399 protein-coding genes, 15 tRNA genes, 9 rRNA genes, 2 pseudogenes, 3 riboswitches and 2 other annotated features (1 of these 430 only partly in view) are annotated in these 461,373 nt (G+C 43.9%); of the genes and pseudogenes, 56 read left to right on the forward strand and 369 right to left on the reverse strand.

All coding sequences use genetic code 11. The features are described from left to right. From MHB56_RS10440 to MHB56_RS10450, 3 genes are all read right to left on the reverse strand, one after another. Positions 1 to 2,442, reverse strand: a 23S ribosomal RNA gene (locus MHB56_RS10440); it reaches 485 nt to the left of the window's first position. A 262-nt stretch (positions 2,443 to 2,704) separates the two neighbouring features. Further along, a 16S ribosomal RNA gene (locus tag MHB56_RS10445) occupies positions 2,705 to 4,262 on the reverse strand. The 16S and 23S rRNA genes sit together here, the layout of an rRNA operon. A 425-nt stretch (positions 4,263 to 4,687) precedes the next feature. Further along, positions 4,688 to 5,566 carry a nucleotidyltransferase-like protein gene (locus MHB56_RS10450; RefSeq protein WP_280753539.1) on the reverse strand — a complete coding sequence of 293 codons (879 nt, stop codon included), beginning with the start codon at positions 5,564 to 5,566 and terminating at the stop codon, positions 4,688 to 4,690. A 127-nt stretch (positions 5,567 to 5,693) separates the two neighbouring features. On the opposite strand from MHB56_RS10450, the gene MHB56_RS10455 reads away from it, so the two are divergent. Further along, positions 5,694 to 6,059, forward strand: coding sequence for a DUF2614 family zinc ribbon-containing protein (locus MHB56_RS10455; protein ID WP_036680151.1), 366 nt, complete (start codon positions 5,694 to 5,696; stop codon positions 6,057 to 6,059). Between the two features lie 117 nt (positions 6,060 to 6,176). Here MHB56_RS10455 and MHB56_RS10460 read toward each other — a convergent pair whose 3' ends face one another. The 18 genes from MHB56_RS10460 to MHB56_RS10545 form a co-directional block, all read right to left on the reverse strand. Further along, a complete protein-coding gene (locus tag MHB56_RS10460) occupies positions 6,177 to 7,898 on the reverse strand; it encodes a glycosyl hydrolase family 18 protein (protein ID WP_340394618.1) in 1,722 nt (573 codons plus the stop codon). A gap of 210 nt (positions 7,899 to 8,108) precedes the next feature. Then, complete coding sequence (perR, locus tag MHB56_RS10465; RefSeq protein WP_036680160.1) at positions 8,109 to 8,540, reverse strand: peroxide-responsive transcriptional repressor PerR; 432 nt, start codon at positions 8,538 to 8,540, stop codon at positions 8,109 to 8,111. Positions 8,541 to 8,666: 126 nt separating this feature from the next. Further along, entirely contained in the window at positions 8,667 to 10,568 is a 1,902-nt protein-coding gene (locus MHB56_RS10470; protein ID WP_341143554.1) for a DUF4097 family beta strand repeat-containing protein, read from the reverse strand. 45 nt (positions 10,569 to 10,613) lie between these two features. After that, a complete protein-coding gene (locus MHB56_RS10475) occupies positions 10,614 to 11,084 on the reverse strand; it encodes a GNAT family N-acetyltransferase (RefSeq protein ID WP_076280551.1) in 471 nt (156 codons plus the stop codon). 121 nt (positions 11,085 to 11,205) lie between these two features. Then, positions 11,206 to 12,651, reverse strand: a complete 1,446-nt coding sequence (gene gatB / locus MHB56_RS10480) for an Asp-tRNA(Asn)/Glu-tRNA(Gln) amidotransferase subunit GatB (protein WP_076179766.1) — start codon at positions 12,649 to 12,651, stop codon at positions 11,206 to 11,208. An 11-nt stretch (positions 12,652 to 12,662) separates the two neighbouring features. Continuing rightward, positions 12,663 to 14,120 carry an Asp-tRNA(Asn)/Glu-tRNA(Gln) amidotransferase subunit GatA gene (gatA, locus tag MHB56_RS10485; RefSeq protein WP_076128638.1) on the reverse strand — a complete coding sequence of 486 codons (1,458 nt, stop codon included), beginning with the start codon at positions 14,118 to 14,120 and terminating at the stop codon, positions 12,663 to 12,665. A gap of 27 nt (positions 14,121 to 14,147) precedes the next feature. Then, the gene (gene gatC, locus MHB56_RS10490; RefSeq protein ID WP_036680166.1) at positions 14,148 to 14,435 is read right to left on the reverse strand and encodes an Asp-tRNA(Asn)/Glu-tRNA(Gln) amidotransferase subunit GatC; all 288 of its coding nucleotides are present in this window, start codon (positions 14,433 to 14,435) and stop codon (positions 14,148 to 14,150) included. Between the two features lie 249 nt (positions 14,436 to 14,684). Continuing rightward, complete coding sequence (locus tag MHB56_RS10495) at positions 14,685 to 15,068, reverse strand: hypothetical protein (protein WP_036680170.1); 384 nt, start codon at positions 15,066 to 15,068, stop codon at positions 14,685 to 14,687. Between the two features lie 147 nt (positions 15,069 to 15,215). Beyond that, positions 15,216 to 15,986 carry an ABC transporter permease subunit gene (locus MHB56_RS10500; protein ID WP_076128640.1) on the reverse strand — a complete coding sequence of 257 codons (771 nt, stop codon included), beginning with the start codon at positions 15,984 to 15,986 and terminating at the stop codon, positions 15,216 to 15,218. Then, positions 15,983 to 16,897, reverse strand: coding sequence for an ABC transporter ATP-binding protein (locus tag MHB56_RS10505; RefSeq protein WP_076128642.1), 915 nt, complete (start codon positions 16,895 to 16,897; stop codon positions 15,983 to 15,985). The genes MHB56_RS10500 and MHB56_RS10505 overlap by 4 nt, the downstream gene beginning before the upstream one ends. Then, a complete protein-coding gene (locus MHB56_RS10510) occupies positions 16,897 to 17,088 on the reverse strand; it encodes a PLDc N-terminal domain-containing protein (protein WP_036680175.1) in 192 nt (63 codons plus the stop codon). The genes MHB56_RS10505 and MHB56_RS10510 overlap by 1 nt, the downstream gene beginning before the upstream one ends. A 52-nt stretch (positions 17,089 to 17,140) precedes the next feature. Beyond that, positions 17,141 to 17,356, reverse strand: coding sequence for a hypothetical protein (locus MHB56_RS10515; RefSeq protein ID WP_076128644.1), 216 nt, complete (start codon positions 17,354 to 17,356; stop codon positions 17,141 to 17,143). Beyond that, positions 17,353 to 17,682, reverse strand: coding sequence for a YxlC family protein (locus tag MHB56_RS10520; protein ID WP_076128645.1), 330 nt, complete (start codon positions 17,680 to 17,682; stop codon positions 17,353 to 17,355). The genes MHB56_RS10515 and MHB56_RS10520 overlap by 4 nt, the downstream gene beginning before the upstream one ends. Then, positions 17,669 to 18,214 carry an RNA polymerase sigma factor SigY gene (sigY, locus tag MHB56_RS10525; protein ID WP_076179762.1) on the reverse strand — a complete coding sequence of 182 codons (546 nt, stop codon included), beginning with the start codon at positions 18,212 to 18,214 and terminating at the stop codon, positions 17,669 to 17,671. Before sigY ends, MHB56_RS10520 begins: the two co-directional genes overlap by 14 nt. Before the next feature lie 545 nt (positions 18,215 to 18,759). Continuing rightward, a complete protein-coding gene (locus MHB56_RS10530) occupies positions 18,760 to 19,389 on the reverse strand; it encodes an MBL fold metallo-hydrolase (RefSeq protein ID WP_076128651.1) in 630 nt (209 codons plus the stop codon). A 4-nt stretch (positions 19,390 to 19,393) separates the two neighbouring features. Next, entirely contained in the window at positions 19,394 to 19,960 is a 567-nt protein-coding gene (locus MHB56_RS10535; protein WP_076128653.1) for a thioredoxin family protein, read from the reverse strand. Next, complete coding sequence (locus MHB56_RS10540) at positions 19,957 to 20,571, reverse strand: DedA family protein (protein WP_036680184.1); 615 nt, start codon at positions 20,569 to 20,571, stop codon at positions 19,957 to 19,959. Before MHB56_RS10540 ends, MHB56_RS10535 begins: the two co-directional genes overlap by 4 nt. 350 nt (positions 20,572 to 20,921) lie before the next feature. Next, positions 20,922 to 21,680, reverse strand: a complete 759-nt coding sequence (locus MHB56_RS10545; protein ID WP_076219277.1) for a glucose 1-dehydrogenase — start codon at positions 21,678 to 21,680, stop codon at positions 20,922 to 20,924. A gap of 216 nt (positions 21,681 to 21,896) precedes the next feature. Here MHB56_RS10545 and MHB56_RS10550 point away from each other — a divergent pair, with 216 nt between their 5' ends. Together MHB56_RS10550 and MHB56_RS10555 are read left to right on the forward strand one after the other, a co-directional pair. Then, positions 21,897 to 22,235, forward strand: coding sequence for an autorepressor SdpR family transcription factor (locus MHB56_RS10550; RefSeq protein ID WP_076179758.1), 339 nt, complete (start codon positions 21,897 to 21,899; stop codon positions 22,233 to 22,235). Next, positions 22,235 to 22,891 carry an SdpI family protein gene (locus tag MHB56_RS10555; protein WP_076219276.1) on the forward strand — a complete coding sequence of 219 codons (657 nt, stop codon included), beginning with the start codon at positions 22,235 to 22,237 and terminating at the stop codon, positions 22,889 to 22,891. Before MHB56_RS10550 ends, MHB56_RS10555 begins: the two co-directional genes overlap by 1 nt. Here the strand turns inward: MHB56_RS10555 and MHB56_RS10560 are convergent. The 6 genes from MHB56_RS10560 to yyaC all read right to left on the reverse strand — a co-directional run bounded on the left by MHB56_RS10560 (position 22,880) and on the right by yyaC (position 31,101). Further along, positions 22,880 to 25,399, reverse strand: coding sequence for an O-antigen ligase family protein (locus tag MHB56_RS10560; protein ID WP_341143555.1), 2,520 nt, complete (start codon positions 25,397 to 25,399; stop codon positions 22,880 to 22,882). The genes MHB56_RS10555 and MHB56_RS10560 overlap by 12 nt on opposite strands. Positions 25,400 to 26,700: 1,301 nt before the next feature. After that, complete coding sequence (locus tag MHB56_RS10565; RefSeq protein WP_341144370.1) at positions 26,701 to 27,891, reverse strand: class I SAM-dependent methyltransferase; 1,191 nt, start codon at positions 27,889 to 27,891, stop codon at positions 26,701 to 26,703. A gap of 88 nt (positions 27,892 to 27,979) precedes the next feature. Next, a complete protein-coding gene (locus tag MHB56_RS10570; protein WP_256717064.1) occupies positions 27,980 to 28,798 on the reverse strand; it encodes a PhzF family phenazine biosynthesis protein in 819 nt (272 codons plus the stop codon). Further along, the gene (locus tag MHB56_RS10575; RefSeq protein WP_076282738.1) at positions 28,798 to 29,469 is read right to left on the reverse strand and encodes a DUF6483 family protein; all 672 of its coding nucleotides are present in this window, start codon (positions 29,467 to 29,469) and stop codon (positions 28,798 to 28,800) included. The genes MHB56_RS10570 and MHB56_RS10575 overlap by 1 nt, the downstream gene beginning before the upstream one ends. 194 nt (positions 29,470 to 29,663) lie before the next feature. Beyond that, complete coding sequence (locus MHB56_RS10580) at positions 29,664 to 30,470, reverse strand: alpha/beta fold hydrolase (protein WP_076220034.1); 807 nt, start codon at positions 30,468 to 30,470, stop codon at positions 29,664 to 29,666. A gap of 106 nt (positions 30,471 to 30,576) precedes the next feature. Next, positions 30,577 to 31,101, reverse strand: a complete 525-nt coding sequence (gene yyaC / locus MHB56_RS10585) for a spore protease YyaC (protein ID WP_248549634.1) — start codon at positions 31,099 to 31,101, stop codon at positions 30,577 to 30,579. A 143-nt stretch (positions 31,102 to 31,244) separates the two neighbouring features. On the opposite strand from yyaC, the gene MHB56_RS10590 reads away from it, so the two are divergent. After that, complete coding sequence (locus MHB56_RS10590; RefSeq protein ID WP_036680203.1) at positions 31,245 to 31,469, forward strand: DUF1128 domain-containing protein; 225 nt, start codon at positions 31,245 to 31,247, stop codon at positions 31,467 to 31,469. Positions 31,470 to 31,600: 131 nt separating this feature from the next. Here the strand turns inward: MHB56_RS10590 and MHB56_RS10595 are convergent, their stop codons facing one another. The 4 genes from MHB56_RS10595 to MHB56_RS10610 form a co-directional block, all read right to left on the reverse strand. Continuing rightward, on the reverse strand, positions 31,601 to 32,605 hold the full coding sequence (locus MHB56_RS10595; protein WP_341143556.1) for an asparaginase: 1,005 nt from the start codon (positions 32,603 to 32,605) through the stop codon (positions 31,601 to 31,603). A 306-nt stretch (positions 32,606 to 32,911) separates the two neighbouring features. Further along, entirely contained in the window at positions 32,912 to 33,748 is an 837-nt protein-coding gene (locus MHB56_RS10600; protein ID WP_076128667.1) for a sugar ABC transporter permease, read from the reverse strand. Beyond that, positions 33,745 to 35,052: a carbohydrate ABC transporter permease gene (locus MHB56_RS10605; protein ID WP_076128669.1), complete on the reverse strand. Its 1,308-nt coding sequence runs from the start codon at positions 35,050 to 35,052 to the stop codon at positions 33,745 to 33,747. The genes MHB56_RS10600 and MHB56_RS10605 overlap by 4 nt, the downstream gene beginning before the upstream one ends. An 18-nt stretch (positions 35,053 to 35,070) precedes the next feature. Then, entirely contained in the window at positions 35,071 to 36,420 is a 1,350-nt protein-coding gene (locus MHB56_RS10610; protein WP_341143557.1) for a sugar ABC transporter substrate-binding protein, read from the reverse strand. 446 nt (positions 36,421 to 36,866) lie between these two features. Between MHB56_RS10610 and MHB56_RS10615 the strand changes: the two genes are divergently transcribed. The 3 genes from MHB56_RS10615 to MHB56_RS10625 all read left to right on the forward strand — a co-directional run bounded on the left by MHB56_RS10615 (position 36,867) and on the right by MHB56_RS10625 (position 39,865). After that, positions 36,867 to 38,633, forward strand: a complete 1,767-nt coding sequence (locus MHB56_RS10615; protein WP_341143558.1) for a glycoside hydrolase family 13 protein — start codon at positions 36,867 to 36,869, stop codon at positions 38,631 to 38,633. 253 nt (positions 38,634 to 38,886) lie between these two features. After that, positions 38,887 to 39,384 (forward strand): YtxH domain-containing protein, encoded by a 498-nt coding sequence (locus MHB56_RS10620; protein ID WP_076128671.1) that lies wholly within the window; start codon positions 38,887 to 38,889, stop codon positions 39,382 to 39,384. Between the two features lie 148 nt (positions 39,385 to 39,532). Beyond that, entirely contained in the window at positions 39,533 to 39,865 is a 333-nt protein-coding gene (locus MHB56_RS10625) for a DUF5665 domain-containing protein (protein ID WP_036680215.1), read from the forward strand. Positions 39,866 to 40,054: 189 nt separating this feature from the next. On the opposite strand, the gene MHB56_RS10630 is transcribed toward MHB56_RS10625, so the two are convergent. From MHB56_RS10630 to MHB56_RS10670, 9 genes are all read right to left on the reverse strand, one after another. Then, complete coding sequence (locus MHB56_RS10630) at positions 40,055 to 40,825, reverse strand: sigma-70 family RNA polymerase sigma factor (protein WP_076128673.1); 771 nt, start codon at positions 40,823 to 40,825, stop codon at positions 40,055 to 40,057. After that, on the reverse strand, positions 40,822 to 41,277 hold the full coding sequence (gene rsbW, locus MHB56_RS10635) for an anti-sigma B factor RsbW (RefSeq protein ID WP_036680217.1): 456 nt from the start codon (positions 41,275 to 41,277) through the stop codon (positions 40,822 to 40,824). Before rsbW ends, MHB56_RS10630 begins: the two co-directional genes overlap by 4 nt. Positions 41,278 to 41,295: 18 nt before the next feature. Continuing rightward, positions 41,296 to 41,634, reverse strand: a complete 339-nt coding sequence (locus MHB56_RS10640) for an STAS domain-containing protein (RefSeq protein WP_076128675.1) — start codon at positions 41,632 to 41,634, stop codon at positions 41,296 to 41,298. Positions 41,635 to 41,730: 96 nt separating this feature from the next. Then, complete coding sequence (locus tag MHB56_RS10645; protein WP_076128677.1) at positions 41,731 to 43,401, reverse strand: response regulator; 1,671 nt, start codon at positions 43,399 to 43,401, stop codon at positions 41,731 to 41,733. Positions 43,402 to 43,422: 21 nt separating this feature from the next. Next, positions 43,423 to 44,289 (reverse strand): CheR family methyltransferase, encoded by an 867-nt coding sequence (locus MHB56_RS10650; protein WP_051491113.1) that lies wholly within the window; start codon positions 44,287 to 44,289, stop codon positions 43,423 to 43,425. 79 nt (positions 44,290 to 44,368) lie between these two features. Beyond that, positions 44,369 to 48,037 (reverse strand): response regulator, encoded by a 3,669-nt coding sequence (locus MHB56_RS10655; RefSeq protein WP_076128810.1) that lies wholly within the window; start codon positions 48,035 to 48,037, stop codon positions 44,369 to 44,371. Between the two features lie 2 nt (positions 48,038 to 48,039). Then, a complete protein-coding gene (locus tag MHB56_RS10660) occupies positions 48,040 to 49,206 on the reverse strand; it encodes a SpoIIE family protein phosphatase (protein WP_076128679.1) in 1,167 nt (388 codons plus the stop codon). Between the two features lie 237 nt (positions 49,207 to 49,443). After that, the gene (locus MHB56_RS10665) at positions 49,444 to 49,968 is read right to left on the reverse strand and encodes a hypothetical protein (RefSeq protein ID WP_076128682.1); all 525 of its coding nucleotides are present in this window, start codon (positions 49,966 to 49,968) and stop codon (positions 49,444 to 49,446) included. A 59-nt stretch (positions 49,969 to 50,027) separates the two neighbouring features. Further along, the gene (locus MHB56_RS10670) at positions 50,028 to 50,534 is read right to left on the reverse strand and encodes a DUF948 domain-containing protein (RefSeq protein ID WP_036680224.1); all 507 of its coding nucleotides are present in this window, start codon (positions 50,532 to 50,534) and stop codon (positions 50,028 to 50,030) included. 189 nt (positions 50,535 to 50,723) lie between these two features. Here MHB56_RS10670 and MHB56_RS10675 point away from each other — a divergent pair, with 189 nt between their 5' ends. Together MHB56_RS10675 and MHB56_RS10680 are read left to right on the forward strand one after the other, a co-directional pair. Then, complete coding sequence (locus tag MHB56_RS10675) at positions 50,724 to 50,891, forward strand: DUF1328 domain-containing protein (protein WP_036680225.1); 168 nt, start codon at positions 50,724 to 50,726, stop codon at positions 50,889 to 50,891. A 219-nt stretch (positions 50,892 to 51,110) separates the two neighbouring features. Beyond that, positions 51,111 to 51,488, forward strand: coding sequence for a hypothetical protein (locus MHB56_RS10680; protein ID WP_076128684.1), 378 nt, complete (start codon positions 51,111 to 51,113; stop codon positions 51,486 to 51,488). 220 nt (positions 51,489 to 51,708) lie between these two features. Here the strand turns inward: MHB56_RS10680 and MHB56_RS10685 are convergent, their stop codons facing one another. Beyond that, a complete protein-coding gene (locus tag MHB56_RS10685; RefSeq protein WP_076128686.1) occupies positions 51,709 to 52,782 on the reverse strand; it encodes a C40 family peptidase in 1,074 nt (357 codons plus the stop codon). Between the two features lie 204 nt (positions 52,783 to 52,986). Further along, positions 52,987 to 53,856, reverse strand: coding sequence for a cation diffusion facilitator family transporter (locus MHB56_RS10690; protein WP_076128688.1), 870 nt, complete (start codon positions 53,854 to 53,856; stop codon positions 52,987 to 52,989). Between the two features lie 133 nt (positions 53,857 to 53,989). Between MHB56_RS10690 and MHB56_RS10695 the strand changes: the two genes are divergently transcribed. After that, positions 53,990 to 54,175: a hypothetical protein gene (locus tag MHB56_RS10695; protein ID WP_036680230.1), complete on the forward strand. Its 186-nt coding sequence runs from the start codon at positions 53,990 to 53,992 to the stop codon at positions 54,173 to 54,175. A 324-nt stretch (positions 54,176 to 54,499) separates the two neighbouring features. Here MHB56_RS10695 and MHB56_RS10700 read toward each other — a convergent pair whose 3' ends face one another. Together MHB56_RS10700 and MHB56_RS10705 are read right to left on the reverse strand one after the other, a co-directional pair. Then, positions 54,500 to 56,125, reverse strand: coding sequence for an ABC-F family ATP-binding cassette domain-containing protein (locus MHB56_RS10700; RefSeq protein WP_036680232.1), 1,626 nt, complete (start codon positions 56,123 to 56,125; stop codon positions 54,500 to 54,502). A gap of 155 nt (positions 56,126 to 56,280) precedes the next feature. After that, positions 56,281 to 57,246, reverse strand: coding sequence for an MBL fold metallo-hydrolase (locus tag MHB56_RS10705; RefSeq protein ID WP_076185434.1), 966 nt, complete (start codon positions 57,244 to 57,246; stop codon positions 56,281 to 56,283). Between the two features lie 223 nt (positions 57,247 to 57,469). Here MHB56_RS10705 and MHB56_RS10710 point away from each other — a divergent pair, with 223 nt between their 5' ends. Beyond that, positions 57,470 to 58,606: a virulence factor gene (locus MHB56_RS10710; protein WP_076128692.1), complete on the forward strand. Its 1,137-nt coding sequence runs from the start codon at positions 57,470 to 57,472 to the stop codon at positions 58,604 to 58,606. 101 nt (positions 58,607 to 58,707) lie between these two features. Continuing rightward, positions 58,708 to 58,913, forward strand: a riboswitch (Lysine riboswitch). A gap of 199 nt (positions 58,914 to 59,112) precedes the next feature. Continuing rightward, complete coding sequence (locus MHB56_RS10715) at positions 59,113 to 60,594, forward strand: amino acid permease (RefSeq protein ID WP_280753546.1); 1,482 nt, start codon at positions 59,113 to 59,115, stop codon at positions 60,592 to 60,594. A gap of 108 nt (positions 60,595 to 60,702) precedes the next feature. Here MHB56_RS10715 and MHB56_RS10720 read toward each other — a convergent pair whose 3' ends face one another. The 5 genes from MHB56_RS10720 to MHB56_RS10740 form a co-directional block, all read right to left on the reverse strand. Then, positions 60,703 to 61,842 (reverse strand): transglutaminase domain-containing protein, encoded by a 1,140-nt coding sequence (locus MHB56_RS10720; protein ID WP_076185435.1) that lies wholly within the window; start codon positions 61,840 to 61,842, stop codon positions 60,703 to 60,705. 139 nt (positions 61,843 to 61,981) lie between these two features. Continuing rightward, positions 61,982 to 64,354 (reverse strand): glycoside hydrolase family 95 protein, encoded by a 2,373-nt coding sequence (locus MHB56_RS10725; RefSeq protein ID WP_341143559.1) that lies wholly within the window; start codon positions 64,352 to 64,354, stop codon positions 61,982 to 61,984. Positions 64,355 to 64,469: 115 nt separating this feature from the next. Next, on the reverse strand, positions 64,470 to 66,227 hold the full coding sequence (locus tag MHB56_RS10730; protein WP_080742630.1) for an ABC transporter substrate-binding protein: 1,758 nt from the start codon (positions 66,225 to 66,227) through the stop codon (positions 64,470 to 64,472). Positions 66,228 to 66,368: 141 nt separating this feature from the next. Further along, positions 66,369 to 67,274, reverse strand: coding sequence for a carbohydrate ABC transporter permease (locus MHB56_RS10735; RefSeq protein WP_076128700.1), 906 nt, complete (start codon positions 67,272 to 67,274; stop codon positions 66,369 to 66,371). Between the two features lie 65 nt (positions 67,275 to 67,339). Further along, a complete protein-coding gene (locus tag MHB56_RS10740) occupies positions 67,340 to 68,320 on the reverse strand; it encodes an ABC transporter permease (protein WP_076100584.1) in 981 nt (326 codons plus the stop codon). Between the two features lie 742 nt (positions 68,321 to 69,062). Between MHB56_RS10740 and MHB56_RS10745 the strand changes: the two genes are divergently transcribed. Further along, on the forward strand, positions 69,063 to 69,464 hold the full coding sequence (locus MHB56_RS10745; RefSeq protein ID WP_248549626.1) for a hypothetical protein: 402 nt from the start codon (positions 69,063 to 69,065) through the stop codon (positions 69,462 to 69,464). 79 nt (positions 69,465 to 69,543) lie between these two features. On the opposite strand, the gene MHB56_RS10750 is transcribed toward MHB56_RS10745, so the two are convergent. From MHB56_RS10750 to xylA, 4 genes are all read right to left on the reverse strand, one after another. Beyond that, the gene (locus MHB56_RS10750) at positions 69,544 to 71,094 is read right to left on the reverse strand and encodes a response regulator transcription factor (protein WP_076185438.1); all 1,551 of its coding nucleotides are present in this window, start codon (positions 71,092 to 71,094) and stop codon (positions 69,544 to 69,546) included. After that, the gene (locus tag MHB56_RS10755) at positions 71,091 to 72,878 is read right to left on the reverse strand and encodes a sensor histidine kinase (RefSeq protein ID WP_076128708.1); all 1,788 of its coding nucleotides are present in this window, start codon (positions 72,876 to 72,878) and stop codon (positions 71,091 to 71,093) included. The genes MHB56_RS10750 and MHB56_RS10755 overlap by 4 nt, the downstream gene beginning before the upstream one ends. A 207-nt stretch (positions 72,879 to 73,085) precedes the next feature. After that, complete coding sequence (gene xylB, locus MHB56_RS10760; RefSeq protein ID WP_341143560.1) at positions 73,086 to 74,582, reverse strand: xylulokinase; 1,497 nt, start codon at positions 74,580 to 74,582, stop codon at positions 73,086 to 73,088. 187 nt (positions 74,583 to 74,769) lie between these two features. After that, positions 74,770 to 76,086 carry a xylose isomerase gene (xylA, locus tag MHB56_RS10765; RefSeq protein WP_076128712.1) on the reverse strand — a complete coding sequence of 439 codons (1,317 nt, stop codon included), beginning with the start codon at positions 76,084 to 76,086 and terminating at the stop codon, positions 74,770 to 74,772. A 267-nt stretch (positions 76,087 to 76,353) separates the two neighbouring features. Between xylA and MHB56_RS10770 the strand changes: the two genes are divergently transcribed. Together MHB56_RS10770 and MHB56_RS10775 are read left to right on the forward strand one after the other, a co-directional pair. Beyond that, positions 76,354 to 77,514: an ROK family transcriptional regulator gene (locus MHB56_RS10770; protein ID WP_076128714.1), complete on the forward strand. Its 1,161-nt coding sequence runs from the start codon at positions 76,354 to 76,356 to the stop codon at positions 77,512 to 77,514. A 192-nt stretch (positions 77,515 to 77,706) separates the two neighbouring features. Further along, a complete protein-coding gene (locus tag MHB56_RS10775) occupies positions 77,707 to 77,907 on the forward strand; it encodes a hypothetical protein (protein WP_036680251.1) in 201 nt (66 codons plus the stop codon). 138 nt (positions 77,908 to 78,045) lie between these two features. On the opposite strand, the gene MHB56_RS10780 is transcribed toward MHB56_RS10775, so the two are convergent. The 7 genes from MHB56_RS10780 to deoC form a co-directional block, all read right to left on the reverse strand. After that, positions 78,046 to 78,279, reverse strand: coding sequence for a glutaredoxin family protein (locus MHB56_RS10780; RefSeq protein WP_076128716.1), 234 nt, complete (start codon positions 78,277 to 78,279; stop codon positions 78,046 to 78,048). 32 nt (positions 78,280 to 78,311) lie between these two features. Then, positions 78,312 to 79,253, reverse strand: a complete 942-nt coding sequence (gene trxB, locus MHB56_RS10785; RefSeq protein ID WP_076128718.1) for a thioredoxin-disulfide reductase — start codon at positions 79,251 to 79,253, stop codon at positions 78,312 to 78,314. A 183-nt stretch (positions 79,254 to 79,436) separates the two neighbouring features. After that, positions 79,437 to 81,401 carry a heavy metal translocating P-type ATPase gene (locus tag MHB56_RS10790; RefSeq protein ID WP_339281427.1) on the reverse strand — a complete coding sequence of 655 codons (1,965 nt, stop codon included), beginning with the start codon at positions 81,399 to 81,401 and terminating at the stop codon, positions 79,437 to 79,439. A 324-nt stretch (positions 81,402 to 81,725) separates the two neighbouring features. Further along, a complete protein-coding gene (gene aroB / locus MHB56_RS10795; protein ID WP_341143561.1) occupies positions 81,726 to 82,865 on the reverse strand; it encodes a 3-dehydroquinate synthase in 1,140 nt (379 codons plus the stop codon). A gap of 796 nt (positions 82,866 to 83,661) precedes the next feature. Further along, the gene (locus MHB56_RS10800; protein ID WP_341143562.1) at positions 83,662 to 84,732 is read right to left on the reverse strand and encodes a hypothetical protein; all 1,071 of its coding nucleotides are present in this window, start codon (positions 84,730 to 84,732) and stop codon (positions 83,662 to 83,664) included. Positions 84,733 to 84,943: 211 nt separating this feature from the next. Then, entirely contained in the window at positions 84,944 to 86,236 is a 1,293-nt protein-coding gene (locus MHB56_RS10805; protein WP_341143563.1) for a homocysteine synthase, read from the reverse strand. A 311-nt stretch (positions 86,237 to 86,547) separates the two neighbouring features. Next, complete coding sequence (gene deoC, locus MHB56_RS10810; RefSeq protein ID WP_036680262.1) at positions 86,548 to 87,225, reverse strand: deoxyribose-phosphate aldolase; 678 nt, start codon at positions 87,223 to 87,225, stop codon at positions 86,548 to 86,550. A 297-nt stretch (positions 87,226 to 87,522) separates the two neighbouring features. Between deoC and MHB56_RS10815 the strand changes: the two genes are divergently transcribed. Together MHB56_RS10815 and MHB56_RS10820 are read left to right on the forward strand one after the other, a co-directional pair. Beyond that, a complete protein-coding gene (locus MHB56_RS10815; RefSeq protein WP_076099934.1) occupies positions 87,523 to 87,864 on the forward strand; it encodes a hypothetical protein in 342 nt (113 codons plus the stop codon). A 10-nt stretch (positions 87,865 to 87,874) separates the two neighbouring features. Beyond that, on the forward strand, positions 87,875 to 88,867 hold the full coding sequence (locus MHB56_RS10820; protein WP_076277142.1) for a ketoacyl-ACP synthase III: 993 nt from the start codon (positions 87,875 to 87,877) through the stop codon (positions 88,865 to 88,867). A 75-nt stretch (positions 88,868 to 88,942) separates the two neighbouring features. On the opposite strand, the gene MHB56_RS10825 is transcribed toward MHB56_RS10820, so the two are convergent. The 6 genes from MHB56_RS10825 to MHB56_RS10850 form a co-directional block, all read right to left on the reverse strand. Further along, positions 88,943 to 89,776: a prohibitin family protein gene (locus tag MHB56_RS10825; RefSeq protein ID WP_076128733.1), complete on the reverse strand. Its 834-nt coding sequence runs from the start codon at positions 89,774 to 89,776 to the stop codon at positions 88,943 to 88,945. Between the two features lie 105 nt (positions 89,777 to 89,881). Next, positions 89,882 to 90,655 carry a hypothetical protein gene (locus MHB56_RS10830; RefSeq protein WP_076308758.1) on the reverse strand — a complete coding sequence of 258 codons (774 nt, stop codon included), beginning with the start codon at positions 90,653 to 90,655 and terminating at the stop codon, positions 89,882 to 89,884. A 193-nt stretch (positions 90,656 to 90,848) separates the two neighbouring features. Beyond that, positions 90,849 to 91,847: an LLM class flavin-dependent oxidoreductase gene (locus tag MHB56_RS10835; protein ID WP_076185448.1), complete on the reverse strand. Its 999-nt coding sequence runs from the start codon at positions 91,845 to 91,847 to the stop codon at positions 90,849 to 90,851. A gap of 21 nt (positions 91,848 to 91,868) precedes the next feature. Continuing rightward, positions 91,869 to 92,351, reverse strand: a complete 483-nt coding sequence (locus MHB56_RS10840) for an RrF2 family transcriptional regulator (protein WP_076185449.1) — start codon at positions 92,349 to 92,351, stop codon at positions 91,869 to 91,871. A 188-nt stretch (positions 92,352 to 92,539) separates the two neighbouring features. Continuing rightward, a complete protein-coding gene (locus MHB56_RS10845) occupies positions 92,540 to 93,982 on the reverse strand; it encodes a SulP family inorganic anion transporter (RefSeq protein ID WP_076277140.1) in 1,443 nt (480 codons plus the stop codon). 195 nt (positions 93,983 to 94,177) lie between these two features. Beyond that, on the reverse strand, positions 94,178 to 95,254 hold the full coding sequence (locus tag MHB56_RS10850; RefSeq protein WP_076193656.1) for a bifunctional 3-deoxy-7-phosphoheptulonate synthase/chorismate mutase: 1,077 nt from the start codon (positions 95,252 to 95,254) through the stop codon (positions 94,178 to 94,180). A 623-nt stretch (positions 95,255 to 95,877) separates the two neighbouring features. On the opposite strand from MHB56_RS10850, the gene MHB56_RS10855 reads away from it, so the two are divergent. Further along, complete coding sequence (locus MHB56_RS10855; RefSeq protein ID WP_038573366.1) at positions 95,878 to 96,423, forward strand: glutathione peroxidase; 546 nt, start codon at positions 95,878 to 95,880, stop codon at positions 96,421 to 96,423. 66 nt (positions 96,424 to 96,489) lie between these two features. Here MHB56_RS10855 and MHB56_RS10860 read toward each other — a convergent pair whose 3' ends face one another. The 8 genes from MHB56_RS10860 to MHB56_RS10895 form a co-directional block, all read right to left on the reverse strand. Then, positions 96,490 to 96,831, reverse strand: a complete 342-nt coding sequence (locus MHB56_RS10860; protein WP_076128745.1) for a 4Fe-4S binding protein — start codon at positions 96,829 to 96,831, stop codon at positions 96,490 to 96,492. Then, on the reverse strand, positions 96,828 to 98,438 hold the full coding sequence (locus tag MHB56_RS10865) for an FAD-binding protein (RefSeq protein WP_341143564.1): 1,611 nt from the start codon (positions 98,436 to 98,438) through the stop codon (positions 96,828 to 96,830). The genes MHB56_RS10860 and MHB56_RS10865 overlap by 4 nt, the downstream gene beginning before the upstream one ends. 158 nt (positions 98,439 to 98,596) lie before the next feature. Then, entirely contained in the window at positions 98,597 to 99,661 is a 1,065-nt protein-coding gene (locus tag MHB56_RS10870; RefSeq protein WP_076282670.1) for an ABC transporter substrate-binding protein, read from the reverse strand. A gap of 47 nt (positions 99,662 to 99,708) precedes the next feature. Further along, positions 99,709 to 100,041, reverse strand: a complete 333-nt coding sequence (locus tag MHB56_RS10875; RefSeq protein WP_076307272.1) for a 4Fe-4S dicluster domain-containing protein — start codon at positions 100,039 to 100,041, stop codon at positions 99,709 to 99,711. Next, a complete protein-coding gene (locus MHB56_RS10880) occupies positions 100,038 to 101,645 on the reverse strand; it encodes an FAD-dependent oxidoreductase (RefSeq protein WP_036680291.1) in 1,608 nt (535 codons plus the stop codon). Before MHB56_RS10880 ends, MHB56_RS10875 begins: the two co-directional genes overlap by 4 nt. Positions 101,646 to 101,669: 24 nt before the next feature. Beyond that, the gene (locus tag MHB56_RS10885) at positions 101,670 to 102,557 is read right to left on the reverse strand and encodes an ABC transporter permease (RefSeq protein ID WP_341143565.1); all 888 of its coding nucleotides are present in this window, start codon (positions 102,555 to 102,557) and stop codon (positions 101,670 to 101,672) included. Positions 102,558 to 102,592: 35 nt separating this feature from the next. Continuing rightward, a complete protein-coding gene (locus MHB56_RS10890) occupies positions 102,593 to 103,396 on the reverse strand; it encodes an ABC transporter permease (RefSeq protein ID WP_076128755.1) in 804 nt (267 codons plus the stop codon). Between the two features lie 106 nt (positions 103,397 to 103,502). Beyond that, positions 103,503 to 104,279 (reverse strand): ABC transporter ATP-binding protein, encoded by a 777-nt coding sequence (locus MHB56_RS10895; protein WP_036680296.1) that lies wholly within the window; start codon positions 104,277 to 104,279, stop codon positions 103,503 to 103,505. A gap of 327 nt (positions 104,280 to 104,606) precedes the next feature. Between MHB56_RS10895 and MHB56_RS10900 the strand changes: the two genes are divergently transcribed. Further along, positions 104,607 to 107,810, forward strand: coding sequence for an S-layer homology domain-containing protein (locus MHB56_RS10900; RefSeq protein WP_341143566.1), 3,204 nt, complete (start codon positions 104,607 to 104,609; stop codon positions 107,808 to 107,810). 432 nt (positions 107,811 to 108,242) lie between these two features. Here MHB56_RS10900 and MHB56_RS10905 read toward each other — a convergent pair whose 3' ends face one another. From MHB56_RS10905 to MHB56_RS10915, 3 genes are all read right to left on the reverse strand, one after another. Next, positions 108,243 to 108,422: a hypothetical protein gene (locus tag MHB56_RS10905; protein WP_341143567.1), complete on the reverse strand. Its 180-nt coding sequence runs from the start codon at positions 108,420 to 108,422 to the stop codon at positions 108,243 to 108,245. Between the two features lie 63 nt (positions 108,423 to 108,485). Further along, on the reverse strand, positions 108,486 to 109,769 hold the full coding sequence (locus MHB56_RS10910; protein WP_036680299.1) for an ArsB/NhaD family transporter: 1,284 nt from the start codon (positions 109,767 to 109,769) through the stop codon (positions 108,486 to 108,488). 164 nt (positions 109,770 to 109,933) lie between these two features. After that, on the reverse strand, positions 109,934 to 111,286 hold the full coding sequence (locus MHB56_RS10915; RefSeq protein WP_341143568.1) for an outer membrane protein assembly factor BamB family protein: 1,353 nt from the start codon (positions 111,284 to 111,286) through the stop codon (positions 109,934 to 109,936). A gap of 246 nt (positions 111,287 to 111,532) precedes the next feature. Here MHB56_RS10915 and MHB56_RS10920 point away from each other — a divergent pair, with 246 nt between their 5' ends. Continuing rightward, positions 111,533 to 112,618, forward strand: a complete 1,086-nt coding sequence (locus MHB56_RS10920; RefSeq protein ID WP_076303105.1) for an LLM class flavin-dependent oxidoreductase — start codon at positions 111,533 to 111,535, stop codon at positions 112,616 to 112,618. A 60-nt stretch (positions 112,619 to 112,678) separates the two neighbouring features. Here MHB56_RS10920 and MHB56_RS10925 read toward each other — a convergent pair whose 3' ends face one another. Continuing rightward, entirely contained in the window at positions 112,679 to 112,918 is a 240-nt protein-coding gene (locus tag MHB56_RS10925; protein ID WP_036680302.1) for a hypothetical protein, read from the reverse strand. Continuing rightward, positions 112,915 to 113,922, reverse strand: coding sequence for a TIR domain-containing protein (locus MHB56_RS10930; RefSeq protein ID WP_175617364.1), 1,008 nt, complete (start codon positions 113,920 to 113,922; stop codon positions 112,915 to 112,917). The genes MHB56_RS10925 and MHB56_RS10930 overlap by 4 nt, the downstream gene beginning before the upstream one ends. A gap of 149 nt (positions 113,923 to 114,071) precedes the next feature. Here MHB56_RS10930 and MHB56_RS10935 point away from each other — a divergent pair, with 149 nt between their 5' ends. Continuing rightward, entirely contained in the window at positions 114,072 to 115,220 is a 1,149-nt protein-coding gene (locus MHB56_RS10935; RefSeq protein ID WP_076303106.1) for an N-acetylmuramoyl-L-alanine amidase, read from the forward strand. 94 nt (positions 115,221 to 115,314) lie between these two features. Here the strand turns inward: MHB56_RS10935 and MHB56_RS10940 are convergent, their stop codons facing one another. The 4 genes from MHB56_RS10940 to MHB56_RS10955 all read right to left on the reverse strand — a co-directional run bounded on the left by MHB56_RS10940 (position 115,315) and on the right by MHB56_RS10955 (position 121,346). Next, the gene (locus MHB56_RS10940) at positions 115,315 to 116,607 is read right to left on the reverse strand and encodes an Nramp family divalent metal transporter (RefSeq protein WP_076303107.1); all 1,293 of its coding nucleotides are present in this window, start codon (positions 116,605 to 116,607) and stop codon (positions 115,315 to 115,317) included. 205 nt (positions 116,608 to 116,812) lie between these two features. Further along, on the reverse strand, positions 116,813 to 118,492 hold the full coding sequence (locus tag MHB56_RS10945) for a glutamine--tRNA ligase/YqeY domain fusion protein (protein WP_341143569.1): 1,680 nt from the start codon (positions 118,490 to 118,492) through the stop codon (positions 116,813 to 116,815). Positions 118,493 to 118,573: 81 nt separating this feature from the next. Further along, positions 118,574 to 118,834: a binding site (T-box leader), on the reverse strand. Between the two features lie 45 nt (positions 118,835 to 118,879). After that, positions 118,880 to 120,436 carry an SAM-dependent methyltransferase gene (locus MHB56_RS10950; RefSeq protein ID WP_076280271.1) on the reverse strand — a complete coding sequence of 519 codons (1,557 nt, stop codon included), beginning with the start codon at positions 120,434 to 120,436 and terminating at the stop codon, positions 118,880 to 118,882. Positions 120,437 to 120,491: 55 nt separating this feature from the next. Next, positions 120,492 to 121,346, reverse strand: coding sequence for a copper amine oxidase N-terminal domain-containing protein (locus MHB56_RS10955; RefSeq protein WP_076128771.1), 855 nt, complete (start codon positions 121,344 to 121,346; stop codon positions 120,492 to 120,494). 164 nt (positions 121,347 to 121,510) lie between these two features. Here MHB56_RS10955 and MHB56_RS10960 point away from each other — a divergent pair, with 164 nt between their 5' ends. Continuing rightward, the gene (locus MHB56_RS10960) at positions 121,511 to 122,695 is read left to right on the forward strand and encodes an oxalate decarboxylase family bicupin (RefSeq protein ID WP_076303110.1); all 1,185 of its coding nucleotides are present in this window, start codon (positions 121,511 to 121,513) and stop codon (positions 122,693 to 122,695) included. Positions 122,696 to 122,713: 18 nt separating this feature from the next. On the opposite strand, the gene arsC is transcribed toward MHB56_RS10960, so the two are convergent. From arsC to MHB56_RS11030, 14 genes are all read right to left on the reverse strand, one after another. Next, positions 122,714 to 123,133 (reverse strand): arsenate reductase (thioredoxin), encoded by a 420-nt coding sequence (gene arsC, locus MHB56_RS10965; protein WP_076303111.1) that lies wholly within the window; start codon positions 123,131 to 123,133, stop codon positions 122,714 to 122,716. A 21-nt stretch (positions 123,134 to 123,154) separates the two neighbouring features. Further along, positions 123,155 to 124,444 (reverse strand): arsenic transporter, encoded by a 1,290-nt coding sequence (locus MHB56_RS10970; protein ID WP_076128777.1) that lies wholly within the window; start codon positions 124,442 to 124,444, stop codon positions 123,155 to 123,157. 127 nt (positions 124,445 to 124,571) lie between these two features. Continuing rightward, on the reverse strand, positions 124,572 to 124,898 hold the full coding sequence (locus tag MHB56_RS10975) for an ArsR/SmtB family transcription factor (RefSeq protein WP_076185465.1): 327 nt from the start codon (positions 124,896 to 124,898) through the stop codon (positions 124,572 to 124,574). An 82-nt stretch (positions 124,899 to 124,980) separates the two neighbouring features. Continuing rightward, positions 124,981 to 125,382, reverse strand: a complete 402-nt coding sequence (locus MHB56_RS10980; protein ID WP_341143570.1) for a GNAT family N-acetyltransferase — start codon at positions 125,380 to 125,382, stop codon at positions 124,981 to 124,983. A 42-nt stretch (positions 125,383 to 125,424) separates the two neighbouring features. Next, positions 125,425 to 126,768, reverse strand: a complete 1,344-nt coding sequence (locus MHB56_RS10985) for a sensor histidine kinase (protein ID WP_076277125.1) — start codon at positions 126,766 to 126,768, stop codon at positions 125,425 to 125,427. After that, positions 126,769 to 127,437, reverse strand: a complete 669-nt coding sequence (locus tag MHB56_RS10990; RefSeq protein ID WP_076128780.1) for a response regulator transcription factor — start codon at positions 127,435 to 127,437, stop codon at positions 126,769 to 126,771. A gap of 28 nt (positions 127,438 to 127,465) precedes the next feature. Continuing rightward, entirely contained in the window at positions 127,466 to 129,427 is a 1,962-nt protein-coding gene (locus tag MHB56_RS10995) for an ABC transporter ATP-binding protein/permease (RefSeq protein WP_076280268.1), read from the reverse strand. 369 nt (positions 129,428 to 129,796) lie between these two features. Next, positions 129,797 to 130,315 carry a DinB family protein gene (locus MHB56_RS11000; protein ID WP_076128815.1) on the reverse strand — a complete coding sequence of 173 codons (519 nt, stop codon included), beginning with the start codon at positions 130,313 to 130,315 and terminating at the stop codon, positions 129,797 to 129,799. Positions 130,316 to 130,483: 168 nt separating this feature from the next. Further along, positions 130,484 to 131,140, reverse strand: coding sequence for a response regulator transcription factor (locus MHB56_RS11005; protein ID WP_038573390.1), 657 nt, complete (start codon positions 131,138 to 131,140; stop codon positions 130,484 to 130,486). Beyond that, positions 131,118 to 133,499 (reverse strand): ATP-binding protein, encoded by a 2,382-nt coding sequence (locus MHB56_RS11010; protein WP_341143571.1) that lies wholly within the window; start codon positions 133,497 to 133,499, stop codon positions 131,118 to 131,120. Before MHB56_RS11010 ends, MHB56_RS11005 begins: the two co-directional genes overlap by 23 nt. Positions 133,500 to 133,636: 137 nt before the next feature. After that, positions 133,637 to 134,437 (reverse strand): CPBP family intramembrane glutamic endopeptidase, encoded by an 801-nt coding sequence (locus MHB56_RS11015; protein WP_341143572.1) that lies wholly within the window; start codon positions 134,435 to 134,437, stop codon positions 133,637 to 133,639. Between the two features lie 680 nt (positions 134,438 to 135,117). Then, positions 135,118 to 136,350, reverse strand: coding sequence for a glycosyl hydrolase family 8 (locus MHB56_RS11020; RefSeq protein ID WP_256717231.1), 1,233 nt, complete (start codon positions 136,348 to 136,350; stop codon positions 135,118 to 135,120). A 238-nt stretch (positions 136,351 to 136,588) separates the two neighbouring features. Continuing rightward, positions 136,589 to 137,125: a DUF2812 domain-containing protein gene (locus MHB56_RS11025; RefSeq protein ID WP_076185471.1), complete on the reverse strand. Its 537-nt coding sequence runs from the start codon at positions 137,123 to 137,125 to the stop codon at positions 136,589 to 136,591. Positions 137,126 to 137,141: 16 nt separating this feature from the next. Continuing rightward, positions 137,142 to 137,465 carry a PadR family transcriptional regulator gene (locus MHB56_RS11030; RefSeq protein ID WP_036681391.1) on the reverse strand — a complete coding sequence of 108 codons (324 nt, stop codon included), beginning with the start codon at positions 137,463 to 137,465 and terminating at the stop codon, positions 137,142 to 137,144. A gap of 137 nt (positions 137,466 to 137,602) precedes the next feature. Here MHB56_RS11030 and MHB56_RS11035 point away from each other — a divergent pair, with 137 nt between their 5' ends. Beyond that, positions 137,603 to 137,773 (forward strand): hypothetical protein, encoded by a 171-nt coding sequence (locus MHB56_RS11035; RefSeq protein ID WP_155288200.1) that lies wholly within the window; start codon positions 137,603 to 137,605, stop codon positions 137,771 to 137,773. A 78-nt stretch (positions 137,774 to 137,851) separates the two neighbouring features. On the opposite strand, the gene MHB56_RS11040 is transcribed toward MHB56_RS11035, so the two are convergent. The 10 genes from MHB56_RS11040 to MHB56_RS11085 all read right to left on the reverse strand — a co-directional run bounded on the left by MHB56_RS11040 (position 137,852) and on the right by MHB56_RS11085 (position 152,735). After that, the gene (locus MHB56_RS11040; protein WP_076310324.1) at positions 137,852 to 138,850 is read right to left on the reverse strand and encodes a globin-coupled sensor protein; all 999 of its coding nucleotides are present in this window, start codon (positions 138,848 to 138,850) and stop codon (positions 137,852 to 137,854) included. 221 nt (positions 138,851 to 139,071) lie between these two features. After that, positions 139,072 to 139,401, reverse strand: coding sequence for a four-helix bundle copper-binding protein (locus MHB56_RS11045; protein ID WP_076193614.1), 330 nt, complete (start codon positions 139,399 to 139,401; stop codon positions 139,072 to 139,074). 105 nt (positions 139,402 to 139,506) lie between these two features. Continuing rightward, the gene (locus MHB56_RS11050; RefSeq protein ID WP_076128794.1) at positions 139,507 to 139,827 is read right to left on the reverse strand and encodes a metal-sensitive transcriptional regulator; all 321 of its coding nucleotides are present in this window, start codon (positions 139,825 to 139,827) and stop codon (positions 139,507 to 139,509) included. Between the two features lie 74 nt (positions 139,828 to 139,901). Continuing rightward, positions 139,902 to 140,909 carry a cation diffusion facilitator family transporter gene (locus tag MHB56_RS11055; protein ID WP_076280278.1) on the reverse strand — a complete coding sequence of 336 codons (1,008 nt, stop codon included), beginning with the start codon at positions 140,907 to 140,909 and terminating at the stop codon, positions 139,902 to 139,904. Positions 140,910 to 141,142: 233 nt separating this feature from the next. Beyond that, the gene (locus tag MHB56_RS11060; protein WP_341143573.1) at positions 141,143 to 147,286 is read right to left on the reverse strand and encodes an S-layer homology domain-containing protein; all 6,144 of its coding nucleotides are present in this window, start codon (positions 147,284 to 147,286) and stop codon (positions 141,143 to 141,145) included. A 301-nt stretch (positions 147,287 to 147,587) separates the two neighbouring features. Further along, on the reverse strand, positions 147,588 to 148,304 hold the full coding sequence (gene deoD / locus MHB56_RS11065; protein WP_036681380.1) for a purine-nucleoside phosphorylase: 717 nt from the start codon (positions 148,302 to 148,304) through the stop codon (positions 147,588 to 147,590). A 116-nt stretch (positions 148,305 to 148,420) separates the two neighbouring features. After that, positions 148,421 to 149,242 carry a methyl-accepting chemotaxis protein gene (locus MHB56_RS11070; protein WP_341143574.1) on the reverse strand — a complete coding sequence of 274 codons (822 nt, stop codon included), beginning with the start codon at positions 149,240 to 149,242 and terminating at the stop codon, positions 148,421 to 148,423. Between the two features lie 257 nt (positions 149,243 to 149,499). After that, a complete protein-coding gene (ahpF, locus tag MHB56_RS11075) occupies positions 149,500 to 151,029 on the reverse strand; it encodes an alkyl hydroperoxide reductase subunit F (RefSeq protein ID WP_076277814.1) in 1,530 nt (509 codons plus the stop codon). A gap of 14 nt (positions 151,030 to 151,043) precedes the next feature. Further along, positions 151,044 to 151,607 carry an alkyl hydroperoxide reductase subunit C gene (gene ahpC / locus MHB56_RS11080; protein WP_036681373.1) on the reverse strand — a complete coding sequence of 188 codons (564 nt, stop codon included), beginning with the start codon at positions 151,605 to 151,607 and terminating at the stop codon, positions 151,044 to 151,046. A gap of 249 nt (positions 151,608 to 151,856) precedes the next feature. Further along, positions 151,857 to 152,735, reverse strand: a complete 879-nt coding sequence (locus MHB56_RS11085; protein ID WP_341143575.1) for an aminoglycoside phosphotransferase family protein — start codon at positions 152,733 to 152,735, stop codon at positions 151,857 to 151,859. 154 nt (positions 152,736 to 152,889) lie between these two features. Between MHB56_RS11085 and MHB56_RS11090 the strand changes: the two genes are divergently transcribed. Continuing rightward, on the forward strand, positions 152,890 to 153,813 hold the full coding sequence (locus MHB56_RS11090; protein ID WP_076303176.1) for a phosphotransferase: 924 nt from the start codon (positions 152,890 to 152,892) through the stop codon (positions 153,811 to 153,813). A 94-nt stretch (positions 153,814 to 153,907) separates the two neighbouring features. Here MHB56_RS11090 and MHB56_RS11095 read toward each other — a convergent pair whose 3' ends face one another. From MHB56_RS11095 to MHB56_RS11110, 4 genes are all read right to left on the reverse strand, one after another. Further along, positions 153,908 to 157,453, reverse strand: a complete 3,546-nt coding sequence (locus MHB56_RS11095; protein ID WP_341143576.1) for an alpha-amylase family glycosyl hydrolase — start codon at positions 157,451 to 157,453, stop codon at positions 153,908 to 153,910. Between the two features lie 253 nt (positions 157,454 to 157,706). After that, positions 157,707 to 158,693, reverse strand: coding sequence for a phosphotransferase (locus MHB56_RS11100; protein ID WP_341143577.1), 987 nt, complete (start codon positions 158,691 to 158,693; stop codon positions 157,707 to 157,709). Positions 158,694 to 158,778: 85 nt separating this feature from the next. Next, positions 158,779 to 160,521, reverse strand: a complete 1,743-nt coding sequence (gene thiC / locus MHB56_RS11105) for a phosphomethylpyrimidine synthase ThiC (protein WP_341143578.1) — start codon at positions 160,519 to 160,521, stop codon at positions 158,779 to 158,781. A 102-nt stretch (positions 160,522 to 160,623) separates the two neighbouring features. After that, positions 160,624 to 160,733, reverse strand: a riboswitch (TPP riboswitch). Between the two features lie 71 nt (positions 160,734 to 160,804). Further along, positions 160,805 to 162,856 (reverse strand): beta-galactosidase, encoded by a 2,052-nt coding sequence (locus MHB56_RS11110; protein ID WP_339282164.1) that lies wholly within the window; start codon positions 162,854 to 162,856, stop codon positions 160,805 to 160,807. 170 nt (positions 162,857 to 163,026) lie between these two features. Here MHB56_RS11110 and MHB56_RS11115 point away from each other — a divergent pair, with 170 nt between their 5' ends. Beyond that, on the forward strand, positions 163,027 to 163,860 hold the full coding sequence (locus MHB56_RS11115; RefSeq protein WP_076208631.1) for a helix-turn-helix transcriptional regulator: 834 nt from the start codon (positions 163,027 to 163,029) through the stop codon (positions 163,858 to 163,860). 55 nt (positions 163,861 to 163,915) lie between these two features. On the opposite strand, the gene MHB56_RS11120 is transcribed toward MHB56_RS11115, so the two are convergent. The 6 genes from MHB56_RS11120 to MHB56_RS11145 form a co-directional block, all read right to left on the reverse strand. Further along, positions 163,916 to 164,440, reverse strand: coding sequence for a hypothetical protein (locus MHB56_RS11120; RefSeq protein ID WP_341143579.1), 525 nt, complete (start codon positions 164,438 to 164,440; stop codon positions 163,916 to 163,918). A gap of 30 nt (positions 164,441 to 164,470) precedes the next feature. Further along, the gene (locus MHB56_RS11125; RefSeq protein ID WP_339281447.1) at positions 164,471 to 164,971 is read right to left on the reverse strand and encodes a hypothetical protein; all 501 of its coding nucleotides are present in this window, start codon (positions 164,969 to 164,971) and stop codon (positions 164,471 to 164,473) included. A 41-nt stretch (positions 164,972 to 165,012) separates the two neighbouring features. Continuing rightward, positions 165,013 to 165,876 carry a hypothetical protein gene (locus MHB56_RS11130; RefSeq protein ID WP_339188593.1) on the reverse strand — a complete coding sequence of 288 codons (864 nt, stop codon included), beginning with the start codon at positions 165,874 to 165,876 and terminating at the stop codon, positions 165,013 to 165,015. Between the two features lie 24 nt (positions 165,877 to 165,900). Then, positions 165,901 to 166,422 (reverse strand): AAA family ATPase, encoded by a 522-nt coding sequence (locus tag MHB56_RS11135; protein ID WP_076186542.1) that lies wholly within the window; start codon positions 166,420 to 166,422, stop codon positions 165,901 to 165,903. Between the two features lie 457 nt (positions 166,423 to 166,879). Further along, entirely contained in the window at positions 166,880 to 167,068 is a 189-nt protein-coding gene (locus MHB56_RS11140) for a hypothetical protein (RefSeq protein WP_076219833.1), read from the reverse strand. 13 nt (positions 167,069 to 167,081) lie between these two features. After that, a complete protein-coding gene (locus MHB56_RS11145) occupies positions 167,082 to 167,447 on the reverse strand; it encodes a hypothetical protein (RefSeq protein ID WP_341143580.1) in 366 nt (121 codons plus the stop codon). Between the two features lie 471 nt (positions 167,448 to 167,918). Between MHB56_RS11145 and MHB56_RS11150 the strand changes: the two genes are divergently transcribed. Next, a complete protein-coding gene (locus MHB56_RS11150; protein WP_076220913.1) occupies positions 167,919 to 168,422 on the forward strand; it encodes a hypothetical protein in 504 nt (167 codons plus the stop codon). A gap of 72 nt (positions 168,423 to 168,494) precedes the next feature. Here MHB56_RS11150 and MHB56_RS11155 read toward each other — a convergent pair whose 3' ends face one another. From MHB56_RS11155 to MHB56_RS11190, 8 genes are all read right to left on the reverse strand, one after another. Further along, positions 168,495 to 168,854: a hypothetical protein gene (locus MHB56_RS11155; RefSeq protein ID WP_076282697.1), complete on the reverse strand. Its 360-nt coding sequence runs from the start codon at positions 168,852 to 168,854 to the stop codon at positions 168,495 to 168,497. Positions 168,855 to 169,682: 828 nt separating this feature from the next. Next, the gene (locus tag MHB56_RS11160) at positions 169,683 to 169,862 is read right to left on the reverse strand and encodes a hypothetical protein (protein WP_076303167.1); all 180 of its coding nucleotides are present in this window, start codon (positions 169,860 to 169,862) and stop codon (positions 169,683 to 169,685) included. Between the two features lie 207 nt (positions 169,863 to 170,069). Beyond that, a complete protein-coding gene (locus tag MHB56_RS11165) occupies positions 170,070 to 170,441 on the reverse strand; it encodes an iron chaperone (RefSeq protein WP_076303166.1) in 372 nt (123 codons plus the stop codon). Between the two features lie 58 nt (positions 170,442 to 170,499). Further along, the gene (locus MHB56_RS11170; protein ID WP_076304931.1) at positions 170,500 to 170,934 is read right to left on the reverse strand and encodes a hypothetical protein; all 435 of its coding nucleotides are present in this window, start codon (positions 170,932 to 170,934) and stop codon (positions 170,500 to 170,502) included. Beyond that, on the reverse strand, positions 170,918 to 171,136 hold the full coding sequence (locus MHB56_RS11175; RefSeq protein WP_036681352.1) for a helix-turn-helix transcriptional regulator: 219 nt from the start codon (positions 171,134 to 171,136) through the stop codon (positions 170,918 to 170,920). Before MHB56_RS11175 ends, MHB56_RS11170 begins: the two co-directional genes overlap by 17 nt. A 500-nt stretch (positions 171,137 to 171,636) precedes the next feature. Further along, positions 171,637 to 172,125, reverse strand: coding sequence for a DUF2199 domain-containing protein (locus MHB56_RS11180; protein WP_341143581.1), 489 nt, complete (start codon positions 172,123 to 172,125; stop codon positions 171,637 to 171,639). A gap of 192 nt (positions 172,126 to 172,317) precedes the next feature. Continuing rightward, positions 172,318 to 172,722: a GNAT family N-acetyltransferase gene (locus MHB56_RS11185; protein WP_038573410.1), complete on the reverse strand. Its 405-nt coding sequence runs from the start codon at positions 172,720 to 172,722 to the stop codon at positions 172,318 to 172,320. A 468-nt stretch (positions 172,723 to 173,190) separates the two neighbouring features. Then, the gene (locus MHB56_RS11190; RefSeq protein ID WP_341143582.1) at positions 173,191 to 173,985 is read right to left on the reverse strand and encodes a MerR family transcriptional regulator; all 795 of its coding nucleotides are present in this window, start codon (positions 173,983 to 173,985) and stop codon (positions 173,191 to 173,193) included. A 230-nt stretch (positions 173,986 to 174,215) separates the two neighbouring features. On the opposite strand from MHB56_RS11190, the gene MHB56_RS11195 reads away from it, so the two are divergent. Beyond that, positions 174,216 to 174,890 carry a DUF4097 family beta strand repeat-containing protein gene (locus MHB56_RS11195; protein ID WP_341143583.1) on the forward strand — a complete coding sequence of 225 codons (675 nt, stop codon included), beginning with the start codon at positions 174,216 to 174,218 and terminating at the stop codon, positions 174,888 to 174,890. A gap of 421 nt (positions 174,891 to 175,311) precedes the next feature. Here the strand turns inward: MHB56_RS11195 and MHB56_RS11200 are convergent, their stop codons facing one another. Next, positions 175,312 to 175,761 (reverse strand): hypothetical protein, encoded by a 450-nt coding sequence (locus tag MHB56_RS11200; protein ID WP_076280165.1) that lies wholly within the window; start codon positions 175,759 to 175,761, stop codon positions 175,312 to 175,314. 1,167 nt (positions 175,762 to 176,928) lie between these two features. Further along, a complete protein-coding gene (locus MHB56_RS11205; RefSeq protein ID WP_076129786.1) occupies positions 176,929 to 177,753 on the reverse strand; it encodes an SDR family oxidoreductase in 825 nt (274 codons plus the stop codon). Positions 177,754 to 177,923: 170 nt separating this feature from the next. On the opposite strand from MHB56_RS11205, the gene MHB56_RS11210 reads away from it, so the two are divergent. From MHB56_RS11210 to MHB56_RS11225, 4 genes are all read left to right on the forward strand, one after another. Further along, a complete protein-coding gene (locus tag MHB56_RS11210; RefSeq protein ID WP_076129785.1) occupies positions 177,924 to 178,742 on the forward strand; it encodes a MerR family transcriptional regulator in 819 nt (272 codons plus the stop codon). Between the two features lie 559 nt (positions 178,743 to 179,301). Next, the gene (locus MHB56_RS11215; protein WP_341143584.1) at positions 179,302 to 179,811 is read left to right on the forward strand and encodes a DUF2798 domain-containing protein; all 510 of its coding nucleotides are present in this window, start codon (positions 179,302 to 179,304) and stop codon (positions 179,809 to 179,811) included. 118 nt (positions 179,812 to 179,929) lie between these two features. Continuing rightward, on the forward strand, positions 179,930 to 180,079 hold the full coding sequence (locus MHB56_RS11220) for a hypothetical protein (protein ID WP_179088800.1): 150 nt from the start codon (positions 179,930 to 179,932) through the stop codon (positions 180,077 to 180,079). 549 nt (positions 180,080 to 180,628) lie between these two features. Then, positions 180,629 to 181,003, forward strand: coding sequence for a VOC family protein (locus MHB56_RS11225; RefSeq protein ID WP_076129783.1), 375 nt, complete (start codon positions 180,629 to 180,631; stop codon positions 181,001 to 181,003). Between the two features lie 292 nt (positions 181,004 to 181,295). On the opposite strand, the gene MHB56_RS11230 is transcribed toward MHB56_RS11225, so the two are convergent. From MHB56_RS11230 to MHB56_RS11250, 5 genes and pseudogenes are all read right to left on the reverse strand, one after another. Then, entirely contained in the window at positions 181,296 to 181,676 is a 381-nt protein-coding gene (locus tag MHB56_RS11230; protein ID WP_340932262.1) for a DUF6262 family protein, read from the reverse strand. Next, positions 181,663 to 181,875, reverse strand: coding sequence for a hypothetical protein (locus MHB56_RS11235; protein ID WP_305953565.1), 213 nt, complete (start codon positions 181,873 to 181,875; stop codon positions 181,663 to 181,665). The genes MHB56_RS11230 and MHB56_RS11235 overlap by 14 nt, the downstream gene beginning before the upstream one ends. Before the next feature lie 50 nt (positions 181,876 to 181,925). Then, entirely contained in the window at positions 181,926 to 183,782 is a 1,857-nt protein-coding gene (locus MHB56_RS11240) for a tyrosine-type recombinase/integrase (protein ID WP_341143585.1), read from the reverse strand. Beyond that, positions 183,766 to 184,925: pseudogene (locus tag MHB56_RS11245) on the reverse strand (tyrosine-type recombinase/integrase). The gene MHB56_RS11240 and the pseudogene MHB56_RS11245 overlap by 17 nt, the downstream one beginning before the upstream one ends. A gap of 340 nt (positions 184,926 to 185,265) precedes the next feature. Further along, positions 185,266 to 185,391 carry a helix-turn-helix domain-containing protein gene (locus MHB56_RS11250; RefSeq protein ID WP_081394076.1) on the reverse strand — a complete coding sequence of 42 codons (126 nt, stop codon included), beginning with the start codon at positions 185,389 to 185,391 and terminating at the stop codon, positions 185,266 to 185,268. A gap of 628 nt (positions 185,392 to 186,019) precedes the next feature. Here MHB56_RS11250 and MHB56_RS11255 point away from each other — a divergent pair. Further along, complete coding sequence (locus MHB56_RS11255) at positions 186,020 to 186,646, forward strand: SIR2 family NAD-dependent protein deacylase (protein WP_341143586.1); 627 nt, start codon at positions 186,020 to 186,022, stop codon at positions 186,644 to 186,646. On the opposite strand, the gene MHB56_RS11260 is transcribed toward MHB56_RS11255, so the two are convergent. From MHB56_RS11260 to MHB56_RS11340, 17 genes are all read right to left on the reverse strand, one after another. Continuing rightward, positions 186,643 to 187,320, reverse strand: coding sequence for a hypothetical protein (locus MHB56_RS11260; RefSeq protein ID WP_341143587.1), 678 nt, complete (start codon positions 187,318 to 187,320; stop codon positions 186,643 to 186,645). The two genes, MHB56_RS11255 and MHB56_RS11260, sit on opposite strands and share 4 nt — an antisense overlap. Positions 187,321 to 187,359: 39 nt before the next feature. After that, positions 187,360 to 188,001, reverse strand: a complete 642-nt coding sequence (locus MHB56_RS11265) for a hypothetical protein (RefSeq protein WP_341143588.1) — start codon at positions 187,999 to 188,001, stop codon at positions 187,360 to 187,362. Between the two features lie 13 nt (positions 188,002 to 188,014). Next, positions 188,015 to 190,150, reverse strand: a complete 2,136-nt coding sequence (locus MHB56_RS11270) for a sensor histidine kinase (RefSeq protein ID WP_341143589.1) — start codon at positions 190,148 to 190,150, stop codon at positions 188,015 to 188,017. 16 nt (positions 190,151 to 190,166) lie between these two features. Then, positions 190,167 to 191,423 (reverse strand): DNA cytosine methyltransferase, encoded by a 1,257-nt coding sequence (locus tag MHB56_RS11275; RefSeq protein WP_341143590.1) that lies wholly within the window; start codon positions 191,421 to 191,423, stop codon positions 190,167 to 190,169. 126 nt (positions 191,424 to 191,549) lie between these two features. Continuing rightward, on the reverse strand, positions 191,550 to 193,163 hold the full coding sequence (locus tag MHB56_RS11280; RefSeq protein WP_341143591.1) for a Tn7-like element transposition protein TnsE: 1,614 nt from the start codon (positions 193,161 to 193,163) through the stop codon (positions 191,550 to 191,552). Beyond that, positions 193,151 to 194,923, reverse strand: a complete 1,773-nt coding sequence (locus MHB56_RS11285) for a TnsD family Tn7-like transposition protein (RefSeq protein ID WP_341143592.1) — start codon at positions 194,921 to 194,923, stop codon at positions 193,151 to 193,153. The genes MHB56_RS11280 and MHB56_RS11285 overlap by 13 nt, the downstream gene beginning before the upstream one ends. Continuing rightward, entirely contained in the window at positions 194,923 to 196,611 is a 1,689-nt protein-coding gene (locus tag MHB56_RS11290) for an AAA family ATPase (RefSeq protein WP_341143593.1), read from the reverse strand. The genes MHB56_RS11285 and MHB56_RS11290 overlap by 1 nt, the downstream gene beginning before the upstream one ends. Then, the gene (locus MHB56_RS11295) at positions 196,608 to 198,806 is read right to left on the reverse strand and encodes a Mu transposase C-terminal domain-containing protein (protein WP_341143594.1); all 2,199 of its coding nucleotides are present in this window, start codon (positions 198,804 to 198,806) and stop codon (positions 196,608 to 196,610) included. The genes MHB56_RS11290 and MHB56_RS11295 overlap by 4 nt, the downstream gene beginning before the upstream one ends. A 3-nt stretch (positions 198,807 to 198,809) precedes the next feature. Continuing rightward, positions 198,810 to 199,634 carry a TnsA endonuclease N-terminal domain-containing protein gene (locus tag MHB56_RS11300; protein WP_341143595.1) on the reverse strand — a complete coding sequence of 275 codons (825 nt, stop codon included), beginning with the start codon at positions 199,632 to 199,634 and terminating at the stop codon, positions 198,810 to 198,812. 263 nt (positions 199,635 to 199,897) lie between these two features. Beyond that, positions 199,898 to 201,730 (reverse strand): glutamine--fructose-6-phosphate transaminase (isomerizing), encoded by a 1,833-nt coding sequence (gene glmS / locus MHB56_RS11305; RefSeq protein ID WP_076129781.1) that lies wholly within the window; start codon positions 201,728 to 201,730, stop codon positions 199,898 to 199,900. A gap of 640 nt (positions 201,731 to 202,370) precedes the next feature. Continuing rightward, positions 202,371 to 203,711: a phosphoglucosamine mutase gene (gene glmM / locus MHB56_RS11310; protein WP_076129780.1), complete on the reverse strand. Its 1,341-nt coding sequence runs from the start codon at positions 203,709 to 203,711 to the stop codon at positions 202,371 to 202,373. Positions 203,712 to 203,799: 88 nt separating this feature from the next. Beyond that, entirely contained in the window at positions 203,800 to 205,260 is a 1,461-nt protein-coding gene (locus MHB56_RS11315; RefSeq protein WP_341143596.1) for a CdaR family protein, read from the reverse strand. Beyond that, positions 205,253 to 206,083 (reverse strand): diadenylate cyclase CdaA, encoded by an 831-nt coding sequence (cdaA, locus tag MHB56_RS11320; protein WP_036681290.1) that lies wholly within the window; start codon positions 206,081 to 206,083, stop codon positions 205,253 to 205,255. Before cdaA ends, MHB56_RS11315 begins: the two co-directional genes overlap by 8 nt. A 214-nt stretch (positions 206,084 to 206,297) precedes the next feature. Next, positions 206,298 to 206,912 carry a zf-HC2 domain-containing protein gene (locus tag MHB56_RS11325; protein ID WP_036681404.1) on the reverse strand — a complete coding sequence of 205 codons (615 nt, stop codon included), beginning with the start codon at positions 206,910 to 206,912 and terminating at the stop codon, positions 206,298 to 206,300. Positions 206,913 to 207,033: 121 nt separating this feature from the next. After that, the gene (gene sigW / locus MHB56_RS11330) at positions 207,034 to 207,600 is read right to left on the reverse strand and encodes an RNA polymerase sigma factor SigW (RefSeq protein WP_036681288.1); all 567 of its coding nucleotides are present in this window, start codon (positions 207,598 to 207,600) and stop codon (positions 207,034 to 207,036) included. A 513-nt stretch (positions 207,601 to 208,113) separates the two neighbouring features. Beyond that, the gene (gene ppc, locus MHB56_RS11335; protein WP_038573414.1) at positions 208,114 to 210,906 is read right to left on the reverse strand and encodes a phosphoenolpyruvate carboxylase; all 2,793 of its coding nucleotides are present in this window, start codon (positions 210,904 to 210,906) and stop codon (positions 208,114 to 208,116) included. A gap of 234 nt (positions 210,907 to 211,140) precedes the next feature. Further along, complete coding sequence (locus MHB56_RS11340; protein WP_076129777.1) at positions 211,141 to 212,034, reverse strand: LysR family transcriptional regulator; 894 nt, start codon at positions 212,032 to 212,034, stop codon at positions 211,141 to 211,143. A 165-nt stretch (positions 212,035 to 212,199) separates the two neighbouring features. Between MHB56_RS11340 and MHB56_RS11345 the strand changes: the two genes are divergently transcribed. The 4 genes from MHB56_RS11345 (at position 212,200) to MHB56_RS11360 (ending at position 217,330) form a co-directional block, all read left to right on the forward strand. Beyond that, a complete protein-coding gene (locus MHB56_RS11345) occupies positions 212,200 to 213,168 on the forward strand; it encodes an ABC transporter ATP-binding protein (protein WP_076282707.1) in 969 nt (322 codons plus the stop codon). 90 nt (positions 213,169 to 213,258) lie between these two features. Then, positions 213,259 to 214,338: an ABC transporter substrate-binding protein gene (locus MHB56_RS11350; protein WP_341144371.1), complete on the forward strand. Its 1,080-nt coding sequence runs from the start codon at positions 213,259 to 213,261 to the stop codon at positions 214,336 to 214,338. 5 nt (positions 214,339 to 214,343) lie between these two features. Further along, entirely contained in the window at positions 214,344 to 216,023 is a 1,680-nt protein-coding gene (locus MHB56_RS11355; RefSeq protein WP_076274762.1) for an ABC transporter permease, read from the forward strand. Then, on the forward strand, positions 216,020 to 217,330 hold the full coding sequence (locus tag MHB56_RS11360; RefSeq protein ID WP_076274761.1) for an MBL fold metallo-hydrolase: 1,311 nt from the start codon (positions 216,020 to 216,022) through the stop codon (positions 217,328 to 217,330). The genes MHB56_RS11355 and MHB56_RS11360 overlap by 4 nt, the downstream gene beginning before the upstream one ends. A gap of 103 nt (positions 217,331 to 217,433) precedes the next feature. Here the strand turns inward: MHB56_RS11360 and MHB56_RS11365 are convergent, their stop codons facing one another. From MHB56_RS11365 to MHB56_RS11470, 22 genes are all read right to left on the reverse strand, one after another. Beyond that, complete coding sequence (locus MHB56_RS11365; protein WP_076099882.1) at positions 217,434 to 217,715, reverse strand: holin; 282 nt, start codon at positions 217,713 to 217,715, stop codon at positions 217,434 to 217,436. A 12-nt stretch (positions 217,716 to 217,727) separates the two neighbouring features. Continuing rightward, positions 217,728 to 218,420, reverse strand: coding sequence for a M15 family metallopeptidase (locus tag MHB56_RS11370; protein ID WP_341143597.1), 693 nt, complete (start codon positions 218,418 to 218,420; stop codon positions 217,728 to 217,730). Further along, a complete protein-coding gene (locus MHB56_RS11375) occupies positions 218,421 to 218,825 on the reverse strand; it encodes a hypothetical protein (RefSeq protein ID WP_076303132.1) in 405 nt (134 codons plus the stop codon). A gap of 96 nt (positions 218,826 to 218,921) precedes the next feature. Then, positions 218,922 to 219,056, reverse strand: coding sequence for a hypothetical protein (locus MHB56_RS11380; RefSeq protein ID WP_256721100.1), 135 nt, complete (start codon positions 219,054 to 219,056; stop codon positions 218,922 to 218,924). A gap of 46 nt (positions 219,057 to 219,102) precedes the next feature. Further along, positions 219,103 to 219,435, reverse strand: coding sequence for a hypothetical protein (locus MHB56_RS11385; protein ID WP_076282710.1), 333 nt, complete (start codon positions 219,433 to 219,435; stop codon positions 219,103 to 219,105). A gap of 18 nt (positions 219,436 to 219,453) precedes the next feature. Then, entirely contained in the window at positions 219,454 to 221,247 is a 1,794-nt protein-coding gene (locus tag MHB56_RS11390) for a hypothetical protein (protein ID WP_076303131.1), read from the reverse strand. Positions 221,248 to 221,258: 11 nt separating this feature from the next. Then, the gene (locus MHB56_RS11395; protein ID WP_341143598.1) at positions 221,259 to 221,870 is read right to left on the reverse strand and encodes a putative phage tail protein; all 612 of its coding nucleotides are present in this window, start codon (positions 221,868 to 221,870) and stop codon (positions 221,259 to 221,261) included. Between the two features lie 3 nt (positions 221,871 to 221,873). Next, positions 221,874 to 222,209 carry a hyaluronate lyase N-terminal domain-containing protein gene (locus MHB56_RS11400; RefSeq protein ID WP_076208480.1) on the reverse strand — a complete coding sequence of 112 codons (336 nt, stop codon included), beginning with the start codon at positions 222,207 to 222,209 and terminating at the stop codon, positions 221,874 to 221,876. Positions 222,210 to 222,220: 11 nt separating this feature from the next. Next, on the reverse strand, positions 222,221 to 223,243 hold the full coding sequence (locus MHB56_RS11405) for a DUF2793 domain-containing protein (RefSeq protein ID WP_076303129.1): 1,023 nt from the start codon (positions 223,241 to 223,243) through the stop codon (positions 222,221 to 222,223). 1 nt (position 223,244) lies between these two features. Next, positions 223,245 to 223,658, reverse strand: coding sequence for a hypothetical protein (locus MHB56_RS11410; RefSeq protein ID WP_036681259.1), 414 nt, complete (start codon positions 223,656 to 223,658; stop codon positions 223,245 to 223,247). A gap of 1 nt (position 223,659) precedes the next feature. Further along, positions 223,660 to 224,718, reverse strand: coding sequence for a baseplate J/gp47 family protein (locus MHB56_RS11415; protein WP_076303128.1), 1,059 nt, complete (start codon positions 224,716 to 224,718; stop codon positions 223,660 to 223,662). Continuing rightward, the gene (locus MHB56_RS11420; protein ID WP_076186586.1) at positions 224,711 to 225,142 is read right to left on the reverse strand and encodes a DUF2634 domain-containing protein; all 432 of its coding nucleotides are present in this window, start codon (positions 225,140 to 225,142) and stop codon (positions 224,711 to 224,713) included. The genes MHB56_RS11415 and MHB56_RS11420 overlap by 8 nt, the downstream gene beginning before the upstream one ends. Continuing rightward, positions 225,139 to 225,435, reverse strand: coding sequence for a DUF2577 domain-containing protein (locus tag MHB56_RS11425; RefSeq protein ID WP_076282718.1), 297 nt, complete (start codon positions 225,433 to 225,435; stop codon positions 225,139 to 225,141). The genes MHB56_RS11420 and MHB56_RS11425 overlap by 4 nt, the downstream gene beginning before the upstream one ends. Before the next feature lie 5 nt (positions 225,436 to 225,440). After that, positions 225,441 to 226,403 carry an XkdQ/YqbQ family protein gene (locus tag MHB56_RS11430; protein WP_076099867.1) on the reverse strand — a complete coding sequence of 321 codons (963 nt, stop codon included), beginning with the start codon at positions 226,401 to 226,403 and terminating at the stop codon, positions 225,441 to 225,443. Positions 226,404 to 226,412: 9 nt separating this feature from the next. Further along, entirely contained in the window at positions 226,413 to 227,165 is a 753-nt protein-coding gene (locus MHB56_RS11435) for a LysM peptidoglycan-binding domain-containing protein (protein WP_341143599.1), read from the reverse strand. 1 nt (position 227,166) lies between these two features. Next, complete coding sequence (locus tag MHB56_RS11440; protein ID WP_341143600.1) at positions 227,167 to 229,110, reverse strand: hypothetical protein; 1,944 nt, start codon at positions 229,108 to 229,110, stop codon at positions 227,167 to 227,169. A gap of 194 nt (positions 229,111 to 229,304) precedes the next feature. Then, positions 229,305 to 229,727: a phage tail assembly chaperone gene (locus tag MHB56_RS11445; protein WP_076129761.1), complete on the reverse strand. Its 423-nt coding sequence runs from the start codon at positions 229,725 to 229,727 to the stop codon at positions 229,305 to 229,307. Positions 229,728 to 229,852: 125 nt separating this feature from the next. Then, positions 229,853 to 230,323, reverse strand: coding sequence for a phage tail tube protein (locus MHB56_RS11450; protein ID WP_036681245.1), 471 nt, complete (start codon positions 230,321 to 230,323; stop codon positions 229,853 to 229,855). 1 nt (position 230,324) lies between these two features. Further along, positions 230,325 to 231,647, reverse strand: coding sequence for a phage tail sheath family protein (locus tag MHB56_RS11455; RefSeq protein WP_076193913.1), 1,323 nt, complete (start codon positions 231,645 to 231,647; stop codon positions 230,325 to 230,327). Next, entirely contained in the window at positions 231,647 to 231,826 is a 180-nt protein-coding gene (locus MHB56_RS11460) for a hypothetical protein (RefSeq protein WP_036681241.1), read from the reverse strand. Before MHB56_RS11460 ends, MHB56_RS11455 begins: the two co-directional genes overlap by 1 nt. Then, the gene (locus tag MHB56_RS11465; protein ID WP_038573440.1) at positions 231,823 to 232,236 is read right to left on the reverse strand and encodes a phage tail terminator family protein; all 414 of its coding nucleotides are present in this window, start codon (positions 232,234 to 232,236) and stop codon (positions 231,823 to 231,825) included. Before MHB56_RS11465 ends, MHB56_RS11460 begins: the two co-directional genes overlap by 4 nt. Positions 232,237 to 232,767: 531 nt before the next feature. Then, positions 232,768 to 233,265: an ArpU family phage packaging/lysis transcriptional regulator gene (locus tag MHB56_RS11470; protein WP_038574900.1), complete on the reverse strand. Its 498-nt coding sequence runs from the start codon at positions 233,263 to 233,265 to the stop codon at positions 232,768 to 232,770. 288 nt (positions 233,266 to 233,553) lie between these two features. Here MHB56_RS11470 and MHB56_RS11475 point away from each other — a divergent pair, with 288 nt between their 5' ends. Together MHB56_RS11475 and MHB56_RS11480 are read left to right on the forward strand one after the other, a co-directional pair. After that, positions 233,554 to 233,985 carry a helix-turn-helix domain-containing protein gene (locus MHB56_RS11475; RefSeq protein WP_076309023.1) on the forward strand — a complete coding sequence of 144 codons (432 nt, stop codon included), beginning with the start codon at positions 233,554 to 233,556 and terminating at the stop codon, positions 233,983 to 233,985. A gap of 28 nt (positions 233,986 to 234,013) precedes the next feature. Further along, the gene (locus MHB56_RS11480; protein WP_341143601.1) at positions 234,014 to 234,427 is read left to right on the forward strand and encodes an ImmA/IrrE family metallo-endopeptidase; all 414 of its coding nucleotides are present in this window, start codon (positions 234,014 to 234,016) and stop codon (positions 234,425 to 234,427) included. A gap of 100 nt (positions 234,428 to 234,527) precedes the next feature. On the opposite strand, the gene MHB56_RS11485 is transcribed toward MHB56_RS11480, so the two are convergent. The 20 genes from MHB56_RS11485 to MHB56_RS11580 form a co-directional block, all read right to left on the reverse strand. Further along, positions 234,528 to 234,601 (reverse strand) — tRNA-Pro (locus MHB56_RS11485). A 14-nt stretch (positions 234,602 to 234,615) separates the two neighbouring features. Next, a tRNA-Gly gene (locus tag MHB56_RS11490) sits at positions 234,616 to 234,689 on the reverse strand. 11 nt (positions 234,690 to 234,700) lie between these two features. After that, positions 234,701 to 234,774, reverse strand: a tRNA-Pro gene (locus tag MHB56_RS11495). 31 nt (positions 234,775 to 234,805) lie between these two features. After that, a tRNA-Arg gene (locus tag MHB56_RS11500) sits at positions 234,806 to 234,882 on the reverse strand. Between the two features lie 7 nt (positions 234,883 to 234,889). After that, positions 234,890 to 234,964: transfer RNA gene (locus MHB56_RS11505), tRNA-Gly, on the reverse strand. Positions 234,965 to 234,970: 6 nt separating this feature from the next. Beyond that, a tRNA-Leu gene (locus MHB56_RS11510) sits at positions 234,971 to 235,054 on the reverse strand. Positions 235,055 to 235,070: 16 nt separating this feature from the next. Next, positions 235,071 to 235,143: transfer RNA gene (locus MHB56_RS11515), tRNA-Lys, on the reverse strand. A 5-nt stretch (positions 235,144 to 235,148) separates the two neighbouring features. Beyond that, positions 235,149 to 235,223 (reverse strand) — tRNA-Gln (locus MHB56_RS11520). 43 nt (positions 235,224 to 235,266) lie between these two features. Next, positions 235,267 to 235,342 (reverse strand) — tRNA-Val (locus MHB56_RS11525). A gap of 40 nt (positions 235,343 to 235,382) precedes the next feature. Continuing rightward, positions 235,383 to 235,457 (reverse strand) — tRNA-Glu (locus MHB56_RS11530). A gap of 11 nt (positions 235,458 to 235,468) precedes the next feature. Further along, positions 235,469 to 235,544 (reverse strand) — tRNA-Thr (locus tag MHB56_RS11535). Position 235,545: 1 nt separating this feature from the next. Further along, positions 235,546 to 235,621 (reverse strand) — tRNA-Asn (locus MHB56_RS11540). A 6-nt stretch (positions 235,622 to 235,627) separates the two neighbouring features. Further along, positions 235,628 to 235,744: ribosomal RNA gene (gene rrf, locus MHB56_RS11545) — 5S ribosomal RNA — on the reverse strand. Positions 235,745 to 235,818: 74 nt separating this feature from the next. After that, a 23S ribosomal RNA gene (locus tag MHB56_RS11550) occupies positions 235,819 to 238,745 on the reverse strand. A gap of 139 nt (positions 238,746 to 238,884) precedes the next feature. Then, positions 238,885 to 238,960 (reverse strand) — tRNA-Ala (locus MHB56_RS11555). A 24-nt stretch (positions 238,961 to 238,984) separates the two neighbouring features. After that, a tRNA-Ile gene (locus MHB56_RS11560) sits at positions 238,985 to 239,061 on the reverse strand. 46 nt (positions 239,062 to 239,107) lie between these two features. Next, positions 239,108 to 239,224 (reverse strand): 5S ribosomal RNA (gene rrf / locus MHB56_RS11565). Between the two features lie 124 nt (positions 239,225 to 239,348). After that, positions 239,349 to 240,906 (reverse strand): 16S ribosomal RNA (locus MHB56_RS11570). 358 nt (positions 240,907 to 241,264) lie between these two features. Then, positions 241,265 to 241,495, reverse strand: coding sequence for a hypothetical protein (locus MHB56_RS11575; RefSeq protein ID WP_036680631.1), 231 nt, complete (start codon positions 241,493 to 241,495; stop codon positions 241,265 to 241,267). A 252-nt stretch (positions 241,496 to 241,747) separates the two neighbouring features. After that, entirely contained in the window at positions 241,748 to 242,359 is a 612-nt protein-coding gene (locus MHB56_RS11580; RefSeq protein ID WP_036680630.1) for a stage II sporulation protein M, read from the reverse strand. Between the two features lie 108 nt (positions 242,360 to 242,467). Between MHB56_RS11580 and pdaB the strand changes: the two genes are divergently transcribed. Further along, positions 242,468 to 243,271: a polysaccharide deacetylase family sporulation protein PdaB gene (pdaB, locus tag MHB56_RS11585; RefSeq protein WP_036680629.1), complete on the forward strand. Its 804-nt coding sequence runs from the start codon at positions 242,468 to 242,470 to the stop codon at positions 243,269 to 243,271. Between the two features lie 50 nt (positions 243,272 to 243,321). Here the strand turns inward: pdaB and MHB56_RS11590 are convergent, their stop codons facing one another. Further along, on the reverse strand, positions 243,322 to 244,143 hold the full coding sequence (locus MHB56_RS11590; protein ID WP_052097348.1) for a PPK2 family polyphosphate kinase: 822 nt from the start codon (positions 244,141 to 244,143) through the stop codon (positions 243,322 to 243,324). A gap of 307 nt (positions 244,144 to 244,450) precedes the next feature. Continuing rightward, on the reverse strand, positions 244,451 to 245,041 hold the full coding sequence (locus tag MHB56_RS11595; protein ID WP_038574906.1) for a KinB-signaling pathway activation protein: 591 nt from the start codon (positions 245,039 to 245,041) through the stop codon (positions 244,451 to 244,453). A gap of 131 nt (positions 245,042 to 245,172) precedes the next feature. On the opposite strand from MHB56_RS11595, the gene gerD reads away from it, so the two are divergent. Further along, entirely contained in the window at positions 245,173 to 245,859 is a 687-nt protein-coding gene (gerD, locus tag MHB56_RS11600; protein ID WP_036680627.1) for a spore germination lipoprotein GerD, read from the forward strand. A gap of 59 nt (positions 245,860 to 245,918) precedes the next feature. Here gerD and MHB56_RS11605 read toward each other — a convergent pair whose 3' ends face one another. The 76 genes from MHB56_RS11605 to MHB56_RS11980 all read right to left on the reverse strand — a co-directional run bounded on the left by MHB56_RS11605 (position 245,919) and on the right by MHB56_RS11980 (position 310,798). Next, complete coding sequence (locus MHB56_RS11605; RefSeq protein ID WP_339245158.1) at positions 245,919 to 247,028, reverse strand: Mrp/NBP35 family ATP-binding protein; 1,110 nt, start codon at positions 247,026 to 247,028, stop codon at positions 245,919 to 245,921. Positions 247,029 to 247,118: 90 nt separating this feature from the next. Next, entirely contained in the window at positions 247,119 to 247,859 is a 741-nt protein-coding gene (cwlD, locus tag MHB56_RS11610; protein WP_038573445.1) for an N-acetylmuramoyl-L-alanine amidase CwlD, read from the reverse strand. A 78-nt stretch (positions 247,860 to 247,937) separates the two neighbouring features. Further along, positions 247,938 to 249,107, reverse strand: coding sequence for a sulfate adenylyltransferase (gene sat, locus MHB56_RS11615; RefSeq protein ID WP_341143602.1), 1,170 nt, complete (start codon positions 249,105 to 249,107; stop codon positions 247,938 to 247,940). Between the two features lie 37 nt (positions 249,108 to 249,144). Then, positions 249,145 to 249,837, reverse strand: a complete 693-nt coding sequence (locus tag MHB56_RS11620; protein WP_036680616.1) for a phosphoadenylyl-sulfate reductase — start codon at positions 249,835 to 249,837, stop codon at positions 249,145 to 249,147. Between the two features lie 228 nt (positions 249,838 to 250,065). Beyond that, positions 250,066 to 250,458 (reverse strand): 30S ribosomal protein S9, encoded by a 393-nt coding sequence (gene rpsI, locus MHB56_RS11625; protein WP_025706574.1) that lies wholly within the window; start codon positions 250,456 to 250,458, stop codon positions 250,066 to 250,068. A gap of 20 nt (positions 250,459 to 250,478) precedes the next feature. After that, positions 250,479 to 250,916 (reverse strand): 50S ribosomal protein L13, encoded by a 438-nt coding sequence (gene rplM / locus MHB56_RS11630; protein WP_036680589.1) that lies wholly within the window; start codon positions 250,914 to 250,916, stop codon positions 250,479 to 250,481. Positions 250,917 to 251,145: 229 nt separating this feature from the next. Further along, a complete protein-coding gene (gene truA, locus MHB56_RS11635; protein ID WP_036680587.1) occupies positions 251,146 to 251,928 on the reverse strand; it encodes a tRNA pseudouridine(38-40) synthase TruA in 783 nt (260 codons plus the stop codon). 317 nt (positions 251,929 to 252,245) lie between these two features. Continuing rightward, complete coding sequence (gene rplQ, locus MHB56_RS11640; RefSeq protein ID WP_019908254.1) at positions 252,246 to 252,611, reverse strand: 50S ribosomal protein L17; 366 nt, start codon at positions 252,609 to 252,611, stop codon at positions 252,246 to 252,248. A 34-nt stretch (positions 252,612 to 252,645) separates the two neighbouring features. After that, positions 252,646 to 253,590: a DNA-directed RNA polymerase subunit alpha gene (locus MHB56_RS11645; RefSeq protein WP_036680585.1), complete on the reverse strand. Its 945-nt coding sequence runs from the start codon at positions 253,588 to 253,590 to the stop codon at positions 252,646 to 252,648. Between the two features lie 130 nt (positions 253,591 to 253,720). Beyond that, entirely contained in the window at positions 253,721 to 254,116 is a 396-nt protein-coding gene (gene rpsK, locus MHB56_RS11650) for a 30S ribosomal protein S11 (protein WP_019908251.1), read from the reverse strand. A 19-nt stretch (positions 254,117 to 254,135) separates the two neighbouring features. Next, entirely contained in the window at positions 254,136 to 254,504 is a 369-nt protein-coding gene (gene rpsM, locus MHB56_RS11655; RefSeq protein WP_036680583.1) for a 30S ribosomal protein S13, read from the reverse strand. A gap of 19 nt (positions 254,505 to 254,523) precedes the next feature. Then, positions 254,524 to 254,637: a 50S ribosomal protein L36 gene (gene rpmJ, locus MHB56_RS11660; RefSeq protein WP_003322638.1), complete on the reverse strand. Its 114-nt coding sequence runs from the start codon at positions 254,635 to 254,637 to the stop codon at positions 254,524 to 254,526. A gap of 53 nt (positions 254,638 to 254,690) precedes the next feature. After that, on the reverse strand, positions 254,691 to 254,906 hold the full coding sequence (gene infA / locus MHB56_RS11665; protein ID WP_036652996.1) for a translation initiation factor IF-1: 216 nt from the start codon (positions 254,904 to 254,906) through the stop codon (positions 254,691 to 254,693). 2 nt (positions 254,907 to 254,908) lie between these two features. Further along, the gene (locus MHB56_RS11670; protein WP_036680581.1) at positions 254,909 to 255,217 is read right to left on the reverse strand and encodes a KOW domain-containing RNA-binding protein; all 309 of its coding nucleotides are present in this window, start codon (positions 255,215 to 255,217) and stop codon (positions 254,909 to 254,911) included. Positions 255,218 to 255,228: 11 nt separating this feature from the next. Then, positions 255,229 to 255,981, reverse strand: coding sequence for a type I methionyl aminopeptidase (map, locus tag MHB56_RS11675; protein ID WP_038573450.1), 753 nt, complete (start codon positions 255,979 to 255,981; stop codon positions 255,229 to 255,231). Between the two features lie 4 nt (positions 255,982 to 255,985). Beyond that, complete coding sequence (locus tag MHB56_RS11680) at positions 255,986 to 256,630, reverse strand: adenylate kinase (RefSeq protein WP_038573451.1); 645 nt, start codon at positions 256,628 to 256,630, stop codon at positions 255,986 to 255,988. A 96-nt stretch (positions 256,631 to 256,726) separates the two neighbouring features. Then, on the reverse strand, positions 256,727 to 258,025 hold the full coding sequence (gene secY / locus MHB56_RS11685) for a preprotein translocase subunit SecY (protein WP_076130016.1): 1,299 nt from the start codon (positions 258,023 to 258,025) through the stop codon (positions 256,727 to 256,729). Further along, a complete protein-coding gene (gene rplO / locus MHB56_RS11690) occupies positions 258,025 to 258,465 on the reverse strand; it encodes a 50S ribosomal protein L15 (RefSeq protein WP_036680569.1) in 441 nt (146 codons plus the stop codon). Before rplO ends, secY begins: the two co-directional genes overlap by 1 nt. 40 nt (positions 258,466 to 258,505) lie before the next feature. Beyond that, positions 258,506 to 258,691: a 50S ribosomal protein L30 gene (gene rpmD / locus MHB56_RS11695; protein WP_036680567.1), complete on the reverse strand. Its 186-nt coding sequence runs from the start codon at positions 258,689 to 258,691 to the stop codon at positions 258,506 to 258,508. A gap of 14 nt (positions 258,692 to 258,705) precedes the next feature. Then, the gene (gene rpsE, locus MHB56_RS11700) at positions 258,706 to 259,203 is read right to left on the reverse strand and encodes a 30S ribosomal protein S5 (RefSeq protein ID WP_036652980.1); all 498 of its coding nucleotides are present in this window, start codon (positions 259,201 to 259,203) and stop codon (positions 258,706 to 258,708) included. A 27-nt stretch (positions 259,204 to 259,230) separates the two neighbouring features. Continuing rightward, positions 259,231 to 259,599, reverse strand: a complete 369-nt coding sequence (rplR, locus tag MHB56_RS11705; protein WP_036680564.1) for a 50S ribosomal protein L18 — start codon at positions 259,597 to 259,599, stop codon at positions 259,231 to 259,233. A gap of 84 nt (positions 259,600 to 259,683) precedes the next feature. After that, entirely contained in the window at positions 259,684 to 260,226 is a 543-nt protein-coding gene (rplF, locus tag MHB56_RS11710) for a 50S ribosomal protein L6 (protein WP_036680562.1), read from the reverse strand. Positions 260,227 to 260,256: 30 nt separating this feature from the next. Continuing rightward, on the reverse strand, positions 260,257 to 260,655 hold the full coding sequence (rpsH, locus tag MHB56_RS11715) for a 30S ribosomal protein S8 (RefSeq protein ID WP_036680560.1): 399 nt from the start codon (positions 260,653 to 260,655) through the stop codon (positions 260,257 to 260,259). Between the two features lie 32 nt (positions 260,656 to 260,687). Continuing rightward, positions 260,688 to 260,873 carry a type Z 30S ribosomal protein S14 gene (locus MHB56_RS11720; protein ID WP_013312154.1) on the reverse strand — a complete coding sequence of 62 codons (186 nt, stop codon included), beginning with the start codon at positions 260,871 to 260,873 and terminating at the stop codon, positions 260,688 to 260,690. 49 nt (positions 260,874 to 260,922) lie between these two features. Beyond that, on the reverse strand, positions 260,923 to 261,465 hold the full coding sequence (rplE, locus tag MHB56_RS11725) for a 50S ribosomal protein L5 (protein ID WP_036680558.1): 543 nt from the start codon (positions 261,463 to 261,465) through the stop codon (positions 260,923 to 260,925). A gap of 31 nt (positions 261,466 to 261,496) precedes the next feature. Further along, positions 261,497 to 261,850: a 50S ribosomal protein L24 gene (gene rplX, locus MHB56_RS11730; RefSeq protein WP_076099615.1), complete on the reverse strand. Its 354-nt coding sequence runs from the start codon at positions 261,848 to 261,850 to the stop codon at positions 261,497 to 261,499. Positions 261,851 to 261,898: 48 nt separating this feature from the next. Further along, positions 261,899 to 262,267 (reverse strand): 50S ribosomal protein L14, encoded by a 369-nt coding sequence (gene rplN / locus MHB56_RS11735; RefSeq protein ID WP_036680556.1) that lies wholly within the window; start codon positions 262,265 to 262,267, stop codon positions 261,899 to 261,901. A gap of 38 nt (positions 262,268 to 262,305) precedes the next feature. Beyond that, the gene (gene rpsQ / locus MHB56_RS11740) at positions 262,306 to 262,572 is read right to left on the reverse strand and encodes a 30S ribosomal protein S17 (protein WP_036680554.1); all 267 of its coding nucleotides are present in this window, start codon (positions 262,570 to 262,572) and stop codon (positions 262,306 to 262,308) included. Between the two features lie 43 nt (positions 262,573 to 262,615). Beyond that, positions 262,616 to 262,813 (reverse strand): 50S ribosomal protein L29, encoded by a 198-nt coding sequence (rpmC, locus tag MHB56_RS11745; protein ID WP_019908232.1) that lies wholly within the window; start codon positions 262,811 to 262,813, stop codon positions 262,616 to 262,618. Further along, positions 262,803 to 263,237 carry a 50S ribosomal protein L16 gene (rplP, locus tag MHB56_RS11750; protein ID WP_036680552.1) on the reverse strand — a complete coding sequence of 145 codons (435 nt, stop codon included), beginning with the start codon at positions 263,235 to 263,237 and terminating at the stop codon, positions 262,803 to 262,805. The genes rpmC and rplP overlap by 11 nt, the downstream gene beginning before the upstream one ends. A 2-nt stretch (positions 263,238 to 263,239) precedes the next feature. Beyond that, positions 263,240 to 263,905 (reverse strand): 30S ribosomal protein S3, encoded by a 666-nt coding sequence (gene rpsC / locus MHB56_RS11755; RefSeq protein ID WP_038573452.1) that lies wholly within the window; start codon positions 263,903 to 263,905, stop codon positions 263,240 to 263,242. 13 nt (positions 263,906 to 263,918) lie between these two features. Next, positions 263,919 to 264,251, reverse strand: coding sequence for a 50S ribosomal protein L22 (rplV, locus tag MHB56_RS11760; protein ID WP_036680546.1), 333 nt, complete (start codon positions 264,249 to 264,251; stop codon positions 263,919 to 263,921). A gap of 33 nt (positions 264,252 to 264,284) precedes the next feature. Then, positions 264,285 to 264,563 carry a 30S ribosomal protein S19 gene (gene rpsS, locus MHB56_RS11765; RefSeq protein WP_036652940.1) on the reverse strand — a complete coding sequence of 93 codons (279 nt, stop codon included), beginning with the start codon at positions 264,561 to 264,563 and terminating at the stop codon, positions 264,285 to 264,287. Between the two features lie 76 nt (positions 264,564 to 264,639). After that, on the reverse strand, positions 264,640 to 265,470 hold the full coding sequence (rplB, locus tag MHB56_RS11770) for a 50S ribosomal protein L2 (protein WP_036680541.1): 831 nt from the start codon (positions 265,468 to 265,470) through the stop codon (positions 264,640 to 264,642). 29 nt (positions 265,471 to 265,499) lie between these two features. Then, positions 265,500 to 265,793, reverse strand: a complete 294-nt coding sequence (gene rplW / locus MHB56_RS11775) for a 50S ribosomal protein L23 (RefSeq protein ID WP_036680537.1) — start codon at positions 265,791 to 265,793, stop codon at positions 265,500 to 265,502. Next, a complete protein-coding gene (gene rplD / locus MHB56_RS11780) occupies positions 265,793 to 266,416 on the reverse strand; it encodes a 50S ribosomal protein L4 (RefSeq protein WP_036680536.1) in 624 nt (207 codons plus the stop codon). The genes rplW and rplD overlap by 1 nt, the downstream gene beginning before the upstream one ends. 25 nt (positions 266,417 to 266,441) lie before the next feature. Continuing rightward, positions 266,442 to 267,065, reverse strand: a complete 624-nt coding sequence (gene rplC / locus MHB56_RS11785) for a 50S ribosomal protein L3 (protein WP_036680532.1) — start codon at positions 267,063 to 267,065, stop codon at positions 266,442 to 266,444. A 42-nt stretch (positions 267,066 to 267,107) separates the two neighbouring features. Beyond that, on the reverse strand, positions 267,108 to 267,416 hold the full coding sequence (rpsJ, locus tag MHB56_RS11790) for a 30S ribosomal protein S10 (RefSeq protein WP_017692074.1): 309 nt from the start codon (positions 267,414 to 267,416) through the stop codon (positions 267,108 to 267,110). Between the two features lie 225 nt (positions 267,417 to 267,641). Beyond that, positions 267,642 to 268,991, reverse strand: coding sequence for a globin-coupled sensor protein (locus MHB56_RS11795; protein WP_076194814.1), 1,350 nt, complete (start codon positions 268,989 to 268,991; stop codon positions 267,642 to 267,644). 259 nt (positions 268,992 to 269,250) lie between these two features. Continuing rightward, positions 269,251 to 270,441 (reverse strand): elongation factor Tu, encoded by a 1,191-nt coding sequence (gene tuf, locus MHB56_RS11800; protein WP_036680523.1) that lies wholly within the window; start codon positions 270,439 to 270,441, stop codon positions 269,251 to 269,253. 109 nt (positions 270,442 to 270,550) lie between these two features. Beyond that, positions 270,551 to 272,629, reverse strand: coding sequence for an elongation factor G (gene fusA / locus MHB56_RS11805; RefSeq protein WP_036680521.1), 2,079 nt, complete (start codon positions 272,627 to 272,629; stop codon positions 270,551 to 270,553). A 47-nt stretch (positions 272,630 to 272,676) separates the two neighbouring features. Next, positions 272,677 to 273,147, reverse strand: a complete 471-nt coding sequence (gene rpsG, locus MHB56_RS11810) for a 30S ribosomal protein S7 (RefSeq protein ID WP_036680520.1) — start codon at positions 273,145 to 273,147, stop codon at positions 272,677 to 272,679. Positions 273,148 to 273,192: 45 nt separating this feature from the next. Then, on the reverse strand, positions 273,193 to 273,612 hold the full coding sequence (gene rpsL / locus MHB56_RS11815) for a 30S ribosomal protein S12 (protein ID WP_036680518.1): 420 nt from the start codon (positions 273,610 to 273,612) through the stop codon (positions 273,193 to 273,195). Between the two features lie 133 nt (positions 273,613 to 273,745). Further along, positions 273,746 to 273,997 (reverse strand): ribosomal L7Ae/L30e/S12e/Gadd45 family protein, encoded by a 252-nt coding sequence (locus tag MHB56_RS11820; RefSeq protein WP_038573459.1) that lies wholly within the window; start codon positions 273,995 to 273,997, stop codon positions 273,746 to 273,748. A gap of 180 nt (positions 273,998 to 274,177) precedes the next feature. Continuing rightward, positions 274,178 to 277,789, reverse strand: a complete 3,612-nt coding sequence (gene rpoC / locus MHB56_RS11825) for a DNA-directed RNA polymerase subunit beta' (protein ID WP_076130019.1) — start codon at positions 277,787 to 277,789, stop codon at positions 274,178 to 274,180. Between the two features lie 116 nt (positions 277,790 to 277,905). After that, positions 277,906 to 281,451 (reverse strand): DNA-directed RNA polymerase subunit beta, encoded by a 3,546-nt coding sequence (gene rpoB, locus MHB56_RS11830; protein WP_038573461.1) that lies wholly within the window; start codon positions 281,449 to 281,451, stop codon positions 277,906 to 277,908. Positions 281,452 to 281,873: 422 nt separating this feature from the next. Continuing rightward, positions 281,874 to 282,473: a class I SAM-dependent methyltransferase gene (locus tag MHB56_RS11835; RefSeq protein WP_341143603.1), complete on the reverse strand. Its 600-nt coding sequence runs from the start codon at positions 282,471 to 282,473 to the stop codon at positions 281,874 to 281,876. 111 nt (positions 282,474 to 282,584) lie between these two features. After that, on the reverse strand, positions 282,585 to 282,944 hold the full coding sequence (rplL, locus tag MHB56_RS11840) for a 50S ribosomal protein L7/L12 (RefSeq protein WP_036680508.1): 360 nt from the start codon (positions 282,942 to 282,944) through the stop codon (positions 282,585 to 282,587). Between the two features lie 65 nt (positions 282,945 to 283,009). Continuing rightward, on the reverse strand, positions 283,010 to 283,513 hold the full coding sequence (gene rplJ, locus MHB56_RS11845) for a 50S ribosomal protein L10 (RefSeq protein ID WP_076099619.1): 504 nt from the start codon (positions 283,511 to 283,513) through the stop codon (positions 283,010 to 283,012). A 64-nt stretch (positions 283,514 to 283,577) separates the two neighbouring features. Next, positions 283,578 to 283,730 (reverse strand) — a sequence feature (ribosomal protein L10 leader region). Between the two features lie 67 nt (positions 283,731 to 283,797). Continuing rightward, positions 283,798 to 284,490 (reverse strand): 50S ribosomal protein L1, encoded by a 693-nt coding sequence (rplA, locus tag MHB56_RS11850; RefSeq protein WP_036680504.1) that lies wholly within the window; start codon positions 284,488 to 284,490, stop codon positions 283,798 to 283,800. A gap of 82 nt (positions 284,491 to 284,572) precedes the next feature. Continuing rightward, entirely contained in the window at positions 284,573 to 284,998 is a 426-nt protein-coding gene (rplK, locus tag MHB56_RS11855; RefSeq protein WP_036680502.1) for a 50S ribosomal protein L11, read from the reverse strand. A 74-nt stretch (positions 284,999 to 285,072) separates the two neighbouring features. Further along, positions 285,073 to 285,606: a transcription termination/antitermination protein NusG gene (nusG, locus tag MHB56_RS11860; protein WP_036680499.1), complete on the reverse strand. Its 534-nt coding sequence runs from the start codon at positions 285,604 to 285,606 to the stop codon at positions 285,073 to 285,075. Positions 285,607 to 285,627: 21 nt separating this feature from the next. Further along, positions 285,628 to 285,819, reverse strand: coding sequence for a preprotein translocase subunit SecE (gene secE, locus MHB56_RS11865; protein ID WP_036680497.1), 192 nt, complete (start codon positions 285,817 to 285,819; stop codon positions 285,628 to 285,630). 20 nt (positions 285,820 to 285,839) lie between these two features. Further along, a complete protein-coding gene (gene rpmG, locus MHB56_RS11870) occupies positions 285,840 to 285,989 on the reverse strand; it encodes a 50S ribosomal protein L33 (RefSeq protein ID WP_076099620.1) in 150 nt (49 codons plus the stop codon). 391 nt (positions 285,990 to 286,380) lie between these two features. After that, positions 286,381 to 287,025, reverse strand: a complete 645-nt coding sequence (gene sigH, locus MHB56_RS11875; RefSeq protein ID WP_036680496.1) for an RNA polymerase sporulation sigma factor SigH — start codon at positions 287,023 to 287,025, stop codon at positions 286,381 to 286,383. Positions 287,026 to 287,183: 158 nt separating this feature from the next. Continuing rightward, entirely contained in the window at positions 287,184 to 287,705 is a 522-nt protein-coding gene (locus MHB56_RS11880) for an NYN domain-containing protein (protein WP_036680494.1), read from the reverse strand. A 2-nt stretch (positions 287,706 to 287,707) separates the two neighbouring features. Beyond that, a complete protein-coding gene (rlmB, locus tag MHB56_RS11885; RefSeq protein ID WP_341143604.1) occupies positions 287,708 to 288,472 on the reverse strand; it encodes a 23S rRNA (guanosine(2251)-2'-O)-methyltransferase RlmB in 765 nt (254 codons plus the stop codon). Between the two features lie 36 nt (positions 288,473 to 288,508). Further along, positions 288,509 to 288,943 carry a Mini-ribonuclease 3 gene (locus MHB56_RS11890; RefSeq protein ID WP_076099622.1) on the reverse strand — a complete coding sequence of 145 codons (435 nt, stop codon included), beginning with the start codon at positions 288,941 to 288,943 and terminating at the stop codon, positions 288,509 to 288,511. Next, entirely contained in the window at positions 288,940 to 290,346 is a 1,407-nt protein-coding gene (gene cysS / locus MHB56_RS11895; protein WP_341143605.1) for a cysteine--tRNA ligase, read from the reverse strand. The genes MHB56_RS11890 and cysS overlap by 4 nt, the downstream gene beginning before the upstream one ends. Positions 290,347 to 290,395: 49 nt before the next feature. Next, positions 290,396 to 291,088 (reverse strand): serine O-acetyltransferase, encoded by a 693-nt coding sequence (gene cysE, locus MHB56_RS11900; protein WP_036680489.1) that lies wholly within the window; start codon positions 291,086 to 291,088, stop codon positions 290,396 to 290,398. 553 nt (positions 291,089 to 291,641) lie between these two features. Beyond that, positions 291,642 to 293,105: a glutamate--tRNA ligase gene (gltX, locus tag MHB56_RS11905; protein ID WP_341143606.1), complete on the reverse strand. Its 1,464-nt coding sequence runs from the start codon at positions 293,103 to 293,105 to the stop codon at positions 291,642 to 291,644. A 51-nt stretch (positions 293,106 to 293,156) separates the two neighbouring features. Continuing rightward, entirely contained in the window at positions 293,157 to 293,645 is a 489-nt protein-coding gene (gene ispF / locus MHB56_RS11910) for a 2-C-methyl-D-erythritol 2,4-cyclodiphosphate synthase (protein ID WP_036680486.1), read from the reverse strand. Next, positions 293,642 to 294,340, reverse strand: coding sequence for a 2-C-methyl-D-erythritol 4-phosphate cytidylyltransferase (gene ispD / locus MHB56_RS11915; protein WP_076130021.1), 699 nt, complete (start codon positions 294,338 to 294,340; stop codon positions 293,642 to 293,644). Before ispD ends, ispF begins: the two co-directional genes overlap by 4 nt. Before the next feature lie 95 nt (positions 294,341 to 294,435). Beyond that, positions 294,436 to 295,524 (reverse strand): PIN/TRAM domain-containing protein, encoded by a 1,089-nt coding sequence (locus MHB56_RS11920; protein ID WP_036680481.1) that lies wholly within the window; start codon positions 295,522 to 295,524, stop codon positions 294,436 to 294,438. 177 nt (positions 295,525 to 295,701) lie between these two features. Continuing rightward, on the reverse strand, positions 295,702 to 296,439 hold the full coding sequence (pssA, locus tag MHB56_RS11925) for a CDP-diacylglycerol--serine O-phosphatidyltransferase (protein WP_036680477.1): 738 nt from the start codon (positions 296,437 to 296,439) through the stop codon (positions 295,702 to 295,704). Between the two features lie 64 nt (positions 296,440 to 296,503). Then, a complete protein-coding gene (gene disA / locus MHB56_RS11930) occupies positions 296,504 to 297,580 on the reverse strand; it encodes a DNA integrity scanning diadenylate cyclase DisA (protein ID WP_036680475.1) in 1,077 nt (358 codons plus the stop codon). A 13-nt stretch (positions 297,581 to 297,593) separates the two neighbouring features. Beyond that, entirely contained in the window at positions 297,594 to 298,961 is a 1,368-nt protein-coding gene (radA, locus tag MHB56_RS11935) for a DNA repair protein RadA (RefSeq protein WP_036680472.1), read from the reverse strand. 186 nt (positions 298,962 to 299,147) lie between these two features. After that, the gene (gene clpC, locus MHB56_RS11940; protein ID WP_036680471.1) at positions 299,148 to 301,616 is read right to left on the reverse strand and encodes an ATP-dependent protease ATP-binding subunit ClpC; all 2,469 of its coding nucleotides are present in this window, start codon (positions 301,614 to 301,616) and stop codon (positions 299,148 to 299,150) included. Between the two features lie 35 nt (positions 301,617 to 301,651). Then, positions 301,652 to 302,716 (reverse strand): protein arginine kinase, encoded by a 1,065-nt coding sequence (locus MHB56_RS11945; protein WP_076218760.1) that lies wholly within the window; start codon positions 302,714 to 302,716, stop codon positions 301,652 to 301,654. A gap of 28 nt (positions 302,717 to 302,744) precedes the next feature. Next, positions 302,745 to 303,269, reverse strand: a complete 525-nt coding sequence (locus tag MHB56_RS11950) for a UvrB/UvrC motif-containing protein (protein ID WP_036680467.1) — start codon at positions 303,267 to 303,269, stop codon at positions 302,745 to 302,747. Positions 303,270 to 303,299: 30 nt separating this feature from the next. Next, the gene (locus MHB56_RS11955) at positions 303,300 to 303,761 is read right to left on the reverse strand and encodes a CtsR family transcriptional regulator (protein ID WP_036680465.1); all 462 of its coding nucleotides are present in this window, start codon (positions 303,759 to 303,761) and stop codon (positions 303,300 to 303,302) included. Between the two features lie 294 nt (positions 303,762 to 304,055). Then, positions 304,056 to 305,228, reverse strand: coding sequence for a GNAT family N-acetyltransferase (locus tag MHB56_RS11960; RefSeq protein WP_341143607.1), 1,173 nt, complete (start codon positions 305,226 to 305,228; stop codon positions 304,056 to 304,058). Positions 305,229 to 305,649: 421 nt separating this feature from the next. Beyond that, positions 305,650 to 305,766, reverse strand: a 5S ribosomal RNA gene (rrf, locus tag MHB56_RS11965). 198 nt (positions 305,767 to 305,964) lie between these two features. After that, positions 305,965 to 308,891, reverse strand: a 23S ribosomal RNA gene (locus MHB56_RS11970). 172 nt (positions 308,892 to 309,063) lie between these two features. Beyond that, a tRNA-Ala gene (locus tag MHB56_RS11975) sits at positions 309,064 to 309,139 on the reverse strand. Between the two features lie 101 nt (positions 309,140 to 309,240). After that, positions 309,241 to 310,798, reverse strand: a 16S ribosomal RNA gene (locus MHB56_RS11980). 404 nt (positions 310,799 to 311,202) lie between these two features. On the opposite strand from MHB56_RS11980, the gene MHB56_RS11985 reads away from it, so the two are divergent. Further along, entirely contained in the window at positions 311,203 to 312,459 is a 1,257-nt protein-coding gene (locus MHB56_RS11985) for an MFS transporter (RefSeq protein WP_036678676.1), read from the forward strand. Positions 312,460 to 312,463: 4 nt separating this feature from the next. On the opposite strand, the gene MHB56_RS11990 is transcribed toward MHB56_RS11985, so the two are convergent. The 23 genes from MHB56_RS11990 to MHB56_RS12090 all read right to left on the reverse strand — a co-directional run bounded on the left by MHB56_RS11990 (position 312,464) and on the right by MHB56_RS12090 (position 342,244). Beyond that, positions 312,464 to 314,266, reverse strand: coding sequence for a transglycosylase domain-containing protein (locus MHB56_RS11990; RefSeq protein ID WP_280753153.1), 1,803 nt, complete (start codon positions 314,264 to 314,266; stop codon positions 312,464 to 312,466). 53 nt (positions 314,267 to 314,319) lie between these two features. Next, a complete protein-coding gene (locus tag MHB56_RS11995; RefSeq protein ID WP_341143608.1) occupies positions 314,320 to 314,904 on the reverse strand; it encodes a HAMP domain-containing protein in 585 nt (194 codons plus the stop codon). Between the two features lie 62 nt (positions 314,905 to 314,966). After that, positions 314,967 to 316,079 (reverse strand): sensor histidine kinase, encoded by a 1,113-nt coding sequence (locus tag MHB56_RS12000; protein WP_076182235.1) that lies wholly within the window; start codon positions 316,077 to 316,079, stop codon positions 314,967 to 314,969. A 19-nt stretch (positions 316,080 to 316,098) separates the two neighbouring features. Further along, complete coding sequence (locus MHB56_RS12005) at positions 316,099 to 316,806, reverse strand: response regulator transcription factor (protein WP_036678667.1); 708 nt, start codon at positions 316,804 to 316,806, stop codon at positions 316,099 to 316,101. Between the two features lie 182 nt (positions 316,807 to 316,988). Beyond that, positions 316,989 to 319,001, reverse strand: a complete 2,013-nt coding sequence (ligA, locus tag MHB56_RS12010) for an NAD-dependent DNA ligase LigA (RefSeq protein WP_280753155.1) — start codon at positions 318,999 to 319,001, stop codon at positions 316,989 to 316,991. Between the two features lie 77 nt (positions 319,002 to 319,078). Then, positions 319,079 to 321,418, reverse strand: coding sequence for a DNA helicase PcrA (pcrA, locus tag MHB56_RS12015; RefSeq protein ID WP_341143609.1), 2,340 nt, complete (start codon positions 321,416 to 321,418; stop codon positions 319,079 to 319,081). Positions 321,419 to 321,479: 61 nt separating this feature from the next. After that, positions 321,480 to 322,199 (reverse strand): heptaprenylglyceryl phosphate synthase, encoded by a 720-nt coding sequence (locus MHB56_RS12020; RefSeq protein ID WP_139330100.1) that lies wholly within the window; start codon positions 322,197 to 322,199, stop codon positions 321,480 to 321,482. Positions 322,200 to 322,425: 226 nt separating this feature from the next. Then, on the reverse strand, positions 322,426 to 323,292 hold the full coding sequence (locus MHB56_RS12025) for a phosphatidylinositol-specific phospholipase C/glycerophosphodiester phosphodiesterase family protein (protein WP_280753157.1): 867 nt from the start codon (positions 323,290 to 323,292) through the stop codon (positions 322,426 to 322,428). 108 nt (positions 323,293 to 323,400) lie between these two features. Continuing rightward, positions 323,401 to 324,807, reverse strand: a complete 1,407-nt coding sequence (locus MHB56_RS12030) for an undecaprenyl-phosphate glucose phosphotransferase (protein ID WP_280753158.1) — start codon at positions 324,805 to 324,807, stop codon at positions 323,401 to 323,403. Next, a complete protein-coding gene (locus MHB56_RS12035; protein ID WP_249267659.1) occupies positions 324,804 to 325,703 on the reverse strand; it encodes a glycosyltransferase family 2 protein in 900 nt (299 codons plus the stop codon). Before MHB56_RS12035 ends, MHB56_RS12030 begins: the two co-directional genes overlap by 4 nt. 162 nt (positions 325,704 to 325,865) lie before the next feature. Beyond that, positions 325,866 to 326,885 (reverse strand): glycosyltransferase family 2 protein, encoded by a 1,020-nt coding sequence (locus MHB56_RS12040; RefSeq protein WP_341143610.1) that lies wholly within the window; start codon positions 326,883 to 326,885, stop codon positions 325,866 to 325,868. 118 nt (positions 326,886 to 327,003) lie between these two features. Beyond that, positions 327,004 to 327,867: a dTDP-4-dehydrorhamnose reductase gene (rfbD, locus tag MHB56_RS12045; protein WP_038573485.1), complete on the reverse strand. Its 864-nt coding sequence runs from the start codon at positions 327,865 to 327,867 to the stop codon at positions 327,004 to 327,006. Positions 327,868 to 327,891: 24 nt separating this feature from the next. Continuing rightward, positions 327,892 to 328,914: a dTDP-glucose 4,6-dehydratase gene (gene rfbB / locus MHB56_RS12050; protein ID WP_341143611.1), complete on the reverse strand. Its 1,023-nt coding sequence runs from the start codon at positions 328,912 to 328,914 to the stop codon at positions 327,892 to 327,894. Between the two features lie 272 nt (positions 328,915 to 329,186). Beyond that, on the reverse strand, positions 329,187 to 329,294 hold the full coding sequence (locus MHB56_RS29845) for a transposase (RefSeq protein ID WP_139332127.1): 108 nt from the start codon (positions 329,292 to 329,294) through the stop codon (positions 329,187 to 329,189). A 1,117-nt stretch (positions 329,295 to 330,411) separates the two neighbouring features. After that, positions 330,412 to 330,798 carry a GtrA family protein gene (locus MHB56_RS12055; protein ID WP_217696595.1) on the reverse strand — a complete coding sequence of 129 codons (387 nt, stop codon included), beginning with the start codon at positions 330,796 to 330,798 and terminating at the stop codon, positions 330,412 to 330,414. 4 nt (positions 330,799 to 330,802) lie between these two features. Continuing rightward, positions 330,803 to 331,168, reverse strand: a complete 366-nt coding sequence (locus MHB56_RS29850) for a DUF2304 domain-containing protein (protein ID WP_076282461.1) — start codon at positions 331,166 to 331,168, stop codon at positions 330,803 to 330,805. Continuing rightward, positions 331,165 to 331,890 (reverse strand): glycosyltransferase family 2 protein, encoded by a 726-nt coding sequence (locus MHB56_RS12060; RefSeq protein ID WP_076282460.1) that lies wholly within the window; start codon positions 331,888 to 331,890, stop codon positions 331,165 to 331,167. The genes MHB56_RS29850 and MHB56_RS12060 overlap by 4 nt, the downstream gene beginning before the upstream one ends. 333 nt (positions 331,891 to 332,223) lie before the next feature. After that, entirely contained in the window at positions 332,224 to 335,049 is a 2,826-nt protein-coding gene (locus tag MHB56_RS12065) for a DUF7657 domain-containing protein (protein ID WP_341143612.1), read from the reverse strand. Positions 335,050 to 335,458: 409 nt separating this feature from the next. Continuing rightward, positions 335,459 to 336,556, reverse strand: coding sequence for a hypothetical protein (locus MHB56_RS12070; protein ID WP_312151144.1), 1,098 nt, complete (start codon positions 336,554 to 336,556; stop codon positions 335,459 to 335,461). A gap of 3 nt (positions 336,557 to 336,559) precedes the next feature. Continuing rightward, a complete protein-coding gene (locus MHB56_RS12075) occupies positions 336,560 to 337,402 on the reverse strand; it encodes a glycosyltransferase (RefSeq protein ID WP_280753160.1) in 843 nt (280 codons plus the stop codon). 1 nt (position 337,403) lies between these two features. Further along, positions 337,404 to 339,785, reverse strand: a complete 2,382-nt coding sequence (locus MHB56_RS12080) for a methyltransferase (RefSeq protein ID WP_280753161.1) — start codon at positions 339,783 to 339,785, stop codon at positions 337,404 to 337,406. A gap of 33 nt (positions 339,786 to 339,818) precedes the next feature. Then, positions 339,819 to 341,453, reverse strand: coding sequence for an ABC transporter ATP-binding protein (locus MHB56_RS12085; protein ID WP_081383165.1), 1,635 nt, complete (start codon positions 341,451 to 341,453; stop codon positions 339,819 to 339,821). An 11-nt stretch (positions 341,454 to 341,464) separates the two neighbouring features. Further along, positions 341,465 to 342,244, reverse strand: coding sequence for an ABC transporter permease (locus tag MHB56_RS12090; RefSeq protein WP_076282457.1), 780 nt, complete (start codon positions 342,242 to 342,244; stop codon positions 341,465 to 341,467). 624 nt (positions 342,245 to 342,868) lie between these two features. Between MHB56_RS12090 and MHB56_RS12095 the strand changes: the two genes are divergently transcribed. After that, entirely contained in the window at positions 342,869 to 343,036 is a 168-nt protein-coding gene (locus tag MHB56_RS12095) for a hypothetical protein (RefSeq protein ID WP_175623609.1), read from the forward strand. A 35-nt stretch (positions 343,037 to 343,071) separates the two neighbouring features. Here MHB56_RS12095 and MHB56_RS12100 read toward each other — a convergent pair. After that, positions 343,072 to 344,120: pseudogene (locus MHB56_RS12100) on the reverse strand (peptidase U32 family protein); the annotation flags it as partial. A gap of 263 nt (positions 344,121 to 344,383) precedes the next feature. Here MHB56_RS12100 and rfbA point away from each other — a divergent pair. From rfbA to MHB56_RS12115, 3 genes are all read left to right on the forward strand, one after another. Continuing rightward, positions 344,384 to 345,262 (forward strand): glucose-1-phosphate thymidylyltransferase RfbA, encoded by an 879-nt coding sequence (rfbA, locus tag MHB56_RS12105; protein ID WP_060625872.1) that lies wholly within the window; start codon positions 344,384 to 344,386, stop codon positions 345,260 to 345,262. A 17-nt stretch (positions 345,263 to 345,279) separates the two neighbouring features. Then, a complete protein-coding gene (gene rfbC / locus MHB56_RS12110; protein ID WP_280753162.1) occupies positions 345,280 to 345,834 on the forward strand; it encodes a dTDP-4-dehydrorhamnose 3,5-epimerase in 555 nt (184 codons plus the stop codon). A gap of 190 nt (positions 345,835 to 346,024) precedes the next feature. Next, entirely contained in the window at positions 346,025 to 348,778 is a 2,754-nt protein-coding gene (locus MHB56_RS12115; protein ID WP_076310020.1) for an O-antigen ligase family protein, read from the forward strand. Between the two features lie 72 nt (positions 348,779 to 348,850). Here the strand turns inward: MHB56_RS12115 and galU are convergent, their stop codons facing one another. From galU to uvrB, 7 genes are all read right to left on the reverse strand, one after another. Next, complete coding sequence (gene galU, locus MHB56_RS12120) at positions 348,851 to 349,738, reverse strand: UTP--glucose-1-phosphate uridylyltransferase GalU (RefSeq protein ID WP_076099650.1); 888 nt, start codon at positions 349,736 to 349,738, stop codon at positions 348,851 to 348,853. A gap of 323 nt (positions 349,739 to 350,061) precedes the next feature. Then, a complete protein-coding gene (locus MHB56_RS12125) occupies positions 350,062 to 352,584 on the reverse strand; it encodes a U32 family peptidase (RefSeq protein ID WP_280753163.1) in 2,523 nt (840 codons plus the stop codon). 574 nt (positions 352,585 to 353,158) lie between these two features. After that, positions 353,159 to 355,072: a stalk domain-containing protein gene (locus MHB56_RS12130; RefSeq protein ID WP_280753164.1), complete on the reverse strand. Its 1,914-nt coding sequence runs from the start codon at positions 355,070 to 355,072 to the stop codon at positions 353,159 to 353,161. A gap of 27 nt (positions 355,073 to 355,099) precedes the next feature. Further along, positions 355,100 to 356,197, reverse strand: coding sequence for a S1C family serine protease (locus MHB56_RS12135; protein ID WP_076123778.1), 1,098 nt, complete (start codon positions 356,195 to 356,197; stop codon positions 355,100 to 355,102). Between the two features lie 128 nt (positions 356,198 to 356,325). Continuing rightward, positions 356,326 to 356,535: a DUF2759 family protein gene (locus tag MHB56_RS12140; protein ID WP_036678627.1), complete on the reverse strand. Its 210-nt coding sequence runs from the start codon at positions 356,533 to 356,535 to the stop codon at positions 356,326 to 356,328. Between the two features lie 752 nt (positions 356,536 to 357,287). Then, positions 357,288 to 360,161, reverse strand: a complete 2,874-nt coding sequence (uvrA, locus tag MHB56_RS12145; RefSeq protein ID WP_076099654.1) for an excinuclease ABC subunit UvrA — start codon at positions 360,159 to 360,161, stop codon at positions 357,288 to 357,290. Between the two features lie 461 nt (positions 360,162 to 360,622). Beyond that, positions 360,623 to 362,614 carry an excinuclease ABC subunit UvrB gene (uvrB, locus tag MHB56_RS12150; RefSeq protein ID WP_036678623.1) on the reverse strand — a complete coding sequence of 664 codons (1,992 nt, stop codon included), beginning with the start codon at positions 362,612 to 362,614 and terminating at the stop codon, positions 360,623 to 360,625. Between the two features lie 179 nt (positions 362,615 to 362,793). Between uvrB and MHB56_RS12155 the strand changes: the two genes are divergently transcribed. Further along, positions 362,794 to 363,576 (forward strand): flagellar motor protein, encoded by a 783-nt coding sequence (locus tag MHB56_RS12155; protein ID WP_076123782.1) that lies wholly within the window; start codon positions 362,794 to 362,796, stop codon positions 363,574 to 363,576. Next, on the forward strand, positions 363,573 to 364,403 hold the full coding sequence (locus tag MHB56_RS12160; protein ID WP_341143613.1) for a flagellar motor protein MotB: 831 nt from the start codon (positions 363,573 to 363,575) through the stop codon (positions 364,401 to 364,403). Before MHB56_RS12155 ends, MHB56_RS12160 begins: the two co-directional genes overlap by 4 nt. 427 nt (positions 364,404 to 364,830) lie before the next feature. Here the strand turns inward: MHB56_RS12160 and gcvH are convergent, their stop codons facing one another. After that, the gene (gene gcvH, locus MHB56_RS12165; protein ID WP_036678614.1) at positions 364,831 to 365,223 is read right to left on the reverse strand and encodes a glycine cleavage system protein GcvH; all 393 of its coding nucleotides are present in this window, start codon (positions 365,221 to 365,223) and stop codon (positions 364,831 to 364,833) included. 226 nt (positions 365,224 to 365,449) lie between these two features. Then, positions 365,450 to 365,548, forward strand: a riboswitch (glycine riboswitch). A 186-nt stretch (positions 365,549 to 365,734) separates the two neighbouring features. Here gcvH and gcvT point away from each other — a divergent pair. The 3 genes from gcvT (at position 365,735) to gcvPB (ending at position 369,763) form a co-directional block, all read left to right on the forward strand. Further along, complete coding sequence (gene gcvT / locus MHB56_RS12170) at positions 365,735 to 366,847, forward strand: glycine cleavage system aminomethyltransferase GcvT (RefSeq protein ID WP_280753166.1); 1,113 nt, start codon at positions 365,735 to 365,737, stop codon at positions 366,845 to 366,847. 106 nt (positions 366,848 to 366,953) lie between these two features. Next, on the forward strand, positions 366,954 to 368,306 hold the full coding sequence (gene gcvPA, locus MHB56_RS12175; protein WP_341143614.1) for an aminomethyl-transferring glycine dehydrogenase subunit GcvPA: 1,353 nt from the start codon (positions 366,954 to 366,956) through the stop codon (positions 368,304 to 368,306). Beyond that, positions 368,303 to 369,763: an aminomethyl-transferring glycine dehydrogenase subunit GcvPB gene (gcvPB, locus tag MHB56_RS12180; protein WP_341143615.1), complete on the forward strand. Its 1,461-nt coding sequence runs from the start codon at positions 368,303 to 368,305 to the stop codon at positions 369,761 to 369,763. Before gcvPA ends, gcvPB begins: the two co-directional genes overlap by 4 nt. Positions 369,764 to 370,093: 330 nt before the next feature. Here the strand turns inward: gcvPB and MHB56_RS12185 are convergent, their stop codons facing one another. The 8 genes from MHB56_RS12185 to MHB56_RS12220 form a co-directional block, all read right to left on the reverse strand. After that, complete coding sequence (locus MHB56_RS12185) at positions 370,094 to 371,020, reverse strand: IS3 family transposase (RefSeq protein WP_340394351.1); 927 nt, start codon at positions 371,018 to 371,020, stop codon at positions 370,094 to 370,096. Beyond that, positions 370,969 to 371,286 carry a transposase gene (locus MHB56_RS12190; protein ID WP_076305695.1) on the reverse strand — a complete coding sequence of 106 codons (318 nt, stop codon included), beginning with the start codon at positions 371,284 to 371,286 and terminating at the stop codon, positions 370,969 to 370,971. Before MHB56_RS12190 ends, MHB56_RS12185 begins: the two co-directional genes overlap by 52 nt. A 195-nt stretch (positions 371,287 to 371,481) precedes the next feature. Then, positions 371,482 to 374,496 carry an efflux RND transporter permease subunit gene (locus MHB56_RS12195; RefSeq protein WP_341143616.1) on the reverse strand — a complete coding sequence of 1,005 codons (3,015 nt, stop codon included), beginning with the start codon at positions 374,494 to 374,496 and terminating at the stop codon, positions 371,482 to 371,484. A 276-nt stretch (positions 374,497 to 374,772) separates the two neighbouring features. Next, positions 374,773 to 375,927, reverse strand: a complete 1,155-nt coding sequence (locus MHB56_RS12200) for a cation:proton antiporter (protein ID WP_076123814.1) — start codon at positions 375,925 to 375,927, stop codon at positions 374,773 to 374,775. 223 nt (positions 375,928 to 376,150) lie between these two features. Next, the gene (locus MHB56_RS12205; RefSeq protein WP_038573529.1) at positions 376,151 to 376,474 is read right to left on the reverse strand and encodes an L-rhamnose mutarotase; all 324 of its coding nucleotides are present in this window, start codon (positions 376,472 to 376,474) and stop codon (positions 376,151 to 376,153) included. Between the two features lie 122 nt (positions 376,475 to 376,596). Further along, positions 376,597 to 377,757, reverse strand: a complete 1,161-nt coding sequence (locus tag MHB56_RS12210; protein WP_076192450.1) for an ABC transporter permease — start codon at positions 377,755 to 377,757, stop codon at positions 376,597 to 376,599. After that, complete coding sequence (locus MHB56_RS12215) at positions 377,750 to 378,922, reverse strand: ABC transporter permease (RefSeq protein WP_341143617.1); 1,173 nt, start codon at positions 378,920 to 378,922, stop codon at positions 377,750 to 377,752. Before MHB56_RS12215 ends, MHB56_RS12210 begins: the two co-directional genes overlap by 8 nt. A gap of 17 nt (positions 378,923 to 378,939) precedes the next feature. Continuing rightward, a complete protein-coding gene (locus tag MHB56_RS12220) occupies positions 378,940 to 379,875 on the reverse strand; it encodes an ABC transporter ATP-binding protein (protein ID WP_076182161.1) in 936 nt (311 codons plus the stop codon). 164 nt (positions 379,876 to 380,039) lie between these two features. Here MHB56_RS12220 and MHB56_RS12225 point away from each other — a divergent pair, with 164 nt between their 5' ends. Then, the gene (locus MHB56_RS12225) at positions 380,040 to 381,197 is read left to right on the forward strand and encodes a sensor histidine kinase (RefSeq protein ID WP_341143618.1); all 1,158 of its coding nucleotides are present in this window, start codon (positions 380,040 to 380,042) and stop codon (positions 381,195 to 381,197) included. A gap of 17 nt (positions 381,198 to 381,214) precedes the next feature. Continuing rightward, positions 381,215 to 381,868, forward strand: coding sequence for a response regulator transcription factor (locus MHB56_RS12230; RefSeq protein ID WP_076123821.1), 654 nt, complete (start codon positions 381,215 to 381,217; stop codon positions 381,866 to 381,868). Positions 381,869 to 382,361: 493 nt separating this feature from the next. Here the strand turns inward: MHB56_RS12230 and MHB56_RS12235 are convergent, their stop codons facing one another. The 5 genes from MHB56_RS12235 to ftsE all read right to left on the reverse strand — a co-directional run bounded on the left by MHB56_RS12235 (position 382,362) and on the right by ftsE (position 388,295). Then, a complete protein-coding gene (locus MHB56_RS12235) occupies positions 382,362 to 383,672 on the reverse strand; it encodes a PDZ domain-containing protein (RefSeq protein WP_076192447.1) in 1,311 nt (436 codons plus the stop codon). A 114-nt stretch (positions 383,673 to 383,786) separates the two neighbouring features. Further along, positions 383,787 to 385,253, reverse strand: a complete 1,467-nt coding sequence (locus MHB56_RS12240) for a S41 family peptidase (RefSeq protein WP_076123824.1) — start codon at positions 385,251 to 385,253, stop codon at positions 383,787 to 383,789. A gap of 124 nt (positions 385,254 to 385,377) precedes the next feature. Then, positions 385,378 to 386,676 (reverse strand): murein hydrolase activator EnvC family protein, encoded by a 1,299-nt coding sequence (locus MHB56_RS12245; protein WP_076123826.1) that lies wholly within the window; start codon positions 386,674 to 386,676, stop codon positions 385,378 to 385,380. A 28-nt stretch (positions 386,677 to 386,704) separates the two neighbouring features. Next, positions 386,705 to 387,619, reverse strand: coding sequence for a permease-like cell division protein FtsX (ftsX, locus tag MHB56_RS12250; RefSeq protein ID WP_076123828.1), 915 nt, complete (start codon positions 387,617 to 387,619; stop codon positions 386,705 to 386,707). After that, positions 387,609 to 388,295: a cell division ATP-binding protein FtsE gene (gene ftsE / locus MHB56_RS12255; protein ID WP_036678556.1), complete on the reverse strand. Its 687-nt coding sequence runs from the start codon at positions 388,293 to 388,295 to the stop codon at positions 387,609 to 387,611. The genes ftsX and ftsE overlap by 11 nt, the downstream gene beginning before the upstream one ends. A 342-nt stretch (positions 388,296 to 388,637) precedes the next feature. On the opposite strand from ftsE, the gene MHB56_RS12260 reads away from it, so the two are divergent. Together MHB56_RS12260 and MHB56_RS12265 are read left to right on the forward strand one after the other, a co-directional pair. Continuing rightward, positions 388,638 to 390,065, forward strand: a complete 1,428-nt coding sequence (locus MHB56_RS12260; RefSeq protein ID WP_076279160.1) for a VanW family protein — start codon at positions 388,638 to 388,640, stop codon at positions 390,063 to 390,065. Positions 390,066 to 390,219: 154 nt separating this feature from the next. Next, entirely contained in the window at positions 390,220 to 390,627 is a 408-nt protein-coding gene (locus MHB56_RS12265) for a CBS domain-containing protein (RefSeq protein WP_076123832.1), read from the forward strand. Positions 390,628 to 390,664: 37 nt separating this feature from the next. On the opposite strand, the gene MHB56_RS12270 is transcribed toward MHB56_RS12265, so the two are convergent. The 8 genes from MHB56_RS12270 to MHB56_RS12305 form a co-directional block, all read right to left on the reverse strand. After that, complete coding sequence (locus MHB56_RS12270; RefSeq protein WP_051491029.1) at positions 390,665 to 391,267, reverse strand: DL-endopeptidase inhibitor IseA family protein; 603 nt, start codon at positions 391,265 to 391,267, stop codon at positions 390,665 to 390,667. A gap of 196 nt (positions 391,268 to 391,463) precedes the next feature. After that, positions 391,464 to 392,069 carry a type 4a pilus biogenesis protein PilO gene (pilO, locus tag MHB56_RS12275; RefSeq protein WP_248549029.1) on the reverse strand — a complete coding sequence of 202 codons (606 nt, stop codon included), beginning with the start codon at positions 392,067 to 392,069 and terminating at the stop codon, positions 391,464 to 391,466. Then, a complete protein-coding gene (pilM, locus tag MHB56_RS12280) occupies positions 392,053 to 393,654 on the reverse strand; it encodes a pilus assembly protein PilM (RefSeq protein WP_340952507.1) in 1,602 nt (533 codons plus the stop codon). The genes pilO and pilM overlap by 17 nt, the downstream gene beginning before the upstream one ends. Before the next feature lie 15 nt (positions 393,655 to 393,669). After that, positions 393,670 to 394,419, reverse strand: coding sequence for a prepilin peptidase (locus MHB56_RS12285; RefSeq protein WP_339245231.1), 750 nt, complete (start codon positions 394,417 to 394,419; stop codon positions 393,670 to 393,672). Between the two features lie 98 nt (positions 394,420 to 394,517). Next, positions 394,518 to 394,994, reverse strand: a complete 477-nt coding sequence (locus MHB56_RS12290) for a type II secretion system protein (protein ID WP_341143619.1) — start codon at positions 394,992 to 394,994, stop codon at positions 394,518 to 394,520. Between the two features lie 190 nt (positions 394,995 to 395,184). Beyond that, entirely contained in the window at positions 395,185 to 396,390 is a 1,206-nt protein-coding gene (locus tag MHB56_RS12295; RefSeq protein ID WP_036678542.1) for a type II secretion system F family protein, read from the reverse strand. Beyond that, positions 396,390 to 397,439: a type IV pilus twitching motility protein PilT gene (locus MHB56_RS12300; protein WP_341143620.1), complete on the reverse strand. Its 1,050-nt coding sequence runs from the start codon at positions 397,437 to 397,439 to the stop codon at positions 396,390 to 396,392. The genes MHB56_RS12295 and MHB56_RS12300 overlap by 1 nt, the downstream gene beginning before the upstream one ends. Before the next feature lie 43 nt (positions 397,440 to 397,482). Then, entirely contained in the window at positions 397,483 to 399,147 is a 1,665-nt protein-coding gene (locus tag MHB56_RS12305) for a GspE/PulE family protein (RefSeq protein WP_076123844.1), read from the reverse strand. A 364-nt stretch (positions 399,148 to 399,511) separates the two neighbouring features. Here MHB56_RS12305 and MHB56_RS12310 point away from each other — a divergent pair, with 364 nt between their 5' ends. After that, the gene (locus MHB56_RS12310) at positions 399,512 to 404,116 is read left to right on the forward strand and encodes a DUF5057 domain-containing protein (protein WP_341143621.1); all 4,605 of its coding nucleotides are present in this window, start codon (positions 399,512 to 399,514) and stop codon (positions 404,114 to 404,116) included. An 85-nt stretch (positions 404,117 to 404,201) separates the two neighbouring features. Here the strand turns inward: MHB56_RS12310 and MHB56_RS12315 are convergent, their stop codons facing one another. The 3 genes from MHB56_RS12315 to MHB56_RS12325 are packed head-to-tail and all read right to left on the reverse strand — an operon-like array spanning position 404,202 to position 407,093. Next, the gene (locus tag MHB56_RS12315; protein WP_076140747.1) at positions 404,202 to 406,001 is read right to left on the reverse strand and encodes a hypothetical protein; all 1,800 of its coding nucleotides are present in this window, start codon (positions 405,999 to 406,001) and stop codon (positions 404,202 to 404,204) included. A gap of 14 nt (positions 406,002 to 406,015) precedes the next feature. After that, on the reverse strand, positions 406,016 to 406,558 hold the full coding sequence (locus MHB56_RS12320; protein ID WP_038573563.1) for a type II secretion system protein: 543 nt from the start codon (positions 406,556 to 406,558) through the stop codon (positions 406,016 to 406,018). Then, positions 406,542 to 407,093: a type IV pilus modification PilV family protein gene (locus MHB56_RS12325; protein ID WP_341143622.1), complete on the reverse strand. Its 552-nt coding sequence runs from the start codon at positions 407,091 to 407,093 to the stop codon at positions 406,542 to 406,544. Before MHB56_RS12325 ends, MHB56_RS12320 begins: the two co-directional genes overlap by 17 nt. Before the next feature lie 188 nt (positions 407,094 to 407,281). Between MHB56_RS12325 and MHB56_RS12330 the strand changes: the two genes are divergently transcribed. After that, complete coding sequence (locus MHB56_RS12330; protein WP_076123851.1) at positions 407,282 to 408,070, forward strand: alpha/beta hydrolase; 789 nt, start codon at positions 407,282 to 407,284, stop codon at positions 408,068 to 408,070. Positions 408,071 to 408,183: 113 nt separating this feature from the next. Here the strand turns inward: MHB56_RS12330 and MHB56_RS12335 are convergent, their stop codons facing one another. From MHB56_RS12335 to MHB56_RS12550, 44 genes are all read right to left on the reverse strand, one after another. Continuing rightward, the gene (locus MHB56_RS12335; RefSeq protein ID WP_038573568.1) at positions 408,184 to 409,020 is read right to left on the reverse strand and encodes a phosphoenolpyruvate hydrolase family protein; all 837 of its coding nucleotides are present in this window, start codon (positions 409,018 to 409,020) and stop codon (positions 408,184 to 408,186) included. A gap of 43 nt (positions 409,021 to 409,063) precedes the next feature. Further along, positions 409,064 to 410,272: a Tm-1-like ATP-binding domain-containing protein gene (locus MHB56_RS12340; RefSeq protein ID WP_339188727.1), complete on the reverse strand. Its 1,209-nt coding sequence runs from the start codon at positions 410,270 to 410,272 to the stop codon at positions 409,064 to 409,066. A 100-nt stretch (positions 410,273 to 410,372) separates the two neighbouring features. Then, positions 410,373 to 411,572, reverse strand: a complete 1,200-nt coding sequence (locus MHB56_RS12345; RefSeq protein ID WP_341143623.1) for a phosphoenolpyruvate hydrolase family protein — start codon at positions 411,570 to 411,572, stop codon at positions 410,373 to 410,375. 138 nt (positions 411,573 to 411,710) lie between these two features. Further along, positions 411,711 to 413,126, reverse strand: a complete 1,416-nt coding sequence (argH, locus tag MHB56_RS12350; protein ID WP_076305767.1) for an argininosuccinate lyase — start codon at positions 413,124 to 413,126, stop codon at positions 411,711 to 411,713. Positions 413,127 to 413,219: 93 nt separating this feature from the next. Continuing rightward, the gene (locus MHB56_RS12355) at positions 413,220 to 414,455 is read right to left on the reverse strand and encodes an argininosuccinate synthase (RefSeq protein WP_076305768.1); all 1,236 of its coding nucleotides are present in this window, start codon (positions 414,453 to 414,455) and stop codon (positions 413,220 to 413,222) included. A 292-nt stretch (positions 414,456 to 414,747) separates the two neighbouring features. Then, complete coding sequence (argF, locus tag MHB56_RS12360) at positions 414,748 to 415,716, reverse strand: ornithine carbamoyltransferase (protein WP_076182119.1); 969 nt, start codon at positions 415,714 to 415,716, stop codon at positions 414,748 to 414,750. Further along, positions 415,713 to 416,999, reverse strand: a complete 1,287-nt coding sequence (locus tag MHB56_RS12365) for an aspartate aminotransferase family protein (protein ID WP_076301429.1) — start codon at positions 416,997 to 416,999, stop codon at positions 415,713 to 415,715. The genes argF and MHB56_RS12365 overlap by 4 nt, the downstream gene beginning before the upstream one ends. A gap of 69 nt (positions 417,000 to 417,068) precedes the next feature. Next, on the reverse strand, positions 417,069 to 417,899 hold the full coding sequence (gene argB, locus MHB56_RS12370; protein WP_341143624.1) for an acetylglutamate kinase: 831 nt from the start codon (positions 417,897 to 417,899) through the stop codon (positions 417,069 to 417,071). A 41-nt stretch (positions 417,900 to 417,940) separates the two neighbouring features. Further along, a complete protein-coding gene (gene argJ, locus MHB56_RS12375; RefSeq protein WP_341143625.1) occupies positions 417,941 to 419,173 on the reverse strand; it encodes a bifunctional ornithine acetyltransferase/N-acetylglutamate synthase in 1,233 nt (410 codons plus the stop codon). 20 nt (positions 419,174 to 419,193) lie between these two features. Next, positions 419,194 to 420,249, reverse strand: a complete 1,056-nt coding sequence (gene argC, locus MHB56_RS12380; protein ID WP_038573582.1) for an N-acetyl-gamma-glutamyl-phosphate reductase — start codon at positions 420,247 to 420,249, stop codon at positions 419,194 to 419,196. Between the two features lie 177 nt (positions 420,250 to 420,426). Further along, positions 420,427 to 421,311, reverse strand: a complete 885-nt coding sequence (locus MHB56_RS12385) for a YitT family protein (RefSeq protein ID WP_076282427.1) — start codon at positions 421,309 to 421,311, stop codon at positions 420,427 to 420,429. Between the two features lie 102 nt (positions 421,312 to 421,413). Next, a protein-coding gene (gene prfB, locus MHB56_RS12390) for a peptide chain release factor 2 (protein WP_139329815.1) occupies positions 421,414 to 422,527 on the reverse strand; the annotation gives its coding sequence in 2 pieces (ribosomal slippage) (positions 421,414 to 422,454 and positions 422,456 to 422,527; 1,113 coding nt in all). A 367-nt stretch (positions 422,528 to 422,894) separates the two neighbouring features. Beyond that, on the reverse strand, positions 422,895 to 425,402 hold the full coding sequence (gene secA, locus MHB56_RS12395) for a preprotein translocase subunit SecA (protein ID WP_036678509.1): 2,508 nt from the start codon (positions 425,400 to 425,402) through the stop codon (positions 422,895 to 422,897). Between the two features lie 269 nt (positions 425,403 to 425,671). Then, on the reverse strand, positions 425,672 to 426,220 hold the full coding sequence (gene hpf / locus MHB56_RS12400; RefSeq protein ID WP_036678506.1) for a ribosome hibernation-promoting factor, HPF/YfiA family: 549 nt from the start codon (positions 426,218 to 426,220) through the stop codon (positions 425,672 to 425,674). 229 nt (positions 426,221 to 426,449) lie between these two features. Beyond that, complete coding sequence (locus MHB56_RS12405; protein WP_076301431.1) at positions 426,450 to 427,886, reverse strand: S-layer homology domain-containing protein; 1,437 nt, start codon at positions 427,884 to 427,886, stop codon at positions 426,450 to 426,452. Positions 427,887 to 428,203: 317 nt separating this feature from the next. Next, the gene (locus tag MHB56_RS12410; RefSeq protein WP_019915069.1) at positions 428,204 to 428,401 is read right to left on the reverse strand and encodes a cold shock domain-containing protein; all 198 of its coding nucleotides are present in this window, start codon (positions 428,399 to 428,401) and stop codon (positions 428,204 to 428,206) included. Positions 428,402 to 428,635: 234 nt separating this feature from the next. Beyond that, the gene (locus MHB56_RS12415; protein WP_339281483.1) at positions 428,636 to 428,971 is read right to left on the reverse strand and encodes a hypothetical protein; all 336 of its coding nucleotides are present in this window, start codon (positions 428,969 to 428,971) and stop codon (positions 428,636 to 428,638) included. Beyond that, a complete protein-coding gene (fliS, locus tag MHB56_RS12420) occupies positions 428,964 to 429,362 on the reverse strand; it encodes a flagellar export chaperone FliS (RefSeq protein WP_339281484.1) in 399 nt (132 codons plus the stop codon). Before fliS ends, MHB56_RS12415 begins: the two co-directional genes overlap by 8 nt. 19 nt (positions 429,363 to 429,381) lie before the next feature. Next, positions 429,382 to 430,881 carry a flagellar filament capping protein FliD gene (fliD, locus tag MHB56_RS12425; protein WP_076301434.1) on the reverse strand — a complete coding sequence of 500 codons (1,500 nt, stop codon included), beginning with the start codon at positions 430,879 to 430,881 and terminating at the stop codon, positions 429,382 to 429,384. Positions 430,882 to 430,899: 18 nt separating this feature from the next. Continuing rightward, the gene (locus MHB56_RS12430) at positions 430,900 to 431,286 is read right to left on the reverse strand and encodes a flagellar protein FlaG (protein ID WP_076301435.1); all 387 of its coding nucleotides are present in this window, start codon (positions 431,284 to 431,286) and stop codon (positions 430,900 to 430,902) included. A 214-nt stretch (positions 431,287 to 431,500) separates the two neighbouring features. Continuing rightward, on the reverse strand, positions 431,501 to 432,733 hold the full coding sequence (gene fliB, locus MHB56_RS12435; RefSeq protein WP_076305774.1) for a flagellin lysine-N-methylase: 1,233 nt from the start codon (positions 432,731 to 432,733) through the stop codon (positions 431,501 to 431,503). Positions 432,734 to 432,865: 132 nt separating this feature from the next. After that, a complete protein-coding gene (locus MHB56_RS12440; RefSeq protein ID WP_341143626.1) occupies positions 432,866 to 433,693 on the reverse strand; it encodes a flagellin N-terminal helical domain-containing protein in 828 nt (275 codons plus the stop codon). Between the two features lie 344 nt (positions 433,694 to 434,037). Beyond that, the gene (locus MHB56_RS12445) at positions 434,038 to 434,871 is read right to left on the reverse strand and encodes a flagellin N-terminal helical domain-containing protein (protein WP_341143627.1); all 834 of its coding nucleotides are present in this window, start codon (positions 434,869 to 434,871) and stop codon (positions 434,038 to 434,040) included. Positions 434,872 to 435,032: 161 nt separating this feature from the next. Beyond that, a complete protein-coding gene (locus tag MHB56_RS12450) occupies positions 435,033 to 436,097 on the reverse strand; it encodes a tetratricopeptide repeat-containing glycosyltransferase family 2 protein (RefSeq protein ID WP_341143628.1) in 1,065 nt (354 codons plus the stop codon). Between the two features lie 99 nt (positions 436,098 to 436,196). Further along, entirely contained in the window at positions 436,197 to 437,030 is an 834-nt protein-coding gene (locus tag MHB56_RS12455; protein WP_341143629.1) for a flagellin N-terminal helical domain-containing protein, read from the reverse strand. A 346-nt stretch (positions 437,031 to 437,376) separates the two neighbouring features. Beyond that, positions 437,377 to 437,616: a carbon storage regulator CsrA gene (gene csrA, locus MHB56_RS12460; protein WP_076301559.1), complete on the reverse strand. Its 240-nt coding sequence runs from the start codon at positions 437,614 to 437,616 to the stop codon at positions 437,377 to 437,379. 1 nt (position 437,617) lies between these two features. After that, positions 437,618 to 438,064, reverse strand: coding sequence for a flagellar assembly protein FliW (fliW, locus tag MHB56_RS12465; protein WP_076301441.1), 447 nt, complete (start codon positions 438,062 to 438,064; stop codon positions 437,618 to 437,620). A gap of 100 nt (positions 438,065 to 438,164) precedes the next feature. Beyond that, positions 438,165 to 438,731, reverse strand: a complete 567-nt coding sequence (locus MHB56_RS12470) for a DUF6470 family protein (RefSeq protein ID WP_341143630.1) — start codon at positions 438,729 to 438,731, stop codon at positions 438,165 to 438,167. Positions 438,732 to 438,746: 15 nt separating this feature from the next. Beyond that, positions 438,747 to 439,664 carry a flagellar hook-associated protein FlgL gene (flgL, locus tag MHB56_RS12475; RefSeq protein WP_175618901.1) on the reverse strand — a complete coding sequence of 306 codons (918 nt, stop codon included), beginning with the start codon at positions 439,662 to 439,664 and terminating at the stop codon, positions 438,747 to 438,749. Between the two features lie 15 nt (positions 439,665 to 439,679). Further along, the gene (gene flgK, locus MHB56_RS12480; protein ID WP_076106998.1) at positions 439,680 to 441,263 is read right to left on the reverse strand and encodes a flagellar hook-associated protein FlgK; all 1,584 of its coding nucleotides are present in this window, start codon (positions 441,261 to 441,263) and stop codon (positions 439,680 to 439,682) included. Positions 441,264 to 441,317: 54 nt separating this feature from the next. Next, the gene (locus tag MHB56_RS12485; RefSeq protein ID WP_076279132.1) at positions 441,318 to 441,818 is read right to left on the reverse strand and encodes a flagellar protein FlgN; all 501 of its coding nucleotides are present in this window, start codon (positions 441,816 to 441,818) and stop codon (positions 441,318 to 441,320) included. A gap of 12 nt (positions 441,819 to 441,830) precedes the next feature. Further along, a complete protein-coding gene (gene flgM, locus MHB56_RS12490; protein ID WP_036678454.1) occupies positions 441,831 to 442,118 on the reverse strand; it encodes a flagellar biosynthesis anti-sigma factor FlgM in 288 nt (95 codons plus the stop codon). 103 nt (positions 442,119 to 442,221) lie between these two features. Next, positions 442,222 to 442,632 (reverse strand): TIGR03826 family flagellar region protein, encoded by a 411-nt coding sequence (locus MHB56_RS12495; protein ID WP_076182297.1) that lies wholly within the window; start codon positions 442,630 to 442,632, stop codon positions 442,222 to 442,224. A gap of 166 nt (positions 442,633 to 442,798) precedes the next feature. Continuing rightward, complete coding sequence (locus MHB56_RS12500) at positions 442,799 to 443,653, reverse strand: ComF family protein (protein WP_341143631.1); 855 nt, start codon at positions 443,651 to 443,653, stop codon at positions 442,799 to 442,801. Further along, positions 443,650 to 445,662: a DEAD/DEAH box helicase gene (locus MHB56_RS12505; protein ID WP_341143632.1), complete on the reverse strand. Its 2,013-nt coding sequence runs from the start codon at positions 445,660 to 445,662 to the stop codon at positions 443,650 to 443,652. Before MHB56_RS12505 ends, MHB56_RS12500 begins: the two co-directional genes overlap by 4 nt. Positions 445,663 to 445,800: 138 nt before the next feature. After that, positions 445,801 to 446,244, reverse strand: a complete 444-nt coding sequence (locus tag MHB56_RS12510) for a glycosyltransferase family A protein (protein WP_076123908.1) — start codon at positions 446,242 to 446,244, stop codon at positions 445,801 to 445,803. 135 nt (positions 446,245 to 446,379) lie between these two features. Beyond that, entirely contained in the window at positions 446,380 to 447,102 is a 723-nt protein-coding gene (locus tag MHB56_RS12515) for a response regulator transcription factor (protein WP_036681509.1), read from the reverse strand. Positions 447,103 to 447,106: 4 nt separating this feature from the next. Further along, positions 447,107 to 448,267 carry a sensor histidine kinase gene (locus MHB56_RS12520; RefSeq protein ID WP_036681511.1) on the reverse strand — a complete coding sequence of 387 codons (1,161 nt, stop codon included), beginning with the start codon at positions 448,265 to 448,267 and terminating at the stop codon, positions 447,107 to 447,109. Between the two features lie 57 nt (positions 448,268 to 448,324). After that, positions 448,325 to 451,057 carry a stalk domain-containing protein gene (locus MHB56_RS12525; protein ID WP_081383173.1) on the reverse strand — a complete coding sequence of 911 codons (2,733 nt, stop codon included), beginning with the start codon at positions 451,055 to 451,057 and terminating at the stop codon, positions 448,325 to 448,327. A gap of 215 nt (positions 451,058 to 451,272) precedes the next feature. Continuing rightward, complete coding sequence (locus tag MHB56_RS12530; protein WP_341143633.1) at positions 451,273 to 455,307, reverse strand: Ig-like domain-containing protein; 4,035 nt, start codon at positions 455,305 to 455,307, stop codon at positions 451,273 to 451,275. A gap of 200 nt (positions 455,308 to 455,507) precedes the next feature. Beyond that, entirely contained in the window at positions 455,508 to 456,710 is a 1,203-nt protein-coding gene (gene metK / locus MHB56_RS12535; RefSeq protein ID WP_036681514.1) for a methionine adenosyltransferase, read from the reverse strand. Between the two features lie 340 nt (positions 456,711 to 457,050). Beyond that, positions 457,051 to 457,320: an alpha/beta-type small acid-soluble spore protein gene (locus MHB56_RS12540; protein ID WP_036681516.1), complete on the reverse strand. Its 270-nt coding sequence runs from the start codon at positions 457,318 to 457,320 to the stop codon at positions 457,051 to 457,053. Between the two features lie 153 nt (positions 457,321 to 457,473). Beyond that, positions 457,474 to 458,013 carry a hypothetical protein gene (locus MHB56_RS12545; RefSeq protein ID WP_076279128.1) on the reverse strand — a complete coding sequence of 180 codons (540 nt, stop codon included), beginning with the start codon at positions 458,011 to 458,013 and terminating at the stop codon, positions 457,474 to 457,476. Between the two features lie 94 nt (positions 458,014 to 458,107). Beyond that, positions 458,108 to 460,906, reverse strand: a complete 2,799-nt coding sequence (locus MHB56_RS12550; RefSeq protein WP_076201897.1) for an Ig-like domain-containing protein — start codon at positions 460,904 to 460,906, stop codon at positions 458,108 to 458,110. Between the last annotated feature and the right edge of the window lie 467 nt (positions 460,907 to 461,373).

Here is a 461,373-nt window from a genome sequence, read left to right on the forward strand (position 1 = left end):
GCGGTACCACCGGATCACTAAGTCCGACTTTCGTCCCTGCTCGACTTGTAGGTCTCGCAGTCAAGCTCCCTTATGCCTTTGCACTCTGCGAATGATTTCCAACCATTCTGAGGGAACCTTGGAACGCCTCCGTTACTCTTTAGGAGGCGACCGCCCCAGTCAAACTGCCCGCCTGACACGGTCCCCGTACCCGGTAAGGGCACTAGGTTAGAACCTAGATACGATCAGGGTGGTATCCCAACGGCGCCTCCACCGAAGCTTGCGCTCCGATTTCTACGGCTCCCACCTATCCTGTACAGATCGTACCCAAATTCAATATCAAGCTGCAGTAAAGCTCCATGGGGTCTTTCCGTCTTGTCGCGGGTAACCTGCATCTTCACAGGTATTAAAATTTCACCGGATCTCTCGTTGAGACAGCGCCCAAGTCGTTACGCCATTCGTGCGGGTCAGAATTTACCTGACAAGGAATTTCGCTACCTTAGGACCGTTATAGTTACGGCCGCCGTTTACTGGGGCTTCGGTTCATAGCTTCGGGTTACCCCTAACCACTCCCCTTAACCTTCCAGCACCGGGCAGGCGTCAGCCCGTATACTTCGCCTTGCGGCTTCGCACAGACCTGTGTTTTTGCTAAACAGTCGCTTGGGCCTTTTCACTGCGGCCCCCTCGTGCTATTCACACTACCGGGGCACCCCTTCTCCCGAAGTTACGGGGTCATTTTGCCGAGTTCCTTAACGAGAGTTCTTCCGCGCGCCTTAGAATTCTCTTCTCGCCTACCTGTGTCGGTTTGCGGTACGGGCACCTTCTCCTGGCTAGAGGCTTTTCTTGGCAGTGTGAGATCATGACCTTCGCTACTATAATTTTCGCTCCCCATCACAGCCCAGCCTTAATGATGTGCGGATTTGCCTACACATCAGCCTCACTGCTTAGACGGACATCCATCAGTCCGCGTCACTACCCTCCTGCGTCACCCCATCGCTCATAGCGGATTACGGTGGTACAGTAATTTCAAACTGTTGTCCTTCGACTACGCCTTTCGGCCTCGCCTTAGGTCCCGACTTACCCTGAGCGGACGAGCCTTCCTCAGGAAACCTTGGGCTTTCGGCGGATCAGATTCTCACTGATCTTTTCGTTACTCATACCGGCATTCTCACTTGTGTAGTGTCCAGCGCTCTTTTCAGTACACCTTCAACCCCTACACAACGCTCCCCTACCCCAGATACATACGTATCTAGCCATAGCTTCGGTGGTGTGTTTAGCCCCGTTACATTTTCGGCGCAGAGTCACTCGACCAGTGAGCTATTACGCACTCTTTCAATGGTGGCTGCTTCTAAGCCAACATCCTGGTTGTCTGTGCAACTCCACATCCTTTCCCACTTAACACACACTTGGGGACCTTAGCTGATGGTCTGGGCTGTTTCCCTTTTGACAATGGATCTTAGCACTCACTGTCTGACTCCCGGCAATAAGTATATGGCATTCGGAGTTTGACTGAGCTTGGTAATCCTTGCGGACCCCGCACCCAATCAGTGCTCTACCTCCACTACTCTTATACCGAGGCTAGCCCTAAAGCTATTTCGGGGAGAACCAGCTATCTCCGAGTTCGATTGGAATTTCTCCGCTACCCCCACCTCATCCCCGCACTTTTCAACGTACGTGGGTTCGGGCCTCCAGTGCGTGTTACCGCACCTTCACCCTGGACAGGGGTAGATCACACGGTTTCGGGTCTACGTCCACATACTAATTCGCCCTATTCAGACTCGCTTTCGCTGCGGCTCCACCTTCTCGGCTTAACCTTGCATGTTAAACGTAACTCGCCGGTTCATTCTACAAAAGGCACGCCATCACCCATTAATAGGGCTCTGACTTTTTGTAAGCACACGGTTTCAGGTTCTATTTCACTCCCCTTCCGGGGTGCTTTTCACCTTTCCCTCACGGTACTGTTTCACTATCGGTCGCCAGGTAGTATTTAGCCTTAGCAGATGGTCCTGCTGGATTCATACGGGGTTTCACGTGCCCCGCACTACTCGGGATCCGTCTCGGAGAGAACACAGTTTAGGTTACAGGGCTTTTACCTCTATCGCGGGCCTTTCCAGACCTCTTCACCTACCATATTCCTTTGTAACTCCATGTGAGACGTCCCACAACCCCTAAGAGCAAGCTCTTAGGTTTAGGCTGTTCCGCGTTCGCTCGCCGCTACTGACGGAATCACTATTGTTTTCTCTTCCTCAGGGTACTTAGATGTTTCAGTTCCCCTGGTCTGCCTCTACATTTCCTATGTATTCAGAAATGAGTAACTGCGAATTACCACAGCTGGGTTTCCCCATTCGGACACCCCCGGATCAAAGCTTGCTTACAGCTCCCCGAGGCAGTTTCGTTGTTCGCCACGTCCTTCGTCGGCTCCTGGCGCCTAGGCATCCTCCGTGTGCTCTTATTAGCTTAACCTTGATTTTTCCGCAGGAAAATATCATACGATGACATTCTCTTTGGAATCATCTCACTAATAACATTTACTTGTTTACACAAGTTGCTAAAAGATGTTCTAAAACGCAAATTCGTTTCGGTATCCAGTTTTCAAGGATCAAGTCTTACTTGAGAGCTTAAACTCTCAAAACTGAGCAACGAGTGAGTAACAGGCCTAAACCTGAGTTTTGGAAGCTTAGCTTCCGATTTGAATGTTCTCATTGCAGAGAACGATTCTCCATAGAAAGGAGGTGATCCAGCCGCACCTTCCGATACGGCTACCTTGTTACGACTTCACCCCAATCATCTACCCCACCTTCGGCGGCTGGCTCCCTTGCGGGTTACCCCACCGACTTCGGGTGTTGTAAACTCTCGTGGTGTGACGGGCGGTGTGTACAAGACCCGGGAACGTATTCACCGCGGCATGCTGATCCGCGATTACTAGCAATTCCGACTTCATGCAGGCGAGTTGCAGCCTGCAATCCGAACTGAGACCGGCTTTGATGGGATTGGCTCCACCTCGCGGCTTCGCTTCCCGTTGTACCGGCCATTGTAGTACGTGTGTAGCCCAGGTCATAAGGGGCATGATGATTTGACGTCATCCCCACCTTCCTCCGGTTTGTCACCGGCAGTCACTCTAGAGTGCCCAGCCTTACCTGCTGGCAACTAAAGTTAAGGGTTGCGCTCGTTGCGGGACTTAACCCAACATCTCACGACACGAGCTGACGACAACCATGCACCACCTGTCTCCTCTGTCCCGAAGGCCGCTGCTATCTCTAGCAGATTCAGAGGGATGTCAAGACCTGGTAAGGTTCTTCGCGTTGCTTCGAATTAAACCACATACTCCACTGCTTGTGCGGGTCCCCGTCAATTCCTTTGAGTTTCAGTCTTGCGACCGTACTCCCCAGGCGGAGTGCTTACTGTGTTAACTTCGGCACCAAGGGTATCGAAACCCCTAACACCTAGCACTCATCGTTTACGGCGTGGACTACCAGGGTATCTAATCCTGTTTGCTCCCCACGCTTTCGCGCCTCAGCGTCAGTTACAGCCCAGAAAGTCGCCTTCGCCACTGGTGTTCCTCCACATATCTACGCATTTCACCGCTACACGTGGAATTCCACTTTCCTCTTCTGTACTCAAGCCACCCAGTTTCCAGTGCGACCTCAGGTTGAGCCCAAGGTTTAAACACCAGACTTAAATAGCCGCCTGCGCGCGCTTTACGCCCAATAATTCCGGACAACGCTTGCCCCCTACGTATTACCGCGGCTGCTGGCACGTAGTTAGCCGGGGCTTTCTTCTCAGGTACCGTCACTCCGGTAGCAGTTACTCTACCGGACGTTCTTCCCTGGCAACAGAGCTTTACGATCCGAAAACCTTCATCACTCACGCGGCGTTGCTCCGTCAGGCTTTCGCCCATTGCGGAAGATTCCCTACTGCTGCCTCCCGTAGGAGTCTGGGCCGTGTCTCAGTCCCAGTGTGGCCGTTCACCCTCTCAGGTCGGCTACGCATCGTCGCCTTGGTGGGCCGTTACCCCACCAACTAGCTAATGCGCCGCAGGCCCATCCCTCAGTGACAGATTGCTCCGTCTTTCATTCTTCTCTCAGGAGAAAAAAGAAATTATCCGGTATTAGCTACCGTTTCCGGTAGTTATCCCAGTCTGAAGGGCAGGTTGCCTACGTGTTACTCACCCGTCCGCCGCTAAGTTATTTTGAAAGCAAGCTTTCAAAATAACTCCGCTCGACTTGCATGTATTAGGCACGCCGCCAGCGTTCGTCCTGAGCCAGGATCAAACTCTCCAATTAGTATTGAAAAGAGCGATATGCTCATTTTGAAACATCTGACGAGAAAATTAATTCTCTAATTTTGGATTTCACTTGCGTGATTTCCTACTCACTCGTTGTTCAGTTTTCAAAGATCAAGCTGTTTATTTCGTCGATGTGTTGTTCAGCAGCGACCTTTATAATATATCACAGCGTCCTCGTTTTAGTCAACCTTTTTTTTAATTTCTTTTTTTGGTTGTCTTTCGAATGTTTTCGAAAGCACATCTCTGTGTCAGAGGGACGAGTTATAATTTAACACATGAACAAGGAAAGAGTCAACCATTAATTTTTCTGAATAAATATGAGCGTTTCATATTAGTAAACAAACAAAAAGAGAGTGCTCAGCCTCTCCCTATCCTTGCTCATCTCTCTATAATTAAACATCTTCTGCTGTATCTAATTCATCTCTATAATGTATAGCGGATCGCATGCCCTTCTCCCTCGTGAACATCAGCCCAAGATGTAATCTCTCGGATTAGCGAACGAGAAACCAGCTTTCGTAAAACAAGGGGTAGTTCAGACTCTAATTGACTCAGACCTGAATGCTGCAGTAATTCTTTAATGCTCCATGCTTCCTTACGGCTATTCAAAATATTAAAGAGCAATAGACAACAGTCCGTCATTTTGGACATAATCCCAAATTCACATGCAAGAAGCACAAGCTCCACACGTTGCTCTAAGGTCTCAGTACTGATCGTTAACTCCTCATAAAGTTTATGAACAGAGGTATTCATGCTTTTAACCTGCTCCCAAATAGCTGGCTCGGGGAAAGCACCCACTTCACTCACTTCTATTCTTGCCCAATGGTATAAGGCTATCAATACACAGTTGTAAGCATCCATAATAAAGCCAGCCTCTATATAGCGCTTGGATTTCACATACATATGCAAAAAGCGAGCAAACTCCATAAATGCGACCCGTTCCTTGATCGGTCCTTCAAATTGCAGTATCTCACGTCGCATTTCCTCTAGTATTCCCTTGGGGTCCCAGATCACTTCCCCCCTCATCAAACTGATAAGAAGTTCGTTATTATCCCCTGCCATAACAGCCTGCTCCAAAGCAAAAAGGCCAATATGGACTGACTGGGTCCGTTGGTCACCGGCAATGGTATGGCGAACAATATGCTCTCTATCCTGTTCTTCATGCAAAACTAACACTACCATATCAAAATCTTGAAGAAGTGCGCTTTGAAACGGAATATCCCCATTCTGCCGCAATACGACCGCTCCTAAAACATTCTCATCAAACGTTTCTCCACTCAACAAAGTTACATTGGACAGTTCCATGCTTCCCTCCATTAAATTTGGCGATTTTGCGTCCAGTCAGTTATAATTCAGTTATAATTATTATTCTACATATGAAAGACAGTTCCTTCTGGACAACCCAACTATATTTAGTTAGGAGCAAACACTCATGAAGTTTAAAACGGCTAAGATCAACGCTTTTCGCACATGGGGATTACTGCTCACAATGCTCGGAATGGGACTTATGGTTTTGGGTACAGCGGGCATCGTGTTTTGGGGCTCAACTGGAAAAGTATTCGCTGGAATCGGTCTTGTAATCGGTTTAATCTCAATGATGGCAAGTCTTGCAATCTATTTCTGGGCTGGGATGCTGTCAACTAGCGCAGTCCAACTGGAATGCCCTGAATGTCACAAGCTGACCAAAATGCTGGGCAAAACAGACCGCTGTATGTTCTGCCATACCATCCTTACTATGGATCCAGCTGAGGCCAATATTACTGCGGAACAACTTAAGAGTCAGCAGCTTAATCAATAAAACACATCTTACAGAAGCTTATTACTAGCGATTTATAATGCGATCAAACATTTGCTTAATACAACAAAGGGGCCCCCGTATTGGGAGCCCCTTTGTTCATTATAAATGAAATAATAATTACTTATGAATCCCTTGTAATGCCTCCCACGCAGACGGATTACTAAAGCTGCGATTCCATGAACCAATGCCACCAAGCCCTAAAGACTTAGCAAGCTCAACTCTAGCTTCTAAAGAAACTTTGTCTTCGATCCATATTTTTTTAAGAGCGCCATCCTCCTTATACTCAACGTAATTCTGCCCTGCTGCCTTATCAAAGGTTGGGGTCAGCTTCTTCTCTTTAATAATTTTTTCAACGGCATTCATACTAACCGATTTAGAGCTTACTTTGGTCTTGCCATCCACCTGGGCCTCAGTCCAGATTCTAGTGTACAGTGGAATCCCTAGAATCAGCTTCTCAGGCGGCACATCGTCTTCCTCTATGATCCGGCTTAACGAGCTTTCTACCCACGGCAGAGACGCAACAGAGCCTGCTACAGGACTAGCAGCCCAATGCTCGTCATAAGCCATAACAATAAGATAATCAACTACTGAATTAAGAGCTCTACGATCAAGGAATGCTGACCACATCTCACTGTTAGATTTAGGGGTTACGTCTATGGAGACGATTAAGTTTTTGGCTTGAGCCATAGGTTTTAGCTCTCGCATAAATTGTGTAACATTCTCCCCGTCTTTCGTATATACATTCTCAAAGTCAATATTAATTCCATCCAGCTTGTATAAATCTGAATACTCGAGGATCTGTACGATCGCGTTCATCCGCTTCTCATAGCTCGACAATGCCTCAGTGGTTATGTCTGGTTCAAAGCTATTGCTGAGCAGCCCCCATACTTCCAAACCGCGCTCATGGGCCCACTGCACATACGCACTATCAGCCTGACTGCGCACATTCCCATCACCATCTATGATACTGAACCAAGTCGGGCTAGCCACGTTAACGCCCGGAAGCTCACCGAATGTACTTGGGTCAGGTTTGCGTTGATAAACAGCTTCCCAATACAAATTCACTGACTTCCCTTTCCAGCTTCGTTCTGCCCGTGAGGGAGTGGTGCTTTTGGGTTCCACTGTCTTTTGACCGTCTGAGATAATATCACTGACCTTGGCATAACCCGCATAACCGCTGCTTAACTGCACATACAGCCAGTCCTCATTTTCCTTATTCCAAATACTCACGATGGCACCTGGGGACATATCGGCCACGATGGGTGCGTGAATCGACGCTTCGCTGCGAAGAGCGACTGTCTTATCACCTGCTTCACCTTTCACTTTCCCCAGCGGTACACTCTCCCCTGCTGTCATTAACAGCACAGCCCCGGTAGTCGTATCCTCTTGAATCTCAAACCCATACAGGTCTTCTAAAACATCCGCAGGAAGATAAGTTATCTTTTCCTTAACTTCAGGTGCCAGCCGTAGCTGCAGCGGACGATTGTTCAGACTAGCATTGGTTTTATCCTCTTGCATATATAGAAGTTCACTTTCCGTTGATAAGATGACCGATTTAGTCTTTTCTTCATAACGAATAGATGAGTCCACATGTTCCTGCAGTAATGGTAGAGGTAAAAGCATGCTATCACCGGTCCCTGAGGCGGAATATCCTGTTAGCTCTCCTTTTACGAAGATAGGATGTTCTAGGCCTTTCCAGTCTGGATCGATGTGCTGGCGATTTGGCAATACAAAAAACACAACCCAATAAGCTGCTGCCGCAATGAGCAAAAGTCCAAAAAAGCGTCGGAAAAGACCTCCGCGCTTTTTGACGCGTTTCTGTCTATATCTTCTGTCCAAAATATATCCTCCAAATATTAGATGATTTTAAGTTAAGTCTAACAATACGATTATAACATCCACTTGGTTCCGGATAACCAGTATAAGTTAGTCATTTTCACTATATTTTGTTATTTTGAAAAAAATAAAAACGTGAGTCCTCCGCTTTCGGATTTCACACGTTTATTGTGTAGCTTGGCTATACGCCCTTAAGTACAGTAGTATTCTGTCTTATTGTTGCTTCTCTCTGCAACATTTGCAAACTCCATGCAATTCCATACGCAAACCCGTAATTTTGAAGCCCGTTTCCTGCTCTGCATGTATCTCTACATCATGAAGCGAAGGATAACTAAAATCTTCAATCTTACCGCATAGCTGACAGATGACATGATAATGATCAGATACATTGGCATCAAAACGACTGGAACTATCCCCGTAGGTCAACTCGCGAACCATGCCGGCTTCCATAAACATCTTGAGATTATTATATACAGTTGCTACGCTCATGCTCGGAAATTTCGGCTCTAGCGCCCGGTATATATCGTCAGCTGTAGGATGATTCATTGCTTCCATCAAATACGTAAGAATCGCATGACGCTGGGGCGTTATACGGACACCTGTTGTCTTTAATTGTTCCAGTGCATGTTGTACTCCACTCCCCATTACTGTCACCGCCTTTTGAATTTAAAAATAAAAGAAATACTTTTTAAGATTGTAAGACCGATTTTTCAATATTGTCAACGAAGTCTATACATTATATTTATTATTATATAAGAAAAATTACTTTTTTCAATATTTCCTAACATTTAGATTGCTATTTCCTTCAACATGAAGCTTGAACTCGCCGGTCCCCACTTCACCTGATACTTTTTTCTTATCAATTGTAAGTTCAGGCAAATCTGAAGTAATATCTCCATATCCACTGGATCCATTCACTGTATAGTTGCTTAACATCGGTAAATACAATTGAATGTCACCAACTGCGCTATAAATGTCCCAATCTCCAGCGACATCAGAAGAGCGAACATCAATGGTACCATTTAGAGATTCGGCATGTAGCTTGGATCTGGCTCCATCAACCTCTAAATTACCGTTTTTGGTAGTAATATCGATATCATTGCTATTTCCGATCGCACTAATATTGCCGACAGCCGTCGATAATTTCAAAGCACCGGTAACATCCCAAGCATTCATATTGCCTCCGCTCGTTGTTAAATCAACGCTGCCTTGAACAGATCTGGCACGGACAGCTCCATTCAGTGTTTTTCCCTTAACATTACCAAAGATACGATGAAGGATCAGCTCTCCATTCCCCGTTTCCAGAGAAATGTCTTCAATGGCTTCTACATTCTGCAACGTGATCCCGCCATTCATAGTGCGAACATCGAGGTTAAAGCGGCGATCCTCCGGCAAGTAAATATCTAAATCCATGCGTGGCTGGCGTTTACCGGATTCTCCATAGGCCTTGCTATTCGAGGTGATTTTTATGTTGGGCCCTTCAACAACGTCCACAAAGGACTGTTCTGATATAGCTTCAGCCATCGGCCCATCCAACTGATCTACCCAAACTGTCGTCGTAATTTGAATATCATCCACTGGAGCACGGTGTAATAAAATATCACCATTAATACTATCAATAGATATTTTGGCTGTATTTAATTCCACCGGAACAATTAGCGGGGCTTTCTGATATTTGCTGCCTTTAGCCTCACCATAGTCCACTGCAGCTGCCGTCAGGTTTAGACTGACATTTTTCCATAGATATAAATAATGTTCTTGCTCTGCAACAATAAATACACTCGCAGCTAGCAATATAGCAGATAAAAGTCCACGTAAATCCAATCTGATTCTGGTTCCCTTGGCTGAACGGTTAGAGAAGATAAACATCAGCAGGAACTCAATCCCCCATATCACCGGGATGACTGGCCACCACTTCAAGAGCAGGAGCATATAGTCAGTTCCCTCTCTCCAATCCAAAAACAAAGGAACAGAAATAGCTATCAGTAATATAGAAGCCGTATATCTTCCCACGCGCCGCTTGCGAGGTTCATTGTCTTTACGCTGCACAACTGCTCTGGCAATTTCTCTAGCTCCTATAAATAAGCCACCGCATACTAAAATGACAGACACGGCCATTTCGGCATAATGTTCAATAAAGAACTGGAGCCATGTTGGTTTCTGCCGGAACAGAATAAGCAGGGCGCCCCCTAAGAGCAATAAGAGTCCAAAGGATATCCCAGGCTCGCTGACGATACTACGACGTTTAGGAGCCTCGTTTGCTTTGGTCACAGAAATATCAAGATCATGATCCTCTGGGAAGCGAAGAAGCCTGTCCGCTGATTGCAATACGTCATACACGTTATAGAAATAGATCACTGGAATAATGAGCGCAAGTAAAATAAGCAGTGGAACATTGATCTGCATCCCGATGGATGAGAAATACAATAAAGCTGAGATATCCAAAAGAATTAGAAAGATGAAGGTGATCCCTTTTCGGAGAAGCCCAAAATACAAATGCCCCGTCCCAGGGATGAGAGCTGCCAGCAGTCCAGCAATAAATTTACGTTTGCGGTGGCGCCGCTTCGGACGCGGAGGAATAATCCTCTTCTGTATCTCATTTTCCTTAGTCTCTATATCAACAGAACCTTGCAGTTCTTCCTGCTCTGGGAGCATTGCAGAGTCATGTTTCATTTTGGACTCCTCCTTTCGTAAATAGTTGTCTATGAATATCTTTTTTCAAAGAGAACCACTCCGATGAAATTCAATCAATTCAACTCCTGGAGCGACTTCCTCCACACCGGTAGGCAGAAAACCATGTTTACTGTACAACGAAACGGCAGGTGTATTCTTTTTGCCTGTCGACACAATGAATTGCTCCATCCCTGCAAAATGCTCAAATACATATTCCAAAAGATGGCTAGCGATACCTCTACGAAAAAAGTCCGGCCCCACCATCATTCGTGTAATCGTCAATTTGCCAGGAGATTCTTCCTCTACAGCAACAGCACCCATTAGTTCCTCATCTTTATCGAAGCAGCCATAAAAATCCTCTTTAGAGCTGCTGAGCATTTCTCTCGTCTCCATCAGAGGTGGAATTTCACGAAAGCCTATTAGTTCAGCTTCCAGTCTATAGGCCTTATGCTGAAGACTCCATAATTCATTAACGGTGCTTTCATCCTGCAGATTTAGCTTGTTAATTGTATTCATCCTAACCAGTCCCCTTATATGCCGCTAAGGGCCTGCCGTTGCCGACAAGCCCTTAGCTTATTACATAAGTATATTACCCCAATTATAAACGCCGCTGGCGTCCTTTTACAGACGACAACGTTTAGCTGCTCAATACCTCGATGAGAAGTTTATTAGCAAGACCCGGATTCGCCTTACCTTTACTTTCTTTCATGACTTGTCCGACCAGGAAGCCGATTGCTTTCTGTTTACCCGCTTTATAATCTTCCACTGATTGCGGATTGGCGGCTACGACTGCTTCCACTATCCCTTTAATGGCACCTTCATCGCTGATCTGCACTAGACCTTTTTCCTCAACGATAACAGCTGGCAGTTTACCGCTCTCTAGCATTTCTTTAAATACTGTTTTAGCGATTTTGCTGCTGATGGTTCCGGCTGCAATCAGCCCGATCATCTCGCCTAGCCCTTGTGGTGTAATTTGTACCTGCGACAACTCCAGATTATTACCATTCAAATAGGCAAGCAAGTCACCCATAATCCAGTTAGCTACAGCCTTGGCATCCTGCGTATAGGCAAGACACCCTTCGAAAAAGTCCGCTAACAATTTAGAGGATGTAATGACGCCTGCATCATAAGCTGTCAGGCCCAGTTCCCCGCTATAACGTGCTTTCCGAGCATCCGGAAGTTCTGGAATCGTTGAACGAATGGATTCTTTCCAAGCATCATCAATATGCAGAACGATCAAGTCCGGGTCCGGGAAGTAACGATAATCATGCGCTTCTTCTTTCCCGCGCATCGATAATGTTTTCCCTTGTGCTTCATCCCAGCGGCGAGTCTCCTGCACAACAACTCCACCATCATCCAGGATCTCAGCCTGACGATATTGTTCATACTCCAGTCCACGCAATACACCGCGGAAGGAGTTCATGTTCTTAAGCTCTGCTCTAATGCCGAATTCCTCTTGTCCTTCTGGGCGTAGACTGATGTTCGCGTCACAGCGCATCGATCCTTCTTCCATCTTGACATCGGATACGTCACAATACTGCATAATCGCACGGATTTTCTCCAGATAAGCACGAGCTTCCTCAGGGGAGCGCAGATCAGGTTCGGATACGATTTCGATAAGCGGTGTTCCCACCCGGTTAAAATCGACAAGCGAGGCAAAACCGCCATCTACGTGCGTAAGCTTACCTGCATCCTCTTCCAAATGAAGACGAGTAATGCCGATCCGTTTGGTCTCTCCGTTAACTTCAATGTCGATCCAACCGTTCAGGCCGATAGGCTGATCAAATTGTGAAATCTGATAAGCTTTTGGTGAATCCGGGTAAAAATAGTTCTTGCGGTCGAATTTGCTAACATCACCAATGGTGCAATTCAGCGCCATCGCTGCTTTCATAGCGTATTCTACCGCTTGTTTGTTGAGCACTGGCAATACGCCGGGGTGACCCAAGCAGACAGGACAGGTATGAGTGTTAGGTGGGGCTCCAAATTCAGTGGAGCATCCGCAAAAGATTTTGGAGTTGGTATGAAGCTCTACGTGAACTTCCAAGCCGATGACCGTTTCGTATTTAGACATAAGTAATCCCATTCCCTCCTTTACTACAGCTGTGGACGCTGCTTGTGATGATCTGTATTTTGTTCAAAAGCATGAGCGACACGCAAAATCGTGCTCTCATCAAATTCCTTACCGATAATTTGCAGACCTACAGGCATGCCTTCCGCAAAACCACAAGGAACACTCACAGCCGGAATACCCGCCAAGCTTACAGGAATCGTGAGAATATCGTTCAGATACATGGTCAGCGGATCTTCAGTCTGTGAACCCAATTTGAATGCTGTCGTTGGTGCTGTTGGGCCGATGACCACATCATATTTTTTAAAGATGTCATCAAAGTCCTGTTTAATCAAAGTACGCACCTTTTGTGCTTTTAAATAGTAAGCATCGTAATACCCGGAGCTGAGTGCATAAGTACCCAACATAATACGACGTTTAACCTCAGGGCCAAAGCCGCGGCTGCGGGAATTAAGATATAGATCAAGCAATCCTCCGCCTTCATCTACACGTGCGCCATAACGCACACCGTCAAAACGCGCGAGGTTAGATGAAGCTTCCGAAGAGGACAGCAAATAATAAGCTGCTACTGCATATTCTGTATGTGGTAATGAAACTTCCTCCCAGACAGCACCCATTCCTTCCAGCACTTTAAGTGCAGACAAAACTGTCTCACGCACAGAAGCATCGACACCTGCTCCCAGGTATTCCTTAGGAACAGCAATGCGAAGTCCGGAAACATCACCAGTAAGTGAACTCAAATAATCAGGAATTTCTACTTTAGCCGAAGTAGAGTCTTGGGCATCATAACCAGCAATTGCTTGAAGCACATAGGCAGAATCCTCTACATTACGTGTTAATGGTCCAATCTGATCTAGTGAGGAGGCAAAGGCTACCAGCCCGTAACGTGATACAAGACCGTAAGTAGGTTTGAGACCTACAACACCACAATAGGAAGCGGGCTGGCGGATGGAACCCCCAGTATCCGAACCTAGTGAGAAGAACACTTCGCCCGCAGCTACTGCTGCTGCAGATCCGCCACTGGAACCGCCGGGCACACGCTCTAAATCCCAAGGATTGCGTACAGGACCAAAGCTTGAGTTCTCATTAGATCCGCCCATTGCGAATTCATCCATATTTAATTTACCGATCGTTACGGCATCTGCTTGCTGCAGTTTAGAAGCTACAGTAGCGTTATAAATCGGCTGGAAGTCGCTCAAAAATTGGCTGGCACAAGTTGTGCGCAGGCCTTTAGTTACAATATTATCCTTGATTCCAGCAGGAAGACCAAACAGCAACCCACGTGCTGCTCCGGATGCCAGTTTGTCGTCCAAAGCGCGTGCAGTGCTACGAGCGCCCTCCTCATTCAAGGTCAAAAATGCATTTACGTTCTTATCCCGCTCAGCGATAATCGCCAGCGATTCTTCAGTCAGTTCACTGACCGATACCTCTTTAGCAGTTAACATGCGGTGTACTTCAGGCAATCGATTTTGAAACAGGCTCAAGATTCTTCCCCCTTTCTAATTATGTAGTTATTCCAAAACAGCTGGAACCTTGAAATGTCCGTCTTCATCATCTGGAGCGTTAAGAAGTGCTTCCTCTTGCGTAAGGCTATCCTTCACAACATCCTCCCGCATTACATTGCTGACTTGCAGCACATGCGTGGTCGGCTTTACATTCTCCGTATCTAGCTCATTTAATTTCTCGGCATATTGTAAAATAGCATTCATTTGTTCTGTAAAGGTTGCCTCTTCTTCCGGGCTCAGCTGCAGACGAGCCAGCTTGGCCACATGCTGCACATCTTTAACGGTAATGCTCATAAGAAAAATCCCTCCTGTTTAAAGGGCTAAAGCGCCCGGATAACGTTTTTAATTATATTGTAGAAGCTTGGACAATTCAATGATGGGCTGTAAAACAAACGCTCCTTTATCAAAGTGAAGGGGATTCCTACACATTTTAAAGGAGCGTATCGTTAGTATATTCATAGAGAAGGGTTTTGACAGTCAGTGATTTCACAGCATTTAGCAGCGGTATGACAAAACAAAAAAGCCGGCTTGCGCCGGCCTTCCTTAAATCCAAGCTCGAAGATTCACTTGTTTGATGAAATCCGCTTGGGACATGCTTTCGCTTGACGTTGATTCCGTCTCTTCTATATCCATATCTTCACCGTTCATCAAATGATGGAACAGCTTCTCATTGTACGTGGACAAAGCATAATCAATCAACGCTTCATGCGTTGCTCTCTCAGCCTCAGCTACTAATAAATGTTCTTCCGCCTCAATGTCCTCAGCCGGAACATAAAAGTTCCTATTAGCCTCTGGTACACGAATAACATAGTCAAACGCATTATCGGGATTGCGGTCGTAAGCAATTAGGTAGCCGTATTCCCCGATAGGAAGACTCTGCTCGAAAGCGTCCGCAACAATGACAATCTTCTCTCCTAAACGCAGCATCGCCCTACCTCCTAACCCCAAAATCTTTCAAGATTTTGCTTGTTTCAACAGTCTACTAAAAAAAGATAGAACTGTCTAGTTGAAGGCTGGCCGATCCTACAAATTCTATGAAAATATACTATATTTAATAAAAATATAACTTATGGTTCAAGCGGGTAAGTTATTCTTCCTTGTCAAAAGTGCAGCACCCACTAAACAAATCAAGATCAAAATAGCTGCTGAAAGATAGGGTCCAACCCTGAAGCCTTCTCCAGCCATAAGAATTCCAGCCGATAACCCGGAAAGCCCCGCAGGTGCCCATTCAAACCATGAAGGTAATAAGCTTTGCCCTAATGATAATCCTGCCATTAGCGCTAATGCTAAAAAGGCGGCAACTGGAGATTTTAAAAATCCACTAAACAACAACGTAGCTGAGACAGCACATAACAGCCATAATCCATATACTCCAGAAGCTGCGATGACATCTCCCCAAGATAGTGAACCAATCAACTGCTCCGTGTAGTAAGCTGCGCCCGCTGCACCTAATCCTAGAGCAACGATCAACAGGGTCAGCTGCGCTGCCCATTTAGCGAACACTATTGCGGCTGGAGAAACCGGCCTTACCAGAATTAATTCCATAGTTCCGCTATAGCGCTCACCGGCTAAAACATTCATCGCGCCAAGCGCCAATACTAACATTCCGATCGTTCCGTACTGTCCCAGAGATTGCGCCATCACAGCTGCGGCACTCGGTATTTCATACCCCTCTAGCAGACCTGGGGGAACATCACCTGAAGCTTTTAATATTTCCGGCAAATAATAAGTAGTTAACGGCTGCATAATACCTAATAGGATAAAAACGACAGGTATCCAGATTAACTTATAACTGCGAGCCATTTCGAGCATTTCTTTGCGATAAAGGACCCAGGCGCTTCTCATACTCCCACCACCTTCATAAATAAATCCTCTAACGTGGAAGAACCCGCTTCAAATTGCAGTAATGGAATTTCGAGCTGCGCCGCTTCTTGCAGAATCGTCCATCGGGCCATGTCTACATCGTTCACATTAAAAATCGCCTGATCTCCGAACAACTGAGTCTCTAGTACAAACGGTTTGGCAGCAAGAGACTCCAGCCACTGAATAGCTTTTTCTTGCTTCTCTGTACGTAAACGAATAACAGGAAGGCTGTATTGTGTACGCAGCTGTGATAAAGACCCCTTCTCAGCAATCAAGCCCTGATTCATTAAAATAATATCATCGCAAATTTCTTCTGCATCATGCAGCACATGTGTAGAAAAAACTACAGTTGTCTCTTCACGTATCTCCCGCAGCAGTCCCATTACTTCTCTGCGGCCAATCGGATCAAGTGCAGATACAGGCTCATCAAGCAACAGCAGACGAGGCCGGTGCACAAGCGCCTGAGCCAGACCCAGCCGCTGCTTCATCCCACCGGAGTATCCACCAATCCGGCGACGAGCATCACCTTTAAGCCCTACACGCTCGAGCGATTCCAATGCCCTGCTGGTTGCGTCTTTGGTTCCCATTCCACTAAGCTTTGCAGCGAAAACAACATATTCATGTCCAGTCATCCAACCATAAAAAGCTGGGGACTGTGGCACATATCCTAATCCTCTGCGATATTCGGCTCCAGGACGGCTCCCCTCAAATGAAATCATTCCAGAGGTGGGTTCTAGCAGCCCTGCCAGCATACGAAGTGTGGTCGTTTTCCCAGCACCGTTAGGCCCCAGTAAAGCGACGCACCGTTCTTTCTCAATTTCAAAGCTTATATCATTTACGGAAATATGCGCCCCATAGCTTTTGCGCAAATTCTTAACTTGAAGGAGTGACATCAGACATCTTTCCTTCCTATTGTGAAATAAGCTACGCTGCCTAATATATTTCCGCAAATAATGATAATAATCCACATCCATTTTGGACCACGAACGTTATCCGCTTTGGCCAGAGATATCAGACCAATAATAGCAAGCAAAGCCTGCAGAATAATTAACGGCATGATTAAACCCCATTTTACCTCTTCCATGAAGTACCACTCCTTGTAATAGGATGAAAGGAACGAGCTTTTTACTAAAGCTTCACAACTGCTTATTCCGTCTACGTCGCTCAGGAAGAATAACAACAAGTAAGTAGACTAATGCAGGTGACGGAACTGTAGTAATCGCCCACAATCCCCAGAACCAAGCTTTTTTCCCGCGCCGTCTTGCATCCCGGAACAGTAAGGTCCCCTGCAGCATTAACGCTACTGCTATGCCAAACCACAACCAAAGAGGCACATCCTGCAGCTCATTCATTCTTGTACACCTTCTCTATTTCTTCTGATCCTGGCGATCCCTAAGCCACCCAGTCCTACAATAGGAATGATCGCCTGAATAATCCAATAGATCATGGGTGCAGAAGTGAGAATGGATAAAAATGCGCAGATCAGGATCAATGAGACCCCCCAGAATAACAGTAGTTCTTTGCGTTCCCTTCTCTTTCTCTGCACAGCTGCATCAGCCATTAACCACTCCAGTTCCTGTAACGAAGGTGGGGTGAGGTCATCATATTGCGCATCCAAACGTTCAAGCTCTTCAGTAAGCTTGTGCAAATACAGTTCTGGCTCCTTATCCTTCTCCATCCTCATTCAGCTCCTTTCGCAATTGGTTAAGACCAAGGGACACACGCGATTTGACCGTGCCAGAAGGAATTTGCATGATCACACCGATTTCTTCATAGCTATAGCCATAATAATGCTTCAGCAGCACAGCTACCCTCTGAGCAGAGGGTAGCTTGGAAATGGAATCAAGTACTTCACTCCATTCTTCCCCCCTGCTCTCAAACCGCCAACGAATCGAACGGGTGCCCTGCGCCTGCTGTTCCCGTTTCTTCCATTCTGCCTCACGTTTCCAGCGCCGCTTTCGATCGATAAATATTCTGGTGGCTATCGTAATTAACCAAGAGGAGAACGAAGAAGAACCGTTATAGGTATTGATTTTTTCCATACATCTGACCATCGTGTCCTGTACAAGATCCTCTGCCAGCAACGGATCCATAGTCACTTTGAGTAGATATTTGAACAGAAAAGTATAATGTTCTCGCAGCAGTGAAGACAGTGCTGAAGTATCTCCCTGCTGTGCCCGTCTGATTTTCTCCAGCGCCTGATCGCTCATCTGCCCCTCCATTCAGGATTTCGTTCTTATTTGTAATACGATTATGTATAGTGATTCGTTCAATGCGCTTTAATTTTATTTTTTGAGCTCCCAGAGCTTACGCCGCCATGGCTGAAGCAATCCTGCTTCAGCAGGGAAATGCCAAAAAAGAGGCGTTCTTCTAGGCTCGCCTCCTGAATTCACTGGTATTCTCCCATCCTTATTCTCAGATTGTATGTCCCTGCGTTCGATGGAAGTACAAAAACCGCCCTTTCCAGAACATTCTGAAAAACATCGGCATTTACTGCTGCAAAAACTAGTCCATTTCTCCTTGGAGTCATACCATCCGTAATCCAACGGGTAATATATATTCTTCTCCAATCTATTTCCCCCCATGCTTTTAAACCTATATGTAGACAAAAAAAGAACGCAAACCGGGATTAATTCCGCAGTCTGCGTGCTTCGCGAGGTTAATGTTACATTTAATTAACAATATTGTAGTCCTTTTGTATCCCTTTGTCTATCAAAAATTCCTCGATTCTTGTCAGTTCTACTAGAATGATTGTTTATTGAGGGATATAAGGGTTACGAACTTTTTCAAAACCGATGGTTGTTCGGGAGCCATGACCTGGATAAACCTTCACTTCATCATCCATTTTGTACAGCTTGCCACGAATAGAATCGAACAAATCACGTTCCCTGCCACCAGGCAAATCGGTGCGCCCAACTCCCATCTTAAACAGCACATCTCCAGAGAATAAATCATTCCCGCATAGGAAGCTGACACTGCCCGGAGAGTGCCCAGGTGTATGGTACACGCGGAAGGTATGTCCGATGAATTGCAGAACTTGTCCTTCTGCCAGATCATATTCTGCAGGATCTGTAGTTAAAGGAGATGAAACATCAGGCCACATCAATGAACCATTTAGCTTAGGGCTGCTGAGCCATTCACTCTCTAGTGGATGTAAATAAACAGGGCATTTCTTAGCTTTACGAATTTCGTCTACGCCGCCCATATGGTCAAAGTGCGCATGGGTCAGCAAAATAGCCTCGATCTCCATCCCTTCAATACTCCGCACTAATGCCGCAGGATTCATACCGGGATCAATAATGATACCCTTCGTTGGATCCGCACCTGTCAGCAAGTAGGCATTGGTCTGAAGCGGACCTAAATTAAACGAACGTATATTTAGCATTGGTCTAGAATCCGGAAATCAGACTTCGCAGCTCTTTTGCGATAACTGCCTGTGATTCCGTTCCTTCCCCATAAGCTTGCCCCATAGCCTTACGTACTTCTGCGATTTTGCTGTCGTAATCAGCGGCCTCGCGATCAGGATTCTCACGTTTGAACTCTCTCATTAGGCTCTGCACATGCTCTGGACGAGGACCCCAATGTCCAAGCACATATCCGCCGGTATCTGCAAAGATCACAATCGGAACAGATCTTCCGCCCATGGTCAAGAATTCATCCATAAGCTCCTGGTTCTCCTCCAAAATGAATACCTCTGTCTTCATTCCGGCAGTCTCCAAAATACGGAATACCGCAGGGACATTACGAACTACATCTCCACACCAATCAGCGGCAAGGATAAGTACCCGCAAATCATCACGATGGTTCAGGCTTTCAAAAAATTCCTTGTCACTCTCATCTTCCCAAGAAAACTTCTCATACCAGGATTCAAAAGCCTGCTGGTTCTTCGTCATGCTTTCTACAAATTGGCGCGGTGTAAGACCTTTTCCAAATTTATGAGCTACATTCGGTTTCATTTTGCAGTCCCCCTCTTCTTGGATTTAAACCACTTATACACAAAATAAATGATGATTAGTGCTAACGCTACGAGAATAATTTCGTTGGTATACTTAGCTGCTACCTCGTCAATATCTTCCCACTTATTCCCCAATGTCATACCGAGATATACGAACAAAGCACTCCATGGAATAACAGCAAGTGTAGTCAATAAAGTGAACTTACCTAAAGGCATACGAGAAATCCCCGCTGGAACGGAAATGGCATGGCGAACAACGGGAATAAAGCGTGCCGTAAAGATTACGCCTGTCCCATATTTATTGAACCACTCTTCCGAATGATCAATATGCTTTTTTTGGATAAGAATATATTTCCCGTATTTCTCCAGTACAGGCCTGCCCCCATAACGGCCAATCCAATATACAAAGATCTGGGCAATCACTCCGCCTATCGTACCAAACAATACTGCGCCGAAAAAATTAATATCTCCACTCCATACCAAGAAACCACCGAAAGCCAATACAATTTCACTAGGAATAACTTCAATCATCAGTCCGATCATAATCCCAAAATAACCAAGACTCTGAATCCATTCAAATAATGTCGAGATCAGATCAGAAATAAAATGCAAACGTGCTCCTCCTCCCTTTTCCGCAGAATATGGCTACATGTATCAAGCTAATCGCCTTTGGCATCTTTATAAGACACTAAGCGTTTAAGCGAGTGAAATATAAGAACATAAAAGCATAGATACTAATCTTATACTTTCTTATATTTTTAAAAGCTTTGCCGCTCTGCTATATTTTCCAGTTTCTCTTAGCCTATTCTAGCACAAGCAACCTTATCACTTCTACTTACGCGGCAAGCAGCTTCCATCTTCCAATCCATACTTAAAAAGAGTTTGAGTAATAGGCATAAACAAAAAAGGTGAACAAATTCCACCAATAAAGGGAAAATGAACACCTTTTTATCTGCGCTCAATCAATAAGCCATCCAGCCGGCATCCGCCGTTATCACCGATCCATTCAAAAAGCTTGCAGCATCTGAAGCTAAAAATAAAGCTACCGAAGCAATCTCACTGCTCTCCCCTGTCCGTGGCATCGACGCCATACCTTCGCCCGCTTTTTGACTCCCAAAAGGACTTGGATCAGACAGATCAATATTTGTCTTTACCCCGCCCGGTGCTATGGCATTACAGCGAATTCCAAGCTTAGTGTATTGAAATCCTATATTTTTGGTCATCCCGATTACAGCATGCTTAGAGGAAGTATAAGCCACTCCCGCACGCGAGCCCGCTAAGCCGCCAATAGAGGCTACATTGATGATACATCCGCTTTCCTGCGCCATAAAAATCGGCAAAACCTTACGAATGGCTCTCATCGGACCGGTTACGTTGACCGCAAGCACCTGCTCCCACAAGTCATCAGTGATCTCGTGCGCTGGCGTCATTTTATCCATAATTCCGGCATTATTAACAAGGATATGAAGGCCTCCGAACTGTGTGGTTGCGGCATCAATCATTCGCTGTGTGTCCTCTTCCTTCGAGACATCAGCCTTTACGGGGTAGACGACTCCGTGTCCCTCACCCTTTTCCGCCTTTTTGGCTACCGCTTCTACATTCGCCAGATGGATGTCCGCAGCAATCACTTTAGCACCCTGTCGGGCAAAAAGCAGAGCAATCGCTTCTCCAATCCCCGATCCTGCACCCGTAACAACTGCGACTTTATTGGTTAGTATCATATATCCGCTCCTCTGCGTCGTATGTTCGGTGCATCAAAGAATGCATGCCCATCGTTAGTATTAACACGAGTAGGCTTTGGACGGTCCTTAATTTTAAAGATTCGGTGACACTTTTACACACGCTATTGCTGAGTGAATACTGCATTGACAGCTATCAAAGCAAAGAGCTATTATATATTTAGATAATTATTTAAATATCGAAAGGCAGGGTGGAATATGAATGAATCCTTCAAAGCACTAGCTGACCCTACCCGTCGCCAAATCATTCGGTTACTAAGGGAGAAAGATCGAACCGCAGGTGAAATCGCAGATTTTTTCAACATGTCTAAGCCAAGCATTTCTCACCATCTGAATGCGCTGAAGCATGCCGATCTTGTACAGGATGAGCGAAAAGGACAATTTATTATGTACTCGCTAAACACAACAGTCCTCGAAGAGGTTCTCGGTTGGTTATTGGAGCTCACTGGGACAGGTAAGCAAACGGAGACGGAGAGTAAATCACTGGACGGAAAGCAGCAACATCAGGATATCGATTCCAAAAAGGAGGCGGATTAATGATGAAAGATTTCAAATGGAGATGGCAGGATACCCTCATCGTAATATTAGGTTTAGCTACATTAGCCTACGCTCTGATCAATTACAGCAAGCTTCCGCAGGAGTTACCGGCACAATTTGGAATTACGGGTAAGGTCAACAGATACTGGGACAAAAATATAGCTATTTTTGTGTTCGGAATCTTAGGCATTGTGCTCCCGCTGATCATGCAGTTCACACGCAGCATCGACCCTAAGCGGGACAATTACAAAAAATTCGAAAATGCCTATGCCATGAGCAGACTTGCTATTGGGATGCTTTTTAATCTAATGCTGGTGCTGTCGATTGCTTACGGTCTAGGTAAAGATATAAATGTTGGGAAGATCGCCATAGGCGCTGTTGGAATAATGTTTATTGCTCTTGGCAACTACATGCCACAGGTAAAAGATAATTACTTGTTTGGGGTTCGTACAGCCTGGACGCTCGCCAACCCTGAGGTATGGCGAAAAACACATCGTCTATCCGGGATAATGTGGATGATCGGTGGCCTACTTATTTTTGCAGGAGCCTTTTTGAGCGGAGCCTTGTCTAAGCTTCTTATTATTACGGCACTCGTACTTGCAATTATCGTGCCCATTCTCTACTCCTGGATGATTTCACGTCCGCTAAAATCGTAAAGCCAGCATACTAAGCCGTCGACTCAAGTCGTCGGCTTGTTCTGTCATTTGGAACTCACGGTCATTATGTTGCCCTCCTTTATTAGCCTCTTCTTCTGCCAACCTTCTATATTCCAGAAGAAGTTCATTCCCAGAGGCGACGCAGACTAGGCCTTCCTTTCGATTTCCTTCTGCAAGCTTTTTTTGCCCCATAAGAAGCATCCCTTCAATCGCCTTCACCCACTTGGCATTGTTGTACTTATCCAGCCTAAGGCTCTGGCCTATCCAATATAACGCTGCCCCCGGATGGTCACTGCTCATCCATCGTTCAGCCAGCTCCCAGCTTAAGCTTGCATTCTCGGGAGAATACAACAAACTCTGCCGAAGCAGACTCACGCTCTGTTCACCCGAGAGCAGCCTAGATAATGCTATAGCCGTTCGAGGTGACCGGGGATTCCACCCCAGCGATTGCTGTAGCAACTCTACCTTCACCGAAGGATCCACCGACATAATCGCTTGTCGATAGAACTTCTCTCCTTGAGCGGCGTGAAAAGATAGCACCCCCAGCAGAAGCGAAAAACAACATACCGTAGTTCCGATTAGTTGGCGAAGGCGGATTTGGGGCGATTTCTTGGGTGTGGGGTAAGCGATTAGCGGATTCGTAGGTGTAGTGACATTGGTGAGCGGGTTCGTAGATGTGGATTGAGCAATTAGTGGATTCGCTGGTGTAGAGTGAGTGATCAGCGGATTCGCTGGTGTAGTGACATTGGTGAGCGGGTTCGTAGATGTGGATTGAGCAATTAGCGGATTCGCTGGTGTAGTGACATTGGTGAGTGGGTTCGTAGATGTGGATTGAATTGGCAGCTTGGTCTCAGACTGAGGGTGGGTTGGCGCAGATTGAGGGTGGGTTGGCGCAGATTGATGTTTCTGCTTATCCTCAGCCAGAGCAAGCGCTGGCAGCCAGAATAGCAGCAGCCAAAATAATCCGTAGCTCCAGTCAAAATCGACGACGCTGTGTAAGACGATGACCAGAAACGGCGGCAGCAACCGCGGCGATTTAGTAGCCAGCAGCCAGCCTGCTGCCAACAGCATAAGGAGTATGGCTGCAAGACCAACGAATCCTAAGTTCAACAGGATGTCGAGGTATCCATTATGCACCTGGCTGCCTACATAAGGGCGAGATTGGGCGGCAAGGTATGCATGCCGCCAAGTCTCACCCCCACGTCCCAGCCAAGGTGCCTCTGCCGCTAGCCGCCAGGCGTCGCGGTAGAACAGCCCGCGAGCGGATACCGTCGATGACGGTCCGGTGATCCGCTCGCGCACGTGCAGGAGGACGGCGATCCCCGCCGCCGTCCAACCTGCCGCCGCCAATGCCAGCATGGCGGCTCGGGCAGTGCCCGCCGCGCTGCGCTGGCGGCGGCACAGCCACAGGCCGGCTAGCAGCGCGCCGGCCCAAAGCCCGGCCAGCAACAGCAGGCCGGGCACAGGCTCTATCGCCAACCCGGCACGGGCCAGTTGGCGGTAGAGTAGCGCCGCGACGGCCACGGGCGCGGCGCCAGCAGCAAGAAGCGGCGCGATTAGCTGCCGCTTCCAGAGCAAGACGGCGGCGCAGGCGCAAGCCGCCGTCAGCCATGCGCCGCGCGACTCGCTGAGGAGCAGCGCGGCGGTGTACGGGAACAGCGGCAGCAAGCGCAGCAGCGCGGCGGTCGTGCTTCCCGCTTTTCCCTGCTCCGCTTCCACGCCTCCTGCCCCTTTGCTCCTCCGTTCTGCTTCTGCGCACTCCATCCCCAGCCCAACACTTCTTGCTCCCAACATATTCACGCTCTTTTTTGGCTCCCCGTAATAAACAGCAACAGCAAATAGCCGTTCCAGCAGAAAAACAGCCATAACAGCACCAAAAGCATTCGGATATTCCATCAATCCTGCTAACCTAACCCCTGTGGCACTCACTTCCGATGAATTGCTGTAGGCCACAGCGAAAGGCAACTTTACCACTCCACAAACAGCCAACAAAGCGCTCATGCTCAAAAACATACCCGCCATAGACCAAGTTACATTTACAATCCGCCGCCCCACCCGGTTCACCGCACAAAAACAAACCAATAATGCAAAGCTAGCATACAAGCCCCACCGCAGCGTTTCATTCATAGTTCCCTGGGAGGAAAGCGGCCCGCGCAACCAATGAATCACATAAAGTGATAGAATAATTAAAGGGACGCTTAATAATATTCTTAACGCTTTATTTTCTCCGCTAACTTCACTACCTTCACTACCTTCACTAACTCCATTGACTCCCGTAATACCACTTACTGCACCTCCCCCACTTTTTCTCCATGCGCCAACCCCAATAAGATAATAAAGCGAGCACGTACAACACAACACAAACCATAAAGTTAGAAAGGGATACATCTCCTCAGTAAAAAACAATCCCCGCAACAAACAAGCACCCACCCCAGCCGTTATCACTAAGGCTCCACACATATATGCGATTGATGATTCCAGACTCCGGTCTTTTTTAAAACGCCACATTTAGATACCCCTGTATTCGTTAATTTATCTCTATCCTTTCCACATTTCACTAATACAAGACTAGAACGCAAAAAGACGATACCTCTCCACAAAGGAGCCGCACCGCCCTAATTCCCATAAAAAGCTATATAATTGTAAAAAGTGCAGCTATTCCCGTGCTCTCGCCGCTTACTTCCACTTTAATTGTATTTTGTGCAACTGTTTTTCAAGAATCCCGCCATATGCGGAGTATTGTTCGTTTTTAAGTGTACAAAGTGCAACTAAATTACTAAAACGCAGCTTCTGAGCATATCCAGTTGCACAAAGTACAACTAAACCAACTCGCCATTAGATCACACTAGCCGTACCGTCCTAACCATTAGATCGCACTCACTGCAACATCCTAGCCATTAGGTCACGCTAGCTGCACTATCCGAATTCTCATCAAAAAAGCTATATAATTGTAAAAAGTGCAGCTATTCCCGTGCTCTCGCTGCTTACTTCCACTTTAATTGTACTTTGTGCAACTGTTTTTCGAGAATCCCGCCATATGTGGAGTATTGTTCATTTTTAAGTGTACAAAGTGCAACTAAATCACTAAAATGCAGCTTCAGAGCATATTTAGTTGCACAAAGTACAACTAAACCAACTCGCCATTAGATCACACTAGCCGTACCGTCCTCACCATTGGATCGCACTCACTGCACCATCCTAACCATTAGATCGCACTAGCTGTACTATCTGAATTCCCATCCAAAAAAGCTATATAATTGTAAAAAGTGCAGCTATTCCCGTGCTCTCGCTGCTTACTTCCACTTTAATTGTACTTTCTGCAACTGTTTTTGAAGAATCCCGCCATATGTGGAGTATTGTTCATTTTTAAGTGTACAAAGTGCAACTAAATCACTAAAATGCAGCTTCAGAGCATATTTAGTTGCACAAAGTACAACTAAACCAACTCGCCATTAGATCACACTAGCCGTACCGTCCTCACCATTGGATCGCACTCACTGCACCATCCTAACCATTAGATCGCACTAGCTGTACTATCTGAATTCCCATCCAAAAAAGCTATATAATTGTAAAAAGTGCAGCTATTCCCGTGCTCTCGCTGCTTACTTCCACTTTAATTGTACTTTGTGCAACTGTTTTTCGAGAATCCCGCCATATGCGGAGTATTGTTCGTTTTTAAGTGTACAAAGTGCAACTAAATCACTAAAACGCAGCTTCAGAGCATATTTAATTGCACAAAGTACAACTAAACCAACTCGCCATTAGATCGCACTCACTGCAACGTCCTACGCTTTCTACCTTAATATCCTCTACCCTTCTACCGAACTCTCAGTAGGAAGCAGATCCGCGCATACGCGTTCGAGGTAGGGTTTTGCTCCCAGAAAATCGCGGAATGCGGTGTATTCGCGCCATTTGACGGAGTTGTCCCCGGCTGAGCTCTTAACGGCACGAATCAAAATGTTCTTCGGTGTATTCTCCAGATCGATGAATTCCAGCAGCTGGCTGCTATAACCCATCATGTCGAGCAATTTGGCGCGAATGGCGTCTGTAGCCAAGGCGGAAAAACGCTCTTTCAATATGCCATGCGAAAGCATAGGGCTCATTACTTCATTTTCGATTTGTGCGAATAATTCATGCTGGCAGCAAGGCACGGACAAAATAACAGACGCTCCCCAACGTACTGCTTTTTCAAGGGCAGCATCGGTAGCTGTGTCACAAGCATGAAGTGTGATCACCATGTCCACCTGCTCCAGCTCATTATACTCGGCAATGTCACCCACGAAGAACTTCAAGTGATCATAACCGATTTTGGCAGCAAGTTCGTTACAATGCTCAATCACATCTGCTTTTAAATCTAACCCAATGATATTAAGCTCCCGCTTCTTGCGAACGGTCAGATAGTGATACAGCGCAAAGGTCAAATATGATTTTCCACAGCCAAAATCCACAATCGTCAACGATCGGCCTGTTGGCAGATCGGCAAGCACGTCCTCTACCATCTCCAGAAAACGATTGATCTGCCGAAACTTATCATATCTTTTGGCCAGCACTTTACCTTCTTTATTCATGATTCCAAGCTCCACCAGAAATGGCACAGGCTCTCCATCCTCCAGCACATAACGTTTGCGACGGTTGTGAGCTAGATCCGGCTCTTCCTTTTTACTTGGAGACTTGGTTAGGATTGATACTTTGAATTTCTTACTAATAAGCACCTGATAATCGGCTTCTACTGTACACAACAAACCTTGCCGATACGTTTCTCTAAATAAAAGAGATATTTCTTCCGCCGCTAACTCAGCGGGTACGTTGCGATGTTCTACCTTTGTACCAATATAGGACGCAAACTGATAATGCAGCTTCCCCTTTAGTTCAACAGGTTTAACCTGCACTTTGGTACAATTTTCGCCTTTATAACGTACTTGACTTAGGGTAGCCGTAATCAAAGTACGGTCATTAATTAGTTGTTCAATTAGAGCTGTTAAAGATTCCACAACGCACATCTCACTTTCGGGATTAAAAATGGAGAATCTATGTCTCCTAACCATCATCGTTCATTATATCACGTGTTAACAAGGGGCGTTCCTTGTTCTAGCAGGGCTTAACATGCAGCTCACCACTAACTATAGTTAATGCTCGCCCAGACAACTTAATCTCGTCTTTACTTACCTCTAACTGAAGCAAACCTCCACGTTTCGAAGCTTGATAAGCGGTCAACTGCGTACGATTGAGTCTATCCGCCCAAAAGGGTGCCAGTGCAGTATGCGCTGAGCCTGTTACCGGATCCTCATTCACTCCTACCTTCGGCGCAAAAAAACGTGATATACAATCAATACCTTCGATAGAGCTTTCTGCGGTAACCGCGAAACCTCTCCCTTCAAGCCCGGATAAAGCTCCGAAGTCAGGGCTGAGTTCGCGAACCCGGGCTTCCTGATCCAGTCGTACAAGTACATTGTCAGCATATCGCATAGTTTCCACCACATTGGCTTCTGCAATACCAAGCGCTGCTGCGAGACCTGAAATTACAGGAGAGGGTTGAAGCTGATAAGGCGGGAAGTACAGTGAGATCAAATCTCCTGAACGAGAAGCTCTGAGCAACCCACTGCGTGTATAGAACCTTGCTTCCATGTCAGGCGCTAGCAATCCGCTCTCCCATAGTACATGCGCACTTGCTAGAGTCCCATGCCCACACAGCTTGACCTCAACTTTAGGTGTAAACCATCGCAAGCGATATCCATCTTCCTCTGGCCAGAGAAAAGCTGTCTCTGACAAGTTCATTTCCGCTGCTGTCTTCTGCATATAACCTTCATCGACGGGATGCTCCAGTAAACATACCGCCGCAGGATTGCCTGAATAAGCCTGTTCTGCAAAAGCATCGATAATATATAAAGGGATATTCATCGTATTCATCAGGTTCCTGCTTCCTTTCGTATCCCTGTTACCCTGCCCCACTCTTTTAACCCCTGCTCTACTTCCTCCAGAGGAAGGGCACCTTGTTCCAATTCTGCAGATGATTTGAGCAGCAGCCGATTGTACAGCTTATCCCCTTCTATTACAACATCTTCTCCTTGCTCCCACAGCCGGTAGAGGCTGTCCTCCGCTTTACTATATCGTCCTACCGACTCCATATACTCCAACAGTAGCCGCTCCGTTTTAGACGGGAGACGATAGGCCTGCACATCCTGCAAGAGTTCATCAATTTCCTGAGTCATATGCAGCAGCTCCCTGTCTGCTCCATGAAGATCCGCGTACAAATATAAGTGTAAAGCTCTCATACTTCTAAATAATGCTGCATCCTTATCGCCATTTGCCGCATAAATGCTGCCTTCTTCCTTCAGCAGTTTGGCCAGACCTTGAAGCTTATCGGACTCAACCACACCGCCGAAACGAAACATATCTATGATATCTTCTACAGATAGTGAATTTAAAAGACGTGAATTCAGCGGAAAATGCCGGTTCAACAGCTCATCGATTTCCCATAAAGCTTCTGTCGTCTTCCGTTCCTGCTTTAGAGAAAATACCTTGGCAACCATCGCCGTCATATCTTCGATCATCCGGACAATATAGTCTCTTCGAAACATGCAATTCCTCCTTTTCCGTACTGTGGTAGCAAAAAATTCAGGACTCAGACCACTTAAGTTATTCTATTGATTTATCTTAAACCATTGCCGAATTCTATGCCAGTTAAGGAAAATACCAGATCATTAGATAGCCCTTAAAAAAAGAGGCAGCACACGCCATAATGGCGCCGTGCTGCCTCTTTGTAGATGATTTTTTATACGCGGCTATTGTCTAAAACGGAAGCCTGAACAAAATCCTTTATGATCTCGGCTAATCGTTCAGGAGCTTCAAAAAGACTCATGTGGCCTGCACCCGATATCGTTGCTTGCGTTATATTCGGTTTATCCGCAGTAAAAGTTCGTTCAGCAGGAATCAATCCATCCTGCTCGCCAGCAACAAGCAATACCGGCAACGTAGTGGCCGTAATTACATCCCGTCGATCTGGACGCTCACGCATCGCCAGTGCAGCTCCTGCCGCTCCTTGTGGAGGCGTTTTGTAGCCGATTTCTTTAGCGCGCTCCAGCAACTGTGGGGATACAGAAGCGGTTGCTTCAGCAAACAATCCTGGTACGAAGCTGTCTACGAAAGGAGTAATCCCTTCATTTTGAATCGCGCTGACACTCTTCAGTCGTTTTTCCTTAGCTTCTTCACTATCTGGATAAGCAGTAGAATGAATTAATCCAAAGCCTTTCAATCGAGAAGCATAACGCTGAGCAAACGATAGCGTAATATATCCGCCAAGCGAATGACCAAGCATGATGCATTCAGCAATCTCCAGCGAATCTAACAGACCCAGAACATCATCTGCCATTTGTTCAATACTATAAGGTCCTAATGGAGCTTCCGAAGCTCCGTGACCACGTAAATCGGGAGCAATCACTCGGTAGCCGCTGCTTAAGACAGGAATGACTTGTTCCCAATATTCAGCGCTTCCACAAAAGCCATGCAGCAATACAATAACTTCGCCTTTCCCCTGATCACTGTAGCATATATTGCTTCCGTCACAACGAACTCTTTCCATGGCTGCTTCCCTCTTTCTAGAATACTAAGATAATGTCTAATATCTATTATTAAGCAAAACAGCCCGCCTTGAAACGGACAACTTATTTTTAAGTGCCCAATGGGTACTACTGGAGTCCGAATCCTTTTGCTGCCGCTATAGCGATATGTTCTGCCATAACCATCACTCTATGCAGTGGAGTGGTCTGCAACGTTCTATAGGGTTTCGGGCCATTCATATCTACAACGGCCGCCAAACTATAGTGACCTACGGCTGGAAGATTTGCCCCCACCGATTGTGCAGGCTGCAGTGGCTCACTCGAAACGAAGTAATATCCAAGCGCGATCGGAGGACCCAGACAAGCATCTACCGCAACTACAATATGCCCGGAGGGAATCTCAGCCACTCTGGCCACCAAGTTATCTGCATCGCAAGGAGACGGCAACGTACCGATTACATGTCGGAAGCCATGTTCCACAAGTTTGCTGCCCGTCAGCGGACCGAGTGCATCTCCTGTAGATCGATCTGTTCCAATGCACAGGAACGTGACTTCCTCGGCGGAATGCAGAGCAGCTATTTCCATGAAAAAGGACACTAATCCAGCATCGTCCATTTTAATGCGTTTTCCGCTTCCCTGTTCTCTGATTGCCAATACATTTCCTCCCTTCGATGATATTTTTGATCTCATGCCTTTAATTTAACATGATTTCAGGGAACCCGACAAAAAAATGGTGGTCAAGCTGCCAAACATGGTAAAATACATGAATCAGTATACAGAGAGGATGTTTTAACCTAATGGATTTAACAAAGCCTAGTCAGGAAAATGTTGAGTATATGATCGAGGCTATCAAAAACAAATTAAAAATGGCCAGTGCCGCGGCGATGCAAGCCTCCGCTTTTTCAGTAGATCATTATGAAGATATCTATGATGTTTATGAGGTAGCCATGGGCAGCGACAGACTAAGTATTTCTCAGGTGGAAGCACTCGTCTCCGAACTCGGCCGTCTACGTCATAAATAATAGGTCTCCCTATTACAAGAAGAACCGATGTTGCCGTCCTTTAAAGATGACTACCGCTTCTCGTAGAAAAAAGCCCTTTGCTGCGTATCCAGAAGATGGATTCGTAGTCGAAGGGCTCTTTTTATATGATCCTACTTTATGAAATTAAGCTTGAACTCGGTATCCGCATGGCCTACTCGTGTACCCCCGTCATTGTAAATCACGCCTGAAAATGCATTGCGCAGCTTTTCCAAGGTATTTTTCTGACTATAACCAATTTGATTTAAAATTCCCTGTACAATAAGTCCCCACTCTTCTTCCGATCCGTCCAGAATCTTGAAGGCAATCCCCAGTCGCTCATGGCGTAAGCCAAAGCAATAGACACCCTTAAATCCACCCTTAGCAATAATATTATCATCTTCCAAAAGAATAGAATCAAGGCGACCAGATCCAGAAACCATCTCCGGATAAGCATTCATTGCCGTTGTAATAGTAGTAACCGCTTTGCGAGTAGCTTCATCTGCAATCAAATCCGGATTGGCTAATTTCAAATAGGCCGTCGCCAAGGCGGTCAGAGGCAGAGCAAATACCGGCAGCCCGCATCCGTCCGTACCTAAACCGATACTGTCTGGGGCCACACCGGCCATATAAGCAATGGTGTCGATAATCTCACGCTGCACCGTTTGCTCCGGCTGTGAGTATTCTTCAAGCGGCAAACCTTTGAGCTTACTGTAAGATAAGATACCCATGTGCTTGCCCGCACAGTTATGATAGAACTTTCTTTTGCCCGCACCACGAATGGCGTTCTCCCTACTGGAATAATCCAGCGGGTAACTCGTTGCACAGATCATTTGTTGCTCATCGATGCCAATCTTGGAGGATATGCTCTCTAGCGCAGCTACATGGTAGCTCTCTCCCCGATGAGAGGCGGTCATCAGGGCAACCTCTGCGGGTGTAAAGCCGTAATGCTCCACAATCCCCCCACGTACGCCTGGAATAGCCTGAAGGGGTTTAGCAGCTGAACGGGTGAACGATACAAATTCCGGATCACCTGCATACCCCTTTAAATTTCCGTTCTCTCCTACGATGGCAATATGCCCACTATGGACACATTCCAGCAAATCCGCCCGATACTCTCGTACTAATACGGTTTCCATGATTTCTCTCCTCTTTAACTAGATGCTCTATAACTCACAAGGACTTATTAGTATTCACATTTAATAAATGCTAGAAAATAACCCCGTGCTCCGGGATTTTTGAGTACTCCACAAACTCCCTTAAGTGTTGGTTCCATGAGGAATTCTACTCCTATTTTCATTATTCTTCAATCCTGTCCCCACCAAGAAGATTTTAGAAACCGGATAAAATATAAAAAACCGCTTCCTTCTCAGAACCTTGATCTCTGAGTAGAAAGCGGTTTTTATGGAATTCAGCGTAGCCTCACAAGGGTAGCGCAGTTCGTCTTATCCTTTGCTTGCACCTGCGGTCAGGCCATCCACCAAGAAACGCTGTAGGAAAATGAACAGCAGCGTGACTGGGAGAGCGACCAATACCGCTCCGGCAGCGAACAACGTAAACTCGGTTGAGTTACTTTGGTTCACCATCCGGTAAAGCCCAACGGCGAGCGTTCTTGTATCCTCCGTGCGCAATACAAGGTCGGCGAATATAAAATCCACAAAGCAGCCGTTGAAAATCATAAGGCTGGCATAGGTGAGCATCGGCTTAGATAACGGGATCATGATAGAAAGAAATACTTTCATATGACTCGCCCCATCCATTCGCGCAGCATCTTCCAAGCTTTTAGGAATCGTATCAAAAAAACCTTTAGCCACAAAAACATTCGTGATAATAGCACCGCTGCTGTACACGAGCACAAGTGCCCAATGAGAATTCAGTAGCCCAAGTGTGTTCAGCAGCACGTAAACTGCAATCATAGCCATAAATCCCGGAAACATCTGCAGAACTAGGAGCGTGGTTAGTGTAGTTTTTCTGCCCGTAAATCGATAACGAGAAATGGCGTACGAAGTCAGCAGCAGCAAAAAGGTGCCGAGCAGCGTAGACAACGCCGCAATCTTTAGCGTATTCATGAACCATAGCAAATATTTAGTTTGCTCAAACAGTTCCTTGTAATGAACAAAGGTGAAATTCTTAGGAATCAATGAGTCACTGAACAAACTGTTTCCTGTTTTGAAAGAAGACATAATAATCCAGAAAGCTGGGAAAAGACTAATAAAACTGAGCACAATCAGCAATAAATGGCTTCCAAACGTTTTTAACGCTTCCGTCAGTCTTAGCTTCATGCAATCATATCCTCCTCTTTAAAGGATCGCGTCCGCCGGTAGCTCCAGATGGAGAATGTCGCGACCATCAGGAAGATGACAATCCCGATGACAGAAGCAAAGCTGTACTGTGACTGGTTCAGCGCCAGTTTATAAAGCCAAGTCACCAGCAGGTCAGTGTGGCCCGCGTACTGGTAGTTAGGATTAACCGGTTCTCCGTTAGTCATTAGATAAATGACATTAAAGCTGTTAATGTTGCCGGCAAACTGCATAATCAGGATAGGTGCGGTTGCGAACAATACCATGGGCAGCGTAATCATGCGGAATTTATAAAATGACCCAGCACCGTCTACTTCTGCCGCTTCATACATATCCTTCGGAATTGTTGTCAGCACCCCAAAGGCCAGAATCATGGTCACCGGAATGCCGATCCACATATTAGCCAGGATTACAGTGACCTTAGCCCAGAAAGGATTGGTTAGCCAGGCCACACCCTCCAGTCCCAAGGCTCTTAAATAACTATTGATCGGTCCGAATTGATTATTGAACATATTGCGCATGACGAGCAGAGAAATCATATTGGGAATAGCGAAAGGAACGATCAGAAGTGTGCGCCAAAGCTTTTTGCAGCGGACACGGGGCTGGTGAATAAGTACTGCAATAAGCACACCTCCAATGTAAGTCGTCGCAGTAGCAATAACCGCCCAGATCAAGGTCCAAGTCAGCACTCCACCAAAGGTGGAACTCCAGACATCCAGACTAAGCATTTTATTAAAATTACCGAAACCCACCCAGTCTACTAGATGTGCTGGCGGTAAAATCGGGTCGGCATAGTTCGTAAACGCCAGTAGCACCGAAAAAACAAGTGGTAATATCGTCAGAAAAACCACGGCCACAAAGGGAATCGCGAGGACAAGATAGGCAAAATTCCTCCGCCCCATAGCTCTGAGCGATTCAGCGAATGAATGAATGGGCTCTTTCCGGTCCCGTGCAGCTCCAACTAGGAATGCATCTCTGATGTTCAGTAAATGAAAAGCTGTATAAAAGAGCAGCGCCAGCAATGCCATTAGACCATTGATCATCATAAAAATGGAGTGGTCGCCTTCCACCATCCGGGTTAATTTGCCTACCTTGACCATACGGCTTGGAAATTCACCAAGCGTAATTAAGCCATGCAAATGTCCCATCAGATCATGAGCAATATAGTAGATTCCAGCAGACCCCACCAGCAGGAATACCAATCCTTTCAGCCACTGCCGGTTGTAGAACTGGCCCAGTCCCGGAATAATAGCCGAGAGTAGCGCTGCGCCTGTTTTCTTCCTCATGGTTAAATCACCTGCCCTTTACTTCGACTCCAGATCGGCCTGAATCGTGGTTACAGTCTGATCCAGCGTCTGTTTAACATCAAGATTTGAGTCGTTCCACAGGGACACAAACGCTGCTTTTAGGGGTTCCCAGACCGATTTAATTTCTGAAACGGAAGGCATTGGAACGGAATTTTGGAATTGCTCGAAGAATCCGCCAATAATAGGGTCATCTTTGATTTCCGGCGCTTCTCCAGCCTCTATACTCGCAGGAATCGCTCCCGTCATCTCAAAATTCTTAAGCTGATTCTCCTTGTTGCTTGCAAAATGTGCGAACAAACGGCCTGCGACTGGATATTCCGTATATGAGTTGACATAATACGATTTGACCCCGGAGAAAGAAAGACTGTCTTGACCGTCAGGTCCCTTTGGAAGAGGAGCCACACCCAGGTTAACATTTTCCTTAAACGCCGCTATGGACCACGGCCCGTCGATATTCATCGCCAGCTTACCTTCTTGGAACAACTGTGTTTTCACGTCATAAGTGATATCTCCTGCATTCAAAGGCAGAATTTTTTTGAGGCTCTGCAGAAACGTAAACCCTTTGATAGTGCCTTCATTGTTCAATCCAATATCCTTGAAATTCGTATTGTTGTCTCCGTAAATATATCCGCCGAAGCTGCCAATAAACGGATAGCTGTAATATCCGACGAATTCCCACATGATTGCAAATTTGTTTTCCTTCGGATTGTTATACGTATCTGCAAAAGCAATCACATCATCCCACGTTTTAGGAGCGTCAGGAATCAGGTCCTTGTTGTAGAACAGCGCATAGGTTTCTACCGATTTAGGATAACCGTAAAGAATGCCATCATAAGACGATGCCTGAACGGCTGTTGCCACCATCGTTGATTTGGTTTCTTCCTCAAAAACATCATTTGGCAAAAGCAGCCCTGCTTTTACGGCTTGCCCGATCTGGTCATGGGGCAGAGTCAACACATCTGCAGCAAGTTTAGACGGACCATCCGTCGCCAGTCTTGCGCCTTGATCACCACCTGCCATTTCCTCAACTGTGACGGGAACACCATATTCTTTTTCGAAATCAACAGCAATCTGCTTCATGTACTCAAGCTGCTCCTTGGCTTCCCAGACCATCAGTTTGGCCCCTGCTTCTGGTTTCATTTCCTCATCGGTGGTATTCTCTCCGGAAGTATTTGTCTCATTTGTGGTTCCCCCCGGCTCGTTCACTGCGGAATTCGGACTCGAATTCGGCTTTGATGCGGAGTTCCCATTGCCTGAACCGCATGCGGTGACCGTCAAAGTTAACAGCAGGCATAGGACTAAACTAAATGTTACCGCTTGCATTTTGGAACGTTTACTCTTCTTCATTTGCTCATCTCCCCTTCGTTCATGAGTGATTAAACCTAACCCGCATTGAAAAAAAGCATATAAAAAAGGTACAACCTCATTTGCACAAAGTGCCGAGGTTGTACCTTTTCAGGTAACAGTGCCTTTAATTTGAATGCGTGTTATGAAAAATCAAGTTCGTTCGCCCTCATTCTATAATATCCATAATTTTGATTGCAATCAGAGTATAAGTCCAAAAAAGACGGTTTAACAAAGTTTATCTTTTCTTTTCTTTTATTTTCTCTTTATCCCTACCACATACTAAAAATTCCATATTGTAAATTCTTGTGAAATAACCTCTTGCTTTGCTCTTGAGGGTTATGGTAAGATGCAGACAAATTTAAAGGCAATGAAACCGCCAAGGGTTCAACCTCTGAAAATCATGAGGTTGGCCCTTTTTTGCGTTTACATGCCCGAAGGGATGGAAAATGAGTATGATTCAACCGGAAGCCGTTTATCACCGTATGGGACAAAATTGGTCATATGCCTACGATGAGTCTACACTTCATATTCGCATAAGAACTAAGCGGGACAACGTATCACAGATCGATCTTTTCTGTGGAGATAAATTTGGCTGGGACAAAACGCATGAGGTCATTCCAATGCAGCGCCTCGCTTCTGACGGCTTGTTCGATTACTGGCAAGCCTCCGTCCGTCCCGTTTACCGCAGACTCGCGTATTACTTTGCGCTTTATGACAAAGACGAAGTTCTTTATTTTTTGGAAAAAGGTTTTTATCCAGAGCCACCTGCTGTGGTATATGAGGGCTTGTTCGACTTTCCATTTTTGAATCGTGAAGATGTGCACTCCCCTCCATCGTGGGTGAAAGATGCAGTATTTTATCAAATATTCCCGGAGCGTTTCGCGAATGGGGATCCCACCAACGATCCGACAGATGTATTGGAATGGGGCGGCACGCCGAGTCCTCGGAATTTCTTCGGAGGGGACTTACAGGGTGTACTAGATCATTTGGATTATCTCTGTGAATTGGGCATCAATGCTATATATTTTAATCCTTTATTTGCGGCAACCACCAATCATAAATACGATACAAAAGATTATTATTTGGTCGATCCTCATTTTGGCACCAATACATTGCTGAAAGAGCTTGTGGACTCCTGTCACTCCAAAGGCATCCGTGTCATCCTGGACGGTGTCTTTAATCATTGCGGTCATACCTTCCCGCCATTTGTTGATCTGCTCGCGAACGGGCAATCTTCACGTTATGCGGATTGGTTCCATGTACGCGAGTGGCCGCCACAGGTCATCGACGGAATTCCCACCTATGACACCTTTGCATTTGAGCCTATCATGCCTAAGTTCAACACTGAGAATCCTGAAGTCATAGAATATCTACTGAATGCAGGCCGCTATTGGATCGAGGAAATCGGTATAGACGGCTGGCGGCTTGATGTCGCAAATGAAGTCTCCCATTCGTTCTGGCGGCAATTCTGCAGTGCGATCAAAAGCATTAATCCAGAAGCCTATCTCGTAGGAGAAATCATGCATGATTCCTTGCCGTGGCTGCTTGGCGATCAATTTGACGCCGTTATGAATTACCCGCTAACGAATATTCAAATTAATTTTTTCGCTCACGGACAGATCAATGCTGCACAATTCTCTCAGTCGGTTGCTACTATGCTAGCGAATTATCCGCAGCAAATTACGGAAGCCGCCTTTAATCTGCTAGACAGCCATGATACAGTTCGTTTCCTGACACTTTGCGGCGGTGACATCAGGAAGTTAAAGCTGGCCGTTTTGTTCCAGATGACCTTTCAAGGAGCACCCTGTGTTTATTATGGCGATGAAATCGGCATGGATGGCGGATACGATCCGGACAACCGAAAATGTATGGAGTGGGACTCACAGAAACAGAATCAAGAATTGTTCGAATACTATCGCTGGACGATCAGCCTTCGTAAATCTCATCCCGCATTCCGGAGCAGTCGATTTAAAGCGCTGGAGATTCCGGGTTATCCAAAGCTGCTTGTATATGAGCGGTGGGACAAACAAAGCCGGTTCATAATCGTATTGAACAATGAAGATGTTATGGCCGAAGTCATCATTCCTGTAACCGGAGCAGACACGATATGGGTAAATCTAAAGACGCAGAAGCGGACTGAAACCTCCACATCCCAGCTGCATCTGAATCTGCCTGAATTCGGCTATGCGGTACTCCAAGCCGTTAATGATTAATCCGTAACATTATAAATTCAATCGTGGAAGGATGGAGACATATGCTGCATATCACAGCCTGTCTTCGCCCTTCTTTTTGCGCATAAACAAATCTTGATAAAGCCCTAAAAAGGCGGTTTATATGACCTAAAGCCCTCTAGGTTACCGTATCCTCCCTTAAACTCCCGTAATCTCCCCCTTGCTCTTCAACTGTTTCAGCCCATACGCCAAAGTTTATATACGAAGTAAGATAAATTATAAGGAGTGATTGGTGATGAGTAACGTAGAACATGAAGTAGAGAACGGAAGCAGCTTATTAAAAGGTATCTTTATTGGTAGCTTAATTGGTGCCGCAGCAGCCCTGCTATTTGCACCAAAGCCTGGTCGTGAAATGCGCAGTGATCTGTCAGATAAACTTTCTCAAGCTACAGACAAGACCAAAGAAGTTGCTGGTGCCGTAACTGACAAAACCAAAGCTATTGCGACAACCGTTGGCGAAAAAGCAACCGATTTGGCTAGTACGGTGTCAGATAAAGCTTCTGATATCTATACTACTGTCAGTGACAGCAAACAACAAATTGCCGCCACTCTTCAAGAGGCTGGAAGTAAAATTGGTGACACTGTAAGTGAAGCCTCAAGCAATGTAAGCTCGGATGTTAAAGACGCCTCTAAAGACGTAGCTGATGAAGCTAAAGCATCCTCTAAAGAGGTTGCCAATCAGGCTAAGGATGCGAAAGAGGATGTAAAATCCTCCTATAAATCCAATTACTAATCTGCGGCATCATACAGCTATCACTTTAACAAACAACAGCCAGCTGACCGCAGCTGGCTGTTGTTTAGTTACACCTTTATTCACATCAGCAGATACAACTAGACATTTAATTAATGCCCGTTCGGGCTATAGAAAGCAGGGATGGCGCATGGCAGATTCAAATAACCAAACAAAACCTTATGAAATTGATGAACATCCTTTCGAGTTGCGACATGAAGTAAAACGCTTAAACAGTCGTCTTGATAAGATCGCTCACTCACTGGAAAAATCAGAATTCAAAGACATTCTCGACAACTATTCAGATCCGAAAAAAAGAATCATCACAAACCTGATGGCCGGTATATCTCGGGGACTTGGACTATCTCTCGGAACATTTGTAGTCCTTGGTTTATTAGGCTACATTCTTAGTCTTTTTCTTAATGTTCCAGTAATCGGAGAGTATCTTGGCGAAATTAAAAAATACATTGATGCTAATAGCTAACCGCAAGACTATCAATCTATTCCCCAACTATCGACCGCTTCCCCCGCTTGTCCGTCTAATCCTCTAGGTTGGACGGACAAGCGGGGGAATAAGTCTACAACAGTATACAAATAAAGGACATGCGGGTCTCCAGTCAGCGGAGAGAGGCATGTCCTTATCGTCGAAAATGTATATTACCCATACAGGAACTCAATAGGAAGAGTTGGCCATAATCTGCTTTAACTTCTCAGTGGCCCGCTTCTGTATGCGTGAAACGCTCATCTGTGATACCCCCAGCTTCTGGGCGATCGCCCGCTGGGATTGTCCATCTTGGAACGCTAACAGCAGCACCTGCTGCTCCTGTTCCTTCAATTGACCTAGTGCTTGTTGCAAATCCATACGTTTCTCTACGGTCTCGTAATCATTTGCGTCAGAGCTGATCAGCTCGCCTAGTGTGGCTCCTGTCTCCTCTTGAGAAAGGGGCGAGTCTAGGGAGACGTAATGATAACATTCTCTGCCCGCCAGTACTTCTACAGTTTCTTCAACAGACAAATCAAGATAATGAGCAATCTCATCCACCGCAGGCGAACGTTCCAGCTTCACTGTTAGTTCGTCAATCGCGTGTTGAACAAGTGCTCCCTTTTCTTTAATCCGTCTAGGTACCTGTATGTACCAAGATTTATCACGTAGGAAATTCTTCATATGTCCAATCATGCTTTTCATCGCATAGGGCTCAAAAGGGATTCCAAGGCTAATATCATATTGCTGTAATAACCGGATGAGCGCCATTTGCCCGACCTGATATAAATCCTCATACAAGTCGGGGCGGTTGCGAGAAATTTTTCCAGCAGCCATTTTTACCATAGGCTCATATTTCTTAATCAGCACTGTTGCGCGTTCATTATCCTTAGTCTGCTGATATTCCCAAATTTGGGTGACTGCTTCATTCATGGACTCGGGGGGAGTCACCTTATCACTCATACCTTTTCCTCGCTAAAGTTAAGGTGCTTCTTCAAAGTTACTACCGTCCCTCTTCCGGCCTCACTTACGACGCTCACGTCATCCATCAACGCTTGCATTAAGTAGAACCCTAAACCGCCGACCTGAACGTCACTTAACTCTTTATCATGCAGTGTCATACGCTCACTGGACGAGTCTTCCAAACCGTCAAAGCTCTCCCCCTCGTCTTTGACTGTAATGGATAGGGCACTTTCACCCACCTCAAAGATTACATCAACCATTCCGTCTTGTTGTCCATAGGCGTACAATACTGAGTTGTTACACGCCTCTGATACAGCTACCTTCATATCTTCAATATCTTCGTAGGTGAAGCCCATTTTTGAAGCAATACCATATAAATTCAACCTAACAATATCCACATACTCTGCGCTAGCCGGCAGCTGAAGAATTACTTTTTGCACATCATCACTCATTCTTTGTTCTATCCTTTCCTAGTGGGAATTCTCTTGGGAGGCAAAAAACTTGGTAATACCAGTCATGTCAAACAGCTTCTGAATTTGGGGAGGAACATCCTCAACCATAAACTTAACGTCCATACCTTGTCTTGATTTCAGGATCGAAAGTAGAATACCAATACCCGTGCTATCGATGTATTTTAATTCTTTAAGATTTATTACTAAATCATGCTTCGTATCACCTACAAGCGGCTCCATTACCAAACGGAAATCGGAAGCCACGGATAGATCAAGTTCACCATTCAGGAAAACCGTACATACACTTTCTTTTGTCTCTGTCTTAGCGTGAAACTTATTACTTTTATGCGTGTTCATAGACGATCTCTCCTGATAAATATTTTCTATATTAATAACCTCATAGTCCTACCTTTGAAACAAATAACATTAAAATATAAACTAGTAAATCTTGGGTTACGCCTGAAAAATAGAGGTATCTGTTTCAACCATCCGATTATCGCTGCTAGAATACCGAGAGATAATCTGCTTAATACTACTCATCTTAAGTGGCTTGCTGATATAGTCATCCATTCCTGAGGCTTTACAGCGATTCTGGATGCCATCCATGACATTCGCAGTCATTGCAATAATAATAGTCTTCTCAGCCGCCGGACCGCCTTCTCGACGGATTTGAGCGGTTGCCTCCAGGCCATCCATTACTGGCATTTGGAGATCCATAAAGATAAAATCATAGGGCTGCTTAAGCGCCATTTGCACAGCCTGTTTCCCGTCCTCAGCCATATCAGCTTCATAGCCGAGCTTATCTAGCATGCTAACCATCAGACGCTGATTGATAGGATGGTCATCTACAACAAGGATTCGGCTTCTGCTCTCCTGATTAAGAAGAAGATGAGGCGATTCCTCTTCTTGATAACCTCCTGTCAAATCTTCTCCAGGTACGGATGCTTGTATCGTAAAAATAAAGGTAGCTCCTTTTTGCTCCATGGATTCTACCCGTATTTCTCCGCCCATCATGCCTACAAGGGATTTACATATGGCTAAACCAAGCCCTGTTCCCCCGTATTTCCGTGTCATTGAAGAATCCAGCTGTGAGAACGGTTGGAACAATCGGTCGCATTTCTCTGGAGAAATACCAATCCCTGTATCCATGATCGTGAACTCGACTTCTACCTTGTTCCCAGATGTTTCTTTGATGGAAGCGACTAAATAGACACCGCCTTGATTCGTAAATTTAACTGCGTTAGCAATCAGATTAATTAATACTTGGCGTAAACGGGCCATATCTCCATATAAAAGTCTAGGCAACTTCTGATCGATAAAATAAGCAAGCTCCAGGTTCTTTTTTCCCGCTTCCACCGAAAAGAGGCTGAACACCTCTTGAATACATGTGCGAAGTTCGAACAGCTGCTCTTCGATTTCCATTTTACCGGATTCCATTTTGGTGAAATCAAGAATATCGTTTATCACCGTAATCAACGTGTCTGCACTTTTCCGAATGATCTCGGAATACTCCTTCTGCTCAGGAGCAAGGTCAGTCTCCATTAATAAATCAATCATACCCACTACGCCATTCATTGGTGTACGAATCTCATGACTCATCATAGCCAGAAATTCCGACTTCGCTTTGGAGGCGATCTCCGCCTCTTCCTTAGCCTTTACGAGCTCACTATTTATGATTTCCAGTTCTTTCGTCTTTTGCTGCAGCAGCATGGTCTGAGTCTGATGCTTCTTGCTCGTAATATACATCTCGACAAAACCTTGTATCTTAGACTTCAGAATTTGTGGAATGAAGGGCTTGACCATATAATCAATAGCCCCTGCAGAATAGCCCGCGAATAAATGCTCCGCTTCCTTACTATTCGCAGAGATAAAGATAATCGGAATTTCCTTTGTTTTTTCTCTGGCTTTAATCAACTTTGCGGTCTCGATCCCATCCATACCTGGCATCTGCACGTCCAGTACGATGACAGCAAAATCATACCTTAACAAACACCGCAGCGCTTCTTCGCCGGAGGTGGCTTTGACTAGCTCATAATGCTGGCTTTCAAGTACCGCCTCCAGCGCCAGCAGATTTTCAGGACGGTCATCTACTAGTAGTATATGAATTGGTTCTTGAAACCCCATAGGACCACCCTCCTTCATGCGTTATTTTATGTTACGGTATATTTTTTCTACTCTGTCCAAAGACTCATAACAATCGCTGTACTTCGTAAAGTGAATGGATTCTTTAGAGCCTAGAACAAGTATTCCAAAACGACTTAAACTTTCATGAAACAAGCCGTGAACATGATCCCGCAGCTCATCATTGAAATAGATCATCACATTGCGGCAGAAAATAACATTAAACTCATTAAAAGAAGTATCTGTAGCCAAGTTATGCTCAGCGAATATAATGTTTTTGCGTAAATATGGCTGTAAAATAACCGAGTTATACTTCGCTGTATAGTATTCAGAGAATGCCCGGGTACCTCCCGCCTCCAAATAATTCTTAGTGTATTGCTTCATTCTGCTAATATCATAGACGCCTTCCTTAGCCTGCTGTAAAGAACGCTCATTCATATCTGTGGCATAAATCCGAGCCTTATCGTAAAGCCCTTCTTCATGAAGCAGGATGGCCATAGAGTATACTTCTTCACCAGTGGAGCATCCAGCATGCCAGATACGAATATAGGGATAAGTCCTCAACAACGGAACTACCTTCTGGCGAAACGTTAAAAATAACCCCGGGTCCCTAAACATTTCGGTAACCGGAATGGAGAGACTATAGACAAATCGTTCAAAACAGGCACGATCATGCAGCACCTTTTCTTGCAGCGCGGATATGCTGTGTACATTCTCCGCATGCACATGATGCCAGATACGTCGCTTCAAAGAAGGCAACGCATAATTCCGGAAATCATATCCATATAAACGGTGTACTCCATCAAGGAGCAGCTCGATCTCAATTTGCTCCAACTCGTCACTTCCTACCATAACGGGCTGCTCCTCATATCCGTGTTCTATCGCTTTCATTGTTATCCCGACTCCCTTATTAACACACCCTAATTCTAGTCATGTTAGTTCTTAAAAAGGTATTACCCCAAATATGAGTTTACGAATACAACCAGACACGCATTAACGAAAGAAGTTGACCTGTTGCGATCGGTTTCTTCATATAATCAGAAGCTCCCGCTTCAATACATTTGGCGCGATCCTCTTTCATTGCTTTGGCGGTAAGCGCAATAATAGGCAGTTTCTGATATTGCGGCATTTCACGGATTCGGCGCATAGCTTCATATCCGTCCATTTCCGGCATCATCATATCCATAAGCACGAGATCAAAATCTTCTTGCTCTACCAGCATTTCCAGCGCTTCACGTCCATTCTCCGCAAACTTCACTTCCATGTGGTATTCTTCCAGTACACTAGAGAGTGCAAAAACATTACGAATATCATCATCGACGAGCAGTATTTTCTTCCCTTCGAATAACTCTTCTTTGTTATGCAGCTTCTGCAAAATTTTACGTTTATCTTCCGGAAGATTGGCTTCTACCCGGTGCAAGAACAACGTTGTCTCATCCAGTAGTCGTTCCGGAGAACGAACATCCTTAATAATTATGGATTCAGCATACTTGCGGAGCTGTGTCTCCTCTTTGCTATCTAAATCCTTACCTGTATAAATAATAATAGGAAGATCGTTTAATTCCTCATCATCACGAATCTGATCCAGCAATTCAAAGCCGTTCATATCCCCAAGCATAAGATCCAGAACCATACAATCATATCTCTGCTTGCGCAGCTCCATCAGTGCCTCATTGCCGGTTGATACCGCGGTGATAGCTACATCATCGTGACCGATCAATTCCATAATGGAACGACGTTGAATCTCATCATCTTCAACAATCAGAAGGTACTTCACTGTGCTGGACGTATAGTTCTCAATTTGTGAGAAAGCCCGCTCCAATGCTTCTCTTGAAGATGGTTTTCTAAGATACGCCATAGCTCCCATCATTAATCCTTGCTTCACTTCATCGTTCACTGAGATAACATGAACAGGAATGTGACGGGTCTGAGATGCACTTTTCAGCTCTCTAAGAATGGTCCAGCCGTCCATTACAGGCAGCTGTATATCGAGAATGATCGCATCTGGCAAATAAGTTTTTGCCATCTGCAGTCCTATATCGCCTTGAAGCGCTACTAAACCTTTAAATCTGCGCCCACGAGCCATGTCTAACAAGATTTTCGCAAAGCTTTCATCATCTTCAATAATAAGCAGGACTTTGTCATTCGCCGTCAAATTGTCACGGTCATCCTCAATTGTCAGTTGTGGAAGGGGTACGTTAACTGCTGCTGGCACTAAGGTTGGAAGCATGTCTCCAATATATTCATCATATGTGGAATCCTCTTTGGACACCGCAGCTTCTATTTCTGCACGTTGTTTACTGTAATTTGCCTTCACCGGCAAATATAAAGTGAAGGTACTGCCTTGTCCCTCACGGGATTCGAGCACGATAGCGCCACCCATTATACGAACCAATTCACGGCTGATCGACAATCCCAACCCCGTGCCTCCATATTTACGGCTGGTTGTTCCGTCTACCTGCTGGAAGGCTTCGAATACAATATCTGTTTTGTCAGCCGGAATACCAATGCCACTGTCCTTCACAGCAATAGCAATATATTCATTATCACTCGGCAGATTTAGTGGCAAGAGATTATTATCTGCCGGGCTAACTGAAAACTCAATAAAACCTTCGGTTGTAAATTTAAAGGCATTGGAGAGCAGATTTCTTAAGACCTGCTTCAACCGGTGACTATCGGCAATAACGCTATCTGGCAGCGGCTCGTTAAAGGCTATCCGTAAGGAGAGTCCTTTTTTGATCGCCTGCGGAGCAAAATTCTGCTTCACAAAGCTTTTCAGCTCAGTCAGTTTAATTTCTTCATGATTCAGTTCCATTTTTCCTGCATCAACCTTGGATAGATCGAGAATTTCATCAATCATTTTAAGCAGGTCAGCACCTGACATATAAATCGTATGGGCAAATTCAACCTGCTTCTCCGTTAAATTACCATCCTTGTTCTCAGTAAGCAGCTGAGACAAGATCAGCAGACTGTTGAGCGGCGTCCGCAATTCATGGGACATGTTCGCCATAAATTCCGATTTATACTTACTAGTCACGGATAATTGCATAGCCTGTTTCTCTAGCTGAACCTTAGCATGCTCAATTTCATCTTTTTTCTCCTCGACCTCCTGCACTTGTTCCTCTAGTGCACGAGTCTTGGCGACGAGTTCCGTATTGTAATGCTCCAGTTCCTCCTGCTGGCGTTGCAGCAGTTCTTCTGAACGCTTAAGCGCGTCCGTCTGCTCTTCCAAGTTCTCATTAGAACGGCGCAGTTCTTCTTGCTGAGTCTGCAGCTCCTCTGACTGACATTGCAGTTCTTCCGTAAGTGCTTGTGACTCACGCAGTAATTTCTCTACAATCAGACGACGACTAATATTATTGAAAATAATGCTTAAATTATTCGCAAGTTGTTGCAGCAAATCATTTTTCAGACTGCTAAATGGCTGGAATGAAGCGAATTCTACTACACCGAGCAGCTCGTCTTCAAAAATAAGCGGATGAATGGAAATATATCCTGGCTGTGAATCCACAAAGCCGGATTTCACGGAGATATAATCTTCAGGAGCCCGCTCCAATCTGATTGGGTGCATATCAAGCGCACTTTGTCCTACAAGCCCTTCTCCAATCAAAAAACCTTCCTTTGGTTTCTTATCGTTATCTACTGCATAATAACCACTGCTTCGTAAAAAATCGGGACGGTTAGCATCCTTCAAATATACTGCCCCAAACTGGGCTCCCAGCACAGGGGTGAACTCGTTGATAAAGGTCTGTGAGACCTGATCCAATGAGCTAACCCCCCGGAGAAGTTCTGTCACCTGAGCAACATTTGCATTCAGCCAGGATTGATCATTCTGTGCCTGTGCATAAGCCTGTTCCATTTGCTGTTTCTCTTCAAGATCTAACGCCATTTTCTTAAAGACAAGGGCAACCTCACCAATCTCATCTTTCGAAGTAACCTTTATGCGCCTTATGGCCCGAATTCTGCCGTTGCCAAAGCTGGTAATCATCATCGAAACGACATTAAGCCCCCGCGTAATGCTTGGAATGATCCATAGAACAACTCCAAGTCCAAGTAGCAGGCCCACAATCATCATCAAGATGACCATCTGAGTAGAGCTTTGATAGGCATCTTTAGCTTTTGCGCTCTCTTCATTCATAATAAAGGCATTATAATCAGAGAGACTGTTCAGAGCATTTAACACGGCATTCTGAATCGCTTGTCCCTCTGTGTTAGAATACGTGCTGGCATTCTGGAAATAACCAGCTGATAGCAGCTTCAATATTTTTTCCTGATAATTTAGATAGATCGTATAAGAATCATCAATTTGATTAACGATCTGCATCTCTTCAGCGCTAGTCATTGATTCTTTTATTTTGTCGTAGTGCTCATTCGCCTTAGCTATTTTTTTATCAATCTCTTTTTTTTGTGATTCTACCGTTGATGTATCCGCGCTTAACATGGTCGTCGTTAATATGCGCGCCATATCATTCACTTCTCCACGCATACCTGAAGAAGAGCGCCCCTTCATATATCTATCCTGGTAACCCTCAAGCTGACCATTCATATAATCCAAACGATCGTATCCAATCATAGTAAGTGCCAGCATAATCGCCAGCATCGCACTAAAACCAATTAAGAGTTTAGCCTTTATTTTCATCCTCATTCTGTTCCCTTCTTCAGTGAGATCCACACTATACATTTGTCATCGTCACGCTCTTTAGGAACATCAGCATTGAAAAAAGCAGCCCGTATAGTTTCTTCCTTCCATTCATGCTCAACATTTAAATGCTTAATCATAAACTTCAGCTGCTCTTCCTGTTCACCCTCAACCAGCTCCAGCAGACCATCTGTATAGAGAACCAAATGCCCTTCATCTTCGTAGGTCAAGCTCTGAGGCTGAATATCAATCCGTTCAAACAGGCCTACAGGGTGACAATTACTTTCCAGCAAGACCGGAGTCTTAGCTGCGCCCTCAAAAAATAGCGCAGGTGGATGCCCGGCGTTAACGTAGTCAATACGCTTTATACGAGTGTCGATCACAAGATAAATCGTCGTAAAATAATATTGAATCAGCTTTTTCTCAATATAAAGTTGGTTAAACCTTCGATTGAGTTCCTGAATTACCTTTTCCGGCTCTACATAGGTAGTTACCGTATCCTTTAATACTGACGCAAGGAACATGCAAAAAAGAGAGGACGATATACCGTGTCCCATAATGTCCAGGAGGATTACGCCATATCGGCCATCCCCAAGGGGATACCAGGCATATAAATCACCCGCCAATTCAGAGGAAGGCTGATAGATAGCATGCACCTCGAAATTCTCTTCCTGCAGGGGTAGGCTGAGTACAGCATTCTGCACGAGTGCAGCCAGTCTCAATTCCTCCTGAATCCGCTGATCCCGTTCCTTATGCCAATCTTTCTCACGTTTCAACCGCAGAGCAAGCCGAATCCGGGCCATTAGCTCCACTTTATTAATAGGTTTCGTAACATAATCTACTGCACCTGCATCCAGCGCTTCGGCCAATTTCTTTGAATCACCTACAGCTGTAACCATTATTATTGGAATATCCTTAAGATGTTCGTATTGCTGCACAACACGACATGCTTCGATCCCATCCATTTCTGGCATCATCATATCCAGTAAAATCAGATCAATATCTGACATCCGGGGACGTCCATCTTCACTCCCCGAACCGATTCCAAGCCGTTCCAGCATCTCTTTGGCAGAGGATGCGGTTACGAAATTTCGGTAATCTTCTTTTTTCAGGATTTCACGGATAATGATAACATTAGTCGGATTGTCATCCACGATTAAGATTCTCATCATCTTCACCTCACACGATTAGTATTACGACCGTAAAATTCTGCAAACCTACTAACTATATCATACGCTATTTCACAGTGTTATTTCTATTTTCATAATATGTAAATATAGTCATAGGATCAATTTACGTATTCAGCAAAGTAACCTCCAGCCCCACTATACCTAGTGGGGCTGGAGGTTACTCTATTCTAAAGACAGCCTATGTTTATTAACCAATTTGCTCAAATATGAAACAGATTAGGAAGAAATACTATCAAATAAATCAATTCCTTCAAATTCACCCGCCAAATTTCGATATATTTTGAGTGCGTTATTCCCTCTCAGGTATACATCCCCATCTTCGGCTATAAAATACGGTTTGCCCAGAGTATCTTGCAGATTATCTGTTAAAGGATCGATTTCTACGCCATCTACATGTAAACCGAACTGCTGTGCTTGCGGAGGTGCAACATGTACATAAAGTACAACACCCTCGCCCACACCCACTGTCACATCTGCGTAATGGTACTCCACTGTCTCTAGCAATGGATCATTTGTCACCGCAAGCGGATTGCCTTTGGTCAGAAGCAGTTCTTCCTTTGTGGTGTATAAAGCGACACCTTGCAGAGAATCAAAGCGATTTATATATGGGCTGGATTCTGAAGCATGTTCAAATGCGAGAACCGACTTAGGTTGTTCAATAAAAGTAGAGATAGGCACCAACTGTGGAGACGCATCAAAGTATGGGAAAAGAAGACCAAATAAAAGGATCATCATGTTCATGTTGTGTCCCACCTTTCTTATCTGCAGCCACCGATTACAGAAGCTTTACTATCTTATGCTTAATGACGAAATTTCTTCCAAAGAGTTGCAGCTACGTCTACACCTTTTAGCACTGTAGCTATTTTTCCCGGTGACTTCTCAGCATAAATGGCATCATAGGAGTTAACAGTACGTTCTTCAGCAGGAGTTAGCGGAGCTTCTTTTATAGAGACTTCCTTACTTTTCTCCTTCAGCTCACGCGATTTACGATATTTCTCGATCACTGTGACTGACACTTGTTTGACTGTTAAGGTTAGCTCATTCATAACATCACCCAGATTCTTGACAGAATCGATGACTGGGTCAATCTTCTGAATCTTATGCTGTACATCGGCAGTGATTTCATTTGCGTGTCTGACCGTCGTTTTCACTTCATAAGTAAGCTCATCCATCGTCTTCTGTACTTCCACCAAGGTTTGGCTGACTTTGTCGAGTGAATCCTTTGCCGACTTTAAAGTTTTAATTAAAAAGAAAACAAGTACTGCGAATGCAATTGCGACGAGTGCTACACTAAGTTCAATGATCATATTCATAACCCCTTCCATATCTCATAAATATCGGCTAATCAGCCTTGTATACTGCATAGTTACCCCTGGTCCCATAAGCCGAAACATCTTGTCGAGCGTTGTCAAGAGTCCCTCTTCCCTTTTGTTTCAAAATCAAAGTCCCCGTTTATACAATGACTACATTAATCAAAAAAGGATAGGTGATATGTAATGTTAAAATGGTCCGCAATACTACTTGTAGTCGCAGTAATCGCCGGTATCTTTGGTTTCTTCAACCTAGTAGCTGCCGCTGCTGGTCTTGCTAAGATCCTGTTCTTCGTCTTCCTGGTTCTGTTTGTAATTTCTCTCTTCACGGGACGCAGAGGCAGATCTATGTAGCCCCTCTTATTAATGGTGTGACTGTTGTATCCCTCCCATATCTATCCATATATCTTATTCATCATGCAGAAAGTATAGGTCATTCCTGCACAGATGTCACTTGAGAAAATAAGAAATGTTGAATGGGTGGTTCATCACGCATCAATTACGTTTACTAGCTTATTAACAAACAGCGCTTTTGGAAAAAAATACATCCAACCCCCACAGGAGGAACCAAACATGAAAAAAATCGCCAGCCTTACAGTAGCCTTAGGACTTATGGCTTCCATTGCAGCTACAGCTTCAGCAGCTGAAGTAACAGGAACTACTACGGCTCCTGCAACCGTAACTGGAAGCACTTACAGCAATTCTTTTGAAACCATTATTACTCCAGCGGATATGAGTCCAGCTACACCGCAAATAGTGCTGACTGAGAAAACACCTTTCTACTTTTCAGTCGGAGGTATAATTCCAGCAGGCTGGCTTGGCGTTCAGACTCTTGATACAACAGGTGAAGTCATTTCGGATACTTGGGGTAATGAATGGAGAGAAATTTACACTTGGCTAGGAAAAGCATGGGTTAAGGTTCCTGTATCAGCCAATGTGATTTTGCCATAATTAATCAATAAGCGAAGAAGGGGTGTCCCAAGAGCCAAGAAAATGGCCGATGGTACTGCCCTTTTTTTATGTGGAGAGTACATATTCTGAACAGATAAACAGGAAGAGCTACCCCTTCAGTAGAGAATTCTACTAAAAGGATAGCCCTCTTGCGCGTACGCCCGCCATCGTTCACCCGTCACAAACATGCGATGCTGTCGCTTCCTGCATTTTCATATATTTAGCGAATGACCGAACCTCCGTAGAGAAAACGATTCATCCAAGAAGCGCTTAGTTTATCTACTCTTACCCCGCCTGAAGCTACGGAATAAGTTTGTAGAACTTGTCCATCCCCTAGATACATTGCAACATGCGATATTCTAGCTGTAGATTTGTCGATTCCCTCATAAGCAGAAGCAGAATTCCCCTTATAATCCATAAAGAACATTAAGTCGCCGCGCTTCAAATTGGAAATAGACGTAACCACCGTACTATTCGACTTCACCCAATCTCCCTGTTGACGGGAATCCGCCGGCAGTTTGAGATTGGCTGCATCCATAAAAATTTGCCGGATGAAGTCCGAGCAATCAAAGGTGCTTGTATCATTTCTGCTGGAGCCATACTCATAAGGCGTTCCTAGATATCCCATACCTGCAGCAATCACCCGTTCGATTTGGGCTGAAGCCCCCGGTGTGGTTACAGGTGGATTGGGTGTAGGTGTAGGCGTTGGTGTTGGTGTTACCGTTCCAGATCCCCCACCGTTTCCTGAAAGTGTACTATATTGTTCACTTGAACTTATATATCCGATGCTACCATCCGCCGCTTTAACTTGATACCAGTAACTGTTAGGCTGCGCCAGAACTTCTACTTTTTCTCCCTTATTCAAAAGCTTCATTATTTTCCCGCTTGTTGAAGGTGAAACTCGAAGATTCACACCATACTTAATGGTGCCAGTTTGTGCCGATGGTGTCGTTACTGAAGCAGAGGATACACTGATATATTTATCTCCTGCACTTGTATAACCCACTGAACCATCAGCCGTTTTTACTTGATACCAATAGCTGTTAGGCTGCGAAAGGATCTGCACTTGATCTCCCTTTTGCAAGTACTTCACTATTTCTCCGTCAGTAGAAGGGGTGCTGCGAAGGCGAACACTAGCCTCGATCACACCTGTTTGAACGGCTGAAGCTGCTGTAACTGAATTAGATGAACTTGAGGCTGCCGCTGCTTGTCCAGGAGCAGATACTCCTAAACCTGCAACAATTGCAGCAGATACTAACAAAGATGCTGTAATTTGCTTATGTGATTTGATCATACGTTCCCCCAAATTCCATGATGAGATTTCAATAAAGGATTGTACTACATTATTCCTTTATGCCCTCATTATAGGCTTGCCCGGGATTTGGAACATGCTCCAAATTTCACATATAATCATGCCACTTTATGGTAACACACAGGTCTAAAGTCTCGATTTCTCCTTGAATATGTGTTATTTTTCCTTAATATAGCATTTCGCGATTTATTTTTTAGGCTCCACGTGCACCTGCACATTCATAATATTATGCATTTTGCTCATTCTTTCTTCGATGGAATCACTTATTTCATGACCTTCCGTCACAGAAATATTCGCATCCACCTCCACTACAACATCCACATGCACATGATTACCATGAACCCGTGCCTTCACATCTTTAATCTCTTCTACTCCCGGCGTTCGAGCAATCGTACTGCGTAGATCCATCAATTTATCTTGATCAAAGCCATCGGTAAGCCGATAGGTCGAATCACGAAAAATATCCCAAGCGGTCTTGGAGATAATGAGTCCGACAAGAACAGCTGCTGCGGAATCAATCCATGGCAAACCAAACTGTGCACCCACAATCCCAACTGCGGCTCCAACACTGACCATTGCATCAGAAAAATTATCCTTAGCCGCTGCCATAAGTGCCCCACTGTTAATTTGTTTGGCCAGTCTTTTGTTATATATGTATACCCCCATCATAGCTACTGCACATACAATAGCCACCCCTGCCGACCAGAGCTGCGGCGTTTCTTTTGTACGATCGAAAAAGGAACGCACCGCCTCCACAATCACTTGAAGGCCCACTACCGCCATGATAAAAGAAGCCAACAACGCCGCTACGGTCTCTGCCCGGAAGTGCCCATAAGCGTGGTCAGAGTCAGGTGGCTTCCGCGAAATCCGTAACCCCACCAGTACAGCTATGGATGCTACGATATCTGTTAAATTGTTGACCCCGTCCGCAACGAGTGCGCTAGATGCAAATAAATAACCACAAACCAGCTTGAATGATGATAGGATGAGGTAAGCCGCTATGCTCACCCAAGCTCCTCGTTCACCTTTACGTATATCTTCGTAAATATCAGTCATTCTTGGCTCCCCCTCTTTTCCCCGATTATTTAAAATACGGAAAAGAATTCTTTCAATTATTCTTGCCCTTGTGGCAGCATTTAAAAACAATTAGAATAAAGTGTAAGGACTTGCTTCGAAGGAGGTTATCATAATGAGCGAAAGCAACGATAAAGGAAAAATCAACTTAGCGGAAGCTATCCGTAAAAAACTGGAACAGAAGAAGCAACAATCTTCCTCCAAGCCTGGATCCACATTTCAGGCCGGTTCCGCCAAACCGCTAAAAAGCCAAAATAACAAAAAGCCTAACAACCAACGCCGTCGTACTGGCGGATCTTAGTATTTACTTATACTTAAACATAAACGGCTGCGAATCCCTCGGGGAAACGCAGCCGTTTATACGTTCGTCCTGCCTGATAGGATGGATTAGAACTCTTCAAATTCATAACTGCTTTTCTTTAATGTACGATTAGCCAGCTGAAAACATGCGCTTTGGGAAACCTCAAGGGCTAAAGACTCCTGTCTTGGAAACCCCGCATACACCCCGTAGAATTCTACTTGTGAATAACTTTTCAAAATTGAAATTATAAAGACAGCTACCCTGATCCTAAAAGGATTAGTGTAGCTGCTTCATGGATTCCTTCCGCATAGCGGAAATTAAATATTATACTTCTACAGGATACATGCGCTGGCGCATTTCCTTAATTTCTGGATTCTCCAAATATTCATCGTAGCTCATGGAGCGATCAATTACACCTGTAGGTGTAATCTCGATGATGCGGTTAGCAATGGTTTGGATGAACTGATGGTCATGGGAAGTGAATAGAATCGTGCCATCGAAATCGATCAGCCCGTTATTCAGTGCCGTGATGGATTCCAGATCCAAGTGATTGGTTGGTTCATCGAACACAAGCACGTTCGCGCCGTTGAGCATCATTTTGGCCAGCATACAGCGAACCTTCTCGCCCCCGGACAGCACACTTGCTTTCTTCAGTGCTTCTTCTCCGGCGAACAACATACGGCCCAAGAATCCACGCAAGAAAGTTTCGTCCTGATCTTTAGAATACTGGCGTAGCCATTCTACAAGATTCATTTCCACACCATCGAAATAGCTGGAGTTGTCTTTCGGGAAATACGCTTGAGTTGTAGTTACTCCCCATGTATATTCGCCCGCATCCGCTTCTTGCTCACCCATGATCACATCAAACAGCAGTGATTTAGGCTGGGAGTAAGGGCCTACAAACGCAATCTTATCCCCTTTATTTACTACAAAGCTAATTTCATCAAGAAGCTTTTCACCTTCAACCGCTTTGGACAATCCGCTGACTGTCAGCAATTGTTTACCCGCTTCACGTTCTGGTTTGAAGTTAAGGAACGGATATTTACGGTTGGACGGACGAATGTCGTCCAGTGTAATTTTCTCAAGTTGCTTCTTACGTGATGTCGCTTGTTTAGACTTGGAAGCATTGGCCGAGAAACGCTGGATAAATGCCTGCAATTCCTTGATTTTATCTTCCTTTTTCTTGTTCGAATCACGCTGCAAAGCTTGCGCAAGCTGACTGGACTCATACCAGAAGTCGTAGTTGCCGACGTACATCTGGATTTTGCCAAAATCAATATCCGCAATATGCGTACATACTTTATTCAGGAAGTGACGGTCATGGGATACGACGATAACAGTACCTTCATAGTCCATGAGGAAGTTCTCTAACCAGCCAATAGATTCGAGATCCAAGTGGTTGGTAGGCTCATCTAGCAGCAGGTTATTTGGACGGCCAAACAAGGCTTGCGCCAAGAGTACCCGTACCTTTTCATTGCCGCTCAGTTCGGCCATTTTTTTGTCATGCAGTTCACGCATAATTCCGAGACCAATCAGCATGGCAGCTGCATCTGGCTCAGCATCCCAGCCGTTAAGCTCAGCGAACTCACCTTCAAGCTCCCCTGCACGCAGGCCATCCGCTTCTGTGAAATCGGACTTCGCATAAAGCGCATCCTTTTCTTTCATAATTTCATAAAGACGTGTATGACCCATAATTACGGTCTCAAGTACTGGGAATTCATCATACTCAAAATGGTTCTGTTTGAGTACTGCGAGACGTTCGCCCGGTGTAACATGTACCTCACCGGTATTTGCTTCGATCTCACCAGACAGAATTTTCAGAAAGGTTGATTTACCGGCACCATTGGCACCAATCAAACCGTAGCAGTTACCAGGGGTGAATTTTATGTTTACATCTTCAAAGAGAGCGCGTTTTCCGTAGCGGAGTGTTACGCCGCTTGTGCTAATCATTACGCATTACCATCCTTTTCACTTAGGGTTTCGGCTCATTATAGCATAAATAGAGAGCAAAAAGCCCGTAAAATAGCCTTTTCAGCTGTTCTCTCCAATACTAAAGTTATTCCAGCTGCTGTACAGAGGTCGCCAGTTAGGAGGAATTTTTTCAATTATTGTCCAGTTATGCGATTCTCGGGTTGTATAATAAGCGTTTCGCCATAGCTGAGCGTACGGATTCTTTCTTCAGAAATACCCTGTTTAAGCCGGGCACTTTCCATCCGATCCAGCGCTTCCCGGGCCGTATCATCAGCAAGTCTATAGGTGCCGTAATGCATCGGAATCATGGTCTCCGCTCCAACATCTACAAATGCTTGTATAGCCTCTTCAGGGGTTACATGCTGCGAGGTCATGAACCACTCCGGTTCATAAGCTCCAATCGGCATGAGTGCAACATGAAGCTTATAGCGGCTCCCAATCTCCTTAAAACCCGGAAAATAACCGCTATCTCCTGCGAAATACAGGTTAGGAGGCAGCTTGTCGCTATCCGATTCGATCGGCTGCAGAATGTATCCTCCCCAATGAGAAGTATTCGTGTCCCAAGGCGTTCTCCGCGTCCAGTGCTGAGTCGGCACGAAGGTAAGCTTAATTTTACCTAGCGTATTTTCCTGCCACCATTCCATTTCTATGCAGTTATGAAATCCTTTGCGGAGCATCTTTCGTTTCAAGCCTATAGGAACAACAAGGGTTGTCCCTGCTCTATATAATTTACGGATAGAAGCCATATGCAAGTGGTCATAATGAGAGTGCGAGATCAGAATCAGGTCAATGGGAGGCACTTCGCTGAGCGGAATCCCGGGTTGCCCCAATCTTTTCTCAAAGCCTAGTCTTCTCGCCCAGATTGGATCAGTAATGATATTCATCCCTTCATATTGAAGGAAAAACGTTGAATGCCCAATCCACGTAATGGTGGTCTCCAGGCGATTCTCCGCCAGATAAGCTAACCTCGGCGGCGTACTTGGCACTACATATGAATAATCTTTTTTCTTCCGTCGACGTTCCTCCCGCCACTTACGAAACTCTTTAAGTGTTTTATCGGTACTCACATTGTCGAGGTTATTGTAGCGAAATTTAGCCATAGAGCACCTCATCTTTAGAAGTTTGCAGAGCATGCTTTACTTTAGCGAATATAATACAACTATATTGAACGGCAGAGTATTTTGCAAAATATACAAGTTACTTGGTAATGGTGCGCCCTTTTTCCGCAAAATATCTAAGTACCCTTTTGTGTTTCACGCCAGAAATGAGATAATATGTGTATAAAGTATGGCGGTGCATATACCGTTCAAGGGGGAGCTACGTATGAAGATTACTTTTATTGAACCGACTCCAAGTCCAAATACGATGAAGCTTCATTTGGACGAAAGTCTGGAACCTGGAATTCGCAGAACCTATACACCAGAAAGTGAACGTTCCGCACCGGCCTGGGCACGCGAAATGTTAACGATACCGGGCGTTATTAGCATCTATCACGCTGCTGACTTTGCAGCGCTCGAACGCAAGGGCAATGCGGATTGGGCAGCGATTCTAAGAGAAGTCCAGAACCGCTTCGGCAACAGCGAAGGCTTAAATGACGATTGGAATCTTGCCGATGAGAACGCTGGCGCTCATTTCGGCGAAGCTCAAGTCTTCGTCCAGATGTTCCGCGGAATTCCGCTGCAGATCCGCGTTAAGACCGGCGCGAATGAAGAGCGCATCTCCTTAGCAAACCGCTTCACGAAGGCGGTTATGGATGTGGCTAGCGCCGTGATGATTAAAGAGCGTAAGCTCACTGATTACGGCGTGCGTTATGGCGAGCCCGCGGAGATTGCACGCGAGGTGGAGCAAGAGGTCGAAGCGGCGTATCCGCAGGAACGCCTCGACTCTCTCGTGCAGCAAGCCATTGCGCACGGCGCCGAAGGTGAGTTCGTCGAGCAGAGACGAACCCGCAGTCAGGATGAGCTGCTGCGAGACCTGAAGCATGAGGATTGGCGCGTGCGCTACGCCGCGCTGGAGGATCTTACGCCGACGGCGGAGCTCCTGCCGGAGCTTAAGGCGGCGCTGCACGATCCCAAGCTGCATATTCGCAGGCTTGCGGTCGTGTATCTAGGCGACCTTCGCACGCCTGAAGCGATGGAGCTGCTCTATGAGGCGATGGCAGACAGCGCGCCAGCCGTGAGACGTACGGCAGGCGATACGCTGTCCGACATCGGCGATCCTGCCGCCACGCCAGTGATGACGGCAGCACTGACAGATAAGAGCAAGCTTGTCCGCTGGCGCGCAGCTCGTTTCCTCTATGAGGTGGGCACATCCGATGCCCAAGAAGCGCTGTCAGTTGCGGCGGAAGATCCGGAATTCGAGGTTGGACTTCAGGCCAAAATGGCTTTGGAACGTATCGCTTCCGGTGAAGCAGCGGCGGGTACCGTTTGGCAGCAAATGTCAGAGCGTCGTCGCAGCTAACATTCCCTACCGGATTTTGTCATTGCTTGACTTGCGAACTTGCTTTATACTAATTCCTGTTGTTTATAAATGAATGAAGTAAAGATAGCCTCGTCATACTAAGATGAGGTAGAGGTCGCGGATATAAAGAGTACGCGCGTGGAGACGTTAGAGCCGTCTATGAATCGCGTCGAAAGGAATATCTGCCGAAGTCTGCACTGTCGCTCTTACAGCGGTGCAGGCTGGGGCCGTTGCCGAAAGGCACGGAACTGTCACATTGTATAACCTGCATAAGCAGCAGGTCATAATGTGTTGCGCTATCTTCACAGGGAGTATGATGCGGAGCTGTATAGATGGAAACCGCAGATATAGTCTGCGGTTTCTTTGCGTTTACAGAATTTGTATATTTAGTGTTTGTCCATAACCTTATGGAGACCACCAAATACACTCTCCCGCTCTGCGGGAGGAAGCAGCTCAGCACTCCCCGTTCATGAATTGAAAGATTAGATCATAAGGAGTGTCAAATCATGCAGGGCAAGCAGCAAAATCTAGCACAAGGCAACGTAGGTAACCCGCCTGAGCTAAAAAAATCATTTAAAGCAAGGCATTTGACCATGATTGCGCTTGGAGGATCTATTGGTACTGGACTCTTCCTGGCCAGTGGTGGCGCTATCGCTTCAGCCGGACCCGGTGGAGCACTTCTAGCCTATACGGCTGTTGGTGTTATGGTTTATTTCCTCATGACCAGTCTGGGAGAGCTCGCTACCTATTTGCCGGATTCGGGCTCATTCAGCACTTACGGCACGCGTTTCGTCAGCCCCGCTTTTGGGTTCGCCATCGGCTGGAACTTCTGGTATAACTGGGCGGTTACGATTGCAGCAGAATTGTCTGCCGCCACCGTCATTATTAAATATTGGTTCCCGGACAGTCCCTCCTTTCTCTGGAGTCTCGTGTTCCTGCTGCTGATGTTCGGTCTTAATTTCCTATCTGCTCGTGGATACGGAGAATCAGAATATTGGTTTGCCATTATCAAAATTATTACTGTTATCGCCTTCCTTATTGTCGGAGTTTTGATGATTTTCGGAATCATGGGCGGAAAAGCCGTAGGCTTCAGCAATTTCCAGATCGGGGGCAGCTCGTTCCACGGTGGCTTCTTCGCTTTCGTCGGTGTCTTTATGGCTGCGGGATTCTCCTTCCAAGGCACCGAGCTAATCGGTGTTGCAGCAGGTGAGAGTGAGAACCCTCGCCGTAACGTACCTATTGCTATTCGCCAAGTCTTCTGGCGTATATTAATCTTTTATATCCTCGCTATACTAGTAATCGGAATGCTGATTCCTTACACGAATCCAGATCTGCTGCGCGGTGGTATTGATGATATCGGAGTCAGTCCGTTTACGATCGTATTTAATAAAGCAGGACTTGCTATTGCCGCATCCGTCATGAATGCTGTCATTCTCAGCTCCGTATTGTCAGCCGGGAACTCGGGAATGTACGCCTCCACCCGCGTCCTGTACGCTATGGCTAAGGATGGAATGGCTCCACGTGCTCTAGGCAAGCTTAATCGCCGCGGTGTTCCTGTTGGTGCTTTGCTCGTGACCACAGCCGTGGGTATGTTAGCCTTTTTAGCATCATTCTTTGGTGATGGTGCTGTATACAACTGGTTGCTTAATGCTTCCGGTATGTGTGGATTTATTAACTGGCTCGGCATCGCTGTCTGCCATTATCGTTTCAGACGCGCCTTTATAGCTCAAGGTCATTCCCTTGATGAGCTGCCTTACCGGGCTAGATGGTTCCCGTTTGGGCCTATATTTGCCTTAGTACTTTGTACGGTAGCCATCCTTGGCCAGAATATGGGTGCCTTCTCAGGTGGAAACATCGACTGGTACGGTATTGCCGTTTCCTATATCAGCCTGCCATTATTCGTCTTGATTTGGGCCGGCTATCGCTTCTTCCGCAAGAGTAATATTATTCCTTTGGATAAATGCGATCTTAGTACTCACCCAGAATAAATAGACTCCTCAAAAAGGGATATCCAGAAGCCTGAAAGGCTGCGGGATATCCCTTTTTATATAAATCAATCTAGTATATTCAACTCCTGATTTTACTTAGCCCTTTGCCTATTCCCAAGTCACATACACTTTTAGATCACCCGTATTATCAAAAGAAGTGCTAGAATAAGACACTTCCTCTAGTCCAAGTTTATATAACTCCTGTAGATCATTCTTCAGCTGGGTTCCACTACCGTCATAACGGAATAATAAAGATCCCTCTCCTGAAGCGACAGCCTTATTCGCCAGCTGAATTAAATCTGCTGCTGAACGTACAATCCGTTCCTCGGCATACAGCTCATAATTAAGGTCCTTCTGAAGCTGCTTATACACCCCGGCGCTCTGTCCTCCACGCTCTACAAGTGCTGACAAGGTCTTATAATAGGCAACCGAGGCTGCCGGATAAGACTTCGTCCAGCTATGGTCCTGACGCATTTGGGCATCAGTCTTCAAGTAATACGCGGTGCTTACTACGCCGGCTTTATCAGGTGTCGGGTCATCCCAAGTTGTGTCGAGATGATACCATCTCCCTTCGAGCAGCACTAGATTCCAAGCATGAGACTGGCTGCGTCCTCCCGGCTGTTTTGCAGTGCCCTCAACGATTTTATTACTGAATCCCGCTTCCTTGAGCAGCTTATAGGTCAACAGCGAATACCCTTGGCAAACGGCACTGCCACTCTTCAGGCCTTCATAAGCCGTATATTTACGATAAGAGGTATCATACTTCAGACGCAGCACCACCCAGTCGTGGATAGCCTTAACCTTCTGATGATTATTCATGCCCGGTGTAATGATCTTCTTGAGCGTTGCCTTTACTTCTTTGTTCACAAAAGCGGTCTGCTCCAGCGTTTCCAAGTATTTCACTTCTACCGTAACCTTTACAGAGCTTTTGCTCCCTCGATAAGTGTATCCGTAGCTGTCTATGATGTAATACAAATAGGGATCGCTATTCATCGCTTGATCTAGACCCGTTTGTATCTGTGTTTTTAAATTCGAGGTTTTCCCCTCATAAGTAAAAGTGATAGTCTCTCTACGATTATTCATCGCACCGGTTAGCTTCTGGGCAATCTCACTCACAGAACGAACGGTCGGTGAAGTCGTGGCCGCATAAGCATGCCCCCAGGTCCAATACAATGTCGGGGGAATGGCTGCGCAAATAATCACTCCTCCAAGAATGACTTTTGCCAACGTGAAGCGTTTTTTCCACATAATTATTCTGATCCTCCGGCTCCTACAGACTTATTCAAAACCCTCCATTTAATAGATAATGAAGACTTGGGCAAAAAAAGACTGTTCTCTGTAGAATAATTCTACTCTGAGAACAGCCTCTAAGCCAGATCAATATGAATTATTTCTTTAGGGGTGTAATGAGATAGGTCTCTCCTATTACTGTTTCAAATTCCAGCCCCGCTCCTTCAATCTGTGTACCATCAGGTTTTTGAATGAGCAAAGGCTGGTGTTGAACAATTCTGCAGGATCGGCCATGAGTCGAGGTAACCTCTGCCCTTGTTAAACAGCCCCCGCTCCATTCTATAGTCATGACAAAGCCACCACGTGCCACCAACCCTTTCACGCTGCCTTCAGACCATTCCTCTGGAAGAGCAGGTAATAGTTCCAGACCCTCCTGATGACTCTGCAAAAGCATTTCTGCTATTCCGGCTGTAGTTCCGAAGTTTCCATCAATCTGAAACGGAGGATGATTACCGAACAGGTTCGGCAAACTGGAATCTTGCAAAATGCGACGTAGACAGCTAACCGCACTCTCGCCATCCTTCAGACGCGCATAAAGATTAAGCAACCAAGCTGCGCTCCAGCCTGTATGGCCACCTCCATGTTCTATACGTTTCTTCAGTGTTAAGGCTGCCGCCTCCGCTAGCTCTGGTGTGGAGGAAGGGCTAATTACGTTCCCAGGATACAGGTCATACAAATGAGAAACATGACGATGCCCAGGCTCTTGTTCAGCAAAATCCTCATTCCATTCGCGGACAGTTCCGTCCGGTGCGATCCCTTGGTGGGCAAGCTGTTTCTGTTTCTGCATAAGCTCCTGACGCAGCTCTACATCGGTATTTAAAATATCAGCAGCCTGAATGCAGTGCTTGAACAACTCAGTGATAAGCGATAAATCCATAGCTGAGCCAGCCGAGACACTGCATGGTGTGCCGTCAGCAGTCAGAAATACATTCTCTGGCGAGGTAGACAGACCTGTGGTCCATCTTCCATCAGGCAGCTCTACTAGCCAATCCAGACAAAACAATGCGGCTCCCTTTAATATGGGATAAGCTGTGCGCAAATAGTCCTCATCTGGACGAAAAGCGTAACGCTCCCATAGATGGCGAGAGAGCCATACCCCGCCCATTGGCCAAAAAGCCCACATCGCCTTACCGTCTGATGGAGAAGTCATCCGCCACAAATCGGTATTATGGTGTACTGTCCAGCCACGTGCGGCATAATGAATACTCGCTGTACGGCTGCCAGCCACGCTAAGCTCCGTGATAAAATCTATTAAAGGTTCATGGCATTCGCCCAATCCGCATAACTCGGCTGGCCAATAATTCATTTCGGTGTTTATATTTGTCGTATAATTGCTGTTCCATGGTGGCTGAATATAGGGATTCCAAATGCCCTGCAGATTCAGAGCTTGCGTCCCCGGCCGTGAGCCAGCAATCATCAGGTAGCGGCCATACTGGAACAGCAACGCTTCCAGTTCAGGATCTGCCTGTCCTTCGCGGTATTGTACCAGGCGCTCATCAGTCGGAAGCTCTCCTCGGGAAGCAGCAGATGCAAGCGTCAACTCCACACGGTGGAACAAGGATTGATGATCCTCTAAGTGGCGCTGCTTAAGCTCTGCGTATCCTTTAGAGGCTGAAGCTAACTGCAGTAGGCACAACTCCGCTGGCAGCTTGCCACCGCTTCCCGGCATCCGGTCATACCCGGCATAATCGGTTGCCGCAGCCAGACGAAGGGTAATGGAGTGCGCGCCAGAAATCAACAGCGAGCCGTTCTCCGCTACACAAGTCCCACCTTCCGTCTGGATCTCCATAACCGCAGCAAAACTTATGCCAAGCCCCTCTTCATATAATACGGCACGCGGGTGATCCCCTACGTAGTTATCAGCCACATGCGACGGGGCACGGCCAGTCATAATCAGCATGCCATCCGGAGTAATCTCCGAGTTGAAAGGATGTGGTGATGCCAGATCCGCCCAGAAATCTGGCAGAGTAGCTTGGCCCTCCCCCCCCTCAGCACGGATATGAAGAGCTATAATGTCATCCGGTCTGCTGGCCAATACTTCACGTACGATCCTTACACCACCGGCAGTATAGGATACCGTAGCCAACGCCTGATCCAGATCAAGCTCTCTCCGGTAATCCTCTACAGGACCTGCAAAATTAAACTTCAATCGCAAATCTCCAAGCGGTTGATAGGATTCCGTCCGGCTGCCTAACATTTTGGCGTCCACCAGTGCTTCTGCTTCCTTGTATTTCCCCTCTGCAACTAGCTGTTTAGCTGGAGCCAAATGCCGCAGTGCCTCATAGTTGGCTTTATCCCGCGGGAAACCTGACCATAGAGTGTCTTCATTTAATTGAATCCGTTCTTCTTCGATTCCACCAAAGACCATGCCGCCCAGCCTCCCGTTACCTACGGGCAGCGCCTCTTCCCATACAGCCGCCGGCTGCTTGTACCATAACTCATGCCGTCCGGAGTTCTTGCTCTCTCCCATGTATATTCCTCCTGTCCTGTTATTACCGGTGAAAAGCAATCAGCGGGAGGCCCGGACTTTCGTTCGGACTTCCCGCCATCTTCATGCTTTTATTGGATTAGACGAAATTTAATAATTAATCATTCCAAAGTTTCACGCGTTGTTTAACCAGCTCTTCACGCAAATCTTCAGCTTTCGTTACACCAGCTTTATCAAGCTCAGCCATGTAAGCATCCCAAACTTTATCGAAATCAGCTGGTTTAGACAAGATTGCTTCTGGGATCCGTTTCCAACTGATATCCTTCAGCTTGTTGTCAAGAACGACAATTTCGCTATCCCCAGGAATCGTGATGTTCCATGCTGCGCCCCAAGGTTTAACTTTGAACTCATCTTCACTTGGGAAGAGGTCTTTCCAAGTTGTTGCTTTGTAAGCAGCAAGTGTTTCTTTTTCAACCGCATTGTAACCTACAGTTACTTGCTCAGGGAAACGAGTTGTGTAGTAGTTACCAGATGGATCCAATACACCGTCGCCATAGTGAGCGCTCAGCAATGCATAGTTTGATCCGACATTACCCAAACCAGTTTCTTTTTGGAAGTTGGTAGTGTCATTATATTTACGGTCGTTCACATCTTCAGGAATGACACGTTTGCCATCAACAACATTGTAGTGTTTGCCTTCAATACCCCAGTTAACCAATACTTGACCTTCGTCGGAAGCTAGGTAGTCCAGGAATTTAATCGCACGAACTGGATCTTTAGCATCTACGCTGATCCCAATTCCGTTACCACCCATGAAGCCTGTAGGCCAGAAGGAGGTTTCTTTGTACTCCTCAGACAAGGTTACAGGATAGTGTCCATAGCCTTGATCCAGCTTGCCTTCAGCTTTCAATGCTCTTTCTCCATCGCCATAACCCCAGTCTTGGTCAATCAAACCAATAACGCGGCCGGTAGCAATTTTAGCTTTGTACTGATCATACTTTTGAACGAAACTTTCTGGATCAAGCAATCCGATATCGTTCATGTGGTTGAGCCAGCGGAAATATTCTTTTTCAGCCGGACGACGGAAGTGATAAGTTACTTCTTGGGTGTCGATATCAATCGCATATTCACCATCGTCAGGAGAACCAGTAGTAATAAATGCTGGGTTAGTTACTGTAATGTACATGTACCAATCGTCTGCATTCAGAGTCAGGCCGATGTTTTTGTTACCATTTTCATCGGTAGGATGTTTTTCCAGGTAAGCCTTGATTACGTTCTCATAATCTTGAACAGTTTTGATTGCAGGATATCCAGCTTCTTTAACAGCACGGTGCTGTAGTTCAAATCCGCCACCAGCATCAAAATATTTGTTGTCCACACCTGCATAAGTAGGGATGGCATAAATCGCATGATCATCGTCACTGTAACGTGAACGTTTCATGCCTTCTTCGCCCAATACTTTTTTGATATTCGGAGCATATTTTTCAATCAGGTCTGTTAGATCAAGCATTGCGCCTGCATCCACCAGCTTACTGACATCAGTCTTAGCACTGATCAAATCCGGATATTCGCCGCTCGCTGCGATCAAGGCTACTTTTTGTTGAGGATCACCAACTGCATATTCAGCATTTAGGGTTACTCCCGTTTTTTCCGTAATCACTTTACCAACTTCATCTTGCATACCTGTCCAGTTAGGGTTAGGGTCTGCACTGAAGAAGGTCATCGTGAGCGGGGAAATATCCTCAGCCGCATTGGTCGCATTTCCAGCATTAGTTGCATTGCCGCCTGTATTTCCAGCTGCAGCATTACCATTGTTGCCATTGTTACCGCCGCAGCCTGCAAGCACACCGAGCAGCATAATAGAAGTGAGCGTTAATGCCGTAGCTTTGGCTTTTATCTTTCTATTACTTCCCATTAAATAAACCCTCCTTAAAATTGTTTATCTATCGTATCACAGGTGAAGACCTGTTAATACTTTACCCAGCTTGCCAAAAGAAAACGGATACACAATAGGTTTTAAGCATAGGGGAGACTAAGCTCCCCCGTTAAACTGTGATTAACTCTTCACAGCACCAAGTGTCATACCTTTAACAAAATACTTCTGAATGAACGGATAAACCAACAGGATCGGTACGGTTACGACAATCGTAATCGCCATTTTGAGCGACTCCGGCGAGACCTGATTGGAAGCCAGCGAAGCAATGTTGGAGCGGTAGTCGCCTCCGTTACCACTTGTTGTGGTCTGTAGAACCTTCATCAATTCATATTGCAATGTGGTCAAGTTAGGGCTTGAACCATTGTACAGATAAGTATCAAACCAAGCATTCCATTGACCTACTGCTAGGAACAGCGCGATCGTTGCTAGCGCTGGCTTCATCAATGGCAGAATAACGCGGAAGTAGATTGTAAAGTCATTGGCTCCATCCAGCTTCGCCGATTCCTGCAGCGCATACGGCAGGCCGTCGATGAAGGAGCGGATAACGAAGACGTTAAAGGCACTAACCAGTCCAGGCAATACATAGACTGCAAAGCTGTTCATCATATGCAGATCCTTGATCAGCATATAGATTGGAATCATTCCTCCTGAGATATACATGGTCATTGCCAAGAATGTGGAGACAAACTTGCGACCTGCAAAGTCAGGGCGGCTGATCGTAAACGCCAGCATCGAGGCACTGATCAGTCCGAACAAAGTACCGATAATTGTCCGCAAAGCGGATATTTTAAACCCGGTGATTAATCCGGAGAAAGTGAAGATCTTTAGGTAATTGTCCCAGGTAAAATCCCGGGGATAGATGGTCACTCCACCGCGCACACTGTCCACTGAATCATTCAGTGAGATGGCAAGCACGTTCAAAAACGGATAAATCGTGATTACAACCACGAACAGTACTACAAAATATACAAAGAAATCAAAGATCCGGTCTGACCATGACTTTCCGGTGATAGCTGAATTTCCCACTGTAACGCTCTCCTTTCATGAAAAGGGCAATTTACTGCCACGATTGGGTAGAAGGGCCTTCTGTGCTACAGAAGGCTCTCTTTTGTTGTACGTTTGAAGATTCCATTAATCGTAAACAGTAGAATTACACTGATCACTGAGTTGAATATATTGATCGCAGTACCGTAGGAATATCTCGCCATGCCCAGTCCGTATTTCAGTGAATACAAGTCTAGCACTTGAGAATAGTCGGTAACGAGGTTGTTTCCGAGCAAGAATTGCTTCTCAAAGCCGATATTGAGCAAATTACCCACCGACATAATGAGTAGTACAGTAATTGTTGGGCGAATACCCGGAAGTGTAATATGCCATACCTGACGAAGCCTGCTGGCACCGTCTACCCGGGCCGCTTCGTACAATTCAGGCCCAATACCTGCGATAGCTGCAAGGTAGATGATGGCGTTCCATCCGGTCTCTTTCCAGACATCCGATAAGGTAACGATTCCCCAGAAGAGATGGCCCTGGGCCATAAACTGGATAGGTGCGTCTATGAATCCTATTCCTAACAAGATATCGTTTACAAGACCATTTTCACCAGATAACATTTTAGTTACAATCCCCGCTGCAACCACCCATGATACAAAGTGGGGCAAATACGAGACTGTTTGAGCAAATCTTTTAAAGAAGCCAAGACGCACTTCATTGAGCAATATTGCAAACGTTATTGGAAAGATAAATCCTGCGACTAAGCCCATTCCACTCATCGCCAGCGTATTACGCAGCGCCAGAAGGAATTGCGAGTCACTGAACAGTGTCTTAAAGTGTTCAAAACCTACCCATTCTTGTTCAAAAAAGCCACGTGCAGGCTTGTACTTTTGAAAAGCCATCGTCCAGCCCCATAACGGGAGATAACTGAAGACGAATGCCCAGATCACAAAAGGTATCGACATCATCCATAAGTACTTTTGATTCTTAAAGCTTCTCCAAAACCGTCCTCCTGAAGCAGGCTTTTTGTTGCGTGTTCGGGTATCCGGCGGGATTTGAGAAGTTACTGTGTCCGCTTTCATAAAGCCCCTCCTCTCTATGTCTATATTCTAAATCTCTGTAAGCGATTGCAGTACCCTATAAATTCGACCTAAAATCAGGTGAAAATTAGAGATTTAGAGCCCAAATAAAGCGGATACATCGTTGAAAACACTGAAAACAAACATGAATTTACTGAAAATATAATCAAGTGAAATTATTTGATTTCATAAATCGATACGATACTTAATCCCCTGTCTATTTCACACAATTAATACTTCATCCCATAATTAAAAAACGCCCCGAGCTAACGTTCTATAAGTGAACGTGGCCGGAAGCGAAGGCGCGGACTGAAATGACCTTATTTAAGCAAATTGCACATCTTATTGGGTTAGGCGGACTATAAAGACCTTATTCACTTAAAAAACCACCTTTTGGAGAACATTTGCAGCTAATAACGTACATGGAGTCCGATAAATCGAAATTGGACTCGAAATAGCCCAAATAACGACTCTGGAGTCCGTCATACCCGCGAATGAAAACTATAATATGCTCTCAGATGAGGCGTAACAAGTATACCCGTAACCCCTGCCCTGCTCCTCAACGAAAACCTCCGTATGGTTCAATTAAAATTAATTACTTTAATATCATCTTATCTAGAAAATATCACCTGATACATCAGTACTTCAACTATTTCAGATACATATTCCTTATACGCACATGCCGAGTCGACATTATCTGTTGTACCTGCAATTTCTTTTCCTAAAGGAGGGTAATAGGAGAGCAATGAAAAACAAAAACATCAAGACATTATTATTGATTATCGCCGCAGTATTATTGACACTAAATTTATTTCAATTCAATAACAACGTAAGCCATAACAGATTAATGAATAGGCTGGACCTGAATCTGACATCAGAACTCGACGGTCTAAGAGTGGAATTAGAACGATCCTCAACACCAAGCATTCTTGCTGTAGAGCAAGCGAGTAAAGTTGCCGCCCTTTCGACGTATTCAACATTAGGGTTCGATTATGGATATACCTTGGAAACCAGAATACATGACAAATATGTACAAAATGAACCTTTTAAAGAGATGGATCAAATTCAAGCGTTACTTCTGGCCCTTCTAAAGGACCCTGCAAATCTAGAATTGCAGCAACGATTAGATTTATTATTAGTGAAGTAGCTTTAATGTAAGAAAAAAAATCCACAGCTAAAGCTCAGGTTATACCTGAACTGCAACTGTGGCTTTTTGGGCTTCTATTTTAGATGTTTTTGCGAAAAGAACTCGGGGAGAGCCCTACATATTTACGGAACTTGGCGTTGAAGTAATCGGGGTTCATGTACCCTACTTTCTCGGCCACCTCATATACTTTCATGCCTTGCGCTAGGAATTGCTTCGCCTTCTCAATCCGCACTTTGTCCACATACGTATTGAAGTATTCCCCGGTAGTGTTCTTGAACATTTTACCTAGATATGCGCTGTTGTAATTAAATAACTCGGATAAGGTCTCAAGCTTAAGGTTCTCATTGTAACGGCGGTTGATTAGCTCCGTAATTTTTTTGATCTCATTCCCTTTGCTGCCACTGGACATTTGATCGGCGATCTCCGCCATGAAATTAACGGCCTGCTCTTGCAGGTCTGCCAGATAATGACTATGGTAGAGCTCACCGATCGGCGGGGAATGCTTAGCGGCATTGCTGCGAATCTCTGGATAGACCGGTTCGAGACGGGCCAACACCGTACTGAGAATCCGCACAAATGTATCTTTGATCTGCTGCTCCTCACTGCCCGCAGCCAGTAGCTCCGCACAGATCGTATCCACCAGCGGTTCAATGGCCGCGCGGCTTCCGGTTTCAACAGCAAGCATTAGGCGGCTCTCCGCATCCTGCCCTTCTTCGGTGTACGCCTCCGCCACTCCAGGAAACAACATACCGGAGAGATCGGCGCTGATCAGAATCCCTTTGCGGTAAAAGAATGCCCGGCGCAGCAGTTCACGCGCCACTTGAAAAGACTGTGCCGCCTCTTCTGGTCCAGCTACAGGGCCTCCCGTTGCTGCGCTGAAGTTGTATCCCTCGCGGCAAATTAAGGAAGCAAGCTCTTCCATCAGCCGCTCCTGTTCCTGCTTTCCTGGCAGCGGCTCTTGCAGCAGGAATCCAATATATGGCGGCATCGTGAAAAACATCCGCTCTTCACTGCTGCCAAAATACTGTTCTACCGCGGCCTTAACGGCCCGCTCCCCTTCCTCACTGCCGCCCGCAGGCGCGAGTAATTCGAGTAGGATCACTTCGACACGGTCTGATTTAAGACCCAGTGCTGCCGCCTGCTTAGCAGGATCATTCTCCCCCTCCTCCGCAGTTGAAGGCTGCAGCAATGTACGCAGCAGGCTTTCGCGATTACGGGCAGGCTCCTCTTCATTCCAGCGGCTAAAGCGATCTTCCTGAGCGATCGTGACTCTGAGTTCCTCCAAATAGTTGATTAGCTCTTCCTCATCCACCGGCTTCAGTAAATAGCCGTCAATGCGGTAAGAAATGGCTCGTTTGGCATACTCAAAATCCGCATGACCACTTAAAATTAGCACATGGCTGGTCGAGCCTTCCTCGCGCAGCTCACCGATTAACTCCAGCCCGTCCATACCAGGCATGCGGATATCCACCACAATCAGTTCCGGATAAAAAATATGATATTTCTCCTGAGCTTGCAAGCCGTTGGCGGCCGTAGCCACCACCGTATACCCTAGCTCTTCCCAAGGGATTAGAGCCCGAAGGCCTTCCCGCAGCTTTGGCTCATCATCAACAATCAATACTTTGATCATAGATTTATGTCCTCCATTGGAATACGAAACGTAATAGATGTTCCTTCATTCATCCGGCTTTCGATATTCAGTCCATATTCAACACCGTAGGATAACTTCAAACGGTCGTGTACATTGCGCAGCCCGATCCGTGCCTCTTCCTGCTCATCACGAACCTCAAGGGTATAACGGATCTGCTCCAGCTTGTCCGGAGTGATCCCGGCTCCATTATCGGTAATGGTAAAGACCGCATGATTCTGCTCACGCTTGATATTCACCGTAACCATTGCTCCATCCATCGTGTTGTCTAACCCATGAATCACCGCATTTTCCACAAGCGGCTGCACAATCAGCGGCGGGATGTAGAGTGATTCGACGGCAGGGTCTACAATAAATTGATATTTCAAACGATCCTCATAACGGAATTGCTGAATATCCAAATAACAACGAACCACTTCAAGCTCCTGGCTAAGCAAAATTTTACTTCGGCCTACCTCCAGATTACTGCGCATCATTTTGCCAAGAAGACGCACTACCCGTGCAATCTCCACTTGCCCTTTCATATGGGCCTCCATACGAATAGATTCCAGCGCATTGAACAAGAAATGAGGATTGATCTGGCTTGCCAGCATTTTAAAACGGATATCATTCTGTTTCTGTTCCAGCAGACTGTTCTGGTCATTAGATTCCTGTACCTCGTACATCAAATCGTTAATACTCCGTACCATAGAATTGAACTGACGAGCTAACAGGGCAATTTCATCTTTGCCATCAATTTTTAATGAAGTGTCAAAATCACCCGTACTAACGCGGTTAATATGTCTGCTTAACTGCAATAATCGACGTGAAAATAACGAAGAGAAACTATATATGATTAAAAAGGCCAATAAAACGCTTACGGCAATCACGGTAATCGAAAGCTTAATCACCCGATTAGGTTCTTTGACTATACTATCAATAGAAAAAACAGAAATAATTCGCAGGGCGTTACGGCTGGCTTGTGGTTTAAGTTCTTCTATCACTATTTTGGAGGCTTCACCATCTACTTCTGCCTCATAGCTCCCGCTTCCTTGCCCCAAAAGCTTTGTATCAAAAGAAACATCTGCCAGTTTCTTTCCTGTCCGATCGCTCCGGTTCGCAGCAATGATATTATCCTGATCATCCACGATCATGGTATCAAATGATTCCTGGCTCAGAATTGAGGTTAGCTGGTGACTGTTTACATTAATAACGAGCACGCCAATCTTACTGGAGCCCTCCAGCTCGATTTTGCGGACAAGACTTAAATAATTCCGCTGATCACGCTCATCCTCTATATATTCCCAACCGACGAGGCTATCGTACCGCTGTGCTCTCTGATACCACTGGCTCTCCTTAATGGCAGACGAAGGATTGATCAGCTCCCAGTTGTTAAGCAGCGTAGCATTATCAGTGTATAAACGTATGTTGGATATGTCTTTATATAATCTTAGGTATTCACGCATATCAGTGTAATCCCGATAAGCCTCAACCACATCATAAGTGCTTACATACTGGCGTATGGCGAGTTTTTTCAGCCGGGCATCATTGGACAATCGATACGCTATATCTTGCGATACACCGATGACTTCTTCTGTTCTTTTTTTTACCCGATCTACGTTAATTGAAGCTTGCTCCAGTGCGTTCTCAAACGCCATGGTCCTCATCTCAATCGTAAGATAACCACCTACCAGTAATACCGGTAAAAGTGTAGTCAGTAAAAAAGCAAGCAGCAGCTTATTGCGGATTTTGATGTCATTCAGCACCTTAACAAACCATTGAAACATGGCCTTTCGCCCCCCGAAACCTTCACTATCTCATGTACAGGCTGCCACTACCATGGAGATATTCCATACTTTACAGAAGAAAAATGAAAACGGCAACATTTTTGAATATTGCCGTTCATCACCTCTATAAAGAAGATGGTCTTTAAAAAGGCCTTCCGCCAGATGCGAAAGACCTTTTTTATATCAGACAGATTGATAAATGGCATTTTATTGGCGATATGCAGCCAGCTTGTTATTCAATTCGCGGGTCTGGCCGTAAACTTCCTGATAGAGGTTGAATAGACCATCATAGATTGCCGTTTGTTTCGGATCTGGTTTATATACATCAGCAGGACGGATAAACGCTTCTGCACATTCCGCAAGGGATGTGAACCATCCGCTTCCATAAGCCGCCAGCATAGCTGCTCCCATTGCCGGACCCTGTTCACTTTCCAGCTTCACGATGGATGCATTGAAAATATCAGCCTGCATTTGCAGCCAAGCCTCATTTTTAGCTCCACCACCAATTGCAATGATCTCTGTAATCTCTTTGTCTGACTCACGTACAATCTCAATGGATTCACGCAGTGAGAAGGTAATGCCTTCTAATACTGCACGTGTAAAATGCGTCAACGTATGCCCTGAATCCATACCAATAAAGCTTCCGCGAATATTCGCATCTGGATGTGGTGTACGTTCTCCTACAATATAAGGTGTGAATAACAGGCCGCCGCTGCCAGCTGGAATAGAGGAAACTCCGCTTAACAGCTCATCAAAGCTTTTGTCCGCCGCAAAGGTTTCTTTGAACCACGTAAGGCTATGACCAGCAGCTAGTGTAACCCCCATAATATAGTAGGCATCTTTTTCACCATGGTTAAAGAAATGGACTTTGCCTTCGAGATTCAAATCTTTATTGCTTTCATAAGAAAGAACTACACCAGATGTACCAATACTGCACATGGTCCGGCCTTCTCCCAATACACCCGCTCCGAGCGCGCCACAAGCATTATCTGCACCACCAGCAAATACCTTTGTTGAAGATAAAAGACCTGACGCTTCAGCAATGTCCGGCAATAAAGTTCCAGTCTGTTCAAAGGATTCTACCAATCTAGGACAAAGAGAAAGCGGAAGTTCAAAAGCCTCTGCGATTTCTGCACTCCATTCTTTAGAACCTACATCCAATAGCAACGTTCCGGCAGCATCGGAGTAATCCATTGCATAATCACCCGTCAACCGATAACGAACATAATCTTTTGGCAGCAGGAACTGATGCGCCTGTGATAATACTTCTGGTTCATTCTCTTGAACCCACAGAATCTTAGGCAGTGTAAAACCTTCCAATGCTTTGTTTCTGGCGATATCGATCAACTTCGTTCCAAGCGTCTTCTCAATCTTACGGCATTGTGCAGTAGTACGGGTATCATTCCAAAGAATAGCTGGACGCAGCACTTGCCCTTCTTTATCTACTAGTACCAATCCGTGCATTTGTCCGGAGAAACTTAGACCGTCTACTTGAGACGGGTCTATGCCTGATACTTCAATCAGACGGCGCAGGCTGACCAGCGTGCCCTTTACCCAATCTTCAGGATTTTGCTCACTCCAGTTCGGTTGGGGTCTGCTTAGCGGGTAGGACTCGGAATGCTCAAAAGCCACCTTCCCCTGCGGGTCCACTAGAACAGTCTTCACTGCACTAGTCCCCAAATCAACACCTATAACGTATTTCATTTTTGACCTCCTAAAAGTTTTGTTAGCATAGACTTCATTGAATTACTTCGAGCAAAACTTACTTCGTAAGCATCTTGCTTAGTTTTTACTACAAAAAGGGGGCTGCCGAAGAATGCTCTCTTCAGCAACCCCCGTTGCATTTGTTCAAACTCGACTCAAAGCCTAAGCTTCAAGCTCCCTATAAGGACTACTCAGCCAAGATGTATTGGTTAAGGGTAGCTCTCAGGTATTCTTGACGTCCGGATTGGTTAGGACGTGGGTTCTCATTGTTCAAAGCATATTCAGCCAAAGAAGCCAATGTTGCTTTACCGGAAACGATGTCTGCACCAACGCCTTCTGTGAAGCTGCTGTAGCGTTTGTCAATGAAATCTTCGAATACGCGATCTTCGATCAATTTAGCAGCAACTTTCAAGCCTTTTGCGTAAGTATCCATACCAGCGATGTGTGCCAAGAACAGATCTTGTGGCTCGAAGGAAGGACGACGTACTTTAGCGTCGAAGTTAATTCCGCCTTTGCCAAGACCGTCATTCTTCAATACTTCATAAAGAGTAAGTGTTGCATCGTAGATGTTTACTGGGAATTCATCAGTATCCCAACCAAGCAGTGTATCCCCTTGGTTAGCGTCAAGTGATCCAAGCATGCCATTAATACGAGCTACACGAAGTTCATGTTCAAAAGTATGACCTGCAAGCGTAGCGTGGTTAGCTTCAAGGTTCAGCTTGAAGTGCTTGTCGAGGTTGTATTTTTGCAAGAACGAAATTGTTGTTGCTGCATCGAAATCATATTGATGTTTAGTAGGCTCTTTTGGTTTAGGTTCGATCAGGAATTGACCATCAAAACCAATTTCCTTAGCGTAATCTACAGCCATGCTGAACAGACGTGCAATGTTATCTTGTTCAAGACCCATATCTGTATTCAGCAATTCTTCGTAACCTTCACGGCCGCCCCAGAATACATAGTTGCTTGCGCCCAGACGTTTACCAACTTCCAGACCTTTCTTCACTTGTGCTGCTGCATGTGCGAAAACATCAGCGTTAGGTGTAGAACCTGCACCGTGCATATAACGCGGGTTAGTGAACATATTAGCTGTATTCCACAGCAATTTCTTGCCGGAAGTCTTCATGCCTTGTTCAAGGATATCAACAATAGTGTCGATGTTGCTGTAGAACTCACGCAAAGATGCGCCTTCTGGTGCGATATCTACATCATGGAAGCAGAAGTAAGGCAGATCCATCTTGTCCATAAATTCGAATGCTGCTTCAGCGCGAGCTTTAGCTTTATCAAGACCACTCAATTTGTCCCAGCTGCGAATTGCAGTTTCAGCGCCAAACGGATCAGAACCGCCAGCAGTTAATGTATGCCAATAAGCCATTGCAAATTTCAGATGTTCCTCCATAGTTTTGCCGGCTACGACTTCTTTAGGATTGTAGAATTTAAATGCATAAGGGTTGGTGGAACGGCTTCCCTCGTAAGAGATTTTGTTCACTGTCTCAAAATAAGCCATTGTGTAATCCTCCTCATATTGTGCTACGCTAGCAAGCGTTTACAGCATCATCTTAACACATCTTTTTGACTTTGTATATTGGTTAAACAAAGTTTTTTATAAAATTTCCGCCTCTTTAAGTCTCCCTTGCCTATCCGTTTAATATTCAAAAAATCCAACAAACATAGATTTCCTCTTTTCTGCCGATGTATTGCAATTTCCAGCACATCACTCTAGACTAAGTGGCATACAACAAAAGGGAACTATGCTAAAAAGGATGTGTGATTCGTGAAGGTTACCGGAGATCAGGCGCTGGTCAAAAAAATCAATAAATCGATCGTACTACATACTATTCGAAGGAACTCTCCGCTCTCGCGCGCCAAGGTTTCAGAGATGACCGGACTGAATAAAGCTACCGTATCCAATCTGGTGGCTGAGCTATGCGCTCAAGAATTAGTGACTGAAGTTGGACCAGGTCAATCCAGTGGCGGACGTAAGCCGCTAATGCTGCATTTTAACAGCATGGCCGGCAGTGTAATCGGTATAGAGCTACGGGTGAAGCAACTGACAGCCGTCTTATGTGATTTAAGTGGTGGCATTCTTTTCGAAAGCGATTTCTCCCTGGACAATCATGCTCTGCCTTATGTACTGGAACGGATGAAAAAAACAATTTCAGACTTGATTGATAAAGCACCTGAATCCCCATACGGTATCGTCGGCATCGGAGTAGGTGTCCCCGGGATGGTGGATGAGAACGGGGTTGTTCTTTTTGCTCCCAACCTTGGCTGGGAAATGGTCGACCTGCGGGGTATTTTGGAGGCGGAATTCGCGGTTCCAGTCACTATTGATAACGAAGCTAACGCAGGTGCACAAGGTGAACTGAACTTTGGGGCGGCAAAAGATGTTAGACATCTGCTCTATATCAGTGCGGGTTCAGGGATCGGATCCGGTATTATTATTGGCGGAGAGCTGTACAAAGGTGCAAGAGGATATGCCGGCGAGACCGGACATATGACGATTGAAGCACAAGGCAAGCCGTGCAGTTGTGGGAGCCGTGGCTGTTGGGAGCTATATGCCTCGGAGAAAACCTATGACCATTCCGAGTTCTCCCTCCCTGCTCATACCACACAAGAACTGGTCCGTTATGCAGCCGCTGGACAAGAAGACGCCTTGCACCACTTCTCATCTATAGGTGAATATCTCGGCATCGGAGTAACGAATCTAATCAATAGCTTTAATCCAGAGCTGATTGTCATCGGTGGAGCCTTATCCGAAGCAGAAGCCTGGTTAGGGGAGCCCCTTCGCCGGGTTGTAGCCGAGCGTACACTTCCTTATCATAAGCAGCAGCTCGAGATTACCTTCTCCAAGCTGGGCAGCCGAGGCACGATGATAGGCGCGGGGTTCTCTGCAGTTATGCATTTTCTAGGCGATATTCGGGTGACCGTTTAATGTAGTCTAATGGACAACGTTTTGCGGGACAGTTTCACGGGTGAAATTCAAGAGCGGATAGAATTGACGTAAAATTGCCGCATTTAGGTGGATCAAAAGTGCAGTAAAAGCAACTTAAATCCTATATAATAAAGGATAAGTTAGTGTGACATTTATCACTACAACCCCTTTTTTGAAATGGAGAGCGAGTCCATGACCTATGTTGATACGTCTGATATCTCGGCACAGATGTTCATCACTGTGTTGCTTTTTCTGCTCATTATTGCCCCTTTGATCAGTCTCGGTGTGCTCCGTTTTTTTCAAGCCAAAAAGAAATCAGGGTTCATTCTGATCGGCAGCGGTGTTGCTGTATACGTCCTATTTCAGATCATTACCTCTTTCACTCAAGCTTAAATTGAACTTTGCGATTTACATCATAAAAAATAGCCTCCGCATATTAGCGTCAGGCTATTTTTGTATACTTAGACCACAAAAAGATCACCTCCAAAATGGAAGCGACCTTTTGCAATTTCCTCACAGAAATATATTTAATTAAACAGTCGCCAATGCTTTGTCGAACTGAGTTTTATTCATCCCCACGATTTTGTGCTCACCAATTACAGTTACAGGAACAGCTCTCATTCCCATATCCCAAACCTGCTGCGCGTAATCATCATTCTGCTCAATATTACGCTCTTCATAGGCTACGCCTTTTTCACTCAAAAAGCTCTTCACCTGACGGCAATGTGGACAATTTGTTGATGTATATACAATTACATTTTCCATCATTAGACCTCCTATGGAAGATTACAGTTATGTTACAGAATAACCGCGCTATGTTCCAGACTTTCAATGTATTTCTCAGCATCCATAGCTGCCATACATCCACTGCCTGCTGCCGTAATTGCTTGTCTATAACGGGTATCCTGCACATCACCACAAGCGAATACGCCTGGGATATTAGTTTCAGAAGTACCTGGGTTAGTCATGATATAACCTTCAGTATTAGTTGTGATTTGTCCACCCAAAAATGCAGTGTTAGGATGGTGGCCAATCGCCACAAACACTCCGCTTGCTTCAATGATTTCTTCTTGTCCGGTCTCATTGTTCAGCACTTTTAGTCCACTCACGCCTTTGTCTCCAGAAGTTACTTCCAGAGGAGTACGATTCAGGCTCCAAGCTACTTTAACATTATCGCGAACGCGATCCTGCATGATCTTGGAAGCACGTAGCTCTTCACGACGGTGTACCAGCGTTACTTTGGAGGCAAAACGAGTCAAGAAACCCGCTTCCTCAAGCGCAGAATCTCCACCGCCAACAACCACGATCTCTTTATTACGGAAGAAGAATCCATCACAGGTAGCACAGGTGCTTACACCGCGTCCCACATTATCCTGCTCGCCTGGGATACCGAGGTATTTTGCCGTAGCGCCAGTGGAAATGATCAGGGTATCCGTCGTAAGAACACCCAATCCTTCAACATTAAGCTTAAAAGGACGCTCTCCAAGTTCTACACTGTTCACCCAACCCGTACGGAATTCCGCACCAAAACGTTCAGCTTGTTTACGCATATTATCCATTAAGTCTGGACCCATAATTCCATCAGGAAATCCCGGGAAATTCTCCACTTCTGTAGTGGTGGTCAATTGTCCGCCAGGTTGAGGTCCTTCGATTACTAGTGGGTTCAAATTGGCACGAGCCAAGTAGATAGCAGCAGTCAACCCCGCCGGTCCGGTTCCAACAATTATTGATTTATACATATCTATATCCTCCTTGAGTTAGACGGCAGTGACGTCGCTTCTTATTTAAAATAATTATAATGTAGTCTTAATTATGCTAACTGAAAGCAAAAATGTCAATAAGCCAGACTCCCTCAGGGAAAAATCATTTGTGAACAATTTAATTTTTGGCAATAAATAATACACAGTAACTTCACTGACCACTTACCGCAGCAATCGCAGCCCATTAAGAATAACCAATATCGTACTGCCTTCATGACCGATCACGCCAAAAGGAAGGGCGATGCCCTGCACAAAGTTACTGATCATCAGAACCGCGATTACTGTTACAGCAAAAATCATATTTTGCTTCACAATACGCTGTGAGCGCCGTGCCAATGAAATGGTCGAGGCGATCTCTTCAATATTATCATTCATAAGCACTACATCGGCGATCTCAAGCGCTGCACCACTGCCTTTCATGCCCATACCCATGCCAACAGTCGCTGTAGCCAGAGCAGGCGCATCATTCACACCGTCACCCACCATCACAACATTACCGTGCTCTTCACGAAGCGCCTTAATATGCTTTACTTTATCCTCTGGTAAAAGGTCGGCAAATACTAAATCTACTCCGGTTGAAGCCGCAATAACTTTTGCTGTAGCTTCCCGGTCACCCGTAAGCATAGCCACTTTAATCCCCAGCTCCTGCAGCTTCCGCACTGCGGCTTCTGCTTGTGGGCGAACTGTATCCTGCAATGCAATCATACCTGCGATATGCTCACCGTCCAAAATAATGGAGACAGTCTTCCCCTCTTCCGCCAACTGCTGCCGTTTAGTTCTCCAGAATGCAAGCTCAGAACTTATCGCAGACGAAGTCAGCTCATCCAGTAAATTGGACTTTCCAATTTTCCAGAGATGCCCGTCAACTTGACCTTCAATTCCCCAGCCAGTGATGGTTTTACTTTCCTGCACACCCCGCAGCTCCAGATATTCTTCCTCAGCTTTACGCACAATGGCTTCCGCCAATGGATGGCGGGACATATGCTCAATGGATGCGCTAATCGCCAGTAATTCTTCCCGGTTGTAGCCTTCAGCTGCAATAAAGTCTGTCACCTGCGGAGTTCCCTCTGTAAGGGTCCCTGTCTTATCAAAAGCTACAACAGAGGTCCGGGCCATATTTTCGAGGTGGACCCCACCTTTAAATAAAATCCCTTTTCGTGCACTTTTGGAAATGGCCGACAGCATCGCAGGCATAATCGATGAGACCAACGCACAAGGCGAGGCTACTACAAGAAAAACCATCGCTTTATAAAAGGTTGCGCTCCAGCTCCAGTCCAGCAAAAAGGGTGGAAGGAAAATAAGAGCCACAGTCGAGGCAACGACAACCCGTGCATAGATGGCTTCCAGTCTTTTAATGAATCGCTGTGAGTTTGGAACATCCGTCTCTGCTTCTTCTACCATCTTAATGATCTTGGAAAAAAGTGTGTTCTCTGCTGATTTCGTTACTTCAATATAAAGCGGACCTTCTCCATTGACCGTACCTGCGAATACTTCGCTGCCGGCACATTTTTCAACAGGCACTGACTCTCCTGTAATGGAAGCCTGATCTACTGCCGATTCTCCTCTGTACACCTTGCCATCTGCAGGAATAAGATCCCCTGGACGTACAAGCAACAGATCTCCAATTACTAACTGATCAATAGCTACCTCGTTCATGCTTCCTTTTTCAATCCGCATGGCTGTGGCAGGTTTCAAGGCCATAAGTGAGGAAATATCCTTCTTACTCCGTTCCATCGTATAGCTCTCTAAAGCTCCACTAAGCGCAAAAATAAAGATGAGCATAGCACCTTCATTCCAGTACCCAATGGTAGCTGCGCCTAGTGCGGCCGCAATCATCAGCAGGTTCACATCGAGATCACGTTCTTTGACGAGCGTCTCAACGCCTTCTTTGGCTTTGTTCCAGCCACCAATGGTATACGAAATAACATAAAGTACTATAGAGAAAACTTCTGACCAGCTGCCCATAGCCCAAGCAAAAAGCATAAGTACTCCGCTGCCAAGCGCAGCCTGCATCTCGGAGTTGCTGAGCATGGCTCTCAGATCGAACCGGCGTTTTGGAGCACCTGGTTTCTTCATGCTGCCGGAGATTGAGGTTTGCTGGGGTAAATGTTTTGATGTTGCTTGCATAATAATCACCATCCTGAAAGTTTTGTGTAGGATTACTTCATTGACTTCTCTTCGCAACAAAACTTGCTTCGGGAGCATACGTTTTGTTTTGTCTAAATGATAATGAGAGCCATTCTTAAGACCCCTAAAATGACACATGCTGCCCCGGCTTAGCCGGGACAGCATGAATGATAACTATGAGTAATGAGAATGATAATCATTGTTGCAATAGTACAACTATATTTCCTTAGTGCAACTTATATTTTAATAATACCACCTTGAACGAAAAAGTAAACCCTACCTTCCGGGTTATTTGTCATAAATTTAAAATAGCGTTTTCCTCTCTTAGCTGCGTATTTTATTTAAAAGCTCGGATAGGACTTGCTCTTCGACTGGCGTCGAATAAGCTCCACCTTCAAAAGACTTCATCGCTCCAATTCCAGCTTGGAACACAAACCGTATACGCCCTTTGCGAACCTTTTTATCCGTATACATCTTATCAATCAGCATTCTATTTGTAATGGTTGCTGGTATTTCAGTCGGAAGTCCCGCCTTCTTCAACAAAGCAATCACACGCTGAGTTTCGTCAGGTGTTACATACTCCAACTGCTCTGCCAGCTGCACCTGAACCGCGAGTCCAATCGCAATAGCTTCACCATGTAATAATTCATAACCACTTAAAGCCTCTAACGCCCGGCCAGCAGTATGCCCCAGATTTAGAATTTGGCGCAGGTTGCTCTCCAGTTCATCCTTTTCCACCACGCTGTACTTGATCTCACAATTATGAAAAGCAATCCGTTCACAAACCTCTCGATCTAATACAAGTTCGCCTTCTGAGGAGACCACTCGCTCCATATTCTGTTCAAGAAACTCAAAAAAGTCAGCATCCGCGATGCAGGCATGTTTGATTGTTTCAGCCAAACCACTGCGAAGCTCACGTACCGGAAGCGTTCTCCAAGTGGCTAGGTCAATGTAGACCTTTTTAGGCTGATGAAAAACACCAATTAGATTGGTTGCAACTGGTGTATTCACGCCCGTTTTACCACCAATAGAAGCATCCGCTGCTGCTAAAAGGGTAGTTGCATAGTTCAAACTTGGCACTCCCCGACCAAATGTTCCAGCCAAAAAGCCTGCCAAATCCGTTACCGCTCCACCTCCTATGGCAAGGATACAGCAATCTCGTCCGTAAGAACGGCTTAATAGCCGGTCCTCCAGCTGTGCCTTCGTTTCTCGGGTTTTAGACTTCTCTCCAGCAGGGAAAGAAAATAACTCCGCTTGAAAATCATTCTGATGCAGTTGTTCTAACAAGGCTTGTCCATACAGGGCTTCAACTTTTGAATCTGTAACAATCGCGAATTTGCTTACATTTTCGACAATTCCATGTTTCAAATCCTCGATCAGAGCGCCAAAAAGACCTTCCCCAATCTCAATATCGTAAGAATGATCTACGACCTTTTGCAGGCCAACTCTAAAATTTGTAGACATCTACAGCACCCCTATTCAGCAAGATGCTAATAAAATTCGAGCCTTCACTGTCATTATCCTGTTTATGTAAAATGTAAGGAGAAGCTGGAAACGTATGTGGATGTTCAAAAACTAATGTTGCATGTATCTATTGGTGATAGTAGAAAGGATCGGTGCAGATTAGTTTGAGTGCGGGGTTGAGTACGGAGATTGAGCGCAAAGTATGAATACGACACGAGTGATGAACGTATGATGCAAGTTGCTCGCGAATGTAGCTACTATCGGACTCAGCTGACCCTAATCGCTGATTTTAAACACATTTGGTATTCTAACGGACTCCATTGCAGCTATTGACCTGAAAAGCACCAAATATGTACCTCTTCCTAACGAATAGTGTCTCTGGTGTCCGAAACCATGCTTAAAAAGCTAAAATCAGGCAAATAGCATCATCTGGGTCCTTAAGCATCGGGGGGGCGGAGGTTAAGTGCAGACTTTGAGTGTTGATTAGTTTAAGTGCAGAGGTGCACGATTAGTTTAAAGTGCGGAGGTTGAGTGCGGTGGCTGGGCACAGGGTGGGAGTACGGAGGTTGCATCCAAAGCATGAGTGCAGATTAGTTTAAGTACGGAGGTTGAGTACAGTATTGAGCACGGAGGTTGAGTATAGTGATTGAGTAAAGGGATATATGTACGCTGTTGAAGCAGGCAGCTAACGACAAAAAAACAAAAGCAACGATTCTCCGATAACCGGATAATCGCTGCTCTGAGGTCTTTTTTCGATTCTTATATGAACTGCACCGTATCGTTCATCAGAAAAAGCTTACTGCCTTCCCCCGGCGGCAGTATCCAGCGTTTCACGCTGCCTGGCGATCCAGATCAGGCAGGCCGCTCTCAGCAGCGCTTCGGTCCGCTGACCGGCGCTGCAAAAGATCCCGCTGAGCCCGATCTGATACAGATCGGCCAAAGCCGACGCCGCCGGTGTCCCCGCGGCGAGCACCACCGCCGCCGGCTTCACGCTCGTCACGGCGGCAAAAATCTTCCCCGCCGCCAGGGCGAATTCCTCCGCGGCGGTCTCTTCCGGCGCGTGTTCGCCCGCCGCGCCGTCCAGCACTAGGAAATCGGCGATACGCGCGATTTCCGCAGCGGCGGCAGGCTCCACATCGGGCGCGATCAGCGCCCCGATGCGGCATGCCGCCGCATAAGCGTGGCCGAGTGTCTGATCGGCCACGTCTTCGATGAATTCGCGCTTTGCAGCGAATTCGGCTGCGCTTGCGGTGTAGGCGACCAGCAGGTCAAGGCGGCAATCGCCGCCTTGCCGCTGGCTCTCCGCCACCGCAGCGAACAGCGCTTCGAGCTGCGCGTCCTGAAGCGCGGCAAGCTTGGCGGGCTGCGCCACCGCAAGTGACTCTGGATGCAGCAGGGTGACTGCCGCCCATTCGCCATCCGTCGATTCGAGCAGTTCGACAACAGCTGCGCGCAGACGATAAGAGATTCGCTGTAGAAAGCGCGATGTTTGCAGTTCATCCTCACTAGATAACCAGTTCTCATAAAGACAGAACAGCTCTGGTTCCAGCAGCCATTCCTCACTCCGTATCAAACACGGGCCCGCTTGAACAGTCCTTGTTCCTTCCCGTCCAGCAAGACGTTCTTCTCTTCCTTCACGCAGCACTAGGAATGTCGATGGTTCCCCCGGCCGCTTAAAATAAGACCGCTTCAAAGGCTCAATGACATCCCTCTGCTCTACTCCAGCGATAAATTCTGCGGCAGCGGAGGCTACGGATCCAGCTTGGCTCATTTCCATTCCCACAGTCCGATCACCAGCCTTATACATGAACTTGAACGGGCGCTCTTCACTACTCCGCAAACCATCCTGCTGACGTTCACCCTTCATCCTCGCACCCACCCTTTATCTTTGGATTGCTGCCGGTATGCCAAGCTATATAACATAAGCGACCGACATTTCATTTACCTACCTCACTTATAAATACGGGAGCCACACCTGAAATATGCAAGCGTTGCCAAATCTGATGAATATTCCAACTTTTTTAGGCAACAAAAAAAGCATTACCGCAGAGCGGTAATGCTTTTCAAAATATAAACTTCTATTGTTGACTGACAGCAATTGCTTGCTCCAGATCATAGATAATATCATCAATGGACTCCGTCCCGATCGACAAACGCAGCAATTCCGGCGTTACTCCGGCTGTGATTTGCTCTTCATCCGACAGCTGTGCATGAGTTGTGCTCGCTGGGTGGATGATCAATGACTTGGAATCCCCAACATTCGCTAAATGAGAGAACAACTTCACATTCTCAATCAGCTTACGTCCCGCAGCACTTCCACCTTTAATACCGAAAGTAAGGATCGCACCTTGGCCTTTAGGCAAATACTTTTGCGCTAATTCATGAGATGGATGCGTAGGAAGTCCCGAATAACTTACCCATTCCACATCTGAATGTGCCTCCAAATATTGCGCTACCTTCAGCGCATTCTGGCTATGACGTTCCATCCGCAAATGAAGAGTCTCCAGACCTTGCAGCAGCATCCAAGAGTTGAACGGTGAAATCGCCGCCCCTAAATCGCGAAGCAATTGAACGCGGGCTTTAATAATATAAGCAATCGGGCCCACCGCTTCCGTATAAACCACTCCATGATAGCTTGGATCTGGCTCCGTAAGACCTGGGAATTTACCGCTTGCCTTCCAATCAAATTTACCGCCGTCAACAATAATCCCGCCAATGGATGTACCATGTCCGCCGATAAATTTGGTTGCCGAATGGACAACAATGTCTGCACCATGCTCAATCGGACGCAATAAATATGGACTTGGGAACGTATTGTCTACGATGAGAGGAATCCCATGTTCATGGGCGATCGCTGCAACTGCCGCAATATCCAGAACATTTCCCTGTGGGTTGCCGATTGTTTCTGCATACAAGGCTTTGGTCTTATCTGTAATCGCAGCACGGAAGTTCTCAGGATTATCCGAATCTACGAAATGTACCTTAATACCAAGCTTAGGCAGTGTTGTCGAAAATAAATTATAAGTCCCGCCATATAGGCTTGCTGCAGATACAATTTCATCCCCAGCGCCCGCAATATTTAGAATGGAAAAGGAAATAGCCGCTGCCCCGGAAGCTGTAGCAAGCGCACCTGCCCCGCCCTCAAGTGCTGCCACACGCTGTTCAAATACATCCGTAGTTGGGTTCATCAGCCGAGTATAAATATTACCGAATTCTTTAAGCGCGAACAGATCCGCTGCATGATCAGCATCACGGAATCCGTAGGAAGTGGTCTGATAAAGCGGTACAGCACGTGAGAAAGTAGTTGGATCAATTTCCTGGCCTGCATGGACAGCCAAAGTTTCAAACGACAGCTTGCGATCTTCTGACATAGGTATTTCCTCCCCTATAATTAAGTATAGAAATGATTAACAATTTTGAATTGTACCCATTCTCTCACAAACCACGTCATTTGAAAAGAAAAAAATCTCATTATTCCGGTGTGAATTATTGTACTTTGGTCAAATGCTTCTGCTAGTGTCCTCTACCTACTGGATAACGCTTTCAATATAAATTAATAAAAACCTCAACCTTATGTATAAAACACAATCGCTAATCAAGCTGATCGGTTAATAGTTTGAATCAGGACAGCGGCGAATGAGCTTGTCCTCCTCACTCGCCGCTTCCGATTCAGCCCTTCGGCTTAGTAATTGCTTTGGCTTGTTTCGCCTTTAGCAATCGCTACACCACCACTAGTTCCAATACGGCTTGCACCTGCTTGTACCATTACATGTGCATCTTCTGCACTACGTACACCACCGGAAGCTTTTACACCGATATTAGGTCCAACAGTAGCACGCATAAGCGCGATATCTTCTTTCGTTGCCCCGCCTGTAGAGAATCCAGTGGATGTTTTTACGTAATCTGCTCCGGCCTCAACAGATAGCTTGCAGGCACGAACTTTTTCTTCTTCCGTTAACAGACAAGCCTCAATGATGACTTTTGTCAGGGCTTTGCCGCGCGCTGCATCTACAACAGCTGCAATATCACGTTTAACCAACTCATCGTTGCCATCTTTTAATGCTCCGATATTGATGACCATATCCACCTCGCCTGCACCTTTAGCGATAGCATCGGTAGTCTCGAATGCTTTGCTCTCTGTTGTCGATGATCCCAACGGAAAGCCGATTACTGTACATACTTTAACCTCAGGCGTATCTTTCAGCACTTCATGGGCAGTAGCTACCCAAGCAGGGTTTACGCAAACAGAAGCAAACTTATAAGTTTTAGCTTCCTCCGCCAATTTAATAATGTCTTCTTTCCGTGCATCTGCTTTAAGCAGTGTATGATCAATGATCCCCGATAGTGTAATTTCGCTCATTTTTATTATTCCTCCATGATTTGGATAGTAGTTTTTTTCATCTCTGTAATCATACCAATAGAACTGTGCTTTGCAAAGCAAACAGGGTGGGCATGCCTATCTCAAACCTTAATTTGTGCAGATTTTATGGATTTTAAGTAGTTTCTCATTCCCTAAATTATCTTTTTAAAAAAATAAAGGTTTAATCCCCTAAACTTTCCCAATTAAAAATACGATAATAGTCTTAGATAAATAGGTTTTTTTATCCTATTCATCAAAATTTTTCTTAGATAAAACTTAGGAGGAGATTAATCAAAAATGGGAAATTTCAATTTCGCCACAAATGCTGCCGATCAAAAACTGAATGTACAAGTGGAAGGAACTATGTCGCCAGAAGATGCAGGACGTTTCATTAATGAGTACAACCAAATCATAAGTGCATTCGACCCGAAACAATATGAAATCATCCTAGATTGCAAGACATTGAATGTATCCTCAAAGGACACACTTCCCATGCTTGAGCAATGCTACATACTGTACAAACAATCCGGATTTAAAAAAGTAACCTTTATTATTGCCAAAAGCCCTGTCCTAAAAATGCAGTTAAGCCGAGTGGCACGGGCAACGAAATTAGAAAATTACGAAATTATTGAAGCATAGGAGGCGCCACTTGGGACATATAGCGATTCGCCAAGCTGCTTATTACCACCCAGAGCATATCGTAGATAACGAATATTATCTGAAGCATTTTCAGAGTATGGGCAAGGACATCAAACGATTCCTAGAAGTCATGGGTCGCGACCGGAGATACATCGTAAAAGAACAGGGTGAAAATGCTCTGACGATGGGATTAAAGGCTGCCCAAAAAGTGCTTAGCGAAGCGAATTTGCAAGGTGAGGATATGGACATGATCATGTTCGCTTCACAGACGCCAGAGTACACCTATCCTACCAATGCACTTCTCCTACACCGTATGCTTCAAGGTAAACACCGGACCATTACGCAGGATTCCAATGCTAACTGCGCAGGAATGGTCTCCGCCGTGGAGCAGACAAGTCGTTATATGCAAGCCAATCCCAGCATCAGGTACGCACTCGTTGTAGGAAGCGACTACAGCTCAGTGAACTGCAATACAGATGATGAAATTACTTACCCTAACTTTGGGGACGCCGCAGCAGCAGTGATTCTAGAGCGCAGCAGTGAGCATGCAGGCTTCATAGATTCCCTTTATTACACCGATTCTGAAGGCTCCGAAAATATTATGTTCCCGGCCTGCGGCCTGTCGAATATTTATCAAGAGGGTATGACCCCAGAGCAGATTCGGATACGGTGGACCCCTTTTGACGGTACAGTGTGTGTGGATGCGGCTATAGCGGATATGAAGGAGCTTCTCTCACGCAACGGTCTGACTACGGATGATATCTCTGCATTCTGCCTTTCACAATTCTCACTGAAAAATATCGAGCTCATCCAAATCGGACTTGGGCTAACCGCAGAAAAGTTCATTTATGTAGGCGACGAGTTCGGCTACACAGCCACAAGCAGTCCTTTTATCGCCTTTCAACGCGGAGTCGAGGACGGACGAATCAAACGTGGCGATTATGTCTTCTTTTGGTCAGTTGGCGCTGGCTGGCAAATTCCTACGATGCTTTATCAATATTAATAGCATAAAAAGCCCTACTTCTATAGAAGTAGGGCTTTTTCATCAGAGGAAATAAATCAGAAACCCAATAATGAATTATTTAGTCAGGGATTGAACATCCACAAAAGGTGTGGCTCCCCCTGTTACAGATGGCAACACGCCGTTCCATTTTTCCAGCGCTTTCTCCTGAACCTCAATTTGCTTCAGCTGCACCAGCTCAGGTGTAACCTCTTGCTTCTTAAGTCTTAAAGATTCAGCCTCTGCTTGCGCCTGGGCGATTTTTTGCTTCGCTTCAATTTCAATCCGCCGGAGATCATTTTCGGCCTTCAATGCCTGCTGCTGGGCGACCTGCTTTGCTTCAATCGACTGGTTAAACGCCTCCGAGAATTTAAAGTTAACGATGTTAATATCGTTGACGATCAGGTCATATTTTGCCAGCCTAGCAGTTAAATGCTCACTAATCTCACTCGACACTACATCACGACGCGTAATCAAATCCTCTGCTGGATATTTGGCTGTCACTTCTTTAACGATTTCTTGAATGGCCGGATTGATAATTACACTATCAAAATTACCTCCGATATTGTTCATCAGATTAAAGGCGGAAGCCTTATTTACGGAATAGTTCACCGCCACATGTGTGGACACGGGCTGAAGATCTTTTGAAGAGGCTGAAGTATCGGTCTCCGCCTTCGTTACCTGTGTATTGACCTGAATCACCGTCTGAATAAATGGAATTTTAAAATGAATGCCGGGTGACAATGTATTGTCATTTAATTTACCAAAGGTTTTGTATAAACCTACATGCCCATATTCCACTGATACAAAAGAGTTCGCGCCGATCAACAATACAATAAGCACCGCTGCAATACCGGTGACTATTTTTCCCGGACGCAGCTGTTTCAATTTCGGATTCATTTGCATATTCATCCAATACCCCTCCTAGATTATGGATAATCATTCAAGCTTAACCGTCTATACGGAGGTTTAGGGTAAATGGTCGCAGGAAATATTTCAACAGCAGTGGTCATGGCGTTACCGCTCTGGGATCAGTCCTTCTACGGTCAACCGGAATTTCTTGCTCTGCTTGTCCCCGATATTAGAAGCTTCATATATTCCTTCATCCGTTAGCACCACGGAGTCCGCCTTTAAAGCATCATTAACGAAAGTTATCTCAGCGTGATCAACATTCCAGCGGTAAATATAGGCACTCATCGGATTTCCATGTGCGGCTACACCCTCAAAAGATCCATCCTGATCAACATCCAGCTCTTTGGAATGTCCGGTATCAATTTGCAGCAAACCCGAGGGGTTACCGCTCTCGTCGATTAAATAATAGTTACTGAGCGAGTTATTTGCTCCTAGTCCCCCGGTGATTTTCAACACCTTTTCGCTAAATAGCCGCACTACTTCTACCTTGATATCCTCCGGTTGACGATAATTATAAGTTCCTATCGCCCCTAGACTGTATTGTCCTTTGGAAGTAGAAGTTCTGGCATACACATAGTCTTCGTCACTAGCCATCGTATACACACTCACTTTGACTCCTCCAAAATCCTCCAGCTTCTTCTCTGTAATCAAAGTAGCGCCTGTGGGTGGAGCACTTAGTTGAGAGACTATGGGTATTGTATCCACCAGCTTCCACTCCAGCTTAATGAGGTTAGCAGCGGTGTTTGTTGGCTTCGGTCTTGAGGTGTGGTAGTCGTTATCCGATTGAGCGGGGGATGGGTCCACCTGATGTTGGCAACCTGCCAGCAGATTCATTAGAAGCAAGGCTGTCAGCGTAACGGATTTATGTAAAGGAAACATCCTTGATCACTTCCTAACCTCTTTTAAAATTAAATCTTTCATTAATCATAGATGAAGTTAGACATTCAAATGTTACTTTTAGGAGGCGGGAGGGTTAATTTATTGTCTTTTGAGGACCTACTTCGATCAAAAAAAATTAAATTGGCATACAAAAAACCCGCATCAAATGCGGGTTAAGGTTAGCTATCCAGAATCAAGAGCCTAGCAGTTCACGCGCCAGTAGCCGGTAAACCTCTAGCCGTTTCTCCTGCGAATGTGGGATGCTGCATATCATTGCTTCTTGGAATCCATATTGTGCTTGTTCTTCTTGCAAACGTACGGCGATGTCTTTAACCGCACCAACTAAATGAATCTTGCGCCCTTCCTTGATTGACATCCGGTCAATTTCCGATAGCGAAATGTTCTGAGCTTCTTTTGGTGTCAGCACCTGAGTAATCCGGCCCTTACTCATCATCAACCGAAAAATATCCTGCGGTAATGCTTCATACTCAGCTTCTTCCTTCGTTTCTGCTGTGGTCACCATATAGGATACACTGATCTCTGGTTTGTCCATAAAGATAGAAGGCTGGTAGTTATTCCGGTAATGGTCCAAGATCTCATTACTCATCGCACCATTAAAAAATTGTGCGAAGGAGTATCCGACTCCCATTTGTGCAGCTTTTCGCGCACTATTGCCGCTCGAGCCTAACAACCATACTTCAGGGAGCGCCACCTTCGTTGGAGCAGCGAGATTTTTGGCATATAGCTCATCTTCCGGAATCTGATCACTAAGCAGCTGCATGGTAATGCCAAGCTTGTCATACATATTATGCAGCATTAACTCACGGCCTTCAGATAAAGCGTACATGGCGCTTGTATCGCCACCAGGAGCTCGTCCCACACCAAAATCAATTCTCCCCGGGGAAAAAGCACTTAACGTTTTAAATACTTCAGCCAGCTTAAGCGGAGAATAATGCATCATCATTACACCGCCGGTGCCGATTCGAATACGGTTGGTCTTGGCGGCTAAACGGGCAGCCGTTACTTCCGGAGCTGAGCTAGCAAATGTATTTCCGCCATGGTGCTCTGCCATCCACATTCTGCTATATCCCAGCTCATCTGCTAAAATAGCGAGTTCTTCTGCTTTATTCAGGGCACCTTCCGCAGTGTTGCCGCTTGTCACGGGTGCCTGATCCAATACGCTTAATCTCATGCGAATACATCCCTTCTTTGGTTAGATGACCATTTTATTACTGACCCATTCCTCTAAGACTGCAATCTTATCTTTAAAGCGTTCACCATGCATTTCCTCTGACAACGAAGCAATAGTCTCCCGCTTTAATACGGCTTTCCAAGAGGATTCAGCTTCTTCCATCAGATTCGATAACAGGCAGCAGCTGTCTTCTTTTTCTAAATCCAACATATCTACCAGAATACCATTCGATGAATACAGCGACTGCTGGCCTTCCACCGCGAGGTAAACGTCATATACACGAATATCTTCAGGGCTTTTCTTTAATTTAAAACCGCCTTTAATGCCGGGAACAGACGTGATGATGTCTGCGGTTACCAGCTTTCTTAACAGTTTCTGAAAATAGGTCGCCGATGCTCCGAGCTGCTGGCTAATCGCTTCCCCAGACAACACCGCCTTATCCGGCAGCATGTTGAGTAGAACCAGTGCATATACCGACTGTTCTACCCCTGTTTTCATATGCATGTACAGCACCTCGATTTACGTAAATAGCTTGATTCAAACTGTAGATAATACCATCCGCGTATAAAGCGGATAAACATTATCCACTTTATACTTTATATCAGTTTGCACCAAAAGTAAAACCTTGCTGGCCTTTCTTTCAGTTAATATCTGCTATAAAAAAAAGATCGCGCATATAGCGCAATCTTTTTTCATATGGATAATCCCACCCGCTGAACCAGCTGTGAGCTCTGGTCATTAAGTCCGGTAATGGTGACTTTTTTACCATGCTCGGCGTATTTGCTCATCGTCTTCGCTATGGCATGGACAGCGGATTGGTCCCACACATGGGAGTGTGAAAAATCGATAATAATATGATCCGGATCGCTATCGTAGGCGAATTCATGAATGAAGTGGCTTGTCGTGCCGAAGAACAACTGGCCGGATACCGCATATGTTTTGGAAGAGGTTGCTTCCTGAACAGTTAGGCGGATCGAAGCTATTTTCCAAGCAAACGTTAAAGCACTTAGCAGAACTCCAAACAAAACCCCAATAGAAAGGTTGTCCGTAACCACCACAGTGACCACCGTCACAATCATAACCAGCGCATCGCTTAGCGGAACACGGGTTAAAGTTTTGAGTGAGCCCCATTCAAAGGTGCTGATACAGACCATTATCATTACGCCGACGAGCGCGCCCATCGGGATCTGCTTCACCACATCGCCAAGTACGATAATTAAGAATAATAAAAAGATCCCTGATACAAACGTGGACAGACGCGTGCGTCCTCCTGACTTCATGTTAACCATCGATTGGCCAATCATCGCACAGCCTGCCATCCCTCCGAAAAAACCAGTGACTACATTCGCAAGCCCCTGTCCCTTCGCCTCTCTGTTCTTATCACTACCTGTGCCCGTAATATCATCTATTAAGGTGGCAGTCATCAGGGATTCCAATAGCCCAACTACGGCCAGCGAAAGTGAATATGGCAAAATAATAAGCAGCGTATCCAGCGTGAACGGGATTTGCGGGAGATGGAATAGTGGCAAAGTTGCTGTAATATTCCCCATATCGCCTACGGTTCTTACGTCCAGATGAAGAGCGATACTAAGAACAGAAACAATAACAATCGCTACAAGTGCTGAAGGTACGGCTTTGGTAAACCGAGGAACCGTGTAGATAATAAGCAAGGTCAGAGCTACCAGTCCGTACATCACCCAGCCTTGTCCTTTAAAATGGGTAAGCTGTGCCATAAAAATCAGTATCGCCAGCGCGTTGACAAAACCCGTCATGACCGGCTGTGGCAAAAACGTGATAAACCGCCCCAGCTTTAGCATCCCCATCAATATCTGAAACACGCCAGCCAATACAGTTGCCGCGAACAGATACTCTATTCCGTGTTCTAGTACGAGACTTCCGACTAACAGAGCCATAGCTCCCGTAGCCGCCGAGATCATTCCGGGTCTGCCTCCGGCAAGTGCCGTTACAATCGCAATGCAAAAAGAGGCATATAAACCAACCATCGGACTTACTCCCGCCAGGATCGAAAAAGCGATCGCTTCAGGAATCAGCGCAACGGCTACGGTCATCCCCGATAAAATATCGGTTCGAGTGTTAGAAAACCACCCATTATTTAAGGTAAGCTGCTTCAAAATCTATTTTCCTCCTGTGACTATTAAAATGTGTGGATCTTTTGTCAGAAAAGACCCGGGGCCGGTGCAACGCTAATGTTGCTTATTGTACTCGACCCACCTTCACCTTCACAAAAAGATTAGTTAGACTTGTAAGCGCTTATACACCTCATTTTCTAGCGAATCCTTAAAATATCATGCAAATTCTATATTTCTAGATTACCGGTACAATCCGGAAGCTTTCACTTCATTAAAGAAGGTGTTGAATTCATCAATGTTCAGCTGCTGAGCGGCATCAGACAATGCGGTTGCAGGATCAGGATGCACTTCCACCATAATGCCGTCAGCTCCAGCTGCGAGTGCGGCTTTCGCACATGGAATAAGGATGTCTTTGCGGCCTGTCGAGTGAGTTACATCAACCAATACTGGCAAATGACATTCCTGTTTGAGAATTGGCACTGCTGAGATATCAAGCGTGTTGCGGGTCGCTTTTTCATAGGTACGAATTCCACGTTCAATCAGCATGATCTGTGTGTTTCCACGAGACATGATGTATTCCGCTGCATGGATGAATTCATCGAGTGTGGCAGCCAATCCACGTTTCAGCAGTACCGGCTTGTCGACTTCTCCGACCGCTTTTAGCAGCTCGAAATTATGCATATTACGTGCACCGATCTGGATGATATCCACATAATCAAGTGACTCTTCAATATGTCTTGGATCTACAATTTCGCTGATGGTCAGCAGTCCATATTCATTAGCTGCTTCTCGTAATATTCTCAAACCGTCCATTCCCAGTCCTTGGAAATCATAAGGTGAAGTCCGAGGCTTGAAGGCACCGCCACGCATTACACGTACTCCGGCTTTTTGCAGGGCGGCAGCTACGGTACGAGTCTGCAGTTCACTTTCCACGGAGCAAGGACCGGCTACCATCAGTGAAGAAGGACCGCCAACCGTTACATCTCCCGGCAGAACAATCACTGTATCCTCTTTGTGGCTCTTGCGGGCTACCAGTAAAGTTTTTTTATGATCATCTGTTTGTAAGTCCAGAGAAGCTGAGAAAATTTGTTTGAAGAGGCTACGGATCGTCCCGTTAGTGAAAGGGCCTTTGTTGCTCGCTACGAGCTTATCCAGCATCTGTTTTTCCCGTTCTGGATCAAATTTAGGGACACCTTGTTTTTCTTTAACTCCTCCAATCTCCTGAACAATCTTAGCCCGCTCGGAGATCAGCTCCAGCAATTGCCCATTAATTTCATCCAGACGACCTCTAAGAACATCCAATTCCACGTTACTCATTACCCTTCCACTCCCTCTTTTTGTTATAATTTGGAACACAAAAAGGCCCCCCGTCGCAAGGGACGAGGAGCCGTGGTACCACCCTTATTTAGAATTAACCCGAATACTAGCACAAAGGAATAGAATCTCATGTTCCCCTGACTAAGAATTAATTCTGTCTTTCACCCGGTAACGCGGGGCGCGGGCCTCCCTACTCATACCTGCCACAACCTGTGACAAACTACTTCAGGGGCCGACTCGGAAGTGAACTTCGGCATTAATCGTCTCATGAGGGTGCTCTCAGTCTCCGGCACGCCTTCCCTGTTAAGATCCGCTATAATGCTTACTCTCTTCGTCATAGTCCTTATCTATGTCAGCGCGGCTTTTGCGCTGGTTTCTGCTATCTTAATCAAAAAACGTCCCCGATGCAAGATAATAATGGAACGCAGAGTAGCTTTAACGCAATAAATTTTTTTGACTGATCCATACCCATTATCTATCCTATTCCAACCTGGCAATTACGGTTCCAATTCCTTCAAGCTGTATTGTTTGACAGCGATAATTGAATTGTTTACAATTTAATTATTATAAATATTTCCTGTTCTTTTTCAAAAAGCATAGATAACTGAAGGGATGTAGCAGCCATGAGCATTTATCAATATTCAGCACGCAGTATTCGGGGAAAAGATATCGAGCTAGAGCAATACAAAGGTAAAGTGCTACTGATAGTGAATACAGCAAGTAAGTGCGGATTTACCCACCAATATTCAGATCTGCAAAAGCTTTATGAGCGGTACGAGGAACGCGGCCTCCAAATTCTCGGCTTTCCTTCCAATCAATTTGGAGAGCAAGAACCCGGCAGCAATGAAGAGGTTAATGTATTTTGCCAAATCAATTACGGGGTAACCTTCCCACTCTTTGAAAAGGTTGACGTAAAAGGCGAAGCTAAACACCCTCTTTTCACCTACCTAACAGAACAGGCTGGATTTGAAGGGTTCGACATCAACCATTCTTCAGGAAAGCTGCTGCAAAGCATGCTTGAAGACAAAGATCCAGAGGCTCTGAACAATGACGAAATCAAGTGGAACTTCACTAAATTCCTGATTGATCGCGAAGGCAATGTGGTCACTAGATTCGAATCTACGGTGGACCCGCTGGATATTGAACCAGCTATCGAAGCCCTGCTATAAGTTTCTAATATATGAAATATCCGCCCAGCTTTCGGGCGGATTTTTTGGGTTTAAGCATCTGCTTAATCATGTTCGGTACTGCTCGGTAAACACTTCAAAATAAGGAGTCGTGTCCCTCTCCGCCATCGAACCATTCGCACCAGGTCCCCAGCCGATTTCAGCACGCCAGCTTCCCAACACACCTGACTGAATCAGCACCTCCTCATTTACACCGATCAGCTGATCCGCCTGTGGTGCCACGTATAAAGCATCTACAGGACAATAAGCTTCACACATGAAACAGGTCTGGCAATCTTCCTGACGGGCAATGACCGGAATCTTCCCCTGCATTTCGAATACGTTCGTCGGACATACTTTCGTACACAGCTTACAACCAACACAACGCTCCAAGCTGATTAATTCGATCATATCGCTTGCCCCTCCTTCGGCGCATTCAGTTCATGAGCATGGGGCACAGCCTCTGTACTGACGCTTATATGTTGAATACCGGATAAGATCAGCCGGTGAGTCTGGCGCGGATCAAGCTCCGGATATTCCGCTAGCTTTTGCAGTCCGCGGGTCTCTTTCCGGGCGAGTGCCGCGGTGTACATCCACCTGCCGACCGCGAGCATAGCCGCGGCTTCACGTGATTGCACGATGCCCTGAACGCTGGCAGGAGCCTGCCCGTTCAAATAGGGCATCAAGGCATTCAGCCGCTTCAAGGCTGAAGAAATGCCCGGCTCGCTGCGGAAATAATTGATCTGCAGCGGCAAGATTTCACGCTGGATTGCCGCGATTAGCGGCTTCACCTCCAGCGTTTCCGAGGCATCGGCGCCAGCCGCCAGCCCGTAGCGTCCCGCTGCGGTCAGCTTGCGGCTGTTCGCCTGTCCTCGGCAGGACAGCGCATGCTGCGCGGCTCCCTGTCCAGCCCAGCTTCCGCTGCACATGGCCCAGGAAGCGTTATAAGCCCCGCCGCCGGAGATGGCGCCGGTCACTTTCTCGCGAGATGCGGCATCTCCGGCCGCATAGAGTCCGGGCACGGTCGTCTGGCAATCCGTACCGCTCAAGCGCAGACCCCCAGTGCCGCGCATCGTGCCCTCATAGCGCAGGGTAAGCGGGAATTTCTGCTTAAACGCATCAATTCCCGCCCGCTCCAGCGGCATGAAGAAAATTGGATGCGCTTTGCGCAGAAAATCCTGTTTCTCCGCGGTGTCCGCCAGATCCAGCGAAGCGTAAACCGGACCCTTCAGCATCAGCTCAGGAATGCTGCCAAAGGTCCGATCCCCTCTATGCAACGGATGACCGTCCGCATCATAAAGGGTGGCCCAAGCCAGCATGCGGCCACGTGTTACGGTTCCGTCCGCAAAGCTTGGGGCGTATTGGCGGCTGAATTCCATACCCGAAAGATCAGCACCCACCTCTGCGGACATCAACAATCCTTCCCCTGTCAGCACGTTGCAACCAAGGCCTTTGCTGAGAAAAGCACAGCCGCCGGTAGCCATCACAACGGCATTAGCCTTCACTTCCCAGGACTCTCCTGTCAGGCGGTTGATCCCACGCGCTCCACCGACACCGTGTTCATCGTGAAGAAGTTCCAGCGCTGGTGACTGATCGAGGATTGTGACCCCTGCTTTGCGCACAACTTTTCGCATAATCCGCATATATTCTGGTCCATGGAGGTGAGTGCGCAGTGAGTTTCCTTCTCCATCCTTCGGAAAGGGATACCCCCACTGCTCCACTTGAGCCAGGTTCTGTTCGACCTGATCCAACACCCGGTGAATCCAAGCATTCTCCGACAAATATCCGCCGGCCTTAAGTCTGGCCTGCACTGCCTGCTCCCGCAGCTCGGCAATGGGAGGGATAACGAGCAACGTTGTTCCTCCAGGTGCAGTTGCGCCACTAGTGCCCAAGTAGCCCTTATCCGCCAGGACTACCTTTGCACCTTGCGAGGCTGCACTCCATGCCGACCACGCCCCAGCAGGACCTCCGCCAAGCACGAGGACATCCACTGTCATTTCCTTCTTAAGCTGCGACATATTTTTTCCTCCTACACCATTAGCTGAGTTAGTTGAACTTAAAAATCACTAAAGGGAGGAGTGGCGGAGAGGCGGCCGAAAGTCCAAACATTCACCGCAGTCACTCAATTACCTTTACAGAAGAATCTTAAGTTCAATTAAAGCAACCTTTAAGCAACTTATTTCAGCTGCCAATCGCTAATATTGAAGTCTTTTTTCGCTAACTTCTCTTCGACGAGGAAGTTTTTGGTACCGTCCAGCAGCTTTGTTCCTTCATCAGTGAACGCAGTATCCTTGATATCACTAATCGGATTCACTTGCTTCGCCAGCTCAGGCGTTGTATCTCCGATTTCAGCCAGAAATTGATAATACTCATCTTCATGCTGCTTCAAGTCTGCCAAGGCTTTCTCTCTAGCTTCGTTCCATACCTTCGGAAAATCAGGGAATTTCGCCAGATAATCCTCAGACACAACTGTTGCGCTAGAACCAAGCAGGTTCGGGTGCTTCGAGGCATCATCCAAGTGAGTGTAACCTTGGTCAATCAGCTTCAGCGCAGGAACACCTAGATTTGTTGTAGCATCTACATCTCCACGGGCTAAAGCTGCAGTAGCATCAGGAATGAGCATATGCACGAGTTTGTAGTCGGTCACGCCTTCTTCCTGTAGTAATCCAACTACATAACGGTGCATGAAGGAGCCTTTTTGAATCGCGATAGTTTTACCTTGCAGATCTTTCACCGTCTTGGGCCCATCCTTCTTGCCGATCAAATAACCAATCGTGTTCGCGGAAGATTGTGAAATCAGACGGGTCTTGGCTCCAGAAGCGTAGGCAATAATAGCAGGTGTATCTCCAAGGCTGCCGATATCCAGCCGACCACTAATCAAGGATTCTGTCTGATCCGGACCGTTTGGAAAGCCAGTAAGCTTCACTTCAGTAATGCCGTATTTCTTCAACTCTTCTTGAATAATCCCTTTATAAAAGCCCCAACCCTCTGCACCGCCGGGCACATTCAATTTGTTGGAACCGATAAACCCAAAGTTCAATACCGCTGGAACATTGCTCGTGCTCGTGGCCCCTTCTCCCGCCTTCTCCGTATTTGATCCCCCGGAGGCAGATGCTCCATTGCCGCCCGTATTATTTCCGCAAGCCTGAAGCACCAGCATGGCCATCATAATTGTAGTTAAAAGTGCAAACCGAATCTTCCTAGAACGTTTCCCTTGAATCTCTCTGTACGCTTGTTTCATTGTTTCTCCCCCTAGGTTTATGCTATTTATTTAAATCTTGATCCAGCTCAGAACCCTGCCCTCGACGCCAATTTATACATAAAGTCATGGCTTGCCACCGGCTGCCTGCCCTTACCCCAGCCTACTTTTTCACGATAACCGCCAAGTAGTTTCTGCTCCTGAAGTTCCGCTTCTGTCACACCAATAATATTCTCAGAGTCTGGTGCAACGTAGAGAGCATCGACAGGACAATACAGCTCACACATAAAGCAAGTCTGGCAATCACTCTGCCGGGCAATAACAGGAATGCCATCCTCTACCCGTTCGAAAACATTAGTCGGGCAGACAGATACACATTGGTTGCACTCTACACATCTGGCAGCGCTGATCACCTCAATCACGATAGAACACCCTCCTTAGCCACGGCTTCCGTCTTCACCCATACCTGATCTAATCCGCCACTGATCAAGCGGTGATGCTGGCCATGATCTGTAGCCTTGAAATCCTCACGCTTATGCATGCCTCTCGTCTCTGTACGAGCAAGTGCAGAATTGTACATCCAGCGGGCTGTTGCGGTCATGGCTTCGGCTTCCCGTGCCTTGACCCCTTCTGGCGTACGCTGAATTTCGCGGCTTCGTTGCTCTTTCCACAATCCATCCAGACGATCTAGTGCAGACGTCAGCCCTTGTTCTGTCCGGAACAAATTGATATCATACGGCTTCACCTCAGCCTGTACAGCAGACACATACTCTGCTGTTTGGGCTGCCACTCCCGGCTTCACTTCCTGATGCACCAGTGGTGATGATGATAAGCCGACTGGACTACGCTGCGCAGCGTGCGACCCCAGACTCTGTGCATAGACAGCAGCTCCTTCACCAGCAAAAGAACCTGAAGACATCGCCCACGCCGCATTATGGCTGCCACCGCCAGTAAAACCTCCGCAAATCAGCTCGCGGGTAGCAGCATCTCCTGCCGCGTAAAGTCCGGGAACACCTGTGCCGCAGCTTTCATCTGTAATATGGATGCCACCCGTCCCCCGAACCGTGCCTTCGAGCCGCAAAGTAACCGGAAACGCATCCTTGAACGGATCAATTCCCTGGCGGTCAAAAGGAAGGAAAAAGTTCGTCTGCGCCACCCGCAGCAGCGGTCTTAAATCCTCTGGTGCCCCATCCAGCTTGGCGTACACCTGATTACCTGCCAACAGATTCCGGGCAATTACAGAACGGCCTTTCTTGGAACCGGCTCCCTCCACAATGCTTCCATCCTCATAATAAAAGCTGGCATAGCTGTAATACGCCGTCTTGGTCACCGAAGAGAACGTAGGGCAGATCGCATAGGCATTGGAGAATTCCATGCCGGACAGATTCGCCCCAGCCTCAGCAGCGAAGAGATAACCATCTCCGGTCAACACGTTGCAGCCAAGTGCCTTGCTTAGGAAGGCGCAGCCTCCGGTAGCAATAACGACTGCTCCTGCCTGAACAGTCCAGGTTTCTCCACTCTGGGTATGAACTCCAGCCGCTCCAGCTACGCCATGCTCATCTGCCAGGAGTTCCAAGGCTGGGCTGTGATCTAGAATTTTAACGCCTGCCTTTTTCACCAGCCTACGCATTAATTTCATATATTCCGGTCCTTGCAGACTTCTTCGGAATTGATTGCCCTGCTCATCTACAGGGAATGGATAACCGGAAACACCCAGCTTGTTCATATTGGCATAGGTTTGATCCAGCACCCGGTCCATCCAGCGAGATTCAGCCAGCTGCCCGCCAAGCGCATAACGACTTGCTTTTGCCTCTTTCCGGAGCTTCTCATCCGGCTTCACATACCAGACTCCCGTTCCCGACGGTGCCGTTGCCCCACTTGAACCGCAGTACCCTTTATCTGCAAGGATTACTTTGGCCCCCTTCGCTGATGCAGTAAGGGCTGCCCACGTTCCTGCCGGACCTCCTCCGATAACGAGCACGTCTGCCACCAAATTCACCGATCCTTTTTTCACCGATCCACTCATATGTTTAAGACCTCCTCAGTTTGTTTAGCCTTCGTAACTATCGCGCCAGAACAGGAACTTTCGTTCAATAATCCGGAACAAGGAATCGATCAGCTTACCGACAATTGCGAAAATAATAATGCCTACGAATACAACCTCTGTATTAGAGTTCTGCTTCGCTTCATTGATAAGAAACCCAATACCTGACTGTGATCCAATAAGCTCTGCTACAACCAAACCAATCCAAGCTACAGCCAGCGACAACCTTAGCCCTAACAAAATTCCAGGCAGCGCCGCCGGGAGTATAAGCCTGCGCAGCTTCTGATATGGACTGAATCCCAATACACGAGCTACTTCGAACAATTTATTGTCCACATTGCGGATGCCCATAAACGTATTAATATAGAGCGGAAAAAATGAGCCTGTCATAATGATCACAACTTTTGACATCTCTCCAAACCCGAACCAGAGAATAATGAGCGGCGCTATAGCTAAATGGGGAACAAGCCTAAGCACTTGTACGCTAGGATCGAGCACATATTCTACACTGCGAAACAAGCCAGTCAGTACGCCGAATAGAAGACCCAACACACCTCCAATAAGAAATCCGATGCCCGCCCTACCCATGCTGACACCCAGATGATGAGTTAACTCTCCAGTAACCAACAAGTCGGTAAAAGCTCTTGCAATCGAAAGCGGAGTCGGCAAAAAGGTTGCTGAGACCAGCCCCGTACTCCCTGCCAGCTGCCAAAGGACTAACGTCACCACCGGGATAATTGCACCCATTCCCCAATCAGAGAGCAGGGGTTTCCATGCAACTTGTATTGCAGGTTTCTTCGGTGTCTTCTTGGATAAAGGAGCTGTGCCGCTGCTATCCAGCGTTTCTCTGGCTCTTTTAGTATTTTTGATAATAGCTTCTACTACATCGCTCATGGTGCATCCCCCTTTTGTTTAATGAGCGTTCAAGGTTATCCGCGATAACTGTCTTGCCATCTCAACAACCGTCGTTCAATGTAACGAACAATGGAATCACTCAACAATCCAGCTACGGCAAAAATAATAATTCCCACGAACACCACTGGTGTGTCCGCGAATTGACGCGCGTCGGACATCATGTATCCAATGCCTGAGGTAGATGCAATAAGCTCTGCCACTACTAACCCCAGCCAAGAAAGCCCTAGAGAGAGACGCACTCCAAGAATAATGTTCGGCAGCGCTGCTGGAAGTACTAACCTGCCAATCTGCTTCAATCGGCTGAAGCCAAGTACCCGGGAAACTTCGAACAGCTTGTTATCCACGCCGCGAATTCCCATGAACGTATTGATATAAAGCGGGAAAAAAGCTCCCTTAGCTATCAATAGCACCTTCGACTCCTCACCGATCCCGAACCATAAAATGAACAGCGGTACTACCGCCAGACTGGGAATCATGCGGATCATTTGCAGGGAAGGATCTAACAGCTTCTCCGATCTGCGGAACAGGCCTACGAGAAGTCCTAACAGCAGACCCAGTCCACCACCTAGCAGGAATCCAGAAAAGGCTCTGACCAAGCTGATTCTAAAGTTCGGCCACAGATCGCCTGAAGCCGCTAAAGTTACAAAAGATTCCGCAATCGTATACGGCGTAGGGAACAGCATCTCCGAGATCATTCCATAATGCCCGAGCGTCTGCCACAGAATTAGCACACTGCCCGGCAGCAAAAGACCAAGTCCTAGTGTTGCCACCTTTCCGGGTCTTCCGGAAGTTCTTATGACTACAGCCCGATTTGTCATACTTTGAACCCACCTTTTTTCAGCTTTACAATCACTTTAATTAAACAGAAAGAGACCCTCGAATGTTAATGCCTTCGAAAGTCTCCATGGGTATGGTCGACCTATTTTATATTCCGGCTCCGTCTGTAAGCTCTAGCTCATCTACCTTTTCAAAATAATTCAACACCTTCAAACGCAGCTCTTGAAAGGATGTCGTTGTTTTTTTTCGTGGATACGGTAAATCTATCGGTACAATTTTACGTATTTTCCCGGGACGCGGCTCTAGAATCACTACCCGATTCCCCAAGAACACAGCCTCATCAATATCATGTGTCACAAAAATCATGGTTGTTTGGTTAGCCCGCCAAATGTCCAGCAATACCGTCTGCATATGAGCCCGAGTGAATGCATCCAGTGCACCAAACGGTTCGTCCAGCAGCAGTATTTTCGGATTGCGCAGAAGTGCACGAGCTATTGCCACCCGCTGGGCCATCCCTCCCGACAACTCGCGGGGATAAGATTTCTCAAATCCATTTAACTTCACCAGATCAATCAATTCATCGACCTTCCGCCTAACCTCCTTGTTCCCTAGCGGTAAATCAGAGGCAATATTCTTCTCAACGGTAAGCCAGGGAAAGAGGCGATGCTCCTGAAAAATAAAACCCTTATCGATCCCAGGACCCCCAATCTCCGCCCCTTCCAGGGTGACACTGCCAGTGTACCCGCTATCCAGACCGGCTACGATGCGTAATAGTGTACTTTTTCCACAGCCGCTGGGGCCGATGACTGTAATAAATTCGCCCTCCTGTACATGGAGATCTACATTATGGAGTGCTTGAACATGACCACCGGCAGACTCAAAACGTTTATTTAGGTTCGAAATAGAAAGCAACGCTTCTCCCACCTTGACCCCTCCTTTAATCTGTATGGACAAAAAAACAGAGGCATTGCGTTTTTAACATTCGCAATACCTCTGTAGGAACAGTCGGCAATCATTATTCAAAGTAAATCAATTGGAATTATAATATTTAAAATATCATCGATTTTATAAGCTGTCAACAAAAAACAAGCCCTTTTATGGAATAGAAGTGGAGTTATTTCTAGTTCATAAGTTAGAAAAGCAATGAATTTAATCACTTTCAGTAGGATGAAAGTATTAAAAAACTTTGCTTTTGCGTCGATATAATGAAGTAAGCTTATGACAAATTGGTTCTAAGGAAGGGGCTTTTGCTTGAAAAGCATATCATTAAAATGGGGAGCAACACTTGTTGCCCTTAACACCTTGTTCGGTGGTACTCTCTATGCATCTGCAGCTGAAATCACTCCACCGTTCTCCGATTTAACCGAAATACAACAGACGAAAAGTGCCGCAATCCTCGAGGCTGCTCGTCTAGGATTGCTTAAAGGCGATCCCAATGGACAATTCAGACCCACTGCGACTATGACTCGCCAAGAGCTGGCAGCCATTTTAGCGAAGACCTTAAAGCTAGATTCCTCAGTGAATTCCGCTTCTTCCTTTAGAGACGTATCTGATTCCAGTTGGAGTGTCTCCGCTATTGAGGCTGTTAAAAAGGCAGGATTTATGGAGGGTGATCTTACAGGTAATTTTAATCCATCCAGACCTGTAACTAGGGAAGAGCTTGCAGTTATATTTGTACGTGCCATCCGCGGAACTGGAGCACAAGGCGGACAAGCCAACAAGGTTAATGACGAATCCACAATCAGCAATTGGGCAAAAGAGTATACTGATGTCGCACTACGTCTTAAACTTATAGACTCTCCCGAAGATATGTTCAGCCCCAAAGGTACTGTTCAGCGGCAGGATATGGCTTCTTTTCTGCTGAATATTTTTAAAGAAGAACAACAAACTGCAACGATCGACAATATAGATGGAGATTTCGTAACGATCAATGGCACGCCTTACCTCATTGAAGGTACACTCAAAGAATTAATGGGTGATAGCAACCATGATGCTTTAAGAGGAGCTGTCCTTAAGTTCAATTCCTTGAATCGTCATGTAGATGGTTTGCAAGAGCTTGAAATTGTACAAAAAGGGGTTCAACTAAATACCTCCGGCTTTCCCTCCGGTTCTTTGCTCAATATTTCTGGAAATGATGTTGTTATTAAAGGTAATGTTACCGGTGATCTAAAGATTAAAAATGGCGTTTCGAGTATAACTTTTCAGGGCCAAATTGGGCAGATCATTGTGGACTCTATAACTCCAGTTACTATTCATGGCAGCGGTCCCCTGCAAACCTTAAAAATAGTCGAAGGCGGCGCTAGGATCACCATCGATCCCTCCTTGTCTATTCAAAATCTGCAGTTGCCTGGCAACAGTCTGCCTTCACATTTCATAACAAATTACACAGCCATTCAAGATAATATCCAAAAGGTTCAAAATGCATCAGGAGCCGTTGCTCCTGCATATACTTCGTCCACGTCTGCTAACTCCGTGAGCGATCCGACTCCTGAGCCTACTCCCGTTGCGACTCCTAGTCCTTCTCCGGCGCCGACTCCGAGCCCTACTCCCGTAGCGACTCCTAGTCCTTCTCCGGTCGCGACTCCTAGCCCTACTCCGGTGACGACTCCGAGCCCTACTCCCGTAGTGACTCCTAGTCCTACTCCCGTAGTGACTCCTAGTCCTACTCCGGTGGCGACTCCTAGTCCTACTCCGGTGACGACTCCTGAGCCTACTCCGGTGATGACTCCTGAGCCTACTCCGGTGACGACTCCTGAGCCTACTCCGGCGCCTACTCCTGAGCCTACTCCGGTCGCGACTCCTAGTCCTTCTCCGGTCGCGACTCCGAGCCCTACTCCGGTGACGACTCCGAGCCCTACTCCCGTAGCGACTCCTGAGCCTACTCCGGCGCCTACTCCTGAGCCTACTCCCGTAGCGACTCCTAGTCCTACTCCGGTGACGACTCCTAGTCCTACTCCGGTCGCGACTCCTAGCCCTACTCCGGTGACGACTCCTGAGCCTACTCCGGCGCCGACTCCTGAGCCTACTCCCGTGGCGACTCCTAGTCCTACTCCGGTCGCGACTCCTAGTCCTACTCCGGTGACGACTCCTGAGCCTACTCCGGTGGCGACTCCTAGCCCTACTCCGGCGCCTACTCCGGTGAACCATGCACCAGTCGTGCAAAATAATATTGATCCAATATCTGCTCTGATCACAAGTGGTGTCCAAAACGTCGACATCAGTAATGTGTTCATTGATCCGGACGGCGACCCGCTTACATTCGCAGCTGCATCCTCTGACGCTAGCGTTGCCACTGTATCTGTAAATGGGAATCATCTCAACCTTGTGCCGGTCGATTCAGGCACAGCCATGATTACAATAACAGCAATGGACGGCCAAGGTGGCGTTAACACTGCTACTTTTGCATTCACTGTAACGTCTAATCAGCCACCAATTGCGATATCTGGAATCACTACTCAACTCTTAACACCAGGTATCACTGCACCACGTACATTTGATCTGGCCCAGCTTTTTCAAGATCCCGACAATGACATGCTTACTTATTCAGCTTCTATAGATAACGTAAATGCTGGTACACTTAGCCTTAATGGCAACACTCTGACGATAACTCCGGCAGCTAATAGTTCAGTTAGTGGTTTAGTGACCCTCACAGCAACGGATGATAAAGGAGGTTCAGCTACCTCAACTTTCACCTTGATTACAGCCCAGCTTGTAAACAACGGCTTTGTGCCAATAACCACCAAGCAAGGTGTATCCAATATTTCCTTCGATATTTCCAAGCTGATTCCTAATCAGAGTCAATTTAAAGTGTATACAGAAAGCAGCACAGGTTCATTGAGCGGACCTGCAACTCTGAATGGAGCTATATGGAATGGTCCTACAAGTCCAGGAACGGTATGGATAGTAGGTTCTGATGGCAAAGCGGTTGTATTATCTATAAGCGTGGCTTCACAGGGTACCTCTGAGCTATTCTTCTCAGAGTATCTGGACGGCGGTGACGGCAGAATCGCAGTTGAGCTGTACTATAAAGGAAATGGTAATCCCGCAGGAAAAGCAGAAGGTTACACCCTTGAAGTTCACCAATTTATGAAAGCCACCCAAACCAAACAGGTTTATTCCCGGCCATTATTCCCTGTACCTGTAGCAATGCCGTATATGTTTATAGATTCTACTTTTGGGGACGCATTTGATTTAATGAATATCTCCTATTACAATGATGAACTGAGTCTATATAATCCAAAAACATATAATATTACAGCATTAGTACTAAAGAAAAACGGCCAAATCGTGGATGTTCTCGGTGACCCTACCTCTACTCAGCAATTCCTCTCCACAGGTGGAACTATTGTCCGTAAATCTGGTATATACACTGGATCACAGCAGTATTCACTTGAGGGCGAGTGGAATCAATATTCCAAAGGAACTTACCAGTATTTTGGAAGCCATATTCCTTAAACAGCCCTTTCTAATGTAAAAAACAAGCAGGCAGTGAGCCTCCAGATATTGGAGAAACACTGCCTGCTTGTTTATCTGCATTGCGTAGGGTTAAGTCGACTTTGGGTAAACCTCGGAATAACTCCTCCGCATCCCCTCCCGTATATTTTAATTACCGAATCTAAACCCAATCTTTGATTTAGTTGCATTCTGTACACTTATTTCGTATAAAAAAGGGATTGTCCTGAATATAACTGTATTCTATACAATTAAAATCCAGAAAAACCACCTTTAGCTGAGGAAATCATGAAAATAAGTGTACTGAATACAGCTATTTTTTGGGGACAATTTATTCGATGAGTTATAACTGTACAAAATACACTTATATGCTCCCACCGTTACTCCAACCTATGTCTACCACTTCAAAATCTGCATTTTGCCTCCACTTGTTACTTATACTTCTGCATCTACTTCCACTACTTCCTCAACTTCCGCTACTTCCTCTACTCCCACTACTTCCTCTACTCCCTCTACTCCCACTACTTCCTCTACTTCCTCTACTTCCACCACTTCCACTACTTCCACTACTTCCACTACTTCCACTACTTCCACTACTTCTTCTACTTCCTCCACAACTTCTACCGTTTCAAAATATCACTTCAAGCATATCGCTCCCCCGGCTCTTAGCAACGCTGCTTACATCAGATATCTTAAATATAAATACACGCTGGAGATCACAATGGATAACAGCATTAAAGGAAATCCGACCTTCAAATACTTCATGAATGTAATCGGGTACCCCTCTTTTCCTGCCAAACCTGCTACGATCAAATTAGCACTCGCACCAATCAATGTGCCATTGCCACCCAGACAAGCGCCTAAGGCCAAACTCCACCATAACGGCTCCAAATTGCTGATCCCCATATTGCCCATCTCCTGAATCAGCGGGATCATAGTTGCTACAAAAGGGATATTATCCAGAAATGCCGAGGTAATGGCGCTGACCCATAAAATCATCATTGAGCTCATCAGCACATCACCATTCGTTATTTCAATCGCTTTTGCTGCCAGCTCTGCAATCACACCTGTCTCTACAAGCCCTGACACCAACACGAACAGTCCGATAAAAAAGAAGATCGTAATCCATTCTACGCTGTGAAAAGCTTTTTCCAGCATATGTTCCCCTCCGGTCAGCAGCAGCAGTAAAAATGCACCAGCCAGTGCAACCGTAGCGGACTCCAAATGTAACGCCTGATGTAAAAAGAACCCGGCAATCGTAATTGCCAGTACGATCAAACATTTTCGCAGCAGCTTATGATCCGTAATCATAACCTTCTCATCCATGTCCATGATGCTCTGCTGCAGTTCAGGTGTAGTTTTAATTTGTTTACCGAACATCAATAACAGCAGCGGGATATACGCCAAAACAATGATGATAATCACGGGTGTCAGATTGCTAATAAAAGCCATGAAGGTCAGCTCCTTAACCGCACTGCCAATCATGATATTAGGCGGGTCTCCGATCAAGGTTGCCGTTCCGCCTACATTAGATGCGATAATTTGTGACATCAAAAAAGGCAGCGGATGTATGCGCAGTTGTCTTGTAATACTGAAGGTGACTGGCACCATAAGCAGCACTGTCGTCACATTATCCAAAAAGGCTGAAGCCACTGCGGTAATCACAAACAAAGCAATCAGTATTCTCTTCGGCTTCCCCTTCGCCAACTTAGCTGATTTCACAGCTGCGTATTTAAAGAGCCCCGTCTCTGCGGTAATCCCTACAATCATCATCATCCCTACAAGCAATCCTATAGTATTAAAATCGATGTGCTGCAGTGCCGTCTCCTGATCCACAATGCCCATCGCTATCATGACGATAGCTCCTAACATCGCCAGAATGGTACGGTGAATCTTTTCGGAAATAATAAGTCCATAAATCAGCAGAAAAATGCCTATCGCCCAAACCGCTTGCTGTTCCATAATATCCCTCGGTCCTTCTATGTAATTTCGTTAACTTATAGTCTACTCATCCTATAACCTTATTATCATAAAATAGATTTGTATTTTTCGCACTGGGTTTGTGGAATCATTCCACTAAAAAACGACTCTGCCGGATGTTTATCGGAGAGCCGTTGTGGATTCGATTATTTCATTTTCAGAGCCTGAGGCTCCTTGAAAACAGTTAACTTCCCTTTACTCTGCACAATAATCATCCCATCCTCCAGCAAGGTTGGGCCGAATACTCTACCTGATGTTTTGAGCTGCACGATCGGTTTGGCGGTAATTAGATCAATAGCAACCAATTTCCCATCGGTCTGGGCAACATACATGCCATGTCCGAGCAGATCGAAGCGGGCAATCGGATTGCTGATTCCTCCGTACTGGAACACAGATTTATTAGACATTTTAACACCATAGATGCTCTGTTCGTTACTAAAAAGAATTCTTCCATCATAAGGACCCGCCGCGTAGGATAACTTAGCTCCGATGGATTCATACGAATAATTATCTCGTGTTACGGCAGCTGGATCAACATTTACTGGGTAGCCATAGACTCCTTTTTGTCCCCCAATATATATCCTGTCCCCAATGATCCAGGCTCTGCCTCCGCTAGTCATATATTCTTCTTCTGGTTTCGGATGATTAGGATCTATATGAGCGGGGTTATACTCTACAGCCTTTACAAGCTTACCTGTCTTCACATCCAAATGATCGAGTGTCGTCAAAGGAAGAGGGTCTACCAATGTAGCTTCCCGTTGTGAGATAAGCGTAGTCCCATCTGCTGCAATCGGAAGACTATGATTACCACTATTCCAAAGCTCTTTACCTGTTGTTCGATCAAACGCATGTAAAATGTCATACGTATATGCTCCGGATTCTGAGTTTTGAGCTAGCACCAGATTCCCCTCAACCATAAATGGTTCAAACAGCATTTCGCTGAAATTATCGCGCCACTGCAACTTGCCATCTTTCAGATTGTAGGCTTGAATATCGCCATTAGCAGCAAATAGCTGCTCTTTATCAATTACCAATTTACTAACACCTTTACTGGTCGCCGATGAGCTCCATTTATTTTTGCCCGTAGCCGCGTTAACTGCATAGATCGTACCTGCCTCCGAAGTGACGTAAGCCACGCCATCCTGATAGAGCAGCGGCGTTTTTAATTTGGAGCCGTATTTCCACATTACTTTTCCAGTCTGGACGTTAATCGCTAAAAGCTGACCCTTTTGAAGGATAAAAGCTTTGCCCGCGCCAACTGCAACAACACCCTTACCCATGATATAATCCGACGGTACATCTTTCAAAGCTGGCAAATCCATTGTTGTTGACCATTCAACCTTCGCAGCAGGCAGGTTTGCATAGTAATCATCACCATTCGAGCCTATAAAAGAGGTGTGTGGATCAACCGCAGCTGCTTGTACCGGATTTACCATAAGCAATACCCCTAAACCAATAACTGCAGTACGAAGATAAGATTTCAATATTGTTCCTCTCACCACCAGACTCCTCCTCATATAAGTAACTGCCTCATTTGGATAGCTTCTTAAAATCAAATATAATAGTATTGGACGAGCAGGACATAACCATTATGGATTATTATTCCATTTTGTCAAAAACAACAGAAGAAATCAAAACATTTACTCACAAACTTACATTTTGTAAGTCATTGTGTTATAATAATCACATTCCTCCATACACGGACAGGCTTTAGCAAATATATGAATAACAAGGGGTTTGTGAGCATGAGTAACGAAGCAACCGCAGCACCAGCATCCGATTTTGAATTTGGTATCTATACCTTAGGAGACATCGTAGCGGATTGTCATACAGGGAAGAAGATCAGTCCAAAACAACGTCTCGACGAAGTTGTAGCTGCAGCTAAGCTGGCAGATGAGGCGGGACTTGATGTATTTGGTGTAGGTGAGCATCATCGTCTTGATTTTGTAATTTCTTCGGTGCCAGTGGTGCTGGCTGCCATTTCTCAGGTTACTAACAGAATTAAACTAACGAGCGCAACAACCGTATTAAGCACCATTGATCCTGTACGGGTGTTCGAGGATTTCGCCACACTTGATTTGCTGTCGAATGGACGTGCAGAGATTATTGCGGGGCGTGGTGCTTTTGTGGAGTCTTTTCCGCTCTTCGGGTATGAGCTTGAAGATTATCACCGTCTATTCTCCGAGAACATCAATTTACTCTTGGAGCTTAACAAACATGAAGTTATGAACTGGGAGGGCTCCTTCCGTTCATCGCTGAAGGATTCGGAGATTGCTCCACGTCCATTGCAAGAGAATCTTCCGCTCTGGATTGGTGTAGGCGGTTCTCCAGAAAGTGCGGAGAAGGCCGGGATGCTCGGGACCGGAATGGCTATCGCCATCCTAAGCGGCAGTCCAGAGCCTTTTCAAGAGCTTGCCGCAACCTATCGGCGTGCCGGAATTCAAGCAGGACATCCACCTGGGGATCTAAAGATTGCGATCACTAGCCACGGCTACATTGCTGAAACCTCACAGCAGGCGTTGGATGAATATTACCCTTACTACTATAGTTACCGTAACTCTATCAGTCCAAAACCGGGTCAAGAGTACAAGGTGTCTCGTGATGACTTTGGGCAATATGTATCTGCTGATAACACGATGGCTGTAGGCAGCCCGCAGCAAATTATCGAAAAAATTCTCTATCAGCATGAGCTGTTCGGTCATAGCCGCTTTATGACTCAGCTCGATATCGGCGGCCTTCCTTACGCTAAGGTAGCTAAAGCCATTGAACTTTTGGCAACAGAGGTTGCACCTGTCGTACGGCGCGAGATCGCCAAGAAGAACAGCCGTTAGAATGGAATACCAAAAAGGGGCCCTCAAGCCAACGGCTGAGGCCCCCTTTTTATAAAAAAATCACGCAAAGGATGGTTTATTATTATCTACTTTCCCGCTGATAAGCTTCTTATATTCGTCGTCTCCGCCGTCCAAAGAAGGTGCAGTATAAATCTGAGCTGAAGCTGGCTGCTGAGCAGAATGACTCGAGCCTGCTTTTCTTTTGGTGCTTTTGTCATCGCCGCCTGCACTCCTGCTCCCACCACTCGCAGATCGGAGAACAGCATCGGATAAGCTGTTAATACCTTTTATTCTCTTCATGCTGAATCCTCTCCTACTAAATGATTGATGGTACGGAATAAATCCTGATTATTCCCAACTACCGCCTTAAGATCATCTGCAGATAATCCATCACTTCCTGAGAAATGAACGGAAAGAACATACTTCTTACCTAGAGGATAGCATAGGATATATACCTCTGCAACTTCCGTGCGTTGAAAAAAAGTCCATTTACTCGATAAAAATGCATCTACCACACTAGGCTGCTTCTCATTCCCTTTCGTTACAGACAAGGGATAGGAGTGACCACGTCCGACATTCCCCCCCACCTGAACAAGTTGTTCCTTCTCTTGTGCCTGCCAGATGGCTGCACCGATTACACGACAATGCTTCGGAGGTAAAAAGGAATTGCGTATCGCCTCACTAAGTGCGTGATATTTATCTCCATTCTCGGAGATGGTCACATTACTATTATATTGCCAAAAAAAATGAAGGATACTTTCCTTGCGCCTTAAATCCATCTTTAGCTGCTCTAAATCTTTAAGCGGGTCACGGAATCTTCCACGTTCTTGAATACTATCAATAATCTTACCACAGCTCACATCCACAGCAGCCGTAGGATTATCGTGATGCACTTCATACTCTAAAGATGTAATTCCCGCTAAATCAGATAGCAGATGATATTCTTCTACATTTTCTCCAGGGATGAGATCATCACGCGCAGTTACCTGATCAGGCACTAGACAAAAAACACGGCTGCGCCGTAATCTAGCCCAAAACAAACCCATTTCAAACCCCGTATTATCGCGGGTCACATAATAATATTTACCACGGATTTTGGCGACATCATCTGGCGAGAACACAAATACGGCAAAATCGCTCTCATCCAAATTTCGCTCCAACGCCTCCATAGTGTATTCATTCGCCCGAAAAGCGTTGGCATACCAAGGATGCACTTCAGCATCCCTCTTCAGCTGCTCATGAATCGCTCTTGCATAACGTATAGACTCCCTGGAAGATCCAATGAATAGCTTTGGTTTAGTCACGGCAATGCTCCTTCATCCTCTTTCCCGATATGTAATAATTATACAAGTCTTTAGACCACCAGAAAAGAGGCCATATTCTCAAAAAATATTATTCTAAACCTCGTAAATTGGGTAATGAATTACGACTACTCTCAAAAAGCGAGGATACTATGAACAAAATGATAGGTGTCACCCTGCTCACAGCTTGCCTTTTGGGTATAGCAGCGCCACAGTCTGCTGAAGCAAAGACAGCAGCGGGAAGTTATACCGCACAGGTATATGCGAGTTCTTTAAATGTACGCGATGAACCGGCTAAGAATGCAACTGTTGTAGGATCAATTAAGAATGGGGCTCGGGTTACTGTGACTGATGAGCAGCATGGATGGTTAGAGGTTAAAGCGGGGAGCACCTCTGGCTGGGTAGCGGGTTATTACCTAAAAAAGGTGAACAGCAACTCCCTGCAATCCAGCGCTTCTGGAACGTCTATTGCTACTAAAACCAATACTGCCTCGTCAACATCAGCCAATACTTCTAGTAGAACTTCAAAGGCTACAGTCACGGCTGATTCTCTGCGCATCCGAAGTGGCCCAGGAACTCACTATAAGGTGCTCGGTTCTTTAAAAGCCAAGGATACAGTCACTCTCCTTCTTCATCAGAACGGCTGGGCTCGAATTCGCACAGTCAGCGGTGAAACCGGTTGGGTGGCAGAGCAGTATATCCGAAGTGGAAGCACATCAAGCAGTACAAGCAGCATAAGCACCGTCCAGCATAAAGGCGGACTACGAGGAAAGCTGATCGTCATCGATCCTGGTCATGGCGGCAGTGATCCGGGCATGCTTGGCACTACATATAACACCATGGAAAAAGATTTGAATCTGCATACTGCACTTTATGTCCGCGATGCTCTTGTTGCTAAAGGAGCACGGGTAGAGATGACGCGCACCCGAGACGATCAGAAGCCGACGTTAGCTCGTCGTGTTCAGATGAGCCAAGCCCTGCGTGCTGATGCTTTTGTAAGCGTTCATTATAATTCTTCACCTAAAAATGTGTCCGGAACGTTGACCTTCTTTTATTCAGAAGCGGATGATTTGAAGCTGGCGCGGGCGATTGAAACCCGACTGGGGCAAGGCATCGGTCTGAAAAGCAACGGGTTGTCCTTTGGCGATTATCACATCCTAAGGGAGAATCGGATTCCAGCTACCTTGGTTGAGCTTGGATTCCTTACCAATCCTACAGACGAGTCCATTGTCCGCAAGGCCTCCTATCAGAAAAAAGCGGCTAAAGCCATCGCTGAAGGCGTTGCGGATTATTTTAAATAACTGGCTGGAACAACACTCCAAAAAAAGCCCGACCCATGTATCTCTCAGGTATGATCTGAGGAGATCTGTGGGTTGGGCTCTTTTGACTGCTTCCTTATACGAGCATTTGATAGACCAAGAACAAGTTCAACGATACAACCAGACCGGAGATAATCCAGCCCAGAGTGGCTGTCACTTTGCGATTCACTAACCCGCCCATAATCTGGCGATTGCTTGTAAACACAACCAGCGGAATCAACGCGAACGCAATCCCAAAGGACAGGATCACCTGACTGATCACGAGTGCTTTGGTTGGATTCACACCAAAACCAATGATCGCTAGTGGCGGAATGATGGTAATCGCACGGCGCAAGTACAGGTTAATTCTTTTGTTGATGAAGCCTTGCATAACCACATCGCCAGCCATAGTCCCTACGGAGGAACTCGACAGTCCCGCAATGAGTAGTCCCAACCCAAACGAGATCGCCGTTACTGGCCCAGCTAAGTGACCAAATTGTTGAAACGCGACATCCAGATCCTCAACCACGAGACCATTTTTGAAAAACAATGCCGCGGAGACAATTACCATAGCCAGATTTACTGCACCTGCGATAATCATCGCAATAATAATATCTATAAATTCCAATTTGAAAATCTGTTTTTTCTCCGATTCATTCACCCCGACGATACGGTTCTGTGTAAGTGATGAATGCAGGTAAATCGCATGTGGCATCACGGTTGCACCTAGAATTCCTGCGGCCAATAGGATGCTGTCCACCCCTTCAAACTTAGGTGTAAACATGCCTACGGCAACTGCTCCCATATCCGGTTTAGCTACAATAACTTGAAAAGCGAAGGCTAATACGACTATAAGGATCATCGCGGCAATCCCTGCCTCTAGGGAGCGGTATCCCCGGCGTTGCAGCTCTAAGATAGCAAATGAGCCCACCGCAGTAATCAGTGCTGCTGGCAGCATGGGAATATCAAATAAGAGATATAGTCCTAATGCCGCCCCGATAAACTCTGCCAGATCCGTAGCTATAATCACTAGCTCACTTTGAATCCATAAGAAGATAGATACACTCTTCGGAAAACGATCATGAGCGATCTCAGGCAAGTTCTTGCCTGTCGCAATCCCCAGCTTGGCGGATAACGCTTGGATTAGCACAGCCATTAGATTAGAGGCCACGATCACCCACAATAAGAGATATCCATATTTGGAGCCCGCCGTAATATTGGTGGCAAAATTACCTGGATCCAGATAAGCAACAGCAGCGATAAAAGCTGGGCCTAGAAAAGGAAGTAATCGTTTAATCCCTTTGATCTCCCCGTTAAGTACGGCTTGTGCTGAAACCGAGTTCTTATGTTGTTTTATATGTGGTTGTTCTACTAAAGTTTGTTCGAGCATTTCAATTCCTCCTCTTGCCCTGAAAAAGTTGTCTATATACACGAAAGTTTCCCCTGTGCAACTTATATTTAAAGTATATGCTTATTTCTGAAAAATGTAAACATGTTTCATATGGAATTTTCATTTGCTTGTTCACCAACGACTAGGCACAAAAAAAGCTGGACGATGATCAGGAATTACCCGATCTTCGCCCAGCTTAAGCTGCTTATGAATTTTTCTTCCATGTGTCCTTGAGCGGTACTATCCGGTTCAGCACCAGCTTATCTGCTGTGGTATACTTCTTATCCACACAGAAAAATCCGTGCCGGATCAATTGAAATTTATCTTCTGGCCTTGCGTTGCCCATTGATGGCTCCAGCAAACAATCCTTCAGGATCGTTAAGGAATCTGGATTAAGATACTCGTCCCAGCGCTCACCGTCTTCTTTAGGACCGTCGTTATCTTTCAGCAGACGCTCATATAGATGAACATCAGCCTTGATAGCATGGTCTGCCGATACCCAGTGAATGGTCGCCTTAACCTTCCGTTCATTAAACCCGCTTCCGCTCTTCGTTCTCGGATCATAGGTGCAGCGAAGCTCTAGGATTTCTCCGGTAACTTCATCCTTGATTACTTCATTGCATTTTATGAAATAAGCACCCTTTAGCCTTACTTCATTCCCCATAGTAAGCCTGTGATAACCTTTTAGCGGCTCCTCCATGAAATCTTCTTGTTCAATATAAAGGGTTCGTGAAAAAGGAACCTCTCTTTCTCCAAGTGACTTATCTTCACTGTTATTCTCAATCGTCAGCCCTTCATTATGATCCTCAGGATAATTAGTAATGACCACTTTTAAAGGCTTAAGAACAGCCATCACACTTGGAACCTTTGCCTTCAAATCTTGTCTAAGCGCATGCTCTAACATGGCAATATCCACAATGGTGCTATTTCTGACAAAGCCAATTTCCTTCACAAAATTCCGGATACTCTCCGGCGTAAAACCTCTTCTGCGTAAACCGCGAAGCGTAGGAAGTCTCGGGTCATCCCAGCCATCCACATAATGGCCTGTAACCAGCTGTCTGATATACCGTTTACTCGTCACAACTCCGGTGATGTTCACCCGTCCAAACTCTCTTTGCTTAGGAGCCTTAGGGATATCCAGCTCCTTCAATACCCACTCATAGAGCGGCCGATGATCCTTAAATTCAATCGAGCATAAGGAATACGTAATCCCTTCGATAGCATCTTGTATAGGATGGGCAAAATCATACATCGGATAGATACACCATTCGTTACCCGTTCTATAATGCTCCGCATGAATGATTCTGTAAAGCACCGGATCACGTAAGTTGATATTAGGTGAGCTCATATCTATTTTAGCCCGCAACACTCTGGCTCCCGTTGGATAATCTCCAGCTTTCATCTCCGTAAACAACCGTAAATTCTCTTCCACAGAACGCTCCCGGAACGGGCTGTTTTTTCCCGGCTCCGTAAGCGTCCCTCTATAGGCTGTCACCTCTTCAGGTGATAAATCACAGACATACGCCTTTCCTTTTCGGATTAACGTAACTGCGCTATTGTATATTTTCTCAGAATAGTCTGATCCATAAAAAATATAGTCCGGTGGATAGCCCATCCATTGAATATCTTCGATGATGGCATTTACATACTCCAGATCCTCTTTTAAAGGATTGGTGTCATCAAAGCGCAAATGGAACTTCCCGCCATACTTTTTCGCAGTCGTATAGTTCGTATGAATAGCATACGCACTGCCAATGTGCAGATACCCGTTAGGCTCCGGTGGAAATCTCGTGCAAATATCTCTACTGTAAGTCCCTGCTTCCAGCTCTTCTTGAATCAATCTGTCGATGTAACTCTCTGCTAATACTTCCGGTTCCTCGTTCATTGGTGTTACCTCCTGTTTATAAGTGATATCCGCCTGCTTAATCTGCAAAATAAAAAGAACCTCACCTCCAAGACTTATGGTCTTGGGGACGAAATTCTCGCGGTACCACCCCAGGTTCATTAATATGTCGCCATATTAATCTCATCAAGTACGGCAAAACATCTTGCGCAGTGCTTATACTCTAGCTCTATAACAGGAGCTCCCGTCATACCATCCCCTTAGTCCGGTTCCGATATGCCGCTCAGAGGCTTGTTTCGATAAAATCTCCCTTACCCTGTTCTCATCATCCAGGGCTCTCTGTGAAGGAATGATTTCATGTACTCTTCTCGTCATCGCGTTTGATTATTTTGTATAGGATACCAAAAAGATAACCCTATGTAAATGTGCTTATTCCCCGCTAAGCGCCGTTAGGAGCTCCAATACTACTTCATTGTCAGGCTCTGCAGCCAAAGCTCTACGCGCGTATTCCAATGCAGCAGCTTCAGCTCCTAGCTCATAGTTACAGATTGCCATGCTATACAGCACTGATGCCAATGGTTCTTCCGTACTCGCATGCATGGAGCGTTCTAAGTAACCCAATGCTTCCGCGAATTTATCCATTTCATACAGCAGCAACCCCGCATCTAGCGACAGATCATAACTCTGTTCCATCGGATAATAGCCCGTCCACATCAACTGTATACCTCGCTGTAGATCCAGCATTTCTTCATCACTGGCACCCGGCAGCAGCTCCGAAATCTGTTCAGCGCTATGGATAAACCATTCAGCATCATACCCACCCAAACGCCAAAAGGCCAAAATTTGCTGCAGCCCCATCGTATCTAATTGCTGATCCATCCATTCCTTCATACTAAAGAAATCATCCGGGCCAAAACGTTCTATAAACCGCTTGTAACCCAGCCGAGTGTTTGTATAGCTCAGCGGTGTTGGTAGCATAAGAATACAGCCGATGTTCAGGTTTTTATAGTGATGACTGGTGAATATTGAATGCGCCCCTTTTTGTTTCAGCACATGCTCTATCGCATGATAATTCGCGGTCAAAGAGAAGCTTCCGTGATGAATCAGCAATGGAGGTTCTGCAAATTCCCAGTTCTCTAAGCGATGGTCTCCCTTATCCGCTGTAAGCAGCACGAATCCCTCTGTAGAGAGCCGCGCAAGCCGCTCCAGACAAGTAAGCCCCACCACCGGAAAGAGTATATGTGAATCCTCCAGCTTCTGCTGATAAAGCGTTATAACGTCATGATAGGGATAAGTCTCCTCTTCATAACTAGCCGCACGCCGATAATGGTACTGCGGGATGATTTTGCCGAGCGCATCGGAGGGGTTATCCGGATCAACTTCCGCCGAATACTGGATCGAAACCTCACATTCATATATTTTTCCTTCATCCACATAAATTAATTCTTGCGGAATGCTGTCAAAAAAATAATTTGCCACAATCACCAATGGCTGCTGTAAATCACCCGGCCGAATGCTGAGCTTAGCGTGTACTAAATGTAGTTCTACATCCTGCACAGCATCAAAACGAGCGAAGTCCAAAATACCCTGCTCTACGTAAGGAAGTAGGCTCGGGTGCTGCTGCCAGCTGGATATATTTTTGGAAGGCAAATCACTCATCACATAACGAAAAGGAGGAAGAGGAATATCTGCGTAGTCTACGATTTCACATAACTTTTTAAGCACATGGAAGGCTAACCGGCCTGCTCCCGCTCCAAGTTCTAGAATCGTAACGGTCTCTGAGAGATGCCCTTGTCCAGCCCGGTCTTGCAGAAATCCAAAGATCATCTCTGCGTATGCTGTCGCAATCATAGGGTTACTCGTGATGTACTGCGGGACCTGATCATTATTCCAAGCCTTTAATCCCTGCTCTTCATAATATGTTCGTTGCAATTCCCAAATCGGTGCTTCGCTGAAGCGATATTGCTGTTCTTTGTTACCTGTCATCTGTTTCTTTACCCGCTCTCTGTCTAGCTTGTTGGAATAATCTATAGCAATTGCCTTATTGCGCTCTCAATGTGCGTGACCTGAAAATGACGTATTCAGCCTCTGTTGGAATGGTAACGGAAAATGATAATAATGCCGCCTTGGAGGTTGAGGAATCAGGTCCTTTCAACGTTTGATAAAAAGAATTCCCTTTACTGTCCACACTCACCAGCTCTAATTCCGCGTTTCCTTTGGGGATGATGAATCCGGAGGTATTTTGCACGCCTAAGGTTAATCTATATTCTTTCCCGGATTGAGCCTGCGTTAGCATAGTAGGATATAACGGATACGGATGTGCTGTCGTTTCGAGTGGATAAGGAGCAAGCGCACGATCTGCCTCAGGCTTCACCCATTCCTCCCCTTTTCTGGCTCCAATGCCAAGGGTTAATTTATTCACATTATTAAATTGCACTTCCCAGCGAAAAGACTTAAGCCCTTCTAAAATGGGAGACGCCGGAACAAACAGAGTGCCATCCTTTATCTCTGGAGCAACGCCTAATGAATCTACGGTCTCCCCATTAAAATCTGCCTCTAGCTGCCCTGCTTTAATATTTCCTACCGATCGGTCCAGCAGTGAAACAGTAATACTCTTGCTCAGAGCGTCATAGAGCAAATCTGCGCCAATCGCATTGGAGAAGGCTCGAATCGGCACCATTAATTTACCTGCTTTGAAATAAGGGGCGAGTTTACCTGGAAAAAGCACGTAATATCCCCCGTATGACAGTGGCATTACCTGTGTCCCTAACTGGACAGCTGCCGACACCGATGTAGGTGTAACCGCAGATCCCGCGGCGAACATAATCACTAATAGACCTATTACGTAAGCTTTTATTTTCCCTAATCGTTGTAAGGACTCCTTGATGTGAATCATCACAAACCCCTCTCCAGTTCATCTAGAACCTTAGCCTCTATTAGTAATAATCAATGATGACCCTACACATGTCAACTTGTACCACTTCTGCTATCCATCATAAAAGACAGCATTCCGCATATATTTTCATTGAACGCTTTAGGAACAAGAAAGGAGAACATCTTATGACTTCTGCTGGACAGGATTCGGCAAACAAAACAAACATCCCCCAGCCCATCCGAAGCGATGGCACAGGGGGATTAGATAAAGGACCCCGCGATGTTATGCGGGATCTTGAGAATCCGGATATGTTCGTTCCTCCGGTGACTGATGCGGGCCTGGTTCCCAATTTGAAATTTTCTTTCTCCGATGCGCATATGCAGCTTAATCATGGTGGCTGGTCCAGAGAAGTAACCGTCAGAGAACTCCCTATCGCAACTACACTGGCAGGTGTGAATATGAGCCTGACCCCCGGTGGAGTACGAGAGCTTCACTGGCATCAGCAAGCGGAATGGTCTTATATGCTGTTAGGCCGCGCCCGGATTACTGCTGTGGATCAGAATGGACGGAACTTTATAGCAGATGTAGGACCTGGTGATCTATGGTATTTTCCGCCGGGTATTCCTCACTCTATACAAGGACTTGAAGAAGGCTGCGAATTCCTCCTAGTCTTTGACGACGGGAGCTTCTCCGATCTGAATACCTTGTCTATTTCCGATTGGTTCGCCCATACGCCTAAAGAGGTACTTTCAGCTAACTTTGGAATACCTGCTGAGGCCTTTGACTCCATCCCCACTGAACAAGTCTATATTTATCAGGATCAAGTTCCCGGCTCATTACAAAGCCAAAAGGTGCAATCGCCATATGGAGAAATTCCACAGAGCTTCAAACATTCGCTGTTAGCACAGCCTCCATTAAAGACTCCTGGAGGGAGCGTCAGAATCGTTGACTCCAGCAACTTTCCGATCTCTAAGACCGTAGCTGCTGCACTGGTAGAGATTGAACCAGGAGGAATGAGAGAACTCCACTGGCACCCCAACAACGATGAGTGGCAATATTATCTTACCGGAAAAGGACGAATGACTGTGTTTGCCGGAAACGGCGCAGCACGTACCTTTAATTACAGGGCAGGCGATGTTGGGTATGTTCCTTTTGCATTTGGACATTATATTCAGAATACAGGAGAAGAATCGTTGTGGTTCCTCGAAATGTTCAAAAGTGACCGTTTTGCCGACGTCTCTCTGAACCAATGGATGGCTCTCACTCCCCATGAATTGGTTCAAAGTAATTTGAACGTTGGGCCCGAAGTGATCAATGCCTTACGGAAAGTGAAATGGCCCGTGGTGAAATACCCTAAGTTAAAAGAATAGGTTACTTCCTCCCTTTGCTTATTCACCCGTCTCCGCAAATTGTTTGATTCTTTCTCCAATCTGGTCACGCACATGCTGGAACACTGCCCACTTCTCTTCATCACTCCCTTGCGCTTTTGCCGGATCATCGAAGCCCCAGTGTTCCCGTTTGACCTGCGGAGGGGTCATTGGACATTTATCCGCAGCATCTCCACATAAGGTAATGACCAGATCAGCATTATTCAACAGATTAGCATCAATAATATCCGAAGTCTGGCCGGAAATATCTATGCCTGCTTCGCTCATCGCTTGTACAGCTTTTGGATTTAGACCGTGAGCTTCAATACCTGCACTGTACACACTCCATTCTTCTCCTAGATATTGCTTAGCCCAGCCTTCAGCCATCTGACTTCTGCAGGAATTCCCTGTACATAAAAAATAAATCGTTCTCTTGTTCATCTTGATCTTCCCCTGTCCAAATTAGTTAATCAACAACCACATATAAAGACCTAAAAGCGTAATAAATAACGTTGGAATGGTTAAAATAATACCTGTCTTAAAATACGTTCCCCAAGAAATCTTCACGCCTTTAGCCGAAAGTACATGTAGCCACAGCAGTGTGGCGAGTGAGCCAATTGGAGTGATCTTCGGTCCTAAGTCCGAACCTATAACATTCGCATATATTAAAGCCTCTCTAATGATTCCAGTGGTATGCGTCGCATCAATGGCAAGCGCGTCAATCAGAACGGTAGGCAGATTATTCATCAGCGATGAGATCAATGCAGCTATGAAGCCCATACCCATCGTTGCGGCAAATAAGCCCTGATCAGCAATAGACCCAATCATCTTAGCAAGTAAATCCGTCAGCCCAACATTTCGAAGTCCATATACTACGACATACATTCCGATAGAAAAGAACACAATCGCCCAAGGCGCTCCGGTAATCACTTCTTTCACCTTGACGTAAGGGCTTCTTCTCGCGAGAAGCAGGAACAAAATAGCTATGATCCCCGCAACCACAGATACCGGAATACCCAAAAATTCGCTGACAAAATACCCTACCAAAAGAACAGCCAATACAATCCATGACAGCTGGAACATTTTTTTGTCTTTAATCGCCTCATGCGGATCTTTTAGCTGTGAATCGTTAAAGTGCTTGGGAATACTTTTGCGAAAAAAGAAATAGAGCACTACGATGCTCGCCACAAGTGAGAACAGCGTAGGTATAATCATCTTGCCTGCATACTCCATAAACGTAATCCCGAAAAAATCCGCTGATACGATATTGACCAGATTGCTGACCACGAGCGGCAATGAGGTAGTATCGGCAATAAAACCGCTGGCGATAATAAACGGAAATACTTTTTTCTCATCAAAATGCAGCGCCCTTACCATCGCAAGCACAATAGGCGTAAGAATCAGAGCCGCTCCATCATTCGCAAAAAATGCAGACACTAACGCACCAAGAACGATGACATACACAAACATTCGTCTGCCATTCCCGCGGGCAGCCCGCGCCATATGTAAAGCAGCCCATTCAAAAAATCCGATTCGATCCAGAATTAAAGAAATCAGAATAATAGCCACAAACGCTAAAGTAGCATTCCACACGATCTGCGTTACATCCAGAACATCATTAAAGCTGACTACCCCAGCTAGCAAAGCTATGATCGCGCCACCGCAGGCTGACCATCCAATCGATAAATTACGGGGCTGCCAGATTACAAGGATTAAAGTTACTAAAAATATAAGGATAGCTACAATAGCCAAAGTGCCATCCCCCTTTTACTGCAAATCCACATCTTTTTCAACACTCCTATATAAGCATGTGACTTCAATCCAACATCATTATATAACTATATGATTATATATAGATCAAAAAAAACCTTACCTAAATTTAGTCGCAGCATGGCTCTTTAGCCTCTTTATTCAGTTCAGCCAATATTGATTTGGAACTAGGCATCTGTTGAAGAACAGCTTTAAGATGTGGTTTATCCTCGACATTTAACGAATAATGTACCCACTGTCCCCGCTTGCTTTCCCTAACGATTCCTCTACTTTTCAATTTCCGTAAATGCTGGCTAATCGCCGGCTGGGAAATGTCAAAGATATCAACGAATTCACACACGCACCATTCCCGCTCTTTCAGAAGAGAAAGCATTGCCAATCGGGTCTTATCTCCGAACAGCTTCAAGTCTTCAGCAATTTCCATTAGTGTCTGCATTTCCTTCTCTTCTCCTCTCGAAAGTATATAAGCTAATACTTATATTCTAGTGAATCTACCAGTCGGAAGCAAGAGTTAATTTTTAGCGGGCTACCGTCCACTCATGCTCCAACATACTGAACATCAAAGAATCCCGCCATCCATCTTTAATAAGCAAAGCATCCCTTAATCTTCCCTCATAAGTCATACCTATCTTGGTGAGCACCTTGGATGATCCGCTATTTCTAGGGTCACAGGTCGCATATATTCGATGTAGTTGCAGTTCTTCAAAACCAACTTTCAACATTCGTCTGGCCGCTGCTGTAGCGACTCCCTGTCCCCAGGCATCAGGATGGACAATATAGCCGATTTCGCCGCTTCTGTCCGTATGGCTTCTAATATTTAATTCAATCATGCCGATCAAATGTTCAGTTCCTACTGCAACTATGGCTTGCGCGAACCGAGTTCTGGGAACTTTTTGAGAGTCTTCTATTGCTTGGTTCACAAATGAAAGGGTCTGCGTTTGCCTTAAGCTTCAGCCCGTTAACTATTCATAGGGTTGAGAGACAGGGATCCAGACGATAAACTGGGTTCCTTCCCCAACCTTGCTCTCCACTTCTATTTTACAATCATGCATTTTTAGAATTTTTAATACAATAGATAATCCAAGTCCATTCCCTTTATGAACGCTGCTCCGCGCTTTATCCACCATATAAAAACGATCAAAAATGCGGGGCAATGCTGCCTCTGGTATGCCTTGACCAGAATCTTTAATAGAAACCTTCACAAACGCTATAGAACGCTCGATTTCGACATGAATGATACCCTCTTGGCTTGTATATTTTATAGCATTATTGATTAGGTTTTGCCAGACTTGATCAAACAAATCTTTATCCACCGTAATTTGGCAGGGTAATAAATCCAATTCTATCTGAATGTTTTTCTGTGCCCATTGTGGCTCCGCCAGAACGATCGCTCTTCTTAACTGTTCATCCAGCTGAAAAGTGGTGAGATTAACCGGATGATGTTCTGAATCAAGCGAGGCTAATCTAAGCAGATTGTCACTTAGGCGGGATAAGCGCAGCGTTTCCTGATAAATAATATCCAGATGTTCTTTTTGCTCTTCTACTGGAACGACACCATCTTGCAGCGCTCTAGTAAACCCTCTAATGGACGTAAGTGGAGACTGCATTTCATGGGAGACATTGCTGACAAAATCATCACGAACAGAGTCTATCTTTTGCAGCTCACTAGCCATATGATTAAAGCTTTCCATCAGTTCCCCAAACTCATCTTGATTTTTATGCGTCAAGCGCACAGATAAATCGCCTGATGCCATTTTTTTAGCTGCTTCCGTCAGACGTTTGATAGGCTTAACAATGAATCCGGACATCAAGAGAATCAGTAAACTTCCAATGACTAAAACCGTTAGAAGTGTAAAAAACACGTTGCGTCTGAATGTGATCAAGCTCGACGAAAAATCAATTTTAATGATGAGCGCAGCTTTCTCCTTATCTACGATGGGAATGCCAACAATAGCAACACCAGACTTATCATTAAGCATCACTGCGTCTGTGGAATCTGGCTTAAATAGAGCGGCAACCTTCTCCTTATCCACTGAAAAAACAGCATCACTCCACTCATTCACTCTCACTTTCGCAATATCGACCCCATATTTATTGAGCAGTTTAGTAAATGCCTGTGCTTTTTCCGGATCATCGATTAGGGTAAGCACTTTGGCTACGTCTCCAGCTACTCTAATGAAGATATGGTTTGGGGTCACATTATTTTCGGAAAACCGTACATTTAGCAAAAAAGAGATCATTAAGCTGACGATCACAATCCCAATGAACGTAATGACAATACGCAGACGCAGGCTTTTTTTCAACATTTAGGCCAACTCCAGACGGTATCCAAGTCCTCTTACCGTAGAAATAATTAGCTCGGGAATCGATTCAAGTCTTTCTCTCAGACGTTTGATATGCACATCTACCGTACGCTCGTCGCCTTCATAATCGACACCCCAAATATTTTCTATGAGCTGAGAACGCGTGAATATTTGCCCTGGCGAACCCGCCAGAGCAAATAACAACTCACATTCCTTTTTCTTCAACTCCACCGTTCTCTGAGCCGTAACAACGTTCAAATTCCCCAGATCAATCATCACTGCGCCTAGTTGAATCACACTCGAGGAGGTTAAATGATATCTTTTTAATAGTGATTTTACCCTCAGGACCAATTCAATGGGATCAAACGGTTTGACTAAATAATCATCTGATCCGGCATTAAATCCTCTGACTTTGTCCTTAGATTCTCCTCTAGCTGTAACCATCAGAATTGGAATATCGATATAAGACCGGATATCTTCGGTCAATTCAATACCATCTACATTTGGCATCATCACATCTACAATCACCAAATCGATCTTTGTATGCGCTAGAATGTCTAATGCCTCTTGACCGTCTGCTGCTTCCACTACGGAAAATTGGTTTTTTTCAAGATATAATCGTATTAATCTACGGATATGAGAATCATCATCCGCCACTAGAATCGTGTTCATCTCTCAATTTTCCTCTCCGCTAACCTATTTATTCATATCGTAGAGATTCCATTGGATCCAGTTTGGCAGCCTTAGAGGATGGCATCAAACCGGCGATAATACTAATCAGGGTACTCACAACGATCCCAAATAACACATAATAACCGGATAGATTAATAAGTTTCACTCCAAAAGCATTGTCCAAGAGAATATTTAACACATAACTAATGACAATGGCAAAGAGTACCGCAAAGATACCGCTGAATACACCTAATAAAGCTGATTCAGAAAAGAATATACGTTTGATATCTTTTTTCCTTGCGCCAATTGCCCGAAGAATCCCAATTTCCTTAGTCCGTTCCACTACACTGATATATAGCACAACCAATATCATGATCCCTGATACGAGAAGTGAAATCCCGGCAATACCAGAGAGAACTATAGTAGCCATATTCACATAAGTTGTGATTCGCTCCATGATTTTTGCCGATTGAGAACCTGAGAATCCAGCATCAACAGCGGCTGCATTAATATCATTCACATATTTCATATCGGTTGCAAAAGCATTAACTTGAATTGGACCTATTGTAATCCCCTTGTCAACATACATTTGCTCCAAAGTCTGCGCTGGAAGATAACCCGTGGGTTGCATTTGCGCTCTTGGATCAGTGCTTTCATAAATACCAGAGATAGTGACTTCTTGTTCCAATGTGATCGGTTTATGCTTAGCATCCATTTCATTAATATATAGATAAATCGATTTCCCTACTAAAGACTCTGGACTGTCATTTCCACTTAATTTACTTGCCGTTTTCACGGGTAATAATATCTCTTTGCCCTCTGGAAAAGCCCCTGCGGTAATCGTCTCTTTAGCAAAAGCATCCGTTAAGGTTGTTAATTGTGTAAGACTAACCGTCTGATCTGCATAAACCATAGTAGATTTGCCCGAAATGGAAGTGATGGTTTCTACATAATCAACATTTGGAATATTTCGGATGGTTTCAATATCGGCAGCCGTAAACGTTTCGCCGGGCAACATCATTGCCTCTGGACCTTGCATGCCTTTAGCTTCTTCACTGGGTTTAGTTATATCCACGAGTAAAGGATCCATACTTGAATTAATTTCGTCATTCATATAGTTCGTAATTCCATTCCCTAAGGAAAGCATCAACAGTACGCTTAAAATACCAATAGACCCACCCAAAGCTACCAATACATTACGTTTGGCGTTGAGTTTCATGTTCTGCAGAGCCATTTTAAAAGATGCAAATAAACTGAGATTCCGGGATGACCCCTCTCCTCCATCGTAACTAATCAAAGAGCGGTCCTTTAACTGAATATCATCTTTAATCCGTCCTTCTTCCACCTTTACGATACGGGTACCAGAGTCGGCTACTTTCTGTGAGTGGGTCACGGTAATGACCAATATCCCTCTTTTGGCTATACTGTCCAATAAGGCTAAAATTTGATCGCCGGTATCCTTGTCCAAGGCCCCTGTAGGTTCATCTGCCAAAATAATATCAGGATTATTCGCTAGCGCGCGGGCGATGGACACTCTTTGCTTCTGTCCACCGGACAGCTGATTGGGACGTTTTTTCAGGTGCTCTTTCAAGCCTACCTCAGTCAAAATATCTATAGCACGTTTATTACGGTCCTTCTCACTGGTATCCGTCATCTGCATCGCCACTGTAACATTCTCCAAAACTGACAGATGCGGGATCAGATTGAAATTTTGAAAAACGAAACCAATATTGTTCTTACGATAATCATCCATTTCCTTTTCGCTCATCGTGCTTAAATTCTTTCCGCGGACAAGGACCTCGCCCTCATAATCGGAGTCCATTCCCCCAATGATGTTCATCAGTGTGGACTTTCCGCAGCCAGACTCACCTAGAATAGAGACGAATTCACCTGTCTCAAAGCTTAGATTCACATCATGGAGTACTGGCACCTTTTCTTTACCGTACAAAGTATATGATTTCTTTACATGTTTAACTTCTAATATTTTCATTTGTTTCTCTTCCTCTCCTGGTCATGCTCTATATCTCTTTTGATGTTTCATATCCTAACAAATTTGTGTGAACTGATAATGAACTGGATAGCCACATGGAAGAGTCAGAGCTACAGCAGATATTTAGGTTAAGCAATATAAAAAGGCGAATTCACACTCAAAATGAGTGGAACTCGCCTTTTCTATTCGGCTTATTTTCAAAAGAAATTAGTGCATGAGGTAATAAGCTAATCCTCCAACTTGTTTTCCGGCGTAATAAACGATGTCTATAATCACCACTGTTAATATAAATTTCGAGAGCAGCGGATATTTCTTAAATAAAGGCTTTATATTTTTCTCTATGTACTCCATTCGCGCGCGCCTCCTTTCTTAAGCTAGTGCTCTTTTTCGGATCAGCCTAATCTGGCCTCTATGATTGATTTCATCCTCAAAAACGTGAAACCACATAAAATAGTAGTTCGCAGGTTTGTTATGCCAGAATTCCTCTTCAGTATATAACCAATTATCATCGACGGTTGCGAATAATTCATAAGTCTTTTGTCTAACTTCATTTAGGCGATCTAAATAATAGCTCAGGTCATTCCCCTTAATATTGGCTCGTCCTTCGTCTCCTAAATTTAATGCTGGCCCCCATCTCGTTAGCTCTTCTTCAGACAAATCTCTTTGCTCAAACGTTGCCACTTGATATGCATATTCTACAGCAGCGTAGTGCAATAATAACGCTCCAATAGAGTTACTCTGAGCATCCAATAAATAATCCAGTTGTTCCACAGTTAGACCCTTAACGGCTTCTAATGTTGTATATCTTGCATAGTTCATCATGGATAAAAGTCGGCTGATTTGCGGGGAGTAACCTGGGATATCTGTAATCAAAAATATTTGGTTCATGTCAATCATATGGATGTTCCTCCTTGATTTCTTCAGAATAATACTCTAAATACCTGAATGGTTCAGAATTATGAATTACAGGTAATGACGATCAAGATGCAAAAGTGAGGTGCTTAACACCATGAATAAAACTAACAAAACTATGTATTGGGTTGTATGGGCTTCAACTTAGAAAGTCTCCATCCTAACAAGACCTAGTCGTTTACCCTCAACAATAGCCTCGGATCTGGAATGTACACTAAGCTTCTCAAAGATTCTCGTCAGGTTATACTCTACAGTCCTTTGTGACATTAAAAGCTTGCTGGCTATGTCTTTATTGCTTTTTCCACTAGCTACTTCTTGGAGTATTTCCTGTTCTCTTTGATTAATGGACACTTCTTCAAGCAGCCGATTATCCCGGTGATTAGAAATCTTGATATCATTTCTTCGTAGCTGTTTAAGTAAAGACACCGGAATGACCGCCTCATTCCTTAGTGCACAACGAATGGTATTTAACAACTGTTCCCGGGAAGCTGTTTTAGAGATAAATCCTGTGACCCCTGACTCCATCAAAAGATTATAATGAGCACTGATCTCATATCCGGTATAAATCACCACTTTAGATTCAGGATCACGTTGAACGGCTCTTTTGGCGAATTCAAGTCCGCTGATCGTAGGCATGTTGAGGTCGCATAAGATCACATCAAATTCTTGTTGCTCCAGCCTATCCAAAGCTTCCATCGCTGACAAAACAAAAGTAACCTCCATATCCGCGTCCTGCTCAATCATAGTTTTAGTTCCTTCTCCGACAGAAGGATGATCATCAACCAACAAGATACGTATCATCGTCATCGCCTCCTCTGTGCTTTTCTTCTACAAAAGCCATTGTCGGTAAATAAATAATAACCTCCAGTCCCTTCCCTTTCTCCGAGTTAAAAGTGCATTGCCCCTCTAAGCTCGCAACACGTTCTTTGATGCCGGACAGGCCCATATGCTGAAAAGATTCCCTGATATCAACTATATTCATGCCAATCCCATCATCCTTATATCGGAAATAGAGACGCTCTTGCTGGTCCAGCTCAATTTCAATCTGATTCGCCTTGGCATGTTTCCCGGCATTCCGCAGGAGCTCCTGTACTATTCGATACAACGCAATCACCAGGTCATCACTTAGCTCACCAATCGGACTGGATGTAAAAGTGATAATGTAGTTGGACTGCAGCTGGGCATACTCAAACAATAGTTCCAGTGCCTTCACAATTCCGGTCTCTCTTAGCAGCGGCGGACGCAGTTCATTGCAGGTCTCCCTAATCTGATATATCACATCCAGAAGTCCCTCTTTAATCTGAAGCAGCTCTGTCAAAATATCTGCCTCAATATCATGATCGGAGATCAGTGTTTCCAGCCTGCGAAGCCAAATAAGCTGATCCTGAAGAGCAGAATCATGTAAATCCGCCGCCAGCTTTCTGCGTTCTTTCTCTGATAAGTTAAAGATCAGGCGTAGAACCCATGGTGCTGCATGTAGCTCTTTTTTCATCTCTGCTTCAAGGTCTTCAATCAAGCCTTCAATAAGATATAAATTCTCATAGACAATACTCGCATAATTTGCGAGGGTATTTAACCAGTTAAGCTCATCCGAATTAAGCTTTGTATGGTTCTTCTTATGATCAATCCAGAGGAGATGAAATTTTTTTTGGTGACGTCCGATTACGAGTAAGATCCCCTGTTTGAGTTGAACTACTTCTCCTACCTTAAAAACTGGAGATTTCGATACAAATTCTATGTTGATCTCTTGGCCCGAATTGTCGACTATTTGTTCGAGGTTACTCATATCCTCATCTCTCTCAAAAAAAGCAGACCGACTAACCGGTAAAATCTCATTGATTTCCTTGTGAATTGCAGCCTCCAAATCAGCCCGCTTCATAACCTTGGAGATTTGCTTCGAGAATCGCTCCAGACTACCTTGATAATGATAAAGCTCACGGAACAGTTTAGGCCGGAAATAATAATCTATTTTCTCCTTAAAGAATAAAAAGATTGTAATAGATAAATATACAACCAAAAACATCTGAATCCATTTGATCCAATCATACTCTTGCCTGCTCTGAATGATCGCAAGTACGGCTACAATCATTAGCGCGGGAAAAAAAGCAATTAATAAATAATATTTAAACCGATTAAAAGCGAAATCAATATCAAATAGTTGCCTAGCCGTCAGCAGATAAAAATAAGTAACTGGCATCAAAAACAAAAAGATCGTAGTAATTTCGTAAGGAATCAGGTTGACCCCAACAGCAATGGGTGCAGCTGAGAAGAGAACAAACGGTGTAAATGCAAGGATTTGTCCGGTAAGCATAATTTTAAACATCGATTTAAGCGCTGTGCTTCGATAAGCAAGGTATAAATATAGCAGCTTAAATATGCTGTAAAAAATCCCAAAAATAAAGAACCCAATAATAATTAACCTTATAAAGGAATACAAAGATCTATCCCAGGAGTAAGCCATTAGACTGGAGGTGGAAAATAGGCTTAGTAAAATGACCAGGCCATAGTATATTTTGATTACAGTAGTAGATAGAACTAATACATCAAATCGTTTCAGATATACTCGGAGAAAGTGAATAAAAACCAGTGGAATTAAAGGCAACACGCAACCCATCGCGATTCTACCAATAAGATCAGATCTACTTGAGGCATATCCCGCAAAGTAAGTTATTCCGACTAATAAAAAGAATAAAATCAGCAGCTCTACTGAGCGATCTCCGCTTCTCCTGCGGTATAATAGAAGGCTTAACACTGCCAGAAAAACAAATGTCGCTCCAGGGACTACAAGCTGGGTAAACGTATGATAGATGGAGGATTTATTCTCAATATCATAATGCAAAGCAAGTGAAGTCCCCCCTTTGGAGTTACGAAGAAGGTCAACGGATTGAACCTGAGTTAAGCTTCCATATCTCACAGCTTCATCCACTTTATCAATCGGTTTCCCATTAACCCGTAATAAGATATCCCCTTCCCTTAAATTCTGTTTATACCCTTCGCTAAAAACGTCTGCCTCAGCAATATAATATTGCCCTTCTTCATTCTGCTCCAGACCAACGCCAAGCAAGATGTTAGAGTGAATGACCCACACAAAATGAATAATAAGAAAAACAAAAATGCAAAGTAACCCTGATATGAATAACTGGCGGAGTTTTACTGTCATTTCAAATCCCCCGAACGAACAAAATTATACATATCTCTATTCTTATTTGGTATTCCCCTACCATTTTATATGAATCACACAGGAAATTATATACTTTTATGCATGATATTCCTTATCCTCTAAATATCCGCATTGAATTATAGCTCTATCTTGGCTTTTTGCTGCTTCACTCTGTGGTTTCGATTCAGAATCCATATAGCTGCGCAACCATATAAAATCACCGGAACCCAACCACTCTCCCCGGCTACATACTCCAACATAGGTGAAGAACTGACAGTAATATTGTGCAAAACACTATCTACAGCATTATTAGTTCCGTGTAAAAGCACTGCCGGCCAAATACTACCGGAGGTCAGACGCAGTTCATTTATAATGATGCCCGCAAACATAACAGATAAGGTAAAGAGCACCACCACGAGCCAGCGGCTTCCAGAGGAATGATAAGCACGCGGCCCAAGAATCGCCGGATAATGCCATATAGCCCAGATTAAGCCCATTGTTACACTAGAACTTACTCTTCCCATCCATTGAAAACGCGGGAGCAGCCAACCCCTCCAACCGATCTCTTCCCCCAAAGCAGATAATGAACCAAGAACAATGTAAACGAGCAAATATATAGCAGTCTTGATCCATGAATCTGGAGAAATTAAGCTTGAGTTCCATCCCATCCAATAGACAGCATATCCCGCTCCCAGTGAACCTAAGGGAATAACTAAAGCCAATATGTATTCTTTGCCTCCCCTAAATTTGAAGCCCAACCTTCTCCATCCCTCAGCACTGTATCCATCTCTCACAATCAGAAACATCATGATACATACTGTGAAAAAAGGAGTAAATCCATACAGACCTTGCGCCGATTCCGGAAGCAGCAACATCCCTAACGCCATTGCCCATACGATAATAATAAATATAAGAGATTGTTTCTTGTCTGAGAGCAATATTATCACCTACCCTTTTTAGATATAAGGAACTATATCTTCCTATTTAATCCAATTGTATATAACCAGGCAGGACGTTTCACCGAAAACAACGTTCGTTAAAACCACAATTCTTTTGCGGTACTGCTTATCTGTATGCCGCAAAGTCTTCAGTAAGGTTGTCCTAAAAATAGTGAAATGGTGAGCGATATGCGAGGTGCAGTGTAAACTAATTAGGGAAATACTCCCTGAAAATAGCCGATTTTCGCTCTAAAAGGACGAAATCAGGGAATTCCTCCCTAATAATCAGGGGGATTTCTTTATTAGTTACTGAATCGGCCAAAATTCAGGGAGGTTTTCCCTAATTATAAGTCTGATGAACAAAATTCTCTGAATTTTAGGGAGAAATTCCCTAATTACTGTATAAGTGCTTCACTTATTGCATCATTTGGAGCATCATTAGGTACGCCCCATGATTCAATTGGTTATCAAATAAAGGATGCTCCGCCGTAACATTAGAGATCAGTTAGCTTTACTTTTGCCCCTAATCTACTGAAGCAAACAGTAGTTGACCAAAAATGCAGAACAGCGATTCCCCGATATTAGGAGAATCGCTGTTCTGTTTGACTTTTATGGTTTTGGGCATGAACGTTTTGGGCATGAACGTTTTGGGGACAGCCTTTTTCTAACTATACGTTCTCTTAATAGGTCCACCAGTTACCAGACATAACGATCATCGAAAACAGCTTGATGCTGTCTTCATAGTAATCTTCTGCAGCACTGCTTGCTGTGTGGCTCCAGAGAGAATTCAACCAGCTTTGGTAAGTTGATGAGGTCATCGCACTGACCCCAAATGGAGCATAGAAAGCACCGCTATTGTAACTTCCAAATACGGTTCCGTTTAGCTTGTACCCATCTTTTATACTACCAGGTGTACTGCTTACTTTAGTCTTAATCCAGCTATTCATCTTATTAAGCTGCGTAAGCGCCCTGCTGTCCCCAGTAATTAAATAATCTGTTGCGATCCGCCATGGGGTACGACAAGAATTGTAATTGTAATTCCCGTCATTGGCATCCTCAAGGAAATTCGCCGCAGCAGGTTTATACACACCCCCAGAGTAAACTACGAAATCAGGCAAGAGTCCAGTGCTAGAGCTATAACCCGTATAAAGGCTATTTATAATCGTGTACGTTTTATCGATAACATTCGTCCAGCGGGTATCTCCTGTAGCCTGTTGGAATGCTTTTAAATGATTTAGCATGAAATCCGAAGGTCTAGTTGCCGTATTATACGAGCCGCTATTCGCCCAGTCACCTAGACGGATCGTCCACTGTGTCTGGTTAATCTCATTGTCCATAATCGCATTAATGATATCTTTTGCAGCTTGTAAATAATTGATCGTACCGCTACTTCCCCACTGCTTGTCCGCAAGCAGCAATGAGAAAGCTATATCCATATCTCCATCTGTAGCAGAATCCTCGCCTTCAATATTTTGAAAGCTGCTGTTTTGCTTCCAGGACATCAAATAAGGGTTAATTGCACTTGGGTGAGCCTTGTAATAATTATATAAGCCGTCAAAATAAGTCTGAGCATTGCTGTCATAACCAGCCATCAAAACTGTGAACAACATCCCGTAACCATGTGCTTCAGATACCGTTTCTCCATCTGAATTATACTTAACGTAATATTTGCCAGTGCCAGCTGGTTTGAGATAGGCCGTTTTCCACGCATCCCATTTGGTCTTCACTGAATTATCCATACTGGTCTGGGTTACATTGTTTGGCTTGATAGATCCACTCGTGTAGGTGGAATGTTGCGGAAAAGGTTTGTTCACTGCTGCAAACGCGGAACCGGCAGGAAGAATACTAATTACCAAGCATACGACAATAAGGCTTTTCCAACTCAACCTAAGCTTTGCATCCTTCTTCATCATTCATTGCCTCCTCTTCAATTGTGGTAATAAATTTGAAAGAAAACAGCAAGCTAATTCGTATTCGCTATCATTGTAATACAGAATATGGAATTAATATATAAGCAATTCCATTAATAGATCATTAGTACTATATACCTGAGACTTAGATTTGTTCTCACTCCTCAACTAAAAAAAGGATGGTTCCACAACCAACTTCATTCATGGCTGTGCAAACATCCTTTAGATAAAAATCCATTCGCTATTCTCGTAATTTATTCAATTTGAATCGATACGCAATGTATGGAAGACCCGGAAAGACCAACATACAAAGTGTGACCACTACTAACACCAGGCTGATATTCCTCACGATCTCAGGTAACCATCCATTAACGCCCAAGATCGCTAGGAAGATAAAAGCAATCAAAGCTATAAGCAATGGCAAGGCTACTTTGCCCATCGTTTTCTTTTCACGTTCATATTTGTCAATGAGGGTCCCTGTGTCCGAGTAGATAGGCGCCGTACCTGCAGCTGCCCGAAAGATATGAAACCCATTTCCGGCAGAACAGACATAAGTCCATCCGGCATCTTCAAAAATCAAATAATACTCCTCATCGACATTTGTGTGATAATCTACACTGTACTCAAGATTCTGGGGATCTCCCTTTCTTAACTTATAACCCAAAGGTGCAAAGCTCTCCAGGAGCCAGCCCCCTTTGGCATACTTACTCAATTTCTGCATATCTCCTTTTTCAGTAAAAGCTAAGCCCCCGCTGGTCACATATTTTGTATTCTTCATGCCTATTCCCCACCTTTTATTTGAGAATTTGTTCTGCATGTCTAATCATTTCTTTTCGGCGCTCTACTTCTTTTCTTAGCAATCCAATCCCTTTTTCCGTTGCAATATACGTTTTTCGTTTGTCGTCCTCTTCTTCTTTATACAGCTCAATAAATTCAGCCGCTAGCAGCTTCTTAATGGTTGTATACATGGAAGCAGGCCCAATTGAAAATTGATTGTTCGTCATCGTTTCGATTGATTTCATAATCAGATATCCGTGTTTGGCTTCGACTAAAGACAAGAGAATATAAAATGCAGTGTCTGTGAGCTCTCCCATTTCCAATGAGTCCGTTCTTGACACTTAATCACCTCCTCATATGTATCATTAAAAGATATATCATTAAATGAACTATATCTTTTAATGATACACTTGTCAACTGCTGGCATAAAATTCAAACTACCTTCTCATACTAGGTGAAGAATATGGAGGTGAATGTCATGCCCAAAAATAGTGCCAATCCCAAAGAAGCTCCAGGAAAACATCAACCAAGTAAGAAAAACAATGCGGAGAATAACAACAATTTCAATGAAGCCGCTCAGATGGTGAACATCGATAAGGCTGCTGATTATGTGCCCAGCTTAAACGGTGTCTCCAAAACTGATGTTTAAGCTATACCGCTAATAACTTCTTCAAACAAAAAACACTCCTCAGAATTTTCTGAAGGAGTGTTTCAATCCGTGGCAGCTTCATTTCAAGCTCTCTAACTCAGCAGTCACTTTTTCAATTAAGTTCACGAAGGAAGCCAGCTCTTGAGAGCTTTTGACCTGATCCTTGGAATACATGGAGTTGTGTTCCGATTCTTTTTTCACCTTGGAAAGGGTGGCATTGATATTGTCGAGTTTCTGGTCAATGGTTACCAGTGAATCCTTTGAGCGACGGGCTAGCTTACGAACTTCATTAGCCACAACTTCAAAACCTCTTCCAAACTCCCCAGCTCTGGCTGCTTCAATAGCCGCATTTAGGCCTAAAAGATGCGTATGATCAGCCACTTCTCTAATCATCGTACCCACTTGATGAATAGACTCCACCTCTTTGTCCAAATATAATACCGTTTGATGCGTTTTCTCTTGATAATCAGCATTTTTACTAGCTAAACTTTCTATCGATTCACTGCTATCCTTTAATTGAACCATCAAAGATACCAGCTCCTGAACGGCTGAACTCACTCCTGTAAGCAGGTGATTTTGCTTCTCCAGCAAGTTTTCTATTTTTGCTTTTTCATCCACTTCATAGGCTTCAAGAACGAGCTGTGAATCGAGATTAAACATCTTGGTTAAGGCATGAATAACAGGCTTCCATTCGTTTGGTAATATCCGTTCAAAATAAGCAGTAGCCAAATCCAGATATAATATGTACGTCCCCAAATACCAATTCGTTGTTAATCCAATACGAGAATGGATTTTCCCGATAAGCAAACGTCTTTCAATAAATGCTTCATCGATCACACCAGCGGCCATGGATAAAAAATACCACTGCTGTGTCTCTTTCAATCGATCCAGTGTACTGTGTTGCTCAATGATGAGGAGCAGCTCTGGCTCCATCGTCATCTGTTTATACAACTCCTCAACCAATGAGCTAACGATTAAGTTGAATTCTTTCTCCTTGCTTTTTAATAATTCTAAATCAGCCTCAGTAATCCCTATATAGCTAACTTGCTGGAGTCGTTCTGGACTAAGATTGATCATACCGTCGTTAACATCCCTCTCATAACTGTTTATTTTTCTCAGCCATCCCCTATGGCATCTATATCTCTTGATTATAAAGGTATTATTTCAATAAATTTTAACACTATATTTACCTATATTGCTTAATAATTTTACAAAACCTCACTAGTTGCCCTTAGATTTGGCTTCCTCTTCATGAATAAAGGGCTGCCACAGCAGCCCTTTCAGTTTCAAGCTTTAAATTACGCCGCCATTTCACGGCAAACTTTTGCACAAGCTAAGCAAGCTTCTGCACATTGCTGGCAATGTTCATGATCATGCTTTTGGCATTCGTTGCCGCAGGCTTCACAAGCTTCTGCACAAGCTAAACAAATCTCTTTTGCATATTTACTGTTCATCGACATGGCATGAGCTGCAAACTCGCATATATCTGCACATTCACGATCCAGGCGAATGCACTCCTTCATCATCCCCACATGATCCTCATCCAAACAAGCTGAGTAACAGTGATTGCAAGCTATCATACATTTTAAACACTCATCGATACACTCTTTGTAGTTTTGATGTGCCATAACACATTCTCCTCTCAATTCATTAATTAGGATAGTCCCCTACTCTATATATACCCAATTTGAGCAAATAAAAAAGGATTCCGGGGAATCCTTCCGATTGATCAATTATCTAATTAATTTATTGATGGTAACTAATAGTTCATCCAGTACCTCGTTCTCACCTTCCTGGATACGTTCCACTACACAACTTTTCATATGATGCTCCAGCAAAAGCTTGCCCACGCCGTTCAATGCAGATTGGACCGAGGAGATTTGATGCAGCACATCATCACAATAGGTGTCTTTTTCAATTAACCCTTTTAGCCCTCTAACTTGACCTTCAATTCTATTGAGCCGGCTAATCAAATTCTTTTTAGTTTTATCTGAGTGATGACTTTTCCGCTCATCCGTACTGCATGATTCATGCTCGTGAGTCAGATTATCCATGCACCGATCACCCCTTTCCTCGTATTTTTATTATACTATAGCCCCCCTATTCTATTCAAAAAATAAATCATTGATTAGATTTTCAATTCTTCATGAACTATAGCTGAAGTTTCAACCTGAATGGTTGTATGTTGAATTTTGAAATGATCGGCAATTAACCGAATCGCTTGCTGCAAAATGCGTTGGTCATCTGCTTCCTCTTCAATTAAGATATGACAGCTGAGTGAATCTAATCCCGAAGTTATGGTCCATATATGCAGGTCATGGACATTTTTAACCCCCTCAATGCTTTCGAGGATTTCCTTTACTTCAGCTGGATTAATTGTAATCGGGGTGCCTTCCATAAGGACGTGAACGGTATGTTTGATAATTCCCCATGCCCCTCTAAGAATCAATAGAGCAACCAGTACGCTTATGATTGGATCAGCAACATACCAGCCAAAAATCATCATGATTAAACCGGCAATAATTGCCCCTACTGAACCTAAAGCATCACCAAGCACATGGAGATAAGCACTACGGAGATTAATGTTATTTTTCACATCCCCTTTTCTCATAAGCGACCATGCACTAGCCACATTGGCTAAAAGACCAATACTTGCGATCAGCATCATAGATCCGCTGGCAACTGTCGGCGGCTCAAAAAACCGCCCATAAGCTTCTACAATGATAAATCCAGCAACTACAAATAAAGTAACTCCGTTTAAGAGTGCCGCCAAAATTTCAAATCGATGAAAACCATACGTTTTGTTCGGAGAAGCAGGTTTAGTTGCAAACCAGACCGCTACTAGGCTTAATGCTAGAGAGCTTGCATCGTTTAGCATATGCCCACTGTCCGATAACAGGGCTAAGCTGTTAGTAATCAACCCACCAAAAAACTCCAAAAACATAATTCCAACCGTAATGATCAACGCAATCAAAAGCCCTTTTTTATTTCCACTAGGATCAAAATGTTGATGCCCGTGAGAGCCATGGGAGTGACTGTGTCCTTCATGAGCGTGGTCGTGGTTACTGTGATCGTGATTGGACTGTTGCCCGTGTACATTCTCGACCTGATGATTGCGTTTGTTCTTCTTGTTCATCATGCTTAACCTCCTATTACCTTCAGCTAGATAGTATTCGTAGCCCTGCGCAGTTACATTCAAAAGCTCCAGTTAATAATAACATATGAACATGTGTTCATATGTTATTATTAACTGGATTTTTCTTCTTGTCAATAAAAAAGCAACAAATGATTGTCTCTGACCTAATAAAATAAAGAGGACCCTCCGCAGCTCTTCCTGCATGAAGGATCCTCTCGAATCAGAACCGTGTATTAAATCAAATCTGATTGTTGCAGCAATCTTTGGATGATAGCCGCAACTTCTGCTCTCGTAATGAAGGCTTGTGGGGCAAGTACATTTCCGCTTCTGCCCGTGATGATTCCTGCTTGCAGGCTGTCTGCGATGCCACTCTTCGCCCAGTCTGATGCTTCATTCGCATCCGTGTAAATGCTCAGCAGCTCGCTTGCTTCTTTGGCCGGAAGTTTTGTCTTCAGATCGGTAATCACCATAGCTTTAGCAATAATACTCATCGCCTGTTCCCGAGTAATCTTGTCTGTTGGATGGAACGCTCCATCTTCAAAACCGTTGATTAGCTTATAGGAGTAAGCTGTCTGCACCGCATCATTATACCAATCTGAGACCTTTACATCCGCAAAGGATGTTGTCCCGCTTTCCAACTTCAATCCCAATCCACGTACGATAATCGCCGCAAATTCTGCACGTGTAATCTCCAGATTAGGGTTAAACAAATCGTCGCCGACTCCATTAATAACCTTACGGGAAGCCATCTCATTGACAATGTCCTTAGCCCAGTGGGTGGCGACATCCTTGAAGTTCTGTGGATCTTGAACTACAAAATACGTACTGTTCGTTAAACTGTGTATTTTCGCAAAGTGTTTGCCATCAATGGCAACAATCTGTGTGGGTACATGGCGGAACGTCCCCCCCGCTTCAAGCACTAGCCCAGTCGTGATCTTCTTAAGGTCTACACCATCCGCTAGAGGAATAGTTCTTTCCACATAGGTATTAAACTTAGTGAGTTCAACAGTTTTCCCAGCGTAAGTAACCTTCACCGTGAAATCTAATGGCTGAGCTACCAACGTTAGCTTTTCATTGGCTGCCAACATTTCTATTCTTTTCAGTGCATCCGCAGTCGGAACAGAAATTGAAATTTGCACCTTCACATCTTGTAGAGCAATGTCTGTGCCAAACTGTTTTGAAATTGCACTGATATCAATCTGTGCTGCTGATATTGTATAAGTACCTTTTGGAGTACGAATGATTAGCAGCGCCTGCTTCTGCTCCATATCTTTGATGATTTGGCCATTAAGCTCGCCAATAATCACATCTGAAGTCGCAGTCACAGGGATAGTTATAATTGCATTCTGGTCTTCCTTTTCGATACGTTGCTCTATTTTTGCCTGATCTACAACAATCGTGGTAACCGTCTGCCCGTTATGCTCAGATATCGTTGCTGTTCCGGCATTTTCAACCTTACCGTTCACCAATACCTCAACCATGCTGCTAGATGGTGTAGCTGTAGCTGTAGCAGTGGATCCTGCTGTTGCAGTTGGTGCAGTTGTTGAAGGTGGTGATGTCGGTGTTGATGTCGGTGATTCTGTTGGCGTTGGTGTTGGTGTTGGCGGTGTAGGTGTAGGTGTAACCTCAACCTCCGTTGATGACTTCGGTGTCACGGAGTTCGAAACTTCAGAAGCTACACTACTACCAGCGCTATTAATCGCTTTAACTGTAAACGAATAAGTGGTTCCATTCGCTAGACCAGTTACCTTTATTGGACTTGTTGCCCCAACCGTTACGATATTACCCGGAGAAGCAGTTACCTCATAATTCGTAATTGGAGTTCCCCCGTTCGAATCAGGAACTGCAAATGTCACAGTCACCTCGCCATCTCCCGCTACCGCTATTAAGTCCGTAGGTGCAGATGGTGATGTTCTTGGTTTCGTGCTGACTTCGTTAGAAGCTGCACTCTCCCCGCCCGGATTAGATGCCTTAACTACGAAATAATAAGATTGGCCATTAGTTAACCCTGTCACATCATAGTTGTAGACAGATTCGCTTACTGTAGCCACTTGGGTCTCATAGATTCCAGAAGTGATACCTTGATATATAGTGTATCCAATCGCACCCTTCACCGGATCCCATGTTAAGCCGATGAGGCCATTACTTGCCACAGGTGAATGAAGTATTGGCGCGCCCGGCGCTGGAACCTGAGGCGTTCTAGTTACTTCATTGGAAGCCGCACTGATACCATCAGGATTAACAGCTTTAACAATAAAATAATAAGCAGTTCCATTAATTAATCCTACAGCATCGTAACTGTTCTCAGAGCCACTTATAGTAGCTACCTCAGCTCCATAAACACCCGAAGCTGTAGACTGATATACAGCGTAACTATCGGTACCATATACGGGACTCCAAGTAATACGAATATATCCGTTTCCTGCTGTTACAGACTCAATACTTGGCGCAGCAAGTTCAGGCCAGGTAAGGTCAATAACTGCACTAGTGATCTCTGTAAGTCCTGTCGCATCAAATGCCAGTTGCGCTCCGGTAACTCCAGCTGCATTCGTAGCTCCCAGATCCGTAAAGGAAATGAGGCCCGCTACTGCTGTCAACGTCGTATTCCCCGTCAACGTCCAGCTTCCTGTGTCCTTCTTCGACACAGTAACAACCGTACTGTTGTCGCCAATATTCACATTCCCAAACTGATCCAGCAGCGTTATCACTGGCTGCTGCGCGAAGCTACCGCCATTGGCTTGCGGGGCACTTACGCCCGTGGTCAGCTTCATTATCGCTGTGCTACCTGCGACAGGTGTAACGTTCAGCGCTGTTGCTGCTGGCGTGGCTACGCCTGCTTGGCTGAACACAACCGCTTGCGCGCCAGCTTTGTTCAGCTTCAGGTTCACCTGTGCTACACCCTCAACGAAATCAACGTTGATCTTGCTCGGTGAAGCTGCCAAAGCGGTGATTCCTAAGCTTCCGTACGTTCCGTCCGGCGCAACATCATAACCCGTTACCGTCACTTCTTTCGTTCCGGTGAACGTTGTATCCGTATCGCCCAGCGAGTTCTTCACAGTCAGCGTAATGCCATTATCTACACCTACGATAGGCGTTAACGTCGCCGCTGAGGCAGTGATGCTTTGCGCTCCCTGTGGCTCTGGAAGATTCAACGCTACACTAGTGATCTGTGGAAGTCCTGTCGCATCAAATGCCAGTTGGGCTCCGGTGATTCCAGTGGCATTCGTAGCTCCTAGATCCGTAAAGGAAATGACACCTGCTACTGCCGTCAACGTCGTATTCCCCGTCAACGTCCAGCTTCCTGTGTCCTTCTTCGACACAGTAACAACCGTACTGTTGTCGCCAAGGTTTACATTCCCAAACTGATCCAGCAAAGTAATTACTGGCTGCTGAGCGAAGCTGCCGCCATTGGCTTGCGGCGCACTTACGCCCGTGGTCAGCTTCATTGTCGCCGTGCTACCTGCGACAGGTGTAACGTTCAGCGCTGTTGCTGCTGGCGCGGCTACGCCTGCTTGGCTGAACACAACCGCTTGCGCGCCAGCTTTGTTCAGCTTCAGGTTCACCTGTGCTACACCCTCAACGAAATCAACGTTGATCTTGCTCGGTGAAGCTGCCAAAGCGGTGCTTCCTAAGCTTCCGTACGTTCCATCCGGCGCAACATCATAACCCGCTACCGTCACTTCTTTCGTTCCGGTGAACGTTGCATCCGTATCGCCCAGCGAATTTTTCACGGTCAGCGTAATGCCATTATCTACACCTACGACAGGTGTTAACGTCGCCGCTGAGGCAGTGATGCTTTGAGCTCCCTGTGGCTCTGGAAGATTCAACGCTACACTAGTGATCTGTGGAAGTCCTGTCGCATCAAATGCCAGTTGCGCTCCGGTGATTCCAGCTGCATTCGTAGCTCCCAGATCCGTAAAGGAAATGACACCCGCTACTGCCGTCAACATCGTATTCCCCGTCAACGTCCAGCTTCCAGTGTCCTTCTTCGACACAGTAACAACCGTACTGTTGTCGCCAATGTTTACATTCCCAAACTGATCCAGCAAAGTAATTACTGGCTGCTGCGCGAAGCTGCCGCCATTGACCTGCGGGGCACTTACACCCGTGGTCAGCTTCATTGTCGCTGTGCTACCTGCGACAGGTGTAATGTTCAGCCCTGTTGCTGCTGGCGAGGTTACGCCTGCTTGGCTAAACACCACAGCCTGTGCTCCCGCTTTATTCAGCTTAAGGTTCACCTGTGCTACACCCTCAACGAAATTAACGTTGATCTTGCTCGGTGAAGCCGCTAAAGCGGTGCTTCCTAAGCTTCCGTACGTTCCGTCCGGCGCAACACCATAACCCGTTACCGTCACTTCTTTCGTTCCGGTGAACGTTGTATCCGTATCGCCCAGCGAATTTTTCACGGTCAGCGTAATCCCATTATCCACACCTACGACAGGTGTCAACGTCGCCGCTGAGGCGGTGATGCTATATGCAAGAGTAGGTCCTAGGTTCAGGGTCATTTTAGTGAAATAATCCCCCACGACCTTAAAGTTAGTACCATCGTAAATAATGCCATTAAGATTAGAGGTAAGATCAGATGTTTCCTGAGTCCACGTGGATCCGTCTGCCGAAGAGAATAACTCCCCCTTCAATCCAACAGCCAGAAAACTTCCATTACCAAAGCTGATATTATTTAGTGCGCTAGCTGACATTGTAACCTTCGTAAAAGTTACCAAATCTTCTGTGGTTAGAATTACTGCCTGCTGGCTAAGTGTATCTTCTCCAACCAGAATATAAGCTCTACCATCATAGGCAATTCCCTTTAAAGAAGTATTGGGGAACCCAATCTCTAAGGGCACATTCCACTGTATTCCATCTGATGATTTTGCGATAACAACGCTCTCTTGCTCATAAGTAGTACTATTGTATTTCATCCCAAGAGCTACAAATTGATTATTCAAGTAAGCTACTGTATTAAATGCAAAATCCCCATTTTTAAATCTCTCTGTCCATGAGGTTCCGTTAACCGAAGAATAAATTCCGCCATAATCGGAAACAGCAACGTACTGATTTGTGCCAAAAGCAACGCCAGTCAGATTGTCCTGCACTCCGGTATCTGTCATAGTCCAAGTATCACCGTTGGTCGAGGTCACCACTTTGGCGTTAAGATTGTAGTTTTCTTTATCTGTAACCGCAATAAACTTCCCTGCTCCATAAGTGACCGCATTCATTCCCGGCAGCTTGGAGGGTGTGACATCGTTCCATACTGCGGAGCTATTAGATTTGTAAATAGAGCCATATTCCCCGGATGAGACGGCAACATAATTGCCATTACCATCCTTAGCAATACTTTTCAGATTACCGCTGACATTACTCCACGCCGATAGGTCAGAAGAAACCAGTAAGCCGTTGCCCCCTGAAGCAACATATTTTCCATTTCCGTAAACCATATTGTTCATCATCATTGTTGTATGGGTATCCGAAGATGTCCACTGGGTGCTGTCCAGCGGAGCCGCAGAAGATTTATAAATTACACCCTGCCCAAACAACAAATAGCTCCCATTTAAAGAACCTCCCCCATAAAATTGCTTGTTATCCCATGAGGCATCAACGGTCCAATTAGCACCGTCTGTAGAGGTGAATACTTTTTTAGCATACGGAGTCACGATATAACTAAAGAAACGATTATTTAAATAGATTACATTCGTAACATAAGGCCAACTAGAGTTATAGTGGTTGATCACAAGATCGGTTAAGGTGACCGTTGTCCAATTGATCAGATTCGTTGAGGTATAATAGACAGCATTGTTAGCAGAGACCACATATTTGTTGTTGCCATAAGCAATATCCGTTAAGCTTTGCATTCCGAATATTGCATTGGTAGAAGTGATTCCTGTGTCTGTCCAGTTAATGCCATCCGAGGATTGTAGTAGAGTTACATCATAAGAAGGTGGATTGGTGCCAGCTTTATATACTGACTGCCATACAAAGAACTTTTCATTGACCGCTTTCAACCTTTCCGGTGTGATAGCTAACGTTTTTTTTGTCCAATTTTCACCATCGAGTGAATTGTATACTGCCTTTTCGCTACCATCAATAGCTAAGAACAGCCCATTAGCGAACACAATAGAAGTTAGTTTGGGGTTCCCCGCCTTTTTTGAGATAGACCAATCTACGCCATTTGATGATGTAGATATCCCTCCTTGGCCCACCGCTACAAAAACATTGTTACCAAATGCAACACTGCTCAAATTTCCAGCTGATGTGGAGCTTTGATCTATGATATTGCTATTGCTGGGTACTGCATAAATTACTGCAGGCATAAACAGAGAACTGACGATAGAGAATACTAAACTTATTGCTAATAAAAGATTGCCACTCCGCTTAATCACAATTTTCCCCCTTTGGCATTACACCAAAATATAAATACTTCCACCATATGGAGATTAGATGTCTTTTCTAAGATTTGTAGCCATTTGGTTTGATTTTTATATCGGTATAATCCGAGAGAATTATTACGAATTTAACATTAAATTTTGATTAAAAACAACAATAATTTACACGCTTCACCTATCCATTTCCACAACCTTACAAATGAGAAAAAAACCTATTAAATATCAGGACTTAATCCTGAATTTAATAGGCTTTCAAGCTTTTTCTCGTAGAACTTTTTAAGCTGCTTAATCTTTTTTATTAAATAGAAATCGCTGCTTCTAAAGCTACTTCCATCATGCCGTTGAAAGAATTTTGTCTTTCTTCTGCCGTGGTTACAGCATGAGTAACTAACGAATCGGAAATGGTAAGAATACATGCAGCTTGTTTACCTAACACTTTCGCATTATGGAACAACGCATAACTCTCCATTTCTACACAAACACAGCCATGTTCATTGTAAAATTCATTAACTCCAGGCACATTGTCTTCATGATAGAATACATCGCTGGAATGAATTCTCGCCGTCAGAACTGGCTTGTTAATACGTGTAGCCGCTGCTTCAATGACTTCGTTCAATTCTTTACTTGGCAGCTGGATATCTCCTTCTACACCGCTTTGCACATAGGCATATGTAGATTCACTCCACGCGCTATCCGCCAACACCACGTCAAATAAATTCAATTTATCAGTATATGCTCCAGCACTACCGATACGAATGATGTTTTCCACACCATAGTTTTTGTATAGTTCATAAGAATAAATACCGATACTTGGCATTCCCATTCCCGAACCCATTACCGAAACCTCTTTGCCTTTATAAGTTCCTGTATATCCAAACATATTACGTACCGTATTAAATTGGGTTGGGTTCTCCAAATAGGTTTCTGCAATATACTTCGCTCTCAAAGGATCTCCTGGCATTAATACTGTTTTGGCGATTTCACCATTTTGTGCTGCATTGTGCGGCGTTGACATAATTTATTCCTCCTATGTTGATTACTCATTACTATCTTACTATACCATTCATGATTTTAAATATACGTTTAAAATTTTCTTTTATTGCGACAAAAATACTGCTACTGAATCTCTTTTTATAATTTATTAGCAAACTCATTAAGTTTTTGGGACATTATCTTTATTTCCTCAATAAATGTAGAAGTATGCTGAACAGATGCCGCCTGTTCTTGGCCGATAGCTGCTATCTTCTCTATCGAATTAGCCATTTGATTCGTAATTCCCTTAATCTGTAACATGGTTTTATTTATGTTTTGCGTCGAGGCGACGGTTTCCCTTGAAAATTTCCGGATTTCCTTGGCTACGACTTCAAAACTTCTACCTTTCTCACCTGCATGCGCTGCTTCTATTGCAGCATTCAGCCCAAGTAAATTCGTTTGATCAGCAACCCTGTTTATAATGGATAGGACTTCTGTTGTATTCTCCACATCTTTTCCAGCCTGCTGAGATTGAATGAGTAGTTCCTGAGAGTGATCCGAAAGCGAACTTACGCCATAGGAAATATTATTAATTTGCTCATTGGCTTGGGATAATGATTCCGAGATTTGTTCTACAATGGCTTTTAATTCACTTTGTCTTCGAATCTGAACTGCAATCCCGCCAATGACTTGTCCCGTTTGATCGTGAAGAGGTGTCGCTGTACCTGTAAACTCAAATCCATAAAAGTGGGCTGGAACATCGGACTTCAAGGTACGATTCTCTTGTATCGCTAAGTAAAGCGGTTCTTCTTTTTGTAAAGGTTGTCCTTCGTTAATGTTTAAATTTATGGTGTCGCCAGGAAAATAAGCAACGAACCGTTCCAAATCACATATCGCTATTGATAAATCAGCGGGGATAGATAATTTTATAATTGGTATAAGTGAGATAAATTTGTCTAAAGATTCAATGTTGTTAATCACAGAAATATAGTCTCCATTCCAGCAAAACGTTATTTATAGCGCACCAAGTCTAACCAGATTATGCCTTGCAGACATGCATTTAATCTAAATCCTTAATTTTGCTTAATTCATATTTTAGATATGTATTCGCGAAAATCTTCATAAAATCCTCCAAAAAAGTTTACAAACACCCATTTCTCTCTCACAAAAGATAAAAAAAGCCCCCACTTTGTGAAAAGTGAGGGCTTTCGTTCTCTTGCTGTTACTAATAATATCGATTAGTTACGGATCAGATAATCAAATGCTCCTAGCGCTGCAGTTGCACCGGATCCCATCGAGATAATGATTTGTTTATAAGCACTATTAGTGCAGTCACCAGCAGCAAATACTCCTGGTAAGCTAGTAGCACCATGGCTATCTACAACAATCTCACCTACGCGAGTACGTTCAACTGTGTCACCTAGCCATTCTGTATTTGGAACCAGACCGATCTGTACAAATACACCCTGCAATTCAACATGGTGAGTCTCTTCTGTCGCACGATCAACATAAGAAATACCATTTACCTTATCAGTTCCAGTAATTTCTTTAGTTTGCACGTTTTTAAGAACAGTAACGTTAGGAAGGCTATAGAGACGATCTTGCAGTACAGCATCAGCTTTGAGCTCTGGAGCAAATTCCAGAACCGTTACATGCTTCACTATACCTGCAAGGTCAATAGCTGCCTCAATACCTGAGTTACCACCGCCAACAACTGCAACATCTTTGCCTGCAAACAAAGGACCATCACAGTGTGGGCAGTAGGCTACACCTTTGTTCTTGAATTCAGCTTCACCAGGCACGCCCATATTCCGCCAGCGAGCACCTGTAGACAAAATGACCGTCTTACTCTTTAGAACAGCACCGTTCTCGAGTTCAACTTCAATTAAGTCATTTTTGTCTAGACGTCTGACACGCTGCAATTTCATCACATCAATGCCATACTCTTTTACTTGCTCTTCAAGTTTAGCTACGAGTTGAGGACCTTCAGTGTACTTCACACTAATAAAGTTCTCGATACCAAGCGTGTCGTTAACCTGTCCGCCAAAGCGTTCAGCAACAATACCTGTACGAATACCTTTACGTGCCGCGTAAATGGCTGCACTTGCACCAGCTGGGCCGCTGCCGACAACAAGCACATCATATGGAGCTTTATTGTCAAACTCTGATGCGTCCACACTGCTGCCCATTTTAGCTAAAATTTCTTCAACCGTCATACGACCACTTTCGAAAAATTCACCATTAAGGTAGACGCTTGGAACAGACATAATTTCTTTGCTTTCTACCTCTTCTTTGAATACTCCACCGTCAATCATCGTATGGGTAATGCCCGGATTAAAGATACTCATAAGATTCAGTGCTTGTACAACATCAGGGCAATTATGACAGCTCAGGCTAACATAAGTTTCAAACTTATATTCACCACTAATGCCTTTGATCTGATCAATTACACTTTGCTCAACCTTAGGAGCTCTTCCGCTAACCTGCAACAGAGCCAATACTAATGAAGTAAATTCGTGTCCAAGCGGAGTTCCGGCAAAGGTTACGCCCGTATCTTCACCCACACGATTTACACTAAAGCTTGGGGTTCTAGACAGTTCGGTTCTTTCCACCGTAATCCTAGGTGACATTTTGGCAATTTCATCAACTAGTTCGGTCATCTCTTGTGATGCCTCGTCAGCGCCTGCACTGAGTTTCAGTACTACATCGCCTTCCAAGAGTTCAAGGTATTGCGCTAGTTGAGCTTTTATTTCTTGATCTAGTTTCATTTAGCTTTCGCTCCTTAAATCTTACCTACAAGATCGAGACTTGGTTTAAGAGTTTCTGCACCTTCCGACCATTTCGCTGGGCAAACTTCACCTGGATGATTGCGTACATATTGCGCTGCTTTAATTTTGTTAACAAGAGCGCTAGCATCGCGACCGATACCACCAGCATTAATCTCAACAGTTTGAATAACACCGTCTGGATCAATGATGAATGTACCACGATCTGCAAGACCGTCAGCTTCGATCAATACATCAAAGTTGCGGGAAACCACATGGGAAGGATCGCCGATCATAATGTACTTCACCTTGCCAATTGCTGCGGAGCTTTCATGCCATGCTTTATGTGTAAAGTGCGTGTCAGTAGAAACGGAATATACTTCAACACCTAGTTGTTTGAGGGTTTCATATTGGTTCTGCAAATCTTCTAGTTCAGTTGGGCATACGAATGTGAAGTCAGCTGGGTAAAAGCAAACTACACTCCATTTACCTTTGAAGTTTTCTTCTGTAACATCGATAAATTTCCCATCTTGAAATGCGCTTGCTTTGAATGGTAGTACTTCTGTTCCGATTAATGACATATTGTTTAATCTCCTTTGGGTTTAATTTATGAATAGAGTGGATACTATTTATAATTATTATAATTAACCAAATTAAGGCCTGTCAAGTTATTTATAATAATTCTAATATGATAATCGTTGTCAGTCGCTAAATGTTCATACAAATTCCTTTCTTTCGGATTTAAGTACAACACTTTATCATCTGACTGATGCTCATTCGTGCTTATTGACTATTATGGTTTAGTTTACATGTTTTATGTAGTTCAATTTCTACAATTCGATGTCTTCTACTATTAGATTGATAATATTCAAGGATTCTTCCGCTACTGTGGGATTAGAATATCGATTTCTATTATAGGTGATCAGTGCTTTCCATAAAGCCCACCCTCTTGCTCTATTCCACGTTTGTGCATCCATGTTTAATACCTTTTTAAAGATTCTTCTACTAGCCTCATCAAAAAAAGTCCACGCCATTGCAGCATCACAAGCAGGATCACCCACCCCTAATATGCCAAAATCAATGACTGCACAAAGCTGTCCGTCTTTGACTAATATATTTCCAGGTGCGACATCACCATGAACCCAAACTGGTTCTGACTCCCATTCAGAGTCTAATGCCAGTTCCCAGATCTTTTTCAATAGACCTTCATTAAAAATATCTTTATTATGCTCAATCGCATTTCTAGATTCCTCATCATATACAGCTAAGGACCCACCTCTATAAAAATTATGCTCTCCGGCTAAAGGTCCCCCACTAGCATCAATAGACTGTAATTCAATTAAAAAGCTTCCCAAGTCTCTCGCAAATTGATTGAGATCATTAATGTTCTCATGGGATAAAGTCTCTCCCTCTAGCCAATTATTAATAGACCAAGGCCAGGGATATTCTTTGGTAGGTGTCCCTTTCGCTAATGGTGTTGAAATAGGTAACGTAAGTCCTTTCTTTAAAAAAGGTAACCATTGTTGTTCTTTCTCCACTTGAGGAACATAAGCGGCTGCACTTGGTAATCGCACACTCATCTGTTCACCTAAATGAAAAGTCCGATTATCATGCCCACTGAATTTCACAGGTCTGATCTCTAAATCGGACCATTCAGGAAATTGTTCATTTATTAATCTTGCTACTAAATCGACGTCTATAGTATGCATAAATATCTCCAATCATGATTTACAAGCATTAATTGGTTGTCTTAAATATTTTCTTGTGACATATGGTATGTGTAAGCTTTATATATTAGTTATAAAGTACAAAGAGAATATACTTTTTTATAGCTCGATATATATCAGAAGGAGATCTTTGTATATGGAATATGATAGCCTTATCAATGAAATTAAACACTCCTATCAAATAAATATAGAGAATATCAACCTTCATCGTGAGATGATCGGTAGGGTGTATTTTTTGCAGAACCAAGAGAAAAAGTATATGTTCAAAATATTTCGTAGCTTTAAAACGGATGATGCTCTGCAGACGGTTCGCATCCTCGATTATTTAAAAGCTAACTCATATCCAGCAGTTTCTGTGATTAGAACTGTACAGAATGATAGCCACATTATACTCAGTAGTCAGGCTGGCAGCTGCGTTGGAATACTATACGATTATGTCGAGGGAGCAACACCCGATGGTAGAATCGAGGCGAAGAGCATCGGGACACAGATCGGGAAACTCCATAACTTAATGGAGCGATACCCCGAGAAGCTTATCCGTAGAACAAAATTCGATTACATCGATGGTTATATCTCCAATATGCAAGATCTCCAATTTGACCCAGGAAAAATCCTTGAACTAAATCATTACGGCAATGAATTATGGGAACGTATCACAAGGCTTCCCAAAAGCTTTTGTCACGGTGACCTTCACACAGGAAATATGCTCAGAAATGAGTGCGGTGAATATATTCTTTTGGACTTCGATGATGCTTCGGGTGATTATCCGAGTATGGATGTTGCATACATGTGTGATGCTACCGATTTTAATCACTCAAATGAATCGATGTATGATCAAACCATGCGTTTGTACGAACGTTTTTATTCGGGTTATAGTACAACACGTACAATAAGCAGTAATGAGTTTAAGGCTCTTTTCGATTTTATTGCGATCAGACATTTTCAAATCATCTCAAGAATAGTGCAGTGTCAAGGATTGCAAAGTATATCCAAAGAATTCTGCGATGAACAATATAGTTGGCTTATGAAATGGCAAGAACTTTGCATTAAACACGGGTAAAAATACTGACGTTTCAATCTGTACTATATAAAATCAACCTCAGTACGGGTTCATCCCGAACTGAGGCTATTTTTGATAACTAATATACAAGGTCCTACTTCAAATAGGTTCCTGACTCTCCGATTCCACCACTACCGTTCAATACATACACCCGTGCATTTCCTTTACCGGAGCAGTTGATTGTGATCACACCGTTGGTAACGGTTTTGGTATCACCAGTGACCGCATCCACATATGTTCCGTTAGGAATTCCGGTGAATGTTGCATTTCCTGAGATCGTAACCAAAGCAAAGCTATCGATTCCTTTGCTACTATCAGTGTATCTTCTTTTAAATGCCAAATCACCTGATACATTTTCTGTAGAATATTGGCCTTTTTGCAAAGCAGGAACAGCTCTTCTAATTAAATTAAGTTGTCTGATATGTTTCGCCAGAGGATAATTTAACGAGTCTGCAAGTGTGCCAGTAGCATTGGTATATTTACCGTAATCTTGAACAGTAACACTACCCTCAATATGATCGCCAAAGTAAGCACGGCCTGTTGTACTTAACGGCGCATTTGGACCTACATCAATGACTGATCCTTTTTTGAACTCAATTTCAGAACCATAATAGATCGCAGGTATTCCTCGGAAGGTGAACATCAGCGCGAGATTCTCAGCCCAAGTGTCCTGTGTGCCGGCAAATCTTTGATTTTCTGGTGCTTGGTCAGGTGCATAGTCATGAGAGTCAATATAAGTTACATTCCAGGTAGCATCATTATAGAATTGATCACCGCTTCTCATACTGAATGCTTCCTGAGCAGTTTTGAAAGCCCAGTGCATTGGAAAATCAATAACATCCATACCCGATTTCTTCGAATAATCAGGCGTATGATAAGTATTTCCTGTTAAAAAAGCATTGTTCGAGGTAGGTTGTCCTGCTGTAGTAGAGTTATCTGCCCACTCTTGTTCCACCGATAGCTTGTTGGAAGCGTAGTCATTTTGACCGTCACCTGGATAGGGTTTTGAGCTTTTCCAAGTATAAAATGGTGTTGATATCGCCGGAATTCCACTGTTCCACACATCTCTGTACCGAGTAGCCACTTCCCCAAAGACAAAGAAGTCTGAGCCCCCTCTTGTTTTCCATGCCGGCACAAAATATTTGTTAAAAATATACCGGCTTACATGCTTTACAGTATCGACCCGGAAAGCATCCACACCCATATCAATATATTGATTATAGCTGTCGATTAGATACTGATTCACTAGAGGATTCTCTGTGTTTAAGTCCACACAGTCTCCCGCAATCTGTCCTGTCTGGACGGTGTAAGACTCCCAAGAAAGACTTTTTTCCGTATGGTAAATATTATTGTTAGTCTCCGCAGTCTTCATTAAGGCAAGTCTTGCCTGATATTGCTGATCCGGGGTCATGGAATCATAGTTAGCTGGCAGCTTATCCGTAATTTTGAGCATGTTACTCACGGTGTCCGCCGCCGTTGGATCTTTTTTGAACATCGGGAACAGATTTTCTTCTCCAAAATTACCGGTATGATTGACGACAATATCTTGAATAACCTTTATCCCTCTAGCGTGTGCTGCATTGATCAAATCCTGATAAGATGCCCCTGCGGATTCATATCTTGGATCTACTTTTGCAAAATTTATTGCATGGTACCCATGATAATCATAACCGCTGGCATTCTGCACCACAGGTGTAATCCAGATGGCACTGAATCCTAAGGCTTTAATGTAATCGAGCTTTTGAATCAGTCCTTTGAAATCCCCTCGCCAAGCTGGATCAGAGTCCGGATTTCCTGCCTTGGCATCCTCCCATGCATGCTCATTGTTACTCGAATCACCATCATAAAACCGGGAAGTGATTACAAAATAAATCGTATCTTCACGAAAATCGCCCTTATTACCAATGTTATAAACAAAACTCTGTTTAGTTTCATTTCCGGCACCATCGATCACAAGGAATTTTAAGGTTGTCGTCTTATTAATCAAGATAGACGGTCCGGTAAGAGATGTCAGTGCATTGCCTGAAATATAGACTTTTGAACTCGTTGTTGGTTCCGTACCATTATCTGTGTAATATGCTGTGGTTGTTGCCGCCTTGTTGTCTTTTATATTAAAAGATACGGAAACCGCTGAGCTCGAATTCCCAACAGGCAGATTCGCAGTGATAATCGGAGCTTGCAAATCGGCATTCAGATCAATCACATAAGCAAAAGAGCCTACATTACCCGCTTGCCCTATAGAGTTAACGCCGAATGCTTTGATAGTCAAAGAAGAAGGTACTTGGATTGGAGTCGTATACAACGTTGAGGTTGTCGTAGGTGTTGATCCGTCGGTCGTATAATAAATTTTATCGCCGCTATTTGTACTGGATAGGGTCACCGTTTGGGCAGAATCATAGGTTTTGGGCACAGGAGAGACGGTTATCACCGGAACCTTAGGAACGTCTGGATTGGCGTCATACCATACGTTATCTGAGTTATACCAGCCCTCTTTTACGCTGCGAGATAAGTCAGCCGTCTGTTTGCCATTGCCGTCATTAAAGATCAGGCTTGCCCCTGTAGCATTTGGAACAGTATAGCTATACCAATCGTTCCCGTCCGATTTCATCAGTATTCCCGGCCACGCTCCACTAGTCGGAACGGTTGCCGGATTCAGATTCCAGTAATGGATGCGGATCGCTGCATTCCAGCTTGCTGGTTTCTTAAAGTGAACGGTTAGCCCCGCTGAAGTAGGTGTAGGTGTTGGCGTCACTGTTGGCGTTGGTGTAGGAGTTACGGTAGGTGTTGGCGTTGGTGTAGGAGTTACGGTAGGTGTTGGCGTTGGTGTGGGTGTTATGGTAGGTGTTGGCGTTGGTGTGGGTGTTATGGTAGGTGTTGGCGTCACTGTTGGGGTAGGAGTTATCGTTGGTGTTGGTGTAGCTCCGGCCGAAAGGGTCACATAGTCGATATTAATATTCCCGCTATCATCCGAGTCATATTTATAAGCAAGCGTGTTATTTCCTGCCTGTAAGGAGAGTGTTTCTGTTTGGTCTGCCCATGTATCCCAGTTGGTCAGGTTGGCTAATGTTGTCTGTGTAACCTTTATTCCATTGACATAAATGGACACTTTTTTAGCACTGCCGGATGCATTAGCATAGTGAAGCGTGGCGTTATAGGACCCTGCTGCGGAAGCCTGGACGTTAAAAGTGGTGGCTGCTCCTGTAGTTGTATATCCATCAACAAAACCAGTGCCCGAATATCCGGTGTGATTCGTATTTACTTTTGCACCACCAGATAGGGATGCACTCTCTGATTCGTATTTTCCGGCGACCGGAATAACAACCGTCCAGTTCTTCCCGCCGTTATTGTCCCAACTATCCGTTGGAGCCGTGATGTGATAACAATAAATTAGGGTGGCGCCTTCCTGAACATTGAGGTTGGCGATGAACGTGGTTCCATTTTTGGTCATCACCGTGTCCGTAGAATTAGCCCAGTTATTCGTAGTCCAATGTAAGGTCACAGCTGCCGCTGTAGGATTGGTATAGGTGACTGTATGATCCGTATTGCTGGCCGATGCTCCACCCGATAAACCAAATAAACTAAAAATGAGTGAAAAAATAATTAACCACGAAATATAACGCCTGGATTGTTTGGATACCAAGTAAATAACCTCCTCATAATTTTAAGTGCAGCTTACGATTTTAAGCCCATCGTGATGTGCAAACGTTTGCAAAAATGAGAAAAAAAGAAATACTTAATAGTTTTAATCTCCTCCTTCAATGATTAATAAGGAAAAAACTCATTGTATGCGTTTACAAACGGTTCAATATCTGATGAATTTTCCTTGTTAAGATTATAGGCGCCAAACTTTTGCTGGTCAATGCATCTTTTAGGCTATAATTCAATCGTTTTCACTATAAGTTCCCTAAGATAGCAGGTAAATTGTTCAGGTTCTTAGCCAGCCAATTCATTTCTTTTGCAAAACGTTTTGGAGGTACACTATGTTTGTCCATCGCGGCATTAATCCACCACGGGCTTTCCATATACCACAACAACTGCAATGATTTTGTTAAATACCCCTGCTCCACCGTTCGTTCCTCACGATATCCGTCAATAAATGCTGAAGCTAGTGCTCCATCTAAATCTTCATCTAAAGCACATGACATCACTGCACGTGCAACATCAAGCTGCGGATAATCATATTTGAACCGATCAAAATCTAGAATTGCAGACAATTGACTATCTTGAAATAAAAGATTATCAACCCATAAATCACGATGTGCCCATCCAGCTTCAAGTCCTTCGAATATTTCCGGATCTATTTCTTCAGTCGCTCTCAGTTGTATCTCTAGGTCAGTGATGAGTGAAGTTTTGCCCATTTCCTTTGATTGTTGTAGGAGTACATTCCAATGTTCTAAACGTTCCTCAGGGCTTTGGGGAATAAATTGTGGGGTTCTTTTCAAACTAAGGGTCCCATCATTTAATAAACGATGCATTTTACCTGTGGCACGACCCAAATCAAACATTTGAAGGATGTTAATTTTACCCGGCTCTATGACACGCCCTTCACAATATTCCATAACCATAAACGTCTCTCCCATATCTGATTCCAGTAAAACTTTATGGTTATAAGCCAACAATTCGGGACATGGGAGTCCCTGTAGATACAATCTTTTCTGTTGAGAAAAGGCGAAGCTCAGTTCTTCTGGGTTATACAATTTATATCTTTTTTTGTTGTATTGTTTAAGTAGAAATGGTCCTGATTCCGTTGTGATTTTCCACTTAAGATTTAACCAGCCACGTTTTATTGGGGTAGCATGAAGGACTTTCAATCCAAAAAAATGATAGAAACTATTACTTAAATCCTCTAAAATGGCTTCCTCTGAACGCATCGCTTCCATTTCATCAACTCCTATCTATTCAAAGTATAAAAGAAGAAGCCGCCAATGACGACTTCTTTTAGATATTTCTTTTTAGCAGAAAAAGTTATCTATAAATGAGGCTCCCGCCTTGGAGAAACTCTTGCGCCTTCTCTTGCATTCCTGATTCAATTCTCGTCGTATTACGGATATTATGAGAGATCTTCATACTGCAAAATTTCGGCCCGCACATGGAACAAAAATGAGCTGTTTTAGCGCCTTCCGCAGGCAATGTCTCATCATGATATTCTAGCGCTCGCTCAGGATCTAACGATAAATGAAATTGATCACGCCAACGAAATTCAAAACGGGCTTTCGAAAGAGCATTATCCCGGTCTTGTGCTCCTTTATGCCCTTTCGCCAAATCTGCGGCATGAGCCGCTATTTTATAAGTAATGACCCCTACACGTACATCTTCCTTATTAGGCAGGCCAAGATGCTCCTTCGGAGTTACGTAACACAACATTGCTGTACCGAACCAACCAATCATCGCTGCACCTATAGCAGAGGTAATATGATCATAACCAGGCGCAATATCTGTAGTCAGTGGACCTAATGTATAAAAAGGGGCTTCGTTACAGGTTTCAATTTGCTTATCCATATTCTCTTTAATCAAGTGCATCGGCACATGTCCTGGACCCTCTACCATCACCTGTACATCATGACTCCAAGCTATAGCTGTTAATTCACCTAACGTCTCTAACTCGGCAAATTGTGCTTCATCATTCGCATCAGCAATCGAACCCGGACGTAATCCATCGCCTAGGGAAAAAGAAACATCGTACAGCTTCATGATTTCACATATCTCTTCAAAATGTGTATATAAAAAGTTCTCTTGATGATGCGCAAGACACCATGCCGCCATAATGGAACCACCTCTTGAAACAATGCCAGTCATACGTTGTGCCGTCAACGGGATATAACGAAGCAGAACCCCCGCATGAATGGTAAAATAATCAACCCCTTGCTCCGCTTGCTCAATGAGCGTATCACGGTACACTTCCCACGTTAAATCTTCCGCTTTCCCATTCACTTTTTCCAACGCTTGATAGATAGGCACCGTGCCAATAGGAACAGGAGAATTACGGATGATCCACTCGCGTGTCGTATGGATGTTTTTACCTGTGGAGAGATCCATTATATTATCTGCACCCCAGCGGGTGGCCCATCTCATCTTCTCTACCTCTTCCTCTATGGATGAGGATACTGCGGAATTTCCTATATTGGCATTGATCTTCACTAAAAAATTGCGTCCAATAATCATCGGTTCACTCTCTGGATGATTGATATTCGATGGGATGATGGCGCGGCCGCGGGCTACTTCATCTCTTACAAATTCCGGTGCCACATTCTCACGAATCGCAACGTATTCCATTTCCGAACTAATAATCCCTTTGCGTGCATAATGCATTTGAGAGACATTACGCCCCTTTTTCGCTCGCAAAGGTTTTCTATGGAGCGCTGGAAACACTTCCGCCACAGCTTTTCCCGTTGCATTCCCGTTATCTTCAGGCTTCACGGTTCTTCCTTCGTACGCTTCCGCATCCCCTCGTTCCTCAATCCAGCTTAGACGATTGGGCTCTAACCCCTGACGAATATCAGTATGAATATTAGCATCCGTGTAAGCCCCGCTTGTGTCATAGACATGAATTGGGGCATTCTCCTCTTCGCCGTCTATACCCGCAGTTGGACTAAGTGAGATCTCCCGCATAGGCACCTGTATATCAGGCCGTGAACCCTTTACATACACTTTTTGACTTGCTGGAAAAGCTGATAGATTGATTGGATCGTTGTTCAATTCGCTTGTCATCTCAATTCCTCCTATAAGGTGATTTGATCAAGCGGAGACGGTCTACTCCCCACACATAGAAAAGGCCACATCTGTATAAGATGCGGCCTTAGAGTAGACAAATAGAAATAGAGCTCCATTTCCTCCGCTGGCATTATCCAGATCAGGTTTGACGGTCGATAGTTATAACTATCCTCTCAGCCTGGTCCCACCAAGCTCCCGTGACTATATAATTGCTACTTCAAAGTATAACCGAAAAGAGAGAATTATCCAAATCTACTCAAATGTGAGATCAATGTATACGTTAGTTTAACACCAGTACCCCAAATCCTTCCAGAAGCACCTCACCCGACAATGTTGTGCCGCTCAGTAAATCTGTTTTGGTCTCATGAAGATGGATCGTGACAGGAGTCTCACTATAATTAAGCAAAAAAGCATAACTGGAAGAAGCTCCGGTACGGACTTGCAGTTCTACCTCTTCTGGGAGCTCCAGCCAATCTGCTGGCGATTGTAGATCAATTAAATTTATGATCTCAGCCGCTGCCTGTTCATTAAATACGGCTCCGTAATACCAAACCTCACCCTTGCCGCGACGATTTCTAGATACCGCCGGTTTTCCTGCATAATAATCAGAGGCGTAAACCGCCATCACTTCAACCGAAGCTTCCTCTATTTTGAGAATATCATTAAAGTCATCTGCTCCCGTAACGACTTCGGCCGCGCCTGACCAGCTAATTGTTGTTGGCTGACGACTGCCCTTAACCATTGTGAATTCTTCAACTGTGATCCCGCATAGATCCTTAGCAGCACCTGGGAAAGGACGCATATTACATTGACCGCGCTCATCCTTATAGCCGGTTCTACAGCCGAAGATCAGTTTGCCGCCTTGCTGAACATATTCATCCAGCAGTGCTGCTGTCTCATCTGTCATAATCGCTGGGTGAGGATAGATAAGCACGTCGTACCTTGCAAGCTCCTCCAGCGTTGTTTTTTTGCGTAAATAGAGTACGTCATTCGGGATATGCTTCTGCTGAAGCGCCTTGTACCACTCCTTATTGCTCTTCCACATAAACGGGCCATGCCAAACATCGTATTCTCCATCCCACTCATTGTCATAATCACGAACAATAGCAATGTTAGCCTGATTACGAGTACCGACAAACGCATGACCTGCTGCTGCCAGCTCCTGACCGATCTGCCCCGCTTCCCGCACTCTCCGGTTAGGCTGATTATGATAGTCATTGATTCCATGCCAATAAATTTCATTGCCCATCGTAGCTGTCCGCCAGCGGAAATATAACACCATATCTGCTCCATGAGCGATCGACTGATAAGTCCATAACCGCATCTGCCCGGGCTTTGGAGAAGGCATATCCATCCGGTTCACCCAGCCACCCGGGCCCGACTGCTGCTCCATAATGCAGAAATTCGGGGATATCGAACGAACAACAGATAACGACAGTCCCCAGCCTCTATCATTCAGCGGATTCCGCTCATTCGGGTCATAAAAAATAGTAGAGAACTGAGGATAGGAATCATAGCTGAAGAAATCCAACAGTTCATCCGTCATTTCATGGCTATCGAGATGCCCGAACAGACCGTTCGTGGTTACCCACTGCTTAGGGGCAAGTTTACGGATGATATCCGCTTGGTTTTTGGCAAAAGAAATTGTATTGTCCGAAATAAACCGTTTTTCATCCAATGCCTGATGAGGATTGGGTTGCTTCGGTACTGGAGTCGGACGTGGAAGATAGACCTGAGACCAGTCACTATAGCTTTGATTCCAAAAAACAGCTCCCCAAGCCTCGTTCAAATGCTCAAGTGTAACATATTTCTGCTGTAGCCATTCCCGGAAAGCCTTATGGTCACTCTCCGAATAAAATTCACTGATCTCACAGTTGAGCTCATTATCAATTTGCCAGCCAACTACACCCGGATGATTGCCGTAATGTTCAGCCATTTGTTCTGCAATACGTGCACACAGTTCCCGGTATTTAGGACTGCTGTAATTATAATGACGGCGCATGCCATGCTGAAGTGTAACACCTTCGTAGGTTACATTTAAAACTTCGGGATACTTATCAGTCAACCAAGCTGGAGGCGTGGCCGTCGGAGTACCAAGTACAACCTGAAGACCATATTTATGTGCTAGATCAATCGCCCGATCAAAGAGCCCGAACTGAAACTGCCCTTCTGCCGGTTCAAAAATAGACCAAGCAAACTCCCCCATCCGAATGATCGTAAAGCCGAGTTCACGCATCCGGCGATAATCGTCCTCCCACATGTTTTCTGGCCAGTGCTCCGGATAATAACAGACGCCAAGCTCGAATTTTTCAGTTGCGACAGGTTTCTTCATCATTACCTCCAAAGTATTAAAAATATGCTTTCAATATTATATAATTCTATTGTAGTATCAATGTTAAGAGGTCTTATATAACAAAATATTGCTATCATATAACAATCTTGCGTTCATTGCCTTAATCCAACTTGCGCTCTGTTGCGCTACAGAAATGGGTGCTGCCAAACATGAAGAAACAATGGTATTTGCCGACACCGGCTTTTTCAAAATATGTCTGTTATCCTGAATTTTTGGGACATTACACTCACTTTCCACAACATACAGAGAGAAGAAGCGAAGGGTTTCTGGGGAGTTATAACCTGCATTTGATCTTTGGTGGGGAGGGTTATGTATTCCATGAGGGCGAACGTATTCCGATGAGTAGAGGACGAGGTTTTCTGTACCCCAAAGGGGCTTATCAGCAATACGGCTCTGACCCAGGCGAGCCTTGGGATGTCCGCTGGGTTCATTTTAACACTGAAATTGTCCTTCCCTTATTAGAAGAAGTGGACCAGTCTCGTGCATACCTGTTCACTTTTGATTTGGATGCTAAGCTGGACGAGCTATTCGAGGAAATGTACCTACTGAGTGCTTCCTACGTGACCCGTAGCGAGCCAAGACTATCTGCTCTGCTGTATGAGCTTCTAGTAAACTTGCTGCAGAACTCCGAGCCGCTTCACGGCTCAGTACCGCACGAGGTTAGGCAGTCCATCCGCAGTGCTGCAGATATCATTCATGTCGAATGTGCCAGCCCTTGGTCTCTTGAATCGATGGCAAGATTGACCGGTTACAGCAGCTATCATTTTCTAAGGCTGTTCCGGGTGGTTATGGGTAAAACTCCAAACCGTTATTTAACCGATTGTCGGCTGGCTAAAGCCAAGCTTTTACTGGTTTCCACAGGACTCTCCATTGCTCAGGTTGCGACTCAGTCCGGTTTTGCCCAGTCCAGCTATTTCATTAAAGTGTTCAGAAGGTTTGAAGGCATGTCTCCTGTGAAGTACCGGCAGGCTTTTGGGGCGTAGAGGATCTTCCTTCAGTCCGTAGAGATTCAATCTTAGTCTCTTGGATTTATCACCCTTAAAGATCATCCTTAAGAGAAATTTCACTCTCAATATCTAAACTTATTGTTTCGGAATGAAGCTCCCCTTCATTATCATTCCATGTAATAGATAAAGTGGTGTTTTTATAATTTTGTCTATTTTTATTTAATTCGTCATATAAATATGGACCAGTTATAGACCCGATATCAGTGTTACTTAATATTGAAATGGGTCCATCCGTTGACCTAGCTTCATTTACAAGAACTGTTTCATCCTTATTATTATTGTTTTTTTCATTGACTTCATACTTATAATAGCTACTATTCACTAAAGCGCTTGGGTCTCCCTTGAACACTAACTTCCCATGTCCCCGTAAAATTTTGCTAGATGAAATTATTATTTTGTAATCTAAAACATCCCATGTATCCCCTGTACCCTTAAGCGTATATACTTGAACACCAGTGTTTAAATTTGTTTCGACCTCTTTATTGAAATATAAATAACTCCATATCGCATTCGAAATAATAACCACCGCTACAAGCACTAGGATTAGTTTTTTCATATCTGCTCCTTTATAAATACTCCCCAACCATTATTTATATCTTAAATTCCACTCCTTAGACCATTTCGGGAAAGCTTCTCTGGTCAATTCTTCGAGTGTTTTTCCATCAATGGTGTAAACCCAGCCCATATGTAATTCATCGAAATCAGGAAAACTATAGCCTCCTATCACTTCATCGTCTGCTTCTAGCAGAAAAATCAGGGTTTGTTTTTTTGTATTATCCTTCTTATTATCTAAGGGGTGATTTTTAACGATGAACTTACTTGTAGTTATTTCCTTGCCTATATAATCGACTGGATCAACACTTTGAACACTCCAGTATTGCATGTATGGCATTTCCGTCAGCAGTTTTTTATCTAATAAATATTCAGAAACAATTCCTTCATTACTAATGATCAGATAGCCCATATCGGTAATAAATTGTTCAGCTTGGCTATATTCTTTTTTTGAATTATCGCTAATTTGCTCCTTACTACATCCCAATAAAAAGATTAAGAATAACGGAACTATGATTGCCCTTAATTTGTTCATAGGTTCCTCTCCTTGGAGTGTTTATTACCTCCTTAATAGTCTCATAGATTAATCTTATTGTATGAATTTAGTATCATCAAACTCTTTAGCGTCTTATAGGCTCTCCATTCCAACCTCGCTGTTTCACCGGGAGGCTCCCATGTTATCTGCCATCCTCCATCATCCTCCTGTTGGTGTTCTAATACTTTTAAGTGATCAAGAATGGTTTCATCAGAAAATATGCTGCTACAGTAAGAAGTGGGTGATGGCGAAAATTCTAGAGGAGAGAGTCCATAACTGTGGGATGCGGCATCCATACAAAAGAAGTTGGCAGTAATAAGCTCCTTAGATAATTTTTGAAATAATCCTTTGATATAATCCGATTGAGGTAGGCTTTCCAATAAATAAAATGCAGTCAAAATTGTATGCGCATCGTCATATGCTTGTGCGTGAATATCTTCCAAACAAATTTCTGTCGCTTTATCAAGCCAGGAATGTTCTATCCCTTGCCACTTAAGAAGCCCGACAAGACCAGTAAGTCTGCTAAATGATGGCTCTGTAGAAAGAGGGTTACTCCAATGTTCTGCTCTTGGATAGTTTGCTGATGAAGGAAATATTGTTGGAATACCTTTTTTTAAATCAGCATGCTTTGAAATATAATCACATGCTTTTTGAGAAAGTTCTTCGTCTTTTATGTTACAGTCATATAAAAAACGTAGTGCAAATTCCATGAAAAGTGGCTGACTACCGGGTACCCGTAAATCCGGCTCTATTGCATTTCCAAACCCACCATCTTCGTTTTGGTAGGCTGTTAGTGAAGTCATAACATTGCTCATTGATCCACCGTGGAAAATATATTCAAAAACCCTTCTTTCTAATAATCTGCCATGTGTCCAAATGAAATGGGCTGCTTTCTCAAAATCCATCTGTTCCCCTCCTCAAAATTTAGGCTAAGTATTTAAGTATTCAATGACACTTTTAATATAGGATTCAATCGGTTCCTTTGTATTAACAATATGTATTCTGACATTAGATGGCTTTTTAGCATTTTCAATAGTTTTTAGCAATGTCTCTTCAGAAGGCACTCTTTCAATCTGGCTAATCATTCTTTTTCTATTTCGCAGTCTATTATTGAGCTCATCATAGTCATTTAATAGACATTCTACATATTTATATTCCACATTATATTTCCGGGTCAGATTCAATCCTCTCTCTATCATTTCAGAGTATAAACAAGGGCTATCGAGTATAACATTATGACCTTGAGATAAGTGGAAATCTATCAAAGCCCATTCAATGTCATACGAAATTTTTCCAACTTCCTTGAACCCAATGTTTGCTCCAAGTGATTCCATAAGAGAAGACTTTACAATGTCGTGATCAAGAATAACAGCAGAAGTATGCTGCGCTATTACTCTGGCTAATGAAGACTTCCCTGATCCGGGGTATCCAGACATCTGAAGAAAAAACAACGAGGGCCACTTCCTTCAGCATTAATGAATCTGCTAAGTATTTGATATATGTTGTCGGGATTCATTTTCTAAAATATTAGCTATTTGCTCCCTTAACATACGAACGTATGTTTGTTATAATGAACAAACTGGTTATGATTACATATAATAAACTAGAAAGGGGTTTAGTATCTTATGCTAATTTATGAGAACTTACGTCAACAGTTCCCGTTTACTTTCCTTGAACCACTAATTCCTGCGCATGTTCACGAGCATATCATAAGAATTATGAATGCAAGCTCAACATCTGAATTTTCTTGTAAGATTGAAGATACGACTCCAAATATCTACATTTATTTAATTGAGAGTAGTCTAAAAGAATCCTATAAAATAGGACACTTTTTTTTCTGTGATAGAATCGGAATTGATTACACCTATCAAAGTATGCCTTTAGAACAGATAGTGACTTTTGGCCAGTTTATTTCCCAACTATCGAATTTGTAGACGATGAATTTTTTTCTTTCTTAATACGTTCATACTCTTCTTCTATTGATCTTGATAGTAGTTCTGTTGCTGTCATTCCCATCTGTTTAGCCGCTTCTGCCAACTGTTGTTTAATGTAAGCTGGTACATCATAATGAAATTTCACCTTATTACCATAGGCCATTTTTGTATCTCTCCTATCCAATAATTTCTTGATATTTTTTTTCAATAATACGAATCAATAGTTGAGTAGCAGACATTTCTTGCAAGGAAGCAGCCTCGATTAGTTTTTCCTTGATTTCGGGATGAAACTCATAAGGTAGCTTTAATTTAGGCTCGGCCATACGGCCCTCTAGCGTTTTTTCCGCATCTAAGGCAAGCTCCAGCAGTGTTTGTAATGAAGAAGCGCTAGAAACCTCTCTCCCATACTTAGGCAACACTCGAATTAGATATTGCTTCAAAGCCCGCTGATCATCTTCAAGAATGTTAATATGCAATCCTTCATTTCCCACGGTTAATTGACAATCAACGTTATAACCAAATAGATTTATGGTATATTTCATGGTTAACCTCCTTATTTATTTTGATCATTATATAGCGATTTGTTACGTCCTACCATATTCTTCACTTTTTCATTTGTTATATCCTTTAAAATTTAATTAATACTCATCAAATCATTACAATGATTTTTGGAATTTTGATAATAAGTGAGATAAGCCTTCCTAATCAGGAATATTTATAGAGATAGGATTTAATAATATTTATAGTAACACAAAAAAATATTATAAAAAGATATAACGTATCGTGACAATACACTTTATTTTTATGTTCTTAAACCTTAGTAAAGAAAAGTTTCCTCATGAATGAAAAGTCTGTTTTTTCATAATTGGATATTTTTATTAATTATATATTGCGTTACGTTACGCTATATGATATATTAATCCTTGAAAAGAATGTTTGTTCCTAGAAGAAGGGGATTCTTCTTGTGAACTTACATCCCCCATTCTTTCAATAAACTTTTTGGAGGAGTTAAAATGAACGAAAACAATCAATTTATCAAAGAATCATCGCTGGAAGAATTACTAAATATAGAACGGGCAGAAGCAAGAAATCAGCAAGTAATGGCAGGTGTTGGAAGTCCGGAAGTTCGTGCTACGGAAACCAATTATATTTCTAAGACCCAGCTTGTAGATATGATTAACTCTCACGTTGGGAGTAGTTATACCGGTCTCGGTCTCGCTGTTACTTCAGTAGGAATCGGGCTAGCTACTAACGCTATAAAAGCTAAGCTTCCACCCTTTATTGCAGGTGCTCTTGTTGCCGCAGCAACACTAATTACAGTTGGTCAACTTATTCAACAGGTTGATAGCTATACACCCGCTAATCAGTTGAAAGAAATTCTTAATACCCTCTTAAATGACTATAAAAATTTCACTAGAATTAAAGTTACAGTTACTACTTGGCAAAAACTTATTGTAAATCCAACCATGTCCTACTGGACGTATTACACAACTACAGAATATACAGCAGTAGCGTAAGTACATTGATATATAAAAATGAGAGGCGACCCAAATTGGGGATCGCCTCTCATTTTTATTTGTAGATTACTATTATTTAGTCAGTCTATTTTTTGATGTTCTTGCTTCAATTAACATTTTAATTTCCGCATAAGCAAACGCTCCTTGAGCAATTAATAGAAATATCTTATACCAAATAGGTACTTCAATAAAAAAGGCGATGATAAAACTTACAATACCAATTAACACTACTAGTCCACCTATAACGATTACACGTCTCTGATTCTTTTTAATTTGAATATTAGAAGAAGAAATGAGAATTACTTGGATAAGTAAAAGTAAAACGAATAACGATATATAGGTAATAAATCCAAAAATATATGACACACTAATCCACACTAGAATTAGGCCAATAATACTTATCCACTTTGAAGAATCTCTAAAGAATTTCATATTACACCTCCTATTGATCAAGAGTCCGCGATTGTCGAAAGATTCCTAGACCTCTAAATTATAGTTTAGTACCCATAATAATTCAAACAAACACATTTAGAATACTTCCTAATCTTAAATTCCTTATAAATAAATGAATCACTTTATCATCGATAGAAAACACCAGCATTAATTTAATATGAGATTACGATTGAGCGTGATGAAGTTATCAGCTGAATCAACCTGGGAATACACGCCAGTTAACGAATGGCGACAAAAGTAGAAATGTAGAGTTCATTTAAGCCACTGTTCATGACATTCTAACAACAGCTGCAGAATGTACAAACGAGAATTTTAGCGAATTTTTTGAAGTACGTACTTTTTGTTGTATATAATACTTCTTATCTCAATACCTAATACAGTTATATCCCAATTATTCCACTTCAGCTTATACAATGTAACTAAATAATGGCTTGTTGACTTACAACTTGTTAGTGGTCTTTCAATCAAACCTAACTAAATCCTTATAAACATTTATCGACTTCCATATAAGCTCCTCATCCTTAATTCCATCATGGACAAATAACTTTATTGGAAAAAAGATTCCTTCCATAATCGATAATCTAACGTCCTCCACAAATTGTGTGTACGTGTATGCGCTCCTGATTTTATTGTTAATTGAATGAAAATACAGATCAAAAATACGTGTAGCCTCCTCACTGCCGTGAAACAAATCGTGGATAAATAACATAACGATATCCTCAGTACAAAGCCCAACCTTCACTGCTTCAAGATCAATGATGCACGGCCTTGAACTGCTGAACATCGGATATAATAAATTGACAACATTTAGATTACCATGGATGCATGTTGTATTTTGATATCTGGATATAATTTATCAGAATCAATAGGCACTTCCCAGTCCGCTAAATTGTTATGTGTCGGGGTCAGATCTTCCATCAACAATATTCCCTCTTGTCCGACTGTGTCATATTTATTAAAAAAGACTCTCGGAATGGAAGCAGCCATTTGTCTCACTTCCATTTTTCATCATTCAGCAGGTTAAACTAACGTGTATAAATTCGCTTCCAACATTCCGTCCACCTTCCAAAATATTGAATATTTCGTGCTGAGAATTCGTATAAAAAAGACAAATCACATATTAAAAGTGACTTGTCCTCCGGTGCTTCCACATATAAATTTGCTTAAAATGAATTAAACGCTAAATAATACATTTTATTTCCGCCAAAAAGTTGAACAGTCTGCCTTATCCAAAATATTAAACTCGATCATTTTTTCAAGTAATGAGAAATCAACGGGACTTTCCCACCGGATGCGTAACAACTGCTTGGTGTGATCATAACCTGCCTGCAATATTTCATCAGAAAAACGATTAATTCCTGCAATTTCAGGGGCAACCGCCAAATGATGTTTGGATACACTAAAACCAATAATAAAAGTATCGTGATCGGTAAACATAGGCTGATTCCACGCAACTTTTGGCTTTAAATCAGTAAATTTTCCAGCTACCCAAGCCAGAACTTCTTCCATTCTTTCCCGATGTTGCGGGTTATCAATTTGCGCTAAATATTCTGCAAATACTTCCATGTCATTCTCTCCTAATAAAATATTTTCGAATGCTCTAATTGATGTTACGTCATTCCAATTACATTCTCTTAGCATAATAATTAAACAGGAAGATTCCTAAGGAGATTTGAAAAACAAAAACACCACATAACACAGTGACTACAGTTTGATCTACTCCCATTAAACTAAATACAACAGTTAGAGCCATTAGGATGTAAAAGTTAACAATATTAGTTTTCCAACCCGCTTTTTCTCTTATTCTTATTTTCCGTTCATCATTAGCCTCAATTTTACTCATTCTAACTTTCTCATCATTCTTTATTTTGTTCTGGGGCTTATTAAGCCATAACGAATACACCATATTTCCTACTCCAAGCACTGCAAGGACTGAACCCACACCAATGAGCAAACCGGAAATTCCTTTTAGCTTCTCGTCGATTAAAATAAATCCACCCATATAAACCATAATAGCACCTGCAATTGTTAAGAGCACCCATTTACTTGCCGTTTTCATTACCCAGCTCCTCCTCGTAAATGAAAATATCTTCAATACTCATTTCAAAAAACCGCGCAATTTTAAATGCTAAAATAATGGATGGATTATAACGGCCATTTTCAAGTGAACCAATCGTTTGCCTGGATACTTCCAATTTATCCGCTAGTTCTTCTTGTTTAATACCTTTTTCTTTTCTAATCTCTTCAAGCCTGTTTTTCAATATCTTACCTCCTGAAGCAATTATGGAAAGTTAACTTTCCGTAAGAATAACATATTGGAGCATGCATGTAAAGCTAACTTTCCATAAACTGAAATTGACTGCAATTCAACCCGTGATCTATATAGGTGTTATGATTTAGGGCACGTCTTGTTGATACTACATATGTAGAATTGGGCATGAAAAAACGCCACCCGTGAACTCCCTAATAGGAGTACGGGTGACGTTGAGTGTTTCACGGGCGACAACTCATAAAAAAACACTTCAGTTAGCTTAGTCTGCCTCAAGAATATACCCTCCGAAAGTTTGCCTTTTGGATAAAAAAGTGTCATTGTCAGCAGAAAACAAAATATTAAGACTGTCTCTGTTTCATTGAACAAAAGTCTCCTGTTAGCTTAAACGACATTACGCACCGAGTTTAGCCTTGCAGGGGTGTCTGTTGGCGTAGATATGATTTAATAAGCTGTCGGCAGCTTCTTCGACTATAGATTCAAATTTTTCTCTTACTGACTATGATTTATTAAATGAGCAATTTCTTTAACTCTCTCCATTGTAATTCCTTCTCTTTGTTCAACTGCAAGTGGATGATTCGTTTGTTCTAATTCTATTAACGGAACAGCACCAACCTCTTGTGTATGCACCATTGTCTTTAACGATAATGTAGTTATTGGATATATTGAAAGTTCAGTCGATAACCAACCAAAATAAGGTTCTTCCGTCTCCCTTCCTTCTACGTGCAATAATTCATTAGACTTCAGAAAGTTTTCTTCACTAGGAGAAACCCACACACTCCATATAAATTTCTCTTTGCTATCGATTATTGGTATTTCAATATGGCCTCTAATAAAGAAATGCTGTTCATCAATTACACAAAAATCTCTAATTAATTCTGTTCTTTTCTCTTCTGGTACAGTGTAAAAATAATATGGTGCTTCACTTCCGTAACATAAAGGAAGTTCACTTAATTCGATGTTACAGTGAGGGCATTTCATGTTTTCTGCTCCTTATAGTTTCTCGCCGATTTCTTATAACGTCTTATTCGGGAGCTTTGTGATAATTCCATCTTTTGAGTATTCGCGAAATTACTGAGTTATCCTGCCCCTTTACTTCAATAAAAACGGCAGCTGATCCTCTGATCGGCTGCCTTCTTGTTGCGATTAAACTATCGTGATCCGTTATTTTAATCATATCAACTCTGAGATAAACATTGGTGTAGCTCCATCCTCTGTATTAAAGCCAAACTTATTATAAAAATCCACTGCATGCGGATAAGAAATTAATACCTTTGTTTTACACCCTTTATATCTATCAAGCATTATATTCATCATTTCCTTACCTATACCTATACTCTGATAACTCGGATTAATAAGCATATAATGAAAATATACCGTTAAAACACCATCTGACAAAGCATTTATTAAACCGACAAGCTTTCCTCCTTCCCAAGCGGTAACAATTGAATGAGACCCTCCGATTGCTTGTAAAAGCTCGTTTGGATACTTGCCAGACTCCCATTCTACCGAAAGAAATAACTCTTGGAGTGCATCCTTAGTGATATCCTCTTTGCTTGAAGCGTAATAAATACTCACCCCTATACCTTCCTTTCATAAAACTAACTACGGCACACATCTGTTTTAAACTCCCATATTTCGATGGTTTTGCAATCCTTACGAAGCCATAAAATAATACCGACAAAGCAATTTCGGATTTATCAAAGTGAATAATCACTTTATTTACCTCAATGTACTATTAAAAATATGTATAGAAAATGGATTAACTGCAGTGGAATTTGTATTTATTCACATTAGAGAATTCATGAAAATACTTTTTTCACTTAAGCATACTATTCCTAAGACTTATAGCGTTAATCTGTCAGTTAGCTAAATAGATAACATTGAACTATAGTTAAATATTTAGCTAATCGGCGAAGTATAACGTTCTTGTCCTCAGCCTGGGGGGGCAAGAAACGTGATTGCTTAATCAAAAAAAAAGCCGCTAAATTAGCGACTTTTAATCAAACGATTTTCTCTTCCTAAACCTTTTCCTTTGTATTTAATCTAACATGTGCGTTTCTTAATGAACAGTTGTATCTGATAATCCCACTGCAATATTCCAGTCACAGTAATGTTATGAAGAACAAAATCTGGACACACATCGTATTCCGTCTTTGCCCTTTCAAGTAAATTTTGTAATACAGCATTCTTATTCTCTTCGGTACAATTTGCACACAGATAGTCCCCTTCTGGTAGCACAGTCAACCCCTCTAAAGACGGATATTTCAAGCAAACAGCAAATAACCGTGTTATTCCTTCAGTCGTGAACATTCCCGCCATATCTTCAAATAGAAATTGTGAATGCAGAGAAGTCTCAATTTGTTGATAGAAATGTCTGTGATAGTCCCATAAATTCTTTAGTGTGGGGCTTTCCATTTTATTCGAAAGCATAATCACCCTTGCCTCTATGTTTCTGATAAAGTAATTTTCACTTTGACTATAACCGTTGTGGAACTTATTTTCATAATGTAGATAGGCACGTTTAATTTTCGATTTTGCATACTGCAGACGAGCAATTTTATCGTCTGCTCTTTTTTCTGCCTGTTTTAGAAATTCAATTACTTTAGAGAGATCATTCTGCTGCAATATATCTTTAATATCCATTAAAGTAAGATCCATTGCTTTGAGCAGTTCAATGGTTTGCAGCTTTACGAGCTCCTGCTCGGAATAGTATCGATATCCCGACAATTCATCTTTATGGCATGGCTTGACTAATCCAATACGATCATAGTGCCGCAAGGTCTCACTGGTCATCTCTACGATTTCTGCTGCTTGCTTAATTGTAAAATAGTTGTTCATATCTACCCTCTTGACCTTTTTGTAACACAAAAGTTTATGATGATTAAAACATATGCGACTGATAAACGCAACGAAATACAAAAATGGATTTATTACTTTTTCAAGATCATTATGTTCAACTCTAATACTTTGTTGCATATCGCAATTTTTTTGCAGAGCAGCTTAGGATTGGTATTCGTAGGACTGGCTATATTAAAAAGAAAAATGATTTAACAAAGGAGCATTTTATAATGAAAAGTACTGCAAAAAAATTACTAACTACTATAGGCATATTGGTGACACTATTGATATCATTGGCAGGATGCTCCTCCCACTCCACTTCCATGGAGGAAAAAAATTACATCATCCCTGCCCAAAAGATTGATACCTTAACAATTGATGTAAAGGACAAAAAAATAACTATCCTCCAATCTAAAGATGAACAAATTCATATTGTTTACTATGAAAGTGAGAAAGATTTTTACAAGATTGATCTATCTGACGATAAAGAACTGTCAATGGTAAGTGACAGTAATAAGGAATGGAACGACTATATCGGAGGAAAAGACTCGCAAGTAACCAGAACTATTCAGGTATGGATACCTGATGCAACTTTAAAAAATTTGACATTAAAAACATCAAATGAAAATATTGTATTACCAACAATCGCGTTTTTAGGGACAGTGGAAGTAAACATAAATAACGGAAATATCCAACTGGACAAATTGAATGTAGGGACGGCTATAACCCTTGAAACAAAAAACGGAAATATTAGCGGTTCTATTCTAGGGTCATATGATGATTTCGCGATCTTAAGCAAGGTAAAGAAAGGAGATAGCAATTTGCCTGCCAATAAAGAGAATGGTTCAAAAAAATTATCTGCTTATACAAATAACGGCGATATTACCTTACAATTTTCTGAGTAGCCAGTAGTTAAATATTAGCTCGTATGAAGTCCGATACAATATTGAAAGGGATAACCTCTGTTTCACTTTTGAAACTTCTGGTCCTACCTCTTCGACTTTCCACCGGCCTATGACCGATAAAATATCCCTCCCTCTTGTAATGGAAAATCACCTTGATAAAGTTGTTAATCCGACCCGTAAATCGATTATCTTATGATGTACCCGAAGGCCAAATTTAAGCTTCATCGTGAATTCCATCAAAATAAGGTATAAGCCGTATTATAGCGGCTTATACCTTCATGATTTTGTTTGACTGTTTTGAACCATCCTTTGGAACTGAATGTATCCGATGCATATAAAAAGTACTACTATCGATATAATTAAAATAATACCGTATATTGAATATTCAAACCATCCTGCCAGTTAGCTTAATGAAGCATCGTCAGTCTAATCGGGTTTCATCTGTTTCATTTAAGGTTTCATTTAAGATCAACGAATTGGGATACGATTTAAGAAATGTTGATTCATCTACTTTTAAAAAAAACTCACCTTCAAAAATTAGTTGATTCGTATTAGGCCCGATTTGATCTAAATTTCTTGCTATCTCCGATTCCTTAAAGATACTTTGTTTATCTGCTCGCAAGAACATGCCATGAGGTGTATATAGTTGACTATAATACCCTTTTGCGATTTTTGATTCTACGGATTCTACGTTTTTTACTGATTCTACGGATTTTACGTTATTTGTTGAAAAATTAGTGTTAACAGGATTTTCAACTGTCTTATTTACGGTTTCCATTTCTGGATAGGTGTCTGCTTTTGAATTTGATATTAATGCCACTCCTGAAATAATAGTCACTGCAAAGGCTATTAAATATATTTTTTTAAACATATTATCCCGCCCTTTCTATACCAATAAATTATTTCCTACTTCAAAACATTATATTCACTTAAATGTTGAACGAATGGATAAGGTCCGTAAAGGAAAAGATCAAACTAAAAAATGTATTATTTTCCTTATTTTATTATACTACCTTTTAAAGTGCATGTGAACATCAGTTTACTATAATATTAATTTCCTTACGCAATAATCTCCAATTCTCCTCTATGTAATATTATGTTCTAATAAGTCTTTTAATGTGTAGTCTACATGGACACAGATCAATCCACTTAGAAAGAGTAGCCGAAGTATGGTGAAATTATTGAAGAGCAGGTGCTTCGGTATCCTGTCCTTTGTTAAACTATTCTCCCTCTATGAGGAATCACTTTTCTCTTGAATGCTCGTAATATCTTAGGTTTCTGATTTTATTCGTTCAGTGCAGACGACTTCATGGTGGAATCAAGTTGAAATCGAAGAAAATGTTGGGACGAGGAAAAGCGCAAAAGAACATCTCCTTAACCACAGTCTGAAGAAAGTGGTTACCTAGGAAAAGTATGGTTGCACTTATGGATCTCCACATTCCTCATGGAGGTCAACCCTCCCAAGTCTCACAGTCCACGCTCCCACATTCCTTCATTCAACCTGTCCATGAGGTGGAGGTCAGATATGCTGCCCGACAGGATCTTCGTCCGTATGATAGTTTCGTTCCGACTCATCCGTGCTTCAGTTGTCTGTATCTCACTGTTTTGGTTCGAACGCTAATGAACTACTGTTTCGTTATGCTGCCGTACTTAAAACATTGAATTGAGGGATATCCTGCCCGTTAGTTTAATAAAAAGAATGCTCCCGCGCCTTCGCTTGGGCTGCGTCCTCCTCATTATATTCCATTTCCAATTACCTATTAAAGAACGTACGCGGGTAGCATGTAGTGCTTAAACAGGGGACTTATCTTATCCAAAGCACTAAGAAAATACTTTATTTTCCTAGTTTATCAAGACCTAAATTTAAGAAAGATAGATATATTAAAGGGTTTCACATATTAGTCATGACTAATATGTGAAACCCTTTATGTTCAACTATCGTTCCCCGTTAGCTTAATGGGCAATCATATTTTAGCTGAGGATATCTTAGTCTTAAATACTGAGCTGGCCATCCATTCAAGTCTTCAGCAAAAGAATTTTACTCAAAGTAGTGTTTGTTTTCAGTAACCCATTGGGCAAATGTCCTTGCTGGTTTTCCTGTTACTTGTTCTACTGTCGGTAAAACAGTATATGTGCTTTCAGGTGGATTCTTTACCATTCCTATGAGGAAGTATTCTATGAATTCATCATCATAGCCTTGATTTTTGGAGTTTTGTCTTACTTGTTCCTCAGTCAGTTCAATTAGCTCAATCGGTTTGCCAATAATTTCAGAAATCTGAGTAATCATACTCCTGGTAGATAACGATTGTGGACCAGTTAAAGTGTATATCTTTCCATGATGACCATCTTCGGTAAGCGCTTTAACTGCAACAGTGGCAATATCTGCTTCGTGAATTCTAACGCTCAAAGCATCAGGGAATCCCGTTCTTACAATCTCTTCTTTTTGAATGGATTCTGCCCAAAAATAAAGTGCATTCTTCATAAATTCTGCCGGCCTTAAGATTGTCCAGTCCATTCCGCTATCTTGAATGATGCTCTCTATTGGGTTTCCTTCATAATCCATCAACGTTACAATCCTTTTAACGTTTGCCTCTTTTGCCATTCGAATAATTCTTTGGTTTGCCAAAAATCTAGCCTCTGTTTGTTCACTCTGTGTAATTAAAAATAGACTATCGACAGTTTGAAGATGCCCTTGCAAGGTGTCGGGATTATTAAGGTCTCCTACAACAGTATGAACTTCAGGTGGAAGACTTGTGTTTTTGAGGTTGCGAGACAAGCCCCTTACCTCTACGCCTTGTGAAAGAAGTTGTTCTACAATGTGTCCGCCTACTGTTCCTGTTGCTCCTGTAACTAGAACTTTCATTGCTTATATCCTCCCGAGATGAAATTATTTAGGTGTTGCTAAATTGCCAAGTAACCTTCTTCGTAATATCCACTGAAATTCGATTAGATACTACTCATGTTCTACTGCTATTTGAAGGTTACTTGGTTATAATAAAGTGTGGTGTAACACCATAGTCAAGGAGGGGTTTTATGAAGAATAATTTTCAAACTCAATTAACTTCAGGACAATTTGCAAAAGTGATGGGTATTAGCAAGGATACTTTATTTCACTATGATCGACTTGGAATTCTTTCTCCTGAAGTTAAAGCTGAAAATGGGTATAGATATTATTCAATTAATCAAATTGATGTTTTTAAAGTGATTTCAATACTTAAAGAATTAGAAATGCCATTAAAAGAGATAAAAGAATATTTAAATAAAAGATCACCTCATGAGCTCATTGTCCTACTTGATAAAGAAGAGGCAATGCTGAATGCAAAAATTAAACATCTTAAAAAAATGAAAAGTATAATATCAGAGAAGAGACAAATTACGAAGGCAGCAACTGAGATTATTCCAACTGAAATTATTATTGAGGAAAATATCGAGGAGTTTTTGGTAATAACAGAAGCTGATCCTTATACAAATGATAAAAGCATTTACGATTCTATGATAAAACACGAAAAGTACTTGAACATTTATAGCATTGATACCTCTCACACGGTAGGCTGGATGAGAGATACAAATAGAGTTTTAGCAAATGAAACGTTCAATTATGATTATCTCTATACAAGAGTTAGTGAACAATCAAATTATTCAAATTTCAAGCGAGAAAAAGGAACATATTTAACTGCGTTTCATACAGAGGGGTACTCGAGCGTAAGTGACACTTATGATCGAATAATAAAATATGCTAATGATAAGAGAATAGAAATAAAGGGATTTTTTTATGAGGATGTTTTGTTAGATGATCTTTCAGTTAGAGGTTATGAGGAGTATTTAATTAAGATCTCTGTTCGAATTTCATAGATGTAATCAGAAAACTAATCTCATATTATACTGACGGTAAATTAAACTATCCTGCTCGTTCGTTAGCCATACATGTAGCGCAAGCGCCGCACCACACATGATGAAAATGGTTGTATCTGTTAACAATGCTACTATGGCTGGGAGAGGAAGGTCGATGAACTATGGTGCCTTAGAGTCCATCCGCTAGTCTGACTCCAACGAACCCCACTGCATCAAAGATTGTCGCTCCCTTTTGGGAAGCACTCATGAGAGTGTTTTCTGGGTCTTACTTCTTATGTTCTTATACTAGTATTGAGCTATTTTAATGTTCAAGGGAGTTTAAGTAAATATGTTCACAAGCTTTGACTGTTTCAATGAAATTCGGTTCACTCATTACAGGAATGCTACCCCATTTGTGCATAATAAAAAAGAGCATGCTATTTGTTTTAAATATATGTTTATGATATACTTGGTATTAACAGTGAGTATGCTTTAAAGCGCAGGGACCATCTGAAACCCAGATGGTCCCTGCGCTTTTTTCTATTTGCTTAATTTGAATAGATGAAAGAGAGGAAGAATAATGACAAAAGATAACCGACTACCACATAACAGCAAGGAGGGTGCGATTTATGGGATAATTATTTGTACATTGACAGTCATCTTTATGACAACTTTTAATATCGTGTTGAACAGTGGCACAATCAATTTAGCTATAGTTACCAAAATCTTAATTGCAATGCCCTTCATTTGGATCATCGCAATGTTTCTTCAACCAATAGTAGTTGGACCAATTGTTGATAAAATAGTTCGAAAATTAACCACTCCAACAGATAGTTTTTATCCCAAAATCCTATTGAATACATTATTTACGGTAATAGGAATGTGTGCATTAATGACATTGATAGGCACTATTATCGGCAATGGTTTCAGTAAGAATATTTTGCTTACTTTTCTGAATACATTTCCTCGTAATTTCCTAATAGTCTTGTTTCTAGAGTGCATAATCATTCAGCCAATTGCTCGTTGGGTAATGGTGAAAATCCATATTGCACAAGAGAGAAAATCCAGTATAACTACTAATTTGCTTTGATCTTGCTGACATCGTTTCCTTTAATTTATATCCCGGTTGGTACGGACCAGAAGATCCTGATGAGCTGTGTGATAAGGCCAGAGGCTGGGAAGACTCCACAGGCGGGCTTGGAAAACCGATGATCATGAGTGTATTCGGTGCAGATGGTTTTTATGGATATCGTTCACCTAGTATGGTGAAAGGAACAGAAGAAAGACAGGCGAAGACTATAGACAGCAACCTAACGGCTTACCGTAATCGTGATTTTGTCTCTGGCACGTACATTTAGCAATTCTGCGATTGTCGAGTAACAGAGGAAAAGATGGGGCCCTTATGGCGAGTGCAGACGCTTAATAACAAAGGGATCGTGGATTGGTATAGACGACCTAAGCTTGTACATCATGTAGTGAAAACACATTTTACAGATAAAAAATATAGAAGTCTTCATCCTCGTGTATTAGACACATGAATTAGGTAGATTTATCGAAAAAACGAGAACCCAGCAAATAGGCTCTCGTTTTTTGTCAACATTTTTTTAGTACAAGCCAGCTAAACGTATATAGAAGCATTTTGTTACGTTAAACTGCCCGTTAGCTAAATAGGCAGCCAATGATTTCGGCTGCCAATTGTCATAGTGCTATCGTGTCCCGTTAGTTGAACAAGTACGCTTTCTTTTATTACACAATATCTTCGTACTGTGCATCATCTAACGGGTAGTAGAGTTCATTCAAACTTCTTAAACTGTGCTAAAAAATGTGATCCTAATTGTGAATACGCATGGTAGAATATGGTCATGTAACTGTTTTCCAACAAATAATTAATTCGAGGGAGAGGGCAAATGTTAGTACCACAACTATATTTAAATGGTGCTTGTTCTGAAGCTATCGAACTTTATAAAAAGGTATTTAAGTCTGAGACAGATTCAATTATTCACGACTCTGGGAAAGAACCTGAAAAATTTGTTATTCATGCTGAAATACACATTCTTGGAACTAGGTTAATGCTTAGTGATTTTGGTGGAACTAATGAGTCATCTGTAGATTCCACTATGGAAATTGTCGCTGTATTTGAAAATGAAGAAGTTTTAAGAGAGGCATACCAAGTAATAAATGATGGCAGCAAAACAATTACCCCAATTGGTCCAATATTCTTCAGTGATTGTTTGGTCTCCTTTGTTGATAAGTTTGGTGTTCGATGGTGTTTCATGGTATAAGCGTGTCCACCTACAAATTCCTAAAAACTTGTCGTTAAAAACAAAACTGAGTTCCAATGATTATAACTAGATCATTACGCTAACGGAGAACGATAGTTCAATAAACCAACAGTAGTCTAGAACTTTATTTTTCAGTTTAAGACAATTGTTGGTTACTTGTATTGGAGCCCGCAAAACGAGATCTTTTAGAATTCACTAATGAGCAGTATGCGTCAAATGCGACATAAAACCTCCACTTATCTTGTTCAACTAAACTGCCCGTTAGTTGAATAGGACGGCAACATACATTCTTTCAAATCCTCTGATAAACCTCCGCATATGAAAACTTAAGTTGTTCTCGTAATTTTTTATTTTCATCTTCGAGCTTCTTCATCTTACGTTTTAGCGAAGCAATGATGGCGTCCTTATTGTTTTCATCCATTTCTCGCTTGATTTGTTTTGGTGTCGGCACTTGAGCTTGCTGCTGACGAAGCGATTCAATGCGTCCACGTATCTCAGGATTGTTATAGAGCGTTGCTTTGCTTACGCCAGCATCCGTTGCCACACTATTAAAATTGATGCTCTCTTTGGCTTTTACAAGCCGCCTAATCGACTCATCCACTCTTTGTATGGTCTTTGCTTTGCGAGACTCATGAACCTGCTTTAAATGCGCTCTGCGATCATAATCGGACATTTTTTACACCCTGCTTTCCTTTGATACGCTCCATTCGCCCAAAGACGATGTTGCCTTTCCTGATCGTCTCATAGATGCTGGTCAGCCGATCAAGGTTCATTTGGTTTTTCTCCGCAATTTCGTCGCGGCCGTATTGTTTGGCAACTTCTATCATTTTCGAGGTCGATTGAATATGAATTTCGTACTTAGGTACGTCCATGTCAGAGAGACCTACAGCTAAGTTTTTACAAGGGCTTCCGCCGTTACAAGTTAAGCAGGGGGGGCCTCCGCGTATGGGCAATTTCCGTTTACACGGGCCCGACAGGAGCCGTAGGGATTATCAATCGCATTTAGTTTTTGATCACGCCAGAGCGTTTCCAGGATATCGTATGGGAATTCTTCATCCTTATGGATCTCATGGATTTTCCCATTCATATCAAAGCTAAATACGCCTTGTTTGATAACTGTTTCAAACGCCTTGCGCTTAGTATTGTCCAGAAGCTTGGCATAGCGCATTGTCATCTCAGGAGATGCATGCGCCAATAACTCTTGAACGATTAATATATCTGCTCCGCCGTTAAGCATCTTAATAGCATAGGTATGACGAAATTGATGAGTTTTAAAGTAGAATAAATTTCCGCATTCATCAGTAATGTTCACATTTCTTGCCAGGCAGTTCAATTTCTCTCCAACCCAGAATTGGGAATAAGGTCTGCCTTTTCTTGAACCACGAAATCGAATAAAGACGTATTTTTCTGGATTGTTGTCATCATTGCTGTTCTCAATTGATTTCTTTATTAGAGCCGCTACCATATTAGCTAATTCGTCATCGATTGGGATGCGATGACCTTTCACATATGTCTTTTCAATATCAGTTTCAATGTAGTATTTTCCATTGATTCTTAAAAGGCAATCTTGCGTTAATCCCAATACATCTGAGATACGTAAACCAGTCTTGAACGCTATCCATACCAAAGGTTGGACTTCTGAATGCAAATGATTTAAATTAGCAAAAAGCTGTTCTAATACATATTCCGGTATGTAATCAATTTGATCGTAAGGTTTCTTTTTACGTTTTGGTCTGTCTTCTGGAAAAAGCAGTTGTCTTGTATTTGTTTTTGGCGCAACTGTATATTCATAACGTTGAATGTCATCTAAAAACTTACTTACAGCAGATAGATTGTATTTAATGTATGATTCAGGATTTGAATTTCGGTTTGTAAGCTTTTTTGCACTTTGGTGCAGCGATTCAATATATTTTAGAATATGGCTTCTTTGAAGATCCTTTAGGTCATTCCATAAAGGCTCTAAGTTGCAAATGAAGTTTAAGAATCCAGGAATAACATTCATATAAACTACTGCAGTAGACCAAGAAAAATTGTTTTTATTTAAAAGACGTTGCTTTATATATTCTTTAACATTACTCCGAATTGAGGGGTTCCTTATTTTCGAGAAGTCAACAAAATGTTGAGATTGTGATTTATTATAATTAATCCCATACGTAGCATACAAAGCTCGGATATCCCAACGATCTTTATCCCATTCTTGGCGAGTATCTATAAGTTGAAATAAAGTAAAATGCATATGTCTTAAGAAGTGTGTAATTGAACATTTAATTATTTGTTCTCCGTACACATCATGTTTCCTTATAGTTTGTGTACGGATATTTTGATTCTCCAACCAAAACAGCCACTCATGGTCCGCCTTATTGATGTTCAAATCTAACAATGATTCTAGTCGAGGGTGTTTTTCATTAAGAAATCTTGTGAGCCGGTTTACGTTTGTGAAATTAGTTCCGAATAAGCTTGAAAAAGACCATTCATCATTAAATAACTTATGGAACACAACATACTTCATTTCAAGATTAACCCATGGGTTATTAAATTCGAATCGAATATTTCTATTTGATCGAATATATTTGTCTCGCTGATCCCGAAAGTTAGCTATTGAACCAATTACATCTACACTCCAAGTATTTTCAGTCATGAAATAGGGGTTCTCTATTTTGTGAAACGATACGGACCCATCATCATGAACTAATCGCTCTTGATAGCTGGAGATCTCTTGTTCAAGCCGATTATAATTCAACCTATCCGCTTTCATATGTTTTTTATTCTGTAACACCACTGTCAGTTATCTCCTTTGATTGTATATTGCCAAGCTGAAATGCATGTTGAGCTTTCTCCCAATTCTCACGTATATCTTCTTCCGATGGATGGACATACATGTTCATAGTTGTTTGAATATTTACGTGCCCTAATCGTTCTTGCACTTGCTTGATGTCTTTCGTTTGACGGTAGTATATTGTTGCATGCGTGTGCCGCAGCAAGTGAGGGTGAATGTGCATCCCTGTTTTCTTACACAGTACTTTAAATAAGGCGCGAACATCACGGTCATTCATCGGTTGTCCAACACGGTTTCCCCGCAGTTTAACAAATACGAAATTCGTATCGATTTCAAGTTCATCAATCACTTTGTATAGGTAGTCGTCGTATAAATCCATAATTCCCTGCGAAACATACAATTCCCGTTCACCTGTCTTGAGTTTAGCTCCATTCTCCAATTCACCGCGGTCCGTTAAACGTATTCGATGGCCATTCTTGTGATCGAATACGAAGTCCTCCATGAAGAGTGATAATGCTTCCCCTATACGTAGTCCCGTTTCAAACAACAGCTGGATCAACAATCGATCACGATTGTTCGTTGTAAACTCGTATATCTGTTCGACCTCATCCTTATGCAAAGCCCTAGGTTTTCTTCTGGGTTCTTTCAGCTTTAAAATGTTCTTATTCGTCGGTTTTCCTTCATTGACATGATGTAGGAATCCCTTATATTTACTATGACCACCTCTAAATACTTGTCTTACCAGTTTACCTACCATATCGTTTTGGATCTCTTGAATACGGAAAAAGTAAAGTAATCATATAGGCTTGTTACCACTGTGATTATAAGATTCACTGATCTTTCTGTTCTTTTCGCTTCAATCTGTTGTAATGGAGTAACTTTTCCACTTTCAAACGGATTACGCAACCACCCTACAAAGTCAGCAAGATCCTTAACTCCTACTTCTTTGTAATCTATCTTCCGCTCTTCAAGATAAGTGAAATACTGTTTTAATGCATAGCAATAAGTCTTCAGTGTATTGTTGCTTTTACTTGTCTGATCCAGGTATTTTAAATACTTCATCACAGGAACAACTGGAACACCTACCGCATCCAACAGCAAATATCTCTTTTTATTATCATTAAGAATTACTTCTTGTACTCTCACAACAGCACCCCCAACGAAAGCTTTTATCCTCAATATATTAAATAATTTATACTAAGATTTAAAGCCTAAGTTAATATTTCTATTAAACAAAAAATAGAGGAGATTAGCCCATATAATGAACTAATCATCCTCTATTTACGTTACTACAATTAACTCAGTCTAGAACTTTATTTTCTTTTGACAATAATCAACAGTTACATTCTTTTTTTCTAGCTACAAACAATATTTGACGCCTTCATCAAGCACCAACTCTATTATAAAAACTCAAACTTTGTTTTAAAGACACCACCTAAACACTGAGTTAAATGTCACCAGACACTCCATCAACATATTAACAAAATTAAATATCCTCGTCGAATAACCAGTTTAAATCAACATTAAATTCTTTCCTTAATTCTTTTAGAGTTTCGGCAGAGGGTTTAGTCTTTCCCTGCTCAATTTCACTAAGTCGGCCTTGTGAGATCATCTTCCCCCATATAAAAAAAAGATAAAGCCGCCCTGTATTTTCAGGACGGCTTTAGATGTCAGTGTTGCTGTTCCACGCTCATTTTTGTCTTAAGCTTTTCAAAACACAACTCTATTGCAATTTTGTTACTCAAAACAATACTTTAATGTTCAGAACAACACATTAATGTAATTAGTCAAACAACTTGTTCGAAGAAAATAAAGTTTTAGACTGGAGTTGTTGATATGGCGCGATTTTTGAGACTGAAAATCGTCAGCTTTTGAGAAATAAGTATTAGACTGATCAACAGCATCATCACCGAGGGTATAGGATTTTACAAAAAAAAGTATTAGACTATGCACAACTTCTTTTTTATACCATTTTCTTAATCAATGCTTTAGAATGACTTATCTATACATCCCCTTAAGATTCAATCTAAAGTCTTCTTATAAATTTTAAATACTAACAATTCTTTAAACCATTCTATATTCCAAATAAGCTTAGATTTTGTGACAATAATCAAGAACAAATGTTCTTAATTATTGTCACAAAACTAAATAATCAATTCCTGAACATAAATTCACTTGTTCTGAATATAATTTGAAAACTTTGTAAAAAATAATAGCCAATCAATTCTTGGAGGACAACCATGGAATTATTAGAACTATTAAAAGAAAAAATCTCCTCTTCTACTTATCCCATTGCTTTAACCGGCTCAGAAATTACACTTGCATCAGGAATACCATCATTTGAAAGTAATTATTTGGGATACTCATTGAATGAAATACTTAGCTTAGAATTTTCACAAAAAAACTACGCGATATTCCTACAAACTTGCTTTTTAATAAGTAGATGGAATAAAAAAAAACCCAATATTTTTCATAACACATTAAAAAAATTAGACATTCCAATAATTACCGAGAATATAGATATGCTCCATTTAAAAGCTGGAAGTACTAATGTTATTCAGTTATTGGGTAATATAAATGACTTTATTTGCACTAAATGTTCTTTCACTGTCCCTTTTTATAATACCAACAAATATTTTAAAAATGATAATATCCCATATTGTCCGGTTTGTAATTCTCCAATTAAATTAAATATCATCTTAAGAGGTGAATCCTGTTTGAATTTTAATCATGCTTTAAATGAAGTATATAGAGCAGATACTTTACTTGTACTAGGTAGTAATTTAGAACGGTGGCCGATTAATAAGCTAGTTAAAATAGCACAAAAGCAGGGCTCTCGAATCATTCTATATGAATCTGATATCTAAATGATCTTTTCCCTCGCGTCCCCATAAATCACTATATTATTTGATAAATTTGTTACAGCAAATATCGCTTGATCTAGACCTATATTTACATAATGTTGTGGTCTTTCATTTCTCAAACTCAGTGCTCTTGATATCACAGTATTCCTGAGCTCAATACCGAGGACCGTTTTTATTTTATCAAAACTCCAATTATTAAGAATGGATTGTTCTATTACAAAACCAAAAACATCCTTATAGCAACTTCCAATAAAATTTCGGTAACTCTTCGTTACTTCGGACTTGTTTTTTTTGTCAAAATGAATCTTACTATGAAAACCCAAAAAAACCTTGCATTTGCCAGTTTCCCATGCTTCTTTTCCAAAGATTCTCCCAGTAGCGCAAGATATAGAAATTATTTTTTTGCCTTCTAATAAACTTATGTTTTCTTTATTAAGCAACACTTGATGTTGCTTATTTTTAAAATCATATTTATGATATATTTCTTCAGGTCCCCCATGAGTTATTATAATAACAGTCTCATGCATGCTCATTTCATCTAAGCATTTTTGCTTGTACGGGTTATATATTATATTTATCGGTTGAATCTCCATTAAGTTTTGCGTTATCGCTTTACTGAATTTTCCAAATCTTTTCATTTCACGATTAAGTCTATTTCGATAGAATGCAATACTCATTTTTTCACCTTTTCTATATTAATGACAATTTTATTGTAATTAATATTTATATTTAAATAAAACATTTAAAACAGTTTCAATAATTTCTTTTCTAAACTGTTTCCCGTGTTCATTGTCATTTAGGAGATCATTGAATAGGGTAGATACTTCGATTTCTTCTCCATTATTATTCGTATAACTAACTTGAATATCTTTTTCCTTATACTCTGCCAAGGTTCTTGACAATATAAGCGGGAGAATATCCATTTGTTCACATGTATCTTTTATTACTTCAATATTCATATCAAAATTATGCTTGGCTGTAACTTTATCAACACCTAAGACATTAATTAAATCAAACACATCTTTATCTGCAAATGGAAATTTATATTTTCTCTTTTCAGTATTATATTCAAATTCACTGGAATAAAATATTACCTTACTAACATTATTTTTTTTTCTGAAAGTTTCTATAAATTCATTACCTAATTGTTTATCACTATTATAAAATCCATGCTTCAAATTATAATCAACCATTAAAATATCATAAGGCTCGTCTGCATTATAATCTGCTTCATTATTTACTATAGTGAATTCAATATCCAAGTTATGTATCTTTTTTAGTACTTTTTTATATGTTTCAAAAATCCCAGCGATTTGGACTTGATCATCAATTACTAAAGCTCTAAATACATATGACAAGCTAAAACCTCCCTCAATGAATAGGAATTCTAATTAAAAAAGTTGTGCTCAGTTTTTCATCGTCATTTTCAACATAAAAAATTTGACCATCATGGTCTTCAATTATATCTTTTGATGTAGCCAGTCCTATTCCCGTCCCATTTGTGTTTGAACTCCATAAAGAAAAAATGAAACGCACCTTGTCTTGAGGAATACCACAACCATTATCAGAAAAATATATTTCTATAAATCCTTCACTTATCTTTGTTTCTAGAATAATCTTTTTGTTGCTTCTATTTTTTAATCCTTTAATAGAATTACTAAAGAGATTTTCAAATACAACTTTAATTGAATCTTCATTACAATTTATAGCACAATGATAGCTATCGTCTAAGTAGGAAATAAAACTAATGTCCTCTTCCTTTAGGAGTGAGTTATGACTATATATTATATTCTCTAGTATTCTATTAATCGGTTTAACTGATTTTTTAAGTTTGCTTGCATTTACTTTATCTAATGACCCTTCTACAAGTTTATAAATATCTTCAAATGCCGATTGTAGCTCTTTAGTGCTTAATTGTATTCCCATTTCTTCTATATCTAATTCAAATCCTCTGATCTGTGAATCAATCACTGTCAGCTTATTCTTAATCGTATGTAGCATTTCATACAGAATTCCTTCTTTACTAGTCATTTGCGAGAAAACTTTGATCTTTTTATCAATTACACTTGTTGCATATTCTAAAACATCAATCTTTCTGACAAATTCCTTAGTCTGCTGTTCTAAATTTTCATACTTCTCTTGAAATTTTTTGGGTAAATCATCTGAACTTATGATTTCTTTATACGAATCAAATATACTACTTACTTCACTTCGTAAACCCTTTGTTTCATTGACTAATACCTGTGTCGTTTCTTTAGCTTCACTTTTAATCCTATCAAAAACATAATCTCGTAAAAGTTTAATTAAAACCCAAATAAAGTCTTTGAGATTTTTAAATTCTAATACATCTTCGATTAATCCGACTCTATCCGTTGCCTCTTTTAATACATAATTTTTTTTCACAGGATCATGAGATAACATAATATGACCAATTAAATCTCTGGTTCCGAATGATCGAAATATTCCTTGAGCATGTACTTTATCAATTTCTAGCCAATCATTATCCGAATCACCATAAGGCATAATACGAAAATTATCTCTAAATATTTTAATATTTCCATAATCACTCGGTCGCATTCCCATTTTAGTGGTGAAAATCCTTTTATAAGTTGGATCTAAATAATAGATTACAGCTTGGACTGCTCCAAATGAATTTCCTTTGGGATCTAAAAAAAAGTGATCACTTTTAACCAGAGAATCATTATCATATATATTGTAATTGATGTACCCCTCAGTATCTATTTCAGCAGTTATTCTGGTATTCAAATAATCGAATGAATCATTGATAATCTCTTCTGTATCTTCTACATACTCTCCATCCAATTCGTGTACAAGAGTTAGATAAACTTTAAATTCATCCTGTTCAAATGGTAGTGGGGACAAAAATTTTTTTAAACTTCTCACTAATTTTTTAACATCTTTCCCCAACCAGTTATCTCGTAAATTATGTATCCTTAGTTTCAAGCCTGCCATATCACTTGCTTCAACCTTTAATGTTTTATACTCACATGGAATTTCTTCAATTAGTTTAGATCTATCATCAAACCTTTCCCAATCAAAGTATACTATCGTCTTTTCCGTTAACCCTTCATCTATTGATTCCATTTCTAAATATGAACCTATCTTATCTACGCCGAATCTACCTATTCCCTTTTCGCCATTAACCATTCTTTTCGCAATTTTATCCATTTCCTTCTGCCGAACTCTTACTTCTTTGAATCTATTTTTCTCTTTATAAGAGGTGCCTAACTCCATCCAATTTTGTTTAATTTCCTCAAACGTCATCCCTTTTCCATTATCAATAACTTCAATATAAGAATTTTCACTAGTCAATATTCGTTGATCGTCATATGGATGAAAATTCACTAATCTAATCTCGACTTTAGTTGCCCCAGCATCATATGAGTTTTTCACAAGTTCGAAAAGTGCAATAATATTATTGGTAATTAATTCTCTACCAACTAGACTTTCCACTTTCGCATTTGTTCTAAAGTTGATAACCGGCATGATATTCCCCCTCTAATCATTTTGAATCAACCATATTTACTTCACTCAATAAATTCGTCTGAAGTGCTAACATAATCTCAGTAGCGATTGCTTTTGCGAACAATGGTGGTACTGCATTACCGACCTGAGTATACTGAGGAGTTTCAAACTTCCTTCTATCCCCACCAGTTGTCCTTTTACCCAGAAATTCAAAAGAATCATCAAATGATTGTAATCTTGCTAATTCTCTGACAGATAGTATTCTTGGATTTTTTGGATCATAATGAATAATATCGTCGGGCAAAGTAAGAACAGTCGGAGAGACTTTGTCTTTATGAAGTTTTGTACATCTATATTTCTTTGTATTGTATTCTTCAAGTTCTTGCTCGTCTAATCGACTTAATAATTGTGAAATACTCTCGTCAGGTTTTAACTTTTTAAACCTCTTCACTACTTTTTCTGTATGGTTAGAAGCAGAATGATTAGTTAAGCTATTAGACCTTATCCCAACACCATTTATGTTCGGAGTCAAACCATTTCTCAATGCTATCTGATATGAAGAAGTTTTATATCTAGTATTGTATGATTCTGCTGTCTCGCCACTTTTTACAAACCTTAAATCTGAAATAGCCTGAGAAACAGTTGTTATATTATCATGAAATGCAGGGAAATTCGGTGGTGGTACGATATCGATTATCTTTCCTTTTTCACGTTTGATCTGATGTCCTAAAAAAATAACTCTAGGGCGATTTTGAGGAACACCATAGTTTTTAGCATTTAACAATTTATATTTTACGCTATAGCCAATTTTCTCAGCTTCTTTAATAATTATTTCAGGTACTGTTACATTATCGTAAATCGTACGACTTATTGCCTTTAATCCGCTTACTTTAAACGAGAGTATCCCCTCTACATTCTCTATTACAAAATATTTGGGTTTCACTATTTTCACTATTTTCAAATAATCAATAAAAAGATAATTTCTCGGATCTTCTTTATCTCTCTTTCCAGTTAAACTAAATCCTTGGCACGGCGGTCCACCAACAACTACCGATATTTCGTTGTCTTTAATAAATTCTTTAATTTTTTTAGGTTTTGCTATTTTCCTAATATCGCCTTGATAGAAACCCAAATCTGTATAACCTAATTGTTGATGCCTATTTTTATAAGTTAATGCTGCTTCAGCGCTAAAATCACATGCATTAGGTATTTTAAACCCTGCTTGAAGGAAACCCTCAGCCATTCCACCAGCCCCAGAAAACAAATCTAGAACATTAAATACTTGACCGCTCATTAGATCCACCTATTCTTTGTTTTGAACCAGGATATCACAAGTATGACTATTTGACCAGGAGGAAAATACTGTATAACACTTATTCTACACGAGATGTTCATGACCTACTAGAGTAATTCTATTAAATCATTGATGAATCTTATCATGTATACGAAATGTCCAATCACTGACGGTATCATTCTGATAATGTTTAACCTTCTCAATGCTCAACTTCTTAGACCGTTTCAATAAGTACTTATCCCAGTGACCACTTTTCTGCAATAACCCATCCAAAAGCAGCTTAATTTCACTTTCTATTACTTTGAGTGACATATCTTGCGGTGGTTGTAAGATAAGAGTCGATACCGACCAATCATCCGGCCTTGCAACCTCTAGAATGTATTTTGTGACCACCGGGTTGGTCACCTGAACAATTGCACAAGTCCGTCTCGCTCCATTAGGACAAATCGAGAACCGTTTACCTGGCGGAATACGAACCACAGACATACGAATAGTATACGAAGTCATTTCCTTCAACACGCTAATCATCTTAAAGAACTCTTCCAGTCCGATGGCTTCAGTAATCGGAACCATTTCTAGTGTTTTAAAATCAATTGGTGGCGTGTCACCACCTACAATTGAATCCTGAACACTGACTTCTTTAGGCTCCTCTGAATTCTTACCGCCTCTGCCGGTACTGACTAAGACATCGTTCCCAGCATTCGTCCGCCTTACATCCTTCTTAAGAGTTATTACAATTGGGTAGTTAATGAATTTCATAAAGGTAGGCGGTGCCTCAAGGACATCCTGATTAGTATCCTCTTTGGCATTTTCACTGTCATCATTTATGATCATATCGTCATTCTTGGATTGAGTGGTTAACCTTAAGCGTCTATCACCAAATGAAGATTCCTGCCGCTTTTTAGAATGATGAAAGAATTCAATTTTACTCGCCGGGTGCGTGAAGCCCGAGAATCCCATAATCTCTTTCACTAAAATCATATTGATAAATTTATCACCGCGTACGATCATTTCGATTGGGCCTGTAGGTGGCAGCGTTACATCAAGAGGAGCTCCTTTTCTTAATACCTTTGTGGGATTAGTAGGAGACTCAGCTATTGCCCGACTGAACAGCAAATGATAAACAGAATCCCACATCGCTTTTATTCTATCATCCAAGTAAATCCATGATATATGACGTGCATTACTCTCCGTGGCCATCGTATTAGGAACACGAGACCCTAAATGAAAATGGAGAATATTCTTATTAAGGTGACTGTTATCAATAAGCTGTTCCAATCCATGCGGCTGCAACAACGAATATGCCAGTAGCCTCGAATTAATAAACATAGCTCTGATTAGCTCTAACGCCGGAATACATAATGTTATATCTCCAATGGCATACTGAACGATCTTTTGTGTACCAAGCTCTGGATTCTTTCCAAAATCAATAAGACGCTTTGGTACTTGAAATCCATTTACCACTTTACCGTTATTAAGTGCGGGAATAGTGACTGTATACGACGAGCCACTCATTGGACGGACTTGATTAAGCACACCGTTCGTATAAATTTGGCCAATTCGCAATAAGGGAAGCCGTCCCCAAGAGTGACTCAAGACCCTAATTTCACCCGAAATCCTTCTAAAGCCAACCCGAACTCTCCAATCACCTTTGTAATCGGTGTAAGGCGAGCCAAACCAAAGCAATTCTACATCCTCATTCACTTCGAACGGCCACGGACGGAATTCTATTGCAGCCACTGTGTTGTCCCCCCATCTGCGAAGTTCAAAGTATGCAATCCAGAACCACTATAATAATCTAGCGCCTCAGAAACAATATTAGAGTAGCCCGGCCGTATACCTGCTTTTCTGATTAATTTCCATCGTTTAATCGGGAACTCTTCATGCATTTGTTCTACCGTCCATTGAATTCTACGTAATTGAAAGTGGTCCACTGTTTCGAGATAGTTCGATAAAATTGCCATAGTGACTGGAAGCTTGTCCTTATGCTTTTCAAGTAACGAAAGCTTTCCAATGCGCTTTCCAATTGAGCCAATTGTAATTCGAATAGGCTTACTATGTTGATTATCAAGCAACTTTTTGCAAGCCTCTTGAACCTCCCAGCTGAATTCAAGGTCGCGTTTCTCCCAATCCACTCGAACAGATGGTGCATTAATATTTCTTGGAACTTTTTCTTTTACTGTTAGGGAAGAGGGTAAATTGACCTCATGACAAACAATATCAAGAGCCGGTTCATTTCTTGTGTACTTGATAACGGTGTTCGTATCCACTCCGAGTTTCTTTGCAGCAGATCGGTAAGATAAGCCGTTCTTCATGTAAAAAGCCAGTTGATTCTTCCAGACAAGACCGAATGCTTTAATGCGACCAATCCGATAACGATCTTCTAGCTTTTGGTCTGGGCCTCTCCTTGAATAAATGAATCCACAACTACAAGCGAAAGTACCAACCGGTCTACCGGTGTCTGAGCAACGTGTAATCCGTACATCTTTGATCAGTTGTTCCTTATAATGATCTGCCGCCTTATTCAGACAAGGCCACGGACCATTTCCAAAAGGAGAATAACCTATTGTTCTTTGCTCCATAAATCTTTTAAAAGACCCAAAAAGAAACCGTATGAGAAGCAACTGCCTTAAGGGATGAATCGCCCTACGAGCCTTCCTTGTTGCGACTGCCAACCAATAGTGATGATCTCCATAAGTCATACACCCAAGTAGCTCCAACAATTCTTTGCTATAGTATGTAATGAACTGTTCTTCAAGCTCACGTTGTCGAATCCGATTGTTTGGTGTTAACCAGCCTCGTTCGGATAATTTATGTAGTAAAGCTTCTCTTAAGTTGTATAGTTCAATTGAACTTCCATTGCTAAGCAACAATTGAACATCTTGAGCGATTTCCTGTAAGCGCAATAGAAATCTCTCCTGAAAATTCAATAGCACGGGCTCGGACTGAAACAAGTTTCTCGAAATAGGTAGCTCTGTTAAACCATGCCTATCTGAAACAGGGTGAGTGATTCTATGCAGTAGAATATTATGTTTTGGACAAACCATTACTCCTGCAGCCTGATGTGTTCGATGCCAGTATGGTTCTCCATACTTCATGATGTCTTCGTCAAAGCATAAACAACATAATCGTAAGTCACAGTTACGATCCACCGAACTAGCCGTAATTCCGACCATCAAATGAATACCCGAGCCATTATCACTCTTCATCATCTGCCTTAAGCGTATGCGACGTTCCGCCGGAAGGAAGGGGGCATAGTACGAATAAAAAGTATGTTCATCGATCCACTCGTCGGAAGACAGTTTCGTGATCTGGCTTCGCTGAGACAAACTATCGAGATGACTTGGAAGGTCCAGCGTAGGGATCACATTTTCTGTCCCTAATACTTCTCTTAACGTCCATTTCGGACTAGGGTTATTCATTCTCAAGTGATATCGCGAAATAACGCCATATAGTAACTCGTCCGGGTAAGGGAGAGGTAGCCCTCCAAATCCGCTCATTAATTCACCACCTTATAACTGATAAACTCCATTGGATCTTTAATGTATCCTGCAACTTTCAAGGAATCATACGCTGCTAATTTTTTCTTTTTACCCTGAGTCACAATAACACGTAAATCATTAGGTTCAGTTGGTAATGACTTTGCTTTTGATTTAATTCGTTGAGTAGGTTTGTGAGTGGAGACTACATAATTTTGCTCCTGTAGCGTAAGCTTGAGCGCTTCTTTGTGAAGATCAATTACATCTATTTCATGAAGATGCTCTTGGACTACAGCTTTTGCCGCTTTAAATGCAATAGATTCTTCTATGCCAGCCTCAATCAACCATCCGTTAACTTCAGTAATCGTCTGCTCCTTCAGGTCATAACCAAGCTCAGTCTTTATAATCTCAAGTCGCTCAGATTTCCGTTTCTCCGCTTCAATTCTGTCCAAGTAGTCATCTATAGAAACGCTGTCATAGATGTCGGCGAACTTCTGAATTCGACTCTTTTTCCCTGAACGAAGTGCTTCAAGTGCAGGCTTAATCAGCGTGAACCGATCTCTCGCAACCGAACGAATCATCTCCGTGGTTATATGCTCGATTTCTTTATCCAGTGCGCGCCATTGCGTTAACATAAACAACTTGATAGCAATATCCGATATGCCTTGCGATTCCTCATACATGACATCGATAAATCCCGGTGTCAAATCAACCTTTTTGTCAGTCCACTGATATTTCCACAGGCCTTTTAGAAGCCATTCCCATTCTTCATCCTTTTGAAATTGATGCCATGTAGCATCACCTTGCCCACTATTGCGCCGCGCATTTCTGAATTCTCCATTCAAAGCCGGCAACGCTTTATAAGTGCCGACAAGAATAACTGGAAGACCGATCGTATTAACTAGTTGGACGAAAAAGTTCAGCATTTGTGCAGCCCGATCATCCTTAGCTTCTTGTAAGTTTTGAATTTCATCAATCACAAGCACACCTAGACAATGGACAGCAGCTGCCTGTGCCATAATTGGCAATAATTCATCCGTCGTCTTCGTCGTATTCTTCTTGTAATATTTCGTGCCGACCAAGCTATCAACTGCTAGTAGAAAATTCAAACATAACCCTCGGATGGAACCGTCATGCGGGCAGTCCATTTTCAACCACACGATCTGATATGGAGCAGGCATATCCTTGCCTTTATATTTTCGATGTAATATTACTTGTGGATACATCTGAATAATGCGCATCAGACTGCTCGATTTTCCGATTCCGGATATACCAACCAATGCAAAACCCGCCGATGTTGGTGTGTTCACGGGATATCCGTTTGTGTTTCCCTTCATAATGAGTTCATATGCGTCTTTACGAGCTCTGAAGGCATAATTCGGGGTAAGCGGGTTACGTCCGACATAGCCGTCCCTGATTAACCTAGAAATGCTTTGTTGCAGTTCCAGATGTCTTGATAGCGGTTGAAAGAACTCTCTTGAAATACGCTGAACGCAATGCATTCTCAAATGGACAGGCAACTCACGTTCAGAGACATTAAAACTCGGATGGGATGATAGTTTCTTGGCTACAGTTCTATCATCCCAAATAGGTGGCAACGCCTCCAGAAGTGGATTGTTTCGATAATCCTCAAGGAGAGGGTCTTGATAATCAGCTTCTATAAATAATCCTCGACTGAAATGAAATAAAGGAACGTCTATTTCGCTCACTCTTCATCAACTTCTTCCTGCAAATAGGCTTTAATCTTGGACAGCTTGTCAGCTGGAGGAATATAAGTTTCTTGCGATTTTGTTACTCCGTCTCGTTTCATTGGTACGACATTATCGACTACTGGACCTTCTTCGCCTGCACGAGGTTCAGATAAATGAAAGACCTCTTGTTGTCGTTGCAGTTGCTTCTCTTCACTTCGATTCCTTCTAATCCCTTTAACACGCTGATTGCTACTTGTGTCACTATGACGAAGCGCTTCATTGGTTTTCTTTGTTGCCTCCTCTACAATGGCCTTGGTCTGCGCGTCCAAGTCGATCTTAGCCAGCATGTTATTTACCTCATGATTCCTTCCGTCATAACGCTCGATTTCTAATAAATCATCAACTTCTTCGAATCTCTTGTTGAGATATCGTTCTTCTCGATTAAGTAACGTACATATTTCAAACTGTCTCCCATCATCTAACCACAAGTAGATTTCGTTGGTTGAACGTGGGTCGTAGCATACTTTTACTCGCCAAGTCTTACCGACCCTTGCTTGAATGAACCATTGTTCACGCATTGCTAGATCACAGCCGTAGTGGATACCTTTGAATTGAATGCCTGCGGATGTCACGGTAGCTTCTCCTTGTGGGAGCAGATTAAGCTTAACAATAGCTTCAGGAAGTTTCTTTAAACGACCCGTTCGATTGATAACTCCCCATTGCCATAATTCACGCGGTATCGGTGATACATTGTCGGCTACCATAAATTCATTGCGATCGTACCAGAGCATGTGATGGTTATTGTTATGATAGAGAACGTAATTGATCATAATTTGAGTAAACTCTCGCAGCGTTAATTTAGCATCAAGCCGATAATCTCGTTCACCGCGCTCTCTGTAGCGCTGCTTAATTGCTCCAGGTACAAATGAAATGCTTCGCAGATTCACTAGTCGAAATTGCTGCTCTACAATCCCTTTCCAATCCGCTCTGTAAGGCGGGGCGTTCTCTACATCTACACCTAGAACGTCTATGAGTCGAGAAGGCTTATCGCCTTCAAGCTCGCCACGATCTGCTGTGAGCTTCTGCGGCAAATGGCTACTCATCCACTCAGACTCAGTAATTTCTATGTCGTATTCGGCACAGTACCTGACTTTATCTGCCGTTGTATTGGCTAAAGCCATCATGGCGCCAACCCAACTCGGGCCTTCTAGTCCAATATAAATACCTGTTATATAGCGGCTAAATACATCAATGACAATATAAACAATCGGGCGGCCAATAATCCACTCCCGTTGATATTCGCTAACCAGATAAACATCTGCAACCGTAGCATCAATTTGAAACCTGGAACCCGGACCAAAGCTTTCTTGTGTGGAACTTCCGAGTATCGGGCGATAATTCAATTCGTATCTCTTTTTTCCGAATCGACTTTTCAGCGTATCTTCAAGATTCATTTCTTTCTGAAACCAATACTTATATTGACCAAAAGTGGGTAACTTCTCCGGAGGAGGAAGAATGGGGATTATAGCTTGTCCTTCATGGCGATACCCGTTTGCAAAAAACTTTTCCAACGTTTTTTGATATGCGTGTTTCAAAGGAGACTTTTTCTTTGTATTATAAAATAATCGAATTCCAGATCTAAGCAACTGCTTGATATCCTCATCAATGTTGATGCCTACCGGCTCATCTTCGAACTTTCGAGGCCGTCCTCGTTTCGCTTCGGAAGGAGTACGCTCTTTGCCGTAACTACCACAATTATCATAGTGTGGTAGCAACGTGTTTTTCATTTTTCCACCTTGCCAATATCTACGTAAATAGCGATAGATAGTGCTTTTATGAATAGAAGTCAACTCCTGAATTTCTCGAATTCGAGCTCCTCTGAAGCGCTTGTCATAGCAGTTAGGTTCATCCAGTACAATATCTTTGATCGTATCCCACGATTTTTCTCGAAGCCCCAAATGTTCTGAAGCAATTTCAGCATCAATTACTGGCACGTTATCATTAATCCATTCCACTTGCTTGCACAAATTCGATACAAGGCCTGCAGTATACTCGGAATAAGTTTTCATAACAGGAAAAGCCTTATCGTCATCCATTGCAATACAATAGAGATATTCTTTGTTGGGGGCAATCCATAGTATTCTCTCGATCTGACGCAGATCGGATTCGGGTAATTGCCATTCGACAACCATATTTTCATAGAGTAGATGCATAACTTAGCCGCCTTTCGACAATAAATCGTTTGCTTCAATAACATGAAAACCTTTAGCACTACTCGATGGATTGATTTTCTCATCCATATTAACCACCCAAATCTTCCGAGCTAGAAAATGTCTAAACATAGCTAATGAAGTACCGGCTTCCAACCCCATTTGCTCATCACAGTGCAGACATGCTTTTGCTATCGTTGTGCCTGACAACAGCGAAGCTACCAGCAACCGCTCCAAACTTTGAACAGCAAATATCCCTAATGACCGTACATCATCATTGTGATACTCCTTATGAATCCATTCGACATTGCGAATCAATGTATATGGTAAATCTCGTTCAGTCACAACTCCCCAATCAACTTGATGAGATTCCCAGTATATTCGTTTAATTTCAAATTTCTCTAGTATGCGGTCATTCTCCAACTCTTTAGCTGGCTTAATCGTTCTTGCAAATTCTTTATCTTTATATGTAATAACAAAATCCGTCGTCATAACGATATCCACGCCAGTCTTGGGATCTTTGGGATGTTCAATACCTAGTTTTTCTGCAATTAATTTCGTTTCCTCGAGTGGAAGTAGTGGATACTGCTCTCGTATATCCGTTACATCATCAGCAAAATCTAGCACATAGAAATAATCACGCTCCAAATCAGACAGAAAGGTGTGCAGCCTACTTGTAGTCCAACCGACACCACGTGTCGATCTGCCTATCGACGGCACATCTTGTACTCGCAGCCATGGAAGATAGTTCGCTCCCGTTCCTTGACCTCTGCCTTCTTTGATAAACCTTTCAATCTTTGCATCTGTTATTTCGCGCTTGCGCTTCACCATAATCTATCCCCCCTTAAAAGAAATCAGGGCTACCCGAAGGCAGCCCTGATTGAAGTCATGATGTTAATCTAGTTGTGTAATCTGTAGACAGTAATAGAGCTCTTAGTAGCATTATTGCCAATCAACCTAGTCTAATACTTTATTTTCTTAGTCTACAACTTTATTTTCTTAGTCTAATACTTTATTTTCCGAGTCTAACACTTTATTCATCAGTCTAATACTTTATTTTGTTTTGACACAACTGTACTTTCACATCACCAATTCTACTCCACAGTAACACTCTTCGCCAAGTTACGTGGTTTATCCACATCATGACCCAGCGCAAGAGAAGCATAATAGGACAATAATTGCAGAGGCACTACGGACAAAGCTGCTGTCAGCATTGGCAGTGTTTTAGGAATCACGAACACTTGATCAACTGATCTAAGCAGGTCAGTTAAATGCTCTTGGTGCGTGATTGCCAGCACATCTGCGCCGCGAGCTTTCACTTCTTTGATGTTGCTGACGGTCTTCTCAAGTACAGCTTCCTGAGTTGCCAGGGCAATAACTGGAACCCCTTCTTCGATCAGAGCCAATGTACCGTGTTTCAATTCACCTGCAGCATAAGCTTCGGAGTGAATATAAGAAATTTCTTTCAGCTTCAAGGATCCTTCTTGAGCAACAGCGTAGTCTACGCCGCGGCCGATGAAGAACAAGTTTTTGTGCTCAGAAATTTGTTCAGCATAACCTTTGATCGCTTCTTTTTGAGCTAGGATCTCTTCTACTTGCTCTGGTAGAGATTGCATAGCTGCAAGAATCTTAGTAACTTGTGCTTCGGTTTGTGTACCACGAACTTCAGCCAAGTAAAGAGCAAACAATCCAAATGCGATCAATTGTGAAGTGTAAGCTTTGGTCGAAGCTACTGCAATTTCCGGACCCGCCAAGGTTACCAACACATCGTTTGCTTCCCGAGCAATAGAACTGCCCACTACGTTAGTGATCGCCAATACGTGTGCCCCGTTAGCTTGCGCTTCACGCAGAGCTGCCAAAGTATCTGCAGTCTCACCGGATTGGCTGACTACGATAACCAAAGTTTCTGGAGTCACGATTGGTGAACGGTAACGATATTCCGAAGCGATATCATTCTCAACCGGAATACGAACCAAAGATTCGATCATAGTACGTCCTACCACACCAGCGTTGTATGCCGTTCCGCAAGCAACGACTTGAATGTTACGAATGTTCTTGATTTGTTCTTCAGTCATGTTCAGTTCAGGCAATACAACCTTGTTACCTTCGGCATTGATACGACCACGCATGGTGTCGCGGTAAGCCTTAGGTTGCTCGTGTATTTCTTTCAGCATGAAATGCTCGTAGCCGCCTTTTTCTGCGGTAACTGCATCCCAATCGACAGTAATCATTTCCCGAGAAATAAAATTGCCTTCAATCGTCATCAATTCGACAGCATCTCTTGTCAGCACAGCCATTTCGCCGTCGTTCAAAATATATACGTTACGGGTATATTCAAGCAGTGCCGGAATATCTGACCCGATAAAGTTTTCTCCTTCGCCAAGACCGATAATGAGCGGGCTAGCTTGACGCACAGCCACCAGTTTATCTGGTTCATATTCAGTCAGGACGCCTAATGCAAACGCACCGCGCATGAACGTAATCGCTTTTTGTACAGCCTTCACGATATCTCCGTCATATTCGCGAGCAATCAGATGTGAAATAACTTCTGTATCGGTTTCAGAGACAAAGTGGCATCCGCCAGCGATCAGCTCTTCTTTCAGATCCAGATAGTTTTCGACAATACCGTTGTGAACTACCGAGAACTTCATGCTGTTATCCGTATGTGGATGTGAATTCTCATCGGATGGTTTACCGTGAGTCGCCCAGCGTGTGTGTCCGATACCTGCGCTACCTGCCAGCGGGCTGTCTTCGAGCTTCGACTGCAGATTCGCCAAACGGCCTTGAGCTTTCACTACTTGCAGTCCTTCTTGGGTGAATACAGCAATACCAGCGGAATCATATCCACGATATTCCAATTTCTTCAAACCCTCAACCAAGATCCCCTGCGAATTCTGATTACCAATATATCCTACAATACCACACATTATAATTTCCCCCGTCCGAGTTATCGTAATGTGGCGGCATAAGGAAAGAAACGTGCCGTGCGGCATGTTTTTGAGAAAAAGCAAATATTCTGTTGTATTTTAGGATCAACAAAATAAACTGTCACTTACATTCTAATGTTCATGAAATGCACAGCCTTCTCCTCTGCCGTGGCAGAAATAACGTGTTTCCTTCTGATGCGCGCACACATGAATAATATAATTTGTTGCACCCATGAAAACGTTGTGTGAAAGGTCGCCCTTTCATTTTCCGTATCCATTTACGGCTCTGGTGCATCACCGGGAGGTCCCCGCCGAACATTTCGAACACCTCCACCTCGTCAGCTTACGTCTGCCGTGATCCGTTCAAGCCATAGCCTACATAACAAGTAAGCAGCTTTCCCTTCTCCCCCGCGCTAGACCAAGCTCTGGCGCTTGCTATTGCTAACCTCACAATCCCCGCTTTCCTTCTAGAATGACACTTAATCTATTATATGCACCTTGTTGTACTTTGGCAATGGCGCATCAACCTAAATTTTACAAAAGCAGTTCAAACGATCCAATCCTAAAATAAAATAACACTGGTGCAACGAGTCCGAATCGCTCTCGCTCACTGCACCAGCCTTATAGTTAAGGTAATGGATTATACCAATTCGCGTTGAACTACTTCCACAATTTGATTCACATAAAGATCTAGATCTGACTTATCTGGTCCCTCTGCCATAACGCGGATTAGAGATTCCGTACCTGACGGACGTACAAGCACACGGCCATTGTCACCTAGCTTACCTTCAACTTCAGCGATAGCCGCTTCTATAGCCGGGTTATTAGGGTAATTAGTCTTATCCTGTACACGAACATTAACCAGCACCTGCGGGTATTTAGTCATCATACTCTTAACTTCGCTAAGCTGTTTGCCTGTAGCCTTAAGCGTATCTACCAGCTGAATAGCTGTAAGAATACCATCACCAGTTGTATTGTAATCCAGGAAAATAACATGTCCAGACTGTTCTCCGCCTAGATTAAAGCCCCCACGACGCATTTCTTCCATAACATAACGATCCCCTACAGCTGTCTTAGCAGTATTCAGGGATAATTTCTCGGTAGCTTTATAGAATCCGATGTTACTCATAACAGTTGATACAATCGTGCTATCCTTCAGCTTACCTGCACGGTTCATGGCATCACCACAAATACAAAGGATAAAGTCGCCATCGACTTCATCACCGTTATTATCAATAGCGATCAGGCGGTCAGCATCTCCGTCAAAAGCAAGTCCCAGATCGGCTCCATGACGCAAGACTTCTTCACGCAAAGTCTCTGGATGTGTCGAACCAAATCCATCATTAATATTCAATCCATCTGGCTCAGCCCCGATAGAAATAACCTCAGCGCCAAGCTCTCTGAACAGTCTTGGAGCAAGCTCATACGCTGCGCCATGCGCACAGTCCAGTACAACCTTGATTCCCTTAAAGTCCTGAGAAATGGTAGTTTTCAAATACTCCAGATAAAGATACTTAGCATCATTATCTACGGTAACCATACCTAAACCCGAACCGATAGGACGTGGCAATTCATCTACCTCAGCATCCATAAGCTCTTCAATGCGCAGTTCAGTTTCATCTGTAAGCTTGAAGCCATCCCCACCAAAGAACTTAATGCCGTTATCCTCTACAGGATTGTGAGAAGCTGAAATCATGACGCCTGCGTCTGCTTTTAACAATCTCGTAATATAAGCAACAGCAGGGGTACTCACTACGCCTATACGGATTACATCGGCTCCAATAGACAATAAGCCCGCTATCAGCGCGGATTCCAATAAAGGACCGGAAATACGTGTATCCATTCCGATAACAACCTTCGGTTTATCCAAGTTACCCGCTAGTACATATCCTCCACAACGGCCAATACTATAAGCCATTTCTGCAGTCAATTCACGGTTTGCTACTCCCCGCACACCGTCAGTTCCAAAATACTTCCCCATTATTTTTCTCCTTTGAATACGCTACGTTAGCTTAATGTACTATCATATGAATTGCATACTATTTTGGTGTACCTCTGGGCTCAAAAGATTACGTCCCGCCTGTACCTACAGGATTCTCGGAATTCGTACTTGTGTTAGCTGTGCCGTTATTCTCCGGATTGCTATCCGTCGGGACAGGCGTTGGTGTTGCTCCACCAGCCTCTCCACTATGCGTGGGCTTCTCCGTAGGTTCCACATCGCCTATAACAGGTTCAGAACTCGGTTCAGGAGTAGCTACACCCCCCGTATCCGGATGAGGCGTAGGGACTGGTGCTGCAGGCGATAGCAGCTGCACGGTCACAGTAAGTGGCACCCCTGCATTGGCTAGTGCGATGAACTTGGGTAATGATACCCGCAAAGAAACCTCGTGAGTTCCAGCTGAAAGTCCGCTAACATCAGCCACAACCCCTATATTTTTCTTATCTAGTTGATCAAGTAAAGCAGGTGCACCCTTTAAGGTAAGCGCAATTTCCTTGCTTGAAGGATTAACAATACTTCCCTCCAAATCATCCCCCACGCCTTGGAGCTTGATAGGTACCGCCTCAATCGTCCGCTCAGCAATTTCTGAGATGGTTAATGAAACATTCACAGCTTCTGGCATAACTTTCTCCGTTCCAGCCGGTGCCTTCAGATCCACCTTTACTTGTTTCGTCCCCGCAGAATCTATTGCACTAAGGTCGACTGTAGCTTCATAAGCAGATAAAGCTTTTAAAGCCTCTGCTTGTCCATACACTACGACCGTTTCCTGCTCAGGGGTCACTTTGGATAATACGAGTGAATCTGGAAGTTGCCCAGTAAAGCCAATCTCCAGCGGCACACTCTTAAAAGGTAAGGTAATCGGCAATTCCACAGATACAGTAGAAGGCTCAATTACAGCATTTTTAATTTCATTTCCGTTATTATCATAAGCGTGTAGCTTCAGCTTTTTTTCTACAAAGGTTTCGTTCTCACCGTTAAGCTCAATAGTCCCTTGTATCTTGGCTACCTTGCTTAGTTCATTATCCGCAAGTGTCACTTTTACAGTATCTGTAGGCTGCAAGACAGGCGTGCCTATTTGATAGCCCGCTGCAGGTTTTCCCTTTGTAACCAATGTTATGGGAAAAGACTTCGTGTTTCGCGGTTCTACATGTACAGTAACCTCTTTAGGATTCATTCTTACCAGAGATACACCTTTGGGTAATTTATAGTAAAGTGGCAACGTGGTGTCCCCAGGTTCAACCTTACTCAGATCAAGCATCACTTTATAGTCATCCGAGAACTGAAAGGAGATATCGGAATTTTTACCCGCTACCTCCAGACTGACACTATCGACAGCCAAGGGTTCAAGGACATATTTGTCCTCGTCAAGGCCGGTCACTTCAATCTTCACATTCTCAATAGTTTTTGTTTTAATATCCACTGTTGTCTGTCCAGAAGGCGCAGTATCGACATGAACCATCGTAAACAAAATGATCCCAAACACAAGGGCCAGAATCTTATTGAAATTGTTATTATTCATCCACTTATCCATGATTCTTGTCCCCCTTCCGTTTCCAGAAAGTTGAACCCTTCTCCTTCAGCGATGAACTTACACTAAGCTCTTGATGGAGCTTCGATATCATGGATTCTTCCTTAATGTCTCTAACGATCTGGCCATTGATGGCAAGGGAAATCTGCCCTGTCTCCTCTGAGACAATGACAGACACCGAGTCCGCAACCTCACTTATTCCTATAGCAGCCCGATGCCGGGTTCCCAGTTCTTTGCTGATAAAAGGATTCTCGGACAAAGGCAAGTAACAAGCAGCCGCAGCAATCTGATTTCCCTGCATAATAAGGGCTCCGTCATGCAGAGGTGTATTGGGAATAAAGATGTTAATAAGCAATTCGGAGCTTACCAGGGAACGCATGGGTATACCTGACTCTGTATATTCGTTTAGCCCCGTCTCCCGCTCAAAAACGATTAACGCCCCTATTTTTCTGCGAGATAAATAATTCACGGCTTTAATCACTTCGCCGATTAACTTACTGATCTCTTCGTCACTTTCTCCAGCCCGTCCGAAAAATCTGCCCCGTCCAAGCTGCTCCAGTCCCCTTCGTAGTTCCGGCTGAAAAATGATAAAGACAGCTAGGACCCCGAAAGTAAACATTTGATTCATTAGCCATTTAAGTGTATACAAGTCCAAGATTGTGCTTACCGCCCAAATCAAGACCAGAACCAGTATCCCTTTTAAAAGCTGAATCGCCCGCGTCCCGCGTACCATATTAAGCACTTTATAAATAATGTAACTGACGATTAGGATATCAATTATATCTTTAATGGAATCTTTCCATGTTAGCTCAGTAAAATAACTCATTGCCTAAAACCCCCGTCATTTCAAATTAGCTGGGTTTATGTAAAATGTCTGTTAGCTCTGTATCATATCTAGGTTATAACGTTCGGGCTTCAGTTGCAAGTTTAGTCCCTCAATCCTTTCCGAAACCACCCAATTTAAGGAAACAAAAAAGCGCCATCTTTCCGGAAAAAGAGGCGCTAATTAATATTCCTGCTCAAGGTAACCACTGCCCGCATTAACGGTAGGCAACTTCAGAGAACATGTTCGTCACTTTATACCAGAACCAGCTTACTGCCTGGTCTATGCTTTTGACTTGCCCAGAAATATGAGCTGTTGAAGCCTGATATAGAGATCCGTCAATGACTGTCACGTTGCCGTTCACTTCTCCATATACCTGTGCTTTACCGTTCTCTATGGTAAGGTCTCCGGTAATTATTTTGCCGGAAGGTACAATTACAGTATCCCCTTTGATGACCACTTGATCCAAATCAACACCTCTAACTACAAGTTGTCTGTCTGGACTCCAAAAAGTTACGGTGCTCATCAGCATAACGACAAGGAATAGAGATGCCGCTGTAAGTGCAGGGTGCCTCTTGATCCAGGTAATAAAGGCTTTTTCTTTCTTAGTCTTTGGCAATGAACTCATTATCCGGCTCACAAGATCATCTGAAGCTACAGGATTCTGATGCATTAGGGAGAACATCAACATATCTGTCTGTTCCAATTCTTTAAACTTTGCACGGCAATCTGGACAGGATAGAAGATGCTCCTTCAATTCCCTCTGCTGCTGTTCGGGCAAGTCGTCATCCAAGTAGTCATGCATCATAGAGACGGCCAGTTTGCATTCCATAGGAGCCAATCCTTTCATGAGTGCTATTTAATTATCCTAAGACAAAGGGTCAGGACACATAAGACTTGCTTAACTTACATACGTCGCTCTCGAAAAGATGTTTCATAAATAAAATCTATTTTTACATTTTTGGGCCTAATTTTTTACGCAAAAATTCACGGCCTCGGTGTACACGCGTCTTAATCGTGGTCACGGGCATATCCAGGACATCACTAATCTCCTGAAGGGACAGATCCTGCAGGTATCTCAGAATCATCACCGACCTGTATTTCACAGGCAAACTGTCAATCGCTTCATAGATTAGCCCCTGCGTCTCAGAGAGCAATAGTTCGGTCTCAGGTGTCACATTGTCGCTCGGAATCAACGAATAGCCATCAAGGCCCTCCTGATCGTTCATTTCAGCATCCAGCGAATAGGTTGGTTTTCGTTTACGCAATCTATCAATACAGAGGTTCGTTCCAATCCGGTAAATCCATGTGGAGAACTTCTGTTTATCATCATAACGATCCAAATTCCTATACACACGCAAAAAGGTCTCCTGAACAATATCCTCCGCCTCATGGCGATTGTTCAACATCCTGTAAGCTAAATGATATATTTTGTCTTTATATAGTTCCACAAGCTCGGCAAATGCCCTTTGGTCGCCCTTCAAGGCGAGCTTTGTCAATCTGCCTTCCAAATTCTCCACCTGTTAACTCCCCCAGACTTGCCGCCCTTGGTATTTCTTCGCAAATATCCACGGTACAAGCAATTAAATCGTAATTCAAGTTTGTGTAAAAATCAAGGATTGTATTGTAACCTTCTATGTAAACTGAGTTAAAAACTGGACAAGTTGGTATAGGCGATTAAGTGCAGCTCCGAGAAATATTTGGACTTCCGGTCGCTGTTATCCTCACATTTCCTGATTATAAACCGCATATAGCGGTCGAAATCTGAGGATAAAGGCGAACGCTGGCGCTCCTACAGTTCCAAATATCCTCTACGCTGCTCCATCACCGAAGTAATAAGTGCCACGTTAATTACCTCCGATTACATCTCGGTTACTTGGGTAGGGTAATAAAGAAATATCGGGTATGACTCTCCAATATTTAGGAACAAATAAAGTTCACAGCAGCAATATACAGTTTATGATCACAACAACTTGTATTAGGCAAAAAAAGTCCGCCCCAAATAGGGCGGACTTTTTGTTGTTAAGACTATATCAGCCGGTATTCCGAAGACCGGCGGCAATGCCGTTGATGGTAAGCAATACTTCGCGAAGCAGCTCGCTATCATCTCCATCAATTTCACGGAGCGCTCTAAGCTCAGATAGCAATTGAACCTGCAGGTAGCTAAGCGGATCAACGTATGGATTGCGGAGTCTGATCGACTCTTGAATCACAGGAACGTTATCCAGAATATCCTGCTGGCCTGTAATCTTCAGGATTAGCTCAGAGGTCAAATTAAACTCATCTTCAATCTGGCCAAAGATCCGTTGACGTGCTTCCTCGTTCTTGCCCATGCTGGCGTATTCCTTAGCAATGATCAAGTCCGCTTTTGAAATAGCCATTTGCAGCGTATCTATCAGTGTAGTAAAGAATGAGAAGTTCTCATACATATGTTGCATTATCTTCAGATTCTCTTCCTTACCCTCATAGAAACTCTGCAGTCCGGTTCCAGCAGCGTACCAGGCTGGGAGCAAATAACGGCTTTGTGTCCATGCAAATACCCAAGGAATTGCGCGCAGATCTTCAAAACGATCGCTGTTCTTCCGTTTGGAAGGACGGGAACCGATATTAAGCTCTCCTACCTCAGGCAGAGGTGTTGATTCTTTGAAATAAGTCAGGAAATCCGGATCACGGAAGATCAAATCCTGATATTTGTTCAGCGAGACTTCAGAAATCCGGGCAACAATCTCTTCCCATTTCTCTTCATAAAGATCCGCTTGTGGCACTCTCGCACTAATTGCTGCAGTTACAAGTGCAGATGTCGCTTGCTCCAGACTGCGGTAAGCAATCCCTTGCATCGAGTAACGGGAGGAGATCACTTCTCCCTGCTCGGTAATCTTAATCCCGCCGCCAATTGTCGAAGCTGGCTGAGCAAGAATACTGCGGTTAAGTGGCATACCCCCGCGGCCGAGCGCTCCACCACGGCCATGGAAGAACTTCAGCTTGATTCCGAACTTATCCGCTGTCGCTGTAATTTCTTTTAGGGCAACACGCAGTTCCCAGTTAGCAGTAACCACGCCGCCATCTTTATTACTATCTGAATATCCAAGCATGATTTCCTGCAAATCATTCATTGCTCTTACCGCATCACGGTAGATCGGCATATTGAGCAGTGTGTTCATAATTTGCGGTGCTTCATGCAAGTCATCAATCGTTTCAAAAAGTGGCACAGCTTGCAGGGTACATACAACTGTACCGTCGTTATCCTTGCGGAATAGTCCTACCTCTTTGGCGAAGACCATAACCTCCAGAATATCACTCGCAGCTTCAGCCATACTGATCAGATAACTGGTGATACATTGTTTGCCGTACTCTTCCTGCGATGCGAAGATCGTCCGGTAAACCGCCAGACACTCCTCTGTACTTTCAGTATACGTCTGGTAAGAAGAGGTCAACGGACGTGGATCATTCAGCAATTTCTCCAGCAGATCAATCTTCTCGATCTCCGTCAACTTAGAGTAGTCCGGCGAAATGTTCATCTTCGCCAAAATTTCTGTCATGGCATTCTCATGTTCTTGACTGTGTTGACGCACGTCAAGAGTTGCCGTATGGAATCCGAACAGCTCCACTTGGCGGATTAGCTTTTTAATATAAGTATCGGCCACATAGTCGGCGTAGTGATGCCGTAGACTGCGGTCAATGACATTCAAATCATCTATGAACTCCTCAGGTGTAGCATAACGCTCAGGAGTATCTTTTTTCTCATCATCCAAAACATTTTGTGTCTTAGAGATCATGTAGCTAAGTTTAATACGGTAAGGTTCATTGTCATTGCGCCATTCTTCCATCTTGCCTAGGTTAATGATCTGACGATCAGCTTCGATGGATTCTACGAGCTCAGGCGTCACTTTAACAATACTTGTGCTAAAGCTTAGATATTTCATGAGTTCACGCATAATACGCTGATATTCACGAATGGCCAGCTTACGCTGCATGCGTAAAGTCTGCGCAGTGACTGTTGAGGTTACCGATGGGTTACCATCACGGTCTCCGCCAATCCATGATCCAAAACGTAAGTAGGTTGGCACATGCCAATTCTGTCCTGGATAATATTTGCTCAGACAGCGTTCAAGCTCTTGATACACGTCAGGCAATACATGGAAAATCGTCTCATGAAAATAGTACATTCCATTACGCACTTCATCGAGTACTGTAGGCTTGCGGTCACGCAGCTCATCCGTTTGCCAAAGCGTAATCACTTCATTCAATAACTTCTCGCGAAGCTGTTCACGTTCACGGAAAGTTAAAGTAGGGTTATCAAGACCCATAACATCATCGGATATCCGTTTATGAATATCGAGAATCGCACGGCGCATAGCTTCCGTTGGATGTGCCGTCATTACAAGTTCCAGAGACAATCCTTCAATAATCTCGTTGACTTCCTCATGAGAGAAATCACGTTCACGAAGCTCTTGAATAGCGCTTTCTATAGAACCGGGTTGTACTGTCTCCCCAGCTGAACGTTCATAGTCACGTTTACGGCGAATCCGGTGGTTCTGTTCGGCAATATTCACCAATTGAAAATAAATGGCGAACGCTCTTATTACCTGATGACGGTTCTCCGGATCCAAAGAATTGATTAACTCCTTAAATTCACTATGCAGTTCAGGTAAAAATAGTGAGCGTAGCGATTTACTGGTCTCGCGGATCTTCTCCACGATCTCTAGCAGTTCGTTACCGCCTTGGTGAACCAAGACCTCTCCTAAAATGTTCCCCAAGAACCGTACGTCCCGTCGCAGCAGATTGTTAGAGTTGCTTTTGCTGACGGTAGTCGTAAGTTCGGTCATGCTGCTCCCCCCATTCTCTTCCGGATCAATGTGTTAAGTTTGTCTGTCTAAATATCGTCTATTAAAGCTTCCTCATATCATACAATAAAACCGTTTGAAAATCTGCAACTTTTTTGTGCTGTAAAGCGACACAGCACCTAAGATTATACACCAATTTCTGAATTTATACAGTCCTTATATTTTATGTATTCTTTCATATATATAATGGCTCTATCGTATATTCTCTATGTATGCTTATATTCGAATTGTGCGGAGCTGGTCAATGAACAGCCCAATTAAAGGAGAATAATGGCGATCACGGTTATACGAATAATAAATATGTCTTTCAAAATTATAATCCGGAATGGCTCGCATTAGCAATCTTCCTCTGGCTACCTCGTCCTCCACAGCAAGGCGTGAAATAAATGAAACATGTTGTCCACTCATGAGCGATTGCTTAATTGCCTCCAGTGAATCGAGTAAAATATGCGGTTTTGATTCTTTTCCCTCTCGTTCAAACCATTTATCCGTCAACTGGCGTGTGCTTGATTCCTTGTCATGTAAAATAAAGCTCGCTGAAGCAATCATCGCCGAGTTTAAATTAGAAAATCCGGCAAAATCATGTGTAGGTGCAAAAACAAGGACAAGCTCATCCTCACATAAGGCTTGAGTATGCAGATCAGGCAGATAAAAAGATTCCGTAGACAAAATACCAAGATCAATCTCATGGCTGGCAAGCATTTCTTTGATCACCGGTGAAGGCTTAACCGATAAAGAAATGGTAATCCCCGGATGCTGTTCGCCAAACTGCCCCAATATTTGTGGAAGAATATAAGTAGCTGGAACATAACTGGCGCCAATTTTCAGTGTCCCCCGACCTGCCTGACTGAACTCTTTTACCACCCGCTCCGCTTCCGCAGCAAGCGCATTGATTTTGATCGCATAATGAAGAAAAGCTTTGCCACTCTCCGTAAGAATCATTTTATCCATTCTGGATTCAAATAACTTCTCCCCCAATTGCTGCTCTAAATTCTTCAAATGATACGTAACGGTGGGCTGCTTTAGTCCGAGTTTATCTGCTACCGTGGTAATTTTTTTATGTTTATTCAGCAGTTCTACAATTTCCAGCTTCATTAGATTAAGGTTCATTCTCTTCCACTCCCTCGCCTTTTCCTAAACGGTAACATAGAAGAATTCTATGAATGTTAAAATAAATCGGCAAAAAAGTTAATATCACAGTTACATTCAGCAAATATAGCGGGAATTCTTTACCTTTACACTAAGAACAAGCTTAAGAACAGGCAGGTAGATAGAATGAAGGAAATTACAATCCACAGATTGGAAAAGAAATTCGGAGATGTGCATGCCTTGAAGGCTGCAGATCTGAAGATTCCCGCTGGAAGCTTTACGACATTACTCGGTCCTTCAGGTTGTGGAAAGACGACACTACTCCGTCTGATTGCTGGGCTGGAAACACCGGATGCAGGAGAAATTCTGATCGATGATGAGTTTATTTTTTCAGGCAACAAAAGAATTAGCCACCCCATTCATCGCCGTAACTTTGGCATGGTTTTTCAAGATTTCGCCCTCTGGCCGCATCTGACTGTGTTCGAGAATGTAGCCTTCGGCCTTCGAGCTTCCAAACAAAAAAAGAATTTACGGGTTCGGGTGCAGGAGGCGCTTCGATCGGTCAAGCTGGAGGGGCTGGAGCTGCGTTTTCCACATCAGTTGTCTGGTGGACAACAGCAGCGGGTTGCTTTTGCCAGAGCCGTAGTCATGCGCCCTCAGCTTGTATTATTCGATGAGCCCTTAAGTGCGCTGGATGCGGTCTTGCGAGACGAAATGAGGCTGGAGTTAATCTCCTTGGTAAAAAACATGGGCATTACAGCCCTGTATGTGACGCATGATCAAACCGAAGCGATGTCTATGTCAGATGAAGTAGTTGTAATGCAAGGTGGTACTATTTTACAAAGTGGATCTCCTGAGGACATTTATCGTAAACCGAGTCATCCTTTTGTAGCCCACTTTATTGGTAAATCCAACTGGATCGTTCCGGATAAACAGATGCTGCGTCCAGAACATTTACGCTGGTCTCAGGAGAATGCTTCCTCTCTTCTTTTTACAGGGACTATTCAGCATGTGAGTTATATGGGGGATCGCTATGAGATCATTCTGGACATGGAGCACAATGGGACTTGGACCGCTTATCATGAGCGGCGCCTACCTGTAGGGGAAAAGATTCAGCTGTACGCTTCAGAGCACCAAATCCATCATCTGAATTAAGCGTCCACTGCATGGAATGGCTCTATATGATGCTGTTCCATGCAGCAAGATGCACACAACAATATTAGGGAGGCAATTACATTGAATCAAATGAAAAAGACAAAAGGGTTAAGTTCACTTCTTCTAACAACTGCACTTGGTATTACTTTAATGGGCTGCGGCTCCTCGAACACCCCTGCGGCTAACGCAAGCAACAACCAAACCGATACTGCGGCGGCGACGCAAACTGAAGCCCCACAACCAACAGAAAAGACACTAAGCGGCAATCTTGTCGTTTACAGTGCAGGCCCTGAAGGCTTAGCTAATAAAATCAAAGACGGCTTTGAAGCCAAAACTGGCGTTAAGGTTGAAATGTTCCAAGGCACTACAGGAAAAATACTTGCCCGCATGGAAGCAGAAAAATCCAACCCGGTCGTTGATGTTGTTGTCCTCGCCTCTCTTCCGTCCATGCAAGGAATGAAAAACGACGGATTATTACTTCCATATAAAGAAGCGATTAATGCAGACAAGCTGGTTAGCGATTGGTCAGATATAGATGAAGGTAACTATTTCAGTTACAGTGCATCCGCACTCGGTATTGTCTACAATACCAAAAAAGTAAGCTCACCGCCGACCTCCTGGGATGACCTCAGCAAAGCGGAATGGAAGGGTGCAGTCAATATCCCTGATCCTTCACTTTCCGGCTCGGCTCTTGATTTCATGACTGGGTATTTAAGTGCTAAAGGGGACAGTGGCTGGGAACTTTTTAAACAATATAAAAGCAATGAAGTAGCTATGGCAGGCGCCAATCAAGAGGCACTTGATCCGGTGATTACCGGTGCTAAATCCGTCGTTGCTGCTGGCGTAGATTACATGGCTTATAAAGCAAAAGCTGACGGAGAACCTGTGGATATCGTCTATCCTGCTGAAGGAACTGTAATCAGCCCTCGTCCGGCTGCGATCATTAAGACAAGCCCGAATGTAGATAACGCCAAGGCTTTTATCGACTACCTTCTCTCCGATGAAGCGCAAGCCCTTGTTGCCAAAGCCTATTTGCTGCCAGGCAGAACTGACGTGAAGGCAGAAAATCGTGCCAATCTTGAAGAAATCAAAACATTTGATGTGAATTGGGAATGGATGAATGAGCACAGCGATGAAGTTTCCTCGACCTTCACACAAATTTTTAAATAAGCGTAATGAATACTAACTCTTTGCGCTCATTTAAATGGGTGAGCGGTGGACTGGCTTTATTTATACTAACCGTGCTCGTGCTGCTGCCACTCCTGCTCATTTTCTGGACCAGTATTTATCCAGAGGGGCATCTCGACATAGCCGCACCACTACGAACCATTATGGCGAGTAATGACCTAGTAGAGGTGCTGCTGAATTCTATCGGGCTTGGGGTAAGCGTTATTTTGCTAACTACGTTGTTTGCGCTGCCTCTAGCCTGGATTATGGCAAAAACCGACTTAGGGCGCCACAACTGGCTGGATGTCGTGCTGTTAATTCCATTTATGACGCCGCCTTACATTGGTTCTATGGGCTGGATGTTGTTTATGCAGACGGGTGGGTATATGGAGCAGTTTCTGCCCTCCTCCTCCGTGTTGACACCGTATTTCTTTAGTTATGGGGGTATGGTGCTGATCATGAGCCTTCATCTGTTCCCTTTCTTGTATTTGCTGCTGCGCAATGCGCTTTTGCAGATCGGGGGCAATCTGGAGGAAGCAGCCTCGGTTCACGGCGCCCCCTTCTTTTACAGATTTAAAAGAGTGATTATTCCTTTACTGCTCTCTAGCTATGGGCTTGGAGCACTGCTCATCTTCGTTAAAACAATTGCTGAATTCGGTACCCCTGCGACCTTTGGCCGCAGGATCGGCTTTTACGTGCTGACCTCTGAGATCCATAAATATATCTCCAGTTGGCCGATTGATTTTGGTAAGGCTACTTCACTAGCCTCCTTGCTGCTCGGAGTTTGTCTTGTCATGTGGTACATCCAAACTATAATTAGCAGCCGCTACTCTTACCGTCTGATCGGTGGAAAAGGAACTCGTACTAAACGTTATAAGAGTACAGGAATCGTAGGGTTTCTTAGCTGGGGTTATGTTCTTCTATTGCTTCTGGCATCCATCGGCATTCCTTATTTCTCTATCATAACAGCCTCATTATTGAAGCTTCGGGGAGAAGGTGTATCCTGGAGCAATCTAACCTTAAAACATTATGCAGAGCTGTTATCCCCGGGCTCACAAGGACTTGAGGCCTTATTAAATAGCTTCACATTAGCTATCGTTGCTTCCAGTATCGCTGTTATTCTCGGGACTTGGTTTGCCTTAACGGTAGGAAAAGGGGCTACATTCAAGCAGAAAATTACAGATTTATTCAGCTTGCTTCCAAATACAGTCCCTGGAATTGTAATTGTAGTAGGGCTAATTCTGCTGTGGAATGCCCGCTGGATGCCTATCCCGCTCTATAATACCTACTGGATGGTTGTACTGACTTATGTCGTACTTTTCCTTCCTTATACTGTTCAGTATGTAAAAGCAAGCTATGGGCAAATCGATTCCTCTCTGATGCAAGCGGGACAAGTATTCGGAGGTAGTAAGCTGTATGTGTTCCGCCGTATCCTGCTTCCCCTCATCCTTCCGGGGATGGTGGCTGGCTGGATGATGACCTTCACCATTTCCAATCGGGAACTGGTAGCCTCATTACTCATTCTTCCGCCTTCAATGCAGACCTCGGCAACATATATTTTCGCCCAGTTTGAACAAGGTGCGGTAGCGATGGGGATGGCCATGGCTGTAATTTCAGTAGGTATCACCACCATACTACTATTAGTCTTAGAATATTTAAGCCCAGATAGAAAGCGGAGACAACAATGAGCAGACTAACGATTTGGGGAGGGGCCGGAGAACATGGCCGTTCCTCCTATCTTTTGCAGGGCAAGGATTCACGAAATGGCATCCTGCTCGATTGTGGCGTAAAAAAAGAAGGCCCAGGGGAATACCCCCTACTTGATAAGGATATCATTCCACATTTGCAGGCAGTATTTCTGTCTCATGCTCATGAGGATCATTCCATAGCGCTGCCCTTACTTTATAAACACGGATACAGAGGGAAGGTATGGACTACTAGATCCACCTCATTACAGCTTCCTGATTATTTCGAGGCCTGGGATAAATATGTGGCGGCTCAATCCGCCCCGCTCCCCTATGAGGAAACGGATAAAGAAGCTATTCAATTCAAGTATTTAGAGGAGCATGTCTCCCCTCAAACTTGGCTGACGCTTGCGCCTAACCTTCGAGTTCAATGGGGACGTAGCGGGCATTTAGCAGGTTCGGTTTGGCTGGTTATCCAATGGGACGGAAAATTCATATATTTCTCGGGGGATTATACAGAGGAGTCGCAGCTGCTCACGGCAGACACCCCAGCAATTATGGAAGCCGAAGCTAAAAATGTGGCTGATCTGTCCATTATCGATGCCGCTTATGGGGCTGATCCTGATGAGCAGCTTGTAAAATTACAGCAATTAGAGATAGCCATCCATAACACCTTGCAAAAAGGGGGCTCAGTCCTCCTTCCTGTGCCTATCCATGGCAGAAGCCAGGAATTGGTCGTATGGGCAAATGAATGTTTTCCAGATCATCAATTGATCGTTGAAGAAGTACTCGTCGCTCCTTTACGAGCATTAAGCGACAAGGTGGAATGGCTGAAAGAGGACGCTATTCAGCGTGTAAATGCGCTTTTTAACAGAAAAAACTTGTGTGTTGTATCTAATTCGGACGAACGCGCGAAGGCAATGCTGAATCTTAAGGGAGCTATCGTATTCACCAATGACGGGATGATGCAGTCGGCAAAAGCACAAGAATACTTTCAGCAACTCTCTGTTTCTCCAGACAACCATGTGATTTTTACGGGACATTTAGCGGCCGGAAGCTTTGGACATCGTCTTGTTGAGCAAGCTATGATCGGAGAATCTAGCAGCGTACGCTGTACAGTCTCACTTATCCGCTATAAAGTCCATCAAGGTTTGCCGGACATTCGCAAAATGCTCCAAACGATTCCCAGCCACCGGACAGTGCTCGTCCATGCTCCCAAACCACATATCGACCAAGTAGCTTCTATATTAAAAGGAGAAGGTTTCACAGGACTATATTCTTTACAACCCGGCAGCACGCTTTCGTTCTGAAACTTATTTATGTAATATCATGAGAAAAACAATGGGGCTCTTCCTTAGGTCTTTTTCAGACTTTTTGGAACAGCCCTTTTTATAATTCGTACCTATTATCCACTTACCCTTTCGTCGTGCCCGGGCGATCCTTAAAAGCTAGCTCAAACAACCCGGTTGCAGATAAGCCTGCAAGACCCCCAGCCCAAAGGCGAAGCACTAAATCAAGTTCAGTAAAAGGATACGCTACTACGCCGATGAACAAACCTATCAATAGTCCGATAATCGGTACTGCATTACGCGGGATGTTGATACTATTTTTGACCAACTGAACCAGTGCCAGTACGAATACTGCTAATATAGAGGCGAACGCCATAACATCATCTAAAATTGTTCCAGTTTCCATCCTTTTCCCTCCTTAGTGGCTACTTATAATCTCAACCGTTCGAGTCGCAGAATCATAACCTACCTGAGCACCCAGCGCTTCTGCAATAACACGTACAGGGACGTAGGTGATGCCTTTTTCAAGCACTCCATCTGCAACCTTAACCCCATTAACCTTTACGACAGCAATAACATCACTCTTCAATTCTTCCTCCTCCTTCCGATTGATGACCTTATACGCTGACTCCACCGCAGATGTTGAGGGTTTTGTCCCTGCTCGTAACTGTGTGAGTGTTAACCCAAACGCCATTTGAAAATGGGGGTAATCCTTGAAGCTTGTCCAGTCGCCTCCCCACTCGAAGCCCAGCCCTTTTGCCTCCTTCACAACCTCCTGCCAATCTGCGATCTGGTTGTTATTGCCGTCCCGGCACATATCCCATGACACACTCGATCCATTCGGCAGCAAAAGAGCAAAATCTACGGCCAATCCAAAATTGTGATAGCTATATCCGCCACGTGCATTGGTTACAATCGCTCCGGGCTTAGTGCGCCCTTGTGCATATAGAGCATCCTGCTCGGCAATTGTGCGAAGTCCCTGCGTAATGAGAATGGGGATGTTGAGTTTGTAGCAACGTTCGATTAGAGCAGTAGCAGCGGAACGAACTACGGGGTGTAGGTTGGTTAGGCGTTTACTTGATTTTTCTTTGATTTGGGACAAAGTGAGCATCTATACCCCTCCTTTAAATAAAAAGGCAATAATAGCAAAGATAGTTCCCGCCAGAACGTATTTAAGTAAATCGATAAACACTTTTCGTTCGCTCTTGCTGTCCGTCTGGGATTGTTGCAATAGCTGGAACACACGTGAGTCCAATGTATCCCAACGTCTCATAATCTCGTTAAATTGTATTTTCATTTCTATCGTTGATTGTTTAATTTGCTTCACATCTTCCTCATGGCGTGATTGTTTTTCTTTTAATAATAGAAGCTCATTACTAAAACTTAGATGTTCTGTTCCAAATCTAAAGATCTCTTCTTGGATGACTACTAGTCTACTTTCAACATCTTCTAAACGGTGCTCAATGGGCGCTGCTTCAGCATCGCCTCCTCCTGAATTTACTCCCACAATGGTCATATAACAGCCCCCTTCTAAAGTGATAAATAAAACAGCCCTCGTAGCAGCTACGAGGGCAAAATAAAAACGCCTACTATGCGGCGCTATCTGTAACCTCTATTCATCTTCAGCCAGAAACTCAAGACCGCTGTTCGTCAGAACCTCCAGAACTCCAGCTTTGAGTGTAGACGGCACCTCAGAATACTTGGTCTTCCCCAAGATTACACGCTGTGCAAAAAATATGACTATCATGATATCACCTCCCTTACAAGCCAGCAGCCAACAGAGCAACCGCAGGTCATTTATATAACTGAGCAGCCAGTTCGGATATGACATCCTCAATAAAGTCAAAGCGCTCAGATTGAGCCCTAACTTGTGCCTTAAGCAGTGTGTTTTCACTACTCAGCTGCTCCAGGTTATTCGTTGGTTGAATTGCGATATAGTCATAGTAAAGTTCTTGCAATGGTAGCTTAACCATAAGTACCGAATATGTTCCTGCCACTGCAGTGGCTTCAGGTATTTCATCCACATGGAATCCGTCCACAAAGGAAAGATCAAAATCTTCTGGATTTGAATATATCGCGTCCACTTTACCGACACTATCATCTTGCTTACGATAGGTAACAAACACTCGCATCATCTCCCTTTTCTAGTAATAGATCATATAGCCATTTGCCATTGCTCCCGCGTATCCCGCACCATACGCGCCCGTAATTGTCCCAATAATATTAAGTTCACCCGCAGCGTTGAACTCTGCAGGAAACACTCCATAAGCTCCCATTTGAAGCATACCATCCTCAGCATAAGAGAATGACCATCCGCCTTTCTCACCGTTTCCGTAAGCGTTGCCTCCCCCAGAATTAGTCTGAATAGTGATTAACTTTCTTTGGTTTCTATCAAAGTAAAATCCAGCATACTCATATGTGTTACTCCCACCATAGACTCCACCCAAACTTATTCTTTGTCCCCATTGATTCTGAAGGTAAACAATTACACGATTTGCATTGTTTGATTGCGAGTACGTGTAAAATCTAAAGCTACCACACATAGAGGCAAATGTTGCTCCGGCTGGAATGGTTGCCATTACAGCGGTTCCATCTCCTTGTTGACCTTTTAGAACTAAGCTCACAGCTGATGCTGTACTAGGTTGTAAAGTACCGATCACATTAAACATATTAACACCAGCTTTTATATACTCCGGGTATAAAGGAACTGCCGTCCTTAACATACTTAGGGGTACTTTAATCTCGCCCGCACCAGATCCGCCTTTTCGATAGCCCTCTCTTGGATATACAGCCAATCCGCCATCACCCCAGATTCCAATACCTGTCGCTGGATCCTCCCCGGAGGTGATAACAGGAACAGATCCAGGAACACCAAAGATGGATCTACCAGATAGGATGCTTGATGGTACATAATTGGAATCTGTAGCCAATACTGTTCCGAATCCATCAGCATTTTTACCGGATTCATAGTATCCTGCTGGCGGTTCCATAACCAAGCTCCCGGACCAATCCCCCTTGGCCGAAACTGCGGTAGTATACCCGCCAGCTGCCCCCCTAGTTCTGTCAGGCATAGTGCCATTAGTCCCTGCGATTGTAGTTCCAGCGAGAACCTTATTAGCAGGAACTGGAACGGCTGTGACAGTAATAGCTGTATCATAAATCCCGGCTGGCTTAACAACAGCCGTTGCCCCTGGAGTAACCGTACCACCAGTTTGAACCTGGAGTGTACCTGTAATATCCCCTGCATCTGTTGCCGCCGTTTTTCCTGCGCGAATGTCTCCTGCTACTGCATTACCAGAGCCACCCGCGCTATCTGCCAAAAAATCCGTACCCACACGACGGAACGCATAAGGCTTGCCAGCGATGAGCTTGCCAGCTGCATAAGCTACACCTTTTTGATCTTTAAGAGGCGCTGCTGCAAGGCCGTTAACACTTAATGTAGGGTTTGCCCCATTGGTTACATGAGGGACGATAGTAATACCAAATCCATCCGGTGTGGTCGTAGGTGCTGGAGTAAGAACTGCGATATAGGCTGCAGCCGTACCGCTAGTGGCTGCATATCCCGGTTGACGAATGTAGTCTGCTTTTGCTGCTGCGACAGCTGCATCCGCCTTTGCCTGAGCGCCAGCCGGAGTCTCTTTCGCATTCCATGCTGTCTTTTCTGTGTCAGTAACAAACCGATTACTAGCGTCTTGTGCAATAATGGCTGGTGGGTGGGTAGCCGGGTGCGTATAGTTAGTTGCTCCCGTAGCAATCCCCCCCAGCTTCGTTTTCTCAGCTGCGGTGTAGTCGTTCGTAGATAGCTGTTTGCCTGTTACTTTATCGACCTTGCCATTAACGGCATTGTCCAAAATGTCCATATTCCCGTTCAAATCGGCAATATCAACGATATCTGTTCCCTCTGGCTTTTTTAAGCCCAAATTTCCTGTGGTTTGCATATGTCACTCTCCTATCTATAAGTTCTTAATTCGTTCCAGGTTTTACTGTGAGCACTCTCCCAAGTCAAAGCCTTAACAGAGTCCCACCAGGTATAGCTGAACACAAATTCATAAGCTAAATGCGCAGGTTTAATCTCTTCGATGATTTGAATCAACCCTGCCATATTTGGAGGAATCCCCAGTGTACTCACAAAATGAATCTCAAAACGGTACTCCTCAGGCACTTCCTTTACTTCAACCACTCCACCTGAAAAAGCTGACGCCGTCCGCTGAATCATCTCCGGTGTGGTCGTCCCATTTCCACGCAGCTTTGCCTTAATCATCTCTCGGCGTGTGGCATATGACTTGGATGAATCGATATTTAGTCCAAGCTCAGCTTCCCATCGTCCAAGGCTCACCGTTGCCGTTTCAACAAAAGCCTGATCCAGTACGTCTATAGTGCCCAGCTTCAGTCCACCAATTTCTAGCCCGATGGTCTCCTGAAGCTTCTCCATTTCGCGGACATCCTTGTAATAATCCGGTAAATACTGCATTAGATCAGGCGCCTCGACTTCACCCGGATGGCTCAAATCTTTATCTGCGGAATATAGCAATTCGCTGTATAAAGAGCTGCCGTAAGTCATCCTCTACACCCCCTTTAGTTGATTCCAGGTTAGGGGGCCTTTGGGCAAATAATCATGTGTATGCGCCGCTGGAGGGAATACCGTTGGTTTACCCGCTACCCCCGCCCAAGCTACACTATCCGCTTGTTGTGCAAAATCCACCTTGCCATTGTTATTCGTATCGTAAATGCTTTTCAGCATATCCCCGGTACTCTGCGCGGCTACCAGCAAGACATTACCAGCGGCAGAACCAATGTACAGCTTGCCACTGTCTGTACAATACCCAAGCTCACCAATAGCCAGCGCTCCAATGGCGCTTTCCAAGCCGCGGCGTATTTGAATCAATGTTTTTAGAGCCATTGTCCCGCCCCCTAGAATGTTCCGCCATCAATACTGGCTACGGTAAGTCTATTGCCATTCGCTGCATCATAAATGATGCTGCTTCCATCCACACTTACAACTACACCGGATCCATCTACGGTGATCCCTTTTCCTGCCGTAACCGCAATCGCGTCTGCAGTAACCGTGATTCCATTGCCTGCACCAATATTGAGTGTCACAACATCGGCCTGACCCCCACCAATTAGCCCGTTCCCAGCTGTAATGGTCTGTAGTGCACCACCGGTACGTACCCATGCACTGCCGTTCCAGCTATAAATCTTCTGCTCATCATCGACGTAAGCGGTCCAACCGACGGCAGGAACATAAAATACCCAAGCAGCAGATTGGTACTCCACGATTTGATTCGTTTTCCCCGCCCATGCCCCGGTTGCTCCCGCTGGAATAATGTATCGATCACCCTCAACCGGACTGGCAGGTGGAGCCAGTAGGTTCTGGTCTTTTACCGATGCTTGCGGTTCGATGTTATGCTTGGCCAACTCAATTTCATTTTTAATCTTCTGCGCTGACCACAAGTCTGTAATCGTAGTCCCTGTATCATTGATTGTCCGGTGCTTGGCCACATCATCAATGTGAGTCTTGATCTCAGCGGCAGTCTTTACGTTTGTGCCATCCGATACTTTATTGATATGTCCCGCACTAATATCCGCTTTAAGCACCTTCGCATAGGTTGCTCCATCAGCGATATCATCAATTGTACCTGTCAGATCGGTAAGCTTCTGCGCATTCACCCGCCGCCAAGCTGCCCCATCATCAAAATATAAATATCCGCTATTCGAACCCGTAGTCACGTAATACAAACGACCAACGGATCCTGCAACCGGACGCGAAGCTTCTGGCCCTGACAGCGCCCTGCCGACCATGGAATTGGACGTGCCGTCACCAATATAAACTTCCTTAGTATCACTGCAAAAACCAAGCTCGCCTGCCTTCAACACGCCATAACTCGTTAGCTCAGCCTTTGTACCCCGCTTTATTTGTATGGTCTGTGCCATTTTACACCTCTCTTCTAAATGATCCTCCGTCAATCTGGCCCTTGTTCTTATAACGCTCTATTTCAGTCTGGACAGCAGTAAGACTCACCTGCAAACCGTTAATATCCTCTGCTTCAACCGTATCGCCGGGAGTTTCGTAAGTCACATATACCTCAGGCACATCGGCAAAAATCTTAATCAACCGCCGCCAGGGCGCCTCATCCGGAAAAGACACAGTGAAATTGCGTAGCTCGATCCCGGAATACTGTGACCCTGTGTACACCGCAATGGTCTGATTATTAATATTGTCATGCGCTAGAAGACCACTATAAACGCCATTTACAAGCGGTAATCTCTCTTCGATAACATAACTGCTACCGTTTGCTTTTTTATTAAGTTTTTCTTGAAAAATATCAATTTGCTCTGGATAACCCATGCTACACCTCCAGTAGAACGTTGCCGAACAACGGTACTTCTTCTTCGTTCAACATCACATTGCCCGCTCCACTGTTCAACTTCAGCTCTGTGTAATCCGCAACTCCTTCAGTAGCAAGCAATAATGCCCCGATGACAGACTGACTGATATAGGTTGCTGAAAAAGCCTTCTCCTTGCGATATTTCTCAAGCATCACCTGAAAGCCTTGGTTTACAGCTTGCAGAGCATAGCCAGAAGCAAGGGTTACCTTGGCGCTTATACTGATGTTTTTGCCCGCAGCCGGCGCCACGGTCACAACAGCCCCTACCGGTGCTTGTCCCTCACCCGCTCCTGAGACCGGATCAATGTATTGCTGCACCTGAGCCGCCAACAGCTCGGATGCTGGTTTTTTTTCGGCGTCCACAATAATCACCTTCACAGTTTTAGGACCTTTCCATAATGGAAAAACACGTGCGCCTCCCACACCCGGAACTTGTAGTGCCCACTCCATATAGTGATATTTATTTCCGCTAGTAGCTGGGCGTCTGGCTGAATCCAAATAACGCTGGCGTAGTGCATCATCCGTTTCAATGTCCTCCCCAGGGATCAGAAGAGAAGCTATTTCTCCGCGCGCTAGGTCTGAGATATAATCCACTGGCAGTAAAGAGCCAAAATATCGATTTCCTTCTTCTCCAGCGGTTTCACTTTCCAAGCGATACACTCCAGGATATAACTTCTCGACAGCCGTATAATTCAGCATTTCGAGTGAGAAGCGGCTGCCGAGTGGAACATCTAACAATCCTCCATCCGCCTTATAAAAAATCCCTTTCAGCTGCGCCTTGCTAGCTTCACGTCTTACAATGCCTGACCAGGAGATACTTCGCTCTAAGTACTCTCCGGTAGCCGTATCTGCAAAATACAGATTATTATTCACATCCAGCTCAATATACATCTGTGCCAACTCAGCGGCTGCTGGAGCCAACGCGTCATAAATGATGCTGCCCTCGCGTTTATCCAATCCTGATGGAATCCGGTCCAGCATCCGCTCCAAAAGAGCCTCATACGTCTGATCCTCATACATCCTCATTCCACTCCTTTCTCAGCTGAAAATTTCCGTAACGTGTGACGACCTTGCAGTCAAAAGTTAGATTATCTCCGGTAAACGAAACAACAATATTCTCTAAGCTAAGGATTCGTTCATCCTGAAGTAGTGCCTCACTAACGATACGTCTGATTTCAGCTCTAACCAGCAGCCGGTCCCTACCAAGCACCAACCGCCACTCTGTTCCGTAATCAGAACTGTAAATCAGATGTTCAAACCGATCGGTTCGCAATATTTTAGCCGCCGCCTGTTGAACAGCTTCTAGTCCATCCGTTTGGCCTGTAATCCTTTTTCTCTCCCAATCCATCCGGTACGTAAGACTAGGACTTTCCCCACGCTCAAGGTTGACCTCCCCCTCAAGCAGGGCCGTTATCGGTCCAGCTTTTCCAATCGCAGGGATCATATCGGGCTCACCAGCCGATCCAGAACAATGTAGCTTTGTCCGCCCTGCATTCGAACCATTAATACGCGGTCCCCACTCGCTAGTCCTCGCCGAAGTATTACTTCTTTGCCCTCGATGTCGATCTTGCTTTCTATTACCGATTCAGGCAGCACTAACGCATTCCCCGATAAAATAAACCGCTGATCCACCTGGATCTGCAAAGGAGCTGCCTCCGTTACCGTTCCATAAGAAAAAGCCACGGGATTTGTACTTCCCACGGCTCCTAGACTTGCTTTTTTAATAATATCTAACATCATTTCTACACCACCTTAATATCGAGGGACATGGTATGCTCCCCTCCAGAAATCTTATGGCTGCATTGGTCCACCAGAAACAATTGAGTCTCGAATTCATCCAATAGGACATAAATGAAATTACCTGCTCTTACACGCATATCACCAATCGCCTGTACGGAGAGACTGAGCTTTTCACGGTTGTGCATTTTCAGTAAATTGTTTGCCTTCTCCTGAATTTGGGCAGCATTCGCTTTGTCATCAGCCTTCTGATACAAGTGCAGGATACCCCAGCGTTTCACATTGTCCTTGTCACTAACCGGATAGAAATCGCGTTTGCCCGATGCCTCGTTATCCTTGTACAGAAAAATCGTGTTGTACGTATCGTCATCAATACTTTTTTTGAGCGAATAATCGTACAGATAATGACCCGCTCCGAGCACCAGGTTAAGCAGCATAGAATCCGGTTTACGCAGCGTCAGCTTCCCAAAATCATCGTAAAAAGCCATCAACCGCCCCTTATACTGAAGCTCACTGCCGATGGCTCCCATAATGATGTCCAACAGCTTTTTGTCATCTTCAATTAAAGAAGGAATCCGGTACTCTGTCTCCTCCAGCACACCTGTCTTTAATCCGTAGTCCGTTGTTATTTTCTTGATCACATCACTAGCCGTAACATCCTGCAAAACATAACTACCATTGCCCAGCAAATAACGAATCTGATCATAGGCAGTCAGCTTAATCTCCTGATCCGAGCCCGTATCAATGCTGAACACAAATCCGTAAAATACATCTACATTATCTTTACTGAACTGAATAATATCACCGTTGCTGATCCCAAACTTGGGAAGCTGATAGATTCCGCTATCCACAAGCGTTAACTCTAGCGTTGACGGTTTACCTGACCGTGCGGTTTTCCAAGAAATATCTGAGACGATGCCAGAAATATCCCATAGATTCCCTTCCTTATTCTTCACTAGCAGTTCCATAACATCCTCCTACGGCAGCTTGATGACTTTACCGATGGGCAGCTTCTTCAGCTCACTATCCGGAATGCCATTAAGCTTCTGAATGACTTTGTACTTCGAGCCATCTCCTAGGTTTTTTTGAGCGATGCTCCATAGACTGTCTCCAGCTTTTAAGGTATAGGTAGTAGGCTTTGCTTTTTCATTGGCCCGCTTCTGTTCCGCCTTCACTTCACCTTTGACAACCTTCACAGCTACCGCCTGATAGAATACGTATTTTTTGAGAGATAACGAATATTCAATATCCCCTGACGTACCCGCACTAAGCTTCCAAGTGAAACCTTCAATGCTCATAGCCATATTCACAGCAAAATCAATTTCTAAAGATCTATCCTCACCAATTGAAGATTCCTCTAGCCATTTCTGCGGTTTGTTTAACTTCTTTTCATCCTTTTTCGTATCATCGGGATACCTCACACCGGAGAACACAAACCGAATGGGCCGACGACTCGTCATCCATTTCTTAATAAGCTCCACATATTCAAAAGGCCTTTTCAGTCCATCCTCTTGCACCAATACGAACGGATACCTTTGTGCCGGAAAAATACTTTCAATTGTGATCTCCGTAAGCTTCGGATAAGCAATCGTATTAATCTCACCCAGATCGATAATGGTATAGCTTTTTCCATCTCCACTCTCCTTGATTTCCAAGGTCTCTGGATTGACTGGCAGCCGAATTGCATCCTCCTGATTATTAAAACCCAAAAAAATCCCGTACTCTTCCACGTTACGTATACACCCCCTGCGCCGTAGAGACAAACTCCTCGTTCAGCTTTTGCCCGATCTTGTTGATAATCGTATCAATGTCTCCGGCATTGTTAATATTCCCGGTCGTCACCTGCACCGTCGGCGTAAGCTCCACAAAATTCTGGATCGCCTGAATCTCGGCCAGCTCGCGCAGCATTTTCAGATCATCACTGGAGATGTCTACGGTGTCGTTGATGGAGCCGAGCTCGTTCACACGGTTGACGGTGTTCAGATTATTACCCTGAGTAGCTAGTAGACCTGTTGAATCCATTGATTTTGTACTGCTGATCGGATTCAACATATCCTTCACTTTTTCAGTAGCATCGCGCCCTTTGTCCATCAACTTGTTCGTGGCATTCTTTCCTTTTTGACTGGCGCTATTAAAACTATCTTCAAGATTAACGTACTCGATCTTAGCAGTCTTTTGCTCTGGAAAATTATCAGCGGTAGGAGCAAACGCCTTAAAATTTTGCCGGTATTTATCGATCATATCGCTTGCCGCATGAGGAATTTCCGGCTCCTTCCTCTCAACTTTTAGTTTACTTATCCCCAATTCGTCGAAGAATGGAATATGACTTAAAGCCTCAATCATGGAATTAAATTTGTCTAGTACCCAATTGATTGCTTTTGCCATTACCTTCATGAATCCCCCGGCAAAGCCCTCTGCTCCAACTGTCATATTGTAAAGAACATTAAGGGCACCCATACCCAGATCATATAGCAGTTGCTTCATAAAATTGACCGCTTCATGAAATTTATTCACTATATAATCCCATGCAGAGATAGCTGCATTCTGTATAAAAATCCAAATGTTATCCATCACTGCGCTTAACCATCCAAATGCTCCCACTATAGCTCCAACGACATCCCCCGCAGAAATACCTAACATTTGAAAAATATAAATAAGAACAGCTATAACAGCGATAACCACTAAAATAGGCCAGTTTACTACCAACCATGCTGCTGCAAGCTGATAAGCGGCTGCTACAAGTAGAGCCACTTGTACGATCATAGCTACGAGATAGACAATGGCTATCGCTTCAAGGATCGGTTCAATCCAAGACCAGTTCTCCTGCACCACTCCAACCAACCATAATAAGCCATCCACTACCATGCCAATCACATTAGCAATGATCAGAAATCCATTAGCCATAGCATCTATAATCGGCATAAATTGGCCTGAAGTCAGCGCATTGTTCAAGGTATCCATCACTGGCCTTAGGGCACCCATTGCTTTCTCACCGATTTTCCCAAGCGCTGCATCGGTATTCTTATTCAGTTTATTCCAGTCTTCAATATCTCCTGGTTTTGCCGCAGCTTTTACAGCTTTCTCCCCAAAAGACTTCACGGCATTAAATGGCTTTACCACATCAACTGTCTTGAGAAACTTCATAATTCTCGAGTCAGGAGTTGGTGGGGATGGTGGAACCGGAGGTTCCTTTTTCAGATTAATTTTGGGCTTGGGGATCGGATCAGCCTTAACCTCAGGCTTTTTCTCCTCTTCTATCTTTTTCTCCTTCGCTTTTAGCCCTTTCCACCACTCTACCTTTTTCGCCTCTTCTTCTTCAGCCTTACCTTTTTGCACACTTGGGGAGTTATTCAATGTTCGAAGCGCTAACTGTTGTGATTGCCCTGCTTGTTGGCTTTGCTCGATAACTATATCTCTGGTAACTATGACCTTAGGAGGAAGTCTCTTAAAGCCTTCAAGCAGCGTATCATTGATATCCTGCAAAGATTGGTTCACTAGATTCAGAGAACGGCTCATCTCATCGCTTGACCGCTTAACAACTACCTGCACTCCCTTGACCAAGCGATTAACGATATCCAGATTGCTGTTCACACGAACACATTGTTTATTAACACTCTTCCAAATTCCCAGAGATTTCATCGGTAGCATTACGGCTTTAGATGCGTCTATCTTCATTCTCTCACCCCCTAACTATCTCTTCCTCGCCTTACTCCGTGCCTGATCCCGCTTCTCCTTCTCCACACGAACAGCAATCATCGCATATATTGCGGCGCGTTCGCGGGAAGACAGCTTCATCAGCTCATGGGGTAAAATGTGCAGCTCATGGAGGGCGTAATAAGCAAAATTAGCTTCACTATCGCCCTCGTTGATTAGTTTTTTACTTCATCCACCAGCTCGTTCATGTCCGTGCCAAAACCATTTAAGGCCTGCACCCGCTCACCCAACGCCGCGAATTCACCCGGTAGCAGCATTTTACGCAGCAGTGTTTCAGCACCAAGAACACCATAAGAACGCTGCAATTCAGCATTTTTTAGATCCGGATGCACTACACTTGAGGTCATCAGCTTCGCCATATAATCGTTAGGCTCAATTTCGGAGGTATACACTCCGTTTTTACCTTTGACTTTGCGGGTTGCGGCCTTGCGGCATTCCTGATTCTCATCCTCAGTCATACTGCGCAGTTTCCAAGCTACCGCATTTCCTTCCTTATCCTTAAAACGCTGGGATACTACAAACTCCTCGGTCGTGTCACATGCTACATTTTGGGCAAAAAACAAACTTAATTCGCTCATTGTCTTCCTCCTAGAATTATTTATTTAGATACTTCTCCTGCTACTAGTGCCAATAGACAGAGAAGAGACCCGCCGCTCATTCTACGTTCGGGTCTTGCTTGCTCCAATCTATCTAGTTGTCTTAATTAAAGCCCGGAACCTGCCGGAGCACCAAAAGCTTGCACAATCTGCACATCTTCAAAGGTAAAGCTAACTTCTTCTTCCAGAGCGTCTGACTCTGTATCGAGTGAGGCCATGATGACACTATCAAGGTTCACGCCTTTTAAAATAATACGCTGTGCTCCCACGCTGGACGATGGATCTTCGTTCGTAACCTCAATATCGAAGTACTGATCAACACCCGTATTCATATAATCGAGCATCATCTGGCGGAAACGACTAGTCATATAAAAAATCGTCATCGAACCGCTGCCCGACCATCCAGTCGCTTTATGCTGAACACCCCGGCGGCCCAGTGTTTTCACCTCTGCCTTTGTTTTTTCTACTGTAGCTTCAAGAGTTTTCACATAGAACATCTCTTCGGTTTGCGTACCAATCACAGCATAAGCACGGCCCTCCTGGCCGGAAATCGTATCACTAGCTTTTAAAAATGCCATCTTAAACCACCTTCACTTTCATATATACTTTTTCTACGGAATCTACCGGTTTCACAGCCACATCCAGCACGATACTATCACTATCTGCACCAGCCACAACTACAACATCTGTCTGCGCGTTAAAGCCCTCAATCGCACCCATATCCTGCAAATCATTCATATAAGTCGCACACTGTGACCAGAAAAGAGCACGGCCATCTTCATTATTCGCGACCTTACCGATATAGTAGTTCTCAAAAATACGCTTCATATCATTTGCAATTCCATCCAGCACGCGCAGTACACGATTTTTGGAGAATGCTTTGCCTTTGTCCGGTGAAAACGCGGTAAATGTATTGATATCCTGTTCCACCACAGCCCGTCCGCCACTGTAAGTAAAGATAAGCTCTCCTTTTAGCAACGCAGCTGTAGTCTCAGAATGGCTAAGTCTTACATCAGCATCCACCGAATCATCATAACCCTGATAAGTCAGCGATTCATTAACAGCAGCTGCTGCTGTAGCACCAGCTACCCAAGCAACGGCATTGACGTTATCAATCGTAGTTCCGTCGCTCAGTACTACCCCATTATTCACGCTAATCACACCTTCATGACCTGCAGCCGCATAATCGGATAGTACAGCCTGTACCTTTTTCCCTTCTGTATCCCGAAGCCGTCTCACAAAAGAACTGTAGAGTGCCTTCAGAGCACTATCCTGCGATACTAGACCCACTGTTTGGAATTCCTGCACCTCAAGAGCAGACAGGAAGTCACTATGTGCTCCATTCGTCACGGTTCCGTTAGCCCCCCCTGTAAGCGGCATGCCTGCAATTAGCTTCAAGCCTTCTGCACCATTTTTCTGGAATTGAACATAATCGTTCGCGACCAACTCTTCAGCCGTTCCGACCGTTTGCTTGTTCAGTTCGGTTCCATTAAGCAACGTCTTTACATCAAAAAGAGCAGCATTCTCTATATTTTTCTCAATCACAATCAAAAGATCATTTCCGCGTACACCGCCATATTTAGCTGTTACCTGAAGGCCGTTATTCGTGACTGCCGCTTTAACGCCTTCATTCAATCGATAGAGCAGCAAGGTTCCCGCCCGTTTCAGCGCTTCACGCACTGGCAGTAGAGTTGGATGTTCCAAATCCACTCCTAGCAGCTTATTCACATCATCCTGCGGGGTAATCTTCATGATTACTCCCGGCTCTCCCCAAGATAGGGCAAGCGCCAATGCCGTAATCCCGCGTTCTCCCATTTTGCCGATGGCACCTTGATTTGATGCTACATTTACGTACACCCCAGGGCGCACCTTATTTTGCGTTGTCCATGTTCCGCCTGCCATTAGTTCATTACCTCCTTATTTTTGAACAATCCCATAGATTGCTTTGCTTCTTCGAGCGTATAGTTCTTGCCATCCTGCAAAATAACGTTCAATATATCCTTTTCCCTCGGCGTAAAAAGTGAGGAATTCACAATCTGTTCCTTACTGAACCCATTCCCGTTACTCCCTTTAGTACTCATTTCAATCGTTCTCCTCCAATCATTTGTCCCATCTTAATGCTGTCAGGCTTGTCGTTTTGCAAATACAACATATAGTCAACTGTAAACAGCGGCCCATGCCCTTCAGTTCCAGCTTCCCAAGCTTGCCTAACTACACGAAAAGCTCCACCATCCTGCTCCATTCCTGCCATCGCCTCACTCAGCTTATCTGCCATTCTCTCAGCTTCCAGCAAATTGCCTTGCTCATAACGGATGCCAAAACGGTAGACCGCTAAATATCTGCCCTCCCGCTGCCGATCCAGTGTTGCTGAGATCAATCCGGGATGAAAATAAGCGGTTTGAGGTTTTTCTCCTTCTACATATACAGGCACATCAGGAAAATACCGTTCAAGTGTACTTGTAATGTGTTCTCGCAATTGTTGTACCGACATCACTCCATTCCTTTCTGATCTGCGACCGTTCGTCGATCCTTGATGGTGTTAACCTTCAACTGCATGAACATTAAGCAGACACCCCCTCAACTAGATTTAAGAAAAAAGGATACTATCCGAGGTTGGATAATATCCCTTCTTCATTAGGCAAATGCGAGAAGAATCTTTCACCGCTAGGTTGTTCTCATCACCCTTAGGGCGGAACTATTAGCAGAGCATTCATGCTCTTGCGGTGTTCTTTTGCTTCATTTGCCATGTTATAATCATACCCCCATATTATCCTTGCGGAGAGGGTAAACGGACGAGGTTTTGGCTAGCTTTGGGATGGTATAGAGCGGTTTTTTGGAGGTACACAATTGAAGACAAGCTAAAGAGCCTTCGACCCTCCTTTTATGGACGGCAAGCATTTGTGCGAGGATTATAAGGATAAAGTACACCCTGAAACTTATACTTTCTTATAATTCAAAAAAAGACCGCATCATCCGCTCGGACGATACAGTCTTCTTTACTAATCAAACTATTCTACTTCTATTAAGTAATACTCATTTTCTCTTTCTTTACCCTAGGCGCTGTTGTTACTAAAGTTTGCAGAGACAGTAAGCCGAGATCCGTTAACGCTAATGCCATCTTGTAAAAAGCCTTCGAGCGTATCTTCACGTAAGTGTCCTTACTTACCGGTGGATCAAACACATGATTGTAAATCGTATAATCGTACATCTCGTCTCTTCTCATATACCTTTCCCGTACCAGCTGCTGTTCTCTCGTATCGAGTCTCTCTACCACAGAGTCTATTGCGGAACAATAAGCTCTCCTTGCGGCGGGGATGTCCACATTATAAGAAGCTATCGCAGCAGTCTGATCAGTTACAGTGTTAGTAGGACCATGAAATCTTTCTGTGTATGAATAAGTTGTGCTTGCTTCCTTAGCTTCAAATGTAACGGTCTTAAAAATACGGTATTTCTCCAACATGCTCTCTATAGCGACCTGGGTTCGGCGACGGTCCAACTCTGGTAAAGTTGATATGTTCATCATTTATGCACTCCTTTTGGGTTTAACTGAATGAGATTTAATTTGCGGAATTTTCCAGCCCAATGTGATAAAATAAATCTTGTTCGTATTATGTTCGTATTTTTCTATAATATACCACTTCTTTACCAATCTCGTAAAACCCCGTTTTAGGCTGTTTTTATCGAAAAAGAGCGTATATCCCTCCATTATCTTGCCTTTTGGCAATAATATACGCTTTGTTGTTTACCTATTGGCAAAAATGGCTTATATTATTATCATAAGGTTACAGCCAATAAGGAGTGAGTTGAGATGAAACAGGAATTCGGGGATTATATGAAGCATCTTCGGGAAACAAAAGGACTCACCATTAATCAATTAGCAGCATCAGCCGGAATTAGCGGTTCGCAAATTTCCCGGATTGAGAATGGATTAAGAGGGGTTCCTAAACCAACCACGTTACGCAAAATTGCTGAGGCCACTGGCGTCCCCTACGAGGAGCTAATGGATCAGGCAGGGTATTTGCAGGACCAGACTCTTTCAAGCGATGAGGCTGTCCCAGATTGGGCTACAAGCAAAGATAAAAGAGACTTTCGAAAAATGCTAGAGGATGATGGAGAGCTGATGTTTGACGGAATTCCATTAGACAAAGAAGATAAACAGAGGATAAAAGATGTACTAACCGGATTGTTCTGGGAAGCCAAACAGATGAATAAGAGAAAAAAATCCAAAGACACTAAATAACTATACTAACATGCTGCAGGTGAAGAACATGGATGAACTGATCAATAGTCTGATTAAAAAATATAAAACCAACTGCCCGTTCGAGCTTGCCGCAGCACTAGGCATTCAAATTCGTTTCATGAATCTGGGGACTGGCACAAAGGGATTATATTATCGAAAACTAAGAAGAAGGTTTATCGTCATTCATAATGAGTTGCCTGTAGAATGGCAGCGCTTCGTTTGTGCGCATGAATTAGGACATGATCGGCTTCACAAGGGGATCAATCGCTTTTTTCTGGAGGAAAGCTCCTATTTCTCTCCTGGGAAGCTTGAACGTCAAGCTAATGTATTTGCTGTAAAATTATTATCTTCAAGCAGAAGCCCCGAACAAGAGGAATCATGGAGAAACTATTATCTACGGATTGGAATTCCACCGGAAGTCCGATTTTTTTTGGAGGAATAATAGAACATACGTTCTTATGATGTATTTATATGTATATTCAATACATAACAAAAAAGCCCTTACCGAAGTAAGAGCTTTTGAGCAGCGATTAAGCTGAGTATCGGGATGACACGATTTGAACATGCGACCCCCTGGTCCCAAACCAGGTGCTCTACCAAGCTGAGCTACATCCCGTTACTATAAAATTATGGAGCGGGTGATGGGAATCGAACCCACGCTATCAGCTTGGAAGGCTGAAGTTCTACCATTGAACTACACCCGCAAAGGTGAAAATCGGGATGACACGATTTGAACATGCGACCCCCTGGTCCCAAACCAGGTGCTCTACCAAGCTGAGCTACATCCCGTTATAAATACTATAATTGCTTAATAATAAAATGGCGCGCCCTGAGAGATTCGAACTCCCGGCCTTTTGATTCGTAGTCAAACGCTCTATCCAGCTGAGCTAAGGGCGCAAAATTATGGAGCGGACGACGGGAATCGAACCCGCGACCCTCGCCTTGGCAAGGCGATGCTCTACCGCTGAGCCACGTCCGCAATAAGTGGTGCGCGTGAAGGGACTTGAACCCCCACGTCGTGAAACGCCAGATCCTAAGTCTGGTGCGTCTGCCATTCCGCCACACGCGCATAATAATAATAAAAGTGAGCCATGAAGGACTCGAACCTTCGACACCCTGATTAAAAGTCAGGTGCTCTACCAACTGAGCTAATGGCTCGCACTTGGCTGGGGATATAGGATTCGAACCTATGAGTGACGGAGTCAAAGTCCGTTGCCTTACCGCTTGGCTAATCCCCATTGATGGTACCTCTATGTTGCCCATAATCTCTTAGGAAGATTATGGTGGAGGCTGAGGGGATCGAACCCCCGACCCTCTGCTTGTAAGGCAGATGCTCTCCCAGCTGAGCTAAGCCTCCATATCTATGGGACCCTCTAAGGGTAAGTACAAGTAAAAGTTGGTGACCCGTATGGGATTCGAACCCATGTTACCTCCGTGAAAGGGAGGTGTCTTAACCCCTTGACCAACGGGCCTTGCAAATCTGTGGAGCTCTCAACCGGATTCGAACCGGTGACCTCTTCCTTACCATGGAAGCACTCTACCTGCTGAGCTATGAGAGCATGGCTCCCCGAACAGGACTCGAACCTGTGACAACTCGATTAACAGTCGAGTGCTCTACCAACTGAGCTATCAGGGAATATCCGCTTGGCAACGTCCTACTCTCCCAGGACCCTTCGGTCCAAGTACCATCGGCGCTGGAGGGCTTAACGGTCGTGTTCGGGATGGGTACGTGTGGAACCCCTCCGCTATCGCCACCAAACGGGCATTTACAGCGTAAATGCTCAGGCTTAATCGCCTGAAAACTGAATCCGAAACGAATCTGCATTCTACGTATAGGATAAGCCCTCGACCGATTAGTATTGGTCAGCTCCATGCATTGCTGCACTTCCACCTCCAACCTATCTACCTCGTCGTCTTCAAGGGGTCTTACTAATTGGGAAATCTCATCTTGAGGGGGGCTTCACGCTTAGATGCTTTCAGCGCTTATCCCGTCCGTACGTAGCTACCCAGCCATGCTCCTGGCGGAACAACTGGTGCACCAGCGGTACGTCCATCCCGGTCCTCTCGTACTAAGGACAGCTCCTCTCAAATTTCCTGCGCCCACGACAGATAGGGACCGAACTGTCTCACGACGTTCTGAACCCAGCTCGCGTACCGCTTTAATGGGCGAACAGCCCAACCCTTGGGACCTACTTCAGCCCCAGGATGCGATGAGCCGACATCGAGGTGCCAAACCTCCCCGTCGATGTGGACTCTTGGGGGAGATAAGCCTGTTATCCCCAGGGTAGCTTTTATCCGTTGAGCGATGGCCCTTCCATGCGGTACCACCGGATCACTAAGTCCGACTTTCGTCCCTGCTCGACTTGTAGGTCTCGCAGTCAAGCTCCCTTATGCCTTTGCACTCTGCGAATGATTTCCAACCATTCTGAGGGAACCTTGGAACGCCTCCGTTACTCTTTAGGAGGCGACCGCCCCAGTCAAACTGCCCGCCTGACACGGTCCCCGTACCCGGTAAGGGCACTAGGTTAGAACCTAGATACGATCAGGGTGGTATCCCAACGGCGCCTCCACCGAAGCTTGCGCTCCGATTTCTACGGCTCCCACCTATCCTGTACAGATCGTACCCAAATTCAATATCAAGCTGCAGTAAAGCTCCATGGGGTCTTTCCGTCTTGTCGCGGGTAACCTGCATCTTCACAGGTATTAAAATTTCACCGGATCTCTCGTTGAGACAGCGCCCAAGTCGTTACGCCATTCGTGCGGGTCAGAATTTACCTGACAAGGAATTTCGCTACCTTAGGACCGTTATAGTTACGGCCGCCGTTTACTGGGGCTTCGGTTCATAGCTTCGGGTTACCCCTAACCACTCCCCTTAACCTTCCAGCACCGGGCAGGCGTCAGCCCGTATACTTCGCCTTGCGGCTTCGCACAGACCTGTGTTTTTGCTAAACAGTCGCTTGGGCCTTTTCACTGCGGCCCCCTCGTGCTATTCACACTACCGGGGCACCCCTTCTCCCGAAGTTACGGGGTCATTTTGCCGAGTTCCTTAACGAGAGTTCTTCCGCGCGCCTTAGAATTCTCTTCTCGCCTACCTGTGTCGGTTTGCGGTACGGGCACCTTCTCCTGGCTAGAGGCTTTTCTTGGCAGTGTGAGATCATGACCTTCGCTACTACAATTTTCGCTCCCCATCACAGCCCAGCCTTATCGATGTGCGGATTTGCCTACACATCAGCCTCACTGCTTAGACGGACATCCATCAGTCCGCGTCACTACCCTCCTGCGTCACCCCATCGCTCATAGCGGATTACGGTGGTACAGTAATTTCAAACTGTTGTCCTTCGACTACGCCTTTCGGCCTCGCCTTAGGTCCCGACTTACCCTGAGCGGACGAGCCTTCCTCAGGAAACCTTGGGCTTTCGGCGGATCAGATTCTCACTGATCTTTTCGTTACTCATACCGGCATTCTCACTTGTGTAGTGTCCAGCGCTCTTTTCAGTACACCTTCAACCCCTACACAACGCTCCCCTACCCCAGATACATACGTATCTAGCCATAGCTTCGGTGGTGTGTTTAGCCCCGTTACATTTTCGGCGCAGAGTCACTCGACCAGTGAGCTATTACGCACTCTTTCAATGGTGGCTGCTTCTAAGCCAACATCCTGGTTGTCTGTGCAACTCCACATCCTTTCCCACTTAACACACACTTGGGGACCTTAGCTGATGGTCTGGGCTGTTTCCCTTTTGACAATGGATCTTAGCACTCACTGTCTGACTCCCGGCAATAAGTATATGGCATTCGGAGTTTGACTGAGCTTGGTAATCCTTGCGGACCCCGCACCCAATCAGTGCTCTACCTCCACTACTCTTATACCGAGGCTAGCCCTAAAGCTATTTCGGGGAGAACCAGCTATCTCCGAGTTCGATTGGAATTTCTCCGCTACCCCCACCTCATCCCCGCACTTTTCAACGTACGTGGGTTCGGGCCTCCAGTGCGTGTTACCGCACCTTCACCCTGGACAGGGGTAGATCACACGGTTTCGGGTCTACGTCCACATACTAATTCGCCCTATTCAGACTCGCTTTCGCTGCGGCTCCACCTTCTCGGCTTAACCTTGCATGTTAAACGTAACTCGCCGGTTCATTCTACAAAAGGCACGCCATCACCCATTAATAGGGCTCTGACTTTTTGTAAGCACACGGTTTCAGGTTCTATTTCACTCCCCTTCCGGGGTGCTTTTCACCTTTCCCTCACGGTACTGTTTCACTATCGGTCGCCAGGTAGTATTTAGCCTTAGCAGATGGTCCTGCTGGATTCATACGGGGTTTCACGTGCCCCGCACTACTCGGGATCCGTCTCGGAGAGAACACAGTTTAGGCTACAGGGCTTTTACCTCTATCGCGGGCCTTTCCAGACCTCTTCGCCTACCATATTCCTTTGTAACTCCATGTGAGACGTCCCACAACCCCTAAGAGCAAGCTCTTAGGTTTAGGCTGTTCCGCGTTCGCTCGCCGCTACTGACGGAATCACTATTGTTTTCTCTTCCTCAGGGTACTTAGATGTTTCAGTTCCCCTGGTCTGCCTCTACATTTCCTATGTATTCAGAAATGAGTAACTGCGAATTACCACAGCTGGGTTTCCCCATTCGGACACCCCCGGATCAAAGCTTGCTTACAGCTCCCCGAGGCAGTTTCGTTGTTCGCCACGTCCTTCGTCGGCTCCTGGCGCCTAGGCATCCTCCGTGTGCTCTTATTAGCTTAACCTTGATTTTTCCGAAGAAAAATCTCACTAATAACATTTACTTGTTTACACAAGTTGCTAAAAGATGTTCTAAAACGCAAATTCGTTTCGGTATCCAGTTTTCAAGGATCAAGTTAAAAAAGTTATTCATTTAAAAATTTATGGTGGAGCCAAGCGGGATCGAACCGCTGACCTCCTGCTTGCAAGGCAGGCGCTCTCCCAGCTGAGCTATGGCCCCATAAAATTACTCTATAATGTTATATGGTGGGCCTTGGTGGACTCGAACCACCGACCTCACCCTTATCAGAGGTGCGCTCTAACCAACTGAGCTAAAAGCCCATATAACATATATAACATTGTGAATCAACCAATGAATTGGTTGTCCGCTTGGCAACGTCCTACTCTCCCAGGACCCTTCGGTCCAAGTACCATCGGCGCTGGAGGGCTTAACGGTCGTGTTCGGGATGGGTACGTGTGGAACCCCTCCGCTATCGCCACCAAACGCATACGAAAGAGACTTGCTCTTTCAAAACTGAACACGAGTGAGTGTTCGAACCCGAGGGTTCTATTGTGGAAGCTGAGCTTCCGATTTGAATGTTCTCATTGCAGAGAACGATTCTCCATAGAAAGGAGGTGATCCAGCCGCACCTTCCGATACGGCTACCTTGTTACGACTTCACCCCAATCATCTACCCCACCTTCGGCGGCTGGCTCCCTTGCGGGTTACCCCACCGACTTCGGGTGTTGTAAACTCTCGTGGTGTGACGGGCGGTGTGTACAAGACCCGGGAACGTATTCACCGCGGCATGCTGATCCGCGATTACTAGCAATTCCGACTTCATGCAGGCGAGTTGCAGCCTGCAATCCGAACTGAGACCGGCTTTGATGGGATTGGCTCCACCTCGCGGCTTCGCTTCCCGTTGTACCGGCCATTGTAGTACGTGTGTAGCCCAGGTCATAAGGGGCATGATGATTTGACGTCATCCCCACCTTCCTCCGGTTTGTCACCGGCAGTCACTCTAGAGTGCCCAGCCTTACCTGCTGGCAACTAAAGTTAAGGGTTGCGCTCGTTGCGGGACTTAACCCAACATCTCACGACACGAGCTGACGACAACCATGCACCACCTGTCTCCTCTGTCCCGAAGGCCGCTGCTATCTCTAGCAGATTCAGAGGGATGTCAAGACCTGGTAAGGTTCTTCGCGTTGCTTCGAATTAAACCACATACTCCACTGCTTGTGCGGGTCCCCGTCAATTCCTTTGAGTTTCAGTCTTGCGACCGTACTCCCCAGGCGGAGTGCTTACTGTGTTAACTTCGGCACCAAGGGTATCGAAACCCCTAACACCTAGCACTCATCGTTTACGGCGTGGACTACCAGGGTATCTAATCCTGTTTGCTCCCCACGCTTTCGCGCCTCAGCGTCAGTTACAGCCCAGAAAGTCGCCTTCGCCACTGGTGTTCCTCCACATATCTACGCATTTCACCGCTACACGTGGAATTCCACTTTCCTCTTCTGTACTCAAGCCACCCAGTTTCCAGTGCGACCTCAGGTTGAGCCCAAGGTTTAAACACCAGACTTAAATAGCCGCCTGCGCGCGCTTTACGCCCAATAATTCCGGACAACGCTTGCCCCCTACGTATTACCGCGGCTGCTGGCACGTAGTTAGCCGGGGCTTTCTTCTCAGGTACCGTCACTCCGGTAGCAGTTACTCTACCGGACGTTCTTCCCTGGCAACAGAGCTTTACGATCCGAAAACCTTCATCACTCACGCGGCGTTGCTCCGTCAGGCTTTCGCCCATTGCGGAAGATTCCCTACTGCTGCCTCCCGTAGGAGTCTGGGCCGTGTCTCAGTCCCAGTGTGGCCGTTCACCCTCTCAGGTCGGCTACGCATCGTCGCCTTGGTGGGCCGTTACCCCACCAACTAGCTAATGCGCCGCAGGCCCATCCCTCAGTGACAGATTGCTCCGTCTTTCATTCTTCTTTCAGGAAAAAAAAGAAATTATCCGGTATTAGCTACCGTTTCCGGTAGTTATCCCAGTCTGAAGGGCAGGTTGCCTACGTGTTACTCACCCGTCCGCCGCTAAGTTACTTTGAAAGCAAGCTTTCAAAGTAACTCCGCTCGACTTGCATGTATTAGGCACGCCGCCAGCGTTCGTCCTGAGCCAGGATCAAACTCTCCAATTAGTATTGAAAAGAGCGATATGCTCATTTTGGAACATCTGACGAGAAAATTAATTCTCTAATTTGGATTTCACTTACGTGATTTCCCACTCACTCGTTGTTCAGTTTTCAAAGATCAATGTCTCTCATTTCGTCGTCGTTGTTTATCAGCGGCGACCTTTATAATATATCACAGTGTTAAGCTGTTTGGCAAGTCTTTTTTTTGAAAAATCTTTTTTTCAATTTTTCTTGCCTTCCGCTTCCCTTTTACACAAGCAAAAGGAGCGCGAGATATAATTTATCATGAGCACTCCTTTTTAGTCAAGCTATTTTATTAAATAATCTGAAAACTTTATAAAACTGTAGCAATTCTCGTATATCTTCAGTGTTTATACTGAGAAGAACGCCCACCCCATGCATACTTGGAAAGCTCTTTCTGAGGAGCGAAGCGAGCATACATCCGGAATACAGTCTTATATCTATTAGCGATGGCGTGCCTGATATTTTGGTCCAAGCGCTGATCACTCAAATCTAACAGCATCTCATCTAGTTCTTTTCTCAAAACATAATCCAGTTCCTTGCATTCCTTTTCGTTAAACAACATTCCCAACATATGCTTGGCCTCCTTCATGAAGTTGCAATTAACACCTTCTCTAAACCCCCAAAACCTTTTTGCATAATCAGTAAGTACATCTCATGGAGAAAGCTGCCTTAAGATCCTCTTACACTAGATTAACCGGAGTCCTCTTTTTATAACCATAATTATTAAAAATTCCCTTTATGGTTTCGTCTCGATTATATACTCCTTACCTTTAGGCAATCCTTGGATGAACGCCCTTAATGTTATGCTCTATTCCCGGAAGTTTTATGATAAAAGTGAAAAAGTAATTGTACTTTCAATAATGGCTGCAACAAATAACAGGATTACAGTCCATATGGAAGCCGTAAGTGTTTGACGCATGAATGCAGACCAGTCTGCGCTTCTTTCCTCTTTTCTATCTGTAGATCGAAATAAACTTGAAATCACTTTCCCGCCAAAATGCAGTCCAAAGGCACAAGCGATAATGATTGCCGGAATCTCTATAATCCCGTGTGGCAGCAATCCTTTTACGATTAAATCGAACAAATCCTGCCCTTGCAGTGCGGATAAATGTATCAAGTAGCCAATTACCGCTCCGTTTATAAATAAGAATATAGCTGGCAATATGCCGAACAACGCTCCCAGGAAAATAATAACCACTCCCTTGATGGCGTTATTCAGAAATATAAATACAAAGAAGTTCCATTGCGGATTAGAGGTATCTCTTAAGTTCCCACTGATCTCACTTAGCCCTTCCAATTGCTGAACCAATAGTTTTTCCAGACTACTTGTCGCTACCCAGCCAACAACCGCTCCTATTACGAAGAGCAGACAGGATAGCAGCAAAGCCTTGCGGATCGATTTAATATCTTTAACAAACGTGAAGAACGACAACATAAATACCTCCTGAAATTGTGATCTCTGTTTCTTAGGTCATAACCGTGCGGTACGAGCATACATTTAGAACAAACAAGCATTTCGCATGGGAGAGGAGCGCTGTCATTAATGAATTCTTTTTATGTATTCAGCGGCAAAAAGATCAAAAGGTTCATCTATATCTTCGCCGCTGTGCTTCTTGCTGCTGGAGTTGTCTATGTCGAGAGGGGTAATATCACCGTTTTTTCTGAGGCTGGACCTTCTGCCATTTACAGTGTGCCAACAGAGAAGAAGCTGATTGCCCTAACCTTCGATATTAGCTGGGGGGAAAAGAGACCCGAACCAATTTTGAAGGTACTTGAAGACAAGAAAGTGGACAAAGCCACCTTCTTCCTATCGTCACCATGGAGTAAGACTCACCCGGATATTGTAACAAGCATTAAAAACGCAGGATTCGAAATTGGCAGTCATGGCCATAAACACGTCAATTACAGCACTCTAAGTAACGAAGAGATTCGCACTCAGATCACAACGGCTCACACTGTGCTTACAGAATTAACCGGTAAAGAACCAAATTTAATTCGTATGCCTAATGGTGATTTTGACAAAAGAGTTCTGCAAGTGGCCAATGATCTTGGTTACAAAGTCATCCAGTGGGACACAGACTCTCTAGACTGGAAGAACATAGGTGTAGACAATATCGTGAAGCGTGTAACGACTAAAGCACATCCTGGTGATATCGTTCTACTACATGCCAGTGATTCCTGCAAACAAACTCACGAAGCTCTTCCGCAAATTATCGATGAGCTCCGCAGACAAGGTTATGAATTCGTTACTGTCTCTGAGCTGATCAGCCAAAGCAACGCAGAGGGTAAAGAGGTTCGTGACTCGGCCTCACTAAATAGTGCCTTAGAGGATGCTGCCGGGCTGTAACGCTCCTCCCAATCTTAGGTACCGCAATAGATGTTGGTTTTATCCAAATATTAATGACGCGGGGAAATGAGCTCCGATATGTCGGGTGTGGGGGTATTCAGCTTCGGATAGCTCAGATCCAGACTCTCCAGTGTCTTTACAACGATGGATAAGGCCAAATAGTTGCGGTACCATTGATGATTGGCTGGTATCCAGTACCAGGGTGCTTTATCAATACTAGACTCCTTAAAAACATCTACATATGCCTCTTGGTAATCATCCCAAAACTCCCGCTCCTGTAGATCACTTGCGTCAAATTTCCAGTGTTTTTTGGGATCTTCAAGCCGTTCTTTGATTTTCTTAAGCTGCTTCTCTTTTGAAATATGCAGAAAAAGCTTGATAATTGTCGTTCCCTCTTCCACCAGCATCTCCTCAAACTGCCGTATGTAACGAAAGCGGCGCTTCAAGTCATCCTTTTTCAGTCCCCCATGTACCCGCGGTACCAATACATCTTCATAGTGTGAGCGGTTAAATGCAGAGATGTAGCCTTTAGGGGGTGTCTTTTGATGCACTCTCCATAAGAAATCGTGAGCTTCTTCCTCCAGAGAAGGTTTCTTGAAACTGGTCACTATAAAGCCTTGTGGATTAATCCCTGAAAAAATATGTTTAACTGTTCCATCCTTACCGCTGGAATCCATCCCTTGCAGAATTACGAGCAGTGAATGCTTTTTCTGTGCAAAAAGAATATCTTGAAGCTCTGCCAACCGTTCCTTTAACTGCTCTGTTTTGGCTTCTGCTTCTTTTTTTGATTTAAAGTTACCTGTATCGTCCGGGTCCAGCTTGTTAAGCTGGATTTCATTTGTGTCTTTTATCATATAACGCTTGATGTCCATATATTCCCCTCCTAAAAGTTTTGTGAGCGTTGCTACGCTTGTATTACTTGGTACAAAACTCGCTTCGGAAGCATACGCTTAGTTTTGTAAAGCATGTGCATCATTGAAAAACTTCGTACAAAACTCACTTCGGAAGCATCTACTTAGTTTTGTGAGCGGTGCTACACACAAAGAATCCGCTCTATTGTTCTTTAAGATTAACCTCCTCCAGCAGATTTTAATCGTTAGGATACATTCTAGAGCAAAAAACCCCGTCTTCTGAAGGCCAGAGCACGGGGTTCATGATTTTCTGAATTCGCCCCAGCCTTTATCCGGCTGCCGGCTTGAGAATACGGTGAAGCATCAAAATTTGGAATGCATTACAGGCGATGAGCGGAACAACAATAAACACTGTCGCACTATCAACACCTATACGGAGCACGCCGATAATTTCCACAATTGAAATAGCTGTCATAAAAAAGAGGGTTGGAATCCAAGCTGAGATGTTTGTACTTTTCACTTTGAAATAAGACACAATAATGGCAGCTAACAAAATAAAGATTCCTAATATTAGATCAGACAAGACACTTCTTTCCCCGCCAACGACGGTACGCAAAAAAATCAGTTCAAGCAATGCGAGCACAGAAAGCACCAGTTGTATGTATTTCCAAATTTTTGGCGGGAAAACACCATTGCCCATGTAATTTAAAATTAGATAAGCAAAAAAACCAAGTTGCGCATAAACACTGACAAGCATACCGTAGCCGAATAGTATCAGCGGGTATAAAAAGAAATCAGCGACACTTTTGAAATCAATTCGACCGTTCACGAATTGCAGTGCCAGACCTGCGATTACTGCTCCGCCCGCTCCTATTAGAAGGGTTGTCCAAAATAAATAAAACCATTTTTTTATACTCAGCCACTTCACCTCCCCTATGTCAGATTTATTTTACCAAGGATACCGACAAAACACCATTACATCAGCAACATAAATGTGTGTTAATGCGGCATAATACAACTGGAGAATCCTAATAAAGGAGGGCAGCGCCAATGAAATGGAGATTTATCGGATCTGTGGGTTTGGCTTTAAGCTTTGTTATGGCCTTAACGGCTTGCGGAAGTGAGCAGAGCAGTTCTTCTTCTGGTCAGGGCAGTTATAAAGAAATGAAGACCATGGTTATTGATATATTAAAAAGTGAAGATGGAAAAAAAGCAGTTGAGGAATCATTATCAAATTCCAGTTCTGGAGGCACCAGCGGAATGAGTATGAAAATGATGCCACTTCAAACAACAGAGGATATAAAAACCGCTGTTAAAGATACCCTCACTGCACCGGAATATCAAAAGGAAATCGAGAAAATTATGACTGATCCCAAGTTCGCAGGCGATTTTGCTAAAGCCATTCAATCACAAAGCAAAGAATTGCACCTGCAACTAATTAAAGATCCCACCTATCAAAAATCCGTCGAGGAAATCATGAAGTCTCCAGAAATGATGACCATGTTTCTTAATCTCACCAAAACACCTGACTACCGAAAGCAATCCATGAAGACCATCCAGGAATCTATGCAGACTCCATTATTCCGGATGGAGGTATTGAATTTACTTAAAAAGGTCGTTCAGGACGAGCTCGAACCGAAGGAACAGAAAAAGGGCGGCGAAAGCGGCGATAAACAGGAAGGCAGCGGCAGCGGTGGTGAAAGTGGCAGCGGTAGCGGCGATGATTCAAGCACATAACCAAAAAGAGGCCTTATCCCACCTAACAAAGTGGGACGGCCTCTTTTTATGCACAATAATTAGTGCTCATATTTCGCAATCAGCTTATCGGCGATATCAGCAAACAACAACGCAGTTGCTGTGTCTTCCTTGTATACGGAAGGTGAGAAATCCGGTTCAGAAATATGGTTGTCCGGTGCGCCCAATGGAACTTGTGCAAGCAGCTCCGTATGGAGTGTCTCCGCAAGCCGAGCGCCTCCGCCTCTGCCAAAAATATAATCTTTTTTACCGCAGTCTTTACACTCATAATAAGCCATGTTCTCAATGACCCCAATAATCTCATGTTCTGTCTGCAGAGCCATAGAGCCCGCTCTAGCCGCCACAAACGCTGCGGTAGCATGAGGGGTAGTAACAATAATCTCTTTGCTGTGAGGAAGCATCTGATGTACGTCAAGCGCCACATCACCTGTACCTGGAGGAAGATCAAGCAGCATATAATCAAGTTCTCCCCAGCCCACATCACCGAAGAATTGGCGCAGCATTTTGCCAAGCATAGGTCCCCGCCAAATTACCGGACTATTCTCACGGATAAAGAAGCCCATAGACATGACCTTCACTCCGAAACGTTCCACAGGAATAATGATTCCCTCTTCTACAACGGGTCCCTCTTCGATTCCCATCATATCAGGGATGCTAAACCCATAAATGTCCGCATCAATCAATCCAACCTTTTTACCTTTTCTAGCCAAAGCTACTGCCAAATTCACAGTAACCGTAGACTTTCCAACACCGCCTTTACCACTGGCAATGGCGATAAAGTTAACACCAGAGTTCTCATTGATTAATTCATGATCGTCAAGGCCTGCTGCATGTCCCTTAAGTTTCCCAGGTTCATCAGTCAACGGCTCTTCCCCGGCACTCTCTCCGCGAAGCAGAGCACGTTCATAATCGGTTGCATCACGCAGCCGGATATGCACATTAGTGACTCCACCCGCTTCAAGCAACTCACGAACCCGTTGTTCTAGATCCATGCGACTTTGCTCTTCAGGATCCAGACATACGATTGATAAAGATATACGATCTTCTTTAATCATAATGTCACGGATCAGCTGTAGTTCCACAAGGCTTTTTCCGGTTTCCGGGTCTGTTATTGACTGCAGTATTTCCTGGATATGTTCCCTAGTCAGCATGGAAAGCACCTCTGTTTCCTTTCCGGAGGAGAATTCTTCCGGAGTTTTTGTCTATTATAGCATTACCCATCTCCTGATGAGTAGTCCCGGCTACTCGGAAGCATAACGAAGAATGCCACGATATATGCTAGTCGCTACCTTGCGTTGATAAACATCATCTCCGAGTAGAACTGATTCCTGAGGGTGCGACAAAAAACCGACCTCTACAAGGATCGCAGGTATTTTTAATGCCTTTAGTAGATAAACAGTATTTACAGTCTTAGCTACACGATCAGTATTCTCCAGTGTAGTCTTCAGCTCACTCTGTACAAACTCTGCGATAGCTTTATTATCCTTGTGATTGGGATAGTAAAAGGTCTGCGCCCCGCTCCATCGGTTTGAAGGCACACTGTTCATGTGAACGCTTATAAAAAGATCTGCGCCCTTCTCTTCAATGCTTCTTACTCTTTGCTTAAGATCTTCAGTCTTGCGCTTAGAATAGCCCTTAGTGCCCTCCTGAGCCAAATCATAATCCCCTTCACGGGTCATTACAACAATAGCCCCTGCCTGTTGCAGGTAATCACGTAAATAAAGAGAGACCGCAAGATTAATGTCTTTCTCAATTAGCCCTTCCCGGCTAACTGCCCCTCCATCTGCTCCCCCATGTCCAGCGTCGATAGCGATCACTTTACCAGACAAAGGCAGACTCCAATAATTTAACGTTTTGGCAGTAGGCATGTCATACGCTATAATGCCGATCATTATAGCCAGCAGTGTCGCGCCCAGCATACATTTTTTGATACTGCTCCATGAGATCCAGACCGAGACTTTACTGTGTTTTCGGCCAGACATAACAAAGACCCCCTCGTCCCGATAGATAATACTCATCTATATGGGACAAGAAGGCCAAATAGTACTAGCTAACGATGATTAAGCTGTTACTTCTTGAGTCATGCCTTCAATTAGAATCTGCGCAACCTCAGGTCGCGTAAATTCAGGAGGCGGACATTGACCCTCCCGAAGCAAAGCCCGTACCTTTGTACCCGACAATGTCATATGATCGTCGCCAGGATGTGGGCAGGTTTTACTGGAAGCCATATTTCCGCATTTTTTACAGAAGAAGCTGTGTTCAAAAAATAATGGAGTAATATCAAGTTCCTCAGCGGTGAAATTCGCAAAAATTTCTTGCGCTTCATAAGTTCCGTAGTAATCACCTACGCCCGCATGGTCACGTCCGACAATAAAATGTGTGCAGCCGTAATTTTTGCGAACCATAGCATGAAAAATCGCTTCTCTCGGACCAGCATAACGCATGGCCGCCGGGAAAACACCTAGAAAGGTACGATCCTCAGGATAATAATTCTCCAAAAGCGCCAGGTAGCTCTTCATTCGTACATTTGCCGGTACATCATCAGACTTCGTCTCACCCACTAGCGGGTTTAAGAACAGAGCGTCTACAACCTCCATAGCGCACTTCTGAATATATTCATGTGCACGATGAACAGGGTTACGCGTCTGGAAGCCTACAACTGTTCTCCAGCCCTTGTCTGCAAATATCTTACGTGTAGCTGAAGGATCAAAATAAAATTCTCCGAACTTTTCTGGCTGTGGTCTATTCAGCACTGTAATTGGTCCTCCTACATAGATAACCGGGCGGGCCAACAGCTTACTTACTCCTGGATGTTCAGGGTCTGTTGTTTTGAATACATTTTGCGCTTCAAGGTTTTGATCAACCGTATAAATACTCTCAATATCCAATAAACCGTAGATCTCGCCATCCTCTTCACCGATTAGAGATACCTTGTCTCCAATAGCTAAACCAGAGGCCACATCCTCTTCTACAGCAAGTGTTATTGGAATGCTCCACACTGTGCCATCTGCTAAACGCATGTTTTTGACTACGGAGTGATAATCTTGTTCATTCAAAAATCCAGTTAGTGGAGAAAATGCACCTACCGCTATTAGATCCAAATCAGATAAAGTCCAAGTGTTCACGGAAAGCGTCTTATATTCACGTGCAAGCTGCAGCAATTCTTCTCTTTCTGTACCCTCTACTACACGGTTAACTAATGTTCCGCCATGCGGACGTATTGAAGTCATTATCGTCTCTCCTTCTGTGTTCTCACGGGGATAGGTCTTACTTGTGTAATCCACACTCAGTCTTCTCTGATCCAGCCCAACGTCCAGCACGCGGATCTTCACCAGGCATAACCTGACGTGTACATTGCTCACAGCCGATACTTGGATAGTTACGGTCATGTAGAGGGTTATAAATTACATCATTTTCACGAATATAGTTCCATACATCCTCGGTTGTCCAATCCGCAATTGGATTAAACTTAACCAAACCAAATTTATAATCATACTCAACCTTTTTGGCATTAGCACGGGTAGGCGCTTGGTCACGACGAATGCCTGTAATCCAAGCTTCATATTGAGATAGGATACGAGTCAGCGGCTCTACTTTACGAATCCCACAGCATTGGTTAGGGTCTACTGTCCATAACGCATCACCGTGTTGAAGTGCTTGCTCCTGCGGAGTGATTTGTGGAGACACTCGTACGAACTCCAGCCCGTATTTATCTGCCATCAAATCTCGGGTCTCATAGGTTTCCTTAAAATGATAATCTGTATCGAGATAAAAGACGTCTGTAGACGGACTAACTTTGTGAAGCATATCAACTAGCACTACATCTTCGGCACCAAAGCTGCAGGCAAAAGTAATGTTAGGAAATGTTTCTACAGCCCAGCGGATAATTTCCTCGGGTGAAGCAGTTTCTAATTCTTCGGCCTTAACTTTGATTAAATCTTCTTTCTCGAGCAGGTTCATTAAGGTATTCCTCCATCCAAAATATTAATCGTATGAATAAATGAGGTAAAAGAAGTAATAAAACCAACTAATTCTATATGAAATAGTATATAACTTTTACTGAGGAAGTCAATGCGTTTCAACCGTTAGAATTAGTAAATAGATGCAAAAAAAGCCCATTTCTTGTGGAAAGGGGCAACAAAAAATAAAACCCTTGGCCATATGGCCAAGGGTTGAATTCTGTAAATATTAACGTTTCGAGAACTGAGGCGCACGACGTGCAGCCTTCAAGCCGTATTTCTTACGTTCCTTCATACGTGGGTCACGAGTCAGGAAGCCGGCTTTCTTCAATGCACCGCGATATTCAGGGTCAACTTTAAGCAATGCACGGGAGATACCGTGACGAATTGCTCCAGCTTGACCGGAAATGCCGCCACCATGTGCAAGAACGATTACATCGTAGTTGCCCAGTGTTTCAGTCAGGTTCAAAGGTTGTTTTACGATCATTTTCAGTGTTTCCACACCGAAATATTCGTCCATCTCACGTTTGTTAATGACAATGCGTCCTTCACCCGGTACAAGGCGAACACGTGCTACCGAATGTTTACGACGACCTGTCCCATAGTATTGTACTTGTGCCATGAAACTGTCCTCCTCTATTCTTATCCGCGAAGTTCGTAAACTTCAGGTTTTTGTGCTGCATGTGGATGCTCGGCGCCTGCATATACTTTCAATCTCAGCTTCATGTGGTCCCCTTGACGAGTCTTAGGAATCATACCATGAACCGCGAATTCAATTACGCGTTCTGGTTTAGTATTCAGCAGAGTTTCAGCATTAGTAACTTTCAAACCACCTGGGTGCATCGAGTGACGGTAGTATTTTTTGTTTTGCAATTTCTTACCGGTCAAGTGAATTTTCTCAGCGTTGATTACGATAACGAAATCTCCTGTATCAACGTGTGGAGTGAATTGCGGTTTGTGTTTGCCACGGATCAAAGCAGCGGCTTCGCTGGCCAAACGACCGAGTGTTTTGCCTTCGGCATCAATAATGTGCCAATTGCGTTCAACTTCGTTCGGCTTCGCCATATAGGTGGTACGCATGAATGTTTCCTCCTTGTTCTCGTACGAAAATCTTCTGTTTCGTATATCTTGTTTCTCATTGAATTACGATTATGTGAGTTAAGCAAAGCATTTTTTTGGCATTTTCTCGATCGGGGCTGTGGGATAGCCATCAAGAAAACACAACTTTTATATTACAGTATAAACATAACAAGTGCAAGTGATTTTTAAACATTTAGCCTATTAATCAGGAAGAAATTTATAGAAAAAACTATTCACTTTCAATCTCGTCATATTCAACACTCCACAAAGCTAACCCCATGGCCACAGCTGTTGGACCAGCATGTGATCGATCACATGCTGCCAATATTTCAGCAACCTTATCAGCAGGTATTTTACCTTCCCCCACATGGATCAAAGTCCCCATAATAATGCGAACCATGTGCTGAAGAAATCCACTACCTGTTATATAAGTATGGATAACTCCTTGATCTGATGAAGAGGGTCGGCACATACTGCGGTCTACTTCCATATGAGCTTCAAAGATCGTTCGTACATGAGAAGTCTTCGTAGACCGTCGTGATGCAAACGAAGTGAAGTCATGTGTCCCTATAATTTGCGTTAAGCCTTGCTGCATCGCAGGAATATCCAACTTCACTGGATGGTGAAGCTGCCAGCGCCGTTGAAACGGATCTGGAAACCTGTTGCCATTAATCGTGTATCGGTAAGTTTTACGCTTAGCCCCTCTACGAGAGTGAAACGTTAGCGGAACTTCCCTAGCCTCTGTAACCACGATGTCTTGTGGCAGCCGGGCATTAAGCGCTAGACACCAACGTTCAGTTGGGATTCGAGAGGAGGTTGTAAAGTTAAAAGGCTGGCCATAGGCATGTACTCCGGCATCTGTGCGGCCTGAAGCAGTAATCTTAAGCTTCTCACCTGTCAGATGGAGTATGGCTTGCTCCAGCCGATCCTGAATCGTATTGCCCTGAGGCTGGGTCTGAAAGCCATCATAATTCGTTCCGTCATAATTGACCTTCATCAATAGATTACGCATTCCGTTCTCCTTTTTAAACCGGTCAGCAGAACGTCGATCGAAGCACTGTCTGATCTTCTATTTGAAGAAATGGCTTCGCCGTCCCTAGTAGGACGGCATCCATTTTTCATATATAGAACTACAAGTCCTATAGGATCCTTAATTTCAAAAAAAAGAGCCCCTGCGGGAGCTCCTTCAATTGAACCAAGGTGATTCCCACGGTTATTAGTACAGCAGAGTCTTGCGCCTCTGCAGCACAATAACGCTGATATTTCCCCCATCTTTACTCCAAAGAGGGCTGGATGAAAGGGAAGCATCGGAAATCAATACTTGTGATACTACGCGCGGTCTACCAATTCAAGATAAACCATAGGCGCAGCGTCGCCACGACGAGGTCCTAGTTTAAGGATACGAGTGTATCCACCTGGACGCTCAGTGTAACGAGGAGCAATGTCAGAGAACAATTTTTGAATTGCATCTTGTTCACCATCAACAGTCTCGCGGCGAACAAATGCAGCTACTTGACGACGAGCATGAAGATCACCTTTTTTAGCTTTAGTGATCAGCTTTTCAGCGATAGAACGAACTTCTTTCGCTTTAGCTTCCGTTGTTTGGATGCGCTCGTATAAAAACAGATCCGTTACCATGTCGCGAAATAACGCTTTACGCGCACTGGAATCACGGCCCAATTTTTGGTATGCCATTGTGTTTTCCCTCCTTTACTAAAGCAATCTGCAGCTATTCTTCTGTGCGGAGACCCAAACCAAGTTCCTCAAGCTTTTCCTGAACTTCTTCCAAAGATTTGCGACCAAGGTTACGCACCTTCATCATATCTTCTTCAGTCTTCGTGGTAAGCTCTTGTACGGTATTAATACCAGCACGTTTGAGGCAGTTGTAGGAACGAACAGAAAGATCAAGCTCTTCGATTGTCATCTCAAGTACTTTTTCTTTTTTGTCTTCTTCTTTTTCAACCATAATTTCGGCGTCTTTCGCTTCGTCCGTAAGACCTACGAACAGAACGAGGTGCTCGTTCAAAATTTTGGCTCCGAGGCTTACAGCCTCTTCCGGTCTGATACTTCCATCCGTCCAAATTTCAAGCGTCAATTTGTCGTAGTTAGTCACTTGACCAACACGTGTATTGTCTATGCCGTAGTTAACGCGTGAAATTGGAGTGTAGATGGAGTCAACTGGAATAACACCAATTGGCTGATCGTCACGTTTGTTCCGGTCCGCTTGGACATAGCCGCGACCACGGCCTGCAAAAATACGCATATGAAGTCTCGCACCAGGTCCCAGCGTTGCAATGTGAAGATCCGGATTGAGGATCTCAACATCGCTGTCCGCACGGATATCACCTGCGGTAACGATGCCTTCCCCTTCAGCATCAATCTCGAACACTTTTTCCTCGTCTGAATGAATCTTCAGAGACAAGGCTTTAAGGTTCAGAATGATTTCCGTCACATCTTCCATTACGCCTGGAACGGTCGAGAACTCATGCAGAACGCCGTCAATTTGGACCGAAGTCACTGCGGCTCCTGGAAGCGAAGAAAGCAATATCCGGCGAAGCGAGTTCCCCAGAGTCGTGCCATACCCACGTTCCAGCGGTTCAACTACGAATTTCCCATAGGTACCTTCATCATTAGCTTCTACGGTCTCAATCTTCGGCTTTTCGATTTCTATCACGAGTTTACCCCTCCTTCAACGTCGCTCCTATATGAAACTGTCACCCCATCAGGTGCATCATGTAGTATGCCTAAACACCTATTATTAGCAGATGCGTCAGAATTATACCACATTCACAATACTGATTTCACTATACGCGACGACGCTTAGGCGGACGGCATCCATTGTGAGGAACCGGAGTTACGTCTTTAATAAGGTTAACTTCAAGCCCTGCAGCTTGAAGGGAACGGATGGCTGCTTCGCGGCCCGCGCCCGGTCCTTTAACCATAACCTCAACCGACTTCATGCCGTGCTCCATAGCTGCTTTAGCTGCTGATTCAGCTGCCATTTGCGCTGCGAATGGAGTGGACTTACGGGAACCTTTAAATCCTTGGCCGCCGGAGCTTGCCCAGGAAATTGCATTTCCGTGAGGATCCGTGATGGTAACGATGGTGTTGTTGAACGTGGAACGAATATGTGCCACGCCGGATTCGATATTTTTACGGTCGCGACGTTTGGTACGTACGACTTTTTTCGGTTTAGCCATTGTCTCTTATCCCCCCTTATTATTTCTTTTTGTTTGCTACCGTACGACGCGGGCCTTTCCGGGTACGGGCATTCGTTTTAGTACGTTGACCGCGAACAGGCAATCCACGACGGTGGCGAACACCGCGGTAACAGCCGATCTCAGTAAGACGTTTAATATTTAAGGAAATTTCACGACGCAGGTCACCTTCAACCTTAACCGTTTTGTCGATCGTTTCACGCAGTTTGCTGACTTCATCTTCCGTCAAATCACGGACACGTGTATTAGCGCTAATGCCTGTTTCATTAAGAATTTTCTGAGAAGTCGTTTTACCGATTCCGAAAATATAAGTCAAGGCGATCTCAACGCGTTTGTCACGTGGCAAATCCACTCCAGCTATACGAGCCATTTTACGCTACACCCCCTTCTTAACCTTGTTTTTGTTTGTGTTTCGGATTTTCGCAAATCACCATAACAGTCCCTTTGCGGCGGATTACTTTACATTTCTCGCAAATGGGCTTTACAGAAGGTCTTACCTTCATGTTAATTACCTCCTCAAAGTTTTGCGAAGCAAAACTTTTTTCGTAGTTCCCATCTATTTACGGTAAGTTATACGACCTTTTGATAAATCATAAGGCGATAACTGCACGACCACTTTGTCTCCGGTCAAAATACGGATAAAGTGCATCCGCAATTTACCGGATACATGGGCAAGTATTTGATGACCGTTCTCAAGCTCAACCTTAAACGTTGCGTTTGGCAACGGTTCAAGGACAGTACCTTCTACTTCAATGACATCTTCCTTAGCCACAGTTAGTCTCCTTTCTCATCAGCACTTATTCCGGTGGGTCCAGCATACTTCATGACTGCGAATCGCAGCTTTCCGTTTGTTACCCGCCCAGTTTCCTTCAAACTGTCCACAACCTCACTGCTGATGAAGGGTATGAGCTCAAGATGAAGAATATTCTTCTTCTTTGGCCCATCAAACTTACGTTTGTCTCCATCTGCAATGTATACAAATCTGCTATCAACAACTGCGATAACAACGGCTGCCTCTCCGGCATCTTTGCCTTTGAGAATTCTCACTAATTGACCAACCTGCGGGCTGCTCACAGTATTCAAGAGGAGATCACCTACGCATTCAGTTTTGTGAAAATTTCCATGCCGTCCGGAGTAACTGCTACTGTATGCTCGAAGTGAGCACATAGTGAGCCATCAACCGTAACGACAGTCCAGTTATCTTCCAGTGTTCTGACATGTCTCTTTCCTGCGTTTACCATCGGCTCAATCGCGAGCACCATACCCGGTTTCAGACGTGGTCCGCGGTCCGCTATGCCATAATTCGGAATTTGCGGTTCTTCATGCAGTTTTGCCCCAATACCATGACCAACATACTCACGTACGACTGAGAAACCAGCCTCTTCGATGTATTGCTGAATAGCATGGGAGATTGTAAACAAGCGCACATCCGGCTTAACTAACGCCAGTCCCGCGTACAAGGAGCCTTCCGTAACGTCCAGCAAACGCTGAGCCTCTTCGGAAATGCTGCCCACACCGTAGGTCCAGGCGGAATCACCGTGATAACCGCGGTACTCTGCACCGATATCCAGCGTAACAATATCGCCTTCGATCAGTTTACGTTTACCAGGAAATCCATGCACTAATTGTTCGTTGACTGAAGCGCAAATGCTGGCAGGAAAACCGTTGTAGCCTTTGAAAGACGGCACAGCATCTTGACTGCGAATGTATTGATCGGCGATTCTGTCGAGCTCACCCGTTGTAATGCCAGGCTCAATGGCCTGAGCAATAAGACGGTGACTCTCGGCAACAATTCGACCAGCTTCCCTCATAAAGGCAAGTTCCTGTTCGGATTTACAAATGATCATTACATTAACCCCGCATTAAAGACACGATTTCAGAAGTAACGACATTAATTTCGTTTTCCCCGTTTACCTGACGCAAAAGACCTTTATTATCATAAAACGCAAGCAGCGGCGCTGTTTTATTATCATACTCATCCAGGCGCTTGCCTACACTTTCTTCGTTGTCATCCGGACGTTGATATAATTCACCGCCATCAATGTCGCAAATGCCATCTTGCTTCGGCGGGTTGAAGATTAAATGGTAGGATGCTCCGCAAACGCTGCAGATACGACGTCCAGTAAGACGCGCCATTAGCAATCCACGGTCAACATTCAAGTTGATGACATGATCCAAAGAAGTGTTCAAACGGCTAAGAATATCATCCAGCGCTTCCGCTTGCGAAAGAGTTCTTGGAAATCCATCCAATAGAAATCCTTTTTCGCAATCGGACTGCTGCAACCGTTCTTCGACTATCCCAATGGTCACATCATCTGGTACAAGCAAACCTTGATCTATAAATGATTTGGCCTTCAATCCTACCGGAGTTTCCTGTTTGATTGCCAAACGGAAAGCATCTCCTGTCGAAATATGAGGAATACCAAATTCTTTAACGATTTCTGCCGCTTGTGTTCCCTTGCCTGCCCCAGGAGGGCCCATGAATAAAATGTTCACGATTTCTCTCTCCCCCCAAAAGTTCGCCACCAAGCAAGAAACAGCATAATAGGTGCCGGGAAGAATAAAAACTTAAGCTTCACCGGAACCTATCACCTATTTATTGATGAAGCCTTTGTAATGGCGTTTGATCAATTGGCTCTCGATCTGCTTCATAGTATCCAATGCCACACCGATTACGATCAGCAGTGATGTACCGCCAATACGAACTTCTTTAGGCAATCCAGATAAAGCACCGAAGAACATCGGCAGAACAGAGATCAAAGCTAGGAACAAAGCGCCGGACATAGTCAGACGAGACATTACTCTAGTCAGATATTTCTCTGTAGCTTTACCAGGACGGATACCTGGAATATAACCACCATTCTTCTTCATGTTATCGGCCATCTGCTGAGGATTCATCTGCACGAACGTATAGAAGAACGTGAACCCGATGATCATCACTACATACAGAAGCATACCAAGTGGAGCATCGGTTGCTAAATACTTAGCAATCCATTGAGCCCAGGCATGTGTTGACCAGAAACTGGAGAGAACAACTGGGAACTGAAGCAATGATACGGCGAAGATTACCGGAATTACACCTGCCGCATTAATTTTCAATGGGATATGTGTATTCTGTCCACCGTACATTTTATTGCCGACTACGCGTTTAGCGTATTGAACAGGAATCTTCCGAATACCTTGCTGTACGAAGATAACTGCTGTAATAATCGCTACAATCACAATCAGCACGATAACGACTTTAAGAATATTCAGGAACACCTGATCCGGCTGAATAAAACTTGAGTTAGCCGTACTTGTGATATATCCCGGAATGGCGGCGACGATTCCCGCAAAAATCAGGATCGAAATCCCGTTCCCGATTCCCTTTTCGGTAATCTGTTCACCAAGCCACATCAAGAAAGAAGTACCCGCCGTCAAGATAATGGCAACCAGCAAGTAATCAGCAAATGTCGCATTCGGCATCATTTGAGTATTATATATCCGGTTAAACCCTATCGACGTAGCAAAACCTTGGATCAGGGCTAATATCACTGTACCGTAACGAGTGATTTGCGCCAATTGTTTTTTCCCGTGCTCCCCTTGTTTAGCCCATTCAGCAAACTTAGGAACAACATCCATCGACAGCAATTGCACGATGATGGATGCTGTAATGTACGGGTAAATACTGATCGCAAATATCGAGAAGTTTTTGAGCGCTCCGCCCGAAAAGGTGTTCAAGAGTCCCATCAAAGCGTCACCGCTCTGATTTGCTGTTTGCAGTACATCTTTGTTCACACCAGGAACCGGAACAAACGAACCGATACGGTAGATAATCAGAATGAACAAGGTAAACAGGATCTTTTTGCGCAAATCTTCAACATGCCAGATATTCTTAAGCGTCTTGAACATTAGATCACCTCGGTTTTACCGCCGGCAGCCTCGATTTTCTCTACCGCAGATTGAGAGAACTTATTTGCTTGTACAGTCAATTTTACGGTCAACTCACCGTTGCCGAGAATCTTGATGCCGCTTTTGGAATTCTTGACAACACCAGTTTCAAGCAACAACTGCGGAGTCACTTCAGTTCCTTCTGCAAAGCTATTCAGATCTTCCAGGTTCACAATCGCATACTCTTTACGGGTAGGATTGACGAAACCACGTTTAGGCAGACGACGATAGAGCGGATTTTGTCCACCCTCGAAGCCCGGACGAACACCACCGCCAGAACGTGAGTTTTGACCTTTGTGACCGCGACCGGAAGTTTTACCATTTCCGCTACTAGGACCACGACCAACGCGATTGCGTTCTTTGCGGGAACCAGGAGCTGGAGCAAGTTCATGTAACTTCATCGTTTGCACCTCCTTATGTTTGTTAATTTATGCGAGGCGTTTAGCCTTCAATTTCAGTTACAGATAGCAAGTGACTCACTTTATTGATCATTCCGCGAATTGCAGGACTGTCATTGTGAACCACTGTCGTGTTGAGTTTACGCAGGCCGAGCGTCTTAACAGTAACACGTTGTGTTTCTGGACGTCCGATTACACTACGCACGAGGGTAATTTGCAATTTTGCCATTGACGTTCCCCTCCTTAACCGCGCAATTCTTCGACAGATTTGCCGCGAAGTTTCGCGACCTCTTCAATGCGTTTCAGACGGGAAAGTCCCTCCAAAGTTGCATTGACCATGTTCATGGAATTCGAAGAACCCAGTGATTTTGTCAAAATGTCGCCAACGCCTGCCAATTCCAATACCGCACGAACTGGACCGCCAGCGATAACGCCAGTACCCTCTGATGCTGGTTTCAACAACACGCGTCCTGCGCCGAAGTGTCCAGTAACGAGATGGGGAATCGAAGTTCCTACGATTGGGATGTGAATCAGGTTTTTCTTGGCGTCTTCAATGCCTTTACGGATGGCATCCGGAACTTCGCCGGCTTTACCGATACCAGCACCGACGTAGCCGTTGCCGTCGCCCACAACAACAAGTGCACTAAAGCTGAAACGGCGTCCGCCTTTTACAACTTTTGCAACACGGTTAATGTGTACAACTCTTTCTGTCAGTTCTAAACTGTTCGGATCTACACGCAAGTCGTTAACCTCCTTTTAAGAATTATTCTAGAATTCAAGACCAGCTTCACGAGCTGCATCAGCCAATGCTTGAATCCGTCCATGGTACAAGTAACCTCCGCGGTCGAATACGACCACTGCATATCCTTTTTCTTTGGCACGCTCAGCGACCAATTGGCCAACTTTCGCTGCAGCTTCAACGCTACCGCCATTACCGATATTAGCGCTCAGATCTTTATCAAGTGTAGAAGCGGATACGATAGTAACCCCTTTAACATCATCGATCAGTTGAGCGTAGATGTGTTTCGAAGAACGGAATACGTTCAAACGTGGACGCTCAGTAGTTCCCTGGATCTTCTTACGAACACGCAGGTGTCTTTTGAGACGAGCCTTGTTTTTATCTTCTTTTGTAATCATGACTTCCCTTTCACTCCCTTCAGTTTGCCGTAAACAGCTTCACTTTAAGATGCACGGGGTATCTTACAATTAAGTTTAAACTGGTTATTTCTTCTTACCAGCTTTACCTTCTTTGCGGATGATACGCTCGCCTTCATATTTGATACCTTTACCTTTATACGGTTCTGGTTCACGAACGGAACGGATTTTAGCAGCGTATGCGCCAACGCGTTCTTTATCGATACCTTTAACGATGATCTTCGTGTTCGCAGGAACTTCGAACTCGATACCAGCTTCCGGTGTAATTTCAACCGGGTGGGAATAACCAACGTTCAGAACGATTTTATCTCCGGATTTGCTTGCACGATATCCGACCCCAACCAGTTCCAGAGATTTCGAGAAACCTTCAGTCACACCTGCTACCATGTTGTTGACAACGGAGCGGGTTGTGCCGTGAAGTGAACGATGCAATTTGTTATCCGACGGGCGAACAACGGTAATTTCGTTATTTTCAACTGTAACCTTCATGTCTTTATGAAGCTCACGAGTCAAAGAACCTTTTGGACCTTTTACTGTAATAACGGCGTTGTCCAAAGTGACATCTACACCGCTAGGTACTGCGATTGGTTTGCGACCAATACGAGACATGTGTTGCACCTCCTTATCTTGTGACGTTTATTACCAAATGTAGCAGACAACTTCTCCGCCAGATTTTGATTGACGAGCTTCTTTGTCGGTCATAACTCCCTTAGATGTGGAGATAATCGCGATTCCTAGACCACCGAGTACACGAGGCACTTCATTGCTCTTCGTGTATACGCGAAGGCCTGGTTTACTGATTCTTTTCAAACCAGAAATAACACGCTCTTGGTTAGGGCCGTATTTCAAGAAGATACGGATAATCCCTTGTTTGCTATCTTCAACGAATTCCGCATCGCGGATGAAACCTTCACGCTTCAAAATGTCAGCGATTTGTTTCTTCATAGTAGAAGCAGGCATTTCTACCGTCTCGTGACGCACAATGTTAGCGTTACGAATACGAGTAAGCATATCTGCAATAGGATCAGACATAGTCATGTGTGTAAACCTCCTTCCCGTTTATAAACTTCTTACCAACTTGCTTTTTTCACGCCAGGGATCTGGCCTTTATAAGCTAATTCACGGAAACAAATTCTGCAAATTTTGAACTTTTGCAGTACCGAATGTGGACGACCACAACGTTCGCAACGTGTATATGCACGTACTTTAAACTTAGGCGTACGTTGTTGTTTAACTTTCATCGAAGTTTTTGCCACTTAGCCTGACACCTCCTAAACATTTTCGGAGAAAATGGATTAACCGACTTTATTTTGCGAAAGGCATTCCCAGCTGACCCAGCAGCTCGCGGGATTCCTCGTCCGTCTTAGCAGTCGTTACAATAACGATGTCCATACCGCGGACTTTATCCACTTTGTCATATTCGATCTCGGGGAAGATCAATTGTTCTTTAAGACCAAGTGTGTAGTTACCACGGCCGTCAAAGGCTTTAGTGGAAACACCACGGAAGTCACGTACACGTGGAAGTGTTACGTTGAACAATTTGTCCAAGAAGTAATACATACGCTCTCCGCGCAGTGTTACTTTAACCCCAATCGGCATATTTTCGCGTAGTTTGAAACCAGCGATGGATTTTTTAGCTTTAGTGATTACTGGTTTTTGACCAGCGATCAACTGCATGTCATTAACTGCAGCATCAAGTACTTTGGAGTTTTGAACAGCGTCACCCACACCCATGTTGATGACAACCTTCTCGATCTTAGGCACTTGCATAACAGTTGTATAGTTAAACTTCTGCATCAAAGCAGGTGTAATTTCGTTAAGAAAACGTTCTTTCATTCTTGCTGCCATGAAGATTTAACCTCCTTTCTTAAGGGCTAGATTAGTCGATAATCTCTCCGGATCTTTTAGCAATCCGAACTTTTTTACCATTGTCCAAAACTTTGTAACCGATACGGGTTACTTTGCCGGTCTTCGGATCGATGTGCATTACGTTGGACACATGAATCGAAGCTTCCTGCTCAATAATTCCACCCTGTGGATTCAGCTGGTTCGGCTTTTGGTGTTTTTTCACCATATTGACGCCTTCTACCAGAACGCGGTTTTCACGAGGATAAGCAGCGATGACACGGCCTTTTTTGCCTTTGTCTTTACCACTGATCACAAGCACCACGTCATCTTTCTTCACGTGCAGTTTATTGTTATGGGATTCCAGAACTTTTTTCACTCTAGGCATTTATTACACCTCCTATAACTAACCTTCAACTTATTGGTGCCGTGTTTATTAGATAACTTCCGGTGCCAAGGAAACGATCTTCATGTAGTCTTTATCGCGAAGTTCGCGAGCAACTGGTCCAAAGATACGTGTTCCACGAGGGCTTCTGTCGTCTTTAACAACAACAGCTGCATTTTCGTCGAATGCGATGTAAGATCCATCTTTACGACGAACGGAACGTTTCGTACGAACAACTACCGCTCTAACAACATCACCTTTTTTGACAACGCCGCCTGGTGTTGCTTGTTTAACGGAACAAACGATCAAATCACCGATTGCTGCTGTACGGCGTCCAGTACCACCCAGTACGCGGATACACATCAGTTCCTTCGCACCAGAGTTGTCAGCCACATGCAAACGTGTAAATGGTTGAATCATTATAATTTCCTCCTTCCGGAAAAACTCTCTTGATTATCTTAGATGATAACCGCTGCTTCTACCACTTCAACTAGTCTCCAACGTTTGTCCTTAGACAACGGACGAGTTTCCATGAGTTTTACGGTATCGCCAATCTTTGCAACATTTCCCTCATCATGTGCTTTGAATTTCTTCGTAGACTTGATGCGTTTGTGGTACAAATTGTGTTTCTTATAGGTTTCAACAGCAACTACGATGGTTTTATCCATTTTATCACTGACCACTTTACCGATTAGCACTTTACGTGCATTACGTTCTTCACTCATTAGTTAGCCTCCTTCCTGAATACGGATCTGCGATCCGTCTCACTTAACTAATCCCAAGCACTCTTTGATGGATCACGGTTTTAGCACGAGCTATTTCCTTACGCACGTCACGAATCCGAGTTGGGTTGTCCAATTGGCCAGTTGCCAATTGAAAACGGAGATTAAAAAGTTCCTCTTTGAATCCAGCGATCTTTTGTTCAATCTCAGCAGTGGTTAAGTTGCGAAGTTCATTAGCTTTCATTTGCTTCACCACCCAATTCTTCACGTTTCACAAACTTAGTCTTTACAGGCAGCTTGTGAGCGGCAAGACGCATCGCTTCACGAGCGATTTCTTCCGACACGCCTCCGAGTTCGAACATAATCTTGCCCGGTTTAACTACGGCTACCCATTTCTCAACGTTACCTTTACCACTACCCATACGAACCTCGAGAGGCTTTTGAGTAATAGGTTTATCTGGGAAAATCTTGATCCAAACTTGACCGCCACGTTTGATATAACGTGTCATCGCGATACGAGCAGCTTCGATCTGACGGTTAGTGATCCAAGACGGTTCAAGTGCAACCAGGCCGAATTCGCCGAAGTTCAATTCAGTACCGCCTTTTGCCATACCCTTCATGTGTCCGCGTTGTTGCTTGCGGTGTTTTACGCGTTTTGGTACCAACATGATTAGTTGCCTCCTTCCTGAGCAGCTTGTTTCTTAGCTGGGGGAAGAACTTCTCCACGGTAGATCCATACTTTTACGCCGATAAGACCGTAAGTTGTATGTGCTTCAGCCGTTCCGTAATCGATATCGGCACGAAGCGTATGAAGTGGAACTGTTCCTTCGCTATAACCTTCTGAACGAGCAATCTCAGCTCCGCCAAGACGTCCGCCCACTTGAGTTTTAATCCCTTTTGCGCCAGAACGCATAGTTCTTTGAATCGCTTGTTTGAGGGCACGACGGAACGATACACGACGTTCCAATTGTTGAGCAATGCTCTCAGCTACAAGAATTGCATCCAATTCAGGGTGCTTGATTTCATTGATGTTGATGTGTACTTTTTTGCCACCAGCGATTGCTGTAACTGCGCTGCGAAGTACTTCTACTTCTGCTCCGCCTTTACCAATAACCATACCTGGTTTAGCTGTATGAATTGTAACGTTCACGCGGCTAGCCGCTCTTTCGATCTCGATATGGGAAACAGCGGAATCCTTCAATTTGCCTTTAAGGTATTCCCGGATTTTGACGTCTTCCATCAGAAGAGTACCGAAATCTTTTCCTGCATACCATTTAGATTCCCAATCGCGAATAATACCGATTCGGAGTCCGATTGGATTTACCTTTTGACCCACGTGTTATCCCTCCTTATTTCTCAGATACCACCAGTGTAATGTGGCTCGTGCGTTTATTGATCCGACTTGCGCGGCCCATGGCGCGCGGACGGAAACGTTTCATAGTAGGTCCTTGGTTAACGAAAACCTCGCTAACGAACAAACTGTTCACGTCCAAAGAATAGTTATGCTCAGCATTCGCAATTGCCGAATTAAGCAACTTTTCAACGACCGGAGAAGCGGATTTCGGAGTGTGGCGAAGAATAGCAATTGCTTCCCCCACTTGCTTACCGCGAATCAAGTCAACAACCAGTTTCGCTTTACGAGCGGAAATTCGCACCGATCTTGCATGTGCTTTTGCTTCCATTGTTTAACCTCCTTTCAAACAGAGACCTTATTATTATCTTCTTGTTTTCTTATCGTCACCCGCGTGGCCTTTGTAAGTACGTGTTGGCGCGAACTCGCCCAACTTGTGACCTACCATATCTTCTGTTACGTATACAGGCACGTGTTTACGGCCGTCATATACACCAAACGTATGTCCGATAAACTGAGGGAAAATGGTTGAGCGACGGGACCAAGTTTTAACAACAACCTTTTTCTCAGCCTCGTTCAGTTCCTCAACTTTTTTAAGCAGGTAGCCATCGATAAACGGCCCCTTCTTTAAACTGCGACCCATGTGTGAATCCTCCCTTCATCCGGTTCTTCAAACCGCGAATCGACGCTTCGCGCTTTATTAACTTGCCAGAAGCGTCTTATTTAGTGCGGCGGCGAACGATATATTTATCAGATGCCTTGTTTTTCTTACGCGTTTTGTAACCAAGGGTTGGTTTGCCCCATGGAGACATTGGCGATTTACGTCCGATTGGAGCGCGACCTTCACCACCACCGTGTGGGTGATCGTTAGGGTTCATTACTACCCCGCGAACTTCAGGACGACGGCCCAGCCAGCGACTACGTCCAGCTTTACCGATTTTGATCAATTCGTGATCTTCGTTACCTACGGAACCGATAGTTGCACGGCATACGCTAAGGATCTTACGAACCTCACCGGATGACAAACGAACGGAACAGTATTTTTCTTCTTTACCAAGCAATTGAGCTTCTGTACCAGCTGCACGAACCAATTGTCCGCCTTTACCTGGTTTCAACTCAATGTTGTGGATAACTGTACCTACTGGAATGTTCTCCAGTGGAAGACTGTTACCAATTTTGATGTCAGCCGCAGGACCGGACTCTACTTTATCCCCAACTCTTAGACCTTTAGGAGCGATGATATAACGTTTCTCTCCATCAGCATAGTGGATCAAAGCAATATTAGATGTGCGGTTCGGGTCATACTCGATTGTAGCAACGCTACCTGGTATGCCGTCTTTAGTCCGCTTGAAGTCGATAATACGGTATTTACGTTTATGTCCGCCGCCATGGTGACGAACCGTAATTTTACCTTGGTTGTTGCGTCCCGCATGTTTGAACAGCGGAGAAAGCAACGATTTCTCTGGCTGGTTTGTTGTAATTTCTTCAAACGTAGACACGGACATAGCGCGTCTTGCCGGAGAGGTCGGTTTGTACTTTTTGATTGGCACTGTAGTTCCCTCCTTACTTCAACAGAGTATTATTCTACCGCTTCAAAAAATTCAAGCGGTTTGCTGTCCGGGCTAAGCTTAACGATGGCTTTTTTCCACTCTGGAGTGTAACCAGAATATTTACCATAACGTTTCAGTTTGCCAGGTACACGCATTGTGTTCACATTAGTTACTTTTACTTTGAAAATAGCCTCGACAGCTTTTTTGATTTCGGTTTTGTTAGCACGGATATCCACTTCAAAAGCGTATTTCATTTCGCTCATGTAGTCGGAAGTACGTTCCGTAATCACCGGACGTTTGATAATATCACGAGGATCTTTCATTACGCGAACACCTCCTCTACCTTCAGAACTGCTTCTTTAGTGATGATCAGTTTGTCGTACGTCAGTACGTCAAGAACATTAATGCCGTCAGCCGCTACGAATTTCACCCCAGGGATGTTACGAGCGGAAAGTGCTACGTTATCATCATAGCTAGTAGCTACGATCAACGCTTTACGATCTACTTTCAGGTTGTTCAAGATTGCTGCGAATTCTTTCGTCTTCGGAGCATTCATTGTCAAGCTATCCAATACGATAATGTCATTCTCGAGTACTTTCGAGGACAAAGCGGATTTGATCGCCAAACGACGAACCTTCTTAGGCAGTTTCCAGGAATAGCTACGTGGTGTTGGTCCGAAGACAACGCCGCCGCCTTTCCATTGTGGAGAACGAATGGAGCCTTGACGAGCGCGACCTGTACCTTTTTGTTTCCAAGGTTTACGTCCACCGCCACGAACTTCAGAACGTCCTTTTACTTTGTGTGTACCACGACGTAGGGAAGCTCTTTGCATAAGCGCAGCTTCATGTAGAACGTGCTCATTCGGTTCAATACCGAATACTGTATCGCTCAGTTCCACTTCACCAACTTCGTTGCCACTAATATTAAAAAGTGTTACTTTTGGCATTTCATGTTCCTCCTTTCTTCAATAATTATTTCTTAACGGTTTGTTTAACTTTCACGAAGCTGTTTTTAGGACCTGGGATAGCGCCTTTAACCAGCAATACGTTACGTTCAACATCAACCTTGATAATTTCAAGCTTTTGAACCGTAATAGTCGTGTGACCCATATGTCCTGGAAGGCGTTTGCCCTTAGGAACACGGTTAGCTTGGATAGAACCCATGGAACCCGGTCTTCTGTGGTAACGCGATCCGTGTGCCATTGGTCCGCGGCTTTGTCCCCAACGTTTGATGTTACCTTGGAAACCTTTACCTTTAGATGTACCAGTTACGTCAACAAATTCGCCCTCAGCAAAGATATCAGCCTTCAGCTCTTGTCCAACCTCGAGAGACCCGAGATCAACACCGCGAATTTCACGAACGTAGCGCTTAGGTGTTGCATTTGCCTTTTTGGCGTGACCCTGTTCAGGCTTATTGGAACGTTTTTCTTTTTTATCAGAAAAGCCCAATTGCACTGCTTCATATCCGTCGATATTCAGGTCTTTCTTTTGCAGTACTACACAAGGTCCTGCTTCGATAACAGTAACAGGAATTACGTTACCTTCTGGAGTAAACACTTGAGTCATACCGAGTTTTTTTCCTAAGATACCTTTCAATGTTGACACCTCTTTTCTTTTCCTAAATTACTTAAAATAGAATTACAATTTGATTTCGATATCTACACCGGACGGTAGATCCAAGCGCATCAAGGCATCCACAGTTTGTGGTGTTGGGTTCACAATATCGATCAAACGTTTGTGAGTCCGTTGTTCAAACTGTTCACGGGAATCCTTGTACTTGTGTACCGCACGGAGAATAGTAATGATTTGCTTCTCAGTTGGTAACGGAATCGGCCCGGACACACCTGCACCCGAACGTTTTGCTGTTTCAACAATCTTCTCAGCGGATTGATCAAGAATTCTGTGGTCGTATGCTTTCAAGCGAATACGAATTTTTTGCTTTGCCATTTTAGTCCCTCCTTCTATCGCCCAATTTGGTATCGGACATACTCCGTGAAAATTTTCTGACCTCGTCCCCATGGCAAAGGGGCCGGGTGTGTCAGTAACCTCTCACATCATCGCAACGTCTCAGAACAACATTTATTATTATATATAATAGGCAGCAGTATTGCAAGCGAAAATAGAAAAACAACGCATATTTTTTTCATGCGCTGTTCTTCTACTATATATATGTTAAAGATTCTCTGTGGCAGACTTAAAAAACTCTGCGGAGGAAGCAGTCTGAGCCGTTGCTGTTCCGATCCCCTCGATGGTTTGGATTAAGGTTCTTATTTCTTCTTCCACTATTACAATCTCCTGTGTACTGCTACGCATAGCGTCTACAATATCAGAGAACAAAAGACTAGTCTCAACCGATTGGTGCTTCCCATTCTTAGTTAACTCCTGCACCTTACGAATCTCTTCTACAACCTGCTGAGTGAGTAGACCTGATTTATTTGTTAGCTCTACGATCTGAATTACAGTACTCTTAGTATCCTCTGCAAGCCGGCTAACTTCTTGAGCAACCACACTAAAACCTCTACCATGCTCACCGGCTCTAGCGGCTTCAATCGTTGCATTAAGTGAGAGGATTTTAGTCTGATCGGCAATTTCCCTTACTGAGTTCACAATTTTTTGAATTTGCTTAGAGGAATCGCTTAACTCAATGATCGAGTCTTCCATCTCACTGGTGGTCTGATATATAAGATTAATTTGCTCAGTCAAATCACCCAAGTGTTCATGCCCATCTGTAGCTAATCCCTGTGACTCCAGAGCGGATGCAGCCGTACGTTGGAATGTTCTACTTACTTCATTGCTGCTTGCCACTAGCTGCTTCACAGCAGCATTAGTATCGATGCTATAATCTATCAATTCAACGCTAAACTCTGAAATTTTTTGTTTTAATTCATTTTTCACCAATAGATATTGCTCTTCCTTCTCTTTTATGTTCTCCTTCTCATATTCTTCTAGAACCAGCTGCTGCTCAAGGTTAAGGAGCTTGGTCACGGTCTGAACCACTCGAAGGCGTGTATTATCATCGTTTGTTTCATTATATATAACGCGTATAAATACGTTCTGAAGATTCTGAAAAGCAGATAAATACCATTTAGGCTCAAGCCCTACTTTTTTATGAATATTAGCGATCATTAGACGCTTTGCTATGTACTCATCATCAACCTTTCCATTAAAAATCTCTAGAATATGACCACGAAGAGTAGTTTTCAACCTCTCTATACTGCTATGCTCTAAAATAATAGCTTCAAGTTTATTTACGCCTAATACCGAATTGTAAAATTGATCAATGATATAGTCTATATTCTGCTCAACAACAGGTTTCACCCTGCGTAGTAAGTTCAAATCTGCTTCAGTTAGATCAATCATTCTCATCTGCTCGTTAAGCTCACCATGTCCCTCCAGCTTATGAAAAGACTCTGCCACAGAATGATTCTGATCCTTGAAGTCTAAGGAATGAGAGGCAGGAGAATCTACATTATTATTACGTGCATTTAACGCATGCATGAAGGAAAAAGGACATTTCCCCATATTACCACTCTCCCACAATTCCTATTATTTTACATTATTATTCCTCCTTCATTTTACTCTATCATTAGTATAATTGTAAACAATTGATTGTTGTAATTTGACGAATTATGTAGAAAAAGATCATATTGTTATGCTTTATTATCAATTGGTGTCGAATAATACATTATTCTCAGAAAAAACAAAAAAGCCCCTGATTCTCCGCAAGAAGAATCAGGGGTGTTTGTAATTCGGAATCTACCCGCAGATAGAAGTCGAATTATTATTTTTGGATAGAAGCTACGCTACCAGCACCAACTGTACGGCCACCTTCGCGAATGGAGAATTTAGTACCTTCTTCAATAGCGATTGGGGAGATCAGTTGTACGGTTACGGAGATGTTATCACCAGGCATAACCATTTCAGTACCTTCTGGCAAGTTGATGATACCAGTTACGTCAGTTGTACGGAAGTAGAACTGTGGACGGTATCCAGTGAAGAAAGGCTTGTGACGGCCACCTTCTTCTTTTGTCAGAACGTAAATTTGAGCAGTGAACTCAGTGTGTGGTTTAACGGAGTTCGGCTTAGCCAATACTTGGCCACGCTCGATCATGTTACGGTCAACACCACGAAGCAATGCTCCGATGTTGTCCCCAGCTTGAGCGGAATCCAGCAATTTACGGAACATTTCTACGCCCGTAACTACGGATTTCTTAGTATCTTCGTGAATACCAACGATTTCGATTTCTTCTCCGACTTTAACTGTTCCGCGTTCTACGCGACCAGTTGCCACAGTACCGCGGCCAGTGATGGAGAATACGTCTTCGACAGGCATCAAGAAAGGCTTGTCAGTTTGACGCTCAGGAAGTGGAATGTACTCATCGATTGTTTCAAACATTTCGATGATTTTTTTAGCGTAATCGCCATCTGGGTTTTGCAGAGCTTCACGAGCAGAACCACGGATGATTGGAGTATCGTCGCCTGGGAAGTCATACTCGCTAAGCAAGTCGCGAACTTCCATTTCAACCAATTCCAACAACTCTTCGTCTTCAACCATGTCGCATTTGTTCAAGAAGACAACGATGTAAGGAACGCCTACTTGACGGGACAACAGGATGTGCTCGCGAGTTTGTGGCATTGGGCCATCAGCTGCGGATACAACCAGGATAGCTCCGTCCATTTGCGCTGCGCCAGTGATCATGTTTTTAACATAGTCGGCGTGACCAGGGCAGTCTACGTGAGCGTAGTGACGGTTAGGAGTTTCATATTCAACGTGGGAAGTGGAGATTGTGATACCACGTTCGCGCTCTTCAGGAGCTTTGTCGATTTGATCGAATGCGATAGCTGCGCCACCGTAAGTTTTGGACAATACAGTAGTGATTGCAGCAGTCAGAGTCGTTTTACCATGGTCGACGTGACCAATAGTACCGATGTTAACGTGCGGTTTGTTACGTTCAAACTTTGCCTTTGCCATTTGAACAGTTCCTCCTTAATGTGGGGTTCCTTATATTTGAGCCGCCCGCATACCTGTAATCTTAGATGACTGAGTGTTTATACCCGGGACGGCAAGTTAAAACTGGTAATTATTCAGCGCCTTTGTTCTTTGCAGCGATCTCTTCCGCAATGGATTTAGGAACTTCTTCATAGTGAGAAAGCTCCATTGAGAATACGCCACGTCCTTGTGTACCAGAACGAAGTGTTGTAGAGTATCCGAACATTTCGGAAAGAGGCACCTTAGCACGGATAATTTGCGCTCCACCACGGGAATCCATACCTTCGATACGGCCACGGCGGGAGTTCAGCATACCCATTACATCACCCATATATTCCTCAGGAACAGTTACTTCTACTTTCATGATTGGCTCAAGCAGGACAGGCTTACACTTGTCTTTAGCTGCTTTGAGTGCCATCGAACCGGCAATTTTAAATGCCATTTCGTTGGAATCGACATCATGATAAGAACCATCTACGATGGTAGCTTTAACGTCTACTAGCGGGAAGCCAGCAAGTACGCCGTTTTTCATTTGTTCTTCAATACCCGCAAGTGCAGGAGCGATGTACTCTCTAGGAACCGAGCCACCAACAACTTTACTTTCGAATTTGCTACCAGTACCTGGTTCGAGGGGTTCAAACTCAACCCATACGTGACCGTATTGACCACGACCACCAGATTGGCGTACAAATTTACCTTCGACGCGAGCAGGTGCCTTGAACGTTTCGCGGTAAGCAACCTGTGGTTTACCCACATTGGTTTCTACTTTGAACTCACGACGCATACGGTCGATGATGATGTCCAAGTGAAGTTCACCCATACCAGCCAGGATTGTTTGGCCTGTTTCTTCATCAGTGTGAGCACGAAGAGTTGGATCCTCTTCAGTCAACTTTCCGAGAGCAACGCCCATTTTATCTTGGTCAGCTTTAGTTTTTGGTTCAACAGCGATCTCGATAACTGGATCAGGGAAGTTCATTGATTCCAGAATTACTGGATTCTTCTCATCACACAGTGTATCACCTGTACTGGTATCTTTCAAACCAACAGCAGCTGCGATGTCGCCAGAATACACGATGGAAATTTCTTGACGGCTGTTCGCATGCATTTGAAGGATACGACCAATACGTTCACGCTTGTTCTTAGTTGCATTAACTACGTATGATCCGGACTCAAGTACGCCTGAGTAAACACGGAAGAACGTAAGTTTACCAACATAAGGGTCTGTCATGATTTTAAATGCCAAAGCTGCAAACGGCTCTTCATCCGAAGAGTGACGAACAGCTTCTGTACCGTCATCAAGATGTCCAGTAATAGCTGGAACGTCAAGAGGAGATGGCAAGTAATCAACAACAGCATCCAGCATAAGCTGAATCCCTTTGTTTCGGTAGGAAGATCCAGCAATTACAGGGAACAATTTAACTTCAACTACGCCTTTGCGAATTGCAGCTTTAATTTCCGGAATTGTAATTTCTTCGCCTTCCAAATACTTCATAGTCAGATCCTCATCAAGTTCAGCAACTTTCTCGATCAACTCGAGACGCAGCTCCTCAACTTTGGCCAAATATTCTTCCGGAATATCCGTTACTTCGATGTTTTGGCCCAGATCATCTCTGAACATGTGTGCTTTTTGCTCAACTAGGTCGATAATACCAGTGAAATCACTTTCTGCACCAATTGGCAATTGAATAGCAACTGCATTGGCTTGAAGGCGATCACGCATAGTTTCGATTACGTTAAGGAAATCCGCACCGATAATGTCCATTTTGTTTACATATGCAATCCGGGGAACGTTATAACGGTCAGCCTGTCTCCATACGGTTTCAGACTGAGGCTCAACGCCCTCTTTTGCACTAAATACACCAACTGCCCCATCCAATACACGCAGGGAACGTTCAACTTCAACAGTGAAGTCAACGTGTCCTGGGGTATCAATGATATTGATGCGGTGACCTTTCCACGCAGCAGTCGTAGCAGCGGACGTAATCGTGATTCCGCGCTCTTGTTCTTGCTCCATCCAGTCCATTGTAGCAGCACCCTCGTGAACTTCACCGATTTTGTGCGTACGGCCTGTATAGAAAAGAATCCGCTCTGTGGTAGTTGTTTTACCAGCATCAATATGCGCCATGATCCCGATGTTACGTGTATTTTTTAAGGAGAACTCTCTAGCCATGAAATGGATCTCCCTTCAAAATATAAGTTATTTGAATGACCTTTATCCTACCAACGGTAGTGAGCGAACGCTTTGTTTGCTTCAGCCATTTTGTGTGTATCTTCACGTTTCTTAACAGAAGCGCCTGTGTTGTTGGAAGCGTCGATGATCTCAGCCGCCAAACGCTCTTCCATAGTCTTCTCACCGCGGTTGCGAGAGTAGTTTACGAGCCAACGTAATCCCAGAGCAGTACGTCTCTCTGGTTTAACCTCGATAGGTACTTGATAGTTAGCACCACCGACACGACGAGCTTTGACTTCCAAAACCGGCATGATATTCTTGATGGCAGCTTCGAAAACTTCCATCGGATCTTTACCCGTACGTTCTTCAATCAATTTGAATGAATTGTACAGAATGCTTTGAGCGACACCTCTTTTACCACCCAGCATAATGCGGTTAATCAAACGAGTAACCAACTTGCTATTATACAACGGATCTGGCAATACGTCTCTCTTTGTAACTGGACCTTTGCGTGGCATGGATATCCCCCTTTCTTAAATGTTTATTATTCAGATATTGTTATCTTACTTCTTAGCTTTAGGACGTTTTGCACCGTATTTAGAACGAGCTTGCATCCGGTTAGCTACACCTGCTGTATCCAAAGCACCACGAACGATATGGTAACGAACCCCTGCAAGGTCCTTTACTTTACCTCCGCGAAGTAATACAACACTGTGCTCTTGTAAGTTATGTCCGATACCCGGGATATAAGCTGTTACCTCGAGACGGTTCGTCAAACGAACACGGGCATATTTACGAAGCGCTGAGTTTGGTTTACGTGGAGTCATTGTGCCTACACGAGTGCACACACCGCGTTTTTGCGGAGCGCTCAAATTTGTAGCCTCACGCTTGAGGGCGTTATACCCTTTTTGAAGAGCGGGAGATTTAGATTTTTCGATTTTGGCTTGACGGCCTTTACGAACCAATTGGTTAATTGTTGGCATGTTGTTGCCACCCCCTTCCTGAAATGATAGTCGATTTAAGAACTCTAAGCCCACAGACCCAGGCGGTTCATAAAAAGACAAATGAAAAGTTCTTGCCGCTGGTGTTCACCCCAGTACAAAAACATTTCTGTAGCTATTGTTTTAAGACGGCTGCCATCGCAGCGCCAACTTCTATTCCGCAGGCCTTGCCCAAATTCAGCATCGTATCCACATATGTGATCTTAACACCTTGTTTGTTACAAAGCAAAACTATCCTGGAAGTAAGCCTTTGATCTCCGTCCTCTGCCACATAGACTTCTGCGGCTAGGCCCAACTCTACCGCCTTGACGGTTTGTTTGGTACCGATCTTGACCTGAGCATCCTGTAGTCCTCTATCATCAGTCATTCTCTTTACCTCCAATGAACAAGGATAACATGGCTACTCACGCACCTTAGACATTTTAGCATTATCAATAGATGGTGTCAAGAAATTCAGCAACAATTTTTATAGAAATTATACACAGCAGAACACTCATGCCACACCTATGAGTAGGTATGACATGAGCACACTACCATGATTGCTAATTTATTCAGCAGGAACCGTCTCTAAAGATTCAAGTTCGCTTTCTGCATTTGGATCACTTAGCTTAACGTTACGGTAACGGTTCATCCCAGTACCTGCAGGAATCAACTTACCGATAATAACATTTTCTTTAAGTCCAAGCAACTTATCTACTTTACCTTTGATAGCAGCGTCTGTTAGGACACGAGTAGTTTCTTGGAATGATGCAGCTGACAAGAAGGAATCAGTTTCAAGAGACGCCTTGGTAATACCGAGCAAGACTGGTTTAGCAACAGCAGGCTCTTTACCAGACAAGATAGCTTCCTTGTTAGCACCTTCGTACTCATGAATATCCGCAAATGCACCTGGCAACAGACTTGTGTCACCTGCGTCAATGATACGGATCTTCCGAAGCATTTGCTTGATCATAACTTCAATGTGCTTATCATTGATCTCAACGCCTTGGTTACGGTATACACGCTGTACTTCTTGCAGAATGTAGTTTTGTACCCCACGGATCCCTTTGATACGCAGCATTTCTTTAGGGTCAATCGAACCGTCTGTCAGCTCATCGCCGGCTTCGATTTCTTGGCCTTCGCTAACACGTAGACGTGAACCATAAGTAATGGAATAAGTCTTGGATTCTGCTTCACCTTGAACCTCGATTTCGCGACGGTCTTTGGTTTCACGGATTTCCTTGATTACGCCATCGATCTCACTGATTGTAGCTTGACCTTTAGGGTTACGAGCTTCAAACAACTCCTGAATACGCGGCAAACCTTGAGTGATGTCATCACCGGCAACACCGCCGGTATGGAACGTACGCATTGTAAGCTGGGTTCCTGGTTCACCGATAGATTGTGCGGCAATAATACCAACTGCTTCACCAATCTCAACGTGTTTACCAGTTGCCAAGTTACGTCCGTAACATTTCTTACAAACACCATGACGGGCACGGCAGCTCAGTACAGAACGAATTTGCAGCTTAGTTACACCTGCGTTTACAATTGCCTCCGCTTTATCGGAGTCAATCAAATCATTGCGGTGAACAATGATTTCGCCTGTTTCTGGGTGACGAACAGTTTCGAAGCAGTAACGACCTTCAATACGGTCATACAGATCTTCGATAACTTCTTTACCATCCTGAATACGACTAACTGTGAAGCCTTTATCGGTTCCACAATCTTCTTCACGGACAATAACGTCCTGGGCAACGTCAACAAGACGACGAGTCAGATACCCTGAGTCAGCGGTACGAAGTGCGGTATCGGCAAGACCTTTACGCGCTCCGTGAGTGGAGATAAAGTACTCCAAGACGGTAAGACCTTCACGGAAGTTCGCCTTGATTGGCAATTCGAAAATCCGACCTGAAGGTGTTGCCATCAGACCACGCATACCACCCAGCTGAGTGATCTGCGATTTGTTACCACGCGCTTTAGAGTCAACCATGAGCATGATAGAGTTGAAACGGTCCATCGACTTAAGCAGGATGTTCGTAAGATCATCCTTAGTCTTCGACCAGATCTCAATAACACGGTCATACCGTTCGTCATTGGTGATCAAACCACGGCGATATTGGTTAGCAACCACATCAACCTTAGCTTCAGACTCTTTCAGGATGGTAACTTTCTCCTCAGGGACAATAACGTCCGACACGGCAACTGTAACACCAGAACGTGTGGAGTAAGTGAATCCGAGTTGTTTAATTTTATCCAAAATCATAGAAGTTTTGGTTGTGTGATAAGTTTCAAAACAACGAGCAATAATCAGACCCAGATATTCTTTACCTACAGCACTGGCTTCTGGAGCGGATTCAATCAGCTCGCGAATGTTCGCGCCTTTTTCGTAGATAAAGTATTTCTCTGGTGTGCCGTGCAGCAAGTTAGTTTTGGTTGCTTCGTTGATATAAGGGAAACTACTTGGGTAGATTTCATTAAAAATGATCTTACCGACCGTAGTAATCAACATTGCATTTTGTTGTTCTTCCGTAAAGCATGTTTTGCCAAGTGCTTTAGCCGGAATAGCAACACGAGCATGAAGTCCTGCAGTTCCGCGTTGGTAAGCTGATACAGCTTCGTTAACGGTACGCAGAATCATACCACTACCCTTTTCTTCCTTGTTATCCATGGTCAAGTAGAAAGTACCAAGGACCATATCCTGGGAAGGTGTTACAACTGGCTTACCGTCTTTAGGGTTCAAGATATTACCAGATGCAAGCATAAGAATGCGTGCTTCCGCTTGAGCTTCTGCAGACAGAGGAACGTGCACCGCCATTTGGTCACCGTCAAAGTCGGCATTGTACGCCGTACATACGAGTGGGTGAAGACGAATAGCGTGACCTTCCACCAAGATCGGTTCAAATGCTTGAATACCGAGACGGTGAAGTGTTGGTGCGCGGTTTAGAAGTACTGGGTGTTCTCTAATTACTTCTTCGAGTACATCCCAAACTTCAGGACTTACGCGTTCAACTTTACGTTTCGCGCTCTTTATGTTGTGGGCAAGACCCTTATTGACCAATTCTTTCATAACAAAAGGCTTGAACAATTCTAACGCCATTTTCTTAGGAAGTCCGCACTGATACATCTTAAGGTACGGTCCTACTACGATAACGGAACGTCCAGAGTAGTCAACCCGTTTACCGAGCAAGTTCTGGCGGAAACGTCCTTGTTTACCTTTCAGCATATGGCTGAGCGATTTAAGCGGACGGTTACCAGGACCGGTTACCGGACGTCCCCGACGGCCGTTATCGATGAGAGCATCGACAGCTTCCTGGAGCATCCGTTTTTCGTTCTGCACGATAATGTCAGGAGCACCGAGATCAAGCAGTCTTTTCAGACGGTTGTTCCGGTTAATAACACGGCGATAGAGATCATTCAAATCAGACGTAGCAAAACGGCCACCATCCAACTGAACCATCGGACGAAGCTCCGGAGGAATAACCGGAAGAACATCCATGATCATCCAATCAGGCTTGTTGCCGGAGTTACGGAACGCTTCAATGACTTCCAGACGTTTGATCGCCCGGTTACGGCGTTGGCCTTGGGCCGTACGCAGTTCTTCTTTGAGGAATTCCAGCTCTTTATCAATGTCGATATCTTGAAGAAGCTTTTTAACAGCTTCAGCACCCATGCCGGCTTGGAAACCATAACCGTATTTTTCACGGTAGCTACGATATTCTTTCTCGGACAGAAGTTGTTTCTTTTCCAGTGGAGTTTCACCTGGATCCGTTACAACATAAGATGCGAAATAGATAATTTCTTCAAGTGATCTTGGAGACATATCTAGTGCAAGCCCCATGCGGCTTGGGATACCTTTGAAATACCAGATATGAGATACCGGAGCGGCCAATTCAATGTGACCCATACGTTCACGACGAACTTTAGCACGGGTAACCTCAACGCCACAACGGTCGCAGACTACGCCCTTATAACGGACACGTTTGTATTTACCGCAATGACATTCCCAGTCTTTTTGTGGTCCAAAGATACGCTCACAGAAAAGACCCTCTTTTTCCGGTTTCAACGTACGATAGTTAATGGTTTCCGGTTTCTTAACTTCTCCGCGGGACCATGAACGAATCTTCTCCGGAGAAGCGAGTCCGATTTTCATAAATTCAAAATTGTTAACGTCCAACAAGGAGCAACCCTCCTTAACCTAATCCTGATTTAGTACCGCTTTGCCCTCTTCTGACTGTTACATCAAAAGAGGGCGTGCGGTCCTTTATAAAATGGAACTTTTAAGCTCCAGCTTGATTATTCTACTCCGACTTCTGAACCTTCTAAATTGAGGCTTAGTTTGTCGCCTGACGTCTCGTCCTCATCGTCCAATTCTCTCATTTCAATTTCCTGCTCGTCACCGCTAAGAATCTTAACATCCATACCCAGGGACTGCAGTTCTTTGATCAATACCTTGAACGACTCAGGAACACCTGGTTCCGGTACATTTTCACCTTTGACAATAGATTCGTACGTCTTCACGCGACCAACTACGTCATCGGATTTCACGGTCAAAATTTCTTGCAATGTATATGCAGCACCGTAAGCTTCAAGCGCCCACACTTCCATCTCCCCGAAACGCTGTCCACCAAATTGAGCTTTACCACCCAATGGTTGCTGCGTAACTAGTGAGTAAGGTCCTGTTGAACGGGCGTGAATCTTATCATCAACCATGTGCGCCAGTTTGATCATGTGCATGACACCAACAGTAACTTCACGTTCGAAGCGTTCACCTGTACGGCCATCATACAGCACGGTTTTACCATTACGCTGCATACCTGCTTCTTCCATCGTATCAAACACGTCGTACTCACGCGCTCCGTCGAATACCGGCGTTGCAATGTGAATTCCCAGACGCAATGCGGCCATACCAATATGGACCTCAAGCACCTGTCCGATGTTCATACGAGAAGGAACGCCCAGAGGGTTAAGAACAACCTGTACTGGCGTACCGTCCGGAAGGAACGGCATATCTTCTTCTGGCAGGATACGGGCAACGACACCCTTGTTACCGTGACGTCCGGCCATCTTGTCTCCCTCAGAGATCTTACGTTTCTGAGCGATGTAGACACGAACCAATTGATTTACACCAGGAGGCAGCTCATCGCCGTTCTCACGTGTAAAGACTTTAACGTCCACGATAATACCATCACTACCATGAGGAACGCGTAAAGAGGTATCCCGTACTTCACGAGCTTTCTCACCAAAGATAGCGTGCAGGAGACGTTCTTCTGCTGTCAGTTCAGTTACACCCTTAGGAGTAACCTTACCCACCAGAATGTCACCAGCGCTGATTTCCGCACCGATGCGGATGATTCCGCGCTCATCAAGATTGCGCAGAGCTTCTTCGCCGACGTTCGGAATATCGCGCGTAATTTCTTCAGGTCCCAATTTAGTGTCGCGAGCTTCAGATTCGTATTCTTCGATATGAATCGAAGTATATACATCTTCCTTAACCAGCTTTTCACTTAACAGGATCGCATCCTCGTAGTTGTAACCTTCCCAAGTCATGAACGCAACGACTACGTTACGGCCAAGAGCAAGTTCGCCCATTTCTGTGGAAGGACCGTCTGCCAGGATATCACCCTTCTTAACAATGTCCCCTCTTTTAGCTAGAGGACGTTGGTTAATACAGGTACCTTGGTTAGAACGCATAAATTTGTGTAATTTATATTTAACGATATCGCCTTTAACTTCCTTGCCTTCGACAGTCTCAACGCGACGCAGCCAAATTTCATTAGCTGAAGAACGTTCGATAATACCGTCATACTTGGAAACGATACATACGCCAGAATCCTTAGCGGATTTATGTTCCATCCCTGTTCCGACCAGCGGAGCTTTTGGAATTAGAAGCGGAACAGCTTGACGTTGCATGTTAGATCCCATCAGTGCACGGTTGGAGTCATCGTTCTCAAGGAACGGAATGAGCGCCGTAGCGACAGATACAACCTGTTTAGGCGAAACGTCCATGTAATCGACACGATTACTTGGCATCGTTGTAATGTTGTCTGAGTCTTTGTTGTAACGAACGATTACCATGTCTTCTTTAAAGGTGCCATCTTCTTCGATCAACACGTTAGCCTGAGCAACTACATAATTATCTTCCTCATCAGCAGTCAGATAGTCAATTTGCTCAGTCACCTTACCAGTCTTCGGATCCACCCAACGATACGGAGCTTCAATAAAGCCGTATTCATTGATGCGGGCAAAGGTAGACAAGGAGTTGATCAACCCGATGTTTGGACCTTCCGGCGTTTCAATTGGACACATCCGACCGTAGTGACTGTGATGGACGTCACGAACTTCAAAGCCCGCGCGTTCACGTGTCAAACCACCAGGTCCGAGGGCGGACAGACGACGTTTATGCGTAAGTTCCGCAAGCGGGTTCGTCTGATCCATAAATTGAGACAGCTGGGAGCTACCGAAGAACTCTTTAATAGACGCGATGACCGGACGAATATTGATCAGAGCCTGAGGCGTAATCGCATTAGCATCCTGAATCGACATTCTTTCACGTACAACACGTTCCATCCGGGACAAACCGATACGGAACTGATTCTGCAAGAGTTCACCTACAGAACGCAGACGACGGTTACCCAAGTGGTCAATATCATCGGTATTGCCAATTCCGTGAAGCAAATTAATAAAGTAGCTGATTGAGGATATAATATCAGCTTGAGTAATATGCTTAACAGATTTGTCGATATTGCCGTTAGCGATCAGCTTAATAACCCGGCCTTCTTCAATTGGCGAGAATACGTCAATTGTTTGAAGAGGAATATCTTCGCTGTCCATAACTCCACCAGTAACACGGTAGTTTTTAAAGGCAACATTCTTTTCGAAATATGGAATCAATTCATCAAGCAGTCTACGATCGACCATTTGGCCGGATTCTGCCAGGATTTCTCCAGTAGAGTCGTCAACCAAAGGCTGAGCAAGACGTTGATTGAAAAGACGGTTCTTAATGTGTAGCTTTTTATTGATTTTGTAACGGCCTACATTAGCTAGGTCGTAGCGTTTTGGATCAAAGAAACGCGCAACCAGCAAACTTTTGGCATTGTCTAGTGTCGGCGGTTCGCCCGGACGCAAACGCTCATAAATTTCAATAAGCGCCTTCTCCGTGGAGTCCGTGTTGTCTTTATCCAGCGTATTGCGAATATATTCATCATTGCCAAGCAATTCCAGAATTTCGGCATCACTACCGAAACCGAGAGCACGCAAAAGTACGGTAACAGGAATTTTACGAGTCCGATCGATACGAACATACATAATGTCCTTAGCATCGGTTTCAAGTTCCAACCAGGCTCCGCGGTTCGGGATTACTGTGGCGGTGTAGGTTTTTTTGCCGTTCTTATCCACTTTTGTGCTGAAATAGACGCTTGGAGAGCGAACCAACTGGCTGACAATAACCCGTTCCGCACCATTAATAATAAAAGTGCCGGTCTCCGTCATCAGCGGGAAATCTCCCATGAACACTTCCTGCTCTTTAACCTCACCGGTCTCTTTATTAATGAGCCGCACCTTTACACGCAGAGGAGCCGCATACGTTACGTCCCGCTCTTTAGCGTCGTCAACCGTATATTTCGGTTCACCCAGGCTGTAATCAATGAACTCTAGTACCAAATTACCTGTGAAATCCTGGATCGGCGAGATGTCCTGAAACATTTCCCGCAATCCTTCCTCCAAAAACCAATCATAAGATTTTTGTTGGATCTCGATCAGGTTCGGGACCTCGAGTACCTCGTTAATTCTCGCATAGCTCCGCCGAGTGCGTCGACCATACTGAACAAGATGTCCTGCCAACTTTACTCACCCCTCATGTCTACTCACTTAAAAATTGATTGCGAACCCTTGTTTGGAACCGTATAATGGAACCATACTACAAGGATTCAGTCATAAATAAAAGAAAAGCCCTTATCGAAATCTTCGAAAAAAGAGCGCATTTATCCATGACCAAAATACTCCTTATCAAGTAGATTTGCCCAAAACGTACATATTATACGTCACCAAGCAATAGTTTATGCGCTATTATCTATTACCACGCAGCATTTGCTACGTTAGAGCATAGACAACCAACTCGCAAAAACTTGCCGTGCGGCATGCGCTAGCCGGGCGACAATATATTGCTTGACATTTCAGCAAACTAAAGACATGGAGCCTATCTTAATACTGACATTTTATAATAATACCATTATCACTATCACATGTCAATAACCTATTGTATTTTATTTTTGCGCTTTAATAATACGATAGCCTTTGTCTTTCCCCACTTCTTCCACCATTGAGAACAAGCTTTCTAGTTTTGCCACTGCGGATGGAGCGCCCTGCTTCTTCTGAATCACAATCCACAGATAGCCACCCTCATTTAAATGTTCATACGCATCTTCAAAAATCTTATGCACTACAGCTTTTCCTGCACGAATCGGAGGATTAGTTAGAATCACATCGAACTTCTGCTGCTCATTCAATGCGCCGAGCACATCGCTTTCCATTATCGTAACATTCCGGATTCCATTGTGCTGAGCATTCTCACGCGCCAGTTCTACCGCACGACTGTTAATATCAATCATGGTTACATGTCCTTTGGGAGCTAGGTATGCTGCACTTAATCCAATCGGCCCATAACCACAACCTACATCAAGCACCACTGAACCGTCCGGAATTATCATAGCTTCAATAAGAACTCGGCTACCGTAATCGATGTCCCCTTTAGAGAATACACCGGCATCGCTCGTAAAACGAAAGCTTTTGCCTCTTAGTACGGTATCAATGCTACGTCTGTCATGACGCACTTCCGGCTGCTGCGAATAATAATGTTGCGACATCTCTTTCCTCCCTTTCCTATTATGTTAGCAGTTGGTATATACGCCCTACTAACTCTATTTATAAAACAAACCCCTTGAACAAGTTCAAGGGGTTTTCAGTAATAGAAGGAATTACTTCACTTCTACAGCTGCGCCTGCTTCTTCCAATTTTGCTTTAGTAGCTTCGGCTTCGTCTTTGCTTACTTTTTCTTTGATTGCTTTTGGTGCGTTGTCTACAAGATCTTTAGCTTCTTTCAAGCCAAGACCAGTGATTTCGCGAACGATTTTGATAACGTTGATTTTGGAAGCGCCAGCGCCTGTCAAAATTACGTCAAATTCGGATTGCTCTTCAGCTACTGCTGCTACTGCACCGCCAGCTGCTACTGGAGCTGCTGCAGTTACGCCGAATTCTTCTTCAATTGCTTTAACCAGGTCGTTCAGTTCCAATACGCTCATGCCTTTAATTGCTTCCAAGATTGCTTCTTTACTCATGATTGAACCTCCATTTTATATTTAAATTTATTTGTGGTATTGATTATGCTGCAAGAGTCAAAGGCTTACGCGCTTTGTTCTTCTTTTTCAGCAACAGCTTTAACTGCAAGCGCGAAGTTGCGCATTGGAGCTTGAAGTACGCTAAGCAGCATGGACAGCAAACCATCGCGGGATGGAAGCTCAGCCAGTGCTTTCAGTTGTTCCGCGTCAATGACACGACCTTCAACTACGCCGCCTTTCAATTTCAAAGCGTCGTTTTTCTTGGCGAAATCGTTCAAAATTTTAGCTGGTGCTACTGCATCAGTTGTGCTGAATGCGATAGCTGTTGGACCAGTCAAAACTTCATCCAATTCACTCAACTCAGCCGCAGCAGTTGCGCGACGCAGCAATGTGTTCTTCAGGACTTGAAACTCAACGCCAGCTTCACGAAGTTGCTTACGCAGTTCAGTCACTTGGGAAACGTTCAATCCACGGTAGTCAGCTACAACAGTCGAAAGACTGTTTTGCAGTTTTGCAGTAACGACGTCAACCGCGTCTTGTTTTGCTTGAATTACTTTTGCATTTGCCAATGTATACACCTCCTGAAAATTTATGTGTCGGCGTTCTTTCCAAGGAAAGCTTCACCGCTCCTACGCAGGCAGTAGAAAAGCCTCCGCAGAATCACGAAGGCTTGATAAAACGAAAGTTATACGAGCGAGCTCGTTACTTCTTGTTTCTATCACAACACCTCGGTAGGAAATTAAGCACTAAGGCACCTACTGTCTACGGTAAGCATATTCAAGGTTAAGATTGATACCTTAAGTTTCACAACTGTTATAGATTATCAAAATTGACTCAAAGAGTCAACCCTTAATTATCTGAAGACGGTTGTGTTCACACGAGCGCTAGGTCCCATTGTGGAAGAAATCGAGATGCCTTTAAGGTATACACCTTTAGCAGCAGCTGGTTTCGCACGGTTCAAAGCGTCGATAAGAGCTTTAAGGTTATCGTTCAATTGTGCAGCATCAAAGGACACTTTGCCGATTGGCGCGTGAATTTGACCTGCTTTGTCGAGACGGTATTCGATTTTACCGGCTTTGATTTCTTGCACAGCCTTGGAAACATCGAATGTAACTGTGCCAGCTTTAGGGTTAGGCATAAGACCTTTACCACCAAGCAGACGACCCAGTTTACCGACTTCACTCATCATATCAGGTGTAGCTACGCAGACATCAAATTCAAACCAGCCTTGTTGAATTTTGTTGATCATGTCTTGATCACCAACAAAATCAGCGCCAGCAGCTTCAGCCTCTTTCGCTTTTTCACCTTTTGCAAATACAAGCACGCGTTGTGTTTTACCAGTGCCGTGAGGCAGGACAACAACACCACGAACTGCTTGGTCTTGTTTACGTGGGTCTACACCCAGACGAACTGCTGCTTCAACGGTTTCGTCGAACTTAGCAGTCGCTGCCTTTTTCACAAGCTCTACAGCTTCTGAAGGCTCGTAAGTTGCTTCGCTGTTGATCAGCTTAGCAGCTTCTTGGTATTTCTTACCATGTTTAGCCATGAAAATGTTCCTCCTTTGTGGTGTTAGCGGAAATTCCTCCCACATACTTGCGGGTCACGAATGACCGATTCTTCGAAAACTACTAGTCTTCGATTGTGATACCCATACTGCGGGCAGTACCTTCAACCATACGCATTGCAGCTTCAACAGTTGCAGCGTTAAGGTCAGGCATTTTTGTTTCAGCAATTTCACGTACCGCAGCGCGGCCGATTTTTGCTACTTTTTTCTTGTTTGGTTCGCCGGATCCTTTTTCTACTTTAGCAGCGATGCGAAGCAGAACAGCAGCCGGAGGAGTTTTAGTGATGAAAGTAAAGGAACGGTCTTCAAATACTGTAATTTCAACCGGAATGATCAAGCCAGCCTGGTCGGCAGTACGAGCATTAAATTCCTTACAGAATGCCATGATGTTGACACCTGCTTGACCTAACGCCGGACCTACTGGAGGCGCTGGATTCGCTTTCCCTGCAGGAATCTGCAGTTTCACCATTTTAATAACTTTTTTAGCCATGAGTGACACCTCCTTGCAAAAATAGTGGTCTTCGAACGCCAATAGCGCTCTCCCACAAGAAACCCTAGCTTATGTTATATTTTCTCCACTTGAGTGAAATCCAACTCTAGCGGGGTTTCCCGTCCAAACATGTTAACATGCACTTTGATCTTGCTCTTGTCAGCCAAAATTTCTTCCACGGAGCCCACAAAATTCGCAAACGGACCAACCATAATACGTACGGATTCCTTGATTTCGAAATCAATCTTCGCTTTAGGTTCAACCATGCCCATATGCTTCAGAATTTGTTCTACCTCTTCCGGAAGCAAAGCTGTTGGTTTAGACCCTGAGCCTGTCGAACCAACAAATCCAGTAACGCCCGGAGTATTGCGGACAACATACCAGGAATCATCAGTCTGAACCATTTCCACCAAAACATATCCGGGGTAAACTTTACGCATAACGGTTTTTTTCTTACCGTCTTTGTTTACGATTTCTTCTTCCATAGGAACAAGAACGCGGAATATTTTGTCTTCCATGCCCATGGACTCAACGCGCTTTTCCAAATTGGCTTTGACCTTATTCTCATACCCAGAATAGGTATGAACGACATACCATCTTTTTTCCATATCAAGCCACCTGGGACCTCTCTAAATAATCGCTTCAATCACAGCGGAAATACCGATGTCCAGAACCCAGAAGTAAATAGCGACAACTACAATCGTACCGAGAACGATCAATGTATAGTTGGTCAATTCTTTACGACTTGGCCAGCGAACCTTTTTGAGTTCACTCCAGCTCTCAGTGAAAAAGGAAAACATAGACTTGAAACTACGTTTCATGCCGACTACACCTCCACAGACTATCTGGTTTCGCGATGAGGAGTTTGCGAGTTACAATACTTGCAAAATTTCTTCATCTCCATGCGGTCGGGGTGATTTCGCTTGTTTTTGGTAGTCGCATAGTTTCTTTGTTTGCAACTTGTACAAGCCAAAGTGATAATTACCCGCATGATGTGCACCTCCCGAGACGTCCTTCTAATTCACATTAGAAGACGCAAATATTGATCCTAAAAAAAAGCCGCGAATTTAGGCCTACCTAAAACACTTTAGCATAATGTCAAGGTCTGTGTCAACGAAAGAATTCCGTTCTGCACTGGGTAATTCCGGGTTTAGTAGTCATATGGCCGTACCCTGTCTTTGGGTCTATCTCTTCCTCACACTTCGCTGTCTTCCTTACCATTATGGGGTATTCCGTCTGTGTATAAACCTACCTTCAACGGCAACGACTAAAATCGGCTCAAATAGTAATTTATGGTGCAAGCACCTAATTCTATCCGAGTGATTTCAAAAAGACTAAAAAAAAGAACTCGATGTCCGAGCCCTCTCTTGTTCATTATATCATCAATTGTCACGTACTTCTAGATATCTTTCTAATTTCCTTTTTACTCGTTGTAGAGCGTTATCAATAGACTTTACATGCCGTTTAAGATCTTCAGCAATCTCTTGATAGGATCTTCCGTCTAAATACAACATCAGAACCTTGCGCTCCAAATCACTTAGAATCTCCGCCATCTTATCTTCAAGACCAATGAATTCTTCTTGATTAATAATTAGCTCTTCTGGATCTAGAACCTGTGTTCCACAAATGACATCCATAAGTGTTCTATCAGAATCTTCGTCATAAATGGGCTTGTCCAAGGAAACATAAGAGTTCAGCGGAATATGTTTCTGACGAGTGGCCGTCTTAATAGCCGTTATAATCTGTCGTGTAATGCAGAGCTCAGCAAAAGCCTTGAATGAAGAGAGCTTGTCACCTTTAAAGTCACGAATAGCCTTGTATAGACCAATCATTCCTTCTTGTACAATATCTTCACGGTCTGCCCCGATCAAGAAATAAGAGCGGGCTTTAGCACGTACAAAGTTACGGTATTTATTAATCAAGTGTTCTAATGCGCCACTGTCGCCACCACGGAAAGCCTCGACAATATCTTCATCACTTATGAAATCATACTCAGACAGCATTATTTCCTTGAGGTCGACACTCACCAAGAATCCCCCCGGCTGCAACGCAAGACACATCGTTACTTCGCGAAATATAGGATCAGTATATATTATGTTACCTTCCACCGTCAACCGGAGTTTGTCCAAAATCAATCTAGAATAGCATAAATTGGAATAAAATATTTCCTGATTCTTCCTCGATCTCACTGTCTGCGCCATTTTTCCAACTTACTGCGCACATCGGGAGGCAGTTTGTCTTCCAAAGAATGACGAGTAGAACTGACACCGCCAGGTTCAATAGCTTTTTTTACTTGTTTCTGATTCTCTTCAATTTCCAGATGCAATTCCCTTGCCGAAATTCGCAATGCACCTTGTGCAAAAATAATATGCTGCTCTATAAAATCACTCGTAGCCACATAGATCTGCCGGCGCCGATTGCTATATTCCCCAACCAGTCGCTCAATGCATTCATCTGCGGTTTCTTTTTCCTTGGTGAAGTACACCTGGACCTTACCCTGGACAAAAGACCTTCCCAACCCCGGAACACGGTATGCATCAAAAACAGCAATAACTCTTCGTCCAGAGAAAGCCTGGTAATCTGCCAGCAAATCCATCAAGCGGTCGCGTGCTTCCTGCATACCAATCTGGGACAGTGCCACAAGTTCCGGCCAGCCACCGATCATGTTATATCCATCCACAAGCAGCACATCGCGCCAGTCGGCCATAGCTATCCCTGCTGTTGCCGGCGGCGTATCACTTCATACATAATGACTCCTGCGGCGACAGAGGCATTTAATGAATTGATCTTTCCGGCCATCGGCAGCTTAAGAAGTACATCACATTTTTCACGAATCAGGCGTCCCATTCCTTTATTCTCATTGCCAATTACAACAGCTACCGGACCCGTGAAAATATCGGATTGGTATAGATTCTGATCGGTATCCACGTCTGTTCCTACTACCCAGACTCCCTGCTCTTTTAGACGGTCAATGGTCTGACCCAGGTTTGTAACCCGGGCAACCGGAACATACTCCACAGCACCCGCGGATGTTTTGGACACGGTCGCAGTTATCTGAGCCGAACGGCGTTTAGGTACGATTACCCCATGTACTCCAGTACAATCCGCCGTCCGTAGAATCGAGCCCAGGTTATGAGGATCTTCAATTTCATCAAGCAATATAAGGAATGCCGGTTCTCCTTTGGCTTCTGCTATAGCTAACAGATCATCCACTTCAACATAGGCAAATGGTGCTGCTTGTGCAACCACCCCTTGATGCTGCACGCCTGGTGCCAGTTGATCCAGCTTACGCTTGTCCACATGCTGAATGACAATTCCCGATTTCCGGGCTTCGGCAACGATGGGTGCTGTCAGATGCTTCTGGGCTGTCTCTGCAATCCAAATTTTATTTAATGTACGACCAGCACGAAGCGCTTCAAGCACAGAATGCTTCCCTGCCAATATTTCCTCTTCAGTCTTCAATTCTTCTTCCATGTTCACTTCTCCTATTTTCTATTTCGCCAAAGCCTATCACGGCTGTTTCAACATAAACTGTATACCCTTGTGCACAATTTCTTCTATTCTCTCCTGTTGTCCTGTGTAGTACAAGTGACCAATCAAGCACTCAAAAGCTGTAGCATGACGGTATTCAAGCACATCCGCATTCTTAGGAACACTTCCCGATTTCGCATTTCTTCCCTGACGGGCGACATCCTTCTCTTCTTCCGTGAGACTAGGCTCCAAAAAGTTCAGAATTGCACACTGTGCTTTAGCGGATACCAGCCCTGTAGCAGAACGATGCAAATGGTTCGGACGCAAATTAGGAAGAGATACTAAATACTGGCGAACAGCCACCTCATAGATAGCATCTCCTACATAAGCTAGAACAATAGGCGAAAGTAGTCGCGCAGGTTTGGAAGGCTCATAAGGAAACCATCCGTTATCAAACTTGCGTTCCTCACTCATTTACGACGCCACCGCATTCCTTGTGGAGTATCCTCAAGCAATATGCCCAAGCGGCCTAATTCATCACGGATCTCGTCAGACCGGCTCCAATTCTTATTCTTACGAGCTTCAACCCGCTCGGCGATCAACCGTTCAACTTCTTCACTTGCAATTTCCTCTTCTAGTTCAGGCGTCAAACGCAGCACAGCATTCATTTCGCCAAAAGCTTGCAGTAATGCAGCAAAATCAGCAGGAGCAGCCTCGTTATTCGCAAGCGTATGGTTTGCCAGGCTCACCCAATCGAACATAGCCGTGATCGCATCAGGCGTATTAAAGTCATCCTGCATTCTAGCATGGAAATTGGCCACTATAGCTGACAGCTTATCATTAATCTCTGAGTTGACCTCACCTTGAGCACCATCAGCAGCGAGTTCAAGCCGATGTTTAACGTTACTCTCTGCAACCGTGATCCGTTCAACGCTCTTTTCGGCGGAAGTCATAGATTCCTCTGAGAAATTCAGCGGGTTACGGTAATGGGTCGATAGCATGAAATAGCGGATAGCTCCTGCTTTAAAACGCTCACGGATGTCTTTTACAAGCCAGCCATTACCGAGCGATTTCGACATTTTCTCGTCTCCGATGTTGATGAATCCATTATGCATCCAGTAATTAGAGAGTGGTTTACCAGTCAGAGCTTCGGTCTGAGCGCATTCACATTCATGATGCGGGAACTGCAAATCTTGTCCACCACCATGGATATCAATCGTATCTCCCAAGAACTCTCGCGCCATAGCCGAGCATTCAATATGCCAGCCGGGACGTCCGTCTCCCCAAGGGCTACTCCAGTGCACTTCACCAGGTTTGGCTGCTTTCCAAAGCACAAAATCCTCCGGTTTTTCCTTACGTGAGTCCACCTCAACACGGATACCAAACTGCAGCTCATCCAGATTCTGACGAGATAATTTACCGTAGTCTTCAAATTTTGAAGTGCGGTAATATACATCGCCGCCGCTTTCGTATGCGTATCCTTTTTCCTCAAGCTCTTTAATAAATCCAATGATCAGCTCCATGCTTTCCGTTACACGGGGATTCAAGGTTGCCGGTTTAACACCAAGCCCTTCCAGGTCGTCACGGTAAGCAGCAATAAAAGTTTCCGCTACCTCTGCTACAGTAGTGTTCATTTCTTCGGCTTTGCGAATCAGTTTATCATCGACATCCGTGAAATTCGTAACATACCGCACCTCATTACCTAACTGCTCCAAGTAATTCCGGACCATATCAAAAACAATTATAGGTCTAGCATTTCCGATATGCATATATCCATAAACGGTTGGACCACACACATACATCTTAACTTTGCCCGGCTCCTGGGGCACAAACTGCTCCTTGCTGCGTGTCATTGTGTTATATATTTGTAAAGCCATCCTTATTCCAGCCCTTTCTGTTCTTCCGGATTCCTTAATACCGGGATGCTTAAATTTCGTAGTCACCAATATACTGCTGAGCTTCTGCTATCCGCTGTGCGGTTTTTTGTTTATCTTCTGCGCCAAGCTTTTCCCTAATTTCTTCGATTTCTTTCTGCAAAAACCGCAATGAATCGACAAGCGGGTCAGGCATCTTCGTATGATCGAGCCGATCGGATACCCGTTCTCCATTACGTTTTACCACACGACCTGGATTCCCTACTACTGTACTGTTGTTAGGCACTTCACGCAACACAACTGCATTCGAACCTATATTTGAATTGTCACCAATACGAAAAGATCCTAAAACCTTCGCACCGGAACCAATAACTACATTGTTGCCGACCGTGGGATGTCGCTTACCTTTTTCTTTTCCTGTTCCTCCAAGCGTAACCCCTTGATAGATTATAACATCATCACCGATTTCGCAGGTTTCTCCAATAACAATCCCCATACCATGGTCGATAAACAGCCTATTTCCGATGACAGCTCCAGGATGGATCTCAACACCAGTCATAAATCTGCTAAACTGCGAAACCATACGAGCCATTGTATACCAGCGGCGTTTGAAAAAAGAGTGGGCGATCCGGTGACCCCAAATGGCGTGCAAGCCGGCATATGTGAAGACAACCTCGAACCAGCTGCGGGCAGCAGGATCGTTATCAAATACCGCCCGAATGTCCGACTTAATATGCTTAAACATCACGGTTCCTCTCTTCTTAACTTCCTTATCTCCTGTTTACAGGTACATAAGAAAGGTATTGTCTCCAGGCCCATCATCCTTATCATACATATGCGGTGAGTGTTCGCTTGGTTTGTTATCTCGTAGAAATATAAGACAAAGAGTATTGTATGAAAATTATTTTTGCTTATATTTAGACAAAAAACGCCCCTGCAGCATAATGCTGCAGAGACGTTTAACCGCGGTTCCACTCTGCTTGAACGAATCAAATGAGCCGCTATTGTAACAAACGGCAGAATTTCTTCGTTCCACTTGGCATCATTAACGGCGACGTTCCCGGCGCGATCTAATGAGCCTTAAAAAGGTCATTCAACCGTGCAGCTCACAGGCGCATGTTCTGCCCCGGACAAATGAATAACTCCCAGCCCGAAAGGGTGTCCCTTTCTCGGTTATTCTCTCTGGCAATTGTCTTCAATGGACGTACTTTTCCTGATCACAGCTATTATCATATAATTCTATCTTAGCGCAAAAGACAAGATACTGACAAGGGGGTTTAGTCGTATGAAATACGACCTTAAGCGCCCTTAATTTGTGATTTCAAACGTTCGATGACCCGGTTTTTGCCGAGCAAAGCAATGGTTATATTAAGATCACGTCCGTGCGTTTGTCCGGTCAGAGCCACACGAATTGGCATAAAGAGTGCTTTGCCCTTATGACCTGTTTCTTTCTGTACTTCCTTAATCAGAACAGCCATGTTGCTTGCACTGAAATCCTGACAGGCTTCAACCTTAGCCAGAAAAGCAGACAATACCTCAGGAACTTGGCTTTCAGCCAGAACCTGTGCTGCTTCCGTTTCTAATTCTAGGTGACTGCGGAAGAACAGTTCCGATAGCGCCACGATGTCAGAAGCTGCAGTCATCTGTTCTTGATACAACGCGACAACGCTTTCCGCCCATGCTTGTTGCTCTTCGTTCAGCTCAGCAGGTATTTTACCCGCTTTTTGCAGATGTGGAATAGCTAGCGCAGAGATCCGTTTAGGATCAGCATGCTTAATATAATGATTATTCAGATGCGCCAGCTTGTTTTTATCGAATACAGCCGGGCTTTTGGACAAACGGTCCGCATCAAAAATAGAAATAAGTTCTTCTTTACTGAAGATCTCTTCTTCTCCCTCTGGAGACCAGCCAAGCAGAGAAATGAAGTTAACCAGAGCCTCAGGCAAGTAACCCAATTCATCATATTGCTCGATAAACTGAATAACGGATTCATCCCGTTTGCTGAGCTTCTTGTGGTTGTCGCCAACAATAAGCGTCATGTGACCAAATAAAGGTGGCTCCCAGCCAAGCGCTTCATAGATCATAAGCTGGCGGGGTGTGTTGGAAATATGGTCTTCTCCACGCAATACGTGAGTAATAGCCATCAGATGATCGTCAACAGCTACCGCGAAGTTATAGGTCGGAATTCCGTCCTTCTTCACAATAACAAAGTCACCCATTTCTTTTGTGTCAAAAGAAATACTGCCTTTTACGAGATCATCAAACGCATACGTACGATCTTCTGGCACACGGAAGCGAATGCTAGCCACTCGTCCCTCAGCTTCAAAAGCTAAACGTTGCTCTTCAGTCAGATCACGGTGTTTGCCAGAATAACGAGGCGTTTCTCCGCGGGCAGTCTGTTCTTCACGTTCCGCTTCCAGCTCTTCCTCTGTGCAATAGCAGCGGTAAGCCAAACCTCTGTCCAGCAAATCCTGCCAATGTACACGATATAAGTCAAGACGTTCTGTCTGACGGTAAGGTCCGTACTCTCCGCCAACATCAACGCTCTCATCCCAATCCATACCCAGCCATTTCAAATACTTAAGCTGGCTCTCTTCACCACCAGCGACATTGCGCTTTACGTCTGTATCTTCAATTCTGATAATGAATTTACCGCCTTTATTACGGGCGAACAGATAGTTAAACAGCGCCGTTCTGGCGTTACCTATATGTAAATGTCCCGTAGGGCTCGGTGCGTAACGCACCCGGACTTCATCCGTCATTGTATTCCCTCCGCTTCATATGGTTGAACTTAATTTACTACTTAGACCATCTCAAGATGATATCACATCTTGGAGTAGACAGACAATAGATTGTGCGGCAATTCCTTCGCCGCGTCCGGCAAAACCAAGCTGCTCAGTTGTAGTAGCTTTAACATTCACCTTGGACGGGTCGGCATTAAGCGCACGTGCGATAATCTCGGTCATTTGTGGAATGTACGGAGCCATCTTAGGCTTTTGGGCGATAATCGTTGAATCGATATTTCCCAGCTTATATCCTCGCTCACGAGCAAGTGCCCATACCTCTTCTAATAACTTCAAGCTATCTGCGTCCTTAAAGGCTGGATCTGTATCCGGAAAATGTCTGCCAATATCACCAAGTCCAAGTGCGCCTAGAATCGCGTCACTAACTGCATGCAGCAGCACATCTGCATCGGAATGCCCAAGCAATCCTTTTTCGTAAGGAATCGTAACTCCCCCAATAATACAAGGCCTGCCCTCTACCAGCTGATGCACATCAAATCCTTGTCCTACAGCGATCATGATTGTCCCTCTCCCCTGTTTCTTTCTGTGAATTCTGCATAATCCAAATCATCAGGTGTCGTAATCTTAATATTTCTGTAGCTTCCCTCTACCACAGAAACCGGAATCCCCGCACGCTCCGCCAAGCTGGAGTCATCGGTGCCCAGAAAGCCATCCCGCTCCGCCGCTGCATAAGCCTCCAGCAAATCAGAAAGACGAAAAGTCTGCGGGGTTTGAATCGCCCACAGACTTCGCCGATCCGGCGTAGACAGTACCTGTCCTTCATTATCCACCTGTTTGATCGTATCCTTGACGGGTACAGCAAGAACCGAAGCACCCATCTGCTTCGCTCGTTCGTAGCAAGCCTCAATTTCATTCGGCTGTACAAACGGACGAACACCATCATGTACCATTACCCACTGTGTCGTAAGTTTCAACAACCCTTTATGTACGGAATGCTGACGCTCAGATCCACCAGTTACTATAGCCTTAACCTTGTCCAGCTTATAGAGCTGTATCCATTCCCGGCAGCGTTCAATATCCTCTTCACCGGTTACGAGCACGATTTCAGAGATCAATTCGTGCTGCTGGAATACCTCCAGCGTATGAACGATAATCGGCTTCCCCTGCAGTAACAAATATTGCTTGCTCTCCGCAGTTCCCATTCGCGTTCCTCTGCCTGCCGCCACAATGACGACGCCCACACTGTTTGACATTAATCTGGCTCCTGTCTTTCACGTATAATCCCATCATAACGTGTTTGGCGGGCATTTCCAACCCATAGGACAGTCCCCATACACTTTATCTTCACTTATTGCGCTTTTTCCAAAAGTTTTGGCTTAGCAAATATCATTCGGCCAGCCGAAGTTTGCAGCACGCTAGTGACCAGAACCTCCATCGTAGTCCCGATATATTCACGTCCGCCTTCTACAACAATCATCGTTCCATCGTCTAAGTAGGCTACCCCTTGCCCATGTTCTTTGCCATCCTTAATGACCTGAACTACGATTTCCTCACCAGGCAGCACTACAGGCTTCACAGCATTCGCCAGATCGTTAATATTCAGAACGGAAACACCCTGCAATTCGCAAACCTTATTTAAGTTGAAATCATTAGTGACTACTTTACCTTGCAATACCTTCGCTAACTTCACTAACTTACTGTCAACCTCAGAGATTTCTTCAAAATCTCCCTCATAGATCAATACCTTCACATCAAGCTCTTTTTGAATTTTATTGAGAATATCAAGCCCACGCCGTCCCCGGTTCCGCTTCAACAGATCCGAAGAATCAGCAATATGCTGGAGCTCTTCAAGCACGAATTCAGGTATGACAATGGTTCCCTCAATAAATCCCGTCTTACAAATGTCAGCGATTCTTCCATCGATAATAACACTTGTGTCGAGGATTTTATGTTCCTCAAGCCCGCGGCCTTCCGGCTCAGCCGCTTGACCCCAGCGTCCAGATGTCCACAGTGCAGCTAGCTCCTCTTTTTTCTCCAAACCGATCCGCAGCCCCAGATATCCAAAAGCTAACGTAGCTGGCACTTGCAGCAGCTGCCCAGCTTTCCCAAGCCAGATCATTGCAGGGTATAACAGGAGAGATAACAGAAGCCCCCCTGTAAGCCCAGCTGCACTTGCAGCTAATTCATTCATTGGAATACGCGAACAGTAGTGAACCGCCTCCCGCAGTTTTGAACCTCCCCATTCCGCGCATAAAGACCCCGCAAACAAAAAAATAATGGCACCCAGCACCGTAAATAAAATGCTTCCTTCTACAGGTAAGCTTTCACCCAGCTTTTCCATCCCCTTGGGGAATCCTCTTTCGAGCGCATGGTATAGCGAAAAACCTGACCAAGCACCACATATTAAGGCAAAAGACAAAATCACTTTTTTCCACATAACCTAACGCACCTCCTTTTTATTCATCCTAAATGGATCTATTCCTCACCAGTATGTTCCAATTTTCAAGACGATAAACTTGGGGTAGCGCTGGAAATGCAAAAAGGCTTTGCCATCCCCTAGGGAAGACAAAACCTTTGGTCATAATTTATTCAGTTACCTTACCTTATGGACCGATTAACCGTTCTTGGAGTGATACACTTTATCCTCTGAACGGCTACGACGACGATGACGGCGTCTGGCTGTCAACCGATCAATATTTTGCTTAAAGCCGTATAATGCATAAATTCCAAGTAAGACAAAGATCAGCTTAGCGATTTGCTCTGGGAACACAACAGCTACAGCCACTGCAACAACAATAACCACTGGCGCTCCAACCACCGCTTTTTTCGGCAATCCAATCTTTTTAAAATTAGGATATTTAACAGTGCTGACCATCAAATAGGATAAGAGCAGTGTAGCAACGATCATAAACGGAGCCGAAACATCTTTATTAAAAAGAGCTAATGTGGCCAGTACACCACCTGCAGCAGGAATTGGCAAACCGATAAAATAACCCGGAACCCCCGGACGAACATTAAAACGGGCTAAGCGCAAAGCACCAAACACCGGAAAAATCGCAGTTACTGTCCAGCCTAATGCAGAGTTTAAATCCTGCAAGCTTGAGACGTACAAAATAACGGCCGGTGCGACTCCGAAAGAAACGACATCAGATAAGGAGTCCAACTCCTTGCCAAATTCGCTTTCGCATTTTAGAGCGCGAGCTACTCGACCATCTAAGCCGTCTAACAGCATAGCAATAATAACCATGATAGCGGCCATGCTAATCTTACCGTCAAACGCCATCATGATACCAAACATTCCGAGCATCAAATTACCTATCGTAAAAAGACTCGGAATTGATTTTTGTATCATTTCTTCACCTCAATTTTCTAACTTTGGCCTTTAACGTCCCCAATATTACGTGATTGTATGTTATTTACATTTGCCTGTCAATAAGAACTTGCTTCTGTAAACGTTTGAGCCCATCCTGAATATTACGGGCCCGCACCTCCCCAATTCCGTCCACTTCATCCAATTCAGCTATGCTTGCGGACATCAAATTAGGCAGCATTTCAAACCGCTCCACCAGATTGTGAATGATCACATTCGGAAGCCGCGGAATTTTGTTAAGCAGGCGATAACCACGTGGAGTCACCACTTCTTCAGAGGTAATTGCCGTAGAAGAATAACCCAATATACGGGCAATATGGTTGTCATCCATCAGATCATCATCGCTTATCCGTTTGAGACCGGCGATAATTTCACGGATTTTATCTTCCTGCTCTTCCTTAGCATAGTCTCTGTATAGAAGCCATGCTTCTTCCTCTGTATTTCCAACCAGTTCTTCCATCTGCATGCTGATCAGGCGTCCTTCGTTGCCCAATTCGTTGATATAGCGTTTGATCTCCATTTTTATGCGCAAAACCATCTCTACACGCTGGATAACACCCACTACTTCAGCAACGGTAACAATGCCCTCATATTCTGAAGCTGACAAATTCGTCAGTCCTTGCGTGAGCACTGCTTTATACTTCTCGAGTGTCTGAATCGCTTGGTTAGCCTTTGCCAAAATAGCCCCGATCTCTTTGAGTGCATAACGTATCGAGCCTTGATAAAGCGTGATGATATTGCGGCGTTGTGAAATGGAAACCACCAGCTTACCCGTTTGCTTCGCTACCCGCTCCGCGGTCCGGTGACGGATCCCCGTCTCGATGGATGAGATAGAGGAATCCGGTATAAGTTGTGTATTAGCATACAATATACGCTTTAAATCCTCACTTAGAATAATAGCTCCGTCCATTTTAGCTAGCTCATATAAATAATTGGGCGAAAAATCGCAGTTAATGGAGAATCCACCATCCACTACGTCCATCACCTCAGGACTGTACCCTACGACAATAAGTGCCCCTGTCTTAGCGCGCAGCACATTCTCCAAACCTTCCCGAAAAGGCGTACCCGGTGCCGCCAGTCTGAGCAGATCATTCATATTCTCTAATTGGTTATATTCTTTCATATCCCTGTGCCCCCTAATCTAACGCGACCGATAGTGCATCTGCTACGGTACTGACGCCAATAATCTGGATATCTTGCGGGTGCTTCCATCCCTTCATGCTCTTTTCAGGCATAATCACCCGCCGGAAGCCAAGCTTTGCGGCCTCCTTAACGCGCATTTCCGCGCGCGAAACGCCTCTTACCTCACCGGTAAGTCCTACTTCTCCGAAGAAAACGTCGTAAGGTTTTGTTGAAATATCACGAAAACTGGAGGCGATACTAATAGCTACAGCTAGATCAATCGCCGGTTCATCCAGCTTTACTCCCCCGGCAACATTAAGGTATGCATCCTGATTCTGCAGGAACATGCCCATCCGTTTCTCGAGTACAGCGATAATAAGTGCCATCCGCTGGTGATCCATGCCTGTGCACATTCGCCGTGGGGAAGGGAAGTGGGTGGCAGCAACAAGTGCCTGAAGTTCTACAAGCACAGGTCTAGTTCCCTCCATACTTGCCACCACAGTAGAACCAGCCACGCCAAGCGGACGTTCCGATAAAAAGAGCTCCGATGGATTCTCTACTTCGGTAAGCCCCGCTTCACCCATTTCGAAAATGCCGATTTCATTCGTAGAGCCAAAGCGGTTTTTTACAGCCCGCAAAAGTCTATACGTATGATGCCGCTCACCCTCAAAATACAGCACGCAGTCCACCATATGTTCAAGCATCCGTGGTCCAGCAATAGCCCCTTCCTTGGTAACATGACCAACGAGAACTGTTGCAATTCCACGAATCTTAGCGATACGCATAAATCTTGTCGTACACTCCCGAACCTGGGTCACGCTGCCTGGCGCACTCGTTACTTCTGGCATAAATACGGTCTGAATAGAATCGATGACAAGAAATTGTGGCTGGATTTGTTCGATCGCTTCTTCTATGCTTTCCATATTTGTCTCACATAGTACATAAAGCTCCGTTGACAACGCATCGAGGCGATCCGCGCGCAGCTTAGTTTGCCTTACCGATTCTTCGCCCGAGATATACAATACTCGCAATCCCTGTGTTGTAAGGGCGTGCGAGGTCTGTAATAAGAGCGTAGATTTACCGATTCCTGGGTCTCCCCCTACTAGTACCAGCGATCCTGGTACGATCCCCCCACCGAGAACACGGTTAAGCTCACCTATACCTGTCAGTATGCGCGGTTCCTTGTCACTTTCTATACTTATGATCGACTGTGCCTTTTCTTTACTATGAAAAATAGGGGCATTCATTCCCTGTGTTTTGACTACGCTTTCCGTTTCCTCCACCATGGAGTTCCAAGCCTGGCACCCTGGGCATTTCCCGAACCATTTTGGCGATTCGTATCCACAGTCGGTGCAAAAAAATTTTGTTTTTGCTTTAGCCATTTGTTCTCCTTACGGTCCGAACTGTTTACAATTCGGATCATTTTCTTCTAATGAAAGTTTACCATTTCTACCCCTTTAACGAAAGGTCATTCGGTATTTGCATTAAATGTATATTTTAAATTGATCTATTTCCAATAAAAAAAGCTTCCGCTCCTCTATAAATAAGGAGCGAAAGCCTTGTTTATTTTATTCGGATTCTACTTCTTTTTCAAGCGCTGGCGCTACTGGAGCGTCCACTTTAGTCACCACAAGTTCTCCGCCGACCTCATCAATATTGAGGGAATCACCCTTTTGGATATTTCCTCTCAACAATTCCTCAGAAAGACGGTCTTCAATATGCTTCTGAATTGCCCGGCGCAATGGACGTGCACCAAAGGCTGGGTCATAACCTTCTTTAGCCAAGAATGCCTTCGCTGCATCCGTGAGTACAAAATCAACATCATATTCACGCAGGCGCTTGCGCAGCTCATCAGACATCAACGTAACGATCTCAGCGATATGTTTCTCATCGAGTGAGTGGAAGACGATGATTTCGTCGATCCGGTTCAAGAACTCTGGACGGAAGCTCTTCTTGAGCTCTTCCATAACCTTGCCCTTCATATTGCCGTATTCTGCTCCTGCATCCTGCACAGCCGTGAATCCAAGCGTTGAGTTCTTCTTGATTGCCTGTGCGCCTACGTTAGAGGTCAGAATGATAAGTGTATTGCGGAAGTCAACTACCCGGCCTTTGGAGTCGGTGAGGCGACCATCTTCAAGCACTTGCAGCAAAATGTTGAATACTTCCGGATGTGCTTTTTCAATTTCATCAAGCAGTACTACCGAGTATGGTTTACGACGTACCTTCTCTGTTAATTGGCCGCCTTCTTCATAGCCGACATATCCAGGAGGGGCACCAACTAAACGGGATGTGGAGTGCTTCTCCATGTATTCCGACATATCAATACGGATGACCGCATTTTCATCGCCGAACATAGCTTCAGCAAGCGCACGTGCCAACTCAGTTTTACCTACACCCGTAGGACCGAGGAAGATAAAGGAGCCCATTGGACGTTTCGGATCTTTAAGACCCGCACGCGCCCGGCGCAATGCCCGGCTGACAGCCTTAACAGCTTCGTCCTGACCAATCACTCGTTCATGCAGCAGAGCTTCCATGTTAAGCAGACGGTCGGTCTCTTCTTCCTTCAGCTTGCTTACAGGGATTCCCGTCCAGCTTGCAACAACCTGTGCGATATCTTCAGGTGTAACTTCAGAATCGGTACGTCCTTGTTTTTCTTTCCACTGGTTCTTAGTCGTATCAAGCTCTTCACGGATTTTTTGCTCCGTATCACGCAGGGCAGCCGCTTTCTCAAACTCTTGGCTCTGAACAGCAGAATCCTTCTCCTTGCGGATATCATCCAAGCGCATTTCTAGTTCCTTCAGATTTGGCGGGATAGTGTAAGAGTGAAGCCTTACTTTAGACCCTGCTTCATCGATAAGGTCAATGGCTTTATCCGGCAGGAAACGATCCGGAATGTAACGATCAGACAGCTTTACAGCTTCCACGATAGCTTCATCCGTAATTTTCACACGGTGATGTGCTTCATAACGATCGCGAAGTCCAAATAAAATTTGTACCGCTTCTTCTGGAGATGGCTGATCCACCGTAATCGGTTGGAAACGGCGCTCCAAAGCTGCATCTTTTTCAATATATTTACGATATTCATCCAGCGTAGTCGCACCGATGCACTGAAGTTCTCCGCGGGCTAAAGCCGGCTTAAGAATGTTGGAAGCATCAATAGCACCTTCTGCGCCACCAGCACCGATCAGCGTATGAAGCTCATCGATAAAGAGTACGATATTCCCCGCTTGGCGAATCTCATCCATGATTTTCTTGAGGCGGTCTTCAAACTCACCGCGATATTTAGTACCAGCCACTACAGAGCCCATATCGAGCGTCATTACGCGTTTGTCGCGCAGTGTTTCTGGAATTTCATTATTAATGATTTTTTGGGCCAAGCCTTCAGCAATAGCTGTTTTACCAACCCCAGGTTCACCTATCAACACCGGGTTGTTCTTCGTCCGGCGGCTCAGTACCTGAATAACACGTTCAATTTCCTTGCTACGACCGATAACTGGATCCAGGTTGCCATCCTTGGCATAAGCCGTCAAATCGCGTGCTAGGCCGTCTAGAGTAGGTGTGCTGACATTAGCAGGTGTTCCGCTATGACTGGATGCAGCCTCGCTGCTTCCCAGAAGCTGAAGCACTTGCTGACGAGCTTTGTTCAAGCTGATGCCTAGGTTATTAAGCACACGAGCCGCGACACCTTCTCCTTCACGAATAAGTCCTAGCAGAATATGCTCAGTGCCGACATACGTATGTCCCAGCTTGCGGGCTTCGTCCATCGACAACTCGATTACTTTTTTGGCGCGAGGAGTATAAGCAATGTTCGTAGGTTGTTCTTGGCCTCTGCCAATCAGTGTCTCCACTTCGTCCTGGATTTTCTCAAGACCCAGACCCAAAGCGATTAATGCTTTAGCAGCAATGCCGTCTCCTTCACGAATAAGTCCTAGCAAAATATGTTCTGTGCCAATATTGTTGTGTCCTAAACGAACAGCTTCTTCCTGCGCTAGCGCTAGCACTTTTTGCGCGCGTTCCGTAAATCTTCCAAACATCATATCTCCTGCACCTCCATGAATAATAAATATCTATATTAATGTTGTGTTCCCAGTGTTTCTCGGAGCAGTTTCGCCCGATACATATCCCGTTCAGTGGCGTTCATCTCGTCACCGAACATTTTTTGCAGAAATCCTGGCTGTGTCTTAACGTTAAGCTCATTAAGCACGGAAATCGAAGGGCCTTCCAGTATGCCAAGGTCAACCCCAAGTCTCACATCAGACAGCCGTTGTGCGGATTCTTTAAGCTCCATTAGAGCTGCATAACACAAAATCCCATAAGATCTTTTCACTCGGTCTGTAATTCTTAAAGCGGAATCTACAAGCAGCCTTTCACGGGCATTTCGTTCATGCTCTATAATCTGGGTGACTACACTGTGAAGGTTCTCGATGATTTCACTTTCTGTTTGACCGAGAGTAATCTGATTGGAAATTTGAAAGATGTTCCCTACTGCTTCGCTGCCCTCACCATAAATTCCTCTTACAGTCAATCCCACTTGGTTCACTGCTGACAATATGCGATTGATCTGTTGGGTCATTACTAGTGCTGGCAAATGCAGCATTACTGAGGCACGCAGCCCTGTACCCACATTGGTGGGACAACTGGTCAAGTATCCTCTTTTATCATCAAAAGCGTAATTCACAGCCGATTCGAAGATATCATCGATGGCTGTCGCACGTTCCCATGCTTCTCTTACCTGAAGACCTGGGAACAGACATTGGATCCGCAGATGGTCCTCTTCGTTAATCATGATGCTGACCGACTCATCTTCATTTAATATCACAGCTGCGCCACGTGAATCATTAGCCAGATTAGGACTGATAAGATGTTTCTCGACCAATACCTTTTTATCCAGTTCATTCACTTCAGCAAGCTTTATCAGTTGAAAAGATCCGAATACGGCAGCAGTTTCCCCATGAAACACAGGGGCCAGCAGCTCTAATACTTCTTCCGATTGCTCTAAGGAAGCAAGCATAGGGAATGGAAGATGCTCTAAATTACGTGCAATACGCATACGGCTGCTAATTACAATCTCGGAGTGACTGCCTCCCGAGCGCATCCAATCACTAAGCGCTTGTTCAGTAAATCGGAGACTTGACATGTCATATCCCCCCTATATATCAAAGACTTTACTCTTGTGCCATTTCTTTTTCAAGTTGTCGAATTTGATCCCGCAGCTCTGCCGCAGTTTCGAATTCCTCCTGTGCGATACTTTGCTGTAATTCCAGCTTCAATTCATCAATTTGCCGTTTGAACACAATCTGTGCTCCAGCACGTTTGGGAATCTTGCCTACATGCGAAGTGCTGCCATGCACCCGTTTAAAGAGCGGGTCCAGTGCACTGTTAAAATATTTATAACAGGAGCTGCAGCCAAAACGACCCAATTTGCTAAACTGCGAGTACGTCATTCCACAATTCTCACATTGCAGACTCTGCGTAGTCTTCGTAGCAGCCGTCTTTTCCTTACCGGCCCCTTCAAGATCAAGCAGACCGGACAGCAAGCTGTGAATGGAGAATCCTCCAGCAGTTCCCGGGATCAGTTCACCCTTCTCCCGCGCACAGCTCTCGCAGATATGAAATTCTGTCTTCTCTCCATTCACGATCTTGGTGAAATGGAGTGTTGCTGGCTTGACGCCACATTCCTGACATTGCATAAGCGAAAGCCCCTCCCTTATGATTGACAATTATTTGCCTAACAAAGAGATTAACATCGCCTTCATAATCTTGGCCCGAATCTCATCCCGATATGGAATCTTAACCGTTAGGCAATCCCGAGAAACAGCAGCGCGCATAAGACACGCCTCACGCTTGCTTAGAAAACCAGCTTCCTCCAGTTGATAAATCAACCCTTCGGCAGCGTTCTGATCTATCCCGCCACCTATAGTATGGTTTAAATGGGCATGCAGTGCCACGTTTGGCGGCAATTCAAAACGTTGAATACGAATATATCCCCCGCCACCACGCTTACTTTCCACCACATAGCCTTTTTCCAGTGTAAAGCGTGTACTAATAACATAATTGATCTGTGACGGTACGCATGAGAACTGGTCCGCCAGGTCATTTCGCTGGATTTCCACCGTACCTTCGGGACTTTCATGCAAAATATTCTTCAGATATTGTTCAATAATATCAGAGATATTGCGCATCACTCATCCTCCAGTGCTCTTTAAAGCTTCATAATATCGCTTACGGCCCGCATCCTTAATGACATTCATTAGTGAACTTCATTCATATAAGTCTGAAGAAAACTTCACGAATTCAGAGGATCGCACTGTATGTCATCAGGTGCGTTGACTTTGACTTTCTTTGACTTTTTAATATTATAACATATTCTGTGCTAATTCCAAGAGGATTCTCTTATTTTTCACTTTTTTCAGCGAATGTATTCGGAAATAAAGAACTCTCCCAGCATCTTTCGAAGGGGAGAGCCTAATTATTTTCTAAAAATGATCAAAAAGTGCCGTTTCAGCTTGCGGTATGATTTCTTCGAGCCATTCCAGAGCCGTCGGATTACCAGTCACACGTCCATAACGAGCCAGCTCTGCCGGGCGTTTATATCCAAACATTAGAATCGTCAGCGAACCAATATCACAGCTTAAGTCAGCTGCATCCCGTTCACCCTCTATACGCAAGAAAGCTGCTGCTCCCTTTTCGGAGACAGTCCATTCCCACAACCCGTCATTCCATGGGGCGTATTTATCTTCAATATAGATAACCTGTTTCTTCGGACTGTTATGACGCTTAAAAGAATAACTCTCCACGAATGCTTTAGCATTAACAATACGCGCCATAAAATAAGGATAATTCTCCTGCTCTATACGCGGATCAGGCAGCAAAAAGGGTAACATATCATCGGATGGCACCAGTTTTAGCGATGCACCGGTCACCATCGAATCGTGATTCGCAAGAAATGTCCACAGCCCCTGCCGGGCCTGTTCGTTCAAAAACACAAATTCATCAATGACCAGCTCTCTATTTTCTATCTTATATAGTACGTATCCTTCAGGTTCCCCAAGCTGTGAATAAAATACCGCAGTCTGACCTTCATCATCCAGAACAGAGTTTTCCCACCAGTCCAAATCACGCTTAAGTGTTCCGTTATATCTAACTGCAAAACGATTGTATAAGTTGTCCAATACTTCGATATCGTTAACACCACGTCTTACCTTGCCCTCAACTTCAACCTTCTTGGGAAACTTGGCAACAGGAATGGAGTATTTCTTATATTCACAATAAACTTCCCAACCAAATTTGCGATAAAAGGGGATCAAGAACGGATGCAGAAAAGATAATGTCTGCCCCGCCTCATTCATCGTTTGCAGCGTATGCGCCAGGAGCTTTGCCACATGCCCCTGTCTGCGATTCTCTGGCCATGTCGCTACCCCTGCGAGCCCTCCCATAGGTACTAATCTACCTTGTATGTACACTTCGAACGGAAGAAGAGTAAGTTTAGCTTCCAAAGTACCTTCTTCAAAAGCACCCCATACGCGTTCTGCTTTAAATCTTTCCTTAGCATTCGCCCTTTTCTCACTAGGCAGCTTGTATTGAAAAGCATATTCAGATAAATCCATGCTTAGATCAAACTCTTCTGAGTGCAACTGTCTGATATCCACAAAACTCACCTCATCATTTATGAATTTACTTTTATGGTTAGTATAACAAGAGAGTGTATTGTGTGCGAATTATAAGGATATTTTTCGAACTTTTTTCAGTTATCCACAGCCTTAGGCAGTTTTAAAAATAGTCTTGTAATCTTGTTCTATTCAAGTTAAAATAATTATCCACTTATCAATCCCTCTATCCACATAAATATGACTATATCCACAGCAACCCGTGTATTACTTAGGTTTTCTGTTGACAGATCTACATAAATATGTACTTAATCCACACCATTTGGTGATTTTTTGCCTTTTAATCATCTATCCACATGTGCGTAAGTTTTCTGCAAATTCCAATGAATTATCCACAAGTTTTCCACAATCTATAATAGACGCAAAAAAGCCACTGTCGAGTTATCAACAGTGGTCTATTTGTGCTTGGCAACGTCCTACTCTCCCAGGACCCTTCGGTCCAAGTACCATCGGCGCTGGAGGGCTTAACGGTCGTGTTCGGGATGGGTACGCGTGGAACCCCTCCGCTATCGCCACCAAACATGCGTCTGTGAAACAGACGCTGCCGCGTGAAATTCGGTTCATCACAGAAGTGAGAATGAATTTCTAAGCGTGTTACAGGCTTGATGCCTGAAAACTGAATCCGAATTGAATTTGCGTCGCCCGTCATCTCTTCGGGGCCCCCGGAAAGTATTCGGAATTAGCTTCGCAGCTTCTTCTTCACTTTTTGGGGTATTTTTAGGATAAGCCCTCGACCGATTAGTATTGGTCAGCTCCATGCATTGCTGCACTTCCACCTCCAACCTATCTACCTCGTCGTCTTCAAGGGGTCTTACTAATTGGGAAATCTCATCTTGAGGGGGGCTTCACGCTTAGATGCTTTCAGCGCTTATCCCGTCCGTACGTAGCTACCCAGCCATGCTCCTGGCGGAACAACTGGTGCACCAGCGGTACGTCCATCCCGGTCCTCTCGTACTAAGGACAGCTCCTCTCAAATTTCCTGCGCCCACGACAGATAGGGACCGAACTGTCTCACGACGTTCTGAACCCAGCTCGCGTACCGCTTTAATGGGCGAACAGCCCAACCCTTGGGACCTACTTCAGCCCCAGGATGCGATGAGCCGACATCGAGGTGCCAAACCTCCCCGTCGATGTGGACTCTTGGGGGAGATAAGCCTGTTATCCCCAGGGTAGCTTTTATCCGTTGAGCGATGGCCCTTCCATGCGGTACCACCGGATCACTAAGTCCGACTTTCGTCCCTGCTCGACTTGTAGGTCTCGCAGTCAAGCTCCCTTATGCCTTTGCACTCTGCGAATGATTTCCAACCATTCTGAGGGAACCTTGGAACGCCTCCGTTACTCTTTAGGAGGCGACCGCCCCAGTCAAACTGCCCGCCTGACACGGTCCCCGTACCCGGTAAGGGCACTAGGTTAGAACCTAGATACGATCAGGGTGGTATCCCAACGGCGCCTCCACCGAAGCTTGCGCTCCGATTTCTACGGCTCCCACCTATCCTGTACAGATCGTACCCAAATTCAATATCAAGCTGCAGTAAAGCTCCATGGGGTCTTTCCGTCTTGTCGCGGGTAACCTGCATCTTCACAGGTATTAAAATTTCACCGGATCTCTCGTTGAGACAGCGCCCAAGTCGTTACGCCATTCGTGCGGGTCAGAATTTACCTGACAAGGAATTTCGCTACCTTAGGACCGTTATAGTTACGGCCGCCGTTTACTGGGGCTTCGGTTCATAGCTTCGGGTTACCCCTAACCACTCCCCTTAACCTTCCAGCACCGGGCAGGCGTCAGCCCGTATACTTCGCCTTGCGGCTTCGCACAGACCTGTGTTTTTGCTAAACAGTCGCTTGGGCCTTTTCACTGCGGCCCCCTCGTGCTATTCACACTACCGGGGCACCCCTTCTCCCGAAGTTACGGGGTCATTTTGCCGAGTTCCTTAACGAGAGTTCTTCCGCGCGCCTTAGAATTCTCTTCTCGCCTACCTGTGTCGGTTTGCGGTACGGGCACCTTCTCCTGGCTAGAGGCTTTTCTTGGCAGTGTGAGATCATGACCTTCGCTACTATAATTTTCGCTCCCCATCACAGCCCAGCCTTAATGATGTGCGGATTTGCCTACACATCAGCCTCACTGCTTAGACGGACATCCATCAGTCCGCGTCACTACCCTCCTGCGTCACCCCATCGCTCATAGCGGATTACGGTGGTACAGTAATTTCAAACTGTTGTCCTTCGACTACGCCTTTCGGCCTCGCCTTAGGTCCCGACTTACCCTGAGCGGACGAGCCTTCCTCAGGAAACCTTGGGCTTTCGGCGGATCAGATTCTCACTGATCTTTTCGTTACTCATACCGGCATTCTCACTTGTGTAGTGTCCAGCGCTCTTTTCAGTACACCTTCAACCCCTACACAACGCTCCCCTACCCCAGATACATACGTATCTAGCCATAGCTTCGGTGGTGTGTTTAGCCCCGTTACATTTTCGGCGCAGAGTCACTCGACCAGTGAGCTATTACGCACTCTTTCAATGGTGGCTGCTTCTAAGCCAACATCCTGGTTGTCTGTGCAACTCCACATCCTTTCCCACTTAACACACACTTGGGGACCTTAGCTGATGGTCTGGGCTGTTTCCCTTTTGACAATGGATCTTAGCACTCACTGTCTGACTCCCGGCAATAAGTATATGGCATTCGGAGTTTGACTGAGCTTGGTAATCCTTGCGGACCCCGCACCCAATCAGTGCTCTACCTCCACTACTCTTATACCGAGGCTAGCCCTAAAGCTATTTCGGGGAGAACCAGCTATCTCCGAGTTCGATTGGAATTTCTCCGCTACCCCCACCTCATCCCCGCACTTTTCAACGTACGTGGGTTCGGGCCTCCAGTGCGTGTTACCGCACCTTCACCCTGGACAGGGGTAGATCACACGGTTTCGGGTCTACGTCCACATACTAATTCGCCCTATTCAGACTCGCTTTCGCTGCGGCTCCACCTTCTCGGCTTAACCTTGCATGTTAAACGTAACTCGCCGGTTCATTCTACAAAAGGCACGCCATCACCCATTAATAGGGCTCTGACTTTTTGTAAGCACACGGTTTCAGGTTCTATTTCACTCCCCTTCCGGGGTGCTTTTCACCTTTCCCTCACGGTACTGTTTCACTATCGGTCGCCAGGTAGTATTTAGCCTTAGCAGATGGTCCTGCTGGATTCATACGGGGTTTCACGTGCCCCGCACTACTCGGGATCCGTCTCGGAGAGAATACAGTTTAGGTTACAGGGCTTTTACCTCTATCGCGGGCCTTTCCAGACCTCTTCACCTACCATATTCCTTTGTAACTCCATGTGAGACGTCCCACAACCCCTAAGAGCAAGCTCTTAGGTTTAGGCTGTTCCGCGTTCGCTCGCCGCTACTGACGGAATCACTATTGTTTTCTCTTCCTCAGGGTACTTAGATGTTTCAGTTCCCCTGGTCTGCCTCTACATTTCCTATGTATTCAGAAATGAGTAACTGCGAATTACCACAGCTGGGTTTCCCCATTCGGACACCCCCGGATCAAAGCTTGCTTACAGCTCCCCGAGGCAGTTTCGTTGTTCGCCACGTCCTTCGTCGGCTCCTGGCGCCTAGGCATCCTCCGTGTGCTCTTATTAGCTTAACCTTGATTCTTCCGCAGGAAAATATCATACGATGACATTCTCTTTGGAATCATCTCACTAATAACATTTACTTGTTTGCACAAGTTGCTAAAAGATGTTCTAAAACGCAAATTCGTTTCGGTATCCAGTTTTCAAGGATCAAGTGTATAGACATAACAAACAGATGAAGTTTGTTGGTGGAGCCAAGCGGGATCGAACCGCTGACCTCCTGCTTGCAAGGCAGGCGCTCTCCCAGCTGAGCTATGGCCCCGCAAATTCCATCAAAACCGAACAAATGGATACACGTTAATTGGTTGTGGAAGTTAAACTTCCGATTTGAATGTTCTCATTGCAGAGAACGATTCTCCATAGAAAGGAGGTGATCCAGCCGCACCTTCCGATACGGCTACCTTGTTACGACTTCACCCCAATCATCTACCCCACCTTCGGCGGCTGGCTCCCTTGCGGGTTACCCCACCGACTTCGGGTGTTGTAAACTCTCGTGGTGTGACGGGCGGTGTGTACAAGACCCGGGAACGTATTCACCGCGGCATGCTGATCCGCGATTACTAGCAATTCCGACTTCATGCAGGCGAGTTGCAGCCTGCAATCCGAACTGAGACCGGCTTTGATGGGATTGGCTCCACCTCGCGGCTTCGCTTCCCGTTGTACCGGCCATTGTAGTACGTGTGTAGCCCAGGTCATAAGGGGCATGATGATTTGACGTCATCCCCACCTTCCTCCGGTTTGTCACCGGCAGTCACTCTAGAGTGCCCAACATTACTTGCTGGCAACTAAAGTTAAGGGTTGCGCTCGTTGCGGGACTTAACCCAACATCTCACGACACGAGCTGACGACAACCATGCACCACCTGTCTCCTCTGTCCCGAAGGCCGCTGCTATCTCTAGCAGATTCAGAGGGATGTCAAGACCTGGTAAGGTTCTTCGCGTTGCTTCGAATTAAACCACATACTCCACTGCTTGTGCGGGTCCCCGTCAATTCCTTTGAGTTTCAGTCTTGCGACCGTACTCCCCAGGCGGAGTGCTTACTGTGTTAACTTCGGCACCAAGGGTATCGAAACCCCTAACACCTAGCACTCATCGTTTACGGCGTGGACTACCAGGGTATCTAATCCTGTTTGCTCCCCACGCTTTCGCGCCTCAGCGTCAGTTACAGCCCAGAAAGTCGCCTTCGCCACTGGTGTTCCTCCACATATCTACGCATTTCACCGCTACACGTGGAATTCCACTTTCCTCTTCTGTACTCAAGCCACCCAGTTTCCAGTGCGACCTCAGGTTGAGCCCAAGGTTTAAACACCAGACTTAAATAGCCGCCTGCGCGCGCTTTACGCCCAATAATTCCGGACAACGCTTGCCCCCTACGTATTACCGCGGCTGCTGGCACGTAGTTAGCCGGGGCTTTCTTCTCAGGTACCGTCACTCCGGTAGCAGTTACTCTACCGGACGTTCTTCCCTGGCAACAGAGCTTTACGATCCGAAAACCTTCATCACTCACGCGGCGTTGCTCCGTCAGGCTTTCGCCCATTGCGGAAGATTCCCTACTGCTGCCTCCCGTAGGAGTCTGGGCCGTGTCTCAGTCCCAGTGTGGCCGTTCACCCTCTCAGGTCGGCTACGCATCGTCGCCTTGGTGGGCCGTTACCCCACCAACTAGCTAATGCGCCGCAGGCCCATCCCTCAGTGACAGATTGCTCCGTCTTTCATTCTTCTCTCAGGAGAAAAAAGAAATTATCCGGTATTAGCTACCGTTTCCGGTAGTTATCCCAGTCTGAAGGGCAGGTTGCCTACGTGTTACTCACCCGTCCGCCGCTAAGTCACTTTGAAAGCAAGCTTTCAAAGTGACTCCGCTCGACTTGCATGTATTAGGCACGCCGCCAGCGTTCGTCCTGAGCCAGGATCAAACTCTCCAATTAGTATTGAAAAGAGCGATATGCTCATTTTGAAACTGACGATTCATTAATTGAATCTTTTTAAAAATTAACGTGTTCCATTTGTTCAGTTTTCAAAGAACTTGCTCCTAGCATTTCGACATTCAATGTCTCTTGCACAGGAATTAGAGTATATCATGTTTGTTTCTATCTTGTCAACTTATTTCTTCATCGCTTGTGTTTCGTATGTGCGATGCGTCGTAAGCACAAGAGATAATATACCATGCTGTCATTGAGTTTGCAAGCTTTTTTTGAAATAAAAAAATCATTCGTATAAATAACTTCGATACAACACAAATTGATACCATTCATCCATTATTTGTGGCTAAATAGAATTTATCGTATTCGCCAATCTTACCTTTTAACTATCAGTACAGAGAGGAGTCAAAATGAAGACCAAACCTACAGACGCTGCGTCCACGGTAGACAGCAAGGACAAGGAGCAGCGTAATCTGCAGCAGGCAACGATTTATAAAATTTTGTTAGCTGTCAGTTTTGTTCATTTATTTAATGATTCTATACAGGCAGTCATTCCAGCAATCTTCCCTATTCTCAAAGATAATCTACTGCTCTCTTTCGCCCAGATTGGATGGATCTCATTCGCTTTAAATATGACGTCATCAGTAATCCAACCCGTCATTGGATATGCTGCAGACCGTAAACCCCGTCCTATATTATTACCACTGGGTATGTGCAGCACATTTCTAGGTGTACTTCTATTGGCTTATGCCAATAGCTATTTTCTGGTCTTATTCTCGGTTATCCTGATCGGATTCGGTTCAGCCACCTTCCACCCAGAGGGTATGCGTGTTGCTCATATGGCGGCAGGTCAGCGAAAGGGATTGTCGCAATCTATTTTTCAAGTGGGCGGCAATGCTGGCCAGTCCCTTGGTCCAATGCTTACGAAATGGGTATTCATCCCCTTTGGCCAGATTGGTGCCCTAGGCTTCACGATCGTCGCGGCTGCCGGAATCGCTGTTCAGACTTATGTAGCTCGCTGGTATAGAGAAATGCTAGATGCCGGTTATACCTTTCATAAAAAATCAACAGCACGAGCAATCGACCCCGCCCGCCGAAAAAGTATACGAACAGCAACGATTATTCTTGTATTCCTAGTCTTTGTTAGGTCTTGGTATGGCGCTTCTATCGGCAGTTACTACGCCTTCTATCTAATGGACAAATATCAAATGACGCTGGATAAAGCCCAAATCTATATTTTTATGTATTTGGCTGCTGGCGCAGTGGGTACATTTTTTGGAGGTCCGCTGGCTGACCGTTTTGGACGGCGTAATCTCATCTTACTATCAATGGTAGGAACCGTTCCCTTTGCACTTGCTCTACCCTTTGTAGGTCCATTATGGGCGGCTGTATTGCTGCTGATTGGCGGTTTCATCCTTCTGTCCAGCTTCTCTGTTACCGTCATTTATGCTCAAATGCTATATCCGGGCAACATTGGCACAGTTTCAGGTCTGATCACGGGACTTGCTTTTGGACTCGGCGGGATCGGCTCATTAGTCCTCGGCAACCTCATTGATAGTATCGGGATTGCTAAAGTGTTCATCGCTTGCGGCTTCCTCCCGCTGCTTGGGTTTCTTGCCTTGCTGCTTCCTAGAGATGAGAAATTAGAAGAATGGGCGGCGCAATAACTTCTCAATGATCACTTAAGGCTTTACTCATTACTGTAGAAAATAGAGCGGCAGCCTTCCCGCTGCCTTCAGTCATGTAATTATCCTGATTCGTACGATCAAAACCCATCCATACCGCAGCTGTCCACTCCGAAGTATAGCCTACAAACCAAAGATCCCGATTAGCTTTCTTGCTCACGCCAGCCAAGTCCAATTGGGTCGTACCGGTCTTTCCCGCTACTGGTCTGTTCATCTGCGCTTTTTTCCCTGTTCCTTCATTAACAACATTGCGTAACATAGCCGTCATCGCTTCTGCGGTACGCGGCGAGATTACCTGACGTGATTCAGAGGGATGAGTATACAAGACCTTCCCTTTTGAATCCGTTATGGAGCGCACCATATGAGCCGCATTAAATTTGCCTCCACTAGCAAAGACACTGTAGGCCTGGGCCATTTTTAGTGGAGAAACCCCATTATGAAGCCCCCCCAAAGCTATTGATAAATGATTGTCCTCCTCCGTCAGTACAATTCCTAATTTGGCGGCAAATTGCCGCGCAGAAGAGATTCCAACCTGCTTCAATACCCATACGGCTGGTGCATTGATGGATTTTTGCAAAGCTGTGTTCATTGTGACCTGACCTTGGTATATACCGTTCAAGTTCTCAGGCTTATAGCTGCCATAAGCAACTTTACGGTCGGACAGCATACTATTCGGGTTGAATTTCCCGCTCTCGAGTGCAGGTCCATAATCAATGATCGGCTTAAAGCTGGAACCCGGCTGACGTGCATCAATAATAGCTCTGTTCAAATTGCCCTCGTTTTGATCTCGCCCACCAATCAATGCCACTACTTCTCCTGTACGATGATCCATTATGGTCATAGCTGCTTCTACCTGCTGATCTTTTCCGTCAGGTGGAAATGAAGCCTCTTTGAGAACGGCCTGCTCAAGTGCCTGCTGTGCTTTGATGTTCAAACCTGTAACTATAGTGTAGCCGCCTGTACGAAGCTCCTCTACGGATTCCCCTGTGATCTGAGCCGCTTCCTTAAGGGCTGCATCCACATAATACACTCCGGCAACCCCATTTTCGACCGCAGCTGGAGGCTGACATTGTTTATTCATAGCTTCCTGCATTTGCTCATACGTGATTAGTCGCTGATTGAACATCATCTTTAGCACTAGATTTCTTCTCGTTTTGGATAATGCACTATTGTCTACTGGGTTATAAATAGAGGGGCCTTTAGGGATTCCCGCCAGAGTGGCTATTTGCCAGATCTCCAATTTTTTCAGATCAGACACGCCGAAGTAACGCTTGGCTGCTGCTTTTACTCCATATTGTCCCCGCCCCATATAAATCTGATTGAGGTACAGCTGCAAAATCTCACGTTTCGTCAGTCGCTGCTCCAAGGCAAAAGCAATAGAGGTTTCATTTAACTTACGCAGCATATTCTTATCTCTGTTCAAATAAAGATTGCGAGCAAGCTGTTGAGTAATACTACTGCCACCTTCTGATAAACTCATGTCCAAGATATTTTTTAAGAACGCGCGTGATATCCCTTTATAATCGACCCCTTGATGGCTATAAAAACGGCGGTCTTCTACTGTTAAAAAGGTATCTATTAATAAAGCCGGCATCTCCTCAAGCTCTGCTGTAAGCCTATAACCCGAGCTCGGTAGCGGAGTCATTCGTATAACTGTTCCATCTGAAGCTGTGATGAGGCTTGATTCTGGCAATTGCAGCCTATCCTCATGCCGGTTAAGTACAATACCCCCATACTGGTATACATAAAACAAAATCAAAAGCGCCAATACCGTACTAATAACACTCACATCAAATAATAGGTACCCTACTCGCAATATCCGGGTGCGTGCATTCCATCTGCTCATGATTCGATAATCAGGTTCTCCAGGAACCGCTCCATACTCCGTACTTCATCATTCGCTGCTGCAAGAAGTGTATGTACTTCCGCCTCATTCTCTTCAACCTCACGGAGGGTGCGAAGTATCGCCCTAGTCCTTATTAATAAAGCTACTGCTGGTGTGTCCTCTATCCGCTTTGAGCTTGCATCTCTATCTGGAACTTCTATTCTTTGCATTCGATTGAGGTTAGCAGCAATTTCACCTATTTCTCCTCCAGAGAGAACCTTGATGTTCTGGGCGACTCCTTTATCTGCCAGCTCCGAGGTTCCCACCACTAGCGAGCGCAAATCATCAGCCATTTTCTGTGAACGAAGAACATACAGCCCACCGAAGACTAGAATAAATAGAAGGATGGCACTAGGGGTTTGACCCATATGATTAATAACCCAATGAATAAGCCAGACAAAAAAGGCTCCTGGTTGACCCGAATAATGAGAATACAGCAAAGCGACAGCCCGCTGGACAACAAAAAGAAAGGCAGCACTCAAAAGAGCACAACCCATAAAAATATATAAATAGCTGATACGAACCGTCCGAAGTTTTGGCATGGTAGTTCCCTCCTTGTGCCACAAGGATAACTTCCAAATCTTAAGAACCCGCCAGAGTTTTCTTAAGATTCTATGAAGAATGGGAAACGGGTAATAAAATCCGTGCGAAGAGATGTACTTTCCACATAAATAACGCCATTGTGGCGTTCGATGATACTTTTGGCAATCGCAAGTCCAAGCCCTGAGCCGCCTGTATGCTGTGAACGCGACTTTTCTGCCCGATAGAATCGTTCAAAAATAAAAGGGATATCACTTTCCGCAATCCTCTCTCCGAAGTTGCTAATACGGACCACAGCACCATTTTCCTTTTTACTGAAACCTATCTCCAATTTCCCGCCGCTTCTGCCGTAACGGATCGCGTTAGTAATCAAATTTTCATAAGCACGTACTAATTCTTTAGGCGAAGCCTCTATCCATAACTCATCAGCAACGTCCTCGATTTCATAGATCATATCCGCCTTTGTTAGTTCAGGAACTGACTCCTCCGCCAGCTGCCGTATGAAGGCCTTCAAATCCAATCTCTGCATAACCAAAGGGTACTCTCCACTATTTACACGTGTGTATTCAAAAAGATCATCGATCAGTTTACGCAGCACCAGGGATTTGTTGTAGGCTATATCCACGTAATACCGGATTTCCGCTTCTTCCTGACATCGATCTTGTTCGATGTATTCCAGAAAGCCCAAGACAGAGGTAAGCGGGGTGCGTAAATCATGGGAAACACCTGTGATCAAGTCATTTTTCGCATTTACAGCTTTACGTTCCTCCTCTATGGAGTGCTGCAAACGCTCAGCCATTTCATTAATATTCTCAGCCAGCACACCCAGCTCATCCGTGGTTCTGACTTCAATTCTATGGGACATCCCGGAGCTTGTAATTTCTCGAATCCCTTTTGTGATCTCTTCCAGATACAGCACAACTTTACGAGTGTAGATAAAAAAGAATAATAAAAAGCTGATAATACCCGCTGCTGTCATTAGTGGCATAGAGCCAATATGATTAATAATCCAGCGCAGTATGCGTGAATAGGGAGCCGACTCTGAAGCCGGATTTAGATAGATCATAAAGTTGACGAGTTGGTACCCTGCCATGAGCAGCAAAGCGCCCGAAAGCACACTCAGCAAAAAAGCAAACATAAACTTCCAGCGAATCGTCGTTATATATTTAGAATTCAAGAAGCCTCACCTAATCCTTTCAGGAAGGTCCGTCTAATTTATAGCCAACTCCCCAGACGGTTTGTATATAACGTGGGCGTTTCGAATCGATTTCGATTTTGTCTCGGAGATTACGAATATGTACCATCACTGTGTTACCGCCATCTAAAAAGGGTTCATTCCATACCTTATTGTAAATTTGCTCCAAGCTAAGCACTTGACCTTGGTGTCTCGCTAAAAGCTCTAGAATAGAGAATTCCCGCGGAGTCAGTTTAATCTTCTGCTGGTCTACATACACCTCATGCTTAGACGTATCTATAGTCAGATCCTCAAAGCTTAGTTTGCTGTCGTTTCCCAACGTATTACTATCCTTATTAAATCCGTGATAACGGCGCAACTGTGATTTTACTCGTGCCACAATCTCCAAAGGATTAAACGGCTTGCCCACGTAGTCATCTGCCCCGAGGCTCAGGCCGGAGATCTTGTCCATATCTGTATTTTTGGCTGATAGTATGATAATTGGCATTTTCCGCTCTTCACGGATCTTCATACATGCAGCTAGCCCGTCCATTTTAGGCATCATGACATCAAGAATAATTAGATCAACTTCCTCTTTCTGCAGACATTCCAGCGCTTCCATTCCATCGTAAGCCTTAAGCAGTCTATAGCCTTCATTACAGAGATAAATCGTTAACAGTTCTACAATTTCCTTCTCATCATCTACTAACAATATCGTTTCTCTCTTCACAGGAAGGGTTTCCTTTCAAATATAGTAATAAATATCTATAGCCTATATATTAGCAGATCAACCGAATTTTTTTTCTAAAAAAGAATCGTTTAGTTGTAATCCACGCAAAAAAGGCCCCTGCTCCTCTCGTACTTAAACGAAATGGAACCGGGAACCTTTTGAAATCGAATATAGTTTGTTACTTACATATCCAACAAGCGAATTAGCTCATCTTCATCCTCAATGACCTGAATGCCTAACTGCTGCGCTTTAGCCAGCTTACTACCAGCTTTTTCACCAGCGATAACTAAATCCGTCTTCTTGGACACACTTCCCGACACCTTTGCTCCGAGTGCTTCCAGACGTTCAGCTGCTTCATCTCGGGTAAGCTTTTGCAAGGAACCGGTCAATACGACCGTTTTGCCACTAAAGAAGGAATCGGTACTAACAGGACGTGGTGCCTCAGGAGCCTTCGCTTCCACACCCAACGCCCGCAAGCGGGAAACATTAGCTACTACAACTGGATCTGCGAAGAAGCTGACAATGCTCTCGGCGACAATCCCACCAATGTCTGGTAACTCAGCGAGCTTCTCGGCTTTGGCCTGCATCACAGCATCCAGATCACGGAAATGATCAGCCAACATCTTCGTCGTTGCTTTACCAGTGTTAGGGATCCCTAACGCAAAGAGAAATGAAGCAAGATCTCTACCTTTGCTATCTTCTAAAGCTTGCAGCAAATTCTGTGCTTTTTTCTCACCAAAACGGTTCAGCTGTACAAGCTGCTCAAAGTTCAGTTCATACAGATCCGCAGAGTCATGTACATTAAGCTCATCATAGAGCTGACCCGCCGTCTTCTCACTGAACGTCTCGATATCCATCGCATCACGCGAAGCAAAGTGGGTGATCCGACTGATAATCTGCGGCCTACAATTCAGTTTATTGTTACAGAAAAGATGTGCTCCGCGCATTTCTAACGGATATCCACAAGCTGGACAGTCCTCAGGGAAAATAATCTCTCCACCGTCATTCTCCTCTGTTACCTTGCCGAGAATTTCTGGGATAACATCATTGGAACGGCGAATAAAGACCCGCGAACCTAAGGCAAATTTCAAGTTTTTGCGCTCAATATCACCCACATTATTCAGGGTGCAGTTCTGAACGGTAACTCCGGCAAGCTCTACAGCCTCAACCCGAGCCAGCGGAGTCACTTTACCTGTACGACCTACATTCCAGCTAACAGACTCCAGCACGGTCGTCGTTTCTTCGGCTTCAAATTTATAAGCTACTGCCCAACGCGGGAACTTGTCAGTGTAGCCAAGCACCTCACGGATCCGGAAATCCGTGACCTTAATTACAGCCCCATCAATGAGGTAATCAAGACTCGAACGACTCTCCTCGATTCCAGCGAGCTGCTCAGTTACATCATCAAAATCATTGCAGTAGGTCAGGTATGGGTTCACTTTAAATTTGTTATTCCGCAGAAAATCCATCATTTCCTGATGGTCAGCGAACTCCGCGCCTTCTGCAAAGCCTACATTATAGAAAAAAGCGTTCAAACGGCGGTCCGCAGTAGTCTTCGGATTAAGATTACGCAGTGCACCTGCTGCTGCATTACGCGCATTCTTCAGCGGCTCTGCAGCCCTTGTATTATAATCAGCCAGCACAGACAGATTCATAATCCCTTCACCCTGAACCTCAATGACCCCATCCTTGAAGGGAATCGTCAATGGAACGGATTTGATGGTCTTCACCTGTGCAAGTATTCCTTCGCCAACTACACCATTGCCACGCGTTGATGCCTGTTCGAGAACACCATTACGATAGGTTAAATTCAGTGTTAAGCCATCGAACTTCAGTTCTACTGCATAACAAGGATCAGGAAGAGGGGTGTCTGGATTCTTGAGATTGTATTCATTCACTAACCGGAGCACCCGGGTATTCCAGCTGCGCAGCTGTTCAATATTCTGTGCTTTATCCAGACTCCAAAGCGGTGCCAGATGCCGATGCGGCGTGAAGCCCTTAAGCAGCTCTCCACCTACACGTTGTGTAGGCGAATCCGGTAGTACGAAGCCACTCTCAGCCTCCAGTGCTACAAGCTTGTCGTATAAAACATCGTATTCCTTATCGCTGACTAGCGGTGCATCCAGCGTGTAGTAGTGGTAATTATAGTTATTTAATTCCGCAACAAGCTCTTCCATCACATGCATAGCATCCATGCAGGTACATCCCTCCGTCAATAAGTTTCCTAAAGTTAGCGTGGTCTAAATATCCGTTCGTTAATCGTTGTCTGTTATTATTCCACTTTGGTAATCGGCGCAAACCCCGCAAGCAGACGTTTCACACCCACGGGTGCCGGAAAAGCAATCTGTAGCTCCGTGTCATTCCCGCTGCCTTTAACAGATACAACGGTGCCCGTGCCCCATTTGCCGTGGGAGACCTTGTCACCCGCTTTGTAATCGCCAGCTGCTGCAGCCCCTGCTCCGGTAGCACGCTGTGCGCCTCCGGAGGTCACGGTCACGCTGCTCTTGCTTGCCGCCGCTGACGCCGTGCTTCCGCCGCCTGCCGGCGTAGCTCCGGCGGCTCCGCCCCGGCCGCCAAAGTTCCCACGGCCACCACTGCCGAAGCCGCGTCCGCCGTAAGCACCGCCTACCTCCGCGCCTCCGCGCTGGAAGCGGTCTTGAGTCTTAACGGTATCTTCCTTCAGTTCCTCCGGAATCTCCTCTAAGAAGCGGGACGGTTGGTTCGCCGTCGTCCGGCCAAAGAGCGTACGCATCCGCGCACAAGAGAGAAACAGTTGTTTCTCCGCGCGGGTGATCCCCACATACGCAAGCCGGCGTTCCTCTTCCAGCTCGTCGTTGTCCTGGAAGGCACGGCTGTGTGGGAACACGCCTTCTTCCATTCCGACGATAAATACCGTCGGAAACTCCAGACCTTTGGCGCTGTGCATCGTCATTAACACAACCGCATCACTACGATCCTCTTCATCATCGTTCACACTATCGATATCTGCGATAAGTGCAAGATCCGTGAGGAAGGAGACCAGCGACTTGTCTTCGTTGTTCTTTTCAAACTCCATCGTCACCGATAAGAACTCATCGATATTCTCTAGCCGCGAGCGTGATTCGAGTGTGTTTTCATTTTGCAGCTCCAAACGGTACTGCGACATTTCCAGTATTTTTTCCGTCAATTCGGTTACAGACAAGAACTCCACCATACGGTGTAGAGCTTCAATCATATCGTAGAACTCTACTAGCATATTCCGCGTCCGTCCAGCAAAGCCCAAATCATCGACCGTTTGCAGCACTCGGAAAATAGAAACACCACGTTCACCAGCAGCAGCTGCCAGCTTGCCAACCGTTGTATCCCCTAATCCACGCTTAGGAACATTAATAATACGCGTCAGGCTGATATCATCATCAGGGTTAGACAGTAAACGTAGATACGCCAGCAGATCCTTGATTTCTTTACGATCATAGAACTTGATCCCGCCAACGATTTGATATGGAATATCTGATTTGATCAAAATTTCCTCTATTACCCGTGACTGAGCATTCGTCCGGTACAGAATCGCGTGATTCTGGTAAGCTTGACCTTGCTTCACATTTTTGCTGATTTCTCCGGTTACAAAATACCCTTCGTCATGCTCGGAATCCGCCCGGTACACCTTAATCTTGGCGCCTTCCTCGGAATCGGTCCACAGCTTTTTCGGTTTACGGCCACTATTAAGCGCGATTACCCCATTGGCTGCATTCAGGATATTAGCGGTTGAACGGTAATTCTGTTCTAGCAGAATCGTCTTCGCTTCCGGATAATCCTCTTCAAAATTAAGAATATTCGTAATATCCGCACCACGCCAGCGATAGATCGACTGGTCACTATCCCCTACCACGCAAATGCGGTGGTGGCTGTCTGCCAGCATGCGGCACAACATGTATTGTGCTCTGTTCGTATCCTGATACTCATCCACATGGATGTATTTGAACTTCTTTTGGTAAAAATCCAGAACCTCGGGAACTTCCTTAAATAATTCGATAGTCTTCATAATCAAATCATCAAAATCAAGCGAGTTATTGCTTCTCAAACGCCGTTGGTACATTTTATAAACCTTGGCAACTAAACCTTCGAAATAATCACCGACTTTTTGCTCATACTGCGCCGGAGTAATCAGTTCATTCTTAGATGCGCTAATTACGGCTTGTACAGCTTTCGGTTCGAATTTTTTCGTATCAATATTCAGTTCCTTCATGCAATTACGAATGACTGATAACTGGTCTGTAGAGTCCAGAATCGAGAAGTTGGAAGTAAATCCAATGCGCTCAATATCCTTCCGCAAGATCCGAACACACATGGAGTGAAAGGTGGATACCCAAATATCTCTTCCCTCAGGTCCAACGAGCTTAGATACACGTTCCTGCATTTCCCTCGCAGCTTTATTCGTAAATGTAATCGCCAAAATCGCCCAAGGCGGCGCCTTTCGATTAGCAATCAGCCAGGCAATTCTGTGTGTCAGCACTCTCGTCTTCCCACTGCCCGCACCAGCCATAATCAAAAGGGGGCCTTCAGTAGTTTCGACAGCCTGCCTTTGTGGAGGATTCAATCGGCTGACCGCGTCTTGTATGTTAATAAGTTGCATGTGTAACATGCTCCTTTCTAAAAATGAAATTACAAATCATAAGTAGTCCATAAGCTAACCGCTAGTCGAACTGCTCTTGCACCGTCTTTTTAACAGCAAATACCGTACGAATTGCCTGCTCTACATCCCGATAAATAATATTGCCGACAACTACTGTATCACATAGAGCTGCTGCCTGCTCGGCCTCTGCCTCACAAGTAATGCCGCCTCCATAAAATAGTTGGGCTTGCTCCACCATCTCACGCACTATACGTACTGTCTCCATATCCCCAAATCTACCGCTATATTCAAGATAGACTATTGGCAGGGACATCAGCTTGTCCGCAACCTGGGCATACGCAGCCGCCTCTTCAGCATTAATGGTTGTCTCGGCCCCTGTAATCCGCGCAACTGAAGAATCACTGTTCAAAACGACGTAACCCTCCGTTAGCAGCTGATCCCATGGGATCATAAATCCATAACGCTCTATAGCTCGACGATGATGGCCTACAATCCAAGCTGGATCAGGTGTATTTAGCACCATAGGAATCATATAAAGATCAAATCCGGGTACAGCAGCTTCAAGTTCGGATACCTCGAGTGCACAGGGCAGCTCAAAACGTCTTACTCTTGATAAGAGATCTACTGTATTCTCATAAGTAACTCCTGTAGAGCCTCCTATCAATATGGCATCCGTGCCGGACAAGCAAACGGCCTCCAAATCCTCATCTGAAATCATACGATCTGGGTCCAACTTAAACACATGCCGCCAAGGTTTGATCATTTGCTGTACTGATTTCATGGGAATCATCCTTATTTGTCATTTGGGCAAGACAAAATACTCCTGCCGCCGCAAAAGATATAGATCTAGTCTATGCCAGCACAGGAGGTGTGTCAATTTAAAGCGAACAAAAATACGAACATTTTTTCGCATATAAATTTGGGGTCCCCGCAAAGTACCTGAATACGCATCTGAGGAAAGCAGCACTTTGCAGGGATATATTAGTTGTAATGAGTGGAGAAAGATTTCAGCGCATACCTCTGAGGTTATTCAAATCATTTTCAGGCATAAAATCACTATAAAATCCGTCTACACCCATACGAGATAACGCTCTAATCTCATCCTCTTCATCCACTGTATGAACGTATACACGAGCTCCGATATTTTTTAACTGTTTGACAAAACTCTTGGTGGCCCGGCTAACTGGCATCGTAATATCCACACCTGTTTTTTTAACAAACTCAATAACTTGTTCATCCGTATCCTTAGATTGGTACAGGGTGTAAAGCACTTCTGGAAAAGAATACACCTTATTGATCTCATCAAGCATCGGCTGATTGTAGATCTGTGGAACTATCCGCTCCAACAACGCTGGATCCCGACGCTGCGCCGCTTCGGTCAGCAATGTAAATTGCTTCTCTATAAGTTCCGGTTGGATTTCTTTGGTATCCGTAACGATATAAGCATCTGGATAATTCTGCATTAGATCAAGCACCTTCTCAATATCAAGCGGAGAGTATATATTCAGGATGGGGCTGTCCATAAATTCCTCGTAATCTAGTGCCACACCCTGTTTATTAGCAGGGAGAACCTCCAACTGACCTAAAAGCTTGCTCATATTGCCTGTCCATTCATGTCGAGCAACCAGCTGATCATCCTTCGATAACAAAAAATCAACTTCAAATACGCGAGTTCCCCGTTCATAGTTAGCGACAAAGGCCTCCCAAGCATTGGTATACGTATAGCCGTTAATTCCCCCCATGGCATGTGCAACGATTCTGTGCGCTTCAAAACCGCTCGCGGGTTGCTCTTCCTCTTTGTTCAACGTTATTACAAGAATCATTATTAGTGCGACAATCATTACTACGGTTGCAATAATCTTTTTCTTATTCATAGTTGTGAGTTTCCTTTACAAAGTTTAGATTAGAAAATTAATACCCCGCTCTGCCAGTGGCAAAACGGGGTATTATTAAAATTTCACAAATCTAAATAAGTGCAGGTCTCAATATGCGTTTTTGTTAACGAAGCCGTTGCGAATCGTTTTGAAAATAATTCGAATATCGAACAGTAAGGACCAGTTCTCGATATAGAAAATATCGTGCTTAATCCGTTCCTCAATTGAAGTATCCCCGCGCAGCCCATTGCTCTGTGCCCAGCCCGTAATTCCTGGACGCACATGGTGCTTCACCATATACTTCGGAATTTCATCACGGAATTGTTCTACATAAAATGGTCGTTCAGGCCGTGGGCCAACTACACTCATATGACCGAGTAATACATTAAAAAATTGCGGAAGCTCATCCAGACTTGTCTTACGGATAAAGGTTCCAAATCGAGTTCTACGAGGATCTTCCCGCGTACTCCAACCTGTATCCTCTTCCCCGTCCTGCTGCATCTTCATTGAACGAAACTTATACATCATAAAATTACGCCGATTAAGTCCCACCCGTTCCTGCCGGAATATGATCGGTCCCGGTGAGGTAAGACGTACGCCGAGAGCTACGATCAGCATCACAGGAGATATCATAATAATAGCGAATAGAGAGAACACGATATCAAACAAACGTTTTGCCATCTTATTCCCCGTCATATCCAGTGGAATATCACGAACATTAATCATTGGCATACCTGCAAAGTTATCAAAGTAAGGACGAGCTGGTAAATAATCAAAGAAATCCGGAATAATCAATGTGCGTACCCCTGCTTTTTCACAGGCTGCAATAATCGAAGGATATTTAGAATGCGCATCGAGCGGCAAAGCAAGAATAACCTCGTCCACAGGCAGCATCTCCAGCATTCCGGATAACTGATCAACCGTACCTAGAATCGGTTTATAGCGCTGTTCTTCAATTCCATCCCAAGTATGATAGTCGTCTAAGAAACCAATGGCTTCATATCCAAGCTCAGGATATTGTTCCAAATTGTTGTAGAATCTCTTACCAAGAGTACCTGCGCCGATGATAAGTACGAACTGGCGATTCAATCCTTTTTCGCGCAAAGATTTAAGCATCTTCTTCAACACATAACGGTAAAGCATAATGGAAAGAACATTAAATCCCATATAAATAGCCAGATATGTACGGGAGATATCAATTTCTTTCACGAAAAACATTAGACCGAGCAGGATGAAGATGCTCATGATATGCACTTGGAAAATCTTAATAAATTCATCGACAAAACGTTTCTTACGCTTAGGCAAATAAAGCGATAAAAGGATACCGATTAAGACAGCTACTCCGCCATAGATCATACTCCAATAAGCGTAAGACTCTACAGGCAGCGTGTTATAGGATTCCATCCATCCGCTCTTGAACTTGATCCACCAAGCCGCCAAAAAAGACAGCTGAATGACAATGAAATCAGCAACCATATAGAGCTGTGTCAAAAATTTCTGATTCCGCCGAATCATAATCTCACCTCAGTATTCTTATCGTTACGAGTGCCTGTTTCAGGGGCAGAGCTAAGACTCTGTGCAGGTGATGGAACTGCTTTAGGAAAGATTAGGGCATTCCGCAAAAGGGACAGAGCAAACTTCATACCAACACCAGCATATACTGTTCCATTTATAATACTGTTGTACTTCCTACTATAATGCTTACGATGAAATAAAATCATTGCCCTGTGAAATTCATAGACGATCTTGAACGGTCTACGTCTGGCACTGCCGCCTTTGAGATGTACGATGGAGGTCTTCGGATAATAATAAATCTCCCAACCAGCCTCTTTAATACGATAGCACCAGTCTAAATCCTCACCGTACATAAAAAACTCTTCATCTAATCCGCCGACCTGATCAATCGTCTCCCGCCGCAGCAGCATAAACGCACCCACCAGACAATCTATCGGGTAATCAAGATCAGGGTCCAGATAACCTAACTGGTAACCGTTAAACTTCGGTCGATCCGGAAACAACTTACTGAAACCAAAAGCATAATAGAAGGAAGCTGACGGTGTAGGAAATCCTCGCTTACACGCTTTATCCAGCGACCCATCTGGCAATATAATCTTACATCCTGACGCCCCAACATCGGGACGACCATCCATAAAGGAGATCATCGTCTCCAGCGTATCCCTGCGCACCACCGTATCTGAATTGAGTAATAGTACATACCGTCCGGATGAAGCTTCCATCCCCTGATTATTTGCACGCGCAAACCCGACATTGTCGTTATTTGCGATCAACATGACACTTGGAAACTCTCTACCAATCATCTCTACCGAATCATCATGGGAATTGTTGTCTATCAAAATAATCTCATAGGAATAGTTCGTTTCTGAGTCATATACCGACCTGATACAATCCATCGTCAGGCGACACGTGTTGTAATTGACAATAAGTATGCTTACATCTACATTCACTGCGTAACGCTCCTGACAAATATAGTAATCTACCGACAATTATTATAACATAAAACCTCCCTGAGAGGAGGTGACCTTTCAGGGAGGTTTTTCCAGATACTGTTTGATTTACGTGTTCTTTCGCTCTTTTACGATGGTCTGTATATATTTTCGTTTCTTTTTTAACGCTGGGAGCTGAGTGAAAAAGGATTTCCACGCTACGATTAACTTCGGCTCTCTCAGAAGCATATAACCATGAGCGGCAATTTCATAGGGAAGGGAAATCAAGATTGTCTTCAGCATAGTTCGAGCCGATTCATTCTTGTAGATCATTTTGTAGCGATTAATGTAAGATATTCGCCGGATGAACATTGGTTTGGTACTACGGCCAGACGTTTTCCACCCACGTTCATGATACCCAATTGCCTCAGCATCATAATACCCCTGCCAGCCAAATAGCTGGGCTCTCCAAGCCACATCCACATCTTCCTTATATGCAAAAAAATCTGCATCAAAAAACTCCCCATCAACACTAACGTCTTCAATCATCCGTCGAGAATACATCGCCGCCGCCCCAGATACACCAAATACTGTACCCGACTGTTTCCATAGTTCTGCTGGCTCCCCCGCACCACGGTCAAACGCACGACGTGCCTTGTTCATCCGAAGACCAGTGCTATCCACTAATCCGTGATCAGCCCTTAGCAAAAGCTTACCTGTGGCGCTGCCGATCTGCGGGTTGGCTTCCATTTGTGCGATTAGTCTAGAGATATAGTCTGGAGCCAGCGTCAAATCCGGATTGAGGACAAGCACATAATCTGTTTCTGTAGCAGCTATAGCTTGGTTATGAGCTGGGGCGAAGCCTGTGTTTTTTTGATTTTGGATAAGTAGAAGGCTCGTGGGCGCTTCCTTGTTAGCTTGTGAATTGAACAGATCTAATTCCTCTAGTGAATTACTAAAAAAAGCCCCTTTATCGATCGCGTTAAAGAATATATTCACTTTCTCTGCACAATCGTCCGAAGAAGCATTGTCCACAACAACAATTTTCTCAATAGGATAATCCTGTGCCATTACTGCCTCTAAGCAATCTATAATGTCATCCGCACTGTTGTAGGTGACGATATGTACACTAACTGTTTTGTTATTCATGAGTATCCTCGACTTTGTAATTTCTAATTAACTACCTGCTTCCTTCTTATTATAACGAAAGAACACAAAAAACTCCCGCATCGTTATAAACGATTTAGGAGTTTCAATTGGTGCTTTTCTATTCTTTTAGCTCTAAGAGGAAATCTCTCAAGCCTTCACGCCAAGGTCGAATGTCCTCAAAACCATTCGTACGTATCGACAGATGCTCCATCACCGAATTCCGAGGACGTGGTGCAGGTCTCGGAAACTGTTCCGTAGCACACGGTTCAAGCGTAGCAGTGAATTTGAAACCCAAAATATCCTCGGCCTCTACAAAGATCGCCTGTGTAAATTCAAACCAGGTACAAGAGTCGCTATTTGACGCATGGTATACACCATACTTCTCAGTTTGAACAAGCTCAAGCAAGAATCGAGCTAAATCGACTGTGTAAGTAGGCGAACCTTTTTGGTCATCGACAACTTGAAGCATTGGCTTTTCTTGACCAAGCTTTAGCATTGTTTTGACAAAGTTATTTCCGTATTTGCCGTACACCCATGACGTTCGTACGATGAAATACTTAGAGGAGAGGGATTGAACGAGTACCTCACCCGCACGTTTCGATTTGCCGTATATACTCTTAGGGTCTGTATTATCATATTCATGGTAAGGCTGTGCACCCATACCATCAAATACATAATCCGTGCTAATATACACCAGCTTGGCTCCAGCTTTTTCAGAAGCAAGCGCTACATTTCGGCTGCCAGTAGCATTAATTAAATAAGCTGCATCAATATCACTTTCTGCCGCATCTACTGCCGTATGAGCAGCACAATGAATAACCGCATCCGGTCCAAACCCGCCAATAACTTGGATGCACTGATCCAGATCAGTAATATCCATCTCCTGACGATCGCAAGCCAACACTTCGTGACCTTGATGCTGGAGCAGTAAAACTACGTCCTGACCTAGTTGTCCGGCCGCACCTGTAACAAGTACCTTCATAGCTATTTTACCCCCGTATCAAAATTACAATGAGTCACCTAAACGATCACCATATTGCTGTTCAGCATATTTTTGGTATTCCCCAGATTGAATACGGGTCCACCACTCGCGGTTATTGAGATACCATTGGATAGTTTCTTTAATACCTGTTTCAAACGTATGTTTCGGCTTCCATCCCAGTTCATTCATAATCTTAGTTGGATCAATCCCATAACGGCGATCATGACCAGGACGGTCTTGAACATAAGTAATCAAAGAATCAGGCTTGCCTAGTTCCTGCAATACCGTGTTTACAATATGCACATTCGTACGTTCATTATTGCCACCAATGTTGTAGACTTCGCCGTTCACACCCTCATGAATAACCAAATCAATCGCGCTGCAATGATCCTCAACATACAACCAATCGCGGATATTCATTCCATCGCCATAAACAGGCAACGCTTGATCAGCAAGTGCACGGGAAATCATCAGCGGAATAAGCTTTTCCGGGAATTGGTACGGGCCATAATTGTTTGAGCAGCGGGTAATATTCACTGGCAGTCCAAACGTTTCGTGATACGCACGTACTAGCAAGTCTCCGCCTGCTTTACTTGCTGAATATGGACTGTTAGGAGCCAGAGGAGTTTCTTCGGTGAATAATCCTGTCGCTCCCAGTGATCCATATACCTCATCCGTAGATACTTGAACAAACTTAGTGATACTGTATTTTTTCGCCGCATCCAAAAGCACTTGTGTTCCAAGTACATTCGTCTTCACAAACACTTCCGGCTCTAAAATACTCCGATCCACATGCGACTCCGCCGCGAAATTGACAACGACATCCACACCCTGGCTAATCAGTTCATCCATCGCAGTAACATCTGTAATGTCGGCCTTCACAAAAGTGTAATTAGGATTATTCTCAATTGCTTTCAGATTCTCTAGATTGCCTGCATACGTCAATGCATCTACATTAACAATTTCGTAATCAGGGTGTTGTTGTAACATGTACAGCACAAAGTTGCTGCCGATAAATCCGGCTCCGCCGGTGATGAGGAGTTTCATGTGGTTACCACCTTTTTAGATTTGTTTAATAATTTGTATGATTATTCTAACACGCAGAAAGGATTAATTATTAATTCATTGTAAAAGTATTTAAAAAATAAACTCTACACCCCAACACACGTGTCACCCATTCATGATATGTCGATTACTATTTCAAGAGAATATTTATTATATATAGACCGAAATTTTGAATTACATGCGTACACCAAAGACGATCAATGACCTCCATAGGATTGATGTTGACACGTTTTTACGCGGGTGTGAAGAATTTTTTAGTAAAACACATTGTGGACAATATCACTTTTTAGCCATATCCATAGCCCTTCAACTAAGTTGAGCTCCATAGAATACTTCGGCAGGAGCACAAACTGTAGTCGAATATCTTTTGCAAATAGGCTTGCTCTTTTGTGGCATGTTGAATTCGGCTATTATCTAGGAGCATCACAATTCCCCCTCAGGATAGGCCCGTTGGACTGCATCAAGAAATAGGAGGAGTACCGGGGCGTCATATCGTTCGCCATTACGGTAAAGGACTTGCAAAGTCTCGTAGTTTAGGATCCAAACAGTTTGGCTCCGTTATGGCAGTCATAGTCGGTACTTTCGCTGCCGACCTACCGAAACTAGATGTACTTCAGGGATTGGTACGCCTGAATCAATATTTGAGCTTTTAGCATTAATGATATATATAAGATAATTTCAGAAATGATTGTAGTTCTGTATTTATTTCTTCATATTATTTATTTATGATGTTCGATATCGATTTGCAACATATAGTTATATATATTGAACTCAAAAATTAAAATATAAAAATCATCTTCATGAGGTGAAAAATAGTAAAGAAGCAAATACGGGGATTGAAATGAATTACGAAAACGAGATTGAACAACTGACAATGGTAACGAAAGACACAGAAAACGCCAACATGTACGAAAGAGATTTAGCAGTCTGTTTACATTTAAAAGGTCAGAAGTTAATCTAAATTGCAGATATTTTTGAAAGTTCTTCTCATACATTTAGTGGGTACTCAAATGATCATTGCAAGCACGTACTTTCAGTCCTAAAATTTGGACAATATCCCGAAGACATTCAAAACGTTCCGACGACCAAAAAGAACGACTCAAGGTAACGATTGCAAAGAAAGGACCTGTGGGAATCTTAGATTCGAACTCAGACACACCTAGACCTTGAAAATCTTATTTACATCATCTACTCTCATTTCACTGCCTTCACATAACTGATCAATCATTATCCTCTTGAAACGATTAACTACTGCTGTTTCGAGTATGAAGTTCTCAAGTTCAATCTATGTTCCATTCGATACCGATGGACAAACGCAGCAGTAAACGATCGACACAATTACACTAACCCTTTCCATAGCCAGCATCAATCCACCCGTTAAAAAGGCATTCCCATTGAATGTAACAGCCATCCAATGTCGGGTAGATAATCACCTATTGAATCGCCTCTTAGCCACAATCCTAACCCTCAGAATGATTTTCAAGCAAAAGCCCAGTAACGATTTAAAGTGAAATTAGAGATAGGTACAACAATAATAACGATAACCTGAGCCCAAATATACCAAACTCCCAACAAGTTAACTAACAGGAACATAATTAAAAGGTTAATGCCAAGACCAGATAATGATACAATTACGTATTTGTAAAAAAAAGATTTCTTTTTCTCCAACTGAAATGTCCATTTTAAATTAATATAATACGAAACAATTAGTGATAAAATAAAACCTGCTGATGAACCTATTAGAGGTTGAAACCCTTCCTTTTCAACCAAAAATATCAATACAGAGGTATGCAGTATTGTTCCAATAGCACCAACCATTGCATATTTAATAAATTGTCTCATGATTTCTATCTTTGCAATCCTCACAGAATCACTCCATTTTTCTTTCATTTTCAAATTGTTTTAATTCATTTTTCAAGAGCCCTACTTCTTGGGAAAGTTGGCGTATTTTTATGGAGTTTTTAGATATTTCAGATGTCAAATTATAAAGTATCATTAAGCAAGTCATTATTCCGAATAGAAACAGTGTATTCACAGGAGTTTCAATTGAAAGCAATTTCGAAACGAAAAGAACAATATTAGGAAATATGGCGATGAGTATATTAATAATTGTCATAACAATCCAGAGAATTGTGTACTTTAACTCTATTTTATAAGCTTTGATTCTTACTATAAAAGAAACAAATATTAAACTACTAAGTATAATTAGGATGAGTTGCAAATTAAATGGAATCATATGTCATCTCCTAGTAATTCTAAGCTCTCTACTAATTCCTTTTTTCTAAATCGATCAATAAGAATTGCTAATGAAACTTTTATAACGTAATAGATTGACCTCATTAAGTTTATAGAAGATGAGCCAAATTGTCTTTCTGACATAATCACCGGCACTTCAAGTATTCTATAATTTTGTCTCAATAGAGCAACTATAGATTCTGGTTCAGGATAATCTGTTGGATAATAATTAGCAAAGTAATTCATAACCTTCAAGTTACACGCCCTAAACCCTGAGGTTGGATCAGTTATTTTCATTCCTGTAAGTAATCTAATCAGCGAGCTAAAGTATTTAATTCCGATTCTCCTCACGACACTTGATTGAAACCCTTCTTTCTCAATATATCTTGATCCAATTATCATATCGGCTTCTCCATTTAAAACAGGAGTTATTATCTGTAGTAGATAATTTGGATCGTGTTGACCATCCCCATCTACCTGTACAGCAACATCATATCCATTTCTAACACCATACGTGTATCCAGTTTGCACAGCTCCACCAATTCCTAGATTACATGGTAGATCGATATAATTAACTTTTAGTTCACTGAGAATTTTCAGAGTATTATCAGTAGACTTATCATTGATAACAATGACATCAACATTAAGTTTATTTAACTCAAACACTAACTTCCTTATATTACCTTCTTCATTGAAAGCGGGAATTATCACTAACACTTTCATTTCTATCTTTCACCTCACGATATTTTCTTAAGTACCGACAAACATTTCAGATATTAGTAAAATGAAGTGCGCCAACTAAAAAAGATAAGGTCCATGCAAATATTCTCTGGGCATGTCTGCCAGCACATCGGTTTGGGACCTGGTCGTCATCCTTTACGACACACGATAATTGAGTTTTGGCCGTCCCCTATTAAAGGGTACACGACGGCCTACACACTCGAAGAAACGCATCAGGAGCACTGAGTACGAAGCTTCTCCGCTGGAAGTCACCTCACGAATCGTTTCTGGATGATCTATCGCACTTAGTTTGACATCACTTCATTTAATAATATCTCAGTAATTGATGCGATAAATTGACCACGGATCTACACTGTCTTTATATAATAAAGTTACTTCACCTTTATCAATAATACTTTGAGGGATAGGAATCATTGTGAATATATATTTAATTTTTAAGTCCCTAGCAGTTTCAATTGGAGTATAAATGATACGATTAGTACCATTTACCTTTAGACTCCTTTCATGATCTAAAAGTGAAAATTCTAAATCGCCATCAGTTAAGCGCATATCAATATGAGCAAATTGATTCCAAAGATTGATATGTTCATGTTTTTTATCAATGATGCTCATCATTTCCCAATCCGGATAGTAATATGTTCCAGTTGTCCTTGCAACTCCTTGTGCCGTTACAAGATTCGATATAGTGGGACTACCACTAACCATCCATCGGCCAGCATCCACTGAATTGATTTTTCGTATTTGCTCCATGGTAGTCTTCTCGAACATAGAATCGGTTCCTTTGGTAATAGGATTTACCATAATTGTAGAACAAACTGAAAGAAGTAAATACAAAACAATAAAAGATTGTACAGAGTTATAATTACCCTTCATTAGCAAAAATCCCATATATGAGAGTAAGACAACTACTAAAATCATCAATATAGTACCGATAGAAAATGACTTGAAATAACTAAAAATATTTATGCTATTTGTCATTATGCAAAGTGTTAGAAAGCATATAACGCTAGATAAAATAAGTGGCATTCTCCCTGTGAATAAATTTTCCCGTTTGTCCTCCAAATGAGCAAGAAGACATACAATTAATAAAGTGAAACTGTAGCCATAAGCATATGTGATCCTAACAGGATACGTAAAACTTAATAAAGTTATCTTGTTGAAGAATGGCACTTCAGGAATCCACGAGACGAGCATTAAAAATAAAGAAACACTCAATAACAGGGACATTAATAGAGACTTCTTTTTATTTTTGAATATTAGGGTTGTAGCAACTATAATAACGAATGGAGTAAAAGTGAAAAATTGGCTAATCTCACTCGCATTTAAAAAATCCGGTTGTTTAATACTTGCAGTAAAAATATTTACAAACTGATATAATTCAAAGTCCCAAGGAAGCTTAATCCATGGTCTATCAGAACCAGGGTATACCGTATTCATAATAACATGCAAAGCAGGTTTTGAATTTGAATAAAAATGATATAAAACCAGTGCGATTGGTATAAGCATCACTGCATATTGTAGTAATCGAGAAAAGGCGAACGGTTTATTCTTTTTATTCTCAATTAATACATATATGAAAAGCATCAAAAACACATAACCCAAAGGAACCTGAGTTGCAGGATACATAGTCAATATATAAACTAAAGCGAATAAAGCTAGTCCGGATAAACTGATAAATTTACCAAATAACTTTTTAGAATTTAAGTACTTATTAAATAAAACTATTGCAAATTGCCCACTCATAAGCATAAGCATTAGTGCTTGTGATAGCCACCATTGGACCGGCGGAGCAAATGTAATAACAATTGCAGTAATGATTCCAAACCGTTGTTTTTTTGTGAGAAGAACTCCCATTTCATATGATGCCATGAATAATAGAATTAACCGCAATGTCCAATAGAAAGAAAATGCATAATCATTAGGCATTACCATAAATCCCCAAAGATCAGGTCGAGCGATTACAGTTATGTCTTTAACTGGTGCAAATGCAGAAATAACCATGTCAGTACCAGTAAAACTCAAGTTTTTATTGAAGTACTGTAGTGTGGGATTTGCATTTGTCTGGGCAAAGTAATAGGGTTTCTCTGTGGCCCATTCATCACCTCTGATTCCTTGGGGATTGCCTAGTAATGTGCTTTGTTGATAGCTTGGAGTATTGCCTTGTAGCATTCCATCATAAAACCCTAATGATGATCCGGTGAATTTTCCTAACACCATAAGAATTAGCAAGATAAATGCCAAAATATATCGATACTTATGTGCTTTAGATTTTCCTAAACTAACTATTAATCCTATAATGAAAATAAATGATGAAAAGAAGTATATTCGATCAAATGAGAAAACGTAAGAATTTAGAAAATAACGATGAGCAGTGTCGAAGTTAAAGAACCCTGATACTTTTGCGATACTTCGTAATATAACAACATCCAATATAACCGCTGATATGATCGAAATACATATAATTATAATTAAATTAAATGCATTTTTTAAAAAAGTATTTTTGATTACAAACTTCTCTTTAATTGTTTTATAGTAAATCGGCAATTTTGGTAAACTACGAAATATCAAGAGCAATTTATTAATAAACAATATGAATAAGGCTATACAAGCTATAAAAAGCTCTTTGATTAAGAATGAATTTTTGAACTTTATTGGTAAATTTGAATATGTGTCTGTAGAGTAAATATGACCATCAGGACCAGAACTAGCGATGTTAACGGTTCCGTCTTCAAAAGAATATTGAGAAATATCGTTTTTAAATTTAAATTTATCCAAAAAAACTTTTTCACTAATAACATATTCATATAGAGGAGATTTTTGAATAGACAAAGAATATATCTTAAAATTTCCTGATGTATCACCAAAATCAATTCGCAGCTTATTAGAATTAACTATATCTAATGGAAATTTCACATTTTGCACCTTGCTACTTTTCACAAAATACTCTTGAGACATATGAGAATCATCAAAGGGATAATCGGGGTGACCATTATCATAAAAAAAACTAATTTTAGAATCATTTTCACTGTAAATGGATAAATTCACTGATTGTCTAAAGGATGTGAATATAGCAACATTCATTAGCACTATTAATATAATAAACAAAATAACTTTTTTGTGCGTTTTAGTTATATATTTCATAAATTCTCCTGTGTTATATATTGTTTGCGTTCTTGATAACGCGCTTTAGTATAGCAAGAGTAATTTCAAAAAACTATCGAGCTCCCTGGTTCACATCTCAGAATGACAATGTTGTTTGTTGCCCTGTCTCCGGCTGATCATAAGCACAACCCATTGTCGCCATCCTCGGATGAGCACATGTAAAAAAACCTTTAGTATCTTTGAGCTACAATGTGTAGATTGTTCTACCCATACTCTCGTTCGTCTGAACCCTTCCATTTACGTAAAAAAGCAGACTAAACCAACCCAACCCACGTGAATATATCCGGCATAATACATGGAATAAGGAGTTACCTCGGGTTTTATAATTGTTACGTTACGCCGAAGAAACTCCTTATAATATGCATTCAGCTACTTTGAAGATCTAATATCATTTAGCAATTTTCCGAATCAACTTTTTCAAGAAAGCACCAAAGCCTTCTGAACGTATAATACTTATTGCTTTCGATGATAATGATTTGTATTTTTTAAAATTAACATTTAAATTCAATTTACTATTAAAAAAATCATTACTCATTTCAAACGGATTTTCCATACTAAACATCAAATCATAGTCTTTGCGATAATCCATTCTTACCAAATCATTTATTTTTTCGCCTGATTTATAATATGCATAAGTCCATTTTGTTTTAGAGATATTATCAGAATTATTTAAATTGTGATAATATGCATATTTATCATACAAATCTTTGAAGGGGTGAGGCCCTTTAGGAAGCCAATCATTCATGCATTTTTCAGCAGAACTACCAAATCCTGAGTAGTGTATAAATCTTAGGGGGTCCCCTTTTACATAATATTGTCCACTTTGTTCAGTCATATCACAATTCAATAGTGACCACGGCGCAAAATCATATCCATGATGTTTAAATATTTCCACATCAAAAAAACACGGTGCCAAATCAATCCACTTTTGATCAGTAAAAATTCCTCTCGCAATGTCATCATAGCAAAATAAGTATAATCTCTCTGCCCACCAGTTTATGAAGCTTTGGGCCTCCTCACTTCTGTTTACAGCAAGAAATCCTAAGTTATAAACACCATGAGATGTGCTAGAGAGTTCCATATCAATATTACCTGGCTGAAGCAAATGCGGACAAAGTACTATTGGTCGAGTTATCAATAGCTGCTTAAGTTCTATAAAATCTGAATACACATATATATCTGGATCTAAATAAATAAATTGATTCTCATCCTCGTAGTTAGCATAAAGATACTTGAAAAATTGGCCTTTTACAGCTGTAGAAGCTTCAACAATAGTATGTTTAAATATAAATCGATTGAAATTTCCTTCCCAAGCATCCTTCGATAGTACGATATCATCGAAATACTCGTAATTGAATTCAGGAAGCATCTCTTGTTCAGTTAGACATATGATAAACTTACAATTTGGTATATTATCCTTTACTGACTTCGCCAATGTACGGGCTTTATGCAAATAATTTGCACAAATAGAAGTGAATATGATCATCGTTTACCTCTTCATGATATATTTTTTTATTATTAACTTTAATAATGGTATGCTTTTTAATTTATCTAATATAGCTATGCCCTCTTGAAGAGCTCGATTAAGAAATATTTGCTCTATCAAAGCATCCCTTAGTATAACTGCGTACTCATTAGTATACTGTTCATAAAGTTTAGGATGTTGGTTATAAATTGAACGATAGGTCTGCTTAACAATTTCCGCGTTAGACATAAACTCTGTGGTCCGCGATTTAGGTTTAATTCGGTAGTTAAACAGTACCTCTGGGATTTGATAGATTTCTTTGTCTAGTTCTATAATGGAAAGCCAAAAATCATAATCTTCCATACCATGATACATGGTGGTTTTAAAACCCCCAACTTTTTCCCAATCTTCTTTGTAAAAGAGCGATGTTACAAACACAACATTATCAAGCAGCATTGCATCTAGTGAGTAGTTCGGAAGACTCCATCTCCCAGTTCTATCACCAAATAAATCAGCATAGCAGTAAACCACACCAATTTTCTTATTTGATTCTATAATTTTGACAGCTTTCTCGATGTAGGTTGGTTCGATGATATCATCAGCATCAACTGGCATTATATATTTACCAGTAGCATGAGCTATACCTGCATTTCTTGCAGCTGCAGGTCTGGTATTATCAGTTTTCAACAAAATAATATCAGTATTATTGAACTTATTCAGTGTAATAATTGTATTAGGGTCCGTCGAACCATCATCAATTATTATAAGTTCAATATTGTTATAAGTTTGAGAACGTACTGAATTTATTGCCTGTTCAATATATTCACCGTCGTTATAACAAGGCATAATTACACTGACTTTACTCAAATTATTCCCCCCTAGTAATCTCACCGAAAAACAATATTTTAACTATGGATTTTATTCTATGATGTTTCAAGTGTGAGTGTATTTTATTTAACTGATTATTTTTTATGTTCAACTCCTCTTGAGTATTAGCTAACTTATTTTGGTTAATTTCTAACGTTTTTTGTACACTTTCTAAACTCTTTTGCGTCTCAATCAAATCATTTTGAGAATTGGTTAATGAATCAACTGTCACATTAAGTTGTGTTGAAACTTCCTCCAACTTTTCTTCTAGTATTTTTTTATTTATCTTAGAGATTTCCTTGTGATTCACTAGTTCATTTATTTTTTGATTATTTACATACATTTTTTTCTCTTGAAGTTGATAGCCAATAGTCCAATCCAGTATTTCGCATGTGAAATTGATCTTAATATATGTTGCATTAGTAAAATCACCTTGCAAAAGAAACTGAGGATCATATGTTGTGAATTCATACTCAGAATTATTAAGAACTCGCTCAGCATTGATAGCAGTAATCTCTTTTATAGATCCATCTGTTTCTATACTGTGTATATATATTAATGCGGGATTTCCTTCTAGTGGGTCCCAGCGTAGTGCTTCCGCATTATTTATAGATTTATCTTTGAACGTAACTGAAAATCCAGTATCAGTAGACGTAGTTACACAGCGTTCGAAATCATGATCAGTAAACCCGGCACCATGATCATAAAATAGCGTACTTTCAATAGAATGATCTTTTAAGTAACGAGTTGAAACAGCATTTAGATCGACGGGTATCTCATCATTCGCAAAAATATAAAGATCTTGAATTTTCACGAAGTTTTTAATAAAATTTTCTTCCCATGAAAAAAAACATTGCTCGGTGGCACGAGTAATATTTAGAGTATCGTATATGAAATTATCAACAATTGATCTATCAATGATATCTTTATGGTTATCTTTAAACTGCTTTAAAGTCCTCCAAAGAGTAAACTCAAGAGGAATCTGAAATGGCATATGCCATTCATAATCAATAACCTTATATAAATCTCCCTCTAAAAAGATATTTCCTGATATTAAGTCGAGATTAGAGTTTGAAGACCAGTGTAACTTTTGTTCAGGTTTTTCCCTACTAAATATTTCCACAAAATCATTATTGCATGTAAAATCACTAGGATGAATGCCTTCATACAGCGCATTTCGCAACTTTACTATCTCATGAATAAAATCTCCAGTGTTAGTATCGGTACATTTAGAAACCAATCTATCCTCTAAAGTTTCAATAGTATAAAATAACATACTAATTCCATCCACTTCTTTATAGCAGGTTGCATTCTTAATTTGATTAGAATCGTACGAATAGTCACTATAATGCAACATTCGCTTCAGGTGATCCTGACTTTTTGCATTAAGGCCTTTTTTATAGACTTTATTGTTGTTTAAATCAAAGTAGGTGAATATTCTGAACTCTTCAGATCTATTAGCACTAATCTTTACATAGTCTATTTGAGTAGGTATTTGTTGTGTAGCGGATATTTCCACTAAAAAAGAATTCGCGAAGATATCCATAGAATTAGAATCCATTAAAGTTTTGTGAAGATTATTTTCATCAAAAAGTTTCACCCTTGGCATATCAAGCGGAAAATGAGAACTAGAAGGCACAATTCCATTTATAGTCGTATCCGTAAATATTTCCGTTGGGAACTTATAATCAGGGTACGGATAAAAGAATTTAATTGCACTAAGATTCGTCTCATTTAGTAAATTTGTCAATTCGCCTTTTGTAAAAGTTCGAACACGTTCATTATTATTGTAGTTATTTATTCCAGAAAAAAACTCTCCAGTATGGTCTTCTCTAAAGCCTGAAATATATTTTAGACCAATGCGATTTTCTATAGAAAGCAGCATCTTTCCGGATGAACTTAAGTGTTGCTTAGCCTTTGTAAGGAATTGATTATATGGTTGATTGCCTGTAAACATATATGCTGCATATTCAAGAACACCGTTTATTATAATGTAATCAAACTTCCAGTCAGGTGGTAGACTCTGAAAATCGCAAACCACTATTTCTAGATTTTCAATATTTTGATGACGGTAGTAATTTATTTCTGCTCTTGTTTTCGTTAACTCAACAGCTACAACCCTACTTGCTTTTTCACAAAGGAGTCCAGTTATAGCACCACATCCAGCACCAATTTCTAAGATAGTACATCCTTTTTCAAAAGAGTACCAATTTAAAATATTTTGTCGGAGGTGAGATAGATGGTAAATTATAGGCCATTCTTTCGAATTATACCAATCAAAATCTTTATTTTTCACCTTCCTAAGTAATTCTAATTCAATCGACCCATCTGAATATACCTCGTCCATACTAGGATTATAATAATCAAAGTTAAGTTTAGTCATGTTACTCCTTTCTGTAGCACAGCTACATCACTATCATGAATATCCTCTTCTATGGATCGACGCATCATCAGCGGCACCTATATTATAGTGAACCTGAATGTCATATATTTCATCCTCAACTAATTTGAAAGATCTTATTGAAGAGTATGAATCTATTTCAGTGACATAGACTCTATCTTCAATTTGAGAAAAATTATAAGGGACCCCTTTCATTTGTAATTTATCATAAAGGTCCTCATAATTAACGCCTAGTAGATTTAAATCTTTTGTTCTAACTAATTTTGGGGCGATGTTCCCAGATCCGTCTTGATACACACTTATATAGTAATATGAATCAATTTTAATCAAGTCATTCATTCCCTGAAGTTCGAAAGGGACTGGGTATTTATTTATTAGATTAAATGACATATCTTCTGTATTAGCAACAAGAATCTCCCCTGGACCGGAAACAAAATAAAGTTTGCTTTCGATGAGAGATATTGATCTGACATAAGAATTTTTCAAGTAATCCAATCGTACTACATTATCTATTTCTACCTCACCATTATTGTTTTTTAATACAAACAATTGTTGTGATGATGCAGATATACCGTAAAAAAGTTTTTTATCTTTATCATAAATAATCTTATTAGGCTGGTATCCAATATTTCTTATTGTTTGTGAAAACTCATATGTTTGCAATTTTTTCTTGTACACTTGTACAGCATTATTACCTGTATCATCTAAAATCAGCAGTTCACCGTCACTAGCAATGGAGTGAGGGGTGTGTACGTTATCACAAAGCATAGTCCATCCAGCAATAGTATCTGATATATTGGGGTTATAGATAACCCTGTGATGCCAACAATCCACAATGAAATATTGATTATCTATCTTTGTTATCTGTGTAGGCGAATATAAGTTTTCGGTATAACTATTATTAGACATACTTGATGGGGGAGTATCTGTTTGCTCACTTAAGTACGCTTTACAAACTTCAATCGAATTACCAATCATTCTTATACTGCCTTTATCTAACCAAATAACACGTGAACACATTTGGCGGATTTGTTCTATACTATGAGAGACCATGATGACCGTAGTACCACCACTCATTAGTTCGAACATTCTTTTCGCGCTCTTTTTTTGAAACTTTGCATCTCCAACAGATAATATCTCATCAACGATTAGAATATCTGGATCTACAAGAGTAGCAATTGAAAAAGCAAGTCTCATTATCATACCTGATGAAAAATTCCTAATTGGCACATCTAAAAAATCATGAAGCTCTGAAAAATCGACAATTTCACTGAACTTCTCAGTCAAATATTGCTTTGAGTACCCAAGTATTGCGCCATTCAGAAAAATATTTTCTCTTGCAGTTAAGTCCATATCAAACCCAGCTCCAAGTTCTAGCATAGGAGCTATATTACCACTAACTTTCACATTACCTTTAGTTGGCGTTAGAATGCCTGAAATAATTTTCAAAAGTGTACTTTTACCCGCCCCATTATTACCTATAATACCTATAACTTCGCCTTTTTGAATTGAAAAAGACACATCACTTAGTGCATGGAAATGCTTATATGTTAATTTGTTTGATACTCTCTTAATGACATATTCTTTCAAGCTAAGAATACGATCGTTAGCTAATCGAAAGTTCATAGAAACATTTTTTATATCGATCACTTTATTTCTCCTTATAAATATAGAATAAATTTTTCTTGAGTTTTATTGAATACAAGTACTCCTAAAACGAATGATACCAAAGCAAATAATAAACAGAATGCCCAGGCCTTAAGATCAGGAATCCCCCCATATAGAATAATAAATCTTATAAATCTTATAAAATGATACATAGGGTTAAATTTAAGAATATATAGCATGTAATTTGGAAGTATGCTCTCAGGATAAAAAATTGGAGTTAGATATGACCAAATAGTAATTATAATACTATAAAGGAACTGCGTATCTCGAAAGAAAACCATAATTGAAGACAACATAAAAGATATTCCACAGATAAAGAGAAATAGACATGCGATAGCAAAGAGCATTGCAATATGCGAATATGTTATACTCATTCCAGTTGAAATTATTACTAGGTACAGTGCTAATAACGAAAAAAGAAAATTAACACCTGATGATAATACCCGAGAAAATGGATAAATGAATTTCGGTACGTATACTTTGTTAATCAATGATGCATTTTGAATTATGCATGTCATAGATTGAGAGGTTGCCTCTGTCATGTAATTAAATATTACAATACCACTAAGCAAATACACAGAGTAGTTAGGTATATCGAACCGGAATAACGTCGAAAACACCAGGTACTGTACCACCATAATTAAAAGCGGATTTAATAAACTCCACAAAATGCCTAAAATAGATCTCCTGTATCTAGTCTTGAAATCTCTTTGAACTAACTGCGCAAGAAGAAAATTATATTTACTCAATGAATGTATTGCTTTTATTTTCATGTTTCATTCCATCCCTAAATAATAGAATCAGCCAAAAAAGCCGTTTTTACCATCAGCAACATAATAATACTGACAATTTAAAAGTACATTATTACTAAAAAGCATACCGTGTTATGTGTCGACATTTTTTCGATTTAATATTTATGAAGTGACTATTAGCAAATACAATCGAAAAATTACTATTGAACACCTGAATTTGCATCCTTTCTGAAATTTTATATTATATTAACAACCCAATAATCTGAGGTTAACTAACCTAAATATAGAGTCAATCATTTCAAAGTGTTAATATATTGTCGTTAATTATAAGAAGAGGAGATATCAACGTGTCGAAACCAGTATACGGTAAAAACGTTGCCCAGTCGAGGAAGTTTGAAAAAATCCCCAGTTCCGTCTGGGTTTGAGTTTGGATTTTAATCTGGTACCCCTTCCAGGTAGGGTTATTTAATGGACGCAGGTGGACTATGAGAAACCTATCTATCTCACCACCTTGTTCAGTGGCGTCATGCTGCTGGTGTGTATGGGATTGTACTAAAATAAAATAAAATAAAGCAGGAGGAAAAACGCGACCTACTACCCTTCTTTTTCTTGCTGCTAACTTTTACCTACGCGGCGTCACACTAGATGGCGATCAATCTGCTGTTTGTGCAATGTGCGTATACCACAGTATTCATTATAGCGTTATACCTCATGAAGCAAAAGCAACTAAATTTTGTAACTCAGAAAGATGTACTTACGATCGTATATGTCATTGTCGGCTTTGGACTATTGAATTGGATTGGTAGCTGGTAATTTGCCTTTGGTCTGGTTGGCTGGTTTTCTAATACTCCAGCATCAAACAAAATGCCATCCCCACGTTTCAAAGGGGCATGAATGTGGCAAACTACGCCATCACGTAAATTCGCTCTACTGTGCCCAGGTATACACCCCGGCTTTTTGGGAAACTGCCGTCCACGAGCTCTTTGTTATTAGTCCCTTACAGGAAACTATGTGTAAATCCGCGCGAGAAACTCTGCTGCAGCTCACGCATCACTTCCTTCGAAGGCGTCGCCCATTGACCCTCCAGATAGCGATCGATGACTTTACTTACGATATTTGCTAACCCCATTGGCTACATATTCCGGACTCTTGAATCGGCCTTCGATCTTAAAAGAGGTCACACCTGCTTCAATTAACTCCGACATCAGATCAATCGCTGCCAGAGCCTTCGGACAGAGCAGACAAGTAATATCGCCCATCGGCTTCACTTCACCGTCCACCATCAGGTCATACGGCAAACGGTAGGCCTGCGCACATTCCAGCGATTCACAGAACGGCCGCCCCACGATTCCGAAGTCAGACACTGTCCAGAATAAGAGTCACAAAGTGCACCGTGTACAAACACTTTCATCGGCATACGTGCCTGCTCGCCAATCGTGCGAATCTGCTTCAGATTGTCCTCACGCCCAAGCACCATGCGCTCTATGTCGAACGGTTTGGTAAACTCAAATGCTTCCGGCGAAGGAATTGTCATCTGAGTAGATCCATGAATTGTCAAGTCAATCGAAATCTTATGAATCATGCGCATCGAACCCAAATCCTACACGATAACCGCATCCACACCAGCGTCGATCAGTTCTTTGGCATCGGGAAGCTCTTTTTCAAACACCGCTATATTAAAGGTCAGAAAACCTTTCACACATAGCTATGCAGGAACGCCATAATCTCCGGCAACTCGTCCATGCGGAAATTGTTTGCTCTCGTCTGGGCATTAAATTTTTCTACGCAAAAAAAAGATCTCATTCGCCCCATTGGCCACCGCCGTACGCTTACAATCCCAGTCGCCTTCCGGTGCCAGCAGTTCTACATCCACCCTGCGTATTCCTTGTTTGGTTATTTATATCCTCCTAAACCGCTTGATGGCGGATCGTTGTCATTTGCTCAACCGATTAACTTTATCAAATATCACAGTATCCACCTGTCAATTAGCATATTCCACTTAATCACTTTCTTCCTTTTGAAGCTTGATATTATGTATAACTTCTTGTTTAATAGACAAATCAAGAATTTCCGGCGTACAATAAGAATGGATGTCCAAGATACTAAAAAGATCTCATATTTTACAATTTTTATATATACTAAGGAGAGTCGATACGAATCATGAAAGGTATTATTCTCGCTGGAGGAAGCGGTACGCGCCTCTATCCGCTTACAATGGTAACCAGTAAACAACTGTTGCCGATTTATGATAAGCCAATGATCTATTATCCTCTATCCACATTAATGCTAGCAGGCATTAAAGACATACTAATCATCTCAACCCCTGAGGATACGCCACGTTTTCAAAATCTGCTCGGCGATGGATCACAATTTGGTATTTCTCTACAATACATTGTACAACCTAGCCCTGATGGATTGGCTCAAGCCTTTATTTTGGGCGAAGAATTCATTGGTGACGACTCCGTTGCCATGGTCTTGGGCGATAACATTTATTATGGAAATGGAATGACCAAGCTTTTGAAGCAAGCCGCTACTAAGGAACATGGTGCAACAGTATTCGGATATCATGTGCAAGATCCAGAGCGTTTTGGCGTTGTTGAGTTTGATGGAAACGGCAAAGTGCTGAGTGTGGAAGAAAAGCCGGAACATCCTAAATCGAACTATGCCATTACTGGCTTGTATTTTTACGATAACCGGGTAGTTTCGCTAGCTAAGGAAGTAACGCCTTCCAGTCGAGGAGAGCTTGAAATTACCTCAATTAATGAAGCTTACTTGAAAATAGGCGAGCTTGATGTCGCATTACTGGGACGTGGCTTCACCTGGCTTGATACCGGAACTCATCAGAGTCTGGTCGACGCGACTAATTTTGTCCGTACGATTGAGGATCATCAAGGAATTAAGATTTCCGCTCCGGAAGAAATTGCATATATTAACGGATGGATTACGAAGGAGCATCTGCTAGAGTGCGGGCAAAAACTGAGTAAAACTGGTTACGGTCAATACCTGATCAAAGTAGCCATCGGTAAAATTCAATATTAAAGAACGGAGAGTGAACCATGAAATTCACACCAACAGAACTAGAAGGAGTGCTTATTATAGAACCCGCTGTCTTTGGGGACCATCGAGGTTGGTTTATGGAAACCTTCAGTGAAGCCATGTTTCAGGAACAAGGACTACAACTGCAATTTGTGCAGGACAATCATTCCTTTTCTGCCACCAACGGCACACTACGTGGACTTCATTACCAAGTTAATCCCAAAGCGCAAACTAAACTTGTCCGTTGTACTAAGGGGGCGATTTTTGATGTAGCGGTGGATATTCGACGCGGAAGCCCGTCATATGGAAAATGGTTCGGCATTGAGCTTACCGCTGATAACAAGAAACAATTGCTGATTCCCAAGGGCTTTGCTCATGGATTTATGACTCTCACAGATGACGTGGAAGTTCAGTACAAATGCGATGAGCTGTATGCACCGGAATGCGATGGAGGCATCCTATGGAATGATCCTGAGATTGGCATCAAATGGCCAATTCATATTCAACCAGTGCTTTCTGCAAAGGATGAAGGTGCCCCACTGTTCAAAAATTCTTCGCATAATTTTGTATACTAATTTTTGGAGTGCGTTCTGGCTACATAGCTGTAGTCTGGGGCGCTTTTTTTTAATAGAGCCCCATATAGTATCTAGATAAAGTTATTCTTTTACATATAGTAATTAACATCATAGAATCTGATTAAAGTAGCTCAATGATTATCTAATATGCTAAAATATTGTCGTACCTACAGGAAAAGGAGATTATAACGTGTCGAAACCAGTATACGGTAAAAACGCCGCTCAGTCGAGAAATGTTGAAAAGATAGCTAGTCCGATATGGGCATTGGTTGTTGCTTTCATTTTATTTTTGTGTTGGGCCCCATTTCAAGTGGGATTATTTAACGGACAGCAATTAGACTTCGAGAAGCCAATTTATGTATCTTCATTACTAAGCGGTCTTTTGCTGCTAGTATGCCTTGGCTTATACTACAAAAAATTCAAAATTGATGAACAGAGGGACTTAGTAGCTTCTGCTTCTATATTACTGCCCCTGACCTACGCTTTATCATTGTTTGTCGCAGTTTCGCATTATACGTCGATGAATATGCTGTTTATTCAGAGCATGTATGTTGCAGTCTTCATTATAGCCTTTTATCTCTTGAAGCAAAAGCAAGTAAATGTTGTCATTCAAAATGCTATAATGGCGATTGCGTATTTTATAGTAGGTTTTGGACTCTTAAATTGGCTAGGCAGCAGTAAATTAGCTGGTGCTCTGGTAGGCTGGTTCTCAAACACCGTAAGAAATGATATCTATTTAGATGCAGTTATGACTGACTCTAATGGCCTTCGTCTGACTTCGATCTTTCAGTATGCGAATACATACGCTGCATTCTTAATGGCTTTTCTCTTTGTAGCAATATTCGCGCTTATTCGCTCTAAAAAATGGTATGGAACCTTGACCCATGGCTTTATGTTAGTGCCCATCATTGTGTCGATCTTGTTAACTTTATCTCGCGGTGGCTTAGTCTTGCTACCTGTAGTATTCATACTTCTGCTTCTATTCCTAAAACCTGCACAGCAAATCCTTTGGATTCTGCATCTAGGAGTTGCTGGAATTGTATCTTTGCTCATTACGACACCCGTAACTAATCTAGGAATAGAGTTAAACGCAAATTTCACTTCTTCTTCCGCTTTAAAAGGTTGGGCATATCTATTAGGAGCTTCACTAGTTGTAGCTGGCCTATCTTGGGTCATTCAGCGTTTTGTCGCTCCATGGTTGTATGCAAAACTAGAGAATTGGTCGTCACGTAAACGGACAGGCCTTTGGATCCCACTCGGATCTGTTGCTCTAGTAGCTATTGTAGCTTTCTTACTTATCGGTACAAGTGCAAAAAGCATCTTGCCAGATAATATGGAGACTCGTCTTGAAAATATCAATTTCCAACAACATAGTGTACTTGAACGGATTACTTTTTATAAAGATGCCATGAAGGTAGTGAAGGATTATCCAATCCTTGGTGCTGGTGGTGGAGGCTGGTCCTCACTATATGAACATTATCAGAATAACCCTTATACTAGCCGCCAGGTGCACAACTTCTTTCTTCAATTTTTAATCGAGGTTGGGATTCTTGGTTTTATCGTATTTATGGGTTTCATTCTGTATATTTTCTATAAGTATATTCGCGGGTATGTAAAACGGGATAAAAATGATTTTGAGAATGGCTTCTTCTATCTAATCATTGCTTTATCGATTCTTGTGCACAGTTTACTTGATTTCAACATGAGTTATGCCTTTATGGGGATACTCGTCTTCCTTGGACTAGCTGGGATGGCAGTTGTGATGGACAGCAAAAAGTTACGAAAAAATTGGAATAAAGCCGGTATTCGGCTTGGGTATTTCGCAGCTCTCACAATCGGTACTGTATTCTTGTTATTCCTTTCGATCAGCTATATTGGATCCAGTAATGCTGCTCTAAAGGGTAAGAATCTAATTAGAGTGAGCACTTCATATGAAGAAATTAAAGCGCCGTTGGTTAAAGCTTTAAAAACCCGCCCTAATCATCCTGAATCAGCTATCTCTTTATCTGCCATGGATATGACGGTATTCAAACAAACGCAAGATGAGCAATTTCTTGTTGAAGCAAATAACGTATTAACTCGAGCGCTAAAAGATGAACCTTACAACAAATATCTTTTAGCTCAAATGGCGGGCTACTATGATTTAAAGGGTCAAAGTGACCTTGCATACAATGTTTACCTCGAGAATGCTGATAAGTTCAATTGGGATATTAATTGGTATGATACTCTCATCAGCCGTTCCTTTACCTTAGGTCAGCAAGCACTTAATCAAAAGGATGAAGTTAAGAAAGAGAAGTACTTCGCAGAAGAGCTTGAAGCATATAACCACGTTCTAGCTGGGATTGAACATCTGAAGACACTTCCACCTGAACAATTACAAGGGCGTCCGTTCTCCGTAACACCAACGATTGCGATAAATGTTGGCAAGATGCAGCTCTTGGCTGGACAAAAGGATGAGGCTACAGCCACTCTCAAGCTTAATTCAGATGCTAATTACACGGATATTATGAACAGTGAAACTCCATGGGATATAAATTGGTACAGTTCACTCATCAGCCGTTCATTTGATTTGGGGCAAGCAGCTTACGCACAACAAGATGATGAAGATAGAATAGAAAACATGAAAGCTGGCTTTGTTATTGGGCTTTTGGCCTACGATCATGTACTTGCGGATAATGATCCTTCGAAGATATTTACTCCGGATGTGACACTGAAGGTAGGGAAAATGCAATATATGTCTGGAAAGATACAAATTGCAGCCTCCATCTTAAAAACAGCCTTAAGCCAAGATTTCGCTGATGCAACCAATCGTGAGATTGCTCGTTGGTACCTTGCTGCACTGGCGAAAACTGGTGGCGAGGATCAGGCACTATACGATTCGCTGATCGCAGCTGATCCTGCGGAAGCAGCACAAGTTGAGGCCATTACAAATTCACAATTTTAAAAAAGAATGAAACCATAAAAGCGCGCCACTGTAATTACAGTGGCGCGCCTTTTTTCGATATATGAGATTTACTTATAGCCCGACCTTAGCTGCTTCGCTCTCGACAAGCTCTTTCATATAACGAAGCAGGTCATCTTTAAGTTCCTCGTGTTGAAGTGCATAATGAATGGTAGTCTGGATAAAGCCCATTTTCTCACCCACATCATGACGTTTACCTTCAAAGTCATAGGCAATAATTCGTTCAACCTCGCTTAGACGTGCTATCGCATCAGTAAGTTGGATCTCTCCACCTACACCCACCTGCTGTTCTCCAAGCATATCGAAGATACGTGGGGTTAAGATGTATCGTCCTAAAATCGCTAAATTAGAAGGAGCCTCTTCTCTCTTCGGCTTCTCTACTAGACGATTTGCCTTGTAGACACGTTCCGCCAAAGGAGAACCATCTACAACACCATACCGTGATACTTCCTCCCACGGGACAGGTTGGACACCGACAATAGAAGATTTGTACTCGTCATATATGTCAATCATCTGTTTGAGGCACGGTTTGTCCGCTTCAACAATATCATCGCCGAGTAGGACAGCAAACGGTTCGTTTCCTATGAATTTACGTGCACACCAAATCGCATGTCCGAGACCTCTTGGCTCTTTTTGGCGGATATAATGGATATCAGCCATTTCAGAAGATTTGCGAACGGATTCAAGCAACTCCCACTTCTGCTTCTCAGCCAAGTTAAATTCCAGTTCAAATGAGTTATCAAAGTGGTCCTCAATCGCACGTTTTCCTTTCCCCGTTACAATAATAATATCCTCGATCCCGGAAGCGACTGCTTCTTCAACAATATATTGGATCGTTGGTTTATCTACAATCGGTAGCATTTCTTTAGGCATTGCTTTAGTTGCAGGTAAAAAACGAGTGCCGAGACCTGCGGCGGGAATAATCGCTTTACGGATCTTCATCACATTAACTCCTTCTATCGTATACTCTTTTCAATTACATATCTGTAAGTACCCTAAAATGGCATATTTCTTTCAATTATAGCAGTTACAGCACATTTATGTCAGAGTGTTTGTTATATTTGTATATCTATTCCAATGAAATAAGAGGGCAGAAATTATAATCAATTATTGCTATTTTAAATACTTTGCTGACCCTATAACATGCTACTATTTAGTATATGCAAATTAGGATGAGGACGAGATCAATTCTAAAAAAAGGGCTAAGCGATACCAGCATCTACCTGGTAGTTACTTAGCCCTTTTTCTTCAACTCTTAACTCTTATTACTTCGCGTTCACCAATTGCCCACGCGTTACACCAAGTTGGTTAGTAGCCTTTAGGCTCTTCCATACCTGTGTACCAGAGATTTCACCACGCAGAGCGCGGCTGTAGAGGCTAATTACCTCAGCCACTTGCTCTGGTGTCTCTTCCAAGAACTCCACACGGTATGAAGATACTCCTAGGTCACGGAAATTATTCAGATACTCCGCACCAGACTGCTCAACAGCGTTATAGACGGTATTACGGCAGCCTTCATCCACACGAACTGGATGTGACATTCCAATACGGTCTTGCAAAGAAGCACGGTGCTCTTCACAAGGACGACCACAGTTCGTATAGTCTGTGCCTTCACTCATAAAGGTACAGTACACGCAGTGTTCAGTATGGAACATCGGCAAATGCTGATGAATAACAACCTCCATCCGGGACGTATCACTGTGTTCAAGCAGATCAACCATCTGTTGAATGTTCAAGTCATAGGATGGCGTTACTATGTCACAGCCAGCCTCAAGGAACAAATCCACTGCTTTATGATTGGCGATATTCAGTGAGAAATCACCGATCAGGCGTGGATGCATAGCATCCGGCTGCTCCTGGCGGCGGCGCAGATAATAATATAACGCGCCTGTATTACGCACGAGCACAGCATCCGGCTGCAAGCGAAGAATATTCGCGTGGTAGCCGTTCTCGCCCGGCATATGAATGCGCGGCGTGGCCAGCGCTATGCTGGCCCCTGCAGCCCGTACCGCATCTACCGCTGCCGGGAACTGCTTGATAAACTCGAAGTCGGCGTAGATGTTTCTCACGCCGGCCTCGAGCGCAGCCTGCACCTGCGGCAGGCTGCGGCACAGCGCGGTGAGCTCCGCTTCACCAGCGCGCTGCGGAGCGACGCCCCTACGGGTGGCGTCGCCGTAAACCTCGATCGCCCGTTTCACGTAGACGGGCGGTTTCGGGCGCTCGCCCGCAAGCAGCTCCACCGCTTGGCGGCGGATGCTGTTCAGCTCGCGCATAGGGACGATGACGTCGCCTTGCAGATGCGACTCCAACGCGTCAAGCTGGAACACGGTCCCGCCCAGGCGGCCGAATTGTTCTTCCAGCAGCGCGGTATCCATCGGACGCTTTTGCGCGGCTTCCAGCGCGAGCTCCGAGTCCACACGGACGGTAACGTTCTTCTGAACGTCCGTCCACCAAGTCGTCAGCTTCTCGCCGACGCAGCCTTGCACTCTAACATGTACCGGAAATACCCGGTACGGCTTTTCAGTTTCATAAGTCTGGCGCAGCGCCTTATCTAACGCAGGGTCATTTGTCTTCCAAATGCGGTCACCGACATTTAGACGACGAAGATCCACATCATTACGACCGGCTACGATGTCGATGATCCAGCCTTCTCCGGCTTCGCCTTCCAGCTTCACACCTTTACGACGAAGGTCGTAGACACGACCGCCTTCTTCTTTTTTCGTTGGATCCCCAGCGTCAAAAACAATTCCGTCCCCACGCTTAAGCGGTGCATGAATACGGCAGACCACTCCATCACGCAGAATTTGCTCAACCGTCCCTAAATATACACCACGGCTTTTTGGGAAAGTCCCGTCTACCAGTTTCTTATTGTTCGTTCCATCCAGGAAACCATGTGTAAACCCGCGGGAGAAGCTTTGTTGCAGCTCGCGCACCTCCTCCTTCGAAGGTTTAGACAGATCGCCTTCAAAATACCGATCAATCGCTTTACGATACTTACTAACTACATTCGCTACATATTCCGGGCTTTTGAGGCGGCCTTCGATTTTAAAAGAAGTCACACCCGCCTCGATCAGTTCAGGCATTAGATCAATTGCTGCCAGGTCCTTAGGAGAAAGCAAATAAGTTACGTCTCCCATAGGTTTTACCTCACCATCCACCATCAGATCATACGGCAGGCGGCAAGCCTGAGCACATTCACCGCGGTTGGCAGAACGTCCGCCCCACATTTCAGAGGTCAGACATTGACCTGAGTAGGAAACACACAAAGCACCGTGTACGAATACTTCCATCGGTAAGCGGGCTTGCTCCCCGATCGTACGAATTTGTTTCAGATTGTTCTCACGACCTAATACCACACGTTCCAAACTGAAAGGTTTAGTAAACTCTACCGCTTCCGGCGAAGTAATGGTCATCTGTGTCGATCCGTGAATCGGGAAATCCGGTGAGATTTCGCGGATCATTTTGACCAAACCTAAATCTTGTACAATTACTGCGTCTACGCCAGCATCCACGCATGCATCAATCAGTTCTTTTGCATCAGACAATTCATTTTCAAAAACCAGTATATTAAAGGTCAAAAATCCCTTCACACCATAGCTATGCAAAAACGCCATAATTTCCGACAGCTCGTCCATGCGAAAGTTGTTCGCTCTGGCCCGTGCATTAAACTTCTCTACGCCAAAAAAGATAGCATCCGCTCCGTTTGCTACCGCTGCACGCATGCAGTCCCAATCACCTGCCGGTGCCAATAGCTCCACGTCTTCTCTGCGTATTTGTTGCTCTTTCATTTATATCCTCCCAAACCGCCATTTGACGGGTCATTTCTAGTTGATTAACTTGATAATTGTATCAAATATCACACTTGAGCGCTATGCGTTTACCAACATTTATATAGAATAAAAGTCATAATGCTGTCAGGAAGCTGACTTCTTGCTTATTGCACTTTACTCCATGAATGTTGTAGAACATGCAACTTTATTGCCTAATCCAGCGCTTCGACAACTAAATGTTGTACATAAAGCATCATTTTAGCTATTCACATTATGCCCAACTTGGATTACATTGGATCAAAACCTCCTAAAACAACCCTTCCGACAACCCTTCTATCGGTACATAGTAACAAATATATGTATTTTTTATAATAGGCCGCAGCTAACCCTTATCCACTAAACTCTGCAACCATTTACGAGCAAAACGAAAGTTAACGCCATAATCGTTCATAACATCCTTAGGTCGAATCCCTTTTCCCCCTTTATACAAAAAAAGAACGCCCCAAGCCAAATCGGCAACTGGGACGTTCTTCGTCTGATTGAATTATACGCCTCTATTCGTGTGTCAGCTACGGTTTTCGTACTTTTTTAACTACTTACTGTTTGTAAACCGAAACGATTGTAGTGTCTTGTCTAACAGAGCCTGCTGTTCTGCAGTGGCATTGGCATCATTCAGCGTAACGGTAATTGTGTAGACCACATCATTTTTACCAAACACAACCTGCTTACTGCGAAAAGGGATACCATTTTTGATTTGATGTGCAGTTATGATCGTAGCAGGGACATCCGCAATGGTAGACTCCACTACACCTTCTATACGAGGGCCTTTGGGATCATTATTTTTATTTTGATAAGCATCTTTGAGCACATTAACTGTATACTCCACTGAACCCTCGGGTTTTGAGTTGATCTGTAGACGTCCTCCGCTGAACCGATATTCAATCGACTGCGTCTCAAAAATATCCTGATAAGGTGTCCATAAACTTGGAATATCGATGGCATAGCCGTAGGTTTTGGATACTTTGGTTAATGTCTTATTTTTGAGCGTCTTATAATCATCACTAGCGAGCCGCCCGAAGTTCTCCTTCAGCAGAGCAAAATCAATATCAATAGAGGATATGATGGCTTTGAATTTTGCCTTATCGTCATCTTGCCCAGCTGCTGTTACATATTCAAAATAATAACGATACCCATTTTTGAGTATGAGAGCTTGATATTCTGTAGTAACACCGTTGCCGTAATTTAGCTGTAGCTCATTAATTTGTGCGGATACGCCCGAGATCTCCGACTTGTTGCTGTCTTTCAGAATATAAGCATCCGCTACAAAGTTTTCTTTAGTTTTCATTTTCAGATCTTCAGCCCAGCTCTCTAGTGTAGAACCAGCAGGTGCCGAGGTAACTGCCACACTCAGATGACTTCCCTGCTTACTCTCGTAATAGAGATGCTGGTCGTCCTTACTCCAATCTGCGGGAACCTGTAGTGAAATCCCATAGTCCTCATTGTACGCGTCACGCAATCCACTTTTCACCGTAGAAAGATCACGGATTTTTTTGCTTTTAGTATCAAAAGAAGGCTGGAAAGAGTTAAGTAATCCTGTATATTTAGCAAAATCCTTATAATTAACTGCTTTGTTATCCGTCAAATAAATCTCGTAGAGTCGACCTTCAGCATATAACAGTCTGCTCTCCCAGAGCGCTCCACTGGAATCTTTACTGATCAATCTAGCATAAGGTACCGCGGCCTTGGGGAACGACTCCCGATCCAATATCAACTCCCCACCTGCCTCGACCTCCCGAACCAGCTGTTCCAGCAGCCCATCCGCATCCACCGCAACCGCCTGGTCACTTACATGAATCTCCACATAATATAGATTGTCCGCACTTGAAAAGGTAGCCACACTTTCATCTCCACCGCTATTTCCAGCAATCAGCCCAGAGGGATAATTCAGTGTCCATTGAAAATAGCTGTTCCCAATTTGAGTCTTACCAACATCGCTGTCAATCCCAGTCTCCTCTGGCGTTTCTTCTTCGTTGTCTACAGGCACTAGGGTAACCATTAGCTCACCCCCACTCCCTTGAGAGAGAGTCGCACCTAACACATCAGCTACAAAACGTAGCGGTACCATCAGCACGTCTGAAACCATCCGGGGCGCTGAGCCCAGTTTAACTTTGATCCCATCCTTCCAAGCGATATCACTCCCAATCGTCATCACCCCTGAATGAGCACCATAGGTTACTTTTACAACATTGTTCTGCTCTAAGGAAACAGTGCTGCCAAACGTCTTTTTAAAAACCCCAAGCGGGACCATAACCGTTCCATTCTCCGTATAAGGCCGCTCGATAGCCACCTTCTTACCATTCACCGTAGCTGAAGTACTGCCAACTTTTAGACTCAGCTGTAGCTTATCTCCTTGTGAAGCTAATACTGTTTGTATGGGTAATATAGAAAATAGCAGTAATAAGGCCAGCATCGCACAAAATCCTTGTTTTAAAATTTTAAAGCCCATTTACCGTCCCCCTCTCCAGTTTGCTAATCACTCTTCCGCGTGCTCGTCCCCATCCGTTTCATAATCATCTCCGCTTAACAATGGATCACCTTGAGTGAGCACGAGTTTACGGACGACGATATCCCCATCGCTTTGCATAACCAGCCGCACAGTTGCTCCCGGCAGGTAGCTTTTGAACAATTCATTAATATCAACTAGTGAGACCACACGATGCCCATCGATGCTATACAAGACGTCCCCTTCAGCAACCCCTGACTTGAGCGCTTCTGAAGACACCACCTTAGTGACGGACAGCGGGTCCAGCGTTGGCAATCCCACAATCGTAGACCAGCTCGCCTCCAGCTCTAGCCCTAGACTCGGATGCTGTACCTCACCATATTTTAAAAGCTGGTTCATAATATACTGCACAGTATTCGCTGGAATCGAAAACCCCATATTTTCCACACCCACCGCTGAGTATTTCAGGCTGTTGATTCCCAGCACCTCACCTTTCATATTTACAAGCGGCCCTCCGCTGTTTCCGGGATTAATCGCAGTGTCACTCTGGATAAGACGATAAGCCGCATCTACCTCACGGTTAAGACCACTTATAACGCCTACAGTCGCTGAGTTTCGTAGAGAAAAGCTAATCGGTGTTCCGATAGCAATAACCTTCTCCCCAACCACTGTTTTGCTATTCGCTGGAATAAACTTGGCGGGCTTTAAATGGGTGGCATTAATTTTGATCAGCGCCAGATCACTAACTTCATCCAGATAGGTTTCTTTAACGCTGTAGGTTTTGGAGTCCGAAGTGACCACTATGGCATTTTGCAGATCCTTGATTACATGAGCATTGGTTACAATCCATCCGTTCGATTTCACAATGATGCCGGAGCCATGCGTCAGATTGTACCGATCATCCGGGCCACTATTCCCGCCACTCTCGTCTTTGCCGATAATGCCCACAACAGAAGGAGTGATACTTTTAATAATTCCAGGTATCGGATCTTCTGCCGCTGCTTTACTAACCACCTTACTAGTACTATCAAAAGCAAACACCGACTGACTCCATACTCCCGACAGCACTACGCCGCACAGTAATAGACCTAATCCTTTCTTCACCAGCTTCTCCCCAACACTCCTCATTCCTCACCAGACCCTCTCTTTGCTCATGGATAAATTTTACATTATATTATTTGAAAAAAGACGCCTTCAATGCGCCCATGGCGTTAAAGGAGTCTTTTGGTGCAAAGCTGTTCAATTTAGTTCTTTCATTAACTTAACCAATGCATCACCATGGCATAGTCAGAGATCACAAAAACCAGCAAACTAACGGCTCCAAAACCAATGGCAAATTTGTTCTTCTGGGGAGCTTTCAATAGTCGAACAACCCCGACCAAAATCAAGATGGTAAATAAAATCATAAACACATCAAAGGTATGAAATTTAGACGGTCCTTGCGCGGCAACTTCTGCAAGCAGCATAACCTTACCTCCTCAAAAATGTTGTCAAGCAAGATCCAGTAATCCCCATATCACCTTCTATGTTATCGCTACCATTTGGGCGATGCAATAGGTTTTGTAGAAAAATTATGTATTTGTCGTAAAAAATATATTTTATACCTGCAAAATCCGTAATAACGATGAGATTAATCACTGACAATTGGGTGTGCTTAGGGAAACGTTGTGAGCCCAATCAACTCTTTCGTCGTGAAGGTTACAATAGAAATTCCGTTAACTGCTTTAGAGATGAGATAAATTGAGCAGTGAATTAGAATTGAAATTCAGAACTTAGAACTTAGAACTTAGAACTCTGGGCTCGAAATTTAGGCTTTAATGAATTAGGGAAATTGTCCCTAATATTGACCGATTATCAGCTCATTTTGTGATTATCAGGGAGGTTTTCCCTAATCTAATAAACAGTTATTTGATAGAGTGATATGAATGATTAATTATTCGGTTTTCAAGGAACTTTTGACCCTAATGTTAATCACTTACCCGTTAACCCTATCAACAGAATACTCCTCATTGAATCTTACTACGAACATGTCCTACATATGCCTACCTTACCTATTATTAAATCCATTTTTTCTATAGAATCCGTATAACTTTTGCTAGAAAGATCACATCATATATCTATGAGCCGTCTTTCGTATAATTACCGGATAATCCTACAACAAAAGCCCCGGCAAGATACCGAGGCCTTATATACATAGGTTATATTACTTACTGTTTATTTAGAGGGTTTCCGCCGTCTCAAGCATAAGCGCTTCGGTCCGCTCTGTATCACGAATCAGAACCGGCTTCAGATACTTACCTGTGTAAGACTCTGTGACTGTAATGATCTTCTCCGGTGTCCCTGTTGCCAGGACGGTACCACCGCCGCTACCACCTTCCGGTCCCATATCGATGATATAATCCGCTGTCTTGATTACATCCAGATTATGTTCAATAACAAGAACCGATTCTCCGGAATCCACCAAACGATGCAATACCTCAAGCAGACGACCAATGTCATCTACATGCAGGCCTGTTGTAGGCTCATCCAAAATATAAAGTGTTTTACCCGTGCTGCGACGGTAGAGCTCAGAAGCCAATTTTACCCGCTGTGCTTCACCACCGGATAAAGTGGTTCCCGGTTGACCAATCTTAATATACCCAAGTCCTACATCCATCAATGTTTGCATTTTACGATGGATACGCGGGATATTTACAAAAAACTCTGTTGCGTCCTCTACCGTCATCTCTAACACATCTGAAATGTTTTTGCCTTTATATTTCACTTCTAGTGTTTCCCGGTTATACCGTTTGCCCTTACATACTTCGCAAGGGACATACACATCCGGCAAGAAGTGCATCTCAATCTTAATGATCCCGTCTCCACGGCAAGCTTCACAACGTCCGCCTTTTACGTTAAAGCTGAAGCGTCCCTTTTGGAAACCACGTACCTTAGCCTCATTTGTCTTGGAGAACAGGTCACGGATGTCATCGAATACACCTGTATAGGTTGCTGGGTTGGAACGCGGTGTCCGCCCGATTGGCGACTGATCGATTTCAATAACCTTATCGAGATTTTCTAGTCCACGAATTTCTTTATGCTGACCAGGACGCACCTTCACAGCCTTATTCAGCTGCCGTGCCAGACTCTTGTAAAGAATCTCGTTGATAAGCGAGGATTTACCGGAACCCGATACACCTGTCACCGCTGTAAATACACCTAATGGAATCTTCACATTCACATTTTTCAGGTTATTCTCTTTAGCACCACGTATTTCTACCCAGCGATCATCGGTAGGACGGCGTTTAGCAGTAACCGGAATAAATTTACGTCCGCTTAAATATTCACCCGTTAATGAATTCGGATCTTTCATAATCTCTTCTGGCGTCCCTTGAGCCATAACTTGTCCACCATGAATACCTGCGCCCGGACCAATATCAATAATGTAATCCGCTGCCATCATCGTGTCTTCGTCATGCTCTACAACAATCAGCGTGTTGCCTAAATCACGCATATGCGCAAGCGTAGAGATCAGGCGATCATTATCTCGTTGATGCAAACCAATACTTGGCTCATCCAGAATGTACAATACACCCATGAGACTTGAACCGATCTGAGTAGCCAACCGAATACGCTGCGCCTCACCACCGGAAAGCGAACCCGCTGCACGGCTAAGCGTCAAATAATCCAAGCCTACATTCACAAGGAATCCAAGCCGATTGCAGATCTCTTTTAAAATGAGATTGGCGATGGCTGTTTCTTTTTCGCTCAATTTTATCTCTTCAAACCAATGCTGACAGTCTCCTATTGAAAGGTCCGTAACATCAGAAATATTATGATCATTGATAGTCACAGCTAATATTTCTTTTTTCAGACGTTTACCTTTACATACATGACATGGCTTAGCACTCATAAATCCTTCGATAAATTCACGAATACCATCCGAAGCAGTTTCACGGTAACGCCGCTCGAGGTTAGGTATAATCCCTTCAAAAGCAACCATCGCATCTTTCTTTTGACCGAAATCATTTTCATAACGGAAGCGAACCTTCTCACTGCCTGTACCATTCAGTAATTTATTCATATGATCAGGTGTCAGACTGCTTACCGGAACGTTCTGAGGAATTTTAAAGTGTTCACAAACCGACTTCAGAAATTGCGGATAGTAATTAGAAGTACTTCCAGTCCAAGCTAAAAAAGCACCTTCTTCAATGGATTTCTCAGCATCAGGAATAAGCAGGTCTGGATCGACCACCATCTTCATGCCAAGTCCATCGCACTCTGTACAAGCTCCAAACGGACTGTTGAATGAGAACATCCGTGGTGCCAACTCTTCAATACTAAAACCACAAATTGGACAAGCAAAGTTAGAGCTGAAAAGCAGCTCTTCCTGGCCGATGATATCAACAAGGATTTTACCGCCCGAAAGCTTAAGCGCCGTCTCCAGTGAATCCGTCAGCCGGGTCTCCACATCGTCTTTAACAACGATCCGGTCTACCACAACTTCTATTGTATGTTTTTTATTCTTTTCTAGTTCAATATCCTCAGACAGATCTCTTAGGTCGCCGTCCACACGCACACGTACGAAGCCTTGCTTAGAGATATCTGTGAAAAGTCCTTTATGCTCACCTTTACGTCCTGAAATGATTGGCGCCAGGATCTGTAACCGAGTTTTCTCTGGATACTGCATAATCCGGTCTACCATCTGTTCAACGGTCTGGGAGGTAATCTCAATGCCATGCTCTGGGCAATGGGGATGACCAATACGTGCAAAGAGCAGCCGCAAATAGTCATAAATCTCCGTAACTGTACCTACCGTGGAGCGTGGGTTCCGGCTTGTTGTCTTCTGATCTATAGATATCGCCGGGGACAAACCATCAATCGAATCCACATCTGGTTTCTCCATTTGTCCCAAAAACTGACGTGCATAAGCCGACAAAGATTCAACATAACGCCGTTGTCCTTCAGCATAAATCGTATCAAATGCAAGCGATGATTTACCTGAGCCGCTAAGTCCCGTCAGCACGACGAAACGGTCACGTGGAATCGTCACATCGATGTTTTTGAGATTGTGCGCCCTCGCGCCTTTAATTACAATATTTTCGTTCGCCAACGGAACCTCTCCTTTTAAAAAAACTATTTCAACTTTATTTCAAAATATTCTCAAAGCCCTTTCAAAGCCCTTTCAAAGCCTTTCGATCCCTCCCAAACCCTCCCTTCCAAGGGAGGGCCCCAAGGGTTGCACCCTCTGGACACCCGCATTTTCTGGAGAAGGAGTATGGTGGGAGGTAACTTAGTGACTACGACGCTCGGAGCGCTTATCCCTGCGGGACCGCTTGGACATTCTCGCACTACCTAAAAGCAGGTACAAGCAACTGTCATAGACGTTGCATGGTGCTGTCCCTGCGGGATACGCATAAGTGCCAAGTGCATTGCATGGTGCTGTCCCTGTGGGATACGCATAAGTGCCATAAACATCGCGGGATACGCGACCCTCTATTGATTCAAAAAGAACGGTCTAGGACAGCACCGTTCAATACCTATTTTAAATATCGGTGATACATTAATAGTTTATTACTCAGCCCGAAGCTCCAGCAATGCGTCGCGTAGCTCTGCCGCGCGTTCGAATTGCAGGTTCTTGGCAGCGTCCTTCATTTCAGCTTCCAGACGCTGGATCAGACTTTGTTTTTCTTTCTTATTCATCTTGCCACCAACACCTGTGAGATAATCAGCTTTAGACTCAGCAACCTTCGTTGCCTCGATGATGTCACGCACTTTTTTATTAATAGTGGTTGGGGTGATGCCATGTTTCTCATTATGGGCAATCTGAATGGCGCGACGGCGCGATGTTTCGCTCATCGCCTTCTCCATCGAATCAGTGATCCGATCACCATACATGATTACACGACCCTCAGAGTTACGAGCCGCACGGCCAATCGTCTGAATTAGTGAACGTTCGGAACGAAGGAACCCTTCTTTATCGGCATCGAGAATTGCAACTAAAGATACCTCCGGTAAGTCGAGACCTTCTCTCAGGAGGTTAATCCCTACCAGTACATGGAACGTACCGAGACGAAGATCCCGCAAGATCGCCATCCGTTCCAGTGTCTTGATGTCAGAGTGCATGTAACGAACCTTAATACCGATTTCCTTAAAGTAGTCTGTCAGATCCTCCGACATCTTCTTCGTCAAAGTGGTAACGAGTACACGTTCATCGCGTTCAACCCGGTCACGGATTTCGCTAATCAGATCATCAATCTGACCTTCTGTAGGACGGACCTCGATGATTGGATCCAATAGACCAGTCGGACGGATAATCTGCTGCACCATAGTTTCGCAGTGTTCCATTTCATAAGGTCCAGGTGTCGCGGAAACGTAAATGATCTGGTTTACTTTATCTTCGAACTCTTCGAACTGAAGCGGACGGTTATCCAGTGCAGAAGGCAGACGGAAACCATGCTCTACCAACACTGTTTTACGCGCCCGGTCACCGTTATACATCGCCCGAATTTGCGGAAGGGTAACATGGGATTCATCTACGACGATTAACATATCATCAGGAAAATAATCCATTAACGTATATGGAGTTGCTCCCGGTTCCCTGAAGGTTAGTGGCCCGGAATAGTTCTCGATCCCCGAACAGAAACCCACTTCCTTCATCATTTCAATGTCGTAACGTGTCCGTTGTTCCAAACGTTGCGCTTCCAGAAGCTTGCCTGCGTCACGAAGCACGGTCAGCCGCTCTTCCAGCTCCCGTTCAATATTGACTATTGCTACACGCATCGTTTCTTCCTTGGTAACAAAGTGAGAAGCCGGAAAAATGGCGACATGATCGCGTTCACCGATCAATTCGCCCGTTAAAACATCTATTTCAGTGATCCGCTCAATCTCATCCCCAAACAATTCAACACGAATCGCATGTTCACCCTGAGAGGCTGGGAAGATCTCAACCACATCACCACGTACACGGAATGTTCCGCGTACAAAATTGATATCATTGCGCTGGTATTGAATATCCACCAGTCTGCTCAGAATCTCATTGCGCGGTTTCTCCATCCCAACCCGCAAGGACAACAGCAAGCTTCCGTATTCCATTGGTGAACCGAGACCGTAAATACAAGACACACTCGCTACAATAATAACGTCACGCCGTTCGAACAAGGAGCTTGTCGCGGAGTGGCGAAGTTTATCAATCTCTTCGTTAATACTGGAATCTTTCTCAATATAAGTATCGGAGGAGGGAATATACGCCTCTGGTTGGTAATAGTCGTAGTAGCTGACGAAATAGTCTACCGAATTATTCGGGAAAAACTCCTTAAACTCACTTGCCAGCTGGGCAGCCAGTGTCTTGTTATGCGCAATAACCAGCGTGGGGCGATTTAATTTGGAAATAACTTGCGCGACAGTAAAGGTCTTCCCTGTACCTGTCGCTCCCAGCAGCGTCTGGTGCTTCTTACCCTGCCGGATGCCTTGTAGTAATTCATCTATGGCATGAGGCTGATCGCCCTGGGGTGTATACTCGGACTCCAATTCAAAAGTCTTCGTACTGACGACAATATCACTCATTTGCCCGTCTCCCCTCTATCGTCTAAACTAGATTAATATATTATAATTGTTGTCTGAATCTTCTCTCTCCATACGACAGTAAAAAATATGGAAGATAAGAATATGTGTTCCCGTTCATTATACAGTGTTGCTTAGATCGATGCAAACCATAATACACAGAAATGTTAGGAGCTTGAAGCATGGATATTACCGCAATAATCGGCCTAGTGGCCGGACTGGCTGCGCTAATCGGCGGCTACCTCTGGGAAGGCGGAAGCCTTTCCGGACTGCTGCAGCTTAATGCAGCTTTGATTGTATTTGGAGGTACGATTGCTGCCGTAATGATCAGCTTCCCGGCAGCTAAGCTACGCTCCATTCCCGCCGCTCTGCGCATGGCTTTTGGCCGCAATCCTGAACGTGATGAAGAGAAAGCAGAAGAGCTTATCGCAATGGCCACAGTGGCCCGCCGCGGCGGCGTTTTAATGCTCGAAAAACAAGCGGAACTGCATCCTGATCCTTTTACACGCGAAGGACTGTTGCTTATCGTCGATGGCACTGACCCTGAGCAGGTAAGACAGATTTTGGAATTGGAAATGGATGCGAAAGAATTGAAGCATGAAAGCTACGCCAAGATTTTTGAAGCCGCTGGCGGATATGCTCCAACGATGGGGATCATCGGTACAGTTATGGGACTCATTAGGGTACTGGGCAACCTTACGGACCCATCAAATCTAGGTACCTCTATCGCAGTAGCGTTCACTGCAACACTGTACGGAGTAGCCATCGCTAATCTAATATTTTTACCCATTGCTTCCAAAATCAAATCCCGCAGCCAAAGTGAGCTGCATAGCATGGAGATGCTTCTAGTAGGCATTCTTTCTCTACAGAACGGGGATCATCCGCTGCTGGTGCGTAAAAAACTGAACTCCTTCATTTCAGACACCACCACAGATGACCGTGCAGAAGCAAGAGGTTTTATATGAGACAAAGAGACCGGCGCAAACGGCGGGAAGAGAATCGAGAAAGCCGTGATCGTTGGATGATTACTTACGCTGATCTAATTACACTTTTACTTATATTTTTCGTTATATTGTATGCGATGAGCAGCCTGGACACTGACAAATATAATATCGTGACCGGCTCTTTATCCCAGACTTTCAAGTCGAACAGCACTGTTCTTGAAGGCGGGGATGGTATTTTAGATGCTGGAAAGACCCCTGACAACAAACCAGAGAGTACAGATGGGAATGCGAACGCAACTGCAAAACCAAATGACGGTTCTGATGAACAAACGGAGAATGAAACACCTTCAGCACGGGAGTTGGCTTTTCGAGAACAAGAGGCGAAGCTTGCTGAGTTAATGGGTGTGATCACCCACTATGTGGAGGAGAATAATCTCGGTGAACAAATATTTGTAGCCGACAAACCGCAGGGCATAGAAATCACGCTCAGCGACCGTTTTCTTTTTGATGTGGGTAAAGCAGATGTGAAGTCACCAGCCCTTCCTGCTCTTCAGCAGTTGTCTGGCTTATTCAAAGATATCGGAGCAACGATCAGCATTGAAGGACATACGGATAATACACCAGTGTCATCAGCTTCACGTTATAACGACAATTGGGAGCTATCGGGTGCTCGTGCGCTTTCTGTGCTGCGCTTTTTCTTAGATAATGAAGGACTGAACCCGGACACTTTTCAATATGCAGGTTATGCCGATACCCGACCAACAGCAGATAATACTACGCTAGCAGGCAAACAGAAAAATCGACGCGTAGAGATCATTGTACTTCGACAGCTTCAAGAGGTGGAATAAAATATAGTTGCTTGCGCTCAGAGCTAAGTTCGGCGGCAGGGGCCTTTGCAATTACCACATTGAGCTTACAAGGGGCTTCATCCAATTTAATTAGGGAAAACCTCCCTGATTATTCACCTATTATCGTATCCAATCGCGGAATGAGGGAATTTCTCCCTGATTATTACTCTTTTTAGTCTGAAATAGTGGTTTTACCGAGATGATAGGGAGGAATTCCCTAAAACCCTAACTCTCACGCTATAATCGTCTAAAATGAGGGAGGTTTTCCCTAATTCCATACTCCACTAGACCCTCAAACCACTCGATTGGGTTTACGAATACTCGCACAATCCACATAAGAAACACAAACAGCAAGTCCCCGAATCACAGAAACTTGCTGCTAAGAATATCACACTTGATCAGACTATTTTCCGTCCCCGATTTCCAATTATTCAGCAACTAACGCGCTATAACCGGCTGCATCTAACAGACCTTTTACAGCATCAGCATATTCTCCATCAACTTCAATCTCAAAAATCCAACCCCCGCCATACGGCTGATCATTGATAAGCTCCGGACTAGCTTCTAATCCATCATTCACCTTGGTAACCGTCCCAGAGACGGGCGAATACAACTCCGATACCGTCTTAACGGATTCGATACTGCCTACGCTGTCACCGGCCGAAATGGTCGATCCTACCTCAGGAAACTCAACAAATACGATGTCGCCTAATAAATGCTGAGCATGGTCCGTAATCCCAACACGTACTACTCGCCCTTCTACTTGCTGTGCCCATTCATGCTCTTCGCTGTAAAGAAGGTTGTCTAATACTTCACTCATTTCAAGCCGCCTCATTTCCAATTTGGAGTTCTAAATTTAGTTATAGCCTAAGTTATCCCGGCTCACAATGTCAATATTACTAACAGGAAATTTAAATTTGTCATTTTTTCGACGTTTTCTTGTTGACAGCGCCCGACTATACCCGTTTAATGGAGACATACAAGAAGAAATGACGTTGTCGTCTTTTTATAGACAATAACCGTTTCTCGAAGAAATATAATTGCGGATGATGGCATAGGGAGAGACTGTCTCACTTGAAGACGGCGCCGAAGGAGTAAGCCCTAACAGGGGTGAATCTCTCAGGCAAAAGGACCTTTGTCGGACGTATCTCTGGAGAGCATCAGACGCAAGGCTAGATGCGTCAGATCACCAACGGGGAAACCTGCAAGCTAGTTACGGCAGGGTAACTCTCAGGTACAAAGGACAGAGCAGAAAGCGATTTGTGCATTTATGCATGATTGCTTCTGCCTGTCCTTTTTTCGTATGTAATCAGATCAAGGGGAGTGACGACATGGATGCTTTGAGAAGAACACCTTTTTATGATCTCTATTCCGCTTATGCGGAGTCCAGGTGCATTGACTTCGGTGGCTGGGAGCTGCCAGTACAGTTTACAGGTATCGTGAAAGAGCACGAAGCCGTTCGCCAGCAGGCTGGGCTGTTCGATGTCTCGCATATGGGTGAATTCATGGTGATTGGGAGCGGTGCAGAAGACTTTTTGCAAAAAATGACAACCAATGATGTCAGCCGCCTTACAGATGGTGCGGCGCAATATACGCTGCTCTGTTATCCAAATGGCGGAGTTGTCGACGACCTACTCGTGTATCGCCTAAGCGAAGGGCATTATATGCTCGTCGTTAATGCCTCCAACATCGACAAAGACTTCCAATGGCTGCAAGAGCATTTGACCTCTGAATTCGGCGAAGTCACGCTCACTAATGTCTCTGACGAGACGCTTTTGCTCGCCTTGCAGGGTCCTCTGGCAGAGACCATTCTCGCGGAAGTTACTGATGCTCCTATTTCAGTACTCAAGCCTTTCCATTTCATTGAACGCGCCACCGTTTGCGGTGTAGAGGTACTTATCTCCCGTACGGGTTATACCGGTGAAGATGGCTTCGAGATCTACGCTCCGCTGGAAGGTGCAGAAACGTTATGGAACGGACTGCTTGCAGCAGGCGTGCCCCACGGATTAACACCTGCTGGACTGGGTGCACGGGATACCCTACGTTTTGAGGCAAAATTACCACTGTACGGTCAGGAGCTATCCGCTGACATCACCCCGCTTGAAGCAGGAGTACAGTTCTTCGTGAAGCTGGACAAAATAGACTTTATCGGACGCGATGCACTAATACAGCAAAAAGAAACTGGGATTCCCCGTCGCCTTGTCGGCCTAGAAATGATTGATCGAGGCATTCCACGCTCCCATTATCCTGTTTGGGCAGATGGGGTTAAGATTGGTGAGGTCACAACCGGAACACAGTCCCCTACGCTGAAACGTAACCTGGGGTTGGCTTTGATTGATGCTGCTTACAGTGAAATAGGCACAGAGGTTTACGTAGAGATACGCGGTAAGCAGCTTAAGGCTGTAGTGATTAAGGCCCCTTTTTACAAGTATAAACGCCTTTAGCGTCCATATAAGGACGGTGAGCTTTTAAGCGAGAAATAGAAGAATAAAGTATAGCGTGAAAATTGTACTTTCTTATATTTTAAAAAAGCCAAGGAGTGAAACCTTAATGAAGCACCGTTATCTGCCCATGACAGAACAGGACCGCGTAGAGATGATGGAGGCCGTCGGGATTCAGTCTATAGATGAGCTGTTCTCCGATATTCCTGAAGCGGTACGTTACCAAGGCACTATGCCGATATCTGAACCACTCGATGAATACGCCCTGCTGCGCCACATGAAAGGGTTGGCTGACCAAAATGCCGACTTTGATTCTCACGCCAGCTTCCTCGGCGCCGGATTATACGATCATCACATCCCTGTGGTCATCAACCATGTCATTTCCCGTTCTGAATTCTACACTGCCTACACTCCTTACCAACCGGAGATCAGCCAAGGTGAGCTGCAAGCGATCTTCGAATTCCAATCCTACATTTGCGAACTAACCGGTATGAAAGTTGCCAATGCCAGTATGTATGATGGCGCTACAGCTTTATCCGAAGCAGCGGTTCTCGCGGCTGGTGCTACCAAACGCAAAAAATTAATCGTCTCCCGTACCGTTCATCCTGAGGCTCGCCAAGTGCTACGTACTTCGGCTAATGCTTGGGGTCTGGAGGTGGTGGAGATTGACTATAAAGACGGTGTTACCGATCAAGCTAAGCTTGCTGAAGCTATCGATGGTGATACTGCCGCAGTACTGATGCAATCGCCTAACTTCTTCGGCAGCATTGAGGATCTTCGCTCGGTTGAGCCGCTGATTCACGCGGTTAAAGGTCTTCTTGTAGTCAGCGCCAACCCAATAGCTCTTGGTGTACTTGAAACTCCGGGCAAACTTGGAGCCGACATCGTAGTCGGTGATGCTCAGCCACTCGGGATTCCAGCTTCTCTCGGGGGTCCAACTTGCGGATTCTTTGCCGTAGCTGATCACCTGATGCGCCGTATGCCAGGCCGGATCGTTGGCCAAACGGTAGACCGTAACGGTAAACGTGGCTTCGTTCTTACACTTCAAGCGCGTGAACAGCATATTCGTCGTGAAAAAGCGACGTCGAATATCTGCTCCAATCAGGCACTGCTGGCTCTCTGCGCATCCGTCTACTTGTCCGTTATGGGCAAAGAAGGCATGCGTGAAGTAGGCGAACTAAATATTCGCAAAAGCCATTACGCTGCTAATAAACTTAGCGGACTAACAGGTGCTGAACTTGCCTTCTCCTCCCCATTCTTTAACGAATTTGTTGTGAAGCTTCCTGAAGGCAGCAGCGTGACCGCTATTAATTCTAAGCTGCTGAAGGACGCTTATCTCGGCGGTTATGATCTGGGTCGTGATTATCCTGAACTTGCTGGACATATGCTGGTTGCCGTAACGGAAAAAAGAAGCAAAACCGAAATCGACAAATTCGCTAGCGCACTGGAGGGCTGTTTATGAAACCGGAGCAAAGTCTAATTTTTGAATTATGCCGTCCCGGCCGTTCGGCCTATTCTTTGCCACTATGCGATGTGCCACAGGAAGAAACCTTGGAGTCCCTGATTCCATCAGGTTTACTCCGTAGCGAACCCGTCGTACTTCCAGAAGTATCGGAAGTGGATGTCATTCGCCACTACACTTCTCTTTCACGTCGCAACTTTGGTGTAGACAATGGCTTCTATCCACTCGGTTCATGCACGATGAAATACAATCCGAAGATTAACGAAGATGTTGCCCGCTTCTCCGGCTTCGCCAAAATTCATCCCTACCAACCGGAAGAAAGTATTCAAGGCGCACTGGAATTAATGTATACCCTGCAAAATGATCTGTCCGCACTGACGGGCATGGATGCTGTATCCTTACAGCCTGCCGCAGGTGCTCATGGTGAATGGACCGGCCTCATGATGATCCGCGCCTACCATGAAAGTCGCGGCGAGACGCGTACTAAGGTTATCGTGCCGGATTCCTCGCACGGAACCAATCCTGCTAGTGCCTCAGCAGCAGGACTTGAAACGATCACGATCCCTTCCACAGATAAAGGAATGGTCGATCTTGAAGCACTGAAGGCAGCCGTCGGTAGCGACACAGCCGCACTGATGCTGACTAACCCAAGCACACTCGGCTTGTTCGAGACCCAAATTGTCGAGATTGCTGAGATCGTGCATGAAGCAGGGGGCTTACTCTATTACGATGGAGCCAACTCCAATGCCATTATGGGCATTACCCGACCTGGTGACATGGGCTTTGACGTTGTGCATCTGAACTTGCATAAGACAATGAGCACCCCACATGGCGGTGGCGGCCCTGGGGCCGGACCAGTCGGCGTAAAATCCATCTTGATTCCATTCCTACCACAACCTACTGTGGTGAAGAGTGAAGATAGCAGCTTCTCACTCGACTTCGGCGGACCCGAATCCATTGGACGCGTGAAAGCTTTTTACGGAAACTTTGGTATTCTGGTTCGTGCCTATGCCTACATCCGCACCTATGGTCCAGACGGACTACGTGAGGTATCCGAAAATGCCGTGCTGAATGCGAACTATATGATGCACCGTCTGGCGCCTTATTTTGAAATCCCATATCCGGGTGTATGTAAGCATGAATTCGTTATGTCCGGCAAAAACCTCAAGCAATATGGCGTGCGCACCTTAGACGTTGCTAAACGATTGCTCGACTTCGGCTACCACCCGCCAACCGTGTACTTCCCTCTGACCGTTGAGGAATGCATGATGATCGAGCCGACGGAAACCGAAAGTAAAGAAACGCTAGACGGCTTCATCGATACGATGATTCAGATCGTTAAAGAAGCGCAGGAGACACCGGAAATCGTAATCAACGCACCGCATACCACAGAGATTAGCCGTTTGGATGAGACACAGGCTGCGCGTAAGCCGGTTTTGAATTGTTCTTGCGGTTAAACAACATAAATTAAACAAGGCTAGCTCCTAGTGTATAACATTGGGGTTAGCCTTGTTTTTATATGTTTGTTTATCTAATTGGAGTAATTTGGAGGAGAAACGATAAGAATACAATTTCTTTGTAGCAGTCAATCGGACTCAGGAGACACTATTAGTGAATTTATTGGTGTATTAAGATCCTATCGGACTCCAAGGACTCTATTTTCCAAGAAACGGAGTAGGTACGTGGTATTTTTCACCAATAGTGACCCTGGTGTCCGATAGCTTTCAAAATAGGGCTAATTCTAGAAAATAAGGTTTCCTGTGGACCTCTGTCAAGAAAGTGGACAGTCACGCAACAGACATTCTAGTCAATTGCTCAGCAAAACGAACTGGAGAAAGATACCCCAGCGCGCCATGCATTCGCTTGCGGTTATAGTAAAACTCAATATATTGAAAAAGTGTCTGGTAGGCTTGCTCCTTAGTTTTGAATCGCGGATTACAATAAATGAGCTCCTTTTTCAAAATGCTGTGCCACGACTCGATACAGGCGTTATCATAACAGTTACCTCTGCGGCTCATGCTGGACTCCATGCCATACGCTTTCAACTGCTTCGTGTATTCATGAGAAGTATATTGAGAACCTCTATCGGAGTGATGTAATAGACCCTTTTCCGGTTGTTTAGCTTCGTAAGCATCTTGTAAAGCGCCCAAAATCAAGCTAGTTTCCATATGGTTCTCCAAACGCCACCCCACGATTTCGCGCGTGCAAAGGTCCATCACACTTGCCAGGTACAAGCGCCCTCCCCGGCAAGGAATGTAAGTAATGTCGGTAACCCATACTGAATTGGGTTTGAGTATTTTAAATTGCTGGTTCAGCGTATTCGGGGCAATCGGATGGTCATGATTGGAGTCGGTGGTCTGTACGCGATACGTTTTGGAGACAATGGAGCGAAGCTTCATATGTCGCATGTACACACTCACCGTGCGTTCGGTAACGGTATAACCTTCTTGATGTAACAGGCGGGTGATCTTCGGACTCCCATACCGCTTTTGATGGTCTGCAAAATGATACTGAATTCGCTTCATTATCGCAGCCTTACGAAGCATATGCGTACTGGTTTTTTCTGTCCGCCACTTGTAGTACCCGCTCCGTGACACATGTAGGGTCATGCACATCTTCTCCAAGAGAAACTCGGAGCGATGTTTTTCAATAAACTGGAATCTCAGTTCCTTGGTTTGCTGAAGATGTGCACTGCTTTTTTTACGATCGCTAATTCCTCTTCCACATCGGCAATCTTGTTATCTTTTTCTTGAAGTTGCCGACGCATCTCCTTCAACTGTGCCTCGAGTTCCCGTACTCGATCCACGCTAGCTGCCGGTTCATTCTTTAGTTCTCGATACTGGCTCATCCATTGATGCAGGGTACTTTTTGGGATGTTGAGCTCTTCCGCCAAGTCGCCCACTGTCTTTGTTTGCTCTTGAATGAACTGCACTGTCTGTTTTTTAAATTCTTCGTTATACCGTTGTCGATGTTCTCCCATGTGAACACACCTCCGTGGACTCATTATCGCCAGTCTGTTAACTAGTGTCCACTTTTTATTCTAGCTTCACTGAGTCCGATACAACATTGGAACTGTAAAAGAAAACTTGGATTCATCTTTCGAATCGAGTTTCCCTTATAACAAAGAGTGCCCCCACAGCTATACCAATGTTGTGGGGGCATCATTTATTCTCGATTACGCACCATGAGTTGGAGTTTCTATTTTTGCCGTACCTTTACGCTCTTTTGCCGATTTACGGAAGTAGAACAACTCGTAAATCGCCGGCACTACAATCAGCGTAAGCAGTGTTGCTGCGGTTAAACCGCCAATGACTACAATCGCCAAGCTTTGCGAGACGATGCTGCCCATCTCGGCATGGCCGAACAGCAGCGGTGTCATGGCGCAGATGGTGGCAATCGCCGTCATGAGAATCGGACGCATCCGTGTTCCGGCAGCTTCTAGAATAGCCTCGTGGATACTCATATTGGCTTCATTTTGCTTAATCCGGTCAATGAGCACAATGGCATTCGTAACAACAATACCTATTAACATCAACGCCCCGAACAGAGCAGTGAAGTCAGGCGTTACACCGGAAACGATAAGTCCAACAATCGCACCAATCGCCGCGAGCGGCAAGGAGAACATAATCGCCAGTGGAGCCCGAAGGGTTTTAAAGGTGAGTACCATAATCAGATACACCAACCCGATGGAGATCAATGCCGTCATACCCAGGTCGTTGAAATCCTCTGACTGATCAACTGACGCTCCGCCTGCAAATAAGGTCACGCCTTTCGGAAGTGTAAGACTATCGGTTTCTTTTTTAATATTCGCACCGATCTCAGATACCTTCTTCGGATCAACCTCTGCTGTAATTCGTACATACGGCTTCCCATCTTTATGGAACAACATTGCCGGTTCATTCCGAACCTCGTAAGTTGCGAGCTGAGACAGTGGCTTCAGCCCCTCAGCCGTCATGAGCGTCAGCGCTTTTAAATCCTGCTCCGTTTGCGGCTGAACCATAGGATCTAACACTACACCTGCTGCGTCACCATCGAGCTCAATTTGCCCCATTGGAATCGGATTAAGCATCGCTGACAGCTGCATTGAAATCTCTTGCGCATTACTTTGCGCCGGATCTACCTTAAAGGAAAATACAGGTTTCGTGTCCTCCATATTGCTGCTGACTTTTTGAATTCCCTCTACGGTCTTCAGCTTAGCGGTGACTTCTGTTGCTACAGTAGTAATATCTGTAAGATTATCTCCGACAATATCAATATATTCACTGGTAGAGCTGGATCCCATCATACTCATTTGGTTAGCAACAAGTGTTGCTCCAGTGTATGAATCTTTTACCTCACGAACATGATCAATAAAAGCCTGAGCATCTGCACCTTTTTTCATAACAACGGTATAGTCCACTAAGGTTTCAGAGGTAACACTCCCCCACTTAGCGGCGTCCGCACTATTCCCTGATTGCATGATTACCGTTTCTGCTTGTGGCTGCTTCATCAAATCTTGTTCTAACTGCTTTCCCTTTTCCAAAATATCTTTGACAGGAACATCCTTCGGATAATTCATCTGAACAGAAACATAGCTGGCATCCGAAGCATCGAGCGCCCCTTTGGGCATAGTCACATAAGCAGCAATGGAGCCAATCAGAAGCAGGAGACCCAACGATAAGCTAACCCATTTACGGCGAAGATTCCAGTCCAGAAAGCGGATAAACCATTTAGAAGGTTCGTGTTCTTTCATTGATGTTCTTCTCAGCAGCCATGAGCTTAAAAGAGGAACAACCGTCAAAGCTACTACGAGTGAAGTAAGCAATGAATAGGTCACTGTTAAAGCAAACGGCAGTAGGAAAGCTTGCAAACTACCACGCAAAAGACCCATCGGCAAAAATACTGCTACGGTAGCAATGGTTGATGAGGTAATCGCTCTAGCCACTTCCCCAGTTGCACTAATAATCATTTCTCGGGAAAAGGGTTCTTTTTGCAGCCTACGGTAAATGTTCTCAATCACCACGATACTATCATCGACCAAACGGCCTACCGCAACCGCGACTCCCCCGAGTGTAATGATATTCAAGCTTATGCCGGAAATATTCAGCAGATATAAGGTGACTGCTAACGAAAGTGGGATGGATACTGCCGTAATCAGAGTAGCCCGCAGGTTACGCAGGAACAACAGAATCACAATCGTCGCAAATAATGCACCTAGCAATACCTCACGCATCATACTGTTCACCGAGCTAACTACCATATCCGATGTACTGAATACCACTGCTGCTTCTGCATTAGGAATGGTTGTATTAATATGATTTACGGCAGCCTGAATGTTATCTCCGACACTGACTGCATTCGCATTAGCCTCTTTGGTCACTATGGCGAATAGAACGTCTTTCCCGTTCGAACGGCTGACACTTTCCTGATCCTGCTTCAATTCGACAGCAGCGATATCCTGTAGCTTAACGCCCGCAGATACAGGAAGCTTTTTCAAAGTATCCATACTATCTATCGTAGAAACTACGTTAACATTGCCGGTCTGCCCACCAATCGTTTGCTCCCCAAGGGATGCCGATACATTACGTCCTTGAAGTAAACCTAATACTTGTGGAGTCGTGACTCCCTTCTCAGCCATTAATTTCGGGTCCAGCTTAACGCTGACCTGCGGAGTTACCTTACCATATAAAGCAACGTTCGCTACCCCTTCAGCTTTTTGCATCTCTGGAATGATAGTTTCTTCCGCAAGCTTAAGATTCTCTTTAGTCAGGCCTTCGTCAAAAGCAAGAGTAACCTGTGATACAGGAATCATGGAGGTATTCAACTGAAGTACAAAAGGAGCCATTACCCCTTCCGGGAACTTCAATGAATCGACGACCTTCTGGACCTCCTGTGCAGCATCCTTCATATTCGTTTTCGAATCATAAAAAATATTTACCTGCGCATATCCGTCTCCGGAAGTGGACAGTATTTCCTTCTTCCCTTTCACAAAAGCTGCTCCAGCTTCTATCGGCTTCGTTACATTAGTCTCCATAGCATGTGTATCCTGGCCAGGACCCAGCACAGTTACAGTCACTTGAGGATTATCCGCCTCTGGCATAAATTCCATCGGTAGCGAAGTGTAGCTCATCCCTCCCACCACAAGAGCCATGACTACTAAAAGCCCCACCGCAGCCTTGTTACCGAACGACCATTTTGTTAACCATTTCATTTCTTTTTCCCCTTCCACTCCACATGATTTCTGGCACTCCCCTTATGTCTGTTTGATTATGTATTAATTTCCATCCCGAGATTTAGTTTAGTCATTTTTGGCTGAACTCAAAACAGCCCTACGGCTGGTTTCGTACTCAGTCTTAAGACGGGGAACTTTCCCCTTCTGTAGACAGATCCCCGTCCTTATTCTTGATGATGGCAACTGGAACGTGAGCATAAAAAAAGAGCCCCGTTAGCCATATAAATGACCAACAGGACTCCCTTTTGTTATGGTTTATTTCCCTTCCGCACGTACTGGATCACGGAACATAAATTTCAATAGTGGCGGCGTTACAAGTGTAGTTACAATGACAACAATAATGACCGAAGTAAAATACTGTTGCTGTAACAAGCCGCTTTGCAGCCCTGTGGCGGCAATGATCAACGCAACTTCCCCCCGTGAAATCATCCCAGACCCAATAATGGCAGACGAGTGGTTATCAAAGCCTGTAAGACGCGCACCCAGACCGCCACCAAACAGCTTGGTCAGAATGGCAACAACCGTAAGCAAGATCACGAAGCCTATTTGACTGCCTACTCCTTCAAAGGAAACACTAAGTCCGATACTTACAAAAAAGACCGGCACAAAAATCGAATAAGCAATCGGCTCGAGCTTGGATTCTACCGTGTGCTTAAAGGAAGTTTGCGAGATAGCAATCCCAGCCGCAAAGGCACCAATGATTCCTGCCATCCCCATGATTTCAGCAAAATAGGCGAATGCGAAACAAATCATTAACGCTGCTGAAATAATCGCCTCTGTCACCTTCAACGGAGCCATCCATTTCATGACCCGAGGAACAATGAACCAGCCGGCAATAATCGCTACGGCAAAGAACAACACCTTTTTCCCAATTAAAAGACCAATAGAAACGTCTGTACCTGTACCAAAAAAGCTCATCAGAACAGCGAGCAAAATAACAACTAGAATATCATCTACTACGGCAGCCCCCAGAATTGTAGAGCCTTCACGTGTGTTCAGCTTATTCATATCTTTTAACACCTGCACCGATATGCTGACCGATGTTGCACTAAGAATAACGCCCATAAACAAAGCATTATGATAAGCAAAACCAAACATTTCTCCTAAGGCGAACCCACCCAAAAAGGGTAATATAATTCCACCGACGGCTACTGCAAAAGCTGATTTCCAGTTCTTGCGCAATTGATCCAGATCCGTCTCAAGCCCCGCTATGAACATTAACAGTAGAACACCGATCTCAGAGATATAATGAATAAACTCTCCATCCTGAACCCAGCCCAGTACCGCAGGCCCCAGTATGATTCCCACAATAAGCTTACCTAGCACAGCTGGTTGCCCAAGCCGCACAGATAGATCACCAGCTACTTTGGTGAACAATATGATCAGCATAAGATATAAAACAAACTCCATCTTTCAATCCACTCCCTTGTTGTATATAAGAACTGCCAACCAGGAGCTTCTCCAAGCCAAAAAAAGACAAAGAGGAGCCCTTGTTGACAGGCTCCTCCAAAAAACAAATAATTATTCAATTTAACTTTATAAATTATATTATACCTATATTTAAAATAACTGTAAACCAGATGCGCCGATAATATAAATTATGCACATTTGATTTGTTCTAGAATTGAATTGCTTATTTCAGATAGAACACTTCACGTAAGGGCTGCATAGGCACCTCATCATTGAAATCAAATGAACCTTCAACCATCTTAGAGGTAATCGCATTCCAGCGGTTGCAAGCATCACTTTTGGCAATGTAATCAAAAGCCGCCTTACTATCCTCACACTCATAACAGTAAAAAAATTGATTGCCATTCTGAAAGATGGAATAGTTAGAAATACCAGCCTTACTGTGCTCCTCCAAAATTTCTGGCCAAGGATTTAAATGCATAGCTACATACTCCTCTAAACATTCTTCCTTCACCCGCCATGTCCAAGCCAATTTATTGCTGCTCATCTGCTCATCCTCCTAGAAATCCCCTCTTTTACACATATTAAGAACTAGGGACATTTGATACCTATTATTGTACCTGAATAGAGTAGTCCAAGCTATGCATATCTATATGATCTGTAAATTTTTTAAGCGTTAATTCCGGCTTCACTCGGACGTAGAATAGCAGAACCAATCGCCAGCAGCACCGCGGCCATAAGACCCAAGATGGCAAAAGGCAGCCATAATTCATTCCAGCCTCCACCTGTAGCAGCGATATCGATCGCTTGGATCGCCCATTTTTGCGGTACAAAATTAGCTGCCTTCTGCATATAATCCGGCATAATGGATAACGGCCAGAAACAGCCTCCAAGCATACAGGTCGGGGTCAGGATCAGCGAATTAAGCATGCCAGTATTATTGGGATTGCGAATCAGACCTGCTACCGTACTGGCTAAGCCCATGGAAACGAGCATAAATGCTGCAAGAACCAAAAAATACAAGTAGAGCGGTAATCCAAAGTCAAACTGCAGTACATAACGGCCCAAAGCAAGTACTACAACAATTTGAATTAACCCAACAATGAAGCTTCCCAGAAAATTACCGAGGGCAATCTCATACGAACGAACCGGGGCACTGAACATACGTTTCATCGTTCGTTCTCTTCGATCATCCATAATAAGCGACACTGAACTTGTAACCAGCCCCATTAAGAACATCAAAGTAAATCCTGTGACGATGCTTAAGCCCTCTTTTGGATATAAATCATAATCTGTTCTTATACTGCCTACACTATGTTGCTCAGCTCTTTGCATTACGGCAGCAAACTGTGAGTCCGAGTCCGTAGCCTCAGTCCGAGCTGCTCCAATTAGTCCAGCAGTGTTTCGCATTTCATCAGCAATTACACTGATTTTCATTTTTACCATAATGGATGTTTCAGTAGCCTTAAGCTCATACACACTAATTTGTGGCTCTTCTCCAGCAAGCAGTGCGGAGGTGAAGTTTTGCGGTATCAAAATACCGGCTTCTCCGTTCTGATCGATAATACTCTCCCTCAAATCAGCCTCATCTGTCTTCTCTACCAGCTTATAATCACCAGTATTCTCCAGCTCGGTAAGCAAATGTTTGCCCGCTGCACCATCGTCCATATTCGAATATAAAATAGTAGCCGGTCTCTCACCCATACTTCCACTAATTGCTACTACCCCGGCCACGACAAGACATGGCAGAAGAATATACGAAAGCAGCCCATTCCGAGAACCAATCGTTCTTTTCACCATATTCCAAGCAATCGTTAAGATCTTATCCATGGTAACCTACCTTCCGGTACGAGATAACCGCTGCACTGAATAGAACCAGACAGATGATCGACAAGACCAGCAGACTCGGCAAAATCTCTGAGACCTCTGCATGCAGCATCATTTTTAGAACAGCTTGTAGTACCCAGTGATTCAGGGTAAATGCCCCGACCGAGTTCACCCATGATTCCGGAAGTGGAGCCATCCCTCCACTAATGAAGGTCATGACCACAGTGATAACATTAACAATACTTCCTGCACTTGCTTTAGTTTTGCTAAACATTGAAATAACAATCGATAATGTCATGGAAGCTATGATCATTAAAAGACAGAAGAGCAGCAGCAAGCCCGGACGATTGCCCCAATTTACGCCAAACAACAAATGAGTCAGGATAATAATCGCTGCGCACTGCACTACACTTACAACCCCTACGCCTAGCATTTTACCAATAAACAGCTCAGAACCTTTTACCGGCATTGAAGTTATTCGGAAGAGGGTATGATTTTCTTTTTCATTAAAAAGAGAGCTGCTGACGGTCAAACCGCTATATAGCAGAAACATCAGCATCATGGATACCGCATAGAATTGGGAGGCTGTATAGGATCGGCCACCTTCACTGAGCGCCCCAACCTTAACAGAAGGCTGCTCTCCCAAACTTGGTGCAGTAGCGGTCAAAGCTTCTGGACCCAACGTCATAGCTACGGATTGCTTATAGTTAATATTGTTCAAAAAGTTATCGAATACCGTCCCCGCAACCATATTATCTGTCCGATCTTTGCCCAGAACAAACTCTAGCTTTGCAGTTTCGCCGCTTTGTACTTTCTTATCGAAGCCTAGGGGAATAATAACCGCATAACCATATTTCCCGGCGCGCAGGCCACTTTCCGCTGTCTCTCGGCTCCCTACTTTGACCGGAATAATGATATCCTTAAGCTCCGGCGTCTTCAAAAAGCTGTCTATCATCGCCGAGCTTTCATACCCTTCTCCAGAAAGATTAACTACACCAACACGTACAGGGTCAATCTTAGACGCTGCCTTATCACCGATTACACTGGAGAGGGAAGCACCCAGCAGAAAGATCAAAAGCAGCGGTAGCAGAAACATATTAATGATGATTGAGCGTGAAATAAACAGCCTGCGAAGCTCATAAAGCATAATTGTCCAAATATTTCTCAAAGCGTTCTCTCCCTCCTTTAATCGCGCAATGTCCGTCCTGTCAAACTAAGGAATAATGTCTCCAGATCCGGCTCCTCAATATTTAAAGAACCAATAATGCCTTCATGTTTAGCAAAAATAAATAAGATATCCTGCAGCTCATCCTGTGAGGAGGGGAGATACATTTCTACCGTTCCCTCTTTACTTTCCACTCTCGTGATCCGCGGGTGTAGACTAAGCTCATTGATTAGCTCCGGGGTGATGTTCGTTGCTTTGACCACTATTTTTTCTTCCTGAGAAACCCGTTCCCGCAGCTCCTTTTCCGTGCCACAAGCAATGATATGTCCCTTATCCATAATCGCTACCCGATCACAAATGGCTGCAACCTCTTCCATATAATGACTAGTGTAGATGACGGTTGAGCCAAGCCGATTCAGCTCTTTGACCGACTCAAGGATATGATTACGAGACTGCGGATCAATCCCTACGGTCGGCTCATCCATAATAATCAGCTTTGGATGATGCATGATGGCACAAGCGATATTCAAACGTCTTTTCATCCCTCCGGAGAAGGTGGCTGGTTTTTCTTTGGCCCGGTCACTAAGTCCTGTGAAAGCAAGAGCTTCCGCCACCCGCTCTTTCAGCAATTTCCCCCGCAAGCCATACAATCTTCCGAAAAAAGTTACATTTTCAGCTGCTGTCATTGTATTGTACAAAGCCAAATCCTGCGGAACCAAACCGATCTTTTTCTTAACCTCCAGTGCATACGAAGAGACTGATAACCCATCAATAACAATGTCTCCACTATCAATCTTTAGCAGGCCGCAAATCATACTTATAGTTGTACTTTTACCTGCCCCGTTCGGGCCTAGCAGGCCAAAGATCTCTCCTGCTTGAATCGTAACATTCACATGATCTACCGTTAATTTGTTCTCATACCGTTTCACCACATCGGTCAACACCGCGATTGCCATCTTTTATCTCCCCTGTCGTGTGTGCTTCTATATTTTCAATTTTATTCTAGGTTGAATTTTTACGGATGTACGAAAGGTCATTTTTTGAAGGTGACTAAAGTCATCTCCTGAAGTAGTGGGATAATATGCTAAGATTATTAAAAAACATAAAGGATGACTAAGGCGTGCCCAGAGAGCTAAACTTATTGCGTTACGGACTCATCTTAATCCCTGCGTTTATTACCATTTATGTCTATCAATATAACGATTATGGAATCTTCACGCTGCATATCCTGATGCTTCTATTCCTTGTGGTCATGGTGCCAAAGCTCCCTCGATCCATTCATGCTTTGATTAGTATCATTGAAATCTTGTTCACGGCCTGGTTATGTTATCAATATGGTAGCATGATGATTTTCCCCGCTATATCAGCACTGCTTTATTATTCCAGACTCCAGCCTAAAGCAGTGCCTTACGTGTTCACAGGTGTACATCTGATAGCTTTGAACGTTGCACTCAAGAATTCTCCATCACTCGTAGTGACTTACATTAACTTTTCATTTCTGCTCACTGCCTACCTAAATAAGCTATTATTGAAAGCTGGCCAGCGGCGCGAAGACACTCTTCTTCTATATGATGAGTTGCGCAAAAAGCATTTCGAGCTTGATGAAGCTCGCATCCGCCTGCTGGAGTTCAGCGCGCAAGTAGAAGAGTCTGCCCAGTCCAAAGAGCGCGTCCGAATCTCACGCCAGCTCCATGACGATATCGGCCACCGGCTAATCCGGATTAAAATGATGATGGAGGCCGCCCTCCAGACCTTACCTACCTCTCCCGAGAGCGGAATGCAAATGATGGAACTGATTCGTGACCAGCTGTCGGCCAGCATGGACGATATGCGGTCCGCAGTTAAACGTATCAACTACACTCCGAAGCTTGAGGGAGCTTATGCGTTAGACCGGCTGCTCGAAGAGATTGGGCGTGAGACGGGGACCGAGACCTCATACCAAGTTCAGGGCATACCTTATCCGCTCTATCCTAGTATCCAAGTGATCCTGTACAAAAACGCCCGTGAGGCTATAACCAACGCCTTGCGGCATGGAAAAGCAACGTCCATCCGGATCAAAATTGACTACGCGCAAGCAGGAATCACTATGGAGGTTAGCAACAATGGATCACTTCCAGAAGAAGAGAAGCTCCGCAAATTATTGGGCCGTGGTGGGGACGGGATGAAAGGCATGTACGAGCGCACTCATCTGATCGGCGGAACACTCGAACTAAGGCAGGAGCCACATTTTACAGTCATTACGCGGCTGCCCATTTATAAGCAAGATGAGATTGTATAACGAAAGGAGCCATGCTAATGATTAAAGTGTTAATTGTTGATGACGACCCCTTTATTCGCCAAAGTCTGCAAGTATTGCTAGGGATGGACCCAGATATTGAAGTTGTTGGAGCAGCTTGTGAAGGTAACGAAGCCTTGGAATTACTACAAGAAGGATTAATGGCCGATGTGGCTCTGATGGATATCCGCATGCCCGGCTGCGGTGGCGTTGAAGGAACGGAGAAGATTAAGCAGGCTTTTCCGCAAATTGCGATATTGATGCTGACCACCTTCGACGACGATGAATATATCATTGAGGCACTACGTAACGGAGCTAGTGGATATTTGCTCAAAAACATACCGCCAGACCGGATCATCCAGGGCATTAAAACGGTTTTTGAAGGGAACATGCTTATCCACCCTGATATCGCCCGCAAGCTGGCAACCTTTCTGCAGCCTACGGCACGGCAAGAATTGCCACAGGTACAGCCACTGGAATCCTTCGGATTGACCAAAACAGAGCTGGCTGTAGTGGCTTCTATCGCTGAGGGGCATAGCAACAAAGAAATCGCCGGACAGCTTTTTTTAAGCGAGGGTACCGTCAAAAATTACATAACGGATATATTAAGCAAATTAGAGCTCCGCGATCGTACGCAAATTGCAATTTTTTATTTGAAGAATAGGCAAGGCTGAACTAGTAACATATAGCATATGAATAGTCCACTGCCAAAGTTAGTTTTTCTTACGGACTCCAGTGACGCGCTGCTCCTTGGCGCGGGTTCGGACTCCAGCGACGCTATTCCTTGGGTGTGGGCTCGGACTCCAGTGACGTTACTCCTTGGGCGCGGGCTCGGACTCCAGTGACATTACTCCTTAGGCGCCGGTTCGGACTCCAGTGACATTACTCCTTGGACGCGGGTTCGGACTCCAGCGACGCTATTTACAATTTTATCGGCTTTTGAGCAGAGTTTCGGACCCCAGCGACGTTATTCCTCAGAAAGAGGCTCATTTGGGGTATTTTTGATGCCAATAGCGGCTTTGGGGTCCGTTACCATTCTAAAAAAGCCAAAATGCTGCGATTAGGGGCAACTGGGTCCGATAGCAACTTCTCGCACGCGAAATTACCATCTAATCAAAAACAAAGATACCCCATTCACCATTTCATGGCTTATGGGGCATCTTCTAGTTATCCTTCCGCTGATTCCTGCTTGGCTTCAGTGGTTTTTTTTCGTTTAAGTTGGCCGTCCGGAAGGTTCCGACTGCGTATGCCTGTCTTCATCCCGATGATGCTGTAGATGCTGGAAGGCTTCGCCTCAGCGGTAATCATCCCATCTGTCTCCGGCACCAAAATAATACCGAGCTGATGGTGATCCCCATCATAGATCGGGCTTTGAAGGTATTTGCTCTCCCCTTCACGGTTCAGCACCTCCAGCTTGCAGAACGCTGGATTCATGCGCAGCGCCTCATGTAGCTGCGCCGCATCGGTCAACAGGACCCCGTTGACCTTCAGTAAGATCTCGCCGGGCAGGATGCCCAGCTCTTGACCGGGACTGCCCGGCAGCACGGCCAGCACTTTGCGGCCGCGCGGTGGATGCACGAAGATGGGGCTGATGCTGCGCTCTTCCAGAGCGCTGTACCAGCTTAACCCTTCGTGCAGCACAATAGCTGCGAGCGCCGCGACCAGAGTCAGCGGGCTCCACCAAGCGGCAAGCAGGCTTAAGCCGAGCAGGACGATGCTGTAGATCAGCAGCCGTCCTGCAGTGCGGGCCGCCTTGCGCCCGGGCAGCATGCCCTGTGTCATCTCGCTGAAGCCGATGATGACGGGCAAAGAGACGATGCCAAGGCTGCCGCCGAGCAGCGAGTGCCATGGCAAATCCGTTCCTGCTCCCGATGGGAGCAGCAGGAACAGCGGCAGCGGCCAGAAGGCCTGCAGCTGATAGCCGCCAACGACCATGCCGCGCTTCCCCTTCAGGAAGAGCGGCGTTGCAAGCTTGGCCCCTTGTCTGCGGGCCAGCAGTGCCTCCGCCATGTGCAGCAGCGCAGCTAACACTAGCAAAGCAGGAATATCCATCTCCCGTATGGCGATGGTAATATTCCCTACCGTTCCACTATCTAAAGCATCTGGAAAGAAAGAAATTACAAATTGAATGATACCTAACAAGCCTATAGAATACGCGAAGCACAAATACCGTACACGCAATAGTGACAACACGAGACTAACTACCCAAATGCAGGCTACAGCCGTACCTGATAATGATATTCCTAGCAGAACGGCTGCTATAGAGACGACCAAACCCATGACTAGACCACTCCATACCGTCCGCCACGTTTCCTGACCCCAGCTATGTAATTTCACATGTATCAGCTTTCGTTCTAATGCCACCTGCCTACGGTAATATAACGCAATAAATATAATAGCAATGTAGTAATACGGCTGGATCAATAAGTGTAAGAACGCAGTGCCCAAGCTTCCTAACAGTTCCTGAATCACATTCAAACTGTTCGTCACACTCCTTTTCGTCCGATGACTGATTTGTATATATTCTAATTCCTCTACGTCGGTTGGCATTTTCATATCTATAAGAAAAAAAGAAGGCTGAATTCAGCCTTCTTACTTTTTCGACGCTGCCGCCTTAATTTCCTTCTGAATCTCAGCAATCCCTTTATTCCGTTGGTTGTCGTGAACAGGGTCTTGAATGACCTTGATCAGCGCTGCTTCCAGCGCCTCGGCTGTCTTGGCGTCAATTATGCCTGTGACTTGGAGCTTTGCTGTACTTTGGAACTTCTTCACTGCGTCCTTAGTGCCAGCATCGAAATAGCCATCTTTACGTCCAGGCTTGTAACCCAAACCGTCCAGCATCGTCTGTGCACTCTTCACATCAGCGTTGTTCATATTATATTGCAGCGCCACGCTCTTGTTAATCGGAGCCACCGAGAAGTAATCCGGCTGCGCTACCGCGATATCAGGTTTAATGCCCTTACCGTGGATCCATGTGCCGTCTGGCGTAAGCCATTTGGCAATGGTAACTTTCAGCAAGCTGCCGTCTCCAAGCTGTTTGTCAAAGCTCGTCTGCACGGTACCTTTACCGAAAGAATTGTCACCGATTAGCTTAGCTCCTGCCGACTGCTGCAAAGCACCCGCCAATATTTCCGAAGCACTTGCGCTACCTTTATTCATCAGCACGACCACTGGATAAGCTTTACTCGATCCTTTTGAGGTACTAACTTCGCGTTTTTTGTCTTTATATTCTATTTGCACTATAGATTTTCCAGCTGGAACGAATTGCTCTGCCATTTCAATAACAATCGGAAGAACACCACCTGGATCATTACGGACGTCAATAACAAGTCCCTTCATGCCTTGCTTCTCCAGCTTCTCCAGCTCTTCCTTGAATCGTTCTGCGGTATTCAGGGAGAACTGCGTAACCTCGATTACACCCACATTGTCTTTTTCCATGGTAGCGTAGACTGTTTCGAGCTTCACATCATCCCGGGTAAGAACAAATTCGAGTGGCTCTACAGAGCCGGAACGTTGTATTTTCAAAGTGGCCTCACTGCCCTTAGGACCGCGAATCTTGGCAACAGCTGCATTCAGCTCCATGCCTTCCAGCGATTCACCGTTAACGGACAGAATAACATCTTTGGCCTGAATCCCAGCTTTCTCAGCAGGTGAGCCCTTGATCGGAGAGACCACGACTACCTTGCCATTATCCGAAGAGACCTCCGCACCGATACCTGAAAAGGAACCCTCAATGCTTTCTTCGAATTTCTCAGCTGTTTCTTTGCCCATATAGTTGGAATAAGGATCGCCCAGCGCTTCCATCATACCGTTGACAGCACCGTCTATCAGCTTCTCCCGATCTACTGTCTCGTAGTAATTGCTCTCAATCAGACTGAGAGCCGTTCCAAGCTTCTGGGATTCCTTCTGCTGAAGGCCAGTAACCTGCAATGCTGAGGCCAGTCCTTCTCCTGCAGCTTGTCCAATAACATGACTATAACCCGTCACGCCCAAGGTCACCAGACTACCGCATAGTAGGGCGGCGATAATCATAAACGCCGCTGTGCTTTTTTTTAACATGATGTTCCCACCGTCCCTTCTTGTCCATCTCGCAAACAACTCCATAAGTCCGTCCTGAAAGGTACGGTATCTCTTCCAGTATATGCCGTACGCTCAAATAATATGAGTTATAAGTTCTTAAAAATTAGAGATAAGGCATCGGATTTACTGTCTTGCCGTCGATCCGAACTTCAAAATGGAGATGGGGGCCCGTCGAATTACCTGTAGAACCGGATTCAGCAATCACATCCCCACGATTGACTCTATCCCCAGGACTAACCTTGATACCACCTTTACGGATATGTCCGTAGAGGGTCCAAACTCCGCCGCCATGATCAATAATTACACAATATCCATAACCGCTATACCATTCAGCTACGATTACCGTTCCCGAATCAGCCGCATGAATATTGGTTCCTTGTGGAACTGCAAAGTCTACCCCGGTGTGTACTTTCCCCTTCTCCCCCGTAATAGGGTGTGTCCGTGGTCCGTAGGAGGAGGAGATTCTTGCCGAGCCTACAGGGAGCAGGAAGGGTCCATCTCCACCAGCATACGCGGTTGAGGAGCTGGAGCTTGAACTGCTGCTTGCCTTGCTGGCTGCGGCTTTCTTGGCAGCTGCTGCTGCCCGGCGTGCCGCTTCTGCTTTGGCGGCTGCTGCTTTGCGCGCTGCTTCCTCAGCTTTAATCTTATCCTTCTGGGTTTCCAAAGCAGAACGTTCGCTTGCCAGCTTAACCAGCTTCTCGTTCTGCTCTTCACTTAGATCATCGCTTTCTTGAATCTGCTTATCATAAAATGCGATAAGCTCCTGCTTCTCCGCTTCCTTCTCTTTCAGCAGGCTTCTCTGATTTTCCAAGGAGGTGTATAACTGCTTGGCTTGAGCATATTGCCCCTCAAGCTCCTGCTTCTTCTCTACAACTGTCTGCTTGTCCAGCTTGTGTTGGACTAACAGCTCCTGATCCTGATCCACAATCATCTTAAGCGAATCGGTGCGGCCCAGAAAATCAGAGAAGCTTGTCGATGAGAGCAAAACATCTAGGTAAGACACCGCTCCATCCGTGTACATCAACCGGACACGGGATCCTAAGAGTTCTTCTCTTGAGGCCACTCGTGCCTCTGCTTCATCCAATTCCGTTGCTGTAACATTAAGAGATTCTTCTGTGTCGGAAATTTTGTTAGAGATTTCGGTCATTTTGCCTTTAACTTGATCCACTTGCTGCAATACATATTGTAAATTGATATTTGTCTTATTCTTATAGTGCTGCGCTTCCTGCGTTTGGGACTCCGCTTTCTCTTGCTGCGCCTTAGCTTCCTGCACCTCTTGTTGCAGCTGCTTTAATTGCTTATCGATTTCGGCAACACTTGTTTTTTTGGCATATCCATCAGAGGGTTGGAATATAGTGACAGCTAGTAACATTACGGCTAGTCCGGCGGCAATCTTCTTCAACTCGCACTCCCCATCCTTCACTCTTAAATTAAACTTTCAAAAACTTACGAATAGAAACCGTACTTCCCCAGACGCCGATCAACACACCTAGTCCAACTAACAGACCTACGAGCAGCAGCCAAATATCACTGAAAGGGATCAGCTGCAATCCGAGCATTGGATCTCCCTGTATCGAAGATTCCAAACCCTTGTAGCCGGCATATAAAACACCCGAAGTAATCAATGATCCAATGAGTCCAATTAATGCCCCTTCTATAAAGAAAGGCCAACGAATAAAATAATTTGTCGCGCCTACCAGCTTCATAATCCCAATCTCTTTACGCCGGGCAAGAATCGTTACCCGAATAGTATTGGAGATGAGGAACATAGACATAAGTGCCAGCCCCGCTACAAAAATAAAGCCAATGTTGCGTACGGCACGCGTAATTTTAAACAATGTTTCTATCGAGCCTTTGCCATATTTCACTTTGTAGATAGGCTGCTCGGTATGTGTCTTGTTAAGGGCTTGAATCTTCTCAGCCACAAAAGCAACGGTAGTAGGTTCAATAACCTCTACCTGAAGGGTATCTGGAAGCGGGTTATTGTCTTCATCGAACCCTTCCAGAAGCTCTGCTGCCTCCTCGCCCATATCTGCGCGGAGATCTTTAAGTCCCTGTTCCTTGGAGATGAACGTAATCTTGCTGATCTCCGGCATATTGCCAATTTCAGTCTGCAGGGTCTCACGCATCTTCTGATCTGTATTCAAAGCTAGATGCACTTTGATCTGTACCTGACTGTCTGCCTCATCAGCTACAGAATTTACGTTAAGAACAAGAAGAATAAATACACCTAGAACAAAAAGAGAAACAACAATCGAAGTGATTGAGGCGATCGACATCCAGCCATTACGGAATACGCTTTTGAAGCCTTCCCGCACATGTCGCAAGAAGGTTTTAAAACTCATAACCATATTCCCCTCTCGCTTGGTCTCTGACAATGTTTCCATTCTCAATCGCAAGCACCCGTTTGCGCATTTTGTTCACAATATCTCTGTTATGGGTAGCCATTACAATCGTTGTTCCACGAAAATTAATCTCGTCAAGCAGCTGCATAATGCCCCATGAAGTCTCGGGGTCTAAGTTACCTGTAGGCTCGTCCGCAATAATAACAGAAGGATTGTTGACGATAGCCCGTGCAATAGCGATCCGTTGCTGCTCACCACCAGAAAGCTGTGAGGGCTCACGATTCGCTTTACTTCTCAGCCCAACCAAATCAAGAACCTCATTCACACGTTTCTTGATGACTTTTTTCGGCGCTTCAATAACTTCCATAGCAAAAGCTACATTCTCGTATGCCGTCATTCTGGGCAAAAGCCGAAAATCTTGAAATACAACGCCGATATTACGGCGGACATAAGGGATTTTGCGTGGTTTTAGCTTTCCTATATTGAAACCTCCCACCGAAATCTGTCCTTTGGTAGGCACTTCTTCTCTATAAATCAATTTCATAAAAGTAGATTTACCCGCGCCGGAAGGGCCGACAACGTACACGAATTCATTGCGGTCGATTTTCACTGAAACTCCTTGCAGTGCGTGAGTTCCGTTAGGGTACGTTTTCCATACATCTTGCATCTCAATCATTTTCTCACTTCCCAATTATGACATTTTCCACTTGTGCGAATCGACATTGTCCACCTCAAGTTTCCATAAACTTCAATATTTCCGCAATGTATCTATTGTAACAAATCTGTAACTGATTGAGTACCCCGTAACTGCACGACTATTCGAAAGTTTTGTAGTGACTGGACATATACATATAAAAAAGCACCTAGCGGTGCCTGTTATCAGATGTCGTAACTCCCTTTATTAGAGACTACTTATTTCTTACTAATTTATTATCGGTATCCCACGAAGTGTTCTTTAAGTTCTGTTACAGGGCCGCGTCTGCTTAGCGCAATCCAAATCCCCAAAAGGAGATTAATCATGAAAAAAATCCATGCTGCCCTCATAGTGGTCATCGCACTCGTCCTTATCGGCTCCTGTATTTACGGAGGGCTTCATCTATATGGCAGCAAAACCACGCTTCCAAAGGGTACAACCCTTGCCGGCTGGCAGGTCGGAGGCATGACCCTCACCGAGGTCCGCTCCCAGCTGGATAAACGGCTGCATGCCCTCGAAACCGTCCCTCTAGTGCTAAAAGTGGAAGGCAATGCAGATCTCTCCCTAACCCTTAATAAGACTGGGTTGAGCTATGAAGCCTTTGCTTTTCAGCAGGGCTTAAAAGAGCTTGCCGAAGGAACGCTTTGGGAGCGGGTAAAGGCACGCTATAACTTCCCTAAGTTGTGGAAGCTTGAAACCCATCTGGAAATCGCACAATTTCAAAAGATTCTAAGTCCCAGTTGGGAGAAGGAGTCCTTTGGTGAACCAGTGGACGCTACACGACGAATTACAGGTGATGACCGAATCGTATATACTTCTGAGAAAACTTCCCTGGAGGTTGATTGGACAGCTCTGGAGACTTCCTTAGGAGCAGCTGCCCCCACCAGCTTTAATCATCTGAATGCCCTGCTGGAGAAGGGAATCACGATGGAGGTCCCTTTGTTAATCCTGCAGCCTGACATAACTTTAAAGAAATTAAAGGAACAAGGTATCGAGCGAAAAGTAATGCAGTTCAGCACCTCTCTAGGTGCAAGTGGACCTGGACGAAGCTACAACGTGGAAGCTGCTGCCAAAGCTGTGGATGGAACCATTCTCCCGCCTGGAGCCGTCTTTGATTATGGAAAAGCTATAGAAAAAGCAAAGGTGAATTACGGCTTCCGTGAAGCGCCGGTGATTGTGAACGGCAAGCTGCAAGCAGGTGTTGGTGGAGGGATCTGCCAAGTGTCGAGCACTCTTTACAATGCCGCACTGCGTATAGGGCTAGAAATTGTGGAACGCCGTAATCATTCCTTGCCCGTCAACTACTTGCCCAAAGGTCAGGACGCAACATTCGCTGAAGGTTATATCAACTTTCGTTTTCGCAATACGACTGGCAAATATCTCATAATTAAAGCAGCTGTGCAGGGTAAATCACTGACCATAAAGCTGTTCGGCACGTTTCCGCAAAATGTCACTTACAAAGTTCATTCAAAAACAGTAGAGGTACTCCCACCAGTCGATAAATACGTAAACGATTCTTCACTGCCTCGTGGCAGCTCACGCGTTATTCAAAATGGGAAAACCGGATATATTGTTGAAACCTACATTACAAAGTATGTTGACGGTAAATCCACTGAGGTGAATAAACTGTCCCGCGACGTATATTACGCACAAAAACGATTAATCGCCATTAATCGTGGAGGCGTGAGCAAATCCATAATCCCGGATGTCCCCCGAAAGCAGCTGGTGGAGGACGGCGTCCGCAGTGAATAGCTAACAACAAATAACCGGTCAGAGCCCCTAAGGTCTGATCGGTTATTTGTTGTTAGCAATCTATTTTACCTGTAGCTTACGTTACCCGGCTTTGAAATTTACGATTCAGGGGTACATTAGAAGTAGACCCATAATCAGAAAGGATGAACATCCTATGACAACAGCTCTTGTAAATGATCTTACTGGTATTGTCCGCAGTGCTCCTGCTATTTTTGCCTCACGCACTTGCAGAGAAGCCCTTCGCGTCATGTTTCAGCATCCAGAATCCAAATGTATCGTCGTCTGCAATGCTATGAATGAACCCCTCGGATTGTTGATGAGCGAACGTTTCTTTTTGAAAGCTACAGGAAGATCGGGAGTAGACCTGTTCTACAGAGAACCTGCCATGAAGCTTATGAACAAAACCCCGCTCATTCTTGACATTTCCACTCCACTCGATATGGTATTGAGCCTCGCTATGAACCGCCCGGATCCTATGAAAAATGATTGTGTCATTATCACTCGCAAAGGTAAATTCGCTGGTGTTGCATATACCTCTGACCTTATCCGCGCCCAAGCATAGAACCTCTTTACCTTTCCTCTTCTACCCTAAACCTTCCTCAAAAAAGAATATCCGGTGACGTATCAATTCTCCAGTATCCATTCACCTTTTTCAGCTTCACATACACCGACTCACTGCCTTCCTGCCCGCTCGAATAAGGAACTGTTAAGTCAAATTCAGCGGTTGTTGCAGTTTTGGAGAGCATTCGGGCGGTGGCTTTCTCAAACATTAATGAGTTTCCAAGATCCGCATTCACCTGTGACATTCTACCTTCATGCTCCAAAAATTGAGTCTGCACATAATAAGCTGCTGCATTATGCGTGTAGGCTTTTTTTATGTAATTCATCAGCTTCGCCTTTGTCCCAATATCATTGGAAAGGTAACGGTACTCTTGCGCTTTATACATGAAGGTTTCCATCGGGAAAAAGTTGCCCCCGCGGCTAGTATAGAAATAGATTGCTCTGGCATGTACAACAAGCGGTACAACACTTTTTACCGTCAAATTGTTTATGGTAGCTGGACCTTCTTTTCCTGTGCCAATCACAGCCACATTTTTTATTGCCGAGCTTCCCACTGATGATGAAGCTGCCATAACTCCGCTACCTGCTGATAAAAGGCCTAAGGATAGGGCCAACGAACCAAGCATCCATTTTTTGTTCATCTGAAGTTCCTCCTCTTTCATCTAAAAAATACAGGCGATCGCCACTGTTTCAGCTTATGCACCCCGCAAGCTAAAATACCCAATAAACAGAGGAATGAAAACGTATTACAACTCTTTTGAAAATATAAAAAAACTCCACCCTCCTGATTCACAGGAAAAGCGGAGTAATATAGTTAAATAAAGTAGTACTAGAACCCTAATTGGATGCTGCTGCGGTGGCCTCATAATACGCTGTAAAAGCTACGTTAGCAGTCAAAATACTCTCCGTATTGTTCTTAGTACGATCCTCGTAGGATTGCTGAAAATTGAAAGAGTCTACATTCACAATACGAGGTAAGGCTTGTAGTTCATCCATCCATTGCCGTATCCCCGAATATGTCCCCTCCACCACTGCAGTCATTTTGATCTGTTTGACCGTCGGGAATGACACCTCAGCTGAACCTGTCATTTGCTGAATCGGATTAGCCTCATCCAAAACAAAACTAAGATCCTTTAGCCGCGCTTTTGAGGACGTGCTAACCTCCCGTAAATCAACAATCAGACCTTCGCTGTCATCGCCCTTTGGGAGTTCCCCCAGTAATTCCTTCTGTTCTAGATCTCCCTCATTGCCGCTGCCCTTCAGCTCATTGATTTTGTTTTGGAGGACTTCTGCTTCCTTTTCCAACTGACTGATCTCGCTGCTCTGTGCGGAAATTTCCTTATTAGTCGGCTGAACACCCAGCATATAGAATGCAAACAATATCAGGAATAGAATTAACACCCCTAGTACGATGGGAGAGCGATATTTATTGATCTGTTCCATCGCTGCTCACCTCCCCTTGGCTGGCATCCGTATCACTGTTTTGCTGCTTAGCCGCTGCTAAGTTCACTTTATAAATAGCCGTATACGTATTGTATGAAATGGCATCTGCGGCTCCTTCAGTAAGCTTTTGAATAGAGGCATCGGCCGTAAAAGACATTTGGCGAAGTTGTCTTAAATAGTTGGAAGCATCCTCCATAGTGGATACATTTACAGTCAGATCTATAGATGTCCGGTAGGTATAGTTAATATCACGGATTAGTGCCTCCTTAGGCAATCCTCCCACTAATTCGTCCAAGATAGGGACTGCAATCACCTTATTGTCCTGAAGCACTGTGATGGCTGCTTTCCGATCTAGCTGTCCAGGTCCGCTGTTCTTAAGCTTCGCGAGCTCTACTTGGAGCATTAAACTGCGATCCTGCAGGCCTTGCAGCTGTTCTTTACCGTTAGAGATTTGACCCTTATTGGCCGAAAAATAAATCCCCGTTCCGATCATCCCCAGCAGCCAAATCGCTACAAGCCCCATCGTGACATAAGGAAATAGCAATGTCTCCCGATCTTCTCTCGGCAATAGATCAATCGTATCCGTGTTGATGCTATTTTTTAGAGCGGTCCCGGCAGCTACACGGTAATCATTTAGATCAGGGTCAGAAACAGCAGCACTAGCCATCTGTTCCAGACTTATTGGAGTTATTTCAAGTTCAGCTAGGGACTGCTGGAGCTCCAGGTCCAGTTGTTTACGAATCGAGGGAGTGCCCGTAATCACTAAATTGTTGATACGAGTGGAACCGTCATGCAAGCTGTATTGATAAAAGCTGAGCATACGGGAGATTTCCGCAGTGATTTCAACCATTTGCTCGGGTGATAAATGTTCTTCCACAGCGACAGCTGTTTCTGCCAAGGTTTCACTGTCTGTCAAAAGATCCATTCCCGCTAAATTTCTTCCTTTATGTAGATCAAGTAAGTTTATCGTACGAATGAAGACCGGATTCCCGTTTCTGAACATATAAATGTCCATTACCGATGGCTCCATATTAATCAGCATCGTCTCCGCAAAACTCTCCCCGTGCCCAGTGGTTATAGCACGCGCCAAAGCGGTTGCCGAAATTTCGACACTGCTTATCCGAAGACCCGCCCGCTCCAGAATTTCTACGTAATCCTGAATCGATTTTCGCGGAGCAGCAAATACGAGCAGGTGGCTTTGCTCCTCATCCACTTCGAGCGTTACATAGTCGTAGACAGGATTTTCAAAAGGTAGATGCAGTCCCGTCTCCACTTCCAGCTTCACCAGTTGTTCTACCTGTTTGTCGTTGGTACTAGGAATACTCATTTTGCGGATAATGATCTGCGAAGGTGGAATGGACAAAGAAACCTTACTTCCCCTTAACCCTTCCTTCTTCACCCACTGCCTTACCCGATCATAAAGCGCCTCGCTATCCGCCACCTGATTCTCAATGATCATGCCTGGAAGGAGCGGGAGAAACCGTTTTTTACGGACTTCCCATGACTGTTTATTCTTAAAACTAATATAACGGATTCCGGCAGCTTCAATTGAAAGTCCGGCCACTTTGGGGCCTAATCCAAGCATGTGATCGATGTCCTCCTATCCGATGAGCGAGAGATACGCGCCGATGATGTGTGAACCATATCCAAAACTAATTAAAGCTCCTATAGCTAACCATGGGCCGAAGGGTACCGGCTGTTTACGTTTGATTACACCGAGCAGCATCAGCAGTCCGCCCACCACGCTCCCAAGCAGACAAGCCACAAAAAAGGCCAAAATCACATTCGGAAAGCCAATCACCAAGCCCAGCAGCGCAAATAACTTCACATCTCCAGCCCCCATGCCACCTAATAGAACAAAAGGGATAAGGCCCCCTCCCCCAAGCACAGCTCCTAGCAGATGATGCCATATCGGTCCTTCTGGAAATAGCAGTACAAAAATCAACAGCAGCGGTAAAAAAAACAACAATACCTTGTTGGGAATCAGCATGTACTTCAAATCCGCAACCGTCACGATAACCACTAAACTCACAAGAATGAACCCGATGATTCCCTTACCCGTCAGGCCAAATTGCAAATACACCCATAAAAAAAGCAAACCCGTTGCCGCTTCTCCAAGCGGATATAATGGCGAAACCCTCGTTCCGCAGTATCGGCACTTGCCTCCTGACAGCAGGTAGCTTACCACCGGAAACAAATCCCGCGCTTTTAGCCGCATATTGCAGTTCGGGCAATGTGACGGCGGATTAAGCAAGGATTCCTTGGCCGGCACCCGCAGCGCCACTACGTTATAGAAGGAGCCTAGAATCAGACCCAGTAATGTGATGTAACTTGCGATAAATATCGTCATGGCTGTCCTCTGTTAGCTTCTGGATTTTAAAAAAGGAATCGGGAAGTCCGATTCCTTAGGGGGTTTCATATAGACTTGATTTTCGAATAAAAACCAATTTATTCTTTCTGAGCGTTCAATACTTCTTTTGATGTAAAAGACTTAGGAGTAGTAGAAGTAAATGTGGTAGCAGTCTGTATTTGAACAGCATCGGCAGCAGCTAGAACACCTGCAACAAAGTTTACAGATCCTCCATTTATAGTCTCTTTATTACTAGGTAGCACAATACCAGACTCAAGATATTTTTTTGAGATCAGATCAGTAATAGCGATCTTTTCTGGAGCAGCCGCAGTAGAAGTCGAACTATAGATTCCATTTTTCTCACTAACTACATAAAGTCGAGCCGCATCATAAATTTGACGAGCAGTAGCTGCATCCGAGTCCTCTCTAGTATTATTAATTATTCCACCAATCATCGGAATTGCAATTACCGCAATAATCCCCAAAATAACGATAACCGCCAGCAACTCAATCAGCGTAAACCCCTTTTGATTTTCCTCTTTGCTCAATCTTTTCTTAATCGCTTGTGCTAACATTTAATTTCCCCCTCTAAGTGGTGTGTGAGTGATAAAGCCTATATCCTTCATTTCAGTGAATCCAGCATCATCTTTCTTGTGCTTACGGAAACAGCTCGTCCATCGTCGTCTCATCGCCAGCGTAAGTTCGTGGATCTTGCCCCGCCTCCCCGGCGTCACCCCTCTCAATATATACAAGGAACCAAGAGGTTCACATATTACCGTACAGACTGAACATCGGCAGCATAATGGCGGCCACAATGACACCTACAACAGCGGCTAAAAAAGCAATCAGCAGTGGTTCAAGCAGCGATTTCAGACGGTCGACGGTATTCTCCACGTCCATCTCATAAAAATCAGCTACCTTAGACAACATCGTGTCGAGCGCCCCTGTCTCTTCGCCAATCGCTATCATCTGCGTAACTAGTGGCGGAAAGACCCAAGCTTTTTTTAGCGGCTCAGATAGTGGATTTCCTTGTCTTAGCGAATCGCCTGCACTACGGATGAATTTCCCGATGACCTTATTTCCTGCTACCTCCTCAACAATCACCAAGGACTGTAGGATCGGTACAGAGCTGGCATAAAGAGAAGAAAATGTGCGCGTAAACTGAGCAATCGAGCCTTTTTGATTCAGCTTACCAAACACAGGTATCTTAAGCTTGGCATAATCCAGAGCGTAAGCACCCTTTTCCGTACGTTTTGTAATCTGAAAAGCTATCACTAGGAGAAGTACTCCGAGTATCCAGAAATACCATTGACCTTGAATGCTTTTGCTAAGTGCCAAGACCATCTGTGTAATTGCCGGAAGCTCGGCATCCATCGATTCAAACATCGTTACAAACTGCGGCACAATCGCCCAAAGTAGATAGATAACCGCGGCAATCGCCATAACCCCTACGGTAATCGGGTACGTAAGCGCTGATTTTATCTTCTCTGTCGTGGTGTGCTGTTTCTCAAAAAACATAGCCAACCTGTCCAACGTCCCCTCAATATCACCAGATTCCTCTCCGGCACGGATCATGCTGACAAATAGCTGCGGGAAGATTTTTTTATGATCCTGAACGGCTTGTGAGAACGATATCCCGCGCATCAGGCTGGAATTAACATCTACTAACGCTTTGCGCAGTGGCTTACTCTCGGTCTGCTCTGCCAAAATACGCGTTGCATCCACAATCGATACCCCCGCCCGCATAAGCGTGGCAAACTGCCTGCAATAAATGATGAAATGAAGCGGCTTAACGGGATTACCAATATAAATGTCCATCGATAAAATTGTGGTTTTGCGTTCAATCAGTGAAAATACCGTAAGTCCCCGCTTGCGTAGCTCCTCCATCGCCGTAGGTTTATCGGTTGCCGTTAGTTTCCCTTTGATAGATTTGCCTGCGGATGTCTTCACCTGATATTCAAAAAGAGGCATCAGCTGCTCACCTCCGCCATAAACGCCTTAGCTGCTGTTGGATCAATAAGCCCCTGCGATAAATAGTCACGAATGCTCATGTCCAAGGTGTGCATGCCTTGTGAGCGTCCGGTTTGCATCACATTTTTGATCTGATGTGTTTTTTCGGTACGAATAAGATTGGCTACGGCTGGTGTATTGATCAAAATTTCCGTAGCGCATAAACGCCCCCGACCTCCAGCCCTTGGGAACAACCGCTGACTGACTACTGCCAGCAGCACTGATGCTAGTTGTGAACGAATCTGTCCCTGCTGATGGCCCGGAAAAGCGTCGATAATTCGGTCAATCGTCTGTGGTGCGTCTGTTGTGTGTAAAGTTGCCATCACAAGATGACCTGTCTCTGCGGCCGTAACCGCTGCTGAAATGGTCTCCAAATCCCGCATCTCACCAACGAGAATGACATCCGGATCCTGACGTAAGGCAGCACGCAATCCATTAGCAAAACTAGCCGTATCACTTCCCACTTCACGTTGATCTACTAGACAGGTTCCATGGTTATGTAGAAATTCTATCGGATCTTCCAACGTCACTATATGCTTGCTCTCCGTCTGGTTAATATAATTCAGCATAGCTGCAAGCGTAGAAGATTTGCCGCTGCCTGTGGGTCCTGTAACCAAAATTAGACCTTGTGGCTTAAGCGACAAAGTAGTTAAAATCGAAGGCATCGACAGCTGTTCCAGACTCGGAATCTCTGCAGGAATGGCCCGGGCGGCGATACTAACCTCGCCCCGCTGACGATAAACGTTCACCCGGAATCTTCCCCCACCATCAAGCGGATATGAAAAATCCAACTCGCCCGCATTCCGAAATGCTTCAATTCGTTCATTACCAAGTAGCGTTTTGGCCATATCTGCCGCTTCTTCAGCAACCACGGATTCACCCTCAAGCGAGTGCAGCTTTCCATCCATCCGAATAACCGGCGGTGATCCTACAGAAATATGTAAGTCAGAAGCTTTGGAGGAGTAAGCCGTTTGTAATAGTTGTCTAATATCCCGCGTATACGTTGGCATTAGCCGCTCCCCCTAAGTTAATATGCTAAATCCCTGTTAACCTCTAATGTGAGACCGTCTCGCGCATGACTTCTTGAAGCGTTGTAATTCCTTGACTGACCTTGAGCAGTCCGTCATCCATCAGTTGAACAAGCCCACGCGCTTTACCTGCTGCACGCAGTTCTTCTACTGAGGCAGTGTTTGTAATGAGCTGCCGTAAGTGATCATCAATACTGAGTACTTCATGAATCGCTATTCGTCCACGATAGCCAGAATTGTTACAGCTACCACAGCCGCGTCCACGCTGTAATGCTTCCACAGGTAGTCCTAAGCTACGTAGCATAATTGCTTCCTGTTCAGATGGTTTGTAGGTTTCTTTGCAGTCAGTGCAGATTTTGCGCACCAGCCGCTGTGCTACCACACCAATCAGCGAAGAAGCGATCAAATAAGGTTCTACCCCCATATCCCGCAATCGGGAAACGGAGCTAATCGCATCGTTTGTATGTAAAGTAGACAACACTAGATGACCCGTTAATGAGGCGCGAACAGCAATTTCAGCAGTTTCCGCATCCCGTATTTCACCGACCATTACGATATTCGGATCTTGTCGAAGAATCGAACGCAGCCCAGCTGCAAAGGTTAGTCCAATAGCCGAGTTTACGTGTACTTGATTTACTCCTTCAAGCTGGTATTCCACTGGATCTTCGACTGTGATAATATTTGCGCTTTCTACATTAAGTTGATTTAACGCTGAATATAAAGTTGTTGTTTTTCCGCTGCCTGTAGGTCCCGTGATCAGCAAAATCCCATAAGGACGAGCTATCATCTCCTTAAAAGCTTCTGCATTCCCCTCACTGAATCCCAAAGCATCTACGGATTTGACCCCTGTGCTTAAATCTAGCAGCCGCAGCACAATCTTCTCTCCGTGCATCGTTGGTAATGAAGACACACGAATATCTACCATTTTGTAATCGAACTGCATTTTGATCCGCCCGTCCTGCGGCAAACGCCGTTCTGCGATATTCAGGCGGGCCATTATTTTCAGACGGGCGGTGATAAAGCCCTGCATCTGCTTAGGAATAATCCGCTCTGTCCGTAAGGTTCCGTCAATGCGGTAGCGGATGGTTAAATTATTTTCACCTGGATCCATATGTATATCAGACGCCCGCAGGGCAACTGCCTGCTGAATCATCTGGTTGACCAAACGTACGATCGGAGAGTCCTCATCTGTAATCTCGGTCTCTTCTATTTCTTCCTGTGTCGGGAGTTCTACCAGCATCTGATTCATAGAATCGCGCATGCCATAGTGACGCGCAATCGCCCGCTGCAGCTCATCTCTCGTAGAAATAGCGGGTTCGATCCGGAAGCCAGTACTCATACGTAAATCTTCTATCGCAAAATAATCCAGCGGGTCCGCCATCGCAACCATCAGCTTGCCGCCCTCTTTTAAGAATGGAAGCACCTGATATCGCTTAGCCATACTTTCAGGGATAATCTGCGTGATTGCGGGATCTATCTGGTATTTAAATAAACTGACATGCGGGATGCCGAGTTGAAATTCAAGCACTTCAATCAGCTGCTGCTCCGTGATATAGCCTTGAGAGATTAGCAGATCGCCGAGCTTACGTTTACTCTTACGCTGTTCCGCGAGAGCCTCAAGCAACTGGTCCTGCGAAATAATATTATTTTCTACCAGCAAGTCTCCCAGTCTCTTTTTCGCGATAGCCAAATCTATTCATCTCCGTATGCCGTTATTTATGCCGGCTGAAATAATGGATATTTTTTATAGAAATAGAAATCAAACTCCCAGCAAAATTCACTCAAAAACGAAAGATATAATTACCATAAATATAACTTCCATAAATTTGTCAATTTTGAGTATTTTTCAATCTAACTAGGACTTTAGTTATAATTTAATAGGTATATTTCAATAGATTTATGTTGTCTATCAATGCTGAATGTCCTAGAATGTATATAACATAGATTGGATAATTTTACAACGACACGGAATGAAAAAGGCTGTCGGAATCTAGCATATACGAGACGGAATACGACCATATCTGCCAATAGTTAACAATCAAGGAGAGATGACAATGAAACTTGCCAGTAACAAAAAAGTTTTTATTTTTACAGTAACTACCCTGCTTCTCCTTCTGCTTGTTCTGCCAATCAAAAATCACTTTATGAATGTCGATGCCAGTTCTAATGAATACCAAATTCGTATGCTGGAGGTTACAGAGAGTGGGGTTAGTGAGCTTGCGTCTCTAAAAACGGGAATATCTAACCTTACCATCGACACGATGAGTATGAAGCGCTTTGTGGCGCTGCGGGATGATCTGGACGGGAGATATGATGCGGTATATATCGGGATGGGGACTTACAATCCTGCACAGGTAAGTAATCAACAACCCGCCTCGGAGGAAAATAGAGCTAAGGCCCTTAATACCAAAAGTATGAAGAATGACATTACTCATCTGAAGGCTGATCAAATTACGAAGGAATTTATCAACAAGGGATTATATGTTTTTTTTCATAGCCAGCCCTTTAAAGACAAAGATGCAAAACCTCAAACTGAGCAAGGTATACTGTACAGCTCTTTTAACAGTTATCGTCTTTCCACCTCCAACCCAAATGTTAAGTTTGTAGATGACAGTGAACTGGCGGATATTTTTGCCGATTTAAAAAAACAAGACTCCAAATACATAAGCGACTTGAAGAAACGCCCTCGTCTACAAATTACGAATAGAATTCCCAACTATGACCCTAATGCAACTAACAGCAAAATCTATGTTCCTGGGGAGAAGCTTTCTTTTAATTTCAATGTCACCACACCCTCTACACAAAATAGTGCTCCACTCTCAGTCAAACTGTACGTTGGTCTTGATAAATCCATCAAAATGGGAGAAGAACAGGTCGTTGCTGAAACTGAGATTAGTACGTCCAGCGGAACTATTGAATACACTCTGCCAAAAACATACTCTGGGTTGCTCTACTGGAAGCTAGAAGTTAATGATTATCACAGTAGACAATTAAAAGACTTCGACAGCGGTGTAATTCGTTACCGTGGCGAGAAAACCATAGTAAATATTCTTCAGATTATGCCTGACACTCTAACGGAAAGCAGCCTCCTAGACACTAGTAATATGAATCCAAATTTTCTCGATACATCTGACTATAAGCTCGATATAAAAATCAAAACGATGACTGAATTTAAAAAATATGTTGATGACAGCTATGCTGCAACACATAGTTACGGATTAAATGGCACCTATGACATGCTCATCTTTGGATTTGTAGACGAATACTACAAAAAATCTAATTTAAACACTAATGCGATTAACGCTATTACACAATTTACTGGTACTTTCAAGCAAAGCGCCTTGTTCACTCACGATACCATCATTAATTTAGATGCAAATAAAAAGAACTGGATCAATAATTTCATGGGGATTACTGGTCAGGTGAATCCTGAGACCAACTTAGGCCATAATGCCATCAATCTTTCCACCAAGGTTAAGCCGGTGAATGACGGGCTTTTGATGCAATATCCTTTTTATCTAAGCAAGAGGGACGACAGCAACCAGCAAATCGATATTTCCACACCACAAATTGCACCAACACATAACCAGTACTTCACACTTAATCTAGAAGATCCTGAAGTAGTATCTTGGTATAACATTCAAAGTGAAGCATCAGGTACGAGGATAAAACCAAATGGAGAATATAATCAATACCAACGTGATACCGAGGATAGCTGGAATCAATATTACACATATTCCAAAGGAAATATTACCTATTCAGGTACAGGTCACTTTTTTGGAGTAAGTGATATTCCAGCCAATCTAAAGAAATTCCCTGTCTGGGAACAACAATTGTTCGTTAATACTATGTATCGTGCTTTTATTGGTGCCAATCATGCTCCAGAGATTACCGTGCATACGCCGGCTAATGATTCATCGATTCCGTCTTATCAAAAAACACTCCTTGTCGACTATACAGTAACTGATCTGGACTTTAACGATCGTGATCTAACAACTGAAGTCCGTTTCAAATCAGGGAACACATACTTTCCTATGAATGAAATAAACAAGATGGACATCAAGTCCGGTCAAAATATATATAGAACAGTTGACAATCCGCTTCCTAACGGAGGTCTACTCGACATCGAAATTAAAGCTTGGGATCAAAATGGGGCGCTCTCAATTAAAACGCTCAGAGTAAATGTCCTGCCGTCGAACACCAATTTGAGTGTAACACGATCTCTCTCTCAGAATGTTGTGAATGGCAAAATAGAAAAGGGAGAACCGGTCACTCTTAGTTATTCCATCACCCCAAAATCTGTACCGTTTGATAAAGTCGGCACGGTCAACCAGACCTCTAACACACAATTAATATCGGATATTGTATTTACCGAGAATCTCCCACCTAACCTGGAGATTTCAGGAGAATTACCAGCCGGTACGATAGTCACTGGAAATGCAACCAGTGGGTTTAGATTGACACGCAATCTAAATAACATAACCTATTCACTGAAAACGGTGAACGGCGCCCAAATCTATAAACCAGACTCTGAACAGCCTATAACGTTCCAAATCACAGTTAAACCGACCGAGACCCAAACCTATATTTTAAATGATTCCAAACTTAGTTATGTCGATATTCATGCCACATTGCCACCTCTAGGAATCTTAGGTAAATACAACGCATTTATCCTTCATACCACTTCACTTCGTGGAGGCACTATCAAGGGACCACTGGCTTCCGGGGGAACAGTCAACTTCAACAACGCGGGTATTACAGTAAATGAACAATTTAAAGACCAAGTGCCATATGGTATTGTCACGGGCGGAGATGTTTCCCTTCCTGAAGGAACAGTTTACGGAAACCTAATGGTTAAAGGCACCGTTAAAGACCAACGTCCTGGTTCTATCCAAAATGGTACCATCAATTACGGAGAACTTCTCGATTTCAACAAGCAAGAGAGTTATCTCCTTGGACTCTCTGATGCTATTGCCAAGTTGCCTTCCAATGCCACGGCGACTCATGAATACGGAAAACTTACGGTCACAGGTAACTCAGATATCAATATTGTTAATATTTCTAGTTCAGCGTTAAATACGCTTAACAGTTCCGAGCTTAAGGTTCCGCAAGGATCAACGGTAATTGTTAATGTACAACAAGACAGTAACAGTGAACCATTTTTACATTTCCCACTGGGGAGCGACGGTAGCCGTGTGCTATACAACTTCCCTAACGCCAAGCCTTTGCTAATTTCCCAAGCCAACGTATACGGAACCATTCTGGCACCACGATCTACTATAAACTTTGATGGAGGACAGGTGTATGGAACAATCATTGGAGCTTCAATGAATATGAGTAGTGCCACTTTATACCATTTCCCTTTTACCGGTAGCCTACCAGCGGAAATCTATCCGCTACCTGTTCCAATCCCAACAGATCCTTCATCGACTAATTTAGCGCGGACTACGGTTTCGTTTGAGACTTTAACTTTTACAGCCGAATATAAAATTAAAACCCTGCAATTGGATGACAAAGCTATTTATGTAGGAGATAAGATTCGACTAATTCCAATAGTTACGCCTTCTGATTTAAGTAATTCTGCATTCCTCTGGACAACTAGTAATGCTTCAGTTGTACAAATAGACTCCAGCAGTGGCGATATTATCGGGTTGGCCAAAGGAACAGCACAAGTCACTGTTAAGGCTCTTGATGGTAGCGAAGTTACTGGTACTGCATTCATAACTGTAGAAGAACGTAATTCTCGTTCTCTATCAATTAAAGGATATGAAACAGCGAGAATCTATGAATCCATTACGTTAAGTGCCTCGTACGTCCAAGACAGTAAAGAACCTGAGACCAACATAACCTATATCTGGTCCGTTAAAAACATTACCTCTGGGGCAAGCACTGCTGTAATTAATACCAATCCAGAGTATCCCGGTGATGATACCGAAAAGATTTTCAGTGCGACGCAGTCAGGAACTTACCTAGTAAGTCTTACTGTAAATTCAAGTAACCCGGTTCCAATTACCCAAGAGAAAACCATAACAGTTACTAACCCACTAACCTCATTGTCGATTACAGGTCCAACAACGGTATTGATAGGAGGACAAATCGACCTAAGCGCAAGTAGAAATCCTACGGATGCTGATCCAGCAACGCTAAGATGGAGATTCGTGAAATCAACGGATAAAAATATTACGGATGACACTATTACGAATGATCATATTGCTACTCTTACGCCTTCTAGTGATGGCTCAACCGCTAAATTGACGGCTGGTGATACCGCTAAAGAAGGACTGCTGATTGAGGTTTCATTCAAAGATATGACTTCAACACACGAGGTTAACATCGTTGATGCTTTGAAAGGGTTAAGATTTAAAGAACAGTCCATTACTATTGAAGTGGGCCATACTTTCCCGTTAACCAATATTTTATGGGCATTCCCTACCTCCATCTCGATCGAGCAAATCAAAGGTAACTTGAGTTGGGTAAGCGACAATTCTGGAATCGCCAGTGTCGATAATGGAACCAATATTGATAGCAGAGGAATTGTTACAGGTGTCAAAAAGGGATCAACCACCATTACAGTTACTTATACCGGAAGCACAGGCACAACAGCAGAAGCAGATATTACAGTTAAGGTTGTAGCACCCCAGAATGACGATCGTTACTAATCTTTACATTTAAAAATAAGAAACTTCCAACGAAAAAAAGGGTATCCCTAAGCACTCGCTTAAGGATACCCTTTTTCAATTGGTCTCAATGACTCACAAGCTCCAGAGGGCCTACAGTTACATTCACCTGCTGCACACGCGGGAGGCTAGACTGCTGATGAGTAAAAACATCCTGATTATATTGAATCTGAAAACGGTGACCCAAATTATATCGATCCGCATCCTGATTTTCAAAATTAAAGCCGAGAGCCGGATCTAAGGGCTCAGTTACTCCTCCTAGTACTGCGTTTACTGTAAGATTCCCTTTGGCAAAGAAGCCACCATTTAACCAAAAGATTGACCCCACTCCGTACAAATCAGCGTCACTATCCGTGTAAAAAAAAGCTTTCATATAAAATGAATCCTGCTCAACTTTTTTCTTAGGTGGATTAGTAAAAGTATCAATTCGGTTAATGAGCACATCTCCTTGAGATATGAGGACTAACTCCTTACTACTTAAACCTTGGATCACGGCGTCCTCGACTTTCGTTTCTCCTAAAACAAACATAGTAGAGTTGAATTTCACCTGTCCTTTAATAGTAACATTACCTGTAACTAGAATATTAGCTTGAATCTCCAAAAATTTAGTTATATCTGGACTATAGTTATTTACCTCCAGATCACCATTAACAATAAACCATTTGGGCTTATTAGAAGGATTACCTGTTTTGGCTTCATCACTAAACTTTAACTGTTTGTAATCAATTCCATCGATAAGCAGATTACTGTTATAAACAGTAGAATTATTCAAATCCTTATCCAACAAGGAATTCTGATATATGCTCAATTGTTCTAAGTATTGGCTGTACTCTAGTTCGTACTTATCCTTTTCTTCTTTTGTGGGATTATCTTCAAGTACTGGCTCAGTGTAGGGTGGATTCTCATCGGGTAATCTATCCAATGCTGTTGCACTTAAGTAATTACCCAATCTTCCTTCCACAATAGCTTGCTCAAGTTCAGACCTTTTCCCGGTCAACCCTGTCGCTTCCTCCACTTTATCAAGAAACGATTCCAGCACATTAATCTGCACGAACTTTTTTTGCGGTTTGATAAACACCTGCTCTTTATTAACTCCCAGTATGTTAGGAAGAATAATTGAGGCATTGTTTTTATTTACTGCTGCGTTAATAATTCCATTTCCGGAATATTTAATACTTTCAAGTGATTGCACATGCACCTCAGGAAGAGGTTCCGTAGATGCTGGACTGGCAGAGTCTTTTAGTAATTCTACTTTAGGATATTGAGTCTTTTCTTTAAGATCTTTCACTTTCTTATACGTATAAACAGCCGTATCGCTGATGTTTAGTTCTTCACCCGCATATATATTGCCATGGAGACCAGGTGCTCCGTTTAATGTTAATACTTTTTCCGATCCAAAAGCATATTTAAGAAAATCAGGATAGGTATCAATGACAATCTTTTGTCTCAGCTGTCTGATGACGCCATTAACTGTGGCTTGTGCTTCAATATCTACATAATATTTTTGCTTATCCTGCTTCTCATAAGTGATACTTTTGATCGTACCGCCAGCTCCAGATAATCCCGTACTTACGCCATTGTTAACGCCGACAACTTTGGTGGTCACCTCACTAACAATACTTTTAATCTCATCTTCCATATGATCAGGGTCAATATCCGTACGCCCGTCCAACTTCGTCTGTATGTATGCCGCTGCTTCATCGAGCCCCTTTTGAGCCAGATGCAGGCTCTGCACGTCGTTTTCCCTTGTCTCCGTTCGTTGTGCGCCACCCATCGTTGCCCCGAGTACAGCTACTCCGAGTATAGTAAGTAGAAGAGCAACAAACATAACTAATACTAGAGCTGAGCCTCTTTCATTATTCTTCATCCCTCCTGCTCCTCCTAGAATCCGAATTTACTTTTCAACTCCAATGGGTAATCCCTTCCGTCGTAGCTCTGAACTAGCGATAAATCTATAGATATCAAGCCGCTATCACAAGGGATGCTATTCTGACACTCTAAAGTTATAGCAGAACCCTGTTCTAATTTAGATATCGTCTCAGTTCTTGCATCTACTGGTGGATCGACTACATCAGGATTTGCTATTGTAAGAGCACCATTAACAATACGAATCTGAGACTTAGTTCCATCCTGACGTTCTAACGTAATGTAGCTATCAATAATAGTCCCTGCATCATTTTTGAGAATAGTTGGAGTGACCTTCTCAGGAGCAAATGTATACAACTCCGTTATAATCGCCGACATTAACAAATCACCTTCGTCTCGTAATGAGTTTTCAATCGATATTTTATGATAGCTTCGTAAGCCCAGCATTGTTATCCCCGAAATAATTCCCGCTGCAACTGTAAACAACGATAGTGCCACAATTAGCTCCACTAAGGTAAAGCCGCCTTCTCTGCGAAGAAGATTAACGAATTTTCTCATCGGTAATATATCCCTCCACAACAGGTTCACTTTCAGGTCCGCCAGAAGAATCCACTCTGCTGACTTTAACCAACACAGGTAACAAATATACTGCCATATTTTGTTTCTCCAGATCACTAGATTCCAAGCTTTGGTTATGTAGATCACGCTGATATTTAATATCTATCTGATAGTTCACACCATTTATTGCAGGATTCAAAACCTGGTTTAAGATTTCTGTATCCTGAACAAGCCCCTTGTAATCCTCACATTTCAGAGAATCATCCGTATCCTTTTGGCATTTCGCCGCCTCTATCGAATCATGATTCTGCTTTATAAAAAATTCCTTCATCGCCTTAAAATCCTGCTTCTCCACATAAAACAGCGCGTTTCGCGCCAGATTGACCATAATCGTTTTGTTCTGGTTCGATTTAGAGTAACTCATGGCGTTAGTAAAGTAAGACGTAAGCACCAGAGAAACTATCGATAAAATTACAATAGCAGCCAGCACTTCGATTAACGTAAATCCTTTTTCCTGCTTTAGGCCCGGTTTCATCCTACTTTCCGCCTCTCGCCTATGAAAATACTTTTCGTATTTGCACGTTTTTCCTAAATTTTCTACTTCCATTATATTCTCTCATATCCAGCTACAGCAATCCTCAAAACCCTTATAATTCAGATATTTCTACAATATCTCTCACTTTAGGTCTATGCTATGATTTGGAAAGAGAGGAGATGAATGAAATGGCTTTAATAGAGTGCAAATTTTATTCTGAAGTACTAGGTTTGAATACCTCAATGACTGTAATTTTGCCGCAAAAAACAACTACACAAATCGGGATGAGTAATGTAACAAGAGGTGATCTTCACCCTACTTTGTATTTACTGCATGGCTTGTCTGACGATGATTCGATCTGGCTGCGCCGGACTTCCATAGAACGGTATGTAGCGGAGATGGGGATAGCTGTGGTAATGCCGAATGTGCACCGCAGTTTCTACACAGATATGGCGATGGGAGGCCGTTATTGGACCTTCATTAGTGAGGAGTTGCCGATGCTGGCGCGCTCATTTTTCCCGCTTTCCGATAAACGCGAGGAGAACTTTGTAGCCGGGTTGTCGATGGGTGGTTATGGAGCAATTAAGCTGGGACTGCGTAAACCCGAGTCTTTTGCAGCGGCAGCGAGTTTGTCTGGAGCACTTGATATGGCGCATAATTTCTTGAACGGGGAAGGTGCTACCACTAAAAGTAAAGAATACGAAATGATCTTCGGAAAAGAAGATACCGCCGGAACGCCGGAAGACCTTCTTTGGCTGCTTGAGGAAGTGAACCGCTCCACGGGACCAAAACCAGCGTTGTATCAATGCTGTGGCACAGAGGATTTCCTATATACCGATAACTTGAGATTCCGCGATGCCTGCCAGGCAACCTCACTTTCTTTAACCTATGAAGAAGGTCCGGGGACACATGAATGGGGATACTGGGATGCCAAAATCCGCGATGTGCTGGCATGGCTACCTTTAAAAAGTAACTAGCTGTACCTAATAGACAACAAAAAGATGCAGCCATAAGCTGCATCTTAATATCTGTTCTACTCAGATTGCCCTCTTCGGAGGGTTCTTTTTAATTATAAGGACGCCGAAGGCAATTATGCTTGTTTGGTGATATTTTTAAATAATCCAGTCTGTTCTGTGATTCCTTTTTCAGCAGCAAATCTTTCAATACTCGATGCACCAAAGAATCCGTCTATGCCTTCTGTCCGTTCAATTACGTACGCCGCATCTTCTGGCTCTGCAATCGGTCCGCCGTGACAAATTACCATAATATCTGGATTTACTGCTTTCCCTGCTTTAATAATCGCTTCAATTCTTTCTACACAATCATCTAAAGTAAGAGCGGTCTTAGCTCCAATTGTACCTTTGGTAGTCAAGCCCATATGTGCCACCAAAATATCTGCGCCGGCTTCTGCCATGGCTTTTGCTTGCTCAGGATCAAATACATAAGGAGTGGTGAGCATATCCAATTCATGCGCAGCTCTAATCATATCTACTTCTAAACCATATCCCATGCCGGTCTCTTCTAGATTCTGTCTGAACACGCCATCGATCAAACCTACGGTTGGGAAGTTTTGCACGCCGCTAAAACCTTGTTCCTTAAGTTGTTTTAAATAAACTTCCATTACTCTAAAAGGGTCCGTTCCGCATACGCCTGCCAATACAGGGGTGTTTTTAACAACAGGCAATACTTCCGAGCCCATTTCGACTACAATTTGGTTGGCATCCCCATAAGATAATAACCCTGCCAGTGATCCACGGCCTGCCATTCTGTATCTTCCTGAATTATAAACAATCAGCATATCCGCTCCGCCAGCTTCGCTGCTTTTTGCAGTAATTCCAGTGCCGGCTCCCACGCCTAAAAGAATCTTTCCATTTGCCACTTCTTCTCTAAACTTCGCCATGATTTCAGTTCTTGTATTTTTGTTCATGCGTAGCGCCTCCATTTAAATATTTATTTATCTTATAAAAGCCTTATTTGCTCATGAGATCTATTAGCTTCTGCGCTGCTGCTTCTGCAAACTCCATATCATTAATGGCACAATCCATTTCGATAACCTCGACAACATTTCTGTTTACACCATTTCTTAAGGTATCAAATAACATTTGATCTTCCTCTACCCCATAAAAAGCTTCCCCTGCAACATCAATGCCGGATATCCCTTTAAGCGGCAGCATTAACACCGTTTTCTCTTTGGCCATATTTAATTTCTCGACAAGCTTTTTGCCGATAGCTTCATTTTCTTCTACTGTTGTTCTCATCAGAGTAACTGTTGGATTGTGTTTATAAAACTTATGCCCAGCAAATTTCGCTGGTACCGTATCATAAGGACCAAAGTTGCACATATCAAGCGCGCCTACCGAGACAACCTGTGGAATATGATGTTTACCAGCAGCTTCTAACCGATGAGGTCCAGCATTCAGCACGCCGCCAATAATTTCGTCCGCCCATTCTGTTGTGGTCAGATCCAATACACCTTCAATAAAACCAGCCTCGATTAGCGCTTCCATGGACTGGCCGCCTACCCCTGTTGCATGGAATACAAGCACTTCATATCCTCTAGCCTCAAGATAGTTACGGGCCGCCGTTACACATGGGGTTGTTACCCCAAACATTGTTGTAGCTACTAATGGCTTTTTCTCTATCACTTGTTTATTCTCAAATTTAAGCATACCGGCGATGGCGAAAGCTGCATTGGTAAAAATCTTTGTTGAAATAGAGTTTAGTCCGGCAACATCCACTACGGATGGCATCATGACAATATCACTAGTGCCTACATATGGAGCAGTATTCCCTGAAGCTACGGTCGAAACCATCACTTTAGGTACACCAATAGGTAATGCCCGCATACCCGGGGTTACAAGTGAAGTGCCTCCAGTGCCCCCAAAGGAGATAATTCCATCAAATTTGCCTTGCTTATATAATTCAGGTACTAATTTTTCCATACCTTTGGCTAATAATTCTGTTGCTAGTGCTCTATCTTTTTTGGCAACGAGCTCATCTATACTTACACCCGCGGCTGCTGCTACTTCTCTATTAGAGATATCCGGTGTAAAAGTGGGCTCAAACACACCTGTATGAATTGTAAATGTACCCAGCTCCAAGCTTTCCAGTAAATTTTTAATGTAGAGATATTCTTCACCCTTGGTGTCAAAAGTTCCGGCAATAGCAATCGTCTTCATTTCTTCAACCTCCTCTTCAAATATCTACAACAAAAAAAGCATGATCAACTTATGAGTTAATCATACTTCTTTGATTTATCGATGAAAACGCTTTTATGTCTTATGTTTTTGTGTTTATGTTAGATTTATATTGTTTTGGAGAGAACCCTTTATACTTCTTGAACATTTTGCTAAACTGCGCATAATCCTGGTATCCAACTAATGGCGCTAGCTCAGATAACTGGATATGGTCTCTATGTAATATTTCCGCCGCCTTATCCATCCGAAATTGCACGAGATACGTTTGGAAGCTGCAGCCTACTTTTTTGGTGAACAAACTACTCAAGTAACTTCGGGATACATGTGCCACCTTAGCTAAATCTGCAAACAAGATCTCATTCCTATAATTTTGAGCTACGTATTCTTTTACAAATTCAACATAATCATAGTGCTTTGTGATGCCGTCTAACATTTTGACCATAAAATCATCTTCATCCAGCGTCCCCGACACTTTAAAAGCTTTGGTTATATTCGTAATGGACTTCTCCGAGGGAATTCTTTCAAAAGCAGAGCCCCCGATATACCCCATCAAGTTTTGATTATTGCTGTACATATATTGCACATCAATTGGCGTTTTCACCGGACCACCGTAAACCAGCTTAATTAAATCTGGCTTTAGCTCATTGCATGTATTAAATATCTTGTCCGCTTTAGCCTTGGCAGCTTCCAGAGAGAATACTTTTTTAGCGCCTAATAACCCGCCTTCTGTTAGACCTAGATGTGCACAAATAATATCCGCTCCAGCCTCAATCATCTGTGCTGCCTGGATTTCGTCAAATACAAAAGCAATGGTAAACAAATCCTTCTCATGGGCTATTCTTATGGCTTCTACTTCAAGTAGATAACCATTCCCCTCTTCTTCGAGCGCTTCTCCAAATTGACCATCTATTAAACCCACCGTGGGGTAATTATTAACGCCGGCAAAGCCTCTATTCTTTATTTCACTTATATAGGATTCCATATCTTTGGTCGGATCAGTTGCATTGAGGCCAAAAATAATAGGGATATCTCTGACCAACGGTATGATCTCTCTAGATGCAAAGTCCATCACCATATCATTGCTATTACAAAATGGTAAAATACCAGCGAGAGAGCTCCTCCCCATCTGACGAAATTTACCCGAGTTTAACATCAGAATGAAATCAGCTCCACCCTGCTTCGCATACTTTGCCGTTATACCAGCACCGGTGGCTACTCCAATAATATGATTGCCTACTTTTAATTCCGATCTAAGCTCGTCTAGGATTTGCTCTCTGTTCATACCTACGAACCCTCCTATCCCTAACCTAAGGATAACCGTAAAGAACACTGCTAATCCAGTCATAGTTCATTTAGATAATAAAAAAAATCCCGCCTGCCACCTATAAAGGTCTGAGGCGAGATTTGATATTGATACGGTTTACAATATAGCGTCCCCGTGTTGTACAATCCATTCATTAGCTTCGTGCAATGTCAGCTCTGCCCGTTCAATTGCAGCCTTCACCTGAACGGTGGCTGTGCCGCCATAAACGTTACGAGCGTTAACTACAGCTTCCGGTTGAAGAACAGCATAGATATTCTCGTCGAACAGCGGTGAGAATTGCTTGAACTCTTCCAGCGTCAAATCCAACAAGAATTTGCCTTCGTTGATGCAGTAGAGTACCGTTTTCCCAATTACCTCATGCGCTTGGCGGAAAGGAAGCCCCTTACCTACCAAGAAGTCGGCTATATCCGTTGCATTCGAGAAATCCGTGTTCACAGCTTCACGCATACGACCTTTGTTCACCTTCATAGTGGAGATCATCGGCGCGAACAATTGCAGTGCACCAGTCAGCGTAGTAACCGTATCGAACATGCCTTCTTTGTCTTCCTGCATATCCTTGTTGTAAGCCAGTGGCAATGATTTCAGCACCGTCAGCAAGCCAATCAGGTTGCCGTAAACGCGGCCTGTTTTGCCCCGTACCAGTTCTGGTACGTCAGGGTTCTTCTTCTGCGGCATAATGCTGCTGCCTGTGCAGAAAGCATCATCCAGTTCTACAAAGCTGAACTCTGTGCTGCTCCACAGGACCAGTTCCTCACTGAGTCTGGATAGATGTGTCATGATAAGGGAAGCATTCGCCAAGAACTCCACGATGAAATCGCGGTCGCTGACAGCATCCAGACTGTTCTCATACACACTGTCAAAACCCAGTTGTTCCGCTACAAAATGACGGTCAATCGGGAAGGTCGTTCCCGCAAGCGCTCCTGCTCCGAGTGGCAGCACGTTGATCCGTTTGTAGCTGTCCGTCAGACGTTCTGCATCGCGGCGGAACATCGATACGTAAGCCAGCAAGTGATGAGCAAACAGAATCGGTTGTGCCCGTTGCAAATGCGTATAACCAGGGATGATGGTCTCCACATTGTCTTTTGCTTGTTCGATCAAAGCTTCCTGCAGCTCATGCAGCAAACTAACTAGCTCAACTACACGGCCACGTAAATAAAGGTGCATGTCCGTCGCCACTTGATCGTTACGGCTACGTCCTGTGTGCAGCTTACCACCAACTGGACCGATTTCCTCGATCAGATGTTTTTCAATATTCATATGGATGTCTTCATCCGATACTGAGAAAACGACCTCTCCAGCATTAACCTTGTCCAGCACTTTGTTCAGACCTTGTTTGATTGTTTCCACGTCTTCTTGTGGAAGGATTCCGCATTTGCCCAGCATCGTGACATGTGCCAGACTGCCTTGCACATCCTCTTTGGCCAAAGCCTTATCAAAGCCAATGGAAGCCGTATATTCCTCAACCAGCTTGTTCGTTCCTTTAGTAAACCGTCCGCCCCAAAGCTTGCTCACCTATTGTTCCTCCTCTTGGACGCCAGAGGGCCGCTCCTATCCTGACGGGAGGAACGGCCTTCGGGGTTGCCCGTTTAAGTATATGTTATCGTACTATTTAGAAGCTCCATTTACACCTGTAGAAACTTTAAGGCGCAATGCGTTCAAGTGAATAAAACCAGTGGCATCCCCTTGATCATAAGCTTGTGTAGGATCAGCTTCCATCGTTGCAATCTCAGGATTGTACAGGCTGACTGGGCTCTTCACTCCAGCGCCGATGATGTTGCCTTTGTACAGTTTAAGACGAACAGTACCCGTTACATTTTGTTGGCTCTGTGTTACAAGAGCTTGCAGTGCGATACGCTCTGGAGCGAACCAGAAACCGTTATACACCAAAGTGCTGTAACGAGTGATCAGGCTGTCACGCAGGTTCATCACTTCACGGTCCATCGTGATGGATTCCATTTTGCGATGAGCGACGAACAGGATTGTTCCACCTGGAGTCTCATACACGCCGCGGCTCTTCATGCCGACAAAGCGGTTCTCAACCATATCCACACGCCCGATACCGTGTTTACCACCTAGCTCATTGAGTTTCTCCATCACTTGAAGTGGGTTTAAGGATTCACCATTCAGGGCTACGCAGTCTCCCTTAACGAATTCGAGCTCCAAATATTCCGCTTCATCCGGAGCATCCTCAGGAGCGTTGCTCAGCAGGAACATTCCTTTGTTCTCTGGTGCACTTGGATCGAACCAAGGATCTTCCAGTACGCCGCTCTCATAGCTGATGTGCAGCAGGTTACGGTCCATCGAATACGGCTTCGCCGCAGAGGCTTGTACCGGAATATCATTAGCTTCCGCATAAGCGATCATTTCCGCACGACCTGGGAATTGATTGCGGAACTCTTCTAGACGCCAAGGTGCAATCACCTTAATGTTCGGAGCCAATGCAGCTACACCAAGCTCGAAACGGACTTGGTCGTTCCCTTTGCCTGTCGCGCCGTGCGCGATAGCCGTTGCGCCTTCAGCGATGGCGATATCTACCATGCGCTTGGCGATCAATGGACGAGCAATACTAGTTCCGAGCAAGTATTGGCCTTCATAAAGTGCGCCAGATTGGAACATTGGATAGATGAAATCGCTAGCGAACTCATCGCGCAGGTCGTCAATGTATACTTTCGATGCGCCAGTAGCGAGTGCTTTTTCCTCCAAACCGTCGAGCTCTTCCTTTTGGCCGATATCAGCAGTGAAGGCAATGATCTCCGCGTCATAAGTTTCTTTAAGCCATTTTAAAATAACAGATGTATCCAATCCGCCGGAATAGGCGAGTACAATTTTTTCTTTAGCCATGGTGTGGCAACTTCCTTTCGTGTGGGCTATATAAATTAAAATAAACGTGCCTTTGCCAGCACTCTGACGATAAATCGCAATTACACTGAATATTTGGACTTACGGTCGCTGTTATCATCAGATTTCTTTTATTTCAAACCGCATTGTGCGGATAAAATCTGATGATAAAGGCGAACGCTACGCTCCTACAGTTCCAAAAATTCCGCTCCATTACTCCATCGTCCAAAGTCTAACTTCGCCCAACATTAATTCAATTTATATAGTGATTTATATTTTATATTTTTTAAATTCCTTAACTCATCAACGCAGCCATTAAAGCTTTTTGTGCATGCAGCCGGTTCTCAGCCTGATCAAAGATCACCGAGTTAGGGCCGTCAATCACGCCTGTGCTGACTTCTTCCTCACGGTGGGCTGGCAGGCAGTGCAGGAAGAGATAATCGCTCTTAGCGCCTTTTACAAGCTCCTCATTAACCTGATAGTCCTTGAATGCCGCTTCACGTGCCTTTTGCTCCTCCTCGAAGCCCATACTCGCCCATACGTCTGTATAGATGACGTCAGCGTCTTGTACAGCTTCTTGCGGGCTGCGAGTGACCACAATCTTCGCTCCGGTTTCTTTAGCGATCTCACGAGCTTCTGCGACAACCGCTGCATCTGGCTCATAACCTTCCGGTCCGGCGATAGATACGTCCACGCCCAGCTTAGCTCCGCCAATCATTAAGGAATGCGCCATATTGTTGCCATCGCCGATGTAAGCCAGCTTCAGGCCCTTGAGCTTTCCTTTGTGCTCATAAATCGTTTGATAATCGGCCAGCACTTGGCAAGGATGTGCCAGGTCACTAAGACCGTTGATTACGGGAATAGAGGCATAACGAGCGAGATCCTCAACCTTGTCATGACCGAAGGTACGGATCATAATCCCGTCGAGATAACGCGACATTACTTGCGCTGTATCACCAACAGTTTCTCCGCGTCCCAGCTGGATATCATTTTTGCTCAAGAAAAGGGCATGCCCTCCCAGCTGATACATTCCAACTTCAAACGACACACGTGTACGTGTAGAGGATTTTTCAAAAATAAGTCCAATCGTCTTTCCCTTCAGCGGCTGAAATTCTTCGCCATTTTTCTGCTTCTTCTTCAGCTCAATCGCCGAATCAATCAGATACGTAATTTCCTCCGGGCTGTAGTCGTTCAGCTCCAGTAAATCACGGCCTTTCAGTTGCTGCGCAATGTTGTGCTTGTTACTCTGTACGCCCTGACTCATGAGCTTACCTCCCCGTTTGCTTGTTTAGCATAAGTATGAATGAGTTCGCATAGGATGTCCACCGCTTGGTCGATCTCCTCTTTGCTTACATATAGATTAGGCAGCAGACGAAGGACATTAGGACCGGCTGTCACGAACAACAGGCCTTTCTTTTGTCCAGCCAGTACAATATCGCCCACTGGGGATTGACATTCAATCCCGATCAACAGCCCTTTACCACGGATATCCTTCACAAAAGAACAGTCCGCCAGCTTCTCTTTCAAAAGACCTGTCAGGTACTTACCCATATCTTCGGCGCGCTGTGGAAGCTCATCTTCCAGCATCGTCTCAATCGTCGCTGCCATAACAGCTGTTGCTAGCGGTGTTCCCCCGAAGGTGGACGCATGGCTGCCCGCTGAGAAGGCTTCACGCAAATACCCTTTGCCAAGCATTAAACCTGCCGGGAACCCGCTAGCTATCCCCTTAGCCAAGGTGAAAATATCCGGTTCAATTCCATAATGCTGATGAGCGAACAGCTTGCCTGTACGTCCCATACCTGTCTGTACTTCATCTACAATCAGAAGCAATCCGTGGTTCTTACACAAGGCCACTACAGCGTTCAAGAACTCAGGTTCTACCTCAAGCACGCCACCCTCTGCAAGTACCATCTCCAGCATGATAGCAGCTGTATGATCTCCGATAGCAGCTTCTAACGCTGGGAGATCATGCAAGGGTACGGTCTTGAAACCTGCTGGAAGTGGCAGGAACCCTTCTTTCACCTTTTGCTGGCCTGTAGCTGTTAGTGTGGCCAGTGTACGTCCATGGAAGGATTGTTCGAATGTGATAACCTCATAACGGTCGACACCCTTAATCTTCTGATGGTAACGGCGGGCCAGCTTAATAGCAGCCTCATTCGCTTCTGCCCCGCTATTGCAGAAAAAGACTTGATCAGCGCAGCTATTCTCTGTCAGAAGGTTGGCAACTTTATCTTGTCCCGGAATATGGAACAGATTCGAGACATGCCAGAGCGTATCAATCTGATCCTTCAGCTTAGCGCCGACTTTTTCAGGAGCATGACCTAGACTGGTCACAGCCAATCCACTGGTGAAATCCAGATACTTATTGCCTTTATCATCCCATACCCAGGTACCCTTGCCTTTAACTAAGCTGAGATCATATCTGGCGTAAGAAGGGAACACTGCACTCAGCTTGCCTGCTGCAACATCCGGTGTACCTGATCCTACTGTATCGGTCTGCTGTGCCCCTGCTTGCGAACCCAACTCCGCTTGTGTAAGCTTGCTCATTCTAAGTCACTCTCCCATCGGCTGCTCCTGTGAACAGGCTGCGCCTCTAATTTGTATTCATCTATAATTCTACGAACGAATAATACGTGTACCTATCGCTTCACCTTGCAGTACTCGACTAAGCACCCGCGGTTCTTTTCCATCCACAATGATAACCTCTGATACGCTGCCCTGAATGCAATCGATAGCTGCCCGCACTTTGGGGATCATGCCACCGTAGATTTCCCCACTTTCGATCAAGGCTTCGATTTCCTGTACAGTAACGGAGGGAAGCACAATCTTTTCACCTTCCACTGTACTCATGATGCCTGGCACATCTGTGACGACGATCATTTTGGGAGACTCCACATAGGAAGCAACTGCCCCTGCTGCCGTATCTGCGTTAATATTGTAGCGCTGACCTGCTGTATCTACTCCGATAGGTGCAATGACAGGAATATAACCCATCCCAACAATACCAGTTACGATCTCAGCCTTAACTTCTGTTACTTCTCCTACCAAACCTACTTCGGCGCTGTTCGCCACTGGTTTAGCAATAATCATATTGCCATCGATGCCCGAAAGCCCCAGAGCTAGACCACCGCTCCCTTGAATTCGCCGGACAATCGCCTTGTTTATACTTCCTGCCAGCGTCATCTCTACAACATCTAGTACTTCCTCGGTGGTTACTCGCAGGCCATTCACAAAGCTGCTTTCAATGCCCAGTTTCGCTAGATTCTCGGAAATGGCTGGCCCTCCACCATGAACAATTACTGGCTGAATGCCCTCCTCCTGCAAATCTCGCAAATCCTCAAAAAAAGATTCAGGTAGAGCCGCAAGCGTACTGCCGCCGCATTTCATTACAAACAATCCACTACCATCTAAAGCATCTATAAGTTCAAGCTCGCTATTTAGCGTCATATGATCGGTATCCTTCCCTTATGGGCTTAACACGCCATAAATTAAGTGCGATATGCGGCGTTAATACGCACATAATCGTAAGTTAGGTCACAGCCCCAAGCCGTTGCTTTCCCGCTTCCATCATGCAGATCTACAGTGATCAGCACAGTTTCACTTTTTTGCAAATAGGCCAAAGCCTTTTCCTCGTCAAAAGCAACTGGCTTCGAGTGCAAAAGCACCTCAATATCCCCTAACGAGATGTTCACATGCTCCGGCGATACCGGAACACCCGCGCGTCCAACCGCAGCAATAATCCGCCCCCAGTTCGCATCCGCTCCAAAAATAGCAGATTTCACTAGACTAGAACCAACCACTGTCTTGGCAATCGCTGCCGCCGCCTCATCATGAACAGCACCATTCACTTGAACCTCAATCAGGTGAGTTGCACCTTCGCCATCTCGAGCAATCGCTTTGGCAAGCGTCTGGCACACATACGTGAATCCAGCAGCAAAAGCGTCCCAATCCGATTGCAGTCGTGTCAGCTTCTCATTACCGGCAAGCCCACTCGCCATCGACACTAACATATCATTAGTACTAGTATCTCCATCGACTGTAATCATATTAAAAGTAACATTCGTAGCTGAACGCAGAAGACTAAGTAAATCCTCCGCTGCAATATCAGCATCCGTGGTCATAAAGCCAAGCATGGTAGCCATGTTAGGATGGATCATCCCTGAGCCCTTTGCAGCTCCGGCAATTGTAACTTCTACACCGCCAACGAGCACCTTCACGGCGATCTCTTTTTTAACTAAATCAGTGGTAAGTATAGCTTGGCAGAATTCCTCCGCGCCAATAGCTCCTCCATCCAGCTTCTCTGGTATTGCAGTAATTCCGCTACGTACGCAGTCCATCTTCAACAGTTCACCGATAACTCCAGTCGAAGCAACAGCCACATCATTAACGGCCACACCTAAATGCTGAGCCGCAGCAGCGCGCATCTCATAAGCATCTGCTTCACCTTGTTCGCCTGTGCAGGCATTGGCATTCCCGCTGTTCACGATAACCGCCTGCAATACTCCGTTCGAAAGGCTTTCCCGAGTCACTTTCAGCGGGGCCGCCTGAAAAACATTCGTCGTATACACGGCCGCAGCCGTTGCCGGAACTTCACACAGAATCACTCCGAGATCGTTGCGATCTGTTTTTTTTAATCCACAGTGCAATCCTCCGGACTTAAAACCCTTAGGTGAAGTGATGCTTCCACCCTCCAAGGTGGTAAATAACTCAATCTCGCTCATATTATTTGTACCGCTGATCCTTATGGATACACAGGTGTGTAGCCGAGGCCAAGGGTTTCCTCCCATCCCATCATCAAATTAAGGTTCTGTATTGCCTGCCCTGCCGCACCTTTTACAACATTATCAATGACGGAGACTATGGTCACCCGCCCTGTACGAGCATCTGTTGCAAATCCGATATCACAATAATTAGAGCCGCTAACTTCTTTTGTCGCCGGAATCACACCTACATCACGCACCCGCACATATGGCCGGCCCGCATAATATTCACGGTATAAATTCACAAAATCCTGCTCCGTATAATTGTCCGTCATCCCTGCATACATCGTACTCATAATTCCCCGGCTCATCGGCACGAGATGTGTGGTGAACGTTACCGTTACCTTTTCTCCGGCAATCTCTGTGAGCGTCTGCTCAATTTCTGGTATATGTTGATGCTTATTGATTTTATAAGCTTTAAAGTTCTCATTAATCTCTGCATAATGTACCATCAGGCTTGTTCCGCGTCCTGCTCCAGTAACTCCTGATTTCGCATCAATAATAATACTGTCGTGCTTAATCCAACCTGCCTGAATTGCAGGAATTAGTCCAAGAAGTGTAGCTGTAGGATAACAGCCTGGATTAGATATAAAATCAACCCCTGCCGCACGCTCTCCAAACACCTCGCAAAGTCCGTATACAGCCTGCTCTAGATATTCATCAGCCGGAGCGGGATGTTTATACCAGTGCTCATACTCTGCACCATCCTTCAATCGAAAATCACCGGACAGATCCACGACCTTAAGTCCAGCTTCCAGCAGCTGCGGCACCAGCTTTGCGCTCACACCCGACGGCGTCGCCGTAAATACCACATCCGCCCGCTCAGCCATTTGAGCCGGGTCAACGCCATCCAGCCTTCGATCAATGATGCCCGTCAAATGCGGAAAACCTTCCTCTATAGCATCCCCTGCGCTTGATGAGGAAATTACCGAAGTAATCTCTACCTTAGGATGACTTTGTAGCAGCCGAATCAGCTCTACGCCCCCATAACCCGTTGATCCAACAATCGCCGCTCTCAGCTTGCCTTCCACTGTCATCCCCACTTCCTGCTTATCATGAATTATAATAAATAATATAATGCATACCGTCTTAGAAATATGTATTATTATACGACTCAATTAATATAAATACAACACATAGTGTTAACTTTCTTTATTCTTAAATATAATTCTATTTACAAAAAAAGAGAAGCGTAGCTTCTCCTTTCGGAGAAATTACACTTCTCTTTTAAAGCCTTCACCCAGCACCTCATGCGCCTCAGTGATAATCACAAAAGCACTAGTATCTACCGATTGAACAATCGCTTTTAATCTGGAAACCTCATTCTGACCTACTACAACCATTAGCACCGTACGCTCATCACCAGTATAACCGCCATGTGCATCCAGCTTCGTCAGACCCCGATCCAGATCATTCAAAATCGCCTCAGATATTTCTTCCGTCTTGTCCGAGATTATGTAAGCCACCTTTGTATAACGGAAGCCTACCTCTATCGCATTAATGGCCTTACCTGTAACAAACAGACCGATCAGTGCATACAGTGCTTGTTCCATACCGAGTATAAAAGCAGCCAGCACAATGACCGTCCCGTCCAGCAGCACTACAGAAATCGAGAAGCTGAGACCGGATATCTTTTGAATAATCTGCGCCAAAATAGTAAGTCCACCTGTCGAGCCCCGTCCGCGGAACACAAGACCTAACCCCACCCCCACACAGATACCGCCATAAATGGAGGCTAAGAGTGGATTGGTGGTAGGTGCAGGCAAATCTTTTGTCAACAAGATAAAGAGCGGCAACACAAAGCTCCCAAGCAGCGAGCGAACTCCGTATTGTTTACCCAAGAAGATTACCCCGAGTACAAACAACGGAATATTAAGCGCCCATTGCGTAAATGCCGGTTCAGCCCCAAACCAAGCTTCAGCCAATACCGACAGACCGGATACACCACCAGAAGCAATATGATTAGGCAGAAAAAAAAGATTAAACCCCAGCGCTGTAACTAGCGATCCGAGCAAAATTAACATCGTATCCACCACATGTCGGAGTGTCCCATTCAGAGGAATCAGTGGGGGTTTATTACGTGAATTGACTTTTTGCATTTCAAAGGCTCTCCTTAAAGTGTCATCTTGCTCTACGAAAGAAGAAACGGCCATCCCATCCTAATCCATGAATGGTATCCGTTTCCCCCGAAACTTTCTCTTTTATTCTGCCTCAATCTTGATCTGGCTACGCAGGTAACCATCAATGAATACATCAATATCTCCGTCCATAACAGAACCCACATTCCCCGTTTCCACGGAAGTACGGTGATCCTTAACCATGTTATACGGATGGAATACATAGGAACGGATCTGACTGCCCCAAGCAATATCGGATTGCTCACCGCGAATCTCATCCAAATGCTGTTGCTGCTCTTGCAGTTTGCGCTCATATAGCTTGGAACGCAGCATTTTCATCGCTTGTTCGCGGTTTTTGATCTGTGAACGTTCGTTCTGACAGGTTACCACCACACCCGTAGGTAAGTGAGTAATCCGCACCGCAGAGTCTGTGGTATTGATATGCTGTCCACCGGCGCCGCTCGCCCGATACGTATCGATCTTCAAATCCTCAGTACGAATTTCAACTTCTACATCATCGGCAATTTCCGGAACGACATCACAGGATACAAAAGAAGTATGCCTTCTGCCCGAAGAGTCAAACGGAGAAATCCGTACTAGCCGATGGACACCTTTTTCAGCTTTCAGATATCCGTAGGCGTTGAAGCCTTTAATAAGTAGTGTAACACTCTTAATTCCCGCTTCATCACCCGGTAAGTAGTCCAGCACCTCAACCTTGAATCCACGTTTTTCAGCCCATCGGGTATACATCCGCAGCAGCATCTGGCCCCAGTCTTGGGATTCCGTACCGCCCGCACCCGGATGGAGCTCAAGAATAGCATTCAGCTTGTCATACGGCTGGTTAAGTAGCAATTGCAGCTCGAATTCATCCACTTTGCTGCCTAAACTGCTGATCGTCTCCCCAATCTCTGCCGCAAGATCTTCATCGCCCTCTTCATCCGCAAGCTCTGCCATCATCGCAGCATCGTCGTATTCTTGTTGCAGCTTCTCGTATTGATCCACAGACGATTTCACGGCATTCATCTCGCCGATCACGCTCTGTGCCTGCTCTGGATTATCCCAGAAGCCTGGAGCAGCCATTTTTTCTTCAAAGTTCGAGATCATCTCTTGCTTAAGATCTAAGTCAAAGAGACCCCCTAAGGTCAGTTAGTTTCTTGCCTATTTCACGCAGATCCTGCTTTACATTAGCTTCAATCATATGGTCACTTCACCTTTCAAAATAGGTTGTTACGGTCGTCGTTATTGGAAAGTTAGTAATGAGTGAATGTTCAGCCATTCCGAGAAGGATTGGACTTCCGATCGCTGTTGTTTCCAGATTCCTTGAATTGATAACCGCATAGCGGCTGGAATCCCGAAACACAGGCGAACACTCCGTTTCTCCAGTTCCAAACCTTCTCTCCATTCCACATTCACTCAAAGTGCTAAATATCCAAAAAAAGCGACTGGGCCGTAAACGGGGGATACCCCCGGGCCCAGCCGCTCTTTATGGTTAGTATACCCATAGAGATCAGGGCTAAAGACTTACATCTTCAACACCTGAATATGAGCGCTACTAAACGTTTGTCTTATGCGTTTTGACCGTGGCAGTTCTTGTACTTCTTGCCGCTTCCGCAAGGGCAAAGATCATTACGACCAGCTGCCGCCTCAACATGTACCGGACGTTTTTCAGCAGGTTCGCTGTTAGTGGAAATTTTATTTTCCTCTACAACGGATTGACGCTCCTGATTTGTCTCGATGTGAGCCTTCATAATATAAGTAGCTACTTCTTCTTGAATCGTAGCCGTCATAGTATTAAACATTTCGAATCCTTCGAATTGATACTCGCGAAGTGGATCTGTACCACCGTAAGCACGCAGATGAATCCCTTGACGCAATTGATCCATCGCATCGATATGATCCATCCACTTGCTGTCCACGGAGCGCAGCACAATTACCTTCTCGAATTCACGTACCAATTCTGAACCCAGGCGTTCTTCACGAGCAGCATATTTCTCAAGTACACGTTCGAAGATGTACTCAATGATCTCTTCTGCTTCTTTGCCCCACAGAATATCGCGAGTCAAAGCACCTTCTTCAAGCAGCTTGCTGTTTACGTAATCAGCAACTTCTTGCAGCTCCCAGTTCTCAGGAATATCGTCACTGCAGTGTGCGTGAACAATACGTTCAATAACCGGCTTGATCATTTCAAGTACGATATCTTTAATATTTTCAGACTCCAGAATCTCACGGCGTTGTTTATAAATAATTTCACGCTGTTGATTCATAACGTCATCATATTGCAATACGACTTTACGAATATCAAAGTTATTACCTTCAACACGTTTCTGAGCAGATTCCACAGCACGCGTAATCATGCGGCTCTCAATCGGCTGATCTTCCTCAAAGCCAAGGCGATCCATCATACTCAAAACGTTGTCAGCGCCGAAACGCTTCATCAACTCATCCCCAAGGGACAAGTAGAATTGTGTAGAACCTGGGTCCCCTTGACGACCCGCACGACCACGCAGCTGGTTATCAATCCGGCGCGATTCATGACGCTCTGTACCAATGATATGCAGACCACCAAGATCTGTCACACCTTCGCCCAGAACGATGTCCGTACCACGACCTGCCATGTTGGTAGCAATCGTAACTGTACCAGGCTGACCTGCATGTGTAATGATTTCAGCTTCCGCAGCGTGATGCTTCGCGTTAAGCACTTGGTGTCTAACGCCTTTGCGCTTCAGCATTTCAGATACGAGCTCTGAATTCTCAATCGACACTGTACCCACAAGTACAGGTTGGTTCTTTTTGTGACGTTCTACAATTTCTGCCACTACAGCGTTGAATTTACCGTTCTCACTCTTGTAGACGACATCCGGCATATCTATGCGCTGATTTGGTTTATTCGTAGGGACTTGAAGAACTTCAAGACCATAAATCTTCTTGAACTCTTCTTCCTCAGTTTTAGCTGTACCTGTCATACCGCCCAATTTGCGATACATACGGAAATAGTTCTGGAAAGTAATCGTAGCAAGCGTCATGCTCTCATTCTGTACTTCGATTTCTTCCTTCGCTTCAATCGCTTGGTGCAAACCGTCACTATAACGACGGCCTGACATTAAACGTCCCGTAAATTCATCAACAATAACGACCTCACCCTCGTTAACAACGTAATCTACGTCACGACGCATAATTACGTTTGCTTTCAGGGCTTGGACGATATGGTGATTCAAGGTTACATGACTGTGATCATACAAGTTCTCAATACCAAAAGCACGTTCAGCAGTAGCTACACCTTTTTCAGTCAAGGCTACAGACTTCACTTTGATATCAACTGTGTAGTCTTCTTCAGCTTTAAGCTTTTTCACAAAGCGGTCTGCTGCAAAGTACAATTCAGTAGACTTCTCAGCTTGTCCGGAAATGATAAGAGGTGTACGTGCTTCATCAATAAGAATGGAGTCCACTTCATCAATAATACAGAAATAAAGAGGGCGCTGAACCATTTGTTCTTTATAAAGCACCATGTTGTCACGCAAATAATCGAAACCAAATTCGTTGTTCGTGCCATACGTAATATCGCAGGCGTAAGCATCTTGTTTATCAGCATGGTCCATACCGCTTAGGTTAACCCCAACCGTCATGCCCAGGAAGTTATAGATTTGTGCCATTTGTGCGCTGTCGCGCTGAGCCAAATAGTCATTGACCGTTACTACGTGTACGCCTTTACCAAGCAAAGCATTTAAGTACACTGGCAATGTTCCTACTAGAGTCTTACCTTCACCAGTCTTCATCTCGGAGATTCGGCCTTCATGCAGGGCCATACCACCAATTAACTGTACATCAAAATGCCGCATGCCAAGCGTCCGTTTGGAAGCTTCACGTACGGTTGCAAACGCCTCAGGAAGAATTTCTTCCAAGGTTTCGCCTTTCTCAATACGGGCGCGGAACTCTTCCGTCTTAGCTTTTAAAGCTTCATCGGATAGTGCTACAAATTCCGGCTCCAATCCATTAATTACATCGACTGTCTTCATGAGACGTTTAACGTCACGATCGTTTGTGTCTCCGAATATTTTCTTTACAAGTCCTAGCATGGTTAACCCCTTTCATGCAACACAGATGGTGGAACCGAGCCCATCCTCACAAAATTGAAAGGGCCATTTATAAATTCGATTCCGCTGCTTCATAAATTGTAACAGTTTGTAAGAGATGCCGCAATACAAGGTGTAACAGCCACATTTTTCATATATACGCACAAGAGCCCTATTCGCTATAAGCGAATAGGGGCTCGGTTTAAATTTCCTAGGTTCTGACTAACTCTCGAGGCCCTTTATACTTAGAGCATAACTGGCATCATTGTATCTTAGCCCTGTTCAATCAGTCCATATTTACCATCATCACGTTTGTAAACTACGCTAACTTCCGAGGTGTCGATATTGGAAAACACAAAGAAATTATGTCCAACCATGTTCATTTGCAGAATCGCTTCTTCCACATCCATCGGCTTCATCGTAAAGCGTTTGTTCCTAACCACTTCTAAATCATCATAATCTTGTTCTTCTACAGCAACAGCGGCACTAGCTCCATCCACAAACAGCGTTTTGAGTCCCTCTTGACGGAACTTACGGTTCAGCTTCGTTTTGTGTTTGCGAATTTGGCGTTCCAGCTTGTCCACAACGGCGTCTATGGAAGCATACATGTCATCGCTGCGATCTTCCGCACGAAGCGTCACGCCAGCAAGCGGAATGGTTACTTCCACCGTATGAAGGCCGCGAACTACGCCAAGCGTCACAGACCCTTCAGAGGTAGGGGGTGCTTCGAAATACTTCTCAAGTTTGCTGAGCTTCTTATCAACATACTCTCTCAAAGCGTCGGTCACGTCAATTTGTTGACCTCGAATGGTGAATTGCATGGCCACTCCTCCTTTAGTTACACCTTCATTATACCAAATTGTAAGCGCTAAGTAAAAAGCAATTCCTTACAGCCCTTACATTTAGATAACAAATGTTGTCATAGCGTTCACAAATAAAACAAGTCCGGTAAGAGCAACCAATCGCCCTACCGGACCAAAAGTAAACCTGTCGTTATTATAGTACGGATTCCACTCTTATATTCTCCGAATGAAATCACATAAGGTCAGGCTATTTGGTATGAATTTGAATGATTTCTACAGGAGACCATTGAGAACCCGATCCTGCAATAACATATACCTTATAGGCAGTATTTGCTGCTAAACCAGTTAGGGTCTGTGTACGTTTTACACCAGGAGCAAACGTAAGTGTGTCAGTCCATGGAGCAGCCAGTGCAGTACCGCTACCATTTTGACCTAAAGCAATCTGCGCTGCAGTAGGTGCCTTATCATTTGCTGGCAATACTACATATCTAACTGGGGTTGGAGTGCCACCTGTCACACCATATTTAATATATACATCTGCTGTAACTGTACTAACTTGTCCCGGCTCAAAAAGCGAAATCGAGCTAGCAGTAGCTTGAGCAGTAGTCAACCGAACTGTCGTTACAGTAGACAAGTTACCAGCTGCATCCGCCAGCGTGATATATGTTGCATATTCTGTACCAGGATTCAATCCGTAAACAGAGAATGTAACCGTTGTTTTAGCTACAGTCGCAACACTACCATGGATACCACTTGCAGTCCCGTTACTAATTTGTCCTTTTTCCACCTGCAATGCAGTTGGAGCAGTTACATCAGCATTATAAGGAGCTACAACATAGTATACTGCACCAGTTACGGAAGGTGTCAGGTATACATCCGCTGTGACCGAACCAACATTACCGTAGGTTGCCCCACTTACTGTTGGCGCTGTGCTACTTTCGCCGCCACCGTTACCACCACCAGAACCTCCGCCAGTACTGCCACCTGGAGCAGCAGTTGGGGTTGGTGTAGCTGTTGGTGTCGGAGTAGCCGTTGGAGTTGGTGTAGGTGTTACACCACCACCTGTGCCACTACCAGGATAATAGATAGCTGAAGTATTGATAATACCTACAGCCTCGGCACGTGTTAACGATCTCTTAGGACCAAAGGTTCCATCTGGATAACCGTTAACAATCTTCTTTTCCACTGCGGCTGCTACAGCACCTTTTGCCCATGCTGCAATTTGTGCATTGTCTTTAAATTTGTTCGAAGTTGTATTGGTGCTCAATTTAAGTAATTTTGCAGTAATTACAGCGGCCTCTTCTCTTGTAAGCGGATTATTAGGACGGAACGTATTATCCTCGTATCCTCCGATATATCCAGCTTCCACGGCTTTAGCCACTTCACTGTAATTCCAGTTTGTGCTCTTCATGTCTTTGAAAGTTACTGTTGCTTTAGTTGTAAACCCTAACAGGCGATTTACCATAGTCACATACTCACCACGCGTAATTGCTTTGTTTGGTTTCACCGTTCCATCTGGGTAGCCTCCAAGGTAACCTCTATCTAGCCATTCCTGCAGCTGACCTTGCGCCCAGTGGCCTTGAATATCCTTAGGTACAGTTGCAGCAGATACGCTGCCGAGAGACCCCAATAACATACTAGTACCTAATATTCCGGTCATAAGACCGCGCCACATCTTCTTCATCCTGCTAATCACCCTCCTAATTGTTTTGATAGCTTAGGCTATATTGAATTTCTTCGTGAATGTAGTAACCTAGGCTAACATAGTGTGTGTCGAGGTAAGATAAACAGCTCAACGTATATCTATTACCCACCTTTTGCAGAGTTCTAACATTTTCCATAAAATGAATTTACAAAATAGGCTATTTTCTTTACTAGGATTGGCTATACTAGACACATATGAACGCACAAAAAAAGGATCTTGGAAGATTCCAAGATCCCTGCTAGCGCTGTCTAAATTGCTAACCATCTACTTATATGTAGTTCGGCTTCGCCGGATGATTATAATTTGATTACGTTAGCTGCTTGTGGTCCACGTGCACCTTCAACGATATCGAATTCTACGGATTGACCTTCATCCAATGTCTTGAAACCATCAGTTTGAATCGCGGAAAAGTGTACGAATACGTCGCCACCGTCTGCAGTCTCGATAAAACCATAACCTTTTTCTGCGTTAAACCATTTTACTTTACCTTCCATTGATTAAACATTCCCTTCGTCATCAGATGAACGTGAGTCTTGCTCACAATTCGACTATACCACCGTAACTTCTTTATTGTCAATTGGAAAAGAAAATGTTTACATTCAATAATTTACCACGTAAAATAAACTATTAAATTTTCCATAAACAAGAAATAGATTCGGTACAATGATCAAAAAAAGGAGCAGACGGTATTTAATACCCGTCTACTCCTATAGTGAAACACTGATAAATTATTTTTTGCGATCCATAAGGAAACTGTCTGGGGTGTAGGCGGCCTCGTAGGCGTTGCGTTGTGTTTTGGCCTGATTCCGCTTCTGCAGCCAGTCTTGAGCTTCGAAGCGAAGAGCATTCATTCTATCTAAGATCATATTATCATGTTCCAAAATTAGATTAATTTCTTGCTTTTGTGCAGGCGTTGCTCGACAAATTTTGGCTTCTTCTGCAATTGAATCGACAAGTTTCTGGCGCTCGTCCACAAAAGCCTCCAACTCCTCATAGGTGGTCTCTTGAAGACGCTCTTCGATCTCCCGGGTGAGTTGATCCAAACTCCGGATTAATTCATCCATGAGCACTATCAGCCTGTCCCTGACCCACAGCGATCTTCGATGCTTGTAGCCAAGTTTCCCGAAGCTCGGTTAGATAACCAAGAGCCTCTTCAGCTTTATCTGGAGTTTTATGAATGTTTGCTTCAACCAATAAGTGATTTATATATTCATATAGGGAAAACAGATTTTTAGAAATCTCATAATTAAAATTCAATGCACAAGTCAACTCACTCATAATGGTTTGAGCTTTACCAAAATTTAGATTTGTTTTCTCGAAGTCACGCTTGGATAAAGCCTCCATTGCCAATCTAACAAAACGTATAACTCCATCATAGCTCATGATAAGCAATTGTGCAGGAGTTGATGTCTGAACGGAAGATTGGCGATATTTTTCATAAGGAGAAGTCATCATAAATTCTCACCTCAGTTGATTATTGTGCTATGAAATTAGTTAAACTTGTTGACTGTGCATTATATTTATTCATAGCAGTTTCCATCGCAGAAAACTGTTTATAATAGCTTGTCTCCATTTTGGTTAAACGGGTAGTTAGTTCAGTAACGCGCTTTGTCAATTCCTTTAACTGTTTACCCATAATACTTTCTTCTTTGTATGTGGTATTTGCATCAGTAGAGTATTTAGATGTACCGGCTTTGTTGGCAAGTGTACTAAGAACGCCATCAAGGCTATTATACATTTGAACAAATATTCCTTTTGGTGCAGATTTGTCTGTTGAATTGGTTTGAAATAAATCCATAACACCCTGTGGATTATCTTCTATCGCCTTCTTCAGCTTTTCCGCATCTTTAATGTAAAGCTTGCCACCCTCAAAATACTGCCCAGTATCTATACCAATGGAAGAAAGATTGATTCCACCTATACCATTTAATCCACTAAAAATAGATTCTCTCATTACACTAGCCGCTGAAGATAGTATACTATCATTTTTCAGCAGCCCGCTCATTGCCTTTTTTTGCCAATTTTCTATATCATCATCATTCATACTCTTTTTCTGATCATCAGTCAACGGCTGAAAGTCCCGATACCTAGCTTCACTTTTCTTTGTATTCAGCATTCCTAAAAGATCGTTAAAATCATTAACGAAGGATGTAATCGTTTCTAGCATCTTAGTAGAATCAACAATCGTTGAGATTTTGGAGGCTTTTCCGTCTTCTGTCTTACTAAGAAGGTTTATAGATACTCCATTCAATATAAATTTATTACTAGTAAATTCTTTATCTGTACCATTTACTGATATTTGCGCAGTTTGCGCACCTTCAGTTGTGCTACCCCCGAACAGATTCAATAAGCCGTTCTCTCCAACCCCTGGGCTTGTTACAGATATTGAATCTTCAAACTTTTTCGAGGTTAGAATCAATTTACCTTTGACCTGATCAAAGGTTGCTGTAACTTTAGCTTCAGCGTTAGCGTTTATTGTGCTAACTACTTGCGATACGTTGGTGCTTTCATCAAATGAAAAGGTTTGACCATTTACGATCATTTTATAAACATTTTTGCCTTCAGCATCGGGAGTTGCAGTAAATCCGCTTGCAGTAGCAACTTCTTTTAAAGTACTTTTAGAAGTGATGTTGCTCAATGTAGAATTAGTTGTTATTTGTTCATTGGATGCCAGCCTATTCACAATAATATCCATAGGAATCTGATTAGCTTCCGCATTAGCTACAGCAGTCAAAGCTGATGTATTACCAGTTACTGTTGACTTCATTCCGTTCATAGCAGATGACATTTTTAAATTTGAAAGCTTATTTCTAAAATCAACGACCTTAGAATTAATATCCCTATAGCTATCCCTCGTCCATTGAATAACTTGTTTCTGTTGATTCAATTTATCTAAAGGTGCACGCTTTGCCGTCATTAATTCTTTAACAATGGAGTCAATATCCATTCCAGATGCTAAACCACTAACCCTCATTTCAATATCCTCCTCATTCTATACTCTCTCGTCTATTATAATACCAGCAATTTCCATCATTTTAGCTACAAGATCTAAGGTTTTTTCTGGTGGGATTTCCCTGATTAATTCTCCAGTCTCCTTATTAAGTACTTTGACCATTATGGCATGAGTCTTATTATGGATACTAACTTCTAAGGTAGTACTCGGGCCTTGAAGGGCTTTTACAGCTCTTTCAATACTCCGCACAAGTTGTTCCTCACCTACAGTAATTTGAGCCCCTTCCTTTTCCAGTTTACTTAGCTCCTGACCATTAGCAGGTGATTGAATGAGAGCATCCACCACCTTATCCTTCGTCAAAGAAGTCCTCTCAGAATAATTCGAAGCTTGCCCTGCACTTGCTGACAAAGACAACTGTACATTCATATTGAACCCTCCGGAAACAATTTACTATATATATCGGCGTACAGTAGCCGAAGTTTTAGGAAACCATTAATAATCAGAAAAAAAGAATTTTTTTACGCTTATTAATGGTTATAAAATAAAGAAGCTCTGGTTTTACCAGAGCCTTGATTCATAGTACTTATAGCAACCTCGTTCATAACATGAATTTTGGATCTTTAAACATGGCTTTTACCACTTAGTTTTTAATTAATATTGACATATACGTTAAGTTCATAAATTTATTATCTTTAATTAATTTCATTATTTTATTAAGAAACTGCTTATTATGCTCAAACGTCTTAGATATAGATTGTATTAATTTAATTACCATTTCAGAGGTTAATCCTTCATTATGGTTTGCCATGCCTACTAAATGAAGCTTAATCAATGAATAGTGTACGATTAATTGTGCATAACTTTGAAAAGGAGATTTTGAATCCAAAGGCATACAATTTTTAAAAACATAGTTCACTAGATAATTTTCAAGCATGTACTCATGTTCCTTCATAAAGGGTAAATAATACTCACTTATAGCATTATCGTAAATATCCCCCAGTGCACTATCTGTAAGGTTCTCTTCAATCTTCAAGCCAGTCATCATATCCCTCGAACACTCCAAATACCTTGAGGAACTGATACCTTGCGACAATCGCAACAATACAAGCTCTCTACACAATCTAAGTTGAATATCTAAGCGTTTCGGAATATTATCAAATGCCCCATTAAACAAATCAGTGTCTATACATTCCAAATACTTTCCTAAGATGTCAGGAATATCGTTTATATTATTACTAACTACACACTCTTCTAGCTCATTATAAAGTAAACCTAAGATTAGCAATCTTTCTTCTAATGTATATTTTCTTTCTTGCAATATTAGTATACTAATATATCTATATTCATTAAACAGATCTCTCCAGCTTGTTATTTCCTCACTATTACTTTGAATAGTTGCACTCGTAAGATCTCTACTCGGCAAATCTTCTTGACCCTGCTCAAAGCTAATTCCATTCTTATTTAGCAGAATTAATCTAGCAGCTTCCGGACAAGAAACTGTTAAGGAACGTTCGATTACTCCATTCACATTATTTATTCTTCTTGGATAAACAGTACATGTATCGCATAAATAATCTTCTCCTAACTTCAATTGAATGTTACACCAACCTTCATCACTTAAAAAAGAACACTTCGAATGCTCCATCTTCATTTTGGCGACATTCCCCTTAGTAGGGTTAGAGCGATTTCGAATTATATTTCTATTCAAACTATCTTTCATCTCATATTGTTTTACTTTTTTGTATTTTTTATAGGTTTCTTCATCAATATCTACTCTCCATCCTGAACAGCAGGTATCTTCACAAGCAGCTCCAATACAAGAAAATTGTTTCATATATTCAGGAATAAGCGTATTAATAGATTTATCGGACATGATGTTTTCTCCTTTGATGTAGTGTGATTTTTCCAAAGTGGAAAGCTGAAAACTCCTTTTCCACTTTGGAAAAATTAACTGCATTATATAGAAAAAGGAATGGTCGTAACCATTCCTTTCCTTATTAAAATATTAACGAAGCAATTGAAGTACGCCTTGAGGTTGTTGGTTAGCTTGCGCCAACATAGCTTGAGCTGCCTGAGCAAGAATGCTATTTTTCGTTTGGTTCATCATTTCTTTAGCCATATCTACGTCACGCACGCGAGATTCAGCAGCTGTCAAGTTTTCTGCAGCATTATCTACGTTTGCAATGGAATGTTCCAAACGGTTTTGCAATGCACCAAGCTTTGAACGTCCTGTTGAAATCAAGCCGATGTTCGTATCCAGTATTTGGATTGCAGCTTCTGCATTAGCCTGAGTACTAATATCTCCAGCTGCGATGGCTGTGTGAATTGCATCAAGCTTAACAGTATTCAAATCGACTGCAATTTTTTGATCTTTATTAGCTCCAACATGGATCTGTACCACACCAGCAGTACCTGCTGATCCATCTAATAATTTCTGTGTATTAAACTCGGTATCTGTATTAATACGTTTGATCTCAGTGGCCAATGCATCGTATTCGTCTTTCAAAGATGTACGGTCAGCTGTAACGTTTGTATCATTGGCAGATTGTACAGCCAATTCACGCATACGTTGAGTAATTGAATGCACCTCGTTTAATGAACCCTCTGCTGTTTGAATCAAAGAGATACCATCTTGTGCATTACGGGAGGATTGCTCCAGACCGCGAATCTGTCCACGCATTTTCTCGGAGATCGAGAGCCCCGCTGCATCGTCCCCTGCACGGTTAATGCGAAGACCGGAAGACAATTTCTCGATCGATTTGTTAGTATTAGTAGTATTTGTACTTAATTGACGGTGCGTGTTCAAAGCCGCAATATTGTGATTAATAATCATTTTAATATTCCTCCCTGAATTTTGATGATTTCCACATCCATGTGGATTAAATATAAATAGATTACCTTATGAAAGGTCGGCCGCCCTCTCATATTGGCTCTATTATATATATCGAAATCCCGATTCGATTTATGAATAGTATATTTCTATTTATTTTTATTTCTATATACTCTTTTTTTATAATTATTAACAGCTAATCACTTGTTGCGACACAAAACTCCAGACTTTTTATCCATCAATCAACTTAATTAAACGATAAGAAACTATCACATAAGCAAATAACATATTATGAGCAAAAAAAAGAAAGAGAACATAGAAATCTATGATCTCTTTCTTTTGATTAATTAACGAAGAAGTTGAAGCACACCTTGAGGTTGTTGATTCGCTTGAGCCAGCATAGCTTGAGCAGCTTGAGCAAGGATGCTATTTTTCGTCTGATTCATCATCTCTTTAGCCATATCTACGTCACGAACACGGGACTCAGCTGCTGTCAAGTTCTCAGCGGCATTATCTACGTTTGCAATAGAGTGTTCTAGACGATTTTGTAACGCACCAAGTTTAGAACGTCCTGTCGAGATTTTTGCAATATTATCGTCTAACAATTTGATTGTAGTTTCAGCATCCGTTTGAGTACTAATGTCACCACCTGCAAGATCGCCTGCTATAGTAGTCAAGTCAATACCATCTGTGCTTAAGTCCAACTCAATTTTTTGATCTTTATTAGCACCTACGTGAATTTGAACTTTACCAGCATTACCCGCGGAACCGTCTAATAATTTTTGAGTATTGAATTCAGTATCTGTATTGATACGGCTAATCTCAGTAGCCAAAGCATCGTACTCATCTTGCAACGAAGTACGATCAGCTGTAACGTTTGTATCATTGGCAGATTGTACAGCCAATTCGCGCATACGTTGAGTAATCGAATGGACCTCATTTAATGAACCCTCTGCTGTTTGAATCAAAGAGATACCATCTTGTGCATTACGTGAGGATTGCTCCAGACCACGAATTTGTCCGCGCATTTTCTCGGAGATTGAGAGCCCTGCTGCGTCGTCTCCTGCACGGTTAATACGAAGACCGGAAGACAATTTTTCGATTGACTTATTAGTGTTCGTTGTGTTCGTGCTCAATTGACGGTGCGTGTTCAAAGCAGCAATATTGTGGTTAATAATCATTCTGTAATTCCTCCCTGAAGTCAGATAATTTCCACATCCATGTGGATTAAGTGTGGAACTCGCCTAATATAAAATGGTGCACCTTTAATATAGGCTCTATTTTATATATCGAACACCTCATACTTTTTATGAATAGTATATTCAGATTTTATATAAACCTTCTACTTCAAGCCTAATTCTTTCATACGTATAATAGCTGGCCTGTAGTTGTAATTCGAGGATAATTCATAGTACTCTTCCGCTTTTTTAAAGTCACCACTGGTTTCATAAAACAAAGCTAAGTTATAAGCTGCAAGATAGCTTCCTGTTCCCAATACACTATCATATTTAGTTGTATCTCTAATTTCCAAACATTTTAAGTATGATTTTTCAATCATCGAAAAATATTTCATATATTTTTGTGTATCATTAAAAACAAGCTCCATAAAAAATATTCCACATACGAAATGGAAATCAGAAAAATCGGCTAATCTACTTATTTCACTTTCAATGATTTCAAGACCTTTTTCAAATTCTTTAAGGCCTATAATCGTATATAGGCATTCAACAACTAATTGCGGCCTAAATCCATCTCTCCATGTACTCATGCTATAGCATTTCAAAAAGAACTCTTGAGCTTTAGTAAAGTCCTTGAGTAATCTATATTCCTTACCTAATTGGTAAAGATAATAAGTTTCATCAGGAACTTGTAATAAGGCTAGCTCCAACAGTTGTATATTGCGTTTAGATTTATCTGTTTTATAATATCCATCATGATAAACGTCGATAGGTATGGTTTTCCTTGGGAGATTAGAGACAATCTGTTCATGAATTCGTCCCTCAAAAAATAATCCTCTCGGAATCAAGCGGGAAACAAATGCTTGCGATTCCTTTACTTGATCATCTTGATAAAAACTATTAATAATCCGTATTTTTCCTATCGTATTACTATTTTCTAAAAATTCACTAATTTGATCCTTTGATGCTTTGACCACATACTCATCTGCATCTAAAATCAATGACCAGTCCCCCTTGCATTGTTTCAATGCAAAATTCCTGGCATCAGAAAAATTTTCATTCCATTTGTAGTCAAATACTCGGGCACCGTAAGATATTGCAATTTCTTTTGTATTATCAGTAGATCCAGTATCTACTACTACAATCTCATCTACATAATCTTTAGCACTTTCAAGGCATCTTTGAATTTTTCCTGCTTCATTTTTCACTATCATTGTTAGTGATAGCATACTTTCTCCACCTACTTATATGAGAATTAAAATATATATTTTAAATAGATATAAAAAAAGAGATCCTAAGAATCTAAGATCTCTACTTTTTTTCTTAAATTAACGAAGAAGTTGAAGTACGCCTTGTGGTTGTTGGTTCGCTTGAGCCAACATAGCTTGAGCAGCTTGGGCAAGGATACTATTTTTAGTTTGGTTCATCATTTCTTTAGCCATATCAACATCACGTACTCGGGATTCAGCAGCTGTCAAGTTCTCAGCAGCATTATCTACGTTCGCTATAGAATGTTCCAAACGGTTTTGTAGTGCACCAAGTTTTGAACGTCCTGTTGAAACTTTTACAATATTATCATCTAACAATTTAATTGTAGTTTCAGCATCTGCTTGTGTATTGATTTTCCCTAATTTTAGATCGGCTGTAATTTGATCCAATTTAATACCATCAAGACCCAAATCCAATTCGATTTTCTGGTCTTTATTAGCACCAACGTGGATTTGTACTTTACCAGTAGCACCAGCAGTACCGTTCAGCAGTTTTTGAGTATTAAACTCAGTGTCTGTGTTGATACGGCCAATCTCAGTAGCCAAAGCATCGTACTCATCTTGCAAAGAAGTACGGTCAGCTGTAACGTTTGTATCATTGGCAGATTGTACAGCCAATTCGCGCATACGTTGAGTGATCGAATGTACTTCGTTTAACGAACCTTCTGCTGTTTGAATCAAAGAGATACCATCTTGTGCATTACGTGAGGATTGCTCCAGACCACGAATTTGTCCACGCATTTTCTCGGAGATTGAGAGCCCCGCTGCGTCGTCTCCTGCACGGTTAATACGAAGACCGGAAGACAATTTTTCAATCGACTTATTAGTGTTCGTTGTGTTTGTGCTTAATTGACGGTGTGTATTCAAAGCTGCAATATTGTGGTTAATAATCATTTGATATTTCCTCCCTGAAATAAAATTAGTTCCACATCCTTGTGGTAAACGTAATCCTTTAAGGTCAACACCCTATGGATTGGCGTCTATATTATATATCGACGGCATGTGCCTAAGTGTTTAGTGATTTTTAAAAGTTTTTTTGAGAAATTTACATAATCCTTAAAGTTTCTCTAGGCAAAGCCTTTTTAGTTTTTTCGTATTCTACTACTCACCTTCTTAATTACAAACGCGACACCATTTCTCCTTCGAATACTAAGTATTCACAAACACTTGATCTTAGCATCGCCAAGAAAAAAGAATCTGCATTTGAACAGATTCAGATTGATACTTCGATCATATAAAATTAGTCCTCTTCTGGACGACGAAGTAAATTGATAAGTGCGTTCAAATCAGATTGGAGAGGAGCAACAGACTCTCGATTAGCTTCCTGGATAGACAGATAAACCTCTTTTCGGAAAATATCGACATGTTTCGGAGCTGCAATACCTAACTTAACAACATCTCCTTCCACTCCCAGGATTGTCAGCTCTATTTGGTCCTGAATGACGATAGACTCTCCTTTTTTGCGAGAAAGTACTAGCATATCATTCATCACCCTTTCCCTTTATAGTAGTGTATCCTTGTAACAAGTTATGTTTCGTAAGATAAGAAGATCTGTGTAGAATAATTTGTTTCCCCATCTTTGTGTCTGGATTAAATACAATTGGACCCAACAAGTTAATTGTGGATTGTTCTACTTGATCCTTTAACGTGATAATACATCTAATTAGCATATTTGACTCAATTTCCAATTCTTCGACCTCATCATTAGGGAGTTCAAATTCGTAAGTAGGATAAAATAAAAAAGGATCACCTAAAAGAAATGAAAGACTTTTCTCTTTTACCGACTGCAAATACCAGAAGGAAGAATCGTCCATAGATAGCAGTGCAAAATCAGTCTCATCATCGAAACCAGGAATCCCCTTCGAGAAATGATATAGCTGTTCCTCATTCACTTCTAATATTCCCCAAGATAATGTCTCTATAATCAAATCAATCTCTCCTTTAAAGTGTTCCCTCGTATAGGTTATTTCATAATAAACAACAGAAAAGCTATAGAAGCGCTTTTCTAGCACATCTATAGCTCAAAAACTACAACTGAACGTTAATTTCTGGTGGTATAAACTGTATGGAAGCGTATTGCTGCATATATATATTTAACTTGCCACGGTTGTACTCAATCTCCGGACGGTGCCCTTCTGTTTGAATGTTAACCTTCGCAGGTCGAAATTCAATTTGTGGAGCCCTGGTCTCAAAATGGATATCAACATTATCGTATGATGCAGGTCCTCTTGTCTCAGGAAACGAATTCGGTTCGGTATCTGTGCCGTATACTTCAGCAATCGTGTTGCCTGATTTGAAAAATTGGGCCATCCGATTTCCCTGCTCTACCTTCCTAGCAATACCCTGAAGGTATAACTGTTGAATACCTGAATATATTCGTTTGTTCATATCTAACGTATTACCACCATTATAAGCTGCAAAAGCTCTAGATTGATCTATTGTAAGCTCTGGAGGGAAAGACTGAATGTCCCATTCCCCTAAGGTCGTTTCTATAATAACATCCGCCTTGGGTTGAGTAATAGAATAAGCACCTAGATCTGCATCAATACCAAGTATGGCAGGTGTCTGGCGAATTTGCAGAATTGGTTGCAGCAAAGATCCCCACCTCCGTTATCTTATGAAATCCACGAGAGTTGTTGATATAATCTTCGCTCCTACAGATAGTGAGGCGTTGTAGATATTTTCTTGAATCTTTGACTCCATTATTAACCCTTCATAATCTGCATCCTCTGTTTTGGCCTGAAGATCTGTTAAGTTAATATTTAAATCGCTAAGCCGATCCTGCATCAATTCAACGCGGTTAGTCTTAGCCCCAATCTCAGAGCGTGCAGACAAAATAGTCTCCATACGCGTATCAATTACGTCAAGTTGACCTGATATAGCTGTAAAATCACCAGCTTTTAAAGCATTAGAAATATTATTAATGATTGCAAACAGGTTGTCAGCATCTCCAGTATTACCGAAGACTTCATTCCCAGTCATACTTATCGGCATACGTACATCTTCACCTACAATAAACTGAATCTGCCCAATATCTGTAGTAATAGCCTTAGATACATCGTAGGTACCATCCGCACCTTTAACGAAATCATATGGTTTCGTGTTGTATTGCTCGCCATTAAAGATATACTTGCCGTTCAACTTGCTATTAGAAATATCTACAAGTTGTTCTTTTAACTGTAATACTTCTTCATTAATACTATCGAGTGCAGACTGCGGATTACTTCCTGTCGAAGCTTGTACAGTCAATTCACGAATCTTTTGAACGACATCTCCAGCTTGACCCAGCACTGTATCATTGTAATCAAGCCACGAAAGAGCGCTATCTACATTCTTAGTATATTGTTCATTAGAGGAAAGCTCCGCACGATAGCGCAGGGAATACGTGATTCCTACCGGATCATCGGAAGGCTTATTGATCTTGCGTCCGCTAGAAAGCTGTAACTGTGTATCGTTCATCGTACGTGCATTACGGTTTAAGTTAAGCAGAAGCTGTGAATTCATCATGTTAGAGGTTACTCTCAACATACGCTATATCTCCTTTTATCTGCCGACTGTGCCGGTGGAATTGATCAATTTGTCGAGCAGTTCATCAAAAGTAGTCATAAAACGCGCTGCGGCACTATAAGCATGCTGGAATACTAGCATATTCGACATTTCTTCATCTAGGGATACACCGCTTACTGATTGACGACGGGAGTTAACTTGCTCTACGAGATAATCTGAGTTATCCGTCTGACGTGCAGCCTCTTGGGATTGAATACCCAGCTGACCAACCATAGAGCTGAAAAGCCCACCAACAGTGTTGCTCACACTACCGTCTGGCTTAGTAAATTTACTATCCTTCAAGTTCGTCAATAGAAGCGCCAAGGTGTTATTTCCTTTAACGACTTGCGTATTTCCATTCGCATCAACAGTTGTACGTAACGAAGTTGCAAATAGGTTTACGTCAGCTGCAATTTCCGGATTCAGTTTGATCGTTCCAGCCTCACCTGATGTTACAAAGAAATCGCGTCCGACGCTTCCATCCATCGCGTAACCTAACTTGTGAAGCCCGTTTAACCCTTTGACAATGGTCTTGGCGTCCTCATACATTGTTGCGCCCTTAGGCATGGCCTGACCAGCGGTCAAAGTAACTACGGTACCGTCAGCTTGTGTAATCTTGGCATCACTAGTCAACACTGTACCCTCAGGAAGATTGGAGCCAGCTGGCACTGTAATTTCAACGTCACCTGTAGCAATAGTGCTCGCCAAATCATTGAGCTGTTTCTTGTAATCGGCAACATAGGTATTATTGGAAAAAATCATTCCGTAAGCCTCGCCGCCCTTCAAGGTTCCGGAGGCATAAGCATTATTAAGAAACGCGCCATCTACGGTTGCAGTTACTTCCCCACCCTCTACGAGAGGTTGTCCCCCTAAAGAAATGTTATAACCTGCTTCCGTCTCTACAACAGTAATATTAGCGATTTTGGAGAGCTTGTCCGCCATCAGGTCGCGTTGATCACGTAGATCGTTCGCATGATCCCCCATACCCTCAATCTTATAGATCGATTTATTTAGATCTGCGATAGCGGTCAGGTAACCCTGAGCTTCTTTTGCTTTAACATCTATATTAGTGGTTAGATCCCGCTCCAGATTATTCAGTTGCGTGCTCATATAGTTCATAGCATCCGTCAAAGATTGTGCAGTTTGCACTACAATCTTACGGGCCGTTGGATCTTCAGGGTTCTTACTTAGATCCGACCAAGATTTCCAGAAATTATCCAGAACTGTACGAATGCCTGTATCGGATGGCTCATTAACGATAGCTTCCAGCTTAGAGAGCGTATCTGCTTGAAGACTCCAGTTGCCGAAAGCAGCGTTCTCACCACGGTACTGATCATCCAGAAACATTTCTCGAATCCGATCGATAGATGAGAATTCCACCCCTGTACCCATTTGACCTGGAACGGTAGATTTTAACAATCCGTACGCTTCAATAGGTAAAGAGGCTTGCATATTAACACGTTGACGAGTATAACCTTCGGTATTCGCATTAGCGATATTGTGTCCAGTTGTATTAAGAGCTGCGGTCTGAGTAAAAAGGCTGCGTCTCGCCGTCTCTATCGAGTGAAATGTGGATGTCATGCTTCTTACTCCTCCTTATGTTCTGCTCCGGCAGAACACTTCATCAGTACAATTCTAACCTCGTGCATCAAAAATCCCCGACCGATTTACGTTGTTACCTTTGTCGGACGGACGATGATAAGTGATATCCTGATTTGGTCTTCCGACCAACAGATCCAAAGAATAATCTATAAATGTAAGCGACTGCTCTATCAGCTTCTGATTTAGGTCATTGGCTTCTTTCAGGCGATGTAAAGTGTCCGAAAGCTTCTGCTGAATATGCAGCAGTCGTGCCTTGTCTTCAGGGTCAAATATAAGCCTGGACAGCTCCGTTAGGTTCAGGTTCAGGTTGGAACGAATACCCACGCCTTGCAAAACGGTATATGCGGCTAATATTCGCTCTTCCTCGAGCTGCCCAATTACCTTCATTAGCTTGGACTCACGGTTAAGGATGTCTATTAACGCATCCACCTTGTTATCCATAATCGTCTGTTTCTTCTCAGCGGCCAGATCCAGCATTTGAACATGCACTCCATCTAGCCGCTCCAATAGTTCTATTAATGTCGTCAATGCCATGGATGTTTTCACCTAATTCTCGGAGGATTGCTTAAAGTAAGGGGCGAGTTTCTCTGCTAGCTTAGATGCATCAACTTGATAGGTACCTGCGGAGACCTGCTGCTTTAGATTGTCGATCTTAAGTGCGCGTTCTGGATCATTCTTGCCAGTGTTTTGTGCTTGCAAGAGTTGAATCGCTTCATCAGAGATCGAAACCTCATCCTTGCGTGTGCTTTTCTTCATTTGTTCCTGCCTTTGCGCTTCCGCGCTGCGTTGATACGGATTAATCGCGTTAATTCGTCCGGTCTCGTTAATTTTCATAACTTCCACCTTCCTTCTAATATAAAAAAGCCGATAATCTTTACTAAGTTTATCGGCGTAGACTGAAACATTCTTTATAGCTGCAAACGTTTTTTTGCAGATTTTATAGGTCACGCAGCTTATCTATGGCACGATATGCACCATCAGATGTCTTTTTAGTAGTATCCTCAGCAGAATTTTCCTTGACAGCATTCGTGAGATCTTTCCTGAGCCGGCTACGACAGCTGTCACACATATGGCCATCCCGAATCAGTGTACCACACACTTCGCAAGGGTACATCATATTGGGTGCATTAGCTATAGAAATCCGGCCTTCTCGAATAAAGCGGGTAATCTCTTTAATAGAAATCCCCGTAGCATCGGAGAGCTCCTGAATGTTGGTTCCTTTGTTTTCCCGTAAATAATTCACGCAGATCTCATATTCATGCTCCAGCTCTTTGATACAGACCTGGCACAACCCCATAAGATTCTTGACAAACAACCGGCCGCACCTTGGACAATTGTCTAGATTCATAACAAGCAGCCGCTCCTCTCCGTACATTCTGTGCAATGCATAATATTCTTATGCTCCTAGATTACATGATTGCAAGGAATTCGTCTATGGGACAGAAGAAACGCTACCAACCGCAACTAATCCTTAATGGAATGGATATAGCTGTTCACAATCATGCATTTTCGCTTTAGGAACGCGCCCAGGTTAGGCTATAGATTTCTGCAGCATAATCATAGTTAGAAACCATTTGTTTTAGAATTTCGGCACAAGCACGAATCGTGCTTCCGGTTGTATAGATATCATCAACAATAATAATTCGAATGGGACGGCTTATAGGTGAGTTATCTTTCAGCCAATCCTTAAATAGTGTGGAGACTGCCGGATTTGCTCCAAAAGCATTCTTCATATCTGCCAATCGCTCCGCACGTCCTTTAAAGCTCTGCTTACCTGTATGATGCGTACGAATTAGTAGCGGTAGCTGTGGAATCTTTCTATGCCGAGATAGGACATCGGCCAATCTTTCCGCTTGATTGAAGCCCCGTTCTAGAAACCTGGTATCACTGACAGGTACCGGAACTAATAAATCAGCTGACCAAAGGCTGTTTTTTATGTACCTTTTATGTTGAATAAGATGAAAAAAAGATGCTTTCTGAGATAAAAGAGCCCGCTGCTGCTTTTCCTCCTTTAGGGTTAAATATGCCCTATCCAGCATGAGTCCAAGCAGAGGGGCATATCGTTCATTCCCGCGATATTTATATTGACCGAGCCATTCTCTCATCTCATTAGTGTAGGCTACCGCACTCCGGTTACATACAATGGGTGAGGGCTCAGCGCTGCGAGTGCAGTCTGGACAGCCTACATGCCGTCCACATATCAAGCAACGTGGAGCGCGTATCCAAGGAATGGATTCCGCACAATTCTTACAGATACCAGGCAGCTGTGAGGACTGTGGGCTGTGCTTCCCGCAGGTTAGACATTGAGGCACGGAGGGGGTAAGGAGGAAAGACAGGGATTTTCGGAACCTTGTATGCTTGGTATTCATATAGCCCCACCTTTACGAATATATCCTTGGCGGCGAGCAATGATATTCATAGTACGAATCTGAGCAATCGCTCCACGCTGGGATCGGCTCCACTGAGGGGAGGCAAATACAACATGGCCATCAGGATCATCTTTAGAACGACCAGCACGGCCTGCCATCTGTACCAAAGAGGCTTCGTCAAAAAGACCACTGTCTGCATCCAAAATAAATACGTCACTGCGTGGCACGGTAACTCCCCGTTCCAGGATCGTAGTAGTCACTAACAAAGAGATGATACGGTTGCGAAAAGCAGTCACCTTTTCTGCCCGAAATGAATCCTTGGACGAGGTGCCTTCAATAACCACGCCGGGAAAGCTACGACGAAGTAGTATCAGCAATCCTTCGATATGAGCTATTCGAGACACAAATAGAAAAATTTGTGCTTTTCGCTCCAGTGACTTTTGAAGATTTTGTATAAGCGATCTTGGCAAACTTCCACGCTTTAGACAGGTTAGAACCGAAGGTATACTCAAATGCTGCGGGATAGGCAAGGGATGACCATGGAAGCGGACAGGCACTCTGGCATGTGGAAGCTTGCCTAACCGGACCAAACGCTGCATTTCTTGTGGTGGCGTAGCTGATAAATAAATGAAAGAGCCGTCCACTTTACAGGCTTGTTCAGCGGCATAGGCCAACATAGGATCATTATGGTATGGAAACGCATCCAGCTCGTCGATGATTACGAGATCAAAACCTTGATGGAAGCGCAGGAGCTGATGGGTGGTCGAAAGCGTTAAGCGACCGCTCACCCAGCGATCTGCGCTGCCGCCATAAAGTACGGCGATGACCTCCGCCGGAAAAGCCCGGGCGAGCCGCGGCGCGAGCTCAAGTACGACGTCGCGGCGCGGCGTCGCTACCAGCGCCCGCCCTCCGGCGGCGAGCACGGCCTCTAGGAGCGGGAAGATCATCTCCGTTTTCCCCGCTCCCGTCACCGCCCAGAGCAGAAACCGCTCTGGGCATGTACTGGCGGAGCGCTTGCGCGCCTCCGCCAGAAAACCCAGCGCAGCGCCAGCGGCTCCCGCCTGCGCTGGGCTCAGCCCCCACCGGCCTGCGGCCGCGGCGGGGTCAAGGGCGGCCGTGCACCGCACGGCCGGAAGTGCTGCGCTGCGCAGCAGCAGCGCACAAGCCCGGCTGCGCCCAAGCGCGAGGCAGGCCTCGCAATAGGCGCAGCCCATTAGCCCGCACGCGGCGCATGCCGTGCGGCCGGTGGGCACGCTGCCGCAACGCAGGCAGCGCGAAACCGCGCGGCGAGCGACAGCGCCGCGCCGCAATACGTGCGGCAGCTTAGCCGCCGCACGCATCATAACGCCAGCACCCGCAGGGAGCTGGCGGGCTCGCGCCCCGTGCGCAGCCGGGGTCGCACTGCCTACGGCGGCTGTAAGCATCAGCCGCCCCTGCAGATGCGCCAGTTGTACCGCCTGGCGCCAGCAACCTCCTTGCTCTGGCAATTCTTCTGCCAGCAGCGCTTCTACTTCCGGCTCCAATAAAGAGCGCCCGGCCACAGCCCGCAATAATTGTTCTGAATCCGATTCTAGTAATCCAGATTGAAAATCCTCTTTTTCACACCAATCGTATCTTTCATTCTTCTTATTGTCCTGATCTATTCCGAAACTTGATTCATTAGGCTTCCATATGAATATTCCATCATTTAACCACTGTGCCTCCCACAGTCCCCCTGCCTCTTTCTCCTCTCTCAACTCAGCCTCAAGCATACTATTAATATATTGCCCCCACTCCTTAATCCCCCAGGTGCCCATTGCGCTTCTTTGTTTAAAGTTGTCCCGGAGCTTCACAGCCCAACCTAGCGGCAACGCAGAAGAAAGCAGAACCAAACTATTCGCCGCTAAGGAACTCCCAGCTTTCTTCTCCGGTCTAGCTACAGACCACCACCATCTATCCACGCTAAGATCTAATGAAATTTCAACCCTCCAGCTCCCCTTGCATTCCACAGCATATACAGCGACTTGCATAATAATCCCTCCTACCTCTCGCTTGTACTTAGCAACTCCATATTTGATCCCAAATTCACGACTCCGTCTCCCCAAACGCAAAAAGCACACTCCCCCAGTTCTTGGAGAGTGTGCTTCACCCGTTACTTACATATTTACTTAAGATCTGTTGCGCTTTGATTCGCATCCCCTACTTCCTGCCATCCCCATAAAAGGCAGCGATACAGACTGCCCTGACAGCCGCAAGTCTACTACAATTCCTTCATGCTGCAATTCTTCACTCATCTGAAGAGAGTACATAGATGTTGCAAGATCGATAGAGCAGCCGCTAGCGGCCATTTTGGAAACTATCCCAAGTGTTCCATCGCTCGAACCATCATCCATGAACGTTACTCGCAATCGTTTTCCGGTTAGAAGAGCTTGAAATGTCAGTGCCCGAATGTACCATTCCACAACAGATTCATGATTGCGGGTAATAAAAATATAATGAATCCATTTTCCGGACTGCGGTGTTTTACGCACCTTCTGCCGGTTATGCAACATATGAATCATCACTGCAGCGGATACATAAACAACCGCAATCCATATCAACTGGGCTACCATGGAGATGCACCTCCTCTGTATACCAACACTATATGCCGGTATTAAAAGGTCGGTGACTGCCTAGAACACCCATCAGGGAAGCAAGCTGTGTCTACTTAATTTCTTTCCTATATGTAACGTATTACTGTGAAGCTTCTACAAGGTTACCCAGCCATATTTAATCGAATTAATAACAGCTTGAGTCCGATCATCCACTTCCATTTTTTGCAAAATACTGCTAACATGGTTTTTAACTGTTTTTTCACTAATGAATAAATATTCACCAATCATTTTGTTGCTCTTACCTTCAGCCATTAGACGCAGTACTTCTGCTTCACGACGGGTCAGAGGATTGTTGTCGCCAGCAATAAATTTAACACCAGCTTCCTTCACCACTGTATCTGTAGTTACACCAGTCTCGTTAAGGTAAGTCATACGCCGTAATTGATTGATAAGCTTTCCAGTAACCTTTGGATGGATAAAGGCATGTCCTTCACAGACCGAACGAATGGCATTAATAAGGGATTCAGCCTCCATATCCTTCAATAAATAACCATTGGCGCCCTTACGAAGGGTCTCAAATACATAACTCTCATCATCATGAATGGATAAAATAATTACCTTAACCTCCGGGAACATTTCCCGAAGTTTTTGAGTGGCTTCTACGCCGTTCTCAACAGGCATATTGATGTCCATCAATACGATGTCCGGTTTAGTCCCGTTACAAAACTCTAATACCTGAATACCGTCGCCGCACTCCCCTATGACCTCGATATCCTCCTCCATATTCAAAATGCGTTTCAGCCCTTCACGAAAAAGCTGATGATCATCCGCCAAAAGAACCTTAATGGGCGTTTTACTAGAGTTTAAGTTCTCCATCACACTACTCCTTCCCCTTCTCCACATTCGTCGGAATATGGATCACGATTGTTGTCCCCTGATTCTCGGCTGATACAATTTCCATTCTTCCTTCAAGCAGTTCTACACGTTCCCGCATACCTACTAGCCCGAAGCTTTCCCGATTACCTTGCTGATTTTTTAACTTTTGTACATTAAAGCCTAATCCGTTATCTTTAATCACAATCTTAATTAACTGCGCTTGGTATGTAATCTCCACCAATACGAAGCTTGGGTAGGCATGTTTTGCTGCATTAGACAATGCTTCCTGAACAAGACGATATACCGCCGCCTCCATCGCTGAAGATAGTCGGTGTTCCTGTCCCCGGGTTTCCAGAGTCGTCCGCAGTTTCGTCTTCTCTTCAAAATCATGCACATATTTCCGCAAAGTCGGAATCAAGCCCAAATCATCGAGAGCCATCGGTCGTAAATTAAAAATAACCTTACGCATTTCTTCCAGGCTGTTACGAACCTGCCCTTTTAAATCTACTACTTCGTCCTGCACCAGCCCAAATTCCTGCTTTACCAGCATTCTTTCTACAATTTCCGTCCTAAGGACTAGATTTGCCAGCATTTGAGCGGGACCATCATGAATTTCCCGGGCAATTCTCTTCCGTTCTTCTTCTTGAGCCAGGATAATTTTGAGTCCGATCATCTGTCTGTTCTTCGCCGATTCGACAATTCTCGTCACTTGGCCTAGTTCTCCCGACAAATATTCGAGCACTACGCTCATTTGCGAACCAATTGACTCTGCACGCTCTACAGAATTTTCGACACTGCGCACTCGCATTTGTAATTCATCACGTCTGCTTCGAAGATAGACCTCTCGCTCACGCGTCATCATGAGTTCGAGCTGAAGCTCTGTAGCCTTCTCATAAGCAATACGGATATCCTTCTCTGAGTAGCGGACAAAGTCCCGGCTGACCTCTGTCAGCCGGATTCTGGAGCGGTGATACTGTAACTCCAGCTTGTCTACCTTTTTCAACGTTTCATCCGTTTCGTCCATGACCCGCTGCAGTTCCTTGTTGAGTGCAGCAAGTTCATCACGTGCAACCTGCAATATTTCAAAAATCTGATACTTGCTGCTCTCCATCACGTCGATGGTATTTTTAATAACGCGATCAATCGCATCGGCTTGAAATTCCACGGATGCTTGCCCCTTTTCTATCGGATCGTATTAAGGTTTTCCTTATATATTAACATATCACGATTCGATAGTTACGGTCTTCGTTTTCTGTTCCCATTTTACAGTTAATCCTAACTGTTCAGAAACCAGTCTCAGAGGTACTAAAGTCCTACCCTGTAAAATAATAGGTGCTACTTCAGCACTTTGTCGCTTACCATTTAACAGGTATTCCTTTTTATTTACCGTCAGATCCAGTGCCTTGGCTCCGCGCAACACCATGATCTTCTTATTCACCTGATCCCAGGTAGCATTCCCTCCAAAAGCATCCAGCACATAACGGATCGGCACATAAGTACTGCCGTCTTTCACAATTGGAGCTACATCAATAGCCTTCTTATTTCCGTTTACGGTCATTGCTTTGGAGCCGATACTCATCGAAGCCGTACCCTTTGGTAACCCTGCATCACTGGAAAGTGAAGGCATTGTGAAGGTGATATTATCAAAAGCAACGGTACCTGTCTTCGCCCGTTCATCTTGGCCTTCCTCTACGTTGACTACATAAAGTCTCTTCAGCGTAGCCGGGAATTTAATCCCTGATCCTGACAAGTCGATGTTTATGTTCTTCCAACCGTTCCAATCGATAATCTTCGCAAGATCTACATAGGCTGTAGCTCCACTATTGTCGACAAACTCAGCACGCAGCCAGTTTAAGCTCATATCGCCCATCACATCAACTGACATCGAAGTTGCAAGCGCTGGAACGGCTTTTCCACTTGTGCCGTTAAGTTGAGCATAAGCGTACATTTTACCGCTGCCAGCCGTCATATCATAACTGAGTGACAGCACCTTGGAGCCTACTCTTTCAGCCGATCCGTCTACTATTGTTGCAGTCCCCTGTACCGCTGGCACATTGGTAGTAAAGTTAACTGGATAACTTACCTTCTCGAAATCTTCCCATGTTGTAGCTGCTGCTGTCGATAATACAACCGCTGTGCTAAATCCATCATAACGAGCAATAGCGTAACCTGTAGTAACCCCTGCATCCACAGAGTTTACAGTAAGCTTGCCATTTTGCACGACTCCCTTAAAGCCTACAAACTCCCACTTCAGCGCTGAATCTGGAACGCTTATGGTTGCTCCACTCTTCGTAGAGGCCTTTACAGGGACAGATACAGTTGTCCCAGCTGTCAGTGGCGCTGTAGCAGTGCCTACACTCATGCTGGATAGATCATCTCCACCCAAGACTGTAAGGGTTGTAGAAGCGCTTGCTACGCCGCTTTTAGCCGTTAAGGTAACGGTGCCTGGCTTCACTGCCGTTACTTCTCCTGCACTTACAGTTGCGCTTCCTCCGCTTGATGTCCAAGTAGGATTGCCTGCTGCTACATCTATAGGGTTATAGTAAGTGTCATAACCTTTTAACGAATAAGTAGCCTTTTGTCCAACTAATAGCGAAGTGCTTCCGCTAATTTTAATTCCTTTTACTTCACCTTGTGGTGCGTTAGTATAAACACCAAGCGCGTTAACAATGCTGCGCTGCTCTGTGCCATACTCTGTATTAAAGGTTAGTGTGGCTGAGCTTTCACCAAGAGGCCGGTCTACCATCGTTGTAGAGCCGCCTCCGTCTAAGTTAAGCCCTTTCCAGACTCCAATATTGGTCATAAAAGATTGCAGCTCGGTCAAGGACATTCCTGAGCTGTTGCCATTTTTTTCAGTAGCTATAATATAAACATAACGTCCATCCTGAGAGTATCCTAAAGCCGTACGTGCACGATAACCGCCAATGCTGCTAGTCGAGCGAGAGAACGTTGCAGCTTTTCCGTTATTTACAAGAATCGTATGTCCACCAATCATTGTTTGCAGATTAGCAGGATCTAGCGATTGCTGCGTAGTCTTGGATTTCAGGGAGTACACACTTGTTACCGGTTGTCCTACAGTCAGATGGGCAGTAACATACCGTGCGGCTAAGCCATGGGCCCGCAAAATATAAGCTCCCTTTGGAACCGCTGTAGGAAGCGCAGCATTTTCAGATATTTGAGTAACTACGCCGTTCTCAACGAGCACCTCTGTCGGTGTGGTTGAGCTGTTTTTGGGACGATCGAGTGCGGTCCATACATCCGTATAGATGTACATTGCATTAGCATGGCTATAAGTAGAGCTTCCACCTTCAGGACTATAAGCACCTTTATTGATACCGGATATCTCAAACTGTGCGCCGTCAGGTGCGGTTACCATTCCTTCAAAGCTGAACTCATCAATAAGAGGCTTGCGGTCCTTAGTCACTGCAAAGGCATACATTCCATCCAATTGCGAAGGGGTGGATACCAATACTCCACTGGATACTTGTCCACCAATCGGAGCGCCTTCCCCGCCTGTATTAAAATAATCTCCGTTTACTGCAGCCACGGCTCCAGTTTCCTTAGCCATCCCGCCAGTACTTTGACGTGTTGTCAGGTTTCCACCTTTACCTGTCATAACATCTAATGAAACATATGGATTGTTGAGGTCAACGCGAATAACATCCGCCAAGCCAGAAGCACTCGCTCCTGAACGTGTAGCCGTATATTTGTATTTCATCATAATGGCGCCCGAAGTAATTACTTCTTCTCCCAGCTTGCTTACTTTAAAATTAGATGTGGCTGCGGCAGCAATTGGTGTGGAACTATGACCAAACATAGCTAAGCCTTCACTGCCAATTACCGGCATAATCCACAACACACCTGCTAATGAAGCGGCAACCCATTTTTTAGTAGATGATAATTTTATTCCCCGAACAACTTCTCTACTCTTCTTCTCCATGAAAACTTCATTCATTTCGACGTAACTCTCCCATCTCTTTTTTACTCTTCAAGTCCGTTATCAAAAGTCTGGAAACTGGTTCCTATTTTTCTAGTACTCTTTTAATAGACTGAAAATAAGCGAAAAAGTTGCGAAATTGAGAGATTTCAAGCTTTATAGAGTCTCGTAACACAAACTATTAACATAAAAAAAAGCCCAGCAGAATGCCAGGCTTTACCAATCTATTTATTCTACAAATAATCTGTTTGCTTCAGCATCCGATGCAACATCACAGCAGCTTGTGCACGAGTGGCATTACCCTGAGGTTGGAACTCACTTGTGGTCATTCCCAAAATAATCCCAGATTGCACAGCTTTAGCTACGAATTCTGCACTTTGATTCTGAATTTTAGACTTATCCTTAAAGCGAGCCAGTGTTGAGGCAGAAGTGCCGCTTAAAGTAATAGGATGTTTGGTGTATTCCATTGCCCGAATCATCATGATTGCCATCTGCTCTCGAGTGATATTATCATTAGGCCGGAAGGAGCCATCCGTGTTCCCTGTAATAATACCAGCCTTGGCTGCTGCACCAATATAGTCTCCAGTTTGTGTGGAAGGCTGCACATCCCGGAAGCGCTGTGCGGTCTCGCGATCGCCTAGCAAACCAAGTCCCCGGCTAAGCATTACTGCAAACTCTGCACGGGTAATCTTTTTTTCTGGACTAAATGTAGTCCCGTAACTGCTATCGATGATAGTCTTTGCACTAAGCTCAGCTACGATCGAATTACTCCAATGCTTACTCATATCTGAGAAGGCCCGGGTTGATATAAAGGTTCCTAACACCTGATTACCCTCCGTACGAGCACGAATAATCGTATAGCTACCTACCGTACTTACTTTTGTTGGCAGATAAGCTGCATCGTAATAGGAAAGATCCAGTCTAGCAGCAGATGTCTGCGCATTGTTCAATGAAGAAGTTGTACGCACAGTGTATTCTCCAGGTACCGATAATGCCTTAGCATTAGAATAATTGCTGCTTACTATCGCAGTCACCCGGACATCCATAAGACTAGTAACGCTCTGCATCCCCATAGTTTTTAGCTTTTGCTCAAATGGGGAGAACGTACCTGCCGGAACCTTTTCTAAGCGGAACACCAGCGAGATATTTTTACTGTCTGCAATCAAGCTAGTCGCTAATCCGTTCATATCGATATCGTCTAGTCCTACGCTATATAAGTGATCGCCATAACGTATCATAAATTTTGTGGTTTTACTGCGATTTACAGCATCAAGCAAAGGCTTTAAAGGAACAGTCACATAGGCCGATTGTTCTGTAGCAGGCACCTCAAAAGCTAATGTATCACTACTTGCCTTATACAGATATTCATAACTGGCCGTCAGGCGATCTGTGTTTAAGGTATATCTTTTTACAGATTGATTGTATAACGAACGGTCATCCACGATTTGTGAAGAGTCACTCTTCAGCAGCGCGTATTCTTTTCCAAACTCACTTGTTGCAAGCGTCCCTAGATAGGATGGACGATTTCCCGTTCCGGTGCTCACGCCGGTTAGGTTCTTAACAGAGAGAGAAGAGAATGAGGACAGTACATTACCGTTCAGATCCTTGATCGTACCTGAACCTGACATATAGGACAAATCGATAGTTTGCCCGGTCTTTACTACTGAGGATGTTGTTATTTTCAAAATATCCCCTGACAAAGTGTAGTTTTGCACACCCATACTGCTTCCATCTGCTCTAACTCCGAACTGATTAGCATAGAGGGAACCAGATGCCTGCATGTTTTTACTGAATGTAACCGTAAGCTCGTCGCCATTGATGGTGGCAGAACTAATCTCAGGTATGCTAGTGCCGCTATTTTCCGAGATGGACACAGGCTGCAGGTTAATATAAGCTGCACGGTTTCCATTTAAATCGCTTATTCCGGTAGTCCCCGGAACATAGGATACAGTAACATTCTGATTCACCGTCAAAGCACTCTGGAGCGTTAGCGTGACCTGTGAGCCACTGACTGATACATTCGTAACATAGTTAGGAGTGCTGCCAACAAGCACAGAGAACTGGCTGTTCATCGGGAGGTTTGTCGTTGACAAGCCTTCATTGTAATTCAGAAGGATTTTATTGCCACCTCCGGTTGCACTTTGGAACACGGGTGGAATTGTATCGTTGCTGTTGCGAATGTAGAAATCTGTGAAATCCGCAATATTTTGTCCAAAAGAATTCTGCAAAGGATAAGAGCCTGCATAATAGGAGACACGAACGGTCTGGCCATTAGAAGCATCGCTATTTAACCCTAAATATACAGTGTTCCCGCTGGAGCTTATGGAGTTGACCCCTAGGGATCCCCCATCTGAAGTCACTAGAAACTGACTATGTGCGTAAGAGGAAACTGCCTTTAAGGAGTCATTGAAATTCAACGCTACAGTTCTACCCGTGATCCGTCCATCTTTGGGTGTAGGCATGGAGGACTCGATAGTGTTAGTTACCTGCTTTGAGCTAAAGGTGCTGGCTGCATTTCCGCTTGGATCTTGAATGGTCCGCAGGCCACCTGTATAGCTAACCTTCACGTTCTGTCCAACCGCTACCCCTGTACTGAGTAACACATAGGCGCTGTCTCCCTGGATATAGACACTTTCAATTGTACGATTCTCATCATTCACCGTAGCACCAAAGCTGGAGATCAACAGTGCAATGGAAGAGTTGAGGCTCTCATTGTATTTTAAACGAATGGTCCGATTGTTCTCGAGTGATGCAGATGTGAGCTGTGGAGCTGTTTTGTCCTGAGACAAGGTCCGGAAGCTCCATGAATTTTTTCCGCTTAGTCCATCATAGATAACATTAGCATCAATAGCGTCTACAAAAGCTCCTTTAGCAATATCAATATAATAGGTTGAGTCGCTATCTAAAGCTGTTTTAGGCGTAATTACATATTCGTTTGCAGCAGTTGTACTCCGGTTAACAGTAACCGGAACCTGTGCGCCGCCACTTTTATAAAGTGCTACGCCATTTTCCACAGCACTGTTATAATTCACATTACGATTGAATGCGACAGAAAATGATCTGTTGTTAGCTATGGATTCACTCCGGTCAGCCGGATTTAGCGCGCTTACGTTAAGTCCTGTCAAAGAAGCCGTTGTAAATGTCCAGGTATACGCACCCGAAGCCGGAAATACATTTCCGTCTTGATCGTAAAAAGCTCCCTGCGGTATCGTCACCGTATACTGCGTACTGTTTAGCAAGGGTGATGCTGCTGATGCTGGAAGCATTGTTATAGTTCTGCTGCTTCCTCCTGTAACGGCTGGGGAGTTTACATTAAGCCATCTCGTTCTAGCATCGTTAGCTGCACCTGGAGATACTGTTATGGTTCCAGCTGCAGGCATCATAGGACGATCAAATGTAAGCTGTAGGGCTCCAGTGGTAGATACCCCACCTGATCCGTTTGCCGGTGCAGGAGTCACTGGAATCTCTGCCACACCTTTAGTAGAGAAGCTCCACACATCACCGCTTGAAATCCCGGAATACGTTCGATTATCAACATCCTTAAAAGCATAAGAATCTATAAGAACATAATAGTTACTTCCGGAGGCCAATGTTTTATCCAATGTTAGTTTAACTGTAGTAGAGTTAGTATCAGTCTGAACGTTGACTCTAGTATCATCATCCTTAATTTTGAACTCTTGTACGGTTGCATTATCTGCAGACGACAAAATTCGAATGGAACCTCCACCTTTTATCAGGTTTTTATTTAAGGTTAGACTTAGCTCCTTAAGGGCTCCTGCATCCACTCTTGTATTATTAGCAGGTGAAAAGTTGCCTGCCGTAATCGCTGTATTACTCTCAGGCGCAGTAGTAAATGCCCATGAAGTAACACCTGACTCATTACCATCATTATCCTTGAACAACCCCTTAGGGATTGTTACTGTATAAGTCTTGTTTGAAGTAAACTGTTGATTTAGCTTAAGCTCGTAATCTTTTGAACTACCAATTAGACCATAGCTACCAATAGGAATCGTTAAAAAAGGTGAGCTATCACCTTGACCCGTAATAGTAATTTCACCTGACTGCGGGTTTACTTGACGATCAAAGCTCAGTCTAAGGGATGATCCGATATTTACATAACTTGCTCCAGGCGCTGGTGAGACTGTTATACCAAACTCTGATGCAGCGTACACTGCTGAATTCCCTATTCCAATAGCAGGATAACCCGAACCAAGTACTAACTCTCCCGCTAGAATAAGTGCCGTCCATATTGAAATTTTTCTTTTCATTCCGTGATAGACTCCTCTCAAGCCATACTATCGTCTTTATGTATATTCTTATATTTCGGCTAAAAGGCTGGCAAAGTTTAGTAGTCTACTTCTCTATGGTTAGATTCACTAGCCTTGCTCGTTTTCGCACGCAAAATAACCCGCAGAGTTGACACCATGGCCAACTTGCGGGCTAACATATTATAAGACCGTATGATAAATTACAACCCTGCTTGATCTCTTAGCAATTCTGCTTTATCTACGCGTTCCCATGGAAGATCAACATCAGTACGTCCGAAATGACCGTAAGCTGCAGTTTGTCTATAAATCGGTTTACGCAAATCAAGCATAGAAATGATGCCCGCAGGGCGAAGATCAAAGTTGTTGCTGATCAGTTGAACCATTTTCTCTTCACTGATTTTACCTGTTCCGTATGTATCCACATTTATCGAGACAGGAGTAGCTACACCGATGGCATAGGCAAGTTGGATCTCACATTTGTCGGCCAAACCAGCAGCTACAAGATTCTTAGCTACATAACGAGCCGCGTAAGCCGCAGAACGGTCCACTTTAGTTGGATCCTTACCTGAGAATGCTCCGCCGCCATGACGAGCATAACCGCCGTATGTATCGACGATAATCTTACGGCCAGTTAGACCAGCATCCCCTTGAGGACCCCCAATAACAAAACGTCCGGTTGGGTTAATAAAGTATTTGGTTTCTGCATCAAGCAGTTCCGCAGGAACAACAGGCAAAATAACATGTTCTTTAATATCCGCCTGAATTTGTTCAAGAGAAATTTCCTCTGCATGTTGTGTAGATACTACGATAGCGTCTACGCGTACAGGTTTTTCATCTTGATACTCAATCGTAACTTGTGTTTTGCCGTCTGGACGAAGATAGTCCAAGGTTCCGTTCTTTCGAACTTCAGATAAACGACGTGCAATACGATGTGATAAAGCAATCGGCAGTGGCATCAGTTCAGGTGTCTCGTTCGTAGCAAAACCAAACATGAGCCCTTGATCGCCTGCACCAATATTAGCTGTTTCTTCAGCTACTTGAGCAGGATCACGGTGTTCTAAAGCAGAGTTAACACCTTGGGCAATATCAGCGGACTGCTCGTTAAGAGAACTCAACACAGCACATGTATTATAGTCGAAACCATATTTTGCACGTGTGTATCCAATTTCTTTGATGGTATTGCGTACGATGGCAGGAATATCAACATACTCTGATTTGGTACTGATTTCCCCGATCACCAGTACAAGACCTGTTGCTACTGCTACTTCGCAGGCTACACGTGCATTAGGATCATTAACTAAAAATGCATCCAATACCGCGTCGGAAATCTGGTCACAGATTTTATCCGGATGCCCTTCCGTAACGGACTCAGAAGTAAACAAATGACGCCCTTTAATAGACAAGTATAACAACCTCCCATATGGTTAGTCTGACACTGTATAAGGGATTCCTTAATGATAACAGGCCAAATAATAAAACTAAATAATATAAATAATTCAGGTTTGCCTGATTTCTTTTTATGAAGGATTTTTGCAAAATTTGATGCCTACATTCACTAAACTCTTCAAAAAAATGAACCTTTTCCATATGGAAAAGGTTTAAGGCTTTCCTCAAAAGTCATATTATCTTATTTAGGGGGTGGTGTCAATTAAACACAGAACCCCCCGTGAGAGTATGAATATTGATTTCACGCTATAAAAAAGCAATATCAGACAAGGAATAAGGCCATCCTAACCCCTGATATTATTGAAAAAGAGACTGTTCAGCTTGCTTAATGAGTCTCTTCGTAATTTCTCCTCCAACAGACCCATTATCCCTTGAACTCAGATGCCCAAGGTACTGACTACGGCCAGAACCACTACCTCCGACAGCTCCTAACTCAGAAGCAAACTCCGTGTCTGCCCCGCCTCCATAATGAGCCCCATATAAACCAAATTCAGCTGCAATTTCATATTGCATTTGTTTCAGCATTGTCCGACTTTCAGGTACGACTGTACGATTATTACGTGCCATGTTACAGCACCTCCTGTGAATTTGTAAGATTACAGGAATATTGTGCGTCCATCACTTAATCTTCAATCGCGCCAATGATTTGTAACTTTGGAAAACAGTTTGAAGGTATGATTAAGTCCGTTTACGGGCATTATGAATATATATCATTACACATTATTTCAAGGTATATCCACCACGAACCATCACAACAAGACCAAGCGTTTGACCCTCTTGAACAGCTATTCCACGACCATCACGAGGGAAGGACAATAAGTGGTTAGATGGTGCAGCTAGTCCGTTTGTAAGATCTTTACCGTCTGTTAAATCGGCCACACCATTGGCATCTTGTGAAACGATTACTGCTTTACCCGCGCGAACGATAAATTCAGCGCCTGCAGAAGCAATTAAAGTTTGGCCGGGCTTCACATCAACAATCACAGATTCATTACTGCTATTTTGACCAGGCGTAGCTACTGGCGCTGTGGTTGCACTAGGCGCAGGTGTAGCACTCGCTACCGGAGTCGTCACTGTACCACCTGATAGTGCTTTCTGAATTTGCTGATCTACGTAGCTTTTCGTAACTACAGGATCATCCGTTGTGCCAGGCTGAGAGCCAACACCAGCACCTTCAGCAGTAATGTTTAGCAGAGATCCAGCCCATACACCACCAGCCAGCAATACGGCTGCGGTTGTTACTTTCCATACCGATTTCAAAGAAGTTCCTCCTCATTATTGGGGATAAAAACCTATAAAAAAAGAATAGCCTCCGAAGAGGCTATTCTGTGCTTCGGTAATTCTAAAGCAATGATTATTTACCAGTAACTACAGTACCAGTTGTGATCTTGTTACCAGCATCATCAGTGATGTTCGCACTAGCATTAACCTTAACTTCGATGGAGTTAACATCGTTAGCGTTGAGGTTTTGTTTACCAGTAGTTCCATCCAATTTGTCGAATGTTACATAGAACTTACCAGCGTCAGATCCAGCACCAGGAGCGATGCTAGCAGGTTTAACGTTGGATTTGTCTGCATTTTGGCTAACACCGTTAATCGAGAATTCGAAATCAGCAAGTTGAACTGTAGAAGCCTTAACATCTTCGCTGAATCCGATAACCAATACAGTGTTGTCACCACTAGAAACAGCAGCAGTTGTCAATGTAGGTTTAACGCGGTCTGTAAGTTCGGATTTCTTCTCAACAGCAATAATTCCGTTTCCAGCTTTATCCGCGATACCGAAGACTTGGAATGTATAGTCTTCTGTTTTGGTGATTGTGTTACCAGGGATGTAGACTCTTACAGTTGCTGTTTTAGGAGCAGCTGCATCATCACCTGTACCAATTGAAGTGATTACTGGGTAAGCACCAAGTGGCAATGCTTTGCTGTTCAGAGTATAGCTATTAACATCAGTTAAAGTAGCTACATTCAAACCACTTGCATCGGAACCAGAATCTTTAACAACTACGTCGTAGTATACATCAGCAATTACAGTACCAGCCGCATCTTTGTCATGCGGAGTAATGCTAACTACTTCTGGTCTTGTTACATCACTAGTATTTGCAGCTTCAATAGCTAGAGCAACTGTTGTTGATGCAAACGGATTAGTTGAGAATGAATCATCTGTAACCAAACCTTGTGGTAGGCGTACAGTGTAGTCTGCACCAGACAAGGAAACAGCGTAAGTCAATGTTTTCTTATCAGCAGACAAGGAACCAGCTCTAACATTCAGTGTTGCAGCTTGTTGACCAGTCTTGTTGTTGATAACAAGAATTTGTCTGTTGTTAGTTCCAGCAGTATCAAGAATTACTTCTTCATTGAACTTAATTACCAAACCTTTGTTGGAATAAGTTGCAGAAGTTACACCAGGAGCACTAGTATCCTTAGTGAATGTAATTGCTTGAGTCGCAGCTGCACTCAAAGTGTTACCAAGAGTGTCACGTACGGATTGACCAAATACGATGGATCCTGTGAATGTGCCAGATGTAGGCAATGCACTCAATGGGGATCTCAATTTGATTGTGTCGCTATCGGAAGAAGTGCTCACATAGAACACACCTTTGCTTTCTCCGTTAGCATCAAGTAAACGAACATTACCTACTAGGGAATCTCTGTTTACCTTTTTGTCGAATTTAACTTCAACATAACGATCGCCGACTGGAGTCACGCTCTTAATTACAGGAGCTGCTACATCGGATACTACAGTAACACTAGTTTTGATTGGGTTAGGGTTCGCAACATTACCTGCGAAGTCAGAAACGTTAGTCAGAGATACATCATAAGTAGTACCGCTATTCAAGTTTCCAGTAGTCAAAACAAATGTGTCATAAGTATCTCTTTGAACAGTTGCAGCCGCACCGTTAACATAAGCGATAATACCTGCTGGTTTAACTGGTTCGCTAAATTTAACATATACTTTGTTAGTAGTTGCTTTAGCAACAGCATTTACAGTAGCTACTGTAGGAGCCACAGTATCAGCAACAGGTACAATGTTAGTGAAAGCTGGAACTACTTCACCACTTGTTGTTTTGATTTTATCGTTAACAACAACAGTGTATTGACCTTTCAAATACTCAAGTCCTGGGAAAGTGATAGTAGCTTCAGTGTTATCAGTGCTGAAAGATACTTCTGCGCCCGCTGCAGTTACAACTGGAGCACCACTAAGTGCAGTTACTTGAACTACATCTTTAATCAATTTTCCATCTTCAGCAACTGTATCTCCATCAACAGCACGGTTGAATTTAACAACCAATTGTTTAGAGTTTGGAGCAGTTACAGAAACAACTTTAGGAGCTTGTAAAGTTACTTTTGCAGTGAAATCTTTTTCTTGGTGTTTAAAGTTGATTGTAGTTTCAACACCTGCTACAAGAGCAGTAGTCAATTCTACAGTTGTAGTAGTTTTATCAGAGAAAGTAACAACTACTTTAGTTGGGCTTACTGCTTCAGCAGAAGCTACAGTCAATTGTGGAACTGTAAGCTTTTGATCAACAGCATAAGCTGTTTCAACTACCAAAGAACGGCTAGCGTTAGCTTTGAAGTTAGTGTCTTTAGCAACCAAACCTGCGTCGATTACTGCTTGAGCGTAACCTTTAGCCCATGCGGATGCAGAGTTATCAGTTGTAGTTGGTTGTTCCAGTTTCAAAGCACGGAACAATACAGCCGATACTTCTTCAACAGTCACTTTACCGTTGTAGTCAAAGATACCTTTAACAGTATCTTTACCTTGCATCAAGTTAGCTGCAGTAACAGCTTCGATGTAAGGAACTGCCCAGTTAGAAGCATTGTAACCTTTGTCTTTGTAAGACAATTTGTTAGTCACTTCTGAAAGATCAAACAATTTAGTAACGATCTTCGCGAATTCAGCGCGAGTAAGATCTTTTTCAAGGTGAGCTTGACCATCTGGGTATCCATTGAGAATACCTTTCGCTGCCAAAGCATCAAATTTTTGTTGCGGAGTTGTTGCTGCGTCACCAAACGCTACAGAGGCAAACATCGAGAATGCCATTGCTGTAGATAATGCTACGGATAAAATTTTCTTCATAACCTTTTTTTCTCCTCCTTGGACGTTCATAAACTGGGATTTTTCTTTAGTTGAGTAGCTCATATCACTCATTAGCCGATGCACCCCCTTTCCAGAGTTGAGCAAATTAAGTATAAATAATGTCTGTGACGGGTATCACAGAAACTGGTAAACGATTTTAGGACATGACAATACTAGATTCCTAATTATACCTAAGTATTATACAATGTGCCTCAAGTCACGTAAAGCTAATTTTTCCATTTGTTGAAATTGGCTTTACCAGCGGTTAATTTCAGCCCCTGTGTAAATGACTCTACACCTTAAACGCAGAAGATTTGAAAAAGTTGCGGTTTCTCAAAAAAAATCTTCTTTTTATATTTTCCGGTGTGATCCCATTAGAAGATACATATGTATGATCTACTAACTATTGTTAATCATGGGTGCCTACGGAAAATAGTATATCATAGTCGCTTTCTAAACGTCATTATGCAATATTTACTAAGAATCATTAACACTTGTACTATTAATTTAAACATTCCTACAAAAAACAAAAAAAGCGC

Source organism: Paenibacillus sp. FSL H8-0315 (assembly GCF_038005365.1).
Classification (GTDB): domain Bacteria; phylum Bacillota; class Bacilli; order Paenibacillales; family Paenibacillaceae; genus Paenibacillus_AQ; species Paenibacillus_AQ odorifer.

Excerpts from the sequence above, each read along its gene's own strand:
- MHB56_RS12190 (WP_076305695.1), bottom strand. The coding sequence starts at position 371,286 with ATGGGAGAACATCGACAACGGTATAACGAAGAATTTAAAAAACAGACA.
- MHB56_RS10805 (WP_341143563.1), bottom strand. The coding sequence starts at position 86,236 with ATGTCAGAAGATCGCAAGCTGTCGTTTGAAACTTTGGCTGTCCATGCA.
- MHB56_RS11605 (WP_339245158.1), bottom strand. The coding sequence starts at position 247,028 with ATGCTGACTAGGGAACATATCCAGGAAATACTGCAGTCAATAACAGAC.
- MHB56_RS12510 (WP_076123908.1), bottom strand. The coding sequence starts at position 446,244 with ATGGTAGCCCAGTTGATATGGATTGCGGTTGTTTATGTATCCGCTGCA.
- MHB56_RS11010 (WP_341143571.1), bottom strand. The coding sequence starts at position 133,499 with ATGACAGTAAAACTCCGCCAGTTATTCATATCAGGGTTACTTTGCATT.
- MHB56_RS11155 (WP_076282697.1), bottom strand. The coding sequence starts at position 168,854 with ATGAAATTCTTTAGAGATTCTTCAAAGTGGATAAGTATTATTGGCCTA.
- MHB56_RS12020 (WP_139330100.1), bottom strand. The coding sequence starts at position 322,199 with ATGAAATCAGTACAGCAAATGATCAAACCTTGGCGGCATGTGTTTAAG.
- MHB56_RS12495 (WP_076182297.1), bottom strand. The coding sequence starts at position 442,632 with ATGAATCTAGACAATTGTCCAAGGTGCGGCCGGTTGTTTGTCAAGAAT.
- MHB56_RS11575 (WP_036680631.1), bottom strand. The coding sequence starts at position 241,495 with ATGTTGGGAATGTTGTTTAACGAAAAGGAATGCAAGGAACTGGATTAT.
- MHB56_RS10605 (WP_076128669.1), bottom strand. The coding sequence starts at position 35,052 with ATGAGGAAGAAAACAGGCGCAGCGCTACTCTCGGCTATTATTCCGGGA.
- MHB56_RS10690 (WP_076128688.1), bottom strand. The coding sequence starts at position 53,856 with ATGACTGATATTTACGAAGATATACGTAAAGGTGAACGAGGAGCTTGG.
- fliS (WP_339281484.1), bottom strand. The coding sequence starts at position 429,362 with ATGATGACTTCTCCTTATGAAAAATATCGCCAATCTTCCGTTCAGACA.
- MHB56_RS12340 (WP_339188727.1), bottom strand. The coding sequence starts at position 410,272 with ATGAAGACGATTGCTATTGCCGGAACTTTTGACACCAAGGGTGAAGAA.
- MHB56_RS11985 (WP_036678676.1), top strand. The coding sequence starts at position 311,203 with ATGAAGACCAAACCTACAGACGCTGCGTCCACGGTAGACAGCAAGGAC.
- MHB56_RS11145 (WP_341143580.1), bottom strand. The coding sequence starts at position 167,447 with ATGAAATATACCATAAATCTATTTGGTTATAACGTTGATTGTCAATTA.
- MHB56_RS12450 (WP_341143628.1), bottom strand. The coding sequence starts at position 436,097 with ATGCTATCACTAACAATGATAGTGAAAAATGAAGCAGGAAAAATTCAA.
- MHB56_RS11215 (WP_341143584.1), top strand. The coding sequence starts at position 179,302 with ATGACAAAAGATAACCGACTACCACATAACAGCAAGGAGGGTGCGATT.
- gerD (WP_036680627.1), top strand. The coding sequence starts at position 245,173 with ATGAAATGGAGATTTATCGGATCTGTGGGTTTGGCTTTAAGCTTTGTT.
- trxB (WP_076128718.1), bottom strand. The coding sequence starts at position 79,253 with ATGTATAAATCAATAATTGTTGGAACCGGACCGGCGGGGTTGACTGCT.
- MHB56_RS10475 (WP_076280551.1), bottom strand. The coding sequence starts at position 11,084 with ATGAATACAATTAACAAGCTAAATCTGCAGGATGAAAGCACCGTTAAT.
- rplO (WP_036680569.1), bottom strand. The coding sequence starts at position 258,465 with ATGAAGTTACATGAACTTGCTCCAGCTCCTGGTTCCCGCAAAGAACGC.
- MHB56_RS10655 (WP_076128810.1), bottom strand. The coding sequence starts at position 48,037 with ATGAAAATAAAGGCTAAACTCTTAATTGGTTTTAGTGCGATGCTGGCG.
- MHB56_RS10975 (WP_076185465.1), bottom strand. The coding sequence starts at position 124,898 with ATGCAGACACTAATGGAAATTGCTGAAGACTTGAAGCTGTTCGGAGAT.
- MHB56_RS10720 (WP_076185435.1), bottom strand. The coding sequence starts at position 61,842 with ATGTGGAAAAAACGCTTCACGTTGGCAAAAGTCATTCTTGGAGGAGTG.
- gcvPA (WP_341143614.1), top strand. The coding sequence starts at position 366,954 with ATGAAGCACCGTTATCTGCCCATGACAGAACAGGACCGCGTAGAGATG.
- rsbW (WP_036680217.1), bottom strand. The coding sequence starts at position 41,277 with ATGAGTGATGATGTGCAAAAAGTAATTCTTCAGCTGCCGGCTAGCGCA.
- MHB56_RS12160 (WP_341143613.1), top strand. The coding sequence starts at position 363,573 with ATGAGACAAAGAGACCGGCGCAAACGGCGGGAAGAGAATCGAGAAAGC.
- MHB56_RS12230 (WP_076123821.1), top strand. The coding sequence starts at position 381,215 with ATGATTAAAGTGTTAATTGTTGATGACGACCCCTTTATTCGCCAAAGT.
- MHB56_RS12090 (WP_076282457.1), bottom strand. The coding sequence starts at position 342,244 with ATGAAAATAAAAGCAATACATTCATTGAGTAAATATAATTTTCTTCTT.
- MHB56_RS10640 (WP_076128675.1), bottom strand. The coding sequence starts at position 41,634 with ATGAACACGCATAAAAGTAATAAGTTTCACGCTAAGACAGAGACAAAA.
- gcvPB (WP_341143615.1), top strand. The coding sequence starts at position 368,303 with ATGAAACCGGAGCAAAGTCTAATTTTTGAATTATGCCGTCCCGGCCGT.
- galU (WP_076099650.1), bottom strand. The coding sequence starts at position 349,738 with ATGAAGATCCGTAAAGCGATTATTCCCGCCGCAGGTCTCGGCACTCGT.
- MHB56_RS11430 (WP_076099867.1), bottom strand. The coding sequence starts at position 226,403 with ATGGAACTGCTAGTGAAGAATAAGGAAGGGAATCTATGGGATATTTCT.
- MHB56_RS10730 (WP_080742630.1), bottom strand. The coding sequence starts at position 66,227 with ATGGGAAGTAATAGAAAGATAAAAGCCAAAGCTACGGCATTAACGCTC.
- MHB56_RS10630 (WP_076128673.1), bottom strand. The coding sequence starts at position 40,825 with ATGAGTGATAAGGTGACTCCCCCCGAGTCCATGAATGAAGCAGTCACC.
- MHB56_RS11000 (WP_076128815.1), bottom strand. The coding sequence starts at position 130,315 with ATGAACCAAATATTTTTGATTACAGATATCCCAGGTTACTCCCCGCAA.
- MHB56_RS12415 (WP_339281483.1), bottom strand. The coding sequence starts at position 428,971 with ATGGATGAATTAATCCGGAGTTTGGATCAACTCACCCGGGAGATCGAA.
- deoC (WP_036680262.1), bottom strand. The coding sequence starts at position 87,225 with ATGAGCGAAATTACACTATCGGGGATCATTGATCATACACTGCTTAAA.
- MHB56_RS10450 (WP_280753539.1), bottom strand. The coding sequence starts at position 5,566 with ATGGAACTGTCCAATGTAACTTTGTTGAGTGGAGAAACGTTTGATGAG.
- MHB56_RS10880 (WP_036680291.1), bottom strand. The coding sequence starts at position 101,645 with ATGAGTGGATCGGTGAAAAAAGGATCGGTGAATTTGGTGGCAGACGTG.
- MHB56_RS11950 (WP_036680467.1), bottom strand. The coding sequence starts at position 303,269 with ATGCAATGTCAGGAATGTGGCGTCAAGCCAGCAACACTCCATTTCACC.
- MHB56_RS10670 (WP_036680224.1), bottom strand. The coding sequence starts at position 50,534 with ATGATCATTGAACTTAGTGTAGCACTCGTCGCAATTGCATTCGCAGTA.
- rlmB (WP_341143604.1), bottom strand. The coding sequence starts at position 288,472 with ATGGAAGAAGAATTGAAGACTGAAGAGGAAATATTGGCAGGGAAGCAT.
- MHB56_RS10580 (WP_076220034.1), bottom strand. The coding sequence starts at position 30,470 with ATGGAAAGAGTTCGTTGTGACGGAAGCAATATATGCTACAGTGATCAG.
- MHB56_RS12515 (WP_036681509.1), bottom strand. The coding sequence starts at position 447,102 with ATGGAGAACTTAAACTCTAGTAAAACGCCCATTAAGGTTCTTTTGGCG.
- MHB56_RS12195 (WP_341143616.1), bottom strand. The coding sequence starts at position 374,496 with ATGAAATGGTTAACAAAATGGTCGTTCGGTAACAAGGCTGCGGTGGGG.
- nusG (WP_036680499.1), bottom strand. The coding sequence starts at position 285,606 with ATGGAAAAAAGATGGTATGTCGTTCATACCTATTCTGGGTATGAGAAT.
- rplP (WP_036680552.1), bottom strand. The coding sequence starts at position 263,237 with ATGTTGGTACCAAAACGCGTAAAACACCGCAAGCAACAACGCGGACAC.
- hpf (WP_036678506.1), bottom strand. The coding sequence starts at position 426,220 with ATGCAATTCACCATTCGAGGTCAACAAATTGACGTGACCGACGCTTTG.
- MHB56_RS12295 (WP_036678542.1), bottom strand. The coding sequence starts at position 396,390 with ATGCCTCTTTTTGAATATCAGGTGAAGACATCCGCAGGCAAATCTATC.
- MHB56_RS11160 (WP_076303167.1), bottom strand. The coding sequence starts at position 169,862 with ATGGCTGCTTCCATTCCGAGAGTCTTTTTTAATAAATATGACACAGTC.
- rpmJ (WP_003322638.1), bottom strand. The coding sequence starts at position 254,637 with ATGAAGGTAAGACCTTCTGTAAAGCCCATTTGCGAGAAATGTAAAGTA.
- sigY (WP_076179762.1), bottom strand. The coding sequence starts at position 18,214 with ATGAGCGATCAGGCGCTGGAGAAAATCAGACGGGCACAGCAGGGAGAT.
- MHB56_RS11130 (WP_339188593.1), bottom strand. The coding sequence starts at position 165,876 with ATGGATTTTGAGAAAGCAGCCCATTTCATTTGGACACATGGCAGATTA.
- rpsL (WP_036680518.1), bottom strand. The coding sequence starts at position 273,612 with ATGCCAACAATTAACCAATTGGTTCGTAAAGGCCGTCAAGCCAAAATC.
- MHB56_RS11055 (WP_076280278.1), bottom strand. The coding sequence starts at position 140,909 with ATGAACAAGAAGAACAAACGCAATCATCAGGTCGAGAATGTACACGGG.
- rplM (WP_036680589.1), bottom strand. The coding sequence starts at position 250,916 with ATGCGTACCACCTATATGGCGAAGCCGAACGAAGTTGAACGCAATTGG.
- MHB56_RS10685 (WP_076128686.1), bottom strand. The coding sequence starts at position 52,782 with ATGATCAAATCACATAAGCAAATTACAGCATCTTTGTTAGTATCTGCT.
- csrA (WP_076301559.1), bottom strand. The coding sequence starts at position 437,616 with ATGCTAGTACTTTCTCGCAAAAAAGGAGAGTCTATCGTCATTCAGGAC.
- MHB56_RS11480 (WP_341143601.1), top strand. The coding sequence starts at position 234,014 with ATGGATGAACTGATCAATAGTCTGATTAAAAAATATAAAACCAACTGC.
- MHB56_RS12210 (WP_076192450.1), bottom strand. The coding sequence starts at position 377,757 with ATGGATAAGATCTTAACGATTGCTTGGAATATGGTGAAAAGAACGATT.
- MHB56_RS12365 (WP_076301429.1), bottom strand. The coding sequence starts at position 416,999 with ATGAGCAAGCTTACACAAGCGGAGTTGGGTTCGCAAGCAGGGGCACAG.
- perR (WP_036680160.1), bottom strand. The coding sequence starts at position 8,540 with ATGGGGAGTGGAGTACAACATGCACTGGAACAATTAAAGACAACAGGT.
- MHB56_RS11470 (WP_038574900.1), bottom strand. The coding sequence starts at position 233,265 with ATGAACATATCAACTTTACCAGAGTTGGACCGTCGCCGAACCCAGGTC.
- MHB56_RS11350 (WP_341144371.1), top strand. The coding sequence starts at position 213,259 with ATGAAAAAGACAAAAGGGTTAAGTTCACTTCTTCTAACAACTGCACTT.
- MHB56_RS12030 (WP_280753158.1), bottom strand. The coding sequence starts at position 324,807 with ATGATTCGGCGGAATCAGAAATTTTTGACACAGCTCTATATGGTTGCT.
- MHB56_RS12325 (WP_341143622.1), bottom strand. The coding sequence starts at position 407,093 with ATGAAACCGGGCCTAAAGCAGGAAAAAGGATTTACGTTAATCGAAGTG.
- MHB56_RS11460 (WP_036681241.1), bottom strand. The coding sequence starts at position 231,826 with ATGAGTACTAAAGGGAGTAACGGGAATGGGTTCAGTAAGGAACAGATT.
- pcrA (WP_341143609.1), bottom strand. The coding sequence starts at position 321,418 with ATGCAACTTATTAACATACAAGACGCGGTCAGCCGATTGAATCCTCCA.
- MHB56_RS10560 (WP_341143555.1), bottom strand. The coding sequence starts at position 25,399 with ATGTGGCGTTTTAAAAAAGACCGGAGTCTGGAATCATCAATCGCATAT.
- flgM (WP_036678454.1), bottom strand. The coding sequence starts at position 442,118 with ATGAAAATTAACGAGACCGGACGAATTAACGCGATTAATCCGTATCAA.
- MHB56_RS11360 (WP_076274761.1), top strand. The coding sequence starts at position 216,020 with ATGAGCAGACTAACGATTTGGGGAGGGGCCGGAGAACATGGCCGTTCC.
- MHB56_RS12140 (WP_036678627.1), bottom strand. The coding sequence starts at position 356,535 with ATGCTGCTTGCAGAAGTTGCCGCGCAAGGACCGTCTAAATTTCATACC.
- MHB56_RS11195 (WP_341143583.1), top strand. The coding sequence starts at position 174,216 with ATGAAAAGTACTGCAAAAAAATTACTAACTACTATAGGCATATTGGTG.
- MHB56_RS12455 (WP_341143629.1), bottom strand. The coding sequence starts at position 437,030 with ATGATTATTAACCACAATATTGCAGCTTTGAATACACACCGTCAATTA.
- MHB56_RS11125 (WP_339281447.1), bottom strand. The coding sequence starts at position 164,971 with ATGAACAAATTAAGGGCAATCATAGTTCCGTTATTCTTAATCTTTTTA.
- MHB56_RS11205 (WP_076129786.1), bottom strand. The coding sequence starts at position 177,753 with ATGAAAGTTCTAGTTACAGGAGCAACAGGAACAGTAGGCGGACACATT.
- MHB56_RS10830 (WP_076308758.1), bottom strand. The coding sequence starts at position 90,655 with ATGTTTCCTTTACATAAATCCGTTACGCTGACAGCCTTGCTTCTAATG.
- MHB56_RS11085 (WP_341143575.1), bottom strand. The coding sequence starts at position 152,735 with ATGCATACTATAGACGTCGATTTAGTAGCAAGATTAATAAATGAACAA.
- ftsE (WP_036678556.1), bottom strand. The coding sequence starts at position 388,295 with ATGATTGAGATGCAAGATGTATGGAAAACGTACCCTAACGGAACTCAC.
- rplW (WP_036680537.1), bottom strand. The coding sequence starts at position 265,793 with ATGAAAGATCCTCGTGATATTATCAAACGTCCGGTGATTACGGAACGT.
- MHB56_RS11170 (WP_076304931.1), bottom strand. The coding sequence starts at position 170,934 with ATGAAAACGGCAAGTAAATGGGTGCTCTTAACAATTGCAGGTGCTATT.
- MHB56_RS11255 (WP_341143586.1), top strand. The coding sequence starts at position 186,020 with ATGGAATTATTAGAACTATTAAAAGAAAAAATCTCCTCTTCTACTTAT.
- MHB56_RS12125 (WP_280753163.1), bottom strand. The coding sequence starts at position 352,584 with ATGAAAGAGCAACAAATACGCAGAGAAGACGTGGAGCTATTGGCACCG.
- MHB56_RS10890 (WP_076128755.1), bottom strand. The coding sequence starts at position 103,396 with ATGACAAATCGGGCTGTAGTCATAAGAACTTCCGGAAGACCCGGAAAG.
- MHB56_RS11140 (WP_076219833.1), bottom strand. The coding sequence starts at position 167,068 with ATGGCCTATGGTAATAAGGTGAAATTTCATTATGATGTACCAGCTTAC.
- MHB56_RS11325 (WP_036681404.1), bottom strand. The coding sequence starts at position 206,912 with ATGGAATGCAAACTGGCCGTCTCTATGATGCATGACTACTTGGATGAC.
- MHB56_RS10940 (WP_076303107.1), bottom strand. The coding sequence starts at position 116,607 with ATGCTCGAACAAACTTTAGTAGAACAACCACATATAAAACAACATAAG.
- MHB56_RS11225 (WP_076129783.1), top strand. The coding sequence starts at position 180,629 with ATGTTAGTACCACAACTATATTTAAATGGTGCTTGTTCTGAAGCTATC.
- MHB56_RS11165 (WP_076303166.1), bottom strand. The coding sequence starts at position 170,441 with ATGGAAGTATTTGCAGAATATTTAGCGCAAATTGATAACCCGCAACAT.
- MHB56_RS10565 (WP_341144370.1), bottom strand. The coding sequence starts at position 27,891 with ATGTGCGTTGTGGAATCTTTAACAGCTCTAATTGAACAACTAATTAAT.
- MHB56_RS11455 (WP_076193913.1), bottom strand. The coding sequence starts at position 231,647 with ATGGCAGGCGGAACATGGACAACGCAAAATAAGGTGCGCCCTGGGGTG.
- MHB56_RS11100 (WP_341143577.1), bottom strand. The coding sequence starts at position 158,693 with ATGGAAGCGATGCGTTCAGAGGAAGCCATTTTAGAGGATTTAAGTAAT.
- MHB56_RS11005 (WP_038573390.1), bottom strand. The coding sequence starts at position 131,140 with ATGATACGTATCTTGTTGGTTGATGATCATCCTTCTGTCGGAGAAGGA.
- glmS (WP_076129781.1), bottom strand. The coding sequence starts at position 201,730 with ATGTGTGGTATTGTAGGATATATTGGTAATCAGAATTCGCAGGGGATC.
- MHB56_RS10650 (WP_051491113.1), bottom strand. The coding sequence starts at position 44,289 with ATGAAAGCGATAGAACACGGATATGAGGAGCAGCCCGTTATGGTAGGA.
- rpsS (WP_036652940.1), bottom strand. The coding sequence starts at position 264,563 with ATGGGTCGCAGTTTAAAGAAGGGGCCGTTTATCGATGGCTACCTGCTT.
- MHB56_RS10500 (WP_076128640.1), bottom strand. The coding sequence starts at position 15,986 with ATGAGAAGCGCCTGGGTCCTTTATCGCAAAGAAATGCTCGAAATGGCT.
- MHB56_RS12265 (WP_076123832.1), top strand. The coding sequence starts at position 390,220 with ATGACAACAGCTCTTGTAAATGATCTTACTGGTATTGTCCGCAGTGCT.
- MHB56_RS12025 (WP_280753157.1), bottom strand. The coding sequence starts at position 323,292 with ATGAATAAGAAAAAGATTATTGCAACCGTAGTAATGATTGTCGCACTA.
- MHB56_RS10955 (WP_076128771.1), bottom strand. The coding sequence starts at position 121,346 with ATGATTCACATCAAGGAGTCCTTACAACGATTAGGGAAAATAAAAGCT.
- MHB56_RS12500 (WP_341143631.1), bottom strand. The coding sequence starts at position 443,653 with ATGAATACCAAGCATACAAGGTTCCGAAAATCCCTGTCTTTCCTCCTT.
- MHB56_RS12205 (WP_038573529.1), bottom strand. The coding sequence starts at position 376,474 with ATGAGCAGCAATAAATTGGCTTGGACATGGCGGGTGAAGGAAGAATGT.
- xylA (WP_076128712.1), bottom strand. The coding sequence starts at position 76,086 with ATGGCTTATTTTGAGACAGTGAACAAAATCTCTTACGAGGGAAGCCGT.
- MHB56_RS10590 (WP_036680203.1), top strand. The coding sequence starts at position 31,245 with ATGGATTTAACAAAGCCTAGTCAGGAAAATGTTGAGTATATGATCGAG.
- pilO (WP_248549029.1), bottom strand. The coding sequence starts at position 392,069 with ATGGAACAGATCAATAAATATCGCTCTCCCATCGTACTAGGGGTGTTA.
- MHB56_RS11020 (WP_256717231.1), bottom strand. The coding sequence starts at position 136,350 with ATGATGAAGAAGGATGCAAAGCTTAGGTTGAGTTGGAAAAGCCTTATT.
- rpsH (WP_036680560.1), bottom strand. The coding sequence starts at position 260,655 with ATGACTATGTCTGATCCTATTGCAGATATGCTTACTCGTATTCGTAAC.
- ahpC (WP_036681373.1), bottom strand. The coding sequence starts at position 151,607 with ATGTCATTAATCGGAACAGAAGTACTACCATTCAAAGCAAGCGCATTT.
- MHB56_RS11465 (WP_038573440.1), bottom strand. The coding sequence starts at position 232,236 with ATGTCGGTACAACAATTGCGAGAACACATTACAAGTACACTTGAACGG.
- MHB56_RS11370 (WP_341143597.1), bottom strand. The coding sequence starts at position 218,420 with ATGCTCACTTTGTCCCAAATCAAAGAAAAATCAAGTAAACGCCTAACC.
- MHB56_RS11210 (WP_076129785.1), top strand. The coding sequence starts at position 177,924 with ATGAAGAATAATTTTCAAACTCAATTAACTTCAGGACAATTTGCAAAA.
- MHB56_RS10645 (WP_076128677.1), bottom strand. The coding sequence starts at position 43,401 with ATGGGGTTTCAAGAACCAATTCATATACTACTAGTAGATGACCGTCCT.
- fusA (WP_036680521.1), bottom strand. The coding sequence starts at position 272,629 with ATGGCTAGAGAGTTCTCCTTAAAAAATACACGTAACATCGGGATCATG.
- rpsM (WP_036680583.1), bottom strand. The coding sequence starts at position 254,504 with ATGGCTCGTATAGCTGGAGTGGATTTGCCACGTGACAAACGCGTTGAG.
- MHB56_RS11025 (WP_076185471.1), bottom strand. The coding sequence starts at position 137,125 with ATGAAGAATACAAAATATGTGACCAGCGGGGGCTTAGCTTTTACTGAA.
- MHB56_RS12070 (WP_312151144.1), bottom strand. The coding sequence starts at position 336,556 with ATGATCATATTCACTTCTATTTGTGCAAATTATTTGCATAAAGCCCGT.
- MHB56_RS12405 (WP_076301431.1), bottom strand. The coding sequence starts at position 427,886 with ATGAAGAAGATGTGGCGCGGTCTTATGACCGGAATATTAGGTACTAGT.
- uvrB (WP_036678623.1), bottom strand. The coding sequence starts at position 362,614 with ATGAGTGATATTGTCGTCAGTACGAAGACTTTTGAATTGGAGTCCGAG.
- MHB56_RS10935 (WP_076303106.1), top strand. The coding sequence starts at position 114,072 with ATGAACAAAATGATAGGTGTCACCCTGCTCACAGCTTGCCTTTTGGGT.
- cwlD (WP_038573445.1), bottom strand. The coding sequence starts at position 247,859 with ATGTCTGGCCGAAAACACAGTAAAGTCTCGGTCTGGATCTCATGGAGC.
- MHB56_RS10920 (WP_076303105.1), top strand. The coding sequence starts at position 111,533 with ATGAGTAACGAAGCAACCGCAGCACCAGCATCCGATTTTGAATTTGGT.
- MHB56_RS10595 (WP_341143556.1), bottom strand. The coding sequence starts at position 32,605 with ATGGAAACCGTATTAGTACGAGAGTATCGGGCGGATTTGCTGGAATGT.
- MHB56_RS10455 (WP_036680151.1), top strand. The coding sequence starts at position 5,694 with ATGAAGTTTAAAACGGCTAAGATCAACGCTTTTCGCACATGGGGATTA.
- MHB56_RS10530 (WP_076128651.1), bottom strand. The coding sequence starts at position 19,389 with ATGCTAAATATACGTTCGTTTAATTTAGGTCCGCTTCAGACCAATGCC.
- MHB56_RS10470 (WP_341143554.1), bottom strand. The coding sequence starts at position 10,568 with ATGAAACATGACTCTGCAATGCTCCCAGAGCAGGAAGAACTGCAAGGT.
- argC (WP_038573582.1), bottom strand. The coding sequence starts at position 420,249 with ATGACAGTGGAAGGCAAGCTGAGAGCGGCGATTGTTGGATCAACGGGT.
- MHB56_RS12385 (WP_076282427.1), bottom strand. The coding sequence starts at position 421,311 with ATGCAAAAAGTCAATTCACGTAATAAACCCCCACTGATTCCTCTGAAT.
- rplV (WP_036680546.1), bottom strand. The coding sequence starts at position 264,251 with ATGGAAGCAAAAGCACATGCAAGATCGGTGCGAATTTCCGCTCGTAAA.
- pssA (WP_036680477.1), bottom strand. The coding sequence starts at position 296,439 with ATGATACAAAAATCAATTCCGAGTCTTTTTACGATAGGTAATTTGATG.
- MHB56_RS10495 (WP_036680170.1), bottom strand. The coding sequence starts at position 15,068 with ATGCTGCGTTTAGGAGAGAAGATTGTCATTGTTGCGGACGCTTTCGAG.
- MHB56_RS11090 (WP_076303176.1), top strand. The coding sequence starts at position 152,890 with ATGGAATATGATAGCCTTATCAATGAAATTAAACACTCCTATCAAATA.
- MHB56_RS12330 (WP_076123851.1), top strand. The coding sequence starts at position 407,282 with ATGGCTTTAATAGAGTGCAAATTTTATTCTGAAGTACTAGGTTTGAAT.
- argF (WP_076182119.1), bottom strand. The coding sequence starts at position 415,716 with ATGAGTCAGGGCGTACAGAGTAACAAGCACAACATTGCGCAGCAACTG.
- MHB56_RS10910 (WP_036680299.1), bottom strand. The coding sequence starts at position 109,769 with ATGGAACAGCAAGCGGTTTGGGCGATAGGCATTTTTCTGCTGATTTAT.
- MHB56_RS12285 (WP_339245231.1), bottom strand. The coding sequence starts at position 394,419 with ATGACGATATTTATCGCAAGTTACATCACATTACTGGGTCTGATTCTA.
- MHB56_RS12525 (WP_081383173.1), bottom strand. The coding sequence starts at position 451,057 with ATGAATGAAGTTTTCATGGAGAAGAAGAGTAGAGAAGTTGTTCGGGGA.
- MHB56_RS12040 (WP_341143610.1), bottom strand. The coding sequence starts at position 326,885 with ATGAATAACAAAACAGTTAGTGTACATATCGTCACCTACAACAGTGCG.
- MHB56_RS10615 (WP_341143558.1), top strand. The coding sequence starts at position 36,867 with ATGAGTATGATTCAACCGGAAGCCGTTTATCACCGTATGGGACAAAAT.
- MHB56_RS11200 (WP_076280165.1), bottom strand. The coding sequence starts at position 175,761 with ATGTTTAAAAAAATATATTTAATAGCCTTTGCAGTGACTATTATTTCA.
- fliD (WP_076301434.1), bottom strand. The coding sequence starts at position 430,881 with ATGAGGGTTAGTGGTTTAGCATCTGGAATGGATATTGACTCCATTGTT.
- pilM (WP_340952507.1), bottom strand. The coding sequence starts at position 393,654 with ATGCTTGGATTAGGCCCCAAAGTGGCCGGACTTTCAATTGAAGCTGCC.
- ahpF (WP_076277814.1), bottom strand. The coding sequence starts at position 151,029 with ATGAAACTAGATCAAGAAATAAAAGCTCAACTAGCGCAATACCTTGAA.
- MHB56_RS11395 (WP_341143598.1), bottom strand. The coding sequence starts at position 221,870 with ATGACTTACGGCAGCTCTTTATACAGCGAATTGCTATATTCCGCAGAT.
- rplE (WP_036680558.1), bottom strand. The coding sequence starts at position 261,465 with ATGGCAGCAAGAATGAAAGAACGTTTTCTTAACGAAATTACACCTGCT.
- MHB56_RS12220 (WP_076182161.1), bottom strand. The coding sequence starts at position 379,875 with ATGGCAATCGCGGTGTTGACCGATGTGGTGAAACGGTATGAGAACAAA.
- MHB56_RS12440 (WP_341143626.1), bottom strand. The coding sequence starts at position 433,693 with ATGATTATTAATCACAATATTGCGGCTTTGAACACGCACCGTCAATTA.
- rpsG (WP_036680520.1), bottom strand. The coding sequence starts at position 273,147 with ATGCCACGCAAAGGTCCAGTTACAAAGAGAGACGTATTGCCAGATCCG.
- rpsJ (WP_017692074.1), bottom strand. The coding sequence starts at position 267,416 with ATGGCAAAGCAAAAAATTCGTATTCGCTTGAAAGCATACGACCACAGA.
- MHB56_RS11235 (WP_305953565.1), bottom strand. The coding sequence starts at position 181,875 with ATGGACGTACCTAAGTACGAAATTCATATTCAATCGACCTCGAAAATG.
- MHB56_RS11795 (WP_076194814.1), bottom strand. The coding sequence starts at position 268,991 with ATGGGGAAATGTCCTTTTTCCTTCATGCATGCGTTAAATGCACGTAAT.
- MHB56_RS10575 (WP_076282738.1), bottom strand. The coding sequence starts at position 29,469 with ATGTTTCGAAGAGACTATATTGTCCGGATGATCGAAGATATGACGGCG.
- rplA (WP_036680504.1), bottom strand. The coding sequence starts at position 284,490 with ATGGCTAAACATGGTAAGAAATACCAAGAAGCTGCTAAGCTGATCAAC.
- MHB56_RS11590 (WP_052097348.1), bottom strand. The coding sequence starts at position 244,143 with ATGGACATCAAGCGTTATATGATAAAAGACACAAATGAAATCCAGCTT.
- MHB56_RS11150 (WP_076220913.1), top strand. The coding sequence starts at position 167,919 with ATGAACGAAAACAATCAATTTATCAAAGAATCATCGCTGGAAGAATTA.
- MHB56_RS11275 (WP_341143590.1), bottom strand. The coding sequence starts at position 191,423 with ATGAGCGGTCAAGTATTTAATGTTCTAGATTTGTTTTCTGGGGCTGGT.
- rpmC (WP_019908232.1), bottom strand. The coding sequence starts at position 262,813 with ATGAAAGCTAATGAACTTCGCAACTTAACCACTGCTGAGATTGAACAA.
- MHB56_RS11380 (WP_256721100.1), bottom strand. The coding sequence starts at position 219,056 with ATGATAGTCATATTTTTTGCACAGCGTGTAATCTTGGGGAAGACCAAG.
- secY (WP_076130016.1), bottom strand. The coding sequence starts at position 258,025 with ATGTTCAAGACGCTTAAGAATATCTGGCATGTTGAAGATTTGCGCAAA.
- gatC (WP_036680166.1), bottom strand. The coding sequence starts at position 14,435 with ATGAGCATTACCGTTAAAGATGTGCAGCATGTGGCCAAGCTGGCTCGT.
- MHB56_RS12130 (WP_280753164.1), bottom strand. The coding sequence starts at position 355,072 with ATGGGCTTTAAAATTTTAAAACAAGGATTTTGTGCGATGCTGGCCTTA.
- MHB56_RS12355 (WP_076305768.1), bottom strand. The coding sequence starts at position 414,455 with ATGGCTAAAGAAAAAATTGTACTCGCCTATTCCGGCGGATTGGATACA.
- gltX (WP_341143606.1), bottom strand. The coding sequence starts at position 293,105 with ATGACGGATGAAGTCCGGGTGCGTTACGCACCGAGCCCTACGGGACAT.
- MHB56_RS10600 (WP_076128667.1), bottom strand. The coding sequence starts at position 33,748 with ATGAAGCTAAGACTGACGGAAGCGTTAAAAACGTTTGGAAGCCATTTA.
- MHB56_RS10870 (WP_076282670.1), bottom strand. The coding sequence starts at position 99,661 with ATGAAACAAGCGTACAGAGAGATTCAAGGGAAACGTTCTAGGAAGATT.
- MHB56_RS10790 (WP_339281427.1), bottom strand. The coding sequence starts at position 81,401 with ATGCAAGCAACATCAAAACATTTACCCCAGCAAACCTCAATCTCCGGC.
- MHB56_RS12260 (WP_076279160.1), top strand. The coding sequence starts at position 388,638 with ATGAAAAAAATCCATGCTGCCCTCATAGTGGTCATCGCACTCGTCCTT.
- MHB56_RS11315 (WP_341143596.1), bottom strand. The coding sequence starts at position 205,260 with ATGGATAAGTGGATGAATAATAACAATTTCAATAAGATTCTGGCCCTT.
- MHB56_RS10710 (WP_076128692.1), top strand. The coding sequence starts at position 57,470 with ATGAAGATTACTTTTATTGAACCGACTCCAAGTCCAAATACGATGAAG.
- argB (WP_341143624.1), bottom strand. The coding sequence starts at position 417,899 with ATGACGCTAAATAGCGAGCTTGAACTTATAGATGCTTTAGATGGTAGT.
- thiC (WP_341143578.1), bottom strand. The coding sequence starts at position 160,521 with ATGACAAGCGAATTGAACAACGATCCAATCAATCTATCAGCTTTTCCA.
- MHB56_RS10660 (WP_076128679.1), bottom strand. The coding sequence starts at position 49,206 with ATGAGAATCTTAATCGTGGATGACAATCCGACTAATGTTATCATTATC.
- MHB56_RS10815 (WP_076099934.1), top strand. The coding sequence starts at position 87,523 with ATGGGAAATTTCAATTTCGCCACAAATGCTGCCGATCAAAAACTGAAT.
- MHB56_RS11445 (WP_076129761.1), bottom strand. The coding sequence starts at position 229,727 with ATGAGCGAATTAAGTTTGTTTTTTGCCCAAAATGTAGCATGTGACACG.
- MHB56_RS11230 (WP_340932262.1), bottom strand. The coding sequence starts at position 181,676 with ATGTCCGATTATGATCGCAGAGCGCATTTAAAGCAGGTTCATGAGTCT.
- MHB56_RS11180 (WP_341143581.1), bottom strand. The coding sequence starts at position 172,125 with ATGAAATGCCCTCACTGTAACATCGAATTAAGTGAACTTCCTTTATGT.
- MHB56_RS10610 (WP_341143557.1), bottom strand. The coding sequence starts at position 36,420 with ATGAAGAAGAGTAAACGTTCCAAAATGCAAGCGGTAACATTTAGTTTA.
- MHB56_RS10985 (WP_076277125.1), bottom strand. The coding sequence starts at position 126,768 with ATGTTGAAAAAAAGCCTGCGTCTGCGTATTGTCATTACGTTCATTGGG.
- rplF (WP_036680562.1), bottom strand. The coding sequence starts at position 260,226 with ATGTCTCGTATTGGTCGCAAACCAATCGCAGTACCTAGCGGTGTAGAT.
- MHB56_RS11260 (WP_341143587.1), bottom strand. The coding sequence starts at position 187,320 with ATGAGTATTGCATTCTATCGAAATAGACTTAATCGTGAAATGAAAAGA.
- MHB56_RS10740 (WP_076100584.1), bottom strand. The coding sequence starts at position 68,320 with ATGAAAGCGGACACAGTAACTTCTCAAATCCCGCCGGATACCCGAACA.
- MHB56_RS12135 (WP_076123778.1), bottom strand. The coding sequence starts at position 356,197 with ATGAGGAGTGTTGGGGAGAAGCTGGTGAAGAAAGGATTAGGTCTATTA.
- rfbB (WP_341143611.1), bottom strand. The coding sequence starts at position 328,914 with ATGAAACTCCTCATCACCGGCGGAGCCGGATTTATCGGCAGCAACTTT.
- MHB56_RS11285 (WP_341143592.1), bottom strand. The coding sequence starts at position 194,923 with ATGAGCGGATTTGGAGGGCTACCTCTCCCTTACCCGGACGAGTTACTA.
- MHB56_RS11425 (WP_076282718.1), bottom strand. The coding sequence starts at position 225,435 with ATGTTAGATATTATTAAAAAAGCAAGTCTAGGAGCCGTGGGAAGTACA.
- MHB56_RS12200 (WP_076123814.1), bottom strand. The coding sequence starts at position 375,927 with ATGGAGTTTGTTTTATATCTTATGCTGATCATATTGTTCACCAAAGTA.
- MHB56_RS12060 (WP_076282460.1), bottom strand. The coding sequence starts at position 331,890 with ATGAAAGTGTTAGTGATAATTCCCGCTTTCAATGAAGAAGGTAATATA.
- MHB56_RS10825 (WP_076128733.1), bottom strand. The coding sequence starts at position 89,776 with ATGAATATGCAAATGAATCCGAAATTGAAACAGCTGCGTCCGGGAAAA.
- MHB56_RS10990 (WP_076128780.1), bottom strand. The coding sequence starts at position 127,437 with ATGAACACGATTCTAGTGGCGGATGATGATTCTCATATCCGTAGATTA.
- flgL (WP_175618901.1), bottom strand. The coding sequence starts at position 439,664 with ATGTTGAGAGTAACCTCTAACATGATGAATTCACAGCTTCTGCTTAAC.
- rpsI (WP_025706574.1), bottom strand. The coding sequence starts at position 250,458 with ATGGCACAAGTACAATACTATGGGACAGGTCGTCGTAAACATTCGGTA.
- MHB56_RS12505 (WP_341143632.1), bottom strand. The coding sequence starts at position 445,662 with ATGCAAGTCGCTGTATATGCTGTGGAATGCAAGGGGAGCTGGAGGGTT.
- MHB56_RS10745 (WP_248549626.1), top strand. The coding sequence starts at position 69,063 with ATGAAAAACAAAAACATCAAGACATTATTATTGATTATCGCCGCAGTA.
- rplK (WP_036680502.1), bottom strand. The coding sequence starts at position 284,998 with ATGGCTAAAAAAGTTATTAAAATGGTGAAACTGCAGATTCCTGCAGGG.
- MHB56_RS10545 (WP_076219277.1), bottom strand. The coding sequence starts at position 21,680 with ATGATACTAACCAATAAAGTCGCAGTTGTTACGGGTGCAGGATCGGGG.
- pdaB (WP_036680629.1), top strand. The coding sequence starts at position 242,468 with ATGAATTCTTTTTATGTATTCAGCGGCAAAAAGATCAAAAGGTTCATC.
- MHB56_RS10840 (WP_076185449.1), bottom strand. The coding sequence starts at position 92,351 with ATGCATATGAAAACAGGGGTAGAACAGTCGGTATATGCACTGGTTCTA.
- MHB56_RS11390 (WP_076303131.1), bottom strand. The coding sequence starts at position 221,247 with ATGCAAACCACAGGAAATTTGGGCTTAAAAAAGCCAGAGGGAACAGAT.
- fliB (WP_076305774.1), bottom strand. The coding sequence starts at position 432,733 with ATGTCCGATAAATCTATTAATACGCTTATTCCTGAATATATGAAACAA.
- MHB56_RS10860 (WP_076128745.1), bottom strand. The coding sequence starts at position 96,831 with ATGATCGAATTAATCAGCTTGGAGCGTTGTGTTGGTTGTAAGCTGTGT.
- MHB56_RS11120 (WP_341143579.1), bottom strand. The coding sequence starts at position 164,440 with ATGAAAAAACTAATCCTAGTGCTTGTAGCGGTGGTTATTATTTCGAAT.
- MHB56_RS10750 (WP_076185438.1), bottom strand. The coding sequence starts at position 71,094 with ATGATCAAAGTATTGATTGTTGATGATGAGCCAAAGCTGCGGGAAGGC.
- MHB56_RS11045 (WP_076193614.1), bottom strand. The coding sequence starts at position 139,401 with ATGGCACATCAAAACTACAAAGAGTGTATCGATGAGTGTTTAAAATGT.
- MHB56_RS10520 (WP_076128645.1), bottom strand. The coding sequence starts at position 17,682 with ATGGAGAAGGATAAGGAGCCAGAACTGTATTTGCACAAGCTTACTGAA.
- MHB56_RS10960 (WP_076303110.1), top strand. The coding sequence starts at position 121,511 with ATGACTTCTGCTGGACAGGATTCGGCAAACAAAACAAACATCCCCCAG.
- map (WP_038573450.1), bottom strand. The coding sequence starts at position 255,981 with ATGATCATTTGTAAATCCGAACAGGAACTTGCCTTTATGAGGGAAGCT.
- ppc (WP_038573414.1), bottom strand. The coding sequence starts at position 210,906 with ATGACCGAACTTACGACTACCGTCAGCAAAAGCAACTCTAACAATCTG.
- MHB56_RS11295 (WP_341143594.1), bottom strand. The coding sequence starts at position 198,806 with ATGCATCTACTCTATGAAAATATGGTTGTCGAATGGCAATTACCCGAA.
- MHB56_RS10855 (WP_038573366.1), top strand. The coding sequence starts at position 95,878 with ATGAGCATTTATCAATATTCAGCACGCAGTATTCGGGGAAAAGATATC.
- MHB56_RS11405 (WP_076303129.1), bottom strand. The coding sequence starts at position 223,243 with ATGGCACAGACCATACAAATAAAGCGGGGTACAAAGGCTGAGCTAACG.
- tuf (WP_036680523.1), bottom strand. The coding sequence starts at position 270,441 with ATGGCAAAGGCAAAGTTTGAACGTAACAAACCGCACGTTAACATCGGT.
- MHB56_RS12315 (WP_076140747.1), bottom strand. The coding sequence starts at position 406,001 with ATGAAGAATAATGAAAGAGGCTCAGCTCTAGTATTAGTTATGTTTGTT.
- MHB56_RS12335 (WP_038573568.1), bottom strand. The coding sequence starts at position 409,020 with ATGAACAAAAATACAAGAACTGAAATCATGGCGAAGTTTAGAGAAGAA.
- MHB56_RS10865 (WP_341143564.1), bottom strand. The coding sequence starts at position 98,438 with ATGTCGCAGCTTAAGAAGGAAATGACAGTGGATGTCCTCGTGCTTGGC.
- MHB56_RS11410 (WP_036681259.1), bottom strand. The coding sequence starts at position 223,658 with ATGGGTTATCCAGAGCAAATTGATATTTTTCAAGAAAAACTTAATAAA.
- rplX (WP_076099615.1), bottom strand. The coding sequence starts at position 261,850 with ATGCCTAGAGTGAAAAAAGTTCTGGAATCCCATAACAATAAACTGCAC.
- MHB56_RS10620 (WP_076128671.1), top strand. The coding sequence starts at position 38,887 with ATGAGTAACGTAGAACATGAAGTAGAGAACGGAAGCAGCTTATTAAAA.
- gatB (WP_076179766.1), bottom strand. The coding sequence starts at position 12,651 with ATGGGATTACTTATGTCTAAATACGAAACGGTCATCGGCTTGGAAGTT.
- MHB56_RS29850 (WP_076282461.1), bottom strand. The coding sequence starts at position 331,168 with ATGATTCCATTTAATTTGCAACTCATCCTAATTATACTTAGTAGTTTA.
- MHB56_RS10850 (WP_076193656.1), bottom strand. The coding sequence starts at position 95,254 with ATGAGTAACGTGGAATTGGATGTTCTTAGAGGTCGTCTGGATGAAATT.
- MHB56_RS12540 (WP_036681516.1), bottom strand. The coding sequence starts at position 457,320 with ATGGCACGTAATAATCGTACAGTCGTACCTGAAAGTCGGACAATGCTG.
- MHB56_RS10715 (WP_280753546.1), top strand. The coding sequence starts at position 59,113 with ATGCAGGGCAAGCAGCAAAATCTAGCACAAGGCAACGTAGGTAACCCG.
- MHB56_RS11365 (WP_076099882.1), bottom strand. The coding sequence starts at position 217,715 with ATGGAAACTGGAACAATTTTAGATGATGTTATGGCGTTCGCCTCTATA.
- MHB56_RS12410 (WP_019915069.1), bottom strand. The coding sequence starts at position 428,401 with ATGGAAGGTAAAGTAAAATGGTTTAACGCAGAAAAAGGTTATGGTTTT.
- MHB56_RS11040 (WP_076310324.1), bottom strand. The coding sequence starts at position 138,850 with ATGATCAATCTTAGTCCAGAACGACTCCAGCAAGTTAGCTATATAGGG.
- MHB56_RS10775 (WP_036680251.1), top strand. The coding sequence starts at position 77,707 with ATGACCTATGTTGATACGTCTGATATCTCGGCACAGATGTTCATCACT.
- gcvH (WP_036678614.1), bottom strand. The coding sequence starts at position 365,223 with ATGAGTGAAGTATTAGACAACCTTCTTTACAGCGAAGAGCATGAATGG.
- MHB56_RS10510 (WP_036680175.1), bottom strand. The coding sequence starts at position 17,088 with ATGGAAGAGGTAAAATGGGGTTTAATCATGCCGTTAATTATTCTGCAG.
- gcvT (WP_280753166.1), top strand. The coding sequence starts at position 365,735 with ATGGATGCTTTGAGAAGAACACCTTTTTATGATCTCTATTCCGCTTAT.
- MHB56_RS12300 (WP_341143620.1), bottom strand. The coding sequence starts at position 397,439 with ATGCCAACGTATACGCGGGATATTAGACAACTATTACAAACGGCTTAC.
- MHB56_RS11375 (WP_076303132.1), bottom strand. The coding sequence starts at position 218,825 with ATGACCATTGTGGGAGTAAATTCAGGAGGAGGCGATGCTGAAGCAGCG.
- cdaA (WP_036681290.1), bottom strand. The coding sequence starts at position 206,083 with ATGAGTTATTTTACTGAGCTAACATGGAAAGATTCCATTAAAGATATA.
- MHB56_RS11420 (WP_076186586.1), bottom strand. The coding sequence starts at position 225,142 with ATGATCCCTGCGATTGGAAAAGCTGGACCGATAACGGCCCTGCTTGAG.
- cysE (WP_036680489.1), bottom strand. The coding sequence starts at position 291,088 with ATGTTTAAGCATATTAAGTCGGACATTCGGGCGGTATTTGATAACGAT.
- sat (WP_341143602.1), bottom strand. The coding sequence starts at position 249,107 with ATGACTTCAATACGTCCGCATGGCGGAACATTAGTTAACCGTGTAGTA.
- MHB56_RS11115 (WP_076208631.1), top strand. The coding sequence starts at position 163,027 with ATGAAGAAACAATGGTATTTGCCGACACCGGCTTTTTCAAAATATGTC.
- argJ (WP_341143625.1), bottom strand. The coding sequence starts at position 419,173 with ATGAGCGAGATTGAGTTATTTACCACCTTGGAGGGTGGAAGCATCACT.
- MHB56_RS11955 (WP_036680465.1), bottom strand. The coding sequence starts at position 303,761 with ATGCGCAATATCTCTGATATTATTGAACAATATCTGAAGAATATTTTG.
- MHB56_RS12345 (WP_341143623.1), bottom strand. The coding sequence starts at position 411,572 with ATGAACAGAGAGCAAATCCTAGACGAGCTTAGATCGGAATTAAAAGTA.
- ligA (WP_280753155.1), bottom strand. The coding sequence starts at position 319,001 with ATGGATGCTATGCATGTGATGGAAGAGCTTGTTGCGGAATTAAATAAC.
- MHB56_RS12530 (WP_341143633.1), bottom strand. The coding sequence starts at position 455,307 with ATGAAAAGAAAAATTTCAATATGGACGGCACTTATTCTAGCGGGAGAG.
- deoD (WP_036681380.1), bottom strand. The coding sequence starts at position 148,304 with ATGTCAACGCCGCACAATGCAGCACAAAATGGTGAAATCGCCAAAACA.
- MHB56_RS12065 (WP_341143612.1), bottom strand. The coding sequence starts at position 335,049 with ATGAAATATATAACTAAAACGCACAAAAAAGTTATTTTGTTTATTATA.
- aroB (WP_341143561.1), bottom strand. The coding sequence starts at position 82,865 with ATGTCTACAAATTTTAGAGTTGGCCTGCAAAAGGTCGTAGATCATTCT.
- MHB56_RS11820 (WP_038573459.1), bottom strand. The coding sequence starts at position 273,997 with ATGACTGATGATAGAGGACTACAGGATGCTCAGGTCAAGATCGGTACC.
- MHB56_RS12155 (WP_076123782.1), top strand. The coding sequence starts at position 362,794 with ATGGATATTACCGCAATAATCGGCCTAGTGGCCGGACTGGCTGCGCTA.
- MHB56_RS12445 (WP_341143627.1), bottom strand. The coding sequence starts at position 434,871 with ATGATTATTAACCACAATATTGCTGCTTTGAACACGCACCGTCAATTG.
- MHB56_RS11345 (WP_076282707.1), top strand. The coding sequence starts at position 212,200 with ATGAAGGAAATTACAATCCACAGATTGGAAAAGAAATTCGGAGATGTG.
- MHB56_RS12240 (WP_076123824.1), bottom strand. The coding sequence starts at position 385,253 with ATGTTAAAAAAAAGCACAGCGGCGTTTATGATTATCGCCGCCCTACTA.
- MHB56_RS11945 (WP_076218760.1), bottom strand. The coding sequence starts at position 302,716 with ATGTCAAGTCTCCGATTTACTGAACAAGCGCTTAGTGATTGGATGCGC.
- MHB56_RS11880 (WP_036680494.1), bottom strand. The coding sequence starts at position 287,705 with ATGGCCGACTGGCGCGATGTGCTGCTTGTGGATGGATATAACATGATC.
- MHB56_RS11050 (WP_076128794.1), bottom strand. The coding sequence starts at position 139,827 with ATGGATAATCTGACTCACGAGCATGAATCATGCAGTACGGATGAGCGG.
- MHB56_RS10885 (WP_341143565.1), bottom strand. The coding sequence starts at position 102,557 with ATGAGCGATGTAGTAGAAGCTATTATCAAAAATACTAAAAGAGCCAGA.
- rplD (WP_036680536.1), bottom strand. The coding sequence starts at position 266,416 with ATGCCAAAAGTAACACTTTTTAATATTAGTGGCAACGAAGTTGGTGAA.
- MHB56_RS10925 (WP_036680302.1), bottom strand. The coding sequence starts at position 112,918 with ATGAAGAGAATAAAAGGTATTAACAGCTTATCCGATGCTGTTCTCCGA.
- MHB56_RS11835 (WP_341143603.1), bottom strand. The coding sequence starts at position 282,473 with ATGTCGCAACATTATTATTCGCAGCAGCCGGAAGTGCGTCATGACAGA.
- MHB56_RS11890 (WP_076099622.1), bottom strand. The coding sequence starts at position 288,943 with ATGAGTGAGGAACGCAAGTTTGATAACGGATGGTTTCCTTATGAGCCT.
- MHB56_RS10680 (WP_076128684.1), top strand. The coding sequence starts at position 51,111 with ATGAAAAAAATCGCCAGCCTTACAGTAGCCTTAGGACTTATGGCTTCC.
- rfbD (WP_038573485.1), bottom strand. The coding sequence starts at position 327,867 with ATGAAGGTACTTGTTACAGGTGCGGCCGGACAACTAGGTCAGGACGTA.
- MHB56_RS11220 (WP_179088800.1), top strand. The coding sequence starts at position 179,930 with ATGATCATGAGTGTATTCGGTGCAGATGGTTTTTATGGATATCGTTCA.
- MHB56_RS10835 (WP_076185448.1), bottom strand. The coding sequence starts at position 91,847 with ATGAGATTAAGCGTATTGGATCAGGCACCCGTGACAAGCGGCAACACT.
- clpC (WP_036680471.1), bottom strand. The coding sequence starts at position 301,616 with ATGATGTTTGGAAGATTTACGGAACGCGCGCAAAAAGTGCTAGCGCTA.
- MHB56_RS10550 (WP_076179758.1), top strand. The coding sequence starts at position 21,897 with ATGAATGAATCCTTCAAAGCACTAGCTGACCCTACCCGTCGCCAAATC.
- MHB56_RS11475 (WP_076309023.1), top strand. The coding sequence starts at position 233,554 with ATGAAACAGGAATTCGGGGATTATATGAAGCATCTTCGGGAAACAAAA.
- truA (WP_036680587.1), bottom strand. The coding sequence starts at position 251,928 with ATGCGTAATCTATTGATGAAGGTCAATTATGACGGAACGAATTATGAT.
- MHB56_RS12270 (WP_051491029.1), bottom strand. The coding sequence starts at position 391,267 with ATGAACAAAAAATGGATGCTTGGTTCGTTGGCCCTATCCTTAGGCCTT.
- MHB56_RS10780 (WP_076128716.1), bottom strand. The coding sequence starts at position 78,279 with ATGGAAAATGTAATTGTATATACATCAACAAATTGTCCACATTGCCGT.
- MHB56_RS10505 (WP_076128642.1), bottom strand. The coding sequence starts at position 16,897 with ATGTCACTCCTTCAAGTTAAGAATTTGCGCAAAAGCTATGGGGCGCAT.
- MHB56_RS10800 (WP_341143562.1), bottom strand. The coding sequence starts at position 84,732 with ATGAAGGGTGAACGTCAGCAGGATGGTTTGCGGAGTAGTGAAGAGCGC.
- secE (WP_036680497.1), bottom strand. The coding sequence starts at position 285,819 with ATGAAACGTAGTTTCAAGTCTATGTTTTCCTTTTTCACTGAGAGCTGG.
- rplQ (WP_019908254.1), bottom strand. The coding sequence starts at position 252,611 with ATGGCATACCAAAAATTGGGCCGTGATTCCAGTGCGCGTAAAGCGTTA.
- MHB56_RS10950 (WP_076280271.1), bottom strand. The coding sequence starts at position 120,436 with ATGACAGGTAACAAAGAACAGCAATATCGCTTCAGCGAAGCACCGATT.
- MHB56_RS11035 (WP_155288200.1), top strand. The coding sequence starts at position 137,603 with ATGCCCAAAAATAGTGCCAATCCCAAAGAAGCTCCAGGAAAACATCAA.
- MHB56_RS11995 (WP_341143608.1), bottom strand. The coding sequence starts at position 314,904 with ATGCCAAAACTTCGGACGGTTCGTATCAGCTATTTATATATTTTTATG.
- rpsK (WP_019908251.1), bottom strand. The coding sequence starts at position 254,116 with ATGGCTAAACCGAAAAAAGTCGTACGTACCAAACGTCGCGACCGTAAA.
- rplR (WP_036680564.1), bottom strand. The coding sequence starts at position 259,599 with ATGATTACAAAAGAAGATAAAAACAAGGCTCGTCTCAAAAGACACCTG.
- MHB56_RS12320 (WP_038573563.1), bottom strand. The coding sequence starts at position 406,558 with ATGAGAAAATTCGTTAATCTTCTTCGCAGAGAAGGCGGCTTTACCTTA.
- MHB56_RS12310 (WP_341143621.1), top strand. The coding sequence starts at position 399,512 with ATGAAACTTGCCAGTAACAAAAAAGTTTTTATTTTTACAGTAACTACC.
- MHB56_RS10535 (WP_076128653.1), bottom strand. The coding sequence starts at position 19,960 with ATGAAACCGAATGTAGCTCATAAATTTGGAAAAGGTCTTACACCGCGC.
- MHB56_RS10700 (WP_036680232.1), bottom strand. The coding sequence starts at position 56,125 with ATGATTAGCACAAGCGGCGTAACACTCCGCTACGGAAAACGCGCTCTC.
- flgK (WP_076106998.1), bottom strand. The coding sequence starts at position 441,263 with ATGACATCCACATTTCACTCGATAGAGACGGCGAGACGCAGCCTTTTT.
- ispD (WP_076130021.1), bottom strand. The coding sequence starts at position 294,340 with ATGTCAAACAGTGTGGGCGTCGTCATTGTGGCGGCAGGCAGAGGAACG.
- radA (WP_036680472.1), bottom strand. The coding sequence starts at position 298,961 with ATGGCTAAAGCAAAAACAAAATTTTTTTGCACCGACTGTGGATACGAA.
- rplL (WP_036680508.1), bottom strand. The coding sequence starts at position 282,944 with ATGAGTAAAGAAGCAATCTTGGAAGCAATTAAAGGCATGAGCGTATTG.
- MHB56_RS10570 (WP_256717064.1), bottom strand. The coding sequence starts at position 28,798 with ATGAATACGATGAATATCCCTTTATATATTATCGATGCTTTTGCAGAA.
- ftsX (WP_076123828.1), bottom strand. The coding sequence starts at position 387,619 with ATGAGTTTTAAAACCTTCTTGCGACATGTGCGGGAAGGCTTCAAAAGC.
- MHB56_RS11300 (WP_341143595.1), bottom strand. The coding sequence starts at position 199,634 with ATGGTGAAGCGCAAGCGCGAAATAACAGATGCAAAGATTGAAAGGTTT.
- MHB56_RS10695 (WP_036680230.1), top strand. The coding sequence starts at position 53,990 with ATGAGCGAAAGCAACGATAAAGGAAAAATCAACTTAGCGGAAGCTATC.
- MHB56_RS11270 (WP_341143589.1), bottom strand. The coding sequence starts at position 190,150 with ATGCCGGTTATCAACTTTAGAACAAATGCGAAAGTGGAAAGTCTAGTT.
- MHB56_RS12485 (WP_076279132.1), bottom strand. The coding sequence starts at position 441,818 with ATGGCATTGACGACATTAATAGAACTATTGGAGCGGCTAGATGGAGTG.
- MHB56_RS11440 (WP_341143600.1), bottom strand. The coding sequence starts at position 229,110 with ATGAAGATAGACGCATCTAAAGCCGTAATGCTACCGATGAAATCTCTG.
- MHB56_RS11190 (WP_341143582.1), bottom strand. The coding sequence starts at position 173,985 with ATGAACAACTATTTTACAATTAAGCAAGCAGCAGAAATCGTAGAGATG.
- glmM (WP_076129780.1), bottom strand. The coding sequence starts at position 203,711 with ATGGGGAAGTATTTTGGAACTGACGGTGTGCGGGGAGTAGCAAACCGT.
- MHB56_RS10945 (WP_341143569.1), bottom strand. The coding sequence starts at position 118,492 with ATGAACGAGGAACCGGAAGTATTAGCAGAGAGTTACATCGACAGATTG.
- MHB56_RS10555 (WP_076219276.1), top strand. The coding sequence starts at position 22,235 with ATGATGAAAGATTTCAAATGGAGATGGCAGGATACCCTCATCGTAATA.
- MHB56_RS11450 (WP_036681245.1), bottom strand. The coding sequence starts at position 230,323 with ATGGCATTTTTAAAAGCTAGTGATACGATTTCCGGCCAGGAGGGCCGT.
- MHB56_RS10755 (WP_076128708.1), bottom strand. The coding sequence starts at position 72,878 with ATGTTTCAATGGTTTGTTAAGGTGCTGAATGACATCAAAATCCGCAAT.
- MHB56_RS12290 (WP_341143619.1), bottom strand. The coding sequence starts at position 394,994 with ATGTTAGCACAAGCGATTAAGAAAAGATTGAGCAAAGAGGAAAATCAA.
- secA (WP_036678509.1), bottom strand. The coding sequence starts at position 425,402 with ATGCTAGGACTTGTAAAGAAAATATTCGGAGACACAAACGATCGTGAC.
- MHB56_RS11580 (WP_036680630.1), bottom strand. The coding sequence starts at position 242,359 with ATGTTGTCGTTCTTCACGTTTGTTAAAGATATTAAATCGATCCGCAAG.
- MHB56_RS10665 (WP_076128682.1), bottom strand. The coding sequence starts at position 49,968 with ATGAACATGATGATCCTTTTATTTGGTCTTCTTTTCCCATACTTTGAT.
- MHB56_RS10995 (WP_076280268.1), bottom strand. The coding sequence starts at position 129,427 with ATGAAAATATTAGAAGTTAAACATGTAAAGAAATCATATACTTTGTAC.
- MHB56_RS10725 (WP_341143559.1), bottom strand. The coding sequence starts at position 64,354 with ATGGGAGAGAGCAAGAACTCCGGACGGCATGAGTTATGGTACAAGCAG.
- rpmG (WP_076099620.1), bottom strand. The coding sequence starts at position 285,989 with ATGCGGGTAATTATCACTTTGGCTTGTACAAGTTGCAAACAAAGAAAC.
- MHB56_RS10675 (WP_036680225.1), top strand. The coding sequence starts at position 50,724 with ATGTTAAAATGGTCCGCAATACTACTTGTAGTCGCAGTAATCGCCGGT.
- MHB56_RS11340 (WP_076129777.1), bottom strand. The coding sequence starts at position 212,034 with ATGAACCTTAATCTAATGAAGCTGGAAATTGTAGAACTGCTGAATAAA.
- MHB56_RS11400 (WP_076208480.1), bottom strand. The coding sequence starts at position 222,209 with ATGGCTCTAAAAACATTGATTCAAATACGCCGCGGCTTGGAAAGCGCC.
- arsC (WP_076303111.1), bottom strand. The coding sequence starts at position 123,133 with ATGAACAAGAGAACGATTTATTTTTTATGTACAGGGAATTCCTGCAGA.
- MHB56_RS11620 (WP_036680616.1), bottom strand. The coding sequence starts at position 249,837 with ATGAACCTGCTCGAGAAAGAAGATTTAATCAAAGTTAAGGCCGAAGAA.
- rpsQ (WP_036680554.1), bottom strand. The coding sequence starts at position 262,572 with ATGAGTGAAGAACGTAATGCACGTAAAGTGCTAATCGGTAAAGTGGTC.
- ispF (WP_036680486.1), bottom strand. The coding sequence starts at position 293,645 with ATGATCGCTGTAGGACAAGGATTTGATGTGCATCAGCTGGTAGAGGGC.
- MHB56_RS10515 (WP_076128644.1), bottom strand. The coding sequence starts at position 17,356 with ATGAATGAGCTGCAGGATGTGCCTCTTTGGTTGTGGTTTGGCATAGCA.
- MHB56_RS12035 (WP_249267659.1), bottom strand. The coding sequence starts at position 325,703 with ATGGATTGTATCAGGTCGGTATATGACTCAGAAACGAACTATTCCTAT.
- MHB56_RS10705 (WP_076185434.1), bottom strand. The coding sequence starts at position 57,246 with ATGGCTAAATTTCGCTACAATAACCTCGACAATGTGAGTACCGATAAA.
- MHB56_RS11415 (WP_076303128.1), bottom strand. The coding sequence starts at position 224,718 with ATGTATGAGGATCAGACGTATGAGGCTCTTTTGGAGCGGATGCTGGAC.
- MHB56_RS11355 (WP_076274762.1), top strand. The coding sequence starts at position 214,344 with ATGAATACTAACTCTTTGCGCTCATTTAAATGGGTGAGCGGTGGACTG.
- xylB (WP_341143560.1), bottom strand. The coding sequence starts at position 74,582 with ATGAAATACGTTATAGGTGTTGATTTGGGGACTAGTGCAGTGAAGACT.
- rfbC (WP_280753162.1), top strand. The coding sequence starts at position 345,280 with ATGAAATTCACACCAACAGAACTAGAAGGAGTGCTTATTATAGAACCC.
- MHB56_RS12095 (WP_175623609.1), top strand. The coding sequence starts at position 342,869 with ATGGCGATCAATCTGCTGTTTGTGCAATGTGCGTATACCACAGTATTC.
- MHB56_RS11250 (WP_081394076.1), bottom strand. The coding sequence starts at position 185,391 with ATGATCTCACAAGGCCGACTTAGTGAAATTGAGCAGGGAAAGACTAAA.
- MHB56_RS11920 (WP_036680481.1), bottom strand. The coding sequence starts at position 295,524 with ATGTGGAAAAAAGTGATTTTGTCTTTTGCCTTAATATGTGGTGCTTGG.
- MHB56_RS12550 (WP_076201897.1), bottom strand. The coding sequence starts at position 460,906 with ATGAGTGATATGAGCTACTCAACTAAAGAAAAATCCCAGTTTATGAAC.
- cysS (WP_341143605.1), bottom strand. The coding sequence starts at position 290,346 with ATGGCTTTACAAATATATAACACAATGACACGCAGCAAGGAGCAGTTT.
- MHB56_RS12430 (WP_076301435.1), bottom strand. The coding sequence starts at position 431,286 with ATGAATGTACAGTTGTCTTTGTCAGCAAGTGCAGGGCAAGCTTCGAAT.
- rfbA (WP_060625872.1), top strand. The coding sequence starts at position 344,384 with ATGAAAGGTATTATTCTCGCTGGAGGAAGCGGTACGCGCCTCTATCCG.
- rplN (WP_036680556.1), bottom strand. The coding sequence starts at position 262,267 with ATGATTCAACCATTTACACGTTTGCATGTGGCTGACAACTCTGGTGCG.
- MHB56_RS12080 (WP_280753161.1), bottom strand. The coding sequence starts at position 339,785 with ATGACTAAACTTAACTTTGATTATTATAATCCTAGTATGGACGAGGTA.
- MHB56_RS10625 (WP_036680215.1), top strand. The coding sequence starts at position 39,533 with ATGGCAGATTCAAATAACCAAACAAAACCTTATGAAATTGATGAACAT.
- MHB56_RS11110 (WP_339282164.1), bottom strand. The coding sequence starts at position 162,856 with ATGAAGAAACCTGTCGCAACTGAAAAATTCGAGCTTGGCGTCTGTTAT.
- disA (WP_036680475.1), bottom strand. The coding sequence starts at position 297,580 with ATGAAAGAATATAACCAATTAGAGAATATGAATGATCTGCTCAGACTG.
- rpmD (WP_036680567.1), bottom strand. The coding sequence starts at position 258,691 with ATGGCAAAATTGCAAATTACCCTCGTGCGTAGTGTAATCGGACGTCCA.